Raw genomic sequence first — 359,940 nt, forward strand, 5'->3', positions numbered from 1 at the left:
GGATTCCGGCGGCGGAACCTACACAGCCGGGGGCGTGACCGTCTCCACATTCCGCAACGTCGAGGGGCAGGGAACACTGGTCACGACGGGAAACGCGACGGACATATCGATCGCGGGGCGTGGAATGCTGCCCGTGACATCGGTCGTCGATGTGGGTTCGGGCGACGATCAACCGCTGATGCTGGTCAGCACAGGATCGTTCGAGCCTGACAAGAATGGTATCCTGCGTACGCAAAGCGGGCTCGCTCTGCTCGGATGGCCCGCCAATGTCGATGGGACCGTCTCACCGCGTGCGCGTGACAGTGCGAGCGGACTGGAACCCGTGCGTGTCACCTCCAACCAACTCGCGGCTGAGGCGACGGAGAACATCAGCTTCGGCGCCAACCTGCCTGCCTCCGCGACAGCTGCGGGTGAGCCTGCGTCGCCGCTGCCCATCAGCATCGAATATTTTGGCAATCTGGGAACGTCGGAGACCCTGACCGCGACCTTCACGCCGCAGATACCAGCAACCGGTCAATCCAATTCGTGGCAATTGCAACTTACGGATTCCGCGAGCGCTGCGAATCCCGTCGCCACGTTCGAAATCGCCTTCGATGCCTCGCGCACGGGCGGTGGCGCGATCAGCAGCGTTTCCCTTGCCTCAACCGGTGCCGTCAATGGTGAGAGTTACGATGCCGATACCGGTGAACTGACGATCAATCTCGACGGCGGACCGATGTCGATCCTGATCGGCAGACCCGGTCATGATGGGCAGCTGTCACAGTTGTCATCGGAATTCGCGCCCCACGCGATTACGAAGGATGGCGCCCCTGTGGGGAACCTGTCCACAATCGAGATTGACGAGGGCGGTATCCTGCGCGCTGTCTATGACACAGGTTTTTCACGCAGCCTCTACCAAGTGCCGCTTGCGGATGTGCCCAACCTGAACGGCTTGCGCGCGCTCGACAATCAGGCCTTTGCGCTGACGGATAAGAGCGGATCAATGTATCTGTGGGACGCGGGGTCCGGGCCGACCGGCTCCACAATCGGCTTTGCCCGTGAAAGCTCGACAACCGACATCGCGGGGGAGTTGACCGCCTTGATCGAAACTCAGCGTGCCTATTCCTCGAACGCGAAAATCATCCAGACCGTGGACGAAATGCTTCAGGAAACCACCAATATCAAACGATAGGAGCGCATCATGAGCATCTCCGGTGCCTTTGCGAACGCACGAAGCGGTCTGACCCTGAACGCACGAGCGGCGGAGCTGGTCAGCTCGAATATCGCGAATGCCCTGACGCCAAATCACGCGCGTCAGGAAATCGTCGCCAAGACGATGCGCACCGGGGGCGTCGATTCCGGACAGGTCGTCCGGGCAAGCGATGCGGTGGGGATGGCTGCGAAGCTGTCTGCTTCCGCGGCAGCAGCGTCGGCGCGTACGACATCGCAGGGCAGGGTGCAGATCGCGAACCTGCTGGGCAGCGCCGACGGCTCTTCCGGACTGGCACCGTCACTGAACGCGTTCGGGGTTGCGCTGTCGCAGGCTTCTGTCTCGCCCGAGAACCACGCGGGGCTGGAGGCTGTGCTGTCCGCAGCGCACGATGTCGCTGAGGATTTGAATACGGCAGCGACCGGGTTGAGGGATTTGCGCAATGATGCCGATGCGTCGATTGCACAGCGCACCAGTCAAATCAACGAAGGTCTGCTGTCCATCAACGATCTGAACGCGCAGATCGTGACTGCAATGTCCAGACGACAAGACACGGCTGCACTGCAGCAGGAGCGTGAGGGCCATATCCTCGAACTGTCGCAGCATATTCCCGTTTCGGTGGTCAACCGCCAAGATGGTCGGATCGCCCTCTTCTCCGAGCGTGGTGCGACACTGCTGGACGGCGCTCCTGCGACTTTTGGATTCGAGGCGTCGGGTGTCGTTGGCGATGACGCGACGATAGCGGATGGGACTGTCGGCGGGATAACCATGAACGGATTGCCGATGGATGGCGGTTCGGCCGGGCTGCTTTCGGGCGGAGGTCTCAGCGCCGATTTCGATATGCGCGATGTGATTGTACCGCAGGCGCAAATGTCGTTGGACGACATCGCGGGCGCTCTCCTCGCCAGATTGGATGCCGCAGATACATCGCTTGGCCCCGGAGAGGGGGGCGTACTGACCGACAGAATCTCCTCGTACGATCCATCCCGAACCACCGGTCTTGCGTCACGTGTCAGGGTCAATCCCGGTTTCGAGGACCCATCGGGGTTACGGGGAAAACTGCAATCCGGTCTCGGTTCTCTACCGGGCCCTGATACCGGGGTGTTGGGCGCACTTACCGCAGCCCTCACGCGTCAGGATGCCGATCTCAGCGCATCCGGAGATCTTTCGAGGCGTGATATTGCAGGCCATGCGAGCGCTATATCCAGTGGTTTGCACGTCGCAGCGTATAGGGCAGAGGAATCCAGCACACAAGCGGCGGCAAAATCCTTGTCCGCAGAGACCAACCACGCACAGAGCGTGGGTGTGGACAGTGATTTGCAGCTACAAAAACTCTTGCAGATCGAGAATGCCTATGCCGCGAACGCCCGCGTTATCGCGACCGCCGACGCCATGATGCAACGCTTGCTGGAGCTTTGAACATGATTTCATCGTATACTTCCGATATCGCGGCACTGCTCACGCGTGGCGCTCAACTCAATCAGGCGAAAGCGGATGCGAGTAACGCGGAAAGCGAATTGTTGTCAGGTAGGCGTGAAAATGTCGCGGTCTCAGGGTTTGCCACAACTCAAAGAGTCCAAAGGATAAATCTTGATCTGACGCGGCTGCAATCCGACCAGCAATCAATGACGCTTCTTCGGTCCAAGCTGCAAACGACCGAAGTTGCATTAGAGAACCTGGAATCGCAGACCTCTGCCCTGACCGCCGAGATACTGGGCGATGCCACGGATTTCGGTTCATCCCCTGTTCAGATAGCGAAGGCACGGAATGCTCTGGATGATTTGCTTGGCCAAATGGGAAAGCAGGAGGGTATTTCGGGGACGCGGCACGTCGATACGGACGCTCTGCTCGATGGTGTTCGATCCGCGATCAGTACCTCCGCCGATCCCGTCGCTGCAATGCAGGACTATTTTGCGCGCGGTGGCGCCTTCGATACCCAGTTTCCCGCCAACCCAATGCCGGAGGGGCCAAGGCTTTCCGACGGCAGCGTCTCCGTATCACCTACCGACTTCGACACCGACGGAGTTCGTGCTGCTATCGAGGGGTTGGTTTCAGTTGTGGTCAGCGATGCGGTTCAGACCGAGCAATTTGAAACCCACGCCCTGGAAAGAATGCTCGAAGGGCGAGACGGATTGATATCGGTCAGAACTGTGACAGGCAGCAAGATATCGCAAGTCGAGAATCGAGAAACCGACTTGGCCAGCCGTGCCACGGCCCTCAATTTAGAACGCAACGCCCTAGACGGAGTGGATCCATACGAAGCCGCCAGTCGGTTGCAGGCATATCAGGACACTCTGGATATGACGCTGGTGCTGACGAAACGCATGTCCGATCTTTCTCTGGCGAGGTATCTGTAGTGCGCGTATTCCGCCTTCTTCCACTACTCCTTCTCATGTTTTGTCCCGCCGTGGCTGAAACTGTACGGATCAAAGATCTCGTCGAATTCGAGGGCGTTCGTGGGAATGACCTAGTCGGCTATGGGCTTGTCGTCGGGCTGGACGGATCTGGAGATACGCTTCGCAATTCGCCCTTTACAGAAGAAGCCATGGCGAACCTTCTCGAACGATTGGGTATCAATGTCAGTGGGGAGCAATTTCGCCCGCGCAACGTGGCGGCAGTCCTCGTGACCGGCGCCTTGCCGCCATTCGCACGGGCGGGGGGGCAGATGGACGTGACTGTTTCCACGATCGGCGATGCGCGCAGTTTGCTGGGTGGAACATTGATCATGACACCTTTGAACGCTGCAGATGGTGAGATCTATGCCGTGGCCCAAGGACCCGTAATATCGGGCGGTGCTACGGCGGAAGGTGAGGCCGGGTCGGTGACGTTCGGTGTTCCGACATCGGGTGTTATCCCGGCAGGGGCCCGCGTCGAGCGTGAAGTTCCCTTTGTGTTCAACGATCTGACGAGCCTCAACCTTGCACTTCGAACACCGGATTTTACCACAGCGGCGCGGATCGAGACGACTGTTAACGCCCGATATGGTGGGGCGATCGCCAGAATGATCGACTCAGGTACAGTGCGCCTCGACCTGCTGGCCGCGCCGGATCTTTCACCATCGCAAATCGTCAGCAGTTTGGAGAATATTGAGGTTACACCGGATCAACGGGCGCGCGTCGTTGTGGATCAGCGCTCGGGGACGATTGTTCTGGGCGCGGATGTGCGCATCTCGGCGGTGGCGGTCAGTCAGGGAAATCTGACTTTGCGTGTCGAGGAAGCGCCGCTGGTCGTGCAGCCCAATCCATTCAGTTCGCAAGGCGATACAGTGGTCGTTCCTCGCACCTCCGTCGATTTGCAGGAGGAGCCGGGAACTCAACTCGCCCTCGTGAACGAGGCGACGACCTTGCCGGAAGTCATTGCCGGGCTTAACGCACTGGGCGTGTCACCACGTGATATGATCGATATACTCAAGGCTATAAAGGCTGCGGGGGCATTGCACGCGGAATTTATCGTACAGTAAATGTGAAACTAAAGGGGCTGTGGTCGTTGGTCCAATGAGCATTTAACGGCAAAGATTTACGGGCTATTGTAGCCGACGATGGATGCCTGAGGGCAGTCCTCGAGCGGTGAAACTAGATGCCATTATCGCGGTATTTGCGTTTGAAAATAGGCCCATCTACCCTCTCTAATCCATCATTAACAGCTCGCGGCTTCGCGTGTTGATCGGGGCGATAGCTCAGACGGGCAGGACTTGCGACGCCTTGATCCTGTCCATTACGACAGTTGTCTTGAAGCTCTGTATATCCGGGCTGTTGTAGAAGAACGCACGGGTGAAAGACTCGTAATCCGGGATGTCCTTAGCACTGACGATCAGCACGAAATCAGTGTCGCCGGTGACGTAATATGCGCTCATGATTTCGGGGCAGTCGCGAACATCGCGCTTGAACCGGTCAATGATATCGGCCCGATCGCGCGATAGTGTCACCTCCACCAACATCGTCAGTGGTCGCTCAACTGCGGTGGGGGAAACGATGGAAACATCAGCCTCGATCACTTTGTCCCGCCGCAGACGGTGCAATCTACGCTGTACCGAAGTCGGTGACAGACGCACGAGGTCGGACAACTCCGCGCTGGTAAGCAAGGCGTTACGCTGCACGTGATGCAGGATTTTTCGGTCTATCGCGTCAAGCATGTACATTTCCTGCGGTTCTAGCCTCAGTGGTGCAGATAATAAGCATGCAAAGAAAAAATTTGCAGAAAAAAAACGCCGAAAATGGCTAGCCTAGGGCGTTCTCTGATGGAGCTTACCCAATGGCTGACCTGCCCTTTACCCATGCGGAATACACGACCCGGCTGGCCAAGACGCGTGCCGCGATGGCGACCCGCGGTCTGGATGCTGTTTTCATCACGGATCCGTCGAATATGGGATGGCTGACGGGCTATGACGGATGGTCCTTCTACGTCCATCAGGGGGTATTGCTGACACATGAGGGGGAACCCGTGTGGTGGGGCAGGGACATGGATGTGAACGGGGCGATCCGCACGACATATCTGAACAGCGACAATATCGTCGGCTACGAGGATTCCTATGTTCAAAACCCGGTCAAACATCCGATGGAGGACCTGTCGGCCCTGATCCGCGCGCGCGGGCTGGAGCGTGCGACAATCGGGCTGGAGATGGACAATTACTATTTTACCGCTTCGGCCTTCGTCACTCTGCAAAGGGAATTGCCAAACGTTCGATTTGACGATGCGACGGGGCTGGTCAACTGGCAGCGGGCGGTGAAATCCCCGACGGAAATCGACTATATCCGCCGCGCCGCCCGAATTGTGGAGCGGATGCACGGGATCATACGTGAGCGGGTGGCACCCGGCATTTGCAAGCACGACCTGATCGCGGACATCTATCATGCCTCGATCTGCGGGGCCGACGGGCACTGGGGTGACTATCCCGCGATGGTTCCGATGGCCCCATCGGGTGTGGATGCGACTGCGCCGCATCTGACTTGGGATGACCGTCCGATGCGCGTGGATGAGAATACCTTCTTCGAAATCGCGGGCGCCTATCGCCGCTATCACTGCCCGCAATCGCGCACGGTGTATCTGGGCAAGCCACCGCAGAAATTCTATGACGCGGAAAAGGCTGTGGTGGAGGCGATCGAGGCCGGGTTGGAGCAGGCCCGCCCCGGCAATCACGCCGAGGATATCGCGATTGCGTTCAACACACGTTTGAACCAGTTGGGCTTCGTCAAGGACAGTCGCTGCGGCTATGCGATCGGCATGTCCTATCCCCCGGATTGGGGCGAGCGGACGATCTCCTTCCGGCGTGGGGACAAGACCGTGCTGGAGCCCGGCATGACGTTCCATTTCATGCCCGCCCTCTGGTTGGACGAGGGCGGTCTGGAAATCACCGAACCGATCCTGATCACCGAAACCGGGGTGGAGTGCTTCTGCCAGACGCCGCGTGAACTGTTCGTGAAGGAGTGAGAATGCGCGACAATCCCATATCCCCCACAGTGGATTTCACCAAAGATGGTGCGCAGCACGGTCATCTGCGTCTGCCGTATAGCCGGAATGACAGCGCCTGGGGCTCGATCCCGATTCCGCTCAGCGTCATCCGCAATGGCAACGGGCCGGTGGCCTTGTTTACGGGCGCGATCCACGGGGACGAATATGAGGGTCCTCTCGCCCTGACCCATCTGGCGCAGAGCCTGCGACCGGAACAGATCGCCGGAACGGTCATCATCATTCCGTTTCTCAACTATCCGGCCTTTCTGGCGGGCACGCGCGTGTCGCCCTTGGACCAGGTGAACATGAACCGTGCCTTTCCGGGCGCGCCCGACGGCTCACCCACGCAAAAGATCGCGGATTACGTCCAGCGCAGCCTGCTGCCCATGGCCGATCTGGTGCTGGATTTCCATTCCGGCGGCAAGACGCTGGATTTCCTGCCTTTCGCCGCCTCGCATGTGTTGGATACGGCCGAGCATCAGGCCCGGTGCCGCGCGGCCCGCGATGCGTTCAACGCGCCGTTCAGCATGGAAATGCGAGAGATCGACGCGCTTGGCATGTATGATGAGGCGGCGGAGGCGCTGGGCAAGACCTTCGTCACGACGGAACTGGGCGGGCAGGGGTCGGCCACGCCCGGAACCGTTGCCATCGCACGAAAGGGCGCGCGCAACCTGCTGATCCATTCCGGCATCATGGATGGACAAATGGAAATGGCGCCCAGCCGCACCCTGACCCAGCCGGATGATGCCTGCTTTCACTTCTCGCCCGAATCCGGCCTGATCGAATTTACCCGGACGCTCGGCGATGTCGTGCGGCAGGGCGACACGCTGGCCCAGATCTGGCCGACAGGTCATACGGGCCGCGCGCCGCTGGCGATCGCGGCACAAAGGGACGGTGTGCTGACTGCCCGCCACCACCCCGGACTGGTTCAGGCAGGCGATTGCATCGCCGTGCTGGCCGTCGAAACCCTCACCTGACTTTCAAACGTATCAAAGGACGTATCATGCTTCGCAACGATCAGCTCGACCAATGGGACCGTGAGAATTTTCTTCACCCTTCCACACATCTCGGCCAACACGCTCGCGGTGAAAGTGCGACGCGGATCATCAGCAAGGCCTCGGGCGTGTATATTGAGGACCGTGACGGCACGCGCCTGCTCGACGCCTTTGCGGGACTGTACTGCGTGAATGCGGGCTATGGCCGGACGGAGGTGGCGGATGCCATCGCGGATCAGGCCCGTGAACTGGCCTACTACCATTCCTATGTCGGCCACGGGACGGAGGCGTCGATCACCCTGGCCAAGATGATCATGGACCGCGCGCCCGCGCATATGTCCAAAGTCTATTTCGGGCTGTCCGGCTCGGACGCGAACGAGACCAACATCAAGTTGATCTGGTATTACAACAACATCCTGGGACGGCCCGAGAAAAAGAAGATCATCTCACGCTGGCGGGGCTATCACGGCTCCGGCCTGATGACGGGATCGCTGACCGGGCTGGAACTGTTTCACAAGAAATTCGATCTGCCGCTGAGCCAGGTGATCCATACCGAGGCGCCGTATTACTACCGGCGTCAGGACGACAGCATGAGCGAGGAGCAATTCTCGGCCCATTGCGCGGCGGAGCTGGAGGCGCTGATCGAACGTGAGGGGGCCGACACGATCGCAGCCTTCATCGGTGAGCCTGTTCTGGGCACCGGCGGCATCGTCCCGCCGCCCGCCGGTTACTGGCAGGCGATTCAGGCGGTTCTGGAGAAGCACGATATCCTGCTGATCGCGGATGAGGTCATCACCGGGTTCGGCCGTCTGGGCACCATGTTCGGGTCGGAACATTACGGGTTGAAGCCTGATTTCATCACGATCGCCAAGGGGCTGACCTCCGCCTACGCGCCGTTGTCCGGCTCCATCGTGTCTGACAAGGTCTGGAAAGTTTTGGAGCGGGGCACGGATGAGAATGGCCCCATCGGGCACGGCTGGACCTATTCCGCCCATCCGATCTGCGCCGCGGCGGGTGTTGCCAACCTCAAGCTGATCGACGATCTGGGGCTGGTCGCGAATGCCGGCTCGGTCGGGGGCTATCTCAACGCGGCGATGAAGGACGCGCTTGGCGATCATCCCAATGTCGGTGACGTGCGGGGGGAGGGGCTGCTCTGCGCGGTCGAACTGGTTGAGGACAAGGCGACGCGCAAGGCGCTTGACCCCACGCGCAAGGTCACGGCCTCCATCGTCAGCGCGATGGTGGAGCAGGGCGTGATTGCCCGCGTCATGCCGCAGGGGGAGATCATCGGCTTCGCGCCGCCCTTCTGCCTATCGCAGGGCGAGGCGGACAAAATCGTCGATGCGACCAAGCAGGCGATCAAGGCCACTCTGGGCTGAGAGGGAAGGGGCGCGCAGCATCGCGCCCCCGCCCTTGTTTCGCAGCGCGCCGGGTTCTATACCGCCCGTTCCTCTCGCAGGAACGGAGTGCACGATGCAAACGCCCTACTACCTGATCGACAAATCGCGGCTTGCACACAACATGGAGCTGATCGCACGGCTGCGCGAAGCCTCGGGCGCGAAGGCGCTGCTGGCGCTGAAATGCTTCGCCACATGGTCCGTCTTTGACTTCATGTCCGACTACATGGACGGCACCACGTCCTCCTCTCTGTTCGAGGTGAAGCTGGGGCGTGAGAAGTTTCCCGGTGAAACCCACGCCTATTCCGTCGCCTGGGCGGAGCATGAAATCGCGGAGGTTCTGGCGAACTCCGACAAGGTGATTTTCAACACCACCGGGCAGTTGAGCCGGTTCGAGGAGCGATCACGCGACCACGTTCGCGGGCTGCGGGTCAATCCCGGCGTCTCGACCTCCAGCTTCGATCTGGCCGACCCGGCCCGGCCGTTCAGCCGGTTGGGGGAGCATGACCCCGCCGTGATCGAGCCGTTTGCCGACCAGATCAGCGGCTTCATGTTCCACAACAATTGCGAGAACGCGGATTTCGATCGCTTCGACGCCATGTTGAACGATATCGAGGCGCGCTTCGGCCACCTGATCCGGCGCATGGACTGGATCAGCCTTGGCGGTGGCATCCATTTCACCGGCGCGGATTACCCGCTGGACCGACTGGCGGAGCGTCTGAAACGCTTCGCCGGGCAGAACGAGGTGCAGGTCTATCTGGAGCCGGGCGAGGCTGCGATCACCAACTCGACCACTCTGGAACTGACCGTGCTCGACACGCTGCACAACGGCAAGAACCTGGCCATCGTGGACAGCTCGATCGAGGCGCACATGCTCGACCTGCTGATCTACCGCGAAAGCGCGAAGGTCGCGCCGAACACCGGCCCCGAGGAATGGATGGTCTGCGGCAAATCCTGTCTCGCCGGCGATATCTTCGGTGAGTTCCGCTTTCCCGCGCCGCTGAAGCCGGGCGACAGGCTCAGCATTCAGGACGCCGCCGGTTACACGATGGTCAAGAAGAACTGGTTCAACGGGGTGCAGATGCCGTCCATCGCGATCCGCGAACTGGACGGGTCCGAGCGGTTGGTCCGCGACTTCACGTTTGAAGATTTCACGTCTGCCCTATCGTAAAGGCCGACGCAGAATGGAGATGATGCAGTGAAAAAGAACGTTTTGATTATCGGGGCCGGCGGCGTCGCCCAGGTGGTTGCGCACAAATGCGCGCAGAACAACGACGTGCTGGGTGATATTCATATCGCCAGTCGCACATTCTCCAAATGTGAGGCGATCATCGAGAGCGTTCATGCGAAGGACGCGATGAAGGTAACCGGCACGCTGGCCGCGCACCAGGTCGATGCGATGGACACCCCCGCCGTGGCCGCCCTGATCCGCGAGACGAATGTTCAGATCGTCATCAATGTCGGCTCCGCCTTCGTGAACATGACCGTTCTGGACGCCTGCATCGAAACCGGCGTCGCCTATATCGATACCGCGATTCACGAGGAACAGGACAAGATCTGCGAAACCCCGCCGTGGTACGCGAACTACGAGTGGAAAAAGCGTGATCTGTGCGCGGAAAAAGGCGTGACGGCGATCCTCGGTGCAGGCTTCGATCCGGGCGTGGTGAACGCTTTCGCCCGCTTTGCCATCGACGAGTTCATGGACGAGGTCACGAGCATCGACATCGTGGACATCAACGCAGGCTCGCATGGCAAGTACTTCGCCACCAATTTCGACCCCGAGATCAATTTCCGCGAATTCACCGGCACGGTCTATTCATGGCAGAACGGGGCGTGGCAGGAAAACGCGATGTTCGAGGTGGGCCGCGACTGGGATCTGCCCGTCGTTGGCACGCAGCGGGCCTATATGTCCGGGCATGATGAGGTGCATTCGCTGTCGGCAAACTATCCGCAGGCCGACGTTCGGTTCTGGATGGGCTTCGGTGAGCATTACATCAATGTCTTTACTGTGCTGCAAAATCTCGGCCTGCTGTCCGAGCAGCCGGTAAAGCTGGCTGATGGGGGGGAGGTCGTGCCGCTGAAGGTGGTCAAGGCCTGCCTGCCCGATCCCTCCTCCCTCGCGCCGGATTATACCGGCAAGACCTGCATCGGAGATCTGGTGAAGGGCACCCGCAACGGTGAGGAGGTCGAGGTCTTCGTCTACAATGTCGCCGATCACGAGGTCGCCTATGCGGAGGTCGGATCGCAGGGCATTTCCTACACCGCCGGCGTGCCGCCGGTCGCGGCCGCGATGTTGGTGGCCAGCGGGGAATGGGACGCGAAGACCATGCGCAATGTGGAGGAGCTGGACCCCAAACCGTTCTTCACCATTCTGGACCGGATCGGCCTGCCAACCCGCGTCAGGGATGCGGACGGCGACCGCGCCTGGAACGCCTGAGCCACCGGATGGCCCCTGCCGCTGCGGGGGTCAGTTCCGCAGGATGATCCGGTCGCTGCGGATGGAGGCTTCGGTCAGCCGTTCGATGAAGGACATGCCGAGCAGGCTGGAATGAAGCTGATCCGGGCGGGCCACGGCCCCCTCGACCTCACGCACGACCACGCCACCGATCCTGATCTCCTCAAACGTGACGGGTGCCACGAAGGAGCGCCCGTTCGCGGTGGTCACGGCCATCGTGTAATCCAGCTCGTAATCCCGCATTCCGATCCGCCGCGCATCGTCATGGCGCAGCAGGACGAGGGATGCCCCGGTGTCGATCAGCAATCCGACCGGCACGTCGTTTACATCCGCGACGGCGCGAAAATGCCCGTCCCACGCCCGCATCAGCATGACCTCCGGGTTCAGACGCGCAGGATCGGCTGGTTCGGCGACGGGCTGTTCCAGCATGGATAGCGCCAGTAGGTGCCCCTGATCCTTGAAGCTGTACGCCCCGACGATCACAATGGCGCTGATCGCCCAAACGACAGGCAGGATCTGAAACTTGCCGCTGCGCATGTAACTGCGTGTGATCGCCATGCACGCGACCGAGGTGCAGACGCTCAGCGCGAGTACGAATTGCGCCACGGGCGAAAATTCGTCGAGCGTACCGGTCAATACCAGCGCACTGAAAAGCAGGGCAAAGATCAGGGTCATTGGCCAGAACATAGGTACGCCACACTCAGGATTGCGAATCGCAGGGCCTATTGTCGGGTGCTCGCCCGCGAATTCAAAGTTTTATTGTCGAAAAATGCGGATCAGCGGGTTCTGCCGGCGCGCCCACCCCTTCGCTTCGGCTTTGCCGCTTCCGCCCGGTCAGGCAATTGCGCCATGATTTCGGTGCGTTCGGATGGTTTCATGCGCGACCAACCGCCGATCTCATCAATGGTTCTGTGGCATCCTGTGCATTGGCGCGTGGCCGGGTCGATGATGCACAGCTTGATGCAGGGGCTTTCGATTTCGTCCCGTTTCCAGATTTCATCCATGCGATCGCTCCAGATGACGCAGGCGATCGAGGAAGCCTTGCAGGATGTAGGATGCTGCGATGTTGTCGATCCGCTCCGCCCGTTTGGCGCGGGAGGTGTCCGCCTCGATCAGCGCGCGTTCGGCGGCCACCGTGGACAGGCGTTCGTCCCAGAACGCGATCGGCAGCGGCGTCAGTGCTGCGAGGTTGCGGGCGAAGGCACGGGTCGATTGCGCCCGTGGCCCCTCGGAGCCATCCATGTTGCGCGGCAGGCCCAGAACGATGCCCACGGATTCACGTGCCGCGATGAACTCGATCAAGGTCTGCGCGTCCTTGCCGAATTTCGTGCGCCGTATCGTCATCTGCGGCGAGGCCACCGTACGCAACTGATCCGACAATGCGACGCCGATCGTCTTCGTTCCCAGGTCCAGCCCCAGCAACGCACCGAAGCGGGGCAGCATGGGGGCGAGCGCCTCGGCAGGTTCGACGACGCTCATTCCCGCTCTCCCAGAATGGTCAGGGCGGCGGGGTCCTGCGCGAAGAGGGCCCGGGCTTTCGCATGGGCGGCGTCGGCATCGGCATCCTGTCCCAGCACGTCATAGGAGCGGATCAACCGCGCCCATTCCGCCGGGCTGCCACCCTCCGTATTCAGCCGTTGGGCCAGACCGCCGACCATGCCTTGGACCATTTCACGCTGGGCCTCGGCATCCAGTTGCGCCGCCGCATCGATGTCCTGCGCATCAGGCCCGGTGAGCATGGTCAGGTCATTGCGCGCGGCGTCCCGCAGGTACGCAGGCGTGGCGTCACCCCCGGCGAGTTCCATCAGGATCGACCGCGCCGCATCAACATCGCCGGTCTGCGCCCGCGCGCGGCTCAGATAATAGCGCGCCCATGGATCATCCGGTGCGAGGCTCAGGGCGCGCTCCAGCACGGCCTCTGCCTCGGGTGAGACATAGCCCCCCGCCGCGACGATCATGAATTCCGCAAGGGCGGCCAGATCGTCGGCGGATGCGGTTTCACCTGCCAGTGCGACGACCTCCGCCTGAATTGTCTTTCCTTCCAGATATTTGCCCAGTTGCATATAGCTTCGGGCGAGCAGGCGGCGCCCCTCCAGATCGGTCGGGCGCGCGGCGACCACCGCAGCCAGCTGCGCGATCAGTTCGGCGTCCCGCTCCGACAGTTCCGGTGCAGGGGATTGCGCGGCGTGCAAGGCCTCGACAAAGGACTGAGGCGGGCGTTGCGTCACCTCACGCATGGCCTCGGCTGCGGCGATACGCTGGGCGAGCGGCGCGTCAGGCTGCCCCGGAGAGCCGAGCAGGACATAAGCGCCCGTTCCCAGCAGCAGAACGGTCAGGATCGTCGCGCCGATCGCCCATCGGTTGAGGGTGACCGGAACCATCGCCCCCCGTCGTTCGGTCTGCGCACCTGCGACGATCAGGCGCCGGGACAGCTCGATCCGGGTCGCCTCCGCCTCCTCCTGCGCGACGGCCCCGCGCGCGACCTCCGCGTCGAGCGTGGCCAACTGATCGCGATACACGGACAGGTCCGCCTCACGTCCCGTGGTCGCACCGTCCCGCCGCAGCAGCGGCAGCACCAGCACACCCGTCACGACCAGCGCGGTCGCGCCGCAGATCAGCCAGAACATCATTCCAGAACCTCGAATTGCATTGGCACACAGGTAAAGTGCGCCGCCCCGCATCGCAATGCGCGAATGCGACACGGTGCTGCGTCGTGAACGGACCGTGATAAGACGTATTTTTGATGTTGTGGCGCAGGTCGATTTGGCATCACGCTGGTAAGGGTCCACACGGCGCCCCTGGAGGAGAGGTCGATGAAACGCTATTCCGCATTCGCCATCGCGCGTGAAGCGTTGCGCCATCACACCGGGTGGGAGCGTGCCTGGCGCTCACCCCAGCCGAGGGCGGAATACGACGTCGTGATCGTCGGCGCGGGCGGGCACGGTCTGGCGACAGCTTACTATCTGGCCAAAAATCACGGCATCACCAATGTCGCAGTTGTCGAAAAGGGCTGGCTGGGTGGGGGCAATACCGGGCGCAACACGACGATCATCCGCTCGAACTATCTGCAACCGTCCTCGATGGCGATCTTTGAAAAGTCGCGCAGCCTGTACGAGGATCTCAGCCAGCGGATTAACTACAACGTGATGTTCTCACCCCGTGGCACGCTGATGCTGGCCCAGACGGAACATGAATTGCGCGCATGGAAACGCACGGCCCACGCCAACCGCATCGCCGGCATCGACAGTGAGATGGTCACACCCGAGCGGATCAAGCAGATCGTTCCGATCATCGAGACGAGCGGCCCGCGCTATCCGATCCTGGGCGGCCTGTATCAGGCGCGCGGCGGAACCGCGCGACACGATGCGGTGGCCTGGGGCTATGCCCGCGCGGCCAGTGCGCTGGGCGTGGATATTATCCAGCAATGCGAGGTGACGGGCATCGATCGCGATGCAAGCGGGGTCACCGGCATCCAGACCAGCAAGGGCGCGATCCGCACGAGAAAGCTGTGCATCGTCGTCGCCGGCAATTCCGGTGTGCTGGCCGACATGGCCGGGTTCCGCCTGCCGGTAGAGAGTGTGGCCCTGCAGGCGCTCGTCTCCGAGCCGATCAAACCGGTGATGGATTGCGTGGTCATGGCCAACACAGTTCACGGTTATATGAGCCAGTCGGACAAGGGCGAAATGGTGATCGGCGGCGGCGCGGACGGGTTCAACAACTACACCCAGCGCGGCTCCTTTCATCATCTGGAGGAAACAGTTCGTGCCCTGATCGAAACCTTCCCGATGATTTCCCGGCTCAAGATGTTGCGCCACTGGGGCGGCATCGTCGATATGACCGGCGATCGGTCCCCCATCATCGGCGCCACCCCGGTGCCCGGCATCTTCATCAACTGCGGTTGGGGAACCGGCGGGTTCAAGGCGATCCCCGGTTCCGGCTGGGCAACGGCGGAAATGTTGGCCGATGGTGCCCCGCGCGCCTTGGCCGCACCATTTTCGTTGGATCGTTTCACCCAAGGCCGCTTGATCGACGAGAGTGTCGCCGCCGCGGTGGCGCACTGATGCCCCGGTCCGTTGGCATGGTTTCGGAACGCAGCGGGCGCAGCGGCGTTTCATCAGGAGTGTTATCCTGATGGAGGCTGCAAAATGGCTCACGATCCGAATACACCCCCGCCCGCACCGCAGCAGAAGCGCGGCAGCGGGGCGCAATGGTTTATCCTCGGCGGTCTGGTCGTGGCGGTCGCGGTTATCGCGCTGTTCATGTTCGGCGGCGACACGCCGGATACTGCCGTTGATCCCGACGTTGAAACCGGGCAGATCGGCACCGACAGTCAGGACGCACGACCGGAGGCTGAGGCCGCTCCCGGACTTGAGGAAAATACCGGCGTTCCGACAGATGGTGAGGCAACGGTCGAGGAGCAGTAATCCACGTCCGCCCCTGCCATCCGCAATAGGCATCGTCACGGCGTTTTGCGATATTGCGTCGATCTGCGTGAACCGTATCACGACCTCGTGCGTTCGTTTTGTAATATTCGCAAAACGAGCAGAGGATAAAGCATGTCCGATCACAAAGACGATCATCCGAGTGAAAAGATGGCCCAGACCGGCCGCGATCCTGCGGGGCGCTGGCTCGCCATATTTGCTGGTGGCGCGGCGTGCCTGCTGGCCATCGTCATCATCTATATGGTTCTGTTCGACAACGAACGGGCCATCGACGTCGAACCACCGACCGTCGAAGAAACCCAGTAAGCGATCGAGGCCTCTCCGCCTCACCGGCGGGAGGCCCCCATGCTGAGACTGACCTGTCCATATTGCGGCGTCACGGGGGAGGAAACGGAGTTTCACCCCGGTGGCGAGGCGCATCTGACCCGTTCCGGGCCCGGCGCGACCGACGAGGCCTTCCGCGATTATCTGTTCCAGCGCCGCAATCCGCGTGGGGTGCATTTCGAGCGTTGGCACCACCAGTACGGCTGCGGCAAGTGGTTCCACGCCGCCCGGTGCACCCTTACGCTTGAGGTGTTCGGCACCTATACGGCCCAAACCGCAGTCATTCCCGAACATATCATAGATGCGATACAGTCGCGCAGGCCCGATTGGCGGCCCGAAGCATGAGCACGCGCATCAAATCCGGCGGGCGTCTGATCGACCGCACCCGCAAGGTGTCCTTCACCTTCAACGGCAGCAGGCTGTCGGGATTTTCCGGCGATACGCTGGCCTCCGCGCTGCTGGGGAGTGGTCAGACCCTGATGGGCCGATCATTCAAGTATCACCGCCCCCGCGGCGTTGTCGGTGCAGGAAGCGAGGAGCCGAACGCCCTGATGGGGCTGGGCCAAGGACCGACATTCGAGCCGAACCAACGGGCCACCACGGCGGAATTGCACGACGGGTTGCAGGCCGAGAGCCAGAACCACTGGCCCAGCCTGAGCATCGACGTGGGTGTGGTGAATGCCGCCCTCTCGCGGTTTTTTCCCGCCGGATTCTATTACAAGACCTTCATGGCACCTCGCGCGGCGTGGAAACACGTCTTTGAGCCGGTAATCCGAAAGACTGCGGGGCTGGGAAAGGCCCCGACCGAGGCTGACGCGGACCGTTACGAGCATTTCTACGCCTATGCCGATGTGCTGGTCATCGGAGCCGGCATGGCTGGTCTGCAAGCCGCGCTGGAGGCCGGACGCGCTGGCGCGCGTGTCCTGCTGGTGGAACAGACCCCGCATCTGGGTGGACGATTGCTGAGCGACGAGGTCGAGATCGACGAAGAGACATCGGATGCATGGCTCAGCCGGACCATCGCCGAATTGCAGGCCCTGCCCAATGTCGAAATCCGCACCCGCCTGATGGGGGCGGGCGTCTACGATCACGGCTACGTCACGGGGTATGAGCGGCTGACTGACCATATGTCCGACCACATGCCCGGTGGCGAGGGGCCGCGCCATCGCCTCTGGCGCATTCGCGCGGATCGGATCGTTACCGCCACCGGGGCGATGGAGCGTCCGCTGGCCTTTGCGGGCAACGACGTGCCCGGTGTGATGCTGGCGGCTGCGCTGCGCGATTACGTCGCGCTTTACGGTGTGACGGCGGGTGATCGCACGGTGATCGTCACGAACAACGACGATGCCTATCGCACGGCGATCGCTTTGAAACGGGCGGGCCTTGAGGTGCCGGTCATACTGGACACCCGCGATGCCGCGATAGGACCGCTGCCGAGGCAGGCCCGCGACCTGGGCATTCGGGTGGAATTGGGAAAGGGCATCGCCACCGTAAAGGGCGGCAAGAAGGTCGAGGCGGTCGAGATCTGTTCGCAGGCAGGCGAGGGCTCGGTGCTGGAAACCATACCCTGCGATGCGGTCGCCATGTCGGGCGGCTGGTCGCCAGTGGTGCATCTGTGGTCCCATTGCGGTGGAAAGCTGGTCTGGGATACGGATCAATCGCATTTCCGCCCCGATCCCGACCGCCCGCCCACGGGGCATGACGGCGCGGGCTTCGTTCTGACGGCGGGGGCTGCATCTGGTGCTCTGCACGCCGCCGATACCATGCCCGATGCGGTCGCTGCAGGGCGACGCGCAGCGCGGGAGCTTGGCTTTACCCCTTCGGACACCACAGCGCCCACGGCAAATGCAGAAGCTGAGGAGCCGTTGCAACCCGTGTGGATGATGCCCGCCGGCGCGTCCTACAAGCTGCGATCCAAGGCGTTTCTCGACTTTCAGAACGATGTGAAGGTCTCCGACGTGCAGCTCGCCGCGCGGGAGGGGTTCGAAAGCGTCGAGCACGCGAAACGCTACACGACGCTGGGCATGGCGACCGATCAGGGAAAGTTGAGCAACATCAACGGCCTTGCCGTGCTGGCCGACAGTCTGGGCACGACGATCCCGCAGGTCGGCACGACGACGTTCCGCCCGCCCTATACCCCGATCTCGATGGGGTCGATTGCCGGTGCCGCGCGCGGTCCGCTGTTCAAGCCCCTGCGCAAGTCCCCGATGGATGACTGGCACGATGCGAACGGCGCGGTGTGGGAACCTGTGGCAGACTGGCGCCGCCCCTATACCTATCTGCGCGAAGGTGAGGCGCAGCATGAGGCCGTCCACCGCGAAATCCGCAACACGCGCGGAAATGTCGGCGTGCTGGATGCCTCGACCCTGGGCAAGATCGTCGTGCAGGGACCGGACGCGGCCAAGTTCCTCGACCTGATCTACACCAATATGATGTCCAGCCTGAAGCCGGGGCGCTGTCGCTATGGTCTGATGTGCACCGAGAACGGGTTCCTGTTCGACGACGGCGTCGTGGTCCGGTTGGCCGAGGACAAATTCCTGTGCCACACGACCTCCGGCGGGTCCGACCGTGTTCACGCCTGGATGGAGGAATGGTTGCAGACCGAGTGGTGGGCTCTGGACGTCTATACCGCGAATGTCACCGAGCAATACGCGCAGATCGCTGTGGTCGGCCCCAAGGCGCGGCAGCTTCTGGAAAGTCTGGGCGGGATGGATCTGAGCCGGGAGGGGTTGAGCTTCATGGGCATGGCCGAGGGCGATCTTGCCGGTATTCCCGCCCGCGTGTTCCGCATCTCGTTCTCGGGCGAGTTGAGCTACGAGGTCGCGGTTCCGGCTTGCTATGGTCGCGCGCTCTGGGACTTGCTGATGCAGCACGGCGCGCCGCTGGGTGTGATGCCCTACGGCACCGAAGCGTTGCACGTCATGCGGGCCGAGAAGGGCTTCATCATGATCGGGGATGAGACGGACGGGACCGTCACCCCACATGATCTGGCGCTTGGCTGGGCTGTATCTAAGAAAAAGCAGGATTTCATCGGCAAGCGGGCGCTGGAACGCCCCGATCTGATCCGCCCGGATCGCAAGCAACTGGTCGGCCTCGCCACCCAGGATCCGGCAACCGTGCTGCCCGACGGGGCCCATGCGGTGGCCGGGAGCAACGAATATGGCGGTCCGAAAACCATCGGCCACGTCACCTCGACCTATTACAGCCCGACGCTGGACCGCTCCATCGCCATGGCGCTGATCGAAGGCGGCGCGAACCGGATGGGGGAGGTGCTGGAGTTCCCCGTGGACAGCCAGACCGTGATCCGTGCGACAATCGTCGATCCGGTTTTCTACGACAAGGCGGGGGAGCGTCAGGATGTCTGATCCCAGAACCGCGCTGCAGGGCGCGCATTTCGCTGGCGATGTTACCGTGACGGATGCGGGACTGATCGGCATGATCTCGATCCGTGGCGATCAGTCCGATTCCGGTTTTCGCACCGCCATTCGCCATGTGACCGGTCACGACGTGCCTGACCAGCGCGAAATGCGCGGGGATGCGACGGGCGGCCTCGCCTGGATGAGCCCTGATGACCTGATGCTGTTTTGCGGCCATGCTCAGGCCAACATCATGGCCGACCGTTTGACTGCGGCACTGGGCGACACCCGCAACATGGTGACGGTGTTGTCCGATGCCCGCGCCGTGATCCGCCTGCATGGGGCCAGCGTGCGTGACGTGCTGGCCAAGGGTGCCCCTGTGGATCTGGCCCCCGGAAAGTTCGAGCCGGGCAGCATTCGCCGCACCCGTCTGGGACAGGTCGCGGTCGCGTTCTGGCTGACCGGGCAGGACAGCGCCGAACTGGTCTGCTTCCGCTCCGTCGCGGGATTTGTGTTCGACTGGTTGAGTGTTGCCGCCGCACATGGCGCAAGTGTCGCTTATCATGCGAAACCCCTGACCTGAGTTTTTGGCGGGATGCTTTACGTCAGGGCGCGCGGCTTCGCCTTGACGGGTCGGGGTGGTTGGATGATGTTTGACGGCAGTAAATTCACGAACAGGGACCTGAAAAAATGAAAAAGATCATTGCCGTGGCGCTGGCCACGATGACCGCAGGCGCCGCAACGGCCCAGGACCTCGATATCTGCGTCGAGGGTGCGTATCCTCCGTTTTCGCAGACCGAGGCCGACGGCTCCGTCACCGGGTTCGACATCGACATCGCCAATGCCTTGTGCGCAGAAATGGGCGCATCCTGCACGATGGTCAAGACCGACTGGGACGGCATCATTCCCGCGCTTCAGGAGGACAAGTGCGACGCCATCATCGCCTCGATGTCCATCACCGAGGAACGCAAGCAGGTCATCGACTTCTCCGAAAAATACTACAGCACGCCTGCAATCTTCCTCGCCGAGGAAGGCGCCTTTGCCGATGACAGCCCCGAGACGCTGGCAGATGCCGTGGTCGGTGTTCAGCGCGGCACGATCCACCAGAACTTCATGGAGGGTGAATACCCCGAGGTCGAACTGCGCCTCTATGCCTCGCAAGACGACACCTATCTCGATCTGACCTCGGGTCGGATCGATGCGATCATGGCGGACAGCGTCACCATGGATGAAGGTTTTCTTCAGACTGAGGATGGCGAAGGATATGCCTTCTTCGGTGAGGGCTACTCCATCCCCGAATATCACGGTGAAGGCGTCGGCGTCGGTGTGCGTCAGTCCGATACCGAACTGCGGGACGATTTCAGCGCTGCCATCGCGGCCATTCGTGAGAGCGGTGAGTACGATCAGATCGCGTCACAGTATTTCGACTTCGACGTTTACGGCGGCGGAAACTGATCCCGCTGCGATCTGAAACGAAAGGCTGGCGACATTCGTCGCCGGCCTTTTTTGAACGGGGCTGATGGATCAACTCGTCGCATATTTACCGCTGCTGCTACGGGGCTTCGGTATCACCGTGTCCATGGCGCTGCTTGCCTTTGTGCTCGCCTGTGTGATGGGCAGCCTTGGCGCGTGGGGGCAACTGTCGAAATGGCGGGCGGTTCGCTGGCTGGTCATGGCCTATACCACCGTCGTGCGTGGGGTGCCGGATCTGGTCATGATCCTGATTTTCTATTTCAAGATGCAGGCGCTGATGAACCTCGTGACCAACGCCGCCGGGTGGGAGAGGGTCGATGTCAGCCCCTTCATTTCCGGCACGGTCACGATCGGGCTGTTATACGGGGCCTACCTGACCGAAACGTTTCGCGGGGCCGCGCTGGCCGTGGATGTCGGGCAGGGGGAGGCCGCGACCGCGCTTGGCCTGAAACCGATGCAGCGACTGCGGCTGGTCACCTTGCCGCAGATCGTGCGGCAGGCGCTGCCCGGCACCATGAATGTCTGGATGGTGCTGACGAAATCCACCGCCGTCGTGTCGATCATCGGGTTGAGCGATCTGGTCGGCGTCGCGGTCGATGCGGGCCGGTCCACGCGGGAGTTTTTCTGGTTCCTGATGGCGGCGTTCCTGGGCTACCTGCTGATTACCTGGGTCAGCCAACTGATCTTCAACCGGATGGAGCAGCGGTTCGACCGCGGCTTCACCGCCACGCGGTAGGGGGGCATCATGCGCTACGACCTGCTGATCGAGCGTTGGCCCCTGTTCGCGGAGGGGGTGTGGACCACCGTGCAACTGACCGCGCTGTCGGTCGCGATCGGGTTTTGTATCGCGCTGCCCTTCGCGATCCTGCGGTCGCGCAGAACGCCCGTGGCCAGCCCGCTGATCGCCGGCTATGTCTACGCGATCCGTGGCACGCCGTTGCTCGTGCAACTCTACGTCTTCTATTACGGTTTGTCGCAATTCGATGTGATCCGCGACAGCTTCGCGTGGAGTTATCTGCGAGAACCATGGTGGTGCGCCCTGATCGCCTTCTCCCTCAATTCCGGCGCCTACGCGACGGAGATCATTCGCGGCGCGATCGAGCGAACGCCGAAGGGACAGATCGAGGCGGCCAAGGCGCTGGGTCTGCGGACCTGGCAGGTCTACGCCCTGATCGTCGTCCCCTCGGCCCTGCGCCGGGCAATCCCGCAATATGGCAACGAAGTCGTCTTCATGATGCACGGTTCGGCCATCGTCAGTGTCATCACCATCACCGATATTCTGGGCGCAGCGCGGGAGTTCAACGGCCGCTACTATGTCTCGGATGAGGGGTTTCTGACTGCTGCTGTCCTCTACGGTCTGCTGACGCTTCTGATCGTGCTGATTTTCCGCGCGTTGGAGGGCAAGTTCCTCAAGCATCTGCGAATGCGTTAGCCATGCATTCTGTGCATGGCGCATGGGCCGTGTTGTCTGCTGAAAGAGCAGCGATGCTGACCTAACTACATCCTCGACGGTGGGCAACGCAGCACGCCATAGCACGAAGGATGAAGTCATGAGCGATCAGAACCTTACCCAAGCCGAGATCAACGCCTATCTCGAACGCGCGAACAAGATGCGCGCAGAGGCGATGCGCAGCGCGTTCAGCAGCGCTGTGAATTGGGTCCGCCACGCCTATGCTGGTGTTGTGCACCACGTTTGATCCGGCAACTTGCCGATGCGACAGGGTCATCCCGCCGGGGATGGCCCTTTCTTTTGCGCCCTTCCCTTGGCGCATCGAACCGGATAGCGAATGCGCATGACAGATCAGAACATTTCCCGCCCCGTGGTGCGCCTGCGTCCGAACCGTGCGCGTACCGTCCGTTTCGGCTTTCCCTGGGTTTATGCCGATGAACTGGTGCTCGATCGCCGGTCAAAATCGCTGGAGCCGGGCACGATTGCCACGTTGGAGGACGCGGAACGTTCGCCCATCGGAACCGTGACCGTTAATTCCGACAGCCGCATCCCCGCGCGTCTGATGGATCGCGATCCCGAGGCCGTGATCGACGCCGCCTGGCTGGAGCGCAAGATACGCTTCGCCCATGCGCATCGTGAGCGCCTGTATGACGCGCCGTTCTACCGTTTGATCCACGCGGAGGCCGACGGTCTGCCCGGTGTGATTATCGACCGGTTCGGTGAGGCTGCCGTGATCCAGCCGAACGCCGCCTGGGCGGAGGCGATGTATGCCGAGCTCGAAGCCGCGCTGATCGCGGTGACAGGTGTGTCCACTGTGGTCAAAAACGCGACGGGCCGCGCGCGCAAGTTGGACTGTCTGGATGAGGAAAGCGCCGTCACGACCGGCACCCTCGACGCTGCGATCCCCGTGCAGATGAACGGCGCGACCTATATGGCCGATTTGCTGGGCGGACAGAAAACCGGGCTGTTCTACGACCAACGTGCGAACCATGCCTTCGCGGCTGGCTTGGCGAAGGGTGGGGCGGTGCTCGACGTTTTCAGCCATGTCGGCGGCTTCGCGCTGGCGGCGCTGGCGAATGGCGCGGTATCAGCACTGGCGGTCGATGGCTCCGCGCCTGCGCTGGCCCTGGCGGAGGACGGGGCGAAGGCAATGGGGGCCTCCGACCGCTTCACCACACGTCGCGGCGATGCGTTCGACACGATGGCCGCGTTGGCGTCGGAGGGGGCGAAATTCGATCTCGTTATCTGCGATCCTCCGGCCTTTGCGCCCAACAAGCAGACGGTGGACAAGGGCCTGCGCGCCTATGAACGGGTCGCGCGCATGGGTGCCGCGCTGGTCGCGCCCGGTGGCTATCTGGTTTTGTGTTCTTGCTCGCATGCCGCCGATCTGGCCAAGTTCCGCGACAGTTCGCTGCGCGGCGTCTCACGCGGGGGGCGGGTGGCGCAACTGATCGCCACGGGCTTCGCGGGACCGGATCATCCGACCCATGCGATGCTGGCGGAAACCGCGTATCTCAAGGCGCTGTTCCTGCGGCTGGAATGATGCGCGCCCTGCTGGACGCGTGCGTGCTGTACCCCACGATACAACGGGAAATCCTGTTGGGTGTGGCGTCGCGGGGCGATTATTGCGCACTGTGGTCCGCGCGGATTTTGGAGGAGTGGGCGCGGGCTGCGGAACGTGCCGGCGCGGATGTCGGAGGGCAGGCGCGGGTTGAGATTGCGCTGCTGAACGACCGCTTCGGCGATGCCATCGTTCCGGCACCACCGCGCGACGATCTGCGCCTGCCGGATCTGGACGATATCCACGTCCTGTCCGCCGCGATCGAGGGGCGGGCGGATCTGATCGTCACCCGCAACCTCAAGGACTTCCCCAGGCGTGCGCTGATGCCGCACGGCCTCTATGCCATTGATCCCGATACGTTTCTGATGGCCTGCCATGCGGAGCGTTCTTTGGCAGACCCCGTCGAAGTGGTCCGGGCCCGCACCGCGCAAATCTCAGGACGTGAGCAACCTTTGCGACCGCTGCTCAAACGTGCCGGTCTGCCGCGATTGGGCAAGGCGCTCAGCGCATGACGGGGCGCGTGTTCCAGCCGCGCGACAGAGCCTCGATCGCGGCGACCCGTTCCTCGGCCTTGGGGTGGCTCATCAGCCATGCGGGGGTGCCGTTCGTGCCACCGGCAAGGTGGTCGAGTTTTCGGAACAGGCTGCGTTGCGGCCCGATCCCGACGCCGATTTTCGTAAGCAAGGCAGCGGCATAGGCGTCCGCCTCGTATTCATCGCGACGGCTGAGGCGGGCCGCGAGGAGTTGCGTCAACATGCCGATCAGCCAAGGGCCGACAATCGGCACGAAGCGCCCCACCATCAGCATGAGCGCCATCCTGATCGCGTTCTGCCCGGTATAGTCGATCATGCGCCGTTGCGAATGGCCCAGCGCCACATGCCCCAGTTCGTGCGCGATGACGGAGGCGATTTCCTCGGCCTGAACCTGTCCCGCACGGTACTTTTCCATGAAACCTCGGGTGATGAAGACACGCCCGTCCGGGGCCGCCAACCCGTTGATCGTGGTGATATTCTGGACTAAGACCTGCAATTCCCCCACGCCCAACTCTCGCGCCATCCGATCCGTCAGATGCAGCAGTTTCGGATCGGTCAGGGGCCGCGATTGCGCATCCAGCTGCCGTGCGCTGACCCGGGTGGAGACGAGCATCATGACGAGACCGCCGAGCACGGCTATGAGGATGGGAACGATCAGGGCCATATCCCAATGTGGGGCGTTTCAGTGCCCCGTGCAACGACCGGTTGACGGTAAAACGGCAGTCTGTCCGTAGCGCGATGAAAAACGGAGTCGGGGCAACCCACTGGCGCAAAGGAGGCGATATCGCCCCTGCGGCATCAGCGGACGGTCAGCGCACCAGTTCCCGCATACCGCGTTCCAGCCCGTTCAGCGTCATCGGAACCATACGGTCGGGGAACAGCTCCTGAATCATGCGGATGGACTGGGTGTAGCCCCACATGCGTTCAGGCACCGGATTGATCCACAGCGACGCGGGCCATTGCTCACGGGCGCGGGTCAGCCAGACATGGCCTGCTTCCGCGTTCCAGTGTTCGCTGGCACCGCCGGGATGCGCGATCTCGTAGGGCGACATGCTGGCATCGCCGACAAAAATGCAGCGGTAATCCGAGCCATAGGTTCGCAGGATTTCGTATGTCGGGATCTGCTCGGACCACCGGCGGGAATTGTCCTTCCACACACCTTCGTACAGGCAGTTGTGGAAGTAGAAATGTTCCAGATGCTTGAACTCCGTCCGGGCGGCGGAGAACAGCTCCTCTACCACGCGGATATGCGGATCCATCGAGCCGCCGACATCGAGGAACAACAGGACCTTGACCGCATTGCGACGCTCCGGCCGGGTTTGCACGTCGATATAGCCATGTTCCGCAGTGGCGCGAATGGTGCCGGGCAGGTCCAGCTCCTCGGCCGCGCCGTCGCGTGCCCAGCGGCGCAGACGCTTCAGAGCGACCTTGATGTTGCGCGTGCCAAGCTCGCGCGTATCGTCGAAGTCACGGAATTCACGCTTGTCCCAGACCTTCGTCGCCTTTTGATGACGCGATTCCTTCTGACCGATGCGCACTCCCTCGGGGTTGTAGCCATAGGCACCGAAGGGCGAGGTGCCAGCGGTGCCGATCCATTTCGACCCGCCCTGATGCCGCTTCTCCTGCTCGTCCAGACGCTTGCGCAGCTTTTCCATCAGGGCCTCGAACCCGCCGGCTGCCTCGACCTCGGCCATTTCCTCGGGGGTGAGGTGCTTTTCGGCCATCTTGCGCAGCCATTCCTCGGGCAGGGCCTGCGGGTCGATCATATCTTTCAGGTCAATCGCTTCCATCCCCTTGAACGAGTGGGCGAAGACCTGATCGAAGCGGTCGATCAGACGTTCATCCTTCACCAGCGCGGCGCGGGCGAGGTAGTAGAACGCATCGACGTCGTACATCACGACGCCCTGCTCCATCGCCTCCAACAGGGTGAGGTATTCGCGCAGGGACACGGGAAGCTTGGCGGAGCGGAGATTGTCGAAAAATTTCAAAAACATCTAGAGCACGTAAAAAGCGATAAAGTCATAGGTCATCAGGACCACGATCGTTGCGATGGTAAAGGCTACGGCATGTCCGATTCCCCACGTCATCATATCACCGAAGCCGCCATTGCGCCGCTTCGCACGGATGATGCCGACCAGAAGTCCGACGATGCCGATGATGAGTGCCTTCATGAAAGTGCCTTTCGTTGCAGCGGGCAGGGTGGGCCGTGCGGCGATGAGGTGCAAGGCTTCCCTCGCGACGTGATGCGATCATGCGGTCAGCCATGCAAGCGTAAACAGGGTGATTCCAGTCGAAATCAGGATCGCCCGGGCGATCGTATCCGTTTTGATCCCGTATTGCAGCGCGATGACGAAGGGCATGGCCCCGCAGGGCCCCGCAGCGACCAGCAGGGCAATTTCGGCCTTGTCCACATCCACTTCGGTCATGGCGAACATGCCGATCAGCAGGATCGGATGCGCCAACGTCTTGATCGCCACGACGGACCATGTAGCACCGCCGGGGCGGCGGAAATCGGTGCCCGCCACAATGATTCCCAACGCGAACAGGGCGCTTGGCGGCGCGGCGCGGCCGACAAACTCGGCGAAGGTAAATACGCCCTGCGGGGTGAGCGGTTCGAGCGCGTAGGTGCCCAGCCCGGCAACGATGGCGAGCAAGGCCGGATTGCCTATTGTCATCCTCGCCACCTTGCCCGGTGCAGCGTTGCCTGCCTTCATGATGTCGAGGATCAGGATCGTGCCGCAGAACAACAATGCGATGTCCACGATGATGATGCCCGCGATGTTGGCGGCGGCTTCCTCGCCATAGATCCGCTCTGCGATTGGCAGGATGTAGAAGAGGTGATTGACCAGGGCGCAGGTCATGCCCAGCAGCAACGCTTCGGGCCGGGTCCGTCCGAAATAACGCCGCACCACCCAGTAGCCGAGGGCATAGACCGCGATTTCGGATACCAGATACAAACCTAGGGCACGGTAGTCGAACGCCGCGAACGGAGCGCGGGCGACCACGAAATACACCAGCGCGGGTTGCGCCACGTAGTAAGTGAACCGGTTGAGGTTGCGGGCAAAGTCCACATCGAACCATCCGCGCCAACCGGCCAAAACGCCGAGGGCCAGAATGGCGAAAACCGGCAGGATGGGATCGGAGAAGGTGGAAAGCATTACAGGTCCGTATGTTACCCGATCATATGGGCGGAACCGGGCCGCGACTGCAATGCAGAACGCCGCCCCGCGTGAACGGGACGGCGTATCATATCAGGTCGATCAAGGGCCGATCAGAGCGAGTTGACCCATTCGTCAACATCGCGCTTGGCTTCTTCCTTGGTCTTTCCGTAACGCTCCTGAATCTTGCCTTCGAGAACCTCGCGGTTGCCCTCTGCCTGATCCAGATCGTCGTCGGTCAGCTCGCCCCACTTCGCCTTGGCGTTGCCTTTGAGTTGTTTCCAGTTGCCTTTGAAAATATCGTTGTTCATCTGAAATCTCCCAAAATACTTAAACTCACAACGGCTTGAACCGTCATCATATCAACGTGCACCGGGCGTGAGCGTTCCAAGGTTCCGGATCAGTTTTTCGTCTGGCTGGCACCGACTGTCCTCAGAACCAGACGGCGTGGCAGGCCTATCGGCCCTCGCGCCGGGCCATGAAGGCCAGCCGTTCGAACAACTGCACGTCCTGCTCGTTCTTGAGCAAGGCGCCGTGCAACTTGGGCAAAGCATCCTTACCGTCACGCTTCAGGTCGGCAGGGTCCAAATCCTCAACCAGCAACAGCTTCAGCCAGTCCAGCGCTTCGGAGGTGGAGGGCTTCTTCTTCAGCCCTGGCGTCTCGCGAATGTCATAGAACTGCGTCAGCGCCTCACGCATCAGGGTTTTCTTGATGCCGGGGAAGTGCACATCGACGATGCGCGCCATGACGTCGGCATCGGGGAACTGGATGTAGTGGAAGAAACAGCGGCGCAGGAACGCGTCGGGCAGTTCCTTTTCGTTGTTGGACGTGATGATGACAATGGGACGATGTTTGGCCCGGATCGTCTGTCCCGTTTCGTAGACGTGGAATTCCATCCGGTCGAGTTCCTGCAACAGGTCGTTGGGAAATTCGATGTCGGCCTTGTCGATCTCGTCGATCAGCAGAACGACACGCTCCTCCGCCTCGAAGGCCTGCCACAGCATCCCCTTGCGGATGTAGTTCGCGACGTCCTGTACGCGGGAATCGCCCAGCTGGCTGTCACGCAGACGGGACACAGCATCGTATTCGTACAGGCCCTGCTGTGCCTTTGTCGTGGATTTCACCGTCCACTCGAGGATCGGCAGCTCCAGCGCCCCGGCGATCTGACGCGCCAGTTCCGTCTTGCCGGTGCCCGGCTCACCCTTGACCAGCAGCGGGCGCTGCAATGCGATGGCTGCATTCACCGCGACCGTCAGATCGCCTGTGGCAACGTAGTCTTTCGTACCTTCGAATTTCACTTCCATACCCTTTCGTGCGTGTCCCGTACCTCCGTGAGAGGGAACGAAACCTGTCCAATTCGCGCGTGACATCGGCGGATTTACGCTTTATGCCCCGGACCTATAGAGGGATAGGGCGCATGTACATTGCCCTGCAAGGCAATGATCGTTCGCTTCGTTGAAAACGTAAGGTGATAACGATGAAAGCTGAAACGGTTCTGGATTCGGATTACAAACCGGCCGAGGACGAACCCTTCATGAACGACCGGCAGGTCGAGTATTTCCGCCGCAAGCTGCTCGAGTGGAAATCTCAGTTGTTGTCCGACAGCAAGGACACCGTGACCGGAATGCAGGAAGGTACCCGAAACATTCCCGACGTGTCGGACCGCGCGAGCGAGGAAACCGATCGCGCGCTGGAATTGCGCACCCGTGATCGCCAACGCAAGCTGGTCTCCAAGATCGACTCGGCCCTGCGCCGAATCGAGGATGGCTCCTACGGCTATTGCGACGTGACCGGAGAGCCGATCAGCCTGAAACGGCTGGACGCGCGCCCCATCGCCACGATGAGCCTGGAGGCGCAGGAGCGTCACGAGCGTAAGGAAAAGGTCTATCGTGACGATCGCTGAGAGGCATCGCGACGGATGATCGACGGGGGGCGGTCCGCACAGGGCCGCCTTTTTGCGTTCGGATCGCACCGGATATGGCTGGTGCGGGAAGGGGAACTGACATGCAGATCGCAATCGTCGGAGCGGGTATCGCAGGGCTGGCTACCGCCGTGGCATGCGCCCGGCGGGGCGTGCAGGTCACGGTATTCGAGCGGGCGCCCGAACTGGGCGAGGTCGGTGCCGGCATCCAGATCGGCGCGAATGGCATGGCCGTGCTGACCGCTCTCGGTCTGGCGGATGCCGTGCGGCGCGCCGGGGTCAGCCCCTCCGCCGTGCAGATGCGCAGCGCGGATGCGACACCCCTGATGCAGATCGCAATGGGCGCTGACGCGGCGCGGCGCTGGGGCCACGTGCCGGTCAATCTGCACCGCGCGGATCTGATTACGCTTCTGGCCGATGCCGCCCGCGCGGCCAATGTGCAGCTGGTAACGGGTGTTGATGTCGGCGGTGCGCAGGCCACGGATGGCGTGCTGCATTTCGGCGGGCGAACGGAACGCTTCGACCTGATCGTCGGCGCGGACGGGGTTCGATCCAGTTTGCGAGCGCAGATAGCCGGGGTCAGCGAACCGCGCTATACCGGCCACGCGGCCTGGCGGGCGCTGATCCCGCATCAGGGCACCGGCACAGTGACAAACCTGACCGTGGGCCGAGACCGGCATTTGGTGACCTATCCGATCCGGGGCGGCAGAATGCTCAACGTCGTGGCGGTGGTGAAACGGCGCGAGTGGACCGGGGAGGGCTGGGCGCAGGAGGACGACCCCGACAATTTGCGCGCAGCCTTCGCCAACTGGAACGACATGGCCGATGCGGTGCTGGCGCAGGTGCGCGAAACCTATCTGTGGGGATTGTTCGACCACGCCCCGTTGCAGAACTGGTCACGGGGCAAGCTGGTGCTGGTCGGCGATGCCTGCCATCCGATGCTGCCGTTTCTGGCGCAGGGCGCCACGCAGGGCCTGGAAGATGCCTGGGTGCTGGCTGAGACGCTGGCCGCGGGCGCGCCCGTATCCGCCTACGAGGCTGAGCGCAAACCGCGTGCGACACGGGTACAACGGGCGGCGCGCGCGCAGGGGCGGCTCGACCATGTGGGCTTTCCATGGCGGCCCTTCGTGCATCTGGGAATGCGGGGTGTGGGCGCGGTCGCGCCGGACTTCGCGGCGCGGCGCTTCGACTGGCTCTATGCGCATGACGTGACGCGGACGGCGATCCCGAACTGAGCTACCGGTACCGGTTTGTGGAACCGGCTTTCACTTTCCCCAAATATCCCCGCCGGAGGCATCAGTCAGAAATCCAGCGTGACCTTGATCGGCACGTGATCCGAAGGTTTCTCCCGGTCGCGCACATGGGCGTCGATCTCACATGATTGCAGACGGTCGGCGCATTGTGGGCTGAGCAGGAAATGGTCGATGCGAATGCCGTCGTTCCTTTGTCGTGCGCCGGCCTGATAATCCCAGAACGTGTAGGTCTGGGCCGCGCGGGTCTTGGCGCGCAAGGCGTCGGTCAGGCCGAGGTTCAGCAGGCGGCGATAGGCGTCGCGTGTTTGCGGCAGGAACAGCGCGTCGTCGCGCCATGCGTCCGGGCGGGCGGCGTCCTCGGCCTGCGGGATCACGTTGTAATCGCCTGCCATCAGGAAAGGTTCCTCGGTGGCGAGCAGGTCACGGGCGCGGGATTCAAGCCGGGCCATCCAGGCCAGCTTGTAATCGTATTTCGGCCCCGGCGCCGGGTTGCCGTTGGGCAGGTACAGCCCGCAGATGCGCAGGCCGTTCACCGTCGCCTCGATATAGCGGGCCTGTTCGTCCGCCTCATCGCCGGGCAGGCCGCGCATCACGTCCTCCATCGGGGATTTCGACAGGATGGCTACGCCGTTGAAGCCCTTTTGCCCGTGGGTTTCGAGGTTGTAGCCCAGATCCTCGATCGGTTCGCGGGGGAAGCCCTCATCCACCGACTTGACCTCTTGCAGGACGACGACGTCGGGTTTTGCTTCCTCCAGCCATTGCAGCAGGGCGGGCAGACGTGCCTTTACGCCGTTGATGTTGAAGCTTGCGACGATCATGGTCCGGCCCTCCGCTGAATGGGGTTCAGCTTTAAGACGCGGGGCGACGGTAGGGAAGGGGGGATCAGACCAGATTGTCGGTCCCGCTGAGCCAGGCGCGGGCACGGTCATGTTCGTGCGACTGATAGATGCGGATGTCGAGAGCGGGGAATCGGTCCGCCGCACCCTTTGCCGCCTCGGCGATCCAGGCCTGATTTGTGACGACGGCCGCCTTGTCGATCTTGCCCAGCAGGTCTTCCACCTTGGGAAGGCGGTCAATCTCGGCGCGGATGGCGTCCGCGCCCGGCAGAGTGACGTCGGTCATGTCCGCCAGGCAGGTGACGTGTTGCAGCGGTTCGGCGAGCGCGATCAGCCGGTCGAGCGCGGCTTTCATCGCCTGCATCTCGACCCGACCGGAGGCCGTGATCTCAATGCGGTTGGACGCCTTCAGTTCCACGTTCAGCATGACAGGTTCCCTTACATCGAGAAAGACGTGCCGCAGCCGCAACTGGACGTGGCATTCGGGTTCTCGATCACGAAACGTGCGCCGATCAGCTCCTGCGTGTAGTCGATCACCGCATTGGTCAGGAACGGCAGCGAGACGCTGTCCACGAAAACGCGCTGGCCGTCCTTTTCCAGCACCAGATCATCATCGGCGGGTTTGTCCTCCAGCTTGATCTCGTACTGGAAGCCGGAACATCCGCCCCCCTCGACCGCGACGCGCAGCGCCTGCGGGGCGTCCGTGGCCTCATTGATCTCGGCCAGACGCGCAAAGGCGCGGTCCGAGACTTTCGGTGGCAAGGTCAGGTCCATCATTGCGTCCCTTCGGCTCTCATGCGATTCCCTTATCGAAATAGGCGCGGATATGCCGCCTCGCAAGGGAGAGGGATCATGTTGGCCCCCTATGCCACCATCGAACGCGAAAGCCGCGGTCGCCTGCACGCCGAGGACGGCAGCGCCCACCGCTCCGCCTTTCAACGGGATCGCGACCGGATCATCCATTGTTCGGCGTTTCGGCGGCTCAAGCACAAGACGCAGGTTTTCGTGGAACATGAGGGTGATTATTTCCGCACCCGCCTGACCCATTCCATCGAGGTGGCGCAGGTGGCGCGCACGATTTCTCGCACTTTGGGCCTGAACGAGGATCTGGCCGAGGCGGTGGCGCTGGCCCACGATCTGGGCCACCCGCCGTTCGGACATACCGGTGAGGATGCTCTGGCGGAGGTGATGGCCCCTTACGGCGGTTTCGATCACAACGCGCAGGCGCTGAAGATCGTGACCGATCTGGAACAGCACTACGCCGAATGGGACGGGCTGAACCTGACTTGGGAGACTCTCGAAGGCATCGCGAAGCATAACGGCCCGGTCTCGGTTCAGAAGGACGGGGACGCGCTGCCCTTCGCGCTGGCCGAATATGATGCGCGTCACGATCTGGAACTGGACAGCCACGCCGGGGCGGAGGCGCAGGTCGCGGCCCTGGCCGACGATATCGCCTATAACAATCACGACCTGCATGACGGATTGCGCGCGGGGCTTTTCACGGCCGAGGATATCATCCGGCTTCCCATCATTGGCAGGTGCTTTGCGCAGGTGGATCGCCTGTGGCCCGGTCTGGAGGCGGACCGGCGGCGGCACGAGGCGCTGCGCCGGGTGTTCGGGGTAATGGTCGAGGATGTCTTGCAGGAAAGCCGCCGGTTGTTGAGGGAGGCACAGCCCGGCTCGGCGGCCGAGGTTCGCGCGCTGGGCGCGCCGGTGATCCGGTTTTCGCCCGCGATGTGGGCCGATCTGAAGGTAATCCGGGCCTTCCTGTTCACCAACATGTATCGTCACTGGACTGTGCGGCGGATGCGACGCAAGGCGGCGCGGGTTGTGCGTGAGCTGTTTGAGGACTTCATGGCCGATCCGGGAATGCTGCCGCAGGACTGGTCCGTGGCGGCGCTGGAGGCGCGATCCGACACCTTGCGCGCGCGGACCGTGGCGGATTACATCGCCGGCATGACGGACCGCTTCGCAATCGAGGAGCACCGTGCCCTGCGTGGAGAGATGAAGCGGGGATAGCCGTTTGCGTTGACCTCCCATATGCCCGTGCTAAACCGCGCAGGTACAAGGAGAGATGCGATGAACCTGTTTGCCGAGATCAAGACGCTGGTGCTGGAAACGCTTGGGGCGATGGCTGCCGAGGGTGTGCTGCCGGAAGGTCTCGACCTGCGAAACGTCTCGGTCGAGCCGCCGCGCGATCCCTCGCATGGCGACATGGCGACCAATGCCGCGATGGTCCTGGCGAAACCGGCGAAGATGAACCCGCGCGCAATCGCGGACGAGTTATCCGCACGGCTGGCAACAGACGACCGCATCGCCTCGGTCGAGGTGGCGGGACCGGGCTTCCTGAACCTGCGGCTGGCGGCAGGGCAGTGGCAGCGGATCATCCCCTCGGTCATCGCGGCAGGCACCGATTTCGGACGCTCGGACATGGGCGGGGGGGAGAAGGTGAACATCGAGTTCGTCTCCGCCAATCCAACGGGGCCGCTGCATGTCGGTCATACACGCGGGGCGGTGTTCGGCGATGCGCTGGCCAGCCTGCTGGACTTCGCGGGTTACGATGTCACTCGCGAATATTACATCAACGATGGTGGCGGGCAGGTCGATGTGCTGGCCCGCTCGGTCTACCTGCGGTATCTGGAGGCGCACGGGCAGAAGGTCGCCTTTCCCGATGGGACCTATCCCGGCGATTACCTGATCGCGGTGGGGCAGGCGCTGAAGGACCGCGTCGGCGACGCCTATGTGGATCAGCCTGAGGACGTCTGGTTGCAGGATGTGCGGCTGTCCTCGACGGATGCGCTGCTCGATCTGATCAAGGCCGACCTCGCGGCGCTGGGCGTCACGATGGACCACTGGTTCAGCGAAAAATCTCTCTACGGCACAGGCCGGATCGAGGACGCGCTGAAGGCGCTTGACGACAAGGGGCTGATCTATCAGGGCACTTTGGAGCCACCCAAGGGCAAGCTGCCCGAGGATTGGGAGGCGCGTGAGCAGACGCTGTTCCGCTCCACCGCGCATGGCGATGACGTGGACCGTCCGGTCCGTAAATCGGATGGTGCGTGGACCTATTTCGCGCCCGACATCGCCTATCACTACGACAAGATCGAGCGCGGCTATGACCAGCTGATCGACGTGTTCGGCGCGGATCATGGAGGCTACGTCAAGCGGATGAAGGCCGCAGTCTCCGCCTTGTCCGATGGCAAGGTGCCGCTGGACGTGAAGCTGTGCCAACTGGTCAAGCTCTACAAGAACGGGGAGCCGTTCAAGATGTCCAAGCGGGCGGGCACCTTCGTCCTGCTGCGCGATGTGGTGAACGAGGTCGGGCGCGACGTGACCCGCTTCATGATGCTGACGCGCAAGAACGACGCGCCACTGGATTTCGATTTCGACAAGGCCCTGGAACAATCCAAGGACAATCCGGTATTCTACGTCCAGTATGCCTATGCCCGCGTGAATTCCGTCATGAGCAAGGCGGAGATCGCGACGGATGACGCGACATTGGCTAAGGCGGACCTGTCCATCCTGACGCATGAGGCGGAACTGGCGCTGGTCGGAAAGATCGCGGAATGGCCACGCTTGCTGGAAACCGCGGCCCGCACTCATGAACCGCACCGGATCGCGTTCTACCTTTATGATCTGGCATCCGATTTTCACGCATTGTGGAACCGGGGCAATGACGCACCCGAATTGCGGTTCCTGCAGGATGACGCAGCCGCGACCGCGCCGCGACTGGCCCTGATCCGGGCCTGTCAGCTTGTGATCGGCGCTGGACTTGGTATCCTCGGCGTTACCCCGATGAACGAGATGCGCTGAGCGCACGAAGCAGAGAATTCACGCCCTGTTCGGGGCTGGGTTTAGGGGTTGGAGCAGGGCTGCGCACCAGATAGGGTGTGGGCAGAGGATCGAGTATGCGCAAACAGGCATCTGACGGCACGGAATCGACCGGACTTTGGGGGCGCATCGGCCGCGGGGTCGCGGCGCTCGTCTCTCTGGCGCTGGTTGTCGGGCTCGGCATGTGGGTATGGCGTATCGGCACGCAGGACGTGACGCAGGTTCCCGTGATTCTGGCCCAGAACGGTCCGATGCGTGTGCAGCCGGAGGATCCGGGCGGTACGCAGGCCCCCCATCAGGGGTTGGAGGTCAACGACGTGGTCGCGGGCGGTGACACCCCGTTGATCCGCGATGAGGTCATCCTCGCCCCCGCGCCCATGGACCCCGGTGAGCCTGAGGTCGAGACCGACACGCCCGAGGAGCAGGAGGAGCCCGCGACCGAGGATGTCGCCGCCGCCCCCGGTTCACGCCTGTCGCCCGTGACCAGCCTGAACCCGCGCGCCCGGCCCGACGACCTGTCCACCGTGGTGACGGAGGCCCCCCCGGCCCAGCCCGTCGAAATCGAGGACAGCGCCATTCCGCAAGGCGCGCACATGATCCAGCTCGGCGCATTTGACAGCGAACAGGTCGCGCTGCTGCAATGGGCCGGCCTGATCGACGCCCAGCCCGATCTGCTGGAAGGCAAGCAACGCTATATCGAACAGACGACCTCCGGCGGGCGGACCCTGTTTCGCCTGCGCGCGGTCGGCTATGGCTCCGCCACGGAAACGCGGGCGGCATGTGCCGCACTCGCCGCCCGCGGGTTGCAGTGCATTCCGGTGCAGAAGCGATGAAAGCAGCTTTCATCATGGGCGTATCCGGCCCGGTTTTGACTGCGTGGGAGCGGGATTTCATCCGTGAGGCGCAGCCTTGGGGCTTTATCCTGTTCGATCGCAATCTGACGGATGCCGGTCAGATCAGGGCACTGAACGCGGACTTGCGACAGACGGTCGGGGCGGATGCGCCGATTCTGATCGATCAGGAGGGCGGTCGCGTGCAGCGATTGCGTCCCCCCCTGGCCGAGGAACGGATGCCGCCGCTGGATTTCATGCGGCTGCCTGCGGGAAAGCGCGCGCAGGCCATGGCCCTGCGCTATCGCCATATCGCATATGAGTTGCACGATCTGGGGATCGACGTGAATTGCGCCCCGATGCTGGATGTGCCGGAGGACGAAACGCATCCGTTTCTGATGAACCGTTGCTACAGTCGCGATCCGGGCGAAATTGCGGAAATCGGTCGCGCGGTCATGCAGGCGCACCTTGCGGGTGGTGTCCTGCCCATCGCCAAGCATATTCCCGGCCATGGGCGCGGCACCGTGGACAGCCATTTCGGCCTGCCCGTTGTCGAGGCGGATCTGGATGAACTGCAACGGGATTTCGCCCCCTTCGCGGCCCTGTCCGACATCAGGATGGCGATGACCGCGCATGTCGTCTACACCGCGCTGGACGCGCAGGCCTGCGCCACCCTCAGCCCGGTGGTGGTGCGCTATATCCGCGATGTTCTGGGCTTCGACGGCTTGCTGATGACTGATGACCTGTCGATGCAGGCGCTTGGCGGCTCGTTCGAAAACCGGGTGCGCGGGTCGCTGGACGCAGGGTGCGACATGATCCTGCATTGCAATGGCGACCCGGCGGAAATGGCGGACATCGCAGCCGCCGTACCCGTTTTGAGCGGCCCCGCCGCCGCGCGGGCTGAGGCTGCCTTGGCGGAACGTCGCCCCCCCGAACCATTTGACGCGCAGGCGGCTTCTATCGCCCTGGCCGCGCTGGAAGCGGAGGCGCGCGATGCCTGACGACCTGCTGATCCGCGACCGCAATGAACGGCTGGCAGCCGAGGCATTGGTCGTGGATGTGGGCGGGTACGAGGGGCCGCTGGATGTGCTGCTGACGTTGAGCAGGACACAAAAGGTGGACTTGCGGCGCATCTCGATGGTGGAACTGGCGGATCAGTATCTGTGCTTCGTGGACCTCGCCAAGGAATTGCGGATCGAACTGGCGGCGGACTATCTGGTAATGGCGGCCTGGCTCGCCTTTCTCAAATCGCGATTGCTGCTGCCGCCCGACCCGACCGAGGACGGCCCGAGTGGTGAGGAACTGGCCGCGCACCTAGCCTATCAGCTGGAGCGGCTGGAGGCGATGCGCAATGCGGCGGCAAAGCTGATGGCGCGCGACCGGCTGGGCCGCGATTTTCTGGCGCGCGGGCAGACGGAGGACGTCACCATGAAGCGGCGCATCGTCTATGATGCCAGCCTCGTGGAACTGCTGCGCGCCTATGCCGGTGTGAAAACACGTGAGGATTTTCAGCCGCTGCACTATCAGCGCGACGCGATCTACACGATGGAGCAGGCGCTGGAGCGGATGAAAGGTCTGATCGGCGCGGTTCTGGACTGGTCCGATCTGGAGGAGTATCTGCCCGAGGCATGGCGGCTGGACCCGAAGAAACGCCGCTCCGCCCTGGCATCGACCTTCGCCGCGTCGCTGGAGATGGTGAAGGCGGGAACCGTGGATATGCGGCAGGCCGAAACCTTCGGCCGGATCGAGTTGAGGGCGCGGGCATGAGCACCGAAACCCTGTTCGAGGCACCACCGATGGCGGAGCAGGAGCGCATGGTGGAGGCGATCCTGTTCGCGTCCTCCGAACCGCTCGACACACGGGCTTTGACCGCCCGGTTGCCACATGGATGCGACGTGGCGCAGGCGCTTGCGCTGTTGCAGAAAAGATATGCCGGGCGTGGCGTGCATCTGCTGCGATCGGGCGACGACTGGGCGTTCCGCACCGCCGCGGACCTGTCGTTCCTGATGCAGAAGGAAGTGGTCGAGACGCGAAAGCTGAGCCGCGCCGCCATCGAGACATTGGCAATCGTGGCCTATCACCAGCCGGTCACGCGCGCCGAGATCGAGGAGATTCGCGGCGTCTCCGTCTCACGCGGGACGGTGGATTTGCTGATGGAACTGGATTGGATCCGGCTGGGACGCCGCCGGCAGACACCGGGGCGGCCCGTCACGTTTACCACGACGCCGGGGTTTCTGGCGCATTTCGGCCTTGAAACGCCCCGTGATCTGCCCGATTTGAAGGAATTGCGCGCGGCGGGGTTGCTCGACAATCGCCCGCCACCCGGCACTTCGGTGGAGCGGGAGGTGGACGACGACCACGATCAGGACGATATGTTCGAGTAGGTTTATGGAAGAGGTTCGGCAATGAACATGAATTCGATTATCAACATGGTGATGCGTCAGGTGATGCGCCGGGGCGTGAACTCCGCCTTCAGGAAATCCGATCAACTGCTGTCGCGCACCCGGCAACGCCCCGATCCATTGGCGGATCGGGAGCGCGCCTTGCAGGAGCGTGAGGATGCCCTCGCCCAGATGGATCGTGAGGATGCCCTGCGCCAGCGCGAGGAAGAGATCGCGCGGCGCGAGGCCGAATTGCGCAACCGTTGAACGGGACCCGTCAGATTAGCAGCCGAAGCCGCGTGTTGATGGCTGCGTCTCCGACGGGGATATTTTTCGGAAAGTGAAATTTAGAGTTTGAAGTGCTTCGCCAGCTTCAGACCCTGACCCTGATAGTTCGAGTTCATGTCGGCACCGTAGAGTTTCTCTGGCCGCTGCTGCATCTTCTCATAGACCAGACGCCCGACGATCTGCCCGTGTTCCAGGGCAAACGGGGCCTCGTGGCACCGAACTTCCAACACGCCGCGTGAACCTGCGCCGCCGGCATCGGTATTGCCGAAACCGGGGTCGAAGAAGCCTGCATAGTGCACGCGGAATTCCCCCACCATGGCGAGGTAGGGCGCCATTTCGGCGGCATATTCCGGCGGCACGTGCACCGCCTCACGGCTGACGAGGATATAGAACGCGCCGGGATCGAGGATGATATGGCCGTCCGTGGCGTGCACTTCCTCCCAGAACGCATCGACCGGGTAGTGATTCAGGCGATCAAGGTCGATCAGGGCCGTGTGAGGCTTCGCCCGATAGCCCACCGGCCCCTCAAGGCTGAGATCGACGGAGAAGCCAAGCCCGCCGTCGATATGGGCCGGCCCATCGACCAGCCGGGTGGAGGCGTGCAGAGCCCTCAGGGCATCGTCGTCGAGCATGGCCTGGCCCTGGCGGAACCTGATCTGGTTCAGACGCAGGCCGGGCCGTACCAGCACGGAGAATGAGCGGGGGCTGATCTCCGCCCATAACGGCCCGGTATACCCGGCGTCGATCCGGTCGAACTCCTCCCCCTGATCGGTGATCAGGCGGGTGAATAGGTCCAGACGGCCGGTGGAGCTTTTGGCATTGGCCACCGCGTCGATTTCCGGGGGCAGGGCGAGGCTCTCCATCAGGGGCACCAGATAGACGCAGCCCTTTTCCAGCACCGCGCCGTTTTCCAGCGCTATGTCGTGCATGGCGAAATCGGCCAAACGCTCGGTCACGGTCGCGGTTCCCGGCAGAAAGGAGGCGCGCACCCGGTGCGCCACTGTTCCTAGCCGCAGATCGAGGCTGGCGGGCTGAATCTGCTCCGTCGGGATCGGTTGGGTCGCGGAGATCGCATTCGTCGCGATAAGCTGGGATATCGCCTGCGAGGGCAGCACACCCACGGGATCATTTATCAGGCTGGCGTCGGTCGTCACGGGCCGGGTCATACGGGTAGCCTCGCAAGCGAAACGCCGGGCTGGGGGCACCGGCGTTCAAAAAATCAATTGGTCGGGCTAGCAGGACTCGAACCTGCGACCTTCCGTCCCCCAGACGGACGCGCTACCAGGCTGCGCTATAGCCCGACCGTGGGCGAGGTATTGCCTCAAACGGCGGGCGGCTTCAAGCGCGTTTTCTATCATTCTTCGGTATTGGGGGCAGGATGCGTGTCCATCCGCTGCCGAAGGTTTTCCAGACGGGTCAGGATCGAGCGCATCGCGGCGGCGCGGGCGGGGTCGGACGGTTTTGATTCAGTCGGCGTGGCGGGCATGTCATCCTCCTGTTCGGCCAGCCCCTCGACCGGCACGTCGTTCCACAGATCGGGTTCCTCCACCACGTCATCGGCATCAGGGCTGGCGTCGGGGGTTCCGTAGCGTTTTGACAGGGATTTCACTCCTTGTTCGCGCAGCATTTTCTGAACGCCGCGAATGGTCATGCCCTGCGTATAGAGCAGCTCGCGAATCGCGATGAGGAGCTGGACGTCCTCGGGGCGGTAATAGCGACGTCCGCCGCCCCGCTTGACGGGTTTGATCTGGGTGAACTTGCTTTCCCAGAATCGCAGGACATGCGCGGGGACGGCGACCGTCTCCGACACTTCGGAGATCGTCCTGAAGGCCTGCGATGATTTTTCCATATGCCCTGCGGCGGACTCAGGCCTTGTTGCCTGCGTCCACCCTGTCCTTCATGAGGTGAGAGGGGCGGAAGGTCAGCACGCGGCGCGGGTCGATCGGGACCTCCTCACCGGTCTTGGGGTTCCTGCCGATGCGGGCGGTCTTGTCCCGAACGGAAAAGGTGCCGAAGGACGAAATCTTGACCTGTTGGCCGCTGACCAGTGCGTCAGACATGTGTTTGAGCACGTCCTCAACCAGTTGAGCGGATTCATTGCGGCTCAACCCGACCTCACGATAGACAGCCTCGCTGAGGTCCATACGTGTCAATGTCTTCTCGCCCATGGGGAATCCTTCGTAATCCGCGAAACGTTCCGGAAAGCGTATTGGGATTCACGAAAGAGAGTCAATATCAGGGGTTTGCAAGACGATGCGAAAGCGGCGCTTTACCAGCGCATCAGCGCGGCACCCCATGCCAGACCGCCGCCGATCGCCTCCATCAGAATCAGGTCGCCGGACTTGATGCGTCCATCCGCGCGCGCCACGGACATGGCCATCGGGATCGAGGCGGCCGAGGTGTTCCCGTGATCCTGGACCGTCACCACGATCCGATCGATAGGCAACGACATCTTGTTTGCGACAGCCGAGATGATGCGCAGATTGGCCTGATGTGGCACCACGTAGGATACGTCGTCGGGCGATACGCCGGCCTTTTCCATCGCCGTGTTGCCAGCTGCCGAAAGCTTGCCGACCGCGTGCTTGAAGACCTCGGGTCCCTGCATCCGCAACACGCCTATCGTCCCGGTGGATGAGACGCCGCCATCGACATAGAGCAGGTGGTTGTACTTTCCGTCGGAGTGCAGGTCGGTGCTGAGGATGCCGGCATCCGCGCTGGTTCCGTCACCCTCACGCGCTTCGAGAATCACGGCTCCCGCGCCGTCCCCGAACAGGACGCAAGTTCCCCGGTCGGTCCAGTCGAGAATGCGGGAGAAGGTTTCCGCCCCGATCACCATGATCCGTTTGGCCTGCCCGGCCTTGATCATCGCGTCCGCATTGGCGAGCGCATAGATAAAGCCCGCGCAAACCGCCTGCATGTCGAAGGCGAATCCGCCAGCGCCGATGGCATGCTGGACGCGCGTGGCGGTAGAGGGGAATGTCTGGTCGGGCGTCGCTGTGGCCAGGACGATGGCGTCGATGTCGGACCCCTGCAGCCCGGCATCGTTCAACGCGGCCCGTGCGGCCTCGATCGCGAGATCGGAGGTTTTCTGATCATCGGCGGCGAAGTGGCGGCGCTCGATGCCTGTGCGGGCGCGAATCCACTCATCCGTGGTGTCCAAGGTCGCCTCGAACTCCGCGTTCGAAACGACACGTTCTGGCAGATAGTGGCCGCAACCGACGGGAACCGCACGTAATATTGTCATTCGTTGGGCTCCGCTGCCTTCGCCACTCGCTCCGCGACCTTTTGGGTGAAGCCGTTCTGGGCCAGCCGGAAAGCCAGCTTGATCGCCGCAGAGACGCCCGTCGCGTCCGCGCCGCCGTGGGATTTTACCACGGCGCCGTTCAGGCCGAGGAACACCCCGCCATTCCGGCGGCGCGGGTCCAGGCGTTTTTGCAGTCGGCGCAGCGAGGTCAGGGCGAACAGGGCACCGATGCGGCTGAAGACTGAATGCCCCATCGCCTCACGCAGGAAGCTGTGAATCAGGGTTGCCGTGCCCTCGGCCGTTTTCAGAGCCACGTTGCCGGTAAAACCGTCGGTCACGATGACATCCACCTCACCCGTGCCGATGTCGCTGCCTTCGGCAAAACCGACGAAGCGCATACCACTGTCCGGTTCGGCGGCAAGGGATTCGAGCAGGGTCGCGGCCTCATGCAAGGCCGCACGGCCCTTGTGCTCCTCCGTCCCGACATTCAAAAGCCCGACGCGCGGCTGGTCGAGGTTGAGATCGAGGCGGGCATATTCCGTCCCCATGATTGCGTATTGGACCAGATCGCGTGCCTCCGCCCGGATGTCGGCACCCACGTCCAGCACGACGGTATGACCCGTCTTGCCGCGCGACGGCCACAGGACCGCGATTGCGGGGCGGTCCACGCCAGGTGCACGCCGCAACCGCAGCATGGAAATCGCCATCAGCGCGCCGGTATTGCCACAGGACACAGCGACTGTCGCGTCGCCCTTTTCCACCGTCTGGAGCGTACCCCACATGGAACTGTCCTTGCCCGAGCGCATGGCGCGGGAGGGTTTCTCCGTCATGGAGATGACATCATCACAGTGTCTGATCTCGACAATACCGTCGAGGGCCTGCTGTTTTTCGATGAGGGGGCGAAGCTCCGCCTCGTCACCATGGACGATATAGCGGATTTCATCATTCTTGCTGGCGGAGATTACCATCCCACCAACAATGGCTGCCGGGCCGCTGTCGCCGCCCATGGCATCAATCGAGATTACGATATCGCGGGCCATAGTTCTGGTCTGCCTCCCATGGGTGCGGTCTGACCGCACCCCGTTTGACTACCAGCTAACTTACGCTGCGTCTTCGTCCAGATCGATTTCGTCAGCAAGTGCCACGACTTCACGATCTGCATAGTGACCGCAGGAGGGGCACACGTGGTGGGGGCGACGCAGTTCGCCACAATTGCCGCACTCGTTCGGGTTGGATGCAACCAGCGCATCGTGGGAGCGACGCATGCCGCGCTTGGAGCGCGTGATCTTGCTCTTTGGAACTGCCATGACTAACCTCGGTCGTTTTCGCGGGTCTCGCGTGACCCTGTATGTTTCGTGGCGCCCGGAGGGATTATCGCGCCGCGACTCCACCCGTAAAACGTCTCTTGAATGAGAGCGGCAAAATACGCATCACGCGCAGCGGTGCAAGGGGAATCTTACGACTTGTCCGAGAGTTTCTCTTTCAACGCCGCCAAAGCGGCAAACGGCTTCTCCTTCTCGGGGTCATCATCGGCGGTATTGGTGATGTGATCGCCGGTTCCCACGCCCTTCGCCTTGGGGTAGGCGGGCAGGGCCAGGGCGGCGGCCTCCGTCGCGACCAGACCCACGTCCAGCGTGCGGGTCAGCGGTTCCAGCGCGTCCTCCTCGTCGCTGTCTAGGTCGATATTTTCGGGATCGATATCGGGGGAATAGACCCGCTCGACCTTATCATTCAATTTGGTTTTGACCGGGGCCAAAGTTACGACGCAGCTTTGCACGACGGTGCCGCGCAGGCGCCCGTTCAGGCGCAGACCATCGTGGCCCTCCCGCTCGATCGTGCCCGAGAAACTCAACTCATCGACCGATATCGCGCCGAACAGATCCGCCAGGGCGGCGCGCTCCTCCTCCGTCGCGGTCTCATCAAAGCTGTGCTGTCCGTCGCGGATCAACCGTTGAGTGGCGAGCGGGCGGGGAAACTCGATCCTGGTTCCCCGGTGCGGTGCGTTGGCCATGTGATCGCTCCTGTCATCTGTTTGCTTGCCCTGCGAAGATGCGCAGGTTAGCAACGTTTGGAAATAGCCTGACGCCCGTGGGAGGCCAACCTTATGATCCGTATTTCCGATTTTAACGTGCCCGGCCTCAACCTCGGAGGTGTCGCGCTGGCCGCAGTCCTGGTTCTGGGCGCCTGTGCACCGCGATTTCAGAGCCATGGCTACGCCCCGCCCGATGTCGAGCTGGACCGCATCGTTGTCGGACAGGACACCAAGCGCACCGTCGGCACCGCGCTGGGGCGTCCTGGGGATACCGGGATCCTGACCGACGATGCGTGGTATTACGTCGCGACCAATACCGAGACCTATCTGTATCGCGCCAAGGAAGTGACCGAACGCCGCGTGGTCGCCGTGCAGTTCGACGACGATCAGATCGTGCGCGATGTTTCCGTCTATGGCATTGAGGACGGGCGGCCGGTCGAGCTGGTATCGCGCACCACCGAGACGTTCGGCAACGAACTGTCCGTGGTTCAGCAGATTTTGGGCAACCTGCTCAATCCGGGCAACCTGATCGGCGAGTGAGGCCGATCGGTCCCGGCAGCGTTACCGGCGCGCATTAAAGGTCAGCTTTCCTTCGTTTCGCCTTCGTCAGGCTCGAAGGTCAGCGCCACGCCGTTCATGCAATAGCGCAGGCCCGTCGGCTGCGGCCCGTCGGGAAAGACATGGCCCAGATGGCCGTCGCAGCGGGCGCAGACGACCTCCATCCGGCGCATGAAGAAGCTGCTGTCGTTATGTTCCTCTACCGCGTCTTCGGTCGCGGGGCGCACGAAGCTGGGCCAGCCGGTGCCGCTCTCGAACTTGTCGGCCTGCGTAAACAGGGGCTGGCCACACCCGCGGCAGTAGAACGTGCCGGGCTGTTTGGGAAAATCGTCATGTGTTCCCGCACGTTCTGTGCCCTTTTTGCGCAATACCTTGTATTCCAGCGCGTCCAGCTCCTCGCGCCACTGGGCCTCGGACTTTGTGAACTTTTCTTTCATGATCGACCTTTTCCTTGCAATGCGGGGCGGGCCCGCCAGTTTTGCTATACATAGGTCATGTATCGCGGGAGACACCCCATGAAGGTCTTCAGGAAAGGTCGCTATCGCGTGAGGTTCTCGCAGGATGTGGCGGATGTCTCTGCGGCACAGCGCCTGCGCTCCAGAACCTTTCGTGGTGAGCAAAGCGGCGTCGATGCCGATGATTTCGACAGGTCGTGCACGCATGTCCTGATCGAGGAGGAGCGCACCGACACCCTTGTCTGTTGCTATCGCCTGATGTCCTTCGCCACGGGCGGCGACATTCAGACCAGCTATTCTGCGCAATATTACGGGTTGGAGGCGCTGAGCGTCTATCCCGGCGCAATGGTGGAGATGGGTCGATTCTGCATCGCTCCATCCCATAGGGACCCCGATATACTGCGCATCGCCTGGGGGGCGATGGTGCGATATGTCGACGATCACGATGTGGAAATGTTGTTCGGCTGCTCCTCGTTTCCCGGTGTGCAGGAGGAGGCCTACATGGATGCGTTCGACCTGCTGAGGGAGCGGCACCTTGCGCCCAAGCGTTGGTTGCCCCGGGTCAAGGCACCGCGCATCTTCCCCTTTGGTCAGCGGTTGAAAAAGCCGGATCTCAAGAAGGCGATGAAGGGGATGCCGCCGCTCTTGCGGACCTATCTCCTGATGGGGGGGTGGGTGTCCGATCATGCGGTGGTGGATGACGACCTGAACACGCTGCACGTGTTCACCGGGTTGGAGATCAAGGGCATTCCGCCCATGCGACAAAAGCTGCTGCGCGCAAGCGCGCTGTAAAATCGCGCCGCGCGGCTTCGGAAGAGTGTGGGGGAGCATGGGGGATGGACCGCATGTCGGTGCAGCTCTAACCTCCACCAGCAAAGCGGAGGGGAACATGAGCATCGAGATCGACCCGGACTGGTTCGCGGATGAGGCGATTACCGAAGAAACCCGCGCTTTCGTCGCGCGATTTGTGGAGCAGGTGTCGAACCTGCCACCCACCCACACGATCCCACCCGAGGTGACGCGCAAGGCCCGCGACGATGGGCGCGGAGTCTTTCCCTCTGCCGGGCCTGACGATGGCTCCCACTGGCACGAATTCGAAAACGGGCGGTTGCGCATTTCGCCGGGGATTTCGGGGCGGGGGGTGTATCTGCACGTGCATGGCGGCGGTTGGACGCTGGGGCGGCCCACGCATTACGACCGCCTGAATCAAGCGATTGCCGCAAAGACCGGATTGACGGTGGCGTCGGTCGAATACCGGCTGGCTCCCGAACATCCCTGGCCCGCCTGCCTGGAGGATTGTCGGTCGACGGCGATGCATCTGATCGGTCAGAATCCCTTCGGTGAAGGCCCCCTGTTCATCGGCGGTGAATCCGCCGGTGGTCATCTGGCCGCGCTGCTGGGGCTGGAATTGCGCGGCATGGTCGCGGGGCTGTGCCTGAACTATGGTATCTACGATCTGGATTTGACGCCCTCTGCCGCGCAGTGGGGCAGCCGGTCGCTGGTGCTCTCCACCCCGACGATCCAGTGGTTCGTCGGCAATCTGGCGATGAACGCCGAGGCGCGCCGCGCCGCGTCGCCGCTTCATGCCGATCTGGCCGGAATGCCGCCCGCCTTGTTTCAGGTCGGCACGTTTGATCCGCTGAAGGACGATACGCTGATGATGGCCGCACGCTGGGCCGGGGCGGGGAACGAGACGGATCTGGCGGTCTATCCCGGCGGTATCCATGTGCTCGACGCCTTCGACATCGAGATTGCGGCACAGTTTCATGCGCGGCAGGCGGCGTTTCTCAACCGGGTGTTGGGGTAAGGGCCGCTTCGCTGAGCGTCAGCAACTTGCGCAGCCCGCGCCCGTGCTGCCCCCGGCGGGCGAGCAAAAGGCGGCGTGTTGCGGGGCGCGAGGCCCGTTTGATTTCCGCCAGCAGAATATTGGTCAGGATGAACAGTTCTGTCATCGGCTCGGCACTGATCGCACGGCCATAGGCCTCATCGAACGGCTGCGTCACGGATAGCGGCAGCCCGATGCGATTGACCGGGCCCGGATCACGCACCGACAGCGCATAGATGGCAGCACGGGTGAGGAAATGCGCGGCGTCCACGCTGGCGGGACGAAAGCGGGTGTTGCGAAAGTCGATCGCGCAGGTGCGCCCGTCTGCGATCACCACGTTGTCGGGTTTGTAATCGTTGTGAAACTTGACCTGACGCACGGGAAGGCCGGTCAGTTCCCGCGCCAGCCGGGCGATCTCGGCCCCCATGGCCGGTGGGGCGTCAACCGAGGCGACCTTCACCCGCCCGGTGAAGTCGTGCGCGGCATCGGGCCGCTCCACCAGATCGTGAAGAGTGGTGAGCCAGACCGCCGCAGCCCGGATCGCCGCGTCGCTGGAGGTGGAATCGTCGCGGATCAAATCCGCGGCCGTTTGTCCCCGAACTTGTTCGCTGATGACCAGATCTGCCTGCTCGACATGGGCGATCAGGGCGGGCACGGCACCGGCGGGCAGACGCTCGGTCAGCAGCTTATGCGCGGCGGCAACCCCCTCCGGCCGTTGGTCGAGCGATTGCGGGCCGAAAAAGCTGGCCACGACAGGGCCGCGCGCACTGTCGAGCGCCAGAACCGTCTTTGCCGGTTTGGCGCGCAGCAGGCGCATATTGTCGAAGGGCAATCCTTCGGCCCAAGCCTGTTCCAGTCGGGCGAGGTGGGCGCGACGCGCGCGGGCGCGGCGGATCATCCGCCGGTATGGCTCATATGGCGGCCCATCTCGCCAGAGACAGTTTGACGGGAATAGTCGAAATCGTGGCCCTTGGGCTTGCGCGCGATGGCGCGGCGGATGGCGTCGTGCAGGGCGGCGTCGTCGTCCGAGGCGCGCAGCACCTTGCGCAGATCGGCGTCGTCGTCCTGCCCCAGACACATGTAGAGCTGACCCGTGCAGGTCAGCCGCACCCGGTTGCAGCTTTCGCAGAAATTATGGCTGAGCGGCGTGATAAAGCCGATGCGCCCGCCGGTTTCCTCCGCCCGCATGTAACGGGCCGGACCGCCGGTGTTCAGCGGAATGTCCGTCAGGGTGAACTGTTCGGCCAGTGTCGCGCGCACATCGTCCAGGGACCAGTATTCGTCCAGCCGTTCGATATCGTCGCCCATCGGCATCACCTCGATAAAGGTCATGTCCAGCCCGCGGGCGTGACACCAGCGGACCATGTCCACGGCCTCATCGTCGTTGACGCCCTTGAGCGCGACGGCGTTGATCTTGACCTTCAGCCCAGCCTCCAACGCCGCATCTATGCCGTCCATAACCTGCGCGAAACGGCCCCAGCGGGTGACGGCGGCGAACTTCTTCTCATCCAGCGTGTCGAGCGAGACGTTGACCCGCCGCACGCCCGCATCGAACAGCGGTTGCGCGAAGCGGCGCAGTTGTGAACCGTTCGTGGTCAGCGTCAGCTCATGCAGCGCGCCGGAGTCCAGATGCCGCGACATGCCCTCGAAAAACGACATGATTCCGCGCCGCACCAGCGGCTCCCCCCCGGTCACGCGCAGCTTCTTGACGCCCAGATCGACGAAGGACGTGCAGAGGCGGTCCAGCTCCTCAAGGCTCAGCAATTTCGCCTTGGGCAGGAAGGTCATATGCTCCGACATGCAATAGGTGCAGCGGAAATCGCAGCGGTCGGTGACGCTGACGCGCAGGTAGTCGATGGTTCGCGCGAAGGGGTCGATCAAGGGGGCGTTTTGTGTGTTCATGTGCCCAAGACTATGCATGGTCAACCTCTCTTGCAAGCTGGACGAAGGCGCTGTTGTGTAGGGGCAGGAGGGTTGCGGATGCTGCGTAAATGGATCGTACCGGCGCTGGCGGGCACAGTGATCGGATGCGCACCCGTCGCGCCTGTTGGATCGACGGTGGAGCAGGTGCTGGGCCCGGCGGTGGAGGAATCGCGCCCGTCCCCCGTTACCGCGCGACTGATCGGATCGACCCTGGCGGAGGTATCGACGGAGGGTTCGGGAAAATGGCTGGCCATGGCATCGGTAGACCGGCGCGTTCCCGGCTGGATCACCGATCAGGAAACCGGGGTGAGCACACAGGTCGAACTGCGCCCCTTGCAGGGCGACGGGATCGACCGCATCTCGCTCGACGCATTGCGGGCCCTGGGCATCGACCAGGCCCGTCTGGTGATCGTCGATGTCTATTACGATGTCTCCGCCCTCAGGTTATCGGATTGAACAGAAAAGGATTTTTAACATGATACTCTACGGACGCGATATGTCGCCCTTTGCCCGCCGCGTCGCGATCTGGTGCGCCTTGCAGGATCGCACGATCGAGCGGCGACAGATACAGGTCGCCGGGCCTGAGTGGGAGGAGGTCAAGGCCGTCAATCCGCTGGGCCGGGTGCCTGCGCTGGTCCTCGACGACGGGGAGGTGCTGGTGGAGACTTGGGCCATCACCGATTATCTGGAGGAAACCGCGCCCGAGGATCGGCGTCTGATCCCGGCCACCGGTGCCGCCCGCCGGTCGATGTTGCAGGACATCGCCTATGCCACCTCAACCGGGGAGAAGATCGTCGCGCTGGTCTATGACAAGGTGCGCCGCCCCGTCGAGTTTCACTATCCCGCCTGGATCGAACGGCTGGAGGGGCAGATCGTCGCGGGCTTGCGCGCGATGGAGGGGCGCGTTCCGATCGAGGGCTGGATGTCCGGCACGGATGCGCCGGGCGGTGGCGATATCGCCACGGTGGTTTCGGCCGATATGGCGCGGCTGGTCTTTCCCGGCATCGACGCCGGCCCGCTGCCCCATCTGGACCGGTTGATCGCGGACGCGCAGGCGATCCCCTGTTTCGCGCAAACCCGGCCGAAGATGTGAGGTCCGCGCCCTCGCGCAGGACGTTTCTGGCAGGGCGATGCCTTCTGGATGGATGGCACGCTGGAGGTCAGCGTAACGGAACAGGGGCTTTCTGTCCGCATTGGGGGCTGGGGCGCTCGATGTCTCGACAGATGCGAGCGAGACCGTGATCGCCATCGCGCAGGACGGTTCGATTGCAGGTGTGGACGTGCACGGGGTATCGGGGGCGGGGCCGGTTTACGGACGGGGTTTTGGCGGCCCATATGGGGGGTGGTATGTCGGCTGGATGCAACCGCCGGGGCGGGCGCAACTGACATTCGCGCTGTATGTGGAGGCCGTGACCTACCGAGAGATTGACGGCTATGGCCGGGCGATGAGCGAACGTCTGCTGGCGCCGATCATGTCGAATACGCTATGACCGAGGGGAGGAGCCGCCGCGATGACTGAAACCCTGTATCAACCATTGGTGCCTGCGCGCGAAAGCTGGTTCGCGATGCGCCGCGATTTTCGGTGGCCGCGCCCCGCGCTCTACAACATCGCAGAGCAGGCCTGTGAACGGTGGGCCCGGGCGCAGCCGGATCGGCTGGCGTTGACCTATCTGCGCCCGGACGGAGAGTTGCGGGATTACAGCTATATCCAGCTCAGCCGGGCCTCGTCCCGACTGGCAAATGCCTTTGCCGCGCGCGGCGTGAATCGAGGTGACCGGGTGGCGGTTCTGCTGCCCCAGACGCCCGAGACGGTTCTGACCCATCTGGCGGCCTACAAGCTGGGCGCGATCGCGGTTCCGCTGTTCACCCTGTTCGGCGAGGACGGGCTGCACTACAGGCTTCACGATTCCGGGGCCAAGGTCGTGATCACGGACGGCGCGAACCTGCCGAAATTGCTCAACATCCGCGACAGGCTGCCGGATCTGAAGTTCATCTATTCCATCGACGAACGCAATGCCGGTTCCTTCGGGTTCTGGCAGGAACTGGGCAAGGCGGCGGATCATCGCCCCGTTGCCACAACCACGCTGAACGATCCGGCGTTCATCTCCTACACCTCTGGCACGACCGGTCCGCCCAAGGGGGCGTTGCACGGGCATAAGGTCCTTCTCGGCCATCTGCCGGGGGTCGAGACGCATCACGAGGGGTTGCCGCAAGCCGGGGACCGGATGTGGACGCCTGCCGACTGGGCCTGGATGGGCGGGCTGACCAATGTCATGTTGCCCGCGCTGAGCATGGGTGTGCCGCTGGTGGCGCACCGAATGGCGAAATTCGACCCGGATCAGGCCTTTGACCTGATTGACAGGCTGGCGATCCGCAACGTGTTCCTGCCCCCGACGGCGCTGAAACTGATGCGCCAGACCTCGGGCGATCCCGCGACGCTGCGCACGGTCGGATCGGGGGGCGAGGCGCTGGGCGCTGATCTGCTGGATTGGGGGCGATCGCGGCTGGGCGTGACCATCAACGAAATTTATGGCCAGACCGAATGCAATCTGGTGTTGGGCAACATGTCCAGTCTGGACCCGCCGCGTCCCGGTTCGACGGGCCGTGCGGTGCCGGGGCATGAGGTTGCCATCCTCGACAGCTCCGGCAATGCACTGCCATCCGGCGAGGAGGGCCAGATCGCCATCAGGCGGCCCGACCCCGCGATGTTCCTGGAATACTGGAACAATCCGGCAAAGACGGCGGAGAAATTTGTCGGTGACTGGATGCTGACCGGCGACGTCGCGCGGATGGACGCGGACGGCTTCGTTTTCTTTGCCTCGCGCTTGGATGACGTGATTACCTCCAGCGGATATCGCATCGGGCCGAGCGAGATCGAGGAATGTCTTACCGCCGACCCCGACGTGACGATGGCAGGCGTGATCGGCGTGCCCGATCCCGTCCGGACCGAGGCCGTGCGGGCCTACGTCGTCCTGCGCCCCGGTACAGCCGAGCAGGGCAAGGCGGCTGCGTTGATCGCACGGGTCCGCGAAAGGATCAGCCCGCATGTCGCCCCGCGCGATGTCGTCTTCGTCACGGATCTGCCGATGACTGCGACAGGCAAGATCCTGCGACGTGAACTGCGCGACAGGGCGCATCGCGGGACGTGAGCATCATCGCGTTCATACTGTGTGGCTACGCGGCGTTGTGCCTGACGATGGCGGCCTATGGTTGGACCAGACCGACAGGCGGAATCGACCCAAGGGCGCAGGTCGTCGTGGTGCTGGGCGGTGGCGCGCGCGTTGGACAGTTGCAGCCGGTCGGTCAGGCCCGCGTTGCGGCCGGGGTGGCGTCACTGGGTCCGGGCCAGACCCTGCACCTGACCGGAGGCTTGGCGGGCGGCGGGTCCGAGGCGGCGCTGATGGCGGCGGAGGCGAAGCAACTGGGCGTGGAGCCGCACCGGATCACGCAGGAGCATGAAAGCCGCACCACACAGCAGAACGCCCTGTTTTCGCAGCCCATCATCGGGGAGCGCGCCATTGTCATCGTCAGCGACAATTTTCATCTGGCCCGGGCGGCGATGCTGTTTCGCGGGCATGGGTATACCGTCACGGCACTGCGCGGCACGACTTATCGTCGTGGGATGCGGCGTGCGCTATGGTTCTTCGCGCGTGAAGGACTATCTGGACCGATCAATCTCTTGCGACTGATCGCCTGGGGGCTGGCCGGAGGGCTGGGCGCCTCACGCGATTGGCGTATTCGAACCCTGACCTGACCCTGACCCTGACCTGAGGATAATCCATGGATCCCGTTACCACATTCGCGCTGATCGGCGTCCTGGGCATCGGCTCGCAATGGCTGGCGTGGCGGTTCCAGTTGCCGGCGATCGTCCTGATGTTGCTGGCGGGCGTCCTGGCAGGGCCCTTGACCGGGCTGATAGATCCGGAGGCCAGCTTCGGATTTCTGCTCAAGCCCATCATCGCGGTTGCGGTCGCAGTCATCCTGTTCGAGGGCGGATTGACCCTGAACTTAAAGAGCTTGCGCGATGCGGGCCCGTCGGTGTTGCGGCTGGTCATGATCGGAGCACCGCTCGGCTGGCTGCTCTCCGCGATAAGCGTGCACTACATCGCCGGGCTGAGTTGGGAGACCGCCATCGTGTTCGGCGGCATCATGATCGTCACCGGCCCAACCGTGGTGACGCCCCTGTTGCGGCAGGCGCGGATGGAGCCGCGCGTCGCCAGAATCCTGAAATGGGAGGCGATCGTCAACGATCCCATCGGTGCCCTGGCAGCCGTTCTGGCCTATGAAATGGTGGTGGCGCTGCGAACCTCCACCACCGTGGGGGGCGCGATCTGGCACGTGTTTCTGGGCATCGCCGTCGCCAGTGTGCTGGGCTATCTGGGGGGGCGTGTGATTGCATGGGCGTTCAACCGGGGCAAAGTGCCGGAATATATGAAGGTGCCTGTGATGTTTGGCGCGCTTCTGGCGATTTATGCGGCATCCGACTATATCCTGCATGAAAGCGGTTTGTTGGCCGTGACCATCATGGGCGTCGTTCTGGCGAACACGCATTTGCCGTCTCTGGACGAAATCCGGCGGTTCAAGGAACACGCGACCGTCATTCTGGTCTCGGGCGTTTTCATCCTGCTTGCGGCTTCGCTGACCATGGCGGAACTGGCCAGCATCGACCTGCGCATCGTGTTGTTCGTCGCCATCGTGATCTTCATCGCCCGGCCCCTGACCGTGCTGCTGTCGCTGATGAGCAGCGGTCTGCCGTGGACAGAAAAGTCGATGATCGCCTGGATCGGACCGCGGGGCGTCGTTCTGGTCGCTGTGTCAGGTCTTTTCGGAACGCAACTTGCCGAACTGGGGATCGAGGACGGGCGAAGCCTGACGACCCTGTCCTTCGCGCTGGTGGCGGGCACGGTGGTGCTGCACGGATTTTCGATCGGACCGTTGGCGCGGCGGTTGAAGCTGACATCCGAGGCCGTTCCGGGCCTGTTGATCGTCGGAGGTTCACGCTGGGCGGTCAATCTGGCGCGGGCGTTGGAGAAGGCGGAAATCCCTACGATGATCGTGGATCGCAACTGGTTCCGCCTGCGCGCCGCGCGTGAGGCAGGGGTGAAGGTGTATCACGGGGAGATCCTGTCCGAGACTGTCGAGCATACGCTGGATCTGAGCGCATATGGTGTGGTTCTCGCCGCGACGGACAACGATGGCTACAACGCGCTGGTCTGCACCGATCTGGGCCCGGAATTCGGCAGAAGACAGGTGTTTCAGGTTGGCCGCTGCGATGAGACGGAGGGCCGCGCCGCCATGCCGGTCACCATCGGGGGGCGCGCCTTTGGATCGGGTATGCCCTATGAGGATTTCATGCGGCTGGAGGCAGCAGGCTGGGCGTTTCGCGTGACCAGACTGACCGAGGAATTCGGTCTCGATGATTACCTCGCCCTCAACGAGGACGCCCGGATTTTGGGGCGGATCAATGACAGCGGCTTGCTGTTTTACGATGGTAAGCCACCTGAGAAGATTCCCGCCGGAACGCGAATTCTGGCATTTCATCACAAGGATAAGGATCGCGGGTCCGGTTCGTCCTGATCTGCGGCCCGCCTTCGCGGGGAGGGGGCAACACTCAAAGGTGTTTTGCCGCCTCCTTGCGCGCGATTGCCCGCATTCCGTCCGAATGCAGGCTCAGGAATTCAGCGACGCGCGCAGGATCCTGCCGTGACAGGGTCCGCAACCACCATCCAATCGCCTTTTGTGTGAACCATTCGTGATCGGAAACCAGCGCCGCGATCCACGTCAGCACCTGCTCGCGCCGTTCCAGATGCGCGGCGTCGGGGTGTCGTCCCTTCGCCCAATGCAATGTGCAGACCAGGGCGGCGCGGCGCGTCCACATGTTCTGATGTTCCGTCCACATCGCCACCGCATCAAGGCGAGAGGGGTCTGCGATCAGGCGACGCTCGATAGGCTTTGCCGCCGCATCGGCAATGGTCCAGCTGTCGAACTGAACGACCCAGCGTTGCACCTGGTCCCAGACCGGCGCGTCATCCGGTTTGATCTGCGCCTGGGTCAGAAGTTTGGTCGCGGCAATCCGCGCCTCGTAAATGTCACTGTCCCATAAACCCGCGGCCAAGGTGACCTTCGCATCGCGGTCCAGATCGGCGCGCCAGGGACGCACGAGGTTTTCCACCGTGTCATTGCTCAGACCGAGGTAGCGGCGTTCGACCTTGTGATAGGTCGCCATTTCAGCCGCGCGGACGGGATCCGCGCGGGCGATGAGGGCGTCGAGCGCCGCGCCCGGGGTCGGCATCAGGACGATTTCGGTAACAGAATGACATGATCCGTACCGCCGCTGCGCCGGAAACGGGTGCCGCGCAGGCGACCGTTTTCATAGCTGTAGACGGTCGGACCATTGCTGCCCGGTACGATCAATCGTCCGTTGCGGTCGATACGTCCGGTGCGTCGATGGCTCTCGGCGCGCAGCGTCTCGTATGGGGCGACGGTGTCGATCACCACGACGGAGCCGTCCTGGTTGACCTCCGTCACGTGAATTTCATGACATTGGCCCCCGTTCCACGCACCCTCACCCCAGACGCCCAGATAGCGGTTCCAATTGTCGGACAGGCCGACCTTGGCGGGTTGAATCTCGTTGCGCCGATACGGATCGTCATACAGATCGACGGTATAACATCCCGCCCTGCTGAGCGCGGAATCCGGCAGACTTGCCTGCGGTTCGACACATGCCGACAGCAGAACCAGCAGCGATGCGCTTGCCACGATGCGTTTCATAATCTCTCCTCGAACTACTCGAACGTCCCGATCTTGGCGTCGGATACGAATGGAACTTTACTCTACCGTGACCGATTTGGCGAGGTTTCGCGGTTGGTCCACGTCCGTCCCCTTGGTCACGGCCGTATGATAGGCAATCAACTGCGCAGGTATAGCATAAACCATCGGTGCGAGCCGGGGATCTACCGTCGGCATCACCAAAACCTCAGCCGTGCCGTGCCGGGCGATCTCGGCGCCTTCGGCATCGGTTACCAGCAGGACACGCCCGCCGCGGGCCATGACCTCCTGCATATTGCTGACCAGTTTTTCAAACAGCGCGTCGCGCGGCGCGAAAACGATCACGGGAACGTTTTCGTCGATCAGGGCGATGGGACCATGCTTCAGCTCGCCCGAGGCATAGCCCTCGGCGTGGATATAGCTGATTTCCTTTAGCTTCAGCGCTCCTTCCAGTGCCATGGGATACATCAGGCCACGGCCCAGGAACAGAATGTCACGCGCACCGGCAAGCCATTGGGCAAGCTTGGCAATCTGGGGTTCGGTCGCGATCGCCTCATTCATCAGGCGGGGCAGTTCGAACATGCGCGAGACCAGCTGCGCCTCATCCGCCGCGCTCAGATGCCCGCGCGTGCGGCCGGCGTGAATTGCCAGCGACAACAATACGGTAAGCTGGCAGCTGAACGCCTTGGTCGAGGCGACGCCGACCTCCACCCCCGCATGGATCGGCAACGCTGCGTCCGAGGCGCGGGCGATGGAGCTTTCCATGGCGTTGACGACGGAGACGATGCTGCCAGCCTTGCCCTTGCAGTAGGTGAGGGCGGCCAGCGTGTCCGCCGTCTCACCCGATTGTGATACGAACAGCGCCATGTCGCTGTCTCGCAGCGGCGGGTTGCGGTAACGGAACTCGGACGCGATGTCGATTTCCACGACCATGCCCGCAATCTGTTCGAACCAGTATTTCGCGACCTGACAGGCATAAAAGGCCGTGCCGCATGCCACCATGATCAGTCGGTCGGTTCCGGTGAAGTCCACCGCGTCGGCTGCACCTTCGATCCGGTCACGGCCCGGACCGGCGTAATGTTGCAGCGCGTAGGACAGCACCTCGGGCTGTTCGTGCACCTCTTTGGACATGAAGTGGCGATGCTCGCCCTTCTCCGCAATCATGTTGTCCAGCGCGACGGTTTTCATGGGCCGGTCGGTCGCGGCGCCATCGGCGTCGAAGATTTTCGCCCCGCCGCGGGTCAGAACGACGTGATCGCCATCGTTCAGATATGTGATGCGGCGGGTGAACGGCGCCAGCGCCAGAGCGTCGGAGCCGACGAACATTTCACCCTCCCCATGACCGATTGCCAGAGGGGAGCCGCGCCGCGCTGCCACGATCAGATCGTCCTCGCCCTCGAACAGGAAGCACAGCGCGAAGGCCCCTTCAAGACGTTTGAGCGTTGCCACCGCAGCCTCGATAGGAGGCAATCCGTCCGTCAGGTATTGTGCGCACAGGACGGCTACGGTTTCGGTGTCCGTCTCGGTGACGAACGTGTGGCCCTTGCCCTCCAGCTCGGTACGCAATTCGCGGAAATTCTCGATGATGCCATTATGCACGACTGCGACGGGGCCGGAGCGGTGGGGGTGGGCGTTTGCCTCGGTCGGTTTTCCATGCGTGGCCCAGCGGGTGTGCCCGATGCCGGAACGGCCCTGGATGGGATCGACCACCAGCAGATCGGCCAGCGCGCCCAGCTTTCCCACCGCGCGACGACGGCCCAGCACGCCGTCGTGCACCGTGGCGATGCCGGCGCTGTCATAGCCGCGATATTCCAGACGACGCAGCGCCTCGACCATCAGGGGGGCGGCGGAATGCTCACCCAGGATACCGATAATGCCGCACATCAGCGTTTCTCCTTGAGGCTGCGCAAACGCGCCACCATGCGGGCGCCAAGGCCCGGTTTGTTGACTTGCCGCGCGCGCCCGATGGCCAGATCGCCCGGTCCCACATCGCTGGTCACGACCGAGCCGGAGGCGACATAGCCGCCATCCGCGATGGTCACGGGCGCCACCAGGGCGGAGTTCGAGCCGACGAAGGCATCCGCGCCTATGGTCGTCTTGTGCTTGAACACTCCGTCATAGTTGCAGGTGATGGTGCCCGCGCCGATATTCGCACGTTCGCCTATTTCGGCATCGCCGATATAGGTCAGGTGATTGACCTTCGCGCCTGCATGCAGGATGGCGTTCTTGACCTCAACGAAATTGCCGACGCGCGCGCCGCCACCAACCTCCGCGCCGGGGCGCAGGCGGGCATAGGGGCCGATCTGGGCACCCTCGGCGATGTGACAGCCCTCAAGATGGCAGAAGGCTCGGATTTCCGCCCCGGTTTCCACCGTGACCCCGGGGCCGAACACGACGTTGGGCGCGATGGTGACATCGCGGCCAATATGCGTGTCAAAGGCGAAATGCACGGTCTCGGGCGCGGTCAGGGTGATGCCGTCCTCCAGCGCGCGGGCACGGCGAGTCCACTGGAACACGGCCTCCGCCGCTGCCAGATCGGTGCGGGAGTTCACGCCCATCGTCTCCTGCTCGGCGCAGGTAACGGCGGCGCAGGACATCCCGCGCGACCGGGCGAGCCCGACGATATCGGTGAGGTAATATTCCCCCTTGGCATTATCGTTGCCGACCGCCCCGACCAGATCCAGCAGGGTGGCGGCATCGGCCATGACGACGCCGGAATTGCACAGGGTAATGGCGAGTTGCTCGGGCGTGGCTTCCTTCGCCTCGACGATGGCCTGCAAACCGTCGGGGCCGGTGACGAGGCGACCGTAGCCGCCGGGATTTGCAGCCTCGAACCCCAGCACCACCACGGCTGCACCATCTGCGCGCGCATCGCGCATTGCGGCCAACGTATCGCCCGAGATGAAGGGCGTATCGCCGTAGAGCACCACCGCGTCGCCGTCGAACCCTTCCAGACCCGCCGCCGCCTGCTGCACGGCATGGGCGGTGCCCAGCTGTTCGGCCTGCACAGCAAAAATCGCATCGGCGCGCCAGTCACGCACCGCGCCCTCGACCAGATCGCCGCCGTGACCCGTCACGACGATCAACCGCTCTGGCTCAAGCGTGTTCGCGCTGGCCATGGCGTGGACCACCATGGGCGCGCATCCGATCTGGTGCAGAACCTTGGGCAGGTCGGACTGCATTCGCGTGCCCTGACCGGCGGCGAGAATGATTGCGGCTGTTTTCATTATGATGTGGTCCCTCGTGTTGGCGGGCTTATAACAGCGGCATGCGGTGCCGGAAAGCGCACCGACGATCAGGTTTCGTTTCAGTCGATTGCATCGGCACCATTTCGAGGAGTTCCCATGCGCACCGCAATATTCGACCTAGACGGCACGCTGGCGGATACCAGCGCAGACCTGATCGCGGCGGCGAACGCCTGTTTTATCGGGCGCGGGCACGCGGCGCCGCTGGATCACGCGACCGATGCGCTGACCGCCTTTCGTGGCGGCCGGGCCATGCTGGGACTGGGGGTCGAACGACTTGGTCTGACCGATCTGATCATCGACGAGGAATACCAGACGCTGCTGGATCATTACGACGCCCATATCGACGTGCATACGCGTCTCTATCCGGGGGTCGAGGCCGCGCTGGACCGGTTGGCGGCGGATGGATGGGTTCTGGGGGTCTGCACCAACAAGCCCGAATGGCTGGCCGAAACCCTGCTGCAAAAGATCGGCATCCGCGACCGGTTCGCCGCGATGCTGGGCGCGGATACGCTGCCGGTGCGCAAACCCGACCCCGAACACCTGATCGAAACAGTGCGCCGCGCCGGGGGCAACATGGCGCGTACCGTGCTGATGGGCGACACCACAACCGACCGGGACACGGCGCGCAATGCCGGCGTTCCGGTGGTGCTGGTGGGCTTCGGCCCGCTGGGGGCGGGCATCGCGGAGTTGAAGCCGGACGCGATCCTGACGCATTACGATGAACTCGGCGATCTGCTGGATGGATTGGTGCCGCGCTGAAAACCGCCTGATTAGGCTTGACCCCTTTCGCGCAAGGTGCGAAATGCACCGCCAGAGACGGGACGTTAGCTCAGTTGGTAGAGCACAGTGTTCACATCGCTGGGGTCACTGGTTCGAATCCAGTACGTCCCACCATCTCTGAAAATTCCTGTATTGTTTCAATAGTTTTCATCTGTTGCGATTGCGTCCAACGAAGCAGGCGAACAAGGTTTGGCCGCGCGCATTCCCGAAGGGTGCTTGTGTGCATTCGACGCGCATTTCCCCCCGCCGGTGGGGGTGACAGACGGCCCGCATGCGGATTATGGGGTTGCATTGCCCTGTAGGTCCACCGTCTGATGGCTTATCACTCAAGAAAATCTGGAGTTCCAAGATGCGTCTCAAAACCACCCTGTCCGCGATTGCACTGGCCGCCATCGGCACTCAGGCCGCCGCACAGTGCGAAAGCGTCACCTTCTCCGATGTCGGCTGGACGGATATCACGGCGACGACCGCGACCACCTCCGTCGTGCTTCAGGCGCTGGGCTATGAGACGGATGTGAAGATCCTCTCCGTGCCCGTGACCTATACCTCGCTGGCCGAGGGCGATATCGATGTGTTCCTCGGCAACTGGATGCCGACGATGGAGGCCGACATCGCCCCCTATCGTGAGGCCGGAACCGTCGACACCGTGCGCACCAACCTGACGGGTGCGAAATACACATTGGCCACCAATGCGGCGGGCGCGGAACTGGGCATCGCGGATTTCGCGGACATTGCCGCGCAGGCCGACGCGCTGGATTCCACGATCTACGGCATCGAGCCGGGCAATGACGGCAACCGCCTGATCCTCGACATGATCGAGGCGGAGGCATTCGACCTTACCGAATTCGAAGTCGCGGAAAGCTCGGAGCAAGGGATGCTGGCGCAGGTGGAGCGGGCCAGCCGCCGGGGTGAGCCGATCATCTTCCTTGGCTGGGAACCGCACCCGATGAACGCCAATTTCGACATGACCTATCTGACCGGGGGCGACGACTGGTTCGGCCCCGATCTGGGCGGTGCATCCGTGATGACGAACACGCGCGCGGGCTATGTCACGGAATGTCCGAATGTCGGCACCTTGCTGGAAAACCTGGAATTCTCCCTTGAGATGGAGAACGAGATCATGGGCGCGATCCTCAACGATGGTGAGGATCCCGAGGATGCCGCGAAGGCCTGGCTGGCCGCGAACCCCGATGTGCTGGACACTTGGTTGGATGGCGTCACCACGCTGAACGGTGAGAGTGATGCGAAAGCTGCCGTCATGGCCGTGATCGAAGACTGACCCAATCATTGAAAGAAACGGCGCGGGGCCCCCTCGCGCCGTTTTCACGATGAACGACAGGAGCGACGGATGGAGTGGCTGACCAACAACAAGATCCCCGTCGGCGATACGGCTGAGATCGTGTTCGACTGGTTGCAGCGCAACGGCACGGACGTGTTCGACGCGATTTCCGACGGCATGGAAGCGACGATCGACACCTTGCTGTGGATTTTCCAGACGCCGCATCCGCTGATCATCATCGCGGTATTCGTCGCGCTGACATGGGTTTTGCAACGCAGTTGGCAGACTTGTCTGCTGGTGTTCGCGGGGTTCCTGTTCATCCTCAACCAGGATTACTGGGAGGAGATGACCGAAAGCATGACGCTGGTCCTGTCGGCCTGTATCGTCTGCATGACCATCGGCGTACCCATCGGCATCGCCGCCGCGCACCGGCCCCGGCTCTATGCCGTGATGCGGCCCGTGCTGGACCTGATGCAGACGCTGCCGACCTTCGTCTATCTGATTCCGGCGGTGATCTTCTTCGGCATCGGAATGGTGCCGGGATTGCTGGCGACGGTGATCTTCGTGTTGCCCGCACCGATCCGGCTGACGCAACTCGGCGTATCCTCGACCCCCGCGCCATTGCTGGAGGCGGCGGATGCCTTCGGCGCGACGCCGCGACAGAAACTGTTCAAGGTCGAGCTGCCCTACGCCGTGCCGCAGATCATGGCCGGGCTGAACCAGACGATCATGCTGTCGCTGTCTATGGTGGTGATTGCCGCGCTGGTCGGGGCGGACGGGCTGGGCGTGCCCGTGCTGCGGGCGCTGAACCGGGTGGATTCCGCGCTCGGCTTCGAAAGCGGCTTCATCATCGTGGTGGTGGCCATCATGCTGGACCGGATGTTGCGGGTCAGGGGACGGAAATGAGCGTTGCGATCTCTCTCGATGCGGTGAACATCGTCTTTGGCGCGGAGCCGGAAAGCGCGCTGCCGCTGATGGATGCCGGGCAGAGCCGCGCGCAGATTCAGGAGCAGACGGGGCAGGTACTGGGCGTGCACGATTGCACGCTCGACGTGAACGAGGGTGAGATTCTGGTGCTGATGGGCCTGTCGGGATCGGGCAAGTCCACCCTGCTACGCGCGGTCAATGGCTTGAACCCGGTCGTGCGCGGATCGGTGACAGTGCGCGCTGGCGACTGGTCGGCGGAGGTTACCTCGGCCAGCAAGGCGGACCTGCTGAAGGTGCGTCGCGAATGCGTCACCATGGTGTTCCAGCAATTTGGCCTGCTGCCGTGGCGCAGCGTGGCGGAAAATGTTGGACTGGGCCTCGAACTGTCAGGCATGAAGAAGGCCGAGCGGGCAGAGCGCGTGCGCGAACAGCTCGATCTGGTGGGCCTGTCGGAGTGGGCGGACCGCAAGGTTGGGGAGTTGTCGGGCGGAATGCAGCAGCGGGTCGGACTGGCGCGGGCCTTTGCCACGCAGGCGCCCATCCTGTTGATGGACGAACCTTTTTCCGCGCTCGACCCGCTGATCCGCACCCGGTTGCAGGATGAACTGCTGGAATTGCAGCAACGGCTGAAACGCACGATCCTGTTCGTTAGTCACGATCTGGATGAGGCGTTTCGCATCGGCGACCGCATCGCCATAATGGAGGGCGGACGCATCGTGCAATCGGGCACGCCACAGGATATTCACGCCGACCCCGCAAACGAATATGTCGCTGATTTCGTGGCGCACATGAACCCGCTGGGCGTTTTGCGCGCGCGGTCGGTCATGGTCCCCGCGCAGGGAACGGAGGACGGTCGGATCGGGGCGGATGCCAGCGTCAATGACGTGATCCATGCGCTCGATACGGCGCAAAGCCTCGCCGTGGTTGAGGAGGGCGCGGTGGTGGGCCGGATCACGCAGGGCGATGTCTTGAACGGGCTGGCGAAGCCGCAGACTTAGAAATGCAGGCTTAAACAGTGCTCAGTGGTTGGAAGATCGGGCCTTGGGGCGTGTCCTCGAAATGCGCTGTGATGCCGAACACCCGATGCAGCAGGGCAGGGGTCAGAACTTCCCGCGGCGGACCGTCGGCGGCAATGCGCCCCTGATCCAGCGCGATCAGCCGCGTGCAATGGCGCACGGCAAGGCCCAGATCGTGGATCGAAACCAGCACCCCGTGACCGCCCCGCGCCAGATCGCCCAGAACCTGCATCGTGGCAATCTGATGCGCCGGGTCCAGACCCGCAACAGGCTCATCCGCCATCAATAGCGGCGCTTGCTGTGCCAGCGTCCTTGCGATCAGGACACGGGCCTGCTCACCGCCTGACAACTCCGTCGCGGGGCGATGGCGTAGCGCCTCCAAATCCATCCGGTGCAGAGCGGCGGTTACGGGGGCAGGGTCGGTGTCCCCATGGGGCAGACGGCCGAGGGCGACGAGCGCCTCGACACTGATCGGCCAGGCGATTTCCCGCGATTGCGGCAGCCACGCGACATGCCGCGCACGAAGTCGCGGCACCATCTGCATCAGTGAACTATTGCCGGAAAAGGGGATCAAGCCGAGTGCTGCGCGCATCAACGTCGTCTTGCCCGCTCCATTCGGCCCGATCAGGCCCACGACCTCCCCCGCCGCGATGTGAAGCGATATGCCGTTCAGAACCATCCGCTCACGCCGGAACGACTTGAGATCGGTGAGGGTCAGCAGGCTCACATCTCCCTCCGCTGGGTCAGGATCAGGCGCAGGAAAAACGGTGCGCCAACCAGGGCGATCAGAACGCCCAGCTTCAGGTCTCGTTCCGGTGCAATCAGGCGCACGGCGATGTCCGCCGCCAGAACCATCGCCGCCCCGCCGAGCGCGGAGGCAGGCAACACCCGCGAGGGTTTCGCGCCAACCGCGCGACGCAGAACATGCGGTGCGACCAGCCCGACGAAGCCGATGGACCCCGCCACCGCCGTTGCCGCCCCGACCGTCGCCGCAACGCCGAGGATCAGCATCAGGCGCAAGCGTGCCAGATCTATTCCCAGCGCCGCTGCCGCATCCTCGCCCAGTGTAAGTGCGTCCAGACCCCGCCCGAGGCTGAGCAACGCAATGGTCCCCGCCGCCATGAAGGGTGCGACCAGCCCCACATGCTGCATTGAACGATCCGCGAGGGAGCCGAGCAGCCAGAACACGATCTCGCTTGCCGCGAACGGGTTCGGGCTGAGGTTCAGAACCAGAGAGGTGCACGCCCCCGCCAATGCACTGATCGCGATGCCGGCGAGGATCAGCGTCAATGCCGACCCGCGCGGTCCAGCCAGCAGCAGGATCAGGACGACCGCCCCAACCGCGCCGCCCAATGCCGCGAGGGGCAGGGCCAGGGCAAAAGCCGCTGCAAGGCCCGACTGGATCGCCAGAACAGCGCCCAGCGCGGCAGAGCCGGAGACCCCGATCAGCCCCGGTTCGGCCAGCGGGTTTCGCAGATAGCCCTGCAACGCCGCCCCCGACAGACCCAGCGACGCCCCGACCATGACCGCGAGCAGCGCACGGGGCAGACGAATTTCGCGCATCACAAGCGTGATCGCCTCCCCCTCACCCCGAAACAAGGCGTCGATGCTGTCGGAGACGGGCAACCCCGCCGGTCCGATCAGAAGTGATGCCGCGAACAGCAAAAGCACCAGCGCGCCAAGGCCTGCGAAGACCCGTATCATCGTGCGGCTTCCTGCAAATCGCGAATGGCACGCAGGACGTAGGGTGTGCCGCAAATCCAGTCCGGGCCGGTATTCGCGCGGGGCAGGGCCATCGCCTGCAACACGGGATGGGACAGGATTTCCTCGGATCGCGACGCGCCGGGATAGGGGGTGGAGGTTATCAGCATGTCGGGCGCGCGCATCACCAGCAGCTCCAGCGGCAGACGCCCCCCGCCGGGGCGATCGGCCATGAGGTTGCGCAATCCGGCCGCCTCCATGATATCGGCCGCCATCGTTCCGCTGCCCAGAGTGTAGCCATTCGCCTGATAGATCGCGGCGCGCACCGTGCCGACCTCATATCGCAGGGACAGCAGATCGGCCTCGAACCGGGCGATCAGCGCGGTTGCTGCAGCCTCGCGTCCCAGAACTTCACCCATTTTGGCGATCCTGTCAGGCACCTCGTCCAGACCGCTGGCGGGATCGAAGCGTTGTACGGGAATGCCCAGCCGCTCCAGCATCGAAACGGTGGCCCGCGCGGTATAGCGCCCGGCCAGAACCAGATCGGGGTTCAGCAGAAAAATCTCCTCCGCCTGACCGGCGTTGCGCGGCCATGACGCAGCCTGCCGCGCCATGGCGGAGGATCGCGGATCGGAGGCGAGGCGCGAAACGCTGATCAACTGCCCGGGCGCGGCCAGCAGCATGGCAAGCTGGTCCGTGCACAGGTTCAGCGACACGACGCGCTGCGGGGCGTCGCCGATGGTGGGCGCACCCAGAAACTCGCCCATGGCGGGCGCACCCAGAAAGGTGCACAACAGCCAGACCTGCCAGAACCGGCTCAGAGCCTGTTCGCCGCCCGCTGCCGGGCCAGCGCGCTGTCACGGTCCGTCACGCCGATCAGGTTTGCGACCATGCGCAGCAGGGCGTTTTCATCCTCGCTGCGGTCATCGTCGGACAGGGCGACATACCACATTGCCTCGATCACGGCGTCACGCTCCTCGTAGGGGACAGCGTCCTTGATCAAACGGGTGAAGCGTACGGTATCGGATGCCTGCGCTTCCAGGGCCTCCGCCTCGGTGCGCAAGCTCACCGCGTCTGCCTCGATCAAGCCGTAGCGATGGCGCAGGACCGCGTCGATCCGCGCAACCTCGGCCGGGTGATACAGATCGTCCGCGCGCGCCACGCGCACCAGCAGTGCCGCCATTGCCAGACGGGCATCGCTGGCATCCAGCGTCGTGTCTTCGGGGGTGCCGGTCAGTTTTCTCAACAGGTCAGCGAACATCAGTCCTTGCCCCGATACGGTTGCACGTATTGCAGCGCCATGTCCCACGGGAAGAATATCCACGTATCCTGCGAGACGCCGGTGATGAAGGTATCCACCATCGGCTCCCCCTGCGGCTTTGCGTAGACGGTCGCGAAATGCGCCTTGGGATACAGGGACCGGACCAGTTCCAGAGTTTTACCGCTGTCCACCAGATCATCCACGATCAGCACGCCCTCGCCATCGTTCCGCATCAGGGCATCGTCGGGCTTCTTGAGCACTTCAGCCGTGCCCTGATCCTGATGCGCATAGGATTTGACGCTGATCGTATCGACCGTGCGAATGTCCAGTTCCCGGGCCACGATCATGGCAGGGGCCATGCCACCACGAGTGATGGCCACCACGGCGCGCCATTTGCCGCCCGCACCCGGACCATCGTTTTCCAGCCGCCACGCAAGGGCGCGGCTGTCACGGTGGATTTGATCCCAAGAAATATGAAAGCCCTTTTCGTGGGGCAGACGGTCGGCCATGCGGCGTCCTTTCGATTATTCGGCAGCGGGTTTGCGACCGACGGCAACGTCGATGTCGGGCGCGTCCTCGGCCTTCATGCCGACGACGTGATAGCCGCTGTCGACGTGATGGTTTTCACCCGTGACACCGGAGGCCAGGTCGCTGAGCAGGTAGAGGGCGGATTTGCCCACGTCCATCGTCGTTACGTTGCGCCGCAGCGGGGAGTTCAGCTCGTTCCACTTGAGGATATACCGAAAATCACCGATTCCTGACGCGGCAAGCGTCTTGATCGGCCCGGCGCTGAGCGCGTTGACGCGGATGTTCTTTGGGCCCAGGTCCATGGCCATGTATTTGACCGAAGCCTCCAGCGCCGCCTTGGCCACGCCCATCACGTTGTAATGCGGCATCACCTTTTCGGCGCCGTAATAGGTCAGCGTCAGGGCGGCCGCGCCGTCGTTCATCATCTTTTCCGCGCGCTGCATGATCGCGGTGAACGAATAGACGGAGATGTCCATGGACATGCGGAAGTTGTCGGGCGAGGTGTCCACGTAGCGGCCGCGCAATTCGTTCTTGTCGGAAAAGCCGATGGCGTGCACGACGAAATCGAGGCTGCCCCATGTGTCCTTCAGCTCAGTGAAGACCGCATCCATGCTGGCCGCATCCGTCACATCGCAGGGCAGCACGATGTTGGAGCCGAGGCTTTCCGCCAGCGGTTTCACCCGCTTGCCCAGCGCATCGCCCTGATAGGTGAACGCCATTTCGGCCCCGGCCTCGTGCAGGGCACGTGCGACGCCCCAGGCGATGGACTTGTCATTGGCCAGACCCATGATCAATCCGCGCTTCCCGGTCATCAATCCCGACATATCTGCCATTTCGCCTCGCGCTCCACTCTTGTTCTGCTGGTCAGTCCGCTTTACGTCAAAGGATCGGCAGCATCAAGAATATGTCGGTGTTCGCACCAACTTGGCGGAGGATCACGCGATGAGCGACGACACGGCCCGGACCGGTATTTTCGCCGGCGACGATCCTTTCGCACTTGCACGGCAATGGCTGGCGGAGGCGGTGAAGTCCGAACCCAACGACCCCGATGCCATCGCCCTGGCGACTGCGGACCCCGACGGTCTGCCCAATGTGCGTATGGTTCTGCTCAAGGAAATCGAGGCGGATGCCTTCGTTTTCTATACCAATTTCGAAAGCGCGAAGGGGCGGGAGATCGCGGCGACTGGCAAGGCGGCGTTCGTGCTGCATTGGAAAAGCCTGCGCCGCCAGATCCGGGTGCGGGGCCTGACCGAGCAGGTCGAGGACGCACAGGCGGATGCCTATTATCACTCGCGCGCGTTGCAAAGCCGCATCGGTGCATGGGCATCGGAACAATCCCGACCTCTCGACAGTCGGGCGACGCTGATGGGCAAGGTAGCGCGGTTGAGCCTTGAAAAGGGTCTGAACCCCGACCGTCCACCATTCTGGGGCGGCATCCGCATCCGCCCGGTCGAGGTCGAGTTCTGGGCAGACGGCGCGTTCCGCCTGCACGACCGCTTCCGCTGGACGCTGGGGGATGAGGGCTGGGCGGTGCAGCGATTGAATCCTTAGCGCTTCGGTCGTGGCCGGATCGGAGGAGAATGATAGCGCCCGCCCCTCAGGGGCCGACGATGATCCGCAACGGCGTTCCGTCCTGTTGCGTGGTGGTAAAACTCTCACGCAGGCGTCCTCTGTCATAGCCTACAGGCGCACGCTCCGCAGGGATTTGCGTGCCATCCGGATAGGTGACGACAGCGTGTCGTGCCCCAGGGTCGGAATAGCTGACGGCCATTAACTGCGTATCTCCCAACTCCACGAGGATGGCGCGCGTACCGGACCCATCGCTACCGGCGCGACTGAAATAGGTGATCGGGTCCAGCCTTCCGTCGCGAAACAGGCGCACGGGCAGATCGACCGCATATTCGAAGGTTGCAGGTGCGGCGTGCAGGATCGTTCCTTGCGCCAGAAGCCGGCAATCGCAACTGTCCTGCAACCCCAGCGCACTCAGATCCTCATGGCACGATTGCAACGCCTGCGTGATCGAGGCTTGCGCGTTGTCACCGCCGACAACCGAGACCTCGACCGGGCACTGCGCCTGCGGTGCGCCGCGTACGATCGCCTTGGGGCCCTCGGCCAGCAGATAGGCGCGGCCATCGGCGGAGCGGAAGAAATATGCGAGCTGGTCCAGGCGGATTTCCTGCGTGCGCCGGTGCTCGGCAATCTCGGCATAGCTGCGGCTGGTGGCGTCCTGCACGACCTGCGATATGTCATCGGGTGTCTTAGAGATCAGGTCGCTCTGGAACGGGGTATACAAAAACTCCCGCGTCACCCCGTCGGCATCCGGCAAGGGGCCGACAGGTACGGTGGCGCAACTGGCCAGGGCCAGAAACGCAAGGAAAAGCAGGGTGCGAGGTTGCCGATTTGCCACGGTCGGTTGCATGTATGCTCCGGTATTCAATGGGGGCCGGTGGTTTGCTTGACACGCATGTCGCGCGATATCTATCCTTTTTTCAGTCTCTACGGGGGGCGGTCCACCACGATCGCGACGTAGCTCGGGACTGCGGTGCGTAGGGTGCGGATCGGATTTTGGACGCTTTCTCTGTCATGCGCATGGGTTGCATGTGCTTGGCGGACAATAAGAAAATGGTATTTGGATGATTACGGGACAGGTGAAGTGGTATGACACCACGCGCGGGTTCGGCTTCCTGGTGACGGAAGACGGTGCCGGAGATGTGATGATCCATGCAAGTGTGTTGAAGGCCGCCGGCCTGCGCGATCTGGTCGAGGGGATCGCGATAACCGTCGAGGTTGAGGAAACCGACAAGGGCCGTCAGGCCTGCGCAGTGATCGAGGCGGATGTGCCAGACGGTGGCGACGGAATGATGGCAGACCTGCTCGAAGCCGTTCCGGGCCCGCAGGAGGTTGACTACGTGCCGGCCCGTGTCAAATGGTTCGACAGGGTCAAGGGCTTCGGTTTTCTGAACATCTTCGGGGATGATGAGGATGTCTTTGTCCACATGGAAACGCTGCGCCGCTGCGGTATCGTCGATCTGCAATCGAACGAGGCCATCGCGGCCCATATCGGGGACGGCCCGCGTGGTCGAATGGTGATGTATGTTCGCGACTGGGACAGCGTCGTTTCGTAATATCCTTTGCCTTGCCTTGCTGCTGGCTACGCCCGTCGCCGCTCAGCAATGTCGTGAGGACCGGGTGGACATTCGTCAGGACGGTCTGCGTGTTTCCATTGAGGTCGAGATTGCGGACACCGATGAGGAACGCGCGCGCGGACTGATGTTTGTCGAGGAGATGGCCCAACTGGAGGGCATGTTGTTCGTCTATCAGGACGAACCGCGTCAGCGCAGCTTCTGGATGCGCAATACCCTCATTCCGCTGGATATGCTGTTCGTGGCGGCGGACGGGACCGTCCGTGATATTCACGTCAATGCCACTCCACTGGATGAAACGCCGATCCCATCCGCCACCGACGATATTTTTGCGGTGCTGGAGGTCAATGGAGGCCTGACGGAAATGCTGGGTCTGACACCGGGTGCGCAATTGCGCCATCCCGCTTTCGACACCAACCCGATCTGGCCGTGCGATTGACCCTTTTCATCCCGACGCGCATTCGCTAATCCCTGCTGCATGGTCGGGGTGTGGCGCAGCCTGGTAGCGCACCTGTTTTGGGTACAGGGGGTCGTGAGTTCGAATCTCGCCGCCCCGACCACATTTTTCACGCAATTTTTCTCTCGATGCGGACGCGGTCTTGCCTCTGCCAGATCCTTCGCAAGCGGCCACCCCACCGTGCAGGGTGGCCGGTACGATCAGTTGCCTACTGCCAGGAACATGCCTGAGAAGATCTCGCTCTCGTTGTCCTCACGAACGCGGAAGGCGGCGCCCATCTCCTGCGTCGCGCCGCCGGGGCCATAGAAGCGCCCGGAAATATCGCTGTCGGCTGTCGCTGAGAAATCCGTCGAATCGTTGTCCTGGTTGGTCGCGACCAGTCCCGCATCCCATTGGTTGCCATCGATCGCCGTAGTCGAACCGTTGACGATGTTGAACTCGTTCAATTCCTCGCCGGGCAGGTCGGTCAGGACGAGGTTCGCAAGAAAGCTGTTGGCCCCCTCAACGATATCGCCGGTGACGAAGTTCATCTCAACCGAGGCGATGCCCGTCACCTCACTGATGACCAGCGGGATCGTATCGCCCGGATTGACGTTGTCGTTGCGCACGTAGAGGCCCAGAACATTGCCGGTGAAGGTCACGCTGTTTGACGTCGGCAAATCCGCAACATCCGTCAGCGACCCGGCATGCCAGCCCCCGACGAAGGTCTGTGGGTTGGACGAGGGGGGCACATAGCGCCAAAGACCGCCGAGAACGGAATCATAGGCGCCCAGATCGAGCGCCTGAAGCTCCAGATCGCCGTTTGCGTAGTCTGTGGAAACGTAAACGCGGTTGACCAACTGTACGGCGCTGGATGTTTCCCGGTCGTTGAACGCGGCGTTGATCAGGCCTGTTTCGGAATCGTCGGTGAACAGGATGCCCTGCAGCTTTCGCGCGTCCGACTGAATCCGGCCCAGAACCGCATCGGGCGAATCGCCGGCCGGTGGCGTAGGGTTGGCCTCGCGATAGCGCAGGGATTTTCCGATTCCCCCGCTCGCCCGCGAACTGGAAAACTGCCCTTCAGACAGCTGAGCCAGCGTCAGACTGGTAGGAGGGGTCGGTCCGGGGGCGCTGGCTGAACCGCCACCGCCGCCGCACCCGGCCAGAACACCCGCTGCAGCGAGCAAAGGCCACATCCGCAAATTCATCTCGAAACTCCTTTGGATTTTGACGTAGTAGACCTGCGGATGCCCAATGGCGCAAGCGTCGATCCCCGACGGATGATTAAACTTCCAATGTTATTGGTGCGATGCAACATTCCTGCACCTCCGTGTTGAAAAGGACGCGGCGCGCACCATTGTTGCCTCTACGGTATGTTCAAGGAGATGATCACGAATGCAGGGTACGAACCAGGCTCAGCCGCCGGCGGAGGAATTGGCCTATCGGCGTATCTGTGTAGTGGGTGGCGGCGCGTGGGGGACCGCGCTGGCCTCGGTCGCGCGGCATGCCGGACGCGATGTATCGCTGTGGTGCCGCAGTGCCGAGGTGGCGGAGGCGATCCGTGACCGGGCCGAAAATCCACGCTACCTCAAGGGGATCAAGCTGGCCTCCGGTATCAAGGCCACTACCGATATGGCGCAAGCCCTGCACGAGGCGGAGGCGGTTCTGCTGATCACACCGTCCCACAGCATTCGGGAAATGACCCGCGCGATTGCGCCGCTGACATCGCCGCACTGCCCGATCTTTACCGGGGCGAAGGGGATTGAGGCGGACAGTGGTCTGCTGATGACAGGCATCATGGCCGAGGAGGCACCGGGCCGGGTGATAGGCGCTATTTCCGGCCCCACATTCGCGGTTGAGACCGCAGCCGATCAACCGACGGCAGTCACTATCGCATGTACTTCGCGTGCGACGCAGCCCGGCAGCATGGCGGCCGCGCGTCTGGCGGCGGCGCTGACCACCTACAGTTTCCGTCCCTACATCTCGGACGATCTAACCGGCGTGGAAATCGGCGGAGCCATGAAGAACGTTATCGCCATCGCCTGCGGCATGTTGCACGGCGCCGGATACGGAGAGAACCTGCGGGCCGCTCTGATCACCCGTGGTCTCAGTGAGATCAAGGAACTGGCCGTCACCATGGGCGGCTCGCGTGAGACGGTCACGGGGTTGAGCGGTATCGGGGATCTGATGCTGACATGTTCATCCCCGAAATCGCGCAACTTCTCCTACGGAACGCAGCGCGGGCAGGGGTTGAGTGATGCGGAGGTTTTCGAAGGGCGTCCTGTCGTTGTCGAGGGTCGCACCAACGCCGTGACCGTGACCGATCTGGCGCGCAAGAAGGGTCTGCACATGCCGGTCTGCGAAATGGTCCGCTCCATCGTCGCTGACGGTGCCCCAATAGGCGAGGCCTTCGCCAATTATTGGAGCGCGCCGATCGAGGGGGAACCTCGGGCCCTCGATTTCAAGATCGCGCATCCCGCGACGTCTGCCGCCCATTCCCGCTTCGGAGGATCGAAGACATGAGCACCGCACCCTCGGAGGCGACTTTCACGCTCGCCACGGATCTGGACGGCACCTTTCTGGGCGGCAGCGACGCGGACCGAGCTGCCCTTTATGACTGGATCGAGGCGCGCCGAGATAGTGTCAGCCTGGTCTTCGTATCGGGGCGCGATCCCGAGTTCATCCACTCGCTGTGTTCCGACAACTGGGTGCCCTGGCCCGATTATGTGATCGGTGACGTCGGCACCACCGTCGCCCGCGTGGACCGGCACGATGAGGACAAGCGAACCCTGACCCATCTGCCCGAGCTGGAGCATGAGATCGCCGCACGCTGGGGCGATGCCGGTGAGCAGGTGCGCAAGGCTCTCGCGGATGCGCGCGGGCTGAAACTTCAACCGACCAAGTTCCGCTACCGCGTCAGCTATGATATGGACCCCGATACATTCGACCCCGGCGCATGTGAGGTCGTCACGGGCATGGGGCTGGACTGGCTGGTCTCGGACAATCGCTATTTCGATGTCTTGCCACGTGGCATCAGCAAGGGCCCGACGCTCGAGCGGTTCATCACCGCCTTCGGGATGTCGCGCGGGCGCGTATTGGTTGCGGGAGATACCCTTAACGACCTATCCATGTTCAAGACGGGTCTGAACGGAGCCGTGGTCGGTGGTGCGGAGCAAGCCTTGCTCGATGCGACCAGGGACATACGGACAGCCCGCAAATGCAAGGCGATCGGCGCCGCAGGAATCATGGAGGCGATTGCCGCCTTCAACCTGCACCCCGACGCGAATGGAGAACAGGAATGAGTTCCGATCTGGTCATAGTCTATCACCGTCAACCTTACGAAGAGGTCGAGGTCGACGGTAAGATCGAGTTGAAGGAGAATTCCAGCCCCAACGGGATCGTCCCCACCCTCAAGAGCTTCTTCGGTCGCGTGGAAAAGGCCAGTTGGGTGGCGTGGAAATACGCCGACGACCCCTCGAACCCCGATTTCGAGCGGGTGGTGGAGATTGACGACAGCTACGGCAAGTATTCCGTGTCCAGATTGCCCCTGACCGAGGAGCAGGTGCAGAGCTTCTATCACGTCAGTTCCAAGGAAGCCTTCTGGCCGATCCTGCACGGGTTCAAGGAACGCTACAATTACGATCCGGTTGACTGGCCCACTTTCCGCCAGGTGAACTGGGCCTTTGCCGAGGCTGCGGCGGCCGAGGTCAGCGACGATGGCGTTGTCTGGATACACGACTACAACCTGTGGTTGGTGCCAGGCTATCTGCGACAGTTGAAACCGTCCGTGAAGATCGCGTTCTTTCATCACACGCCCTTCCCGAATCCCGATATCTTCAACGTCCTCCCCTGGCGGGAGGAGATCGTGAAAAGCCTGCTTCAGGCAGATGCAGTCGGATTCCACATTCCGAGATATTCAAACAATTTCAAAGCTGTGGCGCGCTCCATTACCTCCGCTCGCTCAACCGATGAGACGCCGACTCCTGAGGCGATGTCACCGCGCGGAATGGCCCTGTCCGAACGCCATACCGTTCGCGCCATGCGCCACCACGACCACGATATCCTGATCGACACTTCGCCTGTGGGGGTCGATACCGACTATATCGCGTCCGTCGTCGCTGACCCGGAAGTTCAGGCGAAGGTTGCCGATATCCGCTCCGAAATCGGGGAGGATATGCAGCTGATCGTGTCCGTGGCACGAACCGATTACACCAAGGGCAATGTCGAACAGCTTGAAGCTTACGAGCGGTTGCTGGTTTCTCGCCCCGATCTGATCGGCAAGGTTCGCCTGATGCATGTCTCTGTCGGTGCGAACCGCAACATGACGGCCTATGAAGAGGTACAGCAGCGGATCGAGGAACTTTCGGGCCGGATCAACGGCACGTTCGGCTCGTTCGAGTGGCAACCGGTTTCGCTGATTTCGACGGCGATACCTTTCCGTGACCTGATCGCGTATTATCGCGCGGCGGATGTGGCCTGGATCACACCTCTGGCGGATGGCTTGAACCTGGTCGCCAATGAATTCTGCATGGCGCGGGACGATTTGGGTGGAGCGCTGGTCCTGTCGGAATTTGCCGGAACTGCGGTTCTGTTGAAAGGCGCCATTCCCGTCAATCCGTTCAGCTTCGCGTCGATGGATCGCGGCATTCAACAGGCGCTGGACATGGACGACGAAGAAAAGCGTAGCCGTATGAAGGGTTTGCGTGAAAGCGTTCAGAAGTTTGACATCAATGCCTGGGTCACGTCCCAGACTGAACTGTTCGATCGTCTGCGTAAATTGCCATCCAAAGAGGCAAAATCATGAGGCGGATCATCGCGGCGCTGGCCCTTATCGGGGCCACATGCCCGTTGAGTGCTCACGAGTACTGGCTCGAAGCCCCGAGCCATCAGATCGAGATCGGGGACGGGATCGAGGTCGGCATTTTCGTCGGATCAGACCTTGTGGGGCAGCAGATGCCCTATTTCCCTCAGGCATTTCGCAGCTTGCAGCACTATGCGCCGGGTGAGGATGGACAGTTTATTTCCGGACGAATTGGCAGCATGCCGGCCTTGGGCTTGGCGGATTTGCAGGAAGGGCTTCACATCGTTGCTCAGGAAACGCGCGACTCTCGCCTGACCTACGAGGAAGAGGGCAAGTTCGAAAGTTTCCTCGCAGCGGAAGGTATCGAGTATATTCTGAATGAGCATCGGGCGCGTGGCTTGCCTGAGGTCGGATTTTCCGAAACTTATTCCCGCTCGGCAAAAGCCTTGATCGGTGTCGGCTCCTCCGAAGGTGATGATTTCCGGGTCGGTCTGCCGGTTGAATTGGTCGCGCTGGATAATCCCTTCACCACCGAGGGCAACATTCAGCTGCAGTATTTCGTTCGTGGAGAACCTGCATCGAACGCCCGCATCAATCTGTTTCATCGAAGCATTGGTGGAGAGGTCATCGAAGTTCCGTTGACCACCGACAGTCAGGGCATCGCCGTGGTGCCTGAGAGCGGAGCCGGGTTCTATATGGCCAACGCGGTGCATATGGATGCGGTCCGCAATGCCGGACCGACCGCATGGCATTCAAGCTGGGCGTCGTTGAGTTGGACAAAGTGATTAGTCCAGTGTTTCAGCCGACGGGCGTAATAGTTCCAAGGTTGCGGATCTGAGCGAGCCTCCGCTTTCGAGCAAATCCCTGGCTGCGGCAAGTGTCACGGGGTCTTCCACTCTGGGCGCAAGTTCCGTGGCGTTGGGTCGGGTGGGCTCGGGCCGAGGCGTGACACGGTTGGCTGAGGCAATGATTTCAGATGCTGAGTCGTTTCCCCTCAGGTGCGCCGGTGAAGCCATCTCGATCGCATCGCTGGGCAATCCCAGTGTGAGTAGACCACGCGCCGCGCTTATTCTTGCGGCATCCCCGGCAACCCCTTCGGGCAGAAAATTCGCGTGATGCAGGACCGCACGAGCGTAGTCCGGATTGCCCGGCGCTGTGGACTCGATCAGGTCGGCAGCAACCCTTCGCCAGATCTCCGCCATTTCCGGCTCGCGGTCCGCACTGGCAGTAAGCAGTTGCAACGATTGCGACAGTGCCCCATCGCGCGCCCGGATCGAAGCCAGTAGCCTGATCGCTTTGCGACCGAGTGGGGTTCCCCGCATCTGGAAAGCCGTGGCGGCGAGATCCAGCTCTGCCCCCCGGTCCACGGTTATGTCATCGTTCAACTCGATTTCGATCAGATGCGCCCTGGCATGATGACCAACCAGATCCGTGCCGGCTGCAAGAGCCTCGAACCCCGTACGGGCTGTTTGAACATCGCGACGGCGCTGTGCGATCCGGGACGCGGTCAGTTGCATTTCGCGGGACGCGGGGATCCCCGAACGGTTGGCGAAATCCAGTGCCCGTTGCGCACTGGCGAGAAGTGAAAGCTCCAGCCATTTTTCGGCAACGCGCTGCGCGATCAGTATGCGGTGTTCGGGAGGGAACGTGCCGAGGGTCGCAAGATCGCCATCGACATGGCGCCTCGCCAGAAATGCCTCATCGTTCGCCAGCCGTGCCCAAAGCCCCAACGCGCCCGGGCATTCGACATGGGTGAGCAATGCGATGCCCGGTTCCATGCCGTCGACGATCCGCGCCATATCCGTATAGGTAGCCTCCGCCCGGAGGATACCCTTATGGTGGACAAGGATCGCCAGACTCTCCGCTCCCAATCCAAGCCCAATCGCCTGTTCGATCGTGTCGCGTAGAGCGCGTTCATTCAGCGCATCGAATTCACCATAGAGCGTGGTCCGATTCGACACATAGGTGGAATATTGCTCCTGTAGAGTTGCGAATGTCTGGGGAACGGGGGCGTTGCAGCCTGGATCATCAGCCGGATAATCGCGCGTCGGCGTATCGAATGCAGTTCGGATATCGACATTTGGCGTCGAGGCAAGTTCGGGGACACCGACGTCTTCAAGCGGCGCCTCGGGTTCGCGCTCAGGCTCCGGCGCGGGTTCTTCCACGACATCCTGCGTGTTTGGCGCATCCTCCGACAATTTGAGAAGCCCTTGATCCGCAGCGCGGGTCAGTTGTTCCACAAGCCGCTCTCGAACGTCGTTCAGGTCAGGCTGGGAAAAAATCTCCGGGGTAGCAGGGGGTTCGGGCGGAAACATGCGCGAAGCTGAATCGTCGGTGACTGTCACTGCCTGCGATAGATCCGACGCCTCCACGGCGGGTTCGCTTCCCGTATCGCGAATATCGATCACGAGATTGCGGTCCACCTGGGGAAAAACCTGAACCGGACAATTGCAACCCAGCCGCAGAATAAGGTCGTCGCCAGCAACACTTATATTCAGCAATCTCGTACGGGGAATGCGGTCAAAGATAGTGTCGAGGGACAGATTCCCTATGTCAGGCAGATTGATCGTAACGGTCCGATCTTCCTGTATTGCGGACCACTCATCGGGAGGGGGCGTGTCTATGACCAGCCTGGTAAATGTAGCGTGTTCACCGGAGCGTACAGTGGTAAGATCCTGTGCGTAGGCCTGATTGGCAATCAGGAAAACAGCAATTGCGAGCCACCTCATGCCGCAACACTCTCACTTCGCAACGCCGTATCGAGGTCGTCGAAACTGGGGCGGAGTTCCGATGACATGCACTGCCGTCCGATTTCCACACACATATTCGGGGCATGACCGTGAAGGCTGGCCACGAGAACTTCACGGATCAGCATGTAGAAATTGTGATCTGACTCGGCCAGTTCATTGGCCTTTGTCGCGAATGGGCCCACCAGCGCATAGGCGAGAAACACGCCGAGGAATGTGCCGACCAGGGCACCACCGATCATCTTGCCCAATACCGCGGGCGGTTGGTCGATTGACGACATCGTCTTGATCACACCCAGAACCGCCGCGACGATACCCAATGCGGGAAGCCCGTCCGCCATGTTCTGCAAGGCATGACTGGGCTTGAGAGCATGATGCAGATGCGCCTCCAACCGCTTGTCTATGACCTCCTCAACCTGATGCGGGTCGTCGTAGTTCATCGAGGCTGCGCGGAGCGTGTCGCAGATGAGGGTGACGGCCGTCGCATCGGCCAAAATGCGAGGAAACCGTTGGAAGTGAACGCTTTCTTCCGGTTGCTCGATATGCTCCTCGATCTGCACGGGATTGTTGCGCGCTATGCGGAGCAGTTCGAACAGCAGTATCAGAACATCGGAATAATCACCGGCTTTCCATTTTGGCCCGGTGAACACCCGCCCCACATCGCGCATGCTGCCGCGAATCGTGTCTCCTCCGTTGGAAATGATGAAGGCACCGACAGCGGAGCCCCCGATAATCATCATTTCATAGTGCAGCGAGGAAAAGATGATGCCGAGCTTTCCGCCCCCCCAAAGGTACCCTCCGATAACCATGGCAAATACGATCGCAAGGCCGAAAAAACCGGTCATTTATCTGCTCCAACTCTGCTGTACACGATCTATTCCTGTACGACTGCGGCATGACGTCCTGCCATGACGGCGCTCAACGCGTAGGCCTGTTCGGGCGTAACGGCGGAAAGGATCGCCCCCGCTGCCTCAGGCTCCATACGCATCAGGAAACCGGCTGCAAAACTCGGCTCCATCGCGCCGAAAAGGGGGGCGGCGGTGGCCGGACGCATACTTTCGTAGACGGAAACCAGTCGCGCGACATCCGTTTCCGCTGCGCCGGAGGCCACGGACAGCGTATCGCGAAGCGTTTGCTCGGCCTGTTCCAGCTGTTCTATCTGCAGGGCCAAAGCACGCTCCGCATCGGCAAGCTCGCCGGTTCGCTCATTTATCTGCTGTTCGAGCAGATCGAGTTCGGCCTCTCGTCTTTGCAGCGACTCGAGGAAGACATCCTGCTGCGAAGTATCCGCCGGAGGCTCACCGAGATTGGCATGTGCGGGCCCGATTGCCCCGGACAGGGCGCTTGCCCATTGCGGGCCCTCTGTGGCGATCCTCAATCCCGCGGATGCCGCGAAGATACAGATGATCAGGACGAGAGCCGGGACTCTGGAGCGGCTCATCGTTTCATAGCCTTGTAGGCATCGCGCAAACTGCCGTCGAAGGAGGACGGCGCAGGCTTTTCCGGCCGGGATACGGGAACAGCCGTGCCGGAGCGAGAATCATGTAGGGTGGCCAAGAGAAGCTCCAGCCGCCCGGCGGCTTGCTCGGCGCGCGCTGTTTGTACGGTCATGTCCGCAACCGCATCGACCGATTGCTTCTGAGCGGTCGCGACCGCCGACGTCATTTCATCGACCTTGTGCGAGAGGCTTGCAATCGCAGCGCCCATACCGCGATCCAGACGTCCGAGAGCCTTTAGCCGTCGAGATACGACCATGCAGTAAACGGCGAGTGACACCGTAGCGAGGATAAGAAGTCCGTCGGCGAGTAGCGACATGGTGATACCTTCAGTTGAGTATGAATTCCGTGATGAGAAGATCGTGCACCCTGTCCGGGCCCACGATTACCGATATCCGACGCAGCATCTGGGCGCGCAGCGTCAGCAAAGCGGCAGGTTGCTCCAGCATCGTCGGCTCCACCGCGCGCAGATAAGTCGCGATCATGTCGGCGATGCGAGGCTTCACCGCCATGACCTCCGCTTCGTATTGCGGGCGGATGTCGAGCGTGGCGGAAAACCGCAGATGATCCGCGCGTGAGTTCGGGCCGAGGCTGATCACTTGTGGGTCCAGAGGAACGAAGGACGTTTGATTCGGGCTCGGCCTGTCGACAGCGGCTGCAACCTCCACCGGTTCTGCCTCCTCCGGCATCAGATGGAGAGGATCCAGCGTGACGAAGGCGAAACCGCCCGCACCCGCCAGGAAGCATAGAATCAAGGTCACCACCACGGGAAACCGCTTCTTGGCCTTTGGGTCAGTTTCGTCCGACGGTTCGCTCATCAAATTACCCTCATCGTGTTCGGGATCCGTTCTAGCGGCGCACCACTAACCAATTCTTAAGAAGCCGGAGCTTATCGATGAGTACGGACGAGGGCCGGAAGCGCCGTCGAAGACCCTGGAACGAGGTATGTAAGTGAGCGATCTGATCTCCCGATTCGAGGCTATGCCGGGCCGTGTTCGGCTTATCGCCGGCGGGGCCGCCATAGCAGTGATGGCGCTGCTCCTGCTTCTCGCTCGTGTGGCGGGCACGCCGCAGATGGCGCTGCTGTATTCCGGGCTGGAACCGAGCGTTGCCGCCGAGGTGCTGACCGCGCTTGAGGCGGAACAGGTCGAACATGACGTGCGGGGCAACGCGATTTATGTGTCCGAGGATCGTCGCGACAGTTTGCGATTGCAACTGGCGGGCCGTGGATTGCCCGCGAGCGGTGGGGCGGGATATGAGCTTCTCGACGAACTTTCTGGATTCGGCACCACGTCCCAGATGTTCGATGCGGCCTATCGGCGCGCGCAGGAGGGCGAAATCGCCCGTACGATCGCCTCGGCCCCGGCCATAAGGTCAGCGCGCGTCCATCTTTCACGGGCGGAGAACTCTCCGTTTCGCAGGAATCAGCAGGCGACGGCCTCGGTGACGGTGACCATGGCCAATGCGCCGCTGTCATCTGACCGGGCCCGCGCGCTCAGACATCTTGTGGCATCGTCGGTCCCCGATCTGATGCCCGAGGCTGTGTCGATCATCGACGCGCAGGCGGGCATCATCATTGGCGAGGATTCCGATGATCCCGCCGCGAACGCCAGCGATCGGGCGGCGCAGATGCGGGCGAACGTGCTGCGTTTGCTGGAGGCGCGCGTGGGCCCCGGGCGCGCGTTTGTCGAGATCAATGTAGATACCACCCTTGATACTGAAATCGTGACGGAACGTGTCATCGATCCGGACAGCCGTGTCGCGATAAGTACGGATGTCGAGGAGGATTTGGAGCAGGCAACCGGATCCGGGCCGGGTGCTGTAACAGTCGCCAGCAACCTTCCCGACGGGGACGCCGCCGCCGAGGGCAACAGCAATTCGCGAGAGATCACCCGCACGCGGGAGCGTGTGAACTACGAGGTGTCCGAGGTCCTGAGGGAAAGAACCAGCAATCCCGGGCGGATCAGCCGCCTGTCCGTCGCGGTTCTGGTCGATGGGATGGAAACTGCCGGAGCCGACGGGGCGACGTGGCAGCCGCGGCCCCAAAGCGAAATCGATGCGATGGCGGAGCTTGTCCGCGCCGCAGTGGGTTTCGATGCAGCGCGCGGCGACGTTCTGACGATCGAATCGATGCAATTCCCCGAACGCGGTGAGGTAGGGACCCTCGCCAACGCGCCTGCATTTATCGGGGGTACGATACCGTTGAGCCTGATCTTGCAACTCGGCGTTCTCTCGGCCGTCGTATTGCTTCTGGGTCTGTTCGTCCTGCGTCCAATTCTGCTGGCGCGGCGCGACCTGGATACATTGCCCAATCCGGCTGAGCTGCCGTCACCTGAAAACGGGGCGGCTATCTCGCCAGAACTTCTGATGCTGGAGAACATGCCCAGCGAGCAGGAGGCCGAGAAACCTGAGACTCCACTGGCGCGTCTTCGCGGGACGGTCGAGGGCAGAAAACCTGAATCCGTCGATCTGCTGCGCAACTGGATCGACAGCGGAATGACCGAAGGAGCGTCGTGATGAGTGCCCGATTGTTCCGCCTTGATGACATCGAACGTCCCGCCGCCGCTGCTGCCGCCACCGAACCGGTTTGCGGTGAGCAATTGCGCAAGGCTTATGATGAGGGGTACGCCAAGGGGTTCACCGACGCAGCCACGCGCGCGGCCGAAGCGGCCACACAACAATCCGAACGCGTGACCACCGCGATATTCGAAGCTGTGTCCGACGCCCAGATCACAATGCAAAGCGCACGGGCAACGGCGGAGGCTGATCTTCTCGATCTGATCTCGGAGATAGCACGGACTGCGTTGTCCGATGCTGCGGCACGCGATTTTTCCGAGCAGGTCGCAACGGCGGTAAGGCACGAACTCGATCTCGCACCTGGGACCAGCATCACGGTCAGCCTTTGCCCCGAAGAAGCCGGTATGATCACGGAGGCTATTCCTGAAGGTATCGTTATCCGCAGCGAACCTGACCTGTCGCCGGGATGTGCGACCATCGCCACCGATAGCGGACTTACCAAGCTCGACATCTCTGCCGTCCTCGCCCGCATCTCGCAGACGCTTTCCCCAAATCCGACACAGGAACCTGAATATGACCAGCGAAACCACGCCTGAGGCAAATGACATGAACCGCCTGGGGGAGATTGAAACACTCACCCCCCGGCGCAGTGGCGGCCCGTCGCCGCAAGCCTTTCGCGGCGTTCCGATCGAGGTGATCGTCGCTGTGGGGCGGGCCCGCCCGATGATCGCGGACCTCGCACGATTGCGGCGCGATTCTGTGCTGTCGCTGGATACGACACTGACCGACCCGGTCGATCTGTATGTCGGGGATCGGCTGATCGCGCGGGGCGAGTTGCAGGAAATGGAGGACGGAAGCGGCAGACTGGGTGTGCGGCTGACCGAAGTGGCGGATCTGGAAGATGCGGTTTAGCGCCGCCGTCCTGTTTCTGCTGCTTCTGACGGCTCCGGGTCATGCGCAAAGCATCGCTGTCGACCTCGGCGGCGACAGCGTTTCGATGCGCACGGTGCAGCTCTTCCTCATGGTGAGCGTGTTGAGCCTGGCGCCGGGGCTGGCGGTGATGGTGACCTGCTTTCCGTTTATCGTGACGGTCCTGTCGATCCTGCGGCAGGCGATCGGCGTTCAGCAGGCGCCGCCGAACATGCTGATCGTCAGCCTCGCATTGTTTCTGACCTGGTTCGTAATGGAACCAACGCTGCAGGCTGCGTGGGAGCAGGGAATATCGCCCGTGATCGAGGGCACGCTTGAGGTGCGGGACGCCATTCCGATCACGATCGAACCCTTTCGCGGCTTCATGCAGGCGCGAGTAGACGTGGACACGCTCGATACACTCGCGGATGCACGCGGGATCACGCTGGAGGAGGGCGCGCCCCCGCTTCACATGCTGGTGCCCGCGTTCATGCTGACGGAGGTTCAGCGCGGGTTCGAGGTGGGCTTTCTGATCTTCCTGCCCTTTCTGGTCATCGACCTGGTGATCGCCGCAATCCTGATGTCGATGGGAATGATGATGGTGCCGCCTGCCGTCGTCGCGCTGCCCTTCAAGCTGGCCTTTTTCGTGCTCGCCGACGGTTGGGCCCTGCTGGCGGGCGCACTGATAAGGAGTTATGCCCCGTGAGCACAAAATTGGCACACGCTTTGCCTGTTCCCGACCGGGCTCAGCTCGACTTCACTCCTACGCAAAAGGCCGCAATCATTCTCGCGGCACTCGGCCCGGAACAGTCAGCGCCTTTGATAAGCGACTTGAACGAGGCTCAGCTGCGCCGGTTCGCCGTGACGATCAGCGGATTGAAGCGCATTCCTCAATCCGCAATTCTGGATGTGATCGACGAATTCATGGCCACGCTCGGTGATGGTGCGGACATCTCTGGTGGCGCCGAGGTAGCCCGGCGGATGCTGGAGGGGGCACTCGATTCCAAGCAGGTCAATCGCATCATGGGCGATGTAGACAGCTCGATGAACCGTTCATTGTGGGACAAGATGGGCCTGGCCCCGGCGGCGGCCGTTGCCCGGTTCCTTCAGAATGAACACCCGCAGACCGCGGCAGTGGTGTTGAGCGAATTGAGATCGGACCGTGCCGCGGCAGTTCTGGAACTGCTCGACAGCACATTTGCGCAGAACGTGGTGTTGCGGCTGTCGCGGGCGCCGCGGCTGGAGCCGAAGGTCGTTGCGATGGTGGAATCCGTCATCATGCGCGACTTCCTGTCCATCGCGCTGGAAGGGGGCAACACCCGCAGCCCGGCTGACTTGATCGCTGGGTTAATGAACAATGTGTCCGGGACCGTGCGCGGCGACATGCTGGGCCATCTGGAAAATCGTGACCCGGAGCTGACGACGGAAGTGAAGCGCGTGATGTTCACCTTTGCGGACATCGTGAAAAGGGTGGAGCCGCGTGACGTGGGCAACGTCGTACGCAACATGGATGAGGCCGTTCTGCTCGCGGCACTGAAATCAGGTCAGACGGTCAGTCGCGAAAGTGTGGAGTTCATTCTGTCCAATATCTCCAAGAGACTCGCGGAAAGGTATGTCGAGGAGATCGGACAGATGCAGGACATCAAGATCAAGGACGGAGAGAAGGCGCAAGCCGACTTGATCGCGGAAATTCAGTCACTGGCGCAAAAGGGCGATCTGACGCTGATCATGCCCGACAGCGACGGCTGATAGGCCCTGTGGCAAGTCCTTCGCGAAGGGCCAGTGAAACGCGTTCGCATCAGAACGCAAGCACTGGTAAAATGGCGGAGCCGATGGGATTCGAACCCACGGAACCTTTCGGTTCACACCCTTAGCAAGGGCGCGCCTTCGACCACTCGGCCACAGCTCCGCAGATGGGTCTATCAGGGGTATCGTGCGGAGAACAAGGGCCAAAATGCGCTAATTTTCAGGAATGCGCACTTCTCTACTTTTGCGCGGCTGCACGCATTTGCGATATGGTCTGACTAGGTGTCAGAGCCTCCGTTGCGATATCGAGATGCAGCACAGCCGCTGTTCCGCTGTTACAGGCATCGGCAAACGCGCTGGCGAAATCCGCGGTCTGCGTCACGCGACGTCCGAACAGTCCGCATGCCTGCGCGAAGGCCGCGAAATCGGGATTTTTCAGATCGGTGCCGCTTACCCGAGCGGGATAAGTCCGCTCCTGATGCATCCGAATGGTGCCGTAGGTCTGATTGTCCAGGACGAGGATGATCGGTGTCGCGCCTTCCTGGGCGGCGGTGGCCAGTTCCATACCTGTCATCTGAAAATCGCCGTCACCGGCGAAGCATATGACGCGGCGGTTCGGTGCCTCGATCGACGCAGCGATCGCGGCGGGTATGCCATATCCCATTGCGCCCGATTGCGGCGCGAGCAGGCGACGCGCCCCCCCGACTGGGATGTGCCGTGAGGGCCAGACCGCGAAATTACCCGCGCCATTGGTCAGGATCGCATCGTCGGGCAGGACTTCGCGCAGATGGGAGCACACTTCGACCATATCGACGGGGGAGGGTTGCGCGCGCGTATCGAGGACCGCTTCGACGCCGGATCGGGCCTGTGTGCGCCAGGTGGACCGCGCATCGCTGTCGGACAGGTTCATATCCTTCAGCGCGGCGATCATGCGGTTGGGCCCGGCATGAAGGGTGAGAGTCGCCGCATAGACCTTGCCCAGTTCGCTATCTGCTGCTTGGCTATGGATCAGCGTCTGATCCGGGCGCGGCACGCGCAGCAAGGTGTAGCCGTCTGTCGTCATTTCCCCGAACCGGGCATTGATCGCAAGAATCACATCGGCTTCGCGCAGCAGGTTCGCGGTGGCGGGCGTCATGCCGACGCCGGCATCACCGGCATAGCAGGGTGAGGTGTTGTCCATCAGGTCCTGCCGACGGAACGAGACGACGACAGGCAGGTCCAGCCGCTCGGCCAGATGTTTCAGATCATGTCTGGACGCATCGGACCATCCGGCACCGCCGGCCAGCAGGATCGGGCGTTCCGCCTGGTCGAGCAGGGCGGCGATCCGCGCAATATCGGTCGGGTCCGGGGCGGCCTCGACATGGGGGAGGGCGGGAACCGGGCTGGCGTCCACTTCGGCACGCAGAATATCCTCGGGCAGGGCGATGACGACCGGACCGGGTCGGCCACGCGTCGCAACGGAATAGGCGCGGGCGATGATTTCGGGAATGCGGCGGGCGTCCTCGATCTCGACCGCCCATTTGGCCATGCTGCCGAAAACGGCGCGGTAGTCGAGCTCCTGAAACGCCTCGCGTCCCTTCATGTCGCTGCCGACTTGACCGACAAACAGGATCATCGGGGTGGAGGCTTGCATGGCCGAATGCACACCGATGGCGGCGTTGGTGGCACCGGGGCCGCGCGTGACGAAGCACAATCCGACCTGACCTGTCAGTTTGGCCCAAGCTTCGGCCATGAACGCGGCACCGCCTTCGTGGCGTGCATTGACGAAACGGAAATCGCGGTCGTGCATGGCGTCGAGCACAGCAAGATAGCTTTCCCCGGGCACACCGAATCCGATATGCGCCCCTTGTGCCAACAGACACTCCATCACCATTTCGCCGCCGGTCATCATCCGCTCCCCATCTTGATTGCAACACACAAGGGCGCACTGACGGTCGGGTCAAGCCCCAGTGATAGAGGGCCTTGTAGATGCGGTCAGGATGGGTGACGTTAAACGAAAAAGGGGAGGCGACATATGGGTCCGCTCAAGGGTATTCGGGTTGTAGAGTTTGCAGGTTTGGGTCCGGGGCCGTTTGCCGCGATGTGGCTGGCCGATATGGGGGCCGATGTGGTGCGCATCGACAGGCCCGACGGGCGCGACCCGTTTCCGATGAAATACGACGTGCTGGCCCGCGGCCGCAGGTCCGTCACCGCAGATCTGAAAACGGACGAAGGACGCGCCCGTGCCGCTAGCCTGATGCAGGCGGCCGACGTAGTGATCGAGGGATACCGCCCCGGCGTGATGGAGCGTCTGGGTCTGGGACCGGAGGAGATCTGCGCGAAGAACCCGCGCTTGATCTATGGCAGGATGACCGGCTGGGGGCAGGATGGACCTCTGGCGGAAACCGCCGGTCACGACATCAATTATATTGCCCTGACCGGCGCGTTGCACGCGATCGGTGAGGATCGACCGCTGCCGCCTCTCAATCTGGTCGGGGATTTCGGCGGCGGATCAATGTACTTGATTGCAGGCATTCTGGCCGCACTGATCGAAAGGGGCGTGTCAGGCAAAGGGCAGGTCGTGGATGCGGCGATCGTCGATGGCACCGCGCACATGATGGCGATGATCTACGGTATGCAGGGAAATCGACTGTGGCGGGATGCGCGGCAGGCGAATTTCCTGGACGGCGGCGCGCATTACTATCGCTGCTATGCCTGTGCTGACGGCCAGTGGCTGGCGGTGGGGGCGATAGAGCCTCAGTTCTACGCCCTCCTTTTGGAGCATAGTCAGGCCGAAGGAATCGAAGGTCAGCTCGATCCTTCCGATTGGGCGCGCAGTGCCGCAGTGTTGGAGGAAGTCTTCCGCAGTCGCCCGCGCGACGAATGGCTGGATCTGATGGAGGGGACGGACGCCTGTGTCGCGCCGGTCCTGTCCCTGCACGACGCCCCCGAGCATCCGCACATGGCCGCACGGCAGATATTCGAGCGGCGCGACGATATCGTTCAGCCCGCACCCGCGCCGCGCCTGTCGCGTACGCCCGGCGCATTGAATCGCCCCCCGCCGCAGAAGGGCGCCGACCTCGCCGATGTCCTGCACGAATGGGGAATTGAATGAAGCAGGAGGCTCTTGATTTCCTGCAAGAGGCCCGCGCCCTGCACCGCCTGATCGCGGCGCGACCCACGACATTTCTGAACGAGGCGACCCTGTTCAAGGGCTGGACCGTCGAGGAGATCGTGCGTCACCTGCATGTCTGGAATGTGATGGCCGATCTTTCGCGGACCGATCCGGAGGCCTTTGCCGCACAGATCGGGCATGTGGGGGCAGGCATCATGTCGGGTACGACGCGGCAGGTGGAGCGTCAGGTCTGTACACTGCACGGGCGACCTCTCATCGTGGCCTGGCAGGACCGGTATGAGCGTATGGGCGCTGAATGGGCCTTGGTGGACCCCCGCTTGCGCCTGAAATGGGTCGGTCCCGATCTGTCGGCGCGGACTTCGATCTCCGCCAGTATCATGGAGGTGTGGGCGCATGGACAGGCTGTGTTCGACATCGCTGGCGTTTCGCGCAGCCCCACACCCCGGTTGTGGAATATCGTGGCGCTGGGCCTCAATACGTTCGGGTGGAGCCATCAGGTCAACGGTTACGACGTGCCGCCCGCCATGCCCCTGGTGCGTTTGACATTGGGGCAGGAGGTGCGCGAATGGGGCGACCGGACGGTCGGCCGGGTCGAGGGCCCGGCAGAGGCTTTTGCCCAGGTCGTCACCCAGACGCGCAGCATCGCAGATGTCCCGCTGACAGTTATGGGTGACGTGGCGCAGCGGTGGATGCAGATGGCGCAGTGTTTTGCCGGTCCGCGCAATGCGCCGCCTTCCGCGGGTACGCGGCATATCGCTCAGACGGGATAGTCAAACGGGGTAGGGGGCACCGGATGCCGCCCACTCATATTGTGCGCGCGTCTCGACCGCACAGGGACGAACGGCGCGCAAACGTTTCAGGGCGGTGTCGGCCTCCTCCCCACGTTCCACCAGTAGCCGCAGAAGGATCATTCCCGACCGTCCGCAGCCGCCGCGACAATGCACGATGACACCTTCACCGGCATCGAGGCGGGCACTGATATCCTTAGCCATTTTCGCCCAGTTCTGACGGGTCTGCGGGGCGGGTGCACCGAAGTCGGGGATGGGCAGATGCGCCCATGACGCCCCAATCGCAGCGAGAGCCGGCGCAAGCGGACCACCCATTTCGCGCATGGTCGTCAACGACACCACCAGCGTCGCGCCCCAATTGGCGATGTCCTGCATCGTTTCTTCGTCCGGCAGGGGCATGATGCCGATGCGTCCTGCACCGGCAGTGATCGTGGGTATCCCGAAATGCACGCCGTCCCTCACCATGTTTAAGTGGTGGAAAGTGTTCTGCGTACGGCATCACGCCAACCAGCATATTTGCGGTTTGCGGTTTCGGTATCCATCTGTGGCGTGAATTGCTTGTCACGTTGCCAGCTCTTGGCGAAATCCTCGGGTGGACCGGCGATATCGCTCTGCATCGCGGCGAGGTAGGCGGCGCCCAGCGCCGTAGTCTCCCGCACGATGGGGCGATCGACGGGGGCCTGCAATTGATCCGCCAGCGCCTGCATGGTCCAGTCACTGGCCGTCATGCCGCCATCGACGCGCAGAACGGTGGCATCGGTCGCGGCACCGTCCTTCTTCATCGCCTCGAACAGGTCGCGGGTCTGATAGGCCACGCTTTCCAACGTTGCCTTCGCGATTTCCTTGGGCCCCGTGTTGCGCGTCATGCCGAAAAGGGCACCGCGTGCGTCCGCGTCCCAGTAGGGTGCGCCCAGGCCCGTGAAGGCCGGAACCAGATAAACGTTCTGATGGGGATCGGCGTCCTGCGCCAGACCGCCTGTCTGACCCGCCGATCCGATCAGACCCAGCCCGTCGCGCAACCACTGCACCGCCGCCCCGGCGATGAAGATCGATCCTTCCACCGCGTAGGTCGGCTTGCCCCCGATTTGATATCCGATGGTCGTCAGCAGGCGGTTTTGTGACCGCACGGCCGTATCGCCGGTGTTGAGCAGGGCGAAACATCCCGTGCCGTAGGTCGATTTCATCATGCCCTTCTCGAAACAGGCCTGACCCACGGTCGCGGCCTGCTGATCACCGGCGACACCCCGGATCGGAACGGAGGCACCCAGCGCCTCACCACTGGTCATGCCGAATTCGGCGGCGCAGTCCATCACCTCGGGCATCATCGAGAGGGGGATGTTCCACATGTCCAGCATGTGGTCGTCCCATCGCCCCTCGTGAATATTATAGAGCATTGTGCGGGCCGCGTTCGTCGCGTCCGTTACATGACGCTTGCCGTCCGTAAGATTCCAGATCAACCAGGTGTCGATCGTGCCGAAGGCCAGACGCCCCTCTCGCGCCGAGGCGCGCGCGCCCTCCACATTGTCGAGCAGCCAAGCCAGTTTCGAGGCGGAAAAATAGGGGTCCAGCAACAGGCCGGTGCGGGTGATGACCTCTTCCTCATGCCCCTCGTCCCGCAGGCGGTCGGTGGTCTGCGCGGTGCGCCGGTCCTGCCAGACGATGGCGCGGTGGATCGCTTCGCCGGTGTCCCTGTCCCAGACCACGACGGTTTCGCGCTGGTTCGTGATGCCGATGGCGGCGATCTGGCGTGGGGTCAGGTCTGCATCGGCCAGCGCGGTGCTGACGGCCTTGCGAGTTGTGGCCCAGATTTCCTGGGCGTCATGCTCCACCCATCCCGATTGCGGGAAATGCTGGGTGAATTCGTACTGCCCGGTCGCGATGGGCCGCAGCTTGTCATCGAACACGATCGCGCGTGAGGACGTGGTGCCCTGATCCAGGGCGAGGATATGCTCACCGTTTTTCATGCGTCTTTCCCCTTCTGACCGAACAGGACGCCGTGCGTCTCCTTCTTGTCCTGAAGGTTGCCGCGCAGATCCAGCCTCAACCTGCGGCCGCGATCCAGTGCGGGACGGGCGCCACAACGATCCAGCCAGGCTTGCATGTGGGGGGTTGAGGCGATGTCGTGCTGCTGCCCCTCCCACAGCGAGGCCCAGGGCCAGATCGCCATATCTGCGATGGAAAAGAAATCTCCGGCAACATAATCACGATCCGCCAGCCGTCGATCCAGCACCCCGTAGAGGCGCGAAGTCTCCTTGCGGTAGCGATCCTTGGCGTAAGGGATGTCGTTGGGCGGTTCCATCGCCGGCGCGTATTTCAGGAAATGATGCGCCTGTCCCGCCATCGGGCCCAGTCCGCCCATCTGCCACATCAACCATTGATCGACCTCGATACGCTGACGCTGGGTGTCGCCGCAGAACGTGCCGGTCTTGCGGGCCAGGTATTGCAGGATCGCGCCGCTTTCAAAGATCGAGATCGGCTCACCATCCGGCCCGTCGGGGTCGATGATAGCAGGCATGCGGTTGTTGGGCGCGATCTTCAGATATTCCGGCGCGAACTGGTCGCCTGCGCCGATGTCGATCAGATTGACGTTGTAGGGCAGTCCCATTTCTTCGAGCGCGATGGATACCTTCCATCCGTTCGGGGTCGGCCAGTAATACAGCTCAATGGGTCTGCTCATGTCTTCCTCCGCACAGGTCGGGTTCAGCATGCCGAGGATGAGACGACGTGCAACCCCCTGATGTTAGCGAAGCTAGCCTACGCGCCGCGCATCCTGTTGGTCGGCAGCAAGGCGCTGAGCGTCGAGACCACCGCGTTGCGTGCGGTTTGCTGCGCAGGGGCGGGTTCGTCAGGCAGTGCCGCGATCCTGTCGGCAGTCCAGATCCCCGGCTGGTCCAGCAACGCGGCGTAGAGAGGGCCGGTGCCCGGACGGGTATAAAAGCTCCAGTGACAACGACCACGGGACGTTGCGCCAAGGGGGAGGCCCCGTGCCTGCAACGCCTGCTCGGTTCTGGGATCGTCCAGAGTAAGCGTCGCCACGCCGTCCACAGGCCCGACCGCACCCAGGGCGGGACCCTGACCGGGGGCGGCCCATTCGAACATCCGGTCGAACGGGGCGTTGGTGCGGGCGCGGACATTGATGATTTCGGTGCGTCCGGTGCCCCGCTCGATATGCATCCGTGCGATCGTCGCGCGTTCCGCGGCCCCCCACAGCAGAATGCGCCCCGGCTCAGCCAGCTTCATGTGGGGCAGAGACGCAAGGGCGATGCGCCCACCCAACGAATGACCGATCAGATCAATCCGGCGATCCGGGTCGAGGGCGGCGATACGGTCGGCAAGACGGGCAACCTGCCGCGCGATGGAGTCCGCGCGCGCATACACTTCCGCAAAACCCCGGATTGAGTTCAGCGTGCCGTGACCCGAGTGCATCCCCGGCCAGCCGATCCCCAGCGTCGGACCCGCCCGGTCGAGCATCCCGGGCCAGCTGATGATCCTGTCACAGGTGGTTTCCGGTGTTTCGGCGTAGATCAGGCGATGCGGATCGCGCAATGTCGGATCGGCGGCGCTGGGCTGGTGAAACGGGCAGTATTTGTACCCATGCAACAATAGCGTAACCGGACCGGCCTGACGGTTCAGAAGCCTGTCCAGCGCCGGTTCCAGCGGCGCACCTGCGGCATCCGCCGTCAGATGCTCGGGTGTCGCCACACATTGCATCGTACCTGCCTTGGGTCGAGTTGCTGTTTACTGAGGGGTAGAACGAATGTGCGACGGAAAGGTTCAGATTCGATGAAGATGCCGTGACTGCGGGCCGTTGACCGGGCAGGGGCACAGGCGTAAACACGTCCCGTGGCGATTTGTAGAACCGGATTGCGGGCCACGTTAAACACGCCGCTAAAGAGGTCGGACCCCGTGCGGCCCGATCATTCGCGCAGGGAAAGGACCCCCCCATGACTGAACCGACAAAGACTCACGCCTCGTGGAATGATCAGACCAAGCTGGTGCATTCGGGCGCCCGCCGCTCGCAATACGGCGAAGTGGCCGAGGCGATCTATCTAACGCAAGGCTTCGTCTATCCCAGTGCGGAGGCTGCCGAGCAACGCTTCGTCGAACTGGGTGAGGATGAATTCATCTATGCCCGCTACGGCAACCCCACCGTCGCCGCGTTCGAGGACCGCATCGCCGCGATCGAAGGGGCCGAGGCCGCCTTTGCGACCGCATCGGGTATGGCTGCGGTCAATGGCGCGCTGTTTTCCATGCTTCGCGCGGGGGATCACATCGTCAGTTCCCGCGCGCTTTTCGGCTCCTGCCTGTATATCGTGGAGAACCTGTTGCCACGCTTCGGTGTCGAGGTGACATTCGTGGACGGCACCGATCTGGACGCTTGGCGCGAGGCGGTGCGTGACGACACGAAACTGGTGTTTTTCGAAACGATGTCGAACCCGACGCTGGAGGTGATTGACATTGCCGCCGTGTCCGAAATCGCCCATGCGAAGGGTGCGATGGTCGTGGCGGACAACGTATTCGCCACGCCGGTTCTGATGCGCGCTCTGACGCTGGGTGTGGACGTCCTGATCTATTCCGCGACCAAGCATATCGACGGGCAGGGGCGCTGTCTGGGGGGTGTCGTGCTCGGCTCCGAGGACTTCATTCGCGGGACGCTGGAACCCTACCTCAAGCATACGGGCGGGGCGCTCAGCCCGTTCAACGCCTGGGTAATGCTCAATGGTATGACGACGCTGGATCTGCGGGTGCGTGCGCAGGCGGCCAGCGCGGCGCGGCTGGCCGATACGCTGGCGGGCCATTCCGCAGTCGAGCGGGTGATCTATCCCGGTCGCGCGGATCATCCGCAGCACGCGGTTTCCTCCCGTCAGATGGAGACGGGGGGCACGATGCTGGCGCTGATCCTGGCCGACAAGGCGGCGGCGTTCCGGTTCCTGAACGCGTCGAACATCGCGGTAATCTCCAACAACCTGGGCGATGCGCGCAGCATCCTGACGCATCCATCCACCACGACCCATCAACGGTTGAGTGAGGAGACCCGCGTGGAGCTTGGCATCATGCCGGGCCTCGTGCGCTTCTCCGTCGGGTTGGAGGGCGTCGCGGATCTGGAGGCAGACCTGCTCGCGGCCCTCGATCAGGTGTGATCGCGGCGTTCGGATCTCGCGCGCGGGTTCGCAAATGCGGCGAAATGCGCCTATATTGCTCGAAACCCGTCGGGATCGGTGATCCGTGACGATGCGCTTGCCGTATCAGTGGTATAAATTCGAATTCAGGAATCCCGCCATGAATGTTCATGATCCTCAGTCCGACAGTGACGATATCTCCGGGTCTCGTCCCACCCGTGAACAGGCCGAGGAAGCTGTGCGCACCCTGTTGCGCTGGGCCGGCGACGACCCCAACCGGGAGGGGCTGCTGGACACGCCCAAGCGGGTGACCAAGGCCTATGGCGAATGGTTTCGCGGCTATGATGAGGACGCCGAGCAATTGTTGCAACGCACCTTCGAGGAGGTCGAGGGATACGACGAAATGGTCGTCTTGCGTGATATTAGATTCGAATCCTATTGTGAGCACCACATGGCCCCTATCGTCGGCAAGGCGCATGTCGGCTATATTCCGCAGGGGCGCGTTGTGGGAATCTCGAAGCTGGCGCGGGTCGTCGATGCCTTTGCCAAGCGGCTGCAAGTGCAGGAGAAGATGAACGCGCAGATCGCGCAGGTCTTGATGAACACGTTGCAACCGCAAGGTGTGGCCGTCGTGCTGGAGGCGGAGCATCATTGCATGGCCACCCGTGGCGTTCATAAGCCTGGTGTCAGCATGGTCACCTCCACGATGCTGGGCGCGTTCCGCGAGGATCCGGCAACGCGCAAGGAATTCCTGTCGGTAATCGGCAATCCTACAAACCGGATGAGCTGACTTCGACCGCGCCGCCCCATGTGTGCCCCATGTGTGCCCCATGTGTGGACGGGCGAAAGGGCAACACAGCCGGGCGGTCACGATCCCGCCCGCTTGACAGCATGGTGCGCGGCGGCGAAGGCTCCCTGATGATCTCCTTTAGACCCATCGGTTACGTTGTCGGGATGTTGGTGCTCGCGCTCGCGGCGTCCATGATGCTGCCTATGCTGCTCGATCTGCTGGATGGTCAGCGGGGTGAGGCGGTGGCGTTCGCCATCTCGGGTATCGTCACGGCAATGGTCGGTGCGATGTTGTACCTGGGGTGTTCCGACAGCCGATCCATGGGATTGACGATCCGACAGACTTTTCTGCTGACCGTGGCCTGCTGGATCACGCTGCCTATCTTCGGCGCGTTGCCATTCTGGATCGGCCCGGCTCAGGTCAGTTATACCGATGCGTTTTTCGAGGCGACCAGCGGGCTGACGACCACCGGCGCCACGATATATCCCGATCTCGATGTCCTCAGCCGGGGGCTTCATCTGTGGCGCGGTCTGATGCAGTGGATGGGCGGCATCGGGGTGATCGTGTTCGCGGTGGCGTTCCTGCCAATGCTGAAGGTCGGCGGCATGCAGCTGTTCCGCTCGGAAGCATTTGATACATTTGGAAAAATTCTGCCCCGCGCGGCGGAGATTGCAGGCTCGATCTCCACCATATACCTGTCCATGACCCTGGTTTGTGCGATCATCTATAGCTGGTCGGGGATGGACCTCTTCGAATCCGTCGTCCATGCGATGACGACGATCAGCACGGGCGGTTTCGCAAGTGAGAATGCATCGTTCGGAGCCTTCAGCGCGCAGGCGGAATATATCGCCACTGGTTTCATGATCCTCGCCAGCCTGCCATTCGTTCGCTATGTGCAACTGGTCGCAGGCTCCGCCACGCCATTGCTGCGCGACACCCAGATCCATGCCTTTCTCGCCATTCTGGGAACCGTAGTCCTGATCCTGACCGCGTGGCAAATCGTCATGAACGATCAGTTGAGCGAACTGGCCTTTCGCAAGGCGCTGTTCAACGCCACATCCATCATTACCGGCACCGGCTATGCCAGTGCCGATTATGGCAGTTGGGGCAGCTTTTCGGTCACAGTCTTCTTTCTGATAGGGCTGATCGGCGGATGCGCGGGTTCGACCTGCTGTTCGGTCAAGGTGTTTCGCTACCAGCTTCTGGTGGCGGCACTCGTGACCCAGATCAGACAGTTGCACCATCCCGCCGGAGTGTTTCGCCCCCGATACCAAGGGCGCGCCATTGAGGAGGACGTGATTTCTTCCGTCATGGCGTTTTTCGTGATGTTCGTGATCTCGCTGGCCGGGGTCACGGCGATTCTTGGCCTGATGGGGCTGGATACCATGACCGCGCTAAGCGGTGCGGCCTCCGCGCTGGCCAATGTCGGGCCGGGGCTGGGGCCAGAGATCGGCCCCGCCTCTACCTTCGCCGGGTTGCCCGATCAGGCGAAATGGGTGCTCGCCTTCGCCATGCTGATCGGACGGCTGGAGTTGCTGAGCGTCTACGTCTTGTTCACGGCGGCGTTCTGGCGCGGGTGAGCGTGCCCCTGCCGCATTGACCGTCCGGAGGCGCAGGGGCATAAGGGCGGCGATTTTGAAGCGGAGTTCGCACCCATGACCGCCCCAACAGCCACCGACCGTCCCCGCTCGTTTCAGGAGATCATCCTGCGCCTGCAAGCCTATTGGGCCGCGCATGGCTGCGCGATCATGCAGCCCTATGATATGGAGGTCGGGGCAGGGACCTTCCACCCGGCGACGACCCTGCGTTCGCTCGGCACGAACCACTGGGCGGCCGCCTATGTGCAGCCCTCGCGCCGTCCGACGGATGGCCGCTACGGCGAGAATCCCAACCGCTTGCAGCATTACTACCAGTATCAGGTGCTGATCAAACCCAGCCCGCCGAACTTGCAGGAGCTGTATCTGGGTTCGCTCGAAGCGATCGGCATCGACATGCAGTTGCACGACATCCGCTTCGTCGAGGATGATTGGGAAAGCCCGACCCTTGGTGCCTGGGGCCTGGGGTGGGAGGTCTGGTGCGACGGTATGGAGGTCAGCCAGTTCACATATTTCCAACAGGTCGGCGGCCACGACTGCAAACCTGTCTCGGGCGAACTGACCTATGGGTTGGAGCGGTTGGCGATGTACGTTCTGGGTGTCGATCACGTGATGGACATGCCCTATAACGATCCCGACGCGGCCATCCGGCTCAGCTATGGCGACGTGTTCAAGCAGACCGAGCAGGAATATTCCCGCTGGAATTTCGACATCGCCGATACCGACGTTCTGCTGCGCCATTTCGAGGAGGCGGAGGTCGAATGCGCCCGCATCCTGGACGCGGCAGATGACGACCCCAAGACCGGCAAGCGCATCGTCATGGCGCACCCGGCCTATGACCAGTGCATCAAGGCCAGCCACATCTTCAACCTGCTCGACGCGCGGGGCGTGATTTCCGTGACCGAACGGCAGGCCTATATCGGGCGTGTCCGCACATTGGCCAAGGCCTGCGCGGATGCCTTCGTCCGCACGACTGCGGGGGGGTACGCGGCATGAACGGCAAGTGGCTCGTCGGCATATCCGGCATCGTCATCGCGGCGCTGGGCGCTGGGATGTATTATGCGCAGGTCTATGCGTATTACGAGGAAACTCAGGCGGATGCGGTCACGGTCGCGGGGCGGGAGGTTCCCGTTTCCGACTGGCAGGGCATTGACGCGGGCACCTCCCCGAACAAGATCCGCGCCTGCTTTACCGTCGATCCTGCGGTGTTTGAGGGGGTCGCACTGGCCCCTTACCCCGAACCGCTGCTGGCCCCCGGCTGGTTCGACTGTTTCGACGCGCGGACCATCGCCGCCGACCTCGAATCCGGTGCCGCCACCGCCTATCTGGCCGAGGATGAGACTCCCGCCGGTGCCGACGACTACGAAATCCTCCGCATGATCGCCGTCTACCCCGATGGCCGCGCCTATATGTGGCGCCACTACCGCGAGCAAAGCTGATGTCCGACCTGCTGATCGAACTGTTCTCCGAGGAGATCCCCGCCCGCATGCAGGCCAAGGCGGCCGACGATCTGCGCCGTCTGATGACCGACGGCATGGTCGAGGCCGGGCTGACCTATGGCGGGGCCGCCGCCTTTGCCACGCCGCGCCGTCTGACCCTGGCCGTCGAGGGGCTGACCGAAAAAAGCCCCACCGTGCGTGAGGAGCGCAAGGGCCCGCGCACCGACGCCCCGGAAAAGGCGCTGGCGGGCTTCCTGCGCTCCACCGGTTTGACCAAGGATCAGCTGGAGGTGCGCGACGACAAGAAGGGTCAGGTCTATTTCGCGGTGATCGAGAAGCCGGGCCGCCCCGCGGCGCAGATCGTGGCCGAAACGCTCGAGTCCACGATCCGCAATTTCCCGTGGCCCAAATCCATGCGCTGGGGCAGCGGCTCCCTGCGCTGGGTGCGTCCGCTACACTCCATCCTGGCGATCCTGACGGATGAGGAGGGGGCGCAGGTCGTCCCGCTCGACGTTGATGGCATCGCGTCCGGCGACACCACGCGTGGGCATCGCTTCATGGCGCCCGACACGATCAAGGTGAACTCGTTCGAGGATTACGCCAGCAAGCTCAAGCGCGCCCATGTCATTCTGGATGCCAAGGAACGCGCCGACATCATCTGGGGCGAGGCGACGAACCTGGCCTTCGCGCAAGGGCTGGAAGTGGTCGAGGACAAGGGCCTGCTGGCCGAAGTCGCGGGTCTGGTCGAATGGCCCGTGCCGCTGATGGGCAGCATCGGTGAACAGTTTCTGGACCTGCCGCCCGAGGTGCTGCAAACCTCGATGAAGGAGCATCAGAAGTTCTTCTCGGTCCGCGATGGCACTGGCAAGATCGTGAAATACGTCACCGTCGCGAACCGCACCACGGCGGATGATGGCGCGACGATTCTGGCGGGCAACGGCAAGGTCCTGACCGCCCGCTTGTCCGACGCCAAGTTTTTCTGGGAGAACGACCTGCAAACCGTGCGGGAGCGCGGGTTGCAGGGGATGGCCGTCCCGCTGGCCAACGTCACCTTCCACAACAAACTCGGCTCTCAGGCGGAGCGGATCGCGCGCATCGCCGCGCTTGCCCGCGAAATCGCGCCGCTGGTCGGCGCGGACGCGGATATGGCGGAGCAAGCGGCGCAGATCGCCAAGGCCGACCTGTCGTCCGAGATGGTCTATGAATTCCCCGAACTGCAAGGCCTGATGGGCCGCTACTACGCCGAAGCCGCCGGCCTGCCGCAGGAGGTCGCGAACGCCGCGCAATACCACTACTCCCCGTTGGGGCCGAGCGACGATGTGCCGACGGAGCCGGTTTCGGTGGCCCTGGCGCTGGCAGATAAGCTGGACACCCTGACGGGTTTCTGGGCGATTGATGAGAAGCCGACCGGATCGAAGGATCCTTATGCGCTGCGGAGAGCTGCGCTGGGTGTCATTCGGTTGGTGTTGGAGAGTGGTTGCTCGCAGTACTTGAGGGGCGTGGTCGCATTAGCGTCCAATCTGCATTACTGGCAGCGCCATGAAAATGTTATGAACCAAATTGACGAGCATGATGCCTACATTTCCACGTATTTAGGTATAGATAAATTCACCTTACAAAGTATCAAAGATAAAATTTCGAGACCAAATAAGTCCGAGAAAAAACAGGGTCTATTTGAGAAGATTATGAATACGACTACCTCGGCGATTATTGACCCAAATCAGAATCTCCTCTCCTTCTTCGCAGACCGCCTCAAGGTCCACCTCCGCGCCGAGGGCGTTCGCCATGACGTGATCGACGCCGCGCTCCCCGAAAACTGGGACGGGGATATCGTGCTTCTGGTCAACCGGGTGCGGGCGCTGCAAGCGTTTCTTGATACCGAGGATGGGGCGAATCTGCTTGCCGCCTATACCCGCGCGTCGAATATCCTGCGGGCGGAGGAGGCGAAGGACGGGGTTGAGTACTCCCTCGATCCCAATCCCGATCTGGCCGAGAATGACAGCGAGAAGGCGCTTTTCGCCGCTCTCGACGCCACCGACCCGCAGATCGACGCGGCCTTGGCAGCCGAGGATTTCGCCGCCGCCATGGCCGCGATCGCCGCGCTGCGCGGGCCGCTGGATGCTTACTTTGAGGCGACGCTGATCAACTCCGACAACCAGATCATCCGCCGCAACCGCCTGTGCCTGCTGAACCGGGTCCGCACCCTGTTCGCGCGCATCGCGGATTTCGGGCGGATCGAGGGCTGAACTACGGTTTCAGAACGATGCCCGGCCACCGCGCCGGGCGTCGAATTTTCGGGTCACGCGCACTTTCCGCATGACCCGGCAGGGGCCGCGGCCTACTGTCCGGTCATGGACATTCCTCACGATTACATCCGCCTGCACGACGTTCCTGAAGGCTGCCTCCTGTCGCCGGAAAGATGGGGTGCGCGGGGCGCGCGTCTGGCCCGGCTGGCCGGACTTGGCCTGCCGGTGCCGCGCGGTCTGTTGCTGACCACCGATCTGACCCGACAGATCGCGCAGGACGGTGCGCGCACGCATTTCGATGGCGTGTTGCGCGATACCTTCCAGACCCTGGGGGATGAGGTTCTGCTCAGCCTGCGCGCCTCACCCCCGCGCCCCGAATGGGGCGGGCCGGAGGCGCTGCTCAACATCGGGATCACCGACGCGCGGCTGCCCGCACTGATGACCCGCGTGGGCAAGCCCGGCGCGCTGGAGTTGTATTTCCGCCTGATCGAGGGCTACGCCACGATGGTGGAGGGGGTGGACCCCGAGGATTTCGAGAATCTGATGGCCGATCAGGTGAAATACTGGTCCGTCGCCTCCGAGGGGGACCTGCCCGAGGACGCGCGCGTCACCCTCGTCGATCAGGCCAAGGCGCTGTATCTGGACGAGGTGATGCAACCGTTCCCGCAGGATCCGGTGGAGCAGTTATGTGCCGCCGTGGATGCAATGGCGCGCGGCTGGAACGGCGTCAGCGCCCGCATCCTGCGCGAAAGCCATGGCGCGCCGCCCGAGGCCGGGCTGGGCCTGATCGTGCAGCGGATGGCGTTCGGCATCGGGCAGGGTGTGTGCGGCGCAGGTGTCGTGCATCTGGTGGATGAGCGGACCGGCACGCCCGCGCTCTCGGGCCGGTTCCTGACCCAGGCGCAGGGCTATGACGCACTGATGGGGATGCGCACGCCGCACCTCATCACGCGTGAGGCGCGTGAGTCAGCCCGCCAATCTGCCCCTTCTCTGGAGGAGATTGCCCCCGACGCCCTGACCGATCTGCGAACGCATGGCAGCACCGTCGCCGCCGGTCTGGGCGACATTCACGGGTTCGAGTTTACGCTGGAGGACGGCAAGCTGTGGTTGCTCGATGCCGTGTTGACCCCTCGCTCCGCCCGCGCGGCCGTGCGCATCGCGACCGATCTGGCCCGCAACGGCGCAATATCGCGTGATGATGCGCTGTTGCGGATTGAACCGCGCACCTTGATCGAACATCTGCACCCGCAGATCGACCCGCGCGCGCCGCGCGATGTCTTCGGCTCCGGCCTTCCCGCCAGCCCGGGTGCCGCGACGGGCCGCATCGTTTTCTCACCCGAGGCGGCGATGCAAGCCGAGGCTCAAGGCGACAATGCCGTTCTGGTGCGCATGGAAACCAGCCCCGAGGATATTCGCGGCATGCACTCCGCCTGCGCGGTTCTGACAGTGCGTGGCGGCATGACCAGCCATGCGGCGGTGATCGCGCGGGGGCTGGGCCTGCCTTGTGTGGTCGGCGCCGGGGATCTGCGCCTCGACATCCGCAACCGCCAGATCATCAGTCAGGACGGGCGCAGCTTCACCGAAGGCTCCCTCATCACGATCGACGGCACGCGTGGCGAAGTGCTGGCCGGCGCGCCCGAGATGATTCAGCCGGAACTGGACGGTGCGTTCGCCACCTTGATGAGCTGGGCCGATCAGGCGCGCGAAATGGGGGTCAGGGCCAATGCCGACACCCCGCAGGACGCCCGCGTCGCCCGCGGGTTCGAGGTGGACGGAATTGGCCTGTGCCGCACGGAGCACATGTTTTTCCAGGAGGATCGCATCACCTCGATGCGTGAAATGATCCTGGCCGATTCTTCCGAGGATCGCCGCCGCGCGCTGGCCGCACTCCTACCGATGCAACGGGGCGATTTTGTCGATCTGTTCGACATCATGCGCGGTTTGCCCGTCTGTATTCGCCTGCTCGACCCGCCCTTGCATGAGTTCCTGCCGCACAGTCGTGAGGAGATGCACGATCTGGCGGAGGCGATGGATATTCCCGTTTCGCAGGTTGTCGAGCGGGCCAAGGCGCTGGGGGAGTTCAACCCGATGCTGGGCAAACGCGGCGTACGTCTGGGCGTTACCATGCCCGAGATCTACGAGATGCAGGCCCGCGCGATTTTTGAGGCCGCCGCCATCGTGAACACCCGCAATCTGGAACAGATCGTGCCCGAGATCATGATCCCCCTCGTATCCGCCAAGCGTGAGGTCGAGGTGGTCCGCAAGAATATCGAGGCTGTGGCAGCACAGGTCATGGCGGAGAGGGAGGTCACGTTGACCTATAAGCTCGGCATCATGGTCGAGACCCCGCGCGCCGCCCTGCGTGCCGGCGATCTGGCCACCGATTCGGCCTTCTTTTCCTTCGGTACGAACGATCTGACGCAAATGACCTATGGCCTCAGCCGGGACGACGCTGGACGTTTCATGCGTGATTACGTCAATCTGGGCGTCTTTGCGGAGGATCCGTTCCACTCCCTCGACATCGAGGGGGTGGGAGAATTGCTGTTAATTGCCGCAAAACGCGGTCGTAAGACGGATCCAGACCTTGTGCTTGGGCTGTGCGGGGAGCATGGTGGGGATCCGGGCTCGATTCACTTCTGCAAGCTTGCAGGCTTCGATTACGTGTCTTGTTCACCCTTCCGTGCGCCCATAGCACGGCTCGCTGCTGCACAGGCGACATTGCTGTCGCGGAAGTCCGGTCAGGCATGACTGGTGGCTATGTCTTGCGCGCAATGCTCAAGGGTAGACTTTTTTGGAAAAAACCGTAAAACAGCGGAAATTGTCCCGGCCCTATCCGTTATGGGCCTCAGCGCCTTCTAGGTAAAACCCGGATCGATCGCCCATGTTTGTACTACGGATTGTGAAATCTGCGCTTGCCGCAGCTATTGTTTCTTCTGCTTTCAGCGTGCCAGTGTTGGCGCAACAGCAGGTTGAGGATCAGATCAGTCGCCAGATTTCGCAGATGCTGACCCAGGAGCGGGCGGTGCTCAATGCCACCACGTCCGACCGTCTGCGTGAGCTGGGTGGCGCGGGGGATGCGCGAATCAGTGTGTCGCTGCCGACCGATGCCGCGATCGGCGCGGATGTGCGCAGTGAGCTTGCCCTTGAAATGCAGGACGACGCCAACGGCTTTGCCGAACGGAGTATAACGGTCATACAGCCGATGGATCTGTTAACCCTCGACGCCATGCCCGCTGCCACCGGTGACGCGGAGTGGGAGTGTCTGGCAAAGGCGCTCTATTTCGAAGCACGTGGGGAGACGATCGCCGGTCAGATCGCGGTGGCCGAGGTTATCCTCAACCGGGTCGATCATTCCCGCTATCCCAACTCCGTCTGCGGTGTCGTCTCGCAGGGGTCCAGCCGCATGAACGCCTGCCAGTTTTCCTTCATGTGCGATGGTCGCAACGAAGTGATGAGCGAGCGCGCCGCGTGGGAGCGTATGGCGAAGATCGCCCGCGTCATGCTGGACGGCCGCCCGCGAATGCTGACGGCTGGCGCAACACATTACCATGCCGTCTCCGTCAATCCCGGTTGGGCAAGCCGGTTGGAGCAGACTGTCTGGATCGACGATCACAAATTCTACCGTTTCCCGACCTAGGCGTCGCTGCGAAACTGGGTGTCGTGCAGGTGGCGATAAAGCCCGCCTGACGCCATCAGCGCGTCGTGATCGCCGCTTTCGACCAATGCACCTTCGTTCAGAACGTGAATGACATCCGCATCGCGGATCGTGCTGAGCCTGTGCGCGATGACGACCACCGTACGTCCATGCATCAACCGTTCGATCGCTTCCAGAACCTTGCGCTCGGACATGGTGTCCAAGGCGGCGGTCGGCTCATCCAGCAGTAGGATCGGCGCGTTCTTGAGCATGGCGCGCGCAATAGAGATCCGTTGTCTCTGCCCGCCGCTCAACCGACCACCCCCTTCACCGACGGGCGTTTCATAGCCGAGGTTTTGGCGCATGATGAAGTCGTGCGCGTTTGCGGCCCGTGCGGCCTCCTCAACCTCTGCGTCCGTTGCGTCCGGCCGGCCCATGCGGATGTTGTCCGCAATGGTGGTGTCGAACAGGAACGCGTCCTGACCCACCAGCGCCACATTCCGGCGCAGGCTGTCGGTCGTGACCGCGGAGACGTCCTGATCGTCGATGGCGATGCGCCCCGACTGCGCCTGGTGCAGGCGTGATATCAGGGACAGCACCGTCGACTTTCCGCCCCCCGACGGCCCGACCAACGCTGTTACCTTGCGGGCGGGTATGGTCAGGGACAGGTCGTGCAGCACAGCCTGCTCACCATAGGAAAACCGGGCGTTCTCGATGACGATTTCACCCTCACGCACTTTCAGATCAGCCCCGTCCATGCGTTCGCTGCTGTCTGGCGCGGTGTCGAGGATGTCGTAGACCATGCGCACACCGACAAGATGTTTCTGGTAATCCACGTTGAACTTGCCCAAGCGTTTCGCGGGTTCGTAGACCAGCATGAATGCGGTGATGAACGAAAACAGCGATCCCGCGTCCAATTCACCGGCGGCGATCTGCGTGCCGCCATATAGGATGATCGCCGCAAAGGCGAACCCGCCCAACATGTCCATGATTGGAGAGGTCGCATTGCTGAGCCGGGCGATCTTGTTGTTCAGTTTGCGCACCCGCTCAACCACCTGTTCCATGTCATTGGCAAGCCGCTGTTCGATGCGGAACGACTTGATGACACGCGCGCCCAGCACGACCTCCTTCACCAGTCCGATCAAACGACCGACGGATGCGAATTCGGTGCGCGCGACGGTGGTCATCCGACGCATCACGGTAACGATTACGAAGATGGCGGGTGGTGCCACGAACAACGCGATGAACGCCATGATCGGGTCCTGATAGAACATTATTCCGACCAGACCCGCCATGGTCAGCAGATCGCGCCCGACCGATTGTACGAGAACCTGAATGGCCTGCCTGACGGCGGTCACGCCTGTCTGGAACCGCACAACCAGATCACCGATATCCTGCGCGTCCACCCAGCTTAACGACTGGGCCTGCGTTCGCTCGAACATCCGCAATTGCATGTCGGCCACGATACGGTTGCCGATACGGGCCAGCACGATTGCGGCGGCGTAGGTGGTCACACCGCGCAGGATGAAAATCACGATGACACTGATCGCCACGGTCCAGACCAAGGCCGGCTGCGGGTCGATGAAGACGTTGTTGATCACGTCCTCCATCACATAGGCAACCAACGCCGTCATGGCGGAGGAAACAGCCAGCAACACGAAGCCCACCATATAGCCGACCCAGTGTTGCCGGGCGTTTTCCCCCAGCAATCTGCGTGTCAGGGCCCAGGTCGGGACATCGTTCTCCATCGGGCGCTCTTTCCTGTGTGACATGGCACTTCAGATGGTCATGGGGTGGGGATTATCCAGTTATTCCCACTCGATGGTGCCCGGAGGTTTCGAGGTAATGTCATAGGTCACGCGATTGATGCCCGGAACCTCGTTGATGATCCGTGTCGCGGTCTCACCCAGAAAATCGTGGCTGAACGGATAGTAATCCGCGGTCATGCCATCGACACTGGTGACGGCGCGCAGGGCGCAGGCGAAATCATAGGTTCGCCCGTCGCCCATCACGCCCACCGTGCGCACGGGCAGGATCGCGACGAAGGCCTGCCAGATCTCATCGTACAGGTTATGTCTGCGGATCTGATCGATATAGACCGCGTCCGCCTCACGCAGGATGTCGAGTTTCTGGCGTGTGATCTCACCCGGGCAGCGAATGGCGAGGCCGGGGCCGGGGAAGGGGTGCCGACCGATGAAGGCATCGGGCAGGCCCAGTTCATGCCCCAGCGCACGAACCTCATCCTTGAACAGTTCGCGCAGAGGCTCGACCAGCTTGAGGCCCATCTTCTCAGGCAGACCGCCTACATTGTGGTGCGACTTGATGGTGACACTGGGGCCGCCGCTGAACGAGACGCTCTCGATCACGTCGGGGTAGAGGGTGCCCTGAGCCAGAAACTTCGCCCCGCCGACCTCCGCCGCGTGTTTCTGGAACACGTCGATGAACAGCTTGCCGATTATCTTGCGCTTGGTTTCCGGGTCGGACACGCCGTCCAGCTCACCCAGGAACAGGTCCTGCTCATCCGCGTGGATCAGGGGCATGTTGTAGTGGTCGCGGAACATCTTCACGACTTCTTCCGCCTCCCCTTTTCGCAGCAGGCCGTGATCCACGAACACGCAGGTCAGCTGATCGCCGATCGCTTCGTGGATCAGCACGGCCGCGACGGAACTGTCCACGCCGCCGGACAGGCCGCAGATGACCTTTGCATCACCGACCTGTTCACGGATCAGGCGGATCGCCTCATCCTTGTAGGCGTCCATCGTCCAGTCGCCGGTGAAGCCTGCCAGCTTGACGAAGTTCTCGTACAGCGTCTTTCCGTTCGGGGTGTGGTGCACCTCGGGGTGGAACTGCACGGCGTAGAACTGACGCTCCAGATCGGCGGTCACGGCGAAAGGTGCGTTGGGTGACGTGCCGTAGACGGCAAATCCGGGCGCAAGCTCACTGACATGGTCGCCATGGCTCATCCAGACCTGCTCCCGCGTGTCCAGGAACCAGCCCGTCAGCAGGTCGATCCGTTGTTCCGCCGGGGTGACGTAGGCGCGACCGAACTCAGACGTGCCGTGCCCGCGCAGGACTTTCCCGCCCAGCTCCTGCATCATCACCTGTTGGCCGTAGCAAATGCCCAGGATGGGAACGCCCAGCGTGAACACGCTCCGGGGCGGGCGGGGCGAATTTTCGTCCATGACACTGGCCGGACCCCCTGACAGGATCACGGCCTTGGGGGCGAACTCCTGCAAGAACGCGTCGGTCACGTTCTGGAAGGGGTGGATTTCGCAAAAGACGTTCAGCTCTCTCAGGCGACGCGCGATCAGCTGCGTAACCTGTGATCCGAAGTCGATGATGAGAAGGCGGTCATGGGCGATGTCTGTCATGGGCATCCGATACGGTGCGGCGCGGATTCGGGCAAGGCCGCGATGCGCCCGCAGACGCTTTCCCAGCAGAATTCCCGTATGGTAAAGTCGGATCGGTTGCAGCGGAGCGCGTAGCGTTCATATTTTCGCAGTCCTGCGCACCACGGGTTACAGGGCGATCCTCGGACGCAATCCTGCAAACGTTCCGCCCGGTTCGCCGCTTACGCCGAACGGAGGGGGTTGAGGACTGCCGCCCAGCATCTTATCTTTCTGGTCAGGTATTTTGAGGAGTTCGCCCATGTTCGCCATACCCGGCAAGCAGGCCGTCACCATCACAGATCGCGCCGCGTCGCAGATCCGCAAGTTGATGCAGAAGGGGGAGACGAAGGGTCTCCGCGTCGGTGTCAAGAAGGGCGGCTGTGCAGGCATGGAATACACCATGAACTACGTGGATGAGGTCGACCCTCTGGATGAGGTGGTCGAGCAGGACGGCGCACGGGTCATGATTGCCCCGATGGCGCAGATGTTCCTGTTCGGGACCGAGATCGACTATACCACATCGCTGCTCGAATCCGGCTTTGCGTTCAACAATCCCAACGTGACGGAAGCCTGCGGCTGCGGTGAATCGATCAAGTTCGCCGATATGTGAGGCGCGCCACGCCCTCAGTCCAGGGTGCAATTCCGGATGCGCTGCGCTAAGTATGTCGCAACGCAATGAACCCAAGGACCGACCATGCCGCAAATTCGCCCTCTCGTCGCTGGAAACTGGAAGATGAACGGCCTGCGCGCCGCCTTGAGCGAGGTTGAGGCGCTCGCCTCGGCGCATTCTTCACCCGCCTGCGATGTCTTGTTGTGCCCGCCTGCAACGCTGATCGGTGCGATGGTCGATGCGGCGCAGGGCAGCCCGATCCAGGTCGGCGGGCAGGATTGCCACGCGGCGCAATCGGGTGCCCATACCGGCGATATCGCGGCGGAGATGATTGCGGATGCGGGCGGCACGGCAGTGATCGTCGGTCATTCCGAACGCCGCGCCGATCACGCCGAGGATGATGCGACGGTCAAGGCGAAGGCCGAGGCCGCATTGCGGGCCGGTCTGCTCGCCGTGGTCTGTGTCGGAGAAACGGAGGCGGACAGGGATGCGGGCCGAACGCTGGACGTCGTTCTGGGCCAGCTCGCCGGTTCGCTGCCCGACGGTGCATCGGCGGAGAATACCGTCATCGCGTATGAGCCGGTCTGGGCCATCGGTACGGGTCGCGTGCCTCAGATCTCGGACATCGCACAGGTTCACGATGCCCTGCGCGGCGCGCTCACCGATCGTTTGGACGATGGTGCTTCGGTTCGCCTGCTCTATGGCGGGTCGGTCAAGCCGTCCAATGCCGCGGAGATTTTCGCGGTCGAAAACGTCAATGGTGGTTTGGTCGGCGGCGCCTCGCTGAAGGCCGCCGATTTCGGTGGGATCATCGCCGCAACGGCGTGATCGCGATCAGGTGCGCTGCCCCATCAGGGCGCGCGCCTGACCGACCCAGTCGTCACGGACCGGGCGGTCGCGGAAGGCGGTGAGGTTTTCGCTCAACTCAGCGATATTCGCCTCGGTCATCTGTGCCAGCTGCGCGAAGGAGGTCAGACCCATCGCATTCAGTTCAGCTGCCATCTTGGGGCCGACACCTTTCAACGCGGTCAGATCGTCGGCTTCGGCGGCCTCGACAGCCTTGGCCTCTTCCTCGGCTTCCTCCAGATCCTCATCATGCAGGTCGCCCTCGGTCAGAACGACCGATCCGGCCATTGCCGGTGTCGATGCCATGTCGGGCATGACCTCACGAAACAGGGGGGAGAACCGCCATTCGAGACCGAACACCGGTGCGACAGGCGACATGCTCATCCAATAGTCGATTACCGTTTCACCCTTTTGCGGAACGAGCAGGGCGGGGAGCGTTTGCATCATCATGGCGATACCTTCTGGATATGCTGCACCGCAACAATACAGCACTTTCTGCTGCGGTGCAACTTTAGGATATCAGGCCATGTGCCGATTGGCCTGAACCAGGCCATAATGCCGTGCGAGACGTCCCAGCGCGATTTTCAGAACGACCTTTCCCGACCGTGCCGACCACCCCATTCGACGTTCGGCGGTTTCCAGCCCCTCCAGAAAACAGCAGCACCGCATGGTTATATCGGCGAGCCCCGGCCCGAGGGCGCTGAACGCCTCCGTCACGCGGTTCCGCGCATCCTGCGGACCGGCCAGGCGGTCACCGCCGCCGGACATTCCGCCATCGTGCACGGTCAGGAACCGGTCCCAGTTCTGCCCGACGCGCGGGCCCATTTGCGCCCGCTCGAATTCCTCGCGCAGGCGCTCACCGGCCTCAAGTTCCACGGGGTCCAGGAACGGCTTGCCGTCGCTGCCCTTGCGACGTGCCAGCAGGGCGAGGGGGCTTTCCGCCAGATTGACGCGCATTGTGCGCGTGCTGCCGTCTTCCTCCATCACCAGACGTTCACCGGAAACCTGATGAGGAGCCGCTTCCGCCCCCCTCTTGCGCGCGGCGTCGCCCTCCAGCAGTCGGGCCAGCGCCGTGCGACCCGGGGCGGTGATGGCATAGCGCATGATCTTTCCGCGACCGGTAGGGGCGATCCAGTCGCGCAGGCGAAAGGCCTCGACTACGGTAACGGGGCAGGTGGCGATACGAGTGGTGGTGGTGCCGGACTTGCGGAACACCACGGCCAGTTCCATGCCGCCACTGACGGCGAGGAAGGCACCGGTCTCGCTCAACCGGCGCAGGATACGACGGGCCTCCCGCTCGATCTGCGAATCCGAGAGAGGCGTGGCGAGTGCTTGCGTGGTCATGGTCATGATCTCCTCGAACGGAAGATCGCTCACATCGGTCCTGCCGGGCAGATTCGCTGTGGCACGGTCGAGACAACGGTCGAGGATCGGATCCTCTCGCAATTGTTCGATACGCCGCATGGCGCGGGAAAAGGAGGACGCATGGCGCCCGGTTTCGCGCGCCAACCTGCGCAGCGGCACCGACAGGCCGACATGCGCAAGATAGCCGAGATAGCTCGCGGACGGGCAACCGGTAAATCCGGCGCACGCCTTCGCATCGGCTGCGATGGCAAGAGGGGGAATGAGCAAGGGTCTAACCGTTCTGAAATTTAAAAAGTGATAAAAAGGCTTCTAAAAATGTCGGTAATCCATGGGTAACCGCCGAATCCTTCCAAAGTGTTAACGCGACCGCACAACCGCGCGCTGAACGATATTCAGGCGCAACACCCGTGTGAGGCGGACGATGATCCCGGTATTCAAACGCATATTCCGGAAGGTCATTTCATGAAGATCATCGCTCAACCCACCCTGCGCCGCCCCCGTTCCCTGATCGCCGCCGCCACGCAGGTCGCGGCCGCCCTCAAGGGGCAGGGGTCGGATATTACCTCCCTGACGCAGCGCGAGGGGCATCTGGATCAGTTGCGTCGCATGGGCGATGCCGCCTATTCGCCGCTCGCCCATGTGACCGCGCTGGCCCGATTGCTGGCCGCGCGTCGCTGTCTGCTTTGAGGGTCAGCCGAACGCGTCCGGTTCGCTCGCCTTGCGTCGATCGATATAGTCCTGCAAGCCCTCAGCGATGCTCTGCTCGATGGGGGGGGCGACATATTCGTCGAGCATGCGTTGCACCCGCACACTGGCCAAAGCTTGCGAATCCGGTCCTCCGCCATCGACCCACGTCTCATAGGGCCGATAGTCGAGCACGTCGGAGCGCCAGAACGCATCCTTGAAATTCGCCTGCGTGTGGGCACAGCCGAGGTAGTGCCCCCCCGGGCCGACCTCACGGATTGCATCCATCGCCTGACCGTTTTCGCTGACATCCACACCGGCGGCGATGGAATGCAGGATGCCGAGCTGATCGGCGTCCAGCACGAATTTCTCGAAGCTGGCGACCAGACCGCCCTCCAGCCAGCCGCAGGCGTGCAACATGAAGTTCACACCGCCCAAAAGGGAGGCATTCAGCGTATTGGCGGTCTCATAGCCCGCCTGCGCATCGGGCAGCTTCGATCCGCACAGCCCGCCGCCGGACCGGAACGGCAGGTTCAGCCGCCGTGCGAGTTGGCCTGCACCCCACAGGATCTTGGACGCCTCGGGCGTGCCGAAGGTCGGTGCGCCGGAATTCATGTCGATCGAGGTCACGAACGCACCGAAGATTACCGGCGCTCCGCGACGCACCAACTGGGAATACGCGATTCCCGCCAGCGCCTCCGCCAGCACTTGCGTCAAGGTGCCCGCAACCGACACAGGCGCCATCGCACCGCCCACGATGAAAGGGGAGATGATGCAGGCTTGCATATTCTCGGCATAGATCTCCAACGCGCCCATCATGGTGTTGTCGAAGGTAAGGGGGGAGTTGACGTTGATCAGGGACGTCATGTGAGGGGCCTCGGTCGCGGCGTGCCCGAACAGGATCTTGCACATCTCCACCGAGTCGGTGGCTCGGATCGGCTCCGTCACACTGCCCATGAAAGGTTTGTCCGACAGCGTCATATGCGCCTGCAACATATCCAGATGCCGCTTGTTCACTGCGATATCCGTCGGCTCGCAGACCGTACCGCCGGAATGGTGCAGCCATTTCGACATGTAGCCCAGCTTCACGAACTTGCGAAAATCGTCCATCGTCGCGTATCGCCGCCCGCCATCGGTATCGCGCACGAAAGGCGGGCCGTAGACCGGGGCGAGGACCAGTGATTTTCCGCCAATCACCACGTTGCGATCGGGATTGCGGGCATGCTGGGTGAATTGTGCGGGGGCAGTGGCGCACAGAGCACGGGCCAGCCCACGCGGAATGTGCACCCGCTCGCCCTGCACATCGGCCCCGGCCTCGCGCCAGCGGTCCAGGGCCGCCGGATTATCTACGAAGGCGACGCCGATCTCCTCCAGAATGGTCTCGGCGTTGTGCTCGATTATTTCGATGGCTTCGGGGGTGAGAATCTCGAAATTCGGTATGTTCCGTTCGATATATCTTGCGGCTTCGATACGGGGGGCTGTCCTCTCGGCTCGGCGCGCGGCACCACCGCCGCCCCGCCGTCCGGTTCGCCGTGCACCCTGAACGTCTGCCATATCCGTCATGTCTGCCCCCGAAGGTCCGATGCCGTTCTCTGAAGATATCTTAAAGGTTACCGCGACGGATCCGGCGAGGAATGCGGCTTTCCGCATGTCGGAAGCGACATGGACGCAACCACCTGACACGTTCATGCGTTGAGCGATGAACGACATCATTTTGAATCGGAGATTTCATGCGCCGCACCGCCCTGATGCTGACAGTCGCGTCCCTTGCCCTCGCCGGATGTTGGGAGGACGAGGACGAAGCCGCCGAAACCCAGACCACACAGTCCACCGAGGAACTGGCCGCGTCCGAAGGCCAGCAGGAAACGCAGGAACTCGACGGAGAATTGCCTATTGAGACCGTAACCGCTGAGGAAGAACTGCCGGATCCAGAGGCAGAGGCCTTGTCGCAAGCGCTGGCCGATGCGGATGAGGAGCGTGAGGCTTTGATCGCGCAACGTGTCGCCCTGGAAGACGAAATCGCGGCATTGAGGGCTGAATCCGCGTCGCGTGCCCGTGAATTACAGGCCAGCCGGACGGACGCAGACGCGCGTGAGGCTGCCATCCGCGCCGAGCTTGCGGCACAACGGGCCGAAAATGCCTTGGCCGAGCTTCGCACATCCGAAGCTGATGCCGATACAACAGCGCCCGCCAGCACGAACACAGCCGAAGACCTCGCACCAGAGCGGCTGAAACCATATCTGGGGGCGTGGGCACAGGATGCAGATGCGCAAACGCCCGACTGGGTGATCGGACCGGACTTCCTGATTTGGAGCGACGGCGCCTGCACCATTACGCCCACAGAAACCACAGCTCGTTTCGAGTTGAGCGATTGTCGTGGCGGCGCGGAAATCGATGTCGTTGATCTGCGGATCGCGGACGATGTTCTGACCGTGATTGTGAATGATCGGGATTACGTTCTGAACGAAGTGCAGATTCGATAGATTCGACGCATTTTGACGACACTGCATTCTCACGACAAAGGCCGCGCTAATTGCGCGGCCTTTCGCATTTCGATGGGTCTTCCGACACCGCAGAAGCAGGCTTACATGAAGCCGAGTTCCAGCCGTGCCTCATCCGACAGCATTTCCATGCCCCAGGGCGGCTCCCAGATCAGTTGGACATCGACCGTTTTTACCCCGGGCAGCGGGGCGACGGCGTCGGCGACCCAGCCCGGCATCTCACCCGCGACGGGACAGCCCGGCGCGGTCAGCGTCATCAGGATATCGACCGCTCCGTCCTCCGCGATCTCGATGGTGTAGACCAGACCCAGGTCGTAGATATTGACCGGAATTTCAGGGTCATGCACGGTTCGGCACGCCTCCACGATGGACTCGTAAAGCGGATGATCGGTGCTGGATGGTTTGATGAGGGGCGTACCCTCCATCGGTGCCTCGGCGTTCATGCGCGGCTCCTCAACTATATACCTGAGTGAATATATAGGAAACGTCGCCCCATCGTAAAGGTGCGCTTTTATCGCGACGTCGCAGCCTCCGGCGGGGATATTTGGGGAAAGTGAAATATTTGATGAGAGTGAACTGGCAGGGCAGTTGACGGCGCGCGGCGCGCACGGCATCCCCGCTACAGATCGGGAGAGTACCATGAGCCGTTTCAGCTTCACCATCGCCGCCACCGATGGCAAGGCCCGCACCGGGCAGATCGACACGCCGCGTGGAGAGATCCGCACCCCCGCCTTCATGCCCGTGGGCACGGCGGCAACGGTCAAGGCGATGCTGCCCGAAAATGTCCGCGCCACCGGTGCCGACATTCTGCTGGGCAACACCTATCACCTGATGCTGCGTCCGGGAGCCGAGCGCGTGGCCAATCTGGGCGGTTTGCACAAATTCATGAACTGGGACCGCCCGATCCTGACGGATTCCGGTGGCTTTCAGGTCATGTCGCTGGCCGATCTGCGCAAGATGAGCGAGGAGGGCGTGCGCTTCAAATCCCATATCGACGGGTCCGAGCATTTCCTCAGCCCCGAGCGGAGCATGGAGATACAAAAGCTCCTCGGCTCCGACATCGTGATGTGTTTCGATGAATGCCCGGCCTTGCCCGCGGATCGTCCTGCGATTGAAAAGAGCATGGAATTGTCGATGCGCTGGGCGCAGCGCAGCCGCGATGCCTTTGGCGATCGTCCCGGTCATGCCCTGTTCGGCATCCAGCAGGGCGGACTGGAGCAGGACCTGCGCGCCAGATCGGCGGAGGCACTGACCGCCATCGGCTTTGACGGCTATGCGGTGGGCGGCCTGGCCGTGGGGGAGGGACAGGACGCGATGTTCGGCTGTCTGGACTATGCGCCGGACCAGTTGCCGGCGGACAAGCCCCGCTATCTGATGGGTGTGGGCAAGCCGGACGACATCGTCGGCGCGGTCCAGCGTGGCATCGACATGTTCGACTGCGTGCTTCCTTCCCGCTCCGGTCGTACGGGGCAGGCGCAGACCCGCTTTGGTCAGGTCAACATTCGCAACGCCCGCCATGCCGACGATCCGCGCCCGCTGGACCCGGAATGCACGTGCCCTGCCTGTAGCAATTATTCGCGAGCCTATCTGCACCACGTCAACAAGGCACAGGAGATCATCGCCTCGATGCTGCTGACCTGGCACAACCTGCACTATTATCAGGAGCTGATGCAGGGTCTGCGCGACGCCATTTCGGCCGGAAATCTGGACGATTTCGTCGCGGCGTTTCATGCCAGGCGCGCGGATGGGGACATGGAGCGTCTGTAGGTCCCTTGTCGCCGCGATCCCCACAGCGCAACATGCCCCGATGACTCGCCGCGCCTCTTGAACGCACCGTGAACGAAGCACAGTTACATTTGCATGATGGAGGAGCCTGCGTTGCCGATGATCGGGACCGGGCCCCTTGCTAGAAAGGACATTTTATGACCGAGACTCCGAAAATTACCCTTCCGGTCCTTCCCCTGCGCGACATCGTCGTCTTTCCGCACATGGTCGTCCCGCTGTTCGTAGGCCGCGAACGGTCGGTCAAGGCATTGGAAGCCGTGATGACCGGTGACAAGAAAATCCTGCTGGCCGCGCAGCGCGATCCGGCCGAGGATGAGCCGACCGAGGCGTCGATCTACACCACCGGCGTGCTGGCCAGTGTTCTGCAACTGCTCAAACTGCCGGACGGCACCGTCAAGGTTCTGGTCGAGGGGCAGACCCGTCAGAACCTCGATACCATCCGCGACGCCGGTGAATATTTCGAGGCCGATGCCACGCAGATCATCGAAACGCGCGAGGATGAGGACGCCATCGAGGCGCTGACCCGCAACATCGCCGCCGATTTCGAACGCTATGCCAAGCTGAACAAGAACATTCCTGACGAAGCGGTCGCTGCCGTAGGTGAGATCGCGGAGGCGCAGAAGCTCGCCGACACCGTCGCGGGCCATCTGGGCGCAAAGATCGAGCAGAAGCAGGACCTGCTGGAAACCGCTGACCTTGGTGCGCGGCTGGAGAAGATCTTCGGCATGATGCAGGGTGAGATTTCCGTCCTGCGCGTGGAAAAGAAGATCAAATCCCGCGTCAAGACACAGATGGAGCGTACCCAGCGCGAATATTATCTGAACGAGCAGATGAAGGCGATCCAGAAGGAACTGGGTGACGGCGACACGAACGAGGACGCCGTAGCCGAGTACGAGGAAAAGATCGCCGCGACCAAGCTGTCCGACGAGGCGCTGGAAAAGACATTGGCGGAGCTGAAGAAGCTCAAGAACATGTCCCCGATGTCTGCCGAGGCGACGGTCGTGCGCAACTACCTCGACTGGATGCTGTCGATCCCGTGGGGCAAGAAATCCCGCGTGAAAAAGGATCTGGGCAAGGCCGAGGCGGTTCTGGACGCGGATCATTACGGGCTTGAGAAGGTCAAGGAACGCATCGTCGAATACCTCGCCGTGCAGCAGCGCAGTCAGAAACTGCGCGGGCCGATCCTGTGCCTCGTGGGCCCTCCCGGCGTCGGCAAGACGTCGCTGGGCAAATCCGTGGCCAAGGCGACGGGGCGCGAGTTCATTCGCATCTCGCTGGGCGGTGTGCGCGACGAATCCGAGATCAGGGGCCACCGCCGCACCTATATCGGCTCGATGCCCGGCAAGATCATCCAGTCGATGAAAAAGGCGAAGACCACGAATCCGCTCATTCTGCTCGATGAGATCGACAAGATGGGGCAAGACTTCCGTGGCGATCCCGCCTCCGCCATGCTGGAGGTGCTGGACCCGGAGCAGAACGCGACCTTCAACGACCACTACCTCGAAGTGGACTACGACCTGTCCAACGTGATGTTCATCACGACGGCCAATTCGTACAACATGCCCCGGCCGTTGCTCGACCGGATGGAGATCATCTCCGTCGCGGGTTACACCGAGGACGAAAAGGTTGAGATCGCGCGTCGTCACCTGCTGCCAAAGCAGGAAAAGGGCCACGGTCTGCGCAAGAAGGAGTTCGCGCTGACCGATGACGCCCTGCGCGACATCGTGCGCTACTACACGCGTGAGGCCGGTGTGCGGAACCTTGAGCGGGAATTGGCGAAGCTGTGCCGCAAGGCCGTCACCCAGCTGGTGAAGAAGGAAACGGACAGGGTCGAAGTCACCTCCGACACGCTGTCCGATTTCCTGGGCGTGAAGCGGTTCAAGTTCGGTCTGGCCGAGGAGGAGGACGTTATCGGCGTCGTCACCGGCCTCGCCTGGACGGAGGTCGGCGGTGATCTGCTGTCGATCGAAGCGCTGCGCCTGCCGGGCAAGGGTCGGATGAAGACCACGGGCAAGCTGGGCGACGTGATGAAGGAAAGCATCGACGCCGCGTCGTCCTATGTCCGTTCGCGCTCCGTCTCGCTGGGGGTCAAGCCGCCCGAGTTCGAGAAGATGGACATCCACGTCCACGTTCCCGAGGGCGCCACGCCCAAGGATGGACCCTCCGCCGGGATCGGCATGGTTACATCCATCGTCAGCGTGCTGACCCAGATCCCGGTGCGCCGCGACGTGGCCATGACGGGAGAGGTAACGCTGCGCGGTAATGTCCTGCCCATCGGCGGGTTGAAGGAAAAGCTGCTGGCCGCCCTGCGCGGTGGCATCAAGACTGTCCTGATCCCCAAGGATAACGCAAAGGACCTCGTGGACATTCCCGACACCGTGAAGGACGGAATGGAGATCATTCCCGTCGCCAACGTGACGGAGGTTCTGAACATCGCGCTGACGCGCAAGCCCGAACCGGTGGAGTGGGACGAGACGGCTGAACTGGTCGCTTCGTCCGGGTCCAGCAAGAACGAACACGGACTGGCTGCCCATTAATTGCTCTCGTTTGCGTGAGTATAGTTGACATGCGTGTGGAGCGGGTGCTTGTGGAAAGCAGCCGCTCCATTTTTTTGACCAACTGGAAAGAATGCCAAATGACGGACAACGACGACATCAACGACGTTCCCGCCGATGAGACCGCGATCGAGGCAGAAGAAACCGCCATGCTGCGCAAGCGTGAGATCGTGGCGCACGTGGCACAGGAAACCGGGCAGAGCAAGGCAGACGTGCGCCTGATCCTCGACTCCGCGTTGGGCTACATGCGGCAGGGCTTGCTGGACGGAAACGAACTGCACTACCCGACATTGGGGAAAATCCGTATCAAGTATCCGAGCCGTGAGGGCGCGAAGCCTATGTACCGGCTGGTTCCGGCAAAGGATGCGCGTATCGCCGCCATGCAAGAGTCGGATGACGACTGACCCGAGCGGCACAGCCGTGCATCGTTCCGCGTGATGATTTTCGCGCGGTTTCAGACTTGGACCGCGCAAACTGGTCCCCACGTGAATTTGCCGCTAGACGTGCCCGTTAGGGTGTCATAAACATCGCCTCCAAGGGCGGTTAGCTCAGTTGGTAGAGCAATTCGTTTACACCGAATGGGTCGGGGGTTCGAGCCCCTCACCGCCCACCATTCCTCACTCCTCCTTCCGCATGGCGGAGCTTATCTTGTCACTGACCGGCATCCTGGATATCGAAAAATGCACCTTCGTCGCAGCGGGGTCATTGCGTGAGGTCTATGTCCATCCGGACGATGACGACGTGCTTGTCAAAGTGGTCCGTGCCGATGTGGTTGGTCCTGACGGGCACCCGGTGCAGCGCAATGGGAAACGCCGGCGACCCTGGGGGGTGTATCTGTCGTTTCGACGGGAAATCGACGAATATCTGATCGCGGCGCGCAACCAGATCTCGACACCGGATTTCAGGCTGCCATTCGCTCGGCCGCTCGGCCTGGCGGCGACGACGCGGGGACTTGGGCTGTTGGTCGAGCGGATTTCGGACCATGGTGAGACGGTTCCGACCCTTGCGAGTTTGCACAAGGATGGCAAGCTGACGCAGGAACATATCGCGGCGCTGCATCGCTTCTTTGAATATTGTATCGAACACCACATCGTTCTGGGCGATGCTCATCTGGGCAATCTGGTCGTGGATCCGCAGGATTCGGATCGTTTGATCTGTATCGACGGTTTTGGGGAAAAGACCTTGATCCCGGTTCACAGATATTCGCGGCGGCTCAATGAGCGGATGCTCAGACGCAAGATGGCTCGGGTTCTGGCAAGCATAGGCTAGGGAAGGGCACCAATGGCGGTTCAGACCGGTTCGTTCAACAGGATCGAATCCGCCTGAAGTTTGTAGAAAAAGCCATTCGGCCCAAACCCCTTGTCCAGCGTTCCACCCAGTTCCATCGGGATGATACGGTACAACAACGTACTGCCAAAGCCGACGCGATGCCGGTCCGATTGCGTTTCGTCACATTGCGGGACGTGGGCAACGGTATTTTCGACCCATTCGATATGGAATCGGGACTCATCCTGACGCCATGACAAGTTCACCCGCCCGTCCGCATCGCGCAAAGCGCCGTGCTTCAGGGCGTTCGTGCCCAGTTCATGTATCATCAATGCGATGGACATCGCGCTGCGGGGATTGATCGAGCAGGGCGCACCATCGATCACGATCCGTTCCGACGCGCCGTGAGTTCCGCCGAAATCACGCACGGCGTCACCGACGAGGGCAGACAGATCGGTGGAGCGGAAATCACGCTCCGCCAGTCGCCGTTGCGCATGTGCCATCATGTTGACCCGGTTTTGCAACTGCGTGCTGAAATCCTCACGCGAGGCCAGCCCGTCATCCGAATTGCGGATCAGTGCCGCTACATTGGTGTAGAGGTTGCCCATGCGGTGCTTCAATTCAGCGATGACGATCTCCTGATCGGCCATGGCCTGCACCCGCTTGGAATCCTTGGTATGGGCCTCAATCTCAAGCGTCAGGGTCTGCGCCAGATCTTCCAGTTCGCGAAGCCCGGTCAGTTCGCCACCCGAACGCGGTTTCCGGTCGATCACGCACAGCGCACCGATACAGTGACCGCTGGACAGCCACAGCGGCACGCCCGCATAGAAACGAATGAATGGATCACCCGTGACGAGGGCGTTGTTGACGAACCTGGGGTCCTTCAGCGCGTCCTCGACGATCATGAGATTCTGGCCGCGAATGGTGTAGTCGCAGAACGCGTCGGAGCGTGGCGTCTGCTCCACATCCAGCCCGACACGGGATTTGAACCACTGTCGCTTGTCATCAAGCAGCGTAATCAGCGCGATTGGGCAATCCGTTAGCGCGGAGGCAAGGCGCGTGTAACGATCGAACCGCTCATCCTGCGACGTGTCGAGCAGGCCGGTCTCAACCAGCGCAGCTATGCGATCCGCTTCTATATCAGACGTATAATTCATAATAGCTGGCATGATCCCCTGGTCCGCCAAACCCCAATTGACGTGGCAGAACCATACTTCATTTTCACTCGGATTGTTAGTGCGTTACGATACCGTATCTGTGAAATTCGTGACCTTGACGCAGCAACAATTCTCTTTTCCTAGCATCGTTTGGGAATTGCGACAGTACACCCCCGTAGGTGCGTCACAAATTATGTGAAGATAATTCCACAGCGCTGTAGATCACGGTGCTTTCGCGCTTGACGGTGCTGCCCCTCGATTCTAAACACCCCCACACCAAGGCGACACCGGTTTCCATGGTCGAGGCGAGCGGTTGTAGCTCAGTTGGTTAGAGTGCCGGCCTGTCACGCCGGAGGTCGCGGGTTCGAGCCCCGTCAACCGCGCCATCGCCTCATCTTATCTCCATGTTTTATCGCGCTACAGAACCGTTGAATCCGGGCTGGTGATGCGGTTCCCCCCGTCCGCAATATCTTGTGGATTTGTGCCCAGAAACCGCTTGACGGTCCAACGGTGTCTGACTAAACCGCCCCCATCCCCAGCAGGGGATTGCGCGGTTGTAGCTCAGTTGGTTAGAGTGCCGGCCTGTCACGCCGGAGGTCGCGGGTTCGAGCCCCGTCAACCGCGCCACTTTACCCCCGAAATTTATCCCGAACTTCGGGACTGACTGGTTTTGGACACACCCACGCGCCTGAATTTCGTCCTTCACATCGGTTTGAACGTGATTTCGCGTGCCGTGCGCACATACCGCACATGAAACGCCACGCCTATGCGTTGACCCCCACCGGGCACGGGTTTAGACCAGCCTAAAGAGATTACGGTTCGAGACGAAAGGAATCGCGGTATGGATGGTCTGCTTCGCGAATATCTGCCAATCCTGATCTTTCTGGGGCTGGCCATCGCACTGGGCCTCATCCTTATTTTCGCGGCCCTCGTCATTGCGGTGCGCAATCCGGATGCGGAAAAGGTTTCGGCCTATGAGTGTGGATTCAACGCCTTTGACGATGCGCGGATGAAGTTCGACGTGCGGTTCTATCTGGTTTCGATCCTGTTCATCATCTTCGACCTCGAAGTTGCTTTCCTGTTTCCCTGGGCCACGTCCTTTGCTGAACGTGCGCAGTCGGGGGACATGACCGGCTTTTGGTCCATGATGGTTTTCCTCGGCGTTCTGACCGTCGGGTTCGTCTACGAATGGAAGAAAGGGGCCCTCGAATGGGAGTGAGCACCGCAGTCAATACCGCAGGCGGCGATCGTGAGGTCGCGACGCGGCAATTGTCCAACGAGTTGGCGGACAAGGGGTTTCTGCTGACCTCTACCGATGACATCATCAACTGGGCGCGGACGGGTTCGCTGCACTGGATGACGTTCGGTCTGGCGTGTTGCGCGATCGAGATGATGCACACCTCGATGCCGCGCTACGATCTGGAAAGGTTCGGCACCGCTCCCCGTGCATCGCCGCGCCAGTCTGACCTGATGATCGTGGCGGGCACCTTGACCAACAAGATGGCACCGGCCCTGCGCAAGGTTTACGATCAGATGCCTGAGCCGCGCTATGTCATTTCGATGGGATCCTGTGCGAATGGGGGTGGCTACTATCACTATTCCTATTCCGTGGTGCGTGGCTGCGACCGGATCGTTCCTGTCGATATCTACGTTCCCGGCTGCCCTCCCACGGCGGAGGCTTTGCTGTACGGCATCCTTCAGCTTCAGCGGAAAATGCGCCGTACCGGCACGATTACGAGGTAGGTCATGTCAGACGCGCTCAACGAACTCTCCGCCCATATCGCGGCCCATCAGGGCGATGCCGTGCTGGACGCCGCGATCCGGAATGACGAGCTGACGATCACGGTCGTACCGTCTTCTCTGGCGAAATTCCTGTCGTTCCTGCGGGGGGACACGTCGTGCCAGTTCCAGACCCTCATCGACATCACGGCGGTCGATTGGCCGGGTCGTGAAAAGCGTTTCGATCTGGTCTATCACCTGCTGTCGATGACCCAGAACATCCGCATCCGGGTTAAGGCCGGCGTGCGGGAGAAGGAAATCGTGCCGTCGATCACCTCCGTCTACCAATCCGCCGATTGGTATGAGCGTGAGATCTTCGATATGTTCGGAATCCTGTTTTCGGGCCATCCGGATCTGCGCCGTATCCTTACGGATTACGGATTTCGCGGCCATCCGCTGCGCAAGGATTTTCCGACCACGGGCTATACCGAGGTTCGGTATGATGAGACCACGAAGCGGGTGGTCTATGAGCCGGTGAACCTGACGCAGGATTACCGCAGCTACGATTTGATGAGCCCTTGGGAGGGTGCCGAATACATCCTTCCCGGTGACGAGAAAGCGCCCGAAACCCCCAAGGGGTGAGGCCAAGAGTGTCCGCCGCAGCGCAGCCGCAGCGCAGCCAGTGATTTTAGGCCTGAGGAGGGCTGACAGATGGACGGTTCGAAATTCGACGACGTGCTGACCGGCGAGCAGCAGATTCGCAATTTCAACATCAATTTCGGTCCGCAACACCCGGCGGCTCACGGCGTTTTGAGGTTGGTCCTCGAACTGGACGGTGAGATCGTGGAGCGGTGTGACCCGCATATCGGCCTGCTGCATCGCGGCACCGAAAAGCTTATGGAATCGCGCACTTACCTGCAGAATCTGCCTTATTTCGATCGGCTGGACTACGTGGCCCCGATGAATCAGGAGCATGCATGGTGCCTGGCGATCGAGAAGCTGACCGGTACGCCTGTGCCGCGCCGCGGCTCGCTGATCCGTGTGCTGTTCTGCGAAATCGGCCGCATTCTCAATCACTTGCTGAACGTGACGACGCAGGCTATGGACGTCGGTGCGCTGACTCCGCCGCTGTGGGGCTTTGAGGAACGTGAAAAGCTGATGATCTTTTGCGAGCGGGCCTGCGGTGCGCGACTGCACGCGGCTTATTTCCGCCCCGGCGGAGTGCATCAGGATCTGACCCAGCAATTGTGCGACGATATCTGGCAGTGGACGGAGGAGTTCCACCATACGCTTGACGATATCGACGGCCTGCTGACCGAGAACCGTATCTTCAAGCAGCGCAACGTCGATATCGCTGTCGTGTCGCAGCAGGAATGCTTCGATCTCGGCTTCTCCGGGGTGATGGTGCGCGGCTCGGGGCTGGCGTGGGATTTGCGCCGGGCGCAGCCTTATGAATGCTACGACGAGATGGATTTCCAGATTCCCGTCGGAACACATGGCGATTGCTATGACCGGTATCTGTGCCGGATGATGGAGATGCGCGAGAGCGTGAAGATCATGCGCCAATGCCTTGAAAAGATGGAACTCGTCAAGGGCGAACCGGTTCAGACGAAGGGCAAGATATCCCCGCCGCCCCGGGCCGAGATGAAGACCTCCATGGAAGCGTTGATCCATCACTTCAAACTCTACACCGAAGGGTTTCATGTGCCGGAGGGCGAGGTTTACGCCGCCGTTGAGGCCCCCAAGGGTGAATTCGGCGTGTACCTCGTGGCCGACGGTTCGAACAAACCTTACCGCGCCAAGATTCGGGCCCCCGGTTTCGCGCATCTCGAAGCGATGGACCATTTGTGCAAGGGCCACCAACTCGCTGATATTTCCGCTATTCTCGGTTCGCTCGACGTCGTGTTCGGCGAAGTCGATCGCTGAAGCCAAGGAAGACCGACATGCTCCGCAGACTTCACAAGAACCAGCCCGACAGCTTCGCCTTCACCGAGGCGAACCTCGCTTGGGCCGAAAAGCAGATCGCCAAATATCCCGAGGGTCGTGCCGCATCCGCCATCATCCCGTTGCTGTGGCGCGCGCAGGAGCAGGAGGGCTGGCTGAGCCGTCCCGCGATCGAGACTGTGTGCGAAATGCTCGGTCTGGCAAATATTCGCGGGATGGAGGTCGCGACCTTCTACTTCATGTTCCAACTGCACCCCGTCGGCGATATCGCCCATATCCAGGTTTGCGGAACCACGTCCTGCATGATCTGCGGTGCGGAGGACCTGATGGCCGTCTGCAAGCAGAAAATCGCGGCGAACGCCCACGAACGGTCCCCGGATGGCAAGTTGAGCTGGGAGGAGGTCGAATGCCTCGGCGCCTGTTCGAACGCTCCCATGGCGCAGATCGGCAAGGATTATTACGAGGATCTGACAGCGGAGAGCTTCGCCCAGATCATTGATGAACTTTATGCCGGTAAGGTGCCGGTGCCCGGTTCGCGCAACGGCCGCTTCGCCTCGGAGCCGAAATCCGGCCTGACCTCGTTGACCGAGCATGGTGAGAACCGGCAGGCTGCGAACATGTCCGTGACGCTCGCCACCGAAAAGGGTGACAGCATCGCGCGGATCACCGAAGGCTGAACAGGGAGCGAACCATGTCAGACGATAACCCATTCACGGCCTCGAAATTGCCATTCGCGTTGCTGGTCAGCGTCGCGGTATCGTTCATCCTCGCCGTGATGCTGATGTTCGTTCTGGGCCTGTCGGGCATGCTGGCGATTTTCGCCGGGGTGATGATCCTGATCGTGCTGTTCGCGGTGCTGATCTATTTCCTGGGCGACGACGACACCATTCATAAGGCGGAGGAGGTTTTGGGCGTCAAGTTGACGGACCCCGAGCCGGTTGCGCCCTCTGATCCTGTGGTTCCCGCGGAACCCGCACCGGCGGTCGCGCCGACCGAGGCCGGGGCCGATCCGGCTGCCGCGCCTGTGGCGGACCCCGCCGAGGTGCCCGAACCGCGCGGCGCAGAGGAAGAGGTCGCGCCGGTCGCATCCTCCGCACCCGCGCCTGTGGTTGAGGAGGACACGGCCCCGTCGCTAGGGGGTAAGCCCGAAAGCCTCTCCGCCCCGCGCGGCGGCGAGGCCGACGATCTGAAGCGCATCAAGGGCGTGGGTCCCAAGCTGGAGCAAATGTTGAACTCCATGGGGTTCTGGCATTTCGATCAGATCGCGTCATGGTCCGAGGCCGAGGTGGCATGGATCGACGCGAATCTCGAAGGTTTTAACGGTCGGGTTTCGCGTGACGAGTGGGTCGCGCAAGCGCAAACGCTAACCTCCGCGAAGGCGGACGATGGCGGGGCCTCCTGAGGGTCCGATGAACGAGGAACGGAACGCCAGCCTGAAACGGCAAACCCGCCAGGCATCGATTGTGATCGTTGCGGGATTTCTGGGCTGGATGGCGTTTCAGCTGGTGGGTGGAGCGATCGGGTTGCCGGTGCGTTTCGCTTTTCTGGCGGATTTGGCGATGCTGGCCGCACTGGCCTGGGCATTGTTCGTATTGATAAATGTCTGGCGTGCACGCCGGAGCGAAGGGGACTGAAATGCTGACCGATCAGGATCGCATCTTCACCAACATCTACGGCATGGCCGATCGCAGCCTGAAGGGTGCTCAGTCGCGCGGAGCCTGGGACGGAACCGCCGATATCATCGGCAAGGGCCGCGATTGGATCATCAACGAGGTAAAGGCTTCGGGCCTGCGCGGGCGGGGTGGTGCAGGTTTCCCGACGGGGTTGAAGTGGTCCTTCATGCCGAAGGAAAGCGATGGCCGCCCGTCCTATCTGGTTGTCAATGCGGATGAGTCGGAGCCCGGCACCTGCAAGGACCGTGAGATCATGCGGCACGACCCGCATCTGTTCATCGAGGGCTGTCTGATCGCGTCCTTCGCGATGAACGCCAACACCTGCTATATCTACATCCGGGGCGAGTACATTCGTGAGCGTGAGGCAATGCAGATCGCCATCGACGAGGCGTATGATGCAGGGCTTCTGGGCAAGAACGCCTGCGGGTCCGGCTGGGATATGGACATCTACCTGCACCACGGTGCCGGCGCTTATATCTGCGGTGAGGAAACCGCGCTGCTGGAATCGCTGGAGGGTCGCAAGGGGATGCCCCGGCTCAAGCCGCCATTCCCTGCGAATACCGGCCTTTACGGCGCGCCGACGACGGTGAACAACGTGGAATCCATCGCCGTGGTACCGACGATCCTGCGTCGGGGCGGCGCGTGGTTCGCGGGTTTCGGGCGCGAAAACAACGCGGGCACGAAGCTGTTCGCGATCTCCGGCCATGTTGAAAACCCCTGTGTGGTCGAGGAAGCGATGTCGATCCCGTTGCAGGAACTGCTGGAAAAGCACTGCGGCGGCGTACGCGGCGGCTGGAAGAACCTCAAGACGGTGATCCCCGGCGGATCGTCGGTGCGCTGCCTGCCGCACACGATCTGTGACGAGGCGATCATGGATTTCGACTGGCTGCGCGGGCAGGGCTCCGGCCTCGGCACGGCGGCGGTCATCGTGATGGATCAGAGCACGGATGTCATCAAGGCGATCTGGCGGTTGTCGAAATTCTACAAGCACGAAAGCTGCGGGCAATGCACCCCGTGTCGTGAGGGCACCGGCTGGATGATGCGCGTGATGGACCGTCTGGTGACCGGCGACGCGGAGGTCGAGGAAATCGACATGCTGCTCGACGTGACCAAGCAGGTCGAGGGCCACACGATCTGCGCGCTCGGTGACGCCGCGGCCTGGCCTATTCAGGGTCTGATCCAGCATTACCGTGACGAGATCGAGGATCGCATCAAGCACAAGCGCACGGGCCGCGTGTCCGCTGTCGCTGCGGAGTAACAATATGTCCGACCTACGCAAAATGATCATCGACGGGGCTGAGATCGAGGTCGATCCGGCGCTGACCATCCTTCAGGCCTGTGAGCAGGCGGGCATCGAGGTGCCGCGCTTTTGCTATCACGAACGGCTGAGCATCGCGGGCAACTGCCGCATGTGTCTGGTCGAGGTTGTCGGCGGCCCGCCGAAGCCTGCGGCCTCTTGCGCCATGCAGGTGCGCGATCTGCGCGGCGGTCCCGATGGTGAGCCGCCCGAGGTGAAAACCAAATCGCCGATGGTCAAGAAGGCGCGTGAGGGGGTGATGGAATTCCTGCTCATCAACCACCCGCTGGACTGTCCGATCTGCGATCAGGGCGGCGAATGCGATCTTCAGGATCAGGCGATGGCCTATGGCGTCGATTTCTCACGCTTCCGCGAGGAAAAACGCTCCGCCATTGATCCCGATCTGGGCCCGCTGGTCGCCACGAAGATGACGCGCTGCATTTCTTGCACGCGCTGCGTCCGCTTTACCACCGAGGTTGCCGGTGTGTCCGAGATGGGCCAGACGGGGCGCGGTGAGGACAGTGAGATTACCTCCTATCTGGGCCAGATGCTGACCTCCGAATTGCAGGGCAACGTCATCGACCTGTGCCCGGTCGGCGCGTTGACGTCGAAGCCATACGCCTTTACCGCACGCCCGTGGGAGTTGTCCCATACTGAGAGTATCGACGTGATGGATGCGCTCTGCTCGAACATTCGGGTCGATACGCGCGGGCGTGATGTCATGCGTTTCCTGCCGCGCAACCATGATGGTGTGAACGAGGAATGGCTGTCGGACAAATCGCGCTTCGTCTGGGACGGATTGCGCCGTCAACGGCTGGATCGCCCCTATGTGCGCAAGGGCGGCAAGCTCACCCCCGTAGGCTGGAACGAAGCCTTCGCGGCAATCGCATCGGCGGCAAATGGCAAGAAAATCGCCGGTATCGCGGGCGATCTGGCCCCGGTCGAGGCGATGTTTGCGCTCAAGCAACTGGTCGAGGGGCTCGGCGGCGCTGTGGAATGTCGGACCGATGGCGCGAAGCTGCCTGCGGGCAACCGCTCGGGCTATGCCGGCACCGCCCGGATCGAGGATCTGGATGAGGCGGAGAAGGTGCTGCTGATCGGCACCAATCCCCGTATCGAGGCACCGGTCCTGAACGCCCGTATCCGTAAGGCCTGGCTGCGCGGCGCACAGATCGCGCTGGTGGGTGAGGCGGCGGACCTGACCTACGATTACCACCATGCAGGCGATACCACGGCCGCGTTGACCAAGATGATCGACGAGGGTGTCACCGACGAGGAGAAGGGCAAGCCCTCCGTCGTCGTGATCGGTCAGGGCGCCCTGATTGGCGATGACGGGACCGCCAATCTGGCAGGCGCGATGCGTATGTGCGAGGTTCTGGGTGCGAAGTTGCTGGTGTTGCATACTGCGGCCAGCCGCGTGGGGGCCATGGATATCGGCTTTACCAATGACAGTGCTCTGGGCGTGATGAACGACGCTGACGTGATCTGGAACCTGGGCGCGGATGAGATCGAGATCGGCGCGGGTGCCTTCGTGATCTATCAGGGCAGCCATGGCGACCGGGGCGCGCATCGTGCGGATGTGATCCTTCCCGGCGCTGCGTGGACTGAGGAAAACGGCCTGTTCGTCAACACCGAAGGCCGCCCGCAGCGGGCCAACCGGGCGGGATTCGCCCCGGGTGAGGCGCGCGACAACTGGGCGATCATCCGCGCAGCGTCGGCCCATCTGGGCCAGACCTTGCCCTATGACAACCTGCTCGCGCTGCGAAAGGCTCTGTTCGAGGCTGTGCCGCATCTGGCCAGCATCGACAGCGTTCCCGAAAATGAGTGGCAGCAGGTGCAGGGCGGGCAGGGCGGTGAGCAGCCCATGCGCAGCCCTGTCGAGGATCATTACCTTACCAACCCGATCACCCGCGCATCCGAGGTGATGGCGGAGCTGTCGAAGTTGGCTCACGAACGCGCGCTGCCGATCGCGGCGGAGTAGACATGACCCGTCATGCCCTTTCCCCGCCGGATTTTGGCAAGGGATGTGCGACGGTGAGGGATGGCTCAAGACGTATCTGTGCCGCCATCCCGGCACAAAATGAGTGGCGGAGAAGTGGATCATGAGTATTTTTGCGCGTGTACTGATCGTGGCAACCCTCGCGCTCGGCGCATGTGCGACGAGCCAGAGCAACAATTTCGCGGGTGAGCCGATCGAACGGGTTGCCCGCAAGATCGGCTTTCCGACAAGGGTGATGGAGTTGCCGGACGGTCGCCGAACCTATCAGTGGGACATTACGCAGACTGCTCAGGTCGGGCCGCTGCGGCCATCCCTGCGAGGTTTAGTCCTCAGCACATCCGGTGATGCCGGTGTCGGAATTGGGCTGGACCGCGATACCGTGACGACGGGCGTGTGCACCTATACCCTGACCGCGGCACCGGTCGGGGAGACCTATATAGTGGAACCATTTCCGGTCGGAAATCCCGGCTGTCTGTCCTGATTGGGCAACATCGGCAAATCTGGGCAAGGTTTCACTGGAAGACGGCGCGGAATTGACTTAGCACCGCGCTAGAACGACGACGGCGAGACGAAGGAAGACACATGGATTTCTGGGACGGCAATTTCGGGGTTTTCCTGATCATCCTGGCGCAATGTCTGGCGGTCACGGTCAGCGTGCTGGTCGCGCTGGCGTTCCTGATGTACGCGGATCGCAAGGTCTGGGCCGCGGTGCAGATGCGCAAGGGGCCCAACGTCGTCGGCGTCTTTGGCCTGCTGCAAAGCTTCGCGGATTTCATCAAGTATATCGTGAAGGAGGTCGTGATTCCCGCCGGGGCGGACAAGACGGTCTTCTACCTCGCACCGATGATCGCATTCGTTCTGGCGGTCATCTCGTGGGCCGTCATTCCCTTCGCAGATGGCTGGGTGGTGGCCAATCTGAATATCGGCATCCTGTATATCTTCGCGATCTCGTCGCTCGAAGTCTACGGCGTCATCATGGGTGGCTGGGCCTCGAACTCGAAATATCCGTTTCTCGGCTCGCTCCGCTCGGCGGCGCAGATGATTTCCTATGAGGTGTCACTGGGCCTGATTATCGTCGGCGTGTTGATTTCGACCGGATCGTTGAATTTGACGGAGATCGTGCGGGCGCAGGACGGATCGTTCGGCTTGTTCTCATGGTACTGGCTGCCGCATTTCCCGATGGTCTTCCTGTTCCTGATCTCCGCGATGGCGGAAACGAACCGCCCGCCCTTCGATTTGCCCGAAGCGGAGTCCGAACTGGTGGCCGGTTATCAGGTCGAGTATTCCTCGACCCCGTTCCTGTTGTTCATGATCGGCGAGTTGATGGCCGTCGTGCTGATGTGCGCGCTGACCACCTTGCTGTTCTTCGGCGGCTGGTTGAGCCCGGTCCCGTTCCTGCCCGATGGCGTCCTGTGGTTCGTGCTCAAGGTCCTGTTCTTCTTTTTCATTTTCGCGCTGACCAAGGCGGTCGTTCCCCGGTTCCGTTACGACCAGTTGATGCGGGTCGGTTGGAAGGTCTTCCTGCCGCTGTCGCTGGGCTGGGTGGTACTCGTCTCGGTTTTCGCACAATACGGTTGGTTCTGGGGTGCCTATGCGCGCTGGACCACGGGGGGCTGATTCATGGCATTTACCTACACACGCGCCGCAAAATATTTCCTGCTGGCTGATTTTTTCGGCGGATTCAAACTGGGGCTCAAGTATTTCTTCGCCCCCAAGGCGACCCTGAACTATCCGCATGAGAAGGGCCCCTTGAGCCCGCGCTTTCGCGGAGAGCACGCTCTGCGCCGCTATCCCAACGGTGAGGAACGGTGCATCGCGTGCAAATTGTGCGAGGCGATCTGCCCTGCGCAGGCGATTACCATCGAATCCGAACCACGCGAGGACGGATCGCGCCGTACGACGCGTTACGACATCGACATGACGAAATGCATTTATTGCGGTTTCTGTCAGGAGGCCTGCCCGGTCGATGCCATCGTCGAGGGGCCGAATTTCGAATTTTCGACCGAAACGCGTGAGGAACTGTTCTACAACAAGGACAAGCTGCTCGCGAACGGGGAACGTTGGGAGGTCGAGATCGCACGCAACCTCGAACTCGACGCGCCGTATCGCTGAAGGACTACCCACTGCCCCGGACTTGAGCCGGAGCGGTCGCCACGTTAGAGAGACGCCGAACCGGCGCAACACACCGCAAGGGCGACTCTCGTGTTCGCCTGTACCGGCCAAGACCAAGGGACTGCCATGACCGTCGCAGCCGTCATCTTCTACCTCTTCGCCTGCACGGCGGTGGCCTCCGGGCTGCTCGTCGTCCTGGCACGCAACCCGGTACACTCGGTATTGTGGCTGATTCTCACGTTCTTCTCCGCCGCGGGGCTTTTCGTGCTGATGGGGGCGGAGTTCGTCGCCATGCTGCTGCTGATCGTCTATGTCGGTGCGGTGGCGGTGCTGTTCCTGTTCGTGGTGATGATGCTCGACATTGATTTCGCCGAACTGCGGCAGGGCATGGCCCAGCACATGCCGGTTGCGCTGTTGATCGGTATCATCCTGATCATGGAGCTGGTCCTGATCATCGGCGGAACATTGTGGGCCGACGACTCCAGCCCGCTGCGCGTCGCAATCGCCCCCGCGCCCGAGATGGTCGAGAATACCAGGGCCCTGGGCAGCATCATCTATACCGATTTCATCTTCATGTTTCAGACCGCCGGTCTGATTCTGTTCGTGGCCATGATCGGCGCGATCGTTCTGACCCTGCGCCATCGCGCGGATGTGAAGCGTCAGAACGTCGTGCAACAGATGCATCGTGACCCGGCCGAAGCCGTGGTGATGAAAGACGTGAAACCGGGACAAGGACTGTAATCATGGACAACGCGATCTTCTACATTCTGATCATTGCAGCCGTGGTCGTCGGCTACGGTCTGGGACGGCTGACCGGCAACAAGGACAAAAACGAATGATCGGGCTTGCTCATTACCTGATCGTGGCGGCCTTGCTGTTCGTCACCGGGATTTTCGGGATCTTTCTCAACCGCAAGAACATCATCGTCATCCTGATGTCGATCGAGCTGATGTTGCTGGCGGTAAATATCAACATGGTCGCGTTTTCCGTGCACCAGGGCGATCTGGTGGGGCAGGTGTTCACCCTGTTCATCCTGACCGTCGCTGCGGCCGAGGCTGCTATCGGTCTTGCGATCCTCGTCTGCTTCTTCCGCAACCGCGGGACGATTCAGGTCGAAGACGTCAACGTGATGAAGGGCTGACATGTATCAGATCATCCTGTTCGCGCCGCTGATTGCGGCAATCATCGGCGGTTTTGGCTGGCGCATCATCTCCGAGAAGGGAGCGATGGTCCTGACGACCGGTGCGGTAATGCTGGCCGCATTGCTGAGCTGGATCGCCTTTCTGGGCGCGGATGCGGAGCTGGAGATCATCCCCATCGCCCGCTGGATCGACAGCGGATCGATGGTGGCGGACTGGGCGATCCGGGTGGATATGCTGACCAGCGTCATGCTGGTCGTCATCACGACGGTATCGGCGCTCGTTCATCTGTATTCCTTCGGCTACATGGATCACGATCCGCAATGGCGTGAGGGCGAGACGTACAAGCCGCGCTTCTTTGCCTATCTGTCGTTCTTCACCTTTGCGATGCTGATGCTGGTGACGGCGGACAATCTGTTACAGATGTTCTTCGGCTGGGAGGGCGTCGGCGTGGCGTCCTATCTTCTGATCGGTTTCTACTGGCGCAAACCCACGGCGGGCGCTGCGGCGATGAAGGCTTTCATCGTGAACCGGGTCGGTGATTTCGGATTCATCCTGGGCATCTTCGCGCTGTACATCCTGACCGACAGTGTCGATTTCGCGACGATCTTCGGTGAGATGGACCGCTTGACGACAACGTCGATCAGCTTCCTCGGGCTCGATCTGCCGGCACTCGAAGTGGTCGGATTTCTTTTGTTCATCGGTGCGATGGGCAAGTCGGCGCAGTTATTTCTGCACACATGGCTGCCCGATGCGATGGAGGGGCCGACACCGGTTTCCGCGCTGATCCACGCGGCGACCATGGTGACGGCGGGCGTCTTCCTGGTCTGTCGGATGTCACCCGTTTATGACGAGGCGATCTATGCCGCCGGGTTCATCACGACGATCGGTGCGCTCACCGCATTCTTCGCCGCCACCGTCGGTCTGGTGCAAAACGACATCAAGCGCGTTATCGCCTATTCCACCTGCTCGCAGCTCGGTTACATGTTCGTGGCAGCGGGCGTCGGCTTCTATCAGGCGGCGATGTTCCACCTGTTCACACATGCCGCCTTCAAGGCGATGCTGTTCCTGGGCGCGGGTTCCGTGATCCATTCCATGCATCACGAGCAGGACATGAGAAACTATGGTGGACTGCGCAAGAAAATCCCCATGACCTTCTGGGCCATGATGTTGGGCACGCTGGCCATCACCGGCGTGGGCATTCCGTTCAGCTACGATCTGTTCGGCGTACCGATCGGCTTTGCCGGGTTCGTCTCCAAGGACGCAATCATCGAGGGTGCGTTCGCCGGTCACGCCTATTTCGCCTTTACGGCGCTAGTCATCGCAGCACTGTTCACCAGCTTCTACAGCTGGCGCCTGATGTTCCTGACCTTCTATGGCAAGCCGCGCGGGGATGCGCATACGCACGATCATGCGCATGAAAGCCCGTGGGTCATGACCGTTCCGTTGGGTGTTCTGGCCATCGGCGCCGTCTTTGCCGGGATGGTCTACTACAACAGCTTCGTCGGGCACGACGCCGAGGAATTCTTCGGTGATGCGATCGGTGGACCGGCTGTAATGGCCGCTGACGGTCATGGCGTCGTCGCCGATGGACATGAACCTATGGTCGATAGTCATGGTGAAGAGATCGAGGGCGAAGACCTCCTCGCGGATGGCAGCAATGCGGTCGATACCGCGCACGGTTCCGAGGGGGCGCATGACGAATCTGTCCTGCATTCCTATCACGACGTGCCGTGGCTGGTTGCCCTGTCACCGTTCATCGCGATGCTGGTCGGGCTGTTGACGGCGTGGATGTTCTACATTCGCAATCCGCAGACACCTGCACGTCTGGCGTCCGCGATGCCTGGGCTGTACCGGTTCCTGCTGAACAAATGGTATTTCGACGAGATCTACGACGTCCTGTTCGTGCGCTCGGCGAAATGGCTGGGTCGGTTCCTGTGGCGCAAGGGCGATGGCAGGGTTATCGACGGCGGCATCAACGGCCTGGCCATGGGTATCGTGCCGTTTCTCACTCGTATTTCCGGGCGTGCTCAATCCGGTTACGTCTTTCACTACGCCTTTGCGATGATAGCGGGTCTGGTCGCCATCATCACATGGTTCGCAATCCGCGGAGCCTCCTGATATGGAAATTCCATTGCTTTCATTCGTGACGTTCCTGCCTGCGCTGGGGGCGGTCGCAATGGGCCTGCTGCTGCGGGGCAACGATGAATGGGCCGTGCGCAACAGCAAGATAATGGCGCTGTTCGTCACCACGATCACCTTTCTGCTGTCGCTGTTCATCCTCGCCGGGTTCGATCCATCGTCGAGCGATTTCCAGTTGGTAGAAGATCGCGAATGGCTGGGCGGTTTGCGCTATCGCATGGGTGTGGATGGCATCAGCATTCTGTTCGTGATGCTGACCACCGTTCTGATGCCGTTGGTCATCGGGGCGAGCTGGAACGTTTCGCACCGGGTCAAGGAATACATGATCGCGTTTCTGATCCTGGAAACCCTGATGATCGGCGTGTTCTGCGCGCTCGACATGATCCTGTTCTACCTGTTCTTCGAGGCTGGCCTGATCCCGATGTTCTTCATCATCGGTATCTGGGGCGGCAAGGATCGCGTTTACGCGGCGTTCAAGTTCTTCCTCTATACGCTTCTCGGCTCGGTCCTGATGCTGATCGCGATGATGTACATGATCGCGGAGGCAGGCACGTCCGACATCGTGGCACTGTTGGGGACGGAGTTCAGCTTCGCGACCTTCGAATTTGCCGGGATTGAGATCGTTGGCGGGGCGCAATTGCTGCTCTGGCTGGCCTTCTTCGCCAGCTTCGCGGTCAAGATGCCGATGTGGCCGGTCCACACCTGGTTGCCCGACGCACACGTTCAGGCACCCACAGCGGGTTCGATCGTTCTGGCGGCGATCCTGTTGAAAATGGGCGGCTACGGGTTTCTGCGGTTCAGTCTGCCCATGTTCCCGGTGGCCTCCGACATCATGGCGAACTTCGTCTTTGCGTTGTCGGTTATCGCGATCATCTACACCTCGCTGGTCGCGCTGGTGCAGGACGACATGAAGAAGCTGATTGCCTATTCCTCGGTCGCGCATATGGGCTTCGTGACGATGGGTATCTTCGCGGCGAACCAGCAGGGCGTCGATGGGGCGATTTTCCAGATGATCTCTCACGGGTTCATTTCGGGTGCGCTGTTCCTTGCCGTCGGGGTGATCTACGACCGGATGCACACGCGTGAGATTGCGGCCTTCGGTGGTCTGGTAAACCGGATGCCGGCGTTCGCGTTGATCTTCCTGTTGTTCACGATGGGCAATGTCGGCCTGCCGGGGACGTCCGGTTTCGTCGGGGAATTCCTTACATTGTCGGGGGCGTTCCAGGCGAACACCTGGGTCGCGTTCGGCGCGGCAACCGGGGTGATCCTGTCCGCCGGATATGCGCTGTGGCTGTATCGTCGCGTGGTATTTGGCGATCTGGTCAAGGAAAGTCTGAGCACGATCACGGATATGGATCGGCGCGAGAAGCTGCTTTTCGTCCCGTTCGTGTTCTTCACCCTGCTGTTGGGCGTTTACCCCAGTCTGGTGACCGACATCATCGGGCCGAGCGTCGAGGCCTTGCTCGACTCCTATAATTTCGCGCTGGAGGAGGCAGGTATGGTTGCCGATACCGCGCCACATATGACGACGGGACACTGAGATGTTGAGCGAAAACCTCACGATTGTTCTGCCTGAGCTGCTGCTCGCCGGATTCGCGATGATCGCGCTGATTTTCGGCGTCTTCGCGGGCAAGGACAAGCAGGCGGAATTCATCCTCTTCGCAACAGTTGCGGTGCTCGCAATTCTGGCGCTGGTCGTCGGTACGCGGTCCGAGGGAACGCATATCGCGTTCAACGGGGCGTTCGTCGATGACGGCTTTGCGCGTTTCACCAAGGTGACGTTGCTGCTGGGCGCGTCGATCATGCTGTTGCTCAGCCGGGAATACCTCAAGCGTTATGACTTGATGAAGTTCGAGTTCCCGGTGCTGATCGCGCTGGCTTGCGTCGGCATGATGATGATGGTGTCAGCGGGCGATCTGATGTCGCTGTATATGGGCTTGGAATTGCAATCCCTCGCACTTTACGTCGTGGCCGCATTCCGGCGCGACAGCCTGCGCTCGACCGAGGCGGGATTGAAATACTTCGTGTTGGGTGCGCTCAGTTCCGGTTTGCTGCTCTACGGGGCGAGCCTGGTCTACGGCTATACCGGCACCACAGTTTTTGCGGGGATTTCTGCCATTATCGTGGACGAAGGCATCTCGATGGGTCTGCTGATCGGTCTGGTCTTCCTGACCACCGGTCTGGCATTCAAGATTTCTGCCGCGCCGTTCCATATGTGGACGCCGGACGTGTACGAGGGCTCGCCAACGCCGGTGACGGCGTTTTTCGCAACCGCGCCGAAGGTCGCGGCGGCCGGGATGTTCGCGCGGGTGCTGCTCGATGGGTTCGGCGCAGCGGTGGCGGATTGGCAGCAAATTCTGACTTTCCTCGCCATCTTCTCGATGTTTCTCGGCTCCATCGCGGCCATTGGTCAGACCAACATCAAGCGCCTGATGGCCTATTCCTCCATCGGTCATATGGGATTTGCTCTCATCGGGTTGGCGGCGGGGACACAGGCGGGCGTCGCGTCCTTGCTGATTTACATGGCGATTTACGTGGTCATGAATGTCGGCACGTTCGCATTCATTCTGAACATGGAGCGTGACGGCCGCCCGATCACGGATATCGGGGCGTTGAACCAGTATTCGACCGTGGCGCCGGGCAGGGCCTTCGCACTGGCCATTCTGATGTTCAGTATGGCGGGCATCCCGCCGATGCTTGGCTTCTTCTCGAAATATTACGTGTTTGCCGCCGCTGTGGACGCGGGAATGATCCCATTGGCGATCCTGGGCGTCGTGGCCAGCGTGATCAGTGCATTCTACTATCTGCGCATCGTGAAGTTGATGTATTTCGGTGAGGATATCGATCCGCTGACGGGGCGCATGCCGCTGGCGCATGGGATCGCTCTGACGGCATCTGCTGTGGTGCTGCTGCTCGGCTCATTCGTGCAGATGTTCGGAGTAGAAACCTTGGCCGTACAGGCCGCCGCCTCGCTGTTCAACTAGATGATGGGGTGGCCCGAGGGCACCGCGCGCGTCGTTCTGGAGGAGACCGACAGCACGCAGACACAGGCGTTCGCCCGCAGCGAGGACGCGCCGGTCTGGGTTCTGGCGCATCGTCAGACCAGTGGAACGGGCCGGCGGGGTAGGCCGTGGCAGATGCCGACCGGCAACTTCGCCGCCACCCTTGCCCTGCGCCCGAAAGACGCGGTTCATCGGCGTTCCTTACGGTCGTTCACAGCGGCGCTTGCCTTGCGTGATGCCCTCAGCGAACTGACCGGACAGCCCGCCTTGTTTTCGCTCAAATGGCCCAATGACGTGCTGTGCCGAGGCCGGAAGCTGGCGGGAATTTTGCTTGAAAGCCGCGGGGATGTCCTACTGATCGGAATCGGGATCAATCTGGCCGCCGCCCCGGCGCATTCCGTGCTGGAGCAGGGCAGCACCGCCCCTATAGATTTGTTGAGCGCGAGCGGCCAATTGATTGGCGCGGAAGATATGCTCGATGCCCTTGCGCCAGCCTTTGCGGAGCGTGAGGCCCGGCTGCTGCGGGAGGGGTTTGACCCGCAACAGGCTGAATGGATGCGAGGCGCCACCCGTTTGGGGGAACCTATTGTGGCCCGCTTCGCCCATCATGAACTGTCTGGCAGGTTTGACGGGATCGACGCTGACGGCGCATTGCTACTGTCCACGGCGGAGGGCATTCAGCGATTGCCCGCGGCTGAAATCTACTTCAACGAAGCGGGGTAAGTGATGCTTTTGACCGTCGATGTCGGCAATACGAACACGGTTTTCGCGGTCCATGACGGCCAGTCGTTTCTGGGCGAATGGCGCTGTTCAACCTATGCCGCGCGAACGGCGGATCAGTATTATGTCTGGCTGCGGCAGTTGCTGGAATTCCACGGGCTGAACATCGCGATCGACAGCGTGGTCATCTCCTCCGTCGTGCCACAAGTTGTGTTCAACCTGCGTCTGCTTTCGGATCGGTATTATCATTGTCGGCCACTGGTTGTGGGCAAGCCCGATTGCGAATTGCCCGTCGACGTGCGTGTGGATGAGGGGACGATTGTCGGCGCGGACCGTCTGGTCAACACCGTTTCCGGCTATGACAAGTTCGGCGGCGATCTGATCGTGGTGGATTTCGGCACCGCCACCACCTTCGATGTGATCGATACTGACGGAGCGTATATCGGCGGCGTTATCGCCCCCGGTGTTAATCTGAGCATCAAGGCCCTACATGAAGCGGCAGCGGCTCTTCCGAACATAGATGTGACGAGGCCCCAGCGGGTTATCGGGACCAACACCGTGGCCTGCATGCAATCGGGCGTCTTCTGGGGCTATGTCGGCCTGATCGAGGGCATCTGCAAACAGATTAGAGGCGAACGCGACCGCCCAATGAAGATTGTCGCGACCGGTGGATTATCCACGCTATTCGATCAGGGAACCGAAATTTTCGATCATATCGATACGGAACTGACCATGCATGGTCTCGTCCTGATCAATGAACACAACAGAAAGACTATGAATGAGCAAGAATGACAGCCTCGTCTATGTAGCCCTCGGTGGGGCAGGCGAAATCGGAATGAACATGTACCTCTATGGCTATGGACCGGAGCGTAAGCGCCGCTGGATCATGGTCGACGCGGGCGTGGCGTTCCCGGATATGGACAGCTCTCCCGGTGTTGATCTGATCACTGCCGATCCCGAGTTCATCACCAGCAAGGCACACGCGCTGGACGCGATCTTCATCACCCATGCGCATGAGGATCATGTCGGCGCGATCGGACGCCTGTGGCCACAGTTGAAGGCCCCGGTCTATGCGCGTGAATTCACAGCCGAGATCGCGCGCGGCAAGATGGAGGAAGCGGGCGTCAACCCCGATGAGATCCGCACCGTCGGCGCCTGGCCCGAGGTCGTGGAGGTCGGACCGTTCAAGGTGGGCTTCCTGCCGATCAGTCACTCGGTCCCGGAAAGCTCCGCCCTGGTTATCGACAGCCCCGCGGGCCGCGTGATCCACACAGGCGATTTCAAGATCGATGCAAATCCGCAGGTTGGGGAGCCGTTCAGCCCCGAGGCGATCATGGACGTGTCGAAGGACGGCGTGCTGGCGCTGGTCTGCGATTCCACCAATGTGTTCTCGAAGTCACCGGGGCGTTCGGAATCCGAGCTGGTCGGCCCGATCACCGAACTGCTGCGCTCGCAGCCCGGCATGGTCGTGGCAACGACATTCGCATCGAATGTGGCGCGTCTGCGCACGCTGGCGCTGGCCGGAAAGGCTGCGGACCGGTCCATCGTCGTCATCGGACGCGCGATGCACAAGATGATCGGGACGGCGCGCAAGGTGGGCCTGCTGACCGACTTCCCCGACATCGTGGACGTGAATGACGCAGCAAACCTGCCGGCGGAGAACGTGATGGTCCTGGCCTCCGGCTCACAAGGGGAGCGGCGGGCGGCCTCGGCCCAATTGGCGCGCGGTGGCTATGGAAAGCTGAGCATGAAGGACGGCGATACGTTCCTGTTCTCCTCCAAGGTCATCCCGGGGAATGAGATCGGCGTCGCCTATATCGAGAACCAGTTCGCAATGCAGGGCGTTGATGTGATCGGGGATGAGGGCGGATTGTACCACGTATCCGGCCACGCGAACCGTCCCGATCTGGAGACGATGCACAATCTGGTCAAGCCGCAGTTCCTGATCCCGATGCACGGCGAATACCGTCACCTGCGCGAGCACGCGAAGCTGGGCGCGGCGGGCGGTTACAGCCCCGTGGTTGCCCCGAACGGCGCCCTTGTCGAGCTGACCGGTAACGAGCCGAAGATCGTCGAGATGATCGAAACCGGGCGTCGCTACGTCGATGGAACGGTGATGTACGGTGCGATGGACGGCATCGTGCGGGATCGTCTGCGCATGGCCATGCGCGGCATGTTGGTCGTGAACATCGTGTTTGATGAGAACAGCGATCTGGTCGGCGATGCCTGGGTCGAGGCGAAGGGCCTGTTCACCAGCGTGAACGGCAAGGAAGCCGCGCTTCAGGCCGAGTTGGAGAAGGGCATCACGCAGGAGCTGGAGCGCGCAAAGAAGAAGCTGCGCTCAGATGACGAAGCGGTGGAGAAGCTGGTAACGCAGGCTGCCTCGAACCGCACCAACCGCATGATCGGCAAGAAGCCGGAAGTCATCGTGATGATTAACCGCCTCGAAGACTGAGGCGGGATTTATCTAAGAAAAAGGCCTCGGCGAGCAATCGCCGAGGCCTTTTTCATGGAACAGTGAACCGTCGTATCAGGCAGCGGCACCCTCAGAACCGTTATCGGTGGACGGCTCGTCCTTATCCTTCGCTGCGGCCCGGGTCTGGCTGGGCAGCTTGATCTCTCGCAACATGAAGGCGGGAACGTGGTCGCCCATGCCGACGACGCGGTTGTCGTCACCGCGTCCCCCGCGCCCGCGGCCACGGTTGTTGCCGCGATCTTGCCGGTCGTTGGTGTTACGATCGTTCGTGTTGTTCCGCTCCGCCGATGCGTTGCGGTTTGCGTCCTGCTGCTGGTCCGCATTGCGGTTGCGACCGCGCCCGCCACGAGGCTTTTCCTGAGCGGGCTTCTGCTCCGGTGCGTCCTGTTTGGTTTGTTCGGCGGGTTCCGCCTTGTGCTCGACGGGGGAGGTCGTCTGTTCGACCGGCTTGTCCTCCGTCTTGCGCGATCTGCTGCGCGAACGGCTGCGGGTGGGTTTTTCCTCGGTCTCGGCGGCGTCGGGGGCAGGGGCCTTGTCCGACTTCAGCGGGCTTTCCAGACGGGGGATCGGCTTTTTCACCAGCTCCTCGATCTTGTCGAGGTATTTTTCCTCATGCGGGAAGCACAGCATGATCGCCTTGCCCTTGCGCCCGGCACGACCGGTGCGGCCGATACGGTGGACGTAATCCTCGGAATGGATCGGCACGTCGTAGTTGAAGACATGCGAGACGTTCGGAATATCGAGACCGCGTGCCGCCACATCGGAGGCGACCAGCAGCTTCAATTCGCCATCGCGGAACCCTGTGAGCGTCTTCATGCGCACGCTCTGGTCCAGATCGCCGTGGATCGCAGCCGCGTCCATGCCGTGCTTTTTCAGCGATTTCGCAACGATATCGACGTCGCGCTTGCGGTTGCAGAAGATGATGCCGTTGGTCAGCTCGGTCTCCGCCTCGATCACCCGGCGCAGGACGTCACGCTTTTCGGCGTCTGCTCCGGTGCGGCCAGCCGGGCGGTGCAGCACGACGGCCTGTTCGATCGTCTCGGACGTGGTTGCCTGACGGGCCACCTCAACCCGCACGGGATTGTGCAGGAATGTCTCGGTGATGCGGGTAATTTCCGGCGCCATGGTGGCGGAGAAGAACAGCGTCTGCCGGGTAAACGGCGTCAGGCCGAAGATCCGTTCGATATCGGGTATGAACCCCATGTCGAGCATCCGGTCGGCCTCATCCACCACCATGACCTGCACGCCGGTCAGCATCAGCTTGCCGCGCTCGTGATGGTCCAGCAGACGGCCCGGTGTCGCGATCAGAACGTCCACGCCGCGGTCGATCAGCTTGTCCTGATCCTTGAAGCTGACGCCGCCGATCAGCAGGGCCATGCTCAACTTGTGATATTTTCCGTAGGTCTCGAAATTCTCCGCCACCTGGGCGGCGAGTTCCCGGGTGGGGCACAGAATCAGCGAACGCGGCATCCGCGCCTTTGCCCGACCCTGTGCAAGAATGGTGATCATCGGCAGGGTAAAGCTGGCCGTCTTGCCCGTGCCGGTCTGGGCGATGCCCAGCACGTCCTTGCCCATCAGGGCGTGGGGAATCGCCTGCTCCTGAATCGGCGTGGGCACGGTATAGCCGGCTTCGTCGATAGCCTTGAGGACCTTCTCATCGAGATGCAGATCGGAGAATTTTGTCATGTGTTTCCTTCGCGCGGTTCAAATGCGACACCAGATGGGCCGCCTTCAACTGCAGCGACCGGAGCCACCCGTATCGGTGGCGCTTTCGTAACTGGGCGCGTCATGCCTGTTGATCGTGGAATTGTCAATGAAACTTGCTGGTTTGGAGCGTTTTGCGACGATTTTGCCGCGAGAGTACGGGACATCGGCTTGCGCGAACCGCCGGGGGCGGTTAATTGCGCGGCATAAGGAGCCCGCGATGACCTACTCTTCCGCCACACCGCTCGAAGATCTGCCCAGGGGATTGCAGGGGGTGGTCTTTCTGAAGGTCACGTCCGTTACGCACTGGACCGATCGGACCTTCAGCTTCACCTGTGAGCGGCCCGAAACGCTGCGCTTCAGATCGGGTGAGTTCGCCATGATCGGCTTGGTGGATGGGGAAAGGCCCCTGCTGCGGGCCTATTCGATCGCCAGCCCTGCCTGGGACGACGAGCTAGAATTCTACTCGATCAAGGTAGAGGAAGGGCCGCTGACATCGCGCCTTCGCCATCTCAAGGTCGGGGATGAGATCGTGATGCGGGCCAAGCCTGTGGGAACGCTGGTCCATGATGCACTGACGCCGGGCAAGCGGCTGATCCTGTTTTCAACGGGAACGGGTATCGCGCCCTTTGCCAGCGTGATCCGTGATCCCGAAACCTACGAGAAGTTCGACGAAGTGATCCTGACGCAGACCTGCCGGGAGGTGGCCGAACTGGACTATGGCCGGCACCTGATTTCGGGCATTGCCGATCATGAATTCCTGCCGGAGATTGTCGGGAACAAACTGCGCTTCATCGGAACCACCACGCGCGAGCCGTCGCAACTGATGGGGCGGATGACCGACTGGTTGCGCGATGGCCGCTTCGCGGAGGCGACAGGCGCCCCGCTGGACCCGGCGACGGATCGCGTGATGATCTGCGGATCGCTGGACATGCTCAGGGATCACAAGCAGATCTGCGAGGATGCCGGCATGCGCGAGGGTTCGAACTCCGCGCCCGGCGATTTCGTGATCGAGAAGGCCTTCGTCGATTGAAATTCACCTGCGCCACAATTCGTGCGTTTTTTACTCTCAGGTTGAGTTGGCTGAACGAATGCAGGGGAATCGTAGCTTGAACGGCGTCTGCTGCGGCAGGGGCGTTAGCCTCCCGGCTGAAAATAGGACGTCGCGCGATGAAATGTGTGAATTTTCACAGACCGTAACCTCCTCCAACTGAAACGCATATGGACATGGAAGACATCGACGAACATATCGGCCATCGCTACGTGCCGGGGCACGAGCGTGAGCATTGCGATTGGGTATGTGACGTCCTTCAGACGTCGATGCAGTTCTGGGAAACCATCGCCATCGTTGTCGGCGGTGTGCTGGTTTTCAGCATCCTTTATGGCATTCGGCGGCTAATGAAGGCCATGGCGGAGGAACGCACGGCCGTGCGCCCGCGTACGGATCAGGAAAAACAGGAGCATCTGCGCACGCTGCGTGAAATGCGGAAAAACCGCTAGTCCGCTCAGACCATCATCTGCTTGATCGCTGTCAGTTTCAGGTCTGGCCAGTCCCTCTCCACCCGGTCGATATCCCATTGCAGGCGCGTCAGGAAAACCGGATCGCCATCGTGGTCCATCGCCATGTGGCCCTTGTTCGCATTTGCGAAACGGTCGATCTCCGCCTGCGGACCGCCGATCCAGCGGGCGGAGGTGAATTGGGACGGCTCGAACCGGACGGGCAGGCCGTATTCCAGCTCGATGCGGCTGGCCAGAACCTCGAACTGCAACTGGCCGACAACGCCGACAATCGCTCCGGAACCGATCATCGGTTTGAAGATCTTGGCCGCGCCTTCCTCGGCGAACTGTTGCAGGGCCTTGTCCAGATGCTTGGCTTTCAACGGGTCGCCCGCCCGCACGCTTTGCAGCAATTCCGGCGCGAAGGAGGGGATGCCGGTGAATTTCAGGTCTTCCCCCTCGGTCAGGGCATCGCCGATGCGCAACTGGCCGTGGTTGGGAATGCCGATGATGTCACCAGCCCAGGCTTCCTCGGCCAGTTCGCGGTCGCTCGCCAGGAACATGACGGGGTTCGAGACGGCCATCGGTTTCTTGCTGCGCACATGATGCACCTTCATCCCGCGTTTGAAGTGGCCGGAGCACAGGCGGACGAAGGCCACGCGGTCGCGGTGCTTGGGGTCCATGTTGGCCTGAACCTTGAACACGAAACCCGCGACCTTGTTCTCATCCGGTGAAACGGCGCGCGGCTCTGCCGGACGAACCTGCGGCTCCGGTCCGAAATCGCCGATCCCCCGCATCAGTTCGCGCACACCGAAGGAGTTGATGGCGGAGCCGAACCAGATCGGGGTCAAAGTCCCGTCGAGGAAATTCTGGCGGTCAAAGGCCGGCAGCAACTCGCGCGCCATCTCCACGTCCTCGCGCAGCTTCTCCAACAGGTCGGCGGGGATGTGCTGTTCCAGTTTTGGATCGTCCAGCCCTTCGATGGAAATGCTTTTCGCCACCGTGTTGCGATCGGCGCGGTCCATCAGTTCAAGCCGATCGTTGAGCATGTCGTAACAGCCCAGGAAATCGCGCCCGACGCCGATTGGCCAACTGGCGGGTGTCACGTCGATGGCGAGGTTTTCCTGAATCTCGTCGATGATCTCGAACGTATCGCGGCTTTCCCGGTCCATCTTGTTACAGAAGGTCAGGATCGGCAGATCGCGCAGGCGGCACACCTCGAACAGTTTCTGGGTCTGGCTTTCCACGCCCTTGGCCCCGTCGATCACCATCACGGCGGCATCCACGGCGGTCAGCGTGCGATAGGTATCCTCCGAGAAGTCGGAGTGGCCCGGGGTATCGACCAGATTGAACCAGAACGTCCCGAACTCGAACGACATGGCGGAGGCGGAGACGGAAATGCCCCGGTCCTTTTCCATCTGCATGAAGTCGGACCGCGTGCGCCGCGCCTCACCCTTCGCCCGGACCTGTCCGGCCATCTGGATCGCGCCGCCATACAGCAGGAACTTCTCCGTCAGGGTCGTCTTTCCCGCATCGGGGTGCGAGATGATGGCAAAGGTCCGCCGCCGGGCAATCTCGGCAGGCAAATCAGGTTTGTTATGGGCGCGATCCAACATGACCGGCATATAGCGCCGCGCGGGTGCGGGCGCAATCGGCGGGTTCGGGCCTTCGACGCATATGGCAATCGGCTGTCAGTGATCCTGGATCAGGCCGAACCTCAGCCGCCGACCGGTCACAGCCAGCGGCGCGTCTTGTCGAGGTATTCGGCATAGGGTGCGCCGAATTTCGCGGTCAGATACGCTTCTTCGCGCAGAACGACGCCATAGTGCAGCGCCGCCAGCACCAGCGGTGCAATAATGACGGACCAGTCGAGCGAGGCCGCCAGTCCAAGGCCCAGTTGGAAGAGCGCAATTCCCAGATACATCGGGTTGCGGGTGAACCTGTACGGCCCATTGGTGACCACGATCAGCGCGGAGGCGTGCGGGCTGACATTCGTGCCCGCCCGCTTGAACGCAACGATCCCCCACAGGCCGAGGGTCATCGCCACGATCAGGATCACGAAGCCGGCGGCGATCTGAATCGGCCCCTTGCCCAGGATGTCGAGCGGTATGATCCAGTCCAGTATCATCGCCGCGATAGGCGCGCCCGCGAACAGCACCGGCGGATAGAATGCGACATCGGGGGCATCGTGACGGGGCATCGCAGCACTCCTATCTGAGGTTCACGCGCAGCGCGGCGGCTGCGACGAAGGGGCCTGCGGACAGGCTGAGCAAAGATATTCCGGCAAGGAACGGCAGGGAGGCACCTGCCTCCAGCCCATCACCTGCCCGGCTGGCGATTTGCGCACCGAAGATCAGCGTGGGAACATAGAGCGGAAGTACCAGCAGCGACAGCAGCAACCCCCCCCGCCGCAGACCTACGGTAATCGCGGCGCCCACCGCGCCGATTGCGGACAGCGCCGGCGTGCCGATGGCAAGCCCGAGGATCAGCATCGGCTGGGCCGCTTCGGGCATGTTCAGCGTCAGGGCCAGCACGGGCGCGGCGATCACCAGCGGCAGGCCGGTTGTCACCCAATGCGCCATCATCTTGACGGCTACGATTCCCTCCAGCGGCAGGGGGGACAGGGCGAGGATGTCCAGCGTCCCGTCCTCATGATCCGCCTGAAACAGACGGTCGAGCGACAGCAGGCACGCCAGCAGCGCCGCAACCCACAGCAGGCCGGGGGCCACCTGCGCCAGCAGCGTCTGATCCGGCCCGATGCCGAGGGGCGCCAGCAGCGTCACGATCAGAAAGAAGGCGAGGCCCAGCCCCGCGCCACCACCGGCCCGGACCGCCAGCCGGACCTCTCTCTCCAGCAAGGCGCGAAGCGGGCTCACAGATAGTCACCCGTCAGGAATGGATCGGACACATCCTCGGGCGCAGTCGAGGGCGGCGTCAGGACATGTGGGCGCAGCGCAAGGCCCAGGTCGATATGCGTGGCAACGATGGCCAGACCGCCGGCGTCCAGATGAGTTGAGAGAATATCCCCGAATATCCGCGTATGTTCGGCATCCAGCGAAACCGTCGGCTCATCCAGCAACCATAACGGACGTGGGGACAGGACCAGCCGCGCCAGTCCCAGCCTGCGCTTTTGTCCCGCGGAACACAGGCCCGCAGGCCGGTCCGCGATCGGCATCAGGTCGAACCGGTCGAGGGCGGCATTCGCGTCACCGCCATGGAGCGCCGCCCAGAAGCGCAGATTCTCCCCCACGGTGAGCACCGATTTGATGGCGTCACGATGCCCTGTGTACGCGATCAGATCGGTCCATTCGTCGGAGCCGAGCTTCCTGCCGTCCAACTCCGCCCGTCCCGTCACGGGAAGCAGACCGCACAGGGCACGGATCAGCGTCGATTTTCCCACACCGTTCGGCCCGCGCAGCGCGATGCCCTGACCTGCCTGCAACGTCAGGGACACGTCGTCCAGCACACGCCGCCCGCCGCGCTCACATCCAATTCGATCCACGATCAGTTCCATGCGCTATCGCTACCTGACGGGAGACGGGTTCGGAAGGGGAGTTGTGCGGTATGCAATTGCACACAATCTTCTTGCACCGCAAGGCGAACTGGGGCAATAGGGCGGCGAGCGCGCGGAACCCCTGCTGGCAGACATGCCGTTCCGTGCTAGATTCAGGACGTGAAAGCGGTGCGACAACCGTTCCCGTCAAACCAGCAAGGAAGAGGTTCCCATGCCCATTACAGTCGGTCAGGACAGCAACAACACGCGCCGGACGCTCAAATCCGGCGGCACATCCTTCGCCTACTATTCCATTCCCGCAGCTGAGGAAGCCGGTCTCGGCGATTTCTCGCGCCTTCCATCGGTTCTGAAGGTGGTGCTTGAGAACATGCTGCGCTTCGAGGACGGCAAGACCGTCTCGACCGATGATATCAAGGCCTTCGCCGATTGGGCGAAGATGGGCGGCAAGAACCCGCGTGAAATCGCCTACCGTCCCGCGCGCGTGCTGATGCAGGATTTCACTGGCGTGCCAGCAGTCGTGGACCTTGCCGCGATGCGCGACGGGATCGTGGCGCTGGGCGGCGACGCGCAGAAGATCAACCCGCTCAACCCTGTCGATCTGGTCATCGACCACTCCGTCATGATCGATGAGTTCGGCAATCCGCGTGCGTTCCAGATGAACGTTGATCGTGAATATGAGCGGAACATGGAGCGGTATCAGTTCCTGAAATGGGGACAAAAGGCGTTCGACAACTTCCGCGTCGTGCCGCCGGGCACCGGCATCTGCCACCAGGTGAACCTGGAATATCTGGCCAAGACGGTCTGGTCCGACAAGGATCAGAACGGTGAGGTTGTGGCCTATCCCGACACGCTGGTCGGCACCGACAGCCACACCACCATGGTCAACGGCGCGGCTGTTCTGGGCTGGGGCGTCGGCGGGATCGAGGCGGAGGCCGCGATGCTGGGTCAGCCGATTTCGATGCTGATCCCCGAGGTCATCGGCTTCAAGCTGACCGGTGCCATGCCCGAGGGCACGACAGCGACCGACCTCGTGCTCAAGGTCGTGGAATTGCTGCGCGCCAAGGGCGTGGTCTCCAAGTTCGTCGAATTCTACGGCGACGGTCTGGACAACGTGCCGCTGGCTGACCGCGCGACCATCGGCAACATGGCGCCGGAATATGGCGCCACTTGCGGATTCTTCCCCATTGACGCGGAAACCATCCGCTATCTGACCCAGACCGGCCGGGACGAGGCGACCATCGAACTGGTCGAGGCCTATGCCAAGGCGAACGGCATGTGGCGCGATCCGGGTTATGAGCCGGTTTATACCGACACCCTGGAACTGGACATGAGCACGGTGGTTCCCGCAATCTCCGGTCCGAAGCGGCCGCAGGACCACATCCCCCTGACCAAGGCGGCATCGGAGTTCGGAGCCTACGTCAAGGGCCAGCGCCCCGACATCCACGACAAGGCGGAGATCCGCTGGGAGGGTGAGGGCGGCCAGCCCGAGCCGCAGGACATTCCCGGTGATGAGGGCCACCACAACCGTGGCTACGTCAGAACGGACGAGCATGGATATCAGATGCATGATGGCTCTATCGTCATTGCGTCCATCACGTCGTGCACCAACACATCCAACCCTTACGTCATGATCGGCGCGGGGCTGGTGGCGCGCAAGGCACGTGAACTGGGCCTGAACCGCAAACCGTGGGTGAAAACATCGCTCGCCCCCGGATCGCAGGTCGTGTCCGCCTATCTGGAGGCCGCGAACCTTCAGGAAGACCTCGATGCGATCGGTTTCAACCTGGTCGGGTATGGCTGCACGACCTGCATCGGCAACTCCGGTCCGCTGGAGCCCGAAATCTCGAAGTGCATCAACGATGCCGATCTGATCGGCGTGTCCGTCCTGTCGGGCAACCGCAACTTCGAAGGGCGCATCAGCCCTGACGTGCGCGCCAACTACCTCGCCTCGCCACCGCTGGTCGTGGCCTATGCGCTGGTCGGTGACATGAACGTGGACATCACCACCGCCAGCCTGGGCAAGGACAAGAACGGCAACGATGTCTACCTCAAGGATATCTGGCCCTCGCAATCCGAAATCGCGGAACTGGTCGAGGCGACCGTGACCCGTGAGGCGTTCCAGTCGAAATATGCCGACGTCTTCAAAGGCGATGAGAAGTGGCAGGCCGTTGAGACCACCGACAGTGAAACCTATAACTGGCCGGCGCAGTCCACCTATGTCCAGAACCCGCCCTACTTCCGCGATATGGCGAAGGAAGCGGGCACGATCTCGGACATCAAGGACGCCAAGATCCTGGCCATTCTGGGCGATATGGTCACGACCGACCACATCTCTCCCGCCGGTTCGTTCAAGGAGACGACACCTGCCGGTCAGTATCTGGTCGAGCGTCAGGTGCCGGTGCGGGAGTTCAACTCCTACGGCTCGCGTCGCGGCAACCACGAGGTGATGATGCGTGGCACCTTCGCCAACATCCGCATCCGCAACGAGATGCTGGATGGCGTCGAGGGCGGCTATACGCTGTCGCCCAAGGGGGAGCAGACCTCGATCTTCGATGCCGCGATGGAGTATCAGGAGCAGGGCACCCCGCTGGTGATCTTCGGTGGTGAGCAGTACGGTGCCGGGTCCTCCCGCGATTGGGCGGCCAAGGGTACCAACCTGCTGGGCGTCAAGGCTGTGATCGCTGAGAATTTCGAGCGTATCCACCGCTCGAACCTGGTGGGAATGGGCGTGATCCCGTTTGAATTCACCGGCGGCGACACGCGCAAGACGCTGGGCCTGAAAGGCGACGAAACCGTCTCCATCACCGGGTTGGAGGGCGATCTGAAGCCGCTGTCGCAGGTCCCCGCGACCATCACCTATGGTGACGGAACGGTGAAGGAAATCATGCTGAAGTGCCGGATCGATACCGAGGTTGAGATCGAGTATGTCGAGAATGGCGGCGTTCTGCACTACGTGCTGCGCAACTTGGCCGTCGCCTGATCCAGACAGGATAGAATGCGAAAGGGGCGCTGCGGCGCCCCTTTTCATGTCTGCATGTCGGCCACGACGTCCCCCATCGGTTGCCACGCACTCCCGAACACTTGATTGGACCCTGCAGAATGCGGCATCTAGCTATGAGTGAGAATTCCCGGGCGAGAGGTCACCGAATGTTTCTACGCAAGGCTGCATTGATCGCCACGATGGTATTCGCCCTGGCTGGCGGTGCGCGTGCGCAAACCAATCCGGTCGTGGTGGAGCTGTTCACGGCACAGGGATGTTCGTCCTGCCCGCCGGCGGATGCCTTTCTGGCGGATCTGGCGGATCGGGACGATGTGATCGCCTTGTCGCTGCATGTGGACTATTGGGACTATCTGGGGTGGAGCGATCCGTTCGCCTCGCCCGAAATGACGGCGCGTCAGCGCGGATATGCCGGCTATCAGAACGTGCGATCCGTGTTCACCCCCCAGATGATCGTGCAGGGTGTCACGTCTGAGGTCGGTCACAGGCGGGCGGCGGTTCTGGATGCCATCGCGCTTGCAAAAGCTGCCCCCGCAGCTGCCCGGGTCGAATTGCAGCAGGAGGCAGGCCGGTTGCGCGTGACGATCATTCCATTGCGTCCGGGCCTGAGCGGGATCGTTCACATGGTCAGTTACGACGTGCCGCAGGTCCAGCAAATCCCGAGCGGCGAAAATATCGGTCAGACGCTGACTTACGTGAATGTGGTGACCGGCTGGATGCGCCTGGGAACCTGGAACGGTGAGCGGATGGAGCTGACCGCGCCTGTGCCCACCATGGGCAAGGGGGTTGCCGTTCTGGTTCAGGAAGACACGGTAGGTCCGATTTTCGCAGCCGCCCGAATGGAGCGGTGAGCGTCACCGCCAGCGCCGGTGAAACCAGAACCACTGTTCCGGCTTTTGCGCAATCCAGGTGCTCAGTTGGTCATTGACGGCCCGCATCATGGTCTCTTGATCGGTATGAGGAACGGGCTCCGCGAAAACGCTGTCGAAACTTTCACCATCATTGGCGCGAAAGCTGATGACCGGGATCAGCGGAATGTCCATGCTCAGCGCCAGTTTCGCTGCTGTCAGGGTGGTTTCCGCAGGATGACCGAGGAATTCGATCAGGGGTGCACCGGTCTGTTTCTGATCGACGAGGATCTCCGCCACGCCACCTGAGCGCAGATGCCGGACCAGTTCGCGTGTACCCTGCCGCCCCTTTGAAAACGCATCGGGCCCCAGTGTCCTGAGCGCGGCGACGAAATCGGCGTTGTAATAGGGATTGTTATGCGTGCGGTAGACGCCAGCAATCTGCAAACCATGGGCAAGTGCCGAGGCGCGCGCCCCCTCCCAATTGCCATAGTGAGCGGAGACGAGGATCGCGCCCCGCCCCTCGGCCTGAGCGGATATCAGAGCCTCCAGCCCGGCACCGGTCGCGCGAAATCGCGAGGGGTCCGCGATCACGTCCGCCATCATCATTTCCTCGACCATGACGCGCCCGAAATTGTCGCCGACGCCCTGAAAAAGGCGGTCGCGATCAGCGTCACTCATATCCGGGAATATGAGGTTTAGGTTGGCCTGAACACGCTGTCGTGCCGAAGGCAACCGCATCATCAGGTTGCGCCCGATCCATGACCCCACACGAAGCCGTCGGGAATAAGGCAGGATGCGCAGCACTGCGCCCAGTACGCGCAATACGCCATTGGACAGATAGTGGCCTATATCCGTCAGACGTTCACGAGGTGTCATGCTGCTGCTTCCTCATCATCCATGCCAGTAAGAAGAAAGGCGGCGCATATGCACCGCCTTTCACAAATCGTCATCATGCGGGGCAGGATGTCAGTTTTTCACGGGTGAGATCATCATGACCATCTGCCGACCTTCGACGCGGGGCATATTGTCGATCTTCCCAGTGCCTTCGACATCGTCGGCAACACGATTGAGAAGGATACGGCCCAGATCCTGGTGCGCCATTTCGCGACCCCGGAACCGGAGCGTGACCTTGACCTTGTCCCCACCTTCGAGGAACTTCATCACATTGCGCATCTTGACGTCGTAATCGTGCGTATCGGTGTTGGGTCGGAATTTCACCTCCTTCACCTCGATCGTCTTCTGCTTTTTGCGGGCCTCGGATTCACGCTTTTGCTGTTCATATTTGAACTTGCCGAAATCCATGATCTTGCAAACAGGCGGTTCGGCATTCGGTGAGATCTCGACCAGGTCGAGTCCTGCTTCCTCAGCAAGCTCGATTCCACGGCGAGGGGTGACAACACCGACCTGTTCGCCGTCGGCGCCGATCAGGCGAATCTCGTTCGAGCGAATACGATCATTGACACGGGGACCCGTGTCGCGGGTTGGGGGCGCATTGTGCGGTCTTCTGGCTATGGTCTTCTCGTCCTTCTGTGGTGACAGTTCATATATAACATTTTCGACCCAAGCGCGCAGGCTTGACGCGCATACGCAAAACTGGGCAACAGAGAACTTAAGTGGAGCCTGATGGGCATTTGGTCAATAGTGTATGTGGCCTCTGTCAGGCTTGTCGGGGGCACAGGGTATCTTTCAAATCGCTTTGATCGCAATTTCCGTGCTGTGCGCGCTGGCATATCTGGTGAAATACCGGCTATCGCCACCGTCACGCACGCGCACCCTGATCAAGGCAACATCCGCCGGGGCCTTGGCACTCGGCACCATCTTCGGGGCTGGACCAGTGGCATTGATCTTCTTCTTTGCCACGGCAGCGGTCGCGGATGCATTTCTGGCCCGCGAGGACGAATATGGGTTCTATGCCGCCATGGCGACCGCCCTGCTGTCGCAGATTTTCCTGTGTCTGAGCCTGTTTTCCGCCTGGACGGGAGTTGATGCGCCCCTCATCGCCGTATTGGGCCTTTCGGGCATATGGATCGGATATTTCATGCTGATCTGGGGCGCGCTGGAGCGTATGCGCCTGATCATCGTCTGCTATTCGGTGGGAACCCTGGTGGCGACATATCTGGCGCTCGGCTCAACGACCTATGGTCAGTTCGCGGTTGTCGGAATGTTGTTCTACGTGTTGTCGCAGATTTTCATGTCGCTGGAATTCTTTGTCCTGCAACCGTATTCGTTGGAGGTGAGACTGGGGGGACATGCGATCTGGCTGTTCTACTACACGTCACTGCTGCTGTTTTTTGCGGCGTTTCACTGTTCATATGTAGCGTAGTTACGCGGCAGGACGCATAAGGTACATATGTTCGAATACACGCCTCTCGCTGACGCGGCGCTCGCAATCTCCGTGGTCAGCTCACTGCTATATGTGGTTTACTACCAACTGCGCGCGGTGACGATACAAAGAGCCTTGAGCAAGACGGTGGCCACCGGGGCGCTGGTCGTCGCCGCATGGGCCGGCGGCGTATCGCTGCTATATGTCGGGGCGCTGATTCTCGCGGTGATTGGCGATTACATGAAGAGTTTGCGCACCGAGCGATCCCTCGGATTTGCGATAGCTGCCACGGTCGGGATGCAGGTGCTGCTCTGCTTCTGGTTCGCTCAGGTGCTCTGGATAGGGATCGAGGCACCGCTGGTGGCGGTCGTCGGTATTTTGGGCATTTTCGGCGGGGGTTTTGTTCTTATCTGGCCCAGGCTTGGAGCGCGCAAGTCGATGATGGTGTCCTTTGCCGTAACCTCGATTGTCATGTTGACGCTGGGGCTGGGGGCCTCTCCGGGCAGGCCCGAACTGATCCTGGGGGTGATCTTTTACTTGCTTTCCTTGATATTAATCGGCTTCGAGCTGGTATTTTTCAGCGATCGTTATAGCTTTCTTCGTATTTCAGGCCCTATTGTATGGATGCTTTACTATAGTGGGCTTATCCTGATGATGATCGGGGGGGCAGGATAGGCGAGGTTGAGATGGAGCTGCTGTTCGTCATAATCGCGATCGGTGCCGGCCTGGATTACGGCCTTTTCAAATCCTGGGGACAGCCGAGCTGGAGCCGTACCCTGACCAAGACAACGGCAATCCTGTCGCTTATCATCTGGGCGATCCTGATCGACACGCCAAATCTGATCGTCATCGCGTTGGGCTTTGCGGCCATAAGCGATTTTGCGAGAAGCCGGGGCGATCTGAAATGGATGACAGTCAGCCGCACGGCCTTCTTTTCGTTTCATGCGTTGTATCTGATAGAATACGCACACCTGATCGATCGACCGCTTGTCGAGGCAGGGCCGGCGGTCATTTTGGCCGTGTTTTGTACGATTATGACAATCGCATTGTGTTGGAGGGCGTTCGAGGCACTCTGGCTGCTGGCTCTTTTGCATTCAGCCGTCCTGGTTTTCCAGTTTTCCGTGGGGCAACTGGTCGGCGGCGAGTACATCCTCATCAGCTATACGACGACGCTGTTTTTCCTGTCTACATTGATGCTGGGGATCGAGACATTCCTGCTTGAGGAAGGTACGGGGCTGCGCAAAGTGAGCGGCGCTGCAATCTGGTTCACGTACCTCGCCGGCCAGATCGGGACGGTGATTGTGTTGACCGAAGCCTATTCAACGTAGCGGACGATGGATCGCGGCGCTTCCGCCCCGCGACCCCACTGTTTTCACGAAGTGGTCAGATCAGGGGCTAAAGCCTCGGTCGCCAGAGAGGTGATCGCCTCGTCGCGCGACAGGACGGCCGATTGCTTCTCACCCAGACGGCGCATGGAGACGGTGCCGTTTTCGACCTCCTGTCGCCCGACGACGAGGATGACCGGCACCTTGCCCAGCGAATGCTCACGGACCTTGTAGTTGATCTTCTCGTTGCGAATGTCCGCCTCGGCGCGAATGCCCTGCTTGCGCAGCATATCGACCGTTTCAGATACGAACTCGTCCGCATCCGACACGATCGACGCAACCACGACCTGACGCGGGGCCAGCCAGAAGGGCAGCTTGCCTGCGTAGTTTTCGATCAGGATGCCGATGAACCGCTCGAAGGAGCCGAGAACGGCACGGTGCAGCATGAAGGGGCGGTGCTTGTCGCTGTCCTCCCCCACATATTCCGCGCCCAGACGGTCGGGCAACTGGCTGTCCACCTGGAACGTGCCGCATTGCCATTCGCGCCCGATTGCATCTGTCAGCTTGAAGTCGAGCTTCGGGCCATAGAACGCACCCTCACCGGGATCGACCTCATAGTCCATGCCTATGGATTTGATCGCAGCCTCCAGCGCGCCCTCGGTCAGATCCCATTCCGCATCGGTGCCAATACGCTTTTCCGGTCGGGTGGAGAACATGATCCGGAAATCATCGAAGCCCAGATCCTTGTAAACCCGGCTGAGCAACTGGATGAACTTGGCACATTCTGCCTCGATCTGCTCCTCGGTGCAGAAGATGTGCGCGTCGTCCTGAACGAAACCGCGTACCCGCATCAGCCCGTGCATCGCGCCCGACGCCTCGTAGCGGTGGCACGAGCCGAATTCCGCCAGCCGCAGCGGCAGGTCGCGATAGGATTTCAGACCCTGATTGTAGATCTGCACGTGGCAGGGGCAGTTCATCGGCTTGAGCGCATTGACCCGTTTCTCATTCGCATGTTCCTCATCTATCTCGGTGATGAACATGTTCTCACGGTATTTGTCCCAGTGGCCGGAGGCCTCCCACAGCTTGCGATCCACGATCTGCGGTGTGCGGATTTCCTTGTAACCATCCTCGGTCTGCCGGCGGCGCATGTAGTCTTCCAAAGCGCGGTAAACCGTCCAGCCGTTGGGGTGCCAGAACACCATGCCGGGCGCTTCTTCCTGAAAGTGGAACAGGTCCATTTCCCGGGCCAGACGCCGGTGGTCGCGTTTTGCGGCCTCCTCGACCTGTTGCAGATGAGCCTTCAACTCCTGCCGCGTGCGGAAGGCGACGCCATAGATGCGCTGCAACTGCTTGTTCTTCGCATCGCCACGCCAATAGGCCCCGGACACGCGGGTCAGCTTGAAGGCATCGGCGGGAACCTGGCCGGTATGGACCAGATGCGGGCCCCGGCACAGATCCTGCCAGTCGCCATGCCAGTACATCCGCAGATCCTCGCCTTCGGGAATGGCGTGGATCAGTTCGACCTTGAACGGCTCGTCCGCGGCCTCGTAATGCGCGATGGCGCGGTCGCGTTCCCAGGTTTCGGTGCGAACCGGATCGCGAAGCGCGATGATGTCGCGCATCTTTTTCTCGATCGCATCAAGGTCCTCGGGGGTGAAGGGTTCGTCGCGGTCAAAATCGTAGTACCAGCCGTTCGCGATGACAGGTCCGATGGTGACCTTCACATCGGGCCAGATTTCCTGCACCGCACGGGCCATGATGTGCGCCGCGTCGTGACGGATCAGTTCGAGTGCCTGCGCCTCGTCTTTCATGGTATGGATCGCGAGGGAGGCATCGGCGTCAATCGGTCGGCTCAGGTCACGGAACTGGCCGTCGACGGTGCACGCGATTGCCTGCTTGCCCAGCGATTTCGAGATGTCGGCAGCGACTTCGCCCCCGGTGATGCCCGCCTCATATTCGCGTTGTGCGCCATCGGGCAGGGTGATCGTGATCTGGGCCATCAGGGGGCCTCCTCGGTTCGGCGCCTACGAGTGCGCCCGGTTGCAGGTATGTGTCCGGGAGGTATGGAGGAGGGGGCCTAGGGGGTCAAGGCAATCACCCCTGTAGTTCGAGAAAACGCGACCAGCACGCCCAGCCATCAGCCCCCCTCATAGACCGCCAATGTCGCCTGCTGCATCATTTCCACCGTGAAGCGGGACCGGATGCGGGCGCGGGCGGCGAGGCCCATATGCGCGCGCGCGCTGTCGTCCAGCGACAGGGCGGCTTGAACGGCATCGGCCAGCGCCTCGACATCGCCAGGGGGATACAGCCAGCCGGTGACGCCGTCCTCCACCGTTTCCAGTGACCCGCCATGGGCGGTGGCGATGACGGGGCGGCCCATGGCCTGCGCCTCGACCGCGACACGACCGAAGGCCTCAGGTTCACGGCTGGCACTGACGACGACGGCGGCCAGCTTGTAGGCGGCCTCCATGTCGGCACAATGTCCGACCATCCGCACGGAACCTGCCAGATCGGCATTGCGCACGGCATGCTCCAGCGTGCCACGATAGCCGGACCCGGCGTCGTCACCGACCAGAACGATCTGCATGTCGAACCCGGCATCACGCTTTTTCAGCAGGGCTGCGGCGGCGATCAGATCTTCCGCACCCTTCCACCGTGTCAGACGACCGGGCAGCATCACGATAGGGCGGGCATCGTCGATGACACCCCACGCCTGGGCGAGACTTACTGTCCGCTCACTGGTCACGGCCTCCTCAGCGAAGCTGTGGATGTCGGCACCACGCGGGATGGTCACGATCCGCGATGCGTCGATGCCGTGGCGCTGCTGCACGACCTGCGCGACATGCCCGGACACGGCGATGACCGGATTGCCACGTGCCATGACCGAGTTGTACCAGCGTTTGAACGGCAGATCGCCCTCGTTATAGACGCCGTGATACGTCGTGACGAAGCGTGTTCCCGTCGCCTTCGCCGCCCTCCACCCGGCCCAGGCCGGCGCGCGGGAGCGGGCGTGAACGATATCGACGCCCTGTTCCTCGATGATGTGCTGCAGGGCGCGGGCGTTCTGCCAGATCGTCAGGGGATTCTTCGATCCGATATCCATCTTGATGAACTCCCCCCCCGCGCGGCGCAATTGCGGCTCCATCCGTCCACCGGCGCTGACGACGAGCGCGCGATGACCTGCCGCGCTGAGCGCCTTGACGATTTCGATGGCGCCACGCTCCACCCCGCCCGATTCCAGCGTCGGAACCAGTTGCAGTACGGTCAACGGGCGGGCAGTATCGGGGCCCAAATCATTCATCTGATCGGAAGTTGTCATGGCGTCCTTCGAGGTATTCGCACCGGATGAGCGGCGCAATATCGCCTATCATCTCACAATGGCCGAGGGCGCGGAAGCGGACAAGCCCGGTATCGTGTTTCTGGGCGGTTTCCGCTCCGACATGGGAGGAAACAAGGCCGTCGCGCTGGAGGCATTCGCGAAGTCGCAGGGCCGCGCATTCCTGCGATTCGACTATACCGGGCACGGCGACAGCTCCGGCGATTTCGAGCTTGGCTGCATCGGTGACTGGGCGCGGGACGCAACCGATGCGATCACCGCACTGACCCAAGGGCCACAGGTGCTGGTCGGCTCCTCCATGGGCGGTTGGATATCGCTGCTCGTGGCCAGAAACATGCCGGAACGCATCGCGGGTTTCGTCGGCATCGCAGCCGCGCCCGATTTTACCGAAGATTCGATGTGGGCGGGCTTCGATGAGGCGCAGCGAGAGGCTCTGATCCAGACAGGCAGGGTGGAATTGCCAAGCGAGTATGATGACGGCCCCTATGTCATCACACGCCGATTGATCGAGGATGGGCGCACCCATCTGGTGTTGCGTGATCCGCTGCCCTTGCCTTTTCCGGTGCGGTTGTTGCATGGCACGGCTGATGTGGACGTGGATATGTCCCGCCCGCTGAAGCTGATGGAACACGCGACCTGCGAGGATCTGCGCCTGACCTTCGTCAAGGGCGCGGATCACCGGTTCAGCACACCGGAATGCCTCGCATTGATCGAGCGGACCGTGGCGCAGATCGCCTAGGCGGGGAGATCCTTGCCGTCCCAGGTGCGGAAACAACCGGTCCGCGCCATCGTCAGGGCGTTGAATTCCGACAGCAGGCCTGCAGCGCTGTCCTGGGCGGTGACAGCTGCCGATGCGCCCCCCATGTCCGTCTGGACCCAGCCCGGATGCCATGCGCCGATCGCGATGCCTTCGGGTTTCAGATCGGCGGCAAGGTTGAATACCAGATTGGAGGCCGCCGCCTTGGACGCGCGATACGCATAATGCTGGCCTGACGCCTGTTCGCTCGATGCCATTTGCGAGGAGATGACGGCGATCTTGCCGGCCTCGGCGGCGCGCAGGTTCGGCAGGAACGTGCGGATGGTGAAAAACACCCCGGCCACATTCGTCATCAGCGTATTTTCCCACGCGGCGAAATCCAGACCGGAATCGTCGATGCCGCCCCGGCCCTGAAAGACCCCTGCATTGCAGATCAGCAGGTCGATGGGTCGGTTCCCCAGCTCCATTGCAAGCTGCAACTGGCCCGCCTCGGATTTCACGTCGAGCCTGTGACGCTCGATCCCATCGGGCAGGTCGGCGGTAGCAGGCTCGCGCATGGTGGCAATCACATCGTCGCCACGCGCCGCCGCCTGAATCGCCATTTGCGCGCCGATACCACGGCTTGCGCCGGTAATCAGAATAGTTGACATACGGTCCCCCAAAACAACCGCATGACGCGGTGATATTCAACAATCGGCTTTGATTGCTGATGTGGCCTGTCTAGGCTCCGCGTCAAAAGAAACCAAGGGGACAGACATGCGTATCTTCGCCGCAATCTTCATCGTGCTGGCATTGTCGATAACGGGGCTGCTGCTGTTCGCCCCGAGGGAGCCGGTGACAGGTCCGCTTACATTCGCGCAGGACAGGCTGGGCGAAGACCTCGACCTGTATTTGGCCGCAGAGGAGGCCGAATACGACGACATCGTTCCGGGCACGCAAAAGCGGATCGTCTGGGCGGGTGAGGCAGGGGTGCGCACGACCTATTCGATTGTCTACATCCACGGGTTTTCCGCCACCTCCGAAGAGATCCGCCCCGTTCCCGACAACGTGGCGGAGGCACTGGGCGCCAACCTCTACTACACGCGCCTTGCAGGGCACGGCCGGGGGGCGGAGGCCATGCTTGACGGGTCGGTTCCGCGCTGGATTGACGATTACGCGCAGGCCGTGGCCATCGGTGCCCGTCTCGGTGAGCGGGTGATCGTCATGGGCACCTCGACCGGCGGCACGATTGCAACCTTGGGTCTGTTCGATACGCGCATCCAGCAGGATGTCGCCGGTCTGATCCTGGTGTCCCCCAATTTCAGGATCGCCAGTGCTGGGGAAAGCGTGCTGACATTGCCATTGGCACGATACTGGGTGCCCCGCCTCGCTGGCACGGAACGGTCCGTCGAGGTTGCCAATGCGGATCACGCGGCATTCTGGACGACACGCTATTCGACCCTCGCGCTGTTGCCGATGGCCGCATCGGTACAGGCGACGGGTCTGTTGCCCTATGAGGAGACGGAGGTTCCCGCGCTGTTCATCTTCTCGGACGAGGATCAGGTGGTCGACCACTCCGTCACCCGCGAAATCGCGGAGGCATGGGGGGCACCGGTCCAGATCATCAATCCCGATCTGAACGAAGGTGACGACCCCGACGCGCATGTCATCGCGGGCGATATCATGTCACCGTCACAGACCGATCCGATTTCCGAGCAGATGATCCGCTGGATCGCGACCATGCTCAACTAGATCACACCGGAATCAAAGCAGCAGACCGGCCACAACCATGCCCAATCCGATGAATGCGACGCCGACGGCGGCCATGTTCACGGCGACCAGCGCGCGAAGTTTCGCAGCGGATTGTTCGGCGGGGATGCCGCCCTTGCGGATGCGCACGGCCTCGCGGATGCAATACCCCAGACCCGCCAGGCCCAAAGCGGCTGTTACGGCACCGATGATGATCAGGATGGTCATGGGATGTCCCTCGCTACTCGACGTTGCGCCCGGGCGTAAGGCCTTCGCCCGAATGGCGCAAGTGCGCTGGACGAAGGGCCGCCGCGTGCGTATGGTCCGCGCGTTTCCCCTGATAGATTGCGAGGACCGATTATGGACGTGACCGACGACGACAACAGCCCCGCCTCCCAGTACCGGATTACGGTTGGGGAACTGCGCTCATTCGTGGAAAGGATGGAGCGGTTGAACGAGGAAAAGAAGGTCGTCGCGGACCAGCAGAAGGAAATCATGGCTGAGGCGAAGGGACGTGGTTACGACGTAAAGGCACTGCGCAAGCTGATCGCCCTTCGCGCGAAAGACCCGCAGGAAATCAGCGAGGAAGAAGCTGTTCTGCAACTTTATCGCGAAGCATTGGACATGTGAGCGGGCGATAGGCCCGACCCACGAACGCCATCCGGGCGTCAGATTCGTTTCCGGGGCAATCACAGACCGCAGATCGCCCCGGTCACTCCTCGACCCCATATTGGTGCCACAGCCATATCAGGCGATGCGGGCTTCGGTTTTCGGATCGAAGGCAACGGCCTTTTCCATGTTGATCGCGAAGGGGAACCGGTCGCCCGCCTTGACCTGAACGTCGGCGCGGAACCGTGCGGTGATGTCCTTGCCGCCCATATTGGTCGCGACAAAGGTGTCGGATCCGGCCGGTTCGGTCAGCTCCACCGGTGCCTCGACGATATGGATCGCGCTGGAATTCCGGTCGGCGCCGTCACGATCCGTGATGGCCTCGGGGCGGATACCCAGAACGATCTCCCGACCTTCATGAGCGGCCATCGTGCCGGATACGAACGGAAGCCGTGCCTGCGTGCCATCGCTCAGCCGGACCTCGGCGGCGATCGTACCGTCATGGTTGGTCACTCGCGCCGGGAACAGGTTCATGGAGGGCGACCCCATGAAACCGGCCACGAACATGTTGGCCGGATTGTCGTAAACCTCCTTCGGCGTGCCGAGCTGCTGTACATAGCCGCCATACATCACCGCGATGCGGGTCGAGAGGGTCAGCGCCTCGATCTGATCGTGCGTGACGTAGACGATGGTGGTGCCCAGCTTCTGATGCAGCTTCTTGATCTCGGTCCGCATGTCCACGCGCAGTTTCGCGTCCAGGTTCGACAGCGGTTCGTCGAACAGGAACACGTCCGGGTCGCGGGTCAGGGCACGGCCCATCGCCACACGCTGCCGCTGACCGCCCGAAAGCTGGCCCGGCTTGCGGTCGAGCAAGGGCTGGATTTGCAGCAGCTCCGCCACCTCGTCGATCTTGCGCTCACGCTCGGGCTTGGCGATGCCGTGCATTTCCATGCCGAAGCTGATGTTGCCGCGCACGGTCATGTTGGGGTAGAGAGCGTAGCTCTGAAACACCATCGCGATGTTGCGCTCTGCCGGTTTGACGCCGATCATGCTGCGCCCCTTGATCGCGATATCGCCCGAGGTGACGTCCTCCAGCCCGGCGATCATGTTGAGCAACGTGGATTTGCCACAGCCGGACGGCCCGACCAGAACCAGAAACTCACCCTCCTCGACCGAAATGTCGGTCTCGTACAGAACCTTGACCGCGCCGTAGGATTTGGTCGCGTTTTTGATGTCGAGAAAACCCATTGGATCAGCCTTTCACGGAGCCGGCCATCAGACCGCGGACGAAATAGCGACCCGCGACGATGTAGACGAGAAGAGTGGGCAGCGCGGCCATGATCGCGCCTGCAAAGTGAACGTTGTATTCCTTCACCCCGGTCGAGGATTGCACGAGGTTGTTCAGCGCGACGGTCATCGGCTGGCTGTCGAAATCCGAGAATGAGGCCCCGAACAGGAAGTCGTTCCAGATATTCGTGAACAGCCAGATGATGCAGACCACTGCGATGGGGCCTGAGGATGGCAACAGAATTCGCCGGAAGATCGTGAAGAAGCCCGCCCCGTCGATCTGCGCCGCACGTACCAGTTCCGTGGGGAAGGCCGCGTAGTAATTGCGGAAATACAGGGTTGAGAACCCTATGCCGTAGACCAGATGCACGAAGATCAGGCCCGAAACCGATCCGGCCAGCCCCATCAGCCCCAGCATCCGCGCCATCGGGATCAGCACCATCTGGAACGGGATGAAGCACCCGAACAGCAGCAGGCCGAAGATGAGCGTCGATCCGCGAAAGCTCCACTTGGTCAGGACATACCCGTTCAGTGCGCCCAGGATCGTGGTGATCGCCACCGCAGGCACCACCATCATCAGCGAGTTGAGGAAATAGGGCCGCAGGCCCGTCGCCTCCACCCCGACCTGTGCCGTGGACCAGGCGCTGCCCCATGGCTCGATCGTCCAGTCCGAGGGCAGGGACATCATTCCGCCCGATGTAATCTCGGACAGGGGTTTCAGCGAATTCACCACCATCACGTAAAGCGGCAGCAGGTAGTAGATGCAGAACAGCGCCAGAATGATGTAAAGTACGACGCGCGGCAAATGGGTGCGCAGGGCGGATCGTCCCGGCGGGGCAGGGGTGCCGGTGGCAGGTGTGATTACCTCGGATGTCGGAGCGGTGGCCATCACTTTTTCTCCCGCAGTTCGGACCAGAGATAGGGCACGATGATCGCCGCTATGGTCATCAGCATGATGACGGCGGAGGACGCACCGATGCCCATCTGATTCCGTGTGAAGGTGTACGAATACATGAACGTCGCGGGCACTTCGGTCGCCGTGCCGGGGCCACCATTGGTCAGCGCGATGACCAGATCGTAGGACTTGATTGCCATATGCGCGAGCACGACGAAGGCCGACATGAAGGCGGGGCGCAGTTGCGGGATCACGATCCGCCGGTACAGCGCGAAGGTTGAGGCGCCGTCGATCTGGGCGGCCTTGAGCATCTCACCGTCGATGCCGCGCAGGCCCGCCAGAAACATCGCCATGACGAATCCCGAGGTCTGCCAGACGGCGGCGATGACGATGGTATAGATCGCCATGTCGCTGTCCTTGATCCAGTCGAAGCGGAAGCTCTCCCACCCCCATCCCTGTACCACGGCCTCCAGCCCGATGCCGGGATCGAGAAACCATTTCCAGGCGATGCCGGTCACGATGAAGGACAGCGCCATGGGGTAGAGGTAGACGGTGCGTATGAACCCCTCCGCCCGGATTTTCTGATCCAGCAGGATCGCCAGAAGCAGCCCCAGCAGACAACAGATCGAAATGTACAACACGCCGAAGATTGCGAGGTTCGTGACGGCCGTATCCCATGCGCGTATCCGAAACAGGTTCGTGTAGTTCTGCCAGCCGACCCAGCCAAAGGACGGCAGGATGCGACTGTCGGTGAACGACAGGTAAACTGTAAACGCAATGAAGCCGTAAACGAAGATCGCGACCAGAACGATCGATGGGCTGAGAACGAGTTTGGGCAAGGCATCGCGCAGCCAATCGACGGATCTGGACCTGCGCGGCGTATCGGCATGTGACATATCGAGGCTCCTTGATAGTCGCCGAGGGGCGGCGTACCGCCCCCCGTATCGCGGATCACATGTTGATCTGAACCGCGGTGACCAGCTCTTCGACTGCTGTCTCGCTGTCGTACTCACCGTTGAAATGCGCCGTGATCACGTCATACATCGCGTTCTTAACGGATGCCGGATTGCCGTAGCCATGCGCGAAGGAGCCGAGCAGGTTGTCGCTTTGCCCCGCTGCAATGTACTCTTCATAGCCCTGCTGACCGCAGGCATCCAATTCGGACGCATCCAGATCGGTCCGCGCGGGAACCGAACCCTTCACCTTGTTGAAGGCGATCTGGAACTCGGGGCTGAGGATCGCCTCGGCCAGGGCGGATTGCGCGTTGGAGACCTCATCACCCTGATTGAACAGCGCGAACTGGTCGGAGTTGTACATCACCTGATCCTGCGTTCCGGGGAAGCGGAAGCAGAGGAAATCCTCACCCGGCACCTGACCGGCATTGAGGAACTCACCCTTCGCCCAGTCACCCATCAGCTGAAAGACAGCCTCGTCGTTGATGAGCATCGCGGTGGCAAGGTTCCAGTCACGGCCCGAGAAGTTGTCGTCCACGAAACCGCGCAGCGTGCCCATGCGGTCGAAGACCTCCTTCATGGTGTCCGACCCCAGGGCTTCCTCGTCCAGTTCAATGAACGCGGAGCGATAGAAATCGGGACCGCCGGTCGCCATCGCGACAGCTTCGAAGATCGTCGCGTCCTGCCACGCCTGCCCACCATGAGCCAGCGCGGTATAGCCCGCGTCCTTCGCGGTCTGAAGCGCGGCGACGAATTCGTCCCAGGTGGACGGTTGCGCGATGCCAAGCTCATCCAGAATGGACTTGTCCGCCCAGACCCAGTTCGTCGAATGCACGTTCACCGGAACCGCGACCCATTCCCCGTCATAGACCGAGAATTGCTGAAGCGCGGCGGGAATCACATCGTTCCAGCCCTGCTCCTCCGCGATGCTGTTGAGGTTGGCCAGCGCGCCCTCCTTGGCCCAATCCGTGATGTCGAAGCCGAGCATCTGGACGGCGGTCGGTGCGTTGCCCGAGGTAACCCGCGCGCGCAGCACAGTCATCGCCTGGGTTCCGCCGCCGCCCGCGACGGGCATGTCCTGCCAGCCGATGTCATCTTCGGCCAGCCCTTCCTTGAGCACGTTGAGCGCGGCCGCCTCGCCACCGGCGGTCCACCAGTGCAGAACCTCGACATCCTCGGCCTGCGCGGTTCCCGCGATCGCCAAAGCCGCGACCGCTGTGAAAGTCTTTGTAAAACGACGCATGGTTTCCTCCCGTTTGCGTTATTTGTGGCCAAAGTCAGCGTGGCCCCGCCTTCACCCAAGGTGCCAATGTGCGACGGATGCGCATCACCAGCGATTTCACCTCGAGGAATTCCTCGGATCCGATACGACCGATTTCACGGCCTTGCCCGGAATGCCTATCGCCACCAAACGCGATTCCCGCGAAGCCGTCCATGCATTTGAGGCGGAATTGGGAGGATTTTGCCGCCTATTGCGGCACGCCTGAATAATCGACGGTCCGGGTCCGGCCCGTTTGCGCAGCCTCACGCACTGCCAGCGCCACCGCCAGCGATTTGACGCCGTCGATGCCATCGGCCGAGGGCGCGCCGTGCCCCAGCGTGGCCTCGGTGAATCTGTGCAGGGCGCGGTGATACATATTGTGCGTGTCGAACGCGATCTCATGTTCACCCTGCATATCAATCAAGGTGACCGACCCGCCGGGCTCTTGCCGCATGATATTCTGCGCGTAGATCGAGCCATCGGTTCCGTGGATCTCGATGCCGGTGCGGGCGAAACTGTGGGTGAAGCTCTCATGGCTTTGCACCATTGTCCCCGATGCCATGGTCCATACGGACATGACGCTGTCCTCGACGCCTTCTCCCAGACCGGATGTCGTGGATTTCGCGATCACATCCACAGGGTCCTCGCCCAGCAGGAACCTGACCGTATCGACATTGTGCACGGTAATGTCCGGAATGACGCCACCCCCGGCAAAGGCATCGTTTATCCGCCAGCCACGAAGCTGTTCCGGCAGGCTGACGGCATGATAGACGCGAACGCTCAACACCTTGCCGATGCGGCCCGTCGCGATCAGGTCGCGCATGGCTATATGGGCGCCGCCATTGCGCAGATGGTGGTTGGTGCCGAAAACAACGCGCCGCTTCGCGGCCTGCGTGACCATCTCGACAGCATCGGTGGTGGAGGTCGCCAGGGGCTTTTCACACAGGACATGCTTGCCCGCGGCGATTGCCTTCATTGCCTGCGGGTGGTGTTTCTCGTTCGTGGTCGAGATGTAGACAGCATCGCAATCAGATTGCGCAAGCAAGGTGTCGAGATCGGTAAAATGCTGGGGAATCCCGTGCGTGGCGGCGTAGGATTCCGCCCTTTGCGCGTCCGCGCTCAGCACGGATACGATCTGCGCGTCCGGCTGGCCTCTGATCGCGTCAATCATGTGGTTCGAAGCGATTCTGCTCGCTCCGATCAAAGCCCATTGCATACCAGCCCTCACTTTTTGGGAACGCTGTTCAGATGCTAGTGAAGCGGTCGAAGTGGGGCAAGTTTCGATTGTATCGCCGTATGGCGTGCAAATCGGTCACAATGGAACTTCGCTCACCTTGTGGTTGTTTACCCATCATGCGAAGGCGAAACCTCTTCGTTCCATATGGAGTCATCATGCAGATCGTTCTACGCATATTCGCCGAAACGGGCGCATCCGATGCATGATTCCGGCGCGACTCCGAACGGAACTGAAACGACGCCGCAAACCGGGCGCAGGAACATCTGCATCGTCATGAATTCCGGGTCAGGCAAGAAGGACACCTCCCAGATACCCGACCGGATCGCGGCGGCATTTGGCCGGACGGATGTGTCGTACAGGCTCGACATCGTGAAGTCGGGTACGGATATTGCCGATACGGCGCAGCGGGCCGTTGAGGAGGGGTTCTCGACGATTGTCGCGGCCGGTGGGGACGGCACGATTTGTGCTGTCGCATCGGTGGTGCGAAATTCCGGGCGCAAGATGGGGATCATACCGCTCGGCACATTCAATTACTTCGCACGATCGCTCGACATTCCGGTGGAGGTAGAAGACGCGGTTGATGTTATCGTCGGGGGCAGTGAGAGGCACGTTCCGATCGCGACCATCAACGATCGGGTCTTTCTCAACAATTCCAGTCTCGGGGCCTACCCGGAGATTCTCAAGAACCGCGAGGAGATCTATGCGCGCTGGGGGCGCAGCCGCGTCGCGGCCTATTGGTCGGTCTTCAAGACGCTGGTCATGCTGCGCCGTCCCTTGAAATTGCAGATCGTCACGCAGGGCGAAACGCGGGATGTGACCACTCCGCTGGTTTTTGCTGTCAACAACGCGTTCCAACTGGAACAGATCGGACTGGCCGGGCGTGAGGAGGTGGCGCAGGGCAAGCTGGTCCTGTTCATCGCGCCGAATTCGGGGCGATTGGGAATGCTCCGTCACGCTCTGGCTTTGATCGCGGGCAATGCCACACAGGATCGGAATTTCGAAATCATGGCCGCCGATCATATTCGGATCGAAACGCGGCGCGGCGCACGCATGGTCGCCTGCGACGGGGAGCGGACGCGGATGAAAAGCCCGTTCGAGTTGCAAGTGCACCCCCGCGAGCTGTCCGTGACGGTGCCGAATGCGCGCCGGGAGGGGGTACGGTGAGAAGGCTGGTTCACCTCTCGGATCTGCATTTCGGACGTGATCGTCCTGAATTGTTGGACCCTCTGATCGCGGCGATTAATGATCTTTCGCCCGATCTGGTGGCGATCTCAGGCGATCTGACCCAACGCGCACGCCCCGCGCAGTTCCAGGAGGCAAAGGATTTCATCGCGCGCCTGACGCCGCCGGTGATGGTCGTTCCGGGCAATCACGACGTGCCCCTTCACAATCTGTTCATGCGGCTGTTCATGCCGTGGCGCAATTACCGGAAGTGGATTTCGAAGGAACTTGAACCCTTCGTCGAGGATGAGGAAATGATCGTCGTCGGGGTCAATACGGTCGATCCGTTGAGCTGGCAGCGCGGCTGGTTCTCCCGCCGTGCCATTGCGCGGGTCTGCGGGGCCTTTCAGGAAACACGGGGGAGGCGCGCGCGTCTGGTCGTGGCGCATCACCCGATGGAGCATTTGCCCGGTCAGAAGAAGAAGTTGATGCGCGGGGCCGAACGCGCCATCGACGAGCTGTCCGAATGCAACGCCGACATCATCCTGTCAGGTCATCTGCACACTTGGCGTGCCACCACCTTTGCGGAGCGGACGGGACGGAATGCGATTCTTCAGATACATGCGGGAACCGGGCTTTCGACGCGAGTGCGTGGGGAGCCGAACGATTTCAACCTGATCGGTATCGACGGCAACAAAGTCAGCGTGCACCGCTACGCGGTCGAGGGCGAGGACACGACCTTCGCACAGACGGAAATGCGTGAATTTGTTCTGCATCCCGGTGGCTGGACCGCCCAGCAGGGCTATGAAACACCCGCCTGAACGCGACTTATGCAAAATACGGCAAGGCAAATGCAAAACGGCGGCCAGTTTCCTGACCGCCGTTCGTAATTTCAAATGTCGAAAAGCTGCGAGAGCTTACTCGACGGACAGCGAGCCTGCGCTCTGCTTGCCATCACGGCCGGTTTCCAGCTCGTAGGAGATCTTCTGGTTCTCGTCGAGGCCGGACAGGCCTGCACGCTCAACAGCGGAGATGTGAACGAAAACGTCCTTGCCGCCGTCAGAAGGTTGAATGAAGCCGAAGCCTTTGGTGGAATTGAACCATTTCACGGTGCCGTTAGCCATCCGAGTATTCCTCATAGTGTGGCCCGCACGACATGTGCGGGCAATAACGCAATGCAATCCCAAATCGAAGTACTGCGGCTGCTATGAGTCGAAGAATTCGGAGTAGATAACCTTACACCCAACCACCTAGGGCCGACGCATATGGAAAGCAAGCCTTATCGTGTGAACAATCCGTGTCACAGGCAATGTCATAGGGGCGCATGATTGCGTCTGCATGACATTCGTCCCTCAAACCACGGCTTGTGTCCCGCGTTCACGGTAGGGGGTCGTCGAAAAGTGTGCCCGATAGCATTTCGAGAAATGCGACGGCGACGTAAATCCGCAGGCAAGTGCCACATTGATGACCGTCATATCCGTTTGCATCAGCAGGTTCTTGGCCTTTTGCAGCCGCAATTCCATGTAATACCGCTTGGGGGAGCGGTTGAGGTAGCGGCGAAACAGTCTTTCCAGCTGGCGTGTGCTCATTCCGACATCCGCAGCCAACAGGGAGGGGCTGACGGGTTCCTCGATATTTTCCTCCATCATGCGGATGACATTGGCAAGCTTGGGGTGACGCACGCCGATCCGGGTGGGGATCGACAGGCGCTGCTCATCGCGGTCACTGCGGATGGTGGTATAGATCATCTGATCCGCGACCCGGTTCGCCAGTTCCGGCCCGTGACGATCCGAAATCAGCTTGAGCATCAGATCAGCGGAGGCCGATCCCCCCGCAGAGGTATAACGGTTGCCATCTATCGTGTAGATCGTGTGGCTCAGATCTATATCCGGAAAATCCTCCAGAAAGCTGTCGCGGTTGTCCCAGTGGATCGTGCAGCGCTTCCCCTCCAGCAGACCGGCGCGCGCCATGATATAGGTGGCGTTGCACAGGCCGCCGATGGCAATCCCGCGCCGCGCCTCGCGCCGTATGTAGTGCAACAGGTTCCTGGTCGTGGCGTTCTTGACATGTGTGCCCGAGCAGATCAGCAACACCTCGTCGCGCCCGATCTCCTCGAACCCCATATCGACCAGCGTGCGTTGCCCGTTCGAGCATTCGGCAAACTCACCGCCATCGGCGCTCAACCGCCAGCGATAAAGCTCCTGCCCCGTCGCCCAATTGGCCAGGCGCAGCGGTTCGACCGCGCAGGCATAGGACATTAGCGAATAATTCTCGGTCAGCAGAAAGACGAATGTCTGTGTCTTGCTCTCGAAGGGTGCCATTCGCCTGTCTCCACTGAAACGTCGCCCCAGTTCGTCGCAATCAAGGGGAGGCGTCAAGCGTCTGAAAGCGACGTGCCGGCGTCGCATCTGTGGTCATCGCGGCTCAGCTTCATAGCCTGCACCGGGCGAAGTCGAAGATTCGGGCCGATCCGGCGGGCAAATCCGGCCTCGGCGCATCTATCCGGGTGGTCAGCGCCCGAAATCCCATGCTACACAGACTCTCCAAAACCTATATCGTTACAGGAGTGACGCAAATGTCCCCGACCTGGACCAAAGCCGGATGGCGTGCGAAACCGCGCATCCAGATGCCCGACTACCTCGATGCGGAGGCGCTGTCCTCCGTCGAGAGCCGCCTTGCATCCTATCCGCCGCTGGTCTTTGCGGGGGAGGCGCGCGCTCTGCGCAAGCAACTCGCCCAGGTCTCCGAAGGTCGTGCATTTCTGTTGCAGGGGGGCGATTGCGCGGAAAGTTTCGGTGAATTCTCCGCCGACAACATTCGCGACACGTACCGGGTGCTGCTCCAGATGGCGATGGTCCTGACCTATGGTGCGAAGCTGCCCGTGGTGAAGGTCAGCCGCATGGCGGGTCAGTTCGCCAAGCCGCGTTCGGCAGGGACGGAGGTAAAGGACGGGGTGGAACTGCCCAGTTATCGTGGTGACATCATCAACGATATCGACTTCACCCCGGAGGCGCGGATCCCCAACCCGGACCGGATGTTGCAGGCCTATACCCAATCCGCGGCGACGCTGAACCTGCTGCGCGCGTTTTCGCAGGGCGGTTTCGCGGATATGCACCGGGTGCACGAATGGACGCTGGGGTTCGCGGATGCGGCCGCGACCACGTCATACCGCGATCTTGCCAACCGGATTTCCGAAAGCCTTGCCTTCATGGAGGCTGCGGGCATCAACTCCGGCAATACGGACACCCTGGGCCGTGTCGATTTCTACACATCGCACGAGGCGCTGTTGCTGGAATACGAGGAAGCGCTGGCCCGCGTCGATTCCACCACGGGGCAGGTCGTCGCCGGGTCCGGCCACATGATCTGGATCGGCGACCGGACACGACAGCCCGACGGCGCGCATGTCGAATTCTGCCGTGGTGTCATAAACCCGATCGGCCTGAAATGCGGGCCGTCGCTGCAACCTGATGAGCTGATCGACCTGATCGACCGCTTGAATCCCGGCAACGAGGCGGGCCGTCTGACCCTGATCGCACGGTTCGGCGCGGGCAAGGTTGGCGATCATCTGCCCGCACTGATTCGCGCGGTGGAGCGTGAGGGTCGCAAGGTCGTCTGGTCCTGCGATCCGATGCACGGCAACACGATCAAATCCGATTCCGGCTACAAGACACGCCCGTTCGAGAGCGTTCTTGCCGAGGTTCAGCAGTTCTTCGAGATCCACAAGGCCGAGGGCACCTATGCCGGCGGCGTGCATTTCGAGATGACCGGTCAGGACGTGACGGAATGCACCGGTGGCGTGCGCGCTGTAACGGATCAGAACCTGTCTGACCGCTATCACACGGCATGTGACCCGCGTCTGAACGCCAGCCAGGCACTGGAACTGGCGTTCCTCGTGGCGGAGGAACTGGACAAGGCACCGCTGGCGCATCGCGCCGCCGTCTGATCCCCTGATCCCGACGTCCAGCCCCACGGGGCTGGACCGTACGGGCGGAGAATACATGCAGAATTTTGCCATACTGACCGCTGCGGCCGGAGTGTCCGACGCGCAGGTTTCTCAGGTCCTGTCCGAACTGGTGCAACCGGGCGATCCGGTGCGCCTTGCCGCATCGGCGGTTGAGATCGCCTGCGCTTCGCTGGGCAGCGCTGTTGCGCCGCAGGGATGCGACCTCAACCTCGTCCCCACGCAGGGCCGCCGAAAGAAAATGCTGATCGCGGACATGGACAGCACGATGATTCCGGTGGAATGCATCGACGAACTTGCCGATTTCGCAGGCGTGAAGGATCGCGTTGCGGATATCACCGAACGGGCGATGCGCGGCGAGTTGGATTTCGAGGCGGCCCTGAGGGAGCGTGTCGGACTGGTCGCGGGCTTGCCGCGCAGCGCACTCGATGAATGCTACACGCAGCGCATATGGCTCAATCCCGGTGCGCGGACCCTGGTGCGGACGATGGCGCATCTGGGGGCGCAGACGGCGCTGGTTTCGGGTGGATTCACCTACTTTACCGCGCGCGTGGCGCAGGCGGCGGGCTTTGCCGTCAATCGGGCCAACACGCTGCTGTTCCACGAAGATCGGCTGACGGGCAAGGTTTCCGACCCGATCCTGGGCCGGCAGGCGAAGCTCGATTCCCTGCGCGAACTGGCTCAGGCAGGTGGCTTCGGCGCGGGCGACGTTATCGCGGTCGGGGACGGCGCGAACGATCTGGCGATGGTCGAGGCGGCAGGGCTGGGCGTGGCGTACAAGGCCAAGCAGGCGCTGCGAGTCGGGGCGGATGCCGTGCTCGATCATTCGGATCTGACCGCACTTCTCGCGCTGCAGGGCATTCCTCAGGAGGAGTGGGTTCAGGACTGATCCCGCCCCTCAATCGTTGGAACTGACAACGCGCAGATGTGAACGGGTCAAGGGCTGGCGGGGCGCGCGGGCACTGCCGGACACACTGCGAAGATGCGGGCTGTCGAAGGCGGCCTGCGCCTCCGCGAAACCGGCGGGCGCGGCCGATTTGGGCTTCTGACGCAGCGTGTGGATGAGCACGGTATCAATGGTGATCGCGATGTCCGTCTCATAGCGGGGGGCGTCGATGACCAGGCATCCCAGTACACGCGTGATTGCACCCAGATCATCGAAAAGCGGGCGCAACATCATGCTGCCCTGATACTGCGCCGCCTCACCGGACAGGCCGGTCAGATCCATGTCGATACAGGCGGGATGGCGAACAACCTCGCTGAACAGATCGTCCGCTCGCATCTGATCCGGGATCGCGAACATCGCGCGGGCAGGCATTCCGCGCGCCTCCATCCCCATCATGTCACACAGGCGCGACCCGGCAAGTCGGATGCGCAGCGGTCCATCCTCGACGGTTTCAAGGATGAACATATGCTCCAACGCCGCGCCGAACCGGTTGGGATTCAGGTCGGACCGGCGGGGTGCCAGCCTGTTGCCGCGCACCTCCTCCCAATATTCCGACAGATCGCCGAGTATGTCCTGCCTGTTCATCTTGCTCACCCTGGCCACGCCATTCGCCCATGGTTACGCGGACGTTAAGAGAATGATAGCATTTGAGTAGCATTTTAAACGATCTTTCCGCCTAAAAGGTTAACAGCCGGTGAACGGCGGCGCGAGATGCCGTCCATGACACGGTTCATAGGGATAGACGGAATGATCTGGGCTGGGGCGTCTGCGTGAATGCCCGGGGCGCAATCAGTCAGACAGGCTGACCGCGAAATTCGGCTCACGCGGCGTTAACCGGTGTCGAAATCGATATGAAAGTGGTAATCGACCAGATGCGAGAACAAGTCCAGAATGTCGAGTGAGGCCGCTATGACCCCCGAACGCCCCGAGATCAGCCGTCGTGGAATGCTGGTCATCCTGTCCTCGCCTTCGGGTGCGGGAAAATCCACGCTGTCGCGCCGCCTGCTGGCCGATGATCCGCAGATCTCATTCTCCGTTTCCGCGACCACCCGTCCGCCGCGCGCGGGGGAGGTCGAGGGACGTGAATATTTCTTTCGTGAACGTCCCGAGTTCGAACGCATGGTCGCCGAGGGGGAGATGCTGGAACATGCGGAGGTCTTCGGAAACCTCTACGGCACACCCATCGGGCCGGTTCGCAGATCCTGTGCACAGGGTTCGGACGTTCTGTTCGACGTCGATTGGCAGGGGGGGCAACAGATCCGCAACTCCGAAATGGGGCGCGATGCGATTTCCATCTTCATCCTTCCCCCCTCCATCGAGGAGTTGGAGCGTCGTCTGCATGCGCGCGCTCAGGATGCAACGGACGTGATCGAGCGCCGGATGCGCGAAGCCCGGCGTGAGATGAGCCATTGGGCTGAATATCGCTACATCCTGATCAACGACGATCTGGAAATCTGTTATTCCGAACTGCGTGCGATCCTGACGGCGGAACGGCTGCGTCGCGACCGCAGACCTGATATTGCACGTCGTGCCCGCATCATGTCGGGCGAAATAAAGGAGATTGCATGATGCCGCTTTATACCCTTGGCGAATTGACGCCGGACTGCGACGCGGATGTCTGGATCGCTCCCGGAGCGCACGTGATCGGGGCTGTCCACCTCTCGGCCGGGGTAGGAATCTGGTTCAACTGTACCTTGCGCGGTGACAACGAATTGCTCAGCATCGGGGCGAATTCCAATGTGCAGGAAAACTGTGTCTTTCATACCGACCCCGGCTATCCGCTGACCATTGGCGCGGGCTGCACCATCGGGCACAAGGCGATGCTGCATGGCTGCACCATTGGCGACAACTCCCTCATCGGGATGGGCGCGACTGTCCTGAACGGGGCCACGATCGGGCGCAATTGCCTGATCGGAGCAGGCGCCTTGATTACCGAGGGAAAGGTGATCCCCGACAATTCGCTGGTGATGGGTGCGCCGGGCAAGGTCGTGCGACAGATCGACGATGCGGGCGTCAGAATGCTTGAATCCTCGGCCCGGCGTTATGTCGAGAACATGCAGCGGTTCCGGGACGGATTGCGCGTCGTTTCCTGAGGGGCGCGACCGGGGCTGCGGGTCAGCCCAGAACCCGCTTGATCCACCGCTGACCTTCGCCCCAGTCCAGCGCCAGGGTTTCTGCCGCATCCGTCCGGGGAAGGGCAGGGGCGGCGTAATCGCATCCGATCAGCTGCATGCGGCGCACATGCGGTGCCTCCTTCGCGGCACTCTCGATCTGGGCGGCGCTGTCGTCGATGAACAGGACCGGGCCATCGACCCGCGTGGCCAGTTCGGCCAAGGCGAAGCCCTTGCCGCCGGTGTTGGTGACGACCGGGTAGGGAATGCCATGCCCGCCGAGATTCGCGATGCGTCCGTCGCGCGCGGCATGGGGCAGGTTGGTCAGTACGACGATCTGCGCGCTGAGACTTGCCTCCTTCAGACTGGATGCGGCCCAATCTATGGCGATCTGGTTGTGAACTTCCGCCTGAAAGAAGGCGTCAATCAGGCCCAGGCCGGTCGCCATGTCGGCAATCGAGCCGTCTTCGATATGGGTCAGCGCCTGATCCAGACGGCCTGCCCCAGGATTCAGCCGCCAGGATTTTTCGGCACTGAAATCGCGAAAGTGCCGCATGAAGTAAACGAGAACCTCATCCGCATCGACTGCGATCAGGGGCGAGTCGGGCACCAGATCCAGCATTTCGATCTGTGCGCGGGTAATGTCGGTCAGTGCCATATCAGGTCCAGTTCGGCAAATCGCCACCGGGAAGCAGCAATCGCGCCCGTTGCGGTGCGTCGTAGGGGGTGTTCGTGCGGTCGCAAAATTCGATCAGGGCCTGCTCATCCTGCAACAGAAAATCGATGAGAAAGCCCAGGAACTGCGGATCATTCGCCCGATGGCGAAGATCGCCTACCTCCGCCCCGGTCATGCCCAGAAACGACATGAGTCTTTCATCATCACCTGCCAGCCAGCCCAGAACTTGCGCCGCCAGGGCCTCCGCTGATGTTTTGTTCATACTTTTCCCCTAGGCAATACTGACGTCATACAGGTCGCTCTCATGCTTGCCCATCACTTTTCTGAAATCCCTTTTGGAGGACATTCCCACGACATAATTGGCAGTTTTATGAGAATTTCACATGTTTCGTAAGGTTTGGTCGGGTTGTTCAGCTAGCTTACGGGCCACTCATAACGTATGGTCTGCCGGTTTGTGGGCGCTATCAGGTGGTGGTGTAGTTGGGGTCGTGAGGGGCTAATGTCAGGACGCATCCTTCTGGTAGATGACATAGCCGCCAATCGCGTGATGATCCGCGCAAAACTTGCGTCGGCTTATTACGATGTTCTTGTAGCCGAAACGGCCGAGGATGTGCATCGCCTTGTTCGCGCAGAGCAGCCATCGGTTGTTCTGATAAATGTCACCATGCCGACCCTGGATGCGTTCGGGCTGTGCCACGATCTGAAATCCAGCTGGGAAACGGCATTGACCCCGATCGTGATGATGACCTCCGTCGATGATGCCGAGGACAGGTTGCGCGCTCTGGAGGTCGGGGCGGACGATTTTCTGGTCAAGCCGATTCACGATCTGGCCTTGTTCGCACGGGTTCGCAATCTGATGCGAATGAAGTTTGTCACGGACGAGTTGCAGTTGCGGGCAGAAACGACACGCGAACTGGGCCTGGATTCCGCCCCGGCGGGCATCGACGACATCGTTCTGACGCCGGCACATTCCGTGTTGATCGCGGCCCCGGATCATTTGAGCGGTGCCGCATGGGTCAAGGCGATACGGGACAAGCTGGCGGTACAGGTCGATTTCGTCACAAACGAGGCAGACATGGCCAATCGTATCGCGGCGGATGTGCCCGATGCGTTCGTCGTGCATCAGACCCTTGCGGATTCCGGGGACGGCTTGCGCCTGATCTCGACGATTGCGCGGCGGCAGCCGACACGTCATTCTGCCTTGCTGTTCCTAGTGTCTGACAATGATATGTCCACGGCGGCGAAGGCCTTGGATCTGGGCGCGTGGGATTACGTGATGCCGCCGCATGACCTTACAGAACTGGCGGTCAGGCTGCGATCCCAACTGCGACGCAAGCTCTACTCGGACATGCTGCGCACCAATCTGCGTGACGGGTTGAGGTTGGCCGCGATCGACCCTTTGACCGGTTTGTACAACCGCCGGTATGCCGATCATCATCTGGTCAACATGCTGACGCAGGCCCGGTCGGAGGGCAGCGATCTGGCTCTTCTGATCTTTGATCTCGACCGTTTCAAATCTGTAAACGACAGCTATGGCCACGATGCGGGGGATGAGGTTCTGCGACAGGTCGCGCGCCGCCTGCAGGAAACTGTCAGGGGTGTGGATGTCGTCGTGCGGCTGGGGGGGGAGGAGTTTTGCGTGGCTCTACCCGGTACGAGCCGCAAGGGGGCCTTGCAAGTGGCCGAACGTATTCGTCGCGCCATCGCGGATCAGAAATTCGAGATCGGAACGCGTGATCCCATCGTTTGTACGGCCAGTTTCGGCGTGGCCGTCTCGATCGCGGGTGCGGACAACGTGCAGCAACTTCTGACCGCTGCGGACCGTGCATTGTACAAGGCGAAGGCCGGCGGGCGCGACAGGATCGCGACAGCCTGGGACGACTGATCAGTCGCGGGGCGCCCTGTCAGCCGGCCGGCTTTCACCTGAAGGGGTGTTGTCGGAGCGGGCGCGCGCCCCGGACTGACGCATCCTTTCCAGAAAGGCGATGCGATTGTCCTGCGGCATCGTTTCGAGTGTATCGAGCAGGACATCCACCGCGGCCAGTCTGAGGCGTTCACCGTCATCGGCGCGGCTGGCGAAGATCGTTTCGATCGTCTGGCGGTCCATGGGTTGCGCGCGGATCGCAGATGCGAACAACTGCTCGCTGCGCAACCGCTCGACACGGTCGCCCCGCTCGTTCGGCATTGCCTCGCGCAGCGCATCGCGCACCCGATCACGGTCCGTTTTCGGCAAGGCGGAAATCGCAGCCCTCAAATCCGGTGTCACACGCAATCTGACAGGATGCCCCTCATCGCGCAGCATCGCACCGGCGAGGGTTCCCGCTACGATGAGGTTGATGCCGAGCGATATGACGAGTGCGATGGTAATCCCCCGACGCTTGCGTCCTTCTACGGTCATGCCCCGTCCTCCGTGCTGAGATAGTATACGTCTTCATCGAACACGCCGCTGTCCAACGTGACGATGCCTTGCCCTTGGATCAATTCCAGACCGGCCAGCAGTGGCAGATCGCCCAGCCCGGCATAGCCGATCAGAACCCCTCCCAGTGCGCATGTCGTCAGAGAGGCGACGCCCGGCATTCCCCCGGGCACCAGGTCAGCAATGCCCCGGCGAAGCCTGTGCCACATAGAGGCGCGAGGTGTTGGTGCGGGGGTCGTGACCACAGTCAGATCCGCAGCATCGCCCAGAATGCGCGCCATCAGGTCAGCATCGGGGACAGGTTTGGCCGCGCGTGCCGCCATGAACAGATCATCGAGCACGGGTTCCATCGATTGGGGGTTCATCCGGGTCGGGTCCACAGGGGGATGGTCGGTCATGTCACAGGCTCCAGATCTTCGCGATGTCGTGCCAGCAGGGTCGTCAGAGTTCGGCGGCCGCGTGACAGCAGGCTTTCCACGGCATCGACGCTGGTTCCCAATATGGTCGCGATATCGGGGTTCGAAAGCTCCTCGATATGCCGCAATGTGATGGCGAGGCGCTGCCTCTCCGGCAATTGCCCGATGGCGTCGTGCAACAGTCGGACACGGTCGTCCGCTTCCATTTGCTGAGGGGCCGTCAGCGCCGTGTCCGCAGGTTCGTTCACCTCGTCCAATGGATCGGTGCCGCCGCGACGGGCACGCAACCGGTCTATGCACAGGTTCGAGACGACGCGATACAGCCAGGTGCTGAGCTTCGCGCGATCCGCCTGCCAATCGGGGGCAATCCTGAACATTCTGATCATCGCCTCCTGCGTGATATCCTGTGCTTCGACCGCGTCGCCCAGCATCCTCGTCGCGACAGACAGGGCGCGGGGGGCGTGGCGGGCGGCCAGCAGACGCGCCGCCGACTGATCGCCCTGCGCGAAGCGTGCCAGCAGGGCCGCGTCAGTATCGTGCGCATCTTCGGGCATGGGCGTTTGGGGCACTTTCAGGTTAGCTCCGGCCCGCAGCGTTCCAGCCGCGGACCGGAAAGTCCAGCCGAAGGGCTCAATCGTGCGAGCGACGACCATGTTCACGGTTGCCATCACGATCATCGCCGCGACGGTCGCGCATGTGTTCGCGGGCCGCGTCGATCTCCTCCTGACTGATGGCGCCATTGCCGTCGGTATCCATACGCTCGAACATGTCGCCGCCACGGGGCTGCGGTTGCAGTTCTTCCTGCGTCAGGACGCCGTCGCCGTCAGCGTCGGATCGTTCGATCATGCGCTCGGCGCGTTGGGTGTCGCGGGCTTGCCGCCGGGCCTCGGCTGCAGCGATCAGCTCGGCCTGATCCACGATGCCGTTCCCATCCGTGTCGATGTCGGCGAACCGGGCTGCGCGGTGGGCGTCAACCTCGGCGCGGGTCACTTCCCCGTCGCCGTTCGTGTCAATCGCGGCGAAGTCGAAGCCCCGGCTCTGGCCCTGCGCGGACACAGACGTCGCGCCTGCGAGAAGAGCGAGAACCAGCGTTACGCCGAGTGCAGTCTTGGAGGTGGAGGTCATATTGCCGTCCTTCGTTGGTATCAGTTTCTCCGAACGTGGCCTCGTGCCGTCGTTCTGCATCTGATACGGGTGCGCGCCATCTGTTCCGTCGCAGAAATCTGCGAAAACTTCGGAAACCGGTCACGGGGGGAGCGACATCCCGACGCGGGGGCGTTCTGACCACGTGCAAAGCCCTCAGGCATGGAGTATCGAGATGCCTATGAAAGATATCCAGCATATACCGGCCACATCTCAGGACGAACGCGATCTGAAACCTGCCCTGCGGCGCGGGTGGAAGGGACGATGCCCCAATTGCGGATCCGGGCCGATCTTCGACGGCTATCTGAAGGTCCGTCACGATTGTCCCGTATGCAATCAGGCGCTGTATCATCAGCGTGCCGATGATGGGCCTGCCTGGGCGACCATGTTGATCGCAGGCCATCTGATGGCGCCTATGATGATCATATTGTTCGAGTCGTTTCGCCTCAATCCTCTCGCGATGATTGCCGTGATCGTGATTCCGTTCGTGTTGCTCTGCCTGTGGTTGCTGCCGCGAATAAAGGGGGCGTTCATCGCCTTTCAATGGGCCAAGCGGATGCACGGATTCGGCGGCTCCAGCGAATATTAGGCTCACGATCTCTGGACGCATCGCCCCGGCTGATCCATAGTCCGCGCATGACCGATATACCTATCCGCGACGCGGCGACGATCATCCTTATTCGACATACGACCGATGGACCGATGGTCCTGATGGGGCAGCGCGGATCCGCAGCTGTGTTCATGCCGAACAAGTTCGTATTCCCGGGGGGCGCGCTCGACCCGTCCGACCGGGCCGATCTCAGCCATGCGACCGAGCTTCCCGATGCTGTTCGGGAGCGGTTGAACAAGCACTCCGATCCGGAGCTGGCGGTTCCGCTGGCCCGTGCCGCGATCCGCGAACTGTTCGAGGAAACCGGACAGGCGCTGGGGCGGCCCGGCACACATGCAGGCGACATACCCGCCGATTGGCAGGCGTTCTACGATCTCGGCCTTGCGCCGCATCTGGCCGGTCTGGAATTCGTGTTTCGCGCGATCACGCCGATGGGGCAACCCCGCCGGTTCGACGCGCGGTTTTTCATCGCGGACGCGGCGGACCTGGCCAGCGATCCCGATGATTTCTCATCCGCATGTGACGAGCTTTCGCATCTGCACTGGGTGTCACTGCCCCAGGCGCGCAAGCTGGAATTGCCATTCATAACCGAGGTCGTGCTGGCCGAAATCGATTCCCGGCTGGAAAACGGCCCCCGCCCTGTGCCGTTCTTTTCGCATAAAGGGGACCGCTCGCACTTCCGAGTGCTCTGAACCGCTTGACATCACAAGGGGAGGGTGTAGGAAACGGGTTCAAGATTTGGGCGGTTTCTGCCGCTCACCAACTGTATGGGGCCGGGCCCCGTTTTTAGGAGATGGATCATGGCGAAGCCAACGACGATCAAGATCCGCCTGAACTCCACTGCGGGAACGGGCCACTTTTACGTCACGAAGAAGAACAGCCGGACGATGACGGAAAAGATGTCCGTCAACAAGTACGACCCGGTGGTGCGCAAGCATGTCGAGTACAAGGAAGGCAAGATCAAGTGATCTTCCGCTTCTGAGCGTTTTTCAAAGGGTCGCACCACGGTGCGGCCCTTTTGCGTTTCGGGCCTATTGTCTGATCTGTTCGGCCCCAAGAAAAAGGGCCGGAGGTTTCCCCCCGGCCCCTGATCCAGTTCTGTATGCGAGATTACTCGCGGTTGCCGAACAGCGACAGCAACATCATGAACATGTTGATGAAGTTGAGGTACAGGCTCAGCGCGCCGAGGATGGCGGATTTGCCGAGCATTTCACCCGCGCCGGGATGCGTCGCATAGGTCACATACTCGTTCTTCAACCGCTGCGTGTCATACGCGGTCAGACCCGCGAACACCAACACACCGATCGCAGAGATGCCGAACGCCAGCGCGGAGGATGCGAGGAAGATGTTCACGATCGAGGCGATGACCAAACCGATCACGCCCATGATCAGGAACGATCCCCAACCGCTGATATCGCTCTTCGTGGTATAGCCGTACAGTGACAGACCGGCGAAGGCGGCCGCGGTGATGAAGAAGACCTGCACGATGCTCTCACCCGTGAAGACCAGGAAGATCGAGCTGATCGACGCGCCCATCACGGCGGCAAACGCGTAGAAGACCAGTTGCAGCGTCGGTGCGGACATCCGGTTCACGCCGGCGGAAATGCCGAAGACGAAGGCCAGCGGCGCGAACATCAGCACCCATTTCAGCGGGGAGGCGTATAGCGCATAACCCAGATCCGTCAGATACGTTCCCTCACGCAAGGCGGCGGTCGCGTTGCTCGGGTCGGAGGTCACGGCGAGTGCCGCCAGCGCCCACGCGACCAGACCGGTCACGACCAGTCCTACGGACATCGTGCCGTAGATCTTGTTCATATGCGCGCGCAGGCCCGCGTCGATTTCCGCCGGGCGCGCACCGGCCGCGGTTTGCTGCCGGAGGTAATCGGATTGTGCCATTGCTGACTCCTGTAATTGGGTGGTGCGAAACATTCTCGCACCATTCTAGGATAATATCGGCAACTCACGTTGTGGTTTCAAGACAAACCGGCCAATAGCTGTCGATCAATCGCGTGACCGCAGCACACGGGCGGGCCGCGCGGCCAAAGGTGCCCATGCAAAGGCCAGTCCGGCCAGCAGGCTGGCCACCGCGCCACCGCTCACGATGGTTAGTGCGGATATGACCTGAAAGCTGTAATCGGCCTCCATCACGAAGGTCATGACCGCCCAGCCTGCCAGAGCGCCCCCCAGAATGGCGACCAATCCGGCCATCGCGCCCAGAATGGCACTGCGCAAAGCAAAACTGGCCAGAATGCGGCCCCGGGTGGCGCCCACGGTCTTCAGCACGGCTGCTTCGAACACGCGCCGCCGTGTCCCTGCCGCCGCTGCCCCGATCAGAACGACGAAACCGGTCACAAGGGTCGCCGCCGCGCCATAGGACGTGGCCGCCGCAAGCCCGCCCAATGCCTCACTGACGCGCGTGATCGCATCGCGAACCCCGATCGCCGTCACATTCGGAAAGGCGCGCGAGAGGGTGCGTAGCAGCGGCCCCTCCGCTGCTTCCTCGGCGTAGAGGGTGGCGATATGCGTGTGCGGCGCACCGGCGAGCGCGGCCTCGTTCAGGATCATCACAAAGTTGATGCCCATGTCGCCGAACTCCACAACGCGGAAGTTTGCGATTTCGACCTCAATATCGCGGCCAAGGACATTCACGGTCAGCTTGTCGCCCAGCGACAGGCCAAGTTCGGCCCCTTCCTCGGCGGCGAAACTCACGAGAGGGGGGCCGGTATAGTCGTCGGGCCACCAAGTGCCTTGGGTCAGTTCGGCTGACTCAGGTTGACTGGCCGCGTATGTCACACCCCGGTCACCGCGCAGAATCCAGTGATCCCCCGCCACGTCACGCGCGGTCTGGCCGTTGATCCGGGTCACTATACCGCGCAGCATCGGGGCGGTGTCAATGCGACCGACGCCATCCTGCGCGTGCGCGATTTCCAGAAAGTCGGGCAACTGATCGTTCTGAATGTCGAGGAAGAAGTAAGCCGGCGCCACCTCGGGCAAGTCCTGCGAGATTGCGTTGCGGGTGTTCATCTCGATCTGTCCGACAGTGGCCAGCACGGTCAGACCCAGTCCCAGCGACAGGATCACGGAAGCGGTCTCCCCCCCCGGTCCGCCCACAGCACCTAGGGCCAACCGCAACGCGGGACGCCCCCGCACCACGCGGGATCGGGCCAAGCGCCGCGCACTGATCCGCACCAATCCCGCCATGATCGCGAGGATCGCCAGCGCCGCAATAATGCCGCCTGCCGCCCCCAGTGACAGCGCCCACGCGCCCGAGAACAGGACCGCGAGCGCGATCAGCACCGCAGACAAAGCCGCGATCACGAGGAGGAAAGGCCAGCGTGGCAAGCTCATGCCGCCGCCCGCGATGTCGCGGAACAGTCCTGCGGCGCGAATGTCCTGCGCACGCGCCAGCGGCCAGATCACGAAGATCGCCGCCGTCAGCAGGCCATAAATCGCCGCCTCGACCAACGGGCCGGGATACAGCGTGAATACGGCGGGCACCGGCAATTGCGCCTCGATGACCGGACCCAGAGCCAGCGGCAGCAGCGCGCCCAGCAGCAGGCCCAGACCCACGCCGATCAGGCTCAGGATGCCGACCTGAATGAAATATACGGTGAAGATGACCCGACCGGTTGCGCCCAGAGTCTTTAACGTCGCGATCGTGTCCAGTTTTCCTTCGAGATAGGACCGCACCGCCGCACTGACGCCCAGACCCCCGACCGCCAGGCCGGACAGCCCGACCAGCACCAGAAACGCGCCCAGACGATCCACGAACCGCGCGATGCCCGGTGCGCCGTTGCGGCTGTCCTGCCAGCGCAGGCCGGACTCCGCGAAACGGGTTTCCGCCGCATTCTCCAACGCCTCCAGATCCGTGCCCGCAGGCAGCCGCAAACGATATTGAGTGTCGTACAGCGTTCCGGCAGTGATCAGCCCGGATTCCTGCAATCCTTCGAGTGTGACAAGCGTGCGCGGGCCGAGGCCAAAGCCTGCCCCGGCACTGTCCGGCTCCCGCTCCAGCAGGGCGCGCAACTCGAACTGTTGGGTGCCCAGCGTGAAGGTATCGCCCACCCTCAGCCCCAACCGCGCGGCGAGGACCGGTTGCATCACACCCCCCGGCAGGGCGCGACGCTCCAACGCCGAGGCGATATCCATCGGCGGGTCCAGCACCACCTCACCATAGAGAGGATAGAGGTCATCGACCCCGCGGACCTGCGTCAGCCCACGTTCATTTCCCGCCACAGCCATTGAGCGGAAATCCACGGTTTCGCTGACCTCCTCCGCGACGGATTCGAGCCATGATCGTTCCTCCTCCGTGGCGAAGCGATAGGTGAACTCCGCCTGCGCATCGCCACCCAGAATTGCCGCGCCTTCGCGTGCCAGACCGGCCTCGATCCCCGCGCGGACGGAACCGACGGCAGCAATCGCGGCGACACCCAGGGCCAGACAGATCAGAAAGATGTAGAACCCGCGCAGGCCGCCCCGCAGCTCCCGACGCGCAATGCGCCAGGCGGCGCTCATTCCGCAGCCTCGGACAGCGTGTCCAGCCGGCCGTCGCGCAACCTGATCTGCCGATCGCAGCGCGCGGCAAGTTCGGGGGCGTGGGTTACCAGAACCAGCGTCGCACCATGTCTGTCGCGCAGGCCGAACAGCATGTCCATGATCGCCTCACCGGTCGGACCGTCCAGATTTCCGGTCGGTTCATCCGCCAGCAGGATCGCGGGTCGCGGTGCGGCGGCGCGGGCCAGTGCGACGCGCTGCTGCTCACCACCAGAGAGCTGCGAGGGATAGTGATCCAGTCTGTGGGACAGGCCTACGGCGGTCAGTTCCGCTTCCGCCCGGTCGAACGCATCGGCGGCTCCGGCCAATTCCAGCGGGGTCGCGACGTTTTCCAATGCCGTCATCGTGGGGATAAGGTGGAAGGACTGGAACACGACCCCCATATGTTTCAGGCGGAACCGGGCGAGGGCGTCCTCCCCCAGTGCCGTCAAATCGTGGCCGAGGGCCATTACCGTGCCGCCGGTGGCCCGTTCCAGCCCGCCCATGATCATGAGGAGAGAAGATTTGCCAGAACCGCTCGGACCCGTCAGCCCCACTGTCTCACCCGCCCGGATATCCAGATCGATCCCGTGCAGGATCTCGACCCGCCCGGCGTTGGCGTCCAGCGCCAGTTTCGCGTCGCGGAGGGAAAGAACGGGGTCGATCATGCGGCGGCTCCTGTCGGGTCTCAACCTGAGTGGTTGCCTTCGATATGTGGTCGCGCGGCGAATGCGCAATGCAGGGGTGGCGGTTTTGATGCTGCTTGCATCCGCAACGGGCGCGTGTGCTCAGCAGATGACGATCGCGGCGCTGGGCGACAGTCTGACACAGGGATATGGGCTGCCGCCGCAGGATGGGCTGGTGCCGCAGCTTCAGGAGTGGTTGCAGGCACAGGGGCAGGACGTGACGGTGCTGAATGCCGGGGTGTCCGGCGATACGACGGCGGGCGGCTTGTCGCGGATCGACTGGACCCTGACGCCTGATGTGGACGCGCTGATCGTGGCCTTGGGCGGGAACGACCTGTTGCGGGGCATTGATCCCAAATCCTCACGCGCCAATCTGGACGGGATCCTGACCCGCGCGCAGGACGTGCCGGTTCTGCTGATCGGAATGCAGGCGCCCGGCAATTTCGGCCCGCAATTCAAGGCCGATTTCGATTCCATGTATCCCGAACTGGCCGCAGAGCACAATGCGATCCTCGTCGAGAGCTTTTTCGAAGGGTTCGGGGTGGAGGGGCAGGACATCGCCGCCGCCGGCGATCTGATGCAGGCGGACGGCATACATCCCAACGCGCAGGGCGTCGCGCTGATCGTCGAGGCGCTGGGCCCCCGTGTGATGGACCTGATCTCAAGGATCGAGTGATGCGTATTTTCGTTGCATTGCCGCTGGCCGAGGATGCAGCGAGTGCGCTGGATCAGATCGCGCAGACGCTGCCCGCAGGCGATCCGGTGCCGGAGGAAAACTGGCACATTACCCTGGCCTTCGCGGCGGATGTTGCTGAGGATACGGTGGAGGAGTTCGGGCTGAACCTCTCCGGCATCGCGGTGCCCCGGTTCGCATGGCAGATTGACGGGTTCGGTGTCTTCGGCGCTGCGAAACCGCGTCAGATCCATGCGCTGGTCGCGGAAAATTCCGCTTTGACGGAGCTGCATCATCAGGTTCGCAGGGCCGCGCGAAATGCCGGGCTGATCCTGCGGCACAGGCGCTTCGTGCCCCATGTCACAATATCGCGCCTTCGCCGCGCGCCCTTGGATATTCGTGCGGCCGACTGGTTGGCCGAAAACGCGACGCGCAGTCTGGGGCCCTTTGTCGCGCGGGAGTTTACGCTCTTCGAATCCGAGTTGCACCCCGACGGCCCGCGCTACAATCCGCTGCTGACCCTTTCGTTGCTTTGATCAGGCCCAGTTTGATCAGGCCCAGAAGGGCTTGGCGCACTCACGACGAACTTCGTCGCGGGTCAGACCCAGATCGGCCAGCAATGTGTCGTCCAGCCGGGACAAGTGAACGCGCGAACGGGCGCAGGCGTGCCATCCGGCGAGACGGGCCAGAAGAGGAAGGGAGCGGACTGCGCGGGGCAGGGTGGCGGTCATATACATCGTATTTTCCATTCGGACATTTGATCGTTACGGGTCGAATTATTTGTTTCGGTGATTGATCTAGTGTTCGAGTCGGCGTAACACAAACGAATGAATGTGAACTGTTTCATCACGGAGATTGATGGTGCCCAGAAATATAGACATGACCGCCCTGCGCTCCTTCGTCACCGTGGCCGAATGCGGTGGAGTGACCCGTGCAGCCGGTCAACTTAACCTGACGCAATCGGCAGTTTCCATGCAAATCAAGAGGTTGGAGGAATCTCTGGGTCAACCGTTGCTGGATCGTTCGGGACGTGGCGTCACATTGAGCGCGCAGGGCGAACAGTTGCTGGGATACGGTCGGCGTATCCTGCGTCTGAACGATGAAGTCTGGAGCCGGATGACGCACCATGCCTACGAGGGCGAAATCGTCTTCGGGGTTCCCCACGATATCGTCTACCCACATGTGCCAATGATTCTCCAACGGTTCGGCGTCGATTTCCCCCGGGTTAAGGTTCAACTCGTGTCGTCATACACGCGCGGGCTCAAATCGCAGATGGCGCGGGGTGAGATCGACATCATCCTGACAACCGAGGCGGATGTGGATGCGGGGGGGGAGACGCTGGCGACCCATACGCTTGAGTGGGTGGGTGCGCCGAACGGCCAAACCTGGAAGCAGCGGCCCCTGCGGTTGGCGTTCGAATATGCCTGCATCTTTCGCGCGGGCGTTCAGGCCGCGTTGGACCGCGAGGATATCGCCTGGGAAATGGCGGTGGAGAGTGACTCCACCCGTACGGTCGAGGCTTCGGTCAGTGCCGATCTGGCGATTCACGCGGTCGTTTCCGGTTCGACCCCGCCCTATATGGAAACGATCAAGCACGGCGGTGCCTTGCCCCAGCTGCCGCAGGTCAACATCAACATGTATGTCGCCCCCGGCGCCAATGCCGAACTCGCAGGTAAGCTTGCGAGTTCGGTTCGCGCCGCCTATGGGGCGCCTGCGGTGATGGCTGCGGAATAAGCCGGTTTGCTCCGTGTCGATCACCCGCGAAAGGAAGGACGTCAGATCGTGACGACGACCTTGCCTGTCGCCTTTCGCTGGATCAACAGGTCGTGCGCCTCGGACGCGCGCTCCAGCGGCACCTCGTGGCTGACATGTGGTTTCAGCTTTCCGTCCAGATACCACTCGATCAGTTTCTGTCCGCTGTTCAGGAGCACTTCAGGTCTGAACCTGGAATACGCACCCCAATAGACGCCCAGCACGCTCAGGTTCTTGACCAGCAGGATATTCGCCGGAATCTGCGGGATGTCGCCTGACGCAAAGCCGAGGGGAATCAACCGTGCCTCGGGGTTGCATGCACGCATCGCCTGCTTGAACAAATCCCCCCCGACGGGATCGTAGACCACATCCGCGCCGCCCAGTTTCTTGACCTGTTCGCGCAGGTGGCCGTCATCGGAATCGATGAGGTGGTCCGCTCCGGCCTGTTTCGCGATCTCCAGCTTGGCCGCGCCCCGCGCGCAGGCGATGACGTTCGCGCCCATCAGCTTTCCGATTTCGATGGCAGTCAGGCCGACACCTCCCGCCGCGCCGAGCACCAGCAGGTTTTCCCCCGGCTGCAACCGCGCCCGGTGGTCCAGTGCCACGTGGCTGGTGCCGTAGACGATGGTAAAGGCCGCCGCATGTGCATCCGACATCGCGTCGGGCACCGGAATGCAGGACCACGCATCCGCCAGCGCCACCTCAGCGAAGCCGCCGGAGCCGATCAGCGCTGACACCCGCATACCCGTGCGCAGATGCTCGACGCCCGCGCCAACCTCACGAACCCGGCCGCTGATTTCCATACCCGGCGCAAAGGGCAGGTCCGGCTTCTCCTGATACTTTCCTTGCACGATCAGCGTGTCGGCAAAGTTGACGCCGCAGGCCGCCACGTCGATCGACACCTGTTTCGGTCCGGGCTTCGGAATTTCCACATCGTCCATCTGCATGGGCTGGCCGAGTTCGTGGACACGCATCGCTTTCATGGTAACCTCCCCTTTGGATTTTCCGGCAGGATAGGGGGTGGCCGCATAGAATGCCCAGCAAGAACGCCACGTCAGATGCTGTCAGAGCACATTTTCGGTCGCAGGGGCAGGCTTGCGCACGGCTGGGGTCGCCCTTTACGGCGCGTTTATGCGCGGTTCTGGCGGATGTCCTCACGCCCGAGACTCCGCTGGGCGCGCGGGTGCTGACCTGGCCCGGTGATCCGACCGGGGACGCGTTGGCGCTGCGCGTGTGCGGCGGCTTTCAGGCGCTGAGTTGGGAGGATGCGACTCTCGCCGCGCTCTATCCTCCGGCGGAAATCAGCGACCAGTTCTTCACTGCGGGTCTGGCGGAGTGGATGAAGCAGAATGATGCACGGCTTGTTCCATGGCTGGCCGGTCCACCGCAGACCAACGAAGTGTCGCGGTGCAGTGCCCTGCTGGGCGGCTTGCTGCACATCGGCGGCGAAATCGAGCTGTTGGAGGTTGGAGCCTCCGCCGGATTGAACCTCTATCCGGATCGATATGCCTACGATCTGGGTGAGGGCGTCCAGTATGGCGATGGTCCGGTTCGGATCGTGACCGAATGGTCGGGCCAGTGCCCGCCGCTCGACCAGCCACTACGCATCGTGTCGCGTGTCGGCTGCGATGTTGCGCCGATCCATGTCGCGGATGATGCGGCGCGGCGTCGCCTGCGCGCCTATGTCTGGCCGGATCAACCCGCGCGGATCGCCCGGTTCGAGGGGGCCGTGGCGATGGTCGCGGACGCGCAGCCTGATATTCGCAAGCAGGGTGCCGCCGAGTTTCTGCGCGAAACACTGGCCCCACCCGTTCCCGAAGGGCGCATCCGTGTCGTCCAGCACTCGATCATGTGGCAATACATGCCGGTTGACGAGCAGGAGCAGGCGGAGCACGCAATCCGGTCCGCCGGTGCGCGTGACGGTGCGCGACTGGCGTGGTTGAGGCTGGAAGCGGACGACACACCCGGCAGTGCCGCGATCCTGCTGACCCGCTTTCCCGATGGTCGGACGGTCGAACTGGGGCGCGGCGATTTTCACGGGCGCTGGGTGCGGTGGCATTAGCTGGGTGCAGTGGCGTTAAAGGTCGGCGGCGGTGTCCACATCGCGCAGAATGGCCACTTCCGCGATGGTATGATCGCGTAGGGTGGCGCGGCTGTCGGCGAGAGCATGCTCGCTCGACCAGCGCACCCTGTCGAACAGGGTCGGCGGGATCGCGCGGGTCCGCTTCAATCCGATCAGCCAGTAGCCACCGTCCGGGGCGGGGCCGAAAACGGCATCATGCGCCCCCAGTGCGTCGAACGCACGCGCGACATGGGCCGGAGTGATACCGGGAATATCCGCCCCGATGATGATGGCCGGGCCGGGGGGCATTACGCGCAGCGCGCGGGCCATCCGCTGGCCCAGATTGCCGCTGCCCTGCGGGTGGCGCGGCAGATGGCGCGGCCAGATGCGGCTTTCAAGCCCCATCCGATCCGGTGCGACCGCGATCACGGTCTGCCAGCGCGGATCGCGCGACATGGTGCGGATCAGGCGCCGTGACTGATGCCGGAACCACCATGCGGCGGGCACCAGCCCGATATCCGCACCCAGCCGGGTCTTGACCCGGCCCGGACGCGGTTCCTTGACGAAGATCACCAGATGCGGCCTCATCGCCCTCTCGCGTAGCGTTCGGCCAGGCGGTGCGGTGAAACACCCGCGAAATAGAGCGCAAGTGTGCCGAGGTTGCGCCAGCCACGGCGCAGCCACCCTTGCCGACGATACCGTTCGGCGGAGGTCGTGGCCGTCGCGTCCAGCGGGCTGAGGGGGAGGCGGCGGACCAGGGCCACATCCTCCATCAGCGGAATGTCGGGGTAGCCGCCGTTGGTGCGGTACAGATGCGCCGGGATCAGCAATCCCTGATCGCCATAGGGCAGGCCGAACCAGCGGGCGCGCAAATTTGCCCATCCCGCCACGATGCGCGCCTGGGGCGTGGAACTGTCGAAGCGCAATCGGAACCAACCGGCACGGTCGGCCCTGTCGTTCATGTGGTCGCGCACGGCCCCGGTCCATTCCCGGGACAGCGTGGTGTCGCTGTGCAGGACCAGCAACCATTCCCCTCGCGCTGCGGCACATCCGGCGGCCAGCTGTGATCCCCGGCCCTTCGGCGCGGAAATCAGACGCGCGCCCGCCGCATCCGCCACGGCCTCGATATCGTCGGTGGAGCCGCCGTCAGCCAAGATCAGCTCTGCAATCAGCCCCTCGAACACACCGTCGGACAGGGATGCGAGGCACGGCCCCAGCACCGCCGCGCTGTCGAGTGTGGGAATGATGATGCTGATCGGTGCGGGCATGTCGCCTCTGACTATTGCGATGGCATACCCTATATGCGTGATTGACGCTGCGCGAAAGGAAACAAGATGACAGATGCATTGCATGACCGCCGGATACTCCGCCTTTCAGGGGCGGATACACGCGATTTTCTGCAAGGGCTGATCTCCAACGACATCGCGAAGGCGGATGACGGTTTGATCTATGCGGCCTTGCTGAACCCGCAGGGGAAATATCTGGCGGATTTCTTCGTGCTGCGTGACGGGGAGGATTACCTGCTGGACGTGGCAGGGGACCTCAGCCGGGGATTGATGCAACGCCTCGGCATGTACCGCCTGCGCGCTGATGTGCAGATCGAGGACACGGACATATCCGTCGCGGCCTTGGCCGAAGCGGTGGACGGGGCCTATCCCGATCCACGGGATGCCGGCATGGGCTGGCGGCTCTACGGGGGCGACACGCCCGGTATGGACCGTTCGGAATACGACGCCCGTCGCGTCGCGCATCTGGTTCCCGAATCCGGCGTCGAGCTGATCCCGAACGACAGCTATCTGCTTGAGGTCGGGTTCGAGCGGCTGTCCGGCGTCGATTTTCGCAAGGGTTGCTATGTCGGGCAGGAAGTCACCGCGCGCATGAAGCACAAGACGGAGCTGCGCAAGGGATTGGCGCGTGTCGCGGTCGAGGGGCCGGTTCCGGAGGTCGGAACGCCGATCAATGCGGACACACGGCAGGCCGGCAAACTGTTTACCGTCGCTGCGGGGCAGGGCATCGCCTATCTGCGCTATGACCGGGCGGAGGGTGAGATGCAGGCAGGGCAGGCGACCGTACGCCGCCTGTGAGGCTGACGCGCTTATAGCTGCCAGTTGCAGGCGGTGGTCAGCGGTTCCAGCGCCTGCGAAAGACCGCGCACGTCGAAGGTCGCGACGATCTCCCGCTCATCATAGGGCGTGACGCGGGCGGTCAGGCGGTCCGCCCCGGCCAATCGGCGCAGCAGGGTGCCGCCCCATTCGGGCGTGAATGTTCCCTCGACATCGTCAGAGACGAGCCAGCGGCCTTGCTCCACCGGGCCATCGTCCAGCGACAGCGAAACGATCTTGACCGGGTCGGTCCCGTCGCTGCCGTCCGCCCCCAGATATTCGTGCCAGCGGATGAAGACTTCGGTCGTGTTGGCCCGGCATCTGGCGATCAGTTCGACCGGCTCACCGAAACCCGACGTGCCCGTAAGGGCCTGTAGAGTCAGTGCGACGACCGCAGGCCCGTCCGAGGTGTCGGGGCGGATGTCCAGCGCCCAGGTTCCGGCCTGCGTCGTGGCGATGCCGAAATCGGGCGCAATCGCATCGAAGCAATCCAGCCGGTCGAGCCGAGAGTTGATCCCGGCGCACCGTCCGATGGCAAGCTCCAGCGGGGCCACTTGCTGCGCAGCCGCGCCGGATGCGCAGAGGAACAGGACAGCGGCGGCGCGGATCATTCGTTGCGGATCAGCTTCACGAAACGGTCGAAGACCGGTTCGTTCGCGGCGATGATCGAGCCGCTTTCGACGATGCTCTCGTCTGGCTCCATCGGTCCGACCAGACCGCCCGCTTCCTTGACCAGCAGCAGACCCGCCGCGATATCCCAGGAATTCAGGTTCCGCTCCCAATAGCCATCATAACGACCGGCGGCGACATAAGCGAGGTCGAGCGCGGCCGAGCCCCAGCGGCGCACACCGGCGCAGACCGGCATGATCCGACCCAGATCGCGCAGGGTTTCAGGCAGATCGCCCTTGTTCGCGAAGGGGATGCCGGTGGCAAAGACCATCTCGATCATCTCGCGCCGCCCCGACACGCGCAGACGGCGGTCGTTCATCCATGCGCCGCCGCCCTTTTCAGCCACGAACATCTCATCCTTGACCGGATCGTAGACGACACCGGCGACAATTTCGCCCTTGTGCTCCAACGCGATGGAAATCGCCCAGTGCGGGATGCCGTGCAGAAAGTTCGTGGTGCCATCCAGCGGATCGACGATCCAGCGGCGGGTGGGATCGGATCCCTTGAACGCCTTGGATTCCTCACCGACCCAACCGTAATTGGGGCGCGCGTCCATAAGCTCGTTCTGAATGGTCTCCTCGGCCTTGAAGTCGGCCTTGCTGACGAAATCGCCTGCGCCCTTCATGGAGACCTGAAGGTTTTCGACCTCTCCGAAATCCCGGATGAGTTGGCGCGCGGCCTTGCGCGCAGCCTTGATCATGATGTTGACGTTGGCGGAAGCGACGGACATGGGGCACCTGACGGACGAATGGAACAAGGCGGCGGGGTAACTCGGTCCGGCGGGTTATGCAAGGGCTGTGCCCGGCATAACCCGCTCTGGACCTTCGATCTGCGTCCTGCCCCCGACAGTCGCAGAGCGCCCCCAGATCGGCGGACGAAGGCTCAGTGCCTCTCGTCGGCGCCGGTTTTGGTTCGTGCGTCGGTCAGCGCGTCGGTCGTGACGCTCATCATCAGCGAGGATGGCCGCTGGGGTAGAGTGATCGCGGCGGTGATGCAGGTGATCATCAGCAAAACGGCCGCCACGCCCATCAAGATACGCTCCAATGATGTCAGACTTGTCGCGCTTTCGATCTGGCCTTCGGTCATGCTCTTCTCCTCATCCGTAACGAAGGTACGCAGGGATGATGAAGAAGGTTTCAGCTTCGGGGGTGGAAAATCCGGAAATTTTTAGGGACACGTTTTGACGCGGCGCATGGCGGTAGGTGCCGCGTTAAAGACGCGCTATAACTCATTGAAAAATTATAAAATTTTTAGGCTGGCATCCGCAATGCGCATAATCGGCTCGCTATGCTCAGCGCATGACGAACTGCAAATAATGCGGTTCATAGCTGCCACGCGTTCTTCCGGCATCGTGCGACACCGATCCGACTACACGTTCCGCAGTCATTGAGGCCCCGCTGCGGATTACCCTCGCAGCGGGGCCTCACGTTCAGGCGCGTTCGACGTATTCCATCGTTTCGGTGGAAACCACGATGGCCTCGTCCTGTCCGACGAAGGGCGGGACCATGACGCGCACGCCATTGTCCAGCACGGCAGGCTTGAATGAGTTCGCGGCCGTCTGACCCTTCACCACCGGCTCCGTCTCCACGATGGTGCAGGTCACACGCTCGGGCAGGGACGCGTTCAGCGCCTCGGCCTCGTGATATTCCACCTGAATGGTCATGCCGTCCTGCAGAAAGGGGCGGCGCTCACCCAGGATATCCGCCGGGATCTGAATCTGTTCGAAGGTTTCCGCGTCCATGAACACCAGCATGCCGTCGTCCTCGTAGAGGAACTGCTGGTCCTTCTGTTCCAGTCGGATGCGTTCCACCTTGTCAGCGGACCGGAAACGTTCGTTCAGTTTCGAGCCGTTGCGCAGGTTCTTCATCTCGACCTGGGCGAAGGCGCCGCCCTTGCCGGGCTTCACATGCCCGACCTTGACCGCGACCCACAGGCCACCGTTATGTTCCAGCGTATAGCCGGGGCGAATCTCGTTTCCGTTGATTTTGGCCATGTCCGGCGTCCTTCAGCTCAATTGGGGTGCGCATGCGTTAGCAAGGGGCCAGACCCAGCGCAAGTGGGCTGCATCGCGCGGGATCATGCCGCGTAACTGCGCAGAAGGCTTTCCATCACACGCGGTGTCAGCGGCTTTATCAGCACGTCGCGCGCACCCAGGCTGCGTGCGCGGTCCATCTCCGCCTCGGTCGCGCCGGCGGTTATCATCACGATAGGGGGCGGTTTCCGGCGGAAGGAGTGGACTTTCTCCAGCACCCAAAGCCCGTTCATATCGGGCATATGCAGGTCGAGCAGTACGAGGTCGAATACCTGATTGCGCATCAGTTCCACAGCCTGAGTGCCGCTCGTCGCCTCATCCACCTGCGCGCCCAGCACCCGCATATATGTCGCGGCGATCATCAGGTTCGTCGGAATGTCGTCCACGACCAGCACCCGCAATCCGTTCGCGGGATGCGGGTCGCGGGGAATGCGTGTGGCCTCCGTCTCCAGCGCTTTCACACCGATGCTCAGGGTAAAGATCGTGCCCTCACCGGCGATGGATTTGAATGTCAGGTCGCCGTTCATCATGCGCGACAACTGACGTGTGATGGTCAGGCCGAGACCGGAGCCTCCGAAAGCCCCCATGATCGAATCGTCCGCCTGCCCGAACGGATCGAAAATGCGGCTTGCCGCATCGACCGACATGCCGATGCCGCTGTCTTGCACATCCACCACCAACCGCGTGGGGGAGCCGACGCGATCGTCCCAGCGCGCGGCGACGCGAATGAAACCTTCAGGCGTGAACTTGATCGCATTTGACAGGAGGTTGTTCATGCACTGGCGAAACCGCTGCGCGTCGATCTCGATCGCTTCGGGCATGTTCGCGTCGAAATCGATCAGGAACCGCAGGTTCTTGTCCTCGGCAATCGGCCCCCACAGACGTTCGACCCCTGCGAACAGGTCGGAACTGTCCTGGCGCGCGGGCGATATCGGCATCCGGTCCGCTTCGAGGCGTGAGATGTCCAGAATGTCATTGAGCATTTCCAGCAGCGTCGCGCCACTTTCGGAGATGGTTTCGACCTTGCGCCGCTGATCCTCGTTCAGATCGGAGCTTCGCAGAATTTCGGCCATGCCCAGAATGGCGTTCAGCGGCGTGCGAACCTCATGGCTGACATTGGCGAGAAACGCGGCCTTGCTTTCCGCCGCTCGACGGGCCTGATCGCGTGCGGTGCGCAGACGCTCCAGCATGGTTTCGAACAGACCCATCGCCACAATGACAAGCACGGCGGAAAAGATGACAGCTATGCTGTGACGCATCGAGATCGTTACGATGGAGCCGGGCCCCTCTATCGTGCGCTGGATCGGCAGACGAGTCATGTCCCCGACGGCAACCAGCGCGATCACGACCAGGCTGATCAGGGTCAGGATGATGATGCCCTTTTTCTGGTACAACATGCCCGCGATGCAGATGAAAATCGGCAGATAGGTCACAAAGCCGAAGACGATCCCCTCCTGCGGGGTCAGGCCGATCACCAGGACCACCGCGATGGTCACGACGAAAAACAAGTCTCGTGCCAAACCCAGACGCATTCCAAGGTGCAGCATGAACGGGATGGCAAGGTATGTCAGCGATCCCAGCATGATGGGCAGCACCACGGCGGATTGCTCCCCCAGGGCGAAGACCAGCATCAGGCAGACGACGGAGGTGCTGATGGAAATCGTGATGGACGCCAGAATCAGAATGCGACGCGCAAACCCCAGTCGTTCATCGTCCTCCGGCGGGCGCGGTTTGTTATGCATCTGTACCATAGTGGAAATATGCAATTCGATCTGGGCCGTATTGCGGCGAGAATTGGGGCAAATCAGGCAACCTCTGGTTGTCTGCCGGTGTCAGTTGTCTGCCGGTGTCAAATGAGGCCCCCGTCGATCAGGCGACGTGCGATCTGAGCGAAGGTCTTGCTCTCCGCGCTGTCGGGACGGGACGCGACAATGGGCGCGCCACCATCACCGCCAAGGCGAATATCCATGTTGAGCGGAATTTCCCCGAGGAACGGAATGCCCAGCTTCTCCGCCTCCTCCCGCGCGCCGCCATGACCGAAGATCGAGGTTTCCTCGCCACATTTCGGGCATATGAAGGTGGACATGTTTTCGATCATGCCCAGAACCGGCGTCTTGGTCTTTCGGAACATGTCCAAGGCCTTGCGGGCATCCAGCAGCGCAATGTCCTGCGGCGTGCTGACAACGATGGCGCCGGTCAACTCGGCCTTTTGCGACAGAGTCAACTGAACGTCGCCTGTGCCCGGCGGCAGATCGACCAGCAGAACGTCCAACTCACCCCAGGCCACTTGGCCCAGAAATTGTTGCAAGGCGCCCATCAGCATCGGACCACGCCAGACCACGGCTTCATCTTCCTTCAGCATGAACCCGATGGACATCAGCGTGACGCCGTGCGCACGCAGCGGAATGATCGTCTTGCCGTCCTCGCCCGAGCCCGGCCGCCCGTTGATGCCGAACATGCGCGGTTGCGACGGGCCGTACACGTCGGCATCCAGCAAGCCCACGCGCTTGCCCTGTTGCGCCAGCGCAATGGCAAGGTTGGAGGAGACCGTGGACTTGCCCACGCCCCCCTTGCCCGAGGCGATGGCGATGATCCGGTTGATGCCCGTAATCTTGGCCGGGCCTGCCTGCGGGGTCGGATGGCGCCCGATCTTGAGATTGGGGGGCGGCGGCTTCGCGGCCTCACCCGGTGCCGCATGTGCGGTCAGAACGACGGAGACCGCGCCTGCGCCGGGCAAGGCCGCGACGGCATTTTGCGCGGCCAATCGGACAGGTTCCGCGGTGCGGGCCAGCTCGACCGGCATTTCCAGCACGAACCGCACGTCGCCGTTCGTCACTCTCAACGCGCGCACCCGGTCCGCGCTGACCAGATCGCCCTGACCGGAGGGATCTGCGATGGTGGCAAGGGACTTGAGGATGCTGTCGCGGTCGAGGGTCATGATACGGTCCGGTCCTTGTGCGGTGAACAGAATGGCGTGAACACCCGCCATTGATCGTCCATACCGCGCACGCCCACAACCCCGTTCGCTGCGACAGTTCACGCTTGCGTTCGCAGGTGCAGCGGCTTATGTGATCCCTACCGTAACGCGGACCCTGTGTCCGTGCCGTGGGTTCGGCTCCACGGATCGACCGAACGACCCACGCGATGGCTTAGCTGCCCGGACCGCCCTTTGTATCCCTTGAGGATGCAACCCGACATTCGTGCGGGGCGGCCAGATCCGAACATCGCTTCATCGATGGATTGCGCGATTTCGTGCAGTTCGACCGCGTGTTCGCGGTCGCTAGACATGGCCGTATCGTGCGGCTTCAAGGATATACATGACCGACAAGACTTTTGCCGATTTCGACCTGGCCCAGCCGATCAAGGATGCGCTGGCGCGTGCGAAATTCGAAAAACCCACTGCAATTCAGGCGCAGGCGATCCAGCCACAGCTGGACGGCCGCGACATTCTGGGTCTGGCCCAGACCGGCACCGGCAAGACGGCGGCCTTCGCTCTGCCGATCCTGCATCACATCCTGCAAATGCCGGGACGTGCGGCACCGGGCACGGCGCGCGCGCTGATCCTGGCCCCGACGCGTGAGCTGGCGGTGCAGATCCTCGACGAATTCCGCCGGTTCGCGGGCGGCGCGCGCGTGTCCACCTGCCTCGTTCTGGGCGGCGTGTCGCGCAACGTGCAGATCCGCAATCTGGGCCGGGGCGTGGACGTTCTGGTCGCGACGCCGGGCCGGTTGCTCGACCTGGTCGATGACCGCAAGGTGCGTCTGGACGAGGTCCGCTTCGTGGTTCTGGATGAGGCTGACCGGATGCTCGACATGGGCTTCGTACAGCCGGTGCGCCGCATCGTGTCCATGCTGCACCCCCGCCGCCAATCCGCGATGTTTTCCGCGACGATGCCGTCCGAGGTTTCGGGGCTGGCGGGCAGCTTCCTCAACAATCCTGTCCGGGTCGAGGTCGCGCCGCAATCCACCGTCGTGACGCGGATCGAGCAGACCGCCGAACTGATGGACGGCACCGCCAAGCGGTCGCGTCTGGCCCAGTTGATGAACGCGGAGGGAATGGAGCGTGCCATCGTCTTCGCCCGCACCAAGCGCGGGGCGGATCGTGTTGCGCAGAACCTTGAGAAAGACGGCATCAAGGCCGAGGCGATCCACGGCAACAAGGCGCAGAACGCGCGCCAACGTGCGCTCAACAACTTTCGCCACGGCACGGTCAAGGTGCTGGTCGCGACTGATATTGCTGCGCGTGGCATCGACGTTCCGGGGATCAGCCATGTCGTGAATTACGACCTGCCGGATGAGCCTGAGAACTACGTACACCGCATCGGGCGGACGGCGCGCAACGGCGCGGACGGCGTGGCAATCACCCTGTGCGCGCCCGATGAGGTCAAGAAGATGCGCGCGGTCGAGAAGATCACCGGTGAGCGTCTGCTGCCCGGCGGCACACCCGAGGGGGAGAGCAAGCCGCGCGGCAACCGTCGCGGTGGCGGTGGCGGCAAGCCCGGCGGCGCGCCCAAATCCGGCCGCCCCAACCGGCGGCGTCGCGGACCCTCGCGCGCCAACGCTGCATGATCTAGCGGTATATGACATGGAGAGGCCGGGACGTGTTCCCGGCCTTTTTTCGTGCCAAGCGCATCCTGCCGCGTAGGGGCTTGCGCCATTTCGGTTTGTGGGGCTACAGTCAGCGCATGACTAACCCAACGCCCCTCATTCGGTGCTGCATTATCCGCTGACATATCGTCCGCGCGGGGTTTCGTCGTTTTCTATCAGAACCTGACCTGTTAAGCCCGCGCGGGGTTCCCCTATCGCCAAGGCCTGAGCATGACAGATATCGTCCTTCACGACACCAAGACCAAGCAAAAGAAGAAGCTGGAGCCCGTGGTTCCGGGGCAGGTGGGCATGTATGTCTGCGGGCCCACGGTTTATGACCGGGCGCATATCGGCAATGCCCGGCCTGTGGTGGTGTTCGATACGTTGTACCGCCTGCTGCGCCACGTCTACGGCGCGGACGCCGTGACCTATGTGCGCAACTTCACCGACGTGGATGACAAGATCAACGCCCGCGCGGCCGAGAGTGGGCGCAGCATCGGTGACATCACGCAAGAAACGATCGGCTGGTATCTCGACGATATGGCGGCACTCGGCGCGCTGGAACCCGACCTGGCGCCGCGTGCCACGCAGAGCATCGACGCCATGATCGCCATGATCGCCGAACTGATCGAGAAGGGGCACGCCTACGCCGCCGAGGGGCATGTGCTGTTCTCGGTCGCGTCGGATCCGCAATATGGCTCGCTCAGCCATCGCAATGTCGATGACATGATTGCCGGCGCGCGGGTCGAGGTCGCGCCCTACAAGCGGGACGCGATGGACTTCGTGTTGTGGAAACCCTCGGACGAAGGCACCCCCGGTTGGGAGTCCCCGTGGGGCCGTGGTCGACCGGGTTGGCATATCGAATGCTCCGCCATGTCGCGCGAAGTCTTCGGGGAGCGGTTCGACGTTCACGGCGGCGGCAACGACCTGATGTTTCCTCATCACGAGAATGAGGCCGCGCAAAGCCGCTGCGCCCATGGTCACGACGGCATGGCCTCGATCTGGATGCACAATGGCATGTTGCAGGTCGAGGGCGCGAAGATGTCCAAGTCGTTGGGCAATTTCTTCACGGTCAAGGACTTGCTGGATCAGGGCATACCGGGTGAGGTGATCCGCTTTGTCCTGCTGTCGACGCATTACCGCGCCCCGCTGGATTGGACGGAGCGTGGCGTGGGCGAGGCGGAGAAGACGTTGCGCAAATGGCGAACGGCGACGGCGGGCATCGAACCCGCCGCCACCGTGCCCCCTGCCGTTGTCGCGGCCCTGTCCGACGACCTGAACACGCCGGGGGCGATTGCGGCGTTGCATGGCTTGTCCGAACCCGCGGAATTGCTGGCGGGGGCCGGACTGCTGGGTCTGCTGGATGCAAGCATGGGGGGCTGGGCCGCCGCGCCGGATGCGGGGGATGCCGCCACTTTAATTGAAAAACTGATCGCGGCCCGCGCCGATGCCCGCGCCGTGAAGGATTTCGCACGCTCCGACGCCATCCGTGACGGCTTCGCCGCGGCTGGCGTGATCGTCAAGGACACCGCTGAGGGCGCGACGTGGGAGCTTTCCCCTACTTTCGATCACACGAAGCTGGAGGATCTGGCATGACCCGCGAAAAACTTTCTCTGTTCGACACAACCCTGCGCGACGGGCAGCAAACGCATGGGGTGGACTTTTCACTGGACGACAAACGGCGGATCGCACGGGCGCTGGATGCGCTTGGTCTGGATTATGTCGAGGGGGGGTGGCCCGGTGCCAATCCGACCGACAGCGATTTCTTCGATGCGGCTCCCACGCTCGACCAGGCCACGTTTACCGCCTTCGGCATGACCAAGCGCGCTGGCCGATCCGCCGCCAATGACGAGGTTTTGGCCAGCGTCCTTAATGCCAACACCCCGGCGGTCTGTCTGGTGGGCAAGAGCCACGATTTCCACGTGACCACGGCGCTGAACATCACGCTGGACGAAAACCGCGAGAATATCCGCGAAAGCTTTGCCCATGTCGTCGCACAAGGCCGAGAGGCCCTGTTCGATGCGGAGCATTTCTTTGACGGGTACAAGGCGAACCGCGAATATGCGCTGGGTTGCCTGCACGACGCGTTGCAGGCCGGATGCCGCTGGGTGGTGTTGTGCGACACCAATGGCGGCACGCTGCCCGGCGAAATCGGCCGCATCGTGGGCGAGGTCATCGCCTCGGGTGTGCCGGGTGAGAAGCTGGGCATCCACACGCATAACGATACGGAAACCGCTGTGGCAGGCGCGCTGGCTGCCGTCGATGCCGGTGCGCGCCAGATACAGGGCACGCTGAACGGGCTGGGTGAGCGCTGTGGCAATGCCAACCTGATCTCATTGATCCCGACCTTGCTGCTGAAAGAACCCTATGCCAGCCAATTCGACATCGGCATTCCGTTAGAAAAGCTGGGCGACCTGACGCAGATCAGCCGAATGCTCGACGATATTCTGAACCGCGTGCCGAACCGTCACGCGGCCTATGTCGGGGCGTCGGCCTTCACGCACAAGGCAGGGCTTCACGCCTCAGCTATCCTCAAGGACCCTACGACATATGAGCACGTCGTGCCCGAAACCGTCGGCAATGCCCGCGTGGTGCCCATGTCCAACCAGGCAGGGCAATCCAATCTGCGGCAAAGGCTGGAGGAGGCCGGAATCGCCGTGGAAAAGGGCGATGCGCGCCTGTCCGAAATCCTGAACGAAGTGAAGCGGCGCGAGGATCAGGGCTATGCCTATGACAGTGCCAAGGGCTCGTTCGAGTTGGTCGCGCGCGGTATCCTCGGCCAGTTGCCCCGGTTCTTCGATGTCGAACGCTACCGCGTGATGGTTGAGAAGAGGCGCAACGCCAGAGGTGAGAAAATCACCGTCTCGGAGGCGGTCGTTGTGGTCAATATCGGGGGGGAGCGTATAATCTCCGCCGCGGACAGCTTCTTTGCCGAAAGCGAGGCGGATCAAGGGCCGGTCCACGCGCTTTCCGCTGCGCTGCGACGCGATCTGGGGCGTTATCAGAGCTTCATCAACGATATGAAGCTGGTGGATTTCAAGGTTCGCATCACGAATGGCGGCACCGAGGCCGTGACCCGTGTCCTGATCGACAGTGAGGACGGGCAGGGGCGGCGCTGGTCGACGGTCGGCGTGTCGGCAAACATCGTCGATGCCAGTTTTCAGGCGCTCAGCGATGCGGTGACGTGGAAACTGATCCGTGACGGCGCGACAGCATGAAGAGCCTCCGGCGGGGATATTTGAAGAAAGTGAAAGCGTGAGCGATCCGATATTCATCCTGCATCAGGGCCTGTTGAGGGAGGCGCCGGGATCAGATGCCACGACCTTGCGCGCGCTGACCCTGTCAGGCGTCCGCGGTCCGGCGCGAATCGCTGATATGGGGTGTGGACCCGGTGCCGCGACGATGGTCACGTTGCGCGCCCTGCCTGAGGCGCAGGTGATCGCGGTGGACCACCATGCGCCCTATCTCGATACATTGGAGCATCGCGCCCATGCTGCAGGACTGGCGCGCCGGTTGCAGACGCGGGTCGCGGATATGCGGGCACCGGGATTTGCGAACGGCACGCTCGACCTGATCCTGTGCGAGGGGGCGATGTATTTCATGGGCATCGAGGCTGGCCTGCGCGCCTGGCGGCCCCTGCTGGCCCAGGGGGGACGGGTCGTGTTCTCCGAAGTGGTGTGGATCAAGCGCACCGTGCCTGAGGAGGCGCGCCTGTTCTGGATGGAATATCCCGAAATGACCAATCGCGACGGCGTGCGTGCGCGGGTCGAAGCGGCAGGCTGGCGCGTGATCGACGATTTCGTGCAGCCGAAGGAGGATTGGGAGGTCTATCTCGGCCCTCTGGGCGCGCGCGCGGATGCCTTGCGCCCCGAGGCGGATGAGACCTTGCGTGGTGTGCTCGATGGTGCGCGGCAGGAGGTCGAGCTGTTTGAGCGCCACTCCGACGCCTATGCCTACGCTGTTTTCGTGGTGGAACCGGCATGAACTGGCAAGCCTGTGCAGCCATAGTGGAGAAGGCCGACCCCGACCGCTTCCTCAGCGCCATGACCGCGTCTGAGCAGGGGCGGGCGGTGCTGTTCCCCCTCTATGCCTTCAACGTCGAGGTCGCCCGCGCGCCCTGGGTTGTCTCCGAACCGCAACTGGCGGAGATTCGGCTGCAATGGTGGCGCGATGCCATCGCGGAGATCTATGCTGGCGACCACCCTCGCAAGCATGAGGTCGTAGAGCCGCTGGCCCGGGTGATACGCGAGGCCGCGCTGCCGCGCTATCCGTTCGAGGCGCTGATCGACGCGCGATCATTCGATATCTATGCCGATGCCCATGCCGGACGGTCCGCCTTCGACGCCTATCTGGATGCGACGGGGGCAGGGTTGATGCGATTGGCCGTTGCCTCGTCCGGTGAGGATGCCGCGCAGATTGCGGGCCATGTCGGTTGGGCGCACGGAGCGGCAGGTTTGTTGCGTGCCCTACCGACGCTGTGGTCGGCCGGGCGCGATCCTTTGCCCGTTGATGGGGGATTGCCTCGCCAGCAGGTCTTGAACGGTGAGATGCCACCATCGGTGGCGGAGGCCGTGCGCGCGGTTGCCCGTGACGGGTTGGACAGATTGGCGCAGGCAAATCGGCCCGGTCTGAACGACACCGCGAAGGCAGCCCTGCGCGCTGGATGGCGCAGCGAGGCCGTGCTGAAGGCTGTCGCCCGCGATCCCGCCGCGATCTTCACCGGGGTGGAGGTGTCGGATTTCCGGCGCAAGGGCAGCCTGCTGATACGGACCCTCGCCGGCCGCTGGTAAACAGTGGACCTTGGTAAGCCGTGGTAAGTCAGTCCATCCGACGCCGCAGCGCATAGACCATCAGAACCCCGCCCGCTAGCACCAGAAACGGCACCATGGCGTAGTTCACGGCGGACCAGCCAACCAGCACATCGTCCGATCCGACGCCGTTCATCAGACCGCCCGAGGCAAAGCTGGCCACCGCGACCATGCCAAACACCAGGAAGTCGTTGAGACCCTGCACCTTCGCCCGCTCCGCCGGGGCGTGGGCCGAGGTCAGCATCGCCGTGGCACCGATAAAGCCGAAGTTCCAACCTAGGCCCAGCAATACCAGCGCCACGAAAAATCTGCTCAACTCCACACCGGACAATGCGACCACTCCCGCGCCGAGCAGCAGGGCCAGACCGATGGCGATGATCTTCTCCGCCCCGTAGCGGGCAATCAGGTTGCCGGTAAAGAAGCTGGGCGCGAACATGGCGAGCACGTGGAACTGCACGACATGCGCCGCGTCCTCAGTCGAGAAGCCGCAGCCCACCACGGCCAGCGGCGTGGATGTCATCATCAGGTTCATCAATGCGTAGGAGACCATGGCGCAGATGATCGCGGTATAGACCCGAGGTTGCCGCAGGATTTCCATCAGGGGCCGACCGGTGCTGTCGCCGGGATTGCGCGCCGGGGGCCGGGGGGCGTCCAGAAAGAAGAACAGCACCACGCCGATCAGGTTCAATCCCACAATCGCGAGATATGCCCCCGCAAAGGGAATGGGTGCCAGCGCACCGCCGAAGAACACCACCAATTGCGGGCCGATGATTGCGGACAGCAAGCCGCCCGCCATGACCCACGAAATTGCCTTGGGCCGCAGCTCGTCGCTGGCCACATCGGTGGCGGCGAACCGGTAAAAGCCCTGTGCGCTCATATAGATACCAGTCAGAGCATGGCCTGCCAGCAGCAGTCCGAAGCTGCCCTGATACAGCGCGAACACGCTGATCGCAGCCCCGATACCGCCTGCGCCGACCCCGGTCAGGAAACCGGCGCGGCGTCCGTATTTTCCCATCAGCATGGACAGCAACGGGGCGCTGAACATCGACACCAGAACGATCACGCTGATCGGCAGGGTGGCGAACAGTTTGTTGGCGGCCAGCATCTGGCCCGCCAGCCCCCCCAGCACGAAGGTGATGGGCATCTGCGCACCCATAATACCCTGCGCCGCGACCAGAACGCGAACGTTGCGCATCGTGCGCTTATCATCGACAAGAGGGCGGGGTGGTTCGGTGATCGCTGTCATTCGGGCATTTTGAACCGGCGACATCCGAAGCGCAACGCATCTTGCGTATTGATACATTCCAGGAGGCCGCATGATCCGCGCCGTGATTTTCGACTGTGACGGTGTGCTGGTGGACAGCGAGCAGCTGACGAACCGTGTGATCCGCGACAATCTGGCCCAACGCGGGCTGGACTGGCCGGTCGATAGGATCATGACCAGCTTCGTCGGCGGAACTGTGGCCGGTGTGGGTGAAGTCGCGCGGGCCAGTGGTGCCCGGATCGAGAGCGGTTGGCTCGATACCATCTATGCCGAGATCTACGCCGTCCTCGAACAGGAGGTGACACCGATTCCGGGCGCGGTGGATGTGCTGGACTGGTTGGACGCGCGTGCAATTCCCTATGCCATCGGATCGAACGGGCCGGAGCGAAAGATGCAAATCACGCTGGCGCGCTGCGGATTGGCGGATCGGTTGCAGGGAAGGGTGCTGTCCGCCGTGGCGCTGGGCGCACCCAAGCCCGCGCCGGATGTTTATCTGGCGGCGGCAAATTTGCTGGGCGTCGCGCCGGAACATGCCGTCGTGGTCGAGGACAGCGCGACCGGCGCCCGCGCGGCGCAGGCGGCAGGAATGGCATGTTACGGCTTCGCGCCTGACGATGACGGGGCGAAGCTGTCCGCAGTCGGCGCGATGCCATTTCACGCGATGCGTGATCTGCAACACCTGTTGCCGATATGAGTGTCGGCAGGATCATCGAGACGGATCAGGATGTTGCCGAGGGAGCCGCATGGCTTGCAGCCCATGACGACCGGTTTGCCAAAGCGCTGGAGTTGACCGGACCGTTGCCCTTGCGCCGACGCGACGACGGGTATCCCGCGATGCTGTCCGCAATCGTCAGCCAGCAGCTTTCGGTCGCTGCGGCCCGGGGTATCTGGAACAGGCTGGAGGCGGCTGGCGCGCATACACTGCCCGGCTCGCACGCGATGAGTGATGATGAATTGCGGGCCTGCGGCCTGTCGCGTCCGAAGATAAAATACATACGCGGGCTGATCGAGGCCGATGTGGATTTCGAGGCGTTGCGCAATCTGCCGGATGATGAGGTCGTCAGCCGCTTGGTCGCGTTGAAGGGCGTCGGCGTCTGGACCGCTGAGATCTACGCGATGTTCTCGCTCGGTCGGGCGGATGTCTTTGCCCCGGGCGATCTGGCCTTGCAGGAGGCGGCGCGAATCCTGTTCGACTTGCCCGAGCGGCCGAAGGAAAAGGCCTTTCGCGATCTGGCTGCCCCCTGGTCGCCCTGGCGATCGGTGGCGGCCCGGTTGCTTTGGGCCTATTATCACGTGGTGAAATCCCGTGAGGGGATAACCTGAAAACATGAACGAAGGGTTCGTATGACAATTTTGACTGGACCACGCCGCGATGCGGCCTCGGGCGCGGCGGACGCGCTCGTCATCTTGCTGCACGGCTTCGGTGCAGATGGAAACGACCTGATAGGGCTGGCCGATCCCCTGACGCCGCACTTGCCCAACGTGACATTCGTGGCGCCGAACGCCCCGCAGAAATGTTCTGTGAACCCAATGGGATACCAGTGGTTCCCGATCCCCTGGATGGATGGGTCGAGCGAGGTCGAGATGGGGCAGGGATTTGCCGCCTCAACTGATATGCTCAACAGATATCTGGATGAAATGGCAAAGGAATTTCCCGCGGACCGGACGGTTCTGGTGGGCTTTAGCCAGGGCACGATGATGTCCTTGCATGTCGGACCTCAACGTGGGCAGCAACTTGCCGGTATCGTTGGGTTTTCGGGCCGACTGATGCGACCCGAGAGCCTCGCCGATGCGGTCAGCAAGCCGCCGGTGCAACTGATTCACGGCGACAGCGACGAGGTGGTGCCGCCCGCCTCCATGCCCGAGGCGGAGAAAGCCCTGAAATCAGCGGGCTTCGATGTGCAAAGCCATGTCAGCCCCGGCGTCGGACACGGAATCGCCCCTGACGGCCTGTCCCTCGCCTTGCAGCGGATTCAGGGCTGGTTGTCCTGAATAGGACCCGATGCCACGGCGCGATTGTTATCGCGCCGTGGCTACGTGAAAAAACGTTCGTATATTTCTTATATAGGGAGATTGAAGGTGCGCGCGGTTGGGGGCCGCGCGTGACTCCTGTCAGCGTAATCGCGAAGGCCGCACGCAATGTCGCCACCACGATATAGAGGGTTGATCGGTTTGAAGCCGCAGATATAGTTCGAGTACTGGGACGGGCTTGTCCCGTCTCCGATGCCCTGAAGGGCGGGAAGGGACGGGAGCAGAGTCCTATGATCGAGACCTCATTCGCGAACAATTTCGTACGTTCACCCGGCAATTTGCGAGAGCATCCTGCGTTGGTTCTCAACGCGGATTACCGCCCTCTCAGCTATTTTCCGCTGTCGCTGTGGCCCTGGCAGGAAGCGGTCAAGGCCGCCTTTCTGGACCGGGTGGACATCATCGCAGAATACGACGCGGTAGCCCATTCCCCTAGCGTTGATATGAAGCTGCCCTCGGTCGTCGTGCTCAAGGATTACGTGAAGCCGGCAAAAACGGTGGCTTTCACCCGGTTCAACCTGTTTCTGCGTGACGGATTCACCTGCCAGTATTGTGGCAAGGAGGGGGAAATGACGTTCGATCATGTCATCCCCCGGGCGCGTGGGGGCCGCACGACATGGGAAAATGTCGTCGCCGCATGCGGCCCGTGCAATCTGCGCAAGGGGTCGAAATCGCTGGAGCGGGCAGGCATGAGCCTGAACCGATTGCCGCGACGGCCCAGCCCGGAACGCTTGCAAAATGTCGGGCGCAAGTTCCCTCCCAACTTCATGCACGAAAGCTGGGTCGATTTCCTGTACTGGGATGCGGAGCTGGACGCTTAGTCGTCGGAATTCGATGCCGCGATCCAGATCCCGCTCAGCAATAGGGAGAAGATCGCGTTCCACCCCGCCATCGACAGGCCAAGGAAAACCCAAGCCGCCTCGTCACAGCGCACCACGCCCAGCGGTCCATCCGTACTGAGCAGGTCTTCCGCTCCCAGTCCGCCCAGCATATCGCCGGTGGCGGTGCAGGCGGTCAGCCCCTCCCACCAGTTCCATTCGACACCCGCGTGAAACACGGCAATGCCCGCACCGATCAGCACGACCAATCCGGCAAGTCGGGTGGCAGGCTTACGCGCCGCCGGAACGAATGCGATCAGACCCAGCACGATGGCGATTGCGTGGGGCCAGCGTTGCCAGATGCACATCTGACACGGCGCCAACCCGCCGAGATACTGAAACGCGAGCGCACCACCCAGCAGAGCGACGGATCCCAAAATGGCTACGGCGATCAGAAAACGGCTCATAGATACCTCACGATGAAGAAACTGCCGATCAGCAGAACCATGAAAAGGGTAAACAGCAATCCCAGACGTTGTTCGATGAAGGTACGGATCGGGGGTCCAAATTTCCACAACAGAGCTGCTATGACGCTGAAGATGATGCCCCGCGCCACCACCGATGCGACCATGAAGGTCGTGAAGTTCAGGCCCGTCGCGCCGGATGCGATGGTGATGATCTTGTACGGAAACGGCGTCAGACCGGCGAACAGCACGATCCATGCACCCTGTTCGTTGTAGCTGGCGGCAAACTGATCGAACAGATCGGCCTTGTGATAGAACTCCAGAATCGGCAATGCGACACTGTCAAACAAAGCCGCGCCGATCCAGTATCCCAGCACGCCCCCAACCACCGATGCTATCGTCGCGACCAAAGCGATCCGCCAGGCATTGTGCGGCGCGGCCAGAACCATCGGTATTATCAGCGCGTGCGGCGGTATCGGAAAGAATGAGCTTTCCATAAAGGCAACCGCCGCCAGTACCCAAAGGGCATAGCGGGTAGAGGCCAGCGACAGAGTGAAATCGTACAGCTTTCTGATCATTACGAAGCGGTAGCAGGGCGGTGAGGGGCTGTCTATCTGCGTGCTGCGAAATCGGTGCAGGCTTGTGCGGTCGCCTGGCCGACTGAGAGCGCAATCTTGTGGTACGGATATTTGCGGGCCAAAGCATGGCAGGTGCTTGACGGGCCGATCCGGCTCAGGCTATCGGAGGGGCACTGGGCCCGTGTGGCGGAACTGGTAGACGCAGCGGATTCAAAATCCGCCGCCGCAAGGCTTGCCGGTTCGAGTCCGGCCACGGGTACCAGAGCCTTGTTCTACCATTGAAAATGCTCGTTTTTATCTTGTTTTTGTCCCACGCGTCGTGAGCGTGGGCCGTCTTAACGGTTTATTCGCTAATCTTGCAGAGCATGTCCCAAAGACAGGGAGGCTCCATGGTTCGGATCGGCGATGACAGGGACAGCACCTATAAGTCGGATAATGTGGTGGGCCTCACCTTCCGTCGGGAGGAAGAGCTGCCTGTAACGATCTGCCGCCCGATTGCGATCCCCTCCGTCCTGATTGTGGAGGATAGCGCCTGTGCGGCGGACGCATACAGCTTGCTGTTGCGGTCCATCGGGGCGCGAGTGCGATGGGCGGACAGTTTGAGTTCCGCAAACCGGCACCTGCGCAGCTTCGCCCCGGATACCGTTCTGGTCGATCCGGGATTGCCCGATGGAAATGGTTTGCGTCTGATCCGGCGGTTGTGGCTGATGGGTGCCACCCGTCCACGCCTGATTGTCGTATCAGGTGACGACGAGATCGCGCGCGATTCCCTGGCCGCTGGCGCGGATCACTTCCTGGAAAAACCCCTGAGCGCCGCCACGTTCCTGTCTGAAATCCTCACGCAGGCGGGACGGGACGCACCGTCACTTCAGAGCCAGATGCCGATGGCGTCGTCTGCCTTGCTGCGACGTGATCTGCAAGAAGCACGAATTCACATCCTGAAGGCCGTATTGTCAGGGCGCGAGGGGCAGTTGCTGTATCCCCTGCAATTCCTGCGCTCATTGGCGCGGGACGGTGGTTTGACTCAGCTGTCGCAGCTTCTGGACAGATTCCAATCAGGCGTCGATAGCGCACGGGATCTGGCCATGGGGCTTGCAGATATGATAGACGGGATGGACGACGAAAACCTGACGGCAAGGCAAGTTTAGCCGGGTTTTGGCGCTGCGTCAGGGCCACGGATCAGCTCTGTCATCATGGAACAGGGCAATCTGTGCTGGCCATACGGGCAAAAATGATGTTGAACGCGCGCGATAGTTTCCCGCACCGATAGGATATCCGAATGGACCTTCGCAACATCGCGATCATCGCGCACGTGGACCACGGCAAGACGACGCTCGTCGATGAGCTGCTCAAGCAGTCCGGCTCCTTCCGCGAAAATCAGGCCGTCGCAGAGCGCGCGATGGACAGCAACGATCTGGAACGTGAGCGGGGGATTACCATCCTCGCCAAGGCGACCAGCGTCGAATGGAACGGCATCCGCATCAACATCGTGGACACGCCCGGTCACGCCGATTTCGGTGGTGAGGTGGAGCGTATCCTTTCGATGGTTGACGGCGTCGTGCTGCTGGTTGACGCCGCCGAGGGGCCGATGCCCCAGACGAAATTCGTAACCTCCAAGGCGCTGGCGCTGGGCCTGCGCCCCATCGTCGTTCTCAACAAGGTGGATAAGCCTGACGCGGAACCCGACCGAGCGCTGGATGAGGTGTTCGACCTGTTCGCGAACCTGGACGCGGATGAGCATCAGCTTGATTTCCCCGTTCTCTACGCCTCCGGCCGCAATGGCTGGGCGGACGATACGCTTGAGGGGGATCGCAAGAATCTGGACGCGCTCTACAAGATGGTCGTCAGCCACGTGCCGGCCCCCGCGCAGATCGCGCGTCGGGAGGAGCCGTTCACCATGCTGGCCACCACCCTGGGCGGCGATCCGTTTCTGGGCCGCATCCTCACCGGTCGCGTTGAAAGCGGCACCCTGCGCGCCGGCACCCAGATCAAGGTGTTGAGCCGTGACGGCAAGGAGTTGGAGCGGTTCCGCGCCACCAAGATCCTCGCCTTCCGCGGTTTGGGTCAACAGCCCATCGACGTGGCCGAGGCGGGGGACATCGTCTCGATCGCCGGGATGAGCAAGTCGACCGTGGCTGATACGCTCTGCGACATGTCGGTGAATGAGGCGATCCCGGCGCAGCCGATCGATCCGCCGACCATCACCGTTACCTTTGGCATCAACGACAGCCCGCTGGCCGGTCAGGACGGTGACAAGGTGCAGTCCCGCGTGATCCGCGATCGCCTGATGAAGGAAGCCGAATCAAACGTCGCGATCAAGGTGACCGACACTCCCGGAGGGGAGGCGTTCGAGGTGGCCGGTCGTGGCGAACTTCAGATGGGTGTCCTGATCGAGAACATGCGCCGCGAGGGCTTCGAACTCTCCGTGTCCCGCCCGCAGGTTCTGTTCCGTGAGGAAGACGGCAAGCGCATGGAGCCGATTGAGGAAGTCACCGTCGATGTGGACGAGGAATATTCCGGTGTCGTCGTCGAAAAGTTGAGCCAGCGTAAGGGCGAGTTGCAGGAAATGCGCACCGCCGGCGGTGGCAAGACACGGATCGTGGCGACTGTGCCTTCGCGCGGTCTGATCGGCTATCATGGTGAGTTTCTGACCGATACCCGGGGCACCGGCGTTCTGAACCGCGTGTTCCATTCATGGGCCGAGTACAAGGGCGCAATCCAAGGGCGGCGTCAGGGGGTTCTGATCTCGATGGAGACGGGCACCAGCGTTCCCTACGCGATTTTCAACCTGGAGGATCGTGGCAAGTTCTTCATCGGCGCGGGTGAGAAGGTCTATCAGGGCATGATCCTGGGGGAGCATAGCCGTGACAACGATTTGGAAGTGAACCCCCTCAAGGGCAAGAAACTCAGCAACGTGCGCGCCTCCGGCAAGGACGATGCCGTGGTTCTGACCACACCGCTGCGGATGAGTCTGGAGGAGGCCATTGCCTATATCGACAATGACGAACTGGTCGAAGTCACCCCCGGTTCCATCCGCCTGCGCAAGCGGTATCTGGATCCGAACGAGCGCAAGCGCCAGTCGCGCGCGGCGGGGTGAACCCCTCTTGCATCGTACGGAAACGGGCCTGCCATACGCGGGCCCGTTTCATTTTTGACCTTTAGGATCGACGTTATCCGAAGCCGGTAGTTCGCTGAGGTACACTACTACTCGCGGCAAAATTGCATAGGGTGATTGAAATAGGTAGGCCGCGCCAATATTCGCATTTTGCAATAAACTTCTGGTTGTGTGCAAAATGCAATGCAAAATGCAAAATGCCCTGTATGCGATTGTGGCAAGAACATGTTGCAGCCTTAGGATGCAGGCTTACGTTCACCATGCTGAAAATTTTTTCCGTTCCAGTCCCGCACCTCATCTGCCTGATTTCGCCTCAATTCAAAGCTGGCACAGTTCTTGCATATATACCTGAGAGTTTAGGGGCCAGAGCAAGTGGAGCGTGGTATGAAGCATCCTGTAGATGTGCATGTAGGCAAACGTATTCGTCACCGTCGTTGGATGGTGGGAATGACCCAGCAGCAACTTGGCGATCTGGTGGGAATCAAGTTTCAGCAAATCCAGAAATACGAGACCGGAATGAACCGGGTCAGTGCCTCGCGTCTGTGGGACATCGCCCACGCCATGAAAGTGTCGATCGGCTTTTTCTTCGAGGGTCTGGATGCTGACGTGCGCGATGCGGCAATGGCCGATATCGACGCGCCGAAGGAAAAGGGCGATCTGATGGTGGATCGTGAGGCGCAGGAGCTGGTGCGCTCGTATTACTCCATCCCCGAGGAGCAGCGCCGCCGCCTGTTCGACCTTGCGCGGGTGTTGAGCGACGTCGCGTGAGCGGCGCAGCGGCGCGGCAGTCGGCTTGACCCATGGGGAGCGATATGGAATCTCCGGGCGGTGCCGGGCCGGCACGGCCCCCTGCGGGAGATATCCATGACCGACAGCACCACCCGGACGCTCGATCCTGAACTGGAGGCGGAGCTGAGAGGGGTCGCTCACACATTGGCCGATGCGGCCCGCAGCGCGATCCTTCCCTATTTCAGGAACCGCGATCTGTGTGCCGACAACAAGGAGCCCGCTGGCTTCGATCCCGTGACGGATGCGGACCGGGCGGCGGAGCGGGCAATGCGCAGGGTACTGTCGGATTTGCGCCCCGAAGACGGGATCGAGGGGGAGGAGGAAGGCACCACACCTTCGAAAAGCGGCCTGACCTGGGTGCTGGACCCGATCGACGGGACCCGCGCCTTTCTGGCCGGGGCGGCGACCTGGGGCGTCCTGATTGCAGTCAATGCCGGCGGTGCGCCGCTGTTCGGCATCGTGGATCAGCCCTACATGGACGAGCGCTTCGTCGGAGGTTTCGGCCGGGCGGAGCTGCATCGTGGCGGGTTTGTCGGGCCGCTGAGGACCCGTGCCGCACGCGGTCTGGATGAGGCGATCCTGCTGACGACCTTTCCGGAAATCGGCCACTCGGATGAGCGTGCCGCCTTTGACCGGGTGCGCGATCAGGTGCGGCTGACGCGCTATGGTCTGGATTGCTACGGTTATGCCCTGCTGGCCCTGGGCGGGGTCGATCTGGTGATCGAGGCCGGGCTGAATTCCTATGACATTCAGGGACCGATGGCCGTGGTTGCCGCTGCGGGAGGGATCGTCACCGACTGGCAGGGCGGCCCCGTGCATCGCGGCGGGCAAGTCATCGCCGCCGCGAATACCGAGGTTCATGCCGCAGCGATGCAATTGTTGCGCGGTTAGAGGGTCGCCTCCACCTTGGCGATGTGACGGGAGATTGCATCCCAGAAGGGATCGCGCAGTTCGGGACGCTCCATCCACAATTCATGCTTTGCCCCCTCGACATTGACGAAGGTCGCGCGGCGCATCCGCTCCAACTGGCTGACCACGGCGGAATAGCTGACAACCGTGTCGCCGGTGCCGCATCCGGCGAGGATTGGCAGCTCCGGCAGGTCGGTGTCGAACAGGGCGTCCATCTCATCGAACGCGGCGGCCAGCCAGCCGACGGAGGGGGGGCCCAGTGCCAGATCCGGAATTTCCTCGATCAGCATTTGCATCCGGCGATATTGCTCGGGATCGGTGGTCAGCGGGTTGCCCTTGTAACCGCGCAGGGCGACATGCTCCGCCCCGCGTGCACCGGGGGCGAAATTTTCCCCCTGACCGAATATGCGCAAGGTGCGCAGAATGAACGGCGCGAAGAATCCCTGTAGTGCAGGCAGATGCAAACCCCACATCGGGGCGGAAAAACTGGCGGAGGCCGCAGGAAGCCCCTCGATCAGCGCCCGCAATCCGATCGCGCCGCCCATGGAATGCGCGAACATGTGCAGAGGGCGGGGCATGTCCGCGACTGCCGACAGCAAGCTGGCGACATCATGCTGGTATTCCCAGAAATGTTTGACGTGGCCCAGCTCGGTCGTGTCGTTGATCCGGGTGGACAGGCCCTGACCGCGCCAGTCGATACAGGCAACGCTGAAGCCCATTCCGATCAGATGCGCAATCACCTGCGCGTATTTTTCGATGTATTCCGTGCGGCCGGGCAGAATCAGCGCGGTGCCGCGAGTGCCACCTGACCATGTGGCGATACGCACCCGTATCCCGTCGCTGGTCCGGTGAAAGGTCGCGGTGCCCCCCGCAGGGGCACCGGACAGATCCGAATGCAGGGGGGCAGGCTCAGCCAAGGACCGAACCCAGCTTCATGGCGAGGCCCATATCGCCCTCGATCTTGAGCTTGCCACCCATGAAGGCGGAGGTCGGGTTCAGTTCGCCCGACAGGATGTCCTGAAAGGTGTCGGCATCCGCGATCAGGGTGCAGTCGGCATCGGAATCGTCTTCCTTGACGCCGCTTTCGTCGATGCGCACCGCGCCTTCGTCCTCGATCACGAACTTGATCGAACCGTCGTCGAACCCGTCGCCGATTTTCTCACGCAGGGCGGTGACGGCCATGTCCACGATTGTACTCATGTCGTTATCCTTGATCTGGCGCGAGGCAGGCCTCGCAATTGAAAATATCGGTGTTACCTTAACGTTCATGAGACAGGTATCAATCGCTCTGACAAGCCTTGCCGTGGCGTTATCACTGGCCCTGCCGGGGATGGCGCAGGACCGGACCCTGTCGGATCTGATGGGGCAACTGGCGCAACCCGACGCCCGTGATGTGCCCGGAATTCAGGCCGAAATTCAGCGACGCTGGTCGCGATCGGGATCCCCTGCGGTGGATTTCCTGCTGAAACGGGGGGAGGACGCGCTGGCGCAGAATGACCTGTTGCGCGCGGTCGAGCATTTCAGTGCCGCGATAGATCACGCCCCAGATTTCGCGGAGGCGTGGAACGGGCGGGCAACGGCCTATTTCCTGCAAGGCGAATATGGGTTGAGCGTCGCGGACATTCGCGTGACATTGGCCCTGAACCCGCAGCATTACGGGGCGATGACCGGCCTGGGCCTGATATTGGAAGAGATCGGAGACTACCCTCGGGCACTGGCCGCATTTCGCATGGCCGATGCGCTGAATCCGCACCAGCCTGCGGTGACTGACGCGTTGGACCGCCTGGGCCGCATGCTCAGCGCCGACGCCTGACCCTTTCTAAGACCGGACCTTCATGACTCGCGACCGCACCGTTACGGCTGTACTCGGCCCCACGAACACTGGGAAAACGCACTACGCCATCGAGCGTATGCTTGGCCATCGCAACGGCATCATGGGCTTTCCGCTGCGCCTGCTGGCGCGTGAGGTCTATGACCGCATCGTTGCAGTGCGCGGCCCGTCGGTCGTGGCGCTGCTGACGGGGGAGGAGCGGATCGTGCCGCCGCGCGCGACCTACTGGATCTGTACGGTCGAGGCGATGCCGCCGATGGCGCTGGACTTTCTGGCCGTGGATGAGATCCAGCTATGCGCCGACCCGGACCGCGGTTACGTCTTTACCGACCGGCTGCTGAACGCGCGTGGATTGCATGAGACGTTGTTTCTGGGTGCGGACACGATGCGGTCGCGGATTTCCAACCTGATCCCCGAGGCGCGGTTCATCCGGCGTGAGCGGTTGTCGAAACTGACATATACTGGTGGCAAGAAGACCAGCCGCATGCCCGCACGATCCGCTATCGTGGGGTTCTCGGTCGATGGCGTCTATGCGATGGCGGAACTGCTGCGCCGGCAAAAGGGTGGCGCGGCGGTGGTGATGGGCGCGCTCAGCCCTCGGACGCGAAATGCCCAAGTGGAGTTGTACCAGAACGGCGATGTGGATCATCTGGTGGCGACCGATGCCATCGGGATGGGTCTGAACCTCGACATCAACCACGTGGCCTTTGCTGGTACGGCCAAGTTCGACGGGCGGCGTTTTCGACATCTGATGCCCAACGAGTTGGCGCAGATCGCGGGCCGGGCAGGGCGCTATACCAATGACGGCACCTTCGGCACGACCGGTGAGGCGGAGCCGCTGGACCCCGACATGGCCGAGGCGATCGAGGAACACCGCTTCGCCCCCATCAAGAAACTGCAATGGCGCAACTCTCGGCTGGAATTTGGCACGGTGGAGGCGCTGCTGCGCTCGCTTGAGGTGCCGCCCGAACATCCCGACTTGCAGCGCGCGCGCGAGGCGGACGATCTGCTGGCGCTGCGCACACTGTGGGCCTTGCCCGAGATGCACGACAAGGTGCGTCAGGGCCCCGAGGTGCGCATGTTGTGGGATGTCTGCCAGGTGCCGGATTTTCGCAAGGTCGCGGCGGCGGAACATGCCAGCCTGCTCAGCCGGATCCACGGGTTCCTGCTGGACGGTGGCACGATTCCCGACGATTGGCTGGCGCACAGGGTCAAACGCATCGACAAGGTGCACGGTGACATCGACGCGATCAGCAAAAGACTGGCTTTCGTGCGCACATGGACCTATGTGGCGCAACGCAAGGGATGGTTGAGTGATCCCGAGCATTGGCGTGGGGAAACCCGTGCGGTAGAAGACAGATTGTCGGATGCGCTGCACGCGGCCCTGACACAACGATTCGTCGATCGGCGCACATCCGTGCTCATGCGCCGGTTGAAACAGAAGGAGGGCCTCGTGGCCGACGTGAACGACAAAGGTGAAGTGTCAGTGGAGGGCCAGTTCGTAGGCCGTCTTTCGGGCTTCCGCTTCCAGCTAGATCCCACCGCCACCGCCGAGGAGGCGAAGACGTTGCGATCCGCAGCTCTGGCGGCGTTGCAACCGCAATACAACCTGTCCTCCGACAAGTTTTATAACGCGCCCGACAAGGAAATCGACGTCACCGAACAGGGCGGCCTGATGTGGGGCGAACATGCCGTCGGCAAGATGTGCAAGGGGGCGGACATATTGTCGCCCCAGATCGAGGTCTTCGTCGATGACGAGGCAGGACCCGACGTGGCCGAAAAGGTCAAACGTCGTCTTGGCCACTGGCTGGACCGCAAGATCGCGGCGCTGTTCGAACCGCTGATCGCATTGCGCGACGATGAGGCGATGACCGGTCTGGCGAAGGGCATCGCGTTCCGCATTGTTGAGAATATGGGCGTGCTGCCGCGCGGTGAAGTTGCTCAGGACGTCAAGTCGCTGGAGCAGGACGCACGCGGAATGCTGCGCAAGCATGGCGTGCGCTTCGGTCAGTTCACCCTGTTCCAGCCGTTGCTGCTCAAACCTGCGCCGACCCGGCTGCGACTGGTGTTGTGGAGCTTGGCCCAAGGGCTCGATGAATTCCCCGAGGCACCGCCCCCCGGTCTGGTCACGGTGCCTGCTGTCAAGGATGCTCCGCACGGTTACTACCCGATGGCCGGATACCGTCTGGCTGGTGAGCGGGCGATCCGCATCGACATGCTGGAGCGTCTGGCCGACATGATCCGCGGTCAGGACACGCGCGGCGGGTTCGAGGCGAACCCGGACATGCTGTCGATCACCGGTCTGACGCTGGATCAGTTCGCCGATCTGATGAGCGGTCTGGGATACAAGGCCGAGAAGGGTGAGCGGGCAAAGGTCAAGCCGGCTGCCGCTGCGGCCACGCCGAAAACTGACGAAGCGACCACCGCAGAATCTACCTCCACCGAATCCGCTCCTGCCGAACCGACCCCCGCTGAGCCGACCCCTGCCGAACCTGTGGCAGATGATAAGCCCGCCGACGCGCTGGATATCACGGCCGAGGTCGTGGTCGAGCCTGCGACGGAATCGGCGGAGCAGGTCGCGGATGCGATCCCGCCGGACGCGGCCCCGGCCTCCGCCGAAATAGCCGAGGAAACTCCCGCGCCAGAAGCCGTGGCCGATACACCGGCGCAGGCCAAGCCCGAGGAGCAGGAGGTGTTTTACACCTTCACCTGGGCGCCGAAAGCGCGCGGCAACCGCAATTCTGGTCCCCGCCGCGATGCGTCCGACGCAGGCGGTGAAAAATCCGGCGGTCGTCCGCAGGGCAAGGGCGGCAAGGGCCGTGGGCGCAAGCCTGACAGCAAGGGCGGCAAGCCGGGTGAAAAGGGGCGCGGCAACAAGCCTCAGACCCACAGCGCCCGCCCGCAGCGCAGCGAAAAGCCTATTGATCCCGACAATCCCTTTGCGGCGCTGATGGCCCTGAAGGACAAGAAGTGATCCACTGATGCGGCCTGTTACAGTCCTCTATACCGGGGGCACCATCGGCATGAGGCCGGGGCCGGATGGCCTCGGTCCGGATGCCGCGTTCGAGGGGGCCTTTCGCGCCGCCGTGACGGCGCGCGATTTCCACTGGCTCGAAACACCGCATTTGCTGGATTCCAGCGCGATGGGGCCGCAGGATTGGCAGACGATCGCGGACCTTTCGTGTGATATTTCAGGTGGGCTGGTGATCCTGCACGGCACCGATACGATGGCCTACACGGCAGCGGCTCTGTCGTTCCTGCTGCACGATCTGGGCGCGCCGGTGGTGCTGACCGGCGCTCAGATTCCGATGCAATCCGAGGGTAGCGACGCGGCGGCGAACGCGGAACTGGCTTTGGATGTGGCGGCGCGAAGCCCCCGAGCAGAGGTGATGATTGCCTTTGGTGGAGCCTTGCTGCGCGGCAATCGGGCGGTCAAATGTCATGCGCAGAACCCAGAGGCCTTCTGTTCGCCGAACTTCCCGGCGCTGAACGGGGCCGAGTCTGTGCAGTTCGCGCATCCGTTCACCGGACGTCAGATCTCACCTGTCGGCGTGCTAAAGCTTTATCCCGGCATCGGGGCCGAGGCTCTGGGCGGCTTTGCTCATCTGCCCGGTCTGGTGGTGGAAGCCTTCGGCTCCGGCAATATGCCGGGGGAGGGGACATCGTTTCATGCGGGGCTGATGCTCGCGCGCAGACGTGGACAGGAAATCGTCGTCGTCACGCAGACCGGCGGAGGTCAGGTCGCCGCCCGCACCTATGCGGCGGGTGCGAGTGTGGCGCAGCTGGGCCTGATCCCCGGTGGCGATCTGACCACGCCTGCCGCCGTGACGAAGCTGGGCTGGTTGTTGGCACAGGGCTTGCGCGGGAATGACCTGGCCGATGCCATGGCGCGGCCTGTCGCAGGGGAAATGTCGTGATGGGAGAGACGTTGCGCATCGACAAGTGGCTGTGGCAGGCCCGTTTTTTCAAGACACGGACCCTCGCCGCCAAGGTGGTGCAGACCTCCGGGTGTCGGGTGAACGGAACACGGGTGTCCAAGCCGGCCTCCCCCGTTCGGGTGGGCGATGTCGTGACCTTCGCCAAGGACGAGCATATCCGCAGGATACAGGTGGAGGTGCTGGGTGAGCGGCGCGGACCCGCACCTGAGGCACAAACGCTTTATACCGATCTGGATCCGCCCCAACCGCGCGAACGTTCCGCAGCGCCCGAACGGGTGGGTGGGCGCCCGACCAAGCGGGACCGCCGTGCGACCGATGCGCTTTTGTCCCAGGACCCGGACAGTTGAACCGGCGAGACCTTGCACCATCGCGGAACGGGGGCTAAATCGGGCCGAACGACGCTTGAAATCCCGCTGCCTCGAGGACAATCCGACAATGACCTATGTCGTCACCGACAACTGCATCGCCTGCAAGTATACCGATTGCGTGGAGGTCTGCCCCGTTGATTGTTTCTACGAGGGTGAGAACATGCTGGTGATCCATCCCGACGAATGCATCGATTGCGGCGTGTGCGAACCGGAATGCCCGGCCGACGCGATCCGCCCGGATACCGAGCCGGACATGGAAAGCTGGGTCGAATTCAATCGAAAATACTCCGAGGCGTGGCCCGTCATCATCACCAAGAAGGACCAGTTGCCCGAAGCAGAGGAACTGGACGGCACGGCCAACAAGCTGGAAACCCACTTCTCCGAGGCGCCGGGGGAGGGGGGCTGAGCGATTCGCTGCTCGGCCCCGTCATAGGGTCTTGTGCGGTTTGAATCGTTATCGTAACGTCAATTTTCAACTTCAGGTTGCATGATGCGCGCTTTTTAAGGGTGCGACGCAGCATCTGCATTGTCGAGGCGTGCGTGCAAATTGAAATTGCACGTCACGTGTGCTATATAATCTTCATATATGTGGTGAGCGTTCGATCCCGTCGGGGGCGAGGGCGGCGCAGTCTCGATCAGGATGTCTTGAGCCGGGTGTACGGAGGCAATTGCCGTGCGCTGGGTTTTTGATCGCCTTTGTGGACCCACACTCAATGCAAGGGATACAAATATGACCAAGGCGAAGACGGGCAACGAATTTCGACCCAACGATTTCATCGTATATCCGGCGCATGGCGTCGGGCGCATCACCGCTGTAGAAGAGCAGGAAATCGCAGGCATCTCAATGGAGCTGTTTGTCATTTCCTTCGAAAAGGACAAGATGACATTGCGCGTCCCGACGGCGAAGGCGACTTCGGTGGGAATGCGGTCGCTGTCCTCGCCCGATATCGTCGAAAAGGCGTTGGATACGCTCAAGGGCCGCGCCCGAGTCAAAAAGGCGATGTGGTCGCGTCGTGCGCAGGAATACGAGCAGAAGATCAACTCCGGCGATCTGATTTCCATCGCGGAAGTCGTGCGCGACCTGCACCGCAACGATGATCAGCGTGAGCAATCCTATTCCGAGCGTCAGCTGTATGAGGCGGCGCTGGAACGTCTGACACGCGAAGTCGCGGCTGTGGACGGGGTCGAGGAAGCCTCCGCCCAGTCCAAGATCGACGCGGTGCTGGAGGCACGGGCCGCAGCGGCCTGAGGCCTCACCGCTCCACGATGAATAGAAATGTTTGAGGCCGTCCGCATCGGGCGGCCTCAGTCGTATCGTCCTCCGATCTGGAAGATCAGGAATACACCACGCTCAATACCAGCAGACAGCCGATTTCGGCCAGTTGCTGCACGCCGCCCAGAACGTCACCGGTCTGCCCACCGATCTTTCGCAGGGCCAGTATGATGAGGGGCAGGGGCAGAAGCACGATTGCGATCAGGCTGGCCGGGGCGATCAGCAGAACCGCGATCAATGTCAGTCCGGTGCCGATCGCAACCGTCACCCCCCTCGGCTGACCGGTGGAGGCGGACAGGCCTTCGCTTCGGGCGAGCGGCATCCATGCCATCACCGCCAGCATCACCGCGCGCGAGGCCGCCCCGCTCAGCATCATCGCCACGAGCAGCCCCGCCCCATCGAACAGGGCGAGGCTTTGCCAGCGCAAACCGAGCGCGAGCAAAAGCGCCACCACGCCAAACGCGCCGACGCGGCTGTCCTTCATGATGTCCAATGCACGGGACTTGTCGCGACCGCCGCCCAGACCATCGGCGCAATCGGCCAGCCCGTCCTCATGCAACGCGCCGGTCATCAGCACCAGAACGGCCAGCGCAAGGCCTGCGGACAGTGTCGGGGACAAGCCGATCCACATCGCAGCCCATCCCACCGCGCCCGCCACTGCGCCAAGGATCGCGCCGACCAGGGGCCACGCCCATCCGGCCCGCGCGCCTCGCAGACCCGCGCGGGCATGATCGACCGGGACCGGCAGGCGTGTCAGCAGGCTGAAGGCGACGGGAATGTCGTGCACTTCGATTGCGGGGGGCGTTTCGTTCATGGCGGTCCTGACGGCGCGTAGGGGGTTACGTGGGCGTAGCCGCGCCGTTATGCCTTGCCTGACGCTGCCAGCCAAGGATATTGCCGATGACCGCGACCCTCCCCGATATTTCCGCCCGGATCGCACAGCGCCCTGACGTCGATATGGTTGCACGCACCGCAGCGCGGGCGCGAAACGAGATGTTGACCAAGCCGCCCGGCGCGCTGGGGCGGCTGGAGGATCTGGCGATCTGGTATGCCGGATGGCGCGGGCACGCGGCGCCGCGTGTCTTGACCCCTCAGGTCATCGTCTTTGCCGGCAATCATGGCATCACGGGACAGGGGGTTTCTGCTTTTCCGGCCGAGGTTACCGCGCAGATGGTCGCGAATTTTCAGCAGGGCGGCGCTGCGATCAACCAGTTGGCAAGGGATGCGGCGGCGCGAATGGATGTTCACGCACTCGAACTCGACCGCCCCACGCAGGACTTCACCCAAGACCCGGCGATGAGCGCACAGGACTGCACCGCCGCCTTCGATACCGGGTGGAACGCCGTGGACGTCACCACGGATCTGCTGGTTGTGGGTGAGATGGGGATCGGCAACACCACCTCCGCCGCGGCGATTGCGGCGGCGCTGCTGGGTGGTTCAGGCGCGGATTGGGTGGGACGCGGCACGGGTGTGGACGATGACGGGCTGGCGCGAAAGGCCGAGGTTGTCGATCGCGGCCTTGCCGCAAACCCGTCGCGCGATCCGCTGGCGGTGCTCGCGGCACTGGGCGGGCGGGAAATCGCGGCTATGGCGGGGGCCATCGCACGGGCCCGCAGCTTGCGCATTCCCGTCGTGCTGGACGGTTTTATCTGTTCCACCGCCGCACTGGTGCTGCACAGGGTCGATTCCGACGCGGTGGCGCATTGCGTGGCCGGGCATCTGTCGGCGGAGGGGGCGCATGCACGTCTGCTGGACGCGATGGGTCTGGAGCCGCTGCTGGATCTGGGATTGCGATTGGGCGAGGGGTCTGGTGCCGCTCTTGCCATTCACATCGTCCGCGCCGCCTTGGCCTGCCATTCGGGCATGGCCACCTTTGATGAGGCGGGGGTCGCAGACGGCTAGCATGTGGGCTAGAATGTCGGCTAGAACATCGTGCCGAATGCCTTTCGCGCCAACAGTGCCGCATCCAGCGCGCGGGCATAGGTGCGGGGCGCGCGCAAGGGCTGCGGTGCGCTCAGCGGCAGGGCACAGGAACCCGTCCCGGTCAGCAGCCGCGCCAGCCCCATGCCGAACGCCGTGCCCGGCGCGATGCCACGCCCGTTATATCCAAACGGGGCGAAAACGTCTCGATCCAGTTGCACGATTCTGGGCAGCTTATCCGGGGTCGTTCCAATCGTGCCGTGCCACGCGCTCTGCCATTCAACGGGGCCGAGATCGGGCAGCAGGCGCGCAAGGGTCCGGCTCGCCCAACGTTCGCTGAGCCGCGCGGTCTCCACGAGCCGCCCCATGGAGCCGAGGATGATCCGCCCGGCCTGATCGCGCCGCAGAGAGATCATGATCGTGCCGCAGTTCCAGATGCCCTCGCCAGCGGGCAGGATATGGGCGGCGCGGTCCCCCAGTGGCTGGCTCGCAAGCTGGAAATAGTCGATCCGGCTTTGACAGCGGTCGAGACGGGGCCACAGGTCGCCGGTCTGTGCATTGGTCGCGATCACGATGCGTCGGGCGTCCAGACTGCCCTGCGCGGTATGCAGATGCCAGCTGCCGTCGGGATCGCGCGTGATTGCCCGCACCCGACTGTGGTTGGAGATCATCGCCCCCGCGCCGAGCGCCGCCCGCGCCAGCCCCCGCGCATAGCCCAGCGGCTGCACCGTTCCTGCCCGTCCATCGAACAGACCGCCGATGAAGGAGGCGCTTCCCGTGCGTTCCGCGGTTTGCTGCGCATCCAGAAGTGTTACCGGCGCGCCGAGTTCCTGCCACATTTCCGCCCGTTCGCGCAGGTCGGCGCATTGGCGGGGCGTTTGCGCGACGTGGATCGTGCCCGCGCGCGTCGCCTCGCACTGTATTTGATGGCGTTCTATCAGATCGAACACGAGACGCGGCGCCTGGCCCAGTTCCTCAACCAACCTGCCCCCGATCTGCGCACCCAGGCGTGCCCGGATTTTCTGCGGCGACAGCCACAGCCCGGCATTGACCAGCCCGACATTGCGACCCGAGGCACCCGAGCCGATGGCTGATGCCTCCAGCAAATGCACGTCGCATCCTGCCTCCGCCAGATGCAGCGCCGTGGACAGGCCGGTGAATCCTCCGCCGATCACCGCCACGTCGGTGGTGACGTCGCCCATCAGTGGAGTGCTGTCCACATGCTCGGCGCAGGTGTCGCGCCACAGGCCCGGTGGTTCGATCATCTCGTCCCCATCAAATTCGCCGCGAACCGATGACAAATCCTGACCGATAGGCTTTTGTGCGTCCAGAGGTGAGGGCGGGAAATGAGCGATATCGATCTGATCATATTCGATTGCGACGGTGTGCTGATCGACAGCGAAGGGTTGAGCGCGCGTGTGCTGATCCGGGTTCTGGCCGATCTGGGGGTTGATGTGGACATGGATTATTTCTGCGCGAATTTCGTCGGGCGCAGTTTTCCGACCGTGGCCCGTGATATCCGCGAGAACTGGCATGTCGCGCTGCCTGAGGGATTCGAGCAAAGTTATCGTGATGAACTGCTGGATGTGTTTGAGCGTGAATTGCAACCAACACCCGGACTGGTTGGAATGTTGGACAGCTTGCAGACCCCTTGTTGCGTCGCCACCAGCAGCAGCCCGGAGCGGGTTTCGCACTCGCTTCGCATCGCGAAGCTGAGCGGGCGGTTCGGGGCGGATATCTTTACCGCCTCCGAGATCAGGCGCGGCAAGCCGGCGCCGGATCTGTTCCTGCATGCCGCCGGCAGGATGGGGGTCGATCCCGCACGCTGTCTGGTTATCGAGGACAGCATTCCGGGGGTCGCAGCGGCGCTGGCAGCACAAATGCGCGTCTTGCGTTATACCGGGGGGGAGCATCTGAAGGGGCGGATTTTGAAGCATCCCCACACTGTGCCGACCTTTGACAACTGGTCCGACCTGCGCTTACTGGCGCCACAACTCACAATGGGAGGCTATGCGCATGGTGGTCAGGGATGATAGCGGCAAACTGGACGACGCCGCCCGGGCTGGCTGGTTGTACTATGTCGCAGGCAATACTCAGGATGAGATTGCACGAAAGCTTGGCGTATCGCGCCAGTCGGCGCAGCGGCTTGTCTCAACAGCGGTAAGCGAAAAATTGGTGAAGGTCCGGCTGGACCATCCCATCGCCCGCTGCATGGAATTGAGCCGGGCGCTGACCACCAGGTTCGGGCTTCGTTTCGCTGAAATCGTCCCCAGTGACCCGGATGCACCGGGCCTGATTACCGGCGTCGCGATTGCGGGCGCGGTAGAGATGGAGCGTCATCTGAAGGCAAAGGAACCCAAGATCCTGGCGCTGGGAACCGGTCGCACCCTGCGGGCCTGTCTGGAACATCTGCCAGCGATGAGCTGCCCGCATCACCGCATCGTCTCGCGCCTCGGCAACATGATGTCGGATGGGTCCGCGACCCCTTACAATGTGGTCGTTCGGCTGGCGGAACGGGTGGATGCGCGCCATTACCCCATGCCCTTGCCCGTGCTGGCCCGCAGCGTGGAGGAACGGAAAATCCTGCACTCGCAGGAGCCGGTCCACAATACGCTGGAACTGTGCAAGCAGGCTGACGTGACTTTCGTGGGTGTCGGACAGATCGACATGGACGCCCCGCTGGTCGTGGATGGTTTCATGACACGGCAGGAGGTCGCCGCCCTGTCCGCCGCCGATGTCGTGGGGGAGATTACAAGCTGGGTGTTCAACCGCGAGGGCCATGTGGTGACCGGCGGTTTCAATGATCGCGTCGCCTCTGCTCCGTTGGACAAGAACCCCGAGGAACTGGTCGTCGGCATCGCGAACGGGCCTGCAAAAGTCTCTGCAATCGCGGCGGCACTGCGCGGCAATCTGATCAACGCGTTGATCACGGATGAGAGCACGGCCGAAGCGATTCTGATTGAATCGTAATTATCTCTTTTAATTTCAATGATTTGCGCTCTGGACTCACCCTCCCGTGAAGGCGTATTGACTCGAATCACTTCTTTTGTGAGTATTTGCCCACTGTATAAGCATTTGCCCGGTAAGGGCATTGGGAGGAATGATGAATACGACATTGCGCGCCCTTTTGGGCGCTACGGCCCTGTGCACGGTTGCAAGTGTAGCATCCGCACAAACCCTGACCATCGCGACGGTCAACAACGGCGACATGGTTCGGATGCAGGGTCTGGCAAGTGAATTCGAAGCACAAAACCCCGGCATCGAGCTGGAGTGGGTGACCCTCGAAGAGAACGTTCTGCGTCAGCGCGTCACCACCGACATCGCGACCAATGGCGGTCAGTACGACGTCATGACCATCGGCACCTATGAGGTTCCGATCTGGGGTAAGCAGGGTTGGTTGCTGTCGCTCAACGATCTGCCTGAGGAGTGGGATGCTGACGACCTGCTGCCCGCCATCCGCGACGGTCTGACGGTCGATGGTGAACTGTACGCCGCGCCCTTCTACGGTGAATCCTCGATGGTCATGTACCGCAAGGACCTGATGGAAGAGGCCGGTCTGGAAATGCCCGACGCGCCGACCTGGGACTTCATTCGTGAAGCTGCCGCGGCCATGACCGATCGTGAGAACGAGATCTACGGCATCTGCCTGCGTGGCAAGGCCGGCTGGGGTGAGAACATGGCGTTCCTGACCGCCATGAACAACTCGTTCGGCGGCAAGTGGTTCGACGAGGAGTGGAACGCCCAGTTCGACAGCGAAGCATGGGCCAACACCCTGAACTTCTACATCGACATGATGAACGAATCCGGCCCTCCCGGTGCGTCGAACAATGGCTTCAACGAAAACCTGACTCTGTTCCAGACGGGCAAGTGCGGCATGTGGATCGACGCGACCGTTGCGGCATCCTTCGTGTCCAACCCCGACGACTCGCAGGTTGCCGATCAGGTCGGCTACGCGCTGGCACCCGATAACGGTCTGGGCCGTCGCGGAAACTGGCTGTGGGCGTGGTCCCTGGCAATCCCCGCAGGCACGGATTCGCCTGAGGCAGCCAAGGCGTTCGTGCAGTGGGCGACCTCCAAGGAGTACACCGCTCTCGTGGCCGAAAACGAAGGCTGGGCGAACGTTCCTCCGGGCACGCGCACCTCGCTCTACGAGAACGAGAACTATGCAGACATTCCGTTTGCACAGATGACGCTGGACAGCATCAACTCCGCTGATCCGACCAACCCGAGCGTGGATCCGGTCCCCTATACCGGCGTTCAGTTCGTTGCCATCCCTGAATTCCAGGGCATCGCGACTGCGGTCGGCCAGCAGTTCTCCGCCGCGCTTGCCGGCCAGACCAGCGTTGAGGACGCTCTTGCCAACGCGCAGGAGCTGACCACCAACGAAATGGAAGACGCAGGCTACTGAGCCTTCGATTCCACCGCGCGGAGCGGGCGATTTCCCGACCGCTCCGCGCATTCCTGCTTGAACCGCTGCAAGGTCGTCGGATGGGGGGCGGGCCAATGGTCCCTCATCCGGCAGACTAGGAGTCTATGTCATGTCGACCCAGCATTCCCGCACGGCTGCCCGTTTCATGATCGCGCCCGCAACAGTCCTGTTGCTGGGGTGGATGTTGATACCGCTGTGTATGACGCTCTACTATTCATTCCGACGTTACCGGCTGCTGACGCCGGACCGGACGGGTTGGGTAGGGTTCCGTAACTACGAGAACTTCCTGACAAATCCCGCCTTCATGGACGCGCTGGTCAACACGCTGGTCCTGGTGCTGGGGGTGCTGATCATCACCGTCGTTCTGGGGGTTCTGCTGGCGGTCCTGCTGGACCAGCCGATGTTCGGGCAGGGCATCGTGCGTATTCTGGTCATCGCACCGTTCTTCGTGATGCCGACCGTTTCCGCGCTGGTGTGGAAGAACATGTTCATGAACCCGGTCAACGGCCTGTTTGCCTACGCGGCGAAGGCGGTGGGACTGCAACCTTACGATTTCCTGTCGCAGGCGCCGCTCGCCTCGATCATCGGGATCGTCAGCTGGCAATGGCTGCCCTTCGCGACGCTGATCCTGCTGACCGCGATCCAGTCTCTGGATTCCGAGCAGATGGAAGCGGCCGAGATGGATGGCGCCAGTCCGCTCAGCCGTTTCTGGTTCATCACGCTGCCGCATCTGAGCCGCGCGATCACGGTCGTCATTCTGATCCAGACGATTTTCCTGCTGTCGATCTTCGCCGAAATCCTTGTGACCACGAATGGCGGTCCGGGCACGGCGAGCACAAACCTGACCTACCTCGTCTATGCGGAAAGTCTGCTGAACTATGACGTGGGGGAAGGTTCCGCCGGTGGTGTTGTCGCCATCATCCTTGCCAACATCGTTGCGATCTTCCTGATGCGGATGATCGGCAAGAATCTGGACGCTTGATATGGCACGCGCAGTAACTCAAAAACGCAAACTGATCGCCACGCTGGCGGCCTGGACCATCGGGATGGCGATCTTCTTTCCGATCTTCTGGACCATCCTGACCAGCTTCAAAACCGAGGCGGAGGCGATCTCCGATCCGCCCTCGCTGTTCTGGTTCGACTGGACGCTGGAGAATTACGGCGTCGTGAACGAGCGGTCCAACTATCCGCTGCACTTCATGAACTCGGTCATCATCTCCGTCGGGTCCACGGTTCTGGGTCTGATCATCGCGGTGCCTGCCGCGTGGTCGATGGCCTTCGTTCCGGGAAAGCGGACCAAAGATGTCCTGATGTGGATGCTGTCCACGAAGATGTTGCCGCCGGTCGGCGTGCTGATCCCGATCTACCTGATCAGCCGCAACCTGGGGGTTCTGGACAGCCGGGTGGCGCTGGTGGTGGTGCTGACGCTGATCAACCTGCCGATCATCGTCTGGATGCTCTACACCTACTTCAAGGAGATCCCCGGTGAGATCCTTGAGGCGGCCCGAATGGATGGCGCGACGCTCAAGTCCGAAATCCTCTACGTGCTGACGCCTATGGCGGTGCCGGGGATCGCATCCACCGTGCTGCTCAACATCATCCTGGCCTGGAATGAGGCATTCTGGACGCTGAACCTGACGGCCGCGAAGGCGGCACCGTTGACAGCCTTCATCGCCAGCTATTCCAGCCCGGAGGGTCTGTTCTACGCCAAACTCTCCGCCGCATCGACAATGGCCATCGCGCCGATCCTGATCATGGGTTGGTTCTCTCAGAAACAGCTCGTCCGGGGCCTCACATTCGGAGCCGTAAAGTAATGGGCAATATCACTCTCAACCAGATCACCAAGAAGTTCGGTGAAGTCGAAGTCATCCCGCCGCTGGATCTTCAGATCAACGACGGCGAGTTCGTGGTCTTCGTCGGCCCGTCGGGTTGCGGCAAGTCCACGCTGATGCGCCTGATCGCGGGGTTGGAGGACGTCACCTCCGGCAACATCCAGATCGACGGACGCGACGCGACCGAGACACCCCCGGCCAAGCGTGGCCTGGCCATGGTGTTCCAGTCCTACGCCCTGTACCCGCATATGAGCGTGCGCAAGAACATCGCGTTCCCCCTGCGCATGGCCGGGATGAGCAAGGAGGAGCAGGACGCCAAGGTCGAGGCCGCCGCCAGCGTCCTCAACCTGTCGGCCTATCTGGACCGCCGCCCCGGTCAGTTGTCCGGCGGTCAGCGCCAGCGGGTCGCCATCGGCCGCGCCATCGTGCGTGAGCCTGCGGCCTTCCTGTTCGATGAGCCTTTGTCCAACCTCGACGCCGCCCTGCGTGTCGGAATGCGGATGGAGATCAGCGAGCTGCACAAGAAGCTGGCCACCACGATGATCTACGTGACCCACGATCAGGTTGAGGCCATGACCATGGCGGACAAGATCGTCGTGTTGCAGGCAGGCGTCATCGAGCAGGTCGGCGGGCCGCTGGAACTCTACCACCGGCCGCGCAACACCTTCGTCGCGGGCTTCATCGGTTCGCCCAAGATGAACCTGATCGAAGGCCCCGAGGCTGCCCAGCACAACGCCACCACGATCGGCATCCGGCCCGAGCATATCGGCGTCTCGACCGAGAGCGGCACCTGGAAGGGCCGTGTCGGCGTGTCCGAGCATCTCGGCTCCGATACCTTCCTGCACATTCACGACACGGGTCTGTGTGACCTGATGACGGTGCGTGTCAGCGGTGAGATGAACGTGCACCACGGGGACACGATCTACATGACACCCGAGGCGGACAAACTGCACCGTTTCGGGCCGGACGGGCTGCGTCTGGACTGATGCGTGATACCGGGGCGTCGCGCATGTGACGCCCCCCTTATCGCTTCCATTGCACAAATGAACGCCCTGACAGATCACGTCCATGGCGCAAACCGGATCATTCCATGTCTCAGAAACTTTCCCTGTCCGCGCTGCCCTCATTCCAGGACGATGTGACGGTTCCCTCCTATTCGCGCGACGATCTCAGCGCGGGCATCGTGCATATCGGCATCGGCAACTTTCATCGGGCGCACATGGCCGTCTATCTCGACAAGCTGTTCTCGACCGGGGCGGGGTATGACTGGGCCATCGTCGGGGCGGGCATCAAATCGTTCGATGCGGACAGGCGCAAGATATTGAAATCGCAGGATTGGCTGACCACGGTGGTGGAGCTGGCCCCCGGCAACCTGACCGCGCGCGTCACCGGGGCGATGATCGATTTTTGCGAGATCGACATGGCAGCAATCGTGACGCGCATCACCGATCCGGCGATCCGCATCGTATCGCTGACCATCACCGAGGGCGGCTACTTCGTCGACGCCACGACCGGCGGCTTCGATCTGGGCGCGCCGGCCATTCAGGCCGACATCACCAAGCCCGACAGCCCCGAAACCGTGTTCGGCCTGCTGATCGCCGGATTGAAGGCCCGCCGGGCGCAGGGGACCGCCCCGTTCACCATCCTGTCATGCGACAACCTGCCTGAGAATGGCCACATCACCCGTCAGACCGTGCTGGGTCTGGCCAGCGCGATGGACACCGATCTGGCCGACTGGATCGCGCAAAATGTCGCGTTTCCCAATTCCATGGTCGATTGCATCACGCCCGGAACCTCCGCCCGCGAACGCGCGCTGGTCTCCGAGACGTTCGGCATTGAGGATGACGCCCCCGTCGCGTGTGAGCCGTTCCGCCAGTGGGTGATGGAGGACAACTTCCCACAGGGCCGCCCGCAGCTGGAAACGGTCGGCGTCGAATTCGTCGCTGACGTGGCCCCGTTCGAGACGATGAAACTGCGCATCCTCAATGCCGGTCACGCAGCGCTGGCCTATCCCTCGGCTCTACTGGGGCATGTCTATGTGCATGATGCGATGGCGGATCCGTTGATCCGCGACTGGCTGGTTGCCTTGATGCGGTCCGAGGTGATCCCCGTTCTGGAGCCTATCCCCGGTGTCAGCTTCGAGGGGTATCTGGCGACCTGTGTGCAGCGGTTCTCGAACCCGCTGATCGGGGACACCATCGCCCGGCTGTGTCAGGATGGATCGAACCGTCAGCCGAAATTCGTGCTGCCCACGATTGCGAATGCATTGGGCAAGGGCCTGCCTGTCGATGGTCTGGCGATGGAGCTGGCATTGTGGTGCCGGTACTGCGCGCAGACCGCAAACGCTGATTTCGGCTTCACTCTGGACGATCCGCGCGCCGAGCAGTTGCTGGCAGCGGCCAGCAAGGTGGAGAGCGACCCGTCTGCCTTCCTTGCCATCCACGATGTGTTTGGTGAGATGGGACAGAATGAGACATTGCGGCTGGCATTCGCGAACGCAGTCAAGACATTGGCCGAGAAAGGCCCTGCCGATACCCTGCGCGATTTCGCGGCGGCGCGGTTGGCCTGATCAACCGGGGCGGCGCAACCGCCCCGGTCTGACCTTTTCGAAACTGGTCTGACTTTCTAGAAAAGGGTCTGGCCTTCTAGAAACAATCCAGCAGCAGTGCCCTGGTGTTTTCGGCGGTCATCTTCACCGGATTGCCGCCGACGCTGGGGTCGATCAATGCCGATGCGACCAGCGCGTCGATATCCGGGTTCGCAACGCCCAGATCGGTCAGGGTCGCGGGGATTCCCAGCGAAGCGTTCAGATCCCCGACGAAGGCGTAGAACCCCTCATATCCGCCCTCGATGCCCAGATAGGCCGCAGCCAGTGCCAGCCGATCCTCGATCGCGGCACGGTTGAAGCGCAGCACCGGCTGCATGACGACGGCGTTCGTGGTGCCGTGATGTGTGTGATGCACCGCGCCAATAGGGTGGGACAGGGCGTGGATCGCGCCCAGCCCCTTCTGAAACGCGGTGGCCCCCATCGCGGCGGCGGACATCATGTGGGCGCGCGCCTCGATATCGGTGCCGTCGGCGAAGACCTTGGGCAGGTTCTCCTTGACCAGCCGCATTCCTTCGAGCGCGATGCCCTGGCTCATCGGGTGGTAGTGGGGCGAGCAGAACGCCTCCAGACAATGGGCGAAGGCGTCCATGCCGGTGCCCGCAGTAATCATCGGCGGCATTCCGACCGTCAGTTCCGGGTCGCAGATCACGACGGCGGGCAACAGCTTGGGGTGAAAAATGATCTTCTTTTCATGCGTTTGCGAGTTGGTGATGACGCTGGCGCGCCCGACCTCGGACCCGGTTCCGGCGGTGGTGGGCACGGCCACGATGGGAGCGATGGCATCCGCATCGGCGCGAGTCCACCAGTCGTCGATATCCTCGAAATCCCATAGCGGGCGCGACTGCCCGGCCATGAAGGCCACGACCTTGCCCAGATCGAGACCGGAGCCGCCACCGAACGCTATGACCCCGTCATGGCCGCCCTCACGGTAGGCCTTCACACCGGCCTCGGCGTTGACCTCGGTCGGGTTCGGATCGACATCCGCAAACATGGCGCCGCCCAGGCCCGCTGCCTCCAACAGGTCCAGCGTTTGCGTGGTGATCGGCAGGTTGGCGAGGCCCTTGTCAGTGACGAGCAGGGGTTTGGTGATGCCCGCCGCCGTGCACGCCTCGGCGATTTCGGCAATGCGGCCCGCGCCGAAGCGGATCGCGGTGGGGTAGGACCAGTTTGCTGTGACGTTCATGCCTCAGGCCTTCTTGAAGTGGTAGGATTTCGGACGGGTCAGGTTCTGGTAGCCGATGACGGACAATCCGCCCCCGCGCCCGGTGTTCTTGCAGCCCGTCCAGCACAGTGCCGGATCCAGGTAATCTGCCCGGTTCATGTAGACGGTTCCGGTCTCGATCCGGTCCGCGATGGACATGGCGCGCGCCTCATCCTGCGTCCAAAGCGAGGCCGTCAGACCATATTCGCTGTCGTTCATCAGGGCGATCGCCTCCGCATCGTCTGCGACCTTCATGATGCCCACGACGGGGCCGAAGCTTTCCTCACGCATCACGCGCATGGAATGATCCACATCGACGAGGATTTGCGGCATCAGATAAGCACCGCCATCCTTGGGAAACACGGCAGGATCGATCAGGGTTTTCGCGCCTGCGGCCACAGCCTCCGCCGTTTGGGCGCGGATCATATCGGCAAAGCGCGGCTGCGCCATCGGGCCCATCGTCGTGTCGGGGTCGAGGGGATCGCCCAGTTTGTAGCCCTCAACGATCTTCACGGCTTTCTCGACGAAGGCGTCGAACAGGCTTTCGACCACGTAAATCCGCTCGATCCCGCAGCAGCATTGACCGGAGTTGAACATCGCCCCGTCGATCAGCGTATCGACGGCGGCGTCCAGATCGGCATCCTCCATCACGTAGCCCGGATCCTTGCCGCCCAGCTCCAGCCCCAGCCCGGTGAAGGTTCCCGCCGCCGCACGCTCGATCGCGCGGCCCCCCTCGACCGAGCCGGTGAAGTTGACGAAATCGAACGCCCCGCCGGCGATCAGTTCCGAGGTGGTGGCATGGTCGAGGAAGACGTTCTGGAACACATCCTCCGGGATGCCGGCCTGATGGAACGCCTTGGCCAGACGCTCCCCCACCAGGGGGGTTTGCGAGGCATGTTTCAGGACCACCGTGTTGCCCGCGATCAGGGCCGGGGCGATGGTGTTGATCGCGGTCATGTAGGGATAATTCCACGGGGCTACGACCAGCACGACGCCATGGGGCACCCGCTTGATCAAGCGGTGAAATTCGCCGGAATCTTCGACCTCGATATCGGCGAGTGCCTCGGCGGCGATGTCGCTCATATGATCGGCGCGTTGGGCGAAGCCGCCAAACTCCCCGCCGAAGCGCACGGGCCGGCCCATCTGGCGGGCCAGCTCGGGCACAATCTCATCGTTCATCGTGCCGACGATCTGCGTCGCGGCGCGGACCAGCGAGATGCGCTCATCCAGCGGGCGGGCGGCCCAGCCGGGTTGCGCATCGCGCGCACGGGCAGCAGCCTTGGCCGCATCCTCGGAGGAAAGCGGTTCACGCTCGACCAGTGTCGTATCGTCGATGGGTGAAATACAGGTAATCATGTTCAGGCCCTCTCAAATCCGCGCGCGATTTCCCAATCGGTCACGACGCGGTCAAATTCTTCCTGCTCCCAGGTGGCGGAGCGTAGATAATGTTCGACAACCTCGTCGCCCAAGGCCTCTCTCAGGAAAGTCGAGGCGCGCAGGGTTTCGGTGGCAGCCCGCAGGGTTTGCGGAATGTCGGCGGCCTCCGCATCCTTGTACGCGTCGCCGGAGGAGGGGGGCGGCAGGTCCAGCTTTTCCTCGATCCCCCGAATGCCTGCGGCCAGCATCACGGCCTGCGCCAGATAGGGGTTCATGTCCGAGCCGCCGATGCGGCATTCGACGCGCACGCCCCCGGTTCCGGCCCCGCACAGGCGAAAACCGGCGGTGCGGTTGTCGATGGACCAGACGGTTTTCGTGGGCGCGAATGTCCCCTTGGCGAAGCGTTTGTAGCTGTTGACGTAGGGCGCCAGAAAATAGGTGTAGTCGGGCGCGTAGGCGATCAGCCCGGCCATGTAGTGCCGCATCAGATCGGACATGCCGAGATCCCCGTCAGGGTCGTGAAACGCGGATGTGCCGTCGCGCCACAGCGACTGGTGCACATGGCTGGAGGAGCCGACCTTGCCCGCGTCCCATTTCGGCAGGAACGTCACCGCGTGCCCCTTGGACCACGCCATTTCCTTGATCGCGTGCTTGGCGATGGTGTGGTGGTCGGCGCAGTCGAGCGCCGCGGCATAGCGGATGTTCAACTCCTCCTGACCGGCCTCCGCCTCACCCTTGCTGCCCTCCACGGGGATGCCAGCGGCGTAGAGGTGGTTGCGGATCGGGCGCATGATGCCCTCTTCCTTGGTGGTCTGAAGGATATGGTAATCCTCGTTATAGGCGCTGATCGGTTCCAGATCGCGAAAACCACCGCGCGCGATCTCCTCGAAGCTCTTGGCAAACAGAAAGAATTCCAGCTCCGTGGCCATCACCGCGTTCAGCCCCATCGCGTCGAGCCTGGCAATCTGTGCCTTGAGGATCGCGCGGGGGGAATGGGCAACCGGGGCGTGCGTGTCGTGGTGCAGGATGTCGCACAGCACCATCGCGGTCCCCTCCAGCCACGGGACGGGGCGCAGCGTGTCGAGGTCGGGCTGCATGATGTAATCACCATAGCCCGAGGCCCAGTTGGTCGCGGCGAAGCCGTCGGGCGTTGCCATTTCCAGATCGGTGGCCAGCAGGTAATTGCAGCAATGCGTTTCGCGATAGGCGCTGTCCACGAATGTCTGCGCGTGGAACCGCTTGCCCATCAGACGGCCCTGCATGTCCACCAGACAGGCCAGAACCGTGTCGATGGAGCCATCGGCGACCTGCGCCTTGAGCGCATCGAATGTCAGGGGGGTAGGCATGTGGGTACACTCTGTTGTGAAAGGGTCTAACCGGGAAAATCCCATGCGGTCTCAAAGCCATCGAAGCGGTCGGTGGCCTCGGCCAGAACGCTTTCGATATCGGTAATGTCATAGAGGTCGGGCACCATATGCACGCGCAGGACGCAATCGAAATCGTCACCGGCCGCGATCACCGTGGCGCGCAGTGCGCGCGATTGCGCCCGTGCGTTGAGGTAATCCGCAGCCTGCTGCGCCTGTTCGCGGGTTGGAAATGCGGCGGCGAACTCGATCTCACGCGGTTGCGAAAGGTCCAGTTCCTTGGCCAGCTTTCGCAGGATTTTGGCGTTTTCGCGTTTCAGTTCAGCGTGGTCGGACATGCGGTGCTCCGGCAGTAGAGGGGCGACCCGGATGGGCCGCCCCGCACTTTATCAGGTGTAGCGGTAGGGTCGACCGGCCTTCACCATATCGGCGTTGTACTGCTTGATGATATCCACCACGCGGCGCTTCACGTCGCTCTCGGCGGCGATCTCCTCCCAGAACTCCTGCGCGGCATCCTCGACCTTCTGCCATTCATCATCGGGGATCGTGGTCAGTTCCAGCTTGGGACCATTGACGCGCAGGGCGGCCTCACCCCCCCAATACCACCATTGGCGATAGTAATGCGACTGGTCGCAGCAGACGCGGAACAGGGTTTGCAGATCCTCGGGCAGCTCGTTCCAACGCTCCATATTGGCGAAGAACGATCCGGCCCACGCACCGGAGATGTTGTTGGTCAGGAAGTAGTTGGTCACGTCCGCCCAGCCGACGGTGTAATCCTCGGTGATGCCGGACCACGCGATGCCGTCCAGCTCTCCGGTTTGCATCGCGACCTCGATATCCTCCCACGGCAGGGACACGGGGATCACGCCGAACTGCGACATGAAGCGGCCTGCGGTCGGGAAGGTGAAGATGCGCTTGCCCTCCAGATCGGCGAGGGACCGGATCGGGTCCTTCGTCGCGAAATGGCACGGATCCCAAGCCCCGGCGGAGATGTGCTTGACGCCAAGGGCCGAATATTCCTCGTCCCAGATCTCATTCAGACCGTACTGATTGAACAGCACCGGCACGTCGAGCGAGTAGCGTGACGCGAAGGGGAAGTAGCCGCCGAACACGGTGACGTCGGTGGGGGAGGCCATCGAGTCGTCATCCGATTGCACGGCGTCGATGGTGCCGCGCTGCATCGCCTGAAACAACTCGCCCGTGGGGACCAGCTGATCGGCATAGAACAGCTCGATCTGCATCCGGTCGCCCGCGATCTTGTTGAACGCCTCGACCGCGGGGGTGATCACGTGTTCGGCCAGCGCGGCACCTGCATAGGTCTGCATCCGCCAGCGGATCGTGCCTTGGGCAAGGGCAGGGGTGGCAAGGGCGGCAGCCGCGACCGGGGCGGCGGCGGCTCCTTGGATAAACTTGCGTCTGGACGTCATCATATCTCTCCTTGGTTGAGGGTTCGGCAGGCTGCACCTGCTCTTTGTTTAGTTTCCGTAGATGACCTGCGGCAGCCACGTGGCGATGCCGGGAAAGGCCATGACCAGTATCAGCGCGCCGATCATCACCAGCACGAACGGCGTGATTGAGCTATAGATGTCGCGCAACGTAATCTCGGGCGGGGCCATCGCCCGCATCAGGAACAGGTTATAGCCGAAGGGCGGTGTCATATACGCAATCTGCGTCGTGATGGTGTAGAGGATCCCGTACCAGATCAGGTCGAAGCCAAGCGCCCCCACCAGCGGCACGTAGAGCGGGGCGACGATGACCAGCATGGCGGTATCGTCCAGAAAGGTGCCCATCAGGATAAAGCTGAGCTGCATCAGGATCAGGATCACCCAGGGGTTCAGGCCGAGTTTTTCGGTGAACAGGCTTTCGATCGCCTTCACCGCGCCCAGCCCGTCGAACACCGCGCCGAAGGCAAGTGCCGCGAGGATGATCCACATGAACATGCAGGTGATGCCCAGTGTGTTGCGCACCGAATTCTCGAACACCTCGCGGTTCATCCGGCCCTTGAGCACGGCGGCGGCGAAGGCGGCAATCGCCCCGATGGCGGAGCTTTCGACCAGCGAGGTCCAGCCGTTGACAAAGGGCACCATCATCACGGCAAAGATCACCAGCGGCAGCAGACCCGCACGCAGCAGGCGCAGCTTTTCGGCGCGGGGAATGTCACGTTCCTCCGGCGGCAGGACCGGGCCGAGAACGGGGTTCATCCGGCAGCGGATCACGATATAGGCAATGAACATGGCGGCCATCATCAGGCCGGGCACCACGCCTGCCAGCCACAACTGCCCGACAGGTTGCCGCGCGATCATCGCATACAGCACCAGCACCACGGACGGGGGCACCAGTATGCCCAGCGACGATCCCGCCTGCACCACGCCCGTCACCATCCGCTTGTCATAGCCCCGCTTGAGCAATTCGGGCAGCGCGATGGTCGATCCGATGGCCATGCCGGCCACGCTCAACCCATTCATGGCGGAGATCAGCACCATCAGCCCGATGGTGCCGATGGCCAGCCCGCCGCGCAGGCCGCCCATCCAGACATGGAACATCTTGTACAGATCGTCCGCGATCTTGGACTCCGACAGGACATATCCCATGAAGATGAACATCGGCAGCGTCAGCAGCGGATACCATTTCATCAGCTTCATTGCGGCGGCAAAGCCCAGGTCGTAACCGCCCCGGTCCCCCCACAGCAGCAGCGCCGCGACCACGGCGACGAAGCCGATGGCCCCGAACACCCGCTGCCCCGTCAGCAGCATCAGCATCATCGTCGCGAACATCAATGTCGCGATCATTTCATAGGGCATCAGATCGCCTCACCACGCAGCCGAAGCACGTCTTTGAAAAGTTCGGAAAGGCATTGCAGCAGCATCAGGAATATGCCGACGATCATGACCACCTTGATGGGCCACATCACCGGCCGCCATGCGGTGGGGGAGCGTTCCAGCCGCCCGACCTCCTGCGATCCCGTCACCAGTCCACCGAAGAATTCCAGCGGGTTGCTGCCCCAAAAGCCCAGTGAATAGGCGGTGGAGGCCAACGCCCCCCACAACAGAACACCAAGATAGAAGATCAGGAACAGCACCGTGAACAGGTCCACCCATGCCTTCTTGCGCAGGGACCATTCGCCATAGAGCAAATCCATCCGCACGTTCGATCCCAGCTGGATCGAGTAGGGACCGCCCAGTACGTAGTATCCGACCATCACGAACTGCGCCATTTCCAGCGTCCACAGCGATGGCAGGAAGAACGTCTTGGATATCGAGGACCACAGCAAGATGCCCATCAGCACGAAGATGCCGTACATCACCACGCGACCGGTGTAATAGTTCACCCCGTCCACGGCCCCGATGAAGCGACGCAGCACCCTCATGCCGCCACCTTCAGCGCGGACAGTGCCGCCGTCAGCCAGGGCTTCAGGATCGCCGCGATGCGGGCCTGCCCCTGGGCGTCAGCGATCAGGTCGTTGCGGATTTCCAGCATGACATTGGGATGCCCCCAGCGGATCGCATGTTCCAGCAAGGTGTGGGTGACGCCGTCCTCGGGTCCATAGGGCGCGTTACGCTCGACCTGCAAATCGGTGAAGCGCGCAGCCTCTGCCAGCATCGCGTCGGCAAGCCGGGTGTCCGCATCGTGCAGAACGCCGATTTCGACATGCCGTTCCTTGCCGTTATAGACCGGGGTGAAACTGTGGATCGTGACGATCACGGGCGCGGGCCGTGCGGCGACCTGTGCCGCCAGAGCATCGCGAAAGGGCGTGTAATATCGTGTCACGCGCTCGGACCGGTCCGCCGCGCTCAGATCAACGTTGCCTGCTATGTGGGTTTGCTCGCTGCGCGCGGGAATGGCATCCGGTGCCTCGGGCGGCCGATTGGCGTCATAGACCAGCCGACTGATGCGGCTGGCGATCAGGCGGGCATCCAGCGCCTGAGACAGCAGGGTTGCCGTCGCCATCGCGCCGGGATCCCAAGCGACATGGCTGATCGCCTCCTGCGCTGTCAGCCCCAGCCCGTTCAGGTCATCCGGGATGGCGTAAGAGGCATGCTCGCACACCAGCAGCACCGGCGATTTACCGTCAGGGTTCACGATTTGAACGACCTGATCCGACATGGTTGGTTCACCTCAATTGCCCATCTGACCGGGACAAGGCTCTTGCGCGCGGGGCGTCATGTCAACACAATATTGTAATGGATCGCACATCGTCGTTCGCCCTGTAACGAAAAGCGTCAGAATGGAGGCACCTTTGCCCGAAGTGGAAATGACCATAGCCGAGCGCATTCAGACCCAGCTCGACACGCTGACCCGCGCGGAACGGCAGTTGGCGCATTCGATTCTGGAAAACTATCCGGCCTCGGGCCTCGGCCCGCTTTCGGCGCTGGCCCGCGATGCGCAGGTTTCAGCGCCGACCGTGGCGCGCATGGTGCAAAAGCTGGGGTTTCGTAACTATCCCGATTTTCAGGCGGAGTTGCGCGAGGAGCTGAAGGCGAAGGTCAAGAACCCCATCGCAAAGCACGATACCTGGGCGGAGGGGGCGCCCTCGGGCCATGTCCTCAACCGCTTCACCGAGGCGGTGATCGACAATATCCGGCTGACGCTCGCCCAGACCGAGCCTGCGACCTTCGACGCGGCCTGCGCCCTGATTGCGGATACCGAACGCCCGCTGTTCATCGTGGGGGGCAGGGTGACGCATACCATTGCCGAATACCTGTTCCTGCACTTGCAGGTGGTGCGGCCCCGGATCACACATATTCAATCGACCTCGAACGCGTGGCCGCACCACCTGCTGGACGCAAAGCAGGGTGATGTCTTCGTGATTTTCGACATGCGGCGATATGAGAACAACACGCTGAAGCTGGCCGAGATGGCGCGTGCCAAGGGTGCGACGATCATCCTGATCACCGATCAGTGGCGGTCCCCGATCCACAGCGTCGCGGATATCTGCTTTTCCAATCGCATCGTTGTCCCCTCGGCATGGGATTCGATGGCGACGACCCTGCTGCTGGTGGAAACCATGATCGCCGCCGTGCAGGACGTGAACTGGGGGGAGGCCCGAACCCGGATGGAGGCGTTGGAAGATATCTTCGATCAGACCAGACTGTACCGGAAGTTCACCTGAACGCGCCCTACAGGATCATCAGGCGAATGCCGTAGGCGACGATCCCCAACGCTGTGATCGACAGCACCCAGATCGCCACGAACCAGATCAGCCGTTTCCATAGGGGGGAAGGGCGTTCGGCCATCAGTGATACCCGGTCCCCTCGTCAACCTTGCCGCGAAACACCCAGTAGGCATAGGCGGTGTAGATCAGGATGACAGGCAACAGGATCACGGCGCCGACCAGCATGAATATCTGGCTCTTTGCGGGGGCGGCGGCCTCGTAGATCGTGATTTCGGTCGGCACGATATAGGGAAACATCGAGATGCCAAGCCCGACAAAGCACAGCACGAACAGCATCAGCGCCAGCACGAAGGGACGGTATTCGTGGCGATGGATCGTCAGGGAGCGGAACATCAGCGCCGCAATCGCCAGAACCGCCGCAGCAACCCCGCCAGCCAGCGCGATGCGCCAATCCGCGAACCAGCGATTGTAGTACCCATCCTGCAAAAAGGGCGTCCACAGGCTGACGATACCGATGAAGGCCAGCGTGACAGCGCCCAGCGGCCATGCGCGGGCCCGCATTCGCTCCTGCAACGGACCGCCGGTCTTCATCACCAGCCAGGTCGCGCCCAGCAGCATGTAGCCGACCATCACCGCCACACCTACGGTCAGCGAAAATGGCGTCAGCCAATCCCACCAGCCGCCGGAATAGGCGCGTGCGGCCTTGTCGATCTGGATGCCTTGCAACAGTCCGCCCAGGGTGATGCCTTGTGACAATGCGGCGATGCCCGAACCCGCGATGAACGCGATGTCCCACGCCCAGCGGCCCCGTTCCGTCCGCCAGCGAAACTCGAAGGCGACCCCGCGAAAGATCAGCGCCAGCAGCATCGCGATGATCGGTGCGTAGAGCGCGGGCAGGATCAGCGCGTAGGCCAGCGGAAATGCCGCCAACAGACCGCCGCCGCCCAGTACCAGCCAGGTCTCGTTTCCGTCCCAGACCGGGGCGACGGAGTTCATCATCACATCCCGATCGCCACGCTTTCGCTCCAACGCGAACAGCATTCCCAGGCCCAGGTCGAACCCGTCCAGAATGACGTAGATCAGCACTGCCAGCGCGATCAGGAAGGCCCAGATGGTGGTCAGGTCGAGTGTGAAACCTTCGACTGGCATGGTCATGCTCCCGTTTCTGTCGTGTCGGGGCGGCGGCTCGCCTCTTCGGGTGCGGGGGTGGTTCCGGCGGTGCGGATCGGCCCCTTGACGGAATCGGCCAGCCTCGGCTCCTTCGAACTGGGCTGACGGCCCATCAGACGCAGGATATAGAACGTGCCCGCTCCGAAGACGGAAAAGTAGATCACGATGAACGCGACCAGCGATGCGCCCACGGCAGGTGCTGCCAGTGGCGCGGCGCTGTCGGCCGTACGCAATAATCCGTAGACGGTATAGGGCTGACGCCCGACCTCGGTCGTGATCCAACCGGCCAGAACCGCGATCAGGCCGGAGGGCGCCATGATCAGGGCCGCACGGTGCAGCCATGTCGCATCGTACAATTGCCTGCGCATCCGCGCCACCAGCGACCACATACCGATCCCCAGCATCGCAAAGCCAAGCGCGACCATGATCCGGAACGACCAGAAAACGATTGCCACAGGCGGCTGTTCGTCGTCCGGGATCGTGTCCAGACCGTCCATCGGCGCATTCAGATCATGCCGCAGGATCAGCGAGGATACCTTTGGAATGCCGATCGCATAGTCCAGCGTCTGCGTCTCATCATTTGGCAGGCCGAACAGGTATAGCGGTGCGCCTTCGGGGTGGCTTTCATAGTGCCCCTCCATCGCCATCACCTTGATCGGCTGATGCTCCAGCGTGTTCAAGCCGTGCAGATCACCTAAGAAAATCTGCACAGGGGCTACGATCGCCGCCATCCACATCGCCATTGAGAACATCGTGCGCGTCGCGGGCGTGGGCGCTTCGCCCCGTCGACGGTGGCGCAGCAAGTGGAACGCGCCGACACCGCCGACGATGAACGCCGTGGTCAGGTAGGCCGCCGTAACGGTGTGCAGCAGGCGATAGGGGAACGAGGGGTTGAATATGATTTGCCAGAAATCCACCGGCATGAATTGCCCGGTAATGGCGTCGATCTCGAACCCGGTGGGGGTCTGCATCCAGCTGTTGACGCTGAGGATCCAGAAAGCGGAGAAGAACGTCCCGAAGGCCACGGCCGCGCAGGCGATCATGTGCAGCGTGTCGCCGACCCGGCTGCGCCCGAACAGCATGATGCCCAGGAACCCCGCCTCAAGGAAGAACGCCGACAGCACTTCATAGGCCATGGGCGCGCCGATCACCGGCCCAGCCTTGTCCGAGAAGACGGACCAGTTGGTGCCGAACTGGTAGGACATCACGATGCCCGACACGACACCCATGGCAAAGGCCAGCGCGAAAATCTTGACCCAGTACCGGAACAGATCGAGGTATCTGCCATCCCGCGTCCACAGCCATAATCCATTGAGCACGGCGAGGTAACTGGCCAGCCCGATGGTGAAGGCGGGGAACAGGAAGTGGAACGACACGGTAAAGGCGAACTGGATCCGCGCCAGAAGGATTGCGTCGAATGAACCGAGCATGGACAACCTCGTTATCTATCGGTCCGAAGCTAAGCCTGCGCCCCGGCCAAGGCAATCGCGTGGGTCCGGCCCTATTGTCGCAGTGCAGCATCAGCGTGCCGCACGGTTGCCTGTCAGGATGCAGCGTTATGGCTCAGATAATCTCATCCTCATCGAACAGCGGATCGTCCGTCATCTGATCCGTATGTCCATCCATCAGCGCCTCCGCGCGGGCCACGGATGTCACGCGGGCGAGGTGAAAGACTGCGTCGCCCTCGTTTACCACGGGCATCACGGCCCGGCCGATCACGATGCCGCTGAACGGGGCGGGGATCTCGATCTCCTTGTTGCCGAAGGGGTCAGCGACGACGGCCATCAGGTCGCCCTCACTGACCACGTCGCCCTCGCCCTTGAACGACCGCAAGAGCCCCCCCGCCGGGGCGCGGAGCCATTTGCTGGAATTGCAGTAATAAGAGGCGGATTTCGGTTTCGCGATGCCCTTGGCCGGAACCATGTCGATATGGCGCATCACACGCAGGATGCCGGCAACACCCGCGCGCACAGACATCTCATCGAAGCGGAGGCCCTCACCCGCCTCGAACAGCAGCACGTCCTTTCCGACATCCTTCGCAGCGCCGCGCATCGACCCCTCTCGTAGGGGGGATTGCAGGATGACGGGGGCGCCGAAAACCTCCGCCAGTTCGGCAGTGCGGGCATTGTCGGGCGAAATGCGGACCTGTGGCAGGTTCGTGCGGTGGATCGCGGCGGAATGCAGGTCGATGCCCAGATCGCAGCGCAGGACGATCTCGTTCAGAAACAGCGATGCCAGCCGCGAGGCGAGCGACCCTTGCGCGCTGCCCGGAAATGACCGGTTCAGGTCGCGTCGATCCGGCAGATAGCGTGAGTGGTTCAGAAACCCGAAGGCATTGACGATGGGGATCACGATCAGCGTGCCGCGCAACGATTTCAGGTTCGGTGTGCGCAACAACCGTCGCACGATCTCGACCCCGATGACCTCATCCCCGTGCACCCCGGCGCTGACGAACATGGTCGGGCCGTCCTGCTTTCCGTGGATCACATGCACGGACATCGTGACCGGCGTGTGGTCGGACATCACGCTGACCGGCAATTCGATCGTCCTGCGCGTGCCGGGGGCGATGGCGGTGCCGGCAAAATCGTAATCGGCGCGTTTGGGCATGTTGCGAAAGGTCCTCAGCGACGGGTCAGGTTGGCGTGGCGGGTGTGCACGGCGATGTTCTGGTTCTTGAGCGCGGAGCGTCCGACGATCATCGGAAATTTCATTCTGGACCGATCTGTCAGCGAGACGGAGATCGGCCATTCGCGCCCACCCAGATTGACCGTGGTGCGGATCACGATCCGCTCCTGCGGGATGCCGCCGGTGTTCTTGATCCTGCGAATGTCGTAGATCGGCGCCTCGATCCGCATTGCCGGACCGTGTGATTTGAGCCGGAGGCCGAAGCGCACCCAATCCTCGTCATCCTTGCCGAACCGCTCGATATCGTCGGCGTGAAGGGCGCTGGTGCGTGCGCCCGTGTCGATCTTGCAGCGAATATCGGGGATGCCCAGATCGGGCAGGGCGATATGCTCGATCCAGCCGATTACCATTAATTGAGGTTTGGGTTTCTTGGGTTTGGTGGACATTGGCTCATTCGATGTTCTGGAAAGGAAGGGGGCGAAACGGGGTGGTCAGCCCTTGCCCCTGGTCCGGGTCGCGCCGGGCTTGGCGTGCTTTTCCAGATGTTCGATGATCGTGCCCGCCACGTCGAGGCCGGTGGCCTTCTCGACACCCTCCAGCCCGGGGGAGGAGTTGACCTCCATCACCACGGCCCCGTGGTTCGAGCGCAGCATGTCCACGCCGCAAACGCTCAAGCCCATCGCCTTGGCCGCGCGCACGGCGGTGGAGCGTTCCTCGGGTGAGATCTTGATGACCTTCGCGGACCCGCCCCGGTGCAGGTTCGAGCGGAATTCACCCTCCGCCCCGGTGCGTTTCATCGCGGCGATCACCTTGCCGCCCACGACGATGGCGCGAATGTCGGTGCCACCGGATTCCTTGATGAATTCCTGGGCGAGGATGTTGACGTTCGCACCGCGAAACGCCTCGATCACCGACTTGGCGGACCGCTCCGTGTCGGCCAGAACCACGCCGATGCCCTGCGTCCCCTCCAGCAGCTTGATGACAACGGGCGCGCCGCCCGCCAGCTTCACGACCTCTCCGGCCTGTTTGGCATCATGCGCGAAGGCCGTGACCGGCAAGCCGATGCCGTCCCGCGCCAGCAATTGCATGGACCGCAACTTGTCGCGTGAGCGTCCGATGGCGACGCTTTCGTTCAGGGGAAAGACGCCCATCATCTCGAACTGCCGCAGAACGGCGAGGCCGTAGAACGTGATCGAAGCACCGATCCTCGGGATCACCGCGTCATAGCCGGTCAGCGACTTGCCGTCATAGTAGATCTCGGGCCGGCGCGATGCGATGTTCATATAGCATTGCAGCGTGTTGATAATGTCGATCTGGTGGCCGCGTTGCTGCGCCGCCTCGACCAGACGCTTGTGCGAGTAGAGATTGGCGTTTCGCGCCATCATTGCGATTTTCATGATTGCGTCCCTTGGGTGAATGCTGAAGGCGGCTTCGGTGACGTCATCGTCCTTGCCCATAAGTATGGGGCCGTATGTATCATCACATAAGGCCGATACGCGTTTCGGCGACCTTTTGACCTGACGCTAGGGCAAGGGGGCAGGGCACGGATTATGCCGAACTGTCCGGGATGGGCAATGCGGTGGTGTTCTTGATCTCCTCCATCGACAGGGTGGAGGTGACATTGTAGATCGACACCTCCTGGATCAGCGCCCTGTAAAATACGTCATAGGCGCGGGCGGAGGCGACGCGCACCTTCAGGATGTAGTCGATATCACCGGCCAGTCGATGGGCCTCCATCACCTCGGGACGGTTCTTGACCGCGTTCAGGAACCGCTCCAACCAGCCTGCATCGTGTTCACTGGTGCGGATCAGAACAAAGAAGCAGGCCTCCAGCCCCAGCTTTTCGGGATCGAGCAGGGTGGTCTGGCCCCGGATGATCCCGGACTCGCGCATCTTGCGGATCCTGTTCCAGACCGGGGTCTTGGATGCACCTACCCGGCGGGCGATTTCGTCGAGGGAACGTGCGGAATCCTCCTGCAATTCGGCAAGGATTTTCCGGTCTGTATCGTCGAGTCGGATGCTCATTCTGTAAATTCCCGCTTTTCCGGTAAAAACGTGTGTTTGCCTCCCCCGTATAGGATCATCGTTCTTATTTCCAGCGCCATATACCCTGAATCTTGGAATTATGTTCTAAGCTGCCATGTGGAGTCAAAGCCAAGCAGGCCAAGCAGATCACGCAGGAGAGAGCGATGCGCCATTTCCCGATCTTTCTGAATCTCGCCGGACGCAATGTGGTCGTTTCGGGCGCGGGGGAGTGTGCGCTGGCGAAATTGCGGCTGATCCTCAAAACCGAAGCTAACGTAACCGTCTATGGCACCGATCCGCATGCGAAGCTGCGTGAGCTTGCGACAGACGGTAAGCTGACCCTGATCGAACGCCCGATCGCGGAGGGGGACGCGATCGACGCGGCGCTGCTCTACGGGGCGAACGAGGATGCGGTTGAGGATGCGCGGGCCGCCGAGATCGGGCGCCGCGCCGGGGCTCTCATCAACATCGTCGATAACCTTCAGGACAGCCAGTTCATCACGCCCGCCATCGTGGACCGCGATCCCGTGACCGTCGCCATCGGGACCGAGGGCGCGGCACCCGTGCTGGCCCGGGACATCAAGCGCCGGGTGGAGGAGATGCTGCCCGCCAATCTGGGCACGTTGGCCCGTATCGGACAGGCCTTTCGCCCTGTTGCCGACGCTTTGCCAATGGGCAGCATTCGCAGGGCCTTCTGGTCCGCCTTTTATTTCGACCGTGGCCCCCGCGCGCTGAGCCAAGGGCAGGCTGCGGTGCGTGAGGAACTGGACGAGCTGTTGAACGAAACCCTGAACGGGCAGGCCGCTATCGGTCACGTCGCCCTGATCGGTGCGGGTCCGGGTGATCCGGAATTGCTGACCATGAAGGCCCGCCGCCTGCTGCATGAGGCGGATGTCGTCGTCACCGACCGTCTGGTGGGGCCGGGCATCCTGGAGCTTGCCCGGCGCGAGGCGGAGATTGTCGAGGTCGGCAAGACCGGCTTCGGTCCTTCGTGGAAGCAGGAAGACATCAACGCCCTGATCGTTGCCAAGGCCGCCGAGGGTCACAAGGTCGCCCGTCTCAAGGGCGGCGACGTGGCGATCTTTGCCCGGTTGGACGAGGAGATCGAGGCGCTCGACGCGCACGGTCTGAGCTGGGAAATCGTTCCGGGCATCACCACCGCCTCTGCCGCGGCTGCATCGCTGGGGCAGAGCCTGACCAAGCGGGGCCGCAACAAGTCCTTCCGCATCGTCACCGGCCACGATGTCGATGGCTTCGCCGAGCAGGACTGGCGCGATCTGGCCCGCGAAGGGGCCACCGCCGCGATCTATATGGGGCGCAAGGCCAGCACTTTCCTGCGGGGGCGCCTGATGATGTACGGCGCGCCCGAGGATACGCCGATCACCGCGATCGAGAATGTCAGCCGCCAGAATCAGCGGGTTCTGCCCAGCACCCTGATCGACCTGCCCGACATGCTGTCGCGTGAGGGCGTGAATGGCCCCGTGATCCTGATGCTGGGCCTGACACCCCGCGCGGCCGAGGCCGCGATCCCAACCCTGCAATCCCCGCAATTCCAGAAAGTGGAGGCATAAAATGGCCAAGGCCTTCAAACCCCAAATCGTAACCGCGAACGACCTGCTGTTGGGCGACGTGATCTATCTGACCGCCGAGGGCGGCTGGACACGCGACCACGCCAGCGCCCAGGTCGCCCAGAATGCGGAGCAGGCCGAGGCGATGCTCGCCACCGCCGCCGCGCAACAGCTCAAGATCGTGGGGCCGTATCTGGCCGAAGCCACGCTCGACGCGAACGGCACCCCCGGTCCCGTCCATTTCAGAGAGGCGTTCCGCACACGCGGCCCCTCCAACTACAGCCACGGCAAGCAAGCCGAAGCCGCAGAGGCCTGATCCATGTACGATTACACTGATTTCGACCGCGAATTCGTCAACACCCGCGTGCAGGAGTTTCGCGGCCAGGTGGCGCGCCGCCTCGACGGCTCGATGACCGAGGATGAGTTCAAGCCGCTGCGCCTGATGAACGGTCTGTACCTGCAATTGCACGCCTACATGCTGCGCGTAGCGATCCCCTATGGCACGCTGAACAGTGGCCAGATGCGCCAGTTGGCGATGATCGCGGACAAGTGGGACAAGGGCTATGGCCACTTCACCACACGCCAGAACATCCAGTACAACTGGCCCAAGCTGATGGACGTGCCCGACATGCTGCAAGCGTTGGCGGATGTGTCGATGCACGCGATACAGACCTCGGGCAACACCATCCGCAACGTTACCGCCGATCATTTCGCAGGGGCCGCCGCGGATGAGATCGAGGATCCACGCCCGACCGCAGAATTGGTGCGTCAATGGTCCACGGATCATCCGGAATTCCAGTTCCTGCCACGCAAGTTCAAGGTGGCCGTCACCGGCTCCTCCAACGATCGCGCCGTGGTCAAGGCGCACGATATCGGCCTGCGCATGGTGCGTAACGCGGACGGGGCGCCGGGCTACGAGGTGATCGTGGGCGGCGGGCTGGGCCGCACGCCGATGATCGGCAAGGTGCTGCGCGACTACCTGCCCAAGGCCGATCTGCTGCCCTATCTCGAAGCGGTCATGCAGGTCTATAACCTGCACGGACGCCGCGATAACAAGTACAAGGCGCGCATCAAGATCCTCGTCCACGAAGAATCTCTGGAAGTCATGCAAAGCCGCGTCGCCGAAGTGTTCGAGCGTATCCGCGACGATTTCGTGGTGCCGCAGGATCTGATCGACCACATCGAAACCGGCTTCCAGCCGCCCGCTTACAAGACGGCCGACATCGCGCCGGTGCTGGACGGCGCGTTGCGCAGCTTCATCGACACCAACACCGTGGCGCACAAGAATCCCGATTACGCCATCGTCACGATCTCGCTCAAGGGGATCGGGGAAACGCCGGGTGATGCGACCTCGGACCAGATGCGCGTGATGGCCGATCTGGCCGAGAAATACGGCCATGATGAGCTGCGCATCAGCCATGAGCAGAACGTCGTCCTGCCGCACGTGCATCGCGGCGATCTGCCGGCCGTGTTCGCGGCGCTGAAGGACGCGGGTCTGGCGACGGCGAATGTCGGCCTCGTCTCTGACATCATCGCGTGCCCCGGCATGGATTATTGTGCGTTGGCGACGGCGCGCTCGATCCCGGTCGCGCAGCAGATTTCCACGGCCTTCGCGGATATCGACGCGCAGCGTGACATCGGTCCGCTCAAGATCAAGATCTCGGGCTGCATCAACGCCTGCGGGCATCACCATGTCGGCCATATCGGCATTCTGGGGCTGGATCGGGCAGGGGTCGAAAACTACCAGATCACCCTTGGCGGCGACGGCACCGAGACGGCCACCATCGGCGAACGGGCCGGACCCGGTTTCGCATATGATGAGATTGTTCCGGCGGTCGAGCGCCTGATCAAGGCCTATCTGGACCTGCGCGCCGACCCTGAGGAGACGTTCCTGGAGGCATATCGCCGGGTCGGGATGGGTCCATTCAAGGTGGCGCTCTACCCCGAAAAGCAGGAGAGGGCGAATGCGGCCTGAGCAGGATTTCGCAACCGTAGGCGAACGCGTCGCCGCGCTGAACGACCGCTTCCGGCACCATGCCGCCGGCGCCGTCCTGCGTGAGGCGCTGAACGCCAAGGAAACCGGCCGTGTCGCTGTCGTCTCGTCCTTTGGGGCGGAGAGCGTGGTGCTGCTGCATCTTGCCGCCGTGGTAAATCCCGATATCCCGGTGCTGTTTATTGATACCGAGATGCTGTTTCCCGAAACGCTGGATTATCAACACGACGTCGCGAAGACGCTGGGCCTGACGAACGTTCAGATTATACGCGCCAGCCGCACCCAGCTTGCCGCGCAGGATCCTGACGGCACGCTGCACCAGCGCGATACCGATGCGTGCTGCACCCTGCGCAAGACCATCCCGTTGGAGGCCGCGCTGACGCCCTATGATGCGTGGATCACGGGGCGTAAGCGGTTCCAGTCCGGCACCCGCGCGGCGTTGGAGTTCTTCGAAGCGGAGGGCGACCAGCGCATCAAGATCAACCCCCTGGCCCATTGGGGCCCGTCGGATGTGCAGGACTATCTTTGGAACAACAAGCTGCCCCGACATCCGCTGGTCGCGCAGGGCTATCCCTCCCTCGGCTGTGCGCCGTGCACCTCGAAGGTAAAGGAAGGTGAAGATCCCCGCGCAGGCCGTTGGCGTGGCGAGGAAAAAGAAGAATGCGGCATCCACTTCATCGACGGAAAGATGGTGCGTGGGCCCATCAAGGAGACAGTAGAATGAGCGTGATCGTGACCGATGCAGGCTTCGGCCCTGACGGCTTCAACGCGGGGTTTGCCGCGCCGGGCGAACAATCCGACGGACAGGGTGTCGATCTGCCGAACGATGCAGATGTGGTGGCGGTTTTCGACACGATCAAGGACGCTCCGCTGATCCGCATTCCTTTTCCGTCCAGCGCGGACGGACGCGGATTTACCATCGCCGCGCGCCTGCGCGATTTGGGATATCGCGGTAAGTTGCGCGCGCAGGGGCATGTTATTGCAGAACAATATAGAAAGGCGCGCGGCGTCGGCTTTGATGAGGTCGAGATTGACGATGCGCTCGCCGCGCGCCAGCCCGCACCACAGTGGAGCCCGGTTCAGACGCTTCGCTACCAATCGAAATTCCGCCGCTCCGCCTGATCGGTTCTCAAGGACAGACTCATGACGATTCAACAGCCCGTAAACGCCCCTGTGCGCCCTGATGCGCAAATTGTTACCGAAGTAACGCATTGGACCGATAGACTTTTTTCGTTCCGGGTGACGCGACCGGCCTCTCTGCGGTTCCGCTCGGGTGAGTTCGTGATGATCGGGTTGCTCAAGGAGGACGGCAAACCGCTTCTGCGCGCCTATTCCATCGCTTCCCCCAGTTGGGATGAGACGCTGGAGTTCTATTCGATCAAGGTGCCGGATGGGCCGCTGACCTCGAAACTGCAAAATATTTCCGTTGGGGATCAAGTGATTGTACGGCCCAAGCCGGTCGGGACGCTCGTGACCGACGCGCTGCTGCCGGGCAAGCGATTGTGGCTGCTGGCGACCGGCACGGGCATAGCCCCGTTTGCCTCCCTGATCCGTGACCCTGATATTTACGAGCGTTATGAGCGGGTTATCCTGACGCATACATGCCGCACGGTTCAGGAGCTGACTTACGGTCAGCGTCTGGTGGAGGGTCTGCCCGAGGATCCTCTGGTGGGGGAGCAGGCAATGGACAAGCTGCACTACTTCGCCACCGTTACTCAGGAAGAGTTTGTAAACAAAGGCAGAATTACCGACCTGATGCGCTCTGGCGAATTGTATGAGGCGCTCGGCACCGGGCCGCTGAACCCGGCGGAAGATCGTGTGATGATCTGCGGATCAATGGGCCTCAACCTCGATGTGAAGACCATTCTGGAGGAGGCGGGCTTTACCGAAGGATCCAATTCCGCGCCGGCCGATTTCGTGGTCGAGAAGGCCTTTGTCGGCTAGCACACCCTCGGACTGCGTTCGGACAGTGGTGAAGGGGCGGAGGGAAACCTTCCGCCTCTTGCGGTCGTCCGAACATCCCGGTCCTACGCTTGCGCTCGCATCCGACCGACTATGCCTGCGCTCGCATTCGACCGACCATCTCCCCGGTATCGCGGCTCAACCCATCGGCGCTGGCGATGCGTTCGAGTTGATCGAGGATCAGTTTTTGCCGCCCTTCGTCGTAGCGCCGCCACGTCTCGAACGCGGCTGACATGCGCGCGGCCAGCATCGGGTTGCGCTTGTCCACCTTCAGCAGCCAGTCCGCCAGCCAGACATAACCGGCCCCGTCGGCGCGGTGAAACGCGGCGGTGTTGCCGATCAGCCCGCCAACCAGCGCACGGAACCGGTTCGGCACAGTCCATGCGAAATCTTCGTGGTTCTGGAGTTGCTGCGCCACGTCCAGCGCCTCATGTGCCGGGGCGAGGCTGGTCTGCATGGCGAACCATTTGTCGATGACCAGGTCGGTGCCGGTCCATTCGGCGTGGAATGAGGCCAGCTCCGCCTCCGCCTGTCCGGCGCGGATCAGGGGCGCCAGTGCGGCGAGGCGGTCCGTCATGTTCGACGCCTGCGCCAGCGCCTCGCGCGCCAGATCGGTGTCGCGGCGGGCGGCGAGCGACAGCAGGCGGTTTGCCAGCGCCCGTTGCCCCGGCGCCTGACCATCGGGCGAATAGTCCCCGGTGGGCCGGATCGCGCGCGAGATGCGCATCGCCTCCGCGCCCAGGCGTGAGGTCAGTGCTTCCTCAAGCGATTGATGCCGCACATGCACCAGATCAGGATCGACGGTTCCGCCGCGCAAGGCGATCTCCTGCGCGATACCCTCCTGCGTGGGCAGGCTGAGGATCAATGCCCGCAGGGCCGGGTCCAGCGTCTGGTCATTCAGAACCGCGCACACGCCGTCCAGCCAGGGTGCCGGGTCGCCATCGCCTGCCAGTACGTCGAGCGCGAGGGTGCGCCCGGCCTCCCACCGGTTGAACGCATCCGTATCGCGGGCCAGGCGCAGGGCGGCATCGCCCGGCTGCCCCTTCTGCTCCAGGATCACAGGAGCCGAGAAGCCGCGCAGGACGGAGGGGACCGCGCGGGCGGCAGTCTTGACCCGCAATTCCTGCTCGGCCTTGGTCAACAGGAACGTGCCATTCGCGACCTCGCCCCCATCGTCCAGCAAGCCCCAGCGAATCGGGATCGGCACCGGTTGCTTGTCCGGCTGACCGGGGGTCGGCGGGGTGGTCTGGCGAAAGGTCAGGATCGTCTGCCCCCCCTCGAACCGATCCTCGACCGTCAGGTGGGGCGTTCCGGCCTGATGATACCAGCGGCGGAATTGGGACAGGTCGTGGCCCGTCGCATCCTGAAACACACTCAGCCAATCCTCGATCGTGCAGGCCTGCCCGTCGTGGCGTTCGAAATACAGCTTCAGCGCCGCGTCGTAGGCATCCTGCCCGACAATCTCACGCAGCATGCGGATCAGCTCCGCCCCCTTTTCATAGACGGTGGCAGTGTAGAAATTGTTGATCTCGACATAGCTTTCGGGCCGCACGGGATGGGCGAGGGGGCCTGCATCCTCGCGGAACTGCCCGGCGCGCAGGCGCAGCACGTCCTCGATGCGCTTGACCGGGGCCGATCGCATATCGGCGGAGAAGCACTGATCGCGAAAGACGGTCAGCCCCTCTTTGAGGGACAATTGGAACCAGTCGCGGCAAGTGATGCGGTTGCCGGTCCAGTTGTGGAAATATTCATGCGCGATGACGCTTTCCACACCGTCGAAATCGGCATCCGTGGCGGTTTCGGGGCTGGCCAGCACGTATTTGGAGTTGAAGACGTTGAGGCCCTTGTTCTCCATCGCGCCGGCATTGAAATCGTCCACCGCGACGATCTGGAACAGGTCGAGGTCGTATTCCAGTCCGTAGGTGTCCTCGTCCCATTTCATCGCCCGTTTGAGCGCATCCATGGCGTAGGCGCAGCGCCCCTGATCGCCATCGCGCACCCAGATTTTAAGCGTGACATCGCGACCGGACATGGTGGTGAAGCTGTCCTCGACACTGCACAGATCACCCGCGACCAGCGCGAACAGATAGCTGGGCTTGCGCCAGGGGTCGTGCCATTCGGCCCAGCCGGGTCCGCTGCCGGTCAGATCGCCATTGGACAGCAACACCGGCATGTCGCCTTCGATGCGCACCGTGTAGACCGCCATCACGTCAGGACGGTCGGGGAAGTAGGTGATGCGGCGAAAGCCTTCGGCCTCGCACTGCGTGATGAACAGGTCACGGCGGTAATACAGCCCCTCCAGCGTGGTGTTGCCGGCGGGGTCGATCCGGGTTTCCGCAACCCATGTGAACGGACCGTCGGGCAGGTCGGCGGCGGCGACGGTCAGGCCGTCCTCATCGCATGTGGGGGTAACGGGCACCCCGTTGATCGCGGCGCTGAGCAGGTCGAGGTCCACACCATCCAGCCGCAGGTCGCCGGTGCCTGCCCCGAACGCGATCTCGGCCCGCACGCGGGTGGCCTCCGGATCCAGATGGAATGTCAGGTGCACCGTGCTGACCGGATGCGAGAACGGCTTATAATCTTCGAGGCGGATGACGGATTGTCGGCTCATACATGGTCCCTCTGAGCGGTTCGGCCCTATGGTGGGCGTGCGTCGGGGGAAGTGCAAGCGGTCGGCCTATTCCACCATATGAAATCGGATCCCACCGACATTGCCCCCGACATTGCGTTGCGCGCCCCACGCGCTATCTGTTCGGAAACATCCCAGAGGAGAGACGGCCATGACAGACCGGATAGCGATCGAAGGCCTGCACGTCGCGCAGGAGATGAAGGATTTCATCAGCACGCAGGCCCTGCCGGGCACCGGTGTCGATGAGGGCGCATTCTGGAAGGGATTGTCCAACCTGATCCACGATATGGGCCCGCGCAACCGCGAATTGCTGGCGATCCGACGTCAGATGCAGGAGAAGATCGACGCCTGGCATATCGAGCATCGCGGTCAACCGCATGATGCGCAGGCCTACAAAGATTTCCTGCGCGAAATCGGCTATCTGGTCCCCGAGGGGGAACCCTTCACCATCGAGACGCGCGATGTGGACCCGGAAATCGCCTGCACACCCGGCCCGCAATTGGTGGTGCCGGTGATGAACGCCCGCTATGCGCTGAACGCGGTCAACGCACGGTGGGGCAGCCTGTACGACGCCCTTTACGGTACGGATGCGCTGGGCGATCTGCCCACCGGCAAGGGCTATGACGCGGAGCGTGGCGCGCGGGTGATCGCCCGTGCGAAATCGTTTCTGGATGAGGTGGCACCCCTGTTCTCCGGCTCGCACGCGGATGTTGCGGGCTACCGCGTGACTGATCGCGGGCTGGAGGCGGAGATTCTCAATGACGAGGATACGCGCGGCACCGAAACCATGCAGAGCCGCGAGGTCCCCTCCGCCGGAAAGCCGCCCAAGGTGTTCAACGGGATGCTGCTGGCCAGCCCGGAACAGTTCGCCGGGTGGCGCGGCGACAGGGATGCGCCCAGCGCGATCCTGCTGCGCAACAACAACCTGCATATCGAAATCCAGATCGACCGCGACAGCCGGATCGGCGGGTCGGACAAGGCGGGCGTCGCGGACGTTCTGCTGGAATCCGCGATCTCGACCATCATGGATTGCGAGGATTCCGTCGCCGCCGTCGATGCCGAGGACAAGGTTCTGGCCTGGGGCAACTGGCTGGGCCTGATGAAGGGCGATTTGCAGGAGGAGGTGACAAAGGACGGTCAGACCTTCATTCGCAAGATGAACCCTGACCGGACATATGAGAGCACGGACGGCACATTATCGCTGAAGGGGCGCAGCCTGATGCTGGTGCGCAATGTCGGCCATCTGATGACCAATCCCGCCGTGCTGGATCGCGACGGAAACGAAGCCGGGGAGGGGCTGCTGGACGCAATGGTCACGACGCTGTGCGCCATGCATGATTTGCAACGCGACGGCGGCAACTCGGTCTGCGGCTCGGTCTATGTGGTAAAGCCCAAGATGCACGGCCCCGATGAGGTCGCCTTCACCGATGAGATATTCGATCGGGTGGAAGATGTTCTGGGCCTGCCCCGTCACACCGTAAAACTGGGCATCATGGATGAGGAGCGGCGCACCTCGGTCAACCTTGCGGAATGCATACGTGCCGCCAAGCATCGCGTGGCGTTCATCAACACCGGCTTTCTCGACCGGACCGGCGATGAGATGCACACCTCGATGGAGGCCGGGCCGATGATGCGCAAGGGTGACATCAAAGCGACCCCTTGGATCAAGGCCTATGAGGATCGCAACGTCGATATCGGACTGACCGCTGGTCTGAAGGGGCGCGCGCAGATCGGCAAGGGGATGTGGACGATGTCCGATCTTATGGCCGATATGCTGGAGCAGAAGATCGGCCACTTGAAGGCAGGCGCGACCTGCGCCTGGGTGCCGTCGCCCACCGCTGCAACCCTGCACGCGACGCATTACCACCAGATCAACGTTCTGGACCGTCAGGATGAGATTGCGGCAGGCGGCTCGCGCGCAACGCTCGACGATTTGCTGACCTATCCTGTGGCGGAGGGGCAGAACTGGTCCGAGGAGGACGTTCGGGCGGAGTTGGAGAACAACGCCCAGGGGATCCTGGGCTACGTGGTGCGCTGGGTCGATCACGGGGTCGGCTGTTCCAAGGTGCCCGACATCAATGATGTCGGCCTGATGGAGGATCGCGCGACCTGCCGCATTTCCTCGCAACACATGGCGAACTGGCTGCACCACGGCGTCGTGACCCACGATCAGGTGGAGGAAGTGCTGCAACGCATGGCCGCGAAGGTCGATGCCCAGAACGCCGGCGATCCCGACTACATCCCCATGGCCCCCGGCTTCGACACCATAGCCTACAAGGCGGCGCAGGACCTGATCTACAAGGGGACGGAGCAGCCCTCGGGCTATACCGAACCGGTCCTTCACCGCCGCAGGCTGGAACTGAAGGCATCCTGAGCCATTCACTTTCCCCAAATATCCCCGCCGGAGGCATCCCTCCGGCGCATCTTCAAAGGACGCTCGATGTCTGAAATCACCCGCCGCAAGACGAGATAACCCTCAAACCTCTGTCCGTCGTGGTATTGGACAAGAAAGAGGCGGTCGTCGGCGCGGTGGGTGACCTGCGACAGCGCGGACAACGATCAACTGGCGGGTATAGCCGGATCGAGGCCACGGCGAGCCTTAGGCTCAGAAATCCGCGGCGGGCTTATTTCGATATCCGTCCAGGCGGATTGACCCTGCGAGATCAGTCTTCGTTTGCTTCGCAGAGCAGGGGAGCCATACGGGTGCGCAGGTTCGTCAGCGTGCCTTCATTGCCCTTGTTCCACCATTCCCATTCGCCTGAAACATAGCGCACGCCCGATCCGGCGAGCACGGCCACGAACAGCCGTTCGGAGCCGTCGGGGGACAGCAGCGCAAGGCTTTGATGGGCGTCGGTAATGTAGCGAACCGACAGATCGCGCCCGTCGGCACAGGTGTGGTGGACCACTATGGTTTCCGTTTGCGCGCCGAGCGGCAGGCTCAGCGATATTTCCGCCTGTGCGGGAACGGCGACGGTCAGGGCCAGCAGTGTTGTTCGGATCATCGTATAGGCCTGTCGGGATAGAAGCGATCGGGAGCCGGGACCCGTATCCGTTTCGCTTGCCGGGGTTGCAGGGCGGGTATAGATCGCATCACACAGGATGGTCCTGCGGTGCTCACCGATTTGCGCCCAAGATACGGAGCATATGATGACGCGACAACTCTTCTCGCAAGGGTCCGAATACGAGAATTCCATCGGCTACAGCCGCGCCGTGCGGGACGGACGCTGGGTCTTCGTTTCGGGCACCACCGGGTTTGACTATGCGACCATGGAAATCTCGGACGATATGGCGGTGCAGACCGATCAGGCGATGCGCAACATCAACACGGCCCTGTCAGCGGTCGGCGCATCCATGGCGGATGTTGCGCGCGTCACCTATATGGTGCCGAACCGCGATCTGTTCGAGCAGAGCCACGAGGTGCTGCATACCTGGCTGGGCAACGTGCGACCCGCCGCGACGATGTTCGTGGCCGAGCTTCTGGACCCGCGCATGTTGATCGAGATCGAGGTGACGGCCCGCGTTGCCAACGGTGGCAAGCGCAAGAAGTAAGAGCCTGCGGCGCGGATATTTGCGGAAAGTGAAAACCGGGGCGTGGACGAAGCGTAACTGTGCGGGCATACTGCGATGCAGCACACGATTCAGGAGCGACCATGTCCCGTCCCGTTATCGGTATCATCGGCAATCAGCACCAGATCAACGATCAGTATCAGGTGCAGGCCGTCGGCACGATGAATATCACCGCAATCGTTGAGGTATGCGACGCGATTCCCATGATGCTGCCAGCCGATCCAGCAATGATCGGGGTCGCGGACGCCATACAGGTCTGTGACGGATTCGTGTTTCCGGGTGCGCGCCCCAATGTGCACCCCGAGGAATACGGTCATGCGGAGACGGAGGCCCACGGCACGTTCGATCGCGCGCGCGATGCGCTGGCGCTGCCCCTGATCCGCGAATGCGTGGCGCGGGGCGTTCCCGTGCTGGGACTGTGCCGTGGCTTTCAGGAAATGGCGGTGGCCTTCGGATCGACGTTGCACCCTGAAATCCGCGACATTCCCGGACGCCTGAACCACCGTATGCCCCCCGATGGCACGATGGAGGAGAAGTTCGCGCTGCGCCATTGGGTGACGTTGACCCCCGATGGGCCGTTTGCACGGTTGTTCGGTGCGCCCGAAGTCTTGACCAATACGCTGCACGGGCAGGGGATCGAGGACCCGGGCAGTCGCGTCATCGTCGATGGCCGCGCGCCCGACGGAACCGCCGAGGCGATCTATATCGAGGGTGCGCCCGGTTTCGCCATGGGGGTGCAGTGGCATCCTGAATACAAGGCGGGGGAGGATATGGTCTCCCGCGCCTTGTTCGAAGCATTCGGGCGGGCCGCCGCCGGTTTGCGTCGCGCCGCCTGATTCCACGTCGAATATGGCACGTAGAAAGCGGCTTTCCCCGCCGCCCGTCTGGCTTGCGCCGGTTCTGGGCGGGTTCCTGATCCTGTTGACGGCCCTCGGTGCGGTGATGCCAGCAGTCCAACTGTCCACGGGTGAGGCGGCCGAATGGCGGCGCGCGTTGGGTGGGCCGTTCCTGCCTCTCGACGCACCGCCACTGGGCAGTTGGATACTGCGGATCGCATTGTTCGTGGGCGGTGACATGCTGGCATCATTGCGACTTTCGTCCCTGGCGATGCTGGCCGTATTGCTGGGATGTCTGGCGCCGCGCGGCCGCATGGCCCTGATTGCCGGTCTGTCGTCGCCGCTGGTCTGGTGGCTGGTCCTGTCGGGACTGAATGCGAGCGTCTTGCTGGCCGCAGCCGCCCCCTTTGCCCTGTTGCTGGAGCGGGCCGCCGCCCCCCGTCCGAAGCGGGAGAAGACGCCGCCCCTGCGTCCTTGGCTCTGGCTGGGGCTGTCGGGCGCGGTCCTGTTGCACGCGCAACCACTGTTGATAGGCGCCATGCTGGTGCTGTTCGCGCTGCTGATCTGGCGTGGGGTGGCGTGGCGCGGGCCGGTGCTGGCATTAGGCGTGATCGCGGTGCTGGTCTTGCCGTTCGTGATCTGGTCCGCGGCGACGGCGGGGGCACCTTTGCTGGGTGCGCTGCCAGTGCGCGGATCGTCCGCATGGTGGGAACTGGCGCTGGCGGTGCTGGCGTTGGGCCCTCTGCTGCTGGGCGGATTGCGCGGCTCCACCGATGCGCTGGGCCTGTGGATCTGGAGCGTGATTGCGCTGGGCATCGCGTTGGCTCTGCTGGAGCGGGGATCGCCCATGTTGACGGCGGTGCTGGTTGCCCCTCTGGCTCTGAGGCAAGCCGGAAGCGCGCTGCGTGGCTGGCGGCTGATCGCGCTGGGCGGGATTGGCGCGCCGGTTGGCGCGATGCTGCTGGCGGTGTCGATGATGTATGCGGCGTTCGGAGAGGGACTGCCCGCGATCGCGGACCCCCATGCAGCCCGGCGGGCGGATGCGGCATTTTGCGAGGATGTCCTGCTGACCATGGAGGAAGAAGGCGCCGTGTCGCTGATCGGAGCGGCTCGCGCACCCCTGTTGCCTTGCGCGTGGCGGGGTGGACTACGCGATACGCCCGTCATCGGCATGACGACCGACGGACCATTGCCGCTGCGCGTGGCGCAAGGCCCCCTGGCGGTGGAGGGCGACGGCGTGCTGGTGGCCTTCTGGCCAGATGACGGGGTTGCGATGGCCTCGCAATTTGCGAATCGGCGAATACTGGGCGCGCGCTCCATCCCGGATCATGCGGGCAGCGAACGGCGATACACGCTGTGGCTGGTGCGTGACTGGACCGGCGGGTAACGGGGGATGGCCAAGAAAGTACTGACAGAGCCCCGTGACCGAATGACAGGCGCAAACCAGCCAAAAAACGGGATGCGCCTCATATACGCGACGACGATATGGCCTCCAGCGTGGTGCCATACCGCTCGCGCGCGCGTGATGCGTATTCCGATAACCGGGCACGGTGTCAACGGCAAAAAGTTGCACCGAAGGGTGTATGATCTGTTGACGCGGACCCTTGCAATGGTGCCCGATTGCGCCATGAGCCCTGCGGGGTTCGGAAGCATGGCGCGGGACGCGTCGGCATACATATGTATCTGGGAGAATGACCATGAAACTTCTTATGACTGCCGCGATGTTCGCGGCGACCGCATTGACCGCTCTGCCTGCGCTGGCCAGCTGCGAAGAGGGTGAGTTGGTCATCAAGTTCAGTCACGTCACCAACACCGACCGTCACCCCAAGGGCATCGCCGCCACCGAACTGGCCGAGCGTGTGAACGCCGAGATGGACGGAACCGCCTGCATGGAAGTCTTCCCCAACAGCCAGCTCTATACCGATGAGCAGGTTCTGGAGGCGATGTTGCAGGGCGACGTTCAGATGGCCGCGCCCTCGCTGTCGCTGTTCGAAAGCTTTACCCGCCAGTACCGGATCTTCGATCTGCCGTTCATGTTCAACAACATCTCCGCCGTGGATGAATTCCAGAACTCCGATGCCGGTCAGGCGATGAAGGAAGTCATGATCCGTCGCGGCATTCGTGGTCTGGAATTCTGGCACAACGGCATGAAGCAGATGTCTGCGAACATCCCGCTGGAGCTGCCGACCGATGCGTCCGGCCTCAAATTCCGCGTCCAGCCTTCTGAAGTGCTCGTCGCGCAGATGGAGGCACTGGATGCCTCGCCGCAGCCTATGGCCTTCGCTGAAGTTTATGGCGCGTTGCAGACCGGTGTTGTCGATGGTCAGGAGAACACCTGGTCCAACATCTACGGTCAGAAGTTCTTCGAGGTGCAGGACGGCATCACCGAAACCAACCACGGCGTGATCGACTATCTGGTCGTGACGTCCGAGGATTGGTGGCAGGGCCTGGATGCGGACGTGCGCGATCAGCTCGCGACCATCCTGAACGAGGTCACCGTCTCTCGCAACGCCGCATCCGAGGCCGTGAACCAGGAGGCCCGTCAGGCCATCATCGACGCCGGCGGCACCGTGCGCAGCCTGACGCCCGAGCAGCGGACCGCATGGGTCGATGCGATGAAGCCCGTGTGGGAGCAGTTCGTGGCCGATGTCGGTCAGGAAAACATTGATGCCGCACAGGAAATCAACTCCCGCCACTGATGCGGGGAGCCACGCGCCCGGCGCGTGGTTCTGACGAAGCGGGAGCGGTTCTGACGGGCCGCTCCCGTTATTTTGCCTTGTGGACTCGCCTGTCGTGGCGGCATCCCGGTCTATCGAAAGCCCGGTCTATCGAAAGGATGAGCATGAACAGCGTGGCCCCCCCGCATCGCGGACGTCTAGGCGGCTTTTTCGGTGCGTTTGAAGAAAACGTCATTGCCCTGATCCTCGCCCTGATGACGGCGATGACATTCCTCAACGTCGTGCTGCGATACGGATTCTCTTCTTCGATCCTTTGGGGGCCGGAGGTGGTGGAGTATCTCTTTGCCTGGCTGGTTCTGTTTGGCATGAGCTATTGCGTGAAGATCACGGCGCATCTGGGCGTCGATGCGCTGACATCCCTGTTGCCGGCACGCGGCCAGCGGATCACAGCGTTGATCGCCGCCATCTTCTGTCTGATCTATGCCGGACTGCTGATGAAGGGTGCTTGGGATTACTGGGCGCCGTTCGCGAACCTGGATCAGACGACCGGCCGCTGGTTCCCCACGGGGCTGGACGAAAACACCCGCGAAAACGGCTGGTACGAAACGCGGTTCGTTCCGATGCCCGACCTGCTGCGGTTCGTCGAGGGGTGGTTGCTGTATGACGGCGATCCACCCTTTCAAAAGCTGCCGCGCGCCATCCCGTATCTGATCCTGCCTCTGGGCGTCGCCCTGCTGTTGTTCCGCCTGATCCAGGCGACCATCGCCATCGTTCGCGGCACTTCGTCGAGCCTGATCGTCAGTCATGAGGCTGAAGAAGCCGTAGAGCAAGCGGCAGACAAACTGGCCCGCGAGGAGCGTACATAATGGAAGTCGTCGTCCTGTTTCTGTGCGTCATCACATTGCTGGCTATCGGTGTGCCGATCGCGGTCGCCTTGGGCCTGTCCTCGATCCTGTTTCTGCTGGTCTTGGGGGACACGTCGCTCGCCTCGATCGCGCAATCCCTGTTTCAGGCGATGGCGGGGCATTCCACATTGCTGGCGATCCCGTTCTTCATTCTGGCATCCTCGTTCATGTCCACCGGGGGCGTGGCGCAGCGGATCATTCGGTTTTCCATCGCATGTGTCGGTCATATGCGCGGCGGGCTGGCCATCGCGGGGGTTCTGGCCTGCATGATCTTCGCGGCGCTGTCGGGATCCTCACCTGCCACTGTTGTCGCCATCGGCTCCATCGTTATCGCCGCCATGCAGAAGGTCGGCTACACCAAGGAGTTCGCCGCCGGCGTGATCTGCAACGCGGGAACGCTGGGCATTCTGATCCCTCCATCCATCGTGATGGTGGTCTATGCCTCCGCGACGGATGTATCGGTGGGGCGGATGTTCCTGGCGGGCGTGATCCCGGGCCTGTTGGCTGGCACCATGCTGATGATCGCGATTTACGTCGTGGCCCGTATCAAGGACATGCCGAAGGGTGAGTGGAACGGCTGGAGCGAGATATGGAACAGCTTCGTCGATGCGTTCTGGGGCCTGTTGCTGATCGTCATCATCATGGTGGGCATCTACGGGATTCCCGGATTTACCGGCGCGATTTTCACCCCGACGGAGGCCGCCGCCGTGGCCGCGGTCTATGCATTCCTGGTCGCGTGCTTCATCTATCGCGACATGGGGCCGCTGGCCGAGACTGAGGATGGACAGCCGCGTTCATCCGTGATGCACAAGCCGCAGGCGCTGCTGACATCGTTCGTTCACGCCGACACGCGGCGCGTTCTGCTGGATGCGGGCAAGCTGACCATCACGCTGATGTTCATCATCGCCAATGCCATGATCCTCAAGCATGTGCTGACCGACGAGCAGATCCCGCAACGGATTTCGGAATCCATGTTGAGCATGGGGCTGGGTCCGATCACCTTCCTGATCATGGTCAACGTGATCCTGCTGATCGGCGGTCAGTTCATGGAGCCGTCGGGCCTGCTGGTGATCGTGGCACCGCTGGTGTTCCCGATTGCCATCGAACTGGGCATCGACCCGATCCATCTGGGGATCATTATGGTCGTGAACATGGAGATCGGAATGATCACCCCTCCGGTGGGACTGAACCTGTTCGTCACGTCCGGCGTCGCCCGCATGCCGATGATGGGGGTGGTCAAGGCCGCGTTGCCGTTCCTGCTGGTTCTGTTCGTCTTTCTGATCATCGTCACATATGTGCCGTGGATTTCCACCTGGCTGCCCACATCACGCATGGGGCCGGAGATCATCACGAACTGAGGCTTTCGACCTCGACGAAAGGGGGGGCGGTCGCGCATGCGGCCGCCCTTTTTCGTTTGTGGGGCGATTGCAGCTTTCCGTGCGCTGTCAGGCCCGCGCCTGCATCGAAAATCCGACTTTTCATTCACGATCTGACCCGCATCACGGGGGTGCTGCCTGTGGCTGCCGCATCGCCACCAGAATTTTTTATTTGACTCGATTCGATATATCGAAGAGTTTTTCTGTATTATGAATTTTGCCGATGCATCAAGCACCCGATCCGTACGCCTCTTTGAAGCCTTCGCCGCCGTTGGGGCGCCGCAGTCCCTCAGCGAGATTTCCAACTTGCTGGCGACGCCGCTCAGCACCTGCCACGGTTTGGTGAAGGCGCTTCAGAATGGCGGGTATCTCTATTCGAACAACGTGTCCCGGCGGCACTATCCCACCCGGCGGCTCCTGCAGATCGCGGAGACGATTGCCGCCAACGATCCGGTTCTGAAATATTTCGACGCTCACATGGCGGAGCTTCGCGATACGACGGAGGAGACCGTGATCCTGGGCACCTTGCAAAAGGATGCGGTCGTCTACCTGAACGTCGTCGAGAGCCCGCACTCCATCCGCTACAGCGCGCGGCCCGGCGATATGAAGCCGCTCCATTCGAGCGCTCTCGGCAAGCTGATGCTGGGCGAATCCGAGAAGAAGGTGCGGGAGGGTTTCCTGAAAACCCTGCCGCTCGACGCGGTCACGCAAAACACGCTGACCACGCCCGACGTTCTGCGCAGGGACCTCGAACAGTCGCGCGACCGGGGATTTTACATGACGCGCGGCGAGAACGTCTCGGAGGTTCTGGCGATGGCCGCCCCCGTGCGCATCGGAGGGGAGATTTACGGCGTCGTCGTCGCCGGTCCGATCGGACGCATGGAAAGCAAGCAGGCCGAAATCGAGGATGCGCTGACAACGGCCTGCACCCGCATCAGTGGAGATTTCGGATGAAGCGCCCTGTCGTTACCAGCCTGACCGATGGCGTCCTGCGAATCTGCATTGATCGCCCGGAAAAGCGCAACGCGCTGAGCATGGCGACGCTGGATGCAATCGCGGCCGCGTTCGACGAGGCAGCCGTGCATGAGGACCTCAGGGTCGCGGTCCTTACCGGGGCCGGGGACAAGAGTTTTGCCGCAGGCGGCGATCTGAAGGAGCTTTCCGCCGTCAAGGGTGAGGAGGCGGCGATTGCCATGGCCACCCACGCGAAGAAGGCGCTCACCGCCGTGCGCAACTTTCCCTTGCCGGTGATCGCAGCTCTGAATGGCGATGCGTTGGGGGGCGGGGCGGAGCTGGCCCTGGCCTGTGACATGCGGGTCGCTGCATCCCATGCGCGGATCGGGTTCATTCAGGGAAAGCTCGGCATCACGTCCGCCTGGGGCGGCGGCGCGGACCTGATGCGGCTGGTCGGAACGGGCTACGCTTTGCAGATGATGACCCGAATGGAGGTTCTGGACCCGGCGCAGGCCACCGGCATGGGCCTCTACAATGCCACCGCTGAGGATGGCGTATCGCTGGACGATGCGCTTGAGGCGTTCGTGGCACCGATGCGCGGACAATCGCCGCATGTGATGCGCTCCTTCAAGGCGATGGCCCTGCACCTGCGCCGGAACGACCGGGCCGAGATGGACCGACTGGAAACCGCGAATTTCGGTTTCGCCTGGGCGCACCCCGATCATGACAGGGCCGTGGACCGGCTGTTGAACAAAATGAAGCCCGCATGACCGCGGCAGTACAAACGGGAAGCGACAAGACAATGTCCGATCACCTATCGCATACGCCTTCGGGCATCGAAGTGCCGATCACCGTAACGGCCGAGATGGTCGGGAACCTGTCCGAAGGAAAACCGGGGCAGTTCCCATTCACGCGGGGCATCTTCGAAAACGGATACCGGGGCAGGCTCTGGACGATCCGGCAATATTCCGGGTTCGGCACGGCGGAATCCACGAACGAACGCTACCGGTTCCTGCTGGATCGCGGGCAGACCGGCCTGTCGGTCGCGCTCGATCTGCCAACGCAGTGCGGTTATGACCCGGATCACGAGATGGCCATGTCCGAGATCGGCAAGGTCGGCGTATCGTTGTCGACCCTGGCGGAGGCGGAGATCCTGTTCGACCAGATCGACCTTTCGAAGATCTCGACCTCTTTTACCATCAACGGCACCGCTGCGATCATCTATGCGATGTACCTCGCCGTGGCCGACAAGAAGGGCGTTCCGCGCGCGCAGCTGACCGGCACGATCCAGAACGACATCCTGAAGGAATATGTGGCCCGGGGCACATGGATTTTCCCGGTGCGCCCCTCCATGAGGCTGATCGCGGACTCGGTGCTCTACGCCAACGAGCAGACACCGCGCTTCAACCCGATTTCCATCGCGGGTGCGCATGTGCGCGACGCCGGCTCAACAGCGGCGGAGGAGATGGCCTACACGCTGGCGAACGGGCTTGCCTATGTTGACGAGTTCAACCGGCGTGGTGGAGATATCGAGAAGTTCGCCAAACGTCTCAGCTTCTTCTTCTACGTGCACATGGACCTTTTTGAAGAGGTCGCAAAGTTCCGCGCCGGGCGCAGGATGTGGGCGAAGATGCTGGCCGAACGCTACGGCGTTACAGATCAGAAGGCTTTGCAATTCCGCTTTGGCGTGGTGTGCGGGGGGTCTTCGCTGACGGCGGCGCAGCCCATGAACAACGTCGTCCGCGTCGGGGTTGAGACGATGGCGGCGGTGATGGGCGGGGCGCAGTCGATCTTTACCTGCGCCTTCGACGAGGCCTACCAGATCCCCACGGAGACGAGCGCCGAGATCGCCCTGCGCACGCAGCAGATCATAGCCGAGGAAAGCGGGGTGGCGCGCACCGTCGATCCGCTGGGCGGAAGCTATTACGTCGAGTGGCTGACCGATCAGATGGAAGAGATGATCGGTGAGATCATGGATGAGCTCGACGAATATGGCGGCGTCGTGAAGGCCATCGAGGACGGCTATCTGCAAGCCAAGGTCGCCGAGCGCGCGAAGGAGCGCAAGCAGGCGACGGACAGCGGCGCGCGCCCTGTGGTGGGCGTCAACGTCGGCACCCGCGCGCGCAACGAAAGCGACAAGGGTGAGATGTTCAGCCAGGACCCCGAGACGGTGAAGCAGGTTCTGGCAAAGCACGCGGCGACGCTCGAACGCCGCGATCAGGCTGAGGTGGACCGAGCGCTCGCCGCGCTGAGCGCCGCCGCCGCGACCGATACCGAAAACGTCATGCCGCATCTCGTCGAGTGCTGCCACGCCTACGCCACCGTCGGAGAGATGGTCGCATCGCTCAAGAAGGAATGGGGCGAATTCCAGGAACCCATAAGGTTTTGACATCATGACACTTGAAAAGAAACGCATCCTGATCGCCAAACCCGGCCTCGATGGTCACGACGTCGGTGCGAAGGTCATCGCGCTGGCCCTGCGCGACGCGGGGGCGGAGGTGATCTATACCGGATTGCGGCGCAGCCCGGAACAGATCGTGCGCATCGCCGTGGACGAGGATGTCGATATGCTTGGGCTGTCGATCCTGTCCGGCAGTCACAAGGAGCTTGCGGCATCCGTCATCGAGCGGTTGCGCATCGAGGACGCAGCCGACATCAAGGTCTTTGTCGGTGGCACGATCCCGGAGGAGGATTTCGAAACCCTTCGCGCCGCAGGGGTACGCGGCATCTATACCAGCGAAATGACCATCGAGTCCGTCATCGCGGAAATCGACAGTCAGCTTTCATGATGGTCGGGCCTCTGAAAGGCAGGACGATCATCGAGATAGGCCACATGCTGGCCGGTCCCTATTGTGGCATGCTTTTGTCCGATCTGGGCGCGCGGGTCATCAAGATCGAGTCGCCGGAGGGGGATATCGGGCGCAATATCGGGCCCCACGATGTGGCGGGACACAACACCTACTTTGCCTCGCTCAATCGCGGCAAGCAAAGCGTTACACTCGACCTCGCGTCGGATGCGGGCCGGGCAGGGCTGGCCAAACTGGTGGCGCAGGCGGACGGCCTCGTCACCAATCTGCGCCCGGCGGCGATCAAGAAGCTGGGTCTGACATATGACAGCCTGAAGGGGATCAATCCCACGCTCGCCTGTCTGGCACTGACGGGCTACGGCCTCGAAGGTCCATACGCGGATTCGCCCGCCTATGATTACGTCATACAGGCCATGACCGGCGTCATGCTTCTGACGGGCGACCCGGACGGCCCCCCGGTAAAGCCGGGCTATTCGGCGGTGGACAACTCAGCCGGGGTCATGGGCGCCCTCGGACTGGTCGCCAAGATGTTGGAGGGCCGGGGCGGGCAGGTTGACGTGTCGATGTACGACACGATGATGTCCCAGCTCAATTACCTCGGCAGCAGCTACCTCAACTCGGGCGACAAGTCGGCGCGCATCAAGGACGGTGCCCATCCCTATATCGTGCCCGCGCAGCTGTTTCCGACAAGCGACGGCTACGTCGTGCTCTTCATCACGCATGACAAGTTCTGGAAATTGTTCGCGGAATCCCTGAACGAGGCGGAATGGCTGACCGATCCGCGATTTGCGAAGATGGCCGGCCGATCCGCCAACCGCGATCTGGTCATTCCCGCGATCAGCGCGCGAATGCAGGAAAAGACCGCCGAGGAATGGGTGGAGCAACTTGCGCCCCTCGGGCTGGTCGTGGCCTCGATCCAGAGCTTTCCCGAGGCACTTGACGGACCGCTTACCGCATCGCGCGACATGGTGATCGAGATCCCCGTGGGCGATGAAAAACTGCGCCTCATCGGTAACGCCATCAAGATCTCGGGTGAGGTGCCGAGCTATCGCGCGCCACCCATGCTGGGGGAACACAACGCCGCGCTGCTTGGCGATGACGGGCAGGGGGGCGCAGATGAGTGACGCCCCGCCCCTCGACCGACGCAGGATATCGCGTGCCTTGACGCGGGTTGCCAACGCGCCGGTGGCGGAAGTGCTCGCAGCCATCGGTGACAGCAAGGTCCAACCGGCATTTCGCATCGGCATCACCGGCCCGCCGGGGGGCGGAAAATCATCGCTGATAAACGCGCTGGTTCAGGAGCGGCTGTCGCCCGGCACGCTGGACACGCTCGCCGTTCTGGCCATCGACCCTTCCAGTCCGGTCAGCGGTGGGGCGATCCTCGGGGATCGGATTCGGATGGATGCAATCGCGGATCTGCCGGGGCTCTATCTGCGCTCCCTGTCCAGCCGGGGCGCGCGCAACGGATTGTGCGACAACGTCGTCGATCTGCTGACGCTGCTGGAGGTTCAGGGCTTCGATGAAATCATCCTCGAAACGGTCGGGGTAGGACAATCCGAGGTCGCGGTGCATGAGGTCGTCGATACGCTGGTGGTGATCGTACCCCCGGATGCGGGCGATAGTGTGCAGACGATGAAATCGGGCATTCTGGAAATGGCGGATATCATCGTGGTGACCAAGGCGGACATGCCCGGCGCGCGGCGCATGGCATCGGACCTGTCTGCCGTGCTGAACGAGCGGAGCGGGCGCAGTGTTCCCGTCCTGCAAACGCAGGCTGACGGCCGTGGCGTGGCCGATCTTGACCGCGCGATCGACGCGCACCGAAACAGCATCGTGGAAAACCGAACTGAGGAAACGACGCGCGAAAGCCGTCGCCGGTATCACTTGCGGGCCCTTGCGGACCGCCAAGTGGAAGAAGCGCTGAGAGCGAATCCCGAGATAACAGAGGGAACGCTCAAGGCGTCGTACGACCGATTGCTCGCAACCTTGCGCGCATAACAAAATATAATGGGAGGAGACCATCATGACTACCACATTCAAGGGTTTGGCGCTAACCGCCGTCCTGTGTATCGGCGGTGCTGCGCAGGCGCAGGAACGGCTTACCATGGGGGCCACGCACAGCGCTTCGTCGTTCTATGCCTATCAGGTGGGGATCACGAACTACCTTAACTCCGCAGTGGAGGGGGTGAACATCAACGTTCGCGAACTCGGCGGTGCGGAAGTGTCGACCGAGGCGTTGCTGCGCGAGGAGGTCGACATGGGCATTTCCGTCACGTCGTCGGATTTCGCGGCGATGAACGGGATCGAACCTTTCCGTGGCGAAGCGGACAATCTGCGCACTCTGTACTATTTCGCGCCCCTGCCGCTGAACTTCGTCGTGGCGGCGGATGCCGGGATCGACAGTATCGACGCGCTTGAGGGTCAGGCCTTCAACCCGGGCGGGCGGGGCACTTCGACCGAACGGCAGGTCGAACAGATCATGGAAAGCATCGACGTCACGCCGGACTGGCTGCGTGCCGAGGGTGGCGATGCGCTGGACGCCTTCCAAAACGGCAGGGTCAGCGGTTTCGTCAAGGGTGGCAATCATCCCGACGGCTACATTCAGCAAGCTGCGACGGCCCGTGACATAATATTCCTGTCGCTCGACGAAGCACAGCGGAACGCCGCGATCGAGGCCTATCCCTTCTTCAGCGCGGCAAAGAGCACCCCGTCAGAGTTCTATGGCGAGACCGAGGGTGAGGTTAACTCGCTGCAAACGGCAATCGGGATCAACACGACCAGCGACCTTGACGAGGAGATCGCTTACCAGATCGCGAAGGCTGTGTTCTCCGAGGAAGGCAGGGAAGCAGCCGCCGAGGTCTATGCCCCGGCCAGAACCATCGACGCAGCCCAGTTGACCATAGATGCCGCGGTCGCGCCGTTGCATTCGGGCGTCGTACGCTACCTTGAGGAGGCGGGCTACACCGTTCCCGCAGACCTGAAAACGCAGGACTGATCCCGTGAGCGGGCCTGCAGCGAATGAGAAAACGCAAGCCGGGGTTTCCAAGCCCTGGATCTCTCCCGGGCGGGTGCTGCTGTGCATCGCGTCCGCCTGGGTGGTGTTTCACCTCGCCGCTGCGGGCTTCGGCATCGTCGGCAGTCACGTGTTGCGCAGCGTGCATCTGGGTGGGGCGATCATCCTCACCCTTGCCTACCAGCCCTTGCCGGGGCGCTGGCGACTGATAGACGCAGGCATCATTGCGTCTGTCATCGCCGCCACCCTCTATCTGGTGATCCGCAGCGATGCGATCCTGCTGTCGAACTGGTTCACCTATCTATGGCCTGAACGCATTCTGGGCACCGTGATGTTTCTCGCCCTGCTCGAAGGTGTGCGTCGCGCCTTGGGCTGGGGGTTCGTCGGCCTGATCCTGATCTTCGTCGGCTATGCGGTGCTCGGGCCGTGGATCCCGGGCGCCTTCGGTCACCGGGGGCTGTCATTCGACCGGCTGATTTTCAGCTTCTACCTGGGAAGCCAGGGTGTTGCCGGCATGTTGATAGGTATCTCGGCCGGTATCGTGGCACTGTTCCTGATTTTTGGAGAGATCCTGAACGCGAGCGGTGCGGGCAATACCTTCATCAATATCGCCCTGCGGCTGGGCGGCGGGTTCCGCGGCGGGGCCGGTATGGTCGCCGTGATCGGCAGTGCCTTCATGGGCATGATCAACGGCAGCGCGGTGGCGAATGTCGCGTCTACCGGCGTTCTGACCATTCCACTCATGCGCAGGCTGGGCTTTTCGCGCAACCTTGCGGGCTCGATCGAGGCGGTATCCTCCACCGGAGGACAGTTCATGCCGCCGATCATGGGGCCGGGTGCCTTCCTCATGGCGGAGCTGCTCGGCATCTCCTATCTGGATGTTGCGGTCGCCGCGCTGATCCCCTCGACGTTGTTCTATGTCGGATTGCTGCTGGCGGTCTGGCTCTTTGCGGGAAAGAACGGGCTGACACCGATTCCCGCTGACATGATCCCCAGCCGTGCCGTCGCCTACGCCCCGCTGGCCATGCTGACGTTGCTATTGCCGATCGGCACGCTGGTCGGACTCGTCGTCGCGCGGTTCACCGTGCAATATGCCGTGCTTTTCGCGATACTGATCGCGGGGCTGCTCTATCTGCTCCAGTCCTTGCCGCGTCGCAAGGCACAGGGTGAGGAATCAGCGGGGCCTGGACCGATTGTTGCGCTGGGGGCCGCGTTTGATCTGTCCGCACGCAACATCGCCTATGTGGGAATGATCATTGCAGCCGCGCAGATCATCGTCGCTGTAATCAACCTCACGGGGCTGGGTGTCACCCTGTCGCAGATCATCGTGAGCCTGGGGCAGAGCAACCTGATCCTGTCGCTCGTGCTGACGATGGGCGTGGCGATCCTGCTGGGGATGGGAATGCCGACGCCGGCTGCCTATGCTGTCGCGGCAGCCGTTCTGGGCCCGCCACTCGCGCGGTTGGGGTTGGAGATGTTGCCGGCCCATCTGTTCATCTACTATTTCGCCTGCCTCGCGGCCATTACGCCGCCCGTGGCTTCCGCGGTCTTCGCAGCCTGTGCGATCAGTCGGGGATCGGTCATTCCGACTGCCGGACACGCAATCCTGCTGTCGCTCAGCCTGTTCCTGGTTCCTTTTCTCTTCGTCATGGATCCGGTATTGCTGTTGCAGGGCAGTTTGTTCGCGATTGTTCTGGCCGTTATATCGAGCGTGCTGGGGGTGGCGACGCTGACCTTCGCGACCATCGGCTACCTCATGGCCCCAATCCCGCCCTTTGCCCGGATCATCCTGGGCGTGGCGGCCATGGCCTTGATCGTTCCTGGCTGGGTAAGCGATATCGTTGGGTTGACTGTGGCCTCGATCATTCTGGGCTTGCTGTTGACGGGCAAAGTCGGCGGACAAGACGCCGCCGCGTAGACCTTTGGACCAGTAATCCGGGATGCTAGGGGAGTTGCCGACGAAATCGCCTGCTATAGCGTCAACCGTTCGTGGAGACGTGGCAAGGCAGGGGCAACTTTAATGGCTTCTACACGGCTTTTGTACTGGCGATAATACCCAGCAAGCAAGCATAAAGCTAACCCATTGTTTTTAAATGGAGGCGAGTACCGGAATCGAACCGGTGTACACGGATTTGCAATCCACACACTTGCTGAATGATTTCAATGTGGAAGCCCCTAAAAGGTATCAGGACAAAGGCCGAACCGGCAGTGAACATGATACTGGTGCATTCCCGATCCTCCAAAGCCATTGGGGGGCACCGGCATGAGTATCAAGATCATGTCTCGGATCTGGGAATCGGGTGGCCTCAAGCCGACTGAGAAGCTCATTCTTCTGTCTCTGGCAGACCACGCGAACGACGATGGCGTCTGCTATCCGTCGCTAGCGCGGCTGGTGGCTAAAACCGGCCTGAGCGAGCGCGGGGCACAGAGTACGATTAAGAACCTTGAAGAGCGTGGCTGGCTGCAAATCGAACGAAATGCAGGTCCGCGCGGCTGCAATGTGTTCACGGTTTTGACCCCCGAACTGGATGCGGAACCCCCGCAGGAGGTGCGCCCCCGCAGGAGGTGCACCCCCGCAGGAGGTGCGCCTAACCCCCGCAGGAGGTGCACCCCTACCCCCGCAGGAGGTGCACCCGAACCGTCATTTAACCATCAGGAACCGGTTAAGAGTATACCACCACCACCACCTGTGGCTGGAACCGAGCGCGAGGAAATTCTGATTGCAGCCGGACACGATCCGACCGGACTGACGGCAACAGGTCGGATCGTCGGAAGTTCTGCTGAGATGATCGAAGTCCAGCGATGGCGGAACGACCTGAACCTGTCTCAAGCCGAGATTGTGACCATCGTTCAGGAAGTGGCCGCTCAGAAAGGCTACCAGCCGGTTTCCACCCTCAGATATTTCACACCGGCGATGCAGCGCTTCGCTGGCTCAAAGCACGCTGAAAAGCTCAACCCCACGAAACAAACTCAAACCAGAGGTAAACGCCATGAACGCCAATCTGCGAATGCTGCCCTCAATGAGCTTGAGAACCAGCTCTCTTCAGGACAGGCCTACGTCGACACTTCAGACCGCGATCCATTCGGCGGCCAATGACGGAAAGACGCTCAAGCGGACGCGCGCGGTGCTGGCCCTCTATTGGGAGCCCGACCTCGATGAGGCCACCCGGATCAACAGCTATGGCGAGTTCGTGCGGGCGCTGTCTCGCTTCCCCGAATGGGCCATGCAGAAGGCTTTCGACCGGTGGGTTGATACTCAAAGCCGGCGCCCCTCACCTGCGGATATCGCACACCTGGCATCTGTGGAGATCCTCGTTCTGCGCAGGGAGATCGATGCGCGGCGCGGTGGACCACCTGTGGCGCCTGTGCGTCGGAGGATGACGCCGGACCAGGCGCGAGCAGTCGTGCAGGATTGCGGGCTGCGCATGAACGAGTTCGGCAAGATCATCGGTCTGGGCGGCGATGACCTGGAGGAACGGGCATGACGATTCCGGTACTCGACACGGCGCAGTTTGACCGTCTGACCCGTGGGTCGCAGAAGCTATGGGGCCTCGACAGCATCGCCGCCGCAATCGGACTGGGTAAGGACGCAACCCGCCGTCTCGCCAGCGTGCACGGCGTCCCGATCTATCGACCTGTCGGAAGCAGCCAGTATTTCGCCCTGCGTGATGAACTCGCAGTCTGGCTTCGAACGTCGACCGTCAAATGCGCGGAGCCTGATGAGATCGAAGAGGCAATAACTCCCAAGCGCTATCGCGGTGGCGGGGTCAACCGATACGGCGGTCAACGGTCGGTTCAATCGTCCAGTGAACACAAGGGCGGGCAATCCGCAGGGACGAAATCCAAGTAAGCGATGCGTGGGGGGTGGTCCTGAACTTTCCGGGGTCGGCGGGGACCGGTCCGGGGTCCACATCTGCCGATAGTGTAGAATTGGAGTTTTTGAGGAAGATCAATAACTTGCCTACCATAACAACGAACACCAACGAATAGCAACGGTTCGCTAGCTTTTTGTTGAAATCAACATCGGCGATATTGAGGTCATGTTCAATTTGTTCCGAAAATCCCAATCAGCCCCTGTTCAGAAGGGCCTCGCCTCACCCGACGAGGACATGCTCGCCTTGTTCGGCCTGGTCCCGTCCAGCCCGGCGGGCATTACGATTTCATCCGACACGGCGCTGCGCGTTCCCGCTGTCGGGTCTGCCGTTCGGCTTATCTCCGAGGCGGCTGCGACCCTCGACATTGCGGTGAAGCGCAAGGCGGCGGATGGCACCGAAACGATAGAGGCGCATCCCGTTGCCGATCTGCTGCAAGGCGATGCGAACGATTGGACCGGCGGGTTCGAGATCATCCGCGATCTGGTGATCGACGCGCTGACTGACGACAAGGGCGGCATGGTCCACGTCAGTCGCGCGGGCGATGGACGGGTTCTGGAACTGGTCCGGTATCGCAATGGCGTGATCGACGTGCAGTTTGACGAGTCCACGGGAGAACCCTCGTACAAGATCAACGGGCGTCCTGAGCCTGCTGCAAATATCATTCACCTGCGAAGCCCGTTCGGGCGGTCTCCGCTGACCCTGTACCGTGATGCGATTGCCACGGCGGTCGCATTGGATCGTCACGCGGGACGTCTGTTCGGGCGCGGTGCGCGGCCTTCTGGCGTCCTGTCGTTTCCGAAGGGCATGGGTGAGGCTGCGGTGAAAGCGGCGCGCACGGCGTGGCGCGCCACGCAGGAGAGCGAAGGAGATAGCGGGCGCACCGCGATCCTGCACGACGGCGCCAGCTTCACGCCGCTCACCCTCGCCTCGACCGATGCGCAGTTCCTCGAAAACCGGCAATTCCAAATCCTCGAAGTGGCCCGCGCGTTCCGGGTTCCGCCGCCGATGCTGGCCGAGCTTGGACGTGCGACCTGGGCGAATGCTGAACAGCAAGGCTTGGAGTTCCTGAGCTATACGCTGGAACCTTGGCTGGTGGCTATCGAAGGGGCGTTGCGCCGGGGTCTGTTCCTCGAAGATGAGCGCGCCGATCTGGTGGTTCGCTTTGACCGGGACGATATCACCCGCGCCGATCTGGCGACCCGCGCCACGGTCATCAACAGCCTGATTTCATCCCGTGTGCTGAACCCGAACGAGGGGCGGCAATGGCTTGGCCTCGCACCCTATGCGGGCGGGGAAGCCTTCCTGAACCCGAATATCGCCACGCCGACCGACACGCCAGACGAGGTGCAGACAGATGCAATTGAATGACATTACCGCGCATAGCTTGGATCAGGAAAAGGGCCGCTGGTTCGATCTTGCCGAGCCGGTGGAAGGCAAGCCGAGCGGCATTCGCCTGCGCATCGCCGGTCCCGATTCTGAGACTCAGCACAAGAGCCGCCTGGCTCTCGCAGACGAGCTTGTTGAAATGGCCGACGAGAACGGGCGCGTCTCTGCCGAGGTCCGTGAACGGCTGCGCATCAAGTCCCTGGCGCGATGCGTTCTGGATTGGGAGATCGAGGAAGACGGCGCACCGGTCCCGTTCGGTCACGCCAATGTCGTACGCCTGCTGAACGCGGGTCTGTGGGTGCAGCAACAGGTTGACGCCTTCGCAGGTGAGCGTCCCCCGATGGTGGGGGCAGACTGATGCATCACGCTTTCCTCGAAACCAAATTCGCAACAAGCGACGACGGCGCGATTTCCGGCGTGGCGTGGAAGTTCTCGATGCCCGACCGGATCGGGGACGTGATCGGCAAGAGCGCCTTCGATGGTGTGGCCGTTCCCCTGCCGATGCTCTTTGGGCATGACGGCAACGACCCTATCGGCGTCTGGGAGAAGGCCGCACCGGAGGGGGACGAGCTGCGTCTGACGGGGCGTCTGCTGGTCAACGACGTTCCCCGCGCCCGTGAGGTTCACGCCCTGGTCAAAGCCGGTGCCGTTCGCGGCATATCCATCGGGTTTTCGATCAAGGGTGCCGAGCCGCGCAAAGGCGGGGGCCGCACCATCAAGAAGCTGGAACTTCTGGAAGCGTCCCTTGTCGTCATTCCGATGCACCCCGGCGCCCAAGTCTCATCCGCGAAATCAGCCGTCCGCGCGCTCCAACTGGCCGCTGCACTCAACCGCGCCACGGCGCAAATCTCGAAGGAACTGACATGACGAAGCACGACATGGGAGCGTTTCCCTTTATCGAGCGCAAAGGTGACGACGACGATGCCGACACCATCGTTCAGAAAGCGGTGGCCGATCTGGTCAAGCCGCTGACGGATGCGGTGAAGGGCGTGACCGACCGTCTGGACAAGATCGAAGGCGACGACACCGAAACGAAAACGGCGGGCCGTCTCGACAAGCTGGAAGCCAAGCTGAACCGCAAGGGCAGCGGCGATGCTGACAAGCCCGACGAGACCGAGGCGCGCAAGGCGTTCGCGGCCTATCTGGCGAAGGGCAACAACGCCCCGGTGGACGAGTTGAAAACGCTTGTTGTGTCCAGCGATCCGCAAGGCGGCTACCTCGCACCGGCTGAGATGAGCGCCGAGTTCATCCGTGAGCTGGTGGAATATTCGCCTATCCGTTCGGTTGCATCGGTTCGCACCACGGGAAGCCCTGCTGTCGATTACCCGGCCCGGACCGGCGGCACGGCGGCGAAGTGGAAAGGCGAGACGGAAGCGCAGGAAGGTTCGGAGCCGACGTTCGGGCAAAAGTCCATCGTGATCCACGAACTGAACACCTACGTCGATATCTCGAACCAGTTGCTCGCAGACAGCGCGGGCATGGCGGAGGCCGAAGTGCGTGGCGCGCTTGCCGAGGATTTCGGACAGAAGGAAGGGCAGGCGTTCCTCAATGGCGACGGTGCGAACAAGCCGCACGGCGTCATGCAGCACGCAGATATTGCTAAGACAGCAAACGGATCGACAACAGGCCTGCTTTCGGATGCCCTTATCACTTTGCTCTATGCGGTCCCTGCAACCTATCGGAACGTGGGGTCCTGGGCGATGAATGGCACTACGCTTTCTGCGATCCGTAAGATGAAAGACGGTGATGGTCGGTTCTTGTGGCAACCGTCTTATGCGGCTGGCCAGCCTGAAACCATTCTGGGCCGTCCCGTCGTGGAGATGATCGACATGCCCGATATCGGAGCGGGTGCGGAGCCGATCATCTACGGCGATTGGAGCGGCTACCGCATCGTGGATCGGCTCGCACTCTCGATCCTCTCCAACCCCTACCTGCTGGCCACGAACGGGATCACCCGCATTCACGCGACCCGGCGCACGGGCGGCGGTGTTCTGCAACCTGCGAAGTTCCGCAAACTCGCCATGACCGCGTAAGGGAGGATCAACCAATGCGTGACGCAATATCCAACATCGAAGCCAAAGCGGCAATTGCCCCGGCGGTGCATTCTGCGACTGTGAACGGGGCCGGGATCGACACGTTCGGTTGCAACCGGCTGGCATTCATCGTCGCCACTGGCGCAATCGTTTCGTCTGGCGACTTCACCGCATCGGTGCAGGAATCCGACGACGACGCGACCTATACCGACGCAGCGGCGGGGGTGATCGACACCGACGCCCCGGCCACCCTTGAAGCCAACTCCAACTACCGGATCGGCTATCGCGGGTTCAAGCGGTACGCGCGTCTCGTCCTGACGAAGAACGGTGGCACGTCCATCGGCGCAAGTGGAACGGCGATCAAGTCCGACCTCGCCACCCGGCCCGCGTCCTGATGCCCACGAAGCCGCCTCACATATGTGGCTGTGGATACCGCGTTGCCGCTGGCATCGCGTGTCCCTGTCAACGTGCGGCGGCTTTACGATCCAAGGCCAAGCATGACCGCAAGCGCCCGTCGTCATCGGCGCGGGGATACGGGCGGAAATGGGAGATGGCGCGCAAGGCGTACCTCTCTGCGCATCCGTTCTGCGTTCGGTGCGGCGGAACCGCGACGGTGGTGGATCACATCAAACCCCACAAGGGCGACCAATCGCTTTTCTGGGATCAATCCAATTGGCAGGCGCTTTGCGCGCACGACCATAACAGCGCGAAGCAGTCCGAGGACCGACGCGCCGAAAGGACAACACCATGACTATTTTCGCAGCGGCGGGAGCCAAGCTCTACATCGGCAGCGTCATTGAAACCGACGCCCTGCTGACCGAGGCCAGTTTTACGGACGAGGTGTGGGTGGAGGTGAAGGAGTTGAAGGGGCTGGGGACGTTCGGAAGTTCCCCGGCTGAAATCGACCGCACCGTGCTCAGTTCGCCGGTCATGCAGCGCATGAAGGGCCTGACCGACAACGGCACCTTCGAAACGGTCTGCAATCTCGATACATCCGATCCTGGCCAGCTCGCCCTTTACGCAGCTTTGCAGGCGGATACCGATTATGCATTCCGCATCCTGTTCCCTGACGCACCAACCGGTGGCACCGGCTCCGAGCGTCTATTCGGTGCAACTGTGGGGGCCGTTACCGAGACCGTGGACGAGGTGAACAACCTGACGCTGCTGAACGGCAGTCTGTGGGTGAACTCCAATTTCGTGCGCGTAGCGGCGGTTGAGGCGGTTTAAGCATGTCGATGGTGACAGTTGACCAGCTCGAAGCGCACCTGAACCTGACGGGTGACGAGGACGAGGACGCAACCGTGCTGGCACAAGTGCTGAACGCGGCTGAGGGTCACGTTGAACGGCTGCTGGGCTTCACCTTCGCGGATACCTATGGCGGCGATGGGCAGGACGACTTGCCCGCGCCACTCGTCCAAGCGGTCCTGATGCTGGCGGCATGGTGGCATGACCAGCGCGAAGCGGCGGTTAGCGGCGTGACCGTCACAACCGTGCCGTTCGGCGTGTCCGAGATCATCACTGAATACCGGGGGTTCACGTTCTAATGGGCCGGGGCCTCGCATCATATCAGCGCCGAATGCGCGCGATCCGGGTGAACGGGTCTAAGTCGGTGCAGCCCGCTTTGCTCAAGGGTGCGCAGGATATTGCGGACACCATCGAAGCACTCACCCCGGAGGACACCGGCGATTTGAAGAACTCCGTCACGGTCACGCGACCGGGCGGGGTGACGCCACCCTATTCGCAGCCCGGCGGGCAGACCGCCCTTGCTCCAAATCAGGCGGCGGTGACTGTCGGCAGTTCCGACGTTCGCTATCCGCACCTTGTCGAATACGGCACCGCGACCTCGCCAGCGCAGCCGTTCTTCTGGCCGGGTTATCGACTGTCTCGTGCCAAGGCTATGAGGCGCATCAAAGCAGCCATAGGCAAGGCCGTGAGGGACACCCGATGATCGGCCCGGACCTGACATTGCAAAAGGCCCTGCGCGTCGTTCTGGCCGCGTCTGAGGGCGTCACTGACCTTGTACCTGCGGCCTCGATACTGGACCGCAACCAGCGCCCCGCACCGCGCCCCTCGATCATCATGGGAGAGACGGACCTGCGCGTTCTGTCCAGCTTTGACCGATCGGTGTGGAGCGTGTCGCACACTCTACACGTCTGGACGCGCGAACCCTCGACCGAGCAGGCCAAGCGCATCCTTTCCGCAATCTCGCAGGCCGTGCGCAGTGAGCGCCCCAACCTCGATGCAGGCTATAGCCTTGCCGACTGGCGTATAGAACTCGTTCGCGCCCTGCGAGACCCTGATGGCGAAACCACGCATGGCGTTCTGACCATCATGGCGACGGTGCAGGAGGTGATGCCATGAAGTCGGGGAAACTTCGCTACACCATCACAATCCAGCGCAGCACGTTCACGACAAACGAATATGGCACCCCCGGTTATACCTGGGCAGACCTTGCACGGCTCCGCGCCGAACAGGTGGAGCGCAGCACGACCGAGTTTCTCAAGGCCGGGGCTGACGATCTGGAAAGCGTGGTGTTCCGCACCCGCTACCGTGACGACGTGAAGACCGCCGACCGGGTGAAGTGTCGGGGCAGCTTTTTCAACATCCGAGAGATTGCCGAGATCGGACACCGGGACGGCATGGAATTGCGCTGCGACCGGCATGATGGGGAGGGTGATTGATGAAGGGTCGCAAGCCCCCACTGCATATCGCCGGGGACGAATTGGAAGGCGCAACCGTGCCTGACTGGTTCTCGGAAGACGCCGCGCGCGAATGGGTTCGGGTGGTTCCCGTCTTGTCAGAACGAAAGATCCTCACGGAGGCCGACATGGGCTGTCTGGAAGCCTATTGCGTGGCCACCGGCACCGTTCGGGAAATGGAGCGGATGCTGCAAATGGACGGTCACGTCTTGAATGAGAAGGGGGCGCTCAAGAAGCATCCTGCCGTCGCTATTCAGGCTGACGCGATGAACCGCGCCCGGATGCTCGCATCTGAACTGGGCCTCACGCCGGTTTCGCGTTCCCGCCCGAAAGTCTCTGAGCAACTGGATATGGATGAGCTTCTCGAATGATTGTGCCTGACTGGATAGATGACGGATCAGAGATCGAGGACACGTTCGGCAACGGCGAACGTGCGGTCACATGGTTGCGCAAGCTCAAGCACCCCAAGAACCCGGCGCTCGGTCATCCGTTCCAGCTCGACCCTTGGCAAGAGCGGATCGTCCGTCGCATCTATGGCCCGCGCCACCCTGACGGCACGCGCGTGGTGCGGCGGGTGGTGCTGTTGTTGCCACGGGGGAACCGCAAGACCAGCCTCGCGGCGGCGCTGACCCTTTTACATCTGATGGGACCGGAACGGCAGGCCGGGGGGTTGATCGTGTCCGCCGCCTCCGCGCACGAGCAGGCGCGCGAGCTGTACGAGGAAGCGGCGGGCATCGTCCAGGGCGATCCGCGAATGCGCAAGCATCTGTCAGTTCTCGACTACAAGTCACGCATCAGCTTCGGAGCCGAACGAACCCGCTACGTGGCCGTCGCGTCGGACGGTAAAGTTCTGCACGGCAAGACCCCCAATGTCGTGATTGCGGACGAGCTGCACGCATGGGAAGGCCGGGCAGGCCTGCGGCAATGGGAGGCGCTCGACAGTGCGCTTGTGAAGATCCCCGGTACGTTGATGATTATCGCCAGCACCGCCGGGCGCGGGCAGGAGAACCTTGCGTGGGAGCAAGTGAACTATGCCGTGCGAGTCCAGAAAGGCGAGATCGAGGACCCGGCCACGTTGCCCGTCATATTCATGGCAGAGGCAGAAGACGATTGGCTGGACGAGGCGCTGTGGACTGCGGTCAATCCGGGGCTGAAGCACGGCTACCCTGACATAATGGGCTTTCGCGACAAGGCCGCGAAGGCAGCGCATTCCGCATTCGAGCGTGATGCTTTCAAGCAGTTGAACCTTAATCAGTGGTTGGACGCCAGCACGTCGCCGTTCGTGGATATGCACGTTTATGACCAAGGTGCGTTGCCTGTCGATCTGGACGAGTTGGAGCTTGTGCAATCGCCCTGCTGGCTTGGCGTGGACTTGTCTAAGAACGAGGACTTAACCGTTGTCGTGGCCTGCTGGGAGGACGGCGGTGGTGGCTATCAGGTGCGCCCGTGGTTCTTCTGTCCCGAGGACAATCTGCGCAATCGGGGCGATCACCACGGCGTCGATTACCTTACATGGGCAGAAGAAGATTTCATCATCCCGACCCCCGGCAACGTGGTGGATTTTCGGTTCGTGGCCGATCATATCCGCGAACTTTGCGCACGGTTCAACGTCCGCGAAGCCGCCTTCGATCCGCACATGGGACGGCACATGATGGCCGAACTTGGCGAAGAGGGCTTGCCCGTTGTCGAGTTCCGGCAGGGATGGGTGACGATGGCACCGGCAGTCAAGGAACTGGAACGCGCGATCATTGCCGGCCGGTTCATTCATGGCGGCAACCCAGTGTTGCGGTGGAACTTCGAGAACATTCAGCTCCAAACCGATGCGGCGGGCAACGCCTCATTCCATAAGGGCAAATCCGGAAACAAGATCGATGGAGCCGTTGCGGCTGCGATGGCCGTGGCGCGGTGCGCCGAAGGAGAAGGCCAGTTCATCAGCGATCAGGACTGGTTCACCGAAGATATGTGGACCGCATAGGAGGCGAATATGAATGCTGACGAACAGCTTGTCGTAATGCTGGAAGCCCGTGTTCGGGACTTTGAAAAGAAGATGCTCGCAGCCGAAAAGCGCGGCACCCGGACCTATCGCAACCTTGAACGTGGGTCTGGGCGCGCCACCCGTCAGATGGAGACGGACATGAACCGCGCGGCGTTGCGGACAAACACGGCGCTCACCTCGATTTCTTCGCGTGTGGGGGCCGTAGGGCAGGCGCTGGGGCGTGGTGGTCCAATGGCGGCGGGCTTTGCTGCTGTGGCTGCTGCTGCGGCTGTGGTGGACCGCACGGTGCGCTCTGTCGCCACGCTGGGGGATGAGGCACGGCGGGCCGGGGTAAGCATCCAGTCGTTTCAGGAACTCAAATTCGTTGCGGATCAGAACCGGATTCAGGTGGATCAGCTTGTTGATGGATTGAAGGAACTGAGCCTGCGCGCGGACGAGTTCATTGTGACCGGGGCGGGACCGGGGGCAGAAGCCTTCGCACGGCTTGGTCTGAGTGCAGCCGATCTATCGCGCGGCCTCGAAGACCCTGCGGACCTGATGTTGACCATTATCGGACGGCTTGAAGACCTGGACGACGCGGCGCGCATTCGCATTTCTGACGAGGTATTCGGGGGGTCGGCTGGTGAACGGTTCGTGGAACTTGTCGGGCGTGGTGAGTATGCCTTGCGAGAGACTGCGCAGCGGGCGCATGAAGTCGGTGCGGTTCTCGAAGATGATGTAATCCGGCGGGCGCAAGAGATCGACGCGAAGTTCTCGGAACTCAAGGCAACTGCCACGACGACATTCAAGGCGATGGTGGTGGGGATTGCCGAGTTCGGCGTTGCCGTTGCGGAGCAGAACGAAAAGCTCACAGACCTGTTCCGCACGATGGATCAGGCCGATGCGCTGCTGGGCGGGCGCATAGCTGATGCCCTCGAAGAAGATCAGGACGCGCTGAACACCCATGCCGACACCATCCGGCAAATCATCGCGATCTACAGCACCCTGGGCGAACGCGGGGATCAACTGGCGTCCAGCCTTTATCTGCCCATTCAACAGCTTCGCGCTTATGGTGAGACGGGCGCGGCGGATGCGCTGATGAGCGTAGCCGAGCAAATGCGGCAATTGACGACCGACGTGCGAAACGGCGAAGTCGATGCCGAAACCTTTGAGAACCGTCTATCCACTCTGAGCGAAGAAGCGCGGACGGCGTTCACCACCTTGGAAACTATCGACGCAGTGGAGTTTGGCGGCGTCCTGTCGCAGGTGTCCGGTCTGGTGGATTGGCTTGGCACGGCGATTGCACGGGCACGGGAATTGCGCGCGTCTCTGCCCGGTTCGGATGGCGACGGCACCACGTCTGGCGATGGCCGGACTTATGGCGATCTGCCCAACGCCCCGCCGATGCCGTCCAGATTCGCCCCGCGCACGTCCAGCGCCCCGCCGCCGCGTCCTGATAATCTGCAACCTACACCGGGTTCAGGCGGTGGCGGTGGATCGTCCGCACAAGAGCGCCTGACAGCGTACGAGCAAGCTGTGGAAAGTGTCACCCGCCGCGTCCGGCTTCTGAAGGCGGAAGCGGCGGGCCTGACGGCTGTCATGCAATCGGGGGAAGACGTCGGTGATGCCTTTGAATATGCGCGGACCCGTGCCGAACTGCTGGTCGATGCTATAGAAGACGGGCGCGACATCACGCCGGAACTGCAAGCGGAGATTGATGGCCTCGCCGCATCCTTGTCGGGGGTCTCGCAGGGCGCCGATATGGCAGCAGATGAGATGCGAGAGGTGATTGCGCTGGCCGATGAGATGGAGGACGCGGCTATCGCCGGTGCAAAGAAAATGGCAAGCCTGTTCACCGGGATCGTAACGGGCAGCCTGACGGCGGAAGAGGCTTTGGAGAAGCTGCTTTTGCAGATCCTCGAAGTCCAGATGGAGAAATTATTAGTCAATCTTGCTGTGAGCGAGCGCGCCGCAGGTGGTGGCGTCTTTTCAACACTTGGGGGGCTGCTGGGCTTCTCGTCTGGTGGGTACACCGGCAACGGCGGGGTTGGTGACGTCGCGGGCGTGGTTCACGGCAAGGAGTTCGTTGTGAACGCGGCGGCGACGCGCCAGCCGGGGGTGCGGTCGATGCTGGAAGGGATCAACGCCGGCCGGATGCCTACATCGAACAGCGGCGCAGATGTAAATGTTACGGTGCCGGTTTCGCTGACCGTGCATTCCGGTGCGCGGGAGGAGCGCGTGGAGAGTTCCGGCAATGGACGTGAGATCGATCTGTATATCACCGGTGTTGTAAAGCGCGGGTTCCAGAAAGGCGATTTCCGCAAAGAGCTTGCGACCTTTGGCGTACGCAAACAAGCCGTTGGAGGGGCCTGATATGTCGATTAGCTGGCCTTCCTCACTGCCGCTCCCGTTCGAGATATCCCAGTTTTCTGAAACGGGACCGACCGCAATTCGCCGCACTCAGATGGACGCGGGACCGGCAAAGCAAAGGCGAGTCTCTACCGCGGCGCCTGAAATGTTCACGTTGAAATTCACCGCGCGAAACCCTGCGATGCGGGCTGACTTTATCGCTTGGTACAAAGTCGCTTTGATGCACGGCGCTTTGTCGTTCGAGATGATCCACCCCACTGATGCCGTTTTGCGCACCTGGCGGTTTACGGATCGGCCTTACTCCATTCGAGGTCTGGGCCGGGGCATCTTTGTTGTCGTCTTTGACCTGGAGCTAAAGCCATGATGACCCGCGCGTATACCCGGTTCATTGACCGCATGGCCTCTGCGATCGAGGTGACGGTGAAGACCGGCAATGCTCCCCGGTTGCCTGATGGCGGCGTCTTCTTCTGGGAGGCGTTCAGCGCCCTCTCACAGAGCCGCCAGCATGGGCCGGGGGGTTTGCAGCCGATCACATGGGCAGACCTCTCAGCGTGGCAAGCTGTATCCGGTGTGCACCTCGAAGCCCGGCACCTCGCAGTGATCCGCGCAATGGATGCGGCGTTGCTGCGAGCTGCAAGGGCTAACCAGGCCGGACCCGGCGCTATAGCGGATGCGCCCATCAGCGCAGGATTATTCGACGCGATCATGTGAACAGAATAGCGGTTGCGCGCTGGCTCATGGGTACGAGCCGATCCGCACGGTATAGACGGAGAGTCACGTTAGAACCCCGTCACTGCGCGGCCCCGGAACTCCTCCGGGGCGCGGCGCAGACAGTTTTGACATAAGCTAGCTCGAAGAAATTGATTTCTCTACGTTGTCCTGAAGCGTTTGGTAGTAAGCCATCTGCCCTGCTTCATCGATAAGCGAATAAAAAAGAGGCGAAGCCAGGTTGATGACCTCGCATCCGTTTACCTCGACTAGATTGCCGTCACGGCCAGTTACAGTCACGCTGATTGCCCCTTTATCATAGCCGTCAGGCCCTAACTCCAACATGGTAAGAGTGTATTTTTTCCCGATCTCGATCATTTTTAACTCCTCATTTAATCAGCCTGCGGCACTACCGTAGTTACCTGAGATGAAGTCCACGCCAGCCTTTTGCAATGCTTTTGCGGCAATGCTAGCTACCGCCATTGCGCGGATCATCTTAGGCTGGTTGCTAAACATCTTCATCGGTCCGCTAGTCTAGGATGCCCTCGTTCTGCGAGCACTTTGTGCAGCGCGAATGCGTCCCCTGAATCGTCCAGACCCGACCCCCATCATCAATAGCCTCTTTGCCACAATCGCAACATTCGGCGTTCGGCTGGTATGCGGCCAATTTTGATGCGGACACTCTCTGCACAGAAATTCGAGGCATCTTAACAAACTCCTTCACGGCAAATGAATAGCACAAGCTCCCCTAAAGGGGTGGCTTGATTTAATATCTGTCATGATGCTAACTCATCCGTGGGCGTAGCAACCCGGACCAGTGATAGCCGCATACCTTTGGTTAAGGTCATCCCTTTGGCGAGGGCTGTGCGGCAACGTGACGATGGCTTGGCGGTCATCCGTCTGCCGGCATCTTATGTCGGGGCGGAGACGCCATGCAAGAGCCGTAAGGCAAAAACGTCTCGCCTGTCTCACTGGCAGGTTGCTAACGCCCCGGCACCCGGACGCACCGGGCGATGGCCGTAGCAAGCCAAAAACCAGTGAGAACCAAAATGACCCATCAAATGACCCGCCGCGCCTTTGCCGCATCCAGTGCCCTGGTTGCCTGCATGGGCACCCCTGCGCACTCCGAAGCCGCTGACCCAATCAATCCCATTACCGCCTTGGCGCACGAATGGCTGGCCGAGCGCGAACGCATCAATAACGAGTCTGCTGAGGCCGATTGGTCAGACGATAAATTAGAACATGAATGCCGCCACTATGACCGGATGACGGATGAGATCGCCAAAATGCCTGCGACTGACGTGCAGACGTTGGCGCTGAAATTCATCGTTGAAATACACTTTGGGGATTTTGAACCGGGCCGAGATTTCATCATCGAGGCGTGTGGTCTGGCAGGGTTCACGCCTCTGCAAGCCGAAAGTCATGTTCGGTAGTTTAGCTTTCAAATTTAACACCCTTAAAGAGTGCACCCTATTGCCGTGCTTAAATCTTTCTGGCAGAGTGCACTCAGAAAAGGGAGACTTTATTATGAAACGCAAAGCGCTGCTTGAGATTGCTGGGTGCACGGTGAAGATGTTCGAATCATACACGGCTCGCGGCTTTCTGCCGTTCGAGATCCAAGATCGCTGGACAGATTACGATTTGAGCGATGCGGTTCGGCTGGCCGTGATGGTTGAAGCGGCAAAGGTTTGTGATGTTGCGGGGGCTTCCCAAATCGCGGGTAATTTGAACTCGGCACTCGATGGGATCGACCCGCTGTTCGTTATGGAAGAGTCCGTCTTCGTGGCTCTTGTGAAATATGATTGGTCGGAAGCCCCTGCGGCAGATTGGAAGGGCCGCACAATCGTCGGGGGGCGTTGGGCCGATCTGAATGCCAAGGCAACCGCGTTCGTTTCCAGCTTCGACGGCAAGGGTTCGTTGCGGTCGATCTATGCCGTGAACGTTTCCGAGATTGCATCGAAGACCTTTGAGGCCGGGCGTGAATTGGGCGTGCTGGATTTTTCCGATCTGCCGAACTGTCCCCGCGACCTGACCGGTTTCCCCGATTGGTTTGCAGAGAATGAACGTGCTCGCCGGAAGGTTATGAGCGCTGCTTCACCGTCCTACGTTTCGGACTGAAAAACGAGCAAATCAATGGCACCCCGTCTTACACCTCTCTTTGCCAATGACCGCAACGCTTCCGCGTTACTGGACATGAAGCCTACGGAGTTTCGCAAGCTGGTGGATGATGGGGTGTTGCCGAAGCCAACAAAAATCGGTGGCTTCGAGAGGTGGGACGTAGAGCAACTACAATGCATCGCGCGCGGTGATGCGGTCGATGGCGGACCTATCGCATGGTGAAGAAAAAGCTCCTGTGGCAGCATAAATCTGGCCGGTGGTATGTTCGCAAGACGATCAACGGCAAGATGACCTATTTGGGCCGGATCAAAGCCGAGGAAGGCACCGCCGAATTTGACCAGCAATATTGGGAGATAGTGAGCGGCAAGTCTGCTGCCGCTAAGACCTCCTGGGGGGCCTTGATCGACGCCATGCGTGAGACGGACAAGTGGGAGAGCTTTTCACCCCGGTATCGCAGAGATCTTGAGCCAGTATTCGAATACTTGAGAGGCAAGATTGGTCAAGCCGATGTCGCACGTCTTACCCCTGCCGATATTTACGATGCGATGGACGCCAATAAGCATCGTGTCAGGTTTGCAAACTACATTCCTACTGCGGTTTCCATGCTGGCAAAGCTGGCGGTCAAGAAACGCTGGCGCAAAGATAACCCCTTTCTCAAGATGGACTTGCTCAAAGTTCCGACGGCGCGTCAGAAGCCGCACCTTCCGTGGGCAGATTGGGCCGTGGAGAAGATGCGAGCCGAGGGGGAAGCCTTGCCGCTGTTGATCTTTGAAATCGGTGTGGGCAGCGTTCAGCGTCCTGGCGATTGGGTGGATTTCCAGTGGGGCGACTATGACGGCGACACCCTCAAGTTGCGCCAGAACAAGACAGACAAGCCGTTGCACCTTCCATGCACTGAGACGCTCAAGGCCGCGTTGAACCGTGCCAAGGCCGATCTGGGGTTCGCCCCGCACCCGTCGCGGCATATCCTGACGCGCGGTGATGGTTCTGCGATGGACTATCACGCGATGGCCCGCGTCATGGTGCGCGAGCGTAAGCGGCTGGGCCTGATGGCATATGACCAACATGCGCTGCGCTATCGCGGTGTGATGGAATTGGCGTGGGCGGGCTGCACTGACGACGAAATCGCCAGCTTTAGCGGACACACCTCGAAGGCAATGATTATCAAATATGCAGGGGAGGCGAGGCAAATTATGCGGGCGCGTCAAGCTGCTGCAAAGCGACGGTAGTGCGTCGGACAGAACGAGACCAGAACGTGAAACTGATACCAGAGGTGATACCCCAATGAGCCGCTACATTGCTAACCCATTGATTTTGTTGGAGGCGAGTACCGGAATCGAACCGGTGTACACGGATTTGCAATCCGCTGCGTCACCACTCCGCCAACTCGCCTCAAAGCCTTGTGGTGCTGGGCTGATAGCGTGGTGCGTGGGGCTGTGCAAGTGCATTGTTACGGCTGGTGTTCCGGCGTATTGCTTGTGGTGCGTTCTCAGGAAGTCTTGAGGGTTCTTGAGCCGTTGCCCACGACGCCGCGCTGTGGCACATCGTGGAGCAGACATATGCCGCTCGCAAGGACACCCAGCTCATGACCGATTTCAAGTCCGCCCGCACCGCCATGGTCGATTGCCAGATCCGACCTTCCGAAGTGACGCGCTACCCGATTATTCAGGCCATGCTGACCGTGCCGAGAGAGCAGTACCTGCCGAGCGAGGCGCAAGCCATCGCCTATATGGGGGAGCATGTGGACATCGGTGGCGGTCGTGTCTGTCTGGACCCGCGCGTGCTGGCCAAGCTGATAGACGCGCTGGCGATTCAGCCCGATGACCTCGTTCTGGATATCGGCTGCGGGCTGGGCTATTCTACCGCGATCATCGCCAATATTGCGGAGGCGGTCGTCGCGCTGGAGGAAGACGAGGCGCTGGCCGAGGAAGCCGCCGCTACGTTGAGCGCGCAGGGCGTGGACAACGCCGTGGTCGAGAAAGGGCCGCTGGTGGGTGGAGCGCCGTCCCATGGGCCCTATGACGTGATCATTATCCAGGGCGGGATAGAGGCATTGCCCGACGCGATTGCGGATCAGTTGCGCCCCGACGGTCGCATCGCAGTGATCGAGATGATGGGGCCACTGGGAGTGGCGCAGTTGGGCGTGAAGGGTGCGAACGGCATCAGCTGGCGGCGCAGCTTTGATGCAACGGCTCCGATCCTTCCGGGCTTCGCAGCCGAAAAAGCGTTTGTGTTCTGACCGGGGCTGCGGTTGACTCGAATTTAAGTGACCCGGGATCACCAAACCCGACAGGACAGTATAAGGATATTGCGATGAAGCGTATTGCTGGGCGGCTCGCCTCGACTCTTTCGGTTATGGCGCTGACGGTCGGTGCGTTCGGCACTTTCAGTGCCGTTCAGGCGGAAACGCTGACCGACGCATTGGTTCAGGCCTACAACAACTCTCCGACGCTGGATGTGGCGCGGGCCGGATTGCGGGCCACCGACGAAAGGGTTCCGCAGGCGCGGGCCGGATTGCGGCCCAGCGTGTCAGCCACGGCGCGGGCGACAGTGGCCACGAGCAATGACCGCTTTTTCGGCGGCAGGGACGACCTCGCCGATAGTGAGACGGTGGGCCTCAACGGCAGCTGGACGATCTTTGACGGCGGGCAGACCGCTGCCGCAGTCGATGCAGCGCTTGCCACGGTCAGCAGTGCGCGTGCGCAACTTACCGTGCAGGAGCAGAGCGTACTGCTCGACACCGTGACCGCCTATCTGAATGTGCGACGCGATCTGCAATTCGTGTCCCTGGCCCAGAACAACGTGCGGGTCATCTCCCGCCAGCTTCAGGCGGCCTCGGATCGGTTCGAGGTGGGCGAAGTCACCCGTACCGATGTCAGTCAGGCGCGGGCCCGGCTGGCTGCGGCGCAAACCAATCTTGTCTCGAACCAGGGCGCGCTGGAGCGGTCTCGCGATGCGTATACTGCGGTTGTCGGCGTGGCGCCGAGCAATCTGGCACCGCCCCCCACCTTGCCGGAACTCCCTTCAAGCGAGAGTGAGGCGCTGGCGATCGCAAATGCGAATCATCCCTTGCTGTTGGCCCGCCGGGCGCAGGTGCGGGCGGCGGAGTTCGCCGTCACACAGGCCCGTGCCAATTTCCGCCCGTCGGTCGAACTGAACGGCAACGTGTCCTACGGCAACACCTTTGACGATGTCGTTGGGGGCGGACAGGTCAGCAACAGATCGTCGCAGATCGGGGCCAGCGTCGTTATGCCGCTGTATCAGGGTGGCGCATTGTCCAGTGCCGTTCGCCAGCAGGTCGCGCAACTGGAACAGGCACAGGCGGAATTGAACGACACCGCCCGGCTGATACAGCAGCAGGTATCGGTCGCGTGGACGAATTTCGGGGTCGCCGGATCGCAGATTCGGTCGAGCCGCCAGCAGATCACTGCCGCGCGGGTCGCGTTCGAGGGGATCGTCGAGGAAGCCCGCTTGGGCGCGCGCACGACGCTGGACGTTCTAGATACCGAGCAGGACCTGCTCAACGCGCAGTCCGATCTGGTGTCAGCGCAGCGTGATGAGTATGTCGCGGCCTACACCTTGCTATCTGCGATGGGCTTGATGACGGTGGAACATCTGGGCTTGCCGGTGGACGCCTATGATCCGAACGTCTACTTTGAGGCTGTCGAAGACGGTCCCTTCGCGCCAAACCGTGGCGCCGTGCTCGACCGGGTTCTGGGACGCTATTAAGGAAATGTCGTGATGGGTAATGGTGAGGACGACGCAGGGCGTAGCGTCAAGGACGTGCTTGCCGCCATTCGTGCGCGCGTTCAGGCGGATGAGGCAGGGTTGTCGGCACGGCCCGATGACCGCACTCCGCCACTGCGTCTGGGTGAGGCGCAGCAGGTCGACGATTCCGATGCCGTGCAGCCCTTGCGCCGCGAACCGGACGCGCCCTTGCGGCTGGACACACCTGTTGACCAGCCGTCCGCTGTGCCACCGCTACAGCTGAAGACCCCGGTTCAGGACACCGCGCCACTGCGGCGCCGACCCTCGGCCCCCGCGACGGAGGTGCCCGAGGCTCCGCATATGCATGTGGAGGATGAGCCGGAGGGTGAAGCAGGCGATGGCACAGGCGCCACCATCACACCCCTGTTCGCCAGTCAGCCCGAAGCGATGACAATCGACGCGACCGAGGCGGAAAGAGCGACCTCCGAGGTGATCGAGGAGTTGCGCGATGAACCCCGGGTTGAATCGGTGGAACAGGTCGTAACACCGCAAGACGTTGGGCAAGACGATAGCCATTCCACACCAACCCAAGAGGAAAGAGCGGAGACCGGTCCGCCCAATGCCGCCGAATACGACGTCTGGTCACCGGCCCCGGATATGCCCCCCTCGGAATATGACGTCTGGAGCCCGGACCCCTTCGCCGAACCGCTGCCGGATCCGGTGGAGATTGCGGCCGCTTCCTCCTCCGAGACGGAGCTGGATGCCGAGGCGATACGCGCCATCGTGCGTGAGGAACTGTCAGGGCGACCAGATAGCAGCGATCTGCGCGATGAGATCCGCGCCATCGTGGCGGAAGAACTGGAATCCGCGCTTGGCCCGGACTTCCCTCGGTCCCTGCGAAAATCCCTGCGCAAGGATATCGTGCGCGCCTTGAAGGAACGCGGCCTGAACTGACCGCTTCCCCTCCGCCGCCGTGCCGGTTAAACCGCATCCGATACCGGATGAGGGATAGCAGACATGGCGATGGACAAGAATTTCGATGCAACCACCAGCGAGGCCGCGATTGCGACCGCGTGGGAACAGGCCGGGGCCTTCCGGGCAGGGGCCAACGCCAAGCCCGGCGCGGATCCGTTCTGCATCATGATCCCGCCGCCGAACGTCACCGGCTCACTGCATATGGGTCATGCGTTCAACAACACATTGCAGGACATTCTGGTCCGCTGGCACCGGATGCGCGGCTTCGACACGCTGTGGCAGCCGGGACAGGACCATGCCGGAATCGCCACGCAGATGGTGGTCGAACGCCAATTGGCTGCGCGGGGGGAGCCGGGCCGCCGCGAACTGGGCCGTGAGAAATTCCTCGACAAGGTCTGGGAGTGGAAGGAAGAATCCGGCGGCACCATCATCGAACAGCTCAAGCGGTTGGGCGCCTCCTGCGACTGGGATCGCAACGCCTTCACCATGTCCGGCACCTTTCCCGATGCGGTCATCAAGACCTTCGTCGAGATGTACGAGGCCGGTCTGATCTATCGCGGCAAGCGGCTGGTGAACTGGGACCCGAAATTCGAGACGGCGATCTCGGATCTGGAGGTCGAGAACCGCGACGAGCCGGGCCACATGTGGCACTTCAAATACCCGCTGGCAGGCGGTGAGACCTATGAATACGTTGAGAGGGACGAGGACGGCACTGTCACCCTGCGCGAAACGCGCGACTATATCGCCATCGCGACGACCCGGCCCGAAACCATGCTGGGCGACGGCGCGGTGGCGGTGCACCCCGATGATGCGCGCTATGCCCCCATCGTCGGCAAGCGCTGCGAAATCCCCGTCGGGCCGAAGGAAACGCGCCGCCTGATCCCGATCATCACCGATGAATATCCCGACATGGCCTTCGGCTCCGGCGCGGTGAAGATCACAGGCGCCCATGATTTCAACGACTATCAGGTGGCCAAGCGTGGCGGCATCCCGCTTTACCGTCTGATGAACACGGTCGCGGCGATGCGCGACGACGGCTTGTCCTATGCGGACAGTGCGGCGAAAGCGCAGGCGATCCTGGATGGTGCGGAGTTCAGCGAGGCCGAGGTCGATCAGATCAACCTCGTTCCCGACGAATATCGCGGTCTGGACCGGTTCGAGGCCCGCACGAAGATCGTCGAGGCCATCACGTCCGAGGGGCTGGCCGTGATGATCCCGAACCCGGAGGCCGCGAAGGACACTACCGATGCAGAAAACGGCGAGGCGGTCCCGGATCAGGTCCGGGACGTGCCCAGCCACATTCCCCTCGTCGAGAACAAGTCGATCATGAAGCCCTATGGCGACCGCTCCGGCGTGGTGATCGAACCGATGCTGACCGACCAGTGGTTCGTGGACGCCGCCAAGCTGGCCGGTCCCGCGATGGAGGCCGTCCGATCCGGTGAGACGCAGATCCTGCCGGAGCGTGACGCGAAGGTCTATTTTCACTGGATGGAAAATATCGAACCGTGGTGCATCTCCCGCCAGTTGTGGTGGGGACATCAGGTGCCGGTGTGGTATGGGCCGACGAAAGAGTGGGTTGATGCAGGAGGACCCGAGTCAGGTATGGAGCCGGGTGAAAGGAGGTTCTGTGCCGGAAGCGAAGAAGGTGCTATCGAGCTAGCGCAGCAGTACTATGGCCCCGAAGTTGAGATCGAAGTCTCCGATTTGGGCTATCGGCACGATCGTGGATTCAGCTGGATAGGTCGCAGCAATAATATTCTGCGACTCAGTATTCGCCGCGACCCAGATGTCCTCGACACATGGTTCTCCTCTGGCCTCTGGCCGATGGGCACGCTCGGCTGGCCCGATCAGACGCCAGAGTTGGAGAAGTATTACCCGACCTCCGTCCTCGTCACCGGGTTCGATATCATCTTCTTCTGGGTTGCCCGGATGATGATGATGCAAAAGCAGATGGACCCGCAATCGCGCGCGCCGTTCCATACCGTCTATGTCCATGCTCTCGTCCGGGACGAGAAGGGGCAGAAGATGTCGAAGTCGAAGGGCAACGTCCTCGACCCGCTGGACCTGATCGACCAGTACGGCGCGGATGCGGTGCGCTTTACCCTGTCCTCAATGGCGGCAATGGGGCGCGATCTGAAGCTGTCCACCCAGAGGATCGAGGGCTATCGCAACTTCGGCACGAAGCTGTGGAACGCCGCCCGCTTTGCCGAAATGAACGATGCGACACCGGCCAGCTATGCCGGCGGCCAGCCCGATCCGCGCGCCAAGGTGAACCGCTGGATCATGGCCGAAACCGCCCGTGCCAAGGCCGATGTGGACGCAGCGCTCGCCGCCTATCGCTTCAACGATGCGTCCAGCACGCTCTACGCTTTTGTCTGGGGGACGGTCTGCGACTGGTATGTCGAGTTCGCCAAACCCTTGTTCGCCAGCGATCAGGCGGAGGAGACGCGCGCGACAATGGCGTGGGTCATCGACCAATGCTTGATCCTGCTGCACCCCTTCATGCCCTTCATCACCGAGGAGTTGTGGAAGGGAACGGCGGAGCGGCCCGAAATGCTCGTCACCACCGACTGGCCGGACTATGGCGACCTCAGCGATGCAGATGCCGAGGCGGAGATCGGCTGGATCCGCGCGATGATCGAGGAAATCCGCTCCGTCCGCTCGGAAATGAACGTGCCGGGCAGCGCGAAGACGGGCCTCGTCCTGGTCGCGGCAGACGATCAAACCCGTCAGCGGTTCGAGGATAACCGCGCGCTGGTCGAACGTCTGGCGCGGGTCGAGAACGTGACCTATGCCGATACCGTGCCCGAGGGGGCGGTAACACTGGGCCTCGCCGGGGCGACGATCTGCCTGCCGCTGGCCGGGCTGGTCGATGTGAAGGCCGAGGAGGCCCGCCTGGACAAGGCGCTGGCCAAGCTGGCCAAGGAAATCGGCGGCTTGAACGGCAAGCTGCGCAACGAGAAATTCCTCGCCAAAGCGCCAGAGGACATCGTTGCCGAACAACGCGACAGACTGGCCGCAGCCGAGGCCGAGGCCGACAAGCTGCGCGCTGCACAAATCAGGGTGAGGGCACTGGCATGAACCAACACGACGACGTTCAGTACGGACGCTATTTCATTCGCGTCTCCTCCATTTCCGATCTGGTCCGGGCCACCGCTTTCATCGACGGGGACGACGCGCCCGTCGCCCAGGCCGAGGACGACACGGCGGATGCTGCCGTCGATACGCTGTGCGAAATGCTCGACCGCCGCGATGGCGATCGGGAGGCCGCGCGGCGCAGGATCGGCAAGTTCGCCGTACCCACATCCAAGGAATATGGCGAGGCCTGGGCCACCCTGGACCTTGCGCCGAAGCTGCACGCCATGGCGCTGGCCCATGCGGCAGCAGGCGATGCGGGGCTGACCGTGGCCGAACTGGCCGCCGCCGCCGGATACCCCACGCCCGCCGGTGTGAACCTGCAATACGGGATGATGGCGCGCGAAATCGCGGATGCGCTGGACATGGACCTGCCGAAGAAGCCTGCCTACAAGGGCGCCGATGCCGCGCTCGGCCTGATCGGCTGGCCCGGTGAACCGCGTGACGATGCGCTCGTCTGGGTCATGCATCCGGAATTGCGCAAGGTCGTGTCATGAGCGGTCCCCGGTTCACGGCGCTGGCCGCCTCGCTTCCCTCGACCGTGCCGTTCGTGGGGCCTGAAACGCAGGAGCGCGCTCGTGGTGCGGCCTTCGCGGCCAGATTGGGGGCAAACGAGAGCGGCTTCGGCCCGTCGCCCCGCGCCATTGCCGCGATGGCTGATGCCGCGGCGGACAGCTGGAAATACGGCGACCCCGAGAATTACGACCTTCGCACGGCTCTTGCAGAGCATTTGGGCGTGGACATGAACACCATCGTGGTGGGCGAGGGGATTGACGGTCTGCTGGGCTATCTGGTGCGGCTGCTGGTCGGACAGGACGATGCCGTGGTCACCTCGCTGGGGGCCTATCCGACATTCAATTACCACGTGACGGGTTATGGCGGTACTTTGCACATGGTGCCATATCGCGACGACCATGAAGACCCCGAGGCCCTGTTGGCCAAGGCGCGCGAGGTGGACGCCAAGCTCCTCTATCTGGCCAACCCCGACAATCCCATGGGAACATGGCACGATGCGGCGACGGTGCAGCGCCTGATCGACGGTTTGCCGGACGGATGTGTGCTGTGCCTCGACGAGGCATATGGAGAGTTCGCGCCGGATGGCACGCTGCCCCCGCTCGACACCTCGAATGCCTGCGTGATCCGCATGCGGACATTTTCCAAGGCCTATGGCATGGCGGGGGCCCGCATCGGCTATGCGATCACGCACCCGGATCTGGCGGCCGCCTTTGCGAAGGTGCGCAACCATTTTGGCGTAAGCCGGATCGCGCAGGCGGGCGCACTTGCCGCTCTGCAGGATCAGGATTGGCTGCAAAGCGTGCTGACCAGAACCGCCGCCGCACGCGATGACCTGTCCGACATGGCGCGGCAGGCCGGTTTCGCGCCGCTGCCCTCCGCCACGAATTTCGTGGCCATCGGCTGCGGTGAAGGGGTGGATCGTGCCAAAGCGATTCTCGATTCGCTGTCACAGGCCGGATGCTTCGTTCGGATGCCTTTCGTCAGCCCTCAGAATCGGTGCATCCGTGTATCAGTCGGAAAAGAACGAGAACTTAATCTGCTAAGAGTTGAACTCCTTAAGCAAAAATAAACCTGAGCATGAATCTAGGCGCAATCACTCGCCTCTCTAAAGACCTCGTTAACCATTGCGAGGCAGCTTGGGTGCATTAAGACTTTCTAACGAACTGACTTTGAAATCGAAGCACATATTTTTTAAATTTTCAATGCATTAGGAGCGTCCCCAATGGGGGCGCTCCGTTTTGCATATCCATGGTGCGGCGGATTTTCCGGCTGGCTTTCCCTGGTTCGCATTTCGTGTGGCATCGCAAAACCTCCTCACAACACGCAATTTCAGGTTGTATCACCTCCCGCGGCAATCGAGGCGTCACCGGCACTTGCCACATTGAGGACATTCTCATGTGGGCGCAGGCATGCGGTGAAACCGCAGTGGTGCCGGACAAGGATCTGCGGGTCGCTTGAACAGCCCCGCCCGATCGGATAGGCGAAGCCGTAACTGTTTGCCCCCGTGTGAGGAGATCGCAATGAGCGCACCCAAGAAGGTAGTCCTGGCCTATTCAGGCGGGCTGGACACATCCATCATCCTCAAGTGGCTTCAGACGGAATACGGCTGTGAAGTCGTGACCTTCACCGCCGATCTGGGGCAGGGCGAGGAACTGGAGCCAGCCCGCAAGAAGGCGGAACTGCTGGGGATCGCGCCAGAGAACATCTTCATCGAAGACGTGCGTGAGGAATTCGTGCGGGACTTCGTGTTCCCGATGTTCCGCGCCAATGCGGTGTATGAGGGGTTGTACCTGCTGGGTACGTCCATCGCCCGTCCCCTGATTTCCAAGCGTCTGGTTGAGATTGCCGCTGAAACCGGAGCGGATGCCGTCGCCCACGGCGCGACCGGCAAGGGCAACGATCAGGTGCGCTTCGAACTCAGCGCCTATGCCCTGAACCCCGATATCAAGGTCATAGCGCCCTGGCGTGAATGGGATCTGACATCGCGCACAAGGTTGCTGGAATTTGCCGAGGCGAACCAGATCCCGATTGCAAAGGACAAGCGCGGTGAGGCGCCGTTCTCCGTCGATGCGAACCTGCTGCACACCTCGTCTGAGGGCAAAGTGCTCGAAGATCCGGCGATCGAGGCACCCGATTATGTCTACCAGCGGACAGTCAGCCCCGAGAACGCCCCCGATACAGCCGAACATGTCGAGATCACCTTTGCCAAGGGCGATGCCGTTGCGATCAACGGGGAGGAGATGAGCCCCGCGACAATCCTGACCAAGCTGAACGAACTGGGCGGCAAGCACGGTTGCGGTCGGCTCGATCTGGTCGAGGGCCGCTATGTCGGCATGAAGTCGCGCGGTATCTACGAAACGCCGGGCGGCACCTTGCTGCTCGAAGCACATCGGGGCATCGAATCCATCACTCTGGACCGCGGTGCGGCGCACCTGAAGGATGAGTTGATGCCGCGCTATGCCGAACTGATCTACAACGGATACTGGTTCAGCCCGGAGCGTGAGATGCTTCAGGCCGCGATTGACCACAGCCAGGCGCGTGTGAATGGTACGGTGCGGCTCAAGCTGTACAGGGGCAGCGCGCAATGTGTCGGACGCTGGTCCGAGGACAGCCTGTATTCGGAACAGCACGTCACGTTCGAGGAAGATGCCGGTGCCTATGATCAGAAGGACGCCGCCGGTTTCATCAAGATCAACGCGCTTCGGCTGAAATTGCTGGCAGCCCGCGATCGCAAGTGAGCGATCGGGGCGTATCGCTCAAAGCTCGGACCAATCCTCCTCATAGGCCAGCGCAGTGTTGCCTGTGCTAAGGGGCGGGATTGTGTCCGCCGCCGGTTCGGGGGTTTCCTCTTCGATCATCCGCTCGATGCTGAAACTGCGCAGGTTGCGTTCCACCAGCCCGATCTGGTCTGCGAGCTCTCCCATGGATCGGGTTGTTCGCTCCGCAATATTGGCGGTTGACTGAACGCTGCTCTCCATGGCGGTGATCGCGGCGTCGATTTCGCGCAAGCCTATGGTCTGTTCCTCAGCCGTGCGGGTGACCTGGGCGACCTGAGTTGCGACATTGCGTGTCTGCTCGGTTATCTCGGACAGCATCCCGCCGGCGCGTTCGACCATCTCGACCCCGCTTTGCATGTTGCCGTTCGAATCCTCGATAAGGGCGGAGATGTCGTTGGCGGCGTCTGCGCTGCGCTTGGCCAGACGGCGGACCTCGGTCGCGACGACGGCGAATCCGCGACCGGCTTCGCCAGCGCGGGCGGCCTCGACCGCCGCGTTGAGCGCCAGAAGGTTCGTCTGGAAGGAAATCGCTTCGATCACCCCGAGAATTTCACGCATTTCACCGGAACCGCGCGCGATTTTGCCGACGGATGCGACGGCGGCGGCGGTCACGTCGGCGCCCTCACTCGCATGTTTCGACAGATGCGTCGCCATGGCACCCACATCGCGCAGCAGAGTTTGCCCGATTTCCAGCGATTCCGTGAATTGCTGCGTCGTGGCGGCGGTTTCCTCAATGGCGGCGGCCTGTTGAGAGGCGCGCTCGGACACGGTATCGGTATCGCATAGAACCTTGGTCACCGTCTCCCGCGTCATGCGTACCGCGCGGTCAGTCTCGCTCAGCACGGCCTCCAGCGCGCTGGTGGCCCCATTCGCGGCAATGCCAATATCCGCAAACCGGCCCAACCCGGCCGTATCCATACGATGCTGCAACCGTCCGTCGGCCAGGGCACGGAAGTGCTGCTCCACCTGATCGACACTGAATTCGACGGAGGTGAACAGATGGTTGAGCTTCGCCGCGATGCGGGAGAAGACCTCCTCCTCGAAATCTTCGGACAGTCGTGCGGAAAAATCGCCTGCCGCGCCCTGAGAAATCAGATCTGCGAACGCCTTGTCGAACTGCTCTATTGTTCTTCGACGCTCACTGTTGGCACGGTCGGTAACTTCTGTCAGCTGCACCTGGGTTTCACGGGCGACCTCCGCGTCACGCTCCGCCTGCACACGTGCGATATTGCGAAGATCGGTCAGGCGTTTGCGCCATCCGTGGGCCAGAACGAGCGCGATGCATTCCATCACGACAAACAGACCGTGTAGAAAAACCCGCCCGTAGCTGCTGCCGTCGGGATAAACCAGTGCAGGCAGGTAGTAGTTCAGAAACAAATGGTGCAGCGCCACCGCAGCCCCGGTGGCGATGATCGCCGGGCGGCTGTCGAGCGTTCCGACGATGGCCAGTATGACAAAGAAATACATATGCAGATCGCCCTGCATCGTGTGTCCCTGAAGCAGGGCGAGCAAAATCATCGCTTGCCCGACCAGACCCAGCGCAACCGAGCTGGGCGCGCCGTATTCCCGACGTATGGCCAGTATCATCGCCGGAATTGACAGAGCGGCGGATAACCCCATGACCAGCAGCATGGGCATGTTCATGATGTACGCAATCAGACCGATGAAAGGAATATGGAGGATGGAGAAGGCAGCAGTTACCTGTACGACGCCACTCCGGGTTGCAAATCTTTTCATGCGTTCGCTCCACATAGGACGGCAAGAGTTTCGAGATTGAGCAGAACGAACGCGCCCTGATCATGCAGGCTTTGCGCGGAGCCAGTAACGATATGCGTGCCCAGCGGCCCCTGCAGGCCCGCCCAGTGCGCCCCCGCCCGTTCAGCGACGGATTGCACGTCCTCACGCGACCAGATCAGCATGGCACCCACGTGACTGCTGAGGGAACCAGGCTGAACAGCAGGAGGCCGATCAGCGCCATTCCCTGCATGACGATGGCAAACACTGGCATATGATGACCTTTCTCGATTTCAGCTTTGATGCACGCAAAGGTTTAAGACTTTGTTGCCACGCTCACGTTGTCATCACGACTGCGTAGGATCGCTTGCCCGGAGGCGGGATTGGCATCAATTCACAGCAACACCCCCGCATCAGGAGTTGAACATGATCCGACTTTCCCTCGCCGCAGCCGCTCTGCTGACCCTCACCGGCCCCGCCATGGCCCAGGACCGGCAGGAGGCCGTGTTCGCCGGGGGGTGTTTCTGGTGCGTGGAGAGCGATTTCGACAAGCTGGACGGTGTGTTGGAGACGACATCAGGTTTCGCGGGCGGCACGGTGGAAAACCCCAGCTACCGTGAGGTCACGGCAGGTGGAACGGGCCATCGGGAGGTGGTCCAAATCGTCTACGATGCGGATATCGTGGATTACGCGACCTTGACCGAATACCTGCTGCGCACGGTGGACGTGCTCGACGACGGGGGGCAGTTCTGTGACCGTGGATACGGCTACACCACTGGTATCTATGCGCAAAATGAGGATCAGCTTGAAATCGCCCGACAGGTTTCCGCCACCTTGTCAGAGGAACTGGGCCAGCAGATCGTGACGGAAATCGTGGATGGCGGAACGTTCTATCCGGCTGAGGATTATCATCAGGATTATTACGAAAAGAACCCTCTGCGCTATCGGTTCTACCGCGCGCGCTGCGGCCGCGATGCGCGGGTCGAGCAGGTCTGGGGGGAGCATGCCGCGTTCAATTGAGCGGAATTGAATTGCCCGATTTCGTTTTCTGATAGGCATCGGATAAATCGGCATAGGCGGCTGAAATCCTGTCCGCCTGTGCCGTCAGTTTTGGTGAGCCGTTGAGCATTGGCCTGATCGCGCTGGCCTTGAAAAAAGCATTGTCGCGGCGGTACTCACCTGCATCCAGCCCGTATAATTCCTTCATGATCTTAAGGTCGTGCGGAATGCCGAATCCGTCCCGGCTGTCCTCGTGACTGAAGAAATAGGCATAATTGTCGAAGCCCGCCCAGGTGATTGCGGACATGCACATGGTGCAGGGTTCGTGGGTGGACAGAAAGATCAGTTCGTCTGTCGGGGGCGTATCGGGCAGCTCATAGAACTGTTTGAGCGTGTGAACCTCCCCATGCCAGAGCGGGTTTTCCGTCTCGGCATTGGTTCCGGCCAGAACCAGCGACAGGTCAGATTTGCGCAGGATGGCCGCGCCGAACACCTTGTCCCCGCGCGCGACGCCCTTACGCGTTAACGGCAATATATCGTGTTCGATCACGTCGAGCAGGCGGGCGGGCAGGTCAGTCATCAATCTCTCCTGTTTCGGGCAGGATGTCGGATCATCGCTGGTAAGGAAAGCCTGCTCAGATCACCCCCGCCAGATGCAACAGCAATCCGACCAGTGCCCCTGTTCCAATCAGCATGGGCACGGATGGTTTCAACCTCCAGGCGATTCCCGCGAATATGACCAGCAGTGCCAGCTTGATCCAGTCGGGTCCGTGCGCGGGATTGGGCCATAGCGCCGCCCGCCCCAGATAGAGCGCGAGGTTCGCCACCACTCCGACCACGGCGGCGGAAACACCGGCCAGCGCCTGCCGGATCCAGCGCCGCCGCTGGATGCTCTCGACATGCGGTGCCGCGGCGAGGATCAGCATGAAGCTGGGCGCGAATGTATAAAAACAGGCCAGACAGGCGGTTACTACACCCGAGGTTCCGGCGGAATGACCGGCGAAATACCCGGCATAGACGTTGACCAGTATCAGCGGGCCGGGTGTCGCCTCCGCAATGGCCAGCCCGTTGAGCATCTGTTCCGGGGTCAGCCAGCCATGTACCTCCACCGCTTGCTCCGCCACATAGGGCAGCAGGGCGTAGGCGCCGCCGAAACTGACAAACGCGGCGGAGAGGAACAGCTCCGCCACACCGTCGAAGGGCGTCGTACCCAGCGTGAAGCGTACGATGCCATAGACCATCGCCACGCCGAGGACCGAGACCGCGATCAACCGCCCGGTGGCTGCCCGGGCGGGTGCGGTCGGGGGAATATCCGGTTGCGGAACAGGCGGCAGGACGAATCCGATGAGCGCCGCCAGCAGCACCACCAGTGGAAAGCTCAGCCCGAAACCCGACAGCGCTACGAAGGCCGCGATCGCCAGTGCCCAAGACCTCGCACCCTGCAGGGACCGGCCCGACAGTGCCACCATAGCCCGTGCGACGATGACCAGAACCGCCGGTTGGATGCCGTAGAAGATCGCGGCGACCGGGCCGCTGTCAGCTTGCGTTGCCGCGATCCATGCCAGCACGATCATCAAGGCCGTACCGGGCAGGATAAAGGCCAGACCGGCCGCGATCCCCCCCCACAGGCCATGCACCCGCCAGCCCAGCCACGTGGCGAGCTGCTGCGCCTCCGGCCCCGGCAGCAACATCGCGACGTTCAGGCCGCGCTGAAAGGCAGGTGCCGCCACCCAGCCGCGCCGCGTCACCAGTTCCTCATGCATCAGAGCGATCTGCCCCGCAGGCCCGCCAAAGGACAGCAGCCCGATGCGCAGATAGACAGGCAAGGCGTGTGACAGCGGGACGTGCGTCATGTGATCCCCTCAGGCTTCGCGCCACCAAGTGACGCCGCGCCCCCACGTGCAGCGGGCCTTCTGAATGACGCTGGGTGCAGTCGGTATCCGATCATGTCTTACGCTCCCATTGCGTAGGGCCGTGCGACGCCCAGACCTGAAATCCAGTCGGCAGAGAATGGCCGGCAGAGGATGAAAGATCGCCATGTCCCGCGCGAGGATGATATGCAAATGTCATCGCCATATGAAGCCATGATGACACGAGGCGAATGATGCAGATCGACCACCTTGTTTTCGCCGCCGACGATCTGGAAACGGGGCGGGCGTGGATGGAACGGACGCTCGGCGTTGCGCCGGGCGGGGCGGGCGTGCATCCGCTTATGGGGACGCACAACGCGCTGTGGTCTCTGGGTGGGTGCTATCTCGAAGTGATCGCGGTGGATCCGAAGGCCGTGGTGACGCGCCCGCGCTGGTTCGGACTGGACGATCCGCGGGTGCGTGCCTCCTTGCGGCAAGGTCCGCGCTTGCTGACTTGGGTCGCACGGGTGGACGATCTGACGCGAGCGCTTGGCGCGACGGCGCTGCCGCTGGGTGAGGGCGTGCGTGTCAGCCGCACCGGCCTGCACTGGGATCTGAGCATTCGCCCCGACGGCGCGTTGGTCGAACAGGGGCGCGCCCCGACCCTTATCGAATGGCCCGCAGATGTCACCACCCCGGAACGAAGCCTGCCGGACAGCGGGATCACACTTGAACGCCTGACAATCGCGGGCGCATCGCAGGAGGTGCAAACACTGGTTCGCGACATCGAGGCCGTTCACTGCGTAGCGTCGGCATCCAGCGCACTAAGTGCGACCCTCACCACGCCACGCGGGCCGATCAGCCTGACATCCTAGATCGTGTAGAGGTTGTTGGTGATGATGATCCGCAGCGCGTAGAGGATAAAGAACACCACCAGCGGCGCGAAATCCAGACCGCCCATTGCCGGCAGGAAACCGCGGATACGGCTGTAAACCGGTTCGAGCAGCCGGTTCAGGCCCGACCACAGTTGATAGACGAAGGGCTGCTGCAAGTTCACCACATTGAAGGAGATCAGCCAGCTCATGATCACATGCGCGAGCACGATCCAGAACGCGATCTGAATGGCGTAGAGCAGGATCATCAGAAGGGAGGTCATCGGCAGGGCCTTTCGTGGGGGTGCGGCTTTGAACTATACTGCGCACGAGCATCTGGATCGGGTTCGACAAGAGGTAGTCGCCACGGCGATTTCCTGCAAGAGTGCCTGCCGCAGTTGTCGAAGGAGGACCCATGTATCCGTTCGCAAGACTAGCATGGCACATGCTGTTGTCGAACCGTCAGCCGGACCTGTCCGCAGGTGGCTTGCACGAATCCCGTCATATCTGCTGGCCCTGGGATGTCGATGTGTTCGGAGAGATGAACAACGGGCGTATCCTGACGATCTTCGATCTGGGGCGTATCCCGTGGGGGTTTCGCTGCGGCCTGGCCCGCGCCTTGCGCCGCCGTGGCTGGGGGCTGACCACCGCCGGGGCGAACGTGCAGTACCGCAAGCGCATCCTGCCGTTTCGACGCTATACCATGCTGTCGCGCGCGCTGGGCTATGACGAACGGTTCATTTATCTGCATCAGAGCATCTGGCGAAAGGACGAATGTCATGTCCATGTGGTGTACCGGATCGCCACCACCGGGGCGCGGCGTATGGTTCCGATAGCCGAAGTGCTGGAGGAAATGCGCGAACCCGACTGGAATCCACCTCTGCCCGAATGGGTCGAACGCTGGATCGAGGAAGAAGCCGAACGCCCCTGGCCGCCGGAAATCTGATTGCACGCTTGCCATGGCCGGACCGGCACTGTCCTATCGCATCGAGATTTGGCGGAGGGGTCATCAGTGGCGCAAGTCAGCAAACGCGGTGTACGGGCCTGGATGCTCGCCGATTGGGCGGGGCAGCCGTTTCATACATTGTGCATCACCTTCGTCTTTGCGCCGTATTTTGTGGAGTTCGGGCTGGGTGGCGGCGATCAGGCGCAGGCGACCTGGGGCTACATGACCGGCACCGCCGCGCTGATCGTCGCGGTGTTGGCCCCGATCCTGGGCGCGATGGCCGATGTGTCCGGCCCGCGCAAGCCGTGGATCGCCGGGCTGTCGGCCCTGCACGTTCTGGCCGTCGCCGCGCTGTGGCTGGGCGCTCCGGGGATGGACGATCCGACCATCGTTCTGCTGGCCTTCGCACTGGCGCTGATCACGACCGAACTGGCGTTCATCTTCCTCAACGCGATGCTGCCCGATCTGGGGTCGGAGAGTGAGATCGGTCGGATTTCCGGCTCTGCCTGGGCCATGGGCTATCTGGGGGGGCTGGTCTCGCTGATTCTGGTGCTGGGGTTGATGGCGAGCGATCCCGAGACCGGTCTGACGATGCTGGGCATCGCGCCGATCCTGGGCCTGGACCCCGCAATGGGGGAGGGCAGCCGCGCCGCCGGTCCCTTTTCCGCGATCTGGTACACGGTCTTCATCATTCCGCTGTTTCTGTTCACGCCCGATGTGAAGCGCAAGCCGGTGGCTGTCTCCGCCCGGCGGGGATTGCAGGAACTGGCCCGCATGATCGGGCAATTGCCCAAGCGCCCCTCGCTGATGACGTTCCTGCTGTCGTCGATGCTCTATCGCGATGCGCTGGCGGCGCTCTATGCCTTTGCCGGTATCTACGCGGCGGGCGTGCTGGGCATCGGGATCATCGAATTGGGCGCTTTCGGGATTCTGGCCAATGTGACAGGGGCGCTGGGCGCGTGGGTCGGCGGGCGGTTCGACAGCAGGCTGGGGCCAAAACCGGTCGTGGTGTTCTGCACCGCGTCGTTGGCGCTGTTTTCGTTGACCCTGACGCTGACCACGGCGACCAGCTTCGCGGGCGTCGACCTTGGGCCGGACAGCGGGGTGCCGACGCTTGTTTTCTTCGGTCTGGGTGCGCTCATCGGGGCTGCGGGGGGCGCGTTGCAGGCGTCCTCCCGGTCCCTGATGGTGCGTCAGGCATCCGATCCGGCGGTGATGACGCAGAGCTTCGGCCTCTACGGTCTGGCGGGCAAGGCCACGGCGTTTCTCGGCCTGTTCCTGATCGGCTTCGTTACCGACGTGACATCCTCGCAACGGTTGGGTGTCACGCCGGTGGTGGGCTTGTTCGTTCTGGGCCTCGTGTTGCTAATCTGGGTGCGTCCCAAAGGAGATATGTCCCGTGCTTAAACCTGTCCTGATTGCCATCGCCGCCCTGTTGGCGGTTCCCGCTTCGGCCCAGACCGAGGCCCGCCAACTGTTCGGCACAGCCGAGCAAGGCACGCCCGGTTCGCCCGAACCCTACGGCTCCTACGCGCGGGGCTGCGTTGCGGGGGCCGTGCAATTGCCCGAAACCGGCCCGACATGGCAGGCGATGCGCCTGAGCCGCAATCGCAACTGGGGCCACCCTGACATGATCAGCTTCATCTGGCGGTTGAGTCAGCGCGCCGTGAATGAGGCCGGGTGGAACGGAATTTATGTCGGTGACATCAGCCAGCCGCGCGGGGGGCCGATGCTTAGCGGTCATGCTTCGCACCAGATGGGGCTGGACGCCGATATCTGGATGCTGCCGCCATCCCGATTGGACCTGACCCGGCAGCAGCGTGAGGATCTCAGCTCGATCTCCGTCCGGACCGAGGATCAGCGCAGCGTCAACGCCAATTGGACACCCGGCCATCAGGCGGTTCTGCGTGCCGCGGCAACGGACCCGGCGGTGGCCCGCATCTTCGTGGCCGCCGCCGTCAAGCAGGAGATGTGCCGCACCGCCGGCCCGGACCGCGACTGGCTGCGCAAGATCCGGCCGTGGTGGGGGCACAATTATCACTTCCACGTGCGGCTTAATTGCCCGGCGGGGGCGAACTGGTGTGAAAATCAGGCTCCGATCCCGGCAGGTGACGGCTGTGACGAAACGCTGGCCTGGTGGACATCGGAGGAGGCGCTGAACCCACCGCCCGCCGCCCCCGGCACGCCTGCGCCCGAGCCGCGCCGCCAATTGACCATGGCCGACCTGCCGCAACAATGCAGCATGGTGATCGCGAATTGATGCGTATCGCCGCCCCCACCTTTGCGCTGTTCGCGGTTCTGGCCGGTGGCTGTGGCAGCGGTGTCGCAGGCTCGGTCACGGAACCGGCCCGCCGCAGCGCCCAGATCGAATGGAACGGGCAGGGGGCCGATTTCGGCGGCTTGTCGGGATTGCTGATGGCACCGGACGGCATGTCGCTGATCGCGGTCAGCGACAAGGGCCTGCTGATCGAGGCCGATCTGATCCGCCATGCCGACGGCCGCCTGACCGGAGTGCATGAAACGGCGCGGCACCGTCTGACCGCGCCCGACGCTACGGTGCTGTTCGACAAGGACGCGGACGCCGAATCCCTCGCCATGTTGGGCGCTGACCTGCTGATCTCGCTCGAACGGCGCAACGCAATCTGGCGCTATGATGCCATCGGTGCCGTGCCGATGGATGTCGCGGTGCCCGAAGGGATCGCGACGCTGCAAACCAATTCGGGGATCGAGGCGCTGACCACCACCCCGGAGGGCGCGATCCTGGCCATACCGGAACGGTCGGGCGCGCTGGAACGGCCCTTTCCCATCTACCGATTGCGCGATGGCGTCTGGGATACCGATCTGAGCATTCCGCGCGAGCCGCCTTTCCTGCCAACGGATGCGGATGTCGGGCCTGACGGGCGGCTCTACGTGTTGGAGCGGCACTTCACCGGGTTCAGCTTTCGCGTGCAGGTGCGCAGTTTCGCGATGGATCCCGCACCTATGGACGGGCAATTGAGCGACATGCGATACGACGTGCCCCCGGTCAGCGATCTGGACAATGCCGAAGGGCTGGACGTCTGGCGCGATGCGCAGGGGCAGCTGCGCCTGACGATGATTTCGGACGACAATTTCATGTTCCTGCAACGCACCCTGATCACGGAATACGTGCTGGTCCCCGGCGACTGATTGCGCGATCCGGCCACCTCGCCTATAGGGCAGGGGACAACCAAGCAAAAGGGACCGCCATGACCGCTCAGCTCGAATCCGCCATCGACGCCGCATGGGAAAACCGCGCCGACATCTCCACCACCACAACGGGTGAGGTGCGTGACGCGGTGGAGGAGACTCTGGTCGCCCTCGACACCGGAGCATTGCGTGTGGCGGAGCCGCGCGACGGGAACTGGCATGTGAACCAATGGGCGAAAAAGGCGGTCCTGCTGTCCTTCCGCCTCAACGACATGGAAACCATTCCGGGTGGCAATGGCGGTGCGACATGGTGGGACAAGGTTCCGTCCAAGTTTCAGGGCTGGGGTGACAACCAGTGGCGCGAGGCAGGCTTTCGCGCGGTTCCCGGCTCCATCGTGCGCCGCTCCGCCTATATCGCAAAGGGCGTGGTGCTGATGCCGTCTTTCGTGAACCTCGGGGCTTATGTGGATGAAGGCGCGATGGTTGATGGCTGGGCCACGGTTGGATCGTGCGCACAGATCGGCAAGAACGTGCACCTGTCCGGCGGTGTCGGCATCGGCGGCGTGTTGGAGCCGATGCAGGCGAATCCCACGATCATTGAGGACAACTGCTTTATCGGTGCCCGCTCCGAGGTGGTCGAGGGCTGCATCGTGCGCGAAGGATCGGTTCTGGGCATGGGCGTCTATATCGGCCAGTCCACCAAGATCGTGGACCGGGAGAGCGGCGAAGTCTTCTACGGTGAGGTTCCGCCCTATTCCGTTGTCGTCGCGGGCTCCATGCCATCGAGCAACGGTGTGCATCTGTACTGCGCCGTGATCGTCAAGCGGGTGGACGAGAAGACCCGGTCCAAAACCTCCGTCAACGAATTGCTGCGCGACTGAGGCGCCTCCGGCGGGGATATTTGGGGACAGAAGAATGGCTAAGAAAGAAAGCCGCCAGCAGGTCTATACCTTGCTGGTGGAAATCGGACGCTCGCCCGAGGACGACTTGCCCAAGAAGGCAACGGGCGGCGCGATGATGCTGTATTCGTCCGGCGTGGATGAGGCCGAGGCCGTGCGCGAAGCGGTCGCTCTGCTGAAACAGGCGGGCCTGTCGCCGCTGGACGTGACCGGCTATGGCACACCAGAGGAGCGGGAGGCCGAGGGCCATGAGATCGACGCGGAGGAACGCGCGTTGATGGACCGGGCTCTGGCGGAGAACGCGGTCGTCATCGCGCAGATGACACCCTATTACGACTGATCGTCTTGCCCACCGGCTTTGACCCCGTTGGGGGTGGCGCTATGTGCCGCCCGGACAGAACAAGGACATTCCCATGAAACGAAATCGCCTCGGCACGTCGGATCTCGACGTCAGTGAAATTTGTCTCGGCTCCATGACATGGGGCAGCCAGAACGACGAGGCGCAGGGCCACGCCCAGATCGACCGCGCCTTGGAGCGGGGCGTCAACTTCATCGATACGGCGGAGATGTATCCCACAACGCCGGTCAAGGCGGAAACCTGCGGCCAGACCGAGCGTATCATCGGATCATGGCTGAAGAAGACCGCACGCCGTGACGAGGTGATCGTCGCCACGAAAATCGTCGGTGCCGGATTTGCCCATCTGCGCGACAGGGCGCCGATCACCCCCGCATCGCTGACCGATGCCATCGAGGGCTCGCGGAGCCGGTTGAACGTGGACACGATCGATTTGTATCAGACGCATTGGCCGAACCGGGGGCATTTCCATTTCCGCAAGCAATGGGCCTATGACCCCTCGGATCAGGACCGTCAGGACGTGGACGACGATCTGCGCCGGATGCTGGAGGCGTTGAGCGAACAGGTGGAGCAGGGTCGTATCCGCTGGATCGGCGTGTCCAACGACACCACGTGGGGCATCGCGAGAATGTTGCGGATCGCGCGCGAAGAGGGCTTCCCGCGTGTCGTGAGCGTTCAGAACGAATATTCCCTGATGTACCGCCACCATGATCTGGATATGGCGGAACTGTCGCATCACGAACAGGTGGGTCTGCTGGCATATTCGCCGCTTGCCTGCGGTTTGCTGAGCGGGAAATATTCCGACGATGTCATTCCGAAGGGATCCCGGCGCGATGTCTCGGCCGAGGGGTTGGGCGGGCGCATGAATGACCACACGCTCGACGCGGCGGATGATTACGTGGCGCTTGCCAGATCGCACGATCTGGACCCGGTGCAGATGGCGCTGGCGTTCTGCATCTCTCGTCCGTTCATGGCCTCGACGATCATCGGCGCGACGTCGCTGGCACAACTGGATATCGCGCTGGACGCGGTCAATCTGACGTTGAGCGATGCGGTGCTGGACGGGATTGCGACGTTGCATCGAAAGTGGCCTGTTCCCTACTGAGCCCTTGCTGACCGCCCGTATTTGCCTGCGACCGAGGCTTGCCCGCGCGCGGCGTGGGGCATAGGTCTGGGGCAGGTTTACGGGGAGTACGACATGCAGGCCATCTTTCTCGACCTTGACGGCACATTGGCCGATCCCTCCGATGGGTGGTTCCCTGCGCTGGGGCTGGCGCTGAAATCACAAGGTGTCGATGCGCCGTCGCGGGCCGAACTGGGCTGGACCATCGGCCTGCCGATCTTCGAGGTTCTCGAAGTGTTGCTGGGACCGGGCGCGGATATCGGGGACGCGGTGACGGATTTCTACGCCGCCTATATGGTGGGCGGGGTCAGCGACGTTCTGTTGCAGGACGACGTGGGAGAGATGATTGACCTGTTCCGCGATCTGGAGGTGGCGATCTACATCACCTCCGTCCTGCCCACGCCGGTGGCGGAACGGCAGGCGGAGGCGCTCGGCCTCGACGTGCATGTGGATCGCATCTTCGGCTCCGAAATCAGCGGTGAGAATTCCGACAAGACCTCGCTCTACGCCTTCGCGTTGAACGAAACCGGGCATGATCCTGCGCGCTGCATCGTGCTGGGCGACCGTCGGCACGATATCGACGGGGCGCGCAACAACGACATTCCCACCATCGGCGCGCTGTGGGGATTCGCGGAGCCGGAGGAGCTGCACATGGCCGAGGCGGACGGACTGGCCGGATCGCCCGAGGATGTGGTGGAAATCGCGGCGGACCTGATGGGATTGGAACTGGAATGATACGCAAGACACTTTGCGCGGCATTGCTCGCGCTGGCCCCCGTGACCGTCGCCCATGCGCAGGACGGCATCGACCAACGCATCGTGGGGGAGTTCACGCCCAGCCGCGACATGACCAGCGCGGCACTGGGGGCGACGGCGGCGTTCTGGGCCGCGCTCGACCGGGGCGATCTGGCGATTGCCTACGGACTGGCCACACCCGCGCTGCGCCGGGCCGTGACGATGGAACAATTTGCCGCTGCCGTCGGCCCCACCGCTGATTTCGGCGCGCCGCGCCGCGTGCTGCGTCTGACCTGGTATCATGAGCAGCCGGACTATCCCGGCACCGTCCTGGCTGTCGATTGGCAGGTCAGCGAGGGTGAAACGCTGCTCGGTGGCGGGTATCTGATCTGGCAATTGCAGGCGGACGGCACGTTTGGCCTGCTGCGCCTCGACACGACGGATTTGCGCGAATGAGCGTCGATCCCGTCGCCCTGACGCAACAACTGATCCGCTGCCCCTCGGTCACGCCCGAGGAAGGCGGCGCCATAGAAGTCATGGACCAATTGTTGAGCGAGGCAGGCTTTGCAACGCAGCGTTGCGATCGCAACGGCATCGCCAACCTCTTCGCCCGCTGGGGCGAGAGGCGCAACGGGCGGACCTTCGGCTTCAACGGTCACACGGATGTGGTGCCGGTGGGCAATCCGGACGACTGGACCTATCCGCCGTTTTCCGCCCGGATCGAGGATGGCATCCTGTACGGGCGCGGTGCCTGCGACATGAAATCAGGCGTCGCGGCCTTTGCCGCCGCTGCCATCGACTTCGTGCGCGACACTCCGCCCGATGGTTCCATCGTCCTCGCCATCACCGGGGATGAGGAAGGCGACGGCGTGGATGGTACGGCTGCCATCCTCGACTGGATGCAGGATAACGGTGAGACGATGGATCACTGTCTGGTGGGGGAGCCGACATGCCCTGAACAGATGGGCGAGATGATGAAGATCGGGCGGCGCGGCTCGATGTCCGCATGGATCACCGCGCGCGGCCGTCAGGGTCATTCGGCCTATCCGCACCGGGCGCTGAATCCGCTGCCGCCGCTGGTCAGATATCTCGACCGTCTGGCGAGCCGTGAACTGGACACCGGGACCGATCATTTCGACCCCTCGACGCTGGCCATCGTGACGGTGGATACCGGCAATCCGGCAAATAACGTGATCCCGGCGCAGGCGACGGCCTGCGTGAACATCCGCTTCAACGATGCGCATCACAGCCGCGATCTGAGCGCGTGGTTGCAGGAGGAGGCGCAGCGGATCGAGGCGGATACCGGCATCACCCTCGACCTGCGGATCAAGGTGTCGGGCGAGAGTTTCGTAACCCCCCCCGGCGAATTATCCGACCTGATCGGTCAAGCGGTCACGGCGCAGACGGGCCTCAACCCGGTGCTGTCCACCAGCGGCGGCACCTCGGATGCGCGCTTCGTCAGGGGCCATTGCCCTGTCGTCGAATTCGGGCTGGTGGGACAGTCCATGCATCAGGTGGATGAACATGTGCGTGTCGAACACATCGTGCAGCTCAAGACGATTTATGGCCGCATCCTGCGCGGGTATTTTGACCGCGGGTGACCGCGTGTGATTGTACCTGATACGAAAAAGGCGCGGTGGCGGACTGGACAGAAACGCCGCGCGGCAGTCTGATCCGCTCAGCTATCAGGAGGCCGCCATGACCCTTGCTTTCGGACAACAGATGCTCGCCATTCCCGGCCCCAGCCCGGCACCGGAGCGTGTTTTGCGGACGATGCATCGCGGCTCCCCCAACATCTATGATGGCGAACTGATCGATATGGTGCCCGGCATTGTCGAGGATCTCAAAACAGTGGCCTGCACCCGGCACGACGTCGCGATGTATATCGCGAACGGCCATGGCGGATGGGAGGCGGCGCTGACCAATGTGCTGAGCCGGGGCGATCACGTTCTGGTTCTGGCAACGGGCCGGTTCGCGCAGGGCTGGCGCGGCATGGCTCACAGGCTGGGCGTGACCTCTGACATGATCGATTTCGGCACTGACGGGCCGATCGATCCTGCACGTGTGGCCGAAGCGTTGCGGGCCGACAATGGCCGTATTAAGGCCGTTCTGTGCGTGCAGACCGACACGGCGACCTCGATCCGCAACGATATCGAGGCGCTGGGTGCCGCGATCCGTCAGACGGGTCACGATGCGCTGTTCATGGTCGATTGCATCGCCAGTATGGGCTGTGAACCGTTCGAAATGGATAATTGGAACGTGGATGTCGCAATCACAGGCTCGCAAAAGGGGTTGATGACCCCGGCTGGCATGGCCTTCGTGTTCTTCGGACCGCGCGCCGCCTATGCCTGGCAGAGCGCGGATTGTCGTACCGGCTATTGGGACTGGTCCCTCCGCGCCACGCCGGAGGTATTCTATAACAGATTTTGCGGCACCGCCCCGACCCATCATCTGTACGGCCTGCGTGAGGCATTGACCATGCTGGTGCATGAGGAAGGCGTCAGGGCCGCATGGGCGCGCCACCGGGTTCTGGCGCGCGCGGTCTGGGCGGCAGGGGACAAATGGGCCGAGGGTGGCGTCGTTCGCCCGAACGTTCGGGATGAGGCGAACCGCGCGGTGTCCGTCACGACGTTCCTGATGGAGGGTCATGATGCCGCCCCCCTGCGCGATTGGTGTGAGAAGAAGGCCGGCGTCACGCTGGGCATCGGATTGGGTCTCGACATGACGCAGACGCGCGGTGCCGGGCTGTTTCGCATCGGCCATATGGGCCACCTGAACGCGCATTCCCTGCTGGGAACCCTCGCCTGTATCGAGGCGGGGATGAAGGCGCTCGACATCCCCCACGGCGACGGCATCACCGCCGCGCTCAATGTGATCGCGCAGGCGGCCTGACCTCAGTCTTCAAGCGGATTCAGGGTGACATCCCAGTCATGCCAGCCCTCGGCCGTGACACCCGCGCTGACCAGTTGGTGCGGCAGAACGTCCTGCGAAGGGCGCCCCGCACCGGTTCGATATGTCGCGCGGACCGTACTGGATGGGCTCAGCTGCCACGAGGGTGGCGGCACCTCTATTCCGTCAGGGCTGGCGCTGATCCAGCGGGTTACCAGATCGCTCATCGTGCCGATCCCGTCATGCAGAATGCGCAAATCGCTCAATCCGGGGAAGTTTCCGCCGCCAGACACCCGGTAGCTGCTTGTGATGACAGCGAAGCGTTGCGCAGGATCCAGCGGTGCGCCACCGTGACGGATATCGACGATGCGGCGCGCGGACGGGTCGATCAGCGCACCGGAGACGCAAAAACGCGGCGGTTGCGTCGGGTCTATCCGGTATGTCAGCCCCAGCGCCGCATCGAAATTATAGCCCGGCATTTCAGGATTTATCAGCGGTTGCGTCGGCTGGTCGGAATGCAGATGCCCCAGATGCAGGCTCGCCATTTCCAGCCAATCAATCATCTGCGCCCCTGTCGCCTCAACCGCGATGATCCGGTTGGCGAACGGGCACAGATCGGAAATCGCGCTGTGATACAGGGTTCCCGCAGGCAGAGAGGTATAGGCCTCGGGCCCGGAACGCCCCCCCGTGCGATAGGGGGAAGATACCGCCAGCAGAGGCAATTCCGTGTCGAGCGCGCGTCGTCCGGCATCCAGATAGGCCGCCTGTACCGCGCGAACCGCCCGACTGTCCGCCACTGCGGCAAAGACCGTGCACAACGGATATGGCGTCCTGCCGATCGGCTCGGCCAGCCGCGCCCGCGTGCGCGCAACATGCGGGGCTGCGATCGCGGTGATGGCAGGATCGCGCTGAGGAGCCGCCCTGCGAAAGCTGGCCCGATGCGCGCAGACCGACCAGCACTTGCCATCGTGGGCCAGGCTGAGATCCAGCACCCCGATCCGCTGCCCCGAGGATCCGGCCATGATCGCCGGAGTCCCGTTCAGCGTGCCGGCTATCGGATCTATTCCATCCGCAGGGGGAAAGTCGGGGCCGGGAAAAACACGATGCTGATGGCCGCACAGAACCACGTCCACACCGTCCAGATTGGCGATGGGCAGGGCGGCCTGCTCATCCAGATCGGCGTGATCTATCGGCACGATCCCGCTATGCGCCAGCACAACCACGATATCTGCCCCGGCGGCGCGCAGTTCGGGCAGGACGCCGCGTACAGCGTCCACGCTGTCGCTGACCCGGACGCGGGTGCGCAGATGGTGCCCGTTCCAGCGCATGACACGCGGAGGGACAACGCCGGTGATGCCGACGCGCAGGATCGTATCGTTGAAAGGCACCTCCAGAATACGGTATGGATCGAACAGCGGCTGCCCCATCGGGCACAGCAGGTTCGCGCATATCATTGGAATGCGCCCCCCCTTCAACACATGTTCCAGTGCATCCAGTCCGAAATCCAGATCGTGATTCCCCAGCGTCTGTGCGTCATAGCCCAGCATGTCGAACGCCTGCTGCATGGGGTGGGCAGCATCCGGCTCCAGATCATCCGTCAGTGCGGAGCCTTGAAATGCGTCCCCGATATCGAACAGCAGACTATGCTTAACCTCGGCCCGGGCCGCGGCGATGGCGGGGGCGAGCGCTGCCAGCCCGGCATTGTCCACCCCATCCGCCAGCAACCGCGACCCGTCGATCGCCATGTGCAGATCGGTCGTGCAAATCAGTCGCAAGCTGCCTTGAATCTCAAAATTCCTAGTCATGACATCTCTTCTTCACGCATACTCATACATGTTTCGGAACTGACTTGGCCCTCCGTCCAGCCTGGTGGTGTGGCTGGATCATCGTAAGTAGCTTTGTATACGCAAGCTTTTCTAAAAAGGATCAAAAATGGCCTCCATAGAACTAAATCGAATTGTACACCCCGCGCGCGCGAACAGTGGCCAACCACCTCTCGTGATTGCGCACGGTCTGTTCGGCTCTGCCCGCAATTGGGGTGTCATTTCGAAACGTCTTTCAGATCTGCGCGACGTGGTAGCCGTCGATTTGCGCAACCATGGCGGTAGCCCACACAGGTCACCACACAACTATGACGAAATAGCGGCGGATCTGGCGGCCGTGATAAACGATCTGGGGGGGCAGGCGGACCTGTTGGGGCATTCGATGGGGGGCAAGGCCGCGATGATGCTGGCCCTCACCCAACCTGCGAAGGTGCGAAAGCTGATCGTGGCCGATATCGCGCCCGTCGCGTATGCGCATGACCATACCAACCACATAGAAATCATGCGCAATCTGGACCTGACGGGCATTAGCCGGCGCTCGGAAGCGGATGCGCGTCTGGCCGCTGTCCTGCCCGACGCCGGTTTGCGGGCGTTCTTTCTGCAAAGCCTCGACCTGTCTGACGGACCATCGTGGAAGCTCGCCCTGGATATCCTCGAACGGGACATGGACAAGATTATAGGTTGGCCGGACGTAAGCGGGCAGTTCACCGGCCCCGCGCTGTTCGTGGTGGGCGGGGCCTCGGATTACCTGACCGAAGCGCACCACGCCAAGATCACCTCGCATTTCAGTGAGGCAACGTTCCATACGATTCCGGGGGCTGGGCACTGGTTGCACGCCGAACAACCCCGTGCCTTCGTTGATGTCATCTCCCAATTCCTTGCGGACTGATAAGGGGCAGGGGCAATTCCTGCGTCGGATGCGCTGAGCGAGCAGGACACGTTCGCGCCAAGCGGCGCTGACAACGTCAGGTCCATATCTGGATCCGCTATGCTGACTGGTCGGACCCGAATGCCGCGCTATCGTTGCGTGCAGGAGGATAACATGAGCCGAGCATTCGTGAAGGAGGACGACGGGTTGCGGCCCGAGATCTTGCCAGAGCACCCAATCAGCGCCGCACCCAATCTGGTGACGGCGCGCGGTCTGCGCTTGATAGATGCGCGGATCGCGGAATTGCGGGCGCAGATTGCTGCCGGACCGGATGAGGTGCATCTGGCCCGCCATCGCAGGGATCTGCGATACTGGGATTCCCGCCATGCCACGGCGCGCCTGACCCACCCGGATACGACGCTGGACACGGTCCAGTTCGCAAGCCGCGTGACCTACGCGACCGAGGACGGCACCGAACATACGATCAAGCTGACAGGTGAGGATGAGGCGAATCCGACCGATGGCTGCGTCGCCTATACCGCCCCCGTCGCGCGCGCCCTGATGGGGCTGGGCGTGGGCGATACCGCTGTCGTGACATTGCGAGGAGAGCCGAACGAGATCGAGGTTATCGCCATCGACCTCACACCGGATGAGGGGTGTTAGAACTCCTACGCCTATCCGACGGCGCGGCATGTTTAAGGACGCGGTTCCCGCCAATCTGATCTCTGCATGACCACATGAAAGGGGCGGAACCATGCGGTTCCGCCCCCCTCTGTTTCACTTAAATATGAACGACTTATGCGGCGGCCTTCGCCTCAGGTCCGAAACGGCCGTAGAAGGTTTCACCGTTCTGGGCCATTTCGCGCAGCAGGGCGGGCGTCTCGAACCGGTCTCCGAACTTCGCGGTCAGATCGTCGCAGATTTCGACGGCCTTTTCCGCGCCCAGAATGTCCAGCCAGGAGAACGGACCACCCGACCACGGCATGAAGCCCCAGCCCAGGATCGCACCGACATCGCCCTCGCGGATGTCCATCAGCACGCCTTCCTCCAACGCGCGCACGGCCTCCAGAACCTGGCTCATCGCCAAGCGGTGCTGAACGGTAATCAGATCGGGCTGCTCATCGTTCGGGGCCCACGTGTCGCGCAGGCCGGACCAGAGCATCCCGCGCTTGCCCTTCTCATCATAGTCGTAGAAGCCCGCGTTGGATTTGCGGCCCAGACGATCCCCCTCGTACAGCTTGGTGATAACGTCGTCCGCACCCGATGCGGGATAGGCGTTGCCCATCGCGGCCTTGGTCGCCTTCATGATCTTGTAGCCCAGATCAATCGAAGTCTCATCGGTCAGTTGCAGCGGGCCCAGCGGCATGCCGAGTTGCTTGGCCGCGTTCTCGACCAGCGCAGGCTCGACACCCTCCGCCACCATGCGCGCACCCTCGTTCACATAGGGGATAATGCAGCGGTTGGCGTAGAAGAAGCGGGCGTCGTTGACCACGATCGGCGTCTTGCGGATCTGGCGCGCGAAGTCGAGCGATTTGGCCACGGCCCGGTCGCCGGTCTGCTCACCCTTGATGATCTCGACCAGCAACATCTTGTCCACGGGGGAGAAGAAGTGGATGCCGATGAACTGCTCGGGCCGAACAGACGCCTTGGCCAGCTCGGTAATCGGTAGGGTGGAGGTATTGGTGGCGAAGATGCAATCCTCACCGACAATCGCCTCGACTTCCTTGGTGATCTCGGCCTTGACGCCGACATCCTCGAACACGGCCTCAACGATCAGGTCGGCCCCGGCCAGGGCTTGCAGATCGGTGGTCGCGGTGATCTGGCCCAGTACGGTGTCCTTCTTCTCCTGCGTGACCTTCTTGCGGCTCATGCCCTTGTCCAGCAGTTTTTCGGAGTAGGCCTTGCCCTTGTCCGCGCTCTCCTGCTTCTGGTCGATCAGCACGACCTCGATCCCCGCCATGGCGGAGACATAGGCGATGCCCGCACCCATCATGCCCGCGCCCAGGATGCCGACCTTCTTGACCGTCTGGTCATCGACACCATCGGGACGGACGGCGCCCTTCTCCAGCGCTTCCTTGTTGAGGAACAGCGAACGGATCATCGCGGCGGAGGACGGGTTCATCAGAACCTTGGTGAACCAGCGCGCCTCGATCTTCAACGCGGTGTCGAACGGCACCATGGTCATCTCATAGGCGGCGGACAGCAATGCCTTGGCCGCGGGGAACGCGCCCTGCGTCTTGCCGTGAACCATCGCGTTCGCGCCCACGAAGGTCTGGAATCCGGCGGGGTGATAGGCGGCACCGCCCGGCATCTTGTAGCCCTTGGCGTCCCACGGCTTGACGATATCCGCGTCGGTCGCGGACTTCACCCACTCCTTCGCGCGCGACAGCAGCTCATCCGCCGGCACGACCTCATCGATCACGCCCGCGCTTTTCGATTTCGCGGGGGCCAGCATCTTGCCCTCCAGCAGCAGGGGGGAGGCCGCCATCACGCCCATCATGTGGATCAGGCGCGTGGTTCCGCCCGCACCGGGGAAAATGCCGATGAGGATTTCGGGCAGCCCGATCTTCGCCTTGGGATTGTCCGCCACGAACCGGCGGTGGCAGGCCAGACCGATTTCCAGCCCGATGCCGGCAGCAGTACCGGGTGAGGCCCAGGCGACGGGCTTGCCGCCCTTGTTGGTCTTGGCGTCCATGCTGTTGCGCTCGATCTTGCGCAGCAGCTTGTGCATTTCCATCGTGCCCTCGAACAGGCCGCGCGCGGGTTCGTCGCCGGCATCCTCACGCATTTTGGCCAGAATGTTGAGGTCCATGCCGCCTGCGAAGTCCTTCTTGGCGGAGGTGATGACGATGCCCTTGACCGCATCGTCACCGATCGCCTTGTCCATCGCATCGTTGAGGTCCGACAGACCTTCGAGGGTCATGACGTTCATGGATTTGCCGGGCAGATCCCAGCTGAGGGTCGCGATCCCGTCTGTATCGACGTCGTAGTTGAATATGGTCATTTACTGTCTCCCGTTGGAGGAAAAAGAGGGGTAGGGGGGCATCAGAAGACGCCCCCGATCAGCAATTCCGGGGCCGAGCTTTCAAGGAAGACCGGGCGGCGAACAATCTCGTTATGCGATATGTGCAACGCGATCTTGTATCCGCCCGCGCGGCGCCGCAGGCCGTAGGTGCAATCGTGCAGGATCAGCTCCTCGTCCTCGGCCGTGGCATAGCGCCATGTCACCTCGGCCAGGACGATCCCCGGATCGAATCCACGGATGTCCCGGATGGTCAGTGACACCTTGGCCAAGCCCAGTTTCGCATAGCTGTCATACACGTTGCGCCCGTAGGGCAGCATTTCCTGCGGGCCATCAATGAGCAGGGTCTGGTGCGGGCGCATCAACACGACGGAGGTGTCGTACAGCACGGCCCATTCCTCGTGCCGCTCAGCCTCGAAGGCTGCGCGGAACGTGTTCAGAACGTCGGTGACACCCGCATTCTCCATAGCTCAGACCCGCTCGATGATCGTGGCCGCGCCCATGCCCGATGCAACGCACAACGTGGCCAGCGCAGTGCCCTTGCCGCTACGCTCCAGCTCATCCAGCGCGGTGCCGATAATCATCGCGCCGGTCGCGCCCAGCGGGTGGCCCATGGCGATGGACCCGCCGTTGACGTTGACCTTGTCGTGATCGACGTCGAATGCCTGCATGAAGCGCAGGACGACGGCCGCGAATGCCTCGTTCACCTCGAACAGGTCGATGTCTGAGATGCTCATGCCGGTATCGGCGAGGATCTTCTCCGTCACCGGAACCGGGCCGGTCAGCATGATGGTCGGGTCCGTGCCGATCTTGGCGGTGGCGCGAATGCGCGCGCGCGGCTTCAGTCCATGCTTTTCCCCGAATTCCTTCGTTCCGATCAGCAGACCGGCGGCGCCGTCAACGATCCCCGAGGAGTTGCCCGCATGGTGCACGTGATTGATCTTCTCCAGATGCGGATACTTGAGCAGGGCCACGGCGTCGAAGCCTGGCATCGTCTCACCCATATCCTTGAACGCCGGTTTCAGCCCGCCCAGCGACTGCATGTCGGTGCCGGGGCGCATGTATTCGTCACGATCCAGAATCGGCAGGCCGTTCTGGTCGCGCACGGTCATGATGGACTTTTCGAACCGGTTTTCATCCCAGGCCATCGCGGCGCGGCGCTGACTTTCCATGGCGTAGGCGTCCACGTCGTCACGGCTGAAACCGTATTCCGTCGCCATAATATCGGCGGAAATGCCCTGCGGCACGAAATAGGTCTTCATCGCCACCGACGGATCGACAGCGATCGCTGCCCCGTCCGAGCCCATGGGAACGCGGCCCATCATCTCGACCCCGCCGGCGATATAGGCGTGGCCCGCGCCACCGCGAACCTGATTGCCGGCCAGATTGACGGCCTCCATGCCCGATGCACAGAACCGGTTGATCGACAGGCCGGGGGCACGCTCGTTGAAATCAGAGTAGAGGACCGCCGTGCGCGCCAGGCAACCGCCCTGTTCGCCGACCTGGGTGACATTGCCCCAGATCACATCCTCGATCTCATCCGTTGCCAGATCGTTGCGCCGCTTCAACTCGTTGAGCACTTCGGCTGACAACCGTGCGGAGGTTACCTCATGCAGCGAGCCGTCCTTGCGGCCCTTGCCCCGAGGGGTGCGAACGCTGTCATAGATATAGGCTTCGGTCATAATGATCCGCCCTTTCCTTAACTGATCCAGAAATACCAGAGGCGTGCGGCAGCAAATGTGCCGAACACCGCGATGGCCAGTTGCCATCTATAGAAAACTTTAAGGGCCCCGGTGTGTGGGGCCAGTTTGTAGGCCAGCAACAGCGTGATCGCCGCGATGACCGGCCAGATGATGCCGTGCTGAACCAGCAGCAGCAAAGTGATGGAGGTGAACGCGATGCCCGCGATGACCTGCGCCGCCGCATGGCTCAACGGATTCTCCGGCTCCATGTCGTTCGTGTCGGGCCGGGCCTCACGCGCGGGCTGGATCACCAGCGACAGCGCGGGAAGGCTCAGCGCGAGCAGCCACCACACGATCATGGCTGTCCTCCGTCTATGTGCTTGCGACCGCTCACGCCTTCCTCGGCATCAGGTCGTAGGGTGCTTTCCAACCGTCCAGCGCCGCGATCCTGTCGAGCCAGGCGGAGATGTTCGGCCAGTCCTCCCGCTCGAAGCCGAACGGCTCGGGGTAGTAGAGGTACGAGCAGCACGAAAAATCTGCGATGGTCGGCTTGTCCCCGACCAGCCAGTCCTCGGTCGCCAGATGCTGCTCCAGCACCTGATAGGCCCCGCTCACCCGTCCGCGCAGATATGCGATGACATCGTCGGAGCGTTTCTCCTCAGGCAGGTAGTTGAGCATGAAGCGCAGCACACCGACCTGCGATGACATCTTGTGATTGTCCCACAGGATCCAACGCAGAACCTCGCGCCGCTCGATGGCGGAGCCTGCGGCGAACTTGCCCGTGATCGTGGACAGGTAATCCAGGATGACGCCCGATTGCGTCAGCACCACCTCACCCGTGCGGGTGGCGTGGCGCAGCACCGGGGCCTCACCCATCTCGTTGATCTCACGAAATTCGACGGAGCGTGTCTCACCGTTGAAGAAATCCAGAAAGACCGGCGACCAGTTGCAGCCAGACAGCTCCAGCATCAGGGCCGCCTTGTAGGAATGTCCACTTTCGCCAAAACAATGCAGTTCATATTCGGCCATTCGATTTCCTTTTCACGCCCGGTTGCGGGCTAGCGAGGGGTCAGGGAGGGTTCGGCATATCCCGCGCTCTTCACGACGCGGGGTCAACCCCTGCCCGGTAGGAGGTGCCGGGTAAGAGGTAAGGTGTCACAGTCCGCGAATATCCGATGGGATATCAGGTTCTGAAACATCATCCTGTCGTTTCCCCCTCCCGGTCTTTGCGCGGGCGTTGGTGCCCGTCACCTTCCAGAACCTTGCGATATTAACTATCTATAAGAAAAGATGTTATATATCAATGCTCTGACCGTCGTTGCGTTAACCGGTTCCCCGCGGGGAACCGGTTTTTTGATCGCGGCACGATAGGCGAGCAGTTAGAAATTCGCCACCGACAGGCCCATGACGTTTTCGCCACCTGTCTGCACCTTTTTCAGCAGGAATGCGGTCTCGGGCAGTTTGCGGGTCATGTAATAGCGCCCCGTCACCAGCTTGCTCTCATAGAACTCGGTGTCCGCCGCGCCGGCGTCGAGCGCCTCGAACGAGGCCTTGGCCATCCGCGCCCACATCAGGCCCAGGCAGACATGGCCGAACAGGTGCATGAAATCATGGGCGCCCGACAATGCGTCATCCGGATTGCCCATGTTCTGCATGAAGTACATGCCCCCCGCCTGAAGGTCCTTCGACGCGGCCTTGAGCGGTGTGATGAACTCCGCCATGCGCTCATCCTCACCGTTTTCCTTGATGAAATCCTTCACCAGATCGAAAAACGCCATGACGTGCTTGCCATTGTCCGTCGCCAGCTTGCGGCCCACCAGATCCAGCGCCTGAATGCCGTTGGTGCCCTCATAGATCAGGGCGATGCGGCAATCGCGCACGAACTGTTCAGCGCCCCATTCGGTGGTGAAGCCCGATCCGCCATAGACCTGCTGCGCCGAAATCGTCGCGTCCAGTCCCTTGTCCGTCAGGAACCCCTTGACCACCGGGATCAGCAGAGAGACCAGCCCCTCGGCATCCGCATCGTCGTTCCGGCGCGAACGGTCGATCATCGTCGCGGCCCACAGCATGAACGCGCGGCCCCCTTCGACGAAGGATTTCTGATCCATCAACATGCGGCGCACATCGGGGAAGTGGATGATGCTGTCCGCGGCCTTCTCCGGCTCCTTCACGCCGGTCACGGCACGGCCCTGAATGCGGTCCTTGGCGAAGGCCAGCGCGTTTTGATAGGCGACCGATGCCTGCGCCAGACCCTGCATTCCGACGCCCAGACGCGCCTCGTTCATCATGGTGAACATGGCGCGCAGGCCCTTGTGCTTTTCACCGATCAGATAGCCGGTGGCACCGTCGTAGTTCATCACGCAGGTCGCGTTGCCGTGGATGCCCATCTTCGATTCCAGACCGCCGCACGACACCTCGTTGCGATCGCCGAGCGAGCCATCCTCGTTCACGTGGAACTTGGGCACGATGAACAGGCTGATCCCCTTTACCCCCTCGGGGCCGCCGGGAATCTTCGCCAGAACGAGGTGGATGATGTTTTCGGCCATCCCATGTTCCCCGGCGGAGATCCAGATCTTCTGGCCGGAAATCTTGTATGTGCCGTCGTCCTGCGGTTCCGCCTTGGTGCGGATCAGGCCCAGATCGGTGCCGCATTGCGGCTCCGTCAGGTTCATGGTGCCGCCCCATTTGAAGCTGACCAGATTGGGCAGATACTTCGCCTTCTGCTCATCCGAACCATGCGCGTGGATCGCGGCATATGCGCCATGCGTCAGGCCGGGATACATCATCAGCGCCATATTGGCGGAGGAGTGCATCTCTCCCACCGCGACGGACAGCGTGTAGGGCATGCCCTGACCGCCATATTCGGGGTCGCAGTCGAAGCCGGTCCAGCCGCCGTCGCGCAGCACATTCACCGCATCCTCGAACCCGGTCGGCACCCGCACGGAGCCGTTCTCCAGCTTGCAACCCTCGTGATCGCCAACGGGGTTGAGCGGGGCCAGCACGTCACGCGCAATCTTGCCCGCTTCCTCCAGCACCGCGCCGGTGAAGTCGCGGTCCATCTCGTTGAAACCGGGGATATCCAGCTCGGACACCTTCAACAGGTCGTGCAGCACGAATTCCATATCTTTGGTGGTCGGCTCGTAAAAGGGCATGTTTCTCTCCGTCGTTTTGGGCTGGCGGCGTTTGCACCGCACATTATGGGCATCAGGATCAGGCGGCGACGCCGACCCCGCGGGATTTCAGGATGTCACGGGCAAGGGCCATCTGATCCTCCAGATCGAGGATGGCAGCGTCCAGTTCGTCACGCTGCGCCCGCATCGCTTCCAGCCGCTCCAGCGCGACGGAATAGGTCCGCGCGATCTGGGTGCGTTGCTGGTCGCCGATATCGTACAGGTCGAGAAGCTGGCGGATTTCCTCCAGGCTGAAGCCGAAGCGCTTGCCGCGCAGGATCAGCACCAGACGCGCGCGGTCCGAGCGGGTGAACAGGCGGCGCGAGCCCTCGCGGCGCGGAAACAGAAGCTCCTTGGACTCGTAAAAACGCAGGGTGCGTGGCGTTACGTCGAACTCCTCACACATCTGTCCGATGGTGCTGTAGGTCTCTTCCGTCATGGCGATGTCCCCCTAATGCTCAATTAAATCTGGCGTAGGGCGGACGGGTCTTCAACCACGAAGTTGACGTGCGCGTAAGGTGCAACGCAACGTCACGAGAAAGGGGCGGCGACCGCATGATCACCGCCCCTTGCGTGTTTGCGCCGGATAGCGCCGTGCAGATTATTCGGCTGTTACGACGGTCATGACCAGATCGCCCTCGACGCGGACAGGTCCATCCTCGGACGCGCCCAGTGTGTATTCGAAGATGCCCGTCTCCATGCCGCCATCCTCTGCGTGCAGCATCAGCATCAGCATCTCGCCCGAGGCGACCGGCTCCGTCAGGATTGCACTGACATCGGTGTTCATGCCTTCTTTCAAGGGGGCGTGGCCGACGACGGGGCCGGGCTTCATTTCAGCATCGGTGCGGTGCACGACCAGCCAGCCATTGGCGCCGGCGGTGATGGCATCTGCGGTGACGGTGCCGCCCGATACATCTTGATCCATGGCCTCAACACCCAATTCGGAATGTGCGGCCGCGAATGCGGACGTGGCGAAGGTCATGGCAGCGGCGGCGATCATCGTGAATTTGGTCATTATACTCTCTCCTGTTGTCACCCATTGAGCGGGCTTCGAGGGGAGTTACGCAGCGCCACGGTGATTTGTTTCAGATTACCGCAGACAGGCATCCCCCGGAGTCGGCAGGTCGTCGCGCATCCGCTGGTCCATACGGGCGATGTCCGGATGATCGAAGGGGGCGCAGCGTTCGGTTTTGGGGCGCGAAAGCCGGGTGAAGAAACGCGCAATGGTCATGTTCATATCAGTTTTCCTTTCTATAGCTCTCAAGATAGCTCCGCCTGACTGCGGTTTGGAGTGGAGAACGCCGCCGAACCATATTAGAAAAGCTATATGGCGCAGCTTCGTGACATTCCCCTCAACGCCCTGCGCGCGGTCGAAACGGTCGCGCGACTGGGCACGCTGCGCGCTGCCGCGACGGCGCTGGGTGTGACGCAGGGCGCGGTAAGCCAGCATTTGCGCCGGGCGGAGGATCGTTTGGGCGCGCAGCTTTTCACGCGCGGCCCGCAGGGGCTGATCCTGACGGAGCTGGGTGAGGCCGTCGTCACCGATCTGAGCCGTGGATTTGCCTTGCTGGAACAGGCCGTCATCACCGCGTCGCGCAGGGATGAAAGCGCATTGACGGTATCCGTGGCCCCGGTTTTCGCCTCGAAATGGCTGGTCTGGCGGATGAACGATTTCGCGCAGGCGCATCCTGACCTGACATTGCGGATCGAGGCGAGCATGTCCCTCATCTCCCCTCGCATGGGGGGTGCGGATGTCGCGATCCGTGTGGGGCCGGGCGGTTGGCGGGACGTCTACGCACGAAAGCTGGCGGACATGCTGGTGTTCCCGGTGTGCAGTCCCGCACTGGCCGAACGGGTGGCATCGGCGGAAGATCTGCGGGCCCTGCCGGTTCTGCACGATCTGCACGCCGCAGACCTTTGGCCGGACTGGTGGCGCGAACACGCGGGCGGAGGCGCGCCACCCGCCCGCACCGGACCGGCCTATTCCGACGCGGCATTGTGTCTGGATGCCGCGATTGCGGGGCAGGGCGTGCTGATGGCGTGGCCGACCTTGGCGGGGGACGCGCTGGCGCGGGGCCAACTGGTTCGCCCGGTCGAGGGGATCCTGTCCAGCGGCAACGCATACTGGCTGATTACGCAGGGGCCGCGCATGACGCCCGACATTCGCGCCTTCTTCGACTGGGTGCAGGCGGAACTGGGGCGCAGCTATGCGGCCCTAGATTTGGACTTGGGGGCCGTATGATCGGCGTGTTCGACAGTGGCCACGGCGGGCTGACCACGCTGGCCGCATTGCAGCGCGATCTGCCCGAACAGACGTTCCTCTATCTGGGGGACCATGCCAATGCGCCCTACGGGTCGCGCACGCCGGGTGAGATCACGGCCCTGACCCGCGCCGCATTGCAAAGCCTGTTCGACCGGGGGTGCACTCTGGTCATCATCGCCTGCAATACTGCGGCAGCGGTCGCATTGCGCGATTTGCAGCAGGGATGGCTGGCGCGGGAATATCCCCGGCACCGGGCGCTCGGCGTTTTCGTACCGGTGATCGAGGCCCTGTCCGGGCGCGGCTGGGCAGATGACAGCCCCCCTGACGACGGTGCGGGGCAGCGGATCGCGATCTTCGCCACGCAGGCCACCGTGGACAGCGGGGCCTTTCCGCGCGAAATGGCCTATCGCGCCCGCAACGTCGATATCAGGCAGGTGGCGTGCCCCGGTCTGGTAGAGGCATTGGAGGCGGGGCAGACCGGACAGGCGCGCGCGCTGGCCCGCGATTTCGCGGGCAGGCTGGAGGGGTTCGTTCCCGACAAGGTTTTTCTGGGCTGTACGCATTATCCGCTGGTCGCGGATGCCTTCGCTGCGGGGTTGCCACCGGGCACGCCGATCCTGTCGCAACCCGATTGCGTCGCGGCCAGTCTGCGCGATTACCTGAAACGCCACCCGCGCCACGGCGATCTGCCGGGCGACCCCTCGCGCCAAACGGCTTATCCAACGATAGCCTATCTGACGACGGGCGATCCGGCGCAGGTCAGATCCGCCGCACATGCGCTGACGGGGCACGATTTCGATTTTCGCAGCTTGTAAGGGCAGGTGCCTTGTCCGCGTCAGGTTTCCAAGGCGCTTTCCACGACGTCACGCAGGCGTGTCAGCTCATCTATCGCCTCCTCCAGCTCCCGCTTTCGCGATTCCAGTTCCTCGATCTGACGTGTGCTGATTTCGACCCATTCGCGATATTGCGTGGTCTGGTTATCCTCAATCTCGTACAGGGCGAGCCATTGCCGGATTTCCTCCAGACTGAAACCGAAGCGTCGCCCGCGCAGAATCAAGGTCAGTCGCGCACGCTCACGCGCGCCATACAGCCGCTTGCGACCGTCCCTCTGCGGTGTCAGCAATTCGATATATTCGTAATAGCGCAACGTTCTGGGGGTGATGTCGAACTCTTCGCACATCTGCTGAAGGGTCTGCTTTACTTCCGTCATCCCCTGAACCTCCTGTACATATGACCGGTCTGCCCGCCGCCTTTCCTTTAATTTCGGACATACGGCAGGAAAATCAAGGCTTACAAACATTCCGCGATTTCCCGGCCCATCCGCGACGGCTCTTTCAAACCGGTGGAGCGCGACATACTGTCTGCGCGAGCCCGCCGGGGGCAGAATATCGAGGAGCCGCTTGAGATGGACAATGTGGAGCTGCTGGAACTGGCGCGCAGGATGGCGCACGTCATTCCGCATTCGCGTGAACTGGGAATGCATATCGAGGATGTCGGCCCCGGCACGGCGGTGATAAGTGTGCCCTACGATACCAGGCTGATCGGTGATCCGGCGACCGGCGTCTTGCATGGCGGCGTCATTACCGCATTGCTGGACGGGTGCTGCGGCACAGCCGTCATGACCCACCCCAAGGCACCCGGCGGTACGGCGACGATCGACCTGCGCATTGATTACATGCGCGGGGCGAAACCCGGAAAGACCGTGACCGCCCGCGCCGAATGCTATCGTATCACCCAGTCCGTCGCGTTCGTGCGGGCCGTGGCGGATGATGGCGACCCCGCCGATCCCGTGGCGCAGGCCAACGGAGCCTTCACGGTGGAGCCACACGGAACCAAGATCGGAAAGACACCATGAGCCGGGATCGCAACCAACCCGTACAGGAAGTGAAGGCCCGCCGCGACGCCGCGCTGTCGCGTCTGACGCAGGCGGTGCCCTATATGCAGTTCATGGGCATCAGCTTCGACCGGCGGGGAAACGAGCTGACGGCGGTGATGAAATATTCCGACCACCTGATCGGCAACCCGCTGCTGCAGGCGCTGCATGGCGGGGCGATCGGCGGGTTTCTGGAATCGTCGGCTCTGGTCGAACTGATGTGGTCGCAGGTCTGGGAGCAAATGGAGGCAGGCGGCCCGCAGGCCGAGGCGATCGAGGCGGGCGACTTCCCAGAATGGCCGAAGGTCCTGGACATCACGGTGGAGTACCTGCGCAGCGGCCTGCCGCGCGACGCCTATGCCCGCGCGACGGTCTCACGCTCGGGACGGCGCTATGCCTCGGTGCGGGTGGAGGCCTGGCAGGACGACAAGACCCGCCCCTTTGCCGAAGCGATGGTGCATTTCGTGATGCCCAGAGCCAGATAAGTGCCTCCGGCGGGGATATTTCGGGAAAGTGAACGGGGGGCGGTGAGCCGTCTTCTGCCGGTCATTCGGCATCACGGGGGGGCCTCAGCATGAAAACCCGTCCCGATTACATCTCGTACGGGGCCGTTGGCACGCTGGGCATCGTGTGGGGGTCCGCCTTTGCCCTGACCGACGTGGCGCTGCGCGGTTTCGGCGCGGTGGAGGTCGTGGCGGCCCGCGCGGGACTGGCCGCGATGGTACTGGTGTGCGTGCGGCCCGACATTCAGCGGGTGGAGGCGGCCTCCAATGCGGGATAGCGCCAGCCCAGTGTCAGACCGCGCAGCACGAAGAACAGCATGAGCGCCGCCCACAGGCCGTGATTGCCAAAGAGCGGCACCAGCGTCCACAATGCCGCGAAATATCCGGCGGCGGACAGCAGCATCATGTTGCGCATGTCGCGTGTCCGTGTCGCACCGATGAAAATACCGTCCAGCATGAAGCATGGCAGCCCGACCACAGGGGCCAGCACCATCCATGGCAGATAGACGCGGGCGACGTCCTGCACGTTCTGCGCGGTCGTCATCTGCTCAATGACTGCACCGCCCGCGAACAGGAACATCGCGGACATCAGGCAGACGGCGCCGACGCCCCACAGGCTGGTCAGACGGGCGGCCTGTCGCAGGGCCGCGCGGTTTCGCGCGCCGAACGCGGCACCGACCATGGCCTCCGCCGCGAAGGCGAAACCGTCCAGCGCGTAGGCCGTCAGGTTCAGGAATTGCAGCAGGATCTGGTTCGCGGCCAACGTCACGTCGCTCAACCCAGCCGCGCGGAACGTGACCGACATGAAGCACAGTTGCAGCAGGACCGACCGGATCATGATGTCGGTGTTCACCGCGATCATGGGTTTGAGCATTGCCATGTCACCGACCCGTGCGCGGTCGCGCCAATGCGGTGCGCGAAACACGTCGCGGCACAGAAACAGGCCCACCGCCGCGCCTGCAAGCTCCGCGATCACGGTGGCCAGCGCGACGCCGGCAACCCCCATGTCCATCCCCAGCACGAAGGTCAGCGACAGCACGATGTTCAGGCCGTTCATGGTCATTTGCAGGATCAGAACGCCGTGCGTCCGCTCCACCGCGATCAGCCAGCCGGTCAGTGCGTAGACGGCAATGGCAAAGGGCGCGCCCCAGATGCGGATGGCGATATAGGTCTGGCCGAGGGTTTCGACCTCGTCGCTGCCCTTTGCAATCCAGAAGGCAAGGCGAGTGATCGGAAGCTGCAGCACGATCAGGGCGAGGCCCGCGACACCGGCGATCAGCAAGGCGCGGCTGAGATGGGCGTCACGCTCCGCTATGTCTCCACGCCCGGCCGCCTGCGCGACCATGCCAGTGGTGCCCATGCGCAGGAAACCGAAAATCCAGTAGATCGCGCTGAGGATGATCGCACCGATGGCGACCCCTCCGATCGGGGCGGCGGCGCCCAGCTGGCCCACGGCATAGGTATCGACCAGCCCCATCAGCGGGATCGTCGCGTTCGACAGAACGATGGGCAACGCGATCGCCAATACGCGGCGATTGGTGACAGGCTTCATCGGCGCAATGTTCACGGGCGCAATCTTTGCGCTGGGCTGCGGCTGACCACCAGACCGGCGATGATCAGGATCAGGGCGAACAGGAACGCGCTAGGCAGGCTTTCACCCAGGAATACTGTGCCCAGAATCACGGCCCAGACCGGAACCTGATAGTTGACCAGACTCAGGAACGAGGGGCCCGCGCTGCGCGTGACGCTGACCAGGATGACCGTTGCCAGCGCCGTGGGCAGCAGCCCCAGATAGAGCAACCCGGCCACGGCCTTGACCGGGGGCAGGGCGGGAACACCCTCGATCAGCAGGGCCGCGGGCACGATCAATATCGCGGCCACCGTCAGGCCCGCGGCGGAATAGGCGATCAGGCCCACCGGCGGACACAGCCGGGTGTTGATCGAGCCGATGGCATAGCACGCCGACGCGCCGACGCAGGCCAATCGCGCCAGCCCCGCGCCTTGCCCTTGCGGCAGACCGATCAGCACGACGACGCCCGCAAAGCCGATGGCGAAGCCCGCAACCTTGCGCAAGCTCATCCTCTCACCCGGAACCATCAGATGCGCCAGCGGCAGCACCATCAATGGCACGATCGCCATGGTGATCCCCGCAAAGCTGGAGGTCACGGATTCCTGAGCCCAGCTGAGCAGGGCGAAGGGGATTGCGTTGGTGAACAGGGCCATGCCCAGGATGTGCGCCCAGATGCGCGGCCCATTCGGCGCGGACCAGCGCGGCAGACCGCCCGCGCGCAGGGCCAATCCCACCAGAATGATTGCCGCCAGACCGATGCGCCCTGCCGCCGTCGTGATCGGGCCGAAGCCGGTCAGCGCCAGTTCCACCCCCAGAAACGAAGCCCCCCAGATCAGGCCGAGCAGTCCCAGCATTGCCCAGTCGCGCGGGGTGGCATTCGCGGTCACGGCAACCGTGCTCACGCCATCAACTCCACCGGCGGATGGGCTAGGATGCGACTGATCCGGCTGAGGCAATCCGCGAAGGTCTCATCGCTCAATCCCATGCCCAGGGCGATGCGGATCTTGTTGGGCACGTCCGCGCCCGGCAAAACGTAGGCGCCGGCTGTGGCGATGCGCACGCCTGCCTCGGCACAGGCGCGATCAAAGGCGGCGAGGTGCCACCCCTCGGGCAGGGGCAACCAAGCGAAGTTCGCGCCGATCGCCGTGTGCACGCCCCATGGCGCAAGGTAGGAGCGCAGCAGCGCGGCGCGTTCTTCCAGATGCTTGCGCGCATTGATGCGAATCTCGTCCGCCGTGCCGCTCTCGATCAACTCGGCCACGGTCTGTCCGATCAGGGAGGACACGCGGTAGTTCATCGCCTGTATGATGCCCTGTCCGATGGCCCCGCGACCGGGGGGCGTGACCAGACAGCCGAACCGCAATCCCGCCGCGACGCATTTCGACAGCGAGGTGGCATACCATGTCCTCTCCGGCGCGAGGGCCGGGAAGGACGGGGGGCGGCTTTCCATCAGCCAGCCATAGACGTCGTCCTCTATGATCTGCACGTCATGGGCGCGGGCCAGCTCTGCAATCTGGATGCGCCGGTTTTCGGGCATCGTGACCAGAGTGGGATTGTGCAGGTTCGGCGTGACCAGCATGGCCTGAGGGCGGGCGGTGCGGCAGGCCTCGGTCAGGGCGTCGATCTGCAAGCCGTGTTCGTCCGACTGTATGGGGTACAATGTGACGCCAGCCAGCTTCGCCGCCTGTTGAAAGCCGGGATAGATCAGGTCGGATACCAGGATAACGGGATGCGGGCCGGAGGTGACAGCCATCATCGCGACAAGCACGGCCTGTTGTGCCCCATAGGTGGGTACAATCGCATCCTTGTCCGCGACGACGCCCCCCTCGGCCAGCCAGCCCGCCAGCGCCTTGCGCGTGGACAGGTCATTCGTGGCGCGGGTGTAATCGTCCAGCACGACGGAGCCGCGCTGCATCACACGCTTGATCGCCTCGTTTATAAGGTGTTCCTGACCCACCATGGGTGAGCGGGAGTTGCGCAGGTCTATCTGACCTTCCAAAGTCTGATTTGTTAATGGGTGCAAGGGGATAAAGGTTCCGGTCTCCCGGCGATCCCGCACAAATGTGCCCTGACCGACGGTGGCGCGCAGGGCGCCTGCCTCCGTTGCCTCACGGTAGGCGCGGGCGACGGTGCCGGGGGTCACGCCAATCTCCCACGCCAGTTCGCGTACCGGGGGCAGCTTCGCCCCGGATGCCAAAGCGCCGCTTCGGATTGCGTCCTCGATCGCGACGGAGAGGGTGCGATATTTCGGGGCCACGCTGTTGGCAAGGTCGGGAACCCAGCTCGTATCGAATCTTGTACCCATGACAAAACTCCGGTGGAAAAGCGTCGGTGGTGTTTGTACCTGTATCGCGTGGCTTTAACAGACACAAACCGCATATTGTATTGGTACAAGGAAGGCGATAATGTCCTATCTCACACTTACGTTCCTCTATGGCGGATCCCGTCGTGGTTTTGCGTCGGTCGTGGCGACATGGGCAGGTCGTGCGCGCACACGCCGCCATTTGAAACGCCTGGATAGTCACCTGTTGCGCGATATCGGGTTGAGCGACCTGGCCGCCCAGCGTGAGGTGCAGCGCCCCTTCTGGGATTGAGCGCATCCTCGCACGTGTTGGCCAACCCTCTTCCCGACGGATGGCTATGACTGGCCCTCGATCTGATCGGGGGCCTTTTTTTGTCCCGCGCAGTTGAGCGTGCGCATTTGAGCGATTGACGCGGGATGCATTGCACCATATCCGGTTTGTGGGTGCACAGCCGGACTAAGGGCGAGCGGCGGTGTACTCAGGAATTTCGCCCTGACGACGGAGCCGTCCATGAGCTTCCCTACCCAGCCGCAGGTCAAGCCTGCGCGTCCTGAATTCTCCTCCGGTCCCTGTCCCAAGCGCCCCGGCTGGTCTGCCGCCGCAGTTGCGGAACGTGCCTTCCTTGGCCGTTCGCACCGGGCCGCCGGCCCCAAGGCGCAGATCAAGGCCGTCATCGACAAGACCGCCGAGTTGCTGAACGTCCCCTCCGATTACGTGGTCGGCATCGTGCCAGCCTCAGACACCGGCGCCTATGAGATGGCGATGTGGTCCATGCTGGGCGAGCGCCCGGTGGATATGCTTGTCTGGGAAAGCTTCGGCAAGGGCTGGGCCACCGATGCCACCAAACAGCTCAAGCTGGACGATTGCCGCGTGATCGAGGCCGCCTATGGCGAACTGCCCGACCTGAACGATGTGCGCAAGGACGCCGATATCTGCTTCACGCAGAACGGCACGACCTCTGGCGCGCGCATTCCGAATTTCGACTGGATCGCCAGTGACCGCCAGGGGCTGACCTTCGTCGATGCGACCTCCGCCGTGTTTGCGCAGCCGGTCGACTGGTCCAAGGTAGATGTGCTGACATTCTCCTGGCAGAAGGTGCTGGGCGGGGAGGGGGCGCACGGCGTTCTGGTCCTGTCGCCCCGCGCCATCGCCCGGCTGGAAAGCTATTCCCCGGACCGTCCGTTGCCCAAGATCTTCCGCCTGACCAAGGGCGGCAAGCTGATCGACGGCATCTTCAGCGGTGCGACGATCAACACGCCGTCCATGTGGGCCGTCGCCGATGCCGAGGACGCGCTGGACTGGGTGGCCGATCTGGGCGCCACAGCGACGATGGAGCGGGCGCAGGACAACTACGCCGCCCTGCAATACTGGGTGGACGACACGCACTGGATTGAAAACCTGGTGGCGAACCCGCTGAACCGCTCCAACACGTCCGTCTGCCTCAAGATCACCGATCCGGCGGTCGTGGCGCTGGATGAGGACGGGCAGAGGGCCTTCGTCAAGAAGATGGTCAAGTTGCTGGAGACCGAAGAGGTCGCCTATGACATCAACGGCTATCGCGACGCGCCTGCGGGTCTGCGCATCTGGTGCGGTGCGACGGTGGACGCGACCGATATACGTCGGTTGACGCCATGGCTCGACTGGGCGTTTCAGTCCGTCAAAGCCTCCATGTGATTTCGCGCCCCGGCCACGTGCCGGGGGCATTTTCTTTGCGCCGCCTATAGGGCAGGCGACCGTTACAGGACCGTTCAAAATGGCAAAAGTACTCATCTCCGACGCGCTTTCGGAAGCAGCCGTGCAGATTTTCCGCGACAATGGGGTGGAGGTGGATTTCCAGCCCAAGCTGGGCAAGGATCCGGCGAAACTGGCTGAGATCATTGGCGATTACGATGGCCTCGCCATCCGCTCCGCCACAAAGGCGACCGCCGATCTGATCGCCAAGGCCACCAACCTCAAGGCTATTGGCCGCGCCGGGATCGGTGTGGACAACGTCGATATCGCCGCTGCCTCCGCCAAGGGGATTGTGGTGATGAACACGCCGTTCGGCAACTCGATTACCACGGCCGAGCACGCCATCGCGATGATGTTCGCCGTCGCCCGCCAGATCCCCGAGGCCGATGCCTCGACCCGCGCCGGCAAGTGGGAGAAGTCCCGCTTCATGGGCACCGAGATCACGCGCAAGACGCTGGGTCTGATCGGCTGCGGCAATATCGGGTCCATCGTGGCCGACCGTGCGCTGGGTCTGCGGATGAAGGTCGTGGCCTTCGATCCGTTCCTGTCCAGCACCCGGGCGGAGAAGCTGGGCGTGACCAAGGTCGAAACCATCGAGGAGCTGCTGCCCCTCGCGGATTTCGTGACGCTGCACCTGCCCAAGACCGAGAAAACCGCCGGTCTGTTGAACGAGGATCGCATCCGGCTGATGAAGAAGGGTGCCTATCTGATCAACTGCGCCCGGGGTGGTCTGGTGGATGAGGCGGCTGTCGCGCAGGCGCTGCACGACGGTCATCTGGCCGGGGCCGCCTTCGACGTCTTTGCTGAGGAGCCTGCCACGGACAACCCGCTGTTCACCGCGCCCAACGTCGTGTGCACGCCGCATCTGGGCGCCGCGACCAGCGAAGCGCAGGAGAATGTGGCACTGCAGGTGGCCGAGCAGATGTCGGACTATCTGATGAAGGGCGCGATCTCCAACGCGATCAACGCGCCGTCTGTGACCGCCGAGGAAGCACCAATCCTCAAGCCGTGGATTGACCTCGCTGAAATCCTCGGCGGTTTTGCCGGTCAGGTTACCGAATCTCCGATCAAGGAAATCGAGATCGAGTTTGTCGGCAAGGTCGGTGAGCTGAACCTCAAGCCGCTGACCTCGGCGCTGACCTCCGCGCTGATGAAACCGCTGGTCGGTGAGGGCGGCGTCAACATGGTGTCCGCCCCTATCGTCGCACGCGAGCGTGGTGTGAAAATCGCGGAGACGCGCAAGGACGAGCAGGGCGCATACGGTTCGTATATGCGGTTGATCGTCACGACGGAGAAACAGACCCGCTCGGTCGCCGGTACGGTCTTCTCGGACGGCAAGCCGCGGTTCATTCAGATCAAGGGGATCGGGCTGGAGGCGGAGCCGCTCGACTTCATGCTCTACACCACCAATGCCGATACTCCGGGCTATATCGGTGCGCTGGGTACGAAGCTGGGCGATCTGGGCGTGAACATCGCGACATTCGCCCTTGGCCGGTCGGTAAAGGATGGAGAAGCGATCGCATTGATAGGCGTGGATCAGGAACTGTCCGAGGCAACGCTGACGGAAATCCGCGCCTTGCCGCAGGTCAAGCAGGCCAAAGCCCTGAAGTTCTGATTTGTCGGGATGGCCCTGCGCAGGTGGGGCCATTCAGATCACGATAGTGGGCCTAACCCCCGTGGAGCGGTCAGACTGGTAGTGGCCGCTTTGACCGGGACGTCGTGATCGAGACCCCAAAAGTGCAAGAAAAATAAGCGAAAGACCCCTGAGAAGCCTCAGGGGTCTTAGCGTTTTGTCGGTCCGGCCCGGTCGTCCGAACTGCCGTTGTCGTCTGCATTGTCACGTGTCGTGACTGCGAAAATTATTAGCGCCGCAGCCGCTATAGCGACCACCGCGAACAAGATACTGTCCATGAACTCGGTCCTGATTTTTTTGGCCTTGGTGCCTTAACGTTACAGGATCGAATTTGGTTCCGATTTTTTTAGCGAGCGACCGAAACAAGTTTGAACTCGAATGTCAGGTCCTTGCCAGCCAGCGGGTGATTGGCGTCCAGGGTGACGGTCTCTTCCTCGATCTTGGTCACGACCAGAGGAATCGTGGCACCCTGAGGGGTCTGCGCCTGAAGCTGCAATCCAACCTCCAGCGGGATCTCGTCCGGGATGGTTTCGCGGGGAACCTGCTGTACCTGGTTCGGATCGGCCTGGCCGTATGCCTCATCCGCGGGAATGGTGACGGTCGCCTCTGCGCCCTCATCCATGCCGGTGACGGCGTCGTCCAGACCCTTGATGATCTGGCCGGAGCCGAGGGTGAAGCTCAACGGATCGCGCCCCTCGGAACTGTCAAATTTCGTGCCATCCGTCAAAGTGCCGGTATAGTGAATCGCGACGGTGTCGCCTGCCTTTGCTGTGGTCATATCGGACCTCCTGCTTGTTTGCCGCCCCACCTCGACACGGCGGGGGGCCAGTTGCATCGGTCGTACCTAATGGATGTGAGATGGATGTAAACCGTCCGAAGGGCAGGTTTGGCCCCGAAATTCCGGTATTGGGCGGGACTGTGGTGCGACACTCGGTTCGCTATGCAGTATCGCGGGCCGGGTATTCAGGGGTCTAATCGTCCAGATCCGAAAATTTGCGTGCGTCCAATTGCCGTATATCTGACTCAATCAACGGTATTTCGGGAACGCTGTCGCCCTGCGGGGCGATCGACATGCCCTCGAACTGTTTGGCCGTGACAAGCACGCGGCTTTCGACCGTGCCAACGATCGTGTTGTAATCGCGCACGGAGTTGGAGATCGAGCGCCCCAGCTTGTCGAGGTGTTTGCCCAATGTGGACAGCCTTTTGTAAAGCTCCTGCGCCAGATCGGTTGCGCGTTGCGCATTCTCGCTCATCCGCTCCTGTTGCCAGCCATAGGCAACGGATTTCAGCAGGGCGATCAGGGTTGTCGGCGTGGCGACGATGACCTTGTTGCGGATCGCATCTTCGAACAATGTCGGATCTTCGCTCAACGCGGCGGAATAGAATGCCTCACCCGGGATGAACATGACGACGAAATCGGGCGATCCGGCGATGACGTCGAAATAGCTTTTCTTTGCAAGGCCCTGCATCTGCACGCGAAGCTGGCGCGCATGATGGGCCAGGCTGGCGGCTTTCTCAGGCCCGTCATCCATACCGGCGGCGGTCAGGAATGCATCGAGCGGGGTTTTCGCGTCGATGACGATCCGCTTGCCTCCGGGCAGATTGACCGTGGCATCGGGGCGCTGACGCTGGCCGTCCACCTCGACCGATTGTTCCATGTGGAAATCCACATGGTCGATCATTCCGGCCATCTCGACAACCTGACGCAGTTGGAATTCGCCCCAGTTTCCGCGAGTCTTCGGCTCTCGCAATGCGGTGACCAGGCGGTTGGTCTCCTTGGTCAGGCGGCGCTGTTCCTCATGCAGTTTGCCGACCTGTTCGGTGACGGTGCGATAGGCACCTTCGCGGGCCTTTTCGATTTCACGGGTCTGTGCCTCGAATTTCGTCAGGTTCTCGCGGATCGGGGCGAGCAAGGTCTCGATGCCCTTTTGTCGTGCGCCCAGATCGGCATCGGCGGCCTGTTTGTGTTTCTCGAACCGCTCCGTCACGGAGGTCAGGAATCGTTCGGCGTTGCCGTCCAGAGCCTTGCGCGCCAGTTCGTCGAAGCGTTTTTCCAGCGCCTCTTGTGCACCGCGCAATTCCTCCATCCGGGCGGCGTGGTTGGCGCGTTCGGCCTTTAGCTCGGAGCTCAGACCGGCGATCTGCTGTTCGGCCTCCCGCAGGACATCGTTCGTCTCATCCAGGCGGTCCTTGTAGTGATCTGCGTGGCCGGCCCGTTCCTGCAACCGGGCACATTCGACATCCAGCGTGGAGCGGGCGCGGGCGGCCTCCTCGGCCATGGTCCTGTGCGTTTCCGCCTCGGACCGCAGGGCCGCGACATCGCGTTTCAAGGCCCGTACGCTGGTCAGGTTGCACAGCAACCAACCCAGAACCGCCGCCGCGATGGCGACGACATACCATTGTTGCAGCCAGGGATATTGTGCGAGAATCTGGTTGATCTGGTCCATGGGGCCTCCTGAATGGGACCGTACAGGGAACATCGGCCGATCGCACCTGCTATTTGCGGTTCCCCCCCGGCGCATCCGACGCTATACCGCCACCGTAACAGCCAAGGAGAATGATATGGCCAATGTCGTCGTCGTAGGCGCCCAATGGGGCGATGAGGGCAAGGGCAAGATCGTCGATTGGCTCAGCGAGCGGGCCGATGTGATCGTGCGCTTTCAGGGCGGGCACAATGCCGGCCATACGCTGGTGATCGACGGCACTGTCTATAAACTGTCGCTGCTGCCCTCCGGCATTCTGCGTGATGGCAAGCTGGGTGTGATCGGAAACGGCGTGGTGCTGGACCCGTGGTCGCTGATGACCGAGATCGACAAGATCGCGGGGCAGGGCGTCACCGTCGGGCCGCACAACCTGATGATTGCGGAAAATACGCCCCTGATCCTGCCGGTCCATCAGGACCTCGACAAGATGCGTGAGGACGCGGCGGGCAAGGCCAAGATCGGCACCACCGGGCGCGGCATCGGCCCCGCTTATGAGGATAAGGTCGGCCGCCGCTCGATCCGCGTTGCAGATCTCGCGGATGAAAAGACGCTCGACGACCGTCTGGACCGGCTGCTGGCGCATCACGATGCGCTGCGCATCGGGTTGGGAGCCGAGGCGATCGAACGTGCGGAGCTAAAGGCGCGCCTGTTGGAAATCGCGCCCAGCATCCTGCAATTCGCCGCCCCCGTCTGGAAGATTTTGGCCGAGAAACGCAAGGCCGGCAACCGCATCCTGTTCGAGGGCGCGCAGGGCGCGCTGCTCGACGTTGATTTCGGCACTTATCCCTATGTCACCTCGTCCAACACACTGGCGGGCATGGCCGCGACCGGATCGGGCATGGGGCCGGGCTCCGTCGGTTTCGTGCTGGGGATCGTCAAGGCCTACACCACTCGCGTGGGTGAGGGGCCGTTCCCGTGCGAACTGAACGACGAGGTCGGCACCCATCTGGCAACCGTGGGTCGTGAGAAGGGCACCGTCACCGGACGCGACCGCCGCTGCGGCTGGTTCGACGCGGTGCTGGTGCGCCAGACCTGTACGACCAGCGGCGTGAAGGGGATCGCGCTGACGAAACTCGACGTGCTCGACGGATTGGACGAGTTGAAGATCTGTACCGGCTACAGGCTGGACGGCGAAGTGCTCGACCATCTGCCCACCGCCGCGGCGCAGCAGGCGCGGGTGGAACCGATCTATGAGACGATGCCGGGCTGGAAGGGCTCGACCGGCGGTGCGCGGTCCTGGGCGGACTTGCCTGCCGAGGCGATCAAATATGTGCGCCGCATCGAGGAGCTGATCGGCTGCCCCGTGGCCCTGCTGTCCACCTCACCCGAGCGGGAGGACACCATTCTGGTCACGGATCCGTTCGCTGATTGAGACCGGTTTTGGATATTTGAAGACAGAAGAAAGGGGCGTCCATGTGGCGCCCCTTTTTACGTCATGCAGGTTTGCGAAAGGTTATTCGGGGAAGGATCGCGAAACCTTGATCTGGTCCCAGGCCCAGACGACCTCCTGCAACTTATCCTCGTCGTCGCGCTTTCCGCCGTTCATGTCGGGGTGAAGGTCCTTGACCATGCTTTTGTAAACCTTGCGCAATTCGGACTTTGTCAACGTGTCCTCCGCGCCGAGGATGTCGAGGGCCTTACGCTCCGTCGGGGGCAGCTTGCGCTTGCGCGGGCGGTTGGGGGCGCTGGCGGGGTTCATCGTGGCGTTTTCGCCCAGCACCTGCATGGGATCGTCGAAGCCGAAGCGGGCCCAGGCGCGCCCCTCGGTGTGGGAGGCGGTCTTTGCCTTCTCGGCCCCGGTCTTGAACGACCATGTGGGCCGTTCACCGACGCGGTCCTTTTCGAGCTGCTCGTCGAACTCCTCCTCGGTATGATATTCGAAGAAGTTCCATTTCTGATTGTACTCGCGGATATGCTCCTTGCAGAACCAGAAGAATTCTTCGAGCCTCTCGCGGGATTTAGGTGCGCGATACAGGCCCTTTTCCTGGCAGCCGGGGCTGTCGCAGGGTTTCGTGGACGTGTTGACGGCGCCCGATTGACCACGCGATTTCGCGCGCCGCCGCTTATCTGCGCCGACGGAAATGTCAAAATCGAACGGGTTGTTACGGGCCATGCCAAATCTCTCCTGCCGGGACTACTTCCGAGTCGGGAGACGAGAGTTTAGACTTATCCCAGCGGAGGTGAAGAGCCGCAGAGCCCAAGGAGATCAGTTTTGCGTGTGGCAGATCGTATCAGTTTGAAATTACAGGAAACCTTTGACCCCACCCGGTTGGAGGTCGTGGACGAATCCCATCTTCACGCCGGTCATGCCGGTGCGCCTGATGGCGGGCAGAGCCATTTTCACGTGGTCATGCGCGCCGATGCGTTCGACGGGTTGAGCAGAGTTGCCGCCCATCGGCGGGTAAATGCCGCCTTGAAGGAGGAACTGGCCGGGCCGATCCATGCGCTGTCCCTCGACGTGGCGGCGCGTTAACCGAGCGGCTGCACTGCGACGGACAGAGGCGGCAGCGCGCACGCAATGTTAATTCTGCAATTCCGCGATCAGGCGAGCGATGAAACGCTCCCCCTCCGCCAATTGTTCGAGGCTCAGGAATTCATCGGGCTGGTGTGCCTGCTCGATGGAACCGGGGCCGCAGATGACGGTGGAGACGCCGCGTTCCTGAAATTGACCGCCCTCGGTGCCGTAGGAGACCTTCTCGGTGGAATTGTCGCCGGTCAGGCGGCGGACCAGCGCCTCCGCCGCGCCGTCGGTTTCCGGCAACAGGCCGGGAACGCGGCCGCGCCGTTCCATCTGGATGGATGCTTCGGGGCGGATCTGCTGAATCTCCGCTTCCAGTTCCGCCGCCTTGGCGCGGAAGCGATCCTCCCATTCATCGACGCTCTCATGCGGAGCGACGCGGATGTCGATCACGAAGGTGCAGTCCTTCGCGGTGATGTTGTGCGCGGTGCCGCCATGGATGACCCCGGCGTGCAGCGTCGTCCACGGCGGCTCGAATCCGGTATCCGAGGGCGCGGCGGCGCGGTTGGCCTGCATTGTGTCATGCATCCAGGTGATCAGGCGGGCGGCGGTCATCACGGCGGACACGCCGGTATGGACCAGCGAGGAATGCACCTCGAACCCGTGCACGTGCACATTCAACCCGATGGAGCCCTTATGTCCATCCACAAGCTTCATCATCGAAGGTTCGCCCACGATGCAGGCCCGCGCGGCGGGCAGTTCGGCGGTGATCCGGTCAATCATCGGCGGCGCGCCGAGGCAGCCGACCTCCTCATCATAGCTCAACGCCAGCATGATCGGATGGGTCAGGTTCGCGTTCAGCATGTCCGGCACAGCGGCAAGCGCGGTGGCCAGAAACCCCTTCATGTCACAGGTGCCGCGCCCGTAAAGCTTTCCTTTGCGCTCCGTCAGGGTGAAGGGATCCGACGTCCAGTCCTGCCCCTCGACCGGAACGACATCCGTATGGCCGGACAGGATCACGCCGCCCGCGACCGGGGGGCCGATCAGGGCGTGCAGGCTGGCCTTGGTTCCGGTGTCGTCATAGGTGCGATGCGTCTCAACCCCGTGCTGGGTCAGGTAATCGGCCACGAAATCGATCAGCGGCAGATTGCTGTCACTGCTGATCGTGGGGATCGCGACCAGACGTTCCAGCATCTGCCGTGCGGTGTAATGATCTGCCATCCCTGACCTTTCGGTTGTGCTCCGGTCGAAGATTGATCCGCTGTCGGACCGGCGTCAAGCAGGCGTATCGCCCCTTGCGCCAAAATGGGAATCGTCGTCTAGTTTGATCGACAGGCGATCAAAATCATGCCGTGAGAGTGTGAACAGAACGATCGCAGATGGGGATTACATGCGCGACACCATCGCACCGCTACTGGATGTAGCGCAGCTGAAGACCGTATTTCACACACGATCCGGCGCGGTTCACGCGGTGAATTCGGTCTCGTTCTCGGTCGCGCCGGGTGAACTGGTGGGGGTTGTCGGTGAAAGCGGCTCGGGCAAGTCCGTCACGATGATGAGCCTGATGAACCTGCTGCCCCGCTCGGCTGAGATTGTCGGCGGGGAGGTCCTGTTCGAGGGGCGCGACGTGCGTGCGATGAACCGGGCGGAACTGCTGCGGTTGCGCGGGCGTGACGTGGGGTTTGTGTTTCAGGATCCCATGACCTCTCTCAACCCGGTGTTCACCGTCGGGCGCCAGATCACGGAACGCCTGCGCAAGCATATGAACATGAGCAAGGCCGAGGCCAAGATGCGCGCGGCGGAGTTGCTGAGTCTGGTCGGCATTTCCGATGCTGCCCGGCGATTGCAGGATTATCCCCACCAGTTTTCCGGCGGTATGCGTCAGCGGGTGGTCATCGCCATTGCTCTGGCGTGTGACCCCAAATTGCTGATCGCGGATGAGCCGACCACGGCGCTGGACGTGACCATTCAGGCGCAGATCATCGCGTTGGTGCGCGATCTGCGGCAGAAGCTCGACATGGGAATCGTCTGGATCACCCATGATCTGGGCGTGGTCGCTGGCATCGCGGACCGCGTGATCGTGATGTATGCTGGCCAGATCGTCGAGCAGGGGCCGGTGCGCGAATTGTTTGCCCGCCCGCAGCATCCCTATACCCGCGCTTTGCTGGAAACCTTGCCAAGTGTTACGGGCGCGCGGTCCGAACGATTGCGAACCATTGAGGGGCAACCGCCCTCGCTAGGAGGGGCGCCGGATCGCTGCCCCTTCGCGCCGCGCTGCGCACATACGTTCGGGCGGTGCCTGACGGAAAACCCCCAGCGGATCGAGGTCGGCGGCGGCCATGATGTTGCCTGCTGGTGGGATCCGCAAACCGGGGAGATGCGCCATGTCTGAGATGGCGCCGATCAAGCCGCTGGTCGAAGTTCGCGACCTGACCATGCATTTTGACATCCACGCCGGTATCCTGCGCCGCAAGGTCGGCGCGGTGAAGGCGGTGGATGGGCTGAGCTTCGATATCATGGAGGGGGAGACTCTGGGCCTGGTCGGAGAAAGCGGCTGCGGCAAGTCCACGACCGGTCGCGCGATCCTGCGGCTTTACGATCCTACGGCGGGGTCGGTGCGGATCGGCGGAGTGGACGTGGCATCGCTGGGCAGTGCGGACCTGCGCCGTGCCCGACCGCAGATGCAGATGATCTTTCAGGATCCGCAGGCCAGCCTGAACCCGCGCATGACCGTCGGCTCGATCATCGCGGAACCGTTGCGCGAACATAGCGATATGGACCGCGCCGCACGCGACGTCCGGGTGCGGGAGTTGATGGACGCGGTCGGCCTGAACCGGGCGTTTGCCAGCCGCTATCCTCACGAGTTTTCGGGCGGTCAGCGGCAGCGGATCGGCATCGCGCGCGCCCTGGCGCTGAACCCCAGGTTCATTGTCTGTGATGAGCCGATCGCGGCGCTGGATGTGTCCATCCAGGCGCAGGTGGTCAATCTGCTGGAGGATTTGCAGCGCGATCTGGGCCTGACCTATCTGTTCATCAGCCACGATCTGAGCATGGTGCGCCACCTCGCGAACCGAGTGGCGGTGATGTATCTGGGCAAGATCGTGGAGCTTGCCCCGCGCGATGCGCTGTATTCCGATCCGCGCCATCCCTACACCGAGGCATTGCTGAGCGCGGTTCCCGTCGCGGATCCCGTGGTGGAGGCTACGCGCCAACAGATCATTCTGCAGGGCGACGTGCCCAGCCCGGCGAACCCGCCGAAGGGCTGCAACTTCTGCACGCGCTGCCCCAAGGTGATGCCGGTCTGCCACGAGGTGTCGCCAGTATTTGTCGAGCATATGCCGGGCCGGTTTGCCGCGTGTCATCTGATTGATGAAGAAAAAGACGCAAGTGTATTGCGCGAAAACAAAAATGATAATGTCCAACAAGGAGAGACCCAATGAAAAAGATCGGTTTCCTGATGGCCGCGACCGCGCTGGTCGCCGCCGGTTCCGCCCATGCCGAGTCCCATGAGGGCCGCGCCACGGACGGTCACCTCAACATCATCTACTGGCAGGCGCCCTCTCTGCTGAACCCCTATCTGTCTGGCGGCACGAAGGAGCTGGAGGCCTCCAGCCTCGTGATCGAACCGCTGGCCCGGTATGACGAGACAGGCACGATGGTGCCGTTTTTGGTGGATGAAATTCCCACAGTGGACAATGGCGGCGTGTCCGAGGATCTGACCACGATCACCTGGACGCTGAGCGAGGGCATCAAGTGGTCCGATGGCACGCCATTGACGGCGGCGGATGCGGTGTTCACCTGGCAGTACTGCACCGATCCCGAATCCGGTTGCGCGCAGCTTTCCAATTACAACGATGTGGAAAGCGTCGAGGCGGTGGACGATCGAACGATCAAGATCACCTTCAGCGTGCCCAAGCCGTTCCCCTACGGCCCGTTCGTCGGTGCGCAATCGCCCATTATCCAGGCCGCGCAATTCGCGGATTGTCTGGGGGCGGCGGCACCGACCTGCACGGATGCGAACTTCGCCCCCATCGGCACCGGGCCGTTTGTCGTCACCGATTTCAAGGCGAACGACGTCGCAAGCTTCGTCGCGAATGAGAATTACCGCGACCCGATGAAGCCTGCCTTCGCGACACTGAACCTCAAGGGCGGCGGCGATGCGGCATCGGCGGCGCGGTCCGTTCTGGAAACGGGTGAGTTCGATTACGCCTGGAACCTTCAGGTGGAGCCGGAAATCCTGAACCAGATGGCAGCAGCAGGACAGGGCACGGTCGTGTCGGCCTTCGGCACTTCGGTGGAGCGGATGCACGTCAACCAGACCGATCCCGACCCCGAACTGGGGGACGAACGGGCCACGGTGGCACATCCGCATCCGTTCCTGACCGACCCGAATGTCAGCCGGGCGCTGTCGCTTGCCATTGACCGGGAGATTCTGGTCGAGGCGGGCTATGGCTCCTCCGGTCAGCCGACCTGTAACGTGCTGCCCGCGCCGGCGATCTATGCATCGACCAACAACGACTGGTGCCTGAACTACGATCCCGATGAGGCAAACCGCCTGCTGGATGAGGCCGGTTGGGTCATGGGCGATGACGGCGTGCGCACCAAGGACGGCGAGCGTCTGAGCATACTCTACCAGACCTCCACCAACTCCGTCCGCCAAGGCACGCAGGCGCTGGTCAAGCAGATGTGGGAGGAGATCGGGGTCGAGACGGAGCTGCGCAATATCGACGGCTCGGTATTCTTCGGCGGCGATCCTTCCTCACCCGATACGTTCCAGAAGTTCTTTGCCGATATCGAGATGTATACCAACAATTTCGACGGCACGGACCCTGAGCGGTACATGGGCAACTGGGCCTGCGCCGAAATCCCCTCGCCCGAGACGCAGTGGCAGGGCTCGAACATGCAGCGCTTCTGTTCCGAGGAATATGACGCGCTGGTCGTCGAGTTCGGCCAGACCGCCGCATTGGAGGATCGCGCGGCACTGGCGATCAAGATGAACGACATGCTGATGAACAGCGGCTCGATCATTCCGCTGGTGCACCGTGGCGGCGTCTCGGCCCATTCCAACACGTTGGAGGGCGTCCTGATGAATGAGTGGGACAGCGAGTTGTGGAACATCGCGGACTGGACCCGCGCCGAATAAGCGCGAAGCAGGAGCGGCGATGCGTCGCCGCTCCACCCCCCTGTTTTTCAAGGCTATCACCCCGAGGCGTCGATGTTCGCATTTACAATCCGCAGACTGCTGTTCGCGATCCCGACGCTTCTGGCCATCAGCTTTATTATCTTCGCGATCCTGGACCTGGCCCCCAGCGATCCGACCGGAAACCTGCCGCTGACCATCTCACCCGAGGTGCGGGCGCAGATCCGGTCCTCACTGGGTTTGGACGAACCGTTTCCGATCCGCTATCTGCTGTGGCTCAAACAGTTTTTCATCAACGAACCGCTCAACCTGATCGAGGGGTGGACCGGCTGGACCCTGGGCGATGGAGAGCGGATGCGCGTCACCTCATGGGCGACGCGATCCCCGGTGGTCGATCTGATCATCGAGCGGATGCCGCAAACCCTGTGGGTCGTCGGCATGAGTCAGGTGATCGCCATCGTGATCGCGGTGCCGATCGGCGTCATCTCCGCCTACAAGCAATATTCGTGGTTCGACCAGATCGGCACCTTTGTCAGCATGGTCGGATTTTCGATCCCGACCTTTTTTACCGGGCTGGTGTTCATCGTTCTGTTTTCCGTGCATCTGCAATGGTTTCCGTCGATCTATGACACCAACCACGTGATCGACAGTTGGGATAGTTTCGTGTTTCAGATCAAGCAGATGATCATGCCGACCATGGTTCTGGCGCTGGCGACGGCGGCGCAGTTGAGCCGGTATATGCGGGCCTCCATGCTGGACAATCTGCAACAGGATTACGTGCGCACCGCCCGTGCGAAGGGTCTGACGGAGCGGGTGGTGGTCATGATCCATGTTCTGCGAAACTCGATGATCCCGGTGGTTACGGTGATCGCGCTGAACATTCCCACGATCTTTGGCGGGGCGATCATAACGGAGCAGATCTTCCGCGTGAACGGCATCGGGCAGCTGTTGATCATCGGCATCCAGGGGGCCGATATTCCGCTGGTACAGACGCTGACCTTCATTTTTGCGGTGCTTATCGTACTGTTCAACCTTATCGCCGATGTCCTCTACGGCATTCTGGACCCGAGGATTCGCTATGAGTGATCAGGACCGTATCTTCGCCCAAACTGTGGTCGATGAGGTGGAGGAGCGTCCCCGCACCCTGTTGCGTGACGTGTGGAGCCAGTTTACCGCCCACCGTGGCGCGATGGCGGGCTTGGCGGTGTTTCTGGTGATCGTTTTGGGCGTCAGTTTCGGTCCGTTCATTCATACGATTGATCCGACCTACAGCGATTTTCGGGCCCGCAACCAGGGGATGAGCCTGGCGCATCCGATGGGAACCGACAATCTGGGTCGGGACATGTTCGCGCAGGTGCTGCAAGGCGGGCGAGTCTCGCTGCTCGTCGGAGTCACGGCGATGGCCATTGCGATGTTCTTCGGCACATTGGTGGGCGTGCTTGCCGGGTATTTCCGCAGGCTCGACGGGATCTTAATGCGTGTGACAGATTTGTTTCTGGCGCTGCCTATCCTGCCGTTATTGCTTGTTATTATCATGCTGTTCCGTGATACGCTGCGCAAAGCCTTCGGGCCGGAGGCGGGGATATTCCTGCTGATCGTTTTCATTATCGGGATCACGTCGTGGATGCAGACCGCTCGGATCGTGCGCGGCGATGTGTTGGCGCTGAAGGAACGGGAGTTCGTGCTGGCCGCGCGGTCCATCGGCACACCTGCGCACCGGATCATCCTGCGGCATGTCCTGCCGAATGTTTTGAGCCCGATCATGGTGTCCGCGACGCTGGGCATCGCGACGGCAATCATCACGGAAAGCGCGCTCAGCTTCCTCGGCCTCGGCTTTCCCAGCGATTTTCCGACCTGGGGGCGTCTGTTGTTCGACGGCGCGAACTTCATGACATTGACGCCCAGCCGGGTGATCTGGCCCGGATTGATGCTGTCCCTGACGGTATTGTCGGTGAACTATGTCGGAGACGGACTTCGCGACGCGCTCGATCCGCATATCCGGGGGCGCTGATCCTCACGCTGCTGGCTGGCATGGCAGCGGCGCAGGAGATTGTCGTGTCCGTGGTGAACGCCGAACTGCATCGCGGGCCACAGGGCGCGTGGGATATTCACGGCATCGTCTACAATGTCGGCGATGTGCCGATCACCCTACTGGGGGCCGACGGGCCGGATGGTGAGGACGGGTATATCTTTGCCACGCATGACGATATCACCGAGGAGCTTTTCGAGATCGCGCTGCAACCTGGCAATGCGCTGGACCTGATGCACGGGGGCCTGTTCCTGCGGTTTGAGGATCTCGCGCCCCCCCGGTGGGGGAGGCGTCGATCTCGTTCTATTTCGACGGATTCGTGATGCCGGTGGATGTGCGGGTCATGCGCCCCTAGGCTCAGGACTCATTGATCCACCATATTACGGTTGCAGCAATGCATATTGCTGAGAAGAAGGTGTGCGCGCATCGGTCGTAGCGGGTCGCGATGCGGCGCCAGTCTTTGAGGCGACCGAACATACGTTCGACGAGGTTGCGTCGACGATAGGTGCGCTTGCAGTAGGGGGCTGGATGATTGCGCCCCTTGCGGGGTGGGATGCAGGGTTCGATGCCACGCGCCGTAATTGCAGCCCTTAACGCATCACCGTCGTACCCCTTGTCCCGCCGATCAGGGTCCTGGCGGACGTAGGAAGCGCCGGGAGAATGGTCGCGGCACCTTTGTCGTCGCCAACTTGGCCTTCGGTGAGCAGCATGATGATGGGCCGCCCCACCTGATCGCACACGGCATGCAGCTTCGAGTTCAGGCCGCCTTTGGTTCTCCCGATACGCCGGGGAAGCACCCCCCTTTTAGCAGGCTGGCGGCTGTCCGGTGTGCCTTCAGATGGGTCGCGTCGATCATCACCTCGTCCGGTTCGTCGCCTTGGGCAGCAAGGCCTGCGAAGATCCGGTCGAACACGCCCATTCGGCTCCACCGCACAAAGCGATTGTAGAGCGTCTTGTGTGGGCCGTAGTCGGCCGGTGCATCGCCAGCGCACCCCATTGCGAATGACGAAAACGATGCCTGAGACAACCTTGCGATCATCGACCCTCGCAACGCCGTGCGACAAAGGAAAGAACGGTTCAATCCGGCGCATCTGCGCCGCCGAAAGCCAAAACAAATCACTCATCACGACACCTCCATGCCGCCAGTGAGTCAGAGATCGTTCAAGCCCGCAATCATTTAATGGGTCCTGAGCCTAGGGAGTGTGCATTTTGGCAATGATGGGGTTGGATTGCGCATCATCACCGATGAGCAGGATGCCGGTCATTTGCCATGATAGACCGCCGGACGCTTCTCCATGAAGCTGCGTGGACCCTCACGTGCGTCCTCGCTGGCAAAGACGGGAGCGGCGAATTCCAACTCCATCGCTAGAGCCTTGTCCTCCGGAAATCCGACGCAGGAGCGGGCCGAGCGGCGGATTGCCTGGACCGCAATAGGTCCTTTTCCAGCGATGCGTTCTGCTAGTTCCATAGCCACCCCCATAACCTCGGAGGCTGGCACAACGCGATTGAGGAATCCCCATTGATAGGCTGTGGACGCGTCGACGAGATCTCCCGTCAGGAGAAGTTCCATCGCACGTGGCATGGTCAGTTGCTGCGGCAATCTTACGGTCGAGCCTCCTGCCGGAAAAATTGCCCAATTTACCTCTTGGACACCAAACATAGCCGTGTCGGCTGCAATGCGCAGATCCGTGCCTTGTACTAATTCCATGCCGCCCGCGATGGCGGAACCATTGATCGCGGCGATAACCGGCTTGCCTACGTCGTAGCCGCGCAGAAGGGCTCGGTGCAAAAGGTCGGGATTCGCTTTGAAGCGGCGATCCCACTCGTCCTCAGGCTCGCGCGCGCCGCTCATCAATGGGATCAGGCGTCCGAGATCGGCGCCTGCACTAAAGGCTTTGTCACCGGTGCCCGTGACGACGATCGCACGGATCATGTTGTCCCCGCGTAAGTCTTCGAAGGCATCCGCCATGATACAGAGTGTCTCTGGATCCAAGGCGTTCCGGACATGGGGCCTATTGATCGTCACCAAGCCAACGTGGCCGGTCTTTTCGAGGAGCACCTTGTTCATCAAAGCTTCCCTGCAATGCGTTGTTCAAGGTCGTGACGCTTTATCTTGCCGGTGGTGCTGCGAGGAAGCTCTGCCTCGTCAACAAAATGGATTTCTTTCGGCAGCTTGTAGCGCGCTATCTGGGCAGCACAGCGTGCATGCAAGGCATCGGCTGTCAAACTGTCGTCCCGCCGCACCACGAAGGCGACAGGGACTTCGCCCCACCGCGGGTCCACTTTCCTAACCACTGCTGCTTCGGCGACCATCGGCTCGGCCATAAGTACGCGCTCGATCTCGGCGGGATAGATGTTTTCGCCGCCGGATTTTATCAGATACTTGCTACGGTCGACAAATGAGAGCGTGCCGTTGGGATTGCGCGAGAAAACATCACCCATGTGGAACCAGCCGCCGCGAAAATCCTTCTGATTGGCATCGGGATTGTTCCAATAACCAGAGAACAGCGCGGGACTTCGGATCGCAAGTTCACCAGGTTCGCCATTGGGAACCTCGACATCGTCGGACCCCACGAGCCGGATGGAGCAGAACGAACTGCGCAGCTTGTCGAGCTTTTCAGGCACGACGCCAACCTCGATGATGCCGCGCGAGGCTGGGGCCAGACCGGTCTCCGTTGACCCGAAGCTGTTGAGATAGGGAGCGCCCAGAAGGCGGGTCACCGCCGCGATCTGTTCGCGCGGCACCAGATCAGCCATCGCACCGGTCCACTTGACACCGGCGACAGACGCGCCAGATGCTTCCATTGCCGCGATAAACGGCGTGATCATGCCCGGCATCAGGACCAGCCATCCGAGCCGCTCTCGAGATACGATTGAAGCGAGTTCAGCGCCGTCGAAGCCGGCGGTCAAAATCACCTTGCCGCCCTGTATCAGCTTCATGAACACCGCGTCGACCGAGGCCATGTGAAAGAGCGGAGCCCAAGCGACAAAGGCGTCGGAGGCGGCAGTAGGTGTATCGGTCATCTGTATCATTGCCCGCGCGATCTCGGCGCGTTGGCTGATGAGCGCACCTTTTGGCATGCCCGTTGTCCCGCTTGTATAGAGTATAACTACCCCGTCCTCAGAGTCGCAATCACCTTCAACCGGAACCTGCAGCGCCGCGTCGAGCGCTGCCTCGTAATCAGGACCAAACATCAGGCTTGGTGCGATATGATCACATCGCGCCGCAGCCCCCTGATGCAGCGGCGACGTAAACAGCAGTTTAGGACCTACCAGTTCCAAGCAATGGTGCAACTCATCATCCGAAAGCCGCCAATTCTGGCAGGCCGCGATCACGCCCATCTTGGCAGCTGCAATGAGGAGCTCTACATATTCAAAGCGATTTTCTGAAAGTATCGCAATTCGGTCGCCTCTGAGGACGCCGCGCCCTTTCAGATAATTGCAAAGCCTATCGGTACGCTGATCGAGTTCTGCGTAGGTTACTTGTATGTCGCCCGCCTGCAGAGAAACCCTATCTGGCCACGAGCGAGCGGTCTGCCTAAAGAGTGAACCAATTGTCAACCGAGAAGCCTCGCGCGCAAGCTCGAAGTCTCGGCGTACGTCCTCAGGAACACTACCCATATCCATTCAGGCTTCCCCCTATTAGATCAGAAGCAGAGGCTAACAAGAAAAGCCACACACGATGTTAGACTCATTCCGCGCAGCTGCGAATCGCTTCAATGTCGGGGAAGTCAGCAATGTTGCGACCCATGGCGAACTCACCCTGCATCTCGCGCCATGCAGAATAGTCCTGCAGATATTCGAGTTGGGAAATCGCGACCTTTGCGAAGAGCGGATTCAAACATGCCTCGTCCACAAGAATGCGATTGGATAGGCTCTGCAGTTCCGCCATGTCCTCGCTATCCAAGCGGTGCACGGCAGTCCCCATTTCGTCGAATCTCGCGACTGCTTCAGTCGAACTCTTTTCGTAATGGCCAATAGACCACGATATCGTTGCTGCGGCGGCGGTCTCGAATATCAGCTTTGCACGGTCAGACAGACTATTCCACGTATCGATGTTGATCATTACGCCGGTTGTCGAGGCAGGCTGATGCCAGCCCGGCGACATGTTGTGCTCCGTCACCTCAGCAAATCCCATACCCAAATCGGTGCTCGGCATAGAGAATTCTGCTGCGTCGATCACGTTGCGCTCCAGCGACTGATATACGTCGGAACCCGGCAGCATAACTTGGGCGGCATCGTATTCTCTCAAGATAGCGCCTTGAGGGCGGCCTGACATGCGTACCCGTTTGCCCTCGAGTTCGTCCAAGGATGCAATCGGAACCGTTGAGCGCAGTCCGGATTCGGTACCCAAAATGGCAAACGGTATATATTTTATATTATATTTACCGTAAACTTCGTCGTATAGTTCCGCCCCGCCCCAATTGTTGATCCATAGCAGATAGTCTTGGGTCGTGAACAACATCGGAAACGAGCCAATGAGCGAAAACGCCGTGTCAGTTCCGGCCCAGTATCCGGGCCAGTCGCCAGACGCCTGAATGGAGCCAGTCTGAACGGCATCGAAGACCTGCGTGGAGGGGACTAGGCTCTCGCCGGGGAAGAACTCGATCTGGACAGTTCCTTCACCCAGCCGGTTCACGAGATCGACAAAGTGATTGTCGGCATCGATTATGTTGATGCCGGGAGGCCAGGTCGATGTCATCTGGATGGTGACTTCTTCCTCCTGCGCGACCGCCGTCGTGGTGCCCAAAACAAGAATGACCAAACCGCCTGAAAGTGTGCTTGCAAGATTTCTCATGTTGTTCCTTTTCCTCCCCCTCTTTTTCGACTTAGCCGAGACTGGCGCGAGAGGATTTCTGTCGGCAGCCAAGCTATATCCTGCGAAAAGATTACGCAGAGGTCAGAGTCTAGTCAACCGAACTTCCACGCCTCCGAGCTACACAATGTATACGCGCATCACTAAGGTCCGCGACCGCCAAAACCTGCAATTGGTCGTGTCCTTCCGCAACGACCGCAGGCAGGTGCGCGTGCGCGTCATAGCCAATCTCGGGCGCTAGGACAGATTGAGCCCCGATAATTTCGGCCCGCTGATCAATGGGCTAACCGCGGGCTTGGGCGCAGCGAGAACACCTCGGCGGAAATCATTAAGGAGGCAGGCTGGGTATATGGAAATGTCTTTGCGCTGCATGAACTCTGGTGTGAACTGGGTTACAGAAGGCGCTCAAGCCGTAGGGAAATTTGACGCCGAAGCGCTGATCCGCGCCATGGATGCGCTCATGGACAATGGCGAGGTGGTAGAGGATGCCTTGGCGCGCTAGATTCGCCCCTTGGTTGATCGCGATCTGGCTGTTGTCTTCTACGACCTGACCACAGTGCGCATCCACGGGGAGGGCATGGTTGAAGATGATATCCGGGCGTTCGGGATGAACAAGGAACGGGGCGGTATCGCCCGTCAAGCTGTCCTGGGCATTGTGCAGACGGCGGATGGCCTGTCGCTCATGCACACAGTTAACCCCGGCAATGCCGCCAAGACCAAGACGCTTCAAGCCATGCTGGAGGCAGTTCTGAAGCGCTCCCCATTGATCGCGTCATCCCGGTGGCAGATCGCGGCCACTGAGCCTCGAAAGCAGCGCTCCTGAGGGGGGCCTGCTTGGGAAACCGGAAACTTTGGTCGAAACGATCGAAAAATAACTGCTTTCAATACGTTACACTACCCGCATCACATCTTCATGAATAAATCGGGTTAGAACTTCACCGGTAGGATGAGAAGATCACTGTCGGCAGCCAAGTGATGATTTGCGGGAAAATTATGCAGAGAACAGAGCCGATAATGATGAGAATGATGAACGGTATGACGCCGCGATAGATGTGGCCGAGCGTTACTCCGGGCGGAGCGACTCCTTCGAGATAGAACAGCGCGTAGCCGAAAGGCGGCGTCAGGAACGAGGTTTGTAGGACGATGGCGGTCATCATAACAAACCACAGGGGCTCGAAGCCGTTCGCGGTGGCTATGGGCAGAAAGATCGGTAGGCAGATGAGTACGATGCCAAGCCAGTCTAGGAACATTCCAAGGATGAAAACTATCAGCATCATGAGGAAGAAGACGCCCCATGGACCGAGCCCCAGTCCGTCCAAATAGCCGCTGACGATGCGGGTTCCGCCGATTGCCACGAAGACGCCGGTGAACGCCGTAGCGCCCACGATGACAAAGAGCACCATACTGGTCGTACGCGCCGTCGCCGAAACGGCGTCCTGAAGCATCGACCAAGAGAATTTCCCATAGGCGATCACCATCAGGAAAGTAAGGAAGGCACCTACGGAAGCGGCTTCGGTGGTCGTCGCCCAGCCGGCGAAGATCGAACCCATCACGCCGATGACAAGCACAATCGGCGGAAAAGCCATCTTGATGACCAGCTTGAGGATCTCGGCGCGGTTTGTCTGTCCTAGCTCATCCTCGGAAACGGGCGGGCCGAGGTCGGGCCGGAAGAAGGTAAGGACACCGCAGTAGAGCGCATAGAGACCCGCAAGCAGCAGCCCCGGCCCCAGAGCGGCGGCGAAGAGCTGTCCGACGGATATTTGCGCGTAGCTGCCTAGAATGACGAGCATGATGCTCGGCGGAATAAGGATGCCCAAGCTACCGCCGGCCGCAATCACGCCTGTGCTCAGCTCCTTCTGATAGCCATATTTGACCATGGACGGCAGTGCCAGCACACCCATAACCGTCATGGACGCGCCGATTACACCCGTCGTCGCGGCCAACACGACGGATATCGCGATCGTTGCGAATAGAAGACCGCCGCGCACACGTCCCAGCATCAACCGCAGCGCGTGGAACATGTTTTCCGTAACGCCGGAATCGCTCAGGAGCCGCGCCATTAGGATGAACATCGGCACCGCGATAAGTATGTAGTTGTCCATCTGGCTGTAGATGCGGTTGATGATTATGCCGAACACCTGCGGACCTGGTCCGAGATAGGCGAAAATCAGCGCCAGCCCGCCGAGTACGAAGGCCAGCGGATGGCCCATTAAAAGGCCGACGAGAAGGCCGGCGAACATTAGGACGGTCAGGAGTTCGCCGCTCATTTCACTACACCCGTACGCGCCGTTTCAATTAGACGGATAATGGTTGCGGTGCCCTGCAGGAGGAGAAGGACCGCGGTTATGGGAATGACCGTTTTTATATAGTAGACTGGTAAGGCGATAATGCCCCAGCTCGTCTCGCGTGTCGCCCAAGAGCGTGCGGCGAAGTCCCACCCATAGACTAGCAGTGCGATGACGAACGGAAAGAAGAAGACGATGAAGGACACAATGTCGAGCACCGCTTGGCCGCGCACCGACAGGCGGTCCTTGAAGATGTCGATCGAGACGTGCTCATTATACAAAAGAGCATAAGCGGCTGTGATCATGAAGTGCAGCGCAAATAGCTGCACCGATAGGTCGAATGCCCACATCACCGGCGCGTTGAACAGCTTGCGGGCCATCACATCGTAAACCGTCACCATCATGATGAATATCATTACCCAGCCGACCACGCGACCGACACATATGTTGAGACCATCGACTAGTCTGAGAAACAGCCCCATAGAGATACTCCACGTGTGATCCGGCCCACAATGGAAGCTCCTGAGCCATCATGCATCTGCCCGCCAGCGACTTCGATTCAGTGAACTTAGCAGCTCAACATCCAACGCCAATCACCTATTCTAACAGTTATTCGAATGTCAAGCGGCCGGAGAGGCGCATCCAGGCAGGGCAGAGGTGGTCGCGAAAATTTGGATCAGTTGTTAAGGTGGATCGCCTGACGAGAGAGACGATCCGAAATGACAAAGAGAAAGCAGCATACGCCTGAGTTCAAGGCGAAGGTGGCGCTGGAAGCGCTGAAAGGCGAGGCGACCGTGTAGGAACTGGCGAGCCGGTTCAGCGTGCATCTATAACCGGCAGGTGTTTGCATGCAAACACCGAGAGGCGACGATGATCAATCAATGGAAACGTGCGCTGCTGGATGGCGCGTCCGGTGTCTGAAGTGGTCCCACATTACCATATCCATCAAAGGTAATTGTCCCTCCAGAGTCTCCGCTACCTGCCATCGCTCATCTCCGATCCCTGACTGTATCTTTCTCAAATTGGAAGGCCCTTGATTCCGAGGAAATAAAATATCCCTAAGGATTTCCAGAAAAACTCGTTAGCCAAAAACGCTATCATAATGATCGGCTTGACCAAATAAATGAAAACTGGCGAAAGCAGAAAGACTATAATAAGCGTGGGTAGGCCAGCTAGTTTATTTATTGCAGCCGTAGCCACGCCAATAAAAGCGAACGCAATAAATAGAGACGTCAATCCGAATAGGCTCGCCATCAAGGGATTTTTGTCGTAAAAATTCAAGAATCGGCTTTCCACGGATCTACCCATGATGCAAGCCCCTCAAAAATCGCTTTACTGAACCCCTACCCTGTAAAAGTTATCATCTACACCCCTCCCACTGTCCGGCATTAAGCAACGACGTGAGGTCTCTCACAAATCGTCCACTCCCCCAGTAGACTTGATCCGGAACCAGCGATTGTGAAGGGCTGGCCAACGGATGCGGAAAGCCGCTCGAAAATGTCAGCGCTCTAGCGCCAGAAATAAGACAAGCATCAACGGCATTTGAGCATTCGCTACTGCAGAAAGTCATCAGCGGAGGCAACCCAGGATCGTCGCGCACCCACTCCAAAATCGTCGCTTCAGATACGCTATACGAATCGGGTCCTTCGATGAATTCGAGCAAGCCGAGTTGAGCGAAGCGATTTTGCGGATTTGAAAGACCGGATAAGAACTGAGACAAATCATCTTCTGACATGCCTGTCCTAGGAACCGGAATTACTGTCGCTCCCTCAGCAACTTCGCTCCTCAGAACATAGTCGAGTATTGACAGGCTCCCGGCGCCAAGCTCTTCTTGGTGCTCGTAAATGAAGAGAGCGATCTCGAATCCAGGGCTTTGCGCAGCCAAGTTGTTCAGGGCCCGAAAACCGTGCCGAATTTCCCCGTGATAGAGAAGGATGTCCACAGCATCAAGGTCATACCCACGACCAACGGCTGGGGATATGTAGCTCCATAGTGCCTGAGCAAGCGGCGATGTTTCTGATGCCCGCTGCAACCAATCGCGCCCCGACAGGCCCACATCCTCGCGCAACAACGCGATACGCTCCCGTCGTTGTAAGCTCTGAGTGACTGCAACATGGGTGTGTTCTGTGCGAGCTATGCTAGCCAAAAGGATCTGTGCAGCGGTATTCTCCTGATTGGCCAGGCCCGACAACTGGCGCAGCGCCTTCAGATCATCCGAACCATCCAGCCAGAGCTGTACTGCGGCTTGGTACTCCGAAGCGTCCTCGCCCGGTACGGCCACATCTGCGTGGGCGACTGCCGGCACCACGAGCACGGCCACGAGCGCCGCCCGCGCAAATTGATTGCCAAGCACTTTGAGGGCACCAACGCAAATCGCACGGGCTTGAAGCAACAATTGCAAAGGGTGGGATTTCGTCACTGATTTCAGCATACCGGCTGCCCCTTCGCGCGAGCCACGCACCGCCTGACAGTGGCTGCTTTTGCGTCCCTCGCCATCCGATCAACTTGCAGCCTCGCTAGCATCCCGCAAATATTCCCTTCTCCACCCTCGGCTATTGCTCCACGTAAAGTATTGGGGGAAGGGGGAGTCAAGAAAATTGCTGCTACCTTTAGGAATTTACTAACCTTACCACTCAACCTTTAGAATTCCCACCTTCGGCGTATCATTAGCGCGGCTCAGCTTTTGGGGTGCCGGGAGCCTAGGCTCAGGACTCATTGATCCACCATATTACGGTTGCAGCAATGCATATTGCTGAGAAGAAGGTGTGCGCGCATCGGTCGTAGCGGGTCGCGATGCGGCGCCAGTCTTTGAGGCGACCGAACATACGTTCGACGAGGTTGCGTCGACGATAGGTGCGCTTGCAGTAGGGGGCTGGATGATTGCGCCCCTTGCGGGGTGGGATGCAGGGTTCGATGCCACGCGCCGTAATTGCAGCCCTTAACGCATCACCGTCGTACCCCTTGTCCCGCCGATCAGGGTCCTGGCGGACGTAGGAAGCGCCGGGAGAATGGTCGCGGCACCTTTGTCGTCGCCAACTTGGCCTTCGGTGAGCAGCATGATGATGGGCCGCCCCACCTGATCGCACACGGCATGCAGCTTCGAGTTCAGGCCGCCTTTGGTTCTCCCGATACGCCGGGGAAGCACCCCCCTTTTAGCAGGCTGGCGGCTGTCCGGTGTGCCTTCAGATGGGTCGCGTCGATCATCACCTCGTCCGGTTCGTCGCCTTGGGCAGCAAGGCCTGCGAAGATCCGGTCGAACACGCCCATTCGGCTCCACCGCACAAAGCGATTGTAGAGCGTCTTGTGTGGGCCGTAGTCGGCCGGTGCATCGCCAGCGCACCCCATTGCGAATGACGAAAACGATGCCTGAGACAACCTTGCGATCATCGACCCTCGCAACGCCGTGCGACAAAGGAAAGAACGGTTCAATCCGGCGCATCTGCGCCGCCGAAAGCCAAAACAAATCACTCATCACGACACCTCCATGCCGCCAGTGAGTCAGAGATCGTTCAAGCCCGCAATCATTTAATGGGTCCTGAGCCTAGGGAGTGGACTCATTGATCAGCAATCCAGATGCGGATCGCTGCGAGCTTGATGGCTGCCAGGAAGTTCTCCGGATTTCGATCGTATCGCGTTGCCAGCCCACGGAACTGCTTGATCCTGTTGAAGAACCGTTCGACGAGGTTGCGCTGCCGATAGACCCAGGACGAAAAGCTGAACGTGTCTTTGCGGGTCGATAGCGCCGGAATGTTGGCCCAAGCGCCGCGCGATGAGGCGAAGGCGCGGATGGCGTTCGTGTCGTAAGCCCGATCCGCCAAGAGGATCGCGCCGTCCTTCAGGTCCGCCATCAACGGCAAAGCCTGAGGCGCGTCGCCCGCCTGACCTGCTGTGAGCGCCAAGCGGATCGGGCGGCCTTCGGCATCGACGA

General features: G+C 62.1%; 376 protein-coding genes, 9 tRNA genes, 4 pseudogenes and 1 riboswitch (1 of these 390 running past the window's edge). Of the genes and pseudogenes, 236 read left to right on the top strand and 153 right to left on the bottom strand.

The window, feature by feature from the left end; genetic code table 11:
* The 4 genes in view from H1S03_RS00895 to H1S03_RS00910 are tightly spaced (at most 35 nt apart) and all read left to right on the top strand, a layout consistent with a single transcriptional unit that may run on beyond the window.
* On the top strand, positions 1-1,171 hold the 3' portion of the coding sequence (locus tag H1S03_RS00895; protein ID WP_347339191.1) for a flagellar hook protein FlgE. Its footprint begins 143 nt before the window's first position; 1,171 of the gene's 1,314 nt are visible here — the last part of the coding sequence; the start codon falls outside the window, past its left edge; it ends in the stop codon at positions 1,169-1,171.
* A gap of 9 nt (positions 1,172-1,180) precedes the next feature.
* Positions 1,181-2,608, top strand: coding sequence for a flagellar hook-associated protein FlgK (gene flgK / locus H1S03_RS00900; protein WP_185802742.1), 1,428 nt, complete (start codon positions 1,181-1,183; stop codon positions 2,606-2,608).
* 2 nt (positions 2,609-2,610) lie between these two features.
* A complete protein-coding gene (locus H1S03_RS00905; protein WP_185802743.1) occupies positions 2,611-3,546 on the top strand; it encodes a flagellin family protein in 936 nt (311 codons plus the stop codon).
* 35 nt (positions 3,547-3,581) lie between these two features.
* Positions 3,582-4,649 carry a flagellar basal body P-ring protein FlgI gene (locus H1S03_RS00910; RefSeq protein ID WP_221892568.1) on the top strand — a complete coding sequence of 356 codons (1,068 nt, stop codon included), beginning with the start codon at positions 3,582-3,584 and terminating at the stop codon, positions 4,647-4,649.
* A gap of 216 nt (positions 4,650-4,865) precedes the next feature.
* Here H1S03_RS00910 and H1S03_RS00915 read toward each other — a convergent pair whose 3' ends face one another.
* On the bottom strand, positions 4,866-5,321 hold the full coding sequence (locus tag H1S03_RS00915) for an Lrp/AsnC family transcriptional regulator (protein ID WP_185802745.1): 456 nt from the start codon (positions 5,319-5,321) through the stop codon (positions 4,866-4,868).
* A 119-nt stretch (positions 5,322-5,440) separates the two neighbouring features.
* Here H1S03_RS00915 and doeA point away from each other — a divergent pair, with 119 nt between their 5' ends.
* From doeA to H1S03_RS00940, 5 genes are all read left to right on the top strand, one after another.
* On the top strand, positions 5,441-6,616 hold the full coding sequence (gene doeA, locus H1S03_RS00920) for an ectoine hydrolase DoeA (RefSeq protein WP_185802746.1): 1,176 nt from the start codon (positions 5,441-5,443) through the stop codon (positions 6,614-6,616).
* A 2-nt stretch (positions 6,617-6,618) separates the two neighbouring features.
* Positions 6,619-7,614, top strand: coding sequence for a N(2)-acetyl-L-2,4-diaminobutanoate deacetylase DoeB (gene doeB / locus H1S03_RS00925; RefSeq protein ID WP_185802747.1), 996 nt, complete (start codon positions 6,619-6,621; stop codon positions 7,612-7,614).
* Positions 7,615-7,640: 26 nt separating this feature from the next.
* Positions 7,641-9,011, top strand: a complete 1,371-nt coding sequence (locus H1S03_RS00930) for an aspartate aminotransferase family protein (RefSeq protein WP_185802748.1) — start codon at positions 7,641-7,643, stop codon at positions 9,009-9,011.
* 94 nt (positions 9,012-9,105) lie between these two features.
* Positions 9,106-10,200: a carboxynorspermidine decarboxylase gene (locus tag H1S03_RS00935; RefSeq protein WP_185802749.1), complete on the top strand. Its 1,095-nt coding sequence runs from the start codon at positions 9,106-9,108 to the stop codon at positions 10,198-10,200.
* Between the two features lie 27 nt (positions 10,201-10,227).
* Positions 10,228-11,466 (top strand): saccharopine dehydrogenase NADP-binding domain-containing protein, encoded by a 1,239-nt coding sequence (locus H1S03_RS00940; protein ID WP_185802750.1) that lies wholly within the window; start codon positions 10,228-10,230, stop codon positions 11,464-11,466.
* 30 nt (positions 11,467-11,496) lie between these two features.
* Here H1S03_RS00940 and H1S03_RS00945 read toward each other — a convergent pair whose 3' ends face one another.
* The 4 genes from H1S03_RS00945 to ccmI form a co-directional block, all read right to left on the bottom strand.
* A complete protein-coding gene (locus H1S03_RS00945) occupies positions 11,497-12,159 on the bottom strand; it encodes a retropepsin-like aspartic protease family protein (protein WP_185802751.1) in 663 nt (220 codons plus the stop codon).
* 101 nt (positions 12,160-12,260) lie between these two features.
* Complete coding sequence (locus H1S03_RS00950) at positions 12,261-12,488, bottom strand: DUF1289 domain-containing protein (RefSeq protein ID WP_166190343.1); 228 nt, start codon at positions 12,486-12,488, stop codon at positions 12,261-12,263.
* The gene (gene ruvX, locus H1S03_RS00955; protein WP_185802752.1) at positions 12,481-12,963 is read right to left on the bottom strand and encodes a Holliday junction resolvase RuvX; all 483 of its coding nucleotides are present in this window, start codon (positions 12,961-12,963) and stop codon (positions 12,481-12,483) included. Before ruvX ends, H1S03_RS00950 begins: the two co-directional genes overlap by 8 nt.
* Positions 12,960-14,111 carry a c-type cytochrome biogenesis protein CcmI gene (ccmI, locus tag H1S03_RS00960; protein ID WP_185802753.1) on the bottom strand — a complete coding sequence of 384 codons (1,152 nt, stop codon included), beginning with the start codon at positions 14,109-14,111 and terminating at the stop codon, positions 12,960-12,962. The genes ruvX and ccmI overlap by 4 nt, the downstream gene beginning before the upstream one ends.
* Before the next feature lie 186 nt (positions 14,112-14,297).
* Here ccmI and H1S03_RS00965 point away from each other — a divergent pair, with 186 nt between their 5' ends.
* The 12 genes from H1S03_RS00965 to H1S03_RS01020 all read left to right on the top strand — a co-directional run bounded on the left by H1S03_RS00965 (position 14,298) and on the right by H1S03_RS01020 (position 24,602).
* The gene (locus H1S03_RS00965) at positions 14,298-15,545 is read left to right on the top strand and encodes a sarcosine oxidase subunit beta family protein (RefSeq protein ID WP_185802754.1); all 1,248 of its coding nucleotides are present in this window, start codon (positions 14,298-14,300) and stop codon (positions 15,543-15,545) included.
* 84 nt (positions 15,546-15,629) lie between these two features.
* The gene (locus tag H1S03_RS00970) at positions 15,630-15,908 is read left to right on the top strand and encodes a hypothetical protein (RefSeq protein WP_185802755.1); all 279 of its coding nucleotides are present in this window, start codon (positions 15,630-15,632) and stop codon (positions 15,906-15,908) included.
* A gap of 132 nt (positions 15,909-16,040) precedes the next feature.
* Positions 16,041-16,232 (top strand): hypothetical protein, encoded by a 192-nt coding sequence (locus H1S03_RS00975; RefSeq protein ID WP_185802756.1) that lies wholly within the window; start codon positions 16,041-16,043, stop codon positions 16,230-16,232.
* Between the two features lie 39 nt (positions 16,233-16,271).
* Positions 16,272-16,595, top strand: coding sequence for a sarcosine oxidase subunit delta (locus H1S03_RS00980; protein WP_185802757.1), 324 nt, complete (start codon positions 16,272-16,274; stop codon positions 16,593-16,595).
* On the top strand, positions 16,592-19,615 hold the full coding sequence (locus tag H1S03_RS00985; protein ID WP_185802758.1) for a sarcosine oxidase subunit alpha family protein: 3,024 nt from the start codon (positions 16,592-16,594) through the stop codon (positions 19,613-19,615). The genes H1S03_RS00980 and H1S03_RS00985 overlap by 4 nt, the downstream gene beginning before the upstream one ends.
* Positions 19,608-20,189, top strand: a complete 582-nt coding sequence (locus tag H1S03_RS00990; protein WP_185802759.1) for a sarcosine oxidase subunit gamma — start codon at positions 19,608-19,610, stop codon at positions 20,187-20,189. Before H1S03_RS00985 ends, H1S03_RS00990 begins: the two co-directional genes overlap by 8 nt.
* A 107-nt stretch (positions 20,190-20,296) precedes the next feature.
* Entirely contained in the window at positions 20,297-21,061 is a 765-nt protein-coding gene (locus H1S03_RS00995; RefSeq protein ID WP_185802760.1) for a transporter substrate-binding domain-containing protein, read from the top strand.
* Positions 21,062-21,125: 64 nt separating this feature from the next.
* Complete coding sequence (locus H1S03_RS01000) at positions 21,126-21,815, top strand: ABC transporter permease (protein ID WP_185802761.1); 690 nt, start codon at positions 21,126-21,128, stop codon at positions 21,813-21,815.
* A gap of 9 nt (positions 21,816-21,824) precedes the next feature.
* The gene (locus tag H1S03_RS01005) at positions 21,825-22,511 is read left to right on the top strand and encodes an ABC transporter permease (protein ID WP_185802762.1); all 687 of its coding nucleotides are present in this window, start codon (positions 21,825-21,827) and stop codon (positions 22,509-22,511) included.
* Between the two features lie 118 nt (positions 22,512-22,629).
* Complete coding sequence (locus H1S03_RS01010; protein WP_166190362.1) at positions 22,630-22,776, top strand: RSP_7527 family protein; 147 nt, start codon at positions 22,630-22,632, stop codon at positions 22,774-22,776.
* A gap of 96 nt (positions 22,777-22,872) precedes the next feature.
* Positions 22,873-24,072: an RSP_2647 family RNA methyltransferase gene (locus tag H1S03_RS01015; RefSeq protein ID WP_185802763.1), complete on the top strand. Its 1,200-nt coding sequence runs from the start codon at positions 22,873-22,875 to the stop codon at positions 24,070-24,072.
* Positions 24,069-24,602 carry an RSP_2648 family PIN domain-containing protein gene (locus H1S03_RS01020; RefSeq protein WP_347339192.1) on the top strand — a complete coding sequence of 178 codons (534 nt, stop codon included), beginning with the start codon at positions 24,069-24,071 and terminating at the stop codon, positions 24,600-24,602. The genes H1S03_RS01015 and H1S03_RS01020 overlap by 4 nt, the downstream gene beginning before the upstream one ends.
* Here the strand turns inward: H1S03_RS01020 and H1S03_RS01025 are convergent.
* The 6 genes from H1S03_RS01025 to H1S03_RS01050 all read right to left on the bottom strand — a co-directional run bounded on the left by H1S03_RS01025 (position 24,592) and on the right by H1S03_RS01050 (position 29,086).
* Positions 24,592-25,287, bottom strand: coding sequence for a M48 family metalloprotease (locus H1S03_RS01025; RefSeq protein ID WP_185802764.1), 696 nt, complete (start codon positions 25,285-25,287; stop codon positions 24,592-24,594). The two genes, H1S03_RS01020 and H1S03_RS01025, sit on opposite strands and share 11 nt — an antisense overlap.
* Before the next feature lie 145 nt (positions 25,288-25,432).
* Positions 25,433-26,617 carry a vWA domain-containing protein gene (locus H1S03_RS01030; RefSeq protein WP_185802765.1) on the bottom strand — a complete coding sequence of 395 codons (1,185 nt, stop codon included), beginning with the start codon at positions 26,615-26,617 and terminating at the stop codon, positions 25,433-25,435.
* Positions 26,618-26,794 (bottom strand): hypothetical protein, encoded by a 177-nt coding sequence (locus H1S03_RS01035; protein WP_166190366.1) that lies wholly within the window; start codon positions 26,792-26,794, stop codon positions 26,618-26,620.
* A 78-nt stretch (positions 26,795-26,872) separates the two neighbouring features.
* The gene (locus tag H1S03_RS01040) at positions 26,873-27,781 is read right to left on the bottom strand and encodes an AEC family transporter (protein ID WP_185802766.1); all 909 of its coding nucleotides are present in this window, start codon (positions 27,779-27,781) and stop codon (positions 26,873-26,875) included.
* Positions 27,782-27,894: 113 nt separating this feature from the next.
* Positions 27,895-28,092 carry a CsbD family protein gene (locus tag H1S03_RS01045; RefSeq protein WP_185802767.1) on the bottom strand — a complete coding sequence of 66 codons (198 nt, stop codon included), beginning with the start codon at positions 28,090-28,092 and terminating at the stop codon, positions 27,895-27,897.
* Between the two features lie 145 nt (positions 28,093-28,237).
* Positions 28,238-29,086, bottom strand: a complete 849-nt coding sequence (locus H1S03_RS01050; RefSeq protein WP_221892550.1) for an AAA family ATPase — start codon at positions 29,084-29,086, stop codon at positions 28,238-28,240.
* A 173-nt stretch (positions 29,087-29,259) separates the two neighbouring features.
* On the opposite strand from H1S03_RS01050, the gene dksA reads away from it, so the two are divergent.
* Both dksA and H1S03_RS01060 read left to right on the top strand, forming a co-directional pair.
* Positions 29,260-29,685: an RNA polymerase-binding protein DksA gene (gene dksA / locus H1S03_RS01055; protein WP_185802768.1), complete on the top strand. Its 426-nt coding sequence runs from the start codon at positions 29,260-29,262 to the stop codon at positions 29,683-29,685.
* A 101-nt stretch (positions 29,686-29,786) separates the two neighbouring features.
* The gene (locus H1S03_RS01060) at positions 29,787-30,938 is read left to right on the top strand and encodes an FAD-dependent oxidoreductase (RefSeq protein WP_185802769.1); all 1,152 of its coding nucleotides are present in this window, start codon (positions 29,787-29,789) and stop codon (positions 30,936-30,938) included.
* Positions 30,939-31,003: 65 nt separating this feature from the next.
* Here H1S03_RS01060 and xth read toward each other — a convergent pair whose 3' ends face one another.
* From xth to erpA, 3 genes are all read right to left on the bottom strand, one after another.
* Positions 31,004-31,774, bottom strand: a complete 771-nt coding sequence (xth, locus tag H1S03_RS01065) for an exodeoxyribonuclease III (protein ID WP_166190371.1) — start codon at positions 31,772-31,774, stop codon at positions 31,004-31,006.
* A gap of 64 nt (positions 31,775-31,838) precedes the next feature.
* On the bottom strand, positions 31,839-32,219 hold the full coding sequence (locus H1S03_RS01070; RefSeq protein WP_185802770.1) for a SpoIIAA family protein: 381 nt from the start codon (positions 32,217-32,219) through the stop codon (positions 31,839-31,841).
* 11 nt (positions 32,220-32,230) lie between these two features.
* The gene (gene erpA / locus H1S03_RS01075) at positions 32,231-32,560 is read right to left on the bottom strand and encodes an iron-sulfur cluster insertion protein ErpA (RefSeq protein WP_166193985.1); all 330 of its coding nucleotides are present in this window, start codon (positions 32,558-32,560) and stop codon (positions 32,231-32,233) included.
* An 84-nt stretch (positions 32,561-32,644) separates the two neighbouring features.
* Here erpA and H1S03_RS01080 point away from each other — a divergent pair, with 84 nt between their 5' ends.
* The 7 genes from H1S03_RS01080 (at position 32,645) to H1S03_RS01110 (ending at position 39,101) form a co-directional block, all read left to right on the top strand.
* Positions 32,645-33,811, top strand: a complete 1,167-nt coding sequence (locus H1S03_RS01080; protein ID WP_185802771.1) for a deoxyguanosinetriphosphate triphosphohydrolase — start codon at positions 32,645-32,647, stop codon at positions 33,809-33,811.
* A 60-nt stretch (positions 33,812-33,871) separates the two neighbouring features.
* A complete protein-coding gene (gene argS / locus H1S03_RS01085) occupies positions 33,872-35,605 on the top strand; it encodes an arginine--tRNA ligase (protein ID WP_185802772.1) in 1,734 nt (577 codons plus the stop codon).
* A gap of 95 nt (positions 35,606-35,700) precedes the next feature.
* Entirely contained in the window at positions 35,701-36,456 is a 756-nt protein-coding gene (locus H1S03_RS01090; RefSeq protein ID WP_185802773.1) for an SPOR domain-containing protein, read from the top strand.
* Positions 36,453-37,454 (top strand): glycoside hydrolase family 3 protein, encoded by a 1,002-nt coding sequence (locus tag H1S03_RS01095; protein ID WP_185802774.1) that lies wholly within the window; start codon positions 36,453-36,455, stop codon positions 37,452-37,454. Before H1S03_RS01090 ends, H1S03_RS01095 begins: the two co-directional genes overlap by 4 nt.
* The gene (locus H1S03_RS01100) at positions 37,447-38,220 is read left to right on the top strand and encodes a segregation and condensation protein A (RefSeq protein WP_166190379.1); all 774 of its coding nucleotides are present in this window, start codon (positions 37,447-37,449) and stop codon (positions 38,218-38,220) included. Before H1S03_RS01095 ends, H1S03_RS01100 begins: the two co-directional genes overlap by 8 nt.
* Positions 38,217-38,837 (top strand): SMC-Scp complex subunit ScpB, encoded by a 621-nt coding sequence (gene scpB / locus H1S03_RS01105; RefSeq protein ID WP_185802775.1) that lies wholly within the window; start codon positions 38,217-38,219, stop codon positions 38,835-38,837. The genes H1S03_RS01100 and scpB overlap by 4 nt, the downstream gene beginning before the upstream one ends.
* Positions 38,838-38,858: 21 nt before the next feature.
* Positions 38,859-39,101 carry a hypothetical protein gene (locus tag H1S03_RS01110; RefSeq protein WP_221892551.1) on the top strand — a complete coding sequence of 81 codons (243 nt, stop codon included), beginning with the start codon at positions 38,859-38,861 and terminating at the stop codon, positions 39,099-39,101.
* 80 nt (positions 39,102-39,181) lie between these two features.
* On the opposite strand, the gene H1S03_RS01115 is transcribed toward H1S03_RS01110, so the two are convergent.
* The 8 genes from H1S03_RS01115 to H1S03_RS01150 all read right to left on the bottom strand — a co-directional run bounded on the left by H1S03_RS01115 (position 39,182) and on the right by H1S03_RS01150 (position 44,377).
* The gene (locus tag H1S03_RS01115) at positions 39,182-40,288 is read right to left on the bottom strand and encodes a 2'-deoxycytidine 5'-triphosphate deaminase (protein WP_185802777.1); all 1,107 of its coding nucleotides are present in this window, start codon (positions 40,286-40,288) and stop codon (positions 39,182-39,184) included.
* A gap of 58 nt (positions 40,289-40,346) precedes the next feature.
* Positions 40,347-40,423, bottom strand: a tRNA-Pro gene (locus tag H1S03_RS01120).
* Between the two features lie 53 nt (positions 40,424-40,476).
* Positions 40,477-40,971: a MerR family transcriptional regulator gene (locus tag H1S03_RS01125; protein WP_166190384.1), complete on the bottom strand. Its 495-nt coding sequence runs from the start codon at positions 40,969-40,971 to the stop codon at positions 40,477-40,479.
* Between the two features lie 16 nt (positions 40,972-40,987).
* Entirely contained in the window at positions 40,988-41,290 is a 303-nt protein-coding gene (gene ihfA, locus H1S03_RS01130) for an integration host factor subunit alpha (RefSeq protein WP_166190386.1), read from the bottom strand.
* A 101-nt stretch (positions 41,291-41,391) separates the two neighbouring features.
* Positions 41,392-42,360, bottom strand: coding sequence for a beta-ketoacyl-ACP synthase III (locus H1S03_RS01135; RefSeq protein ID WP_185803056.1), 969 nt, complete (start codon positions 42,358-42,360; stop codon positions 41,392-41,394).
* 2 nt (positions 42,361-42,362) lie between these two features.
* Complete coding sequence (plsX, locus tag H1S03_RS01140) at positions 42,363-43,406, bottom strand: phosphate acyltransferase PlsX (protein WP_166190390.1); 1,044 nt, start codon at positions 43,404-43,406, stop codon at positions 42,363-42,365.
* Positions 43,407-43,466: 60 nt separating this feature from the next.
* Positions 43,467-43,673, bottom strand: coding sequence for a 50S ribosomal protein L32 (rpmF, locus tag H1S03_RS01145; protein ID WP_166190393.1), 207 nt, complete (start codon positions 43,671-43,673; stop codon positions 43,467-43,469).
* A gap of 149 nt (positions 43,674-43,822) precedes the next feature.
* Positions 43,823-44,377 carry a YceD family protein gene (locus tag H1S03_RS01150; protein WP_185802778.1) on the bottom strand — a complete coding sequence of 185 codons (555 nt, stop codon included), beginning with the start codon at positions 44,375-44,377 and terminating at the stop codon, positions 43,823-43,825.
* A 93-nt stretch (positions 44,378-44,470) separates the two neighbouring features.
* Here H1S03_RS01150 and H1S03_RS01155 point away from each other — a divergent pair, with 93 nt between their 5' ends.
* Positions 44,471-44,938, top strand: coding sequence for an outer membrane protein assembly factor BamE (locus H1S03_RS01155; RefSeq protein WP_185802779.1), 468 nt, complete (start codon positions 44,471-44,473; stop codon positions 44,936-44,938).
* A 41-nt stretch (positions 44,939-44,979) separates the two neighbouring features.
* On the opposite strand, the gene msrB is transcribed toward H1S03_RS01155, so the two are convergent.
* Complete coding sequence (gene msrB / locus H1S03_RS01160) at positions 44,980-45,393, bottom strand: peptide-methionine (R)-S-oxide reductase MsrB (protein ID WP_185802780.1); 414 nt, start codon at positions 45,391-45,393, stop codon at positions 44,980-44,982.
* Between the two features lie 78 nt (positions 45,394-45,471).
* On the opposite strand from msrB, the gene H1S03_RS01165 reads away from it, so the two are divergent.
* On the top strand, positions 45,472-46,203 hold the full coding sequence (locus H1S03_RS01165) for a GNAT family N-acetyltransferase (RefSeq protein ID WP_185802781.1): 732 nt from the start codon (positions 45,472-45,474) through the stop codon (positions 46,201-46,203).
* A gap of 97 nt (positions 46,204-46,300) precedes the next feature.
* Entirely contained in the window at positions 46,301-47,218 is a 918-nt protein-coding gene (locus H1S03_RS01170) for an alpha/beta hydrolase (RefSeq protein ID WP_185802782.1), read from the top strand.
* Here H1S03_RS01170 and H1S03_RS01175 read toward each other — a convergent pair.
* Together H1S03_RS01175 and moaA are read right to left on the bottom strand one after the other, a co-directional pair.
* Positions 47,199-48,134 carry a phosphotransferase gene (locus H1S03_RS01175; protein ID WP_185802783.1) on the bottom strand — a complete coding sequence of 312 codons (936 nt, stop codon included), beginning with the start codon at positions 48,132-48,134 and terminating at the stop codon, positions 47,199-47,201. The two genes, H1S03_RS01170 and H1S03_RS01175, sit on opposite strands and share 20 nt — an antisense overlap.
* The gene (gene moaA, locus H1S03_RS01180) at positions 48,131-49,138 is read right to left on the bottom strand and encodes a GTP 3',8-cyclase MoaA (protein ID WP_185802784.1); all 1,008 of its coding nucleotides are present in this window, start codon (positions 49,136-49,138) and stop codon (positions 48,131-48,133) included. The genes H1S03_RS01175 and moaA overlap by 4 nt, the downstream gene beginning before the upstream one ends.
* Positions 49,139-49,216: 78 nt before the next feature.
* Here moaA and H1S03_RS01185 point away from each other — a divergent pair, with 78 nt between their 5' ends.
* The 6 genes from H1S03_RS01185 to H1S03_RS01210 all read left to right on the top strand — a co-directional run bounded on the left by H1S03_RS01185 (position 49,217) and on the right by H1S03_RS01210 (position 54,736).
* Positions 49,217-49,615, top strand: a complete 399-nt coding sequence (locus H1S03_RS01185) for a hypothetical protein (RefSeq protein ID WP_185802785.1) — start codon at positions 49,217-49,219, stop codon at positions 49,613-49,615.
* 19 nt (positions 49,616-49,634) lie between these two features.
* Entirely contained in the window at positions 49,635-50,252 is a 618-nt protein-coding gene (locus H1S03_RS01190; RefSeq protein ID WP_185802786.1) for a glutathione S-transferase family protein, read from the top strand.
* A 145-nt stretch (positions 50,253-50,397) separates the two neighbouring features.
* Positions 50,398-50,649, top strand: a complete 252-nt coding sequence (locus H1S03_RS01195) for a hypothetical protein (RefSeq protein WP_185802787.1) — start codon at positions 50,398-50,400, stop codon at positions 50,647-50,649.
* A 21-nt stretch (positions 50,650-50,670) separates the two neighbouring features.
* Positions 50,671-52,308, top strand: coding sequence for an AMP-binding protein (locus tag H1S03_RS01200; protein ID WP_249777762.1), 1,638 nt, complete (start codon positions 50,671-50,673; stop codon positions 52,306-52,308).
* A complete protein-coding gene (locus H1S03_RS01205) occupies positions 52,305-52,913 on the top strand; it encodes an ElyC/SanA/YdcF family protein (RefSeq protein ID WP_185802788.1) in 609 nt (202 codons plus the stop codon). The genes H1S03_RS01200 and H1S03_RS01205 overlap by 4 nt, the downstream gene beginning before the upstream one ends.
* Before the next feature lie 26 nt (positions 52,914-52,939).
* A complete protein-coding gene (locus H1S03_RS01210) occupies positions 52,940-54,736 on the top strand; it encodes a cation:proton antiporter (protein ID WP_185802789.1) in 1,797 nt (598 codons plus the stop codon).
* A gap of 34 nt (positions 54,737-54,770) precedes the next feature.
* Here H1S03_RS01210 and H1S03_RS01215 read toward each other — a convergent pair whose 3' ends face one another.
* The 4 genes from H1S03_RS01215 to glmU are packed head-to-tail and all read right to left on the bottom strand — an operon-like array spanning position 54,771 to position 59,154.
* On the bottom strand, positions 54,771-55,451 hold the full coding sequence (locus H1S03_RS01215; RefSeq protein ID WP_185802790.1) for a DNA alkylation repair protein: 681 nt from the start codon (positions 55,449-55,451) through the stop codon (positions 54,771-54,773).
* Positions 55,451-55,930: a hypothetical protein gene (locus H1S03_RS01220; RefSeq protein ID WP_185802791.1), complete on the bottom strand. Its 480-nt coding sequence runs from the start codon at positions 55,928-55,930 to the stop codon at positions 55,451-55,453. Before H1S03_RS01220 ends, H1S03_RS01215 begins: the two co-directional genes overlap by 1 nt.
* 57 nt (positions 55,931-55,987) lie before the next feature.
* A complete protein-coding gene (gene glmS / locus H1S03_RS01225; RefSeq protein ID WP_185802792.1) occupies positions 55,988-57,811 on the bottom strand; it encodes a glutamine--fructose-6-phosphate transaminase (isomerizing) in 1,824 nt (607 codons plus the stop codon).
* Positions 57,811-59,154, bottom strand: a complete 1,344-nt coding sequence (gene glmU / locus H1S03_RS01230) for a bifunctional UDP-N-acetylglucosamine diphosphorylase/glucosamine-1-phosphate N-acetyltransferase GlmU (RefSeq protein WP_185802793.1) — start codon at positions 59,152-59,154, stop codon at positions 57,811-57,813. The genes glmS and glmU overlap by 1 nt, the downstream gene beginning before the upstream one ends.
* A gap of 117 nt (positions 59,155-59,271) precedes the next feature.
* On the opposite strand from glmU, the gene H1S03_RS01235 reads away from it, so the two are divergent.
* From H1S03_RS01235 to choV, 5 genes are all read left to right on the top strand, one after another.
* Positions 59,272-59,934 (top strand): HAD-IA family hydrolase, encoded by a 663-nt coding sequence (locus tag H1S03_RS01235; RefSeq protein WP_185802794.1) that lies wholly within the window; start codon positions 59,272-59,274, stop codon positions 59,932-59,934.
* A gap of 59 nt (positions 59,935-59,993) precedes the next feature.
* Positions 59,994-60,069, top strand: a tRNA-Val gene (locus H1S03_RS01240).
* Positions 60,070-60,304: 235 nt separating this feature from the next.
* The gene (gene choX / locus H1S03_RS01245; protein WP_185802795.1) at positions 60,305-61,234 is read left to right on the top strand and encodes a choline ABC transporter substrate-binding protein; all 930 of its coding nucleotides are present in this window, start codon (positions 60,305-60,307) and stop codon (positions 61,232-61,234) included.
* A gap of 69 nt (positions 61,235-61,303) precedes the next feature.
* Positions 61,304-62,140, top strand: a complete 837-nt coding sequence (gene choW / locus H1S03_RS01250) for a choline ABC transporter permease subunit (protein WP_185802796.1) — start codon at positions 61,304-61,306, stop codon at positions 62,138-62,140.
* Positions 62,137-63,159: a choline ABC transporter ATP-binding protein gene (gene choV, locus H1S03_RS01255; RefSeq protein ID WP_185802797.1), complete on the top strand. Its 1,023-nt coding sequence runs from the start codon at positions 62,137-62,139 to the stop codon at positions 63,157-63,159. Before choW ends, choV begins: the two co-directional genes overlap by 4 nt.
* 10 nt (positions 63,160-63,169) lie before the next feature.
* On the opposite strand, the gene H1S03_RS01260 is transcribed toward choV, so the two are convergent.
* Genes H1S03_RS01260 through fabI form a run of 6 tightly spaced genes read right to left on the bottom strand, consistent with a single transcriptional unit; the run spans position 63,170 to position 67,491 of the window.
* Entirely contained in the window at positions 63,170-63,904 is a 735-nt protein-coding gene (locus H1S03_RS01260) for an ATP-binding cassette domain-containing protein (RefSeq protein ID WP_185802798.1), read from the bottom strand.
* Entirely contained in the window at positions 63,901-64,881 is a 981-nt protein-coding gene (locus tag H1S03_RS01265) for a FecCD family ABC transporter permease (RefSeq protein WP_185802799.1), read from the bottom strand. Before H1S03_RS01265 ends, H1S03_RS01260 begins: the two co-directional genes overlap by 4 nt.
* Positions 64,878-65,645, bottom strand: coding sequence for an ABC transporter substrate-binding protein (locus tag H1S03_RS01270; RefSeq protein WP_185803058.1), 768 nt, complete (start codon positions 65,643-65,645; stop codon positions 64,878-64,880). The genes H1S03_RS01265 and H1S03_RS01270 overlap by 4 nt, the downstream gene beginning before the upstream one ends.
* A gap of 50 nt (positions 65,646-65,695) precedes the next feature.
* Entirely contained in the window at positions 65,696-66,139 is a 444-nt protein-coding gene (locus H1S03_RS01275; RefSeq protein WP_185802800.1) for a tellurite resistance TerB family protein, read from the bottom strand.
* Positions 66,139-66,648, bottom strand: a complete 510-nt coding sequence (gpt, locus tag H1S03_RS01280) for a xanthine phosphoribosyltransferase (protein ID WP_166190444.1) — start codon at positions 66,646-66,648, stop codon at positions 66,139-66,141. Before gpt ends, H1S03_RS01275 begins: the two co-directional genes overlap by 1 nt.
* Positions 66,649-66,663: 15 nt before the next feature.
* A complete protein-coding gene (gene fabI, locus H1S03_RS01285; RefSeq protein WP_185803059.1) occupies positions 66,664-67,491 on the bottom strand; it encodes an enoyl-ACP reductase FabI in 828 nt (275 codons plus the stop codon).
* A gap of 118 nt (positions 67,492-67,609) precedes the next feature.
* Here fabI and pdxH point away from each other — a divergent pair, with 118 nt between their 5' ends.
* The gene (gene pdxH / locus H1S03_RS01290) at positions 67,610-68,218 is read left to right on the top strand and encodes a pyridoxamine 5'-phosphate oxidase (RefSeq protein ID WP_185802801.1); all 609 of its coding nucleotides are present in this window, start codon (positions 67,610-67,612) and stop codon (positions 68,216-68,218) included.
* A gap of 46 nt (positions 68,219-68,264) precedes the next feature.
* Here pdxH and H1S03_RS01295 read toward each other — a convergent pair whose 3' ends face one another.
* Positions 68,265-69,086: a hypothetical protein gene (locus tag H1S03_RS01295; protein WP_185802802.1), complete on the bottom strand. Its 822-nt coding sequence runs from the start codon at positions 69,084-69,086 to the stop codon at positions 68,265-68,267.
* Positions 69,087-69,300: 214 nt separating this feature from the next.
* Between H1S03_RS01295 and H1S03_RS01300 the strand changes: the two genes are divergently transcribed.
* From H1S03_RS01300 to H1S03_RS01310, 3 genes are all read left to right on the top strand, one after another.
* Entirely contained in the window at positions 69,301-69,792 is a 492-nt protein-coding gene (locus H1S03_RS01300) for a cold-shock protein (RefSeq protein ID WP_185802803.1), read from the top strand.
* 16 nt (positions 69,793-69,808) lie between these two features.
* Positions 69,809-70,249 carry a DUF192 domain-containing protein gene (locus tag H1S03_RS01305; RefSeq protein WP_249777763.1) on the top strand — a complete coding sequence of 147 codons (441 nt, stop codon included), beginning with the start codon at positions 69,809-69,811 and terminating at the stop codon, positions 70,247-70,249.
* Positions 70,250-70,293: 44 nt separating this feature from the next.
* Positions 70,294-70,370, top strand: a tRNA-Pro gene (locus H1S03_RS01310).
* Positions 70,371-70,467: 97 nt separating this feature from the next.
* Here H1S03_RS01310 and H1S03_RS01315 read toward each other — a convergent pair.
* Complete coding sequence (locus H1S03_RS01315) at positions 70,468-71,454, bottom strand: hypothetical protein (protein ID WP_185802805.1); 987 nt, start codon at positions 71,452-71,454, stop codon at positions 70,468-70,470.
* Positions 71,455-71,641: 187 nt separating this feature from the next.
* Between H1S03_RS01315 and H1S03_RS01320 the strand changes: the two genes are divergently transcribed.
* Genes H1S03_RS01320 through H1S03_RS01335 form a run of 4 tightly spaced genes read left to right on the top strand, consistent with a single transcriptional unit; the run spans position 71,642 to position 75,832 of the window.
* Positions 71,642-72,769 carry an NAD(P)H-dependent glycerol-3-phosphate dehydrogenase gene (locus H1S03_RS01320; RefSeq protein WP_166190463.1) on the top strand — a complete coding sequence of 376 codons (1,128 nt, stop codon included), beginning with the start codon at positions 71,642-71,644 and terminating at the stop codon, positions 72,767-72,769.
* Positions 72,766-73,548, top strand: coding sequence for an HAD-IIB family hydrolase (locus H1S03_RS01325; protein WP_185802806.1), 783 nt, complete (start codon positions 72,766-72,768; stop codon positions 73,546-73,548). Before H1S03_RS01320 ends, H1S03_RS01325 begins: the two co-directional genes overlap by 4 nt.
* On the top strand, positions 73,545-75,050 hold the full coding sequence (gene ggpS, locus H1S03_RS01330) for a glucosylglycerol-phosphate synthase (protein ID WP_185802807.1): 1,506 nt from the start codon (positions 73,545-73,547) through the stop codon (positions 75,048-75,050). Before H1S03_RS01325 ends, ggpS begins: the two co-directional genes overlap by 4 nt.
* Positions 75,047-75,832 carry a DUF4198 domain-containing protein gene (locus tag H1S03_RS01335; protein WP_185802808.1) on the top strand — a complete coding sequence of 262 codons (786 nt, stop codon included), beginning with the start codon at positions 75,047-75,049 and terminating at the stop codon, positions 75,830-75,832. The genes ggpS and H1S03_RS01335 overlap by 4 nt, the downstream gene beginning before the upstream one ends.
* Here the strand turns inward: H1S03_RS01335 and H1S03_RS01340 are convergent, their stop codons facing one another.
* The 5 genes from H1S03_RS01340 to H1S03_RS01360 are packed head-to-tail and all read right to left on the bottom strand — an operon-like array spanning position 75,833 to position 80,108.
* Complete coding sequence (locus tag H1S03_RS01340) at positions 75,833-77,776, bottom strand: hypothetical protein (RefSeq protein ID WP_185802809.1); 1,944 nt, start codon at positions 77,774-77,776, stop codon at positions 75,833-75,835.
* On the bottom strand, positions 77,773-78,639 hold the full coding sequence (motA, locus tag H1S03_RS01345) for a flagellar motor stator protein MotA (RefSeq protein ID WP_185802810.1): 867 nt from the start codon (positions 78,637-78,639) through the stop codon (positions 77,773-77,775). The genes H1S03_RS01340 and motA overlap by 4 nt, the downstream gene beginning before the upstream one ends.
* Positions 78,640-78,668: 29 nt before the next feature.
* On the bottom strand, positions 78,669-79,235 hold the full coding sequence (locus tag H1S03_RS01350) for a MotE family protein (protein WP_185802811.1): 567 nt from the start codon (positions 79,233-79,235) through the stop codon (positions 78,669-78,671).
* A complete protein-coding gene (locus H1S03_RS01355) occupies positions 79,232-79,609 on the bottom strand; it encodes a hypothetical protein (RefSeq protein ID WP_185802812.1) in 378 nt (125 codons plus the stop codon). Before H1S03_RS01355 ends, H1S03_RS01350 begins: the two co-directional genes overlap by 4 nt.
* A gap of 10 nt (positions 79,610-79,619) precedes the next feature.
* On the bottom strand, positions 79,620-80,108 hold the full coding sequence (locus tag H1S03_RS01360) for a flagellar basal body-associated FliL family protein (RefSeq protein ID WP_185802813.1): 489 nt from the start codon (positions 80,106-80,108) through the stop codon (positions 79,620-79,622).
* Positions 80,109-80,241: 133 nt separating this feature from the next.
* Here H1S03_RS01360 and fliF point away from each other — a divergent pair, with 133 nt between their 5' ends.
* From fliF to H1S03_RS01385, 5 genes are read left to right on the top strand one after another with little or no spacing between them, the layout of a single operon-like run.
* Positions 80,242-81,807: a flagellar basal-body MS-ring/collar protein FliF gene (gene fliF, locus H1S03_RS01365; RefSeq protein ID WP_185802814.1), complete on the top strand. Its 1,566-nt coding sequence runs from the start codon at positions 80,242-80,244 to the stop codon at positions 81,805-81,807.
* Entirely contained in the window at positions 81,807-82,403 is a 597-nt protein-coding gene (locus H1S03_RS01370; protein WP_185802815.1) for a FliH/SctL family protein, read from the top strand. The genes fliF and H1S03_RS01370 overlap by 1 nt, the downstream gene beginning before the upstream one ends.
* On the top strand, positions 82,381-82,719 hold the full coding sequence (locus H1S03_RS01375; protein WP_240910306.1) for a FliM/FliN family flagellar motor switch protein: 339 nt from the start codon (positions 82,381-82,383) through the stop codon (positions 82,717-82,719). The genes H1S03_RS01370 and H1S03_RS01375 overlap by 23 nt, the downstream gene beginning before the upstream one ends.
* The gene (gene fliP, locus H1S03_RS01380; protein ID WP_185802816.1) at positions 82,709-83,422 is read left to right on the top strand and encodes a flagellar type III secretion system pore protein FliP; all 714 of its coding nucleotides are present in this window, start codon (positions 82,709-82,711) and stop codon (positions 83,420-83,422) included. Before H1S03_RS01375 ends, fliP begins: the two co-directional genes overlap by 11 nt.
* Positions 83,419-84,465, top strand: coding sequence for a FliG C-terminal domain-containing protein (locus tag H1S03_RS01385; RefSeq protein WP_185802817.1), 1,047 nt, complete (start codon positions 83,419-83,421; stop codon positions 84,463-84,465). Before fliP ends, H1S03_RS01385 begins: the two co-directional genes overlap by 4 nt.
* Positions 84,466-84,537: 72 nt before the next feature.
* On the opposite strand, the gene H1S03_RS01390 is transcribed toward H1S03_RS01385, so the two are convergent.
* Positions 84,538-84,625, bottom strand: a tRNA-Ser gene (locus H1S03_RS01390).
* Positions 84,626-84,700: 75 nt separating this feature from the next.
* On the bottom strand, positions 84,701-86,350 hold the full coding sequence (locus H1S03_RS01395) for a thiamine pyrophosphate-dependent enzyme (protein WP_185802818.1): 1,650 nt from the start codon (positions 86,348-86,350) through the stop codon (positions 84,701-84,703).
* 126 nt (positions 86,351-86,476) lie between these two features.
* Between H1S03_RS01395 and H1S03_RS01400 the strand changes: the two genes are divergently transcribed.
* Together H1S03_RS01400 and H1S03_RS01405 are read left to right on the top strand one after the other, a co-directional pair.
* On the top strand, positions 86,477-87,556 hold the full coding sequence (locus H1S03_RS01400) for a CaiB/BaiF CoA transferase family protein (RefSeq protein WP_185802819.1): 1,080 nt from the start codon (positions 86,477-86,479) through the stop codon (positions 87,554-87,556).
* Entirely contained in the window at positions 87,553-88,347 is a 795-nt protein-coding gene (locus H1S03_RS01405; protein ID WP_185802820.1) for a maleylpyruvate isomerase family mycothiol-dependent enzyme, read from the top strand. Before H1S03_RS01400 ends, H1S03_RS01405 begins: the two co-directional genes overlap by 4 nt.
* Here H1S03_RS01405 and H1S03_RS01410 read toward each other — a convergent pair whose 3' ends face one another.
* The 4 genes from H1S03_RS01410 to H1S03_RS01425 form a co-directional block, all read right to left on the bottom strand.
* Positions 88,348-88,815 carry a protein-tyrosine phosphatase family protein gene (locus H1S03_RS01410; protein WP_347339193.1) on the bottom strand — a complete coding sequence of 156 codons (468 nt, stop codon included), beginning with the start codon at positions 88,813-88,815 and terminating at the stop codon, positions 88,348-88,350.
* 17 nt (positions 88,816-88,832) lie between these two features.
* Complete coding sequence (gene glpK / locus H1S03_RS01415) at positions 88,833-90,329, bottom strand: glycerol kinase GlpK (protein WP_185802822.1); 1,497 nt, start codon at positions 90,327-90,329, stop codon at positions 88,833-88,835.
* On the bottom strand, positions 90,326-91,042 hold the full coding sequence (locus tag H1S03_RS01420; protein WP_185802823.1) for a glutathione S-transferase N-terminal domain-containing protein: 717 nt from the start codon (positions 91,040-91,042) through the stop codon (positions 90,326-90,328). Before H1S03_RS01420 ends, glpK begins: the two co-directional genes overlap by 4 nt.
* A 77-nt stretch (positions 91,043-91,119) precedes the next feature.
* Positions 91,120-92,067, bottom strand: coding sequence for a hypothetical protein (locus H1S03_RS01425; protein WP_185802824.1), 948 nt, complete (start codon positions 92,065-92,067; stop codon positions 91,120-91,122).
* 131 nt (positions 92,068-92,198) lie between these two features.
* Positions 92,199-92,278: riboswitch (SAM riboswitch) on the top strand.
* A 31-nt stretch (positions 92,279-92,309) separates the two neighbouring features.
* On the opposite strand from H1S03_RS01425, the gene metZ reads away from it, so the two are divergent.
* The 8 genes from metZ to H1S03_RS01465 all read left to right on the top strand — a co-directional run bounded on the left by metZ (position 92,310) and on the right by H1S03_RS01465 (position 103,192).
* Positions 92,310-93,506, top strand: coding sequence for an O-succinylhomoserine sulfhydrylase (gene metZ, locus H1S03_RS01430; RefSeq protein WP_185802825.1), 1,197 nt, complete (start codon positions 92,310-92,312; stop codon positions 93,504-93,506).
* A 139-nt stretch (positions 93,507-93,645) separates the two neighbouring features.
* Positions 93,646-94,275 carry a GTP cyclohydrolase I FolE gene (gene folE, locus H1S03_RS01435; protein ID WP_185802826.1) on the top strand — a complete coding sequence of 210 codons (630 nt, stop codon included), beginning with the start codon at positions 93,646-93,648 and terminating at the stop codon, positions 94,273-94,275.
* Positions 94,276-94,403: 128 nt separating this feature from the next.
* Complete coding sequence (locus H1S03_RS01440; protein ID WP_185802827.1) at positions 94,404-95,855, top strand: TrkH family potassium uptake protein; 1,452 nt, start codon at positions 94,404-94,406, stop codon at positions 95,853-95,855.
* A gap of 75 nt (positions 95,856-95,930) precedes the next feature.
* Positions 95,931-96,866 carry a glycine--tRNA ligase subunit alpha gene (locus tag H1S03_RS01445; RefSeq protein WP_185802828.1) on the top strand — a complete coding sequence of 312 codons (936 nt, stop codon included), beginning with the start codon at positions 95,931-95,933 and terminating at the stop codon, positions 96,864-96,866.
* The gene (locus tag H1S03_RS01450; RefSeq protein ID WP_185802829.1) at positions 96,863-97,309 is read left to right on the top strand and encodes a DUF6446 family protein; all 447 of its coding nucleotides are present in this window, start codon (positions 96,863-96,865) and stop codon (positions 97,307-97,309) included. The genes H1S03_RS01445 and H1S03_RS01450 overlap by 4 nt, the downstream gene beginning before the upstream one ends.
* Complete coding sequence (gene glyS / locus H1S03_RS01455; RefSeq protein ID WP_185802830.1) at positions 97,309-99,555, top strand: glycine--tRNA ligase subunit beta; 2,247 nt, start codon at positions 97,309-97,311, stop codon at positions 99,553-99,555. Before H1S03_RS01450 ends, glyS begins: the two co-directional genes overlap by 1 nt.
* Positions 99,556-99,660: 105 nt before the next feature.
* On the top strand, positions 99,661-102,303 hold the full coding sequence (gene ppdK / locus H1S03_RS01460) for a pyruvate, phosphate dikinase (RefSeq protein WP_185802831.1): 2,643 nt from the start codon (positions 99,661-99,663) through the stop codon (positions 102,301-102,303).
* Between the two features lie 202 nt (positions 102,304-102,505).
* A complete protein-coding gene (locus tag H1S03_RS01465; protein WP_347339194.1) occupies positions 102,506-103,192 on the top strand; it encodes a cell wall hydrolase in 687 nt (228 codons plus the stop codon).
* Here the strand turns inward: H1S03_RS01465 and H1S03_RS01470 are convergent.
* Both H1S03_RS01470 and guaA read right to left on the bottom strand, forming a co-directional pair.
* The gene (locus H1S03_RS01470) at positions 103,189-104,961 is read right to left on the bottom strand and encodes an ABC transporter ATP-binding protein (protein ID WP_185802832.1); all 1,773 of its coding nucleotides are present in this window, start codon (positions 104,959-104,961) and stop codon (positions 103,189-103,191) included. The two genes, H1S03_RS01465 and H1S03_RS01470, sit on opposite strands and share 4 nt — an antisense overlap.
* Positions 104,962-104,997: 36 nt before the next feature.
* Complete coding sequence (gene guaA, locus H1S03_RS01475) at positions 104,998-106,560, bottom strand: glutamine-hydrolyzing GMP synthase (protein WP_185802833.1); 1,563 nt, start codon at positions 106,558-106,560, stop codon at positions 104,998-105,000.
* Between the two features lie 277 nt (positions 106,561-106,837).
* Between guaA and H1S03_RS01480 the strand changes: the two genes are divergently transcribed.
* Both H1S03_RS01480 and tpiA read left to right on the top strand, forming a co-directional pair.
* A complete protein-coding gene (locus H1S03_RS01480; RefSeq protein ID WP_166190538.1) occupies positions 106,838-107,188 on the top strand; it encodes a HesB/IscA family protein in 351 nt (116 codons plus the stop codon).
* A gap of 93 nt (positions 107,189-107,281) precedes the next feature.
* Positions 107,282-108,016 carry a triose-phosphate isomerase gene (gene tpiA, locus H1S03_RS01485; RefSeq protein ID WP_347339198.1) on the top strand — a complete coding sequence of 245 codons (735 nt, stop codon included), beginning with the start codon at positions 107,282-107,284 and terminating at the stop codon, positions 108,014-108,016.
* Between the two features lie 6 nt (positions 108,017-108,022).
* Here tpiA and H1S03_RS01490 read toward each other — a convergent pair whose 3' ends face one another.
* Both H1S03_RS01490 and H1S03_RS01495 read right to left on the bottom strand, forming a co-directional pair.
* The gene (locus tag H1S03_RS01490) at positions 108,023-108,481 is read right to left on the bottom strand and encodes a hypothetical protein (RefSeq protein ID WP_221892553.1); all 459 of its coding nucleotides are present in this window, start codon (positions 108,479-108,481) and stop codon (positions 108,023-108,025) included.
* A gap of 72 nt (positions 108,482-108,553) precedes the next feature.
* Positions 108,554-109,666 (bottom strand): DUF6456 domain-containing protein, encoded by a 1,113-nt coding sequence (locus tag H1S03_RS01495; RefSeq protein WP_221892554.1) that lies wholly within the window; start codon positions 109,664-109,666, stop codon positions 108,554-108,556.
* 195 nt (positions 109,667-109,861) lie between these two features.
* Between H1S03_RS01495 and H1S03_RS01500 the strand changes: the two genes are divergently transcribed.
* Positions 109,862-110,086 (top strand): DUF6477 family protein, encoded by a 225-nt coding sequence (locus H1S03_RS01500; RefSeq protein ID WP_166190544.1) that lies wholly within the window; start codon positions 109,862-109,864, stop codon positions 110,084-110,086.
* Positions 110,087-110,089: 3 nt separating this feature from the next.
* On the opposite strand, the gene H1S03_RS01505 is transcribed toward H1S03_RS01500, so the two are convergent.
* Positions 110,090-111,637, bottom strand: a complete 1,548-nt coding sequence (locus H1S03_RS01505; protein ID WP_185803062.1) for a trimethylamine methyltransferase family protein — start codon at positions 111,635-111,637, stop codon at positions 110,090-110,092.
* 176 nt (positions 111,638-111,813) lie between these two features.
* Here H1S03_RS01505 and H1S03_RS01510 point away from each other — a divergent pair, with 176 nt between their 5' ends.
* Positions 111,814-112,566, top strand: coding sequence for a hypothetical protein (locus tag H1S03_RS01510; RefSeq protein WP_185802836.1), 753 nt, complete (start codon positions 111,814-111,816; stop codon positions 112,564-112,566).
* A 101-nt stretch (positions 112,567-112,667) separates the two neighbouring features.
* Here H1S03_RS01510 and H1S03_RS01515 read toward each other — a convergent pair whose 3' ends face one another.
* Positions 112,668-113,027, bottom strand: coding sequence for an SUF system Fe-S cluster assembly protein (locus H1S03_RS01515; protein WP_166190550.1), 360 nt, complete (start codon positions 113,025-113,027; stop codon positions 112,668-112,670).
* Between the two features lie 196 nt (positions 113,028-113,223).
* Here H1S03_RS01515 and tgt point away from each other — a divergent pair, with 196 nt between their 5' ends.
* The 5 genes from tgt to H1S03_RS01540 all read left to right on the top strand — a co-directional run bounded on the left by tgt (position 113,224) and on the right by H1S03_RS01540 (position 118,193).
* The gene (gene tgt / locus H1S03_RS01520) at positions 113,224-114,351 is read left to right on the top strand and encodes a tRNA guanosine(34) transglycosylase Tgt (protein ID WP_185802837.1); all 1,128 of its coding nucleotides are present in this window, start codon (positions 113,224-113,226) and stop codon (positions 114,349-114,351) included.
* Positions 114,352-114,506: 155 nt separating this feature from the next.
* Positions 114,507-116,906 (top strand): endopeptidase La, encoded by a 2,400-nt coding sequence (lon, locus tag H1S03_RS01525; RefSeq protein WP_185802838.1) that lies wholly within the window; start codon positions 114,507-114,509, stop codon positions 116,904-116,906.
* Positions 116,907-117,004: 98 nt separating this feature from the next.
* Complete coding sequence (locus H1S03_RS01530; RefSeq protein WP_185802839.1) at positions 117,005-117,328, top strand: HU family DNA-binding protein; 324 nt, start codon at positions 117,005-117,007, stop codon at positions 117,326-117,328.
* A gap of 133 nt (positions 117,329-117,461) precedes the next feature.
* Positions 117,462-117,537, top strand: a tRNA-Val gene (locus H1S03_RS01535).
* 20 nt (positions 117,538-117,557) lie between these two features.
* On the top strand, positions 117,558-118,193 hold the full coding sequence (locus tag H1S03_RS01540; RefSeq protein WP_185802840.1) for a YrbL family protein: 636 nt from the start codon (positions 117,558-117,560) through the stop codon (positions 118,191-118,193).
* A 20-nt stretch (positions 118,194-118,213) separates the two neighbouring features.
* Here H1S03_RS01540 and H1S03_RS01545 read toward each other — a convergent pair whose 3' ends face one another.
* The gene (locus tag H1S03_RS01545) at positions 118,214-119,347 is read right to left on the bottom strand and encodes a sensor histidine kinase (protein WP_185802841.1); all 1,134 of its coding nucleotides are present in this window, start codon (positions 119,345-119,347) and stop codon (positions 118,214-118,216) included.
* A gap of 309 nt (positions 119,348-119,656) precedes the next feature.
* On the opposite strand from H1S03_RS01545, the gene H1S03_RS01550 reads away from it, so the two are divergent.
* From H1S03_RS01550 to H1S03_RS01655, 22 genes and pseudogenes are all read left to right on the top strand, one after another.
* Positions 119,657-119,733 (top strand) — tRNA-Asp (locus H1S03_RS01550).
* A 164-nt stretch (positions 119,734-119,897) separates the two neighbouring features.
* Positions 119,898-119,974, top strand: a tRNA-Asp gene (locus H1S03_RS01555).
* A 214-nt stretch (positions 119,975-120,188) separates the two neighbouring features.
* Positions 120,189-120,566 (top strand): NADH-quinone oxidoreductase subunit A, encoded by a 378-nt coding sequence (locus H1S03_RS01560; protein WP_166190567.1) that lies wholly within the window; start codon positions 120,189-120,191, stop codon positions 120,564-120,566.
* Positions 120,557-121,090 (top strand): NuoB/complex I 20 kDa subunit family protein, encoded by a 534-nt coding sequence (locus tag H1S03_RS01565; protein ID WP_166190570.1) that lies wholly within the window; start codon positions 120,557-120,559, stop codon positions 121,088-121,090. Before H1S03_RS01560 ends, H1S03_RS01565 begins: the two co-directional genes overlap by 10 nt.
* A 3-nt stretch (positions 121,091-121,093) precedes the next feature.
* The gene (locus H1S03_RS01570) at positions 121,094-121,708 is read left to right on the top strand and encodes an NADH-quinone oxidoreductase subunit C (RefSeq protein ID WP_166190573.1); all 615 of its coding nucleotides are present in this window, start codon (positions 121,094-121,096) and stop codon (positions 121,706-121,708) included.
* A 69-nt stretch (positions 121,709-121,777) separates the two neighbouring features.
* On the top strand, positions 121,778-122,992 hold the full coding sequence (locus H1S03_RS01575; protein ID WP_185802842.1) for an NADH-quinone oxidoreductase subunit D: 1,215 nt from the start codon (positions 121,778-121,780) through the stop codon (positions 122,990-122,992).
* Positions 122,993-123,009: 17 nt separating this feature from the next.
* Positions 123,010-123,675: pseudogene (gene nuoE, locus H1S03_RS01580) on the top strand (NADH-quinone oxidoreductase subunit NuoE); the annotation flags it as partial.
* A 26-nt stretch (positions 123,676-123,701) separates the two neighbouring features.
* On the top strand, positions 123,702-124,412 hold the full coding sequence (locus H1S03_RS01585; protein ID WP_185802844.1) for a hypothetical protein: 711 nt from the start codon (positions 123,702-123,704) through the stop codon (positions 124,410-124,412).
* A gap of 7 nt (positions 124,413-124,419) precedes the next feature.
* Complete coding sequence (locus H1S03_RS01590) at positions 124,420-124,644, top strand: DUF5337 family protein (RefSeq protein WP_166190581.1); 225 nt, start codon at positions 124,420-124,422, stop codon at positions 124,642-124,644.
* A gap of 1 nt (position 124,645) precedes the next feature.
* Positions 124,646-125,941, top strand: coding sequence for an NADH-quinone oxidoreductase subunit NuoF (gene nuoF, locus H1S03_RS01595; protein ID WP_185802845.1), 1,296 nt, complete (start codon positions 124,646-124,648; stop codon positions 125,939-125,941).
* Positions 125,942-125,945: 4 nt separating this feature from the next.
* The gene (gene nuoG, locus H1S03_RS01600) at positions 125,946-127,961 is read left to right on the top strand and encodes an NADH-quinone oxidoreductase subunit NuoG (protein ID WP_185802846.1); all 2,016 of its coding nucleotides are present in this window, start codon (positions 125,946-125,948) and stop codon (positions 127,959-127,961) included.
* 121 nt (positions 127,962-128,082) lie between these two features.
* Entirely contained in the window at positions 128,083-128,460 is a 378-nt protein-coding gene (locus tag H1S03_RS01605) for a hypothetical protein (RefSeq protein WP_166190589.1), read from the top strand.
* Between the two features lie 101 nt (positions 128,461-128,561).
* Positions 128,562-129,596: an NADH-quinone oxidoreductase subunit NuoH gene (gene nuoH, locus H1S03_RS01610; RefSeq protein WP_166190591.1), complete on the top strand. Its 1,035-nt coding sequence runs from the start codon at positions 128,562-128,564 to the stop codon at positions 129,594-129,596.
* 3 nt (positions 129,597-129,599) lie between these two features.
* Complete coding sequence (gene nuoI, locus H1S03_RS01615; protein WP_166190593.1) at positions 129,600-130,091, top strand: NADH-quinone oxidoreductase subunit NuoI; 492 nt, start codon at positions 129,600-129,602, stop codon at positions 130,089-130,091.
* Positions 130,092-130,217: 126 nt separating this feature from the next.
* Positions 130,218-130,832 carry an NADH-quinone oxidoreductase subunit J gene (locus H1S03_RS01620; RefSeq protein WP_185802847.1) on the top strand — a complete coding sequence of 205 codons (615 nt, stop codon included), beginning with the start codon at positions 130,218-130,220 and terminating at the stop codon, positions 130,830-130,832.
* A 94-nt stretch (positions 130,833-130,926) separates the two neighbouring features.
* Entirely contained in the window at positions 130,927-131,232 is a 306-nt protein-coding gene (gene nuoK, locus H1S03_RS01625) for an NADH-quinone oxidoreductase subunit NuoK (RefSeq protein WP_166190597.1), read from the top strand.
* Between the two features lies 1 nt (position 131,233).
* Positions 131,234-133,351: an NADH-quinone oxidoreductase subunit L gene (gene nuoL, locus H1S03_RS01630; RefSeq protein ID WP_185802848.1), complete on the top strand. Its 2,118-nt coding sequence runs from the start codon at positions 131,234-131,236 to the stop codon at positions 133,349-133,351.
* Position 133,352: 1 nt separating this feature from the next.
* Positions 133,353-134,912 carry an NADH-quinone oxidoreductase subunit M gene (locus H1S03_RS01635; RefSeq protein WP_185802849.1) on the top strand — a complete coding sequence of 520 codons (1,560 nt, stop codon included), beginning with the start codon at positions 133,353-133,355 and terminating at the stop codon, positions 134,910-134,912.
* 1 nt (position 134,913) lies between these two features.
* Positions 134,914-136,356, top strand: a complete 1,443-nt coding sequence (nuoN, locus tag H1S03_RS01640) for an NADH-quinone oxidoreductase subunit NuoN (RefSeq protein WP_185802850.1) — start codon at positions 134,914-134,916, stop codon at positions 136,354-136,356.
* Entirely contained in the window at positions 136,357-137,097 is a 741-nt protein-coding gene (locus H1S03_RS01645) for a biotin--[acetyl-CoA-carboxylase] ligase (protein WP_347339195.1), read from the top strand.
* 3 nt (positions 137,098-137,100) lie between these two features.
* Positions 137,101-137,886 (top strand): type III pantothenate kinase, encoded by a 786-nt coding sequence (locus tag H1S03_RS01650; RefSeq protein ID WP_185802851.1) that lies wholly within the window; start codon positions 137,101-137,103, stop codon positions 137,884-137,886.
* The gene (locus tag H1S03_RS01655) at positions 137,873-139,549 is read left to right on the top strand and encodes a ribonuclease J (protein WP_185802852.1); all 1,677 of its coding nucleotides are present in this window, start codon (positions 137,873-137,875) and stop codon (positions 139,547-139,549) included. Before H1S03_RS01650 ends, H1S03_RS01655 begins: the two co-directional genes overlap by 14 nt.
* 75 nt (positions 139,550-139,624) lie before the next feature.
* Here H1S03_RS01655 and H1S03_RS01660 read toward each other — a convergent pair whose 3' ends face one another.
* Positions 139,625-141,256 (bottom strand): DEAD/DEAH box helicase, encoded by a 1,632-nt coding sequence (locus H1S03_RS01660; protein ID WP_185802853.1) that lies wholly within the window; start codon positions 141,254-141,256, stop codon positions 139,625-139,627.
* A 238-nt stretch (positions 141,257-141,494) separates the two neighbouring features.
* Here H1S03_RS01660 and H1S03_RS01665 point away from each other — a divergent pair, with 238 nt between their 5' ends.
* Both H1S03_RS01665 and H1S03_RS01670 read left to right on the top strand, forming a co-directional pair.
* Positions 141,495-142,307, top strand: a complete 813-nt coding sequence (locus tag H1S03_RS01665) for a ferredoxin--NADP reductase (protein WP_185802854.1) — start codon at positions 141,495-141,497, stop codon at positions 142,305-142,307.
* 194 nt (positions 142,308-142,501) lie between these two features.
* Positions 142,502-142,774, top strand: a complete 273-nt coding sequence (locus tag H1S03_RS01670; RefSeq protein WP_185802855.1) for a hypothetical protein — start codon at positions 142,502-142,504, stop codon at positions 142,772-142,774.
* Between the two features lie 5 nt (positions 142,775-142,779).
* On the opposite strand, the gene H1S03_RS01675 is transcribed toward H1S03_RS01670, so the two are convergent.
* From H1S03_RS01675 to ccmA, 4 genes are all read right to left on the bottom strand, one after another.
* The gene (locus tag H1S03_RS01675; RefSeq protein WP_185802856.1) at positions 142,780-144,387 is read right to left on the bottom strand and encodes a peptide chain release factor 3; all 1,608 of its coding nucleotides are present in this window, start codon (positions 144,385-144,387) and stop codon (positions 142,780-142,782) included.
* A gap of 116 nt (positions 144,388-144,503) precedes the next feature.
* On the bottom strand, positions 144,504-144,971 hold the full coding sequence (locus tag H1S03_RS01680) for a methyltransferase family protein (protein WP_185802857.1): 468 nt from the start codon (positions 144,969-144,971) through the stop codon (positions 144,504-144,506).
* 10 nt (positions 144,972-144,981) lie between these two features.
* Complete coding sequence (gene ccmB / locus H1S03_RS01685; protein ID WP_347339196.1) at positions 144,982-145,647, bottom strand: heme exporter protein CcmB; 666 nt, start codon at positions 145,645-145,647, stop codon at positions 144,982-144,984.
* Positions 145,644-146,285: a heme ABC exporter ATP-binding protein CcmA gene (ccmA, locus tag H1S03_RS01690; RefSeq protein ID WP_185802858.1), complete on the bottom strand. Its 642-nt coding sequence runs from the start codon at positions 146,283-146,285 to the stop codon at positions 145,644-145,646. Before ccmA ends, ccmB begins: the two co-directional genes overlap by 4 nt.
* Positions 146,286-146,496: 211 nt before the next feature.
* Here ccmA and acnA point away from each other — a divergent pair, with 211 nt between their 5' ends.
* A complete protein-coding gene (acnA, locus tag H1S03_RS01695; protein ID WP_166190620.1) occupies positions 146,497-149,265 on the top strand; it encodes an aconitate hydratase AcnA in 2,769 nt (922 codons plus the stop codon).
* A 167-nt stretch (positions 149,266-149,432) separates the two neighbouring features.
* Positions 149,433-150,134: a DUF1223 domain-containing protein gene (locus tag H1S03_RS01700; RefSeq protein ID WP_185802859.1), complete on the top strand. Its 702-nt coding sequence runs from the start codon at positions 149,433-149,435 to the stop codon at positions 150,132-150,134.
* A 3-nt stretch (positions 150,135-150,137) separates the two neighbouring features.
* On the opposite strand, the gene H1S03_RS01705 is transcribed toward H1S03_RS01700, so the two are convergent.
* Both H1S03_RS01705 and infC read right to left on the bottom strand, forming a co-directional pair.
* Positions 150,138-151,010: a lysophospholipid acyltransferase family protein gene (locus H1S03_RS01705; protein ID WP_185802860.1), complete on the bottom strand. Its 873-nt coding sequence runs from the start codon at positions 151,008-151,010 to the stop codon at positions 150,138-150,140.
* 90 nt (positions 151,011-151,100) lie between these two features.
* Complete coding sequence (infC, locus tag H1S03_RS01710) at positions 151,101-151,706, bottom strand: translation initiation factor IF-3 (protein ID WP_430693243.1); 606 nt, start codon at positions 151,704-151,706, stop codon at positions 151,101-151,103.
* Positions 151,707-151,869: 163 nt separating this feature from the next.
* Between infC and H1S03_RS01715 the strand changes: the two genes are divergently transcribed.
* From H1S03_RS01715 to H1S03_RS01725, 3 genes are read left to right on the top strand one after another with little or no spacing between them, the layout of a single operon-like run.
* A complete protein-coding gene (locus H1S03_RS01715; protein WP_221892555.1) occupies positions 151,870-152,457 on the top strand; it encodes a lysoplasmalogenase family protein in 588 nt (195 codons plus the stop codon).
* Positions 152,458-152,484: 27 nt separating this feature from the next.
* Positions 152,485-153,132: a hypothetical protein gene (locus H1S03_RS01720; protein WP_185802862.1), complete on the top strand. Its 648-nt coding sequence runs from the start codon at positions 152,485-152,487 to the stop codon at positions 153,130-153,132.
* A gap of 11 nt (positions 153,133-153,143) precedes the next feature.
* On the top strand, positions 153,144-153,785 hold the full coding sequence (locus H1S03_RS01725; protein ID WP_185802863.1) for a lysoplasmalogenase: 642 nt from the start codon (positions 153,144-153,146) through the stop codon (positions 153,783-153,785).
* 44 nt (positions 153,786-153,829) lie between these two features.
* On the opposite strand, the gene thrS is transcribed toward H1S03_RS01725, so the two are convergent.
* Positions 153,830-155,782 (bottom strand): threonine--tRNA ligase, encoded by a 1,953-nt coding sequence (thrS, locus tag H1S03_RS01730; RefSeq protein ID WP_185802864.1) that lies wholly within the window; start codon positions 155,780-155,782, stop codon positions 153,830-153,832.
* Between the two features lie 137 nt (positions 155,783-155,919).
* Positions 155,920-157,083, bottom strand: coding sequence for a glycosyltransferase family 4 protein (locus H1S03_RS01735; protein ID WP_185802865.1), 1,164 nt, complete (start codon positions 157,081-157,083; stop codon positions 155,920-155,922).
* A 16-nt stretch (positions 157,084-157,099) separates the two neighbouring features.
* Between H1S03_RS01735 and H1S03_RS01740 the strand changes: the two genes are divergently transcribed.
* Positions 157,100-157,858 carry an alpha/beta hydrolase gene (locus H1S03_RS01740; RefSeq protein ID WP_185802866.1) on the top strand — a complete coding sequence of 253 codons (759 nt, stop codon included), beginning with the start codon at positions 157,100-157,102 and terminating at the stop codon, positions 157,856-157,858.
* Here H1S03_RS01740 and H1S03_RS01745 read toward each other — a convergent pair.
* A complete protein-coding gene (locus tag H1S03_RS01745) occupies positions 157,855-158,526 on the bottom strand; it encodes an SDR family oxidoreductase (RefSeq protein WP_185802867.1) in 672 nt (223 codons plus the stop codon). The two genes, H1S03_RS01740 and H1S03_RS01745, sit on opposite strands and share 4 nt — an antisense overlap.
* Positions 158,527-158,632: 106 nt before the next feature.
* Here H1S03_RS01745 and H1S03_RS01750 point away from each other — a divergent pair, with 106 nt between their 5' ends.
* Complete coding sequence (locus H1S03_RS01750; RefSeq protein WP_185802868.1) at positions 158,633-159,607, top strand: alpha/beta hydrolase; 975 nt, start codon at positions 158,633-158,635, stop codon at positions 159,605-159,607.
* Between the two features lie 12 nt (positions 159,608-159,619).
* On the opposite strand, the gene H1S03_RS01755 is transcribed toward H1S03_RS01750, so the two are convergent.
* Positions 159,620-159,832 carry a hypothetical protein gene (locus H1S03_RS01755; protein ID WP_166190642.1) on the bottom strand — a complete coding sequence of 71 codons (213 nt, stop codon included), beginning with the start codon at positions 159,830-159,832 and terminating at the stop codon, positions 159,620-159,622.
* Between the two features lie 132 nt (positions 159,833-159,964).
* On the opposite strand from H1S03_RS01755, the gene H1S03_RS01760 reads away from it, so the two are divergent.
* Positions 159,965-160,234, top strand: coding sequence for a DUF2312 domain-containing protein (locus H1S03_RS01760; RefSeq protein ID WP_166190644.1), 270 nt, complete (start codon positions 159,965-159,967; stop codon positions 160,232-160,234).
* Between the two features lie 117 nt (positions 160,235-160,351).
* Here the strand turns inward: H1S03_RS01760 and H1S03_RS01765 are convergent, their stop codons facing one another.
* Genes H1S03_RS01765 through H1S03_RS01790 form a run of 6 tightly spaced genes read right to left on the bottom strand, consistent with a single transcriptional unit; the run spans position 160,352 to position 165,825 of the window.
* Positions 160,352-161,461, bottom strand: a complete 1,110-nt coding sequence (locus H1S03_RS01765) for an ABC transporter ATP-binding protein (RefSeq protein WP_185802869.1) — start codon at positions 161,459-161,461, stop codon at positions 160,352-160,354.
* Positions 161,462-161,465: 4 nt separating this feature from the next.
* The gene (locus H1S03_RS01770) at positions 161,466-162,389 is read right to left on the bottom strand and encodes a carbohydrate ABC transporter permease (protein ID WP_221892556.1); all 924 of its coding nucleotides are present in this window, start codon (positions 162,387-162,389) and stop codon (positions 161,466-161,468) included.
* On the bottom strand, positions 162,389-163,291 hold the full coding sequence (locus H1S03_RS01775; RefSeq protein WP_185802870.1) for a carbohydrate ABC transporter permease: 903 nt from the start codon (positions 163,289-163,291) through the stop codon (positions 162,389-162,391). The genes H1S03_RS01770 and H1S03_RS01775 overlap by 1 nt, the downstream gene beginning before the upstream one ends.
* Before the next feature lie 55 nt (positions 163,292-163,346).
* Positions 163,347-164,591: an ABC transporter substrate-binding protein gene (locus H1S03_RS01780; protein ID WP_185802871.1), complete on the bottom strand. Its 1,245-nt coding sequence runs from the start codon at positions 164,589-164,591 to the stop codon at positions 163,347-163,349.
* A gap of 34 nt (positions 164,592-164,625) precedes the next feature.
* Positions 164,626-164,784, bottom strand: a complete 159-nt coding sequence (locus tag H1S03_RS01785; protein WP_185802872.1) for a hypothetical protein — start codon at positions 164,782-164,784, stop codon at positions 164,626-164,628.
* Between the two features lie 33 nt (positions 164,785-164,817).
* Entirely contained in the window at positions 164,818-165,825 is a 1,008-nt protein-coding gene (locus tag H1S03_RS01790; RefSeq protein ID WP_185802873.1) for a Gfo/Idh/MocA family protein, read from the bottom strand.
* Positions 165,826-166,044: 219 nt separating this feature from the next.
* On the opposite strand from H1S03_RS01790, the gene H1S03_RS01795 reads away from it, so the two are divergent.
* Positions 166,045-167,010, top strand: a complete 966-nt coding sequence (locus H1S03_RS01795) for a diacylglycerol/lipid kinase family protein (protein WP_185802874.1) — start codon at positions 166,045-166,047, stop codon at positions 167,008-167,010.
* Positions 167,007-167,828: a metallophosphoesterase gene (locus tag H1S03_RS01800; protein WP_185802875.1), complete on the top strand. Its 822-nt coding sequence runs from the start codon at positions 167,007-167,009 to the stop codon at positions 167,826-167,828. The genes H1S03_RS01795 and H1S03_RS01800 overlap by 4 nt, the downstream gene beginning before the upstream one ends.
* A gap of 96 nt (positions 167,829-167,924) precedes the next feature.
* On the opposite strand, the gene H1S03_RS01805 is transcribed toward H1S03_RS01800, so the two are convergent.
* Positions 167,925-168,131, bottom strand: coding sequence for a cold-shock protein (locus H1S03_RS01805; protein WP_097927926.1), 207 nt, complete (start codon positions 168,129-168,131; stop codon positions 167,925-167,927).
* Between the two features lie 228 nt (positions 168,132-168,359).
* The gene (locus H1S03_RS01810; protein WP_185802876.1) at positions 168,360-169,328 is read right to left on the bottom strand and encodes a GlxA family transcriptional regulator; all 969 of its coding nucleotides are present in this window, start codon (positions 169,326-169,328) and stop codon (positions 168,360-168,362) included.
* 254 nt (positions 169,329-169,582) lie between these two features.
* Between H1S03_RS01810 and H1S03_RS01815 the strand changes: the two genes are divergently transcribed.
* Positions 169,583-170,950: a class II 3-deoxy-7-phosphoheptulonate synthase gene (locus H1S03_RS01815; protein WP_185802877.1), complete on the top strand. Its 1,368-nt coding sequence runs from the start codon at positions 169,583-169,585 to the stop codon at positions 170,948-170,950.
* A gap of 55 nt (positions 170,951-171,005) precedes the next feature.
* Positions 171,006-171,857, top strand: a complete 852-nt coding sequence (serB, locus tag H1S03_RS01820; RefSeq protein WP_185802878.1) for a phosphoserine phosphatase SerB — start codon at positions 171,006-171,008, stop codon at positions 171,855-171,857.
* A gap of 9 nt (positions 171,858-171,866) precedes the next feature.
* Here serB and H1S03_RS01825 read toward each other — a convergent pair whose 3' ends face one another.
* Complete coding sequence (locus H1S03_RS01825) at positions 171,867-172,499, bottom strand: PAS domain-containing protein (protein WP_185802879.1); 633 nt, start codon at positions 172,497-172,499, stop codon at positions 171,867-171,869.
* A gap of 266 nt (positions 172,500-172,765) precedes the next feature.
* Here H1S03_RS01825 and H1S03_RS17815 point away from each other — a divergent pair, with 266 nt between their 5' ends.
* From H1S03_RS17815 to H1S03_RS01840, 3 genes are read left to right on the top strand one after another with little or no spacing between them, the layout of a single operon-like run.
* Entirely contained in the window at positions 172,766-172,816 is a 51-nt protein-coding gene (locus H1S03_RS17815; RefSeq protein ID WP_249777785.1) for a hypothetical protein, read from the top strand.
* A gap of 28 nt (positions 172,817-172,844) precedes the next feature.
* Positions 172,845-173,483, top strand: a complete 639-nt coding sequence (gene gmk, locus H1S03_RS01835) for a guanylate kinase (protein ID WP_185803066.1) — start codon at positions 172,845-172,847, stop codon at positions 173,481-173,483.
* Complete coding sequence (locus H1S03_RS01840) at positions 173,483-174,007, top strand: gamma carbonic anhydrase family protein (protein WP_185803067.1); 525 nt, start codon at positions 173,483-173,485, stop codon at positions 174,005-174,007. Before gmk ends, H1S03_RS01840 begins: the two co-directional genes overlap by 1 nt.
* Positions 174,008-174,029: 22 nt before the next feature.
* Here the strand turns inward: H1S03_RS01840 and H1S03_RS01845 are convergent, their stop codons facing one another.
* Positions 174,030-174,683: a hypothetical protein gene (locus tag H1S03_RS01845; protein WP_185802880.1), complete on the bottom strand. Its 654-nt coding sequence runs from the start codon at positions 174,681-174,683 to the stop codon at positions 174,030-174,032.
* Between the two features lies 1 nt (position 174,684).
* Positions 174,685-174,963 carry a DUF3572 domain-containing protein gene (locus H1S03_RS01850; protein WP_166190672.1) on the bottom strand — a complete coding sequence of 93 codons (279 nt, stop codon included), beginning with the start codon at positions 174,961-174,963 and terminating at the stop codon, positions 174,685-174,687.
* Between the two features lie 237 nt (positions 174,964-175,200).
* Here H1S03_RS01850 and H1S03_RS01855 point away from each other — a divergent pair, with 237 nt between their 5' ends.
* A complete protein-coding gene (locus H1S03_RS01855) occupies positions 175,201-176,586 on the top strand; it encodes a diguanylate cyclase (protein WP_185802881.1) in 1,386 nt (461 codons plus the stop codon).
* Here H1S03_RS01855 and H1S03_RS01860 read toward each other — a convergent pair whose 3' ends face one another.
* The 4 genes from H1S03_RS01860 to H1S03_RS01875 form a co-directional block, all read right to left on the bottom strand.
* Positions 176,587-177,099: a periplasmic heavy metal sensor gene (locus H1S03_RS01860; protein ID WP_185802882.1), complete on the bottom strand. Its 513-nt coding sequence runs from the start codon at positions 177,097-177,099 to the stop codon at positions 176,587-176,589.
* Positions 177,096-177,515: a hypothetical protein gene (locus tag H1S03_RS01865; protein ID WP_185802883.1), complete on the bottom strand. Its 420-nt coding sequence runs from the start codon at positions 177,513-177,515 to the stop codon at positions 177,096-177,098. Before H1S03_RS01865 ends, H1S03_RS01860 begins: the two co-directional genes overlap by 4 nt.
* Positions 177,512-178,087, bottom strand: a complete 576-nt coding sequence (locus tag H1S03_RS01870) for a sigma-70 family RNA polymerase sigma factor (protein ID WP_185802884.1) — start codon at positions 178,085-178,087, stop codon at positions 177,512-177,514. The genes H1S03_RS01865 and H1S03_RS01870 overlap by 4 nt, the downstream gene beginning before the upstream one ends.
* Positions 178,088-178,163: 76 nt before the next feature.
* Complete coding sequence (locus H1S03_RS01875; protein WP_185802885.1) at positions 178,164-178,658, bottom strand: EF-hand domain-containing protein; 495 nt, start codon at positions 178,656-178,658, stop codon at positions 178,164-178,166.
* A 199-nt stretch (positions 178,659-178,857) separates the two neighbouring features.
* On the opposite strand from H1S03_RS01875, the gene H1S03_RS01880 reads away from it, so the two are divergent.
* The 3 genes from H1S03_RS01880 (at position 178,858) to rpmG (ending at position 180,254) form a co-directional block, all read left to right on the top strand.
* Positions 178,858-179,265 (top strand): DUF983 domain-containing protein, encoded by a 408-nt coding sequence (locus tag H1S03_RS01880; protein WP_166194032.1) that lies wholly within the window; start codon positions 178,858-178,860, stop codon positions 179,263-179,265.
* A gap of 47 nt (positions 179,266-179,312) precedes the next feature.
* Entirely contained in the window at positions 179,313-179,978 is a 666-nt protein-coding gene (locus tag H1S03_RS01885; RefSeq protein WP_185802886.1) for an NUDIX hydrolase, read from the top strand.
* A 108-nt stretch (positions 179,979-180,086) separates the two neighbouring features.
* Entirely contained in the window at positions 180,087-180,254 is a 168-nt protein-coding gene (gene rpmG, locus H1S03_RS01890) for a 50S ribosomal protein L33 (protein ID WP_097927910.1), read from the top strand.
* Positions 180,255-180,396: 142 nt separating this feature from the next.
* On the opposite strand, the gene H1S03_RS01895 is transcribed toward rpmG, so the two are convergent.
* The 3 genes from H1S03_RS01895 to H1S03_RS01905 all read right to left on the bottom strand — a co-directional run bounded on the left by H1S03_RS01895 (position 180,397) and on the right by H1S03_RS01905 (position 184,487).
* Positions 180,397-181,182 (bottom strand): Bax inhibitor-1/YccA family protein, encoded by a 786-nt coding sequence (locus tag H1S03_RS01895; protein WP_185802887.1) that lies wholly within the window; start codon positions 181,180-181,182, stop codon positions 180,397-180,399.
* A gap of 105 nt (positions 181,183-181,287) precedes the next feature.
* Positions 181,288-183,801, bottom strand: a complete 2,514-nt coding sequence (locus tag H1S03_RS01900; RefSeq protein WP_185802888.1) for an ABC transporter permease — start codon at positions 183,799-183,801, stop codon at positions 181,288-181,290.
* On the bottom strand, positions 183,798-184,487 hold the full coding sequence (locus tag H1S03_RS01905; protein ID WP_185802889.1) for an ABC transporter ATP-binding protein: 690 nt from the start codon (positions 184,485-184,487) through the stop codon (positions 183,798-183,800). Before H1S03_RS01905 ends, H1S03_RS01900 begins: the two co-directional genes overlap by 4 nt.
* Before the next feature lie 88 nt (positions 184,488-184,575).
* Here H1S03_RS01905 and H1S03_RS01910 point away from each other — a divergent pair, with 88 nt between their 5' ends.
* Together H1S03_RS01910 and thpR are read left to right on the top strand one after the other, a co-directional pair.
* Entirely contained in the window at positions 184,576-185,181 is a 606-nt protein-coding gene (locus H1S03_RS01910) for an arylesterase (protein WP_249777767.1), read from the top strand.
* A complete protein-coding gene (gene thpR / locus H1S03_RS01915) occupies positions 185,181-185,714 on the top strand; it encodes an RNA 2',3'-cyclic phosphodiesterase (protein ID WP_185802890.1) in 534 nt (177 codons plus the stop codon). Before H1S03_RS01910 ends, thpR begins: the two co-directional genes overlap by 1 nt.
* A 15-nt stretch (positions 185,715-185,729) precedes the next feature.
* On the opposite strand, the gene H1S03_RS01920 is transcribed toward thpR, so the two are convergent.
* Positions 185,730-185,909: a DUF1127 domain-containing protein gene (locus H1S03_RS01920; protein WP_249777768.1), complete on the bottom strand. Its 180-nt coding sequence runs from the start codon at positions 185,907-185,909 to the stop codon at positions 185,730-185,732.
* Between the two features lie 130 nt (positions 185,910-186,039).
* On the opposite strand from H1S03_RS01920, the gene H1S03_RS01925 reads away from it, so the two are divergent.
* On the top strand, positions 186,040-186,912 hold the full coding sequence (locus H1S03_RS01925) for a LysR family transcriptional regulator (protein WP_185802891.1): 873 nt from the start codon (positions 186,040-186,042) through the stop codon (positions 186,910-186,912).
* A 41-nt stretch (positions 186,913-186,953) separates the two neighbouring features.
* Here H1S03_RS01925 and H1S03_RS01930 read toward each other — a convergent pair whose 3' ends face one another.
* A complete protein-coding gene (locus H1S03_RS01930) occupies positions 186,954-187,913 on the bottom strand; it encodes an NADPH:quinone oxidoreductase family protein (protein WP_185802892.1) in 960 nt (319 codons plus the stop codon).
* Positions 187,914-187,963: 50 nt separating this feature from the next.
* Between H1S03_RS01930 and H1S03_RS01935 the strand changes: the two genes are divergently transcribed.
* Positions 187,964-188,992: a DUF2332 domain-containing protein gene (locus H1S03_RS01935; RefSeq protein ID WP_185802893.1), complete on the top strand. Its 1,029-nt coding sequence runs from the start codon at positions 187,964-187,966 to the stop codon at positions 188,990-188,992.
* Positions 188,993-189,007: 15 nt separating this feature from the next.
* Here the strand turns inward: H1S03_RS01935 and H1S03_RS01940 are convergent, their stop codons facing one another.
* Together H1S03_RS01940 and H1S03_RS01945 are read right to left on the bottom strand one after the other, a co-directional pair.
* Positions 189,008-189,580, bottom strand: coding sequence for a TIGR04282 family arsenosugar biosynthesis glycosyltransferase (locus H1S03_RS01940; RefSeq protein ID WP_185802894.1), 573 nt, complete (start codon positions 189,578-189,580; stop codon positions 189,008-189,010).
* The gene (locus tag H1S03_RS01945) at positions 189,577-190,260 is read right to left on the bottom strand and encodes a TIGR04283 family arsenosugar biosynthesis glycosyltransferase (RefSeq protein WP_185802895.1); all 684 of its coding nucleotides are present in this window, start codon (positions 190,258-190,260) and stop codon (positions 189,577-189,579) included. Before H1S03_RS01945 ends, H1S03_RS01940 begins: the two co-directional genes overlap by 4 nt.
* 66 nt (positions 190,261-190,326) lie before the next feature.
* Between H1S03_RS01945 and ygfZ the strand changes: the two genes are divergently transcribed.
* Complete coding sequence (gene ygfZ, locus H1S03_RS01950; RefSeq protein WP_249777769.1) at positions 190,327-191,076, top strand: CAF17-like 4Fe-4S cluster assembly/insertion protein YgfZ; 750 nt, start codon at positions 190,327-190,329, stop codon at positions 191,074-191,076.
* Positions 191,077-191,087: 11 nt separating this feature from the next.
* Here ygfZ and H1S03_RS01955 read toward each other — a convergent pair whose 3' ends face one another.
* From H1S03_RS01955 to H1S03_RS01980, 6 genes are all read right to left on the bottom strand, one after another.
* Positions 191,088-191,705 (bottom strand): type VI secretion system-associated protein TagO, encoded by a 618-nt coding sequence (locus H1S03_RS01955; protein ID WP_185802896.1) that lies wholly within the window; start codon positions 191,703-191,705, stop codon positions 191,088-191,090.
* Positions 191,702-192,493 (bottom strand): inositol monophosphatase family protein, encoded by a 792-nt coding sequence (locus H1S03_RS01960; protein WP_185802897.1) that lies wholly within the window; start codon positions 192,491-192,493, stop codon positions 191,702-191,704. Before H1S03_RS01960 ends, H1S03_RS01955 begins: the two co-directional genes overlap by 4 nt.
* A 152-nt stretch (positions 192,494-192,645) precedes the next feature.
* Positions 192,646-192,849, bottom strand: a complete 204-nt coding sequence (locus H1S03_RS01965; RefSeq protein ID WP_185802898.1) for a hypothetical protein — start codon at positions 192,847-192,849, stop codon at positions 192,646-192,648.
* A gap of 343 nt (positions 192,850-193,192) precedes the next feature.
* A complete protein-coding gene (gene efp, locus H1S03_RS01970) occupies positions 193,193-193,756 on the bottom strand; it encodes an elongation factor P (protein WP_166190711.1) in 564 nt (187 codons plus the stop codon).
* A gap of 83 nt (positions 193,757-193,839) precedes the next feature.
* Positions 193,840-195,546: an ATP-binding protein gene (locus H1S03_RS01975; RefSeq protein WP_185802899.1), complete on the bottom strand. Its 1,707-nt coding sequence runs from the start codon at positions 195,544-195,546 to the stop codon at positions 193,840-193,842.
* A 98-nt stretch (positions 195,547-195,644) separates the two neighbouring features.
* Positions 195,645-196,733 carry an Mrp/NBP35 family ATP-binding protein gene (locus H1S03_RS01980; protein ID WP_185803070.1) on the bottom strand — a complete coding sequence of 363 codons (1,089 nt, stop codon included), beginning with the start codon at positions 196,731-196,733 and terminating at the stop codon, positions 195,645-195,647.
* A 379-nt stretch (positions 196,734-197,112) separates the two neighbouring features.
* Between H1S03_RS01980 and H1S03_RS01985 the strand changes: the two genes are divergently transcribed.
* From H1S03_RS01985 to H1S03_RS02005, 5 genes are all read left to right on the top strand, one after another.
* Positions 197,113-198,363, top strand: a complete 1,251-nt coding sequence (locus tag H1S03_RS01985; RefSeq protein ID WP_185802900.1) for a DEAD/DEAH box helicase — start codon at positions 197,113-197,115, stop codon at positions 198,361-198,363.
* A gap of 249 nt (positions 198,364-198,612) precedes the next feature.
* Positions 198,613-199,977 (top strand): cysteine--tRNA ligase, encoded by a 1,365-nt coding sequence (cysS, locus tag H1S03_RS01990; RefSeq protein ID WP_185802901.1) that lies wholly within the window; start codon positions 198,613-198,615, stop codon positions 199,975-199,977.
* Entirely contained in the window at positions 199,974-201,599 is a 1,626-nt protein-coding gene (gene cimA / locus H1S03_RS01995) for a citramalate synthase (protein ID WP_185802902.1), read from the top strand. The genes cysS and cimA overlap by 4 nt, the downstream gene beginning before the upstream one ends.
* A gap of 37 nt (positions 201,600-201,636) precedes the next feature.
* On the top strand, positions 201,637-202,365 hold the full coding sequence (locus tag H1S03_RS02000; protein WP_185802903.1) for a methyltransferase domain-containing protein: 729 nt from the start codon (positions 201,637-201,639) through the stop codon (positions 202,363-202,365).
* On the top strand, positions 202,362-203,171 hold the full coding sequence (locus tag H1S03_RS02005; RefSeq protein WP_185802904.1) for a phytoene/squalene synthase family protein: 810 nt from the start codon (positions 202,362-202,364) through the stop codon (positions 203,169-203,171). Before H1S03_RS02000 ends, H1S03_RS02005 begins: the two co-directional genes overlap by 4 nt.
* Positions 203,172-203,199: 28 nt before the next feature.
* On the opposite strand, the gene H1S03_RS02010 is transcribed toward H1S03_RS02005, so the two are convergent.
* Entirely contained in the window at positions 203,200-204,435 is a 1,236-nt protein-coding gene (locus H1S03_RS02010; RefSeq protein WP_185803071.1) for an MFS transporter, read from the bottom strand.
* 70 nt (positions 204,436-204,505) lie between these two features.
* Between H1S03_RS02010 and H1S03_RS02015 the strand changes: the two genes are divergently transcribed.
* The 4 genes from H1S03_RS02015 (at position 204,506) to H1S03_RS02030 (ending at position 207,302) form a co-directional block, all read left to right on the top strand.
* A complete protein-coding gene (locus H1S03_RS02015) occupies positions 204,506-205,147 on the top strand; it encodes an HAD family hydrolase (protein WP_185802905.1) in 642 nt (213 codons plus the stop codon).
* The gene (locus H1S03_RS02020; RefSeq protein WP_185802906.1) at positions 205,144-205,776 is read left to right on the top strand and encodes a DNA-3-methyladenine glycosylase family protein; all 633 of its coding nucleotides are present in this window, start codon (positions 205,144-205,146) and stop codon (positions 205,774-205,776) included. The genes H1S03_RS02015 and H1S03_RS02020 overlap by 4 nt, the downstream gene beginning before the upstream one ends.
* Before the next feature lie 21 nt (positions 205,777-205,797).
* Positions 205,798-206,445 carry an alpha/beta hydrolase gene (locus H1S03_RS02025; protein WP_185802907.1) on the top strand — a complete coding sequence of 216 codons (648 nt, stop codon included), beginning with the start codon at positions 205,798-205,800 and terminating at the stop codon, positions 206,443-206,445.
* Between the two features lie 269 nt (positions 206,446-206,714).
* Positions 206,715-207,302: an HNH endonuclease gene (locus tag H1S03_RS02030; protein WP_185802908.1), complete on the top strand. Its 588-nt coding sequence runs from the start codon at positions 206,715-206,717 to the stop codon at positions 207,300-207,302.
* Here the strand turns inward: H1S03_RS02030 and H1S03_RS02035 are convergent.
* Both H1S03_RS02035 and H1S03_RS02040 read right to left on the bottom strand, forming a co-directional pair.
* Complete coding sequence (locus tag H1S03_RS02035) at positions 207,299-207,766, bottom strand: disulfide bond formation protein B (RefSeq protein WP_185802909.1); 468 nt, start codon at positions 207,764-207,766, stop codon at positions 207,299-207,301. The two genes, H1S03_RS02030 and H1S03_RS02035, sit on opposite strands and share 4 nt — an antisense overlap.
* Positions 207,763-208,341, bottom strand: coding sequence for a YqaA family protein (locus H1S03_RS02040; protein WP_185802910.1), 579 nt, complete (start codon positions 208,339-208,341; stop codon positions 207,763-207,765). The genes H1S03_RS02035 and H1S03_RS02040 overlap by 4 nt, the downstream gene beginning before the upstream one ends.
* Positions 208,342-208,518: 177 nt before the next feature.
* Between H1S03_RS02040 and H1S03_RS02045 the strand changes: the two genes are divergently transcribed.
* From H1S03_RS02045 to H1S03_RS02065, 5 genes are all read left to right on the top strand, one after another.
* Positions 208,519-208,603 (top strand) — tRNA-Leu (locus H1S03_RS02045).
* 103 nt (positions 208,604-208,706) lie between these two features.
* Positions 208,707-209,489 carry a response regulator gene (locus H1S03_RS02050; RefSeq protein ID WP_185802911.1) on the top strand — a complete coding sequence of 261 codons (783 nt, stop codon included), beginning with the start codon at positions 208,707-208,709 and terminating at the stop codon, positions 209,487-209,489.
* 131 nt (positions 209,490-209,620) lie between these two features.
* Positions 209,621-211,438 carry a translational GTPase TypA gene (gene typA / locus H1S03_RS02055; RefSeq protein ID WP_185802912.1) on the top strand — a complete coding sequence of 606 codons (1,818 nt, stop codon included), beginning with the start codon at positions 209,621-209,623 and terminating at the stop codon, positions 211,436-211,438.
* Positions 211,439-211,840: 402 nt separating this feature from the next.
* Positions 211,841-212,224, top strand: a complete 384-nt coding sequence (locus tag H1S03_RS02060) for a helix-turn-helix domain-containing protein (protein WP_166190744.1) — start codon at positions 211,841-211,843, stop codon at positions 212,222-212,224.
* A 96-nt stretch (positions 212,225-212,320) separates the two neighbouring features.
* On the top strand, positions 212,321-213,136 hold the full coding sequence (locus H1S03_RS02065) for an inositol monophosphatase family protein (RefSeq protein ID WP_185802913.1): 816 nt from the start codon (positions 212,321-212,323) through the stop codon (positions 213,134-213,136).
* Here the strand turns inward: H1S03_RS02065 and H1S03_RS02070 are convergent.
* Positions 213,133-214,071 (bottom strand): alpha/beta fold hydrolase, encoded by a 939-nt coding sequence (locus H1S03_RS02070; RefSeq protein ID WP_185802914.1) that lies wholly within the window; start codon positions 214,069-214,071, stop codon positions 213,133-213,135. The genes H1S03_RS02065 and H1S03_RS02070 overlap by 4 nt on opposite strands.
* Complete coding sequence (locus H1S03_RS02075) at positions 214,064-214,354, bottom strand: SCP2 sterol-binding domain-containing protein (protein ID WP_166190751.1); 291 nt, start codon at positions 214,352-214,354, stop codon at positions 214,064-214,066. The genes H1S03_RS02070 and H1S03_RS02075 overlap by 8 nt, the downstream gene beginning before the upstream one ends.
* Before the next feature lie 67 nt (positions 214,355-214,421).
* Here H1S03_RS02075 and H1S03_RS02080 point away from each other — a divergent pair, with 67 nt between their 5' ends.
* The 6 genes from H1S03_RS02080 (at position 214,422) to H1S03_RS02105 (ending at position 220,540) form a co-directional block, all read left to right on the top strand.
* A complete protein-coding gene (locus tag H1S03_RS02080; protein WP_166190753.1) occupies positions 214,422-214,967 on the top strand; it encodes a tetratricopeptide repeat protein in 546 nt (181 codons plus the stop codon).
* A gap of 22 nt (positions 214,968-214,989) precedes the next feature.
* The gene (locus H1S03_RS02085; protein ID WP_185802915.1) at positions 214,990-217,959 is read left to right on the top strand and encodes a helicase-related protein; all 2,970 of its coding nucleotides are present in this window, start codon (positions 214,990-214,992) and stop codon (positions 217,957-217,959) included.
* 7 nt (positions 217,960-217,966) lie between these two features.
* Positions 217,967-218,902 carry an asparaginase gene (locus tag H1S03_RS02090; RefSeq protein WP_185802916.1) on the top strand — a complete coding sequence of 312 codons (936 nt, stop codon included), beginning with the start codon at positions 217,967-217,969 and terminating at the stop codon, positions 218,900-218,902.
* The gene (locus tag H1S03_RS02095) at positions 218,902-219,270 is read left to right on the top strand and encodes an RNA-binding S4 domain-containing protein (protein ID WP_185802917.1); all 369 of its coding nucleotides are present in this window, start codon (positions 218,902-218,904) and stop codon (positions 219,268-219,270) included. The genes H1S03_RS02090 and H1S03_RS02095 overlap by 1 nt, the downstream gene beginning before the upstream one ends.
* A gap of 88 nt (positions 219,271-219,358) precedes the next feature.
* Positions 219,359-219,697 (top strand): ferredoxin FdxA, encoded by a 339-nt coding sequence (fdxA, locus tag H1S03_RS02100; RefSeq protein ID WP_185802918.1) that lies wholly within the window; start codon positions 219,359-219,361, stop codon positions 219,695-219,697.
* A gap of 324 nt (positions 219,698-220,021) precedes the next feature.
* A complete protein-coding gene (locus H1S03_RS02105; protein WP_185802919.1) occupies positions 220,022-220,540 on the top strand; it encodes a CarD family transcriptional regulator in 519 nt (172 codons plus the stop codon).
* A gap of 85 nt (positions 220,541-220,625) precedes the next feature.
* Here the strand turns inward: H1S03_RS02105 and H1S03_RS02110 are convergent, their stop codons facing one another.
* Positions 220,626-221,378: an adenosylcobinamide-GDP ribazoletransferase gene (locus H1S03_RS02110; protein WP_185802920.1), complete on the bottom strand. Its 753-nt coding sequence runs from the start codon at positions 221,376-221,378 to the stop codon at positions 220,626-220,628.
* A gap of 86 nt (positions 221,379-221,464) precedes the next feature.
* Here H1S03_RS02110 and cobT point away from each other — a divergent pair, with 86 nt between their 5' ends.
* On the top strand, positions 221,465-222,466 hold the full coding sequence (gene cobT / locus H1S03_RS02115) for a nicotinate-nucleotide--dimethylbenzimidazole phosphoribosyltransferase (protein ID WP_185802921.1): 1,002 nt from the start codon (positions 221,465-221,467) through the stop codon (positions 222,464-222,466).
* Between the two features lie 20 nt (positions 222,467-222,486).
* Here cobT and H1S03_RS02120 read toward each other — a convergent pair whose 3' ends face one another.
* Positions 222,487-223,749 carry an NAD(P)/FAD-dependent oxidoreductase gene (locus H1S03_RS02120; protein ID WP_185802922.1) on the bottom strand — a complete coding sequence of 421 codons (1,263 nt, stop codon included), beginning with the start codon at positions 223,747-223,749 and terminating at the stop codon, positions 222,487-222,489.
* A gap of 81 nt (positions 223,750-223,830) precedes the next feature.
* Between H1S03_RS02120 and H1S03_RS02125 the strand changes: the two genes are divergently transcribed.
* The 7 genes from H1S03_RS02125 (at position 223,831) to H1S03_RS02155 (ending at position 231,314) form a co-directional block, all read left to right on the top strand.
* Positions 223,831-224,517, top strand: coding sequence for an HAD family hydrolase (locus H1S03_RS02125; protein WP_185802923.1), 687 nt, complete (start codon positions 223,831-223,833; stop codon positions 224,515-224,517).
* Positions 224,501-225,454, top strand: coding sequence for a sugar-binding transcriptional regulator (locus tag H1S03_RS02130; protein WP_185802924.1), 954 nt, complete (start codon positions 224,501-224,503; stop codon positions 225,452-225,454). Before H1S03_RS02125 ends, H1S03_RS02130 begins: the two co-directional genes overlap by 17 nt.
* Positions 225,455-225,587: 133 nt before the next feature.
* Complete coding sequence (locus H1S03_RS02135; RefSeq protein WP_166190775.1) at positions 225,588-226,892, top strand: ABC transporter substrate-binding protein; 1,305 nt, start codon at positions 225,588-225,590, stop codon at positions 226,890-226,892.
* A gap of 130 nt (positions 226,893-227,022) precedes the next feature.
* Positions 227,023-227,895, top strand: a complete 873-nt coding sequence (locus H1S03_RS02140) for a carbohydrate ABC transporter permease (RefSeq protein WP_166190777.1) — start codon at positions 227,023-227,025, stop codon at positions 227,893-227,895.
* 1 nt (position 227,896) lies between these two features.
* Positions 227,897-228,727, top strand: a complete 831-nt coding sequence (locus H1S03_RS02145) for a carbohydrate ABC transporter permease (protein ID WP_166190779.1) — start codon at positions 227,897-227,899, stop codon at positions 228,725-228,727.
* Positions 228,727-229,731, top strand: coding sequence for an ABC transporter ATP-binding protein (locus H1S03_RS02150; protein ID WP_185802925.1), 1,005 nt, complete (start codon positions 228,727-228,729; stop codon positions 229,729-229,731). Before H1S03_RS02145 ends, H1S03_RS02150 begins: the two co-directional genes overlap by 1 nt.
* Before the next feature lie 104 nt (positions 229,732-229,835).
* On the top strand, positions 229,836-231,314 hold the full coding sequence (locus H1S03_RS02155) for a mannitol dehydrogenase family protein (RefSeq protein ID WP_185802926.1): 1,479 nt from the start codon (positions 229,836-229,838) through the stop codon (positions 231,312-231,314).
* Positions 231,315-231,390: 76 nt separating this feature from the next.
* Here the strand turns inward: H1S03_RS02155 and H1S03_RS02160 are convergent, their stop codons facing one another.
* The 8 genes from H1S03_RS02160 to H1S03_RS02195 are packed head-to-tail and all read right to left on the bottom strand — an operon-like array spanning position 231,391 to position 239,399.
* The gene (locus H1S03_RS02160; protein ID WP_185802927.1) at positions 231,391-232,536 is read right to left on the bottom strand and encodes an iron-containing alcohol dehydrogenase; all 1,146 of its coding nucleotides are present in this window, start codon (positions 232,534-232,536) and stop codon (positions 231,391-231,393) included.
* Positions 232,537-232,539: 3 nt separating this feature from the next.
* Complete coding sequence (locus H1S03_RS02165) at positions 232,540-233,910, bottom strand: aldehyde dehydrogenase family protein (RefSeq protein WP_185802928.1); 1,371 nt, start codon at positions 233,908-233,910, stop codon at positions 232,540-232,542.
* 2 nt (positions 233,911-233,912) lie between these two features.
* Positions 233,913-235,277 carry a glutamine synthetase family protein gene (locus H1S03_RS02170; RefSeq protein ID WP_185802929.1) on the bottom strand — a complete coding sequence of 455 codons (1,365 nt, stop codon included), beginning with the start codon at positions 235,275-235,277 and terminating at the stop codon, positions 233,913-233,915.
* Between the two features lie 26 nt (positions 235,278-235,303).
* Positions 235,304-235,633 (bottom strand): ribonuclease E inhibitor RraB, encoded by a 330-nt coding sequence (locus H1S03_RS02175; protein WP_166190791.1) that lies wholly within the window; start codon positions 235,631-235,633, stop codon positions 235,304-235,306.
* 51 nt (positions 235,634-235,684) lie between these two features.
* Positions 235,685-236,722, bottom strand: coding sequence for a TRAP transporter substrate-binding protein (locus tag H1S03_RS02180; RefSeq protein ID WP_185802930.1), 1,038 nt, complete (start codon positions 236,720-236,722; stop codon positions 235,685-235,687).
* A gap of 48 nt (positions 236,723-236,770) precedes the next feature.
* Positions 236,771-238,096 (bottom strand): TRAP transporter large permease, encoded by a 1,326-nt coding sequence (locus H1S03_RS02185; RefSeq protein ID WP_185802931.1) that lies wholly within the window; start codon positions 238,094-238,096, stop codon positions 236,771-236,773.
* Positions 238,096-238,662 (bottom strand): TRAP transporter small permease subunit, encoded by a 567-nt coding sequence (locus tag H1S03_RS02190; protein WP_185802932.1) that lies wholly within the window; start codon positions 238,660-238,662, stop codon positions 238,096-238,098. The genes H1S03_RS02185 and H1S03_RS02190 overlap by 1 nt, the downstream gene beginning before the upstream one ends.
* Complete coding sequence (locus tag H1S03_RS02195; protein ID WP_185802933.1) at positions 238,659-239,399, bottom strand: N-formylglutamate amidohydrolase; 741 nt, start codon at positions 239,397-239,399, stop codon at positions 238,659-238,661. The genes H1S03_RS02190 and H1S03_RS02195 overlap by 4 nt, the downstream gene beginning before the upstream one ends.
* A gap of 121 nt (positions 239,400-239,520) precedes the next feature.
* Between H1S03_RS02195 and H1S03_RS02200 the strand changes: the two genes are divergently transcribed.
* Positions 239,521-240,405 carry a MurR/RpiR family transcriptional regulator gene (locus H1S03_RS02200; protein ID WP_185802934.1) on the top strand — a complete coding sequence of 295 codons (885 nt, stop codon included), beginning with the start codon at positions 239,521-239,523 and terminating at the stop codon, positions 240,403-240,405.
* Between the two features lie 7 nt (positions 240,406-240,412).
* Here H1S03_RS02200 and H1S03_RS02205 read toward each other — a convergent pair whose 3' ends face one another.
* The 7 genes from H1S03_RS02205 to H1S03_RS02235 all read right to left on the bottom strand — a co-directional run bounded on the left by H1S03_RS02205 (position 240,413) and on the right by H1S03_RS02235 (position 246,228).
* Positions 240,413-240,529, bottom strand: a complete 117-nt coding sequence (locus H1S03_RS02205; protein ID WP_185802935.1) for a DUF2474 domain-containing protein — start codon at positions 240,527-240,529, stop codon at positions 240,413-240,415.
* The gene (gene cydB, locus H1S03_RS02210; RefSeq protein ID WP_283810318.1) at positions 240,529-241,563 is read right to left on the bottom strand and encodes a cytochrome d ubiquinol oxidase subunit II; all 1,035 of its coding nucleotides are present in this window, start codon (positions 241,561-241,563) and stop codon (positions 240,529-240,531) included. Before cydB ends, H1S03_RS02205 begins: the two co-directional genes overlap by 1 nt.
* The gene (locus H1S03_RS02215; protein ID WP_185802936.1) at positions 241,560-243,008 is read right to left on the bottom strand and encodes a cytochrome ubiquinol oxidase subunit I; all 1,449 of its coding nucleotides are present in this window, start codon (positions 243,006-243,008) and stop codon (positions 241,560-241,562) included. The genes cydB and H1S03_RS02215 overlap by 4 nt, the downstream gene beginning before the upstream one ends.
* Positions 243,009-243,141: 133 nt before the next feature.
* Positions 243,142-244,185, bottom strand: coding sequence for a succinylglutamate desuccinylase/aspartoacylase family protein (locus H1S03_RS02220; RefSeq protein ID WP_166190807.1), 1,044 nt, complete (start codon positions 244,183-244,185; stop codon positions 243,142-243,144).
* A gap of 14 nt (positions 244,186-244,199) precedes the next feature.
* Complete coding sequence (locus H1S03_RS02225; protein ID WP_185802937.1) at positions 244,200-244,649, bottom strand: ATP-dependent zinc protease family protein; 450 nt, start codon at positions 244,647-244,649, stop codon at positions 244,200-244,202.
* Between the two features lie 45 nt (positions 244,650-244,694).
* Positions 244,695-245,600 carry a 30S ribosomal protein S6--L-glutamate ligase gene (gene rimK, locus H1S03_RS02230; RefSeq protein WP_185802938.1) on the bottom strand — a complete coding sequence of 302 codons (906 nt, stop codon included), beginning with the start codon at positions 245,598-245,600 and terminating at the stop codon, positions 244,695-244,697.
* A 151-nt stretch (positions 245,601-245,751) separates the two neighbouring features.
* Entirely contained in the window at positions 245,752-246,228 is a 477-nt protein-coding gene (locus tag H1S03_RS02235) for an Lrp/AsnC family transcriptional regulator (protein ID WP_185802939.1), read from the bottom strand.
* Positions 246,229-246,392: 164 nt separating this feature from the next.
* Here H1S03_RS02235 and cysG point away from each other — a divergent pair, with 164 nt between their 5' ends.
* The 6 genes from cysG to H1S03_RS02265 are packed head-to-tail and all read left to right on the top strand — an operon-like array spanning position 246,393 to position 251,733.
* Positions 246,393-247,799 carry a siroheme synthase CysG gene (gene cysG / locus H1S03_RS02240; protein WP_185802940.1) on the top strand — a complete coding sequence of 469 codons (1,407 nt, stop codon included), beginning with the start codon at positions 246,393-246,395 and terminating at the stop codon, positions 247,797-247,799.
* Position 247,800: 1 nt separating this feature from the next.
* Positions 247,801-248,112 carry a DUF2849 domain-containing protein gene (locus H1S03_RS02245; protein ID WP_185802941.1) on the top strand — a complete coding sequence of 104 codons (312 nt, stop codon included), beginning with the start codon at positions 247,801-247,803 and terminating at the stop codon, positions 248,110-248,112.
* Positions 248,113-248,115: 3 nt separating this feature from the next.
* Positions 248,116-249,771, top strand: a complete 1,656-nt coding sequence (locus H1S03_RS02250) for a nitrite/sulfite reductase (protein WP_185802942.1) — start codon at positions 248,116-248,118, stop codon at positions 249,769-249,771.
* Positions 249,761-250,513, top strand: a complete 753-nt coding sequence (locus H1S03_RS02255) for a phosphoadenylyl-sulfate reductase (RefSeq protein WP_185802943.1) — start codon at positions 249,761-249,763, stop codon at positions 250,511-250,513. Before H1S03_RS02250 ends, H1S03_RS02255 begins: the two co-directional genes overlap by 11 nt.
* Positions 250,510-250,911, top strand: coding sequence for a DUF934 domain-containing protein (locus H1S03_RS02260; RefSeq protein WP_185802944.1), 402 nt, complete (start codon positions 250,510-250,512; stop codon positions 250,909-250,911). The genes H1S03_RS02255 and H1S03_RS02260 overlap by 4 nt, the downstream gene beginning before the upstream one ends.
* A gap of 21 nt (positions 250,912-250,932) precedes the next feature.
* Positions 250,933-251,733 (top strand): ferredoxin--NADP reductase, encoded by an 801-nt coding sequence (locus H1S03_RS02265; protein WP_185802945.1) that lies wholly within the window; start codon positions 250,933-250,935, stop codon positions 251,731-251,733.
* A 109-nt stretch (positions 251,734-251,842) separates the two neighbouring features.
* Here the strand turns inward: H1S03_RS02265 and pepN are convergent, their stop codons facing one another.
* On the bottom strand, positions 251,843-254,362 hold the full coding sequence (gene pepN, locus H1S03_RS02270; RefSeq protein ID WP_185802946.1) for an aminopeptidase N: 2,520 nt from the start codon (positions 254,360-254,362) through the stop codon (positions 251,843-251,845).
* Positions 254,363-254,531: 169 nt separating this feature from the next.
* Between pepN and H1S03_RS02275 the strand changes: the two genes are divergently transcribed.
* Positions 254,532-256,754: a malate synthase G gene (locus tag H1S03_RS02275; RefSeq protein ID WP_185802947.1), complete on the top strand. Its 2,223-nt coding sequence runs from the start codon at positions 254,532-254,534 to the stop codon at positions 256,752-256,754.
* A 289-nt stretch (positions 256,755-257,043) separates the two neighbouring features.
* Here H1S03_RS02275 and H1S03_RS02280 read toward each other — a convergent pair whose 3' ends face one another.
* A complete protein-coding gene (locus tag H1S03_RS02280; RefSeq protein ID WP_185802948.1) occupies positions 257,044-257,382 on the bottom strand; it encodes an MliC family protein in 339 nt (112 codons plus the stop codon).
* Between the two features lie 145 nt (positions 257,383-257,527).
* Between H1S03_RS02280 and H1S03_RS02285 the strand changes: the two genes are divergently transcribed.
* From H1S03_RS02285 to H1S03_RS02445, 33 genes are all read left to right on the top strand, one after another.
* Entirely contained in the window at positions 257,528-257,929 is a 402-nt protein-coding gene (locus H1S03_RS02285; RefSeq protein WP_185802949.1) for a RidA family protein, read from the top strand.
* A 101-nt stretch (positions 257,930-258,030) separates the two neighbouring features.
* Positions 258,031-258,783: a gamma-glutamyl-gamma-aminobutyrate hydrolase family protein gene (locus tag H1S03_RS02290; RefSeq protein WP_185802950.1), complete on the top strand. Its 753-nt coding sequence runs from the start codon at positions 258,031-258,033 to the stop codon at positions 258,781-258,783.
* Positions 258,784-258,796: 13 nt separating this feature from the next.
* Positions 258,797-260,170, top strand: a complete 1,374-nt coding sequence (locus H1S03_RS02295) for a hypothetical protein (RefSeq protein WP_185802951.1) — start codon at positions 258,797-258,799, stop codon at positions 260,168-260,170.
* Between the two features lie 310 nt (positions 260,171-260,480).
* Positions 260,481-261,482 (top strand): DctP family TRAP transporter solute-binding subunit, encoded by a 1,002-nt coding sequence (locus H1S03_RS02300; RefSeq protein ID WP_166190840.1) that lies wholly within the window; start codon positions 260,481-260,483, stop codon positions 261,480-261,482.
* A 143-nt stretch (positions 261,483-261,625) separates the two neighbouring features.
* Positions 261,626-262,327, top strand: coding sequence for a TRAP transporter small permease (locus H1S03_RS02305; RefSeq protein ID WP_185802953.1), 702 nt, complete (start codon positions 261,626-261,628; stop codon positions 262,325-262,327).
* Positions 262,327-263,724, top strand: coding sequence for a TRAP transporter large permease (locus H1S03_RS02310; RefSeq protein WP_185802954.1), 1,398 nt, complete (start codon positions 262,327-262,329; stop codon positions 263,722-263,724). Before H1S03_RS02305 ends, H1S03_RS02310 begins: the two co-directional genes overlap by 1 nt.
* Positions 263,725-263,952: 228 nt before the next feature.
* Entirely contained in the window at positions 263,953-264,696 is a 744-nt protein-coding gene (locus tag H1S03_RS02315; RefSeq protein WP_185802955.1) for an IclR family transcriptional regulator, read from the top strand.
* Entirely contained in the window at positions 264,693-265,466 is a 774-nt protein-coding gene (locus H1S03_RS02320) for an enoyl-CoA hydratase/isomerase family protein (protein WP_185802956.1), read from the top strand. Before H1S03_RS02315 ends, H1S03_RS02320 begins: the two co-directional genes overlap by 4 nt.
* Positions 265,463-267,085: an acyl-CoA mutase large subunit family protein gene (locus tag H1S03_RS02325; protein WP_221892559.1), complete on the top strand. Its 1,623-nt coding sequence runs from the start codon at positions 265,463-265,465 to the stop codon at positions 267,083-267,085. Before H1S03_RS02320 ends, H1S03_RS02325 begins: the two co-directional genes overlap by 4 nt.
* A gap of 4 nt (positions 267,086-267,089) precedes the next feature.
* Positions 267,090-267,485 (top strand): cobalamin B12-binding domain-containing protein, encoded by a 396-nt coding sequence (locus tag H1S03_RS02330; protein WP_166190853.1) that lies wholly within the window; start codon positions 267,090-267,092, stop codon positions 267,483-267,485.
* Positions 267,482-268,627, top strand: coding sequence for a CaiB/BaiF CoA transferase family protein (locus H1S03_RS02335; RefSeq protein ID WP_185802958.1), 1,146 nt, complete (start codon positions 267,482-267,484; stop codon positions 268,625-268,627). The genes H1S03_RS02330 and H1S03_RS02335 overlap by 4 nt, the downstream gene beginning before the upstream one ends.
* Positions 268,620-269,501, top strand: a complete 882-nt coding sequence (locus H1S03_RS02340; protein WP_185802959.1) for an ArgK/MeaB family GTPase — start codon at positions 268,620-268,622, stop codon at positions 269,499-269,501. Before H1S03_RS02335 ends, H1S03_RS02340 begins: the two co-directional genes overlap by 8 nt.
* A gap of 25 nt (positions 269,502-269,526) precedes the next feature.
* Positions 269,527-270,498, top strand: coding sequence for a TAXI family TRAP transporter solute-binding subunit (locus H1S03_RS02345; protein ID WP_185802960.1), 972 nt, complete (start codon positions 269,527-269,529; stop codon positions 270,496-270,498).
* A 4-nt stretch (positions 270,499-270,502) separates the two neighbouring features.
* Positions 270,503-272,434 carry a TRAP transporter fused permease subunit gene (locus tag H1S03_RS02350; RefSeq protein WP_185802961.1) on the top strand — a complete coding sequence of 644 codons (1,932 nt, stop codon included), beginning with the start codon at positions 270,503-270,505 and terminating at the stop codon, positions 272,432-272,434.
* Positions 272,435-272,779: 345 nt separating this feature from the next.
* A complete protein-coding gene (locus H1S03_RS02355; RefSeq protein ID WP_185802962.1) occupies positions 272,780-273,613 on the top strand; it encodes a helix-turn-helix domain-containing protein in 834 nt (277 codons plus the stop codon).
* 28 nt (positions 273,614-273,641) lie between these two features.
* On the top strand, positions 273,642-274,001 hold the full coding sequence (locus tag H1S03_RS02360; RefSeq protein WP_185802963.1) for a hypothetical protein: 360 nt from the start codon (positions 273,642-273,644) through the stop codon (positions 273,999-274,001).
* A complete protein-coding gene (locus tag H1S03_RS02365; protein ID WP_185802964.1) occupies positions 273,998-274,366 on the top strand; it encodes a hypothetical protein in 369 nt (122 codons plus the stop codon). The genes H1S03_RS02360 and H1S03_RS02365 overlap by 4 nt, the downstream gene beginning before the upstream one ends.
* 190 nt (positions 274,367-274,556) lie before the next feature.
* Entirely contained in the window at positions 274,557-275,759 is a 1,203-nt protein-coding gene (locus H1S03_RS02370; protein WP_185802965.1) for a phage portal protein, read from the top strand.
* Positions 275,746-276,135 carry a hypothetical protein gene (locus tag H1S03_RS02375; RefSeq protein WP_185802966.1) on the top strand — a complete coding sequence of 130 codons (390 nt, stop codon included), beginning with the start codon at positions 275,746-275,748 and terminating at the stop codon, positions 276,133-276,135. The genes H1S03_RS02370 and H1S03_RS02375 overlap by 14 nt, the downstream gene beginning before the upstream one ends.
* Positions 276,135-276,644: an HK97 family phage prohead protease gene (locus H1S03_RS02380; protein ID WP_185802967.1), complete on the top strand. Its 510-nt coding sequence runs from the start codon at positions 276,135-276,137 to the stop codon at positions 276,642-276,644. The genes H1S03_RS02375 and H1S03_RS02380 overlap by 1 nt, the downstream gene beginning before the upstream one ends.
* Positions 276,641-277,810, top strand: coding sequence for a phage major capsid protein (locus H1S03_RS02385; RefSeq protein ID WP_185802968.1), 1,170 nt, complete (start codon positions 276,641-276,643; stop codon positions 277,808-277,810). Before H1S03_RS02380 ends, H1S03_RS02385 begins: the two co-directional genes overlap by 4 nt.
* Before the next feature lie 14 nt (positions 277,811-277,824).
* Positions 277,825-278,205 (top strand): hypothetical protein, encoded by a 381-nt coding sequence (locus tag H1S03_RS02390; RefSeq protein WP_185802969.1) that lies wholly within the window; start codon positions 277,825-277,827, stop codon positions 278,203-278,205.
* A 155-nt stretch (positions 278,206-278,360) separates the two neighbouring features.
* A complete protein-coding gene (locus tag H1S03_RS17430) occupies positions 278,361-278,561 on the top strand; it encodes an HNH endonuclease signature motif containing protein (protein WP_249777770.1) in 201 nt (66 codons plus the stop codon).
* The gene (locus H1S03_RS02400) at positions 278,558-279,037 is read left to right on the top strand and encodes a hypothetical protein (protein WP_185802971.1); all 480 of its coding nucleotides are present in this window, start codon (positions 278,558-278,560) and stop codon (positions 279,035-279,037) included. Before H1S03_RS17430 ends, H1S03_RS02400 begins: the two co-directional genes overlap by 4 nt.
* A gap of 2 nt (positions 279,038-279,039) precedes the next feature.
* Positions 279,040-279,354: a head-tail connector protein gene (locus H1S03_RS02405; RefSeq protein ID WP_185802972.1), complete on the top strand. Its 315-nt coding sequence runs from the start codon at positions 279,040-279,042 to the stop codon at positions 279,352-279,354.
* Entirely contained in the window at positions 279,354-279,758 is a 405-nt protein-coding gene (locus H1S03_RS02410; RefSeq protein ID WP_185802973.1) for an HK97-gp10 family putative phage morphogenesis protein, read from the top strand. Before H1S03_RS02405 ends, H1S03_RS02410 begins: the two co-directional genes overlap by 1 nt.
* The gene (locus tag H1S03_RS02415) at positions 279,755-280,171 is read left to right on the top strand and encodes a DUF3168 domain-containing protein (protein WP_185802974.1); all 417 of its coding nucleotides are present in this window, start codon (positions 279,755-279,757) and stop codon (positions 280,169-280,171) included. Before H1S03_RS02410 ends, H1S03_RS02415 begins: the two co-directional genes overlap by 4 nt.
* On the top strand, positions 280,168-280,491 hold the full coding sequence (locus tag H1S03_RS02420; RefSeq protein ID WP_185802975.1) for a phage head closure protein: 324 nt from the start codon (positions 280,168-280,170) through the stop codon (positions 280,489-280,491). Before H1S03_RS02415 ends, H1S03_RS02420 begins: the two co-directional genes overlap by 4 nt.
* A complete protein-coding gene (locus H1S03_RS02425) occupies positions 280,491-280,880 on the top strand; it encodes a phage terminase small subunit P27 family (protein ID WP_185802976.1) in 390 nt (129 codons plus the stop codon). The genes H1S03_RS02420 and H1S03_RS02425 overlap by 1 nt, the downstream gene beginning before the upstream one ends.
* Complete coding sequence (locus tag H1S03_RS02430; protein ID WP_185802977.1) at positions 280,877-282,484, top strand: terminase large subunit; 1,608 nt, start codon at positions 280,877-280,879, stop codon at positions 282,482-282,484. Before H1S03_RS02425 ends, H1S03_RS02430 begins: the two co-directional genes overlap by 4 nt.
* Positions 282,485-282,493: 9 nt before the next feature.
* The gene (locus H1S03_RS02435) at positions 282,494-284,857 is read left to right on the top strand and encodes a hypothetical protein (RefSeq protein ID WP_185802978.1); all 2,364 of its coding nucleotides are present in this window, start codon (positions 282,494-282,496) and stop codon (positions 284,855-284,857) included.
* Position 284,858: 1 nt separating this feature from the next.
* A complete protein-coding gene (locus H1S03_RS02440) occupies positions 284,859-285,218 on the top strand; it encodes a hypothetical protein (RefSeq protein WP_185802979.1) in 360 nt (119 codons plus the stop codon).
* Positions 285,215-285,565 (top strand): phage tail assembly chaperone, encoded by a 351-nt coding sequence (locus H1S03_RS02445; RefSeq protein WP_185802980.1) that lies wholly within the window; start codon positions 285,215-285,217, stop codon positions 285,563-285,565. The genes H1S03_RS02440 and H1S03_RS02445 overlap by 4 nt, the downstream gene beginning before the upstream one ends.
* Before the next feature lie 135 nt (positions 285,566-285,700).
* Here the strand turns inward: H1S03_RS02445 and H1S03_RS02450 are convergent, their stop codons facing one another.
* Positions 285,701-285,940, bottom strand: coding sequence for a hypothetical protein (locus tag H1S03_RS02450; RefSeq protein ID WP_185802981.1), 240 nt, complete (start codon positions 285,938-285,940; stop codon positions 285,701-285,703).
* 671 nt (positions 285,941-286,611) lie between these two features.
* On the opposite strand from H1S03_RS02450, the gene H1S03_RS02455 reads away from it, so the two are divergent.
* The 4 genes from H1S03_RS02455 to H1S03_RS02470 all read left to right on the top strand — a co-directional run bounded on the left by H1S03_RS02455 (position 286,612) and on the right by H1S03_RS02470 (position 288,909).
* On the top strand, positions 286,612-286,995 hold the full coding sequence (locus tag H1S03_RS02455) for a hypothetical protein (RefSeq protein ID WP_185802982.1): 384 nt from the start codon (positions 286,612-286,614) through the stop codon (positions 286,993-286,995).
* Positions 286,996-287,089: 94 nt separating this feature from the next.
* Complete coding sequence (locus tag H1S03_RS02460) at positions 287,090-287,680, top strand: hypothetical protein (protein ID WP_185802983.1); 591 nt, start codon at positions 287,090-287,092, stop codon at positions 287,678-287,680.
* Positions 287,681-287,755: 75 nt separating this feature from the next.
* Positions 287,756-287,902, top strand: coding sequence for a hypothetical protein (locus H1S03_RS02465; protein ID WP_249777771.1), 147 nt, complete (start codon positions 287,756-287,758; stop codon positions 287,900-287,902).
* A complete protein-coding gene (locus H1S03_RS02470; protein ID WP_185802985.1) occupies positions 287,896-288,909 on the top strand; it encodes a tyrosine-type recombinase/integrase in 1,014 nt (337 codons plus the stop codon). Before H1S03_RS02465 ends, H1S03_RS02470 begins: the two co-directional genes overlap by 7 nt.
* An 89-nt stretch (positions 288,910-288,998) precedes the next feature.
* Here H1S03_RS02470 and H1S03_RS02475 read toward each other — a convergent pair.
* Positions 288,999-289,072 (bottom strand) — tRNA-Cys (locus H1S03_RS02475).
* 193 nt (positions 289,073-289,265) lie between these two features.
* Between H1S03_RS02475 and H1S03_RS02480 the strand changes: the two genes are divergently transcribed.
* The 7 genes from H1S03_RS02480 to H1S03_RS02510 all read left to right on the top strand — a co-directional run bounded on the left by H1S03_RS02480 (position 289,266) and on the right by H1S03_RS02510 (position 298,752).
* Positions 289,266-289,919: a protein-L-isoaspartate O-methyltransferase family protein gene (locus H1S03_RS02480; RefSeq protein WP_185802986.1), complete on the top strand. Its 654-nt coding sequence runs from the start codon at positions 289,266-289,268 to the stop codon at positions 289,917-289,919.
* A 74-nt stretch (positions 289,920-289,993) separates the two neighbouring features.
* A complete protein-coding gene (locus tag H1S03_RS02485) occupies positions 289,994-291,409 on the top strand; it encodes a TolC family outer membrane protein (protein ID WP_185802987.1) in 1,416 nt (471 codons plus the stop codon).
* Between the two features lie 12 nt (positions 291,410-291,421).
* The gene (locus tag H1S03_RS02490) at positions 291,422-292,342 is read left to right on the top strand and encodes a hypothetical protein (protein WP_185802988.1); all 921 of its coding nucleotides are present in this window, start codon (positions 291,422-291,424) and stop codon (positions 292,340-292,342) included.
* A gap of 63 nt (positions 292,343-292,405) precedes the next feature.
* A complete protein-coding gene (locus H1S03_RS02495) occupies positions 292,406-295,444 on the top strand; it encodes a valine--tRNA ligase (protein WP_185802989.1) in 3,039 nt (1,012 codons plus the stop codon).
* Positions 295,441-295,995: a hypothetical protein gene (locus H1S03_RS02500; RefSeq protein WP_185802990.1), complete on the top strand. Its 555-nt coding sequence runs from the start codon at positions 295,441-295,443 to the stop codon at positions 295,993-295,995. Before H1S03_RS02495 ends, H1S03_RS02500 begins: the two co-directional genes overlap by 4 nt.
* Positions 295,992-297,083: a pyridoxal phosphate-dependent aminotransferase gene (locus H1S03_RS02505; RefSeq protein ID WP_185802991.1), complete on the top strand. Its 1,092-nt coding sequence runs from the start codon at positions 295,992-295,994 to the stop codon at positions 297,081-297,083. The genes H1S03_RS02500 and H1S03_RS02505 overlap by 4 nt, the downstream gene beginning before the upstream one ends.
* Before the next feature lie 451 nt (positions 297,084-297,534).
* A complete protein-coding gene (locus H1S03_RS02510) occupies positions 297,535-298,752 on the top strand; it encodes an argininosuccinate synthase (protein WP_185802992.1) in 1,218 nt (405 codons plus the stop codon).
* An 18-nt stretch (positions 298,753-298,770) separates the two neighbouring features.
* Here the strand turns inward: H1S03_RS02510 and H1S03_RS02515 are convergent, their stop codons facing one another.
* The gene (locus H1S03_RS02515) at positions 298,771-300,528 is read right to left on the bottom strand and encodes a methyl-accepting chemotaxis protein (RefSeq protein ID WP_185802993.1); all 1,758 of its coding nucleotides are present in this window, start codon (positions 300,526-300,528) and stop codon (positions 298,771-298,773) included.
* On the bottom strand, positions 300,525-300,710 hold the full coding sequence (locus H1S03_RS02520; RefSeq protein ID WP_185802994.1) for a hypothetical protein: 186 nt from the start codon (positions 300,708-300,710) through the stop codon (positions 300,525-300,527). Before H1S03_RS02520 ends, H1S03_RS02515 begins: the two co-directional genes overlap by 4 nt.
* Positions 300,711-300,951: 241 nt before the next feature.
* Between H1S03_RS02520 and msrA the strand changes: the two genes are divergently transcribed.
* Positions 300,952-301,545, top strand: coding sequence for a peptide-methionine (S)-S-oxide reductase MsrA (msrA, locus tag H1S03_RS02525; protein ID WP_185802995.1), 594 nt, complete (start codon positions 300,952-300,954; stop codon positions 301,543-301,545).
* On the opposite strand, the gene H1S03_RS02530 is transcribed toward msrA, so the two are convergent.
* On the bottom strand, positions 301,538-302,104 hold the full coding sequence (locus H1S03_RS02530; RefSeq protein ID WP_185802996.1) for a tRNA-specific adenosine deaminase: 567 nt from the start codon (positions 302,102-302,104) through the stop codon (positions 301,538-301,540). The two genes, msrA and H1S03_RS02530, sit on opposite strands and share 8 nt — an antisense overlap.
* 55 nt (positions 302,105-302,159) lie before the next feature.
* Positions 302,160-303,377 (bottom strand): chromate efflux transporter, encoded by a 1,218-nt coding sequence (gene chrA, locus H1S03_RS02535; RefSeq protein ID WP_185802997.1) that lies wholly within the window; start codon positions 303,375-303,377, stop codon positions 302,160-302,162.
* Positions 303,378-303,628: 251 nt separating this feature from the next.
* Here chrA and H1S03_RS02540 point away from each other — a divergent pair, with 251 nt between their 5' ends.
* Positions 303,629-304,249 carry a VOC family protein gene (locus tag H1S03_RS02540; protein WP_185802998.1) on the top strand — a complete coding sequence of 207 codons (621 nt, stop codon included), beginning with the start codon at positions 303,629-303,631 and terminating at the stop codon, positions 304,247-304,249.
* Here H1S03_RS02540 and H1S03_RS02545 read toward each other — a convergent pair.
* Positions 304,246-304,530 (bottom strand): YggT family protein, encoded by a 285-nt coding sequence (locus tag H1S03_RS02545; protein ID WP_185802999.1) that lies wholly within the window; start codon positions 304,528-304,530, stop codon positions 304,246-304,248. The genes H1S03_RS02540 and H1S03_RS02545 overlap by 4 nt on opposite strands.
* Positions 304,531-304,661: 131 nt before the next feature.
* Here H1S03_RS02545 and H1S03_RS02550 point away from each other — a divergent pair, with 131 nt between their 5' ends.
* From H1S03_RS02550 to H1S03_RS02600, 11 genes are all read left to right on the top strand, one after another.
* A complete protein-coding gene (locus H1S03_RS02550; RefSeq protein ID WP_185803000.1) occupies positions 304,662-305,192 on the top strand; it encodes an acyl-CoA thioesterase in 531 nt (176 codons plus the stop codon).
* A 66-nt stretch (positions 305,193-305,258) separates the two neighbouring features.
* Positions 305,259-306,599 (top strand): MFS transporter, encoded by a 1,341-nt coding sequence (locus H1S03_RS02555; protein WP_347339197.1) that lies wholly within the window; start codon positions 305,259-305,261, stop codon positions 306,597-306,599.
* Positions 306,592-307,452, top strand: coding sequence for a penicillin-insensitive murein endopeptidase (gene mepA, locus H1S03_RS02560; protein ID WP_185803001.1), 861 nt, complete (start codon positions 306,592-306,594; stop codon positions 307,450-307,452). The genes H1S03_RS02555 and mepA overlap by 8 nt, the downstream gene beginning before the upstream one ends.
* Positions 307,452-308,360, top strand: a complete 909-nt coding sequence (locus H1S03_RS02565) for an esterase-like activity of phytase family protein (RefSeq protein WP_221892560.1) — start codon at positions 307,452-307,454, stop codon at positions 308,358-308,360. The genes mepA and H1S03_RS02565 overlap by 1 nt, the downstream gene beginning before the upstream one ends.
* Before the next feature lie 59 nt (positions 308,361-308,419).
* Positions 308,420-309,241 (top strand): 2,3,4,5-tetrahydropyridine-2,6-dicarboxylate N-succinyltransferase, encoded by an 822-nt coding sequence (dapD, locus tag H1S03_RS02570; RefSeq protein WP_185803003.1) that lies wholly within the window; start codon positions 308,420-308,422, stop codon positions 309,239-309,241.
* A gap of 34 nt (positions 309,242-309,275) precedes the next feature.
* Positions 309,276-309,599: a hypothetical protein gene (locus H1S03_RS02575; RefSeq protein WP_166190929.1), complete on the top strand. Its 324-nt coding sequence runs from the start codon at positions 309,276-309,278 to the stop codon at positions 309,597-309,599.
* 73 nt (positions 309,600-309,672) lie between these two features.
* On the top strand, positions 309,673-310,719 hold the full coding sequence (locus tag H1S03_RS02580) for an aldo/keto reductase (protein ID WP_185803004.1): 1,047 nt from the start codon (positions 309,673-309,675) through the stop codon (positions 310,717-310,719).
* Between the two features lie 93 nt (positions 310,720-310,812).
* Positions 310,813-311,472: an HAD hydrolase-like protein gene (locus H1S03_RS02585; RefSeq protein WP_166190933.1), complete on the top strand. Its 660-nt coding sequence runs from the start codon at positions 310,813-310,815 to the stop codon at positions 311,470-311,472.
* Positions 311,469-311,927 carry a hypothetical protein gene (locus tag H1S03_RS02590; protein ID WP_185803005.1) on the top strand — a complete coding sequence of 153 codons (459 nt, stop codon included), beginning with the start codon at positions 311,469-311,471 and terminating at the stop codon, positions 311,925-311,927. The genes H1S03_RS02585 and H1S03_RS02590 overlap by 4 nt, the downstream gene beginning before the upstream one ends.
* Positions 311,924-313,072: a succinyl-diaminopimelate desuccinylase gene (gene dapE, locus H1S03_RS02595; protein ID WP_185803006.1), complete on the top strand. Its 1,149-nt coding sequence runs from the start codon at positions 311,924-311,926 to the stop codon at positions 313,070-313,072. Before H1S03_RS02590 ends, dapE begins: the two co-directional genes overlap by 4 nt.
* A 97-nt stretch (positions 313,073-313,169) precedes the next feature.
* Complete coding sequence (locus H1S03_RS02600; RefSeq protein ID WP_185803007.1) at positions 313,170-314,363, top strand: pyridoxal-phosphate-dependent aminotransferase family protein; 1,194 nt, start codon at positions 313,170-313,172, stop codon at positions 314,361-314,363.
* Between the two features lie 2 nt (positions 314,364-314,365).
* On the opposite strand, the gene H1S03_RS02605 is transcribed toward H1S03_RS02600, so the two are convergent.
* Complete coding sequence (locus H1S03_RS02605) at positions 314,366-316,165, bottom strand: 5'-nucleotidase C-terminal domain-containing protein (protein WP_185803008.1); 1,800 nt, start codon at positions 316,163-316,165, stop codon at positions 314,366-314,368.
* 127 nt (positions 316,166-316,292) lie between these two features.
* Between H1S03_RS02605 and H1S03_RS02610 the strand changes: the two genes are divergently transcribed.
* Both H1S03_RS02610 and H1S03_RS02615 read left to right on the top strand, forming a co-directional pair.
* Positions 316,293-317,072, top strand: coding sequence for an alpha/beta fold hydrolase (locus H1S03_RS02610; RefSeq protein WP_185803009.1), 780 nt, complete (start codon positions 316,293-316,295; stop codon positions 317,070-317,072).
* 153 nt (positions 317,073-317,225) lie between these two features.
* Positions 317,226-317,714: a GreA/GreB family elongation factor gene (locus H1S03_RS02615; RefSeq protein WP_185803010.1), complete on the top strand. Its 489-nt coding sequence runs from the start codon at positions 317,226-317,228 to the stop codon at positions 317,712-317,714.
* Between the two features lie 133 nt (positions 317,715-317,847).
* On the opposite strand, the gene H1S03_RS02620 is transcribed toward H1S03_RS02615, so the two are convergent.
* The 9 genes from H1S03_RS02620 to H1S03_RS02660 form a co-directional block, all read right to left on the bottom strand.
* The gene (locus H1S03_RS02620; RefSeq protein ID WP_185803011.1) at positions 317,848-320,055 is read right to left on the bottom strand and encodes a 3-hydroxyacyl-CoA dehydrogenase NAD-binding domain-containing protein; all 2,208 of its coding nucleotides are present in this window, start codon (positions 320,053-320,055) and stop codon (positions 317,848-317,850) included.
* 41 nt (positions 320,056-320,096) lie between these two features.
* Positions 320,097-320,540 carry a DUF6841 family protein gene (locus H1S03_RS02625; RefSeq protein ID WP_185803012.1) on the bottom strand — a complete coding sequence of 148 codons (444 nt, stop codon included), beginning with the start codon at positions 320,538-320,540 and terminating at the stop codon, positions 320,097-320,099.
* A gap of 3 nt (positions 320,541-320,543) precedes the next feature.
* Positions 320,544-321,755 carry an acetyl-CoA C-acetyltransferase gene (locus H1S03_RS02630; protein WP_166190950.1) on the bottom strand — a complete coding sequence of 404 codons (1,212 nt, stop codon included), beginning with the start codon at positions 321,753-321,755 and terminating at the stop codon, positions 320,544-320,546.
* Between the two features lie 17 nt (positions 321,756-321,772).
* Positions 321,773-322,114, bottom strand: coding sequence for a hypothetical protein (locus tag H1S03_RS02635; protein WP_185803013.1), 342 nt, complete (start codon positions 322,112-322,114; stop codon positions 321,773-321,775).
* A gap of 31 nt (positions 322,115-322,145) precedes the next feature.
* Positions 322,146-322,784 (bottom strand): glutathione S-transferase family protein, encoded by a 639-nt coding sequence (locus H1S03_RS02640; RefSeq protein WP_185803014.1) that lies wholly within the window; start codon positions 322,782-322,784, stop codon positions 322,146-322,148.
* Between the two features lie 350 nt (positions 322,785-323,134).
* On the bottom strand, positions 323,135-324,907 hold the full coding sequence (locus H1S03_RS02645) for an acyl-CoA dehydrogenase C-terminal domain-containing protein (RefSeq protein WP_185803015.1): 1,773 nt from the start codon (positions 324,905-324,907) through the stop codon (positions 323,135-323,137).
* A 58-nt stretch (positions 324,908-324,965) separates the two neighbouring features.
* On the bottom strand, positions 324,966-325,364 hold the full coding sequence (locus H1S03_RS02650; protein WP_166190958.1) for a MerR family transcriptional regulator: 399 nt from the start codon (positions 325,362-325,364) through the stop codon (positions 324,966-324,968).
* A 162-nt stretch (positions 325,365-325,526) separates the two neighbouring features.
* The gene (locus H1S03_RS02655) at positions 325,527-325,940 is read right to left on the bottom strand and encodes a DUF7282 domain-containing protein (RefSeq protein WP_185803016.1); all 414 of its coding nucleotides are present in this window, start codon (positions 325,938-325,940) and stop codon (positions 325,527-325,529) included.
* 75 nt (positions 325,941-326,015) lie between these two features.
* Positions 326,016-326,162: a hypothetical protein gene (locus tag H1S03_RS02660; protein ID WP_185803017.1), complete on the bottom strand. Its 147-nt coding sequence runs from the start codon at positions 326,160-326,162 to the stop codon at positions 326,016-326,018.
* Positions 326,163-326,252: 90 nt separating this feature from the next.
* Here H1S03_RS02660 and H1S03_RS02665 point away from each other — a divergent pair, with 90 nt between their 5' ends.
* A complete protein-coding gene (locus H1S03_RS02665; RefSeq protein ID WP_185803018.1) occupies positions 326,253-327,167 on the top strand; it encodes a LysR substrate-binding domain-containing protein in 915 nt (304 codons plus the stop codon).
* Positions 327,164-328,003 carry a glutamate racemase gene (locus H1S03_RS02670; RefSeq protein ID WP_185803019.1) on the top strand — a complete coding sequence of 280 codons (840 nt, stop codon included), beginning with the start codon at positions 327,164-327,166 and terminating at the stop codon, positions 328,001-328,003. Before H1S03_RS02665 ends, H1S03_RS02670 begins: the two co-directional genes overlap by 4 nt.
* A gap of 20 nt (positions 328,004-328,023) precedes the next feature.
* Here H1S03_RS02670 and H1S03_RS02675 read toward each other — a convergent pair whose 3' ends face one another.
* Positions 328,024-328,398, bottom strand: a complete 375-nt coding sequence (locus H1S03_RS02675; RefSeq protein WP_185803020.1) for a MerR family transcriptional regulator — start codon at positions 328,396-328,398, stop codon at positions 328,024-328,026.
* Between the two features lie 195 nt (positions 328,399-328,593).
* Between H1S03_RS02675 and H1S03_RS02680 the strand changes: the two genes are divergently transcribed.
* From H1S03_RS02680 to H1S03_RS02690, 3 genes are all read left to right on the top strand, one after another.
* Positions 328,594-329,043 (top strand): PaaI family thioesterase, encoded by a 450-nt coding sequence (locus H1S03_RS02680; RefSeq protein ID WP_185803021.1) that lies wholly within the window; start codon positions 328,594-328,596, stop codon positions 329,041-329,043.
* Positions 329,040-329,546, top strand: coding sequence for a PaaI family thioesterase (locus H1S03_RS02685; protein WP_185803022.1), 507 nt, complete (start codon positions 329,040-329,042; stop codon positions 329,544-329,546). Before H1S03_RS02680 ends, H1S03_RS02685 begins: the two co-directional genes overlap by 4 nt.
* An 89-nt stretch (positions 329,547-329,635) precedes the next feature.
* Positions 329,636-329,842 carry a hypothetical protein gene (locus tag H1S03_RS02690; RefSeq protein ID WP_185803023.1) on the top strand — a complete coding sequence of 69 codons (207 nt, stop codon included), beginning with the start codon at positions 329,636-329,638 and terminating at the stop codon, positions 329,840-329,842.
* On the opposite strand, the gene H1S03_RS02695 is transcribed toward H1S03_RS02690, so the two are convergent.
* Genes H1S03_RS02695 through H1S03_RS02705 form a run of 3 tightly spaced genes read right to left on the bottom strand, consistent with a single transcriptional unit; the run spans position 329,809 to position 333,439 of the window.
* Positions 329,809-331,116 (bottom strand): MATE family efflux transporter, encoded by a 1,308-nt coding sequence (locus tag H1S03_RS02695; RefSeq protein WP_185803073.1) that lies wholly within the window; start codon positions 331,114-331,116, stop codon positions 329,809-329,811. The genes H1S03_RS02690 and H1S03_RS02695 overlap by 34 nt on opposite strands.
* An 11-nt stretch (positions 331,117-331,127) precedes the next feature.
* Positions 331,128-331,988, bottom strand: coding sequence for a DMT family transporter (locus tag H1S03_RS02700; protein WP_185803074.1), 861 nt, complete (start codon positions 331,986-331,988; stop codon positions 331,128-331,130).
* A gap of 44 nt (positions 331,989-332,032) precedes the next feature.
* On the bottom strand, positions 332,033-333,439 hold the full coding sequence (locus H1S03_RS02705) for an aminotransferase-like domain-containing protein (protein WP_185803024.1): 1,407 nt from the start codon (positions 333,437-333,439) through the stop codon (positions 332,033-332,035).
* A gap of 100 nt (positions 333,440-333,539) precedes the next feature.
* On the opposite strand from H1S03_RS02705, the gene H1S03_RS02710 reads away from it, so the two are divergent.
* From H1S03_RS02710 to serA, 3 genes are all read left to right on the top strand, one after another.
* Entirely contained in the window at positions 333,540-333,728 is a 189-nt protein-coding gene (locus tag H1S03_RS02710; protein WP_185803025.1) for a DUF1127 domain-containing protein, read from the top strand.
* A 219-nt stretch (positions 333,729-333,947) separates the two neighbouring features.
* Positions 333,948-335,111: a phosphoserine transaminase gene (locus tag H1S03_RS02715; protein WP_185803026.1), complete on the top strand. Its 1,164-nt coding sequence runs from the start codon at positions 333,948-333,950 to the stop codon at positions 335,109-335,111.
* 79 nt (positions 335,112-335,190) lie between these two features.
* On the top strand, positions 335,191-336,783 hold the full coding sequence (gene serA, locus H1S03_RS02720) for a phosphoglycerate dehydrogenase (RefSeq protein ID WP_185803027.1): 1,593 nt from the start codon (positions 335,191-335,193) through the stop codon (positions 336,781-336,783).
* Between the two features lie 167 nt (positions 336,784-336,950).
* Here serA and H1S03_RS17615 read toward each other — a convergent pair whose 3' ends face one another.
* The 3 genes from H1S03_RS17615 to H1S03_RS02730 form a co-directional block, all read right to left on the bottom strand.
* Positions 336,951-337,079, bottom strand: a complete 129-nt coding sequence (locus H1S03_RS17615; protein WP_283810319.1) for a hypothetical protein — start codon at positions 337,077-337,079, stop codon at positions 336,951-336,953.
* 68 nt (positions 337,080-337,147) lie between these two features.
* Positions 337,148-337,579 (bottom strand): FKBP-type peptidyl-prolyl cis-trans isomerase, encoded by a 432-nt coding sequence (locus H1S03_RS02725; RefSeq protein WP_185803028.1) that lies wholly within the window; start codon positions 337,577-337,579, stop codon positions 337,148-337,150.
* Positions 337,580-337,772: 193 nt separating this feature from the next.
* Positions 337,773-339,248, bottom strand: a complete 1,476-nt coding sequence (locus H1S03_RS02730) for a DNA recombination protein RmuC (RefSeq protein WP_221892561.1) — start codon at positions 339,246-339,248, stop codon at positions 337,773-337,775.
* 115 nt (positions 339,249-339,363) lie between these two features.
* On the opposite strand from H1S03_RS02730, the gene H1S03_RS02735 reads away from it, so the two are divergent.
* Positions 339,364-340,656, top strand: a complete 1,293-nt coding sequence (locus H1S03_RS02735; RefSeq protein WP_185803029.1) for an adenylosuccinate synthase — start codon at positions 339,364-339,366, stop codon at positions 340,654-340,656.
* Positions 340,657-340,737: 81 nt separating this feature from the next.
* On the opposite strand, the gene H1S03_RS02740 is transcribed toward H1S03_RS02735, so the two are convergent.
* Positions 340,738-341,397 carry a J domain-containing protein gene (locus H1S03_RS02740; protein ID WP_166190987.1) on the bottom strand — a complete coding sequence of 220 codons (660 nt, stop codon included), beginning with the start codon at positions 341,395-341,397 and terminating at the stop codon, positions 340,738-340,740.
* Positions 341,398-341,502: 105 nt separating this feature from the next.
* Between H1S03_RS02740 and H1S03_RS02745 the strand changes: the two genes are divergently transcribed.
* Positions 341,503-341,757 carry a BolA family protein gene (locus H1S03_RS02745; RefSeq protein WP_430700869.1) on the top strand — a complete coding sequence of 85 codons (255 nt, stop codon included), beginning with the start codon at positions 341,503-341,505 and terminating at the stop codon, positions 341,755-341,757.
* Between the two features lie 48 nt (positions 341,758-341,805).
* On the opposite strand, the gene argE is transcribed toward H1S03_RS02745, so the two are convergent.
* Complete coding sequence (argE, locus tag H1S03_RS02750; protein ID WP_185803031.1) at positions 341,806-342,963, bottom strand: acetylornithine deacetylase; 1,158 nt, start codon at positions 342,961-342,963, stop codon at positions 341,806-341,808.
* 169 nt (positions 342,964-343,132) lie between these two features.
* Between argE and H1S03_RS02755 the strand changes: the two genes are divergently transcribed.
* From H1S03_RS02755 to H1S03_RS02780, 6 genes are all read left to right on the top strand, one after another.
* Positions 343,133-344,134 (top strand): ABC transporter ATP-binding protein, encoded by a 1,002-nt coding sequence (locus tag H1S03_RS02755; RefSeq protein ID WP_185803076.1) that lies wholly within the window; start codon positions 343,133-343,135, stop codon positions 344,132-344,134.
* Positions 344,127-345,182 (top strand): ABC transporter ATP-binding protein, encoded by a 1,056-nt coding sequence (locus H1S03_RS02760; RefSeq protein WP_185803032.1) that lies wholly within the window; start codon positions 344,127-344,129, stop codon positions 345,180-345,182. The genes H1S03_RS02755 and H1S03_RS02760 overlap by 8 nt, the downstream gene beginning before the upstream one ends.
* Positions 345,179-346,885, top strand: coding sequence for a peptide ABC transporter substrate-binding protein (locus tag H1S03_RS02765; RefSeq protein ID WP_185803033.1), 1,707 nt, complete (start codon positions 345,179-345,181; stop codon positions 346,883-346,885). Before H1S03_RS02760 ends, H1S03_RS02765 begins: the two co-directional genes overlap by 4 nt.
* A gap of 72 nt (positions 346,886-346,957) precedes the next feature.
* Positions 346,958-347,968, top strand: a complete 1,011-nt coding sequence (locus tag H1S03_RS02770) for an ABC transporter permease (protein WP_166190997.1) — start codon at positions 346,958-346,960, stop codon at positions 347,966-347,968.
* Entirely contained in the window at positions 347,961-348,893 is a 933-nt protein-coding gene (locus H1S03_RS02775) for an ABC transporter permease (RefSeq protein ID WP_240910317.1), read from the top strand. Before H1S03_RS02770 ends, H1S03_RS02775 begins: the two co-directional genes overlap by 8 nt.
* A gap of 44 nt (positions 348,894-348,937) precedes the next feature.
* Complete coding sequence (locus H1S03_RS02780) at positions 348,938-349,234, top strand: hypothetical protein (protein ID WP_185803034.1); 297 nt, start codon at positions 348,938-348,940, stop codon at positions 349,232-349,234.
* A 34-nt stretch (positions 349,235-349,268) separates the two neighbouring features.
* Here the strand turns inward: H1S03_RS02780 and H1S03_RS02785 are convergent.
* The 4 genes and pseudogenes from H1S03_RS02785 to dctP form a co-directional block, all read right to left on the bottom strand.
* Positions 349,269-350,035: pseudogene (locus tag H1S03_RS02785) on the bottom strand (IS5 family transposase).
* Between the two features lie 137 nt (positions 350,036-350,172).
* Positions 350,173-350,979 (bottom strand): enoyl-CoA hydratase-related protein, encoded by an 807-nt coding sequence (locus tag H1S03_RS02790; RefSeq protein ID WP_185803035.1) that lies wholly within the window; start codon positions 350,977-350,979, stop codon positions 350,173-350,175.
* Positions 350,979-352,538 (bottom strand): class I adenylate-forming enzyme family protein, encoded by a 1,560-nt coding sequence (locus tag H1S03_RS02795; RefSeq protein WP_221892562.1) that lies wholly within the window; start codon positions 352,536-352,538, stop codon positions 350,979-350,981. The genes H1S03_RS02790 and H1S03_RS02795 overlap by 1 nt, the downstream gene beginning before the upstream one ends.
* A 64-nt stretch (positions 352,539-352,602) precedes the next feature.
* Positions 352,603-353,709, bottom strand: a complete 1,107-nt coding sequence (gene dctP / locus H1S03_RS02800; RefSeq protein WP_185803036.1) for a TRAP transporter substrate-binding protein DctP — start codon at positions 353,707-353,709, stop codon at positions 352,603-352,605.
* Positions 353,710-353,854: 145 nt separating this feature from the next.
* Between dctP and H1S03_RS17435 the strand changes: the two are divergent.
* Positions 353,855-354,522: pseudogene (locus tag H1S03_RS17435) on the top strand (IS1634 family transposase); the annotation flags it as partial.
* A gap of 140 nt (positions 354,523-354,662) precedes the next feature.
* Here H1S03_RS17435 and H1S03_RS02810 read toward each other — a convergent pair.
* The 5 genes and pseudogenes from H1S03_RS02810 to H1S03_RS02830 all read right to left on the bottom strand — a co-directional run.
* Entirely contained in the window at positions 354,663-355,994 is a 1,332-nt protein-coding gene (locus H1S03_RS02810; RefSeq protein ID WP_185803038.1) for a TRAP transporter large permease, read from the bottom strand.
* A complete protein-coding gene (locus H1S03_RS02815) occupies positions 355,991-356,494 on the bottom strand; it encodes a TRAP transporter small permease subunit (protein ID WP_185803039.1) in 504 nt (167 codons plus the stop codon). Before H1S03_RS02815 ends, H1S03_RS02810 begins: the two co-directional genes overlap by 4 nt.
* A gap of 878 nt (positions 356,495-357,372) precedes the next feature.
* The gene (locus tag H1S03_RS02820; RefSeq protein ID WP_185803040.1) at positions 357,373-358,443 is read right to left on the bottom strand and encodes a hypothetical protein; all 1,071 of its coding nucleotides are present in this window, start codon (positions 358,441-358,443) and stop codon (positions 357,373-357,375) included.
* A gap of 274 nt (positions 358,444-358,717) precedes the next feature.
* A pseudogene (locus H1S03_RS02825) lies at positions 358,718-359,484 on the bottom strand (IS5 family transposase).
* A gap of 82 nt (positions 359,485-359,566) precedes the next feature.
* The coding region (locus tag H1S03_RS02830) for an IS5 family transposase (protein ID WP_185803041.1) at positions 359,567-359,940 on the bottom strand (374 nt) is incomplete at its 5' end.

Origin of the sequence: Pontivivens nitratireducens (assembly GCF_014235845.1) — a bacterium.
GTDB lineage: Bacteria > Pseudomonadota > Alphaproteobacteria > Rhodobacterales > Rhodobacteraceae > Pontivivens > Pontivivens nitratireducens.

Bases quoted from the DNA above. Each gene is read 5' to 3' on its own strand.
- flgK (WP_185802742.1), top strand. From the start codon at position 1,181: ATGAGCATCTCCGGTGCCTTTGCGAACGCACGAAGCGGTCTGACCCTG.
- H1S03_RS00905 (WP_185802743.1), top strand. From the start codon at position 2,611: ATGATTTCATCGTATACTTCCGATATCGCGGCACTGCTCACGCGTGGC.
- H1S03_RS00910 (WP_221892568.1), top strand. From the start codon at position 3,582: ATGTTTTGTCCCGCCGTGGCTGAAACTGTACGGATCAAAGATCTCGTC.
- H1S03_RS00915 (WP_185802745.1), bottom strand. From the start codon at position 5,321: ATGCTTGACGCGATAGACCGAAAAATCCTGCATCACGTGCAGCGTAAC.
- doeA (WP_185802746.1), top strand. From the start codon at position 5,441: ATGGCTGACCTGCCCTTTACCCATGCGGAATACACGACCCGGCTGGCC.
- doeB (WP_185802747.1), top strand. From the start codon at position 6,619: ATGCGCGACAATCCCATATCCCCCACAGTGGATTTCACCAAAGATGGT.
- H1S03_RS00930 (WP_185802748.1), top strand. From the start codon at position 7,641: ATGCTTCGCAACGATCAGCTCGACCAATGGGACCGTGAGAATTTTCTT.
- H1S03_RS00935 (WP_185802749.1), top strand. From the start codon at position 9,106: ATGCAAACGCCCTACTACCTGATCGACAAATCGCGGCTTGCACACAAC.
- H1S03_RS00945 (WP_185802751.1), bottom strand. From the start codon at position 12,159: ATGACCCTGATCTTTGCCCTGCTTTTCAGTGCGCTGGTATTGACCGGT.
- H1S03_RS00950 (WP_166190343.1), bottom strand. From the start codon at position 12,488: ATGGATGAAATCTGGAAACGGGACGAAATCGAAAGCCCCTGCATCAAG.
- ruvX (WP_185802752.1), bottom strand. From the start codon at position 12,963: ATGAGCGTCGTCGAACCTGCCGAGGCGCTCGCCCCCATGCTGCCCCGC.
- ccmI (WP_185802753.1), bottom strand. From the start codon at position 14,111: ATGTTCTGGCTGATCTGCGGCGCGACCGCGCTGGTCGTGACGGGTGTG.
- H1S03_RS00965 (WP_185802754.1), top strand. From the start codon at position 14,298: ATGAAACGCTATTCCGCATTCGCCATCGCGCGTGAAGCGTTGCGCCAT.
- H1S03_RS00970 (WP_185802755.1), top strand. From the start codon at position 15,630: ATGGCTCACGATCCGAATACACCCCCGCCCGCACCGCAGCAGAAGCGC.
- H1S03_RS00975 (WP_185802756.1), top strand. From the start codon at position 16,041: ATGTCCGATCACAAAGACGATCATCCGAGTGAAAAGATGGCCCAGACC.
- H1S03_RS00980 (WP_185802757.1), top strand. From the start codon at position 16,272: ATGCTGAGACTGACCTGTCCATATTGCGGCGTCACGGGGGAGGAAACG.
- H1S03_RS00985 (WP_185802758.1), top strand. From the start codon at position 16,592: ATGAGCACGCGCATCAAATCCGGCGGGCGTCTGATCGACCGCACCCGC.
- H1S03_RS00990 (WP_185802759.1), top strand. From the start codon at position 19,608: ATGTCTGATCCCAGAACCGCGCTGCAGGGCGCGCATTTCGCTGGCGAT.
- H1S03_RS00995 (WP_185802760.1), top strand. From the start codon at position 20,297: ATGAAAAAGATCATTGCCGTGGCGCTGGCCACGATGACCGCAGGCGCC.
- H1S03_RS01000 (WP_185802761.1), top strand. From the start codon at position 21,126: ATGGATCAACTCGTCGCATATTTACCGCTGCTGCTACGGGGCTTCGGT.
- H1S03_RS01005 (WP_185802762.1), top strand. From the start codon at position 21,825: ATGCGCTACGACCTGCTGATCGAGCGTTGGCCCCTGTTCGCGGAGGGG.
- H1S03_RS01010 (WP_166190362.1), top strand. From the start codon at position 22,630: ATGAGCGATCAGAACCTTACCCAAGCCGAGATCAACGCCTATCTCGAA.
- H1S03_RS01015 (WP_185802763.1), top strand. From the start codon at position 22,873: ATGACAGATCAGAACATTTCCCGCCCCGTGGTGCGCCTGCGTCCGAAC.
- H1S03_RS01020 (WP_347339192.1), top strand. From the start codon at position 24,069: ATGATGCGCGCCCTGCTGGACGCGTGCGTGCTGTACCCCACGATACAA.
- H1S03_RS01025 (WP_185802764.1), bottom strand. From the start codon at position 25,287: ATGGCCCTGATCGTTCCCATCCTCATAGCCGTGCTCGGCGGTCTCGTC.
- H1S03_RS01030 (WP_185802765.1), bottom strand. From the start codon at position 26,617: ATGTTTTTGAAATTTTTCGACAATCTCCGCTCCGCCAAGCTTCCCGTG.
- H1S03_RS01035 (WP_166190366.1), bottom strand. From the start codon at position 26,794: ATGAAGGCACTCATCATCGGCATCGTCGGACTTCTGGTCGGCATCATC.
- H1S03_RS01040 (WP_185802766.1), bottom strand. From the start codon at position 27,781: ATGCTTTCCACCTTCTCCGATCCCATCCTGCCGGTTTTCGCCATTCTG.
- H1S03_RS01045 (WP_185802767.1), bottom strand. From the start codon at position 28,092: ATGAACAACGATATTTTCAAAGGCAACTGGAAACAACTCAAAGGCAAC.
- H1S03_RS01050 (WP_221892550.1), bottom strand. From the start codon at position 29,086: ATGGAAGTGAAATTCGAAGGTACGAAAGACTACGTTGCCACAGGCGAT.
- dksA (WP_185802768.1), top strand. From the start codon at position 29,260: ATGAAAGCTGAAACGGTTCTGGATTCGGATTACAAACCGGCCGAGGAC.
- H1S03_RS01060 (WP_185802769.1), top strand. From the start codon at position 29,787: ATGCAGATCGCAATCGTCGGAGCGGGTATCGCAGGGCTGGCTACCGCC.
- xth (WP_166190371.1), bottom strand. From the start codon at position 31,774: ATGATCGTCGCAAGCTTCAACATCAACGGCGTAAAGGCACGTCTGCCC.
- H1S03_RS01070 (WP_185802770.1), bottom strand. From the start codon at position 32,219: ATGCTGAACGTGGAACTGAAGGCGTCCAACCGCATTGAGATCACGGCC.
- H1S03_RS01080 (WP_185802771.1), top strand. From the start codon at position 32,645: ATGTTGGCCCCCTATGCCACCATCGAACGCGAAAGCCGCGGTCGCCTG.
- argS (WP_185802772.1), top strand. From the start codon at position 33,872: ATGAACCTGTTTGCCGAGATCAAGACGCTGGTGCTGGAAACGCTTGGG.
- H1S03_RS01090 (WP_185802773.1), top strand. From the start codon at position 35,701: ATGCGCAAACAGGCATCTGACGGCACGGAATCGACCGGACTTTGGGGG.
- H1S03_RS01095 (WP_185802774.1), top strand. From the start codon at position 36,453: ATGAAAGCAGCTTTCATCATGGGCGTATCCGGCCCGGTTTTGACTGCG.
- H1S03_RS01100 (WP_166190379.1), top strand. From the start codon at position 37,447: ATGCCTGACGACCTGCTGATCCGCGACCGCAATGAACGGCTGGCAGCC.
- scpB (WP_185802775.1), top strand. From the start codon at position 38,217: ATGAGCACCGAAACCCTGTTCGAGGCACCACCGATGGCGGAGCAGGAG.
- H1S03_RS01110 (WP_221892551.1), top strand. From the start codon at position 38,859: ATGAACATGAATTCGATTATCAACATGGTGATGCGTCAGGTGATGCGC.
- H1S03_RS01115 (WP_185802777.1), bottom strand. From the start codon at position 40,288: ATGACCCGGCCCGTGACGACCGACGCCAGCCTGATAAATGATCCCGTG.
- H1S03_RS01125 (WP_166190384.1), bottom strand. From the start codon at position 40,971: ATGGAAAAATCATCGCAGGCCTTCAGGACGATCTCCGAAGTGTCGGAG.
- ihfA (WP_166190386.1), bottom strand. From the start codon at position 41,290: ATGGGCGAGAAGACATTGACACGTATGGACCTCAGCGAGGCTGTCTAT.
- plsX (WP_166190390.1), bottom strand. From the start codon at position 43,406: ATGGCCCGCGATATCGTAATCTCGATTGATGCCATGGGCGGCGACAGC.
- rpmF (WP_166190393.1), bottom strand. From the start codon at position 43,673: ATGGCAGTTCCAAAGAGCAAGATCACGCGCTCCAAGCGCGGCATGCGT.
- H1S03_RS01150 (WP_185802778.1), bottom strand. From the start codon at position 44,377: ATGGCCAACGCACCGCACCGGGGAACCAGGATCGAGTTTCCCCGCCCG.
- H1S03_RS01155 (WP_185802779.1), top strand. From the start codon at position 44,471: ATGATCCGTATTTCCGATTTTAACGTGCCCGGCCTCAACCTCGGAGGT.
- msrB (WP_185802780.1), bottom strand. From the start codon at position 45,393: ATGAAAGAAAAGTTCACAAAGTCCGAGGCCCAGTGGCGCGAGGAGCTG.
- H1S03_RS01165 (WP_185802781.1), top strand. From the start codon at position 45,472: ATGAAGGTCTTCAGGAAAGGTCGCTATCGCGTGAGGTTCTCGCAGGAT.
- H1S03_RS01170 (WP_185802782.1), top strand. From the start codon at position 46,301: ATGAGCATCGAGATCGACCCGGACTGGTTCGCGGATGAGGCGATTACC.
- H1S03_RS01175 (WP_185802783.1), bottom strand. From the start codon at position 48,134: ATGATCCGCCGCGCCCGCGCGCGTCGCGCCCACCTCGCCCGACTGGAA.
- moaA (WP_185802784.1), bottom strand. From the start codon at position 49,138: ATGAACACACAAAACGCCCCCTTGATCGACCCCTTCGCGCGAACCATC.
- H1S03_RS01185 (WP_185802785.1), top strand. From the start codon at position 49,217: ATGCTGCGTAAATGGATCGTACCGGCGCTGGCGGGCACAGTGATCGGA.
- H1S03_RS01190 (WP_185802786.1), top strand. From the start codon at position 49,635: ATGATACTCTACGGACGCGATATGTCGCCCTTTGCCCGCCGCGTCGCG.
- H1S03_RS01200 (WP_249777762.1), top strand. From the start codon at position 50,671: ATGACTGAAACCCTGTATCAACCATTGGTGCCTGCGCGCGAAAGCTGG.
- H1S03_RS01210 (WP_185802789.1), top strand. From the start codon at position 52,940: ATGGATCCCGTTACCACATTCGCGCTGATCGGCGTCCTGGGCATCGGC.
- H1S03_RS01215 (WP_185802790.1), bottom strand. From the start codon at position 55,451: ATGCCGACCCCGGGCGCGGCGCTCGACGCCCTCATCGCCCGCGCGGAT.
- H1S03_RS01220 (WP_185802791.1), bottom strand. From the start codon at position 55,930: ATGAAACGCATCGTGGCAAGCGCATCGCTGCTGGTTCTGCTGTCGGCA.
- glmS (WP_185802792.1), bottom strand. From the start codon at position 57,811: ATGTGCGGCATTATCGGTATCCTGGGTGAGCATTCCGCCGCCCCCCTG.
- glmU (WP_185802793.1), bottom strand. From the start codon at position 59,154: ATGAAAACAGCCGCAATCATTCTCGCCGCCGGTCAGGGCACGCGAATG.
- H1S03_RS01235 (WP_185802794.1), top strand. From the start codon at position 59,272: ATGCGCACCGCAATATTCGACCTAGACGGCACGCTGGCGGATACCAGC.
- choX (WP_185802795.1), top strand. From the start codon at position 60,305: ATGCGTCTCAAAACCACCCTGTCCGCGATTGCACTGGCCGCCATCGGC.
- choW (WP_185802796.1), top strand. From the start codon at position 61,304: ATGGAGTGGCTGACCAACAACAAGATCCCCGTCGGCGATACGGCTGAG.
- choV (WP_185802797.1), top strand. From the start codon at position 62,137: ATGAGCGTTGCGATCTCTCTCGATGCGGTGAACATCGTCTTTGGCGCG.
- H1S03_RS01265 (WP_185802799.1), bottom strand. From the start codon at position 64,881: ATGATACGGGTCTTCGCAGGCCTTGGCGCGCTGGTGCTTTTGCTGTTC.
- H1S03_RS01270 (WP_185803058.1), bottom strand. From the start codon at position 65,645: ATGGGCGAGTTTCTGGGTGCGCCCACCATCGGCGACGCCCCGCAGCGC.
- H1S03_RS01275 (WP_185802800.1), bottom strand. From the start codon at position 66,139: ATGTTCGCTGACCTGTTGAGAAAACTGACCGGCACCCCCGAAGACACG.
- gpt (WP_166190444.1), bottom strand. From the start codon at position 66,648: ATGGCCGACCGTCTGCCCCACGAAAAGGGCTTTCATATTTCTTGGGAT.
- fabI (WP_185803059.1), bottom strand. From the start codon at position 67,491: ATGTCGGGATTGATGACCGGGAAGCGCGGATTGATCATGGGTCTGGCC.
- pdxH (WP_185802801.1), top strand. From the start codon at position 67,610: ATGAGCGACGACACGGCCCGGACCGGTATTTTCGCCGGCGACGATCCT.
- H1S03_RS01295 (WP_185802802.1), bottom strand. From the start codon at position 69,086: ATGCAACCGACCGTGGCAAATCGGCAACCTCGCACCCTGCTTTTCCTT.
- H1S03_RS01300 (WP_185802803.1), top strand. From the start codon at position 69,301: ATGATTACGGGACAGGTGAAGTGGTATGACACCACGCGCGGGTTCGGC.
- H1S03_RS01315 (WP_185802805.1), bottom strand. From the start codon at position 71,454: ATGAATTTGCGGATGTGGCCTTTGCTCGCTGCAGCGGGTGTTCTGGCC.
- H1S03_RS01320 (WP_166190463.1), top strand. From the start codon at position 71,642: ATGCAGGGTACGAACCAGGCTCAGCCGCCGGCGGAGGAATTGGCCTAT.
- H1S03_RS01325 (WP_185802806.1), top strand. From the start codon at position 72,766: ATGAGCACCGCACCCTCGGAGGCGACTTTCACGCTCGCCACGGATCTG.
- ggpS (WP_185802807.1), top strand. From the start codon at position 73,545: ATGAGTTCCGATCTGGTCATAGTCTATCACCGTCAACCTTACGAAGAG.
- H1S03_RS01335 (WP_185802808.1), top strand. From the start codon at position 75,047: ATGAGGCGGATCATCGCGGCGCTGGCCCTTATCGGGGCCACATGCCCG.
- H1S03_RS01340 (WP_185802809.1), bottom strand. From the start codon at position 77,776: ATGAGGTGGCTCGCAATTGCTGTTTTCCTGATTGCCAATCAGGCCTAC.
- motA (WP_185802810.1), bottom strand. From the start codon at position 78,639: ATGACCGGTTTTTTCGGCCTTGCGATCGTATTTGCCATGGTTATCGGA.
- H1S03_RS01350 (WP_185802811.1), bottom strand. From the start codon at position 79,235: ATGAGCCGCTCCAGAGTCCCGGCTCTCGTCCTGATCATCTGTATCTTC.
- H1S03_RS01355 (WP_185802812.1), bottom strand. From the start codon at position 79,609: ATGTCGCTACTCGCCGACGGACTTCTTATCCTCGCTACGGTGTCACTC.
- H1S03_RS01360 (WP_185802813.1), bottom strand. From the start codon at position 80,108: ATGAGCGAACCGTCGGACGAAACTGACCCAAAGGCCAAGAAGCGGTTT.
- H1S03_RS01370 (WP_185802815.1), top strand. From the start codon at position 81,807: ATGAGTGCCCGATTGTTCCGCCTTGATGACATCGAACGTCCCGCCGCC.
- H1S03_RS01375 (WP_240910306.1), top strand. From the start codon at position 82,381: ATGACCAGCGAAACCACGCCTGAGGCAAATGACATGAACCGCCTGGGG.
- fliP (WP_185802816.1), top strand. From the start codon at position 82,709: ATGCGGTTTAGCGCCGCCGTCCTGTTTCTGCTGCTTCTGACGGCTCCG.
- H1S03_RS01395 (WP_185802818.1), bottom strand. From the start codon at position 86,350: ATGACCGGCGGCGAAATGGTGATGGAGTGTCTGTTGGCACAAGGGGCG.
- H1S03_RS01400 (WP_185802819.1), top strand. From the start codon at position 86,477: ATGGGTCCGCTCAAGGGTATTCGGGTTGTAGAGTTTGCAGGTTTGGGT.
- H1S03_RS01405 (WP_185802820.1), top strand. From the start codon at position 87,553: ATGAAGCAGGAGGCTCTTGATTTCCTGCAAGAGGCCCGCGCCCTGCAC.
- glpK (WP_185802822.1), bottom strand. From the start codon at position 90,329: ATGAAAAACGGTGAGCATATCCTCGCCCTGGATCAGGGCACCACGTCC.
- H1S03_RS01420 (WP_185802823.1), bottom strand. From the start codon at position 91,042: ATGAGCAGACCCATTGAGCTGTATTACTGGCCGACCCCGAACGGATGG.
- metZ (WP_185802825.1), top strand. From the start codon at position 92,310: ATGACTGAACCGACAAAGACTCACGCCTCGTGGAATGATCAGACCAAG.
- folE (WP_185802826.1), top strand. From the start codon at position 93,646: ATGAATGTTCATGATCCTCAGTCCGACAGTGACGATATCTCCGGGTCT.
- H1S03_RS01440 (WP_185802827.1), top strand. From the start codon at position 94,404: ATGATCTCCTTTAGACCCATCGGTTACGTTGTCGGGATGTTGGTGCTC.
- H1S03_RS01445 (WP_185802828.1), top strand. From the start codon at position 95,931: ATGACCGCCCCAACAGCCACCGACCGTCCCCGCTCGTTTCAGGAGATC.
- H1S03_RS01450 (WP_185802829.1), top strand. From the start codon at position 96,863: ATGAACGGCAAGTGGCTCGTCGGCATATCCGGCATCGTCATCGCGGCG.
- glyS (WP_185802830.1), top strand. From the start codon at position 97,309: ATGTCCGACCTGCTGATCGAACTGTTCTCCGAGGAGATCCCCGCCCGC.
- ppdK (WP_185802831.1), top strand. From the start codon at position 99,661: ATGGACATTCCTCACGATTACATCCGCCTGCACGACGTTCCTGAAGGC.
- H1S03_RS01470 (WP_185802832.1), bottom strand. From the start codon at position 104,961: ATGTCACACAGGAAAGAGCGCCCGATGGAGAACGATGTCCCGACCTGG.
- guaA (WP_185802833.1), bottom strand. From the start codon at position 106,560: ATGACAGACATCGCCCATGACCGCCTTCTCATCATCGACTTCGGATCA.
- H1S03_RS01480 (WP_166190538.1), top strand. From the start codon at position 106,838: ATGTTCGCCATACCCGGCAAGCAGGCCGTCACCATCACAGATCGCGCC.
- H1S03_RS01490 (WP_221892553.1), bottom strand. From the start codon at position 108,481: ATGATGCAAACGCTCCCCGCCCTGCTCGTTCCGCAAAAGGGTGAAACG.
- H1S03_RS01500 (WP_166190544.1), top strand. From the start codon at position 109,862: ATGAAGATCATCGCTCAACCCACCCTGCGCCGCCCCCGTTCCCTGATC.
- H1S03_RS01505 (WP_185803062.1), bottom strand. From the start codon at position 111,637: ATGGCAGACGTTCAGGGTGCACGGCGAACCGGACGGCGGGGCGGCGGT.
- H1S03_RS01510 (WP_185802836.1), top strand. From the start codon at position 111,814: ATGCGCCGCACCGCCCTGATGCTGACAGTCGCGTCCCTTGCCCTCGCC.
- H1S03_RS01515 (WP_166190550.1), bottom strand. From the start codon at position 113,027: ATGAACGCCGAGGCACCGATGGAGGGTACGCCCCTCATCAAACCATCC.
- tgt (WP_185802837.1), top strand. From the start codon at position 113,224: ATGAGCCGTTTCAGCTTCACCATCGCCGCCACCGATGGCAAGGCCCGC.
- lon (WP_185802838.1), top strand. From the start codon at position 114,507: ATGACCGAGACTCCGAAAATTACCCTTCCGGTCCTTCCCCTGCGCGAC.
- H1S03_RS01530 (WP_185802839.1), top strand. From the start codon at position 117,005: ATGACGGACAACGACGACATCAACGACGTTCCCGCCGATGAGACCGCG.
- H1S03_RS01540 (WP_185802840.1), top strand. From the start codon at position 117,558: ATGGCGGAGCTTATCTTGTCACTGACCGGCATCCTGGATATCGAAAAA.
- H1S03_RS01545 (WP_185802841.1), bottom strand. From the start codon at position 119,347: ATGAATTATACGTCTGATATAGAAGCGGATCGCATAGCTGCGCTGGTT.
- H1S03_RS01560 (WP_166190567.1), top strand. From the start codon at position 120,189: ATGGATGGTCTGCTTCGCGAATATCTGCCAATCCTGATCTTTCTGGGG.
- H1S03_RS01565 (WP_166190570.1), top strand. From the start codon at position 120,557: ATGGGAGTGAGCACCGCAGTCAATACCGCAGGCGGCGATCGTGAGGTC.
- H1S03_RS01570 (WP_166190573.1), top strand. From the start codon at position 121,094: ATGTCAGACGCGCTCAACGAACTCTCCGCCCATATCGCGGCCCATCAG.
- H1S03_RS01575 (WP_185802842.1), top strand. From the start codon at position 121,778: ATGGACGGTTCGAAATTCGACGACGTGCTGACCGGCGAGCAGCAGATT.
- H1S03_RS01585 (WP_185802844.1), top strand. From the start codon at position 123,702: ATGTCAGACGATAACCCATTCACGGCCTCGAAATTGCCATTCGCGTTG.
- H1S03_RS01590 (WP_166190581.1), top strand. From the start codon at position 124,420: ATGAACGAGGAACGGAACGCCAGCCTGAAACGGCAAACCCGCCAGGCA.
- nuoF (WP_185802845.1), top strand. From the start codon at position 124,646: ATGCTGACCGATCAGGATCGCATCTTCACCAACATCTACGGCATGGCC.
- nuoG (WP_185802846.1), top strand. From the start codon at position 125,946: ATGTCCGACCTACGCAAAATGATCATCGACGGGGCTGAGATCGAGGTC.
- H1S03_RS01605 (WP_166190589.1), top strand. From the start codon at position 128,083: ATGAGTATTTTTGCGCGTGTACTGATCGTGGCAACCCTCGCGCTCGGC.
- nuoH (WP_166190591.1), top strand. From the start codon at position 128,562: ATGGATTTCTGGGACGGCAATTTCGGGGTTTTCCTGATCATCCTGGCG.
- nuoI (WP_166190593.1), top strand. From the start codon at position 129,600: ATGGCATTTACCTACACACGCGCCGCAAAATATTTCCTGCTGGCTGAT.
- H1S03_RS01620 (WP_185802847.1), top strand. From the start codon at position 130,218: ATGACCGTCGCAGCCGTCATCTTCTACCTCTTCGCCTGCACGGCGGTG.
- nuoK (WP_166190597.1), top strand. From the start codon at position 130,927: ATGATCGGGCTTGCTCATTACCTGATCGTGGCGGCCTTGCTGTTCGTC.
- nuoL (WP_185802848.1), top strand. From the start codon at position 131,234: ATGTATCAGATCATCCTGTTCGCGCCGCTGATTGCGGCAATCATCGGC.
- H1S03_RS01635 (WP_185802849.1), top strand. From the start codon at position 133,353: ATGGAAATTCCATTGCTTTCATTCGTGACGTTCCTGCCTGCGCTGGGG.
- nuoN (WP_185802850.1), top strand. From the start codon at position 134,914: ATGTTGAGCGAAAACCTCACGATTGTTCTGCCTGAGCTGCTGCTCGCC.
- H1S03_RS01645 (WP_347339195.1), top strand. From the start codon at position 136,357: ATGATGGGGTGGCCCGAGGGCACCGCGCGCGTCGTTCTGGAGGAGACC.
- H1S03_RS01650 (WP_185802851.1), top strand. From the start codon at position 137,101: ATGCTTTTGACCGTCGATGTCGGCAATACGAACACGGTTTTCGCGGTC.
- H1S03_RS01655 (WP_185802852.1), top strand. From the start codon at position 137,873: ATGAGCAAGAATGACAGCCTCGTCTATGTAGCCCTCGGTGGGGCAGGC.
- H1S03_RS01660 (WP_185802853.1), bottom strand. From the start codon at position 141,256: ATGACAAAATTCTCCGATCTGCATCTCGATGAGAAGGTCCTCAAGGCT.
- H1S03_RS01665 (WP_185802854.1), top strand. From the start codon at position 141,495: ATGACCTACTCTTCCGCCACACCGCTCGAAGATCTGCCCAGGGGATTG.
- H1S03_RS01670 (WP_185802855.1), top strand. From the start codon at position 142,502: ATGGAAGACATCGACGAACATATCGGCCATCGCTACGTGCCGGGGCAC.
- H1S03_RS01675 (WP_185802856.1), bottom strand. From the start codon at position 144,387: ATGTTGGATCGCGCCCATAACAAACCTGATTTGCCTGCCGAGATTGCC.
- H1S03_RS01680 (WP_185802857.1), bottom strand. From the start codon at position 144,971: ATGCCCCGTCACGATGCCCCCGATGTCGCATTCTATCCGCCGGTGCTG.
- ccmA (WP_185802858.1), bottom strand. From the start codon at position 146,285: ATGGAACTGATCGTGGATCGAATTGGATGTGAGCGCGGCGGGCGGCGT.
- acnA (WP_166190620.1), top strand. From the start codon at position 146,497: ATGCCCATTACAGTCGGTCAGGACAGCAACAACACGCGCCGGACGCTC.
- H1S03_RS01700 (WP_185802859.1), top strand. From the start codon at position 149,433: ATGTTTCTACGCAAGGCTGCATTGATCGCCACGATGGTATTCGCCCTG.
- H1S03_RS01705 (WP_185802860.1), bottom strand. From the start codon at position 151,010: ATGACACCTCGTGAACGTCTGACGGATATAGGCCACTATCTGTCCAAT.
- H1S03_RS01720 (WP_185802862.1), top strand. From the start codon at position 152,485: ATGTTCGAATACACGCCTCTCGCTGACGCGGCGCTCGCAATCTCCGTG.
- H1S03_RS01725 (WP_185802863.1), top strand. From the start codon at position 153,144: ATGGAGCTGCTGTTCGTCATAATCGCGATCGGTGCCGGCCTGGATTAC.
- thrS (WP_185802864.1), bottom strand. From the start codon at position 155,782: ATGGCCCAGATCACGATCACCCTGCCCGATGGCGCACAACGCGAATAT.
- H1S03_RS01735 (WP_185802865.1), bottom strand. From the start codon at position 157,083: ATGAATGATTTGGGCCCCGATACTGCCCGCCCGTTGACCGTACTGCAA.
- H1S03_RS01740 (WP_185802866.1), top strand. From the start codon at position 157,100: ATGGCGTCCTTCGAGGTATTCGCACCGGATGAGCGGCGCAATATCGCC.
- H1S03_RS01745 (WP_185802867.1), bottom strand. From the start codon at position 158,526: ATGTCAACTATTCTGATTACCGGCGCAAGCCGTGGTATCGGCGCGCAA.
- H1S03_RS01750 (WP_185802868.1), top strand. From the start codon at position 158,633: ATGCGTATCTTCGCCGCAATCTTCATCGTGCTGGCATTGTCGATAACG.
- H1S03_RS01755 (WP_166190642.1), bottom strand. From the start codon at position 159,832: ATGACCATCCTGATCATCATCGGTGCCGTAACAGCCGCTTTGGGCCTG.
- H1S03_RS01760 (WP_166190644.1), top strand. From the start codon at position 159,965: ATGGACGTGACCGACGACGACAACAGCCCCGCCTCCCAGTACCGGATT.
- H1S03_RS01765 (WP_185802869.1), bottom strand. From the start codon at position 161,461: ATGGGTTTTCTCGACATCAAAAACGCGACCAAATCCTACGGCGCGGTC.
- H1S03_RS01770 (WP_221892556.1), bottom strand. From the start codon at position 162,389: ATGGCCACCGCTCCGACATCCGAGGTAATCACACCTGCCACCGGCACC.
- H1S03_RS01775 (WP_185802870.1), bottom strand. From the start codon at position 163,291: ATGTCACATGCCGATACGCCGCGCAGGTCCAGATCCGTCGATTGGCTG.
- H1S03_RS01780 (WP_185802871.1), bottom strand. From the start codon at position 164,591: ATGCGTCGTTTTACAAAGACTTTCACAGCGGTCGCGGCTTTGGCGATC.
- H1S03_RS01785 (WP_185802872.1), bottom strand. From the start codon at position 164,784: ATGGACGGCTTCGCGGGAATCGCGTTTGGTGGCGATAGGCATTCCGGG.
- H1S03_RS01790 (WP_185802873.1), bottom strand. From the start codon at position 165,825: ATGCAATGGGCTTTGATCGGAGCGAGCAGAATCGCTTCGAACCACATG.
- H1S03_RS01795 (WP_185802874.1), top strand. From the start codon at position 166,045: ATGCATGATTCCGGCGCGACTCCGAACGGAACTGAAACGACGCCGCAA.
- H1S03_RS01805 (WP_097927926.1), bottom strand. From the start codon at position 168,131: ATGGCTAACGGCACCGTGAAATGGTTCAATTCCACCAAAGGCTTCGGC.
- H1S03_RS01810 (WP_185802876.1), bottom strand. From the start codon at position 169,328: ATGGCACCCTTCGAGAGCAAGACACAGACATTCGTCTTTCTGCTGACC.
- H1S03_RS01815 (WP_185802877.1), top strand. From the start codon at position 169,583: ATGTCCCCGACCTGGACCAAAGCCGGATGGCGTGCGAAACCGCGCATC.
- serB (WP_185802878.1), top strand. From the start codon at position 171,006: ATGCAGAATTTTGCCATACTGACCGCTGCGGCCGGAGTGTCCGACGCG.
- H1S03_RS01825 (WP_185802879.1), bottom strand. From the start codon at position 172,499: ATGAACAGGCAGGACATACTCGGCGATCTGTCGGAATATTGGGAGGAG.
- H1S03_RS01840 (WP_185803067.1), top strand. From the start codon at position 173,483: ATGCCGCTTTATACCCTTGGCGAATTGACGCCGGACTGCGACGCGGAT.
- H1S03_RS01845 (WP_185802880.1), bottom strand. From the start codon at position 174,683: ATGGCACTGACCGACATTACCCGCGCACAGATCGAAATGCTGGATCTG.
- H1S03_RS01850 (WP_166190672.1), bottom strand. From the start codon at position 174,963: ATGAACAAAACATCAGCGGAGGCCCTGGCGGCGCAAGTTCTGGGCTGG.
- H1S03_RS01855 (WP_185802881.1), top strand. From the start codon at position 175,201: ATGTCAGGACGCATCCTTCTGGTAGATGACATAGCCGCCAATCGCGTG.
- H1S03_RS01860 (WP_185802882.1), bottom strand. From the start codon at position 177,099: ATGACCGTAGAAGGACGCAAGCGTCGGGGGATTACCATCGCACTCGTC.
- H1S03_RS01865 (WP_185802883.1), bottom strand. From the start codon at position 177,515: ATGACCGACCATCCCCCTGTGGACCCGACCCGGATGAACCCCCAATCG.
- H1S03_RS01870 (WP_185802884.1), bottom strand. From the start codon at position 178,087: ATGCCCGAAGATGCGCACGATACTGACGCGGCCCTGCTGGCACGCTTC.
- H1S03_RS01875 (WP_185802885.1), bottom strand. From the start codon at position 178,658: ATGACCTCCACCTCCAAGACTGCACTCGGCGTAACGCTGGTTCTCGCT.
- H1S03_RS01880 (WP_166194032.1), top strand. From the start codon at position 178,858: ATGAAAGATATCCAGCATATACCGGCCACATCTCAGGACGAACGCGAT.
- H1S03_RS01885 (WP_185802886.1), top strand. From the start codon at position 179,313: ATGACCGATATACCTATCCGCGACGCGGCGACGATCATCCTTATTCGA.
- rpmG (WP_097927910.1), top strand. From the start codon at position 180,087: ATGGCGAAGCCAACGACGATCAAGATCCGCCTGAACTCCACTGCGGGA.
- H1S03_RS01895 (WP_185802887.1), bottom strand. From the start codon at position 181,182: ATGGCACAATCCGATTACCTCCGGCAGCAAACCGCGGCCGGTGCGCGC.
- H1S03_RS01900 (WP_185802888.1), bottom strand. From the start codon at position 183,801: ATGAGCGCCGCCTGGCGCATTGCGCGTCGGGAGCTGCGGGGCGGCCTG.
- H1S03_RS01905 (WP_185802889.1), bottom strand. From the start codon at position 184,487: ATGATCGACCCCGTTCTTTCCCTCCGCGACGCGAAACTGGCGCTGGAC.
- H1S03_RS01910 (WP_249777767.1), top strand. From the start codon at position 184,576: ATGCTGCTTGCATCCGCAACGGGCGCGTGTGCTCAGCAGATGACGATC.
- thpR (WP_185802890.1), top strand. From the start codon at position 185,181: ATGCGTATTTTCGTTGCATTGCCGCTGGCCGAGGATGCAGCGAGTGCG.
- H1S03_RS01920 (WP_249777768.1), bottom strand. From the start codon at position 185,909: ATGACCGCCACCCTGCCCCGCGCAGTCCGCTCCCTTCCTCTTCTGGCC.
- H1S03_RS01930 (WP_185802892.1), bottom strand. From the start codon at position 187,913: ATGAAAGCGATGCGTGTCCACGAACTCGGCCAGCCCATGCAGATGGAC.
- H1S03_RS01935 (WP_185802893.1), top strand. From the start codon at position 187,964: ATGCCCAGCAAGAACGCCACGTCAGATGCTGTCAGAGCACATTTTCGG.
- H1S03_RS01940 (WP_185802894.1), bottom strand. From the start codon at position 189,580: ATGAGGCCGCATCTGGTGATCTTCGTCAAGGAACCGCGTCCGGGCCGG.
- H1S03_RS01945 (WP_185802895.1), bottom strand. From the start codon at position 190,260: ATGCCCGCACCGATCAGCATCATCATTCCCACACTCGACAGCGCGGCG.
- ygfZ (WP_249777769.1), top strand. From the start codon at position 190,327: ATGACAGATGCATTGCATGACCGCCGGATACTCCGCCTTTCAGGGGCG.
- H1S03_RS01955 (WP_185802896.1), bottom strand. From the start codon at position 191,705: ATGATCCGCGCCGCCGCTGTCCTGTTCCTCTGCGCATCCGGCGCGGCT.
- H1S03_RS01960 (WP_185802897.1), bottom strand. From the start codon at position 192,493: ATGTCCGTCGCTTCCGCCAACGTCAACATCATGATCAAGGCTGCGCGC.
- H1S03_RS01965 (WP_185802898.1), bottom strand. From the start codon at position 192,849: ATGACCGAAGGCCAGATCGAAAGCGCGACAAGTCTGACATCATTGGAG.
- efp (WP_166190711.1), bottom strand. From the start codon at position 193,756: ATGGCCAAAATCAACGGAAACGAGATTCGCCCCGGCTATACGCTGGAA.
- H1S03_RS01975 (WP_185802899.1), bottom strand. From the start codon at position 195,546: ATGGTACAGATGCATAACAAACCGCGCCCGCCGGAGGACGATGAACGA.
- H1S03_RS01980 (WP_185803070.1), bottom strand. From the start codon at position 196,733: ATGACCCTCGACCGCGACAGCATCCTCAAGTCCCTTGCCACCATCGCA.
- H1S03_RS01985 (WP_185802900.1), top strand. From the start codon at position 197,113: ATGACCGACAAGACTTTTGCCGATTTCGACCTGGCCCAGCCGATCAAG.
- cysS (WP_185802901.1), top strand. From the start codon at position 198,613: ATGACAGATATCGTCCTTCACGACACCAAGACCAAGCAAAAGAAGAAG.
- cimA (WP_185802902.1), top strand. From the start codon at position 199,974: ATGACCCGCGAAAAACTTTCTCTGTTCGACACAACCCTGCGCGACGGG.
- H1S03_RS02005 (WP_185802904.1), top strand. From the start codon at position 202,362: ATGAACTGGCAAGCCTGTGCAGCCATAGTGGAGAAGGCCGACCCCGAC.
- H1S03_RS02010 (WP_185803071.1), bottom strand. From the start codon at position 204,435: ATGACAGCGATCACCGAACCACCCCGCCCTCTTGTCGATGATAAGCGC.
- H1S03_RS02015 (WP_185802905.1), top strand. From the start codon at position 204,506: ATGATCCGCGCCGTGATTTTCGACTGTGACGGTGTGCTGGTGGACAGC.
- H1S03_RS02020 (WP_185802906.1), top strand. From the start codon at position 205,144: ATGAGTGTCGGCAGGATCATCGAGACGGATCAGGATGTTGCCGAGGGA.
- H1S03_RS02025 (WP_185802907.1), top strand. From the start codon at position 205,798: ATGACAATTTTGACTGGACCACGCCGCGATGCGGCCTCGGGCGCGGCG.
- H1S03_RS02030 (WP_185802908.1), top strand. From the start codon at position 206,715: ATGATCGAGACCTCATTCGCGAACAATTTCGTACGTTCACCCGGCAAT.
- H1S03_RS02035 (WP_185802909.1), bottom strand. From the start codon at position 207,766: ATGAGCCGTTTTCTGATCGCCGTAGCCATTTTGGGATCCGTCGCTCTG.
- H1S03_RS02040 (WP_185802910.1), bottom strand. From the start codon at position 208,341: ATGATCAGAAAGCTGTACGATTTCACTCTGTCGCTGGCCTCTACCCGC.
- H1S03_RS02050 (WP_185802911.1), top strand. From the start codon at position 208,707: ATGTCCCAAAGACAGGGAGGCTCCATGGTTCGGATCGGCGATGACAGG.
- typA (WP_185802912.1), top strand. From the start codon at position 209,621: ATGGACCTTCGCAACATCGCGATCATCGCGCACGTGGACCACGGCAAG.
- H1S03_RS02060 (WP_166190744.1), top strand. From the start codon at position 211,841: ATGAAGCATCCTGTAGATGTGCATGTAGGCAAACGTATTCGTCACCGT.
- H1S03_RS02065 (WP_185802913.1), top strand. From the start codon at position 212,321: ATGACCGACAGCACCACCCGGACGCTCGATCCTGAACTGGAGGCGGAG.
- H1S03_RS02075 (WP_166190751.1), bottom strand. From the start codon at position 214,354: ATGAGTACAATCGTGGACATGGCCGTCACCGCCCTGCGTGAGAAAATC.
- H1S03_RS02080 (WP_166190753.1), top strand. From the start codon at position 214,422: ATGAGACAGGTATCAATCGCTCTGACAAGCCTTGCCGTGGCGTTATCA.
- H1S03_RS02085 (WP_185802915.1), top strand. From the start codon at position 214,990: ATGACTCGCGACCGCACCGTTACGGCTGTACTCGGCCCCACGAACACT.
- H1S03_RS02090 (WP_185802916.1), top strand. From the start codon at position 217,967: ATGCGGCCTGTTACAGTCCTCTATACCGGGGGCACCATCGGCATGAGG.
- H1S03_RS02095 (WP_185802917.1), top strand. From the start codon at position 218,902: ATGGGAGAGACGTTGCGCATCGACAAGTGGCTGTGGCAGGCCCGTTTT.
- fdxA (WP_185802918.1), top strand. From the start codon at position 219,359: ATGACCTATGTCGTCACCGACAACTGCATCGCCTGCAAGTATACCGAT.
- H1S03_RS02105 (WP_185802919.1), top strand. From the start codon at position 220,022: ATGACCAAGGCGAAGACGGGCAACGAATTTCGACCCAACGATTTCATC.
- H1S03_RS02110 (WP_185802920.1), bottom strand. From the start codon at position 221,378: ATGAACGAAACGCCCCCCGCAATCGAAGTGCACGACATTCCCGTCGCC.
- cobT (WP_185802921.1), top strand. From the start codon at position 221,465: ATGACCGCGACCCTCCCCGATATTTCCGCCCGGATCGCACAGCGCCCT.
- H1S03_RS02120 (WP_185802922.1), bottom strand. From the start codon at position 223,749: ATGATCGAACCACCGGGCCTGTGGCGCGACACCTGCGCCGAGCATGTG.
- H1S03_RS02125 (WP_185802923.1), top strand. From the start codon at position 223,831: ATGAGCGATATCGATCTGATCATATTCGATTGCGACGGTGTGCTGATC.
- H1S03_RS02130 (WP_185802924.1), top strand. From the start codon at position 224,501: ATGGTGGTCAGGGATGATAGCGGCAAACTGGACGACGCCGCCCGGGCT.
- H1S03_RS02135 (WP_166190775.1), top strand. From the start codon at position 225,588: ATGAATACGACATTGCGCGCCCTTTTGGGCGCTACGGCCCTGTGCACG.
- H1S03_RS02140 (WP_166190777.1), top strand. From the start codon at position 227,023: ATGTCGACCCAGCATTCCCGCACGGCTGCCCGTTTCATGATCGCGCCC.
- H1S03_RS02145 (WP_166190779.1), top strand. From the start codon at position 227,897: ATGGCACGCGCAGTAACTCAAAAACGCAAACTGATCGCCACGCTGGCG.
- H1S03_RS02150 (WP_185802925.1), top strand. From the start codon at position 228,727: ATGGGCAATATCACTCTCAACCAGATCACCAAGAAGTTCGGTGAAGTC.
- H1S03_RS02155 (WP_185802926.1), top strand. From the start codon at position 229,836: ATGTCTCAGAAACTTTCCCTGTCCGCGCTGCCCTCATTCCAGGACGAT.
- H1S03_RS02160 (WP_185802927.1), bottom strand. From the start codon at position 232,536: ATGAACGTCACAGCAAACTGGTCCTACCCCACCGCGATCCGCTTCGGC.
- H1S03_RS02165 (WP_185802928.1), bottom strand. From the start codon at position 233,910: ATGATTACCTGTATTTCACCCATCGACGATACGACACTGGTCGAGCGT.
- H1S03_RS02170 (WP_185802929.1), bottom strand. From the start codon at position 235,277: ATGCCTACCCCCCTGACATTCGATGCGCTCAAGGCGCAGGTCGCCGAT.
- H1S03_RS02175 (WP_166190791.1), bottom strand. From the start codon at position 235,633: ATGTCCGACCACGCTGAACTGAAACGCGAAAACGCCAAAATCCTGCGA.
- H1S03_RS02180 (WP_185802930.1), bottom strand. From the start codon at position 236,722: ATGACGTCCAGACGCAAGTTTATCCAAGGAGCCGCCGCCGCCCCGGTC.
- H1S03_RS02185 (WP_185802931.1), bottom strand. From the start codon at position 238,096: ATGCCCTATGAAATGATCGCGACATTGATGTTCGCGACGATGATGCTG.
- H1S03_RS02190 (WP_185802932.1), bottom strand. From the start codon at position 238,662: ATGAGGGTGCTGCGTCGCTTCATCGGGGCCGTGGACGGGGTGAACTAT.
- H1S03_RS02195 (WP_185802933.1), bottom strand. From the start codon at position 239,399: ATGTCGGATCAGGTCGTTCAAATCGTGAACCCTGACGGTAAATCGCCG.
- H1S03_RS02200 (WP_185802934.1), top strand. From the start codon at position 239,521: ATGGAGGCACCTTTGCCCGAAGTGGAAATGACCATAGCCGAGCGCATT.
- H1S03_RS02205 (WP_185802935.1), bottom strand. From the start codon at position 240,529: ATGGCCGAACGCCCTTCCCCCCTATGGAAACGGCTGATCTGGTTCGTG.
- cydB (WP_283810318.1), bottom strand. From the start codon at position 241,563: ATGACCATGCCAGTCGAAGGTTTCACACTCGACCTGACCACCATCTGG.
- H1S03_RS02215 (WP_185802936.1), bottom strand. From the start codon at position 243,008: ATGCTCGGTTCATTCGACGCAATCCTTCTGGCGCGGATCCAGTTCGCC.
- H1S03_RS02220 (WP_166190807.1), bottom strand. From the start codon at position 244,185: ATGCCCAAACGCGCCGATTACGATTTTGCCGGCACCGCCATCGCCCCC.
- H1S03_RS02225 (WP_185802937.1), bottom strand. From the start codon at position 244,649: ATGTCCACCAAACCCAAGAAACCCAAACCTCAATTAATGGTAATCGGC.
- rimK (WP_185802938.1), bottom strand. From the start codon at position 245,600: ATGAAAATCGCAATGATGGCGCGAAACGCCAATCTCTACTCGCACAAG.
- H1S03_RS02235 (WP_185802939.1), bottom strand. From the start codon at position 246,228: ATGAGCATCCGACTCGACGATACAGACCGGAAAATCCTTGCCGAATTG.
- cysG (WP_185802940.1), top strand. From the start codon at position 246,393: ATGCGCCATTTCCCGATCTTTCTGAATCTCGCCGGACGCAATGTGGTC.
- H1S03_RS02245 (WP_185802941.1), top strand. From the start codon at position 247,801: ATGGCCAAGGCCTTCAAACCCCAAATCGTAACCGCGAACGACCTGCTG.
- H1S03_RS02250 (WP_185802942.1), top strand. From the start codon at position 248,116: ATGTACGATTACACTGATTTCGACCGCGAATTCGTCAACACCCGCGTG.
- H1S03_RS02255 (WP_185802943.1), top strand. From the start codon at position 249,761: ATGCGGCCTGAGCAGGATTTCGCAACCGTAGGCGAACGCGTCGCCGCG.
- H1S03_RS02260 (WP_185802944.1), top strand. From the start codon at position 250,510: ATGAGCGTGATCGTGACCGATGCAGGCTTCGGCCCTGACGGCTTCAAC.
- H1S03_RS02265 (WP_185802945.1), top strand. From the start codon at position 250,933: ATGACGATTCAACAGCCCGTAAACGCCCCTGTGCGCCCTGATGCGCAA.
- pepN (WP_185802946.1), bottom strand. From the start codon at position 254,362: ATGAGCCGACAATCCGTCATCCGCCTCGAAGATTATAAGCCGTTCTCG.
- H1S03_RS02275 (WP_185802947.1), top strand. From the start codon at position 254,532: ATGACAGACCGGATAGCGATCGAAGGCCTGCACGTCGCGCAGGAGATG.
- H1S03_RS02280 (WP_185802948.1), bottom strand. From the start codon at position 257,382: ATGATCCGAACAACACTGCTGGCCCTGACCGTCGCCGTTCCCGCACAG.
- H1S03_RS02285 (WP_185802949.1), top strand. From the start codon at position 257,528: ATGACGCGACAACTCTTCTCGCAAGGGTCCGAATACGAGAATTCCATC.
- H1S03_RS02290 (WP_185802950.1), top strand. From the start codon at position 258,031: ATGTCCCGTCCCGTTATCGGTATCATCGGCAATCAGCACCAGATCAAC.
- H1S03_RS02295 (WP_185802951.1), top strand. From the start codon at position 258,797: ATGGCACGTAGAAAGCGGCTTTCCCCGCCGCCCGTCTGGCTTGCGCCG.
- H1S03_RS02300 (WP_166190840.1), top strand. From the start codon at position 260,481: ATGAAACTTCTTATGACTGCCGCGATGTTCGCGGCGACCGCATTGACC.
- H1S03_RS02305 (WP_185802953.1), top strand. From the start codon at position 261,626: ATGAACAGCGTGGCCCCCCCGCATCGCGGACGTCTAGGCGGCTTTTTC.
- H1S03_RS02310 (WP_185802954.1), top strand. From the start codon at position 262,327: ATGGAAGTCGTCGTCCTGTTTCTGTGCGTCATCACATTGCTGGCTATC.
- H1S03_RS02315 (WP_185802955.1), top strand. From the start codon at position 263,953: ATGAATTTTGCCGATGCATCAAGCACCCGATCCGTACGCCTCTTTGAA.
- H1S03_RS02320 (WP_185802956.1), top strand. From the start codon at position 264,693: ATGAAGCGCCCTGTCGTTACCAGCCTGACCGATGGCGTCCTGCGAATC.
- H1S03_RS02325 (WP_221892559.1), top strand. From the start codon at position 265,463: ATGACCGCGGCAGTACAAACGGGAAGCGACAAGACAATGTCCGATCAC.
- H1S03_RS02330 (WP_166190853.1), top strand. From the start codon at position 267,090: ATGACACTTGAAAAGAAACGCATCCTGATCGCCAAACCCGGCCTCGAT.
- H1S03_RS02335 (WP_185802958.1), top strand. From the start codon at position 267,482: ATGATGGTCGGGCCTCTGAAAGGCAGGACGATCATCGAGATAGGCCAC.
- H1S03_RS02340 (WP_185802959.1), top strand. From the start codon at position 268,620: ATGAGTGACGCCCCGCCCCTCGACCGACGCAGGATATCGCGTGCCTTG.
- H1S03_RS02345 (WP_185802960.1), top strand. From the start codon at position 269,527: ATGACTACCACATTCAAGGGTTTGGCGCTAACCGCCGTCCTGTGTATC.
- H1S03_RS02355 (WP_185802962.1), top strand. From the start codon at position 272,780: ATGAGTATCAAGATCATGTCTCGGATCTGGGAATCGGGTGGCCTCAAG.
- H1S03_RS02365 (WP_185802964.1), top strand. From the start codon at position 273,998: ATGACGATTCCGGTACTCGACACGGCGCAGTTTGACCGTCTGACCCGT.
- H1S03_RS02370 (WP_185802965.1), top strand. From the start codon at position 274,557: ATGTTCAATTTGTTCCGAAAATCCCAATCAGCCCCTGTTCAGAAGGGC.
- H1S03_RS02375 (WP_185802966.1), top strand. From the start codon at position 275,746: ATGCAATTGAATGACATTACCGCGCATAGCTTGGATCAGGAAAAGGGC.
- H1S03_RS02380 (WP_185802967.1), top strand. From the start codon at position 276,135: ATGCATCACGCTTTCCTCGAAACCAAATTCGCAACAAGCGACGACGGC.
- H1S03_RS02385 (WP_185802968.1), top strand. From the start codon at position 276,641: ATGACGAAGCACGACATGGGAGCGTTTCCCTTTATCGAGCGCAAAGGT.
- H1S03_RS02390 (WP_185802969.1), top strand. From the start codon at position 277,825: ATGCGTGACGCAATATCCAACATCGAAGCCAAAGCGGCAATTGCCCCG.
- H1S03_RS17430 (WP_249777770.1), top strand. From the start codon at position 278,361: ATGGCGCGCAAGGCGTACCTCTCTGCGCATCCGTTCTGCGTTCGGTGC.
- H1S03_RS02400 (WP_185802971.1), top strand. From the start codon at position 278,558: ATGACTATTTTCGCAGCGGCGGGAGCCAAGCTCTACATCGGCAGCGTC.
- H1S03_RS02405 (WP_185802972.1), top strand. From the start codon at position 279,040: ATGTCGATGGTGACAGTTGACCAGCTCGAAGCGCACCTGAACCTGACG.
- H1S03_RS02410 (WP_185802973.1), top strand. From the start codon at position 279,354: ATGGGCCGGGGCCTCGCATCATATCAGCGCCGAATGCGCGCGATCCGG.
- H1S03_RS02415 (WP_185802974.1), top strand. From the start codon at position 279,755: ATGATCGGCCCGGACCTGACATTGCAAAAGGCCCTGCGCGTCGTTCTG.
- H1S03_RS02420 (WP_185802975.1), top strand. From the start codon at position 280,168: ATGAAGTCGGGGAAACTTCGCTACACCATCACAATCCAGCGCAGCACG.
- H1S03_RS02425 (WP_185802976.1), top strand. From the start codon at position 280,491: ATGAAGGGTCGCAAGCCCCCACTGCATATCGCCGGGGACGAATTGGAA.
- H1S03_RS02430 (WP_185802977.1), top strand. From the start codon at position 280,877: ATGATTGTGCCTGACTGGATAGATGACGGATCAGAGATCGAGGACACG.
- H1S03_RS02435 (WP_185802978.1), top strand. From the start codon at position 282,494: ATGAATGCTGACGAACAGCTTGTCGTAATGCTGGAAGCCCGTGTTCGG.
- H1S03_RS02440 (WP_185802979.1), top strand. From the start codon at position 284,859: ATGTCGATTAGCTGGCCTTCCTCACTGCCGCTCCCGTTCGAGATATCC.
- H1S03_RS02445 (WP_185802980.1), top strand. From the start codon at position 285,215: ATGATGACCCGCGCGTATACCCGGTTCATTGACCGCATGGCCTCTGCG.
- H1S03_RS02450 (WP_185802981.1), bottom strand. From the start codon at position 285,940: ATGATCGAGATCGGGAAAAAATACACTCTTACCATGTTGGAGTTAGGG.
- H1S03_RS02455 (WP_185802982.1), top strand. From the start codon at position 286,612: ATGACCCATCAAATGACCCGCCGCGCCTTTGCCGCATCCAGTGCCCTG.
- H1S03_RS02460 (WP_185802983.1), top strand. From the start codon at position 287,090: ATGAAACGCAAAGCGCTGCTTGAGATTGCTGGGTGCACGGTGAAGATG.
- H1S03_RS02465 (WP_249777771.1), top strand. From the start codon at position 287,756: ATGAAGCCTACGGAGTTTCGCAAGCTGGTGGATGATGGGGTGTTGCCG.
- H1S03_RS02470 (WP_185802985.1), top strand. From the start codon at position 287,896: ATGGTGAAGAAAAAGCTCCTGTGGCAGCATAAATCTGGCCGGTGGTAT.
- H1S03_RS02480 (WP_185802986.1), top strand. From the start codon at position 289,266: ATGACCGATTTCAAGTCCGCCCGCACCGCCATGGTCGATTGCCAGATC.
- H1S03_RS02485 (WP_185802987.1), top strand. From the start codon at position 289,994: ATGAAGCGTATTGCTGGGCGGCTCGCCTCGACTCTTTCGGTTATGGCG.
- H1S03_RS02490 (WP_185802988.1), top strand. From the start codon at position 291,422: ATGGGTAATGGTGAGGACGACGCAGGGCGTAGCGTCAAGGACGTGCTT.
- H1S03_RS02495 (WP_185802989.1), top strand. From the start codon at position 292,406: ATGGCGATGGACAAGAATTTCGATGCAACCACCAGCGAGGCCGCGATT.
- H1S03_RS02500 (WP_185802990.1), top strand. From the start codon at position 295,441: ATGAACCAACACGACGACGTTCAGTACGGACGCTATTTCATTCGCGTC.
- H1S03_RS02505 (WP_185802991.1), top strand. From the start codon at position 295,992: ATGAGCGGTCCCCGGTTCACGGCGCTGGCCGCCTCGCTTCCCTCGACC.
- H1S03_RS02510 (WP_185802992.1), top strand. From the start codon at position 297,535: ATGAGCGCACCCAAGAAGGTAGTCCTGGCCTATTCAGGCGGGCTGGAC.
- H1S03_RS02515 (WP_185802993.1), bottom strand. From the start codon at position 300,528: ATGAAAAGATTTGCAACCCGGAGTGGCGTCGTACAGGTAACTGCTGCC.
- H1S03_RS02520 (WP_185802994.1), bottom strand. From the start codon at position 300,710: ATGCTGATCTGGTCGCGTGAGGACGTGCAATCCGTCGCTGAACGGGCG.
- msrA (WP_185802995.1), top strand. From the start codon at position 300,952: ATGATCCGACTTTCCCTCGCCGCAGCCGCTCTGCTGACCCTCACCGGC.
- H1S03_RS02530 (WP_185802996.1), bottom strand. From the start codon at position 302,104: ATGACTGACCTGCCCGCCCGCCTGCTCGACGTGATCGAACACGATATA.
- chrA (WP_185802997.1), bottom strand. From the start codon at position 303,377: ATGACGCACGTCCCGCTGTCACACGCCTTGCCTGTCTATCTGCGCATC.
- H1S03_RS02540 (WP_185802998.1), top strand. From the start codon at position 303,629: ATGCAGATCGACCACCTTGTTTTCGCCGCCGACGATCTGGAAACGGGG.
- H1S03_RS02545 (WP_185802999.1), bottom strand. From the start codon at position 304,530: ATGACCTCCCTTCTGATGATCCTGCTCTACGCCATTCAGATCGCGTTC.
- H1S03_RS02550 (WP_185803000.1), top strand. From the start codon at position 304,662: ATGTATCCGTTCGCAAGACTAGCATGGCACATGCTGTTGTCGAACCGT.
- H1S03_RS02565 (WP_221892560.1), top strand. From the start codon at position 307,452: ATGCGTATCGCCGCCCCCACCTTTGCGCTGTTCGCGGTTCTGGCCGGT.
- dapD (WP_185803003.1), top strand. From the start codon at position 308,420: ATGACCGCTCAGCTCGAATCCGCCATCGACGCCGCATGGGAAAACCGC.
- H1S03_RS02575 (WP_166190929.1), top strand. From the start codon at position 309,276: ATGGCTAAGAAAGAAAGCCGCCAGCAGGTCTATACCTTGCTGGTGGAA.
- H1S03_RS02580 (WP_185803004.1), top strand. From the start codon at position 309,673: ATGAAACGAAATCGCCTCGGCACGTCGGATCTCGACGTCAGTGAAATT.
- H1S03_RS02585 (WP_166190933.1), top strand. From the start codon at position 310,813: ATGCAGGCCATCTTTCTCGACCTTGACGGCACATTGGCCGATCCCTCC.
- H1S03_RS02590 (WP_185803005.1), top strand. From the start codon at position 311,469: ATGATACGCAAGACACTTTGCGCGGCATTGCTCGCGCTGGCCCCCGTG.
- dapE (WP_185803006.1), top strand. From the start codon at position 311,924: ATGAGCGTCGATCCCGTCGCCCTGACGCAACAACTGATCCGCTGCCCC.
- H1S03_RS02600 (WP_185803007.1), top strand. From the start codon at position 313,170: ATGACCCTTGCTTTCGGACAACAGATGCTCGCCATTCCCGGCCCCAGC.
- H1S03_RS02605 (WP_185803008.1), bottom strand. From the start codon at position 316,165: ATGACTAGGAATTTTGAGATTCAAGGCAGCTTGCGACTGATTTGCACG.
- H1S03_RS02610 (WP_185803009.1), top strand. From the start codon at position 316,293: ATGGCCTCCATAGAACTAAATCGAATTGTACACCCCGCGCGCGCGAAC.
- H1S03_RS02615 (WP_185803010.1), top strand. From the start codon at position 317,226: ATGAGCCGAGCATTCGTGAAGGAGGACGACGGGTTGCGGCCCGAGATC.
- H1S03_RS02620 (WP_185803011.1), bottom strand. From the start codon at position 320,055: ATGACCATATTCAACTACGACGTCGATACAGACGGGATCGCGACCCTC.
- H1S03_RS02625 (WP_185803012.1), bottom strand. From the start codon at position 320,540: ATGGAGAATGCGGGTGTCACCGACGTTCTGAACACGTTCCGCGCAGCC.
- H1S03_RS02630 (WP_166190950.1), bottom strand. From the start codon at position 321,755: ATGACCGAAGCCTATATCTATGACAGCGTTCGCACCCCTCGGGGCAAG.
- H1S03_RS02635 (WP_185803013.1), bottom strand. From the start codon at position 322,114: ATGATCGTGTGGTGGCTGCTCGCGCTGAGCCTTCCCGCGCTGTCGCTG.
- H1S03_RS02640 (WP_185803014.1), bottom strand. From the start codon at position 322,784: ATGGCCGAATATGAACTGCATTGTTTTGGCGAAAGTGGACATTCCTAC.
- H1S03_RS02645 (WP_185803015.1), bottom strand. From the start codon at position 324,907: ATGCCCTTTTACGAGCCGACCACCAAAGATATGGAATTCGTGCTGCAC.
- H1S03_RS02650 (WP_166190958.1), bottom strand. From the start codon at position 325,364: ATGACGGAAGAGACCTACAGCACCATCGGACAGATGTGTGAGGAGTTC.
- H1S03_RS02655 (WP_185803016.1), bottom strand. From the start codon at position 325,940: ATGACCAAATTCACGATGATCGCCGCCGCTGCCATGACCTTCGCCACG.
- H1S03_RS02660 (WP_185803017.1), bottom strand. From the start codon at position 326,162: ATGAACATGACCATTGCGCGTTTCTTCACCCGGCTTTCGCGCCCCAAA.
- H1S03_RS02665 (WP_185803018.1), top strand. From the start codon at position 326,253: ATGGCGCAGCTTCGTGACATTCCCCTCAACGCCCTGCGCGCGGTCGAA.
- H1S03_RS02670 (WP_185803019.1), top strand. From the start codon at position 327,164: ATGATCGGCGTGTTCGACAGTGGCCACGGCGGGCTGACCACGCTGGCC.
- H1S03_RS02675 (WP_185803020.1), bottom strand. From the start codon at position 328,398: ATGACGGAAGTAAAGCAGACCCTTCAGCAGATGTGCGAAGAGTTCGAC.
- H1S03_RS02680 (WP_185803021.1), top strand. From the start codon at position 328,594: ATGGACAATGTGGAGCTGCTGGAACTGGCGCGCAGGATGGCGCACGTC.
- H1S03_RS02685 (WP_185803022.1), top strand. From the start codon at position 329,040: ATGAGCCGGGATCGCAACCAACCCGTACAGGAAGTGAAGGCCCGCCGC.
- H1S03_RS02690 (WP_185803023.1), top strand. From the start codon at position 329,636: ATGAAAACCCGTCCCGATTACATCTCGTACGGGGCCGTTGGCACGCTG.
- H1S03_RS02695 (WP_185803073.1), bottom strand. From the start codon at position 331,116: ATGAAGCCTGTCACCAATCGCCGCGTATTGGCGATCGCGTTGCCCATC.
- H1S03_RS02700 (WP_185803074.1), bottom strand. From the start codon at position 331,988: ATGCTGGGACTGCTCGGCCTGATCTGGGGGGCTTCGTTTCTGGGGGTG.
- H1S03_RS02705 (WP_185803024.1), bottom strand. From the start codon at position 333,439: ATGGGTACAAGATTCGATACGAGCTGGGTTCCCGACCTTGCCAACAGC.
- H1S03_RS02710 (WP_185803025.1), top strand. From the start codon at position 333,540: ATGTCCTATCTCACACTTACGTTCCTCTATGGCGGATCCCGTCGTGGT.
- H1S03_RS02715 (WP_185803026.1), top strand. From the start codon at position 333,948: ATGAGCTTCCCTACCCAGCCGCAGGTCAAGCCTGCGCGTCCTGAATTC.
- serA (WP_185803027.1), top strand. From the start codon at position 335,191: ATGGCAAAAGTACTCATCTCCGACGCGCTTTCGGAAGCAGCCGTGCAG.
- H1S03_RS17615 (WP_283810319.1), bottom strand. From the start codon at position 337,079: ATGGACAGTATCTTGTTCGCGGTGGTCGCTATAGCGGCTGCGGCGCTA.
- H1S03_RS02725 (WP_185803028.1), bottom strand. From the start codon at position 337,579: ATGACCACAGCAAAGGCAGGCGACACCGTCGCGATTCACTATACCGGC.
- H1S03_RS02730 (WP_221892561.1), bottom strand. From the start codon at position 339,248: ATGGACCAGATCAACCAGATTCTCGCACAATATCCCTGGCTGCAACAA.
- H1S03_RS02735 (WP_185803029.1), top strand. From the start codon at position 339,364: ATGGCCAATGTCGTCGTCGTAGGCGCCCAATGGGGCGATGAGGGCAAG.
- H1S03_RS02740 (WP_166190987.1), bottom strand. From the start codon at position 341,397: ATGGCCCGTAACAACCCGTTCGATTTTGACATTTCCGTCGGCGCAGAT.
- argE (WP_185803031.1), bottom strand. From the start codon at position 342,963: ATGGCAGATCATTACACCGCACGGCAGATGCTGGAACGTCTGGTCGCG.
- H1S03_RS02755 (WP_185803076.1), top strand. From the start codon at position 343,133: ATGCGCGACACCATCGCACCGCTACTGGATGTAGCGCAGCTGAAGACC.
- H1S03_RS02760 (WP_185803032.1), top strand. From the start codon at position 344,127: ATGTCTGAGATGGCGCCGATCAAGCCGCTGGTCGAAGTTCGCGACCTG.
- H1S03_RS02765 (WP_185803033.1), top strand. From the start codon at position 345,179: ATGAAAAAGATCGGTTTCCTGATGGCCGCGACCGCGCTGGTCGCCGCC.
- H1S03_RS02770 (WP_166190997.1), top strand. From the start codon at position 346,958: ATGTTCGCATTTACAATCCGCAGACTGCTGTTCGCGATCCCGACGCTT.
- H1S03_RS02775 (WP_240910317.1), top strand. From the start codon at position 347,961: ATGAGTGATCAGGACCGTATCTTCGCCCAAACTGTGGTCGATGAGGTG.
- H1S03_RS02790 (WP_185803035.1), bottom strand. From the start codon at position 350,979: ATGAACAAGGTGCTCCTCGAAAAGACCGGCCACGTTGGCTTGGTGACG.
- H1S03_RS02795 (WP_221892562.1), bottom strand. From the start codon at position 352,538: ATGGATATGGGTAGTGTTCCTGAGGACGTACGCCGAGACTTCGAGCTT.
- dctP (WP_185803036.1), bottom strand. From the start codon at position 353,709: ATGAGAAATCTTGCAAGCACACTTTCAGGCGGTTTGGTCATTCTTGTT.
- H1S03_RS02810 (WP_185803038.1), bottom strand. From the start codon at position 355,994: ATGAGCGGCGAACTCCTGACCGTCCTAATGTTCGCCGGCCTTCTCGTC.
- H1S03_RS02815 (WP_185803039.1), bottom strand. From the start codon at position 356,494: ATGGGGCTGTTTCTCAGACTAGTCGATGGTCTCAACATATGTGTCGGT.
- H1S03_RS02820 (WP_185803040.1), bottom strand. From the start codon at position 358,443: ATGCTGAAATCAGTGACGAAATCCCACCCTTTGCAATTGTTGCTTCAA.